The organism is Polynucleobacter sp. AP-Sving-400A-A2, assembly GCF_018688155.1.
Classification (GTDB): domain Bacteria; phylum Pseudomonadota; class Gammaproteobacteria; order Burkholderiales; family Burkholderiaceae; genus Polynucleobacter.
In genome coordinates this window covers 1,709,634-2,034,533 of record NZ_CP061312.1, presented here as the reverse complement: position 1 = coordinate 2,034,533, position 324,900 = coordinate 1,709,634, and the positions used below count along the sequence as shown (strand labels likewise).

The window sequence follows — 324,900 nt, the reverse complement described above, 5'->3', positions numbered from 1 at the left end:
ATTTTTAGAGGATTCATTGTAGCGACCCCATTAAGTTATCCACAAGCCAGAAAAACGTGGAAAACCTGTGGATAACTTGTGAATAACATAAAAACCCCCATACAAATTAATGGCTTATTGAATTTTCGCCAAATAAATAGAGAAAAATGCCTATATATTCTTCTATAGCGGTTGACCTTTTGCCGGGCAACAAGGAAAATACTGGGTTTTGCAGGATGAATCATGAAAAGAACATACCAACCCTCAGTAACACGTCGTAAACGCACTCACGGATTCCGTATTCGCATGAAAACCAAGAGTGGGCGTGCTGTATTAAATGCTCGTCGCGCCAAAGGTCGCAAACGCCTCGCCGTTTAATTTAGCAGTTGAATAGCGCCAGGATTTCTGAATTACTAAAAACACGCCCTAAGACAAGTTTGTGTTGGGGTTTGTATTTGGCTTCTCCAAATCAGGGCGAAAAACCAGACTTGGGTATTGCGGTAGCTAAAAAGCTGGCTAAACGTGCGGTAGATCGCAACCAACTTAAGCGCATGATTCGTGAGCTGCTTAGAAACACTCAAGCAACAAGCCTTAACAGTGATGTTGTGGTGAAGCTAAAAAAACCAATTGGTCGAGAAACGCGCGGCAGACTCCGAAGCAAAGAAAAAGAAGACCTGAGAGCGCAAATTGTGGGACTGATTTAACGTGCGCCTACCTAACAAGTTAGCCATTAAGGTTGTGAGGCTCTATCAAATAACCCTTAGCCCCTTTATTGGCATGCACTGTAAATTCATGCCCTCATGCTCACAATATGCCTGCGACTGTTTTGCTAGTTATGGATTTTTCAAAAGCTTTAGGCTGATGGTGTGGCGCATCTTACGTTGCAATCCATGGTCACAAGGCGGACACGACCCTGCTGTAAAACCAACATCTCATCATTAAGTGAATGCAAATGGACTTTAAAAAAACAATTCTCTGGACAGTCTTCTCCATGTCAGGCCTGTTGTTGTACAACAATTGGCAGGTTCACGAAGGTAAGCCATCGATGTTTGGCGGACCCTTAACAACTACTTCAGCGCCCGTTGATAAACCTTCAGCTACGAGCAGAGCCGATGTGCCGACCCAATTATCGAGTGCGCCAGTAATTGCAACAGCCCCAATTATTAATAGTGATGTAATGGCGGGCGCGGAAAAGTTCACCCTACAGAACGATGTTCTTGTGTTGAAAATTAGCTCAAGCGGCGCAAATGTCGTAGATGCAAAGCTACTAAAGTCTTTCACACCAGAAAACAAACCCGTTGAGTTATTTCAATACACATCTACACACAAATACTTCGCGCGCTCCGGATTGATTTCTTTAAACAGCGACCTTCCCAATCACACCAGTAACTTCAAGTTGGTTCAATCTGGAAAAGATGAATCAGGCCGCCCATTTATTGTCTTAGTTAGCGAGCGCAATGGCGTTAAGCTTGAAAAAACTTTCATCCTTAACCCAGGAAGTTATGTTGTAGATGTTGGGCACCGTATTACACAAACCGCCAACAACCCCAACCCACTTGTTCTATACACTGAGATTGTTCGTGACGCCTCCCAAGAGCAAAAAATTGGCCCTTTTGACGGCGCATTTTCAGCAAGCACATTTACTGGGCCGGCAGCCTACACAGATAAAGAAAAGTTTAATAAGCTCGAATTCACGGCAATAGATAAAAACAAAATCACCATTCCTACTCAGGTAGCTGCTGGTGAGCCAGCATGGATCGCAATGGTTCAGCACTACTTTGCAAGCGCATGGATTCCGGGCGACAAGGCAGTGCGTGATATTTACGCCAACAAAATTGATAACAATTTATACCGAATTGGTATGCAAACCCCGTTGGGCGTAGTCCCTGCAGGCTCTACTATTGTAGAAAAGGCTAGACTATTTGTCGGTCCACAAGAAGAGCGCGTGCTCGAAACAATCGCCCCAGGCTTTGAGTTGCTTAAAGACTATGGCTACTTAACCATTTTGGCGAAACCTATTTTCTGGCTTCTCGACAACATTCATTCTTATGTTGGCAACTGGGGTTGGTCAATCATCCTATTAACCATCTTAATTAAGCTGGTGTTCTTCCCGCTGTCAGCCGCAAGCTATAAATCTATGGCGCGCATGAAGGAGGTGCAACCTCGCTTGGTCGCCATGAAAGAGCAATTCAAGGGTGAGCCACAAAAAATGAATCAGGCGATGATGGAGATGTATCGCAAAGAAAAGATCAATCCACTGGGCGGTTGTTTGCCAGTGGTAATTCAGATCCCAGTATTTATCGCTTTGTACTGGGTGTTGCTGTCGTCTGTTGAGTTGCGTGGCGCCCCATGGATTTTGTGGGTTCACGATCTCTCGTTACCAGATACATCCATTAGTGACCTGATTGGCTTAAAGTCAATCCCAATTGGAATTTTGCCAATCATCATGGCGGCCTCTATGTTTGTGCAAACCAAACTTAATCCAACGCCACCCGATCCAATTCAGGCGAAGGTAATGATGTATATGCCTTTAGTATTCTCGGTCATGTTCTTCTTCTTCCCTGCGGGCTTGGTTTTGTATTGGGTAGTGAACAACCTGCTATCGATTGCTCAGCAATGGCAGATCAATCAAATGTTTGGAAAGAAGTTGGCTAAATAAACTTAGCTGCTGAAAAATATACAAGGAGTGCCCGCAATGATGACAAGAAAGCTGCCCATCATTGCGCTTGCCACCGCACCTGGAAAAGCTGGTGTCGGCGTCATTCGTATTAGCGGGCCGCAGCTTTTACCTATAACCATGGCCTTATTTAATAAGGCGCTATCACCCAGGCAGGCAAACTTAGTCACCCTTCGAGATGAGCGGGGCGAGGCGATTGATCAACTCCTTGCTATTTATTTTGCAGCCCCAGCCTCTTTTACAGGCGAGGATGTCCTGGAGCTGCAATGCCATGGGGGGCCACAACTTTTAGAGTTGGTCATGAAGCGATGTCTTGAGCTGGGAAAAGATCAAAGCTTGGTAATTGCTGAGCCCGGCGAATTTTCTTTACGAGCCTACCTTAACAACAAAATTGATTTAGCCCAAGCAGAGGCGATTGCAGATTTAATCGACGCTCAAAGTGCGGCAGCGGTACGTGGCGCAGCACGCTCCTTGCAGGGCGCTTTCTCAAATGACATTAATGGCCTGATTGAAGAGATCACCCAGCTGCGTATTTTGGTGGAGTCCACCCTAGACTTCCCTGAGGAGGAGATTGAGTTCTTAGAGAATGCCCAAGCCCGTGAACGCCTGAGCGCTGTAATGCAAAGGCTGTATGCGCTGAGGGAGGGGGCGAAACAGGGCAAGATTTTGCGTGACGGTATCCAACTGGTTTTAGCTGGCGCGCCTAACGTTGGGAAAAGCTCTCTTCTAAATCGCCTAGCCGGCGAAGAGGTGGCTATTGTTACGCCTATCGCAGGAACCACAAGAGACCGCGTTAAGGAGAGCATTATCATCGGCGGCGTCCCAATGCACATCATTGATACCGCAGGCTTGCGTGAAACCAGTGATCTAGTTGAGGCCAAAGGAATAGAAAGATCATGGGAGGCCATTGGGGTAGCAGACCTAGTTATTTTTCTGAAAGATCCAAACTCTACAGAAACAAGCAATAGCGCCGAAATTTTGGAGTTAAAAACTCAGATATTAAAAGCGCTGCCCCCGAAATGCCCCGTGTTAGAGGTCAATAACAAATCAGATCTATTGGGTGGCTCCATTCCCAACCAAGACGGAAAGCCAGCCTTGCTCATTTCAGCCAAGACGGGCGAGGGTATTGAGGCTCTAAAGCAGAAAATTTTGGAGTTGGTAGGTTGGGGCGGCTCTCAGGAGGGCGTGATTGTGGCACGCAGGCGGCACCTAGATTGCTTGGATAGGGCTGCCACCCACCTAGAGCAGTCGCAACAATTTGCCGCTAATGGCAATGTATCGCTGGAGTTATTTGCAGAAGAGCTCCGTTTGGCACAAGATCAGCTCGGACAAATTACTGGGAAGCTACTCCCGGACGATCTTTTGGGCAAGATATTTAGTCAATTTTGTATTGGCAAATAAAAGACTTGCTCTTAGCAGGTTCGTCCATAAAAAAGACGCCTGAAATGTTAAAATTGTGCGATCAAAAATATTACATTTCATAGGATTCACATGACCGTCAATAGCAATACGCCTGAGTACGTAAAAAACCAAAAGCTGATTCAATGGGTTGCAGATGTATCTGCCCTAACCAAGCCAGACAAAATTCATTGGTGTGATGGCTCCCAATCTGAATATGATGAATTTTGTGAATTGTTGGTAAGTGCAGGCGTGTTCAAGCGCCTTAACCCTGCTAAACGTAAAAATGCTTTCTTAGCATTGTCAGATCCTGATGATGTAGCTCGCGTAGAAGACCGCACCTTTATCTGCTCTGCAAATAAAGAGGATGCGGGCCCAACCAATAACTGGGTTGAGCCAAGCGAAATGCGCGCCACTCTCCAGCCATTGTTTGATGGTTGCATGCGCGGTAGAACAATGTATGTAGTGCCATTCTCTATGGGCCCAATTGGCTCCCCAATTGCGCACATCGGTGTGGAGCTTTCTGATAGCCCATATGTTGCTATCAATATGCGCTTGATGACCCGCATGGGTAAGGCGGTTATTGATCAGCTTGGCGCTTCCGGCGAATTTGTTCCTTGTATTCACACTGTTGGTAAGCCACTGGCTGCCGGTGAAAAAGATGTTGCTTGGCCTAATAATAAAACTAAGTACATCGTGCACTACCCAGAGACACGCGAAATTTGGTCTTTTGGATCTGGTTATGGCGGCAACGCCTTGTTGGGTAAAAAATGTTTCGCATTGCGCATCGCATCTAACATGGGGCGCGACCAGGGCTGGCTGGCTGAGCATATGTTAATTTTGGGTGTGACATCGCCTGAAGGCAAGAAATACCATATCGCTGCTGCGTTCCCATCTGCTTGCGGAAAAACCAATTTCTCTATGATGATTCCTCCAAAGGGATTTGAGGGTTGGAAAGTTACCACGGTCGGTGACGACATTGCGTGGATCAAGCCACGCAAAGATTTAATTACGGGCAAGACGCGTTTATTTGCGATTAATCCAGAGTCTGGTTACTTTGGCGTTGCTCCAGGAACAAATCGTCAAACCAATCCAAACTGCTTAGATTCATTAAACCAAGACGTGATCTTCACTAACGTTGGCTTAACTGATGATGGTGATGTGTGGTGGGAAGGTTTGACTGATACACCTCCAGCACATTTAATTGACTGGCAAGGTAAAGACTGGACTCCTGCTGATGGCGCCGCTGGTCGTAAAGCTGCACACCCAAACTCACGCTTTACTGTAGCCGCTACCAATAACCCTGCGGTTGATCCTAATTGGGATAATCCAGAAGGCGTAGCAATTGATGCGTTCTTGTTTGGCGGTCGTCGCTCAAACACGGTCCCCTTGGTGAGCGAAGCGCGTGACTGGGTAGAAGGTGTTTACATGGCGGCAACAATGGGCTCTGAAACTACTGCTGCGATTACTGGCCAAGTAGGTGTTGTGCGTCGCGATCCATTTGCAATGATTGCATTTGCTGGCTACAACATGAGTGACTATTTCCAACATTGGTTGAATATCGGTAGCAAGCTTGCGGCTGAAGGCGCTGTATTGCCAAAGATCTACTGCGTGAATTGGTTCCGTAAGGATGAAAATGGCAAATTTATTTGGCCCGGCTTTGGCGAAAACATGCGTGTACTTTCTTGGATTTTGGGTCGTGCTGAAGGTAGGGCTAAGGGCATAGAGACCGTATTTGGTATTTGCCCAGAACACGCTGATATGCATTGGGATGGTCTCGATTATTCAGAAGAGAAGTTTGAGAAAGCCATTGCCGTTGCTACAAGCGACTGGAAAAATGAGCTCGAACTTCATTCAGAATTATTTGCGCATTTAGGCGAGCGCCTGCCAAAAGAGTTGATCGAAGCGCGCAGCAAAATCGAGAATCGCTTAAACGCCTAGGCGCCCCTAGAAATTTAAGAAGCCTTTTTAATAACATCATTATTAAATGACCTCACCCCAACACCATGACATTGTGGTGATTGGGGCAGGCATTGCGGGTGCGTGCATTGCCAGTGAGCTACTCGAGCGTGGCCAAGCAGTTTGCATTGTTGATTCTGCCCCCTGCCCTGCATCTGCATGTTCAAGTCACGCATACGCTATTGCTCATCCTCATGTTGGCCGAGGCGCCCCCCGCTTACTGCGGCTGACCCGCCTTGCATTTTTGATGGCAGAGGCTCGCTGGGGCCAAACGTGGAATCAGCATGGCATCTTTCAGCCAAACAAGAGAGACAGGGGGTTTAGCCGCGGTGATGTCGCGAGCCACCTAAAATCACTGGAGCTTGATGAAGGTATGGCTCAAGCACTTGATGCGGATCAGGCATTACAAATTTGTGGCATTAATCAAAATGGTATTTGGCTTCCACGGGGTGCATCACTCAATTTATCTGAGGCAACACAGCAGGCCCTAAAGCCCCACCCAAAGCTGACATGCCACTGGAATACCCCTGTAGCTCGACTAGAGAAAGTCGATGCGGGCTGGCAGTTGATGAATGCTCAAGATGGGCTCATCATGACGGCCGGCAAAGTCATTATTGCAGCAGCACTAGAAACTAAAAGTTTGGCTGCAAGCATAGACGTAAGACTTCCCTTGAGACCGGTTCGTGGACAGCTAAGTATTTTTTCTGTTGATCAAAATAGTTCGTGGGCACCAAAACTACCGTTCACCGCCATATCTGGCGATGGCTACTGCTTGCCCGCAGAACAATTGCCCGATGGAAGCTACCGGTGGATAGTGGGTTCTAGTTTTGATGAGGATGAATCGGATCTTCAAGATTGGAAGACAAGCGATGACTTTAATCGCGAGCAAGCAAAAGGCTTATTAAGTTACCTAGAGGGCGATACAGAGCAACTTCAAAAGGCAGGAAGCTTTGTGGGCATTCGCTGCGTTGCGGGCGATCGCTTGCCAATCATTGGTGCGCTAACTCAACGCCCAGGAATATTTTTAGCAACAGCCCTGGGTTCGAGAGGCGCACTTTGGTCGGCCTTAGCAGCTAAGCTGATTACAGCTCAAGTGCTCGAAGATGACTTCGCCTTGCTGGCACGTTTAGGTTTTGCTGCAGACTTGGTGGCAGCACTGGCGCCTGCACGTTTCTTTGCTGGCGCTTTAGCATCAGCACCTGCTTTGGGCGCTTTAGCCTCAAACTCAAAACCAATCTTGCCATCTGAGCCCAAGGCAAGATAAGCCTTAAACCCACGGCCAGTTCGGTTAGATTTGAAGTTGGTTAGCAAATCGGTTTTACCTTCGGTCAGCAATTTTTGAACTTGCTCAGCAGAAATTTCTTGTTGTAAAACAACCTTACCGGTTTTGAAATCACATGACTTATCTGGACCGGTATTTCTTTCGCACAAGTAGCGCATACCATCTTCGTATACAGCACCAGAACACTTTGGACATACGCCTAAAGCCTGTCGGCCAGTAAAGTCGATTGCCTCGGACTCATCCTCTTGAGTGTTGCCAAAATCAAACTCAAGCTTAAAGCCTGCGTTCGGATAATCAGCATCATCTTCAGGGATTTCACTCAACTTAATAATGGCTGCAAATGGCCTACCTATTTTGCTGCGGAACCCTTGCAGTGGCCCAATAGTTTTTTCACGCAGCAGCTCTTCTACCTCAGGGTATTCAAAGGCGCGGCCACCTGGAGTTTTGCTAATTGTAAATCCACACTTCTCACATGCAAAGCGGCGGTAGTTTTCTTTAACAGCGCCTTTGCAGTGAGGGCACGGCGTAGACATAGTCGCATAGTCGCCGGGTATGGTATCGCTGTCATACTCTTTAGCGCGTTTGACGATGCGTTGCGTCATCTGCGCAATTTCTTGCATGAAGGTATCGCGATTCATCTCACCACGCTCAATCAGGGAGAGTTTATTTTCCCAGCTGCCCGTGAGATCGGGCCTGGTTAATTCTTCAACATCTAAGCCGCGCAAGAGCGTCATCAATTGGAAGGCCTTAGCAGTTGGTATTAGCTCACGTGCTTCGCGCACCATATATCGCTCTGCCAGCAGGCCTTCAATAATGGCGGCACGGGTTGCAGGTGTGCCCAAGCCTTTTTCGGCCATCGCTTCACGCATGTCATCGTCATCTACCCATTTGCCAGCACTCTCCATTGCCGATAACAAAGTTGCTTCGGTATAGCGCGCTGGCGGTTTGGTTTTTAATGGGATCGCCGCAATAGATTCGTTTTGGACGGTTTCGCCTTCTTGCACGGCTACTAATTCATCATCTGCTTGATTGGATCTGCCGTATACCGTCAGCCAACCTGGTGTGACTAGTACGCGACCTTCAGTTTTAAAGTGATGTCCCGACGCCTCGGTGATGCGAGTAGTGACGCGGAATTCGGCTGCAGGATAAAACACTGCCAAGAAGCGACGGACGACCAAGTCATACAGTTTTTGTTCTGGCTCACTGAGGGTCTTTGGAGACTCTAGGGTAGGAATGATCGCAAAGTGATCAGATATTTTCGAGTTATCAAAGATACGTTTGTTCGGTTTGATCCAGCCATATCCTGCCTTAGCTTTTGGATCCTTGGGATCACCTTGTAAGATTTGTTTGGCGAACGAACGATATTCTTGTGAGTTTTCAGCCAAATTTTCCATGGTCTGTTTCACGGTATCTAAATAATCTTCAGGCAAGGCCTTGGCATCAGTACGTGGATAGGTCAGCACTTTATGGCGCTCGTAAAGCGCTTGGGCCAAGCCCAAAGTATTTTTAGCAGAGAAGCCAAAGCGTGCATTTGCTTCACGTTGCAGGCTCGTTAAATCAAACAGTTGGGGTGCTAATTGAGTTGCTGGTTTGGCTTCTTCTTTAACGCTCGCTTTTTTATCGCGACACGCAGCCACGATACTTTGTGCGGCAGCTTCACTCCAGAGACGATTCTCGCGTGCATCTGGAGCCGCAGTATCTTTCTTGAATTTAGGATCAAACCAACGTCCTTCGTATACGCCGGCCGCAGCAATAAATTCCGCCTTCACCTCCCAATAGTCTTTGGAGATAAATTTTCGAATGAGCTCTTCACGCTCAACTACGATTGATAGTGTTGGCGTCTGTACGCGACCGACTGTTGTGAGAAAGAATCCGCCACTCTTGCTGTTGAATGCTGTCATAGCGCGAGTACCGTTGATACCAACTAGCCAATCTGCCTCTGAGCGGCAGCGTGCCGCATCTGCGAGGGGTTGCATATCAGTATCGCTGCGCAGGGAGGCAAAGCCATCTCGAATGGCTGCTGGCGTCATGGATTGCAGCCAGAGCCGTTTAATAGCCTGCGGTGCTTTTGCATGCTGTGCAATTAAGCGGAAGATCAACTCGCCTTCGCGACCCGCGTCACAAGCGTTAATGAGTTGGTTGATGTCTTTGCGCTTAATCAGTTTTTGCAATACCTTCAGTCGCGATTCAGTTTTAGCGATCGGGCGTAAGTCAAAATAGGGCGGCACAACTGGAAGATTTGCAAACGACCATTTGCCACGTTTGACATCAAATTCTTCAGGTGCGGCAATCTCCAATAGATGGCCAACTGCAGAGGAGATAACAAAGTCATCGTTTTCAAAATAGTCCTCATATTTAGTGAAGCCACCCAAGGCCTTGGCAATGTCATTCGCGACGGAGGGTTTCTCCGCAATGATCAGAGTTTTAGGGTGATCAACGCTTGAAGTCTTGGAGCTGCTTTTTTTGGTAGATGCTTTAGTTGCCACGCGTTTTGCCTAAATTTGAGCTTGAAATGATGTTTTTATGGGTGAAAACGGGTGACCAATTTAAACCAGATCTTGGCCAGACCTTTTCCACACCCCCTTTTTTATTATTAACCGATAAATTGACAAAAGTCCAAAAACCTCATTTTTGGGGCTTTAGCGAGGCTCTATTAAAGCCTCTATTTTTATAAAATAGTACTTTAAATATCTTTAAATGAGGTTTTTGGCCATTTTGGCAGCTCCTCGAGGATGTCTTGCGGGGATTGAACTAGCTTGGCGCCTTGCTGCAGTAGTTGATGGCAGCCCCTAGAAAGTGGGCTGTGTATTGACCCAGGAATCGCAAAAATCTCACGACCAAGCTCACAACCTAGCCTAGCTGTAATGAGCGAGCCAGAGCGCTCGGCCGCCTCAATCACGAGTATTCCAAGGGACAAGGCCGCAATGATGCGGTTCCTGCGCGGGAAGTGCCAAGCTTTTGGTCCCAGACCTGGAGCTAGCTCAGACACTAAGAGCCCGCTGTTGGCGATAGCTTGGGCCAGACCCAAATGCTCTCGTGGATACACAATATCTAGCCCACTACCACACACTGCTAAGGTTCGATGCTCCTGATTTTGCCCAAGTGCACCTCGGTGAGCAGCCCCATCAACACCCCTGGCAAGTCCCGAAATAACAAGATAACCCTCGGCAGATAGAGCTTGCGCAAAATAGTAAGCATTCCTGATCCCTTCCGGGCTGGCGGCGCGTGACCCCACAATGGCAATCATGGGTAAATCCAATACGCGTATATCCCCATATATATAGAGTGAATTGGGCGGATCAGATAAATCCAATAGACGAGCTGGGTAGTCGGGGGTATTTCGGTGAATTTGGATGATGTTTAGATTTTTAGGTGTGCGCATATGGCAATTTTCAGCATGGGGCTGCAAAGAACTATCGGGACAGTCTGTTTACTCTGTTGGATAATTCCGATATGGCTTTATTAACCGTCCTTTGTTATCCAGATCCACGCCTACATATGGTTGCCAAACCCGTAGCGCTGGTAGATGCACGCATCAAAAAAATTGTGGCCGATATGGCCGAGACCATGTATGAGGCCCCCGGAGTTGGTTTAGCTGCAACCCAGGTAGATATTCATGAGCGCATAGTGGTAATCGATATTTCTGACAATCAAGATCAGCTCATGGTGTTTATTAATCCAGAATTAGTTTGGGCAAGCCCAGAAAAAAAATCTTGGCGCGAGGGCTGTCTCTCTGTACCTGAATATTATGATGAAGTAGATCGCCCAGCAGTCGTACGAGTTAAGGCGCTTGATATCAACGGCAAAGAATTTGAAGTCGAGGCAGACGGCTTGTTAGCAGTTTGTTTGCAGCATGAGATGGACCACTTGCAAGGCAAGGTATTTGTTGAGTACCTCTCTATGTTGAAGCGTAATCGCATTTCCCTCAAAATGAAAAAGCGCGCAAAAGAATTAGTAGGCGAGCGCTAAGCGCCCAATGAAAATTGTTTTTGCTGGCACCCCGGAGTTTGCTGCACGAGCAATGCGTGCAATAGAAAATTCTGGCCATCAAATTGTTCTGGCCCTAACCCAGCCAGATCGTCGCGCAGGTCGCGGCATGCATCTTCAAGCAAGTCCCGTAAAAGCATTTGCACAAGAGAAAAATCTTCCGGTATTGCAACCTGAAACGCTCAAGCAGAATCATGCAGACCTGCAGAAAAGAGCGGCAGCGCAAGAGGCGTTTCAATATTTATCCGACATTGATTTTGATGTAATGGTAGTTGTTGCTTACGGACTGATTCTTCCCCAAGCCATTCTTGATCTTGCTTCTCAGAACGGTAGATATGGTTGCTTTAATATTCACGCCTCTGTCCTGCCAAGGTGGCGAGGTGCAGCGCCGATACAGCGTGCCATAGAAAGCGGTGACGCCAGTACAGGTGTGAGCATCATGCAAATGGATGCGGGTCTCGATACTGGCGACACCGTTCTGGTTGGCGATTTAAAAATCACACCTCAAGAAACTAGTGCATCACTTCATGACCGTTTAGCAGCCTTAGGTGCCGAGTTGATGGTTAATACTCTGAATGACTTAAGCGAAGGCATCGCGATCGCAAGAACTCCGCAGCCTGTAGATGGCGTGACTTACGCAGAAAAAATATTAAAGAGTGAGGCAGAAATTGATTGGCAGTTAAGTGCCATAGAAATCGATCGACGTATTCGAGCATTCAATCCATTTCCTGGATCCACCAGCAGTTTGAATGGTGAGCAAATGAAATTTTGGAACTCTTGTTTGCCTTGTAAGTCAGAAATATACCAAGATGCCGCCCCAGGACAGGTCTTAGGCTTTAGTGAAGATGGTGTGTATGTTCAGTGTGGAGATAGCGCGATTGAAATCTTAGAGATGCAAAAGCCTGGCGGAAAAAAGATTAGCGCGAGTACTTGTTTGCAGGGCTATCGTACGCAGGAAAAAATAATGCAGTTCAAGAAAGAGTAATTTGACCGATCAAAAAATACCACGTAGTCTTCCGCTATCAGAGGCAATCACTATTTCTGCCCAAGCAATCGGTGAGGTGATGGTAGGTCGATCACTCACGGAAGTATTAGATCAGCTAGATGCCCATGAGCGACCTATTGTTCAAAGCCTCACATTTGATGCCTTGCGTAAGTGGGTGAGATCACACGAATTCATTCAACAATTTATTCCAAAGACGCCCCCGCTAGAGGTAGAGTACTTATTAAGTGTTGCGATTGCTTTATTTTTGCAAAGTGGATCTGATGGCAAGGGTTATGCAGCGCATACGATCGTTGACCAAGCTGTAAAAGCTTGTAGTGAATATGAGCCTACGATGTATGCCAAGGGCCTGGTGAATGCAGTACTTCGTAAGGTGAGTCTCGCGGTGCAGACTGAGAATGAAAAGCCTTACTCACCAGACCCCATTCCGATGTTTTTCCCGCCCTGGTGGCGAGCTAGCTTGAAGCGAAACTATTCAAAGGCTTGGCAAGCCATGCTGATTCAGCAGGCTCAACGAGCCCCCTTGATTTTGCGGGTAAATGCGCAACAACATACGCGTAAGGAATATCAAAAGTTATTGCACGAGGCTGGTATCGCAGCTGAGCCAATTGATAGTATTGCTGGGGTCACATTGGATTCTGCTTTGTTATTGCACGAGGCGGTACCAGTTTCAGACTTACCGGGCTTTTATAGTGGCGCGGTTTCTGTTCAAGATGCGGGCGCACAAATTGCGGCTGTATTGCTGGATCCAAAACCGGGTGAGCGCATATTGGATGCCTGTGCTGCACCGGGTGGAAAAACCGCCCACTTACTAGAGTTGGCGCAATGCGATATGACTGCTTTGGAACTAGACGGCGAGCGCCTGGGAAAAATTGGGGGCAACTTAGATCGCTTACGTCTGCAGTCTGATGACGTTCGTGTAGTGCGCGGCGATGCCTCAAAGGTAGCATGGTGGGATGGCAAGTTATTTGACAAAATTCTTTTGGATGCACCTTGCTCTGCCTCGGGCATTGTTGCAAGGCATCCGGATATTCCTTTTTTGCGGCGTGAGGCCGATATTAAGGCTTTGCAACTGAGGCAACGTGCTATTTTGGAGCAAGCCTGGAAGACCCTAAAGATCGGCGGCACACTTTTATATGTAACTTGCTCTGTGTTCCCGGAGGAGGGTGAGGAGCAGGCGACGTGGTTTGCTGCAGAGCATGCTGATGCATTACGATTAAGCGCACCTGGGCAAATTTTGCCTGCCGAGCTAAATGACGGTTTTTACTATGCTTTGTTTAAGAAAAATGGGCCATGAGCCAAGGCATTAAACAATTCACCCTTTGTGTCTTGATGGCTCTGAGCCTATTTTCTGTCGCGGCAAGTGCAGAGGGAATCAAGCTCAAAACTGCCGATCTGGAGCGGGTGGATAACGATTGGCTTTTGAATGCCACATTTAAGATTGAGTTGACGCCAGGCTTAGAAGACGCTGTTCAAAAAGGCGTTGTTTTATATTTTCAAACTGAGTTTGATTTAACGCGGTCGCGTTGGTATTGGTTTGATGAAAAGCCTGCGCTTGCTCAGCGATCAATACGCCTTTCTTATCAGCCAATGACTCAGCAATACCGCATTGCTTCTGAAGGCTTTGCCTTTTCTGCGAACACGATATTTGAGGCCTTGCAGGCCGTGGGAAGCATTGGGGGTTGGCGTGTAATTGATGGCAGTCAAATTGATTCGAGCAAGTCTTACACTGCAGCATTAAGAATGAGTTTGGACTTAAGTAAGTTGCCCAAGCCATTTCAGGTAAATGCGCTCAACAATCGCGATTGGAATATCTCAAGCGACTGGGTGCGCTTTCCGTTTTCACCAAACGGCCCTAACTTGATTAAACGATGAAGATATCTTTAGACTTCATTGGGTCAAATGCGTTTGAGAAAGATGCCTGGAAAAGACGTGCGCTACCTACTGCGATGGTGTTGATTGGCGCCTTTGCGCTGTTATTGTTGGGGCTCTTATCGGCTGCAACATCCAATACGGAGTTTTTTGATAACTACTTTATTTGGCTCTATGCAGCGAACGTAGTAATTGGAATTTGTCTGACTTTGGTCATTTTGATCTTAGTGATTGTGATTGCGATTCGTTGGCGCAAAGGGCGTTTTGGAACGCGCCTAGTGGCAAAGTTGGCGATGATTTTTGCTTTGGTTGGCGTTGTCCCGGGATTAATTTTGTATGGAGTTTCTCTTCAGTTCGTATCCCGCAGCATTGAAACCTGGTTCGATGTTCAAGTAGAGTCCGCACTAGATGCGGGCCTTGAATTAGGGCGCGTTACTCTGCGAGTTGCTCAAGAAGAAATTCTGGCCGAGGGTAATTATATTGCCGAGCAAATCGTCGCAGTGCCCTCAGGGACTAGCTCAGAGCAGGTTGCAGCCATAGTGATGAGAGCCCGAAACCAGTTTGGCATTCAAGAGGTTAGCCTGTTTAATGTTGGACGTACTCTCATATTGACGAGCGAGTCACGCCCCAATAAATATTTTCCTGCGCCTGGCCCCGAAGTAATTGCAGAGGCTTTTAAAAAGAAGGGAACCACTTTTATAGATCAAATTGAAGTGGATGGTGGCCAACGCGGTTATCGAGTTAGAGCGATTGTGCCGATTGTTCGTAAAAAACAGGCCTCCGGCAAAGATGTAGACGATAAATATTTTTTACAACTAGTGCGATTCATTCCTGGACCGTTAGCTAAGAACATCGTTGCGGTTGAGTCCGCCTATAGTGACTATCAAGAGAAGTCATTGGGCCGGACTGGTTTGCGAAAAATGTTTGTGGGTACGCTGACCTTAACCTTGTTCTTTGCCTTATTTGTTGCAATTACTTTGGCCTTAATTCTGGGCCGTCAGCTGGCCCGGCCCCTGCTGATGCTTTTAAGGGGAACGCAGGCTGTTGCTCAGGGCGATTTATCACCTAAGCCCGAGTTAGATACGGGTGACGAGTTAGGAATGTTGACGCGTCAATTTAATGTAATGACCCGTCAGCTTTCTGATACGAGAAACTCCCTACAAGAATCTAAATCATTTTTGGAAACAGTATTGGGTAATTTAACTGCCGGAGTTTGTATCTTTGATAAAAACTTCAATATGGTTTCTAGTAATGCCGGCGCTGATCGCATCTTTGGGCAAGATTTAACGCAAATGGATGGACGCCCTCTGAGTGATAGCCCTAGCCTGATTGAGTTTGATCAAGCCATTAAAGAGGGCTTTGCCACCATGAAGCTAGCTGTTGGTATGGAGGGCGGTCAAGCAGCAAAAGATAAAAATGCATCAGCACCAGTATGGCAAAAGCAGATTCAGCTTCATAGTACAAACGAGTTTGAAAACGAATCTGGCGTTACTTTGTTTATTCGTGGCACTGAATTGACGGCAGATTTGCGCATGGTGGTGTTTGATGACATCACTGACGTAGTGAGTGCACAGCGCTCGATTGCTTGGAGTGAGGTAGCTAGACGTTTAGCCCATGAGATTAAGAATCCATTAACCCCCATACAGCTCTCCGCTGAGAGGCTACAGCATAAGCTGGCCGGCAAATTGAGTCCCGAGCAGGAAGAGATGATGAACCGTAGTACGGAAACCATCATTGGACAGGTGCAGGCCATGAAACAAATGGTGAATGACTTCAGGGACTTTGCCAAGACGCCGAGTCCGCAACTGAGGCCCGTTTCGATCAATACTTTGACGCAAGAGATTCTGGGTTTGTATGAAGGAAGCCCCATAAAAACCCAGCTAGACCCACGTACCCCAAATATTATGGGTGACCCAACGCAACTCAGACAAATTATTCATAATCTTTTGCAAAATGCCCAAGATGCTACTCTTGAGGGTGTTCATCAATCTGAGCCGGTTGAAGTAAAAACAGAATTAGTGCCATATGGCGAATTGAATGGTGTGCCTCAAAATGCGGTGCGTTTAACAATAAGTGATAGTGGTTCAGGTTTTCCAGCTAAGATATTGGCAAGAGCCTTTGAGCCCTATGTAACAACGAAGAGTAAGGGCACTGGATTGGGATTGGCGGTAGTGAAGAAAATAGTAGATGATCACGGAGCCAAAATCGAAATCCGGAACCGCATGCAGGCGGAAGAAGTAATCGGTGCAAAAGTATCAATATTGTTTATGAATCTGGCAAAAGAGGCAGCATAAGAATGGCAAGTATTCTGGTGGTCGACGATGAGATGGGGATTCGTGAGCTTCTCAATGAGATTCTGACGGATGAGGGCCACACCGTGTATGCGGCCGAGAGCGCTATGCAGGCTCGTACAATTCGTGAACAAATGCGCCCAGACCTTGTTTTGCTTGATATTTGGATGCCAGATGTCGACGGAATTAGTTTATTGAAAGAGTGGTCTAAGACTGGGCAGCTCACCATGCCGGTGGTGATGATGTCAGGACATGCCACGATTGATACAGCTGTTGAAGCTACGCGTATAGGTGCACTCAATTTCTTAGAAAAGCCTATTGCACTCCAAAAGTTACTCAAGACAGTGAGTAAGGCTTTAGAAAGCTCGCCTAAGTATGTTGAGTCCGCCGAAGAAAAAGTGTCGGTGGCGCCCTCATCAAGCCCAAGTACAAAAGCAGTGGTCAGTGAACAAGCCTTTCAAGTTCAGAGCGGTGAGTACATCAGCGGAATTGCAAAAACCTATTTTGATTTGCCGCTTCGTGAAGCCAGGGACTTATTCGAAAAAGCGTACTTCGAGCATCAAATGATCATTATGGGTGGCAGCATGACCAAAATTTCTGAATACACTGGTCTCGAGCGGACTCATTTGTATCGCAAGCTAAAAGCTTTAGGAATCGATACCTCGCGCAATAAGGCTGAACAATAAGGCGCTTTACCCATCATTGCCGCTAATGATCTAGAGGCTGTTGATGCAGCACACGGCATCACCGTTGCGACGGATAATAGCGCCCATATCATTTCGGAATTACTCCCATGGAAATAAAGGTTCATTTTCTCGATAAGCTGCGCCTTGAAGCCAAGTTCGATGACTTCACGGTGATTGCTGATCAGCCCATCCGTTACAAAGGTGACGGTTCAGCTCCGGGCCCTTTTGATTATTTCTTAGCTTCGTCAGCCTTGTGTGCAGCCTATTTTGTGAAGCTGTATTGCGATACGCGCAACATCTCAACTGAGCACATTCGCCTTTCTCAAAATAATATCGTCGATCCAGAAAACCGTTACCAGCAGATTTTCAAAATTCAAGTTGAACTGCCGGAAGATATTTCTGCCAACGATCGTCAGGGCATTGTGCGCTCCATCGAGCGCTGCACCGTGAAGAAGGTCGTGCAAGCAGGCCCAGAGTTTGTCATTGAAGTGGTTAAAAACCTAGATGCAGATGCTCAAACTTTATTGGCTTTAAAGCCAGATTCAAATTTGAGCACTTACATTGCTGGCAAGGATTTACCGCTAGAACAAACTATTGCCAATATGTCTGGCGTGCTGGCTAATCTGGGAATTAAGATTGAGATTGCCTCATGGCGCAATTTAATTCCGAATGTATGGTCTTTACATATTCGCGATGCACACTCACCAATGTGTTTTACCAATGGCAAAGGTTCTACAAAAGAAAGCGCCCTTGCTTCAGCCTTGGGTGAGTATATCGAGCGACTAAGTAACAACCATTTTTACGCGGGTGCATTCTGGGGTGAAGAGATCGCCAATGGTGCTTTTATTCATTACCCGAATGAGCGCTGGTTTAAGCCAGGCCTTAAAGATGCCTTACCTAAAGAAATTCTTGATGAGTATTGTCTGGGTATTTATAACGCTGATGGCGAGTTACGTGGCTCACATTTAATTGATACCAATTCCGGTAATGGTGAGCGCGGGATTTGTTCTTTGCCTTATCAGCGCCAGTCCGATGGCAAGACTGTGTATTTTCCTTCGAACCTGATTGAAAACCTCTATGTCAGTAATGGCATGAGCGCCGGTAATACGCTGGCTGAAGCTCAAGTGCAATGCTTATCAGAGATATTTGAGCGAGCAGTTAAACGTGAAATTCTTGAACATGAAATTGCCTTGCCGGATGTTCCGCAGGAGGTGCTTGTAAAGTACCCCAGCATCTTGGCAGGCATTCAGGGCCTAGAAGAGCAGGGCTTTCCAGTGCTGGTCAAGGACGCTTCACTAGGTGGTGTATATCCAGTCATGTGCGTTACCTTGATGAACCCAAGAACAGGGGGAGTATTTGCTTCATTCGGTGCGCATCCAAGTTTAGAGGTAGCGTTGGAGCGGAGTTTGACTGAGCTGCTACAGGGGCGCAGCTTGGAGGGTCTCAACGATTTGCCTCCGCCCACCTTTTCAAGTGAAGCTGTCACTGAGCCAAATAACTTTGTTGAGCACTTTATTGATTCGAGCGGCATCGTTTCTTGGCGCTTCTTCAGCACAAGATCAGATTACGATTTTGTTGAGTGGGATTTTTCTGGCAAAGGTGAGAGCTCTAATGATGAAGAGGCGGCTACCTTGTTTGGCATTCTTAAGTCTATTGGCAAAGAAGCTTACGTTACGGTGTATGACCAACTAGGGGCAATAGCATGCCGAATCTTGGTACCAGGCTACTCTGAGGTTTACCCAATTGAAGATTTAGTTTGGGACAACACGAATAAAGCATTGCTGTTCCGCGCCGATATTTTGAATTTATCGAATTTAGATAACGCAAGCCTAAGCGCACTACTTGAGCGCTTAGAAAATAATGAGTTAGATGAGTACGGCGATATCGCTACCTTGATTGGTATCGAGTTTGATGAAAATACGCCCTGGGGTCAGCTAACCGTATTGGAGTTAAAGCTGCTTATTCATCTTGCCTTAAAGCGCCTTGATGAGGCCCATGAGCTCGTTGGTGCTTTTCTTCAGTACAACGACAATACGGTCGAGCGTAAATTGTTTTATCAGGCTTTAAATGCAGTGTTAGAGATAGTGCTAGCAGATGACTTAGGGATTGATAACTACATAGTCAATTTACGTAGAATGTTTGGTAACGAGAGAATGGATGCAGTAGTTGGATCCGTAGATGGAACTACCCGCTTCTACGGCTTGACCCCCACAAGCATGAAGCTGGAGGGCCTCGATAGGCATCATCGCTTGATCGACAGCTATAGAAAAATACATGCTGCTAGAGCAAAAATGGCAATTGCGGCTACTTAGGAGTTAGGCATCGATAGCCCTCTAAAGCCAATTAATCAAGAATCTATGGCACCTTCCGAGCTTTCGGAGGCGAGAGCTGAGCATGATTGCCGGAATCCATCTCAAAATGAAACTAGCACCACTAGGAGAAGAGCCCCAAACAAACGAGAAATTATGGAAGAATTAAGTCGTGCAAGGTTCCCGTGGGAGGAGTAGCCCTATTATTCAGTGCTCAGGTGCGCATTTCGTACTAAGGAAGACAAAGAAAACAATGCAAGTTTCGATTTTGATTCCAATGAACTCCTCATGACACAAGATACAAAAGAAATTGCGATTATCGGCGATGGCTTTGCTGCCGCGACTGCGTTGATTCATCTCTTGCGCAGGGGGATACATTTTTCAAAGATTGTCATAATTGGCCCTGGAGTGTTGGGCAAGGGGAATGCATATACTTGTATTAGCCCTTTTTTTCGGCTTAATGTTCGCGAGGATCTTCCATCTGTTTTTTCTGAGGACCCATTACATTTTGCAAGATGGGCTGAGGTGCATATAGATGACCCTGAAGCACAAACGGATGCAGGCTACTTTTATCGGCGCTATGATTTTGGCCGCTATATTTCTGAGCTCGTGAGTAAAGAGCTTGGCTCAGATCAGATCGATCATATTGATGCAAAAGTAAGCAATCTATATAAGGCTAATGAGCATTGGTATCTTGAGACAGATAAGCTTAAGACGATTGCTGCACAACAGGTCATTATTGCAACTGGTAATCCGCCACCCATCTGGCCCTGCGCCGTTCAAAATATTCAGACGGCTACGAGCCCTTTGCAACTCATTGAGAGTCCTTGGGTGGGTCAAGACCTCGGCAGTATTCATGCTCATGAAGAAATCATGTTGCTTGGTGGAGGCTTAACTGCACTTGATGTAATTAATGCGCTTGTTGGGCAAGGGCATCAAGGCTTGATTAAGGTAATATGCCCAAGAGCGCTCTTTCCGCCGATGCAAGCGCTCTGGAAGAGGGAGCGCCAACCCGATTGGCCGAAAAACCTAAGCCCTGCTAAATTGGTTCGCTTTATTCGTAGTCACCTTCCATCTGCACCAACGGATAGCGTGGTGTGGCAAAGCGCATGGGAAGAGCTTAGGCCAAATTTAAATATGATTTGGCAGCAATTTTCATATTTCCAGCGCCGAATTCTTTTTAAACGGCTCGGCTGGCTCTGGTCTTTATATCGCTTTAGGGCATCGCCCCAAACAATTAATTCTTATAGGAAGCTGGAGGCTAATAAGCAGATTCAATTTGTATTGGGCCGCGCCAAACGAATTGAGGTGGCGCAAACAGTCAGGGTAGTTTTGGGAGATGGATCTACTTTGTCGGGAGATCGGATAGTCAATTGCACTGGAGTTGGGCGCGATCCTTTGCTTAGTAAGCTAATTACAGATCAAATCGCAAGACCGGATGCTCTTGGAAAATCGATTGCGGTAGCTGGCGACTATAGAGTTTCCAAAGCATCGGGCGGGGAATGGAAAGATTTATGGATGATTGGGCCTCCAACTATGGGCAGCCTAGGCGATGTGATAGCCGCAAGCTCAATTGCAAAACAAGCCGAGCAGTTATCGATTCAAATAACAGCCAAGCAATAGACACATATGATGCAGAGCAACTTCAGCTTCCTGCTTTATCCCCACTCACCCACTGAGGGGGGTTAAACATCCCCGTCCATGCAGGATTTCCCTGTAGGTTAAGCAGAGTGAGCGCAGTTTGGACATTTTCCAAGCTAAAACACAGTTTCATTTATAATTCCATCTCTTGGCCTGGTAGCTCAGTCGGTAGAGCAGAGGATTGAAAATCCTTGTGTCGGTGGTTCGATTCCGCCCCGGGCCACCAAACTCAAATAATGCCCTGCTTCGTGTGGGGCATTTTCTTTTGGTCGGGCGGACTTGCTTCTTCCAATTAATATATGTACAATGTACATATGACTTCATTGCGATTTGAATGGGAGCCTCGAAAAGCTTCAGCCAATCTTAAAAAGCACGGCATTTCTTTTGAAGAGGCGAAATCTGTTTTTTATGATGAAAGTGCTAAGTTAATTTCCGACCCCGATCATTCGGAGGATGAAGACAGATTTATCTTGCTGGGAGTAAGCCATTCTCTTCGTGTGATTTTGGTTTGCCATTGTTATCGAAGCGAGGGTAATGTCGTTCGTATTATTTCGGCTCGTAAGGCAACCCCTAAAGAGTCAAAAGCTTATTAAAGGTGATGAAGATGCGTAAAGAATATGATTTCTCAAAAGCCCGTAAAAATCCATATGCTTCCATGCTCAAGAAGCCCATAACTATTAGATTGGATGAGGATTCAGTGAGCTACTTCAAATCTGTATCAGAAGAGGTTGGCATTCCTTACCAAAGCCTCATTAATCTTTATTTGAGAGATTGCGCCGCTTCGCATAAGAAATTGAACCTTAGCTGGAAGTAGTCTGGGGACAGGATTGAAAATCCTTGTGTCGGTGGTTCGATTCCGCCCCGGGCCACCAAGAAACAAATAATGCCTTGCTTTGTGCGGGGCATTTTTTTGATCGGGCGTAAAATGGCCAATGTTGTATTTTATATTGAGGTTCTTTAGCTCACTGCCATTGGCGGCCATTCAGATGGCTGGGGCTTGTATAGGACTATTGATTTATTTGTGCTCCCCTCGGTACCGGACGCGCTTATATAAAAATCACCAGAGTGCCGCAAATTATTGTGGGTTCAAATTTACCCCGTGGAGGGCGGCAATTGAATCCGGAATAATGTTTGCTGACACCCTATGGATTTGGAGACATCCAAAATCTTCTCTCGCTAAAACAACCATAGAAAACTTAGGTCAAATTATTGAGTTATCCAAAAATGGAAAGGGAGTAATTATTCTTGCTTCACATTTTGGTGGATTTGAAATAGTGCCTCGTATTTTTGCCGAACATACAAGAGCGACGGTAATGTATAGGCCTGCTCGAAAGGGGTGGGTGAATAAGTTAATGCTTAAATCTCGCCAGCATTCTCAAATGGTATTTGTTGAGGCAAACATTGGTGGAGTACGTCAAATTAAGCGTGCCTTAGTAAGGGGTGAGGTAGTTGGACTATTAGCAGACCAGGTTCCTAGTGTTGGCGATGGAGTATGGGCTAAATTTTTTAATCAATACGCCTATACAACTTCATTTCCAATCAAATTAGCTCGTCAAGCTGATGTAGCTATCCTTTTTGTTGGGGCAGAAAGATTGGGTCTGGGGAGGGGTTGGATCGTTAAAAGTCGACTAATGACAGAAGCTTTTCCCGATTGCTTGGTTGATGCCTGTACAGAAATGAACCGTTATTTTGAGGGGTCAATAATATCCAAACCAAATCAATATATGTGGTCTTATAACCGATACAAAAGACCTGTTGGAGCTGAATTAGCGCCCATAGATTAGGGCATCCTCGGCACTGGTCGATTCCGCCCCGAGCTACCAAGAATTCTCAGGGCCCTTACCGGACACATGGTTTACACCTTTACCAATCAAATCCCCTTTGACTAGAGCTGCCCTTTAAAAGGACACGTAAATTAAACATCCCTGCGCTGGTCCTGCGTCGATTTAAGCGACGCTGATCTAAGGTCAGTGCTTGCGATGTCATTTAAAGCGACATTATTAATCATCTTTAGTACTATTTAGAATATGGAAATAGCCAACCAAATCTTTTTTATTGTTTTTTCGCTAATTGGTCTAGGACTGTTCTTAAGTGCCCTATTTCAATGCCGAGCCAATCGGGTGAGTGGATTCAGCATCTATTGGCCGTTAAGCGTAGGCTTATTTTCCTTATCCTCATTAAGCTTTGGCACTGCCTTGTGGACGCATAAGTTTTTTCTCACAATAGCAAACACCACATTTATTGTTTCGGTTTTTCTGCTCATATTTTTATACCGCTCTTGGAATAAACGCCCATTTAATAAAATTCAAACTGTACTTTTATGGCTCATTCCAGTATTTATTTTCTTTTTCTATAACTACTTGAGGGTAATGCCAGAAACCTTTAAGCATCGGGTGGCCTTAATAACAATTACTCAAGAGTTATTTTTGGTATGGCAAATATGGGAGTTGATAAAGTATTACAAAGTAGAGCGAGCGATAGTAGTGAAGTGGCTAATTTTTTTAACAACGTTTACTTTGCTTGGAGAAACTTGTAGAACTCTTTGGGTATTGATTGGAAGCACCCAAATCAATTTCTTTTTATATGCTCAAGATGCTCTAGCCCTAACTCTTTTATGGATAGGATACGGTAGTACGATATTGATCTATGTAGCTCTTGGCAGTTTTTATTTAGAAAAGCAGATAAAAAAAGAAAATGAAATCGCCAACGCCTTAAAGAGTACCAAAGAAGAAAATGAAAAAATTACCGAGCTCTTAAAAGAAAAAGAGCGACTCATCTATGGCCTGATGAAGGCGAATAAGACTGCGGCTACTGGCGCTCTATCGGCATCAATTGCTCATGAACTGAATCAGCCCCTTGGAGCCTCAAGCCTTAATATTCAGTTTCTCAAGATGAAGCTAGAAAAAGGGGTGCTCAATCTAGCGTTAGGTAAAGAAGTCTTGGATTCTCTTGAGCACGACAACAAGAGGGCCGCTACGATTGTTAAATCCCTCAGGTCAATATTTACAGAAGGTGAATCCAATGCTCAAGAGGTTCAACTGGGTGATTTGATAGCAAAAGTATTAGACATTGTTAAGCCAGAGCTAAAGTCTAAGAATATTCAAATTCAGCTAAGAGTTGACGATGGGTTGGTGATTAAGGTTAATCCAGCAGAGATAGAGCAGGTGATATTGAATTTAGTGAACAACGCTACACAGGCTTTGGCTAATGCAGGGACCCTCCAGCGTCGTATCACTATTCAAGCAATTAAGGCTGGACAGTTAGTGCGGCTCACAGTTTCCGATAATGGAATTGGCGTACCTGTTGAATTCAAATCCCAGCTTTTTGAGCTCTTGAGTACAACCAAGCAGACCGGAATGGGCCTAGGGCTATGGCTTTGTAAGCATATTGTCACTAGATATAGCGGTTCGATCCATTTTGAAGATGCTGATGGCGGTGGCGCTAAGTTTGTAATTGAATTACCCTTAGCAGTCACATGATAGAGTCAGCACCCTCGAGCCTAGTCGATTCCGCCCCGGGCCACCAAGAATAACCATGGCCCACTTATTGGGCCATTTTATTTAAGTCAACTTAATAATCGTGTTTTGAATATGGTGGCACCACAGAATATAATTATCACACTTGAATAAAAAATAATTAAGCAGCGATCACGGTTAAACTTCAATTCATTAGGTAGACTCTTATGACAACAGTAAAGCAAGTTATTGAGAAAAAATCGAACACCATTTTTTCTGTAAGATCATCTGATACCGTAGAAAATGTCTTGTTGCTGATGCGCGAGCATCGAGTAAGAGCCATTTTAGTTATCGATGACGGAGTTTTGGCGGGGATTGTGTCACAGGGAGATTGCGCTATAAAAGTGCTGTTACCTAATAACAATCCAAAACAAGTGGCCGTCTCAAAAATAATGACAGCAAAACCACTTACCGTAACGCTTTCTAACTCACTAGAGGAGTGTATGGCAATCATGGTTCACAAGCACATCAGACACTTGCCTGTGCTACACGAATCTAAAGTGGTTGGAGTGATTTCCGTTGGAGATTTAGTAAAAAGTATTATTGAAAATCAAGGTAGTCAGATTAAGTTTCTAGAAACTTATATTAATGGCCACGGTGTTTAGCATTTAAAATGGTGAATTCCTCGGGCCCTGGTCGATTCCACCCCGAGCCACCAAGAATCTCAATAGCCCACTTATTGGGCTATTTTCTTTTAGAGCTTGGCAGGGCAAGGCGCCATTAGTTTCGGATGCGCCCATCACGAGCTGTCATTTAAAAAGAAAATCAATTAGACATCCCTGAGTTAGTGGTGTCATTTAGAGCAATGCTGAAGGGATTTACTCCTCTAATAGGCTTCTCAGCATCCAAGCAGTTTTCTCATGGATATCTTGTCGTTGGGTGAGCAGATCAGCGGTAGGTTGGTCATTGGCTTTTTCAACCAAGGGAAATAGTTTGCGAGCGGTTTTTGCTGTTGCTTCTTGAGCTTTTACAAGATGCCTAACCATATCCATTGCCTTGGGAGTTCCCTCAATCTCTTTAATCGAGGTTAATCTTGAAAACTCTTTATAAGTGCCTGGTGCTGGCTCTCCAAGAGCCCTTATTCGTTCTGCTATTAAATCAAGTGCCGCCCATTGCTCTGTGTATTGAGCCATGAACATGGTGTGAAGGGTGTTAAACATCGGGCCCTTGACATTCCAATGAAAATTGTGGGTCATCAAATATAAAGAGTAACTATCTGCCAAGAGGCCTGATAACCCATTTGCAATTGCTTTTCGATCTTTTTCGCTAATGCCAATATCTATTTTTGTACTCATTTTTTGTCCCTGCTTCTTAGATGAATCTCGTTATCAATTGATTAAGCTATCATGCGCCATTTTATGGTTAAAAGATATGGTGTTCTTGGCGTAATAATAATTCGTAAAATACCAAAGAGGTGCGTCTAGAATCTCTTAGCTTCGATTTAACCAAAAAAGGAAACTATGAATACATTTGACGCAATTCGCGAGCGCAGGGCCGTAAAGTCTTTCGATCCTAATCATCAATTGACTCAGCAAGAGACAGAGCAGCTACTCGAATTAGCTACGCAGGCCCCATCATCTTTTAATATCCAGCACTGGCGTTTGGTTAATGTTACTGATAAAGCTCTGAGAGCGAAGTTAAGAGAGGCTGCTTACGATCAGGCTCAAGTCACCGAAGCATCTTTACTGTTTGTAGTGACTGTCGATATCAAGGCTTGGGAAAAGGATCCTGCGAGATACTGGGTAAATGCACCCAAGGAAGCTCAAGATATATTGGTGCCCTGGATTCATCCTTTCTACTCTGGCAAAGAGCAATTACAGAGAGATGAGGCAATGCGTTCTGCGGGGATCATGCTTCAAACGATGATGCTTTCTGCTAAAGCAATGGGTTATGACTCTTGCCCAATGGTAGGTTTTGATTTTGACAAGGTTGCAGAGTTGATTCGTTTACCAAAAGACTATGCAATTGCCGCCATGCTAGTAATTGGTAAAGGGATAAAGCCAGCTTGGCCAAAACCAGGATTTATACCTAAGACAGAAATGATTATCGAAAACCATTTCTGAATATAAACATCTTTAGCTTGTTTTTATCTATGCAATTGCCAGTCAATCTGATTCAAAGCGAGAGGCCAAAATTAGGGTTAAAGTGTCAAATCAACCAAAAAGGAGTGAATATGAACCGTATAAAAAGTGCATTAATTGCATTGGTGGCTACAGCTACTTTGGCAGCCTGTGCGTCAATGACCGGAGTAGCGTTGGCGCCATTTACTAAGGCTAACGATGGTGTGTTGGCTGGAAATAATAGTATGACCTTGTATACCTTTAGCAAGGATGTTGGTGGTTCAGGCAAGTCAGTTTGCAATGGTATGTGCGCGAGTAATTGGCCGCCACTGTTGGTGGAAGGTAGCCCGGCTGTTTCTAGTGCTTATTCAGTGATTACCCGCGATGATGGCAAAAAGCAGCTAGCGTTTAACGGCATGCCTTTGTATTTCTATGCAAAAGATGTCAAGCCAGGTGATAAAACGGGTGATGGTCGCTCAGAAGGTGCTTGGCGCATTATTAAGATGTAAAAAAGTTTTAGCCTAAGGCATGGCTGGCACTAGCCGACTTTGTTCTTGGCTCCTATGAATAGCCACCTGCGGGTGGTTTTTCATTTGAATTCATGCCTTCGGGCAGGGTAAGTCAATAAGACTACTACTAGTAAGGTTTTTGTTTTAGTTGAAGAGTGTCACCACAAGATCTATTCTGAGTTTATATAAACAAAAAGAGGCAAACCATGATTAAAAAAATTTCTCTATTAGCTGGCGCCGCGTCAGTTTTGTTGCTGGCAGCCTGTCAGTCAATGGAGCAAGGTACCGGTCAAAAAGCGTCCGCTAGCTTAGATTCGCGCTCCGGCTCAAATACAAAAGGCACAGTAAATTTTGTATGGCAAGGGCATGATGTTTTGGTAACCGGAAACTTTACCGGACTAAAACCAAATGCTGAGCAAGGGTTTCATGTTCATGAAAAAGGAGATTGCTCCGCCCCTGATGCTATGAGCGCAGGTGGCCACTTTAATCCAGATACAAAAGCGCATGGAATGCCCGGAAGTGGTGCCAATCATGCTGGAGACATGCCAAACATCAAATCAGATGCCAATGGCAATGCTACTTACTCTGCAAAGCTAAGTGGCTTTACTGTGAATAATGGGTCAACTGGTATTTTAGGAAAATCTGTTGTTGTGCATCGTGATCCAGATGATTACAAATCACAACCAGCGGGCAACTCAGGCCCCAGAATTGCGTGCGGATTGATTAAGTAGGATTGACTCTAGCTCCAGGCTAGCAAAAAAAGAGAAACCACCTCCGTGAACTGACCCCCAGTAGTTGGACAGTTTAGTTAGGTTAGCACGAGGGATTGAGTTCGGTATTGCACCGGGCTCAATCCCTTTAGTTTTTGCTTGATTCGATCATGGTTTTAGTAGTGGATATATTCCTTAAGCTCTGTTTTAAATGACCCGACATCGTCAAACTTCTTTTGATAGAAGAACTCGGTTTTCATAATCCCAAACCAGTTCTCCATGACTGCGTTATCCAAGCAATTACCTTTTCTAGACATGCTTTGAGTAATACCCTGCTGGTGCAGGGCCTGTTGATAAAGCCCCATCTGGTATTGCCAGCCCTGGTCTGAGTGCAAGATGGGCTTATCTTTTGGTTTTAGTTGCTTAAAAGCCTTTTGGAGCATTTGTATGACTGAGCTAATCTGTGGCCGATCAGCAATCTCATAGGAGACGATCTCTTGGTTATAAAGGTCTAAGATCGGCGATAAATAGACTCGCTCACCCTTGATATTGAACTCAGTGACATCGGTGACCCACTTCTCATTAGGTTTGCTTGCTCCAAAGTTACGCTCCAATAAATTGGGAGCCGCTTTACCAATATTCCCCTTAAAGGACTGGTATCGCTTAGGCCTCACAAGGGATTTCAGTCCTAGCTGCCCCATGAGCTTTTGTACGGTCTTGTGGTTTAAATATTGCTGTTGATTGCGCAGCTCTAAATGCACCCGCCGATAGCCATAACGGCCCTAGTGGGCATTAAAGATCTGGGTAATACGATCTTTAGCCAACTCATAAGGATCAGGCTCATGATTACTACTGGCTGCTCGCCAGTAGTAGTAAACGCTTTTAGCCATCTTGGCGATGAGTAGTAAGTCTGGTAAACGGTAATACGGCCTTAGCTCAGTAATTACTTGGGCTTGTTCTCTTTTATTGCTTTGCTCTGAGCTAAGGCTTCTAACTTTTTTAGGTAGGCAGCCTGTGCTTCGGCGTACTCCAAACGTCTTCGCAACTCTACCGGCGTGAGCTCCGAGATAGGCTTTTTGAGTAATGCTTTGATATTAAATTGGGACATAGGCGGTTGTCCTCTCTGTCGATTGGCAAGGGCTGTAATACCGCCTTCATTGTAGAGTTTTTGCCATTGCAAAATCGTAGTCATACTACCAACCCCAAAGTGGGCGGCAGCTGGCCTAGCTGATATCTGATGCACAGCCATGTACCGCAGAACTTGGACTTTGAACTCTGGGGAATGGCGTTGGTAGCTGGGATTGAGACCGCTATGGCCATGTGCTTGATAGGCCAAAGTCCATTTGCGGACATCTGAGTGACTAATCTCAAATAAGTGACCTACCCGCTTAAGACCGCCTGACTTTAGAAACTCTTTAACCACCTTTAGCTTGAACTGCTTGCTGTACTTGCTCATAAAACAAAACCCCCTTGGTTGGACATAGCGTCCAACTTTTGGGGGTCAGTTCATCCGGGTGGTTTTTTCATTTATGAGTTTAATGCAGTAACTCAGGGATCTTTTTTTAAACGACAATAGATATTCATAATAAAAATACAGGACAAATTATGTACAAGCTAATCGCCTTTGATGCTTATGGAACACTGTTTGATGTTTACTCCATGGGTCAGTTGGCAGAAGAACTATTTCCAGGTCATGGCCAGGCATTTGCTTTGATGTGGCGAGATCGCCAAATTGAATACACGCGCCTAGTAACAATGAGTGATCCCAATCCCAATGGCAGTAAGCACTACCTTCCATTCTGGGAATTGACAATTCGTTCATTGCGTTATGTCTGTAAGCGGATGAATCTGAATCTCACGCCAGCATACGAGAAGCGACTGATGGATCAATATGCCAAGTTAACTAGTTTTGAGGATAGTCTGAACGTTCTAAAAACTATTAAAGAAAAAGGTTTATCTACAGCCATATTATCTAATGGCAGCAGAGAGATGCTCGCGACTGTTGTAGATAGTAATGGCTTAAAGCCCTATTTAGATAAAGTGGTGACGATTGAGGATGTGCGTCTATTTAAAACAGATCCTCAAGCATATGAACTTTTATTAAAAGCATTTCCTGTAATGAGGGAAGAAGTTCTCTTTGTATCGAGCAATGCATGGGATGCGCTAGCGGCTAAGTGGTATGGATTTGATGTATTTTGGGTTAATCGCCTAGGCCATCCCTTTGAAGAAATTGGTGAGACGCCAAACTATGAAGGCAGCTCTTTAAGCAAAGTGTTGGAAGTAATTTAATTCCAGAGTGCCGAACCTGAAGCTCTCCCGATGAGCGTAAAGTAGTCATATAAAGCGAGGAACTATGACTACTATTACACCCACCACTGAAGAGCTACAAATTCTAGAGTCACTTCGGGAGCATAGGCGCAAGCATCGCAAAGTCTTCCCTCGCAACATCTCTAGTCATATTGAAGATTACGCGCGAGGGTTAACGACTGGCCAAAAAATTTCTGATGTTGTCGCAAAAACGGTAGGCTCATGGAAATTCATCTTAGTTCAAAGTGCATGTATTTTTGTTTGGATTGCTTACAACTCAATAAATAATACAAATGCATGGGATCCCTACCCATTTATTTTGCTAAATTTAATGCTATCTTTTCAGGCTGCATATACCGCTCCAGCCATCATGATGAGTCAGAATCGACTTTCAGAAATAGATCGTCAACAGGCCAGCAATGATTTTGAGGTCAACGTGAAGGCGGAGTTAGAGATTGAACTTCTGCATCAAAAAATTGATCTGTTAAAAGAGAAAGAGCTATTCGCTTTAACGAAAGCTGTTGAGGCTTTAAGTGAAAAGCTAGATGGTATGCGTAAGTAGCTCACTTTAATATCACTAAACTACCAACATGAAGCAGCTCTTTTACTTTTTTCTCATTGCAACGTGCGGCGTTGTCTTGGCGCAAGAGTCGACGAGTGCATATGACTTAAAAGTCGCCGTGACGAGAGCTAGCGATCGCTTTCAGGTGAACGCAAGCTATGAGGTGCCGATCACCCTATGTGAAGCCTTTGCATTTATTACTGATTATGAGGGCGCTAAAAATCTGCCTGGAGTGGTCGACTCAAAAGTACTTTCTAGATCTGGTAATAAAGTAAAGGTCGCTCGCTTACTTGAAGAAAGAATTCTCTTCATCCCATTTGAGATGCGTTCTGAGTTGGAGTATGTAGAGATCCCCAACAAAACATTACTTTTTGAGCAATTTAGCGGTGACACAAAGTATTACAAGGGAAGTTGGCGGCTATTTTCCGAGAAGGATTTCACTACCTTTAAGTACGATGCCCAAATTGAGCCGAATTCCTTAGTGCCATCAGCAGTAATCGAATACTTCATTAAAAATATTTTGCGTCGACAGTTTGAGTATATGGCTGAGGTCGCATCCTTGAAGAAGTCAGCGTCGCTAAAAAATTGTAGGTAGATTATGGCCGGCTAGGCTAAGATTATATTTATGACAAATCTCAATCAATTACCTGTCGACTTACCTATCCCTCAAGATGATGGGGCTGCCGATCACTTGGTGGGTATGCGCTTGCCAGCTATTTCCCTGGTAACAACGGCTCAAGGCCTACTGAATCTCAGCGAGATTAAGGGTCTTTTAGTGATTTACTGCTACCCAATGACAGGTCAGCCCAATGTTCCTTTGCCCGATGGATGGGACCAAATTCCGGGAGCAAGGGGATGTACCCCACAAAGCTGCTCATTTAGGGATCACTATCAAGAACTTCAGTCGCTTGGCGCGGATGTTGTGGGCCTAAGTGTTCAATCCACGGAATATCAACAAGAGATGGCCGATCGTTTGCATTTGCCATTTCCAGTGCTTAGTGACGAAGATTATCGATTTCAGCAAGCTTTGCGCTTGCCCACCTTTGTTGCTGCTGGCATGACGCTATTAAAGCGCATTACCCTGATCGCAAATGATGGTGTGATCGAAGCCGTCCACTACCCGATCTTCCCAAGTGACAGTGATCCGGCTTGGGTGATTGACTATTTAAAAAATAGAGCTATTTAATTGTTATTGGGGCGGATATATTCTGCCCTTTAGGAAATAAATGGTGCTTTGCAGCAAAATTCCCTTGCTTAACCCAAAATAAGCTATTAATATGGTGCAGTGCAACAAATAACCAATTAATGGGAAAAATCATGTTCAAAAATCAATTTACAGAAAACCAAGCTAAATCCGCAGAAAGTGCGCGCGCACTGAGCCAAACTGCCCTTGAAAATGCTCAAGAGCTAGCAGAAATCAATTACCAAGTTGCACAACAAGCTGTTGCAAATGCTCAAGCTAAAGCAGCTGAATTAATGAAGGGTAAAGATGCTAAAGCAGCTTTAGACCTTCTGCAAAGTCCAGAAGTACAAGAGGCCGTAGCTGAAGTTGCCGAGTATCAGAAAAAAGTTGGTGCAGTACTGCGCCGTGGCAACCAAGAGCTGGTTGAGGCTGTAGAAGCTGCTATCAATCAATCACAGGATGATCTGAAGAGTTTTGTGGCCGCTGCTACATCAAAGGCGCCTGCTGGATCAGAGGCGTATGTCAGCTCCTTTACCTCCGCATTCAATACGGCAATGCAAAACTTTGATCAAGTACGATCAAGCACTCAAGACGCATTTGCAAACTTTGAGAAAAGTGTAGAAACTGCAATAAAGAGCGCACAGGGTCAATTTGGCCAGGCTCCGAAAGCAAAAAGTCGTACTAAATAATTGGCAGATCGCTTCAGATAAAAAGCCCCGTGTATACGGGGTTTTTTATTGGGCTTTTCGCTAATCAAAATGCAAAAAGGATGTAGAGTTAAAAAGTAATACCCCAAAGATATTGTTAGATTCAATTCTTGATAAGATCACTCAATCACATAAAAATTGAAAATACTATGAGACTTGAACGCATCATTACAATATTGTTAGTAAGCCTATTTTTTCTGAGCGGTTGCTCTAAAGAAGGGCCATCTAAGCTCATTAAGGTTGCCATATCGCCCGCGGTTCCTCCAATGCTGTTTGAAAAGGATGGGAAATACTCAGGCATAGACTTAGAGTTATTTGAGGGCTATTGTAAGTCACGAGGCTGTACATTTAAGGTAACAGCTTACGATTGGCTTGGCATGCTGGGCGCTGTAACTAGTGGCCAAGCTGATGTAGCATTCTCTGGAATTTCAATTACAGACAAGCGCAAAGAGGTGATGGATTTTTCTAATCCATATTTCACTAGCACCTGGCAATTGATTGGTTTAAAAAACCGAAATATCAAAATAACGGATTTATCACAACTCAGTAAATATACAATTGCCTATCCGACAGGAAGCGTGTTTGATGATTATGTGAAAAATGTATTGCAGCCAAAAGGATATTACTCAGTTGAGCAAGTAAAGCTATACCCATCGCCAACCGAAGCCTTGCTTGCATTGCAAAACGGTAATGTAGACTTGGTATTTGTTGATAACGTGATGTTAGTAAATTATCAAAAAACCTTAAATCTGCCAGTTAGTAGTAGCTACCAAGTTGTTGGGTTTGACAATCTCGGATTTGCTTTCAAAAAAGGCTCTAAGTTGCGCGATGACTTCAACTTATATCTTGCTGAACTCGGACCAGAAAAGTTAAAAGCCATTATTGATCGTTGGACCCAATAAATTGAAGTGACTTCAATTTATTGGGTTAAAGTGTTTCTTAGATCGACTATTTCAATAATTTATAAGGAAAAATATGTCCCATCATGACAAGCTAATGGCTGCATTTGAGGTATACCAATCAGAGAACGAAAAGTTCCACGGAAAAGGAGTTAAAGCTTCTGCAGCAAGAGCTCGCAAGGCTTTGCAAGAGATTGCTGGCTCTTGCAAAGAGCGCCGTAAAGAAATTACCGCTGAAAAAGAAGCGCTTGAAGGTAAGCCAAAGGGTGAGGGCATGTCACAAGATGCCGCCCGTCACGCTCACATCAGAAAGTAAGCTTTTTCTAAAAAAGCAAAAAATCACCTAAGGGTGTTTTTTTGCTTAGAGGTCGACGCCATCTAGGGCGGAACCTTCAAGATGGCGAGTATCGGCCCATCTCTCAACTGACCAGCCCCCACCCTCCTGATGGGTAATCCAATTTAGTGAAGCATTTGGCACTGAGGCTACTCGCTCTGTACTTAAAGCTTGCTTGCTAGCAATTCGATATACCATGTCGAGAGTGCCGCCATGACTCACAAGCAAAATCGTTTGGCCTGTATGCTGCTCTTGTATCTTGTCTAAAACGGTTTGAACGCGTAATGCAAATTGATGGATACTTTCACCACCGTCGAGTTCATGCTCTAGGTCACGAGCAATATGAGCTTGCCAAATTGTTGGCTGCAGTAATGGCGCCTCTTGAATCGTGAGCCCTTGAAGTGCGCCAAAATGGCGCTCTCGTAAGGCGCTATCAACCCTTGCTTCTACGCCAAACAATTCCACAATAGCATTTGCAGTGTCGGCAGCTCTTTTAAGGTCGCTGGTATATAAAGCATCGAACGACAGCTTTGTATTTTTAATAGCCTGCGCCATTTGGCGAGCCTGCTGGATACCTTTGTTATTGAGAGGAATATCGGTATGCCCTTGAAGGCGTCTTTCAGCATTCCAAGTAGTTTCACCATGGCGGATGAGGCAGAGTTTTGTGGTCGACATATTGCGATATTCAGTTGAATTATTTTTTCATGGTCCAAGCACGTGGATTATGCTCAAAGCCTAGGTGCTCATAGTAAGTATTTGCTTTCGGAGCTGCAAGTAACACAATCATGCAGTCAGGCTTTAAGCGCTTCTTAGTTTCTTCAATGAGCTGCTTTCCTATTCCCTGCCGCTGGTAATCTTCATCTACAGCAAGGTCAGCCAAATAAGCCACATAGGCAAAGTCTGTCAGGCTACGACTGATCCCAATAAGTTTTTCACCATCCCACGCAGAAATAGTGAGATTTGAATTGGCGAGCATTGCTGCAAAGGTTTCAGCGCTATCAATTGGGCGGCGCTCCCCGAGAGTTGATCGAACATAAAGGTCGATCGCCTGTTCGGGGCTAATGCTTGCATGCTCGGCAAAGGTAATCATTTTTCTTGTTCTGATGAGTATGTGAGCGAATCGCCATGGCTAATAGTCCCAGAGTCTAGAGCTTCTGCTCTGAGACCGCCCCTATTCTCAAAAGCATTCATGAAGTCGGGCCTTTTTAGCAAATTGGCTGGACGCTGACAAGGTTCGCATAACTCGGTGCCTTTAAATGCGATACCTCCTAAATAGAAAGTCTGGCCAACGAGACTATTTAGCTCTTCCTCAGAAATTCCCTTGATTACCAGATTTCTTCGGGTATCGCCCCCTCCAAAAAGCGGCTGCTGTTGAGCATGCAATTGACCATTAGCATTTTCTATGGCCGAGAGAGCAATGAGAGAAATATGGCGTATTTTAGGCTTGGTCTTAGAGAATGCACCAAGACCTAGTGCGTAGCGATCGCCCACAATACCTTCACCAGAAATAATCTCAGCTTGTGCAAGCTGCACCATCAGCTCGCCTGCTCGAGCAGCAATATAAATGGAGTGAATTTGGGGAGAAACTTTCATGCTGACAGCATATTACATAAGAAAAAGCCCCGGTAATTTCGGGGCTTAGTACTGAGTGATTAGGCTACGACTTCTGTTGCAGCGGGTACTGCGACCGGCGGGCGCTTATTGAGCGCCCTCTGAATCTTTGCTTTCTCTTTGGGCTTGGTGCTCGATTCGAGCAATTTGCTGAGTTGAGCCACGTTAAGTGGCCCCAATTTAGCTTTGCCAGTTTTGCTCACCATGGAGTCGTTTTTTCTGTTTCTTTGATTTTGGCCAGCAGCCATATAGTTTCCTAGAGTCTTGGAATGATGAACCTCTGAGCTTGCTCAGCAGACTCCCCTATTTAGGGCGCGGAATAGTGATCACAGATCAGAATAACAGTTAAGCAGTCAAGGCGCTATGATTAGATCCTGATGAATATTCCCAATCTTATTTTTGCTGCCATCATGGGCGGACTCATGTCATTGAGCATTACTTTGGCTACCACTTTGGTGCGCGTAGGTTTTGCACGGGATTTCTTTTGGGTGTGGGTGGAGGTTTGGGCGCTTGCCTACCCAGTGGCGATGATTTGTATTTTGATTTATCGTCCGTTTGCTAGCAAGCTTACTGCAAGTTTAGTAAAGAAACTGGAGCGATGACTCATTTCAAATATATTTTATTGCTAAGCATGGTTGGCTTGAGTGCTTGCGCTGCGGTTTATACCGATGCGTCAGATGCAAATCATGTGACCTTTCTGAACAGTGATGGCGAATCAATTGCCTCGCTTACACTAAAGGCCAATGCGTATTGCGCACAATATGGCAAAACTGCATCGTTTAGAAAAAACGATACTCAGTTACTTGCGGTATTTGATTGCAATTGGCCGCAATCCAGCCCACGTTAGAGTTAACCAGCGAGGTCTGATTGATAGATCAGGCCTGCATGTTCCCTTAGGGCATGGAACTGAATGGATTCCCAGCGCTGTTGAGCAACATCCAGTTCAGATTTATGGCTAGCTAAAAATACGGAAGCGCCCACAACATCCTCTGCCATGCGGTGAATATTTTCTAGCATGAATTTTTTGAGTGCCACAGGATCTTCGGAGCTTACCCAGCGAGCCAAGTTGTAACGTGCCGGTAGCAAACGCACTTCCGCCCCATATTCCGTCTGCAGGCGATGGCTCACCACTTCAAATTGCAGTTGTCCAAATGCGCCAAGCAACATGGTGCCACCAGTCATAGGACGAAATACTTGAATCGCACCCTCTTCGCCAAGCTGCATTAAGCCTGTGCGCAATTGCTTGGAGCGCAAGGGATCTGCGGACTCGACCATGCGAAAAATTTCTGGAGCAAAAAATGGTAAGCCTGTGAATTGCAATTGCTCGCCTTCGGTGAGCGTATCACCCAATCGAAGTAGACCATGGTTTGGCAAGCCAATAATATCTCCAGGGAAAGCTTCATCCAAGATATCGCGTCGTTGCGATAAGAAAGATAGCGCATTATTGGTACGTACTTCTTTGCCATTACGACAAATCTTCAGTTTCATACCGCGCTGAAAATGCCCCGAGCAAATGCGCAAGAAGGCAACGCGATCTCGATGGGCTGGATCCATGTTTGCTTGAATCTTAAAGACTACTGCAGAAAATTTATTCTCTGCTGGGCTCACTTCGCGCTGCAGTGCTTTGCGTGATCCCGGTGATGGTGCAAGCTCAACCAAGGTGTTAAGAATTTCACGTACACCAAAATTATTAATGGCAGAGCCAAAGAATACCGGCGACTGACGGCCTGCTAGAAAGGCTTCACGGTCAAAGGCTGGCATCGCATTTTTAATTAAATCTACTTCAGCAAGTGCATTTTCAAGATCAGTACCCAGTCGCTCTTTTAAGGCGGGATCATGAATATCAACAATGGCGTGAGAATCTTCAGTCACGCGATCTTCGCCTGCCTTGAACATACGCATTTGAGAGTTAGCAATATCAATCACACCAGCAAAAGATTTACCCATACCTACTGGCCATGTAAAAGGAACGACTTCAATACCGAGTGCAGTTTCAATTTCATCCATGAGCTCCATGGGTGGCTTTACTTCACGATCCATCTTATTGATAAAGGTGACGATTGGTGTGTTGCGCGCACGGCAGACTTCAAGCAAACGCAAGGTTTGCGACTCAACACCATTAGCAGCATCAATTACCATCAATGCAGAATCAACTGCAGTCAATACGCGGTAAGTATCTTCGGAGAAGTCTTGGTGACCTGGGGTATCTAGCAGATTAATAATGCAATCGCGATATTCCATTTGCATTACAGAGCTGGCTACGGAAATACCACGCTGTTTCTCAATCTCCATCCAGTCTGAGGTCGCATGCCGGCTGGCCTTGCGGGCTTTAACACTACCCGCAATCTGAATCGCTCCCGCGTATAGCAAGAGTTTTTCAGTAAGCGTGGTCTTACCGGCATCTGGGTGAGAGATGATAGCGAAGCTACGGCGTCTTAAAACTTCTGCGCCGGGAGTGCTGGGGGTGGTGGTATCGATGGTAATTCTGCGTTTAATCTAAGTGACAGAATTATAGACGGGTAGCGCTGCTTAGAATTGCTCTTGGGGCCTTACAAAGCGCCATTTCCCGGGCGGTAGGGCGCCTAACGAAATTCTACCCATACGCACGCGTTTGAGGCCTAAAACTCGGAGGCCAACGATTTCACACATACGACGAATTTGACGCTTGCGGCCTTCGCGCAGAACAAAGCGAAGTTGGTCTTCGTTCTGCCAGCTGACTTGGGCTGGCTTTAAAACGACACCATCTAATTCCAGGCCATGTTTGAGGCGATCTAAATCTTTAAAAGAGAGTGCGCCCTCCACTCGGACTAAGTACTCTTTCTCGACGGGGCTGTTTTCGCCAATGAGGAGTTTTGCGATACGACCATCTTGAGTTAAGACCAGCATGCCAGTGGAATCAATATCCAGGCGACCAGCAGGTGCTAAGCCGCGGGTGTTAAAGCGTGGGTTACGTCCCTTATCAAGCGGGCTAGCAAAGTAATTCTCGGGAGTGATCAGCGAGGCTGCTGGTTGATACTCTTGCTCATCATCAAAGTGAGAGATAAAGCCGACTGGCTTATTCAAAATGACTGTAATCCGGGATGCTTGCTGCGCTTTAGCGCCAGACTGGAGCTCAATTTTCTGATGGCGAAAAGCTCGGGAGCCCAGCTCATTGACTACTTCACCATCGACTGTGACCAAGCCTTGCTCAATATAAGAGTCTGCTTCACGTCGGGAGCAAAGACCTAGCTCAGAGAGTAACTTGGATACACGTATTTTTTCTTCCATGACCTTATTATGAATTACAAGGCAATGAAGTAGGCATTCTGATCATTTTTTATATAAAAACTATATTTGACGGAAATACTTTTAATTGCTAATTTAACTGTAAGTCAAGTCATCATGGAATGATAAATATCCAAGGGAAGTGCAATATGAATAGTCGAAGATCATTTTTAAAAACCTCAGCAAAAGCGCTTGGGGGCCTCACATTTTGTGGATGTGGCTTATTGCATGCGGCAGAGGCGCAAAACAAAGGGCCTAGGCGCCTTACCCCAGTCTTTATTAATGGCAAACGTGTAAAGGCGATAGACGTACACGCCCATTGTCTTTTTCAGGATGCAATTGATCTAATGGGGGAGGATGCAAAGTCAGTGCCCCCTCCCACGAAGGGTGTGCCAGAGCATTTCATACAGATTAATGAGCGCATTAAGGCGATGGAGGCTCAGGGCATTGATATGCAGGTTTTGAGCATCAACCCCTATTGGTATAGGAAGGATAAAGATACTGCTGCAGAAATATGCAGACTTAATAACTTGCATCTTGCTGGGCTGTGCGCAATGCGGCCAGATAAGTTTGCCGCCTTCGCATCCTTAACAATGCAATACCCCGACCTAGCCGTCCAACAACTTGAGGATGCGGTAAAGAAATTGGGTCTTCGAGGAGCCGCTATTGGTGGAAGTGTCTTAGGCCAAGATTTTTCAGACCCTAAGTTTCATCCTGTGCTGGCGAAGGCTCAAGAGTTAAATGTGACTCTTTTCATTCACCCGCAAAGCACCCCTCAGTTAGCCCAAAGATTTAAAGGCAATGGTTGGATGTCAAATGTTATAGGCAATCCACTTGATACGACGATAGCTTTACAGCACTTAATTTATGAAGGTGTTTTAGATAAGTACCCACAGTTGAAAGTATTGGCGGCACATGGCGGTGGGTTCTTGGGTTCTTATGCGCCCCGCATGGACCATAGTTGTTTTGTTTCTCCTCAAAATTGCAACCCTGAGATTGTTCTGAAGAAAAAACCTACTGAATATTTAAACCAGCTGTATTTTGATTCATTGGTATTTACACCCGAAGCGCTTCGCCATCTAGTAGCCCAAGTTGGAGCAAGCCAGATTGTTATAGGAACTGATCACCCAATTCCTTGGGAGGAATATCCGGTTGAGCATGTAATGAATACTCCTGGCCTTAGTAATTCTGACCGTGTTGCCATATTGGGAGGCAATGCCGCAAAATTATTGGGGATAAAAATTTAAGCCCCAGCCGACGTACTAGTAAGGGCTAGCCTCATTGTGAGGTCTATTTTTAAAGCGCTTATGAACCCAATAGTATTCGGCTGGCCTAAGTCTAATTTCTTTTTCAAAAATGGTGTTGAGCCGTGCTGTATCCGCTTCAGGATTTTCGGTTGGGAAGTTTTCAAGGGGCTTGCTAATAGTACAAATGTAGCCAGCCTCATCTTTCTTGAGAGTAGTGATCATCATGCAGACCTGCGCCCCTGTGATTTTGGCTAGACGCGATACGGCTGTGATCGTATTAGTTTGAATATTAAAGAAGGGAACGAAAGCAGAGTCTTTGAGGCCTAAATCAATATCAGGCGCAATGATGATGAAACTTCCCTTGCGGATCTCTCGAATAAGCTCAAGTGTATTTCCTTGTCGATCAATCGAATTTCCACCGAAGCGATTGCGCCATTCAATAATCTTCTTGTTAAAGAAAGGGCTTTTCATTCTTTGAAAAAAGCCAGAGGTGCGAGGCCAACCTTTTTCCTTGGCAAGTGCACTCAGAATAATGCTGCCTTCAATGCCAATAAAATGCATGTTGACTAAAATACGTGGCTGTCTATCATTGAGATCAACCTCCGAGCGAACTTCAATCATATCGGCAAGCTGTTTTTTACTGCCTAGCCAAATAATGCTTTTTTCAACTAAGCTGCGGCCCAGTAGTCGCCAATGTTGCTTTCTGAGTTGATTAACTTCTGTTGCGCTTAGCTCAGGGAAGCAGAGCTCTAAGTTTTTCTGAACCACGTGATTGCGACCATTGGGAATGTGGGCTGCCAGATAGCCTAAGCCATAGCCGACAGAGACTAAAGTCTTGTAGGGAAGCGATACCAGAAATCTAAGGAGTGCTACCCCAGAATAGTTTGAAAAGTTCTTAAACAAAACTCAATTTATTCAGTGTCATAGCGAGATAAAGATTTGGCGTAGCGTACATTCATTTCTTCGGTAGAGCTAATGGACATCCCCAAATCATTGACTAGGCCGGTCTCAAGACGGTAAGTCCATCCATGTACCGTGAGGTCTTGCTCTCTAGCCCAAGCATCTTGAACAATAGTAGTTTCACAAACATTGACTACTTGTTCAATGACATTGAGCTCGCATAAGCGATCTTGACGTTTTGGAGATGGGATCACTTCGCCGAGATAGCGCTCATGTTTTTGATGCACATCCTTCACATGACGCAGCCAATTGTCAGCAAGGCCAACCCGTTTATCAGTTAGTGCCGCATGCACGCCTGAGCAACCGTAATGCCCCACCACCAAAATATGCTTGACCTTCAATAGGTCGATAGCAAACTGAATTACAGATAAGCAGTTCAGATCGGTATGGACTACCACGTTGGCAACATTACGATGTACAAAAAGTTCGCCAGGCAGCAAGTTCACAATATCGTTCGCGGGTACGCGACTATCTGAACAGCCAATCCATAAATATTCTGGCGCTTGCTGTGAAACTAGACGCTTAAAAAAATTAGCATCCTTGGCGATCATAGCTTCCGCCCACTCACGATTATTGGCAAATAGCTGGTCTAAGGCGTTGGAGTTCTTCATAATCATGGTTTGAGTTTAAAGTACTTTAATGAAGCCTATTTGGTTAAAGCAAACCCCCACCGGCATTGTTCTTGATCTGCACTGCCAGCCAGGCGCAAAGCTGACTAAGGTGGTTGGCCTACATGACGGCTGTCTCAAGATATCTCTGCAGGCCCCTGCCCTCGAAAACAGGGCCAATGAAATGCTGCTCTCTTGGCTTTCTAAGCAATTGAGGGTGCCGCAAAAACAAATTCAGCTCTTGTCGGGACAAAGTAGCCGCGTCAAGAGAGTGGAAATCTGGGGCTCAATCACCCCAGAGCAGATTGCTGAAGTATTAAGCCCCTAGTGCTTACCAAAATATGGCGTACAGAATTCCTAAAATTAAAACCCATTTGCCGATGTAATACACGCTGCGATGTTTTGCTTTGAGTTTTTTGGCCTGCGCCCTGAGGTGGTAAAAATACTTAAAGAGAACATTTACAAATCCCACCTTCTCCCCTTCAACATTCTGGGAAGAGGCTGCGCTCATGACGTAACGCCCAAACCAGCGATTTAATAATTGCACCAATTTCGTGTGAACCGGCCGCTCTACATCGCAAAATAAGACAATGCGTTGGTGATCTGTCTCGTTGGCCGCATAGTGGATATAAGTTTCATCAAACATCACGGGTTCGCCATCCCTCCAAAAATAGCGCTCATTATCGACATCAATAAAGCACTTGGGATCATTTGGAGTGACTAGGCCAATGTGATAGCGTAGCGAGCCCGCATAGGGGTCTCGGTGCCTTACTAGCGTTGCCCCAGGGGGCAATGAGGCAAACATCGCTGCCTTGATCGTGGGGATTGATTTGAGGATGGCAACAGTTTTAGGGCATTGGAGCTGCGCTGACGGCATTTCTTTGCCATACCAATAGAGGTGAAAGCGCTTCCAGCCTGTGCGAAAGAAGGAATTAAATCCAATATCGTTATATCCCGTAGCGGCTGCTATAGCACCATCTGCATTTAAGGCGAGAGCCTCATCACGGATGATTTGCCAATTATCTTGGAGGGGCTTCATTTCAGGAAAGTCCACAACTGGAATAAATGCCCCGGCCTTGGTTTTTGAAAACAAGTAAAGCAGACTATTAATTGGTGCTAAAAGTACTTGATAGTCTGTTAGGGAGCGAACTAAGCCAAATCGCACCTTTCCTCTAGAGTAAACGTAGAAAGCCGATACAACAAAGATCAGAAAAATGACGTGACGTAATTCCATGGAATATACCCATTAGCGTTAATACTAGTATTTTAATTTGTATGGAGCACTATTTCACCCCTATTTTCATAATGAATATGCTCCAATGTTAATTAGGGCTCTGGCAGGCCACAGGGAATGCACCTAATGAGTGCTGCAATGATGATTTGTTAAGGAAATTCACATGAATAGATTCGTAAAATGGCTTTTAAGCCTAATATTGATTGGCCTAGCTGGTTTGGCAGCTTATGCCTGGATTATGTTCAATTGGAGCTACGGAAGCGGTGAGCGTGCTGGCTATGTGCAAAAGTTTTCCAACCGAGGCTATGTATGTAAAACTTGGGAAGGCGAGCTAGCTATGGTATCCATGCCGGGAACCATGTCAGAAAAATTCCTTTTTACAGTGCGTGATGATGCTGTGGCACAAAAAATTAACGCTAATCTGGGCAAAAAAGTAGCCCTTAAATATGAACAGCATATCGGATTGCCTACAAGCTGTTTTGGCGATACTGAGTATTTTGTATCTGATGTGACAGTTATAGAAGAGTAAAAAATAGGCAATAAAAAAAATTTGCTGTGACGCAACTTTATTTTTGTAATTTTTTGTGGTTAAAATCATGTAAGCGCAGGTTGCGCTGACATCAATATCTATAAGGAGCTTCACTTGAACAAAGCAGAACTAATCGCAGCGATTGCTGACGATGCTGAGATCTCAAAAGCCAAAGCTGAATTTGCATTGAATTCTGCTATTGAGCAAATCATTAAAGCTGTTACTAAAGGCGACTCAGTACAACTGATCGGTTTCGGTACTTTTTCTTCCGGTAAGCGCGCTGCACGTATGGGCCGCAACCCAAAAACTGGTGAGCCACTCAAAATTGCTGCTGCTAAAACTGTTAAGTTTTCTGCTGGTAAAGCATTTAAAGATTCAGTTAACAAGCGTAAGAAGTAATTCTTGCTTTGTTGATGAAAAAGCCCGGCATGCCGGGCTTTTTTGTTTCTAGGGTAAATGTAAAAAATTGGTACACATGCCTAAGCTCAAATCTTAGCTTTGCACCAAGCGTCGATGGCGATGAATGCTCATCAAAATTCCAGCACCGAACCCCAGAGTCACTAAGGCAGTTCCTCCATAACTGATGAAGGGTAGTGGAACTCCAACCACGGGCAATAAACCACTCACCATACCGATATTGACAAAGGCGTAGGTAAAGAAAATCAGCGTGACAGACGCGCCCAGCAGGCGAGTGAACAGATTCGGCGCACTAGAAGAAATGGCTAAGCCTCGTTTAATCAAAGCGAAGAAAAGTGACAACATCACTAAGTTACCCAGTAAGCCAAACTCTTCCGAGAAAACGGCAAAGACAAAGTCGGTATGTTTTTCGGGAATAAACTCGAGATGGGCTTGCGTGCCCTGGAACCAACCTTTACCAAAAAATCCACCTGAGCCGATTGCAATCATCGACTGAATGGTGTGAAAGCCTTTTCCAAGTGGGTCGCTACTCGGGTCAAGTAAAGTGCATACTCGATGTTTTTGGTAGTTATGAACTAGCGGCCACACAACATCTTGGGCGCAGATAGTACTGCCAAAAATAATGATGAGGATGACTCCAAATGCGCCAATGCCTATGAATGGTAGGATCCATTTCCACGGCAATCCAGCAAGAATAATGACATACATGCCTGCGGCAAATACTAAGAGCGCAGTACCTAAGTCAGGTTGGCGTGCAATGAGCAGCACTGGAATCCCAAGAATGATTGCTGCCACCCCATAGTCCCAAGACTTTTGAATGCCCTCCCGTTTTTGGAAGTACCAAGCTAGCATGAGTGGCATGGCAATTTTCATGATCTCAGATGGTTGAATTACAAAACCAATATTGAGCCAACGTCTTGCACCTTTTTTAATTAACCCAAATATTGCGACTGCAATCAGCAGCGCAACTCCAATTCCATAAATCCAAACTGCAGCCATCTCTAGCCACTTTGGTGGAATGCGAGAAACAGTCCACATTACCGCAAACGAAAGGACTAGGTTGCGCAACTCATCTTCAAAGCGAACGGGTGTATTTTGACTTGCGGATAAGAAGGTAATAAACCCAATGCCTGCTAAACCAAGCAGAATATAGCTTAGCTGGCGGTCTAGCCCGCTGAAAATGCTCAGGAATATTTTCTTTATTTTGTTTATGGCGCTCTTTTCCATTCAGGAATCTCCTTTGGCCATTTACCTTCAAGATAAAAGTCAAGCGCTTTACGCGCAATTGGCGCAGCATACTGCGCACCAAATCCTGCATTCTCAACAACCATCGCAATAACGATAGTGGGCTTTTCTGCAGGGGCAAAAGCAACGTACAGAGCATGATCACGTAAAAATTCTGCTGTGGAGCTGTGCTTATATTCTTTCGAATTCAAACTGAATACCTGCGCTGTTCCAGTCTTGCCGCCAACTTGATATCCGGTACCTTTAAAAACGGATGCAGAGGTTCCAGAATTATTTACTTCGACCATCGCCTTCTTGATTATCTCAATATTCTCAGGCGCCAGATCAATTCGATAACTTTCCTTGGGTGTAGTGAGAGTGCGATTTCTTGTGAAGGGATCTTCAATTGCTTTTACTAAATGCGGCTTCATTACAATGCCGTTATTAGCTAAATTGGACATGCCATGTGCTAACTGCAAAATAGTAAATGCGTTATAGCCTTGACCAATGCCTAGAGAAATTGTTTCGCCTTCATACCATTTTTGTTGTTCTGGTTTTTTGAAAGTATTTTTCTTCCACTCGGTAGATGGCAGTACACCTTTTGATTCACCTTGCAGATCGATGCCAGTAATTTGACCAAAGCCAAATGGTTTCATGAAGTCATGCATCATGTTGACGCCCATATCACGTGCTAACAAGTAGTAGTAGGTATCGCAAGAATCCACAATTGACTTTTGCATATCAACAATACCGTGCCCACCCTTTTTATCGTCTCGGAAAGTATGATTACCAAATTCAAAATAACCTGGATCGGAGATCGTTTGTGATGGCGTACGCTTTTTAGTTTCTAAAGCGGCGAGCGCCATAAATGGTTTATAGGTTGACCCCGGCGGATAAATCCCCTTAAGCGGGCGGTTATAGAGTGGTTTCTGTGGCGAGTCATTCAGCTCTTTCCAGGTTAATGAGTCGATGCCCTCAACAAAGTCATTGGGATTAAAGTTAGGCTTAGAAACAAATGCCAAGATATCGCCAGTCTCAGGCTCAATCGCAACAAATGCACCCCGGAAATTTCCATAGAGTTGTTCAACTAAGTATTGCAGCTTGATATCAACCGAGAGGACCACATTTTTCCCTGGAACCGATGGTGAGCTAGAAAGTGTGCGCACGGGTTTGCCGCCTGCAGTAATCTCGACCTCATCGTATCCTGGCCTGCCTCGCAATACTGTTTCGTAACTTTGCTCTATACCAATTTTCCCTACATAGTGAATGCCCGGCAGAAATGAAGTTTGTAGTGCATCAGGATCACCCGCTTTGGAGTTATCAATTTCAATTTGCATGCGCTCGATATCTTGCTTAGAGGCTCGCCCAATATAACCAATCAGATGCGAGGCTAGCTCGTTATAGGGGTACTCTCGAAAGCTTCGGGCACGTATCTCGACACCTGGAAAGCGATAGCGATTCACCATAAAGCGGGCTGTTTCTACTTCGGTGAGCATCGATCTGAGGGGAAATGTGCCCATTTTGCGAGAATCTTCAAGTGAGCGCTTGAAATTTCTGCGATCTCTGGGAGAAATCAACACAATTTGAGAGAGCTCATCAATCAGTTCATCAACATTGCCTTTAACTTCTTCGGCATTGACATCTAAGGTCAGTGCCGAATAGTTTCTGCCGATGACGATTCCATTGCGGTCTATTAAAAGACCGCGATTTGCTGGTGCGGGAACTAATGCGATTCTATTGCTTTCTGCTAGCAGAGCGTATTTGCTATGACTCACCAGTTGCAGCCACACCAATCTCGTGACTAATAACAAGAAACAGACGGTAACAAATAGGGTCGCAATATGAATGCGCTCTTGAAACGAGTCGAGATCTGGTTTTTTAAAAGAAACCATATAATTTTTTAAAGCGGACGATTGTGATCAACATCAATAGGGCGACGTTGAGGCGATAACAAGATGCGTGTTGCTAAGGGCCACAGCATTCCCTCAATCAGCGCCTGAATGGCGCCGGTGAGCGCCCCCCAATAGACTTCACCACTTAAGAACCAATGGGCGAGTACCGGGAATAATGAAACCAGCAGGAAGATGGGCAGTAAATGCATTGCTTGGGTGAAAGCGCTTAGAGCAACGATTCGTCGGTGCCAAGAGATGGCTAGATAAGCCACCAATGAGTAGCTAAAAGCGTTAAGGCCCAACAAGTCAGAGTTATGAACATCCATCAACAAGCCAAGAATAAATGCAATTATTACGCCAACGTAGCGATGCTGGTGGATGTTCCAAAATATGATGCAAATAATTAGCCAGTCTGGCACCCAGCCATAATTTCCAATGGGTAAAAGATTTAGCAGTAGTGCGCAAAACAGGCTGAAATAAATAAATACCGCATTTACCGGGCGAAGAATATAGCCGCTTTGAAGGTCGATCATTGCATGCCTCGCGCACGAGTTTGGCGACGCCCTAGAGTATTGGTTAGCGGTGCATCAGGCTTGCTGTTTGCAGTAGATGCTTTGGCATCCCATTGCGGATCGTAAAGTAATGCCAGAGCCTGTCGGTAGCGGTTTGCCGGTGCAACTGGCACACAAAAGACGTTAGAAGAATTTTTATCGGCATTTCGTTCAATGCGACTAATCACAGCCACTGCAAAGCCAGGGGGGTAAACGCCATCAATGCCTGAGGTAATTAATACATCGCCTACCTCTAAGTCGCTGGCCACAGGGAGGTAGCGCAGTTCGAGAGGGTTGCCACGCCCTACACCAAAAACGGCCGCTCTTAAGCCATTACGTGCAATTTGTACGGGCACCGCAAAGTCACGATCCTCTAATAGAGACACTTCTGCAGAGTGATCGTAGACGCGTATTACTTGACCTAAGATACCCGAATCACTTGCAATGGGATTGCCCAGTTTGAGACCGTCCTTACTGCCACGATTAATCACAATGCGCTGAGAAATTGGATTGGGTGGATTAAATAGAATTTCGACTGGCAATGTTTCGAATTGAACCTGCTTTTGCAAATCCATCAGCTGCCGTAGATTTTGGTTTTCTATCAGCAGAAACTCAGATTGATTGGCAAGCAAAGAGAGCTCTGCTTGGCGCACTTTCATTTCTTGATTTTCTTTTTCTAGAGTTCCGCGACTAGTGAAGTATTCTGATGTCGCCTCAAACACATTGCGCGGCATCATCATCACATACTCTAGTGGACGTAATAACCAATTGACGTTATTACGAATGGGGTCAAGTGCTTTATAACGAAAATCGATCAACATCAATGCGATGCTGATCGAAAGACAGGCAATTAGTTTAACTAAAGCCGGAACGCCTTGTCTAAAAAGAGGTGGGGCGCTATGTTGCAATTCCCTAGTCGACGCTTAAGTCAATTACTCTTGTGAGAACACGCCGCCCAGCTTGTCCATGCGCTCTAATGCAATACCGCAACCACGAGCGACGCAAGTGAGAGGATCTTCAGCAACATGAATTGGCAGACCAGTTTCTTCTAGCAATAGGCGATCGAGGTCGCGCAATAGTGCGCCACCACCAGTCAGCATCATGCCGCGCTCAGCAATGTCTGATGCGAGCTCGGGTGGAATCTGTTCGAGGGCTGCTTTTACAGCAGTAACGATTTGATTCAATGGATCGGTTAATGCTTCTAAAATCTCATTGCTGGTAACAGTAAAGCTACGTGGAATACCTTCGGAAAGGTTGCGACCTTTCACTTCCATCTCGCGCACTTCAGCGCCAGGGAAGGCAGAGCCAATCGTTTTTTTAATTAACTCAGCAGTTTGTTCCCCGATCAACATACCGTAGTTACGACGAATGTAGTTTGTGATGGCTTCATCAAACTTATCGCCGCCAACCCGAACTGAACCCTTGTAAACCATGCCACCAAGTGACATCACGCCAACTTCAGTTGTGCCACCACCAATATCAACGACCATAGAACCAGCCGCCTCAGAGACTGGCAGACCTGCGCCAATTGCAGCAGCCATAGGCTCTTCGATTAAAAACACTTGTGATGCGCCTGCACCTAATGCAGATTCGCGAATAGCTCGACGCTCAACTTGGGTTGAGCCGCAAGGAACGCAGATAATGATACGCGGGCTTGGTTTGAGCAGCTTACTCTCATGTACCATTTTGATAAATTGCTTGAGCATCTGCTCAGTAATGGTGAAGTCGGCAATAACACCGTCTTTCATTGGGCGAATAGCCTCAATATTTCCAGGAACACGACCCAACATGGCTTTTGCTTCTTTTCCAACAGCCAAAATGGTTTTTTTGCCATTTGGGCCGCCTTCAGTGCGAATTGCCACAACTGACGGCTCATCAAGCACAATACCCCGTTCACGCATGTAAATTAAGGTGTTAGCGGTACCTAGGTCGATGGCTAGGTCATTAGAAAAGTAGCTGCGAAAAAAACCAAACATGATGTAGTGGGAAAATAAGTAAGTGTTAAAAAATATATTTATGAATGATACCCTAGCGCCCCATGAAACTAAATGATGTCCAGCGCATTGCGCACCTTTCCAGCCTTGACTTAAGTCAGGCAGAAGCCGAGGCGGTATTGCCTCAATTACAGGCCGTATTTGCTTTAGTCGAGGAGATGCAGGCTGTCGATACAAGCGGTCTCGCTCCTTTGGCCCACCCCATCCTCTTTTTGCGCGATTTAGCGCAACCCTTGCGAAGTGACACGGTGACCGAAGTAGATCAGCGCGTCGAAAACATGCAATCTGCCCCCGCAGAGCGGGATGGCTACTTTTTAGTTCCAAGGGTGATCGAATGAGCTGGCATCAAGTTCCTGTTGCATTGATGTCCAAAGCATTGGCCGCTAAAGAGGTCTCCAGCGTTGAGTTGACGCAGTACTTTCTGAGCCGGATTGAGGTCGGAAAACATTGGAATGCATATCTTGATGTGAGTGCTCACTTAAGTTTAGATCAAGCTTCCAAAGCAGATAAAATTATTGCCTCTGGTAAGGCTGGAAAGTTAACGGGCGTACCAGTTGCCCATAAGGACGTCTTCGTAACACGTGGCTGGAAGTCGACAGCGGCCTCCAAAATGCTCGAGGGTTACCTCAGCCCATTTGATGCGACAGTAGTATCTAATCTCGGGATTCCGGATGAGCTGAACCCAAACGGTGCTGGCATGGTTTGCCTTGGCAAGACCAATATGGATGAGTTCGCCATGGGCTCCTCTAATGAAAATTCAGCCTATGGACCAGTTTTAAATCCTTGGAATTCAGAATATGTTGCTGGAGGCTCATCTGGAGGATCTGCAGCGGCAGTAGCAGCTGGGTTAGCTCCAATTGCGACGGGTACAGATACAGGCGGCTCCATTCGTCAGCCAGCGGCTTTTTGCGGATTAACTGGTATCAAGCCTAGCTATGGGCGCGTATCTCGCTACGGGATGATTGCCTATGCCTCATCACTGGATCAGGCTGGTCCTATGGGCAAGACTGCTGAAGACTGCGCATTATTGCTCACAGCCATGTCTTCCCATGATCCGCGCGACTCCACTTCACTAGCAGATTCTGGAGAGGACTACGGTCGCTACCTCACACAGTCTTGGAAAGACGGAGATACAAATACAGCAAAACCACTTGAGGGATTACGAGTTGGCCTGCCAAAAGAATTCTTCGCAGAGGGTCTTGCTCTAGAAGTAGCCAATGCAGTCAATGCTGCAGCAAAAGCTTTGCAAGACTTAGGTGCGGAGCTGTTGGAAGTTAGCCTGCCCAAAACTAAGTTATCTATTCCAGTCTATTACGTTTTAGCTCCAGCCGAAGCCTCCAGTAATTTGAGCAGATTTGATGGTGTGCGCTACGGACATCGAGCAAATGAGTATCGCGACTTATCTGACATGTATAAGAAATCACGCACCGAAGGATTTGGTGCGGAAGTGAAGCGCCGAATCTTAGTAGGTACTTATGTACTGTGTCATGGCTATTACGATGCTTATTATTTGCAGGCTCAAAAAATTCGTCGCATTATTGCAGCAGACTTCCAGGCGGCATTTGAAAAATGCGATGTCATCCTAGGGCCAGTTGCCCCGGATGTTGCATGGCGCTTGGGTGAAAAATCAAAAGATCCGGTGCAAATGTATCTAGAAGACATTTACACACTCTCAACTAACTTAGCGGGGCTGCCGGCGATGAGTGTGCCTTGCGGTTTCAATACAAGTAATTTGCCGATTGGAATGCAGTTAATTGGAAACTACTTTACTGAGGCGCGCTTACTTCAAGTGGCGCACCAATACCAGCAAAATAGTGATTGGCATTTGCGTCAAGCAAGCGAGGTGGCATGATGCAATGGGAAATCGTGATTGGTCTAGAGACCCACGCGCAGCTCCAAACACAATCCAAAATTTTCAGCGGGGCGAGTACGCGTTTTGGCGCAAGCCCCAATACGCAAGCCTGTGCCGTTGACTTAGCTTTACCTGGAGTATTGCCAGTATTAAATCGTCAAGCTGTTGAACATGCCATTCGTTTTGGTTTGGCTGTCAATGCCAAGATTTCGCCGGCAAGTATTTTTGCACGTAAGAATTATTTCTATCCGGACTTGCCAAAGGGGTACCAGATCAGCCAGATGGATCTTCCTGTAGTCCTTGGTGGACATCTGGAAATATTAGTTGGCGATCAAGTTAAAGTAATTGAGTTGACACGCGCGCATATGGAAGAAGATGCCGGTAAGTCGGTTCATGAAGAAGGCTTCTTAGGTCCGCACGGTGAGGCATCTAGTGGCATTGACTTAAATCGTGCTGGCACACCATTGCTAGAAATTGTGACTGAGCCAGTGATGCGCAGTGCTGCGGAAGCAGTTGCCTATGCAAAAGCACTTCATACCCTGGTTGTTTGGCTTGGGGTATGTGACGGCAATATGCAAGAGGGCTCTTTTCGTTGCGATGCCAACGTATCTGTACGACCTGTAGGCCAAAAAGAATTTGGTACTCGTTGCGAGATTAAGAACTTAAACTCCTTCCGCTTTTTGGAAGAGGCAATTCAATACGAGGTGCGTCGCCAAATTGAATTGATTGAGGATGGTGGCAAGGTTGTTCAAGAAACCCGCTTATACGATCCCGATCGTCAAGAGACTCGCAGTATGCGCAGTAAAGAAGACGCTAATGACTATCGCTATTTTCCTGACCCAGATCTATTGCCAGTAGTGATTGATGACGCCTGGATTGCCGATGTGCGCAGCAAGATGCCGGCTTTACCAGCACAGCTTCGTGATCAGTGGCAAAGCGAATTTGGCTTGAGCGCCTACGATACACAACTACTCACGCAAGATCGCGACACTGCCAAGATATTTGAGGGGCTAATTGCGATTGTTGGCAAGTCTTTGGCAAAGGCTGCAGCGAACCTGATTGCAGGTGAGTTTGCTTCATCACTCAATCGCGCCGGAATCGCTGCTGCAGATGCGCCATTAAAAGCCGAACATTTAGCACCGCTATTAACCCGCGTAGCAGATGGCACAATTTCTAACAAGATTGCAAAAGATATCTTTGCAATCATGTGGGAAGAGGCTGTAGCAGGTAAAGCTATCAGTACCGTTGATCAAGTGATTGATGCTAAAGGTTTGAAGCAGATTAGTGATAGTGGTGAGCTTGAAGCCATCATTGACAAGGTGTTGGCAGCTAACGAAAAGTCGGTTGAAGAATTCCGCTCTGGCAAGGAAAAAGCATTTAATGCTTTAGTAGGGCAGATCATGAAAGCCTCGCAAGGCAAGGCCAACCCAGGTCAGGTGAATGAGCTTCTGCGTAAAAAGCTGAGCTAAAAAAATAAATTAAAAAATAAGCGAGAAAAAGACAGATGAGCGCAATCGATCCTAAGCAGGCCGAACAAGAAGAATTGGTAGCAGAGTGGTTGCGTGCCACCCCGGGTTTCTTTGAGCGTTACGCCAATCTTTTAAATGAAATTCGTTTAAAGCATCCTCACGAGGATCGTGCAATCTCCTTGCAAGAGCGCCAGATGACTTTGTTGCGCACACAGAATCAAGAGCTCAATCGTCGCTTAAGTGAGATGCTACATTTTGGCAGTCGTAATGACAAAACCCAGCAAAGCTTAGTGGCTTGGTTATTGCGTTTAATGCGAGCCAACACCAAGGCGGATGTGGAGTCTGCAGTGACTGCAGGTTTGGCTGAAGTGTTTGAAGTCGAGTCAGCAAAACTCTTGTCACCCAATACTGCATTTGGCCCGTGGATTGACACGCCATTATGTGGCTCAGCCAAAGAGCTGGCTGCAGCGAGCGTAGATTTGCTGGCGACCCAAGTGACTATCGATTCTGAGTGGCAAAGTATGGTCGCTATTGGTCTGCCGCTAGGTAAAAGTATTGGCGTAGCGCAATCGCCAGCAGTACTTTTATTAGCAAGCAAAGATGAGTCCCGTTTTACTGCGGATATGGGTGCGTTCTATTTGCGTCAGATTGCTGAACTCACCGCTGCAGCTTTGGATCGCATCCAGGCTTATGAGCCAAGCACCAGCTGATCCGCACCCCTTAGTGCAGGAGTACTTGCACGAGCTGCATGTATTAAGGCAGCTCTCACCGCATACGCTTAAAGCGTATCGCATGGATCTTGGTGAGTTACAGGCATTAGCAACAGATGATGCCGTCGAGCTGTTAAAGGTTACCAATGCTCATGTACGTCGCTGGGCGGGGCGCCTACATTCAAAAGGAAAGTCATCTCGCACGATTGCAAGGGCGCTTTCTGCTTGGCGTGGTTGGTATGACTGGTTGACCGAGAAAGATGCGCGTCGAGATACGCAGGCGGGAAGGGTGACTGCAAATCTAGTGGCCAATCCCGTCGATGATGTGAAAGCACCTAAGCGTTTAAAGTCTTTACCAAAAGCCCTTTCAGTCGAGCAGGCGCTCTCTTTAGTAAATCAGGCCGTAAAAGAGGCTGAAGAAAAGAAAGATCTAGAGACGGTGCGTGATGCTGCGATCATTGATTTGTTGTATTCCTCTGGTCTGCGTTTATCTGAGCTGCTGGGCATCGATGTGATGCAAAGCAAGGATCGCCAGCATGAGTCTGCCGGCTGGCTAGATTGGGATGCTGCAGAAGTAACGGTTTTGGGTAAGGGCGGCAAACGTCGCTCAGTTCCGATTGGTGGACCAGCAATGCAATCCCTCAAAGTTTGGCGTGCTGCTCGAGACCTGCTTGAGCAGGCAGATGTATCAATGGCTTTATTTATCTCTGCTACGGGGGCACGTTTATCTCCCCGCACCGTTCAGGCGCGCTTACGCACCTTAGCCATGCGGGCAGGCCTTCCCACCCACGTGCACCCGCATATGATGCGCCATAGCTTTGCTAGCCATGTATTGCAGTCTTCTCAGGATTTGAGGGCAGTGCAGGAGATGTTGGGTCACGCCAGCATCGCCAGCACTCAGATTTATACCTCTTTAGACTTCCAGCACTTAGCACAGGCATATGACAAAGCGCATCCCCGTGCAAAAGCTGGTAAAGCTTGAAGAACTCGGTAAGATAGAAGGTTTCCCGTTTGGGGAATGCATTTATAGATTTTAATAGGATCAAAGATGGCGTTAATTCCGGTAACAATTCTCACAGGCTTTTTAGGTAGCGGCAAAACCACTTTGCTCAAACATATTCTGACTGAGCAGCACGGCAAAAAAATTGCTGTGATTGAGAACGAGTTTGGCGAAGAAAATATCGATAACGACATTTTGGTTCAAGACAATCAAGAGAACATTGTGCAAATGAGCAATGGTTGTATTTGCTGCACTATTCGCGGAGATCTGGTTGAAGCCCTGAATGAGCTTTGGGAGCAACGTCGGGATAAGAAAATTAGCTTTGAGCGGGTGGTTATTGAAACCACTGGAGTGGCTAATCCAGGCCCAGTAGCCCAAACCTTTTTTATGGACGATGACGTAGCTGACCACTATGTCCTGGATGCCGTAGTCACCTTGGTGGATGCCAAGCATGGCCCACAACAGCTGACTGAACATGAAGAGGCGCAGCGCCAAGTGGGTTTTGCTGATCAAATTTTCATCACAAAGACAGATTTAGTAACACCTGCCGAGGTGGATGCCTTGCGCAATCGCTTAATGCATATGAACCCCCGTGCCCCAATTCAGGGTATTTCTAAAGGAGTCGTTCCTTTGGATGCCGTCTTGGATCTGAAGGGTTTTAACTTGAACGCGAAGCTCGATATTGATCCTCATTTTCTAGGGCAGGACGATCATGATCACACTTCTTGTGGCCATGACCACAGCCATGACCATCACGACCATAGTCACGGTCACCATGATCATGCAGGCCATACAGACCGCATCCAATCCTTCGTTTTTCGTAGTGATAAACCCTTTGACCATAAAAAATTAGAAGACTTCCTGGGGGGTATTTTGGAGGTCTTCGGAGAGAAGATGTTGCGCTACAAAGGTGTTCTCTATGTGAAGGGTAGCAACCGAAAAGTCGTGTTCCAGGGTGTCCATCAGATGATGGGCAGTGATATGGCAGGTTTATGGGGTGCAGAACCCAAGCAAACCCGCATGGTCTTTATTGGGATAGATTTGCCCAAAGACACCCTGCTGGCTGGGCTCGAGGGGTGTTTGGTTTAGTAAATTTACAGTACAATCCGGCGCCACGACCAATAATGATAAATATTGGCTAAAGGGTAATAAAACTTTGGCAGAATGAAGCAATAATGATTTAGATCCATGGAAAGAATGAAATGACGGTAAAAACACCAACGAAATCTACGGCTGCAGCAAAGGCTCCAAGTAAAGCGGCAAGTGCAAAAGTTGCCAAAGGCGCCCCTTTAACAGAGGCTGAGTTGCTCAAGATGTCCGAAAAGGACTATATGAATGCCGGCCAGTTAGATTTTTTCCGTCAGAAGTTATTGACCTTAAAGGGCGACATCCTGAAGAATGCTTCGGAGACAACGGAGCATTTGCGCGAAAATATTTTGGTTCCTGATCCAGCTGATCGTGCAACGATCGAAGAAGAGCATGCTCTTGAACTGCGTACGCGTGATCGTGAGCGCAAGCTATTGAAAAAAGTTGAGCAGGCTTTAGCCCGTATTGAGTCTGGTGATTACGGTTGGTGTGAAGAGACCGGTGAGCCGATTGGCCTGAACCGTCTTATTGCGCGCCCAACAGCCAATCTCTCTCTAGAGGCGCAAGAGCGCCGTGAGCTGCGTCAAAAGTTGTTTGGCGATTAATTTACTAGACCGAATAAAAAAAGCAGCAATGACAACGCAATCCCCATCTATTAGTGACATCTCCCCCTTACTAAAGGCGGAGATTTTGGCCGAGGCCTTGCCCTACATTCGGGCTTATCACGGCAAGACTATTGTGATTAAGTACGGTGGAAATGCAATGGTTGAAGAGCGTCTGAAGGAAAGTTTTGCGCGCGATGTCATTTTGCTTAAGCTAGTTGGTATGAATCCAGTAGTAGTGCATGGCGGCGGCCCACAAATTGATGAGGCGCTCAAGAAGATTGGTAAGACGGGTACCTTTATTCAAGGTATGCGCGTGACCGATGAAGAGACCATGGAAGTAGTTGAGTGGGTTCTCGGCGGCGAAGTGCAGCAAGATATTGTGATGTTGATAAATCACTTTGGCGGTCAAGCAGTTGGCTTGACTGGCAAAGACGGCGGCTTGATTCGTGCAAAAAAGTTGCTGGTTGCCGACGAAAAGAAGCCTGGCGGAACTATTGATTTAGGTTTTGTTGGTGAGATCGAGGCGATTAATCCTGCAGTTGTAAAAGCATTGCAGGATGACGCATTTATTCCGGTGATCTCTCCCATTGGATTTAGTGAAGAAGGTCAGGCATACAACATTAATGCTGACTTGGTAGCTGGCAAGATGGCGGAAATTTTGCATGCAGAGAAATTAGTCATGATGACCAACATTCCCGGTGTGATGGATAAAAGCGGTAATCTTTTGACCGACCTGACTGCACGTGAAATTGATGGCCTATTTGCTGACGGTACTATTTCTGGCGGCATGTTGCCAAAGATTTCTTCTGCATTAGATGCAGCAAAGAGTGGTGTAAATTCAGTGCACATCATTGATGGACGAATTGAGCACTCCTTATTGTTGGAGATTCTGACAGAGCAAGCATTCGGAACGATGATTCGTTCCCGCTAATAGTTGAACAAGAGATATAAATATGCGTGATTCTTTTGACCCTACTGCATCAGAGATCGAAGTAACAGCTGCCGAAGAGGGTAAGACACGCAAGCGCCCACGTCCGGGTGAGCGCCGCCTTCAGATTTTGCAAGTATTGGCAGAGATGTTACAAAACCCTAAAGGTGAGCGCGTAACGACTGCGGCATTGGCTGCAAAAATTCAAGTTTCAGAGGCAGCACTTTATCGACATTTCGCTAGTAAGGCGCAGATGTTTGAGGGCCTGATTGCATTTATTGAGCAAACAGTTTTTGGTCTGATTAATCAGATTAATCAAAAAGAAGAATCTGGGCTTGCCCAGGCCCGTGGTATTTTGCAGATGCTTTTATTCTTTGCAGAAAAGAATCCTGGCATGACGCGCGTACTTTTAGGCGATGCCCTATTGCAAGAAGACGATCGCCTGCAAGAGCGCATCACACAAGTGCTGGATCGTGTTGAAGCATCTTTGAAGCAGGCGCTGCGTATCGCCCTAACTCAGGATGGGCCTTGGGCAAATGTGTCTCAGGATGAAGTCAGCATTCGAGCGACCATGTTGATGAGTTATGTTTTGGGCCGCTGGCACCGTTTCGCCCGCAGCGGCTTTAAGAAGCTTCCAACCGAAGCATCTGATATAAGCCTTCGCATTCTTTTGTCCGAATGAGCGAGCTACACCTCTCTAGAAATACTATCCACTTTGCCGAGCCCTTGCCTTTGCAAAGTGGCGCCATCTTATCTGGCTACGATTTAGTAATTGAAACTTACGGCAAGCTCAATGCTGATAAAAGTAATGCCGTTTTGGTTTGTCATGCACTCAATGCATCGCACCATGTGGCTGGCCCCAATCCAGACGATGCAAAAGATATCGGCTGGTGGGACAACATGATTGGGCCAGGCAAGCCAGTAGATACAAATCACTTCTTTGTGATTGGTGTTAATAATTTAGGCTCTTGCTTTGGGTCCACTGGACCCATGAGCATCAATCCTGCCACTAGCAAGCCTTATGGCGCTGATTTCCCGGTAATTACGGTGGAAGATTGGGTCAACACCCAGGCGCGCTTGGCTGATAAGTTGGGCATTCGCCGTTTTGCTGCGGTAATGGGAGGAAGCTTAGGTGGTATGCAGGCATTGGCTTGGTCAATCCAGTTTCCAAAACGCCTTGCCCACTGTTTGGTGATTGCTTCGACACCAAAATTGAGTGCACAGAATATTGCATTTAATGAAGTAGCTCGCAATGCGATTTTGTCTGACCCAGATTTTCATGGGGGTAATTACTACGAGCAGGGCGTAGTACCAAAGCGCGGTCTTAAGTTAGCTCGCATGGTCGGACATATTACCTATCTATCTGATGATGACATGGCAGAAAAATTTGGGCGCGAGCTGCAAAGACCTAGTGGCGAGTCCCAGGATTATCGCTTTAGCTTTGATGTGGAGTTTGAGGTCGAGAGCTATTTGCGCCATCAAGGCGACAAGTTCTCCACTTACTTTGATGCCAACACGTACTTGTTAATTACTAGAGCGCTAGATTATTTTGATCCTTCCCGTCGCTATGAAGGTAGCTTAAATCGCGCCCTAGCTGAAGTTCAAGCTAAGTTTTTAGTTGTGAGTTTTTGTACCGATTGGCGCTTCCCACCCAATCGCAGTCGCGAGATTGTGGAATCCTTGCTCAGCAATAAGAGTGAAGTCAGCTATGCAGAGATTGATGCGCCCCATGGGCACGATGCTTTCTTATTGGATGACCCGCGTTATCACAATCTGATTCGTGCTTATTTTGAACAAATGCTTGAGGTGAAGGCATGAAGCGCGCAGACTTTGCTGCAATAGCGAATTGGATTGCGCCTAATAGTGAGGTACTTGATCTCGGTTGCGGTGATGGCAGCTTCTTGGAGTATTTGCAAAAACAAAAACCCGTGCACGCTTACGGGGTTGAGATTGATGATGTGCGCGTGCTTTCTTGTGTGCAAAAAGGTTTGAACGTAATTCAGCAAAATCTTGAAGGGGGCTTGGCACTCTTTGAGAACAATAGTTTTGATACGGTTGTGCTCTCACAAACGCTGCAAACCATTCACGAAACTGAAAAGATCTTGCGTGAAGTGGTTCGGGTTGGCAAAGAGTCAGTGGTTTCTTTCCCGAACTTTGGCCACTGGTCACACCGCGTAGCTGTTGGCTTTGGCCGTATGCCAGTTTCTAAAAGCCTGCCTTACCAGTGGTACAACACACCTAATGTGCGCGTTCTCACAGTGGCTGATTTTGAAAAGCTGGCTTCGAGCTTGGGCTTGCAGATTTTGGATCAATGTATCTTGCATGAAGGGCGGCAAGTTACCTTGATGCCTAATCTTTTTGGAAGCCTAGCGCTGTTCCGCGTTCGACGTGCTTAGTACCCTTCAGTCCTGGCTAAAGGATTTTCGGGTTTACCTCGAATGGCCTTGCCTTCGAATGCTCTTTTTGGGATTCTCTGCAGGCCTGCCGCTATTACTGATTTTAGGAACGCTGAGCTTTTGGCTTAGAGAGGCTGGCATTGATCGCAGCACGATTGGTTACCTCACCTGGGTTGGCTTGATTTATGCGTTTAAGTGGATGTGGGCGCCTTTGGTGGATCGATTACCCATCCCCTTACTTTCAAGATCATTTGGCAGAAGGCGTAGCTGGCTACTTTTTGCGCAATTGTTGATTGTTCTTGGCCTAGTCGGTATGGCAAGTATTGACCCCAAGGTTCAACTGACACCGATTGTGTGGTGTGCACTCCTGGTTGCCTTTGGCTCTGCCACTCAAGATATTGCTTTAGATGCTTTTCGGATCGAGTCTGCAGATAGTGATCACCAAGCGGCTCTGGCGGCCACTTACCAAACAGGGTATCGATTAGCTTTAATTTGGTCTGGTGCTGGTGTTCTCTGGTTGGCTGCCCGCGCTGAATCTGGTATCGCTGGTTATGATCCAGCTGCCTGGCAATTTGCTTATCTTTGTATGGCGCTCTCTATCGGTGTGGGTGTGGTCACTACTTTGTTTAGTAAAGAGCCCGTTCGTATTGAGCTTGCAAAAGCACGCAATGCAAAAGCATGGCTACATCAAACTTTGATTGAGCCATTTGCAGACTTTATTAAGCGCTATGGTTGGCACGCTATTTTGATTTTGTCTTTAATTGCCATCTACCGAATTAGTGATGTGGTGATGGGGATTATGGCCAACCCGTTTTATGTTGACATGGGCTATACCAAAGATGAGGTAGCAGCAGTGAGTAAGGTCTTTGGTGTCGTGATGACCTTGGTCGGCGCCTTTGTTGGAGGCGTGCTCACTTTGCGTTTCGGCGTGATGCGGATTTTGTTTCTAGGTGCGATTTTATCGGCTGTTAGCAATTTGTTATTTGCTTGGCTTGCCACGCAGGGCCATGACTTGCAGGGTTTGATCTGGGTCATCTCTGCTGACAATCTGAGTTCTGGTATTGCAACGGCAGCCTTCATTGCCTTCTTATCGGCATTGACGAATATTCAGTACTCTGCAACCCAGTACGCCTTGTTTAGTTCGATGATGCTTTTGTTGCCAAAGTGGCTGGCTGGATTCTCAGGCGTGTTTGTAAATCACTTTGGTTATTCAAACTTTTTTATCAGTACCGCAATTATTGGTGCGCCGGTCCTAATTCTGATTTGGCTCACTATTCATTTCAAAGTGGTTGAATTTAAAAAGCACGACTCGCAGGTTTCTAAATAGACCAGTCGTAATCTACTGTCAGTGGGGCGTGATCTGAGAAGCGCTCATCTTTATACACAGCAGTATTCTTAGCGCTTGCTGCAATCCCTGGGGTGGTGATGTGATAGTCGATACGCCAACCTACGTTCTTGGCGTATGCTTGACCACGATTACTCCACCAGGTGTAGCAGGTATCAGTAGCCTCAGGCTCTAGCTTTCTATAAACATCTACATAGCCGACTTTACCAAACAGGTTTGTTAGCCAAGCGCGCTCCTCTGGCAAAAATCCCGAGTTCTTGAGATTGCCTTTCCAGTTCTTGAGGTCAATCTCATTGTGGGCAATATTAACGTCGCCACACAGCACAATCTCACGCCCTGATTTCTTGAGCTCTACTAGGTGCGGCAAGAAAGAATCCAGATACCGATACTTAGCCTCTTGCCTTTCTGGCGAGCTTGAGCCTGAGGGCATGTATACCGAGATGACTGAAAGCTTTTTGAACCGAGCTTCGACATAACGCCCCTCAGCATCAAACTCCTCATTACCATACCCATAGAGCACCTCATCGGGCTTGTGTGGGGTATAGATGCCGCAGCCGCTGTAACCCTTTTTCTCAGCATGATGAAAGAAGCCATGCAGGCCGTCTGGATTGAGGATGGCATCCTCTAGATCATCCTGCTGAGCCTTAAGCTCCTGCATGCAAACAAAGTCCGCTTTTTGCTTTACAACCCAAGGCAAGAAGCCTTTTTTGACCGCCGAGCGGATACCGTTGAGGTTGGCAGAAATGATGCGTAACATATAGGCCTATGAGCTCAAAAAATTCTAATCAAAATAACTTTATTCAATTTGCCCTAGAGGCAAATGTTTTGTCGTTTGGGGAGTTTAAAACTAAAGCTGGGCGTCTTTCCCCTTATTTCTTTAATGCGGGTGATTTTAATGACGGTATCCGTTTAAGGGCGCTGGGCAACTATTACGCCAACGCTTTACAAGAGTCTGGCCTCAAGTACGACATGCTCTATGGACCGGCTTATAAAGGCATTACATTGGCCGCAGCAACAGCAATCGCATTGGCTGATGCTGGTCGTAATGTGCCCTATGCTTATAACCGTAAAGAAGCCAAAGATCATGGTGAGGGCGGTTCATTGGTGGGCGCCCCAGTCAAAGGTAAGGTGGTCATCATTGATGATGTGATTTCTGCGGGGACGTCTGTGCGAGAGTCCGTCAAACTTATTCGTGATGCGGGTGCTGAGCCTGTAGCAGTATTAATTGCCTTGGATCGTATGGAGAAGTCAGGAACTGCTACTGACATTGGCGATAAGTCAGCAGTCCAGGCGGTGGAGCAAGAATTTGGCTTGCCAGTTGTAGCAATTGCGAACTTGGCAGATTTGATGGCTTTCTTAACCGCCTCCAGCAATACCGAGCTAACAAGTTACCTACCAGCTGTGAAAGCCTATCGCGAGAAATACGGCATTTAGTTCAATAGCAGTTCCAGGGGCTGCATAGCTCCACTCTTAGATGTTTACTTCGCCTTCGAACACGGTAATCGCGGGGCCAGTCATGATGACAGGCTGAGCCACTTCATTGATCATGCCACCCCAGGTAATTTGTAAATCGCCACCACGGGTATGCACTTTGACTGGGGAGTCGAGCAAGCCACGACGAATACCGGAGACGACTGCAGCACATGCGCCAGTGCCACAAGCGAGGGTCTCGCCAGCACCACGCTCAAAAACACGCAGCTTGATTTCCTGACGATTCAGAATTTGCATATAGCCTGCATTGACTCTTTTTGGAAATGCCGCATCCTTTTCGATTGATGGACCTTCTTCAAGAACGGGTGCGCTATCGACATCACCTACTACTTGCACTGCATGAGGATTGCCCATCGATACGACGCCGATCCAACTGTCGTGTGCAGCGGGGGTTTTAATAGGCAGTGCATAGAGCATTTCATGAAACTCTTGTTTGCTGGCTAAGACACCCGCATCGAATGGAATCTTGCTATGTTCAAAAATTGGCGCACCCATATCCACTTCCACCTGACCATCTTCATGAGATTGGAGTGTTAGTACGGTATGTGCTACTTCAACGCGTAAGGGATTCTTCGTGGATAGGCCTTGGTCAAGTACAAAGCGTACAAAGCAACGTGAGCCATTGCCACATTGCTCAACTTCACCACCATCCGAATTAAAAATACGATAACGAAAATCAGCATCAGGGCGCGTGGCTTTTTCAACCAGTAGAATTTGATCGGCGCCAATACCAAACTGGCGATGGGCTAGTTTTTGCCATTGCTCACGCGTGACATTGCTGAGATCTTGATCGATACCATTGAGCACAATGAAATCATTACCAGCACCATGCATTTTGGTGAAGCGTAATGTGCGCGCGGACTTATTTACATTCGTGCTCAAAAGAATTCCAATTAGTTATAAAGGCTTGGCTCGCCGGACAGCCGATGCTTAAAACGTTTATGTACCCAATAGTACTCTGCCGGCCTTTCTCGAACAAGGTCTTCAATGTATTTATTCAGGCGCGCGGTATCCGCTTGCACATCATCTGTTGGGAAGTTGGGAAGTGGGGCGCTGATATTGCAGATATAGGCTTTACGATCAGGATTCAAAGTGGTGGTCATGAGACAGACTTCTGCGCCACTGAGTCTAGCTAAGCGCGAGACTGAAGTAATCGTATTGGTTTGAATGCCAAAGAAGGGTACAAAAACAGAGTCGCGTGGACCGAGATCAATATCAGGTGCAATAAAAATAAAGTTCCCTGTTTGAATTTCTCGAATCAAATCACGTAAGCGGCTTTGTCTCTCAATGGATTTCCCCCCGAAACGATTTCTCCATTCAATCATTTTTTGATTGAAGAAGGGGTTCTTCATGTTTTGATAGAGACCAGCACCACGTGGCCAGTCATGCTCACTTGCTAAAACGGAGAGAGCCATAAAGCCACCTTCAAGTCCAACAAAGTGGGGATTAATCAGGAGTCGTGGCTTGCGATCACCTAAAGTAATAGCAGAGTTGATCGTGACGATATCAGTAATTTGTTTGCCACTACCAAGCCAAATACGACTTCTCTCGATTACGCTACGCCCAAATAACTTCCAGTGCTCTAGCGCAAGTGCATCTATTTCATCTTTGCTCAGATTTGGAAAGCACAGGCGTAGATTGGTTTTAACAACCTTGGCACGCTCATTAGGTATGTGTGCTGCTAAGCAGCCGAGACCGTAGCCAGTCTGAATGGTGAGGCCATACGGTAAAAATGCAAACAGGCGCAGTAAGCTCAGCGCTAGAAAATTAAAAACATTTTGTAACCAGATCATGTCGAATAAATCATCAATTTATTAACTAATTGCTTGGTGGTAATTCTGCTCCGCTTGGATGTTTGTAGCGGTTGTAGGCCCAGATGAATTGATTGGGTGCAAGCAGAATTGCATTCTCAATGGCAATATTCAATTCGGCAGCTGCCAGTGTGGAATCTTCAGAAAGCGGCTCTAGTCTCGTTGCTTGCATGAGCCAGCCTTTACCGAGCCCTTTACGTTTAGCGGTAAACATGACAACAGGTGTGTTGTTACGATTCGCTAAGCGTGCTGGCAGTGGAGTTGTATACGCTAAGCGCCCAAAGAAGGGTACCCATACGCCCTCACCGCCACTCGGAACTTGATCTGGAAGAATGCCAATAGCTTCGCCCCGAGTGAGTGCCCGCGTCATTTGACGAACACCATTCAAATTAGTTGGTACGAAATGCATATTGGGATAAGCGCGACCCTCTTCAACTACTTCGTTGAGCCATTCTTGGCGTGAGGGGCGATAGAGGATGGTGGCTGGGAAGTGCTGAGCCAATACGCGGGGAATGATTTCAAAGCCGCCTAGGTGCGGCGTAAGCATCACTAGGCCATGACCTTCATTAATAGCTGCCTCGACTAGATCCCAGTCCTGTATTTCAACCAGGGAAAGTACTTTTTTGGGATTGCGCCAAATCCACAAGCTGTCTGAGAAGAGCTGTCCTGAAGCCGCCGTGGCAGCCCAGATTTGTAGTGGGAGATGGTGGCTTTTAACGGCCGCCTCATATTGAGGGCGAAAAAATGATCGATATTGCTTGGATCCTACATAGGCCAATATCCCTAAGGCAGCTCCAATAAGCTGAACTAGGAATAAGGGCAGAACAGCTATTGCAGCGAGGATTAGCTTGAGAAGGAGTTTACGCACCCTCTAATGATATTCAATGCCGGCACTAGGGCCAAATTTCAGGTAATGCTTGATGAATAAGGCGTTTTTCGGATAGAATTCATACATCGCTGAGTTAAGGCAACTTGCAGGGCGATTCATAAATTCTGCTAAAGCGTCGCCGTTGAAATTCCTGGCACGTCGAGTTGTCCCATAGATCGTGTTAATTTTTAAAGGAATATGCAATGGCAAATGATTACTTCTTTACCTCAGAATCCGTTTCTGAAGGTCACCCCGATAAAGTAGCAGACCAAATCTCTGATGCCATCTTGGATTCGATCCTGGCTCAGGACCCAACTGCGCGTGTTGCTGCGGAAACTCTGTGTAACACCGGGCTAGTAGTTTTGGCTGGTGAGATCACTACAAACGCTAATGTGGATTACATCCAAGTTGCTCGTAATACTTTGCGTGAAATTGGTTACGACAACACTGACTACGGTATCGATTACAAAGGTTGTGCCGTATTGGTCGCTTATGACAAGCAAAGTCCCGACATTGCTCAGGGTGTAGATAAGGCGCATGACGACGGTCTGGACCAAGGTGCTGGCGACCAAGGCTTGATGTTCGGTTATGCTTGTGATGAAACTACAGAGCTCATGCCTTTGCCGATTCATTTGTCACACCGCTTGGTAGAGCGTCAATCTCAATTGCGCCGTGATGGCCGTTTGAACTGGCTGCGCCCAGATGCCAAGTCTCAGGTGACCTTGCGTTACGTGGATGGCAAGCCTGACTCAATCGATACCGTAGTTCTTTCCACGCAGCATGATGAAGAAATTTCTCTTGAGAAATTGCGCGAAGCAGTGATCGAAGAAATCATCAAACCCGTATTGCCAAAGCATTTGATCAAAGGTGCAATTAACTTCTTGGTGAACCCAACAGGTCGATTTGTGATCGGTGGCCCGCAAGGCGATTGTGGTCTAACAGGTCGCAAGATTATTGTGGACACCTACGGCGGTGCAGCTCCTCACGGTGGTGGTGCGTTCTCCGGTAAGGATCCTTCCAAAGTTGACCGTTCTGCTGCCTATGCTGGTCGTTATGTGGCTAAGAATGTGGTTGCTGCAGGTTTAGCAAGCAAGTGCTTGATTCAGATCTCTTATGCGATTGGTGTGGCTAAACCAACTTCGGTGATGGTGAGCACCTACGGCACTGGCAAGATTTCAGACGAGAAGATTGCGCAACTGGTATCGGAGCACTTCGATTTGCGTCCAAAGGGTATCGTCAAGATGTTGAATCTCCTGCGCCCTATATATCGTAAGACTGCTGCTTATGGCCACTTTGGTCGTGAAGAGCCGGAGTTTACTTGGGAGCAGTGCGATAAGGCGCCTGCATTACGTGCGGCTGCTGGCTTGTAATCTGCTTTCTAGGTAGTAAATTGGCAGTATGTTTTGTATTGAGGCGAAATATGGCGAAATTGATTACAATTTCGTCATACCTTCAAGGAGCGTTGCAAGGAATGCTGAGAACCAGTGTTTCCCCAGGCTTGAAGGGAGTGAACTCTTAGGTAAGCCCAGAGTTTGCTAATTGCAACTGCGCTCGCTAACCCATGATTCAATGGCTAGCGAGTTTCTACTCCAGCGTTGGATCGTATTTAGCTGGAGCATTCATGAGTACCGTTTCCGATTTAAACAACTTCGTAGCAACTCGTTGCGCTATTGCCGATATTTCTTTGGCTGACTTTGGCCGTAAAGAAATCGCCATTGCTGAAACTGAAATGCCGGGCCTGATTGCAATTCGCGATGAGTTCGCAGCGCAGCAGCCATTGCGTGGTGCGCGCATTACTGGTTCATTGCACATGACCATTCAAACTGCAGTCTTGATCGAGACGCTTGAAGCTCTTGGTGCTGAGGTGCAGTGGGCATCTTGCAATATTTTCTCTACACAAGACCACGCTGCTGCAGCGATTGCTGCTAACGGCACGCCGGTGTTTGCGATTAAGGGTGAAACGCTTGAGCAATACTGGGATTACACCCACCGTATTTTTGAGTGGGCTGATGGCGGCTTCACTAATATGATTTTGGATGACGGTGGCGATGCGACTTTGCTATTGCACCTCGGTGCACGCGCTGAAAAAGATCAAGCTTGCTTGAATCATCCAACGAGCGAAGAAGAAACGATTTTGTTTGCGGCCATTAAAAAGAAATTGGCGCAAGATCCAACTTGGTATTCCACTCGTTTAGAAAAAGTTAAGGGTGTTACAGAAGAAACTACTACGGGTGTGCATCGCCTTTATCAGATGTTTGCTAAAGGTGAATTAAAGTTCCCAGCTATTAACGTCAATGACTCTGTTACCAAGAGCAAGTTCGACAACCTCTATGGTTGCCGCGAGTCTTTAGTTGATGCGATCAAGCGCGCTACCGATGTGATGGTTGCCGGCAAGGTTGCAGTAGTTTGTGGATATGGCGACGTAGGTAAAGGTTCAGCTCAAGCATTGCGTGCTTTGTCAGCTCAAGTTTGGGTGACTGAAGTGGATCCAATTTGCGCATTGCAAGCTGCGATGGAAGGTTATCGCGTTGTCACAATGGATTACGCTGCAGATAAGGCAGATATCTTTGTTTCGGCAACTGGTAACTACCATGTGATTACACATGACCATATGATTAAGATGAAGAACCAAGCTATTGTTTGTAACATTGGCCACTTCGATAATGAGATTGATGTTGCTGGTATCGAGAAATACAAGTGGGAAGAAATTAAGCCACAAGTAGATCACGTGATTTTCCCAGCAGCTAATGGCAATCCTGAGAAGCGCATCATCATCTTGGCTAAGGGCCGCTTAGTGAACTTGGGTTGCGGAACAGGTCACCCATCTTATGTCATGAGCTCTTCATTTGCGAACCAAGTAATTGCGCAGATCGAATTGTGGAATGCCGTTGGTACAGATAAATATCCAGTTGGTGTGTATACCTTGCCTAAGCATTTGGATGAGAAGGTTGCGCGTTTGCAGCTTAAGACATTGAATGCTCAGCTAACTGCATTGTCAGATCAGCAAGCTTCTTACATTGGTGTGACGAAGGAAGGTCCTTATAAGACCGATCACTATCGTTATTAATCTGCTCCTTGCTAGATATTGTTCAATAGAGAAATAGAGACACAGGCCCAAGATCATGGAATTAAGCGTTGAATTCTTCCCTCCAAAAACACCTGAAGGTGAGAATAAGTTACATCTCGTGCGCGAGCGTTTTAGTGAAACACTCAAGCCCGCTTTTTATTCTGTGACTTTTGGTGCCGGTGGCTCTACTCAATCTGGCACATTAAAAGTGGTGAGTGATATTCACGCTGCTGGTGCAGCGGTTGCTCCCCACTTATCTTGTGTTGGTAGCTCGCGTGAGAGCGTGCGCGAGATGTTGAAGCAATACCAGGCTTTAGGTATTAAGCGTATCGTAGCTTTGCGTGGCGACTTACCATCTGGCATGGGTCAGTATGGCGAGTTCCATCATGCAAATGAATTGGTTGAATTTATTCGTATCGAAACTGGCGACTGGTTTCACATCGATGTCGCTGCCTATCCGGAATGCCATCCTCAGGCCAAGTCACCAGCAACGGATGTCGATTTTTTTGTACAGAAGATGAAGGCTGGAGCTAATTCAGCAGTGACTCAGTATTTCTATAACAGCGATGCTTATTTCCGTTTTGTCGATGAGGCATATGAGTTAGGTGTGACTCAGCCGGTGATTGCTGGAATCATGCCGATTACCAATAGTACTCAGTTGCTACGCTTCTCAGATGCCTGCGGCGCAGAAATTCCACGTTGGATTCGTTTGCGTCTGCAGTCTTATGGCGATGACACTGCCTCGATTCGTGCGTTTGGTGAAGAGGTGGTTACCGATCTTTGCGACCAGCTTTTAGTCGCAGGTGCACCTGGACTGCATTTTTACTCACTAAATCAGGCTGATGCGGTTTTAGCCATTGCTGACAATCTCAGTCTCAATAAGTAATTACTAAGCCTGACTCAGTCAGCATGGCATCTAAGGGCTCATCATGTGTTTGAGCTTGCCACTGCGCATCATCTAACTTTTGCCAATCAAAGCCAATCCCTACGCACAGTAGGTTTGGCTTGGCTTTACGTAATTGCGCTAAAGTGCGATCAAAGTAGCCGCCCCCATACCCCAGCCGCCAATAATGGGTTTTATCGCCCACCTTGGATTGCGACCAGCCAACGCAGGGAATCAAAATACAGTCTGGAGTGATTTGAGGTCTGCGGGGGTTATTGGGGTCGGGCTCTGGCACGCCGTGGCGGCTTGGAATAAGTAGGTCCCCCTCTTGCCAGGTATAGAAATCTAAATGCTTATCCGGGCGCGCAAAGGGGAGGGCTAAGGTTTTACCTGCCTTGCTCTTGGCCCAAGCTAACAATGTAGGTCGTAAATCAAGCTCATCTTGTATGGGGTAATACAAGGCAATGGATTGAACTCGGGTGTCATGGTCAGCCAGAAAACTTGCTAGGCCAGCCGAAATCCCTTCTTGAGTGATGGAATAGCTTGCGCTAGCCGCAAACTGTTTCCTTTGGGCTAGTAAGTCTTGCCGTAGCGATTTTGGAGAATTGCCGTGCATATAGACCATTATCAGGCGAAAATTGAGAGATATAGTAAATCGATAAGGTGTGACGGTGAAAAAGAAGTTTGACGTTCTTAGTGGATGGCAAAAAATTGTGGGCGGGATTCTATTTCTAGCCCTTGCAGTTTCTGCGCCCAGCATTTTTGCGGAAAAAGCCAAGAAAACCATTCCCACTAAAGAAAGTAGGATTGCAGCCTTTGAGATCACTGAAGGTGATCGTACTTTTATTGAGCTACGCGAAGCTGCTAAAAGAAATGACGTAGCTCGTGCACAAACATTAGCCGCTAGCCTCTCCAATTATCCTTATGACGACTATGTAGCTTATTTCCGTATTAAGCCCCAGTTATTTGATAGTGCTGGTGGCGCACGGGCTGATAGCAATGCAGATTCTCAGGTGGTGGCTTTTCTAAATCAATATCAAGGTACGGCTTTAGCCGATCGGATGCGTAATGACTGGTTACTCGTTTTGGGTAAGCGAAAAGATTGGTCGCGTTTTGATACTGAATATCCTAAGTTTGCTTTAGATGATGACACCCAGGTGAAATGCTATTCACTGCAGTCAAAATTAGCTCAAGGCGAGAATCCAACCAAAGTAACGATTGACGCACGCGCAATATTATTGGATCCACGTTATTTTGGTCAGGCCTGTCAAGAATTGGTACCTGCCTTGGCTGGTGCAGGAGGTATGACGCAGAGTGAAGCAAAGGCAATCGGTCGCGCTGCTAGTGAAATGGGTTTTGATACGATGTCCCGTCGCTTGGGTGGCGAAGATCCTGTTGCTGAGATTGTGAAGGCCGCTAAAGCGGATCCTGCAAAAGCATTTAAAGATTTTTCACAAAATGCAGCACGCTACAGCAAAGAGAATCAAGCCGTAGCTTGGGGTGTCATTGGTCAGTTCCTTGCAAAGAAATTAGACCCCAATGCAGATGATGCCTACCGTTTTCAACAAGAGCTGGGCTATAACGAACTGCTCTCCACTGAAGGCCAGGAGTGGAAGGTGCGTGCAGGCTTGCGCGCTAAGGATTGGACGCTGGTAAAGAATGCGATTGAAGGCATGAATCCTGCGGTACGTAGTAAAGATCCTGCCTGGACCTACTGGTATGCGCGTGCATTGAAGGCGGATGGACAAAATGAAAAGGCGCGCGAGAGCCTTGAGCTCGTTGCCGATCAATATAATTTCTATGGGCAGCTTGCACGAGAAGATCTTGGTAAATCAAATCATGTGCCCGCACGTACTAAGGTTGGTGATGCAGAAATCGAAGTGATGTCTCAGCGCAAAGGCTTTATCAGGGGTGAGCGTTTCTATGCCATGAACTTACGCTTTGAAGGCAATCGCGAGTGGAACTGGGAGTTGCGCAATATGACTGACAAGCAACTGCTAGCATCTGCTGAGTACGCCAAGCGTATTGGTCTATATGATCGCGTTGTCAATACTGCAGACCGTACAAAGCAAGAGCATGATTTCAGTTTGCGCTATCCAACACCCTATCGTGACGAGCTATCGCCGATTGCAAAGCAAATTGATTTGAACTTAGCCTGGACTTATGGGTTGATTCGTCAAGAGTCACGCTTCATTATGAATGCCTCTTCCTCGGTAGGTGCTTCAGGCTTGATGCAGGTGATGCCAAACACAGCAAAGTATGTAGCCAAGAAGATTGGCATGACCTCCTATACCAATGACAAGCTCTCTGATACCAATACCAACCTGACCTTGGGCAGTAATTACTTAAATATGGTTTTAGTGGACCTGGATGGTTCATGGGTGTTAGCCTCAGCAGCCTATAACGCCGGCCCCTCACGCTCTAAAACTTGGCGGGAAAAGCTGACCAGTCCAACAGAGGGTGCCATTTTTGCGGAAACCATCCCGTTCAATGAGACACGTACCTACGTAAAAAACGTGTTGGCTAATGCAACATACTATTCATCTGTAATGCATGGTCAGACACAATCTTTAAAGCAGCGCTTAGGGGTGATCACTCCTAAGGCGGCAAACGCTTCTGAGCTGCCCTAGTAACTTAACGAGATGGGATTTTTATGAAATATGACATTCTGCTAATTGGCGGTAACGGTTTTGTAGGCAGAGTCCTGGCTGCCCAATTACAAGCAGAGGGCTACTCTGTATTACTGCCGACAAGGCACTTAGCATCCGCACGTGAATTACGCATGTTGCCAAAGATACATTTAGAAGATGCTGATGTGCATGAGTTTGACTCTTTGCAAGAGCTTTGCTCACGAATCCAGCCTAGCGGTGCCGTCATCAATTTGGTAGGCGTATTACATGACAAGCCAGCAGAGCCATATGGAAAAGTATTCCAAGCGGCACACGTTGATCTCCCAAAAAGCATCATCACCGCGATGCAGATGAATGGTCTCAAGCGTTACTTGCATATGAGTGCATTGGGCGCGGATTCTCATGGCCCATCGATGTATCAGCGCAGCAAGGGTGATGGCGAGGCTGCAGTAAAAGCTAGCAATCTCGACTGGACTATTTTTAGACCTTCAGTCATCTTTGGTGCACAAGATCAGTTTATTAATTTGTTTGCCAAATTAACGAAATTATTTCCAGCGATGCCTTTGGCAAACTCAGGCGCAAAGTTTCAGCCAGTAAGTGTAGATGATGTAGCCAGTGCATTTACCAAGTCTCTGAAAATGCCATCGACGATTCGTGAGTCTTATGATTTGGTTGGGCCTACGGTCTACACTATGAAAGAGATTGTGGAATTTGCTGCGCTCAAAGTCGATACAAAATGCGTGATCATTCCTGTACCAGATTTTGTTGGTTATCTTCAGGCTTTGGCCTTTGAGTTTTTACCAGTTCCGACTTTAATGTCTCGTGACAATATTGCCTCAATGCAATTACCTAATATTCTGCCGTCAAACAGATTGGATGCTCTGAGTAAAGTGTTTGGCATCAGCCGTCGCACACTTGAAGGCATGAAATAAGTCGATGAAAATCTATGCAGTCGGTGGCGCTATTCGGGACACCCTCATGGGTTTGCCGGTGCACGACATTGATTATGTGGTGGTGGGCTCTAGCGTAGAAGAGATGATTGCTCAGGGGTATCGTCCGGTAGGCAAAGATTTCCCCGTCTTTCTGCATCCAGAGACTCAGGCTGAATATGCCTTGGCTCGCACAGAGCGTAAAACGGGTAAGGGCTATAAAGGCTTTCTGTTTTATGCCGACCCAACTGTCACGCTAGAGCAAGACCTAGAGCGTCGTGATCTGACTATTAATGCCATGGCTCAAGAGGTAGGGGTTGATGGCAAATGGGTGGGCCCCATTTTGGATCCCTATAACGGCCAGGATGATTTAGCATCAAAAATTTTCCGTCATGTATCCGATGCGTTTGCAGAAGATCCTTTACGCCTATTGCGTATCGCTCGTTTTGCCGCCCGCTTCCCGGAATTCATGGTCGCGCCAGAAACCATGGATGCCTTACAGGCGATTGTTCAATCCAATGAATTATCAGCACTCTCAGCTGAAAGAATTTGGCAGGAGTTAGCTAGAGGTTTTACTGCTAATAAGCCAATGCGAATGCTCCAAGTGCTGCTGGATGCAGATGCAGCCAAGATATTGTTACCCGCAACGCTGACATCCTCTTTGGCTAAAGAAGAGTTCCGCGAGCAGCTTATTGCACATTTGCATGCAGCAGATAACTGTCTAGAAGATCGCTGCGCTGTCACTCTCATGAATTTGTCTGCTGGTGAAATTCGCTCATGGGCAGCGTGCGTCAAAATGCCAAATGAGGTACGTGATTTCAGTGAAATATTTAGCGAGCTTAATTTATTAACTAAGCAGACAGTTGGGGATAAATATCAACCCTCTGATGTACTGGCATGGTTCAATCGTGCGGATGTATGGCGCAAGCCTGATCGTGGCCAGGCTTTATTAGATTTGGCTAAACGCATTGGCGACATTGTCGACACTGTAATTTTGGCAATGAAAAATGCTCAGGCACTCAATACGGCTGAAATTATTAAAGGCATTCCTACACAAGACCGATCCAATGGCGAAAACATTCGCCATGCAGTGGATGCCGCAAGACTCTCGGCCATTACTGCAGCACTAGCTAGCTAATTAATTTAAAGCCGGTTCCTGCCTCGCAGGCCAGGTAAGTCCTCTAATGTATGGTCTGGCAATATGTGGGATAGTTTCTTTGTGAATGCAAAGACCTTAAAGAGCTCACCCATCTCCGCTTCGGATAATAGTTTTTGCAGCGAATTAGAAATCGGTAAAAAAGATTCTGGATTGCTAGGGTCGCCAATCTCTAATGCGATATCGCCAATACCCGCGTCTAACAAATAAGATACCTGATTGCTGAGATAGACATCATCAACTTTTTCTTGTAGCGCACTACGTGCAATCTGTGACCACTCCACGTGGGTAGTCACATCAGATAGTCCTGGAAGATAAAACGGATCTTGAATTGCATGATGGCGATGGTGCGCCATTAAGGTTCCCTCTAGACGTTGAGCGTGATAGTACTCACTCTCTGGAAAGCCGTAATCAAAAGTAAGAAAGAGTCCAGTATCTAGATGTTTAGCTACTTGGCGCATCCAAGCATTAGCTGGTGCGTGGAGTTCGGAAACGTAGCCCTCAGAAAAACTTCCATTCACCAGTGTTTCTGGAAGTAGGGCTTGCTCAACAGGCTTACCTATTGACCAAGTAAGTCTGTTATTAATAACGGAAACACCCTGCCAATACCAAAAGCCATTTTGAAAAATAATGGCATCACAAGGAATGGCATCAATAACTTCATTGGCTAAGATAATGCCTTTGAAGTAACTGGGTAGGGAGCTGAGCCAGCGGCATTGAGTAGATAAATTGAGTTTCTTAGAGAGATGTTGAAGTCGCTCTTCTTGTCTTTGAGCTAGGTCGGGTGAGATCTCGATGATGTCGTAGTGATCCAGCATGAAATCAAGCTCGTGCAGTCGGCTGAGAATGGATTCGGCTAACTTACCTGTACCGGCACCAAATTCCAGAATCTGGGTGGGGATACCTTGATCCTGCAAAGCCTCCAGAATAGGTAAAAGCGTTTCCACAATAGCTGCCCCAAATAAGGGGGAGAGCTCAGGCGCGGTCGTGAAATCTCCGCCAGCACCTAATTTATGAGCCCCAGCACTGTAATAACCCATTCCAGGCTCATAGAGAACCATTTCCATATATCTTGAAAAGGGTATCCAGCCGCCGTTGGAGGCGATTTCTGCCATTATTTTCTGGCTAAGAAGCTCGGTATGAGCCGTTTCAAGGCTGGTCAAGGTAATATCCATAGCTCGCTAGTCTAAGAGAATTTAGGTAACTTGAGTTCAAACCCACAACCTCAGCAAAATAAAGCAGTTTTAGTGACCGGTGCTGCCAAGCGTCTTGGTCGAGAAATTGCCTTGGAGTTTGCTCGTCAGGGCTGGGATATTGCAATTCATTATGGCCAATCTGCATCCGAGGCCCAAGCCACCGTAGCCGAAATCCAGAAGTTGGGATGTAAGGTCGCAGCATTCAAGGCGGACCTCGCTAATGAGATGGAAATTAATTCTCTATTTACCGCAGTGCTTGCCGAGTTCGGTAACTTGCAATGCCTGGTTAATAGTGCCTCGATCTTTGAATATGATCGTGCTAATTCCGATACTCCGCTCAGTAGTCAGATTTTGCAAGACCACATGCAGGTCAATGTAGCCGCACCCATCTTGTTGTCTCAGTTGATGTTTGAATATCAAAAGGGCCGGACAAAGCAAGCAAGCGATAGTGATTTATTAACTCCTTCTGTAATTCAATTGCTCGATCAAAAATTAATTAATCTCAATCCAGATTATTTGTCTTACACATTATCCAAGTCTGCACTTCTCACTTCAGTTGAAGTGCTGGCGGTAGATTTTGCTCCGCACTTACGCATGATTGGTTTAGCCCCTGGTATTACCCTGACTTCGGGCGACCAAACCGAAGCAGGTTTTGCTGAGGCGCACCAGATGACGCCATTAGGAAGATCATCAAATCCCAGTGATATTGCAAAAGCAGCTGTATTTTTAGCGAGCTCTAATGCGATCACGGGCACCACCTTATACGTGGATGGCGGACAGCATCTATTGCCATCATTACGCGATGTGATGTTCAAAACAAATTAAGCATTTAATACAGAATAAGAAATAGTTAATAACGAAAGAATCAATACACAATTTATGAACACCATTCTTTCTAATCCAGCGCTTGCTGATTGCCGCCGCTTATTTCTACGTGACTATGAAATCTATATCAATATTGGCGTCCATGATTTTGAAAAGAAGGGTGAGCAGCGCGTTATTCTCAATGTAGACCTCTATATTCCCTTGAATATGAACACCCCTTCTCAGGATCTATTAGAAGAGGTGGTTGATTATGACTTTATGCGTGAGACCATTAAAGCGCGGTCTTCGCAGGGCCATATCCATTTGCAAGAAACCTTTTGCGATGACATCGTTGCAGCAATGCTCTTACATCCTAAAGTTATTGCTGCTCGCGTCAGCACAGCTAAACCCGATGTCTATCCTGATTGCCATTCCGTTGGTGTTGAGGTATTTCGGATGAAGCAGGATTAAAGAAATTAAAGAAAAAATTTAGTAGCCATGAGTGATATTCGTAAAGTTGTCTTAGAAGAAAACAAGCTGGAGAAAAAGCTGTGCCGTTTGGTTGGTCAAGCGATTGGCGACTTTGGCATGATCGAAGATGGCGATAAAGTGATGGTGTGTTTATCGGGCGGTAAAGATAGTTATGCCATGCTCGATATTCTGTTGAAGTTGCGCGAGCGTGCCCCAATTGATTTTGCAATTGTTGCTGTCAACTTAGATCAAAAGCAACCAGGCTTTCCGGCAGAGATTTTGCCGAATTATTTAAAAGCTTTGGGTGTCGAGTACCACATTGAAAATCAAGATACTTATAGCATTGTTAAACGCGTCATTCCAGAAGGCAAAACTACTTGTGGTCTTTGCTCTCGATTACGTCGTGGCATTTTGTATCGTGTAGCAGATGAGTTGGGCGCTACTAAGATTGCCTTGGGCCATCATCGTGATGACATCTTAGAGACATTAATGCTCAATATGTTCTTTGCTGGCAAGCTTAAAGGTATGCCGCCAAAGTTGCGATCTGATGACGGCAAGCATATTGTCATTCGCCCTCTAGCTTACGTTCCTGAAAAGTTACTTGAGCGTTATGCGGTAGACATGAACTTCCCAATTATTCCGTGCAATCTGTGCGGTAGTCAGCCCAATTTGCAGCGTGGCGCTATGAAAGAGATGTTGCGTGATTGGGAAAAAAAGCACCCTGGGCGTGTTGAGAATCTGTTTCGCTCGATGCACCATATCGTGCCTTCCCATTTGATGGATGGTGAAGCCTTTGATTTTAAGAGTCTTGAGATTTCTACAGAACTGTCGGGCATTGCCGCAAGATCTGCCGGAGATAAGGCAATTGACGAGACAGAAATTGATGAAATAGCCTGTGGAACCCTCATTCAGGGGTCTTATAATCCCTCTTTATGAACATCGTTATTTTGGCTGCTGGGCAGGGAAGGCGGATGAAGTCCGCATTACCCAAGGTTCTTCAAACCTTGGCGGGGAAGCCCCTTCTCCAGCACGTTTTGAATACGGCTTTAGACCTACAAGGTAAAAGCGCTAAAACTGGTCCTATCGTCGTTGTTGGCCATGGCGCTGCCGATGTAAAGCAATTCCTCCAAACTGCTAGCGAGCAAGATTCTCGTTTTGGCAAAGTAGCTACTGCCTTACAAGCTGAGCAAAAAGGAACAGGCCATGCTTTATTACAAGCCTTACCTAAGCTGGATGTGAATGAACCTACTTTGGTTCTCTATGGTGATGTGCCTCTGACAAGTAAAAAGACGCTCTCAAAATTAGCCAAATTGGCTGATGGTGTGCGTGGTCAAGATTCTGCATTAGCGCTACTCACTCAAAATCTGAGTAATCCAACGGGCTATGGCCGTATCGTTCGGGATATCGATGGTTCGGTAAAAGAGATCGTTGAAGAAAAAGATGCAACACCTGCGCAAAAACGTCTTCAAGAAATCAATACCGGCATCATGGTGTTGCCAACAAACTCACTCAAGAGATGGTTAAAGTCTTTGCGTGCAAGCAATGCCCAAGGTGAATACTATTTAACTGATGTGATTGCCATGGCAGTCAAAGATGGCGTACCTATTCGTACTGCACAAGCTGATGCTGAATATGAAATTGTTGGCGTTAACAGTCACGATCAGTTGGCCGCATTAGAGCGAGTACATCAACTCAATCAAGCAAATGTATTAATGGATGCCGGTGTTTCTTTGGCTGATCCAGCGCGCATCGATATTCGTGGAACGCTAGAGTGCGGTACGGATGTCTTTATTGATGTTGGTTGTGTATTTGAGGGTTGTGTCACTTTGGCTGCGGGCGCAAAAGTGGGTCCGTACTGCATTATTCGTAATAGCGTGATTGGTAAGAATGTCACGATTCATCCCTTCAGCCATATTGATGGTGCGAAAGTTGGTACAAATTCATTAATTGGGCCCTATGCTCGTTTGCGTCCTGGTGCAGATTTGTCTAATGATGTACATATTGGCAATTTTGTCGAAGTGAAGAACAGCAAAATCGCTGCAAACAGTAAGGCTAATCACTTAGCTTATGTGGGTGACTCCATCGTGGGTTCTAGAGTTAATATCGGTGCCGGTACGATTACTTGCAACTACGATGGTGTCAATAAACACCAAACGATTATTGAGGACGATGTCTTCATTGGCTCTGATACTCAGCTAGTTGCCCCAGTACGCGTAGGCCGCGGCGCTACCCTAGGTGCTGGTACAACCCTGACTAAGGATGCACCTCCGAATCAGTTGACAGTGTCACGTGCTAAGCAAATCTCTTTACAGTGGCAGCGACCAGTAAAGAATGAAAAGAATACGGTGATAAAGAAAGTAGATGCAAAGAAAGTAGCTGCAAAAAAATCCGTGAAGGCTAAAAAATAATGTGCGGAATTGTTGGCGCGGCATCACATAACAATATTGTTGAAGTCTTAATTGAAGGCCTACGTCGCCTTGAGTACCGCGGCTATGATTCTTGTGGCTTTGCCGTCATTAATGGAGCTGATGACAAGCATCCAATTGAGCGTGCACGCACTACTGCTCGTGTCTCTGAGTTGGCGGAGCAGGGCAGAGAATTTCATGGCACCCTAGGTATTGCACATACTCGTTGGGCAACACATGGCAAGCCAGATACACAAAATGCCCACCCCCATATCTCTGGGGGTTTGATTGCGGTTGTTCATAACGGCATTATTGAAAACTACGAATCATTACGTACTGAGCTGAAATCCGCAGGCTATATATTTACTTCAGAAACGGATACTGAAGTCATTGCGCATTTAATTCATCAAGCTTATGTATCCAGTAAGCAAGTAGATTTAGTTGCTGCAGTCCGTTCCGTATTGCCGCGACTTCATGGTGCTTATGCGATTGGCGTGATTGCACAAGATCGCCCAGATGTTTTGCTAGGGGCGCGAGTAGGGTCACCCTTAGTCGTAGCCCTTGGCGAGCATGAAAACTTCCTTGCTTCTGATGCTTTAGCGCTTGCAGGTCGAGCGCAATCCATGATGTATTTAGAGGAGGGCGATGTTGCCGTTCTCAAAGCAGAGAGTGTTGAGATCATTGATCAGGCAGGAAAGACGGCGCAGCGAGAGCAAAAGCCGATGCCCGCTCAGGCTGACTCAGTAGATCTTGGGCCATATCAGCACTACATGCAAAAAGAGATTTTCGAGCAACCTAGAGCTATTGGCGACACGCTTGCCAATATCGCTAGCTTTGGCCCGGAACTCTTTAAAGCCGATTCCGAACAGTGGAATAAGTTTGATCAAATTTTGATCTTGGCTTGCGGCACCAGCTACTACTCTGCCTGTGTTGCTAAATACTGGTTAGAAGATTTGGCCGGCATTCCGACCCAGGTTGAGATTGCTAGTGAATATCGCTATCGCACAACCGTACCTAATCCCAATACATTAATTGTGGTGGTCTCCCAGTCTGGTGAGACTGCAGATACTCTGGCAGCTTTACGCCATGCGCAAGCGCTGGGGCATCAATACACTCTCGCGATTTGTAACGTGGCCTCTAGCGCTATGGTTCGTGAAACCAATTGGAGTTTCCTAACCAAGGCTGGCACCGAGATTGGCGTAGCTTCTACTAAAGCATTTACAACTCAGCTAGTCGCTCTTTATCTATTGGCTGTTTCATTGGCTAAGCGCGCAGGAAGGGTCAGTTCTGAGCAAGAGAAAGAACTCTTACGTGACTTGCGCCATTTGCCAAAAGCATTACATGCGGTGTTGGCACTTGAGCCACAGATCATGGCTTGGAGTACAGCATTTGCTAAGTGCGAAAACGCTTTATTCCTAGGGCGCGGAATGCACTATCCGATTGCTCTTGAAGGCGCTCTCAAATTAAAAGAGATTTCATATATTCATGCTGAAGCCTATCCAGCAGGTGAATTAAAGCATGGACCACTTGCACTCGTTACCGAGAAGATGCCAGTGGTTACTGTAGCCCCTAAAGATGACTTATTAGAAAAGCTCAAGTCGAATATGCAGGAAGTTAAAGCCCGTGGTGGCAAGCTTTATGTTTTTGCTGACCAGGATTCCGAGATTACTAGCAGTGAAGGTATCAATGTGATTCGTTTGCCTGAGCACTACGGCAATCTCTCGCCGATCTTGCATGTAGTTCCGCTACAACTCTTGGCGTATCACACAGCTTGTGCCTTGGGCACTGATGTTGATAAGCCTCGTAACTTAGCAAAGTCAGTTACGGTGGAGTAATCCCAAGAGCATGAAAAAAGTAATCGGCATTCAAGGCAATGATCAGGGTCACTGGGTTGGCGATGGCTTTCCTGTGCGTACCTTGTTCTTCTATCAAGATCTAGGCAAGCAAATGAGTCCATTCTTGATGCTGGACTATGCGGGTCCAGCAGAGTTTGCCTCAACTACTGAACGTAAGGGGGTGGGCTCGCATCCCCATCGTGGTTTTGAAACTGTCACGATTGTTTACGAGGGTGAGGTGGCTCATAAGGATTCCACAGGTCAGGGTGGCACCATTGGTCCTGGCGATGTGCAGTGGATGACTGCCGGCTCCGGCATCCTGCATGAAGAGTTTCATTCTGAAGGATTTGCCAAAAACGGGGGCACTTTGAACATGGTGCAGTTGTGGGTCAATCTACCGGCAAAACTGAAGATGACCAAGCCAGGCTATCAAGCCATTTTGGATAAACAGATTCCTACAATTGACTTGAAGGGTGGGTCTGGGCAAGCTCGCATCATCGCTGGAGAGTTCGATGGCCATCAAGGCCCTGCTCGTACATTTACCCCTATGCACGTGATTGACCTGAAGTTGAGGAAGGGTTCCACAAGTATTCCAGTTCCTGAGGGTTGGAATGTATCTTTAGTCGTACTTAAGGGTGCTATTGAAGCGGGTGAGGGGATAGTCGCCAAGGATGCTCAAATGTTGATGTTTAGCAATCAAGGTCAGAATATTCAAGTGAATGTGCTGGAGGACTCTATTGCCCTCCTACTGAGCGGCGAACCCATTGGTGAACCTATTGTTGGCTATGGACCATTTGTTATGAATACCAAAGAGGAGATTGCTCAGGCAATGCAGGATTTCAATAGCGGAAGCTTTGGAAGAATTGCTCACTAAGAAGATGCCAGGGGTATAAAAAATCCGTTTGACTTCTGTGTTTAGCTGTGTACAAAATTCATTATTTAAATCAAGGTGTTACACAGACTGGTTTAGAAAAGTGTGTTCAAATATCTGCTATAGAAAAGGATGTTTGTCACAGTTCATGCCCGGCTTCAAAGAATTCTCTTGCTTGCGTTTACTTCCGCTTATTTTTGCGGGATTTCTTTCTGCATGCGCAGTAGGTCCAGACTTCAAGCAACCTGAAGCTCCGAATACACCTAGGTATACCGAAACCACCCTTTCTCAAACACTAGCTACGGCGCCAGGAGTTCCAGGGGGCACGGCGCAAGAGTTTATTGAAGCTGCCGATATTGAGGCTCAGTGGTGGGAGTTATTTAAGTCTCCCGAACTAGATGCCCTCATTAAAAAGGCTCTGCAGCAGAACCCTAATTTAGGTGCAGCCGATGCTGCACTTCGTGCGAGCCAAGAAAATGTCAATGCCCAAATTGGCGGACAGTATTTCCCAGCTGTTGGTTTAAATGGCGGTGCTACACGGCAATTACAACCTGCCGCAATTTATGGCTTGCCTTTCGGATCTGACACTTACAACCTTTATAACGCTTCTGTAAACGTGACCTACAAGCTCGACGTCTTTGGTGGCGCACGCCGCGCAGTTGAGAGCGCTAGAGCAAAAGAGGAAATTGCGCAGTTTCAGCTAGAAGGCGCCTATCTTTCTTTGACGGCCAATATTGTTACTGGTGCGGTACGAGAAGCGGCTTTGCGAGCACAGATGCAAGCTACAGAAGAAATTCTGAAAGCGCAAACAAACTTAGCCGAAGTTACCGAAAAGCAATTAGCAATTGGTACAGTCTCTCGAGTGGATGTGACCTCACAAAGAACCTTGGTCTCTAACTCGCAAGTCGATTTATTTACCTACGAACGCAATCTTTCATTTGCGCGTAATCAGCTGGCAGTGTTAGTGGGCGATTTACCTAGTAATGCCAACATCACCAAGTTTGACTTGAAGTCCTTGCATTTGCCAGAGAAGTTGCCACTCTCTGTGCCATCGAGCTTGATACGTCAGCGCCCAGATGTCCGTGCAGCAGAGGCGCAACTCAAGGCCACCAATGCTTTAGTAGGTGTTGCTACGGCCAATTTATTGCCACAATTTAATATCACTGGTGCTATTGGCTCCGCAGCATTAACAAGCTCAGCCTTGTTTGGGCCGAATGCCACTCTATGGTCTATTGCTGGCGGTATCTTTCAGCCACTCTTTCAGGGTGGGCAGTTATTAGCTCAACGCCGTGGTGCGATGGCTAACTACGAACAAGCAGTTTTTCAATATCAAGCTACTGTACTCAAAGCTTTTCAAGAAGTGGCTGACTCCTTACGTGCTTTAGAAACAGGCGCTCAAGCATTAAAGTCTGCATCGGATGCTGAACGCTACGCTTATGAAACTTTGGATTTGGTGCAGCAGCAATACAAGCTGGGCACTGCTAGCTACCTGGCTGTTCTCTATTATCAAAATCAATATCAAATTGCTAAAGTCAAATCGGTTTCTGCGCAAGCAACTCGGTTCTCTGACACAGCAGCATTATTTGCAGCATTGGGCGGCGGCTGGTGGAATCGCACCGGCCCAGCCTTTCAACCAAAAGCCATAGCGAACAAAGATCAAAATGAAACTTCTGGAAACAATTAAAACCAAAGTAATTGCAGCAGCACTTGCCTTGTGGGCCTGGATGTGTGCGAAAGCGATCGAGTGGAAACTTCGCGAGAGACTCATTGCTCTTTGGGAAAAAATAAAGGGATTTTGGCTGCGCTTGCGCGAACGGTTCATGCGTAGCAAGATCAATGCAAAACTGCAGTCTATGACTCCTTTGGGTCGTCGTATGACCATGATGTTGTGCGGTGTATTTTTGTTACTAGGTTTGATTTTTGGATTTAATCAACTCAAGACCGCCATGATTAAGTATTTCATTGGGGGTATGGGCTTGCCACCAGCATCGGTTTCTACGATGGTTGTGGAAACTTCAGTATGGCAACCCAAGTTATCTAGCGTTGGTAATGTGCGTGCGTTTAGAGGTGTAGATCTCAGCACTGAAATTGGTGGCTTAGTTCAAAACGTATCTATTAAATCCGGCATGGATGTTAAAGAAGGTGAGTTACTTATTAAATTGAATGATGCTTCTGATGTTGCCCAGCTTAATTCTTTAAAAGCATTGGCAGATTTGGCTCAAGTAATTAATGAGCGCGATAGACAGCAGCTAGAAATTCAGGCAATTAGTAAGAATGTATTTGATACTAGTAAAGCGGATGCAAAGTCTAAGCAGGCTCAGGTAGAGCAGCAAACGGCTTTAGTTGCTAAGAAAAATTTAAAGGCCCCTTTCGGTGGGCGCGTTGGTATTGTGATGATCAACCCGGGTCAGTTTGTGAACCCAGGTGATAAGTTGCTTACCCTTCAAACCTTGGATCCCATTTTTGTAGACTTCAATCTCCCGCAAAGTAACGCTGAGCAGATACAGGTTGGACAAGAAATTGTGGTGACGACCGATGCATTCAAGGGTGCAAGCTTTACTGGCAAGATTACTGCCGTCAGCCCGAAGGTCGATACGAATACACGTAATATTCAGATTGAGGCTCAGTTAGCCAACCCAGATAAAAAGATCTTGCCGGGCATGTTTGCTAATGTGAATATCAAGTTAGGCGATCAGGTGAAGATGCTCACTTTGCCGCAGACGGCTGTGACCTATAACCCGTATGGCTCAACAGTCTTTATTGCTAAGCCAACTGGTAAAAAAGATAAGCAGGGCAAGCCAGCACTGGAGGCTCAACAAGTATTTGTGACTACTGGGCCGACACGCGGAGATCAGGTAGCGATTCTAAAAGGGGTTGAAGAGGGTGCGACAGTGGTTACTAGCGGCCAACTCAAGTTAAAGAATGGAACACCGCTGATTGTGAATAACAAGGTGTTACCAGCGAATTCACCTAACCCACAGCCACAGGAATAAGTCCTAAATGAATTGGACTGACATATTTATTCGTAGGCCAGTGCTCTCGCTGGTGGTGAGTGCACTCGTCCTAGTATTTGGTTTAAAGGCGGTAGGTTCCTTGCCAGTGAATCAATACCCGCAAACCCAAAATGCTATTGTGACGATTACAACGGCCTACTATGGCGCTGATCCAGAGACGATTGCAGGATTTATTACACAGCCTTTAGAGACGGCGATTGCCCAGTCTCAAGGTATTGATTATTTATCCTCGATGAGCGTGAGTGGTCTCTCAACCATCACTGCCACCCTCAAGCTGAACTACGATTCCAATGCGGCATTGACGCAGATCCAGACCCAAATTAGTTCGGTTAAGAATCAACTGCCACCGCAAGCTCAGCAGCCTGTATTGACTGTACAAATTGGTCAATCGACTGCGGCCATGTACATGGGTTTTTATAGTGACGATATTCCAAACAACGCGATTACTGATTACCTGTTGCGGGTAGTTAAGCCAAAGCTAGACTCTATAGACGGTGTTCAGAACGCAGAAATTACTGGCGGCAGAAAGTTTGCTTTACGTGCTTGGCTCGATCGCGAGAAGATGGCTGGCCTCGGTGTGGGCGCGGATGATGTCTATAGTGCTATGGCAGCCAACAACTACTTATCCGCAGTTGGCAGCACCAAAGGCGACATGGTCGCAGTGGACTTGGTGGCGGGTACTGATTTGCATACGCTTGATGAGTTCCGCAAGTTGGTCATCAAAAAAGACGGCATCAATATTGTCTATTTGGATCAAGTAGCTAGCGTCACTATGGGCTCTGAGGATTACAACACTAACGTTGCATTTAGCGGTAAGAGGTCGGTATTCATCGCCATCAAGGTGGCGCCACAGGCCAACTTGCTCGATGTGGCAGCACGGGTTCGTGCTGCCGTGCCAGAGATTCAGAAGCAGTTACCAACCGGCATGTCTGGGAAGGTGGTGTACGACTCCACTAAGTTCATTACTACCTCGATTGATGAAGTGGTGGCGACATTATTAGAAGCGCTATTAATTGTGACAGTGGTGATCTATCTTTTCTTAGGTAGTGCACGTGCAGTAGCAGTACCGGTGATTGCGATGCCACTTTCTTTGATTGGTACATTCTTCTTAATGCAGGTCTTGGGTTATTCCATTAATTTGCTGACGCTACTTGCTCTGGTCTTAGCAATTGGTTTGGTGGTCGACGATGCCATCATTGTGGTCGAGAACGTAGACCGCCACATGAAGGAAGGTAAGTCTCCATTGGAGGCCTCACTAATTGCTGCGCGTGAGTTGGGCGGCCCTATTTTGGCTATGACCATTGTGCTGATTGCAGTTTATATTCCGATTGGTTTTCAGGGTGGGTTAACGGGCGCGCTTTTTACAGAATTTGCTTTTACTTTGGCCAGCGCAGTTGCAGTATCGGGGTTGATTGCTTTAACGCTTTCTCCGATGATGTGTTCACGTATCTTTACTGAAGAACAAGAGGCCTCAGCGTTTGTTCAAAAAATTGACCGTATTTTTGAAAAAGTCCACCACAGCTATCAAACCACTTTGCGCGAGCTCTTGAGCACTTGGCAGGTCATTATTGTGATGGGTGTGATTTTGTTAGGTGGTGTGGCTTATCTTTACTCCACTGCGCGTTCTGAATTAGCGCCAACAGAAGATCAGGGCATTGTGTTGATGCAGGCTTCAGGACCGCCCAATAGTACAGTCAATCAGATGCAGACTTACGCTGATCAGATTTATCAAATATCAGCAGCAGAGCCCGAGTATGAGCAGATGTTCCAGATCACCAGTCCAACGAGCAGCTTTGGCGGTGTCTTGCTTAAAGATTGGGATCAACGCAGTCGCAATGCTACTAAGTTCCAAGAAGATATGCAAAGTAAGTGGAATTCGATCGCTGGTGCTCGTGTTGCGGCTTTCCAGTTCCCGGCCTTGCCTGGCGCACAGGGCTTGCCTGTGCAAGTGGTGATTAATACCACCGAGTCTTACGAATTGTTAAATGAGGTATCCCAAGCGGTTTTGGATAAGGCGCGTCGTAGTGGTAACTTCTTTTTCGTTGACTCTGATTTGAAGATTGATAAACCGCAAGATGTTTTAGAGATTGATCGTGAAAAAGTAGCTGCACTGGGTATGACCCAGCAGCAAGTTGGTAGTGCACTATCTGCTGCCTTGGGCGGTGGCTATGTTAATTACTTCTCTGTTGCTGGACGCTCTTATCGCGTCATTCCACAAGTAAAGCAAGTGGACCGCTTAAACCCGGATCAAATCCTCGACTACTATATACGTACGCCTAGTGGGCAGATGATTCAGGCTCGTACCATCGCAACCATTAAGCAAAGAGTAGTGCCGCAGTCTATTAATCACTTTCAGCAGCTCAACTCAGCGACAATATTTGGTGTGAGTACCCCATTTATTTCTCAAGCAGATTTACTAGAGTTTATGCGTCAAACTTTGAAAGAGGTTGCGCCCAACGGTTACACCATGGATTATGCTGGTCCATCCCGGCAGTTCATGGCAGAGTCGGGTGGTTTCTTGGTGACCATGTTCTTTGCGATCTTAATTGTGTTCTTGGTTTTGGCCGCTCAGTTTGAAAGCTTCCGCGACCCCATCGTCATTTTGGTTTCAGTACCACTTGCTTTATTCGGGGCACTGATCTTTATCAATTTGGGATTCACAACCTTAAATGTATATACCCAGGTTGGACTGGTTACCTTGATGGGACTGATTAGTAAGCATGGCATTTTGATTGTGGAATTTGCCAATGAGTTACAAGAAGCTGGTCGCAGTAAGTTAGACGCTATCGTAGAAGCGAGTAGCGTACGTTTACGTCCGATCTTAATGACGACTGCTGCGATGGTATTGGGCGTAGTGCCTCTAGTAATTGCTTCTGGTGCAGGCGCTGCGGGCCGTCAATCCATGGGTATCGTGATCTTTACTGGCTTATCAATCGGTACGCTGTTTACACTTTTTGTAGTGCCGGCGATGTACTTATTTATTGGCGCAGATCACCATCAGAAGAAATTTAAGCAGCAGTAATATATCTCTCAAGTAAGCAAAGAAAAAGGGTGAAGCAAGTTCACCCTTTTCTAGTTGAGCGATTAACTTATTTCACAATATTCAGTTCTTTTTCTGCAACTACGCTGTACTTAGTTCCCGTTTCAATGCGCTGCATCCAAGCATCAATGTTGTGTAAGGAAGGACGCAGTCCAGTTTGATCTGGAAAAGTTTGATTCAATAGAATCCATCGGCTTGCACAAAGTGCCAGTGGAATATCCCCAATATTGAAAGAGTTTCCAGAGCAATAGTGCTGGCTTGCCAGTTGCTGATCTAGTAAGGAGAATAGTGCATTGCTATCTTGATAAGCCTTAAGAATTGCTTCCTTATTTCGTTCGTTTTCAGGCGTACGAGTTAGCCCTAAAAAGGTGATACGTAGTGCTGGCCACATAGTCCCTACTTGCCAATCCATCCACTTCTCAGATTGATATTGGGCGGCAATGTCAGCCGGAAAATGTTTTGAGGGATCGTATTGGCTGCGAAGATAGCGCAAGATCGTATTGGATTCCCAGAGTACAAGATTGCCGTCTTCTAAGGTTGGTACTAAGCCATTAGGATTGAGTGCTAGAAATTCAGGCGTACGATTTTTCCCAAAATGAAGGCCAGCATCAATACGCTCAAAATCTTTACCCTCTTCTAACCCCAGCTCTGCAAAGCACCACAACACCTTTTGCACATTGATAGAACTTTTTCTTCCCCATAAACGCATCATTTCAGTTCCTATTCGAGTATTTTTAAAGCGATGAATCTAGACCCATAAACTTGCTATGGGCAAATATGAGTGGATGACTTTCTGGGGCATGCTTTAGGTTGAGGACTTTGGCGACGATGATGTTGTGGTCGCCGCCGGTATGCACTGATACAGTCTCGCATTCAAAGTAAGCAGCGCATCCTTCAATTTGAGTAAGTCCACTTGCTGCAATTTTATGGGGAATGCTGGTGAATTGATTTTCTTTCACGGTGGCAAAGTGCATCGCCATAGCCTCTTGTGAGCGCTCCAGAACATGAATCAATTGTTTATGACCCACTTCAAAATTAGGCATCAAGCGCGAATGCTTTTTCAGGCTCCACAAAATCAGCGGCGGCTCTAAGGAAACGGTATTAAAAGAGCTGATAGTGATGCCATGAGCATGCTGTTCCGCATCTAGGCAAGTGATCACTGTGACCCCGGTTGCAAAGGAAGAGAAACCCTTGCGGAGCTCTTGGGAGGTAAATGGGGTCATCATGCTTACTTATTTAGGGACTTACTTCGTTGCAGCCGGAATGGTAGTGCCTGGAATAGGGGTCAGAATTTCGTTCTCTTCAGCTTTTACACATTTAAAGCGATATTCTTTACCTGCCTTAGAAAGAAAGCTCGCACCTTGGTAAAAGTCATTCTTACAAGTTGTATTGGCAAAATCCATCACATCTTGTGGCGTTGCGCTAGAAGTGATCAGACGCATATTGCCCATAGACATATTAATCTGGCTCGAAGAGCAGCCAATGAGTGCTAGACCACAAGTAGAAGTTAATAGTAGAATTTTTTTCATGGAAACCTCCATAATCAGCAATGCTCGTTAGGATAAACCCATTATGTATTTGCTGTGGAGAATGCAGCGCTTTTAAAAGGAAGAGGCATGTTTAAGGCTATTTTGGTAAATAAAGATGATCAAGGTTATCGGGCTGAGCTTGCCCAAGTCGATGAGGCTAGCTTGCCTGAGGGCGATGTCAGGGTGAAGGTGCTCTACTCCACACTCAACTACAAAGATGGCTTAGCTATTACCGGCAAAGGTCCTGTGGTTCGCAGCTTTCCGATGGTTCCTGGGATTGATTTTGCAGGCGAGGTCTTAGAAAGCGCTAGCCCAGAATTTAAGGTTGGCGATATGGTGCTGCTCAATGGCTGGGGCGTTGGCGAAGGTCATTGGGGTGGCTTAGCGCAGCAAGCACGTGTGAAGTCAGAATGGCTCATTCCTTTGCCGAAGGGTTTTACTGCTAAGCAAGCTTTAGCTATTGGTACTGCTGGCTACACCGCAATGCTGTGCGTGATGGCTATACAAAAGCATGGCCTAAAGCCTAGCGATGGCGAAGTATTGGTGACTGGTGCCGCAGGTGGAGTTGGTAGCTTTGCGATTACGCTTTTGAGCAAATTAGGATTCACAGTTGTCGCCAGTACTGGAAGAATGTCTGAAGCTGATTATTTAAAGAAATTGGGCGCTAGTGAGGTGATTGATCGCGCCGTACTGTCAGCTCCTGCTAAGCCTTTGGCAAAAGAGCGTTGGGCTGCGGTAGTCGACAGCGTTGGTAGTCATACATTGGCTAACGCCTGTGCACAAACTAAAAGTGATGGTGCAGTTGCTGCTTGCGGATTAGCTCAAGGTATGGATTTTCCATCGAGTGTTGCGCCATTCATTTTGCGTGGCGTCACTTTGTATGGCATTAACAGTGTGACAGTCCCCAAAGCAAAACGTATTGCTGCTTATGAGCAGTTAAGTAAGTTGGTTGATCTCAACACTTTGGAAGAGATCTCTCACGAAATTAATTTAGAAGATTCTATAAAGTACGCCGCAGAGCTGATGGCTGGCAATGTGCGTGGTCGTTTAATCGTGGACGTTAATAAATGAGCGATTGGTAGTTAACAGCGCTTACTGAATAACTTGAGGTTTTCGTGCTTGTAGTTTTTCCAAAACCTCAAGCTTGTTCGAATTAGAAAGTTTGGACCAGTCTGCAATCTCAGGGAGCGTGCGATAGCAGCCCCGGCAAAAACCATTGTCGGGGTTGATGTCACACCAGTTGATGCAAGGCGATGGAACTGTTGTCAAAGCAAACCTAAAATAGAAATAGATGAATACTAAAAATCAATCCAGCGATCTGAGCTCTATTCATTATCCCCTAGCGGATGCTTTACCGGAAGTGGGTAGTTCAATGGAGCTAGCACCCGGTGTACGCTGGTTGCGGATGCGTCTACCGTTTGCTTTGGACCACATCAACCTATGGCTGTTACGTGATGAGTTTGAAGGCGTTCGGGGCTGGACCATTGTGGATTGCGGCATTGCTAATGACGAGACAAAAGCAGCTTGGGATCAGATCTTTGCTTCTCAGTTAGAGGGCTTACCGGTGCTAAGGGTGATTGTCACCCATATGCATCCAGACCATGTGGGACTCTCTCAATGGCTCTGTGAGAAGTGGCAAGTACCACTCTGGATCTCTATGACAGATTATTTAACTGCGCAATGGTTGAGCCATAAAGAGGGCGGCGCTGCAGTTGGTGCACGCGCTGGTGGCGGTGGGTCTGCTGATCACTTTCAGAAGCATGGATTAAGTGCGCCAGAAGATTTAGAAAAAATTCGGGCACGCTCCAACTATTACAGCAATATGGTTCCGGGCGTACCACGGCAATATCGTCGCATCATTGATGGTGAAATGATTTTGATTGGCGGACACGAGTGGCAAGTAATTATGGGATTTGGTCATGCGCCTGAACATGCTTCATTATTTTGTAAAGATTTAGGAGTATTGATTTCTGGAGACATGCTTTTACCGCGCATCTCTACCAATGTCAGCGTCTACGATGCAGATCCAGATGCAGATCCCTTGGGCCTGTATTTGAGTTCCTTGGATCGATATTTGCCCTTACCCGATGACACTCTAGTGCTGCCATCTCATGGCAAGCCTTTTACAGGAATGAAGCCGCGGATTGGTCAGTTAAAAACGCATCATGATGAGCGCTTGGCAGAAACACTGGGAGCATGTGAAAAACCGGCAACTGCTCGTGAGATTGTGCCGGTTTTATTTAGGCGTGAACTAGATATTCACCAAATGACATTTGCTATGGGCGAGGCTATTGCTCATCTGAATTACCTACTTCGTCGAGGAAAGTTGAGTCGCCAGCTTTCCGACGACGGCGTGTTGCGGTTTTGCGTGGTTTAGCAGCTTTTGTTTCGGAGTCCTTAGGGGCTTCACCAGTGGCAGTAGTGGCGCTTGCTGAAACGGCATCCCCAAAGGATTTGAGTGCCATCATGGTGGCATGCTGCACTTCTAGCCCCTGAATGGTGGACTTTAAAATATTGAGGTTGAGGTTAAGCCAGTTTTCAACACTTTTTAGGTCTTTGATGCGCTTTTCAAGCTCTTCGGTATCCAGACCTGGAAATGCTGAGCCAAAGCCCCCGGCAGCCTTGGAGGCATCTGTGGTGAAAGGGAATTGACCTGGCGTTTGCCCACCCGCTCCCTGGCCCCACATGGTTTTCATCATTTCAAGGCTTTGATTGAATTCTGGGATAGTTCCAAACATAGGGGTAGCTCCGGGTCAGATAAAAGTGGCTTATTGCCAATACAATAGAGGATTCTAGAGATTAATCCCGGTTACGCAATGCAATCTAATGGTTTATCCCAGCCTTACACCCGCGGTCAGGCGCTTCCTGAGCTACTGAAGCAGCGCATTTTGATTTTGGATGGCGCTATGGGCACCATGATTCAGCAGTACAAGCTGAGTGAGGCGGATTACCGTGGATTGCCAACCAGCAAACGCTTTGAGAGTCATCCAGGCGATATCAAAGGTAATAACGAACTTTTGGTGCTGACCCAAGCTCAAATTATCAGCAAGATTCATGAACAGTATTTAGATGCGGGTGCGGACATTATTGAGACGAATACCTTTGGCGCCACTTCAGTTGCGCAAGAGGATTACAAGATGGCTGATTTGGCTCGTGAGATGAATGTAATCTCCGCTCAATTGGCGCGTGCTGCCTGTGAAAAATACTCTACGCCAGACAAGCCACGTTTTGCAGCGGGTGCAATTGGACCTACACCAAAGACCGCAAGTATTTCTCCGGATGTAAATGATCCCGGTGCACGTAATGTGACGTTTGATGCTCTGCGAGCTTCCTATCGAGAGCAGATTGAAGGTCTCTTTGAGGGCGGCGTTGATTTATTTTTAGTTGAAACTATTTTCGACACACTCAATGCCAAGGCTGCATTATTTGCTTTAGATGAGTTCTTTGAAGAAACGGGTGAGCGTTTGCCGGTGATGATTTCAGGTACGGTGACCGATGCTTCTGGTCGAATTTTGTCTGGCCAAACAGTGGAAGCATTTTGGAATAGTCTGCGTCATATTAAGCCACTCACCTTTGGCTTGAACTGCGCCTTAGGTGCAGCACTGATGCGCCCTTATATCGCTGAACTATCCCGTATCTGCGATGTTGCAGTATCTTGTTACCCCAATGCCGGCCTACCTAATCCCATGAGTGACACAGGCTTTGATGAAACTCCGGACATTACCTCTAGCTTAGTTGATGGTTTTGCAAAAGATGGTTTGGTCAACTTAGTGGGTGGCTGCTGCGGAACTACGCCAGATCATATTCGTGCAATCGCGAATGCAGTTGCGCAGCGTAAGCCGCGACCCTTCTATCGTGAGAGTGCGGAGCTGTCAGCATGAGTAAGACTGCAAAAGCAATGCCGCCAATGAAGCTTTCAGGCTTAGAGCCTTTTAACGTTACAGCCGATATCCGCTTTGTAAACATTGGCGAACGTACTAACGTCACAGGCTCCAAAGCCTTTGCGCGCATGATTTTGAATAATCAATTTGATGAAGCTTTGGTCGTTGCAAGACAGCAAGTTGAGAATGGCGCTCAAGTGATTGACATCAATATGGATGAGGCAATGTTGGACTCTGAAGCGGCAATGACGCGCTTCTTAAATTTGATTGCCTCAGAGCCAGATATTGCCCGCGTACCAATCATGGTTGACTCCTCCAAATGGAGTGTAATTGAGGCGGGCCTGAAGTGCATTCAGGGTAAGCCGATTGTGAACTCGATTTCACTCAAAGAAGGTGAAGAGCCCTTCAGAAAACAAGCCCGCTTGATTCGTCGTTACGGCGCTGCATCTGTAGTAATGGCATTTGACGAGGTAGGTCAAGCAGATACATTTAAGCGTAAGACAGAAATTTGTCAGCGCTGTTATCAAATTCTCGTTAATGAGCTTGGCTTTCCAGCGGAAGACATTATTTTTGATCCTAATATCTTTGCAATTGCCACTGGTATTGAAGAGCACGATAACTATGCAGTAGATTTTATTAATGCCACACGCTGGATTAAAGAAAATCTGCCGGGCGCGAAAGTCAGTGGCGGTGTTTCGAATGTCAGCTTTTCATTTCGAGGCAACGATCGCGTACGTGAAGCCATTCATACAGTGTTCCTATATCACGCCATTCAGGCGGGCATGGACATGGGTATTGTTAATGCGGGACAGCTCGGCGTCTATGCAGACTTAGACCCTGAATTACGTGAGCGTGTTGAGGATGTGGTCCTTAACCGCTTTAAAGAAAAGGATGGTAAGACTCCAACTGAGCGCTTGCTAGATATTGCCGACCAATTTAAAGGTGGCGGCGCAAAGCAAGTAGAAAACTTGGTGTGGCGTGAAGCCCCGGTGCGTGATCGTTTAACTCATGCTTTAGTACATGGAATCACTACCTTTATTGAAGGTGACACTGAAGAGCTACGCGCTCAAATTATGGGTGCAGGTGGTCGTCCGATTGAGGTAATTGAAGGTCCTCTGATGGATGGTATGAACGTTGTTGGTGACTTATTTGGTGCCGGTAAGATGTTTCTACCTCAAGTAGTTAAGAGTGCACGTGTGATGAAGCAGGCAGTGGCAATCTTAATTCCTTATATTGAGGAAGAGAAGCGTCAACATATTGCCTCTGGTGGCGAAGCAAAAGCCAAAGGCAAGATTGTGATGGCCACCGTTAAAGGTGACGTGCACGATATTGGTAAAAATATTGTGACGGTAGTGCTGCAATGTAATAACTTTGAAGTTGCCAATATGGGTGTAATGGTACCCTGCTCAGAAATTCTGAAGCGTGCTAAAGAAGAAAAAGCAGATATTGTTGGCTTGTCTGGTTTGATCACGCCATCTCTAGAGGAGATGACTTACGTTGCGCAAGAGATGCAGCGTGACGATTATTTCCGTGAGCGTCAAATCCCGCTCATGATTGGTGGTGCCACAACATCCCGTGTGCATACTGCAGTCAAGATTGCACCACATTACGATGGACCGGTAGTCTATGTGCCAGATGCCTCCCGCTCTGTGTCTGTAGCATCAAGTCTTCTGTCAGATGAAAGTGCCAAGAAATTTATTCAAGATCTGCGTGATGACTACGTACGTATTCGTGAGCAGCATGCCAATAAAAAAGCGTCTCCAACTATCTCATTAGAAGCTGCACGTAAGAATCGCGAGCTGATTGATTGGGCTCATTATGTGCCTGAGAAGCCGAAGTTTATTGGGCGTCGTGTTTTCAAGAATTTCGCTTTAAGTGATATTGCTAAATATATTGACTGGACACCATTCTTTCAGACTTGGGATTTGGCCGGTAAGTTTCCAGCAATCTTGGATGATGAAATCGTTGGTGTAGAGGCTCGTAAAGTATTTGATGACGGCCAGGCGCTTTTAGATAAATTAATCAAAGGTCAGTGGTTACAGGCTGATGCTGTAGTGGCTTTCTATCCAGCAAATACGATAGGTGATGACATCGTCTTGTATAGCGATGAATCTCGCGAGCATCCATTATTTGTTTGGCATAACTTGCGTCAGCAGGCTGAGCGTCCGGTAGTTGATGGCGTTCGTCGACCTAATCGTTGCTTAGCAGATTATGTGGCGCCGAAGGATTCACATGTGGCTGATTATCTGGGTTGCTTTGCTGTGACAACTGGCCATGGGGTTGAGAAAAAAGTGGCTGAGTTCCATGCGAAGCATGATGACTACAGTGCAATCATGTTGCAATCTTTGGCCGATCGTCTGGCGGAAGCATTTGCAGAGTTGATGCATCACCGTGTTCGTACCGATCTCTGGGCTTATGCAACGGATGAGATTTTGACGAACGATCAAATGATTAATGAGGAATATCGCGGTATTCGTCCAGCGCCAGGTTATCCAGCTTGCCCTGCGCATGAAGTGAAAAAAGATTTATTGCGTGTCATTGGTTCAGAAGATATTGGTATGACCTTGACCGAATCGATGGCCATGAACCCAGCTTCTAGTGTCAGCGGTTTTTATCTGGCGCATCCAGAAGCACGTTATTTCAATGTGGGTAAGTTGTCAGTAGACCAGATTGAAGATCTTGCTAAGCGCCGTAATGAGTCCGTTGAAGACATTCGTCGTCAGTTGGCAAGCTCGATAGACTAAATTGTGTAGTGGAGTGCGGCGTTTAAACGCCCCACATCACCGGTTCATCTTTGGCTTTGGCCTGTTTCATCAGATCTAGAAAAGGGTAGGCACGCTGTCCTAGCCTATCGGCAAGTTTCGGTTTTTCACTATTTTCTTGATCCGTCGAATTACTTTTAGCCCGTTCTTCCAAGTCTTTCAGAATGGCGGTTTCTAGGGAGATGATGAGGCTTGGTAGTTGCTCTACCGTCAAAATTCCTCTGGGCTCTAATGGGCGGCCCAAAATATCAAAGATTCTCTGGGTGAGGTCAGCCAGCATGATGACGTCAGGACCCGCTTTGGAGCGAAATTGATAGATCATTTCAATAGCTTACCACCTGATAAACTCACTTATCTATGTTGTTAACTAATAAAAATCGTTTAATTGAAATGCTGAGGGCAGCCCTTCAGGGACTTGCCCAAGAGCGTGGTTTGGGCGATGCCCCTGCGCCCCGTCTAGAGCGCCCTAAGGCAGTAGACCATGGAGATGTCGCTTGCAATATTGCGCTTCAGCTATCCAAGGCTTGGAAGCTAAATCCTAGGGAATTAGCGCAAGCGCTAGTTGAGCGTTTAGAGCAGCAGCCTGGCTATAGCGACCTCATTGCCTCCTGCGAAATTGCAGGACCTGGCTTTATTAATTTTCGCCTTAGCAATATCGCTAAAACTGCTGTTGTGGAAGAAGTCCTCACGGCAGGATCTCAGTTTGGCCAGCTAGCGCCAGACGCAGCCCCAGTTACTAGCGCCATGATTGAGTTTGTGTCGGCCAATCCTACTGGCCCGCTGCATGTGGGTCATGGTCGTCAAGCGGCACTGGGCGATGCCTTGGCAAACTTACTAGCAACGCAGGGCATCAAGGTGCATCGTGAGTTTTACTACAACGATGCAGGAGTGCAGATTGCAAACTTAGCACTCTCAGTGCAGGCTCGTCTAAATGGATTCAAGCCTGGTGATGCCGCCTGGCCAGAGGGTGCCTATAACGGTGAATACATTGCTGAGATTGCGACTGCTTTTAAGGGTTCACCTGAATACAAAGATGATCTTGAAGCGATCCGTCAATTTGCTGTTACGTATTTACGCAATGAGCAAGATATTGACTTAAAAACATTTGGCGTGAAGTTTGATTGCTATTACCTAGAGTCTTCCTTATATACCGATGGTAGTGTTGCAAAAATTGTTGAAGAGCTTCAGGGTATTGGGAAGACCTATGAGTCTGAGGGTGCACTTTGGCTCAAGACAACAGATGATGGCGATGATAAAGATCGCGTCATGCGTAAGTCTGATGGCAGCTTTACCTACTTTGTGCCTGATGTTGCCTATCACACCAGTAAATGGAATCGGGGCTTTGAAAAAGTGATTAATGTCCAAGGGAGTGATCACCACGGTACTATCGCCCGTGTTCGCTCGGGCTTGCAGGGCGTGGCACAAAAGCGTGGCTGGGATATTCCAAAAACTTACCCTGATTACGTATTACACAAGATGGTGACGGTAATGCGCCATGGCGAAGAAGTCAAAATTTCTAAACGAGCCGGCTCTTATGTGACTGTGCGTGACTTAGTTGAGTGGTCCGGTGGTGTTTCGCCAGAGATGACTGCTGATGAGCGTGAACTAGCGCTTCAGCGCGGAAGAGATACCGTGCGTTTCTTCCTCATCTCCCGCAAGGCCGATACAGAGTTCGTCTTTGATATTGATTTGGCATTACAGCAAAATGATGAGAATCCCGTATTCTATGTGCAATATGCCCATGCGCGCATTTGTTCAATTCTGACCCAATGGGGCGGAAAAGTATCCGACCTAAAAGGCGTAGACCTCTCCCTGTTGCAAAGTAAAGCCTCGGATTATTTGTTGCGTCGTTTAGCTGAATATCCAGAAATGCTGACTGACGCGGCTGCAGATTTAGCACCACATGCTTTAGCTTTTTATTTACGTGATTTAGCGGGCGACTTTCATACCTTCTATAACGCGGATCGCGTTTTGGTAGATGATTCCGCATTGAAATTAGCACGCCTTGCATTGCTCCTAGCGACGCGCCAAGTGCTTGAAAATGGATTAAAAGTATTAGGTGTATCAGCACCCGCTAAGATGTAAGCTGTAGTACTTGCTAGCGCATAAGAAGTAAAAAGAAGGATGGGGATACGATGAAAAGAAATAATCAACACACCAGCTTAACGCCGAAGACCCGGTCTTCTAGCCCGGAGTTTGGCGGCACTATTCTTGGTTTCATCTTGGGGCTGGGTGTTGGCCTCGGCGTTGCTTTTGTGATTGCCTTTTACCTTTCTAAAAATACACCGCAAGAGCGCCCTGGAGTTAGAGCTCCCAATCTCCCTTTATCCATTAAGTCGGGATCAGCGCCGGCGGAAGGTGAAGTGACTACCCCGGCAGAGGCCCTCGATCTGAACAAGCCTTTGCAAGGTAAGTCTGCCGCACCTGCCGCTAATGCGCCAGATCCAATTGCTGATTTGGCTAATGGTAAGAAGCCAGTAGATATAGCCCCTCTTGCAAAATCAGATGCTATTTACTTCTTGCAAGTGGGTGCCTTTAATAAGCGTGCTGATGCAGATGCTCAAAAAGCAAGTTTAGCGATTCAGGGTATTCAATCTCAATTAAGTGAGATTAATAGTGATGGCAATACGCTTTGGCGTGTGCGTATTGGACCCTACAATAGTGTTGAAGAAAGCAATCCCGTGCGTGATAAGCTAACTGGCATGGGCATTAAACCGAGTGTCATTAAATCTAGCAAATCATGATTACATTATCTAAATCTAAAAGAGCTCTTTTATCTGCCGCGATTCTTGGCTTGGCATTTTCTTTTTCAGGCCTGGTTGCTGCGCAAAGCCCTAAGATTGAAGAAGGGTTTGATTATCGTATTCTGCCTACCCCTCAGCCAGTTGAAGTCAAAGGGAAGGTCGAGGTTATCGAGTTCTTTTGGTATGGTTGCCCGCATTGTTATGACTTTGAACCGGAGCTCAATGCCTGGCTTAAGCGCCAAGCAAAGGATGTGACATTCCGTAAAGTGCCCGTGGCTTTCCGAGATGATTTCATGCCGCACAGCCAGTTGTTCTATGCTTTAGAGTCCATGGGTAAGGGCGAGGCGATGAATGACAAAGTCATGTATGCCATGCATAAAGAAAACAAGCGCCTTATGACAGAAAATGAGATCGCTGATTGGGTAGCCTCTCAGGGTATTGATCGCAATACCTTCTTGGCCACCTATCGCTCTTTTGCCGTTGTATCAAAAGCGCGTGCTGCAAGACAGATGGCTGATGCCTATCGCATAGATGGCGTCCCAACGGTTGTGATGCAGGGTCGCTACGTCACATCCCCATCCATTGCTGGAACCAAGGCAAAAGCAATTACGGTAATGGATTACTTAGAGCAAAAAATCCGCAAGGATAAGTACAAATAATCTAGGATCTTAGATTTTGACGAAGCGGCGGATGATCCAGAAGTAAAGCGGGTAAGGTAGGATTCTGAGGAACTTTAAGAATCCTGAAAACCGCTTAGGGAAGTGAATATCAAATTCTCCAGCCTGAAGTCCAGCAAGGATCTCTTGCGCGGCCTGATCGGCAGTGATGAGTGCTGGCATCTCAAAATCATTCTGTGCGGTAGCCTCTGTTGCAACAAATCCCGGCGATATCATATGCACGCTCACTCCCTGTGGCAGTAAGTCGTAATACAGGGTTTCACAGAAATTAATAATCCCGGCTTTACTTGGCCCATACGCTAAGGCTTTTGGTAGTCCGCTGTATCCCGCTACGCTACCAACGATGGCAATATGACCAGCATGCGCTTTGAGCATATCAGGCATCACAATGCTGACCGCCCGCATAGGCCCGAGTAGATTGGCATCAATTGTTTTCTGCGCAATCTCAAATTCAAAATTATCAGCACGCAATGGGGTATATACACCCGATACAAACAACATTAGATCCAAGCCACCCCAAGCTTCTAGGATGCTTCGGTAGGCAGAGTCGAGTTGCTCTTGATGGGTAACATCTAATGGAAGAACCAGAGCCTGTCCTAGCTCCGAAGATTGTGCGAGAGTATCTAGGCGCTCGGCACGACGGCTAGAGAGTGCGACTTTTGCACCCACCTTGATAAAAGCTTTTGTGCAGGCCTCACCAATACCGCTGGAAGCCCCAATGACCCAAATCCGTTGATTTACAAAAGAATCTATTCCTTTTTGTTTCATGGGCGTAGTGCATCGCTTGAGTGAATGACATCTTTATGTTTTAGGGTGTACTGCACTACATCAATACTCTTTTCAGAAAATCCAGCGGCACAATACATGAGATAAAAATTCCAGAGCCGAATAAATGCCTCATCGAAACCAAGGCGATAAATTTCCTCAATCTTTTGATTAAAGCTATCGCGCCAAAGGCATAAGGTTTTGGCATAGTCAGCACCAAAGGCAAACTCTGCCTCAAGCTCTAGACCGGCACTAGCTGCGGCAGCCTTAAATTTAGCTGGAGAGGGGAGCATGCCCCCCGGGAAAACATATTGCTGAATAAAGTCGGTACTCTGGCGATAGCGCTCAAATAAATCATCTGCGATCACGATGGTTTGGATACAAGCCCGGCCACCCGCTTTGAGTCGCTTTGCAACTGTTTGAAAGTATTCGATCCAATGATTCTCACCAACTGCTTCAAACATTTCAACAGAGGCGACACCGTCAAATTGCTCTTTACAGTCTCGATAGTCTTGCAACCGAACTTCAAATTGCTTTGCATTGCTTACTTCTGTAGAGATCTTTTGAAGTCTAGAGTCTGCAAACGCTTTTTGTTCCGTCGACAAGGTCAGGCCAGTGACTTGATTACCATTACGTAAGGCTTCTTCCATGAAGCCGCCCCAACCGCAGCCTATTTCTAAGATTTGATCGCCCTCTTTAGCGTGGATGGATTCTAAGATGCGTTTGATTTTTGCACGCTGGGCATCCATGAGTGATTGCTTATCACCCTCAGAAAACCATGCACTCGAGTAGCTCATCGTGGGGTCTAGCCAAAGCGTGTAAAAAGCATTACCTAGGTCATAGTGCGCATGAATATTTTTACGGCTCCCAGATTTAGAGTTATCTCTAAACCAATGCCTCAGGCGATAGGCTATGGAGCCAAACCAGCTGCCATAAATTGCTTTCTCTAGGATGGTGCGATTGCGAATGGCTAGCTCTAGAACGGCTTTGAGATCAGGCGTATTCCATTCGCCTCGGATATAGCTTTCGGCAAAGCCGATATCACCATGAGATAACACCTGCTTAAATACAGACCAATCTAAAACTTGAATTTCTGCGTATAGTTGGTCTGAGCTGTTGCCAAATTCTCTTACTTCATTATTAGGAAGGGTGAGCACTAGGTGCCCACTACGCAATTGAGCCAAAAGACCTAACAGCACTGCTGTGCTTGCATCACCTCGTTGGGGTTTGGACTTTCGCCTTTCAGGGCGAGAGAAGGTGAGGCGAGATAGCAGTGTTTGACCGGGGCGATTCATCGAGTAACTTCAAGTTCTGGTGGTTTAGGTTTTGAGTGAAAGGGTACACCTTTTAACCATAATTTTAATGCTTGCCAGTGAATTCGACCAATAACACCCAGACTCATGAGGGGGTAGCGCAGAAAGGCAAGATAGAGGGTGCTTTTAGTTAAAGGTTGAGTAAGGCCGCTGATGCTGGTGTTGATTAATGGAGCCCCATCCTCGTGCAGCTCAATCCGACAAACAATATTCCGTTTTGAATTACTGTCTTGGGGAAATAAAAAGCGGAAGTGATACTCCCCCCGGACGTCACAAAAGGGCGAGACATGGAATACCTTATCGCTCACCAGCGTCTCTCCGGATTGCAGTGCTTTACCAGAGTCATGGTGGAGTAGATAGCAGTGTCGTTCGCCAAAGGTGTTATTTACTTCAGCAAGCACCGCTTGAACTTGACCATTGGTTTGGGTGCAGACCCAAAAGCTCACCGGATTAAAGACATAGCCGAGAACTCGCGGAAAAGTGTGTAGCCAAATCTCACCATCATCATGATGAACCTGATTGTCCTTAAGGATCGATTCGATCCAGGACAGACTGTTTTCACTGCCTAATCCATGGTCTTGGTCAAAAAAGGAAAAAAGTCCAAATTGCTTATCTTTGAGTCCATGCTTGCTCAGTAATGCTGGATCATTCCTGCGCGCACGCATTGGAATAGACAAAGTAAATACGCCGTAGCCAAACGCATTAATAGCGGGACGAAAGCGCCGATGCTTCACTGCTCCAAAATTAATCGTTGGCAAATTCATTTACTGAGAATCTTTAATGGAGTTTGATTTAACGCGATGAGAAATACTTTCCATTAGATCCATTGCCACCAATTCGCCTGAGCGCAAACCGTCCTCATGAAAGCCAAACCCGGTCCATGCTCCGCAATACCAGATTGAAGAGTTACCCTGAATTAAGGGCAGCTCCTTTTGTGCCTGCGCGGCGCGCATATCAAAGACAGGGTGCGAGTAATGGATTTCTTCATGCACCAACTTTGGATTGGGATCTGTCAGTGGATTCAAGCTCACAATAACTTGTGTGCCCTCGAATGCTTTGGGTAGAGGTTGTAGACGGTTGATTAAATAATTCACACTCACGTGTTGTTGTGCAGTCGGTGTTGCACCAGATTTTGCGGTGTAGTTCCATGCTGCCCAGCAACGTTTAGTAGTAGGTAAGAAATTGATATCGGTATGCAAAATTGCGCGATTCTTTTGGTAAGGAACTGAGGCCAAAATATTGCGCGCATCTTGCCCAATGCCATGCACTAACTCCAAGGCTTGATCGCTATGACATGCCATTACCACCTCATCAAACTGGTGAAGCCCAGAGGGTGTAATGACTTCAACTGGAGAGTCTTCCAATTTGCTCGCATTAACTCGAGAAACTGATTCACGTACAAAATGGACTTGATGTTTTTCTAGGGCCGCTACTAAAAGCTTGACGTATTCTCGGGATCCGCCTTTAACGGTAAGCCACTGCGGGCGATTTTGGATTTGCAAGAGACCATGGTTATGACAGAAACGGACCATGGTCTGAATCGGAAACTCTAGCATCTGTTCAACAGAGCATGACCAAATAGCGCCAATCATTGGCAAGAAATAATTTTCTTTAAAGCTGGTACTAAAACGATTGCGATCTAAAAAATCTTTAATGCGCTCATCTGGTTCTGAGTACTCAAGTTTGGCAGTGATTTGTTCTTCTGCGAGTCTTGTAGCGAGGCGATTAAAGCGCAAGATGTCATAAGCCATTCTCCAGAATGAGAGCGAGAATAAATTAGACCTTTGACCAAAGAAGGAGTTAAGGTCGTTACCAGCCCATTCAATTTTTTTACTACGTCCTGTTTTTCCTCCCGCATCAATCGATACCGAGAAGGACATTTCTGATGGCGCAATCGGAACTGCAATTTCTTCAAATAGGCGAACTAAGCGAGGATAGGTTTTGCGGTTAAATACCAAGAATCCAGTATCGACTCCATGGGTCAACTGGCCGTGAGAAGTCTCTAGTGTGAGATCGACAGTATTACTATGGCCACCAATATGGTTGCCACCTTCAAATACAGTGATCTCTAAATCTGGATGCTGCCTTAATGCGTATGCACATCCTAAGCCAGATATGCCGGCGCCAATGATGGCAACTTTTTTCTTACCCACTAAATTTTTTCTCCAAGAAGTTTCTCTATTTCACCGGTAATACTGCTGCTTGCTGGTTTTGTCATGCTGCCAAATGAATCGACTACATTACCGTTTCGATCAATCAGGTACTTATAAAAATTCCACTTTGGTGTTGTTCCCGTTTTAGTAATGAGCATTTTAAATAGTGGGTTTGGATTGCTTCCACTAACTGAGCTCTTGGCGAACATAGGGAATTTCACATCATAGGTATTTTTACAGAAGTCGGCGATGTCTTTATTACTACCTGGCTCTTGTTGACCAAAATCGTTTGATGGAAATCCCAATACAACCAAGCCGCGGTCTTTATATTTGGCATACAACTTTTCCAGACCTTCGTATTGGCTCGTAAAGCCACAAAAACTGGCTGTATTCACAACGAGAATGACTTTGCCTTGGTATTGGCAAAGGTTTTGAGGCGCCTCATCCTGTAATCGTGGAAAGGTATGAGATAAAAGGGGGCTGCAGCTGGCGGCAGGTGGAGCTGCCTTTGCAAACGGCATTGCTGTTAGCAAGAAAAGTAGTGCCAGTAAGTAGCGCGGCATGTAGCGAATCATTTTGAGCCTTTGGGCGGGACTGGGATGCCCAAGTCTAAGACATTCTGGCAAATATCGTTGAATCTAGCCCAATGCCATTAATATGGCGCTATGAGCTCATTACCCCCACCATCTTTCGAGTCTAAAGTCTGCGTTCCGACGGAGCTGGAGGCTCGGATTGCGGCGCTCCCCAGGCCCCTAGTATTTACGAATGGCGTCTTCGATATCCTGCATCGAGGGCATGCCAGCTATCTAGCCCAAGCTAGAGCCTTGGGTGCTAGCCTGGTAGTGGGGGTGAATTCAGATGCCTCGGTCAAGATGCTGGGTAAGGGTGATGACAGGCCAATTAATACCGAGGCTGATCGCCAGGCTTTATTGGCAGCGCTTGAGAGTGTCGACTTGGTAGTGTTATTTACCGAACAGACCCCGGTGAATCTGATTGCCAAGATTCACCCAGATATTTACGTTAAGGGTGGGGATTATGAAATCGATTCTCTGGAAGAGACCCGCCTCGTGAAAACTTGGGGTGGTGTAGCAGTAGCCATCCCATTTCTGTATGAGCGCTCCACAACAACCTTATTGGGCAAGATCCGCACAAGTTAACTTACTTAGCAGCTTTCAAGTTTTGTAAGAGCCAAGCCCAAAGCCCACGTAGTACTAAACCTTCAATCGGCTCCACTGGCAGCACTGCCAACTCTGGAAATTGTTTAATTTCATTTGCCAAAATTTTGGCATTGCCCCCATCAAGCCAAATTCGCTCAACTGGATGATTCATCCCTTTAGCTAGGTAAGCTGCACGCAGGATTGCCCCCATTTGCGCCGCATCACAACCGCCTGTAATCGCCTCATCAGTAGTGCTACCAAAGCTGGCTTGAGTTTCAGATTTGTTGGCGCGAATTACTAATGGAAGTTGGGCTGTATTTTGTTGCAGGCTTTCTTGCATCAGACTTAAGCCTGGCAGGATCCAGCCACCATAATGGAGGCCATTGCCACCCAGCAAGTCAATGGTAGTGGCTGTCCCAGCGTTGATCACCAAAGTATTGGCGCTAGAGAGAGCTCTTGCGCCAATCAGTGCGGCCCATCGATCTGCGCCCAATTTGCTGGGGTCTTGATAGAGTGTTCGTAAACCTTGGTAAGGACTGCTGCCTGTGAATTGCTGCCACTCAAGATCTTGCCATTGCGGAAAGAGACTGCGTAGATTTTCAATCGCAGCATCGCCTGCTACGCAGCAAAAGGCAATAGCATCTGGCTTAGGCAAGGTTTTAGAAATATAGTCAGACAGCTCAGCGCGTAGTTCGGCTGACTGAAAAGATTTGGTACTGATCGACCCGGAGTATGCCCACAGTTTTTTATTGCGGTCTGCAATGTTTTGTGTAGACTCGACCGCAGCCCACTTGAGCCGGGTGTTGCCAAGATCAAATACCAAATACAGACTCATGATGGAACTCGCAAAGAAACATCGCCTGCATGAATGACGATAGATTTGTCATGCTGGTGAAGAATAAGGGCGCCAGAGTCATCCACTCCGGAAGAGACTCCAGTGACGGGCTCTTTGCCCGCGCCTGAGATGCAAATAGACTGACCGTTAAAGGCATCCCAGTGCAACCAGGAGTCTTTAAAGTGGCTAAACCCATGCTCTTTAAATTGGGTTAAATGACTTTCGAATGATTCAATCAGCTTGAGCCAAATAAAATCCGTATCGGGAATCAGTGTGTGATGAGGCAGCAGTTGATCCAAAGCGGCAGCAGTAAAAGGGGTTTGATTTTCTAAGTTTTGTGAAATGACTTCTGCATTACGTAAGTTCAGGCCCAGGCCGATCACCATCCAGGTGGGTGAGCTTGGGTTGCTTTGCCCTCCTTCAATCAGGATGCCACCAAGTTTGGCATTGTTCAGTAGTAAATCGTTAGGCCACTTCAGTCTAAGACCTTGCTGATGAAGAGTGGTTTCATTGATCTGCATAGCTCCAGCAATACCAGCAATACCAGCAATAACTGCTAGTCCAATAACTAGACTAAGTCCGCTCAGTTCATGGGGGCGTTTATCGAATGGGTAGGCTAAGGAAAAGCATAGCGTATCTCCAGGATTAGAAAGCCAAACTCTGCCAGCCCTCCCCTTGCCAGAGGTCTGATCATGGGCGATACGAGCAACAGGATCAATTAATTCACCGGCACGCCAACGAGCCAATAAATCATCATTAGTTGACTTGGTGCTTGCAACGCGTTCGAGAATGCAATTCGGGCTCATTTTTCTATTGTAGAAAGATCTAGGCCGGCTGACCTAGAATAAGGGAATGCATCAAGAAGATCAGCGTCCTCGCAAGTTTGTTTGGCCTCTCCAGGCGATGCCTTTGGCTAGGGCTATTAGTTTGAGCTATGCGCTTTTAATTATCTATGTCAGCCTGAATCCCTTTGATTTCAACTTTTCCAATGGGATCGCCCCATGGGCATGGTTGGATGCACCTTTACCCCGCTTTATTACGCTCTTTGATATGTCGGTCAATGTCTTGGCCTATATTCCCTTGGGGTTTCTGCTGGTCTTTGCCTGTTACCCGCGTTGGCGCAATTTTGTTGCCTTAAGCGTTGCCTTGAGCTTTAGTGCGGGATTGGCTTTTAGTGTGGAGTCTCTACAAACTTGGTTGCCCACTCGTATTCCGAGTCAAATGGATTGGTGGGCCAATGTATTGGGCGGTTTGATGGGTGGCTTGTTAGCTATTCCATTAGGTCCCCAGTGGCTCTCTGGGAGCGTAATACGTCGTCGCTTTGACCAATGGTTTGGTGTGAACTGGGCTGCTTGCGCCTTATTTTTACTTTTTCCCTGGGCTCAGATCTATCCCCAGAGCTCTTGGTTGGGAACGGGGGTATGGGGGCATGCCATTTTTGCTTCCGTCGACTGGGGCACTATGGTGGTCAATCATGTCATCCAGGAATCCATTATTACGGCAGTCTGTTGGCTCGGTGCTGGACTCTTACTATCCTTGGGAATGCGCGCAAAAGCGCCCCAGTGGAAAATCCTAAATAGCCTGCTTTGCTTCACTGTTGTAGTGAAAATTGCCTTTACTGCGCTGCAGTTCGGAGCGGAGCTTGGTTTATTGTGGCTCACCGCAGGAGCTATTTGGGGCATGGTGCTAGGCAGCCTATTGCTAAGATGGGCTCTCCAGTTTTCTGTAACTAGTAAAGCTTGGCTTGCAATCGCTTGTTTAGTTACTGCCACCTTGGTAATTAATCTTCTACCAGACAATCCCTATTTCATTCTGACATTACGACATTGGTACCAAGGTCGGCTATTACACTTTAATGAATTAATGCAATGGGTTTCAGTAGTATGGTTGCCATTAGCATTATTTTGGGTACTCCGAAATAGAGCCACCTTTAATTTAAAACCTTAATTGAGATGACATATGAGTTTTAAACACCATGTTTTTTTCTGCCTAAACCAGCGCAGTAACGGCGAAGATTGTTGTGATCGCCATAATGCTTTTGCTCTTTTTGATTACGCAAAAAAGCGTGTCAAAGAGTTGGGCCTATCTGGCCCAGGAAACATCCGCATTAATAAAGCAGGATGTTTGGATCGTTGTGCTGATGGCCCGGTGGCGGTGATTTATCCAGAGGGTATTTGGTATACCTTTATCGATACGGAAGATATCGAAGAAATCATCCAGTCGCACTTAATACAAGGACGCCCAGTAGAGCGTCTGCAGTTAGTTTGAAAAGATTTCAGAAAGTTCTTTCATGAATAGCCGTACCAAAATAATTCATATAGATGGTGTTGTGGGTCAAATCGAAATGTCGATTGATCTACCAGATGAATTAAAAAATAATCCTGCTTTTTTAGTGAGAGGTTTGGCTTTAGTTGCACATCCACACCCACTGATGGGCGGAACGATGGATAACAAGGTTGCGCAAACCATGGCACGTGCTTTTAATCAATTGGGTTATCTTAGTGTGCGTCCTAATTTTCGCGGAGTAGGAGCTACTGCCGGGGTACATGATGACGGTGTTGGCGAGATGGAAGACCTACTACACGTCACTGATTGGATGCGCACTCCTTCTAGTTGGAGTCAATTTGAGGCGACTGCGCAACAGGCATGGGTACAGACTGCCAATACTTTGCCTTTAATGGTTTCTGGCTTTTCATTTGGTAGTTTTGTTGGCACTCATTTGGTACAGCGCTTGGCAGAGCTGGGGCGCCCAGCTGAACGACTCGTCATGGTGGGTAGTGCTGCTGGTAAATGGGTCTTAGCGCCTGTGCCTGCTGATACGATTTTGATTCATGGCGAAGTGGACGAAACCATTCCTTTGATCGATGTCTTTGATTGGGCGCGTCCACAAGAGTTAACGGTACAAGTAGTGCCGGGCGCTGATCATTTTTTCCATCGACGCTTGCATTGCATACGCAACATCATTACTAGCGCCTGGTTGGGTATGCCTGATCACCGCAATCAATAACGTAAGCAGAAAAGTTAAAAGATAAAAGCATATGACTGAAGATAAAAAATCCCTCATTGAATACCCATCAGAGTTTCCGATCAAGGTAATGGGTAAAGCCAGCCCCGAATACCTACCTGCAATCTTACACATTGCCCGTCAATTTGATCCTACCTTTGATGAGAGCAAGGTTGAGCAGCGACCTTCCAAGGATGGAAATTATTTAGGTATTACGTTGCCAATCACTGCTACTAGCCGAGAGCAGTTAGATGAGTTGTATCGCACTTTATCTACGCATCCTTTGGTTAGTGTTGTCCTCTAAATTATCGGCATGCATTTTTTAGTAAAACATTTAGAGTTAGCTGACTACGAGTCAACTTATCAAGCAATGCGGGATTTTACGCAGCAGCGAGATAGCAATACCCCAGATGAAATTTGGATTCTTGAGCATCCCCCAGTCTTTACTTTGGGCTTAGCAGGAGATGCGAGTAACTTACATTCCCCTAGCAATGACATTCCATTGGTGCAGGTTGATCGTGGTGGTGAGATCACTTATCACGGACCTGGACAAATCGTGGTGTATTTGCTGCTCGATCTGAGACGTTTGGGTATTTTTGTAAAAGAGCTTGTCTCTCGAATCGAGCAAGCTTTGATTAATACCTTGGCAGATTTTGGTATTCGGGCAGAAAGACATGCTGGCGCGCCTGGCATTTATATTGCGCAGGAGAGTTCAATACAGGCGGAGTACCGAGGCGCCAAGATTGCTGCACTGGGTCTCAAGGTCTCCAAGGGGTGCTCCTATCATGGGCTTGCCCTCAATGTTGCTACCGATTTAGCTGCTTTTGCCCGTATTCACCCATGTGGGTATGAGGGCTTAAGGACGGTGGATATGCAAACCCTTGGGATCAAGGACAATATAGACATTATTAGCCAAACCCTTTTAGGGCATTTGCAAAAGCAACTGATTTCATCATGACCACCAATAAGCCGGAACTCGATACCACCGCTACTATTAATAGTCGCCAGGATCTCAATTACGATGCCTCCCGCAAGCAGAAATCGAGTGAGAAAACTGCACGTATTCCAATCAAGATTATTCCTTTGGAGCAAGTGCTTAAAAAGCCCGATTGGATTCGAGTAAAAGCCGCTTCTGGAAATTCTCGCTTCTCTGAGATAAAAAAGATTCTTCGAGAAAATGAGTTGGTTACAGTTTGCGAAGAAGCAAGTTGCCCTAATATTGGTGAGTGCTTTGGAAAAGGCACGGCTACCTTCATGGTCATGGGCGATAAATGTACACGTCGTTGCCCATTTTGTGACGTGGGTCATGGCAGGCCAGATCCCTTAGATACAAAAGAGCCAGGTAATTTAGCGCGTACGATTGCTGCCCTGAAATTAAACTACGTGGTGATTACTAGCGTAGATCGCGACGATTTACGTGATGGTGGTGCGATGCACTATGTGGACTGTATTTCTCAGTCTCGCGATCTCTCCCCGAATACACGTATTGAAGTGTTGGTGCCGGATTTCCGTGGCCGCTTGGACAAGGCTTTGGATATTTTTTCTGAGCACGCGCCAAAAGGCCTGCCAGATGTGATGAATCACAATCTAGAAACTGTGCCGCGTTTGTATAAGCAAGCCCGTCCTGGTGCAGACTATGCACACTCGTTGAAGTTGTTGAAAGACTTTAAAGAGCGCTTCCCACATATTCCAACGAAGAGTGGTTTGATGGTGGGCTTGGGCGAAACGGATGAAGAGATCCTGGCGGTGATGCGTGATATGCGTGAGCACAATATCGATATGTTGACGATTGGTCAGTACCTAGCACCGTCAGGTCATCACCTTCCAGTTCAGCGTTATGTCCATCCAGATGTGTTTAAGCAATTTGAGGCAGAGGCCTATGCCATGGGCTTCTCACACGCTGCTGTGGGCGCGATGGTGCGCTCTAGCTATCATGCTGACCAACAAGCGCACAGTGCAGGCGTTATCTAAACCTATGCTCCAAAAGTTTGGTGTAGTTGTGGCGCTTGTGGTTCTACTTTCTGCTTGTAGTCCGAAGTTAGATTGGCGGACTGTGCAGTCTCCACAAGAGGGTTATAGTGCTCTCTTTCCTGGTAAGCCTGAAAAAATCGAGAGAAGACTGCCATATCTAAATCAAGAAATTCCCCAAACCTTAGAAGCGGTAAAGATTGATGATGATATTTATTCGGTGAGCGCGATTCGTTTGAGTAAAGATCAAGCTGGCTTGGCGCCTAATTTATTAGAGCAGCTACAAGGCAACTTATTTAGCCGCGCAAATGTAAATCAGGGAAGTGCTGTTGGTGTTGATGCTCTTTATCGGACCGCAAATAAACAGCGCGCAGCTACTAAAGATTATTTTTTAGAGTTTCAATCTTCTGGCAGAGTGGAGCAGTCAATGAGGGTTCGTTGGATCACCAGAATGGCGCCAGATAATGGAGTTTGGATTTATCAGGTCTCGGTTTTGCACACTGCACCAGCGCGAGTGAATGCCAAAACATTTTTCTCTGAAGAGGCGTACTCAAACTTCTTTGATGAGTTTCATCCGGAATAATTTCCAGATGAAACTAAATACTGCTTAAGACTTTTCTAGAGTGGCTACTTTAGCTTCGAGAGCTTCCAACTTTTCTCTAGTCTTTGCTAATACCTTGGATTGCAACTCAAACTCTTCGCGAGTGACCAAGTCCATTTTCTGAAAACCTTGATTCATCATGGCGCGCACGTTTTTTTCAATCTCTTGCGCTGGTGAATTACGAATAGCTTCCCCAACCTTGTTCTGCATATCGCTAGCAATACGCTGGATTTGTTCTAGGATTTCGCCTGGTTTTTGCATAATGCTGCCCGCCGTTCTATTGAATTTGCTAAAAAGATACAGAGGATATTTTAAGTTGTTGAGCTAAAAACAGCCGAAACCGGCTAAAAAGGCTGCGTATGCACCAAAATGAGCGAAAATGGGGCATATATAAGCACCAAAATTGTGCATAAGCCTTATTTAGGGGAATTTCAGCCAATTCATGAGAAGCCCAAGATCCATCATCAATCCATGCAATTAAGCATCTACCCCTTTTTCATTACAAACAGCAAGGAGCAACACATGAAAACTATTCAAAAGACAGCCATCGCTCTAGCAGCATCTGGCTTATTCGCAACAGCAGCATTTGCACAGACAGCTCCTGCAGCTGAGGCTCCAGAGGCGAGCCCAATTACAGCAAACGTAACTGTCGTAAATGACTATCGTTACCGTGGTATCAGCCAGTCAAATTTCAAGCCAGCTATTCAAGGTGGTTTTGACTATGCTCATGAGAGTGGCATCTATGTTGGTAACTGGAATAGCTCAATTAGCTGGATTTCTGATGCAGCTAGTGCTGGTGGTAATAAAAATGTAAGCGCTCCAATTGAGATGGATTTTTATGCTGGTATTAAAAAGGAGCTAATTGGTGAGGGCTTTGCTTCTGACCTCGGAGTTTTGCAGTACTACTACCCAACTTCAGGCCTGGTTATTTCAGGTACCCAAGCTAATCCAAATACTACAGAGATTTATGCGGCGCAGAACTTTACCTTTGGCCCAATAACTGGTTTTGCTAAGTTTTCTTATGCAGCTTCTACATTGTTCGGGTTTGCTGGAAGCACCGGCTCTTACTATCCAGATTTGACAGTGAATTATGACACTGGCGTTTGGGGCTTAGCACTCAATGCACACGTTGGTTATCAGTATGTTGCAGGAAATGTTCAGGGCTCACCAAAAGTAAGTAATAGCTCTTTGTATTCCTATACTGACTACAAATTAGGTGTTACAAAAGACTTAGGTGGTGGCCTTTCTTTAGCTGCTGCTTACATAACCACTAATGCTGGAAAAACTGGCTCTACTTATAACTACACATCCCCTACCAATAAAAACTTAGGCGGTTCTACAGGTATTGTTTCCTTAACAAAAACTTTCTAATTCTTTCCTCTGAACGGAGAAACATATGAAATTAATTACCGCAATCATCAAGCCCTTCAAGCTTGACGAAGTGCGCGAAGCTCTCTCGGAAGTGGGAGTTTCGGGCATCACCGTCACTGAAGTTAAAGGCTTTGGCCGTCAAAAAGGTCACACCGAGTTGTATCGCGGTGCTGAGTATGTAGTCGACTTTTTGCCGAAGGTAAAAATTGAAGCTGCTGTTGAAGATGGCATCTTGGAGCGAGCGATTGAAGCAATTGAAAAATCTGCTCGTACTGGAAAAATTGGCGATGGCAAGATTTTTGTCTCCCCGGTTGAACACGTCATTCGCATTCGTACCGGTGAAACCGGCGCGTCAGCACTTTAAAGAGAGGCTCAAAATGTTAACTTGGATGAAACGACTCCTAGCTGGAAGCGCAATGGCCTTGGCGATTGGCGCAACTAGCGTGATGGTAGCTTCACCGGCTTTTGCTGATGAGGCTAAGCCTGTTGCTGCTGCGGCTGCTGCCGCAGTTGCTGCTGCTCCTGCATTAGTTCCTAACAAGGGTGATACAGCTTGGTTATTGGTGTGTACAGCACTAGTTATCTTGATGACATTACCTGGTTTGGCTTTGTTCTACGGCGGTTTAACACGTAGTAAAAACATTCTTTCTGTACTCGTACAGTGTATGTTTGTGTTTGCCTTAGTCACAGTGTTATGGTCTCTGTATGGATACAGCTTTGCATTTACTGAAGGTGGCGCATTCATTGGTGGACTCGATCGCTTGTTCTTAGCTGGCATTACTCCAGATTCAGTTGCCGCGACATTTAGTAAAGGCATTGTGATTCCTGAGTATGTATTTATGGCCTTCCAGGCTGCGTTTGCAACCATTACTTGCTGCTTGATCATCGGTTCATTTGCTGAGCGCGCTAAGTTTTCTGCAATCGTGTTGTTTGTCATGCTCTGGTTCACTTTCAGCTACTTGCCAATCGCTCATATGGTTTGGTTCTGGCCTGGTCCTGATGACATCAAAGATGCAGCATCACTTGAAGCAATCACAGCACGTGCTGGTTGGTTGTGGCAGAAGGGTGTTCTCGACTTCGCTGGTGGTACCGTTGTTCACATCAATGCTGCGATTGCAGGTTTGGTAGGTTCATTCGTCATCGGCAAACGTTTGGGTTACGGTAAAGAAGCAATGAAGCCGCACAACCTAGTATTCGTGATGATTGGTGCTTCACTCTTGTGGTTCGGTTGGTTTGGTTTCAATGCAGGTTCTGCTCTCGAGGCAAACGGCAGTGCAGCCTTGGCCTTCGTAAACACATTATTGGCAACCGCTGCAGCAGTATTGAGCTGGTCAGTTGCTGAGTGGGTTCTTAAAGGTAAGCCTTCCATGTTGGGTGGCGCATCTGGTTGCGTAGCAGGCTTAGTTGCGATTACCCCTGCTGCTGGTTTCGTTGGCCCAATGGGCGCCCTCGTAATCGGTGCTGCTGCTGGTGTAGTTTGCTTGTGGGGTGTTACCGGTCTCAAGAAGCTTTTGGGTTCAGATGACAGCTTGGACGTATTCGGTGTGCACGGCGTTGGCGGTATCTTGGGCGCTTTGTTAACTGGCGTATTCGCAGACCCGGCTTTAGGTGGAACAGGTATTTGGGATTATGTAGCGAATGCTGCAGCCCCTGATTACTCAATCGCTAGCCAATTGTGGATTCAGAGCCAAGGCGTGATCGTGACCTTAATTTGGTCTGGCGTAGTTTCTTACATCGCCTTCAAACTGGTTGATATAGTGGTTGGCCTACGTGTTAAAGAAGATGAAGAGCGCGAAGGTTTGGATATCAGCTCCCACGGTGAGTCCGCTTACGAGTCTTAATTAGCTGTTTTACCCCTCACTGGGCGGCTTTAGTTAGCTGCCCGGTTTTTAAGCGCGGGATCCTCGGATTCCGCGTCTTTCTTTTAAAAAATCTTACAATGGTGAAATGGTCCCACATCTCATCACTGCCCTAAACGGCCCCCTTCTTGATCTTGAGTCGAAGGTATTAGAAGCAACTCCAACGATTGAGCGCTGGTTCAGGCTTGAGTGGCAAGAGCACACTCCGCCGTTCTATTGCTCAGTTGACTTGCGTAATGCGGGCTTTAAGCTTGCACCAGTTGATACCAACCTCTTTCCAGGTGGTTTTAATAACCTCTCACCCCAGATGTTGCCTTTAGCAGTTCAGGCGGCAATGGCGGCAATCGAGAAGATTTGTCCTGAGGCAAAAAATTTACTACTGATACCTGAGCGACACACTCGTAATACGTTCTATTTACAGAATATTGCGCGTTTATCTTCGATCTTGCGTCAAGCAGGTCTTAATGTGCGTCTAGGTACTTTGTCTGATGAAATTAAAAAGCCAACTTGGATTGATTTGCCTGATGGCAATCGTCTCTTGATGGAGCCTTTGTCTCGTTTGGGTTTAAAGAAGCAACGTCTTGGTTTAAAAGATTTTGACCCTTGCTCCATTTTGCTCAACAATGATTTGTCGGCAGGCATTCCTCCGGTCTTAGAAAACCTGCACGAGCAGTATCTCTTGCCGGGTCTTCATGCTGGCTGGCACGTCCGCCGTAAGTCGAAACACTTTGCTGCTTACGATGAGGTTGCTAAAAAGTTTGCAAAGGTGGTTGATATTGATCCTTGGATGATCAATCCTTATTTTGCAAGTTGCTCTAATGTGAACTTCCACGAGCGTAAGGGCGAAGAAGAATTGCAAGCGGCTGTTGAGAAAGTTCTCAAGAAGACTGCCAAGAAATACCGTGAGTACGGCATTAAAGAAAAACCCTACGTTGTTGTTAAAGCTGATGCTGGAACATACGGTATGGGCATAATGGTGGTGAATGATCCTTCGCAGCTCAAAGACCTGAACCGCAAAGACCGCAATAAAATGAGTGTCGTAAAAGAAGGTCTTGAGGTGAGTGATGTATTGATTCAAGAGGGCGTCTATACCTTTGAGAAGGTTAATGAAGCTGTTGCAGAGCCAGTGGTGTACATGATCGATCGCTACGTGATTGGTGGCTTCTATCGAGTACATACTGACCGCGGCCCCGATGAGAATTTGAATGCTCCAGGCATGCATTTTGTGCCTTTGGCATTTGAGCAAAACTCTATCCCAGATTTAGGCGCAAAGCCTGGTAGCGCACCGCCAAATCGTTTTTATCTATATGGCGTCGTCGCTCGTCTAGCCTTGCTGGCAGCCTCTCTAGAGCTAGAGCGCTCTGATCCTAATGCTGAAGCTGCTTAATTTATTCGGATACTGACATGAACCTGCTTTTCATTGCGGATCCTTTAGAGTCTTTCAAGATTAGTAAAGATTCCACCTTAGCAATGATGCGAGTTGCACAAGAAGCGGGACATCAACTTTGGTTTTGCGAAAGTCGCAACATTCTCTGGAGAAAAGATTTTGTCGTGGCAGACTGCCAGACTCTCGATATCAAGCCAAGCGGTACTGCATGGTTTGAATTGGGTGCTGTAGAAGAGCGTCCACTAAATACCTTTAACGCAGTCATGATGCGTACTGACCCGCCATTTGATATTGAATATCTCAATACCACTTGGTTACTGTCTGCTGCGGTTCGACAGGGTGCGAAAGTATTCAACAATCCAACTGCTATTCGGGATCATTCCGAAAAGATCTCCATCACTGAGTTTCCCGAACTCATTCCACCAACTTTAGTAACGCGCGAACTCAGTGCAATTGAAGTGTTTCATCAAGAGCATCAAGATATTGTGATTAAGCCATTGGATGGCATGGGTGGTATGGGTGTATTTCGAATTGGGCCAGATGCACTAAATCTTGCCAGCATTGTTGAGACCTTAGGTGAAAATGGCGCACGTACTTTGATGGTGCAGAGATTCTTGCCAGAGATTAAGCAAGGAGATAAACGGGTGTTGCTGATCGGTGGTGAGGTGGTGCCATTCTCATTAGCTCGTATTCCGCAGGGTAGTGAAATCCGAGGCAATTTGGCTGCAGGGGGCAAGGGAGTGGCAATGCCACTGACGGATGCTGAGAGAAAAGTTGCGGAGCGCTTGGCTCCCATTTTGTATGCCCGGGGCTTATTCTTGGTAGGATTGGATTTAATTGGGGCATACGTCACAGAAATTAATGTGACTAGTCCAACCTGTTTTGTAGAAATTACTGAGCAAAGTGGATTTGATGTCCCAAAATTTTGGTTAACGGCGCTTGAAAAGGCATTGGTATAAACATGATCGGAATCGTCATAGTTGCCCACACCCCAGTAGCGAGCGCGATGCTTGGTTTTGCTGAGCATGCTTTTGGTGTGGCACCGGAGAGAGTGAGGGCCGTAGACATTCCGCCCTACGAAGATATAAAAATCAGCTTCGATCGGCTCTTAAAAGCCGCCTATGGGGTCAATACAGGTCAGGGCGTTTTGATTTTGACTGATGTGATGGGTGCCACCCCAGCCAATGTGGCAGCTAAGCTTGAAGCTCTGGGCCCACTTTCAGGTTTGAATGCTCCCGTTGTTGTTTTAGCGGGTCTTAATTTACCTATGCTAATGCGATGCATCTCCCATCGTGGCGAGAGCCTAGAAGAATTGGCTCACAAAGCGCTTCAAGGCGGCCAAAATGGCATTCTGCGTTTAGGTTCTAAAACCCCACAAGCCACTACAGAGAAATAGGATTCGCGATGCCAGTTACTGAAATCGAAATTATTAATAAGTTGGGCTTACATGCTCGAGCATCAGCCAAGCTATCTCAGCTTGCTGCTGAGTTTCCCTGTGAAATCTTCTTGTCCCGCAATGGGCGTCAAATCAATGCCAAGAGCATTATGGGTGTCATGATGCTAGCTGCTGGGATTGGAAGTACGGTCACTCTAGAAACTGTTGGTGAAAAAGAAGATGAGGCAATGCAGGCTTTAACTGCATTGATCAATGATCGATTTGGTGAGGGCGAGTAAGGATGACTTTTGCTTTGCACGGAATAGCAGTCTCCAAGGGCATTGCCATTGGGAAGGCCGTACTGATATCGCGTGCTGCATTAGAGGTCAGTCATTACTTAGTTGAAGCTGGCAAAGAAGAGGATGAGGCTCAAAAATTATTAGATGCTTTTGAGCAGGTGCGCCAGGAATTGGTGCAATTACGTCAAGGACTACCTAAAGATGCGCCACAAGAAATGGCTGCATTCTTAGATGTTCACGGCATGATCTTAGCCGACCCTGCTTTAGCTGAGAAGCCCATTAAATTAATTCGCACCCAAAGGTTAAATGCGGCTTGGGCTTTAACAACCGAGTTAAATGATCTCTTAGAGCAATTTGCAGATATTGAAGATACCTATTTAAAAGAGCGTGCTAACGATATTCGTCAGGTGGCAGAGCGCGTTATTAAAGCCTTGAATGCCCAGCAAAAAGATCCTTTAAATGACACTGAATTTTTGCCTGCAAGCGATATTGGTATTGAGTCGATTATCGTTGCCCACGACATTGCTCCTCATGACATGCTGCGTTTTAAAGATCACGCTTTTACGGGGTTTGTAACCGATCTTGGTGGTAAGACCTCTCATACCGCTATTGTTGCGCGCAGTATGGAAATTCCGGCAGTAGTTGGTGTGCGACATGCCAGTGAAATGATTCGCCATGGTGATTGGCTGATATTGGATGGAGAACATGGAGTTGTCGTTGTTGCGCCCGATGAACAACTTCTTGCCGAGTATCGAAAACTACAAGCTCAAGCCTTAAAAGAGACCCGCAAGCTTAAGCAGTTAAAGCATTCCAAGACAGAAACAGCTGATCGTGTCGAGATAGAGTTATCTGCCAATATTGAATTGCCCGAAGATGCTATTCAGGCAGTGAAGCTGGGTGCCATAGGTGTTGGCTTATTCCGCTCCGAATTTTTATTCATGGATCGCAAGCAAGCCCTACCTGATGAAGAGCGGCAGTATGAAGAATATCGTCGCATAGTCGATTTAATGCATGGTCTGCCCGTCAATATTAGAACCATTGACGTTGGCGCTGATAAGGCCTTGGGTGGAGGTGGCGACACCTCTCAAACTGGCACATCACCACTTGGCTTGCGAGCGATTCGCTGGTCTTTGACAGAACCTGAAATCTTTTTAACGCAACTCAGAGCAATCTTGCGCGCATCGGCTCATGGTCAGGCGCGCATCATGATTCCGATGCTGGCTCATGCCAAGGAAATCGATGAAACATTTGGATTGATTGAAAAAGCTAAGCAGCAATTACATCAGCGTGGCCAGGCGTTTAATCCCAATATTCAAGTTGGCGCGATGATTGAAGTCCCCGCAGCTGCCTTGATGCTACCGCTCTTTATCAATCGATTCGATTTTCTTTCTGTTGGTACTAACGACTTAATTCAGTACACCTTGGCAATTGATCGCGCAGATCATGCGGTGGCACACTTATATGACCCTTTGCATCCAGCTATTTTGAATTTGCTATTTAACATCATCGATCAAGCTAAGCGCGCTGATGTGCCTGTTGCTGTTTGCGGTGAGATGGCTGGCGATCCAGCATTTACAAAGCTATTGCTTGCCCTCGGTCTGACGGATTTCTCAATGCACTTCAGTCAGTTATTGTTGGTCAAGCGTGAGATATTAAAAGCAAATGTAGGTCTATTAAAGACTCGCGCCCCCAGAGTGCTTCGTGCCTATGAGCCCGAAGAGCAGGCCAAAGCATTGGAATATTTGCTGTCTTAATTCCCCAGGTGTTGGGAGCCGCACACTTTACAGGCGGGATTACGAGCAATACGAATCTCATCAATCTGAGTATTCATAGCATTCCACAACAACATTCTTCCAACGAGAGGCTGACCAAAGCCAATCAAGGTCTGAAGAGCTTGGGCCGCCTGCATTGCGCCAATAATGCCAACGAGCGGGGAAAAGATTCCCATACTGGCGCAACTGACTTCCTCAAACCGCTCTTCAGGAGAAAAAAGGCAGGCGTAGCAGGGTGATGTTTCATTACGAAAATCAAATACACTGAGTTGACCATCAAATTTGAGTGCAGATCCAGAGACCAGTGGAATCTTGTAGGTAAAGCAGGCTTGATTGATCAGCTGGCGGGTAGCGAAGTTATCTGTGCAATCTAGAACAAGATCTACTGCCGGCAAGAGTGTATTTAGTAAATCTTTTGAAGCCTTTTCTACGATTGCATTAATCGTGAGGGCAGAATTTAGGCTTTGTAAAAATTGTTTCCCAGATTCCACTTTAGTCTTACCTATCGAGTTCTGGGTATGCATGATTTGGCGCTGCAAATTAGTGAGCTCTACTTGGTCGTGATCAACTAGCGTTATCTCTCCTACGCCAGCAGCAGCTAGATAAGGTGCAGCTGCGCTACCTAGTCCACCAGCACCAATGATGAGTATGTGCGAGCCAAGCAACTTTTCTTGGCCAGCAACATCAACTTCTTCTAGTAGTAAATGCCGCGAGTAGCGAAGCAGCTGCTCATCATTCATATGTATTCTTAATGCGAGAACTTACTCTAGCTTAGAGGCGGAGCGTTTCACGGGCTCACCATTGATAAATGCGACTGCCTGAGTAAGCATGAAGTCATCTGCACCGCCGAGCTCGACAGGCTTCTTCGACTTTTCTTTTTCTTTCTCTTCAGGAGTCTTCTTGGCATTTTTTTCTTCAATGCGCTGTAGCTCTTCTAGTCGACGCTTTTCCCGCTCAGAGGCTAACTTTTCTTCTGAAGATTGCTTATTGCGCAAATGCTTCTCGCTGTCGATCTCGCGAGTGATCAACACATCATCAGGATCACCATCTTTGTTTTGATCCACTGCAATATCAGGTTTGATGCCATACGCTTGAATGGATTTACCACTTGGTGTGTAGTAATACGCCGTAGTGATTTTCAATGCCGAGTCATTGGTGAGAGGGCGGACTGTTTGTACCGAGCCTTTACCGAAAGTCGTTTTACCAATAATGGTTGCACGTTTGTAATCTTGTAATGCGCCAGCCACAATCTCGGAGGCTGATGCTGAATAGGCATTTACCAAAACTACCATTGGTAACTTTTTATACATGGCTGGCACCCCAGCTAAGGGATCTCCAGGCTCACTAAGGCGATACATCGCCGGTGTTGCATTAAATACCTGCTTAGAGTCAGCTGTCTGCCCTTTCGTGGAAACGATGACAGCATCTGCTGGTAAGAAAGCAGCAGCAACACCGACTGCGCCTTGTAATAAGCCACCGCCATTGTTTCTGAGATCAAGAATGATGCCCTTCATTTTTGGATCTTGATTTGCAAGCTCAGTTAATTTCTTAGCAAGATCGGGAATAGTGCGCTCTTGAAAGCTCGTCACCCTGACCCAAGCAATGTTGTTATCCAAAATTTTGGCTTTAACTGATTGCACTTTAATTTCAGCGCGGGTAATGGTTACTGGGAAACTACGCTCTTCGCTTTTACGAAAGACGGTCAAGGTAATTTTTGTGCCTGGTGTACCGCGCATGGTGCGCACTGCTTTATCTAGCGACATACCACGAACCGGTTTGTCGTCTAAGCGAGTAATGAGGTCACCAGCTTGTAAGCCAGCGCGTGCTGCAGGGCTATCTTCAATTGGATTGAGTACTTTAACAACGCCATCTTCTGAGGTGATTTCAATACCAAGACCAGCAAACTTGCCACTGGTTTGTTCTTGCATTTCGGAGAAGTCTTTTTTATCCAGATAGGTGGAGTGAGGATCAAGGCTGCTCACCATACCCTTGACTGCATCGGTCAGCAGTTGTTTATCTTCAATTGGCTCAACATACTCACGCTTAATTTGCGCAAAGACATTCGATAGTGTCCGCAGCTCATCTAAAGGGAGTGTCGTGCCCTGTTGAGCTGTAGCTGAAAGCTGAATAGTGGCTGCAACCCCGGCGATGAGGCCGACAGAGACTAGGGCAAAGTTCTTGAAAAATACGCGCATGTTTCAGTTTTACCTTAATTCAAATAAAAATGCTGGATAGGTTTGAGATTGTCATCGAGCTCGTAAACCAGCGGGATGCCATTGGGAACATTGATTTCCATGATGTCTTCATCAGAAACCTGATCGAGATACTTAATTAAAGAGCGAATGCTATTGCCGTGTGCGACAAGTAATACCCGCTTACCAGCCTTAAGGGCGGGGGCGATCGATTCATTCCAAAGGGGTAATACACGCTCAACATTGTCTTTAAGGCACTCCCCCAGGGGAATGTCGGAATCACTCAGTTTTGCGTAACGCGGATCATTTTGCGGATTACGCGCATCATCTTTTTCTAGTAGTGGTGGGCGTATATCGTAGGAGCGACGCCAAATATGAACCTGGGTATCTCCGTATTGTTGGGCAGTTTCAGCTTTATTGAGACCTGTGAGGGCGCCATAGTGGCGTTCGTTCAGTCTCCAGCTATGCACCACCGGCAACCACATGAGGTCCATAGCGTCCTGAACGTGCCACAGGGTACGGATCGCTCTTCTGAGTACTGAGGTATAGGCCACATCAAACTCATAGCCAGCTTTACGGAGATTTTCACCTGCAGCAAGGGCCTGTTCAGTACCTTTAGGGGTTAAGTCAACGTCCGCCCAGCCAGTAAATCGGTTTTCAAGGTTCCAAGCGGATTCGCCATGACGAATAAGGACAAGTTGTTTCATAGAGCCATTCTATAATCCGGTGATGAACTTTCTCACACAAATTGATAATTTAGCGCTTATTGCCCTCCTGCTGGTTACGGGCGCAGCGCTCTTCTTCCCTACATTATCTACGCTTATTAGCGGAAAAGGCTTATCGCCTACAGAAGCAACTATTTGGATCAATCGTCGCAAAGCAGCAGTTTTGGACTTACGTCCAGCATCCGATTTTAAGATTGGCCACCTACCAGGATCAAAGCATATTTTGGCTGAGCAAATTCCATCTGGAATAGATAAGCTCAAACTAGATCGTAACAATCCCATTATTTTGGTTTGTGAGTCTGGTGCGAATGCTCGCAAGCTAGTCCCGGAGCTCAATAAGTTGGGGTTCCCAGAGGTTGCAGTCCTAGATGGTGGCGTTCAAGGCTGGCAAGCCGCAGCCTTGCCATTAGTTAAATAATTCAGCGAGCCTTAGATATGCCACCAGTCACGATGTACAGCACTCAAGTTTGCCCATATTGCGTTATGGCAGAGAAGCTTCTGCACAAGAAGGGCGTTGCCAGTTTAGAGAAGATTTTGATTGACCGGGATCCTGCACAGCGCGAGATCATGATGACCCGTACTGGTCGTCGTACAGTGCCACAAATTTACATTGGTGAGACTCATGTTGGTGGTTATGACGATCTCGTTGCTTTAGACCGTGCCGGCCAACTTGATCCACTGCTAGCTTAAAAATTTACTCAGAAAGTTTCCATGACTGAACAAACTACTTCCGCTCCAGATGCAGCCGATACCTCAAAAGAGCCTGGTTTTCGTATTCAAAGAATCTATCTCAAGGATTTATCTCTAGAGCAACCGCATGCACCGCAAATTTTATTGGTTGCAGCTGAGCCTCAAGTTGAGGTTGAAGTCGATGTTGCAGTTACCCGCTTGGGCGATGAAATTTTTGAGGTTGCCTTGATTGCAACAGTCACTGCCAAAGTAGAGAGCAAAGTGCTCTTCTTGGTTGAGGCAAAACAAGCAGGTATTTTTGAATTTAACAATATTCCTGCAGAGCAAATTGATCCCATGTTAGGCATTGCTTGCCCAACAATTTTGTATCCTTATCTGCGCTCAAATATTGCCGACACTATTAGCCGTGCTGGTTTCCAGCCAATTCATTTGAATGAGATTAATTTCCACGGTATGTACGAGCATCGCCTGATCCAGGCTGCGCAAGCTACTGCAACGGAAAGTAGCTCAGCCGATGAAAGCAAAATCATTCTTCCTCACTAAGCTGACTTTTAAAGCCCACAGATCATGAAAGTGACGCTGCTTGGAGCTGGTTCATGGGGTACAGCTATGGCAGCGCAAGCTGCCCGTTATCTTCAGCCGGGCGACGTTTGTCTTTGGTCTCGAAGCCTTGAGCAAATTGAGGACATACAGCAGTCAGGTGCAAACACAGGCTATTTACCTGGCGTTGCCTTACCCAAGGGCTTGCAGTTAGAGGTAAATTTTGAGAGGGCCGTTGAACGCCTTTCTGAAAATGATCTTTTGGTAATTGCTACCCCGATGTCCGGTTTATCGGAAACGGTAGCGCAGGTATTGCGCCTTGCAAAGCATCCGCTCAATATTGTTTGGTTATGCAAGGGCTTAGAGCCTAGCTCTGCCCTATTACCTCACCAAGTAGTGGCACGCGAAGATCAACTTCACAGTCATGGCATACATCATTCTTACGGCGCTCTGTCAGGACCCAGTTTTGCACAAGAAGTGGGTAATGGCATGCCTTGTGCATTAACCATCGCTAGTAAATCCAATACTTTGTGTGACATTGTTCAGGGCGCTTTTCACCACGGCAATATGCGCATCTATGCCAGCGATGATTTGGTTGGTGTCGAACTAGGGGGCGCTATTAAAAACGTTTTAGCGATTGCAGCTGGTATTGGTGATGGCTTGGATCTAGGTTTAAATGCACGCGCTGCAGTATTAACTCGTGGCCTTGCAGAAATGATGCGTTTAGTAAAAGCGGCTGGTGGTAAACCAGAGACCTGTATGGGGTTAACTGGCGTAGGCGATTTGATCTTGACGGCTACTGGCGATCTCTCTCGTAATCGTCGTGTTGGTTTAGCACTTGCAGTAGGAAAACCGCTGCCTGAAATTTTAGACAATTTAGGACATGTTGCTGAGGGTGTTTTATGCGCCTCTGCTGTCAGTAATCTCGCTACGCGTTTGGGTGTTGAGATGCCAATTATTAATATGATGGGCGAAGTCTTGTCTGGAAAACTATCGCCACATGAAGCAGTTAAAAAACTGATGGGGCGCGACCCCAAGCTAGAAGTTTAGGTTCCTTAACTTCCACCTAGCAATCCGTTCTGGCGCCAAGCTTCATACACTACTATCGCCACCGTATTCGAGAGATTCAAACTGCGACTGCTATCTTGCATTGCTAAGCGCATTTGGTTGGGGATTGGAATCGAGCTTCTAACTTCTTCGGTGATGCCTTTAGTCTCTGAACCAAAAATAAAATAATCTTCGGGTAAATATTTGCCATCATGAAACTTGCCAGACCCTTTGGTAGTCAAGGCGAAAAGACGCTCAGGTAGAGGGTGTTCATCAGCCAAAAATTGCGCCCAGTTTTGATGAACTTTGACTTTAGCGAACTCGTGATAGTCCAGGCCAGCCCTGCGCAGTTTGGCATCCTCCATTGGAAAGCCGAGTGGCTCGATGAGATGCAGCTTTGCCCCGGTGTTTGCGCACAGGCGAATGATGTTACCCGTGTTGGGTGGAATTTCTGGTTCGAATAAAACGATATTAAACATGTGTTGTTCTTTGCATTAACTTCTGGAGACTGGGTACAGCGTTCGTAAAAGAACCCAATTAATAACCTGAGATGCCCCATTGTCCTTCAATACGCGAGCGATTTCATTTAAGGTTGCACCACTAGTCATGACATCATCAAACACAATGACTGAAGCAGATTCTAGTTGCCCTTGAAATTGAGGATTGATATAGAACATATCTTGAATAGCAATTTGACGATTAGCGCGATTCTCCTTAGCCTGATGCTGGGTATGGTGATAGCGTTTTAAAATATATGGGTTTTTATGGATGTGCTTGTCGCAATCAATCCGCCTGGCTAATTCCCAGCTTTGATTGAAGCCGCGAGAACACAATTTTTCTGGACTCAGTGGTACCGGTATTAAATACTCTGCACGTAAATTATTTAAGCTCTGGGCCATCAGTTGATTCCATGTTGATGCCAGACCATGTGCACAAGCAAGGCGTCGCTGATATTTGAGCAGATGTAAGGCAGACTGCAATCTACCCTCGTAGCGATCAAGACAATGAGTTTCATCAAAGTAGGGTGGATTAGCAATGCACTCTCGGCAGCGTTTTTCTTTCAGCTCCCCAGCTTCAAGAGTAAGGCCACATTGCTGACAGCATTCGTAATTGGATAGTAGATCTGATTCCAGTTGGATGGAGCAATCAAGGCAGAGAGTGAGTCGCTGAAATGCCCCACAAACAATACATGCGCTTGGCAGTAAGTGAGAACAAATTGTTTGGAAAATATTCTCTGTTGGATGCATGGGTCGCTGAGTATACTGAGTCAATGACCCAATCAATCAGATGGCTTCAGGATGAAATTGCAACGCGCATGTTGCAAAAATTAGACATCGTGAAATTAGAACCAAAAGACATTTTGCTGATTCCAGATTTTCCTGGAGTACATAGTTCTTTTCTGACAAAACGCTTTCCAAAAATTCGTTTTCATAGTGCACCTGAATGCGAGCTATCAGGCTTTAATTTATTTAAATTGAGGGCGGCTCGTTTTTGGAATTCAAGAATGAAGTCGGCATCCCTTATTTCCCTAGATGACTACAAGAAAACAGGGCGCATTAACCTGCCTAGTAATTCTGTAGATTTAGTAGTGAGTGTTCTCTTGATTCAGGATTTAGCCGACCCTAAGCATTTTTTGCAGGAGTGTCGCCGAGTACTCAAAGAAGGTGGATTGCTGACATTCAGTTATTTGGGTCCTGATACCGCCAAAGAGCTCAGAGCTGAATTCTTGGCACAAGAATTACCTATTCAAAACTTGGCCAGCCCTTGGGATATGCACGATATGGGGGATGCCCTGCTGGGCGAGCGTTTTTCTGACCCAGTGATGGATATGGAGTTCTTGGGTTTGGACTATGACTCTGACAACGTCCTTTTGTCAGATGCAAGAGCGCTCAATTTGCTTGGTGCCGACTATCAAAATAGCGTCATAGCGACTCAATTGCCTCAAAAACTGACCTTAGAGGTGGTTTATGGGCACGCCTGGGCTTTGGGTAAGAACCTTGCTAAGGCGCAAGATGATGTCGCTTATATTGATTTAAATCAAATAGGGCGCAAGACTAGGAATGATCCTGCTTAAGTGTAAGTGTTCACTATCTTTTAAACCATTATCAAGATTGAGCGAGGCATAGTAGGCCCTGTTTGTTCTTGAGCCTAATTAACCCTATAATTACGTCTAGTTGAATTGCTTGATACCGTTTTTTTGGGCTTTCTGAGGTTGTTTTTATACAGAAGCTCATGACAATAAACAGAGAATAAGATGAATTTATTTGGAAAAGTCACTAGGGCTTCGCTCTTTTTAGCAGCAGCCTTTGGCACTGCATTTGCACGTGCGGCTGAAGATATGCAGGGTGGTCCAGCAGTAAATCAGCTGAATTTCACTGCTCCAGCCACAAAAATCATGGCAGAGATTCATTGGTTGCATTGGATGATGTTGGTCATCTGCGCACTCATTTTTGTGGGCGTATTTGGAGTGATGTTTTATTCCATCTTGAAGCACCGTAAATCTCTCGGTGCTAAGTCTGCTTCTTTCCATGAAAGCACTACTGTTGAAATTATTTGGACAATCATTCCCTTGATCATTGTTATTGGTATGGCATTGCCAGCAACCAAGACAGTTGTGGCAATGAAAGATACTACCAATTCTGACATCACTATTAAGACTACTGGTTATCAGTGGAAGTGGGGTTACGACTACATCAAAGGGGAAGGCGAAGGAATTAGTTTCTTGTCTACCTTGGCTACCTCTCGTGAGGCTATTAATAACCTCGCACCAAAATCAAATACGTATTTGATGGAAGTGGACAATGAGATGGTAGTGCCAGTTGGTAAAAAGATTCGCATTATTACCACTGCAAATGATGTGATCCATGCATGGGCGGTTCCAGCATTTGGTGTGAAGCAGGATGCTATTCCTGGTTTTGTTCGTGACACTTGGTTCCGTGCAGAAAAAATTGGTACCTATCGCGGTCAATGTTCCGAGCTATGCGGCGCACAACATGCTTTTATGCCGATCGTAGTGAGAGTCGTTTCCCCAGAGGATTACACCAAGTGGGTAGATGAGAAGAAAAAAGAAATGGGCGCAACATCTGACGACCCATCCAAGGTGTACGCCATGGATGAGCAGAAAGAGCGTGGCGCTAAGGTTTACGCATCTAACTGCGCAGCATGTCACCAGCCAAATGGCAAAGGTGCTGGTGCCTTTCCGGCATTAGATGGCAGCAAGATGGTGCTTGGACCAAAAGCAGCTCAATACAACATTCTTATTAATGGTAAGGGCGCAATGCCAAAGTGGGCTGGCGTGATTTCTGATGGTGATATTGCCGCAGTAATGACCTATACCCGCAATGCATGGGGCAATAAAACGGGCGAAATAATTCAGACCCAAGATATTGTCTCTGCGCGTGCTGGCAAGTAATTTTTTAAGAATTTATACAGATCAAACTAAACCGGAGTAATCCATGAGCACTATTTCAACTACCCACGATCACGCACACGACCATGCGCATGATGACCATACGCCACATGGCTGGCGCCGTTGGTTGTTTGCAACTAACCACAAAGATATCGGTACGATGTACTTGATCTTCTCGTTTATCAGCTTGCTAGCTGGTGGTGTGATGGCTCTGGGTATTCGTTTGGAGTTGTTCCAACCAGGTTTGCAATTTTTGCGCCCTGAGTTCTTTAACCAGTTAACCACCATGCACGGTTTGGTAATGGTGTTCGGCGCCATCATGCCGGCTTTCGTTGGCTTTGCAAACTGGATGGTTCCTTTGCAAATCGGCGCATCCGATATGGCTTTTGCTCGTATGAATAACTTTAGCTTCTGGATTTTGCCAGTGGCTGCTTGCTTATTATTTGGTTCATTCTTAGCTCCTGGCGGTGCTCCTGCTGGTGGTTGGACTTTATATGCTCCATTGACACTACAGATGGGCCCAGGTTTAGATATGGCCATCTTTGCACTCCATTTATTGGGTGCTTCTTCAATCATGGGTTCGATTAACATCATCGTGACCATCTTGAACATGCGTGCTCCTGGCTTGACTTTGATGAAGATGCCCATGTTCTGCTGGACATGGTTGATCACTGCATACCTGCTGATCGCCGTTATGCCAGTACTGGCAGGTGCAATCACGATGGTTTTGACAGATCGTCACTTCGGTACTTCTTTCTTCAACGCAGCTGGTGGCGGTGATCCAATTATGTTTCAGCATATTTTCTGGTTCTTCGGTCATCCAGAGGTTTACATCATGATTCTTCCAGCATTCGGAATCGTGAGCGAAATCATTCCTGCTTTCTCAAGAAAAACTTTGTTTGGTTATAGCTCCATGGTTTATGCAACTGCATCCATCGCGATCTTGTCATTCATCGTTTGGGCTCACCACATGTTTGCAACTGGCATGCCGGTAACTGGCCAGCTGTTCTTTATGTATGCCACGATGTTGATTGCTGTTCCAACAGGTGTAAAGATTTTCAACTGGGTGGCAACTATGTGGAAAGGTTCCATGACCTTTGAAACCCCGATGTTGTGGTCAGTTGGATTTATTTTCGTATTTACCATGGGCGGTTTTACTGGCTTGATATTGGCATTGGCGCCAATTGATATTGGCTTGCAAGATACCTATTACGTTGTTGCTCACTTCCACTATGTTTTGGTGGCTGGTTCCTTATTTGCGATGTTTGCTGGTTTTTACTACTGGTGTCCAAAGTGGACTGGCTACATGGCTAATGAAACTCGCGGCAAGATCCACTTCTGGACTTCCATGATTTTCTTTAACGTCACTTTCTTCCCAATGCACTTCTTGGGCTTGGCAGGTATGCCACGTCGTTATGCTGACTACCCAACCCAGTTCGCTGACTTCAATACGATTGCATCTATTGGCGCACTCGGATTTGGTTTGTCTCAGGTTTACTTCTTGGTGTTTGTTGTGTTGCCGGCCTATAACGCCAAAGGTGAAAAAGCTTCAATGAAGCCATGGGATGGCGCTAAGGGTTTAGAGTGGACAGTGCCATCACCAGCACCACACCATACATTTGAAACGCCTCCAACTACTGCAGAGTTAAATGCTGCAGGAGTCTAAAGTGGCGGCGCACAAATCCCAATCTGCCAGTAACCGCAGATTGGGCTTTATTCTTTTAACTGTTGTTCTAGTGTTCTTTCTGGGCATCCTGATTAAATACGGCCTACTGGGTTAAAGCCCTCTGAATGCTCATGTCTGCTATTGCCTCCATTAACCGCCAAATCTTGCTGAAGCTATTGATAGCTTCAGTCATGATGTTTGGTTTTGGTTATGCACTGGTGCCAATGTATAAAGCTTTGTGTGAGGTGACTGGTATTAATGTGGTCACTAGCAAGAACGACTATGGTATTCGTGCCTACAGTGCAAATAAGGTTGGCAATACTCAGGTCGACTATTCTCGTAAGGTGACTATTGAGTTTGATTCTAATAGCCGCGGTCCTTTTACGTTTCGTCCAGTCAAGAACTTCTTAGAAGTGCATCCAGGTGAAATGACGGAGATCGTTTACGAAGTTACTAATAACTTAAGTCGCCCTGTTGATGCTCAAGCTATTCCAAGCTATGCACCTAAAAGTGCGATGGAATTCTTTACTAAACTAGAGTGTTTTTGTTTTCAGCAGCAAACCTTGGCGCCTCATGAAATGAAGAAGATGCCAGTTGTGTTTGTCATTGATGCCGGCTTACCTGCTGATGTGAAAACAATTACCTTGTCATATACCTTCTTTGAGTTGGGTATTGGCCAGCAGCCAGCTGGTTCTACAACACCTAAATCCAAATCTGCGTCATGAGTAAGAAAAGTTCATTTACGCAATCTATGATCGCGGTCTTGTGGGCCTTTTTAGGTGTGCGTAAGAAATCAGGTCTGCAGGAAGATGTTGCTTCATTAAGTTTTGTCCACATTATTATTGCGGGAGTTTTAGGTGCCTTGATTTTTATGGGCACACTCCTTTTGATAGTTAAAGCAGTTGTGTCCCATTGATTATTTTTTTGATTGAATAGAGAGAATCAGATGTCATCCAATTCAACCCCTTACTATTTCGTTCCTGGACTATCTAGCCATCCAGCTTCGGCAGCCTTAGGTTTGCTTGCTTTTGCTGCTGGCATGTCCGGTTGGGTAAACCACGCAGCTTGGGGCGGCCCAGTGACTGCAGTCGGTGTACTTTGGGTGTTAGTTGTTCTTTACAAGTGGTTCGGAGACACCATTGCTGAATCCAACTCCGGTAAGAATGGCGTCAACGTCGATATTTCTTATCGTTGGTCTATGGCCTGGTTCATCTTCTCCGAGATCATGTTCTTTGCCGCATTCTTTTCTGCATTGTTCTACGCGCGCAATATTGCGATGCCATGGATGGGTGATGTGGAAAGCAAATTGCTCTGGCCGAATTTCCAGGCTGTTTGGCCTAATGATGGCCCTGCTGGTTTAGTAGAGAAATTTACGACTATGGGTCCTTGGCCCATTCCAACGATTAATACTTTATTGCTTTTGTCTTCCGGTGTGACCGTAACTTACGCTCACCACGCGATTCGTGAAAACCACATGAAGAAAGCGATCAACGGCTTGGCTGCTACCGTTGGTCTTGGCATTATCTTCTTGGGCTTTCAGATGTATGAGTACTACCATGCATATCATGCCTTGAACTTGAAGTTAACTTCAGGCGTTTATGGCTCAACCTTCTTTATGTTGACAGGTTTTCATGGCTTCCACGTATTCCTTGGTGGCCTGATGTTGGCGATTGTTCTCCGTCGTATGATTCGCGGTGACTTTACTGCTGAAAATCATTTTGCCTTTGAAGGTGCTGCTTGGTATTGGCACTTCGTTGACGTCGTTTGGCTTGGTCTGTACATTGCTGTTTACTGGATGTAGGGAAATAAAAATCGGGGCGTAGAGCCCCGATTTGTTTTGAGCCCTCATCTTTTAGCGGAAGGCGCTTAGTTTATTCCCACACGAACGCCAGTAGCTTCGATATAACCAAAGTAGTGGGCAATCAGAATTCCTAAGAAGAGTACGATTGACAGTCCAATACGTAACATAAGTGACTGAACCATTCTTGAGCTGCGACCCTTATCTTTCATCATGAAATAGAGTGCTGAGCCCAAGCTCCCGACAATGATTAGCAGTGCAACTGGAATAACCCATTTCATTTCAAAGTACCCTTGTGAATATTTTTTCTAGCTTAATTACTAGTCGTCTAGTTGCTACATTATCAGCCCTTATGGTGATTGTAGTTGGCTGCGGCGCTGGTATTTGGCAGTTAAACCGAGCAGAGCAAAAGATTCGCTTGGGTGAATCTTTAAGTGCAAGATTGCAAATGTCTACTCTGAATGCGAATGCCGATAGTTTGACCCTAGAGCAGGCTACAGAGCGCCGAATTCTAGCCCGTGGACGTTTTATTCAAGATGAGGCGATTTGGCTGGATAACCGTCCTCGCCCCATTCCTGAGGGTGGTACTGGCGCTGCAGGACAATCCGGCTTTTATGTGATGATGCCTTTGAAATTGGATGGCCAAGAACTTGTGCTTTGGGTTAACCGGGGTTGGGCTCCTCGTAATAACGAAAATCGTATTGAGTTACCCCCAGTGAAAACAGCGGATCAAGTGGTGACTGTTGAGGGGATTGCTTTCCCTCATCCTGGAAGGGTTTATGAGCTTGGAAAAAAGGATGCTACCCAAGCAAGACCTCGGATTGAGCAAAATTTTGATTTAGGTCTTGAGGCACAAAGTCATCAATGGAAGCAACTTCCGTTCATTGTTCGAGAGTCTGCTTCTTCGAAAGAGGATGGTTTACTGAGAAATTGGCCCTCCCCAACAAACGGAGTCGATCGCCATTATGCTTATGCATTCCAGTGGTTTGCTTTGGCATTGACTGGATTTTTATTTTGGCTCATTAATGGGTTCATGAAATATCGGCGAGAGCTTGCTGTGAATGGAGATAGAGAGTGAGTGATAAAGAATTATTGATTCCAGCATCACAAACAGATGCATCTGTAATTAACGCGCAAACTCGACGTGGGCGTATTCAGATGCTGCTATTGTTGCTTGCTTGCGCTGCACCAGTGATTGCCTCCTATTTAGCGTATTACGTTTTTAAGCCAGAGGGTGGAAAGACTAACTTTGGAACTCTGGTTCAGCCTGTGCAGGATATGAATCCCGCTTGGTTTGATATTCCTTTTGATGGAAAGTGGACTTTGCTAGTGGCAAGGCCGGCTGGGGAATGCACCATTAAAAATGAATCTTGTCTCGAGGCTCTATTTTTAATGCGTCAACTACGTATTGCTGTTGGTCGTGAAAGTAGTCGAGTTCAACTAGTGTGGGTCAATACTGATGGCAAAGCAGTAGATCCGGAAGTATTGCTGGCATACGATCAAAAGACGGCGGGATTTCAGATTGTAGATTTGCCAGTAGATCCTCAATTAAGAGCGCAATTTGATGCGTGGCTTAATCGTGATGGAGCAGGTCAGAAGATTCAGTTGATTGATCCGAGTCCAGCCAAGATGATGATTTTTCCGGTGAGCAATTCACCAAAAGAGTTTGGCAGTATGAAAAAGGATCTTGAGAAGTTATTGCGTCTCAATCGTAAGGGTGAAAAATTGCAATGAGTAGCATGCTATTGCTTGCGGAGTTAGCTGCAATCGCAATCGTCTTTGCGGGTCTACCTTTGGCTTATCTCTGGACTAGGCCGGCTTATAACTTTTTCCAAAAGCTCAATTGGGTTTTGGTTTTCATGACCTTTGACTTGATTGTGTTTGGCGCTTTTACTCGCCTAACGGACTCTGGTCTGGGATGTCCTGATTGGCCTGGTTGTTATGGCACATCAAATCCATGGCATGCCATTAGTGAGATCCAGCAAGCTGAGGCGAATATGCCTACGGGTCCTGTGACGGTCATCAAGGCTTGGATTGAAATGATTCATCGATATTTAGCAATGACAGTCGGAGCACTGATTTTGATTCAAGTAGCAGTTGCCTGGAGTAAGCTCCGTAGCCTAGGTAAGAAACCTTTATTGGGCAGTCTTGGCTTGCTGATTTTGGTATGTATTCAGGGGGCATTTGGTGCCTGGACAGTCACACTGAAATTGCAGCCTATTATTGTGACGATTCACTTAATGTTGGCTTTGGTTTTGTTGGCGTGCTTAACGACGTATGCGCAACAAGAGTGGATGGGTAAACCTTCCCCAGCTATTCGCCTGCAGAGCCAACCTCTTTCTGCAAAGTTACTTTTACTTGCGGCAGTGATCTTAAGTATGCAAATCTTTTTAGGTGCATGGGTGAGCACTAATTACGCTGTATTAGCTTGCCCCGATTTTCCAACTTGTATGGATCGTCTTTGGCCAGAAACAGCTTGGCAAGAAGGCTTCACCCTATGGCGTGGCTTAGGCCTGAATGCTCAAGGTGAATCTATTACACCTGTCGCTTTACAAACAATTCATTGGGCACACCGCGTATTTGCTATGGTTGCGGTAGTGGTACTAGGCGCCTTGGGAATAAGCGCTCTGCGTTTTAGTAATTCCACATCATCAGGAATGGCCCAAATTGCCAAGTTATTATTAGGCTTGCTCGTTCTCCAGGCTCTGACTGGAATTTCTAATGTAGTCTTTCAGTGGCCCCTCCTCGCTGCTTTAATGCATACGGCAGGTTCTGCTGCATTGGTGTTCTGTTTGGTTCGTTTAGTCCAATGGTCTTCTTGGACTGCCCCCATTCACATGAAGATGTCTAAATCATTATGAGTAGTCCAGCTTCCCCCAATCCTGTAGCGATGCCACGTTGGCGTCAATATTGGGTTCTCACCAAGCCCCGCGTCACGCAGTTGGCAGTATTCTGCGCTGTCATTGGCATGTTCTTGGCAACACCCGGCATGGTTCCTTATCCAGTTTTAATTGGTGGCATTGTTGGAATTTGGTTATTGGCAGGAGCGGCTTTTGCAATGAATTGTTTAATCGAGCAAGCCGTCGATGCCAAGATGAAGCGAACTGCTTGGAGGCCCTCTGCAACTGGTGAGGTAACGCCTTTTCACATTACTGTTTTCTCAATTATTCTCGGCGGTTTGGGAATGGTTATTCTGTGGATCTTCTGTAATCCGTTAACCATGTGGCTCACCGTAGCTACTTTTGTTGGTTACGCGGTGATTTATACCTGGTTACTCAAGCCTGCTACGCCACAGAATATTGTCATTGGTGGTCTCTCAGGCGCCATGCCACCTGCCTTAGGTTGGGCGGCAGTCACCAATACTTTGTCGGCGGAAGCGTGGCTCTTGGTGCTGATTATTTTTGTTTGGACTCCACCACACTTTTGGGCTCTTGCACTATACCGTCGCGATGATTATGTGCAAAGTGGCTTACCAATGCTGCCAGTAACCCACGGAGAGCGTTTTACACTTCTCAATATTTTGCTATACACACTGATTTTGATTGCGGCGACCTTATTACCCTATATTTACGGCATGAGTGGCTTAATTTATTTGATCTCAGCAATCATTCTGGGCTTGATATTCCTTGCCTACGTCATTGCTTTGTTTATTTCTTACAGTGATGCGCTGGCGAAGAAGACCTTCCGTTTTTCAATTACGTATCTATCTCTCCTTTTTGCAGTGCTATTAATTGATCACTATTTTGTTTGAGATGAATATGAATTCCCAAAAATCTTACTTGTATATTGCGCGCCTATTAATGTTGTCGCTGATTGCCGCAGTTCTACTAGCTTGCGGTCCGCAACAGAGCTTTAAGAATGTCGATATTACGGGTAGCAAGGCGTTTGGTACTGACTTTAGTTTGCTCGATCCCGATGGAAAGGTCAGAACGCTTGCTGACTTTAAAGGCAAGGCTGTTTTAATGTTCTTTGGTTATACGCAGTGTCCTGATGTTTGTCCTACGACGCTTACTGAGATGCAGCAGGTCATGACTATATTGGGTCCTCAGGCTGATAAGGTGCAAGTACTGTTTGTAACAGTAGATCCAGAAAGAGATACCGCAGCTATCTTAAAACAGTATGTGCCGGCATTTGATTCACGCTTCTTGGGATTGCGTCCAGCCGATGAAGCAGCTTTAGAAAAAGTGACTAAGGACTTTAAGGTTTATTACCAGAAGGTGCCCGGTACAAGTCCTGGGTCATACACGATAGATCACATGGCAGGAAGTTATGCCTTTGATCCAGAAGGACGTTTACGCCTGTACATCAAGCATGCGCAAGGTGCTGAGACCTTGGCGCAAGACTTGAAGGAACTTCTGAAGTAAAAGCTTCGAAGGAAGGGCTACTTAAGCTGCTTCGGTTTGCAAGAGACTGCGCATTTTTTTGAGTGCAGCAGTTTCAATCTGACGAACGCGCTCTGCAGAAATGCCATATTCGCTGGCGAGATCATGTAATGTTTTTGTCCCATTGCCCTCTGCATCCATAGCCAACCAACGTGACTGCACAATATTGCGACTACGCTCATCGAGCGCCATGAGTGCTTGGTCAAGCTGAGGACCATGTAATGCATCAGTCGCAGCAGCAGCCATCATTTCAGTAGGCTCTTGAGTGTTATCAGCTAACCACTGAATAGGTGCATAAGCTGATTCATCATTGCTGTCATCGCCCTCTAGGGCAACATCGCCACCAGCAAGACGCATTTCCATTTCTTTCACGTCGGAACCTTTGACATCGAGCGCTTTCGCTAAAGCCTCAACTTCATTTGGTGTCAGAGCGGCTAGAGTAGGCTTGTTACTACGCAGATTGAAGAACAACTTACGTTGCGCCTTCGTTGTAGCAACTTTGACTAAGCGCCAATTTTTGAGGATGTACTCATGAATCTCTGCCTTAATCCAATGGATAGCATAGGAGACTAAGCGTGCGCCTTGGTTAGGGTCATAGCGTTTGACAGCCTTCATCAAACCAATATTGCCTTCTTGAATTAAGTCAGCATGGGGAATGCCATAGCCAAGGTATTGACGTGCCACAGATACCACCAAGCGCAGGTGCGAGAGAACTAAAGTCTTCGCAGCATCGACATTTTCAGTGCGACGAAATTCTTGCGCAAGGTGCAGTTCCTCTGCAGCGCTAAGCATCGGTACGCGGTTCACATAGGAGATGTAAGAGTCGAGTGTGCCAACCCCCAGGGAAGGCAGCATCGGAAAGGCAAGCGAAGCCGCAGCAGTCTGCGCTGCTGGCAGTGTTTGCCTTGCTTGCAATTGCGGTTTGTATGCTTTCTTTTGAACCATTTTCTTTTATATGCTTTTGGTATTAATAGACGTCTATTTTAGCACTCTTGTCAAGAGAGTGCTAATGGTTTTTTACTTCCATAAGTCTATGATTTAATTGAATAATTCAGAAGAATATTGTGCGGCCGTGAAGGGGGCTAAATCATCAATTCCCTCACCTTTGCCTAAAGCTAGAACCGCTGGTTTTAGCCCATCGCCGAGGGTCTGTGCAAGTGCGCAAATGACTCCACCTTTAGCGGTGCCGTCCAATTTAGTCACAATTAAGGCAGAAAGTTCTAAAGCGGCATGAAAGGCTCTTACTTGGCTTAAACCGTTTTGACCAGTATTGCCATCAAGAACAAGCAAAGTCTGGTGAGGCGCCCCAGGAAGAGCTTTACCAATCACTCTTTTGATCTTCTTTAACTCTTCCATCAGATGGTCTTGAGTAGCCAGTCTGCCAGCGGTATCAATGATCAGGATATCGCTTTTGCGAGAAATCGCCGCATGAATGGCATCGTGCGCCACTGCCGCCGCATCACCACTTTCTTGCATGATGACATCGACCTGATTGCGGCCACCCCATTCAAGGAGCTGGTTGCGTGCCGCGGCCCGGAAAGTATCGCCAGCTGCCAGTAAGACAGATTTACCTTGCGACTGAAAAAGTCTGCAGAGTTTACCGATCGTGGTGGTCTTGCCAGCACCATTGACACCTATTACTAGCCACACCTCTGGTGTGGTCTTTTGCTCATGGACGTACAGGGGATTGGGGTTAGCCTCCAAGGCTTTCAGGAGTATCGCCACTTCTTCGATCAGTAGTTGCTTGAGTTCTTCAGGGCTGCTGGCTTTTTCCGATTTGGCGGCTTTACGGAGCTTATTAATCAATTGTTCGGTCGTGAGAAGGCCCACATCGCTCAGAATAAGAGATTCTTCTAGGGCATCAAACCAGGCTTCATCAGTCTGAATAGATTGGAATAAGGATCCGAGAGTTTTACGTAGGCCGAACATAATCGATACAATTTAATCCTTGCATCTTATCAATTAAATTCTTGGGATAGGTGATCTTGCAGATGCGTTCAACTTTATTCAGTTTTTCTCTCTATTTGGTCCTCAGCTGTTCTGCTGCTTTTGCGGCTCCAGAGGTGGGGCAAGCAAATACCCACGAGTTTCAACTCTCCAATGGCCTTAAGTTGATTGTGCGTGAAGATCATCGTGCACCTACCGTTGCACACATGGTTTGGTATCGCGCGGGCTCCATGGATGAGGTGAATGGCAAGACTGGGGTAGCGCATGTGCTGGAGCACATGATGTTCAAGGGCACCCACAAAGTAAAGTCAGGTGAGTTCTCGCGCTTAGTTGCAGCAGTGGGCGGTCGAGAAAATGCCTTTACCTCCCGTGACTACACCGCTTACTTTCAGCAAGTTGAAAAGTCTAAGCTAGATGAGGTGATGAGATTAGAGGCTGATCGGATGTCCAACCTCAATTTTGATGATGCAGAATTTTTGAAAGAAATTCAGGTGGTGATGGAAGAGCGTCGACTGCGTACGGAAGATAATCCCAGCAGCTTGCTCAATGAATCGCTCACTGCTACCGCGTATATGAGTTCCCCTTACCGTCATCCGGTGGTTGGATGGATGAATGATTTGGTTAATATGAAAGCCATAGATGCACGTGATTGGTATCGCAGTTGGTACAAACCAAATAACGCAACTGTTGTCATTGCTGGTGATGTCGATCCTCAAGTGATTTTACGAGCGGTGGAAAAATATTACGGAGTTGCTTCCGCTAGAGAGTTGCCAGAACGTAAGCCCCAGATTGAACCCGTGCAAAAAGGCACTAAGCGAGTGCAAGTAAAAGCACCTGCTGATAGTGCGCAACTAGCAATGGCATGGAAAGTTCCTAAGCTAGAAGTAGGGAGCTTGGACAACAATGAACCTTATGCGCTAGAACTTTTGTCTGCTGTGCTTGACGGTTATGACAACGCACGCTTAAATCGCACGCTGGTAAAGCAAGAGCGCGTAGTAAATGATGTAGGCGTGGGTTACGACATGATCTCTAGAGGACCTGAACTATTTTTTATTAGTAGCAGCATGGCCAAAGGCAAGACAGTAGAGCAGGCGGAGAAAAGTATTCGTAAAGCCTTGAAAGAAGTTGTTGATAAAGGAATCTTAGAGTCAGAGCTCAAGCGGGTGAAGGTGCGCATTTTGTCTGATCAAATTTATAAGCGCGATTCCATTTTCGGGCAGGCCATGGAAATCGGCAGTACAGAGATGGCTGGATTCTCCTGGAAAGATATTGATGTGATGCTCGAGAAGATGCAAACCATTACTCCCGCACAAGTCCAAGCTGTTGCAAAAAAATATTTAGTAGATGAGGGGCTCACCATAGCAGTCCTAGACCCACAGGCACGGCAGTCCGGTGAGAGCAACCAAGGAGGCAATCGTGATGCTAAATAAATTCCTCTCGCAAATCTGTTTTGCAATTGCGCTGATAGTTGGAGTAAGCACATCAGCACACGCGATATTACCTATTGAAAAACTAGACTCCTTCAAGGGCGCGCAAGCCTATTTAGTACAAACCAAGGCACTGCCCATGGTGGATATCGAGATCAGTATTGATGCGGGCGACCGTTACGATCCAGAAGTGAAGAGTGGCTTAGCTACTATGGCTGGGCGGCTAATGAACTATGGCGCTAAATCTGATAAGGGTCTGTTAAATGAGGCGCAGATTGCTGATGAGATTGCAGACCTTGGTGCAAACCTCGGTATTTCTGTTGGCGGTGAGCGCGCTGTCATGCGTATTCGGACTTTGAGTCGTAAAGATTTACGTGATCGCGCCGTTCAATTGGCTTCGGCGATGTTGAGCGCGCCTACCTATGATGCAAAGATCTTGGCGCGTGAGAAGCAAAGGATGACTACTGCACTGCTAGAGTCGGAGACAAAGCCGGAGTCAGTGTTGGATCGTCGCTTTAGAAAATCCGTTTATGGAAACTATCCGCTGGCCAATTCACCAACAGTGAAAAGTATTGCCAATATCAGCGCAAGCGACCTGCAGCAGTTTCATAAACAGCTTTACCGTGGTGATCGAATGATTGTCAGCATTGTGGGTGATGTAAGCAAAGCCGAGGCTACTGAAATTGTTCAGGGTTTATTGCAAAGAGTGCCTCAGTCTGGATTTCCTGTAGCTAAGTTACCAGAGTTTGAGCGCTCACCAGTGGAGCCTTTAAGTCAACGCGAAGTTGCCATTCCGTTTGATTCTCAGCAAGCGCATATTACTATGGGGATGACTGCGATAAACCGTAACAACCCCGATTTCTTCCCATTACTAGTGGGTAACTATATTTTGGGCGGTGGCGGCTTTGTATCCCGTCTGATGTCAGAGGTGCGCGAGAAGCGTGGCCTTGCTTATAGTGTGTTTAGCTACTTTGCCCCAGGTAAGGATGCGGGGATATTTCAGGCGGGCTTACAAACAAAGAATGATCAAGCTACTTTAGCACTAGAGGTAATGAGTTCAACCATTGCGCAATTTATTACTGATGGCCCAACGCAAGCGGAGCTCGAGGCAGCCAAAGCAAACTTAATCAATGGCTATCCTTTAAGAATTGATAACAACCGTAAGTTACTCGATAACGTGTCATCCATTGCTTGGAATAATTTGCCTCTCGATACGATGGAGATTTGGACCAAGCAAGTGGAGACGGTTAGCCTTGAGCAAGTCAAAGCGGCGTTTCAAAAATACTTAGCCATGGATCGCATGAAAATTGTGGTCTTAGGAGCGAAAAATAAATAAGCTAGTTAAGTCAGCTTCATTAGGCATACGTTCTGAGCCCCCACAGAAAGTTCGCATTATTGGTGGGGTTTGGCGCAGTCGTTTGCTAGGTGTACTGGATTTACCCGGTCTTCGCCCCACTACCGATCGCATTCGTGAGACTCTCTTTAATTGGCTCGGACAAGATTTGGTCGGTTTGCGTTGTTTAGATTTGTTTGCTGGAACTGGCGCATTAGGTTTTGAGGCCGCCTCACGACATGCTATTTCAGTAACCCTATTAGAAAAAGACAAACAGGCCTATGCCAAACTCCTAGCGAATTTTGCTTTGCTGGAGTCATCTCCTGCTCCTGGAGATGTGCAGATTCTTCACAGAGATAGCTTGGAGTTCTTAAAACAACAAGCTGATCGCTCCAGCAACTTGATTTTTATAGACCCACCCTTTCAGGAAGAGGGTCTATTAAATCAAGCGTTTATAGAGGCTGCTCGTGTGTGTGATGACAGTGCGGGCGGGGGCATTTACGTAGAGTTTCCTGCTAGTCGCCCCCGTGAGCAGATTGAGGCTTTAGTACCTGATTGGCATTGTGGAAAATACTTAGAGGCTGGACAAGTAAAAGCTTGTCTATTTCGCTCCAAGAGGGACTAAACTCTTGCCTGTAGCTGAAAAAGCCTTAGGAGCCTTATGACTGTTGCTGTATACCCTGGAACATTTGATCCCTTCACTCGTGGTCACGAGGACCTAGTGCGTCGCGCCTCAAGCATTTTTGGCGAACTCATTGTAGGTGTTGCTGATAGTCGTAGCAAACGCCCTTTCTTTGCGCTCGATGAGCGCATTGAGATTGCCAAAGAAGTTCTTGGCCATTACTCCAATGTGAAGATTGTCGGATTTACAGGCCTGTTAAAAGATTTTGCTCGCGAACATAATGCGCGTGTAATTGTGCGTGGCTTACGTGCAGTATCTGATTTTGAATATGAATTCCAGATGGCTGGTATGAATCGCTATTTATTACCCGATGTTGAAACACTATTTCTGACACCATCAGACCAATATCAATTTATCTCTGGCACCTTTGTGCGTGAGATTGCCTCTATGGGTGGTGATGTGAGTAAGTTTGTATTCCCATCGGTAGAAAAGTGGTTGATCAAAAAGATTGAAGCCAATAAGAGTAAAGAATAAGGCTTCTAGGCGCACATATGGCTTTAATGATCACGGACGAATGCATCAATTGCGATGTATGTGAGCCTGAATGCCCAAACGATGCAATCTACATGGGTCTAGAGATCTACGAGATTGATCCCAATAAATGCACTGAATGTGTTGGTCATTACGATGCACCCCAATGTCAGCAAGTCTGCCCGGTAGACTGTATACCGATGAATCCCTCGTTTTCTGAAAATCAAACGCAGTTAATGGCAAAGTATCAAGCCTTAACTGCTGCTAAAAAAGCACTCGCTAAATAAGTAATTAGTACTGTTTAATTTGTTTTAGAGTGCAATTCGAGCATCGCTGCCTGAGTATCACCTCTTAGAAATAAAGGCAGAATTTGTAAGCCATTTTCAATACTTGCATCAATCTGCTTTTGTTCTAGTTGTAATGGCCTTCTCAACACGAAGTCAGCCACGTCCATTACTCGTGCACCCTCTGGGGCAAGATCGCGTGGGTGGCCAATACCCAGACGTAGGCGCCAGTAATCAGGGGTTCCTAAGTGGGCTTGGATATCTTTTAAACCATTATGTCCTCCAGTACCGCCGCCAAGCTTGATACGTGCAGTGCCAGGCTTAAGATCTAGCTCATCCTGTACTACCAGCACATCTTTAGGTGTAATTTTATGAAAGCGGCATAGTGCTCCAACAGCCTGACCGCTCAGGTTCATATAAGTGCTGGGTTTGAGTAAGAAGAGATCTTCATCTTCCCATTTAGCCTTAGCCACTTTTCCATGAAAGCGTTTTTCAGTTTCAAAGCGGATGTTTAATTGTTTAGCGAGTGCGTCCACAAACCAGAAGCCAGCATTGTGCCGATCTTCAATATGTTCTTCACCTGGGTTGCCTAGGCCAATAATTAATTTAGTCATGATGAGTGCTTAAGGATAAAAGCTTTTCTGCAAAAAAGAAAACCCGCTTGTAAGCGGGCTTCCTCTGTCGCAAAAATAAGGCTTAAATGATTAAGCTTTATCCTTTGGGGCTTCAGCAGCAGGAGCCGCAGCAGCTGCAGGAGCAGCTTCAGTATCGGCAGATTTCACTGCTGGGATACGTGCGTTAGCTAGTACTGGGTTTTCTTGCTCAATATGTAATACCAAGGTAACGCCTTTTGGCAATGCGATATCTTTAGCATGGATGCCATGACCAACTTCAATCTTGCTTAAGTCCACTTCAATGAACTCTGGCAAATCTGCTGGTAAGCAAGAGATTTCCAATTCAGTAGAGATGTGGCTGATAACAGCGCCCTGCAATTTCACTGCAGCTGAAGTGTCAGCATTAATAAAATGCAATGGAACGCGCATGTGAACTTTCTCAGTCGCGGAAACGCGCTGGAAGTCGATATGCAAAACTAAGGGCTTAAATGGATGCATCTGGTAATCGCGCAACAACACTTTTTGTGCTTTGCCGCCGATTTCGAGATCAAGGATGGATGAGTGGAATGCTTCCTTGCGGAGAGCATGAAACAGTGCGTTGTGATCCAACTCAATTACAGTTGCGGTGTCTTTACCACCGTAGATGATGCCCGGAGTTTTACCGGAGTTGCGCAGACGGCGGCTCGCACCCGTTCCCTGTACGCTTCTTTCAAAGGCTACTACTTTCATATTCAATTCCTAAATTAAGGTTAATTTCCGTTCGCGACCAAACAGAAAAGCTTTTAATTATATCTTGGGAATCGTGCTTTTTGCCTAGAAAAGGCTCAAAATTACCAAAAACGGGGGTGTAAACGATATTTTTGGCTTATTCAGCGAACATCGACATCACTGAGTCACCCTTGCTGATGCGGGAAAGGGTTTCAGCCAGGATGGGGGCAACGCTCAATTGACGGATTTTGCTCACTTTCAGGGCTTCACTAGTTAATGGAATGGTGTCAGTAACTACTAATTCGTCTAACTCGGAGGCAGCAATACGGGCTACAGCACCACCAGAGAGTACTGCATGAGTACAGTAAGCAGTAACGCCCTTGGCACCACGCTCTTTCAGTGCCTCAGCGGCCTTACAGAGGGTTCCACCGGTATCAATAATGTCATCCATGATGACGCAGTGGCGACCTTCCACTTCACCGATTAAGTGCATTACTTCAGATACGTTAGCCTTAGGGCGGCGTTTATCAATAATCGCCAAATCTGTACCTAATTGTTTAGCCATTGCACGGGCGCGAACAACGCCGCCAATATCCGGCGAAACAATGATGAGATCTTTTTTAGTTTTCTGAGCCTCTAAATCTGCCAGGAGAACAGGAGAGGCGTAAATGTTATCTACTGGGATATCAAAGAAGCCCTGAATTTGGTCGGCATGAAGATCCATGGTCAAAACACGCTCGATACCGGCAACAGATTGAAGCATGTTTGCTACGATTCTGGCGGAGATGGCAACCCGTGCAGAGCGTGGACGACGATCTTGTCTAGCGTAACCGAAGTAAGGGATCACTGCGGTTATGCGGCTTGCTGAAGCTCGCTTAAGGGCATCAATCATGATCATGAGTTCCATCAGACTGTCGTTCGTTGGAGCGCAAGTCGATTGGATAACAACCACGTTCTTGCCGCGGACGTTTTCTTGAATTTCTACCTGGATTTCACCATCAGAGAATCGACCCACAAATGCTTTTCCCATGGGTAAGTTAAGCTCTTTTGCTACCGCATGAGCCAAAACCGGATTTGCGTTGCCTGTGAAAAGAGTCAGTAAATCTGCGTTCATTGGGGCGGACATAGGTGATTTTGGAGTTTCGGTAGAGGTCGAATGGATGTTTTTTGGTCGTATCTACAGAGTTTGGCAGGGGAAGAAGGATTCGAACCTTCGCATGCTGGAATCAAAATCCAGTGCCTTAACCAGCTTGGCGATTCCCCTACAGGTCAATCTGAAGAAATCAAATTGTAAGCGGGATTTTTATTTAGACCCCGAACAATTCGACCTATCCATCCTTTTGGAAGATTTTGCAGAAGATTTTCCAGATTTGCGGTGTCCGTCTTAGGGTCTAAGGCGGCAAAAACGCTACTTCCAGAGCCGGACATACAAGGCGCCGAGTTTGGCACTGCCTGGTAAATCCAATCTAAAGCTTGCTTCACTTCAGGACATTTCTGCACCGCTACTGCCTGACAATCATTCGATTGATATGAGCTTGGCGATGCAAGAAAGCCATCTATTGTAATCGGAGCATGATCGCGGGTCAATTGAGGGTCTTGAAAAATCTGAGCTGTGGCAATTCCCTGGTTAGGGAAGATCACCACGAAGTCTTGGGTTTTCAAGGAAATGGCCTGTAGTTTCTCCCCAATGCCCTCAACAAATGCATTTTGGCCAAAGATGAAAAATGGCACATCTGCCCCTAGTTTTAGGCCGAGCTGACACAAGGTAGCGATATCAAGATGGAGGCCCCAGAGGGTGTTGAGACCAATGAGTGTGGATGCGGCATCAGACGACCCTCCACCTAGACCTGCACCCATCGGAATCATTTTTTTCAAGCCAATTTCAACGCCCTGATTGGTCTTGCAAAAATCTTTTAATGCTTGGGCAGCGCGCACTACTAAATCCTGTTCTGGGGGTACGCCTGGAATGGGGTCAATACGACGAATCTCATTTTCAGAAATAGGCTTTAAGGTGAGAACATCACACCAATCAATCAACTGGAAAACAGATTGGAGTTGGTGATAACCATCTTCGCGGCGTCCAATAATATGTAGAAATAAATTGAGCTTTGCGGGACAGTGGATTTCTAAAGTCTTACTCATCAATCACACTTCACTCATTCGGATTATCAAACACCAAGCGGATATCTATCGATCCAATATTAGAGCTGCGAGTCATCATGAGTTTTTCTAAACGCTGCGTATTGTTCCAGTTGTAATTTAAAGTCCAACCATCTTGCGTGATTTTGCTCACTTGCCCTGTTGCATTTCGCTCAACATTGGCATTACCACCGGGACGAGTTTTTCCACGCAACCAGTCTGAGAGACCGCGAGCAGGTAGTGGGAGTCCTAATGTATTTTGTATCAGAGTATCAGCATCGATAGCCGTGGTTAATTGACCATCGCGCTCAAGGATAGCCTCACCAGGCTTAATCGTAATTTTTGCAATGGATCCACCTACCGGATTACGAATTTCTAATACGTCGATCAAGGCATCTTGCGTCAATGTAAATCCACCTGAGCCACCCTGATTTTTACTTTCGGTGAGTCCGGTTATCTTTACCGAAAAACGACCGTCCCATGTGCCTTTGAGAGCGGTATCTGCTAGCGACCAATCAGGTTTCAAGCGCTTCAAAGTTTCCTTGAGGGTCGGGTTATTGGCGTCTAATTGCTGCGCTTTGCGCCACATATCTTCCGCCTCAATTGGGCGATTCATTACCCACAGGACTTCGCCAATATGTGCAGCAATATCTGCTTCAGGTTTCATGCTGAATGCTTGTTGTAGTTGCTCTAAGGCAAGATCATTTTTACCCATTCGAAAGTTCACCCAGCCAAGACTGTCTAATATAAAACCATCCTTAGGCGAGAGTTGATGCGCTTTACTAATCAGCTTAAATGCTTCTGGTAACTTCTGATTGCGATCAGCTAGTGAGTAACCAAGTGCATTTAGACTATTGACATCATTCGGGTTCTTACGCAAGATTTCGCGCAGCGTTTTCTCCATCACATCGAGATGTCCTGATTTTTCAGCAGACATGGCGTAGGTATAGAGTAGACCCGGATCTTTTGGTTCTGGCTTTATTGTTGAAACAATTTCATAAAAAGCCCTTAGTGCTTCTGATTCATCAGTGGCTTTTGCTAATAAGGCCTGAATCTGTAGCAAAGTATTTTCACGTAGTGCTGGTGTTTGTTGACTTAAGAGTGAGATGGCGGGTTTGACTGCATCTGACCAGCGTTGATTCAGAATTAAGAGGGTGACCAGCACTTCTTTGGGTCTAGTTTGCTTCGGCCCAGCTAAACCATCCCATGTTTGCGCTGCTTGGAGTGCAAGATCAGGCGCGCCTGCTGTAATTGCGATTTCCATAGCCCTCTGTGCCAAGCGGGGGTCATCTAGTTGCCGAGCGAGCTCTAAATACGTTGTGTATGCCAAGCCAGCTTCACCGCGCTGAAGAGCGATTTCAGAGGCTAGGACCTCAAATACAGCTTGACCGCTATCTAGGCTATTGGATTTGGCGACGCTATTGCTTGAGAGGAGGCTAAAGCCCAGTCCAGCAGTAAGCAGTAAGACCCTAAAAGAGGGTTTTAATGAAAATTTGGTCATAAGCACATTCTAATCCGCGAATCTACAATCCATTGATGCCAGAACTCCCAGAAGTCGAAGTTACCCGATTGGGTATCCAACCCCATTTAGAGGGGCTTAGGGTAAGTGCAGTCAAAATTATCGATGGTCGCTTGCGCTGGCCAGTCCCAAGTAATTTAAATATCTTGCTTAGCGGTCAGAAAGTCTTGGGAATAGAACGCCGCGGTAAATATCTATTAATAGAGTTTAATGCGGGTTACCTATTGCTTCACTTGGGCATGACTGGAACGTTGCGGGTCCTGCCCAGTAGCGATCCTCTTAAGTTACATGATCGGGTGACATTCGAGTTTGGCAAGCTGAGTTTGCGTTTGCATGACCCCCGAAAGTTTGGCGCTGTTTTATGGCACCCAAAATCCAAAGGACCAATTGAAAACAATGCGCTTTTACAAAAACTGGGAGTGGAGCCTTTTTCACCGGAGTTTGCGGGTGAGTTGGGTACCGAGGTTCTTTATCAGTGTTCACGTAAACGTAGTGTTGCCGTGAAGCAATTTTTACTGGCAGGGCAAGCAGTAGTGGGTGTGGGCAACATCTATTGTTCTGAAAGTTTATTTGAGGCAGGTATTCATCCGGCAAAAACCGCTGGAAAACTCACGCGTCCACAATGCTCTAGGCTGGCGACTGCGGTGAGATTGATTTTGAAAAAAGCGATTGCTGCTGGTGGTAGTACTTTAAAAGACTTTGTGAATAGCGAAGGTGACCCAGGACACTTCATGGTGCAAACCAAAGTCTATGATCGTAAAGATCAGCCTTGCAAGGTATGCAAGACACCAATTAAACAAATAGTGCAAGGTCAACGATCTACCTATTTTTGCCCCCAATGTCAGAAGCGTTGATCAAGTACTTTGCTACGAAGCTAATAGCTTGGCATGGCAAGGATGGACGCCAAGGTTTGCCGTGGCAAAGTATCCGAGATCCCTATGCAGTGTGGGTTTCTGAAATCATGTTGCAACAAACTCAGGTAGCTACGGTTCTAGAGCGCTACCCCCGCTTTATGAAACGTTTTCCGACAGTAAGGAAATTGGCTACTGCACCACTAGATGATGTCTTGGCAGAATGGGCGGGGCTCGGCTATTACACGCGTGCTCGTAATCTCCACGCTTGTGCCAAGCAAGTGATGGAAGAGTTTGGGGGCAAGTTCCCCAATGACCCAGTCTTACTCGAGCAGCTCAAGGGTATTGGTAGATCTACTGCCGGTGCCATTGCAGCGTTTGCATTTCATGAGCGAGCACCGATTCTAGATGCAAACGTCAAACGAATACTGGCACGACTATTTGGTATAGATGGCGCCATCCAAGAAAAAGCAGTAAACGATGAATTGTGGCTGTTGGCCAAAACACTGCTCCCTAAAAAAGCTGCGGATATGCCGGTGTACACGCAAGCTCTAATGGATTTTGGGGCAACTTGGTGCACTTCTCGTAAACCTATATGTTTAAGTGGGGAGAGAAAATGCCCATTTGAAAAGGAATGCCAGGCCAATCTCAGTGATCAGGTTTTACTCTTGCCGCGCAAAGTCATCAAAGCAAAATCCCCTGAATTTAATTGCGACATGCTATTGCTCAGACATGGCGATTCAGTATTACTACAAAGGCGTCCCGATCAAGCTATCTGGGGTGGACTGTGGTCTTTGCCTGAATCTACTTGGAGGCCGATAGAAAAAAACTCTAAACCTTCAAGCAACAATTCAGTTGATTTAACTATGAAAGAATTGTTTCAGCTGGTGCTGCCAGACGAAAAGATCTTTAGCGCCTCAAAGAGTGCTTACTCAATTGAACGAGGGCTTGAAATTAAACATGTCTTCACGCATCGTCGTTTATGGATGCAGATTTGGCATGTGACTTCAGTCTCTACAGTGAAATTCACTAGCGATAACTTGAAGTGGGTTCCTTTGCGTCAGCTGGGACAGTACGGCTTGCCTCAACCGATCAAATTACTGTTGCAGGGATTGAATCTAGCTCGCGGTGACGACTTAAGAAATTAATTTGGAGCTCTGCCAAATCTTTTTGTGGCAGAAAATGCGCAATGATACGACTTACAAGATAAACCGAGCGATGCTGTCCGCCAGTACAGCCGATAGCGACAGTAAGATAACTGCGACCATCTGCAATGTAGTGAGGCAACCATTTTTCAATAAACTGAATAATGTCATTTTCCATGCTGACTACTTCAGGAATTTTTTCTAAGAACTCGCGAACCGGCTGATCTTTACCAGACATGGGACGCAAAGTTTTATCGTAGTGCGGATTAGGTAGGCAGCGAACATCAAACACGAGATCCGCTTCACTAGGTAAGCCTTTTTTAAATCCAAAAGATTCAAAAATAACGGTGAGTCCTTGTGGCTTATCTTTCAGAAGATCTTGAATCCAGGAGCGCAGGGCATGAGCAGGTAGATTGCTAGTATCAATGCTGTGCGCTTGAGCACGCAGAGGCTCTAAGAGATTACGCTCTTTATCAATAGCCTCGATGAGCGTAGCAGCTTGGGTTTGCTGCGTTTTTCCAGAGAGCGGATGGCGCCTGCGAGTTTCGGAGAAACGCTGGATCAGCGTATTGGTATCAGCATTGAGGAAAACAATGCGCACCTGATGGTTGCGTCTCAGGTTTTCTAAAATCTGCGGAAGCTCTGCAATCGACTGACCGCGACGTGCATCAATGGCTACCGCAACACGTTCACTTTTTTCACCCTCTAGCGTGGTGATGAGGCTTTCTAGAAGGGTGACTGGAAGGTTGTCAACACAGTCATAACCTGCATCCTCAAAGGCTCTCAGTGCAACTGATTTACCTGAGCCAGAGATGCCGGTAATCAGATTAATTTGCATATTAAATGAGACGACCTTGTGACTTTGAGGATTCTGCTTCAGCATTCATTTGCGAACGCTGACGTTCCATAAACTCTTTTAGAGTATCGATACCTCGTAGCTGCAAAATGGTATTGCGCACAGCAGCCTCTACGAGAACAGCCAAGTTACGACCTGCAGCTACCTGAATTTTGACAGTTCGAATTGCCACACCCAATACATCAATATGTTGGGTTTCTAGAGGTAGGCGCTCAAACTCACCATCATTGCGACGAACCAATTGCACTATTAGGCGCAATTTTAATTTCCGACGTACAGCTGTCTCACCAAAGATGGTGCGGATATCCAATAAGCCCAGTCCACGAACTTCCAAGAGATTGCGCAGAATCACAGGGCAACGACCCTCGATATAGTCCGGTCCGAGTCGAGCAAAGTCCACCGCATCATCAGCCACCAAGCCGTGGCCGCGAGAGATCAGTTCTAGGCCTAATTCGCTTTTGCCTAAACCAGATTCGCCCATGATCAAAACGCCCAATCCCAAAATATCCATAAATACGCCGTGCATCGTAATCTGGGGCGCGCCAATCTTAGTGAGGTAGGTGCGAAGGTGATCAATCACCTCAGCAGCTGATATGGCTGTTGTAAAGAGTGGGGTAGAGGATCGTTGGCAGAAGAGTTGAAGGGCAGCATCCGCGGCTTTACCGTCGGCCACAATCACGCAAGGTGGCATTTTAGAGATGAGGTCGAAGATTTGTTCTTCTCGCTGCTGTGTTTCAAGTTGGGCATGATAGTTAATCTCCTGCTCACCAAAAATCTGAATACGGCTTGGGTGAATGAGATTTAAGTGGCCTACTAAGTCTGAGCTGGCTGCAGCAGCTTTAACAGCCTCCGGTGGAAATCGTCTGTCCGCGCCTTCTAGACCACCGATCCAGGATAGCTTCAGATCAGAGACATTGTCATCAAAGATCTGCTGGGCGGTAACCCCCTCTAGGAGTAGAGGCTGAGTGGTCAAGTTAAGCCCCACGTTTGTAGGATTTCACACACCTTCTCTGGACTGCCCTCCGACGCAAGTAGCTTACGGGTATCCTGATCGGATAAGAGCTGTGCAATCGAAGACAGAATTTCTAAATGTTGCTGAGTTGCTTTTTCGGGAACAAGTAAAAAAATGAGGATGGACACAGACTCACCATCAGGCGCAGCAAATTCAATCGGCTCTTGTAGTTTGACGAATGCAGCAATTGGCTGCTTAAGTCCCTTTACACGACCGTGTGGAATGGCAACACCAGCACCTAGTGCGGTAGAGCCTAAGTCCTCACGCGCATTTAAAAATCCAACAATTGCCTCGGCTTCAAGGCCTGCCTGTTTGGCAAATAGCTGCCCTACGGCTGCAAATGCCTCAGTCCTATTCTGAGAGGGACTATTTAAGGCAATACGGTCTAAAGCGAAAAGATCGGTCAGGGCATTCATATCATTAGATTATAGATGTCCTGATGCTAGATGTTATTCAAAAGGCTTTTCATGGTGATGATCTTGAATTTTTTCTTTGTGCTTGACAACTTGTCGTTCAAGTTTATCCACTACCGCATCCATGGCGTGGTAAAGATCTGCGTTATGCGCTTCGGCAAAGAGCTCTTTGCCTTTGAGGTGAAGGGTGATCTCGGCTGCTTGACGAAGATCTTTTTCTTTGGCGTTATCGACGATCAAAAATGCGGTGGCATCTAAAACGTGGTCAAAGTGTTTGCGAATTTTTTCTAATCCGGCTTCGAGATGGGAACGCATAGCTGGAGTAACTTCAACATGACGGCTATTAATTTTCAGATTCATCAGCAGCTCCTATTCATAGGAAAACAAAATGCGTGCGCAAATAATCACTCGGGGTGCGCAGCATGCCCCTGTAATGTTGTACTTGTTTATACGGAAATGAACTTCATGAACCTCCAGCGTATCAGCGATTTTGCTGAAAACCAAGGGGGCTGATCATGTTTATTTAATAAATACCCGAAAAGCCTCGAATATTTACATGCGGAAGTTTTCACCTAGGTAGACTCGTCTAACAGCATCATTCTCGATAATTTGGTCTGGCTTGCCTTCCGCCAGAACACTACCTTCGCTGATGATGTAGGCATGATCACAAATTCCCAAGGTTTCTCGAACATTATGGTCGGTGATAAGCACGCCAATTTGGCGGTCTCTTAAGAAGCGCACAATCCGCTGGATTTCTCCAACCGCAATTGGGTCAACACCAGCAAATGGCTCATCTAGCAAAATAAACTTAGGCTGGGAGGCGAGGGCCCTGGCAATTTCAACGCGGCGGCGTTCTCCACCAGATAGGGAAAGTGCGGGATTATCACGCAGATGGCTAATTTGAAGTTCGCCCAAGAGCTCATCTAAGCGATGCGCTATATCGGCCTTGCTCAGTGGTTTTCCGCCTTGCACTTGCAGCTCTAATACGGCTTGAATGTTTTCAGCCACATTCAGTTTTCTGAAAACAGAGGCCTCTTGCGGGAGGTAGGATAGGCCCATACGAGCTCGTTCATGAATAGGTAGGCGCGTAATATCAATACCGTCTAAAACAATACTCCCACCGTCCAAAGGAACTAGACCAACAATCATGTAGAAAGAAGTTGTTTTGCCAGCACCATTTGGTCCTAGGAGGCCTACTACTTCCCCGCATTTCACTTCTACCGATACATCCCGAACCACTGTGCGAGATCCATAGCGCTTTTGAAGGTGCTGTGCACTTAAAGTGGCTGTTTTTTGATTACTATCGGAATTCGTGGTCATTTCTCTAGTGTAGCTTTTCTTCTTGGTGAAAGGATGGCTCTAGCTAGTGGCAGGTCTTCTGCTTTGGCATTAGCAGGCGGCAAGACGTGATAGCGCTGCTGAACATCATCGTAGTCAATTTTCCAGCCATGTAATTGATCTAGCATTTGCATATTATGAAGACGCTTCAAGCTGGCATCACCAGTCAATGTGAGTAGCTCAGTTTTTGCATTGTAGGTAACCGTTTTGCCCCGACCTTGCATAAATTCATTGGCCGGTCCTTCGCGTCTTTGTCTAAAGCTAGCAGTAGATTCTGAATTACCCTGAACATCAACGTACTCATAACCCTCGGGGTCGACCTTGATATTACCTTTCGCGCCAGTAATCAAAATACTGCCTTTGATTAAGAGCACTTCACCATCAAGTTCATAAACCTGTTGTACATCGTTCACAGATACTTTTTCTGCTTCCAAAACGATGGGTTTGTCTTGATCTGCTTTTTCAGCATGAGTAGTGGAAAGACAAGCTCCAAGTAGCGCAAACACCATTACTAATTTTTGTAATAACTTCATCGCTGTGCTCCGGGTTGAATGCGCTCGATACGCCCCTTTACCTGCCCAGATAAAACCATGCTTTGTTCGATATTATTAAATACACCGCCATCAGTTGAGTGCATCACAGAAACCCCTTGCTCAAGCGTAATGTGTTTATCTGTTTTGATAATGTCATCATTAATGAGCACTTTGAAATAAGAAGAGCGCGCAAGCATACGCGGTCTTGCAGGTTCGCTTGCCGAAGCAGCTTGTTGCGGTCGAAATATTTCGGCATTATCAATCAGATCCAAAATCGTGAGGTCACCATCTAAATGACCTTTGTCTGCTTTAACAGTCACCGGTGACTTTTCAGGTGGGAATAGGCGTATGCGCGGTGTCTCAATATCGATTGAAGCATCATCATCGTAGTGAATCACTTTTTTACCTAGCACGCGATATTTAGTATCACCGGATTCATTGAGAGTAGATAAGGCGCCATTGCTAATGGTGTAGTCAGGCTCATGAAGGCGCACACGTTCAATTGCTGATTTTTCTGCCGGTGCATTTTTCTTAACCAACCAAAACGTGACGAGAGTGAGCGTGCCCATCAGAATTAAAGGCATCAGACGTAAGGATGTACGCCAGATACTCAGTTTGATTTTTTGGGTATTGAGTTCCATGGCAAATTGACCTTAAGCGCGCGCCTGAGCGAGTAATTCCTCATAACGGTTTTGCGCTTTCAAGATCAGATCACAGACTTCACGTACCGCACCACTACCACCAGGTCTAGTGGTGACAAAGTGGGCTATTTCTTTCACAGCGTCATGCCCTTGCGTAGGACATATCTTCAGGCCCGCAGACTTCATCATTTGAAAATCAGGCCAGTCATCACCCATGACCGCGCAATCAGATTGCTTAAGTCCAAGCGATTGCAAAATGTTTTCTAGGGCTGCAGCTTTATTTTCAACACCCATGTGCACGTGCTTGATGCCGAGCTCGTCACAACGGGCCAAAACCATTTTGGAATTACGTCCAGTGATGATGGCTGTTGGTATACCAATTTTTTCTAATAACTTAATTCCCAAGCCATCCTGAATATCAAAAGCTTTCAGGGACTCTTTGCCATTTTCACCAATAAAGACTTGGCCATTGGTCAAGACGCCATCAACATCTAGAACGAGAAGCTTGACCGCCCCTGCACGATCCCAAGCCTGTGGATACTGGCTTAGAGGGTTAGTATTGTGAGCGTGAAAGGCGGTTGGCATGTGAGTAGGTCAATAATGAATTTAAAAGTGGAAAGCTTAAATAACCTTGGCGGCAAATAAATCATGGAGGTTAAGTGCTCCCAGTAGTGCGCCTGCAGGATCGGTTACTACCAAATGATTGATACGATGCTTTTCCATCATTTCAATAGCCTCCTCTGCTAATAACTCGGGCGGAATTGTTCGCGGTGCTGAAGTAATTGCTTTTTCTAAAGTAAGGCCATCTAAATTAGTGCTTTTCTCAAGCAGGCGACGTAAGTCACCATCTGTAAAAATGCCAGCAACTTTGTTTGCATTGTCTAAGGTAACCACCATGCCCATGCGCTTAGCAGTCATCTCGAGTAAGGCATCTTGCAGGGAGGCGGAGATTGCAATCTTAGGGGTCTCATCAAGGCTACGCATGACTTCACTGACATGCATGAGCTGTTTGCGACCCAAGCGGCCACCTGGGTGTGAGCGCTGAAAATCCTCTGCCTGAAAGCCACGCGCATCTAGAAGGGCAACTGCTAGGGCATCACCCATAGCGAGAGCTGCGGTTGTGCTGGTGGTTGGGGCGAGGTTGAGTGGGCAAGCCTCTTTTTCAACACTAGTGTCTAAATGGGCATCGGCTAACTTTGCCAAAGAGGAATTTGGTGCGCCAGTCAGTGCAATCAGTTTTGCTCCAGTGCGCTTGACGATCGGCACAATGGTGAGTAACTCATCTGTCTCACCGGAATTGGAGAGTGCAACAAAGACGTCATCACGAGTCACCATCCCCAGATCGCCATGACTAGCTTCCGCGGGGTGAACAAAGAAAGCAGGGGAGCCAGTAGAGGCAAAGGTGGCAGCAATCTTGCGAGCAATATGCCCTGATTTACCAATTCCCGAGACGACGATACGGCCTTTGCAGGAATGGAGCAGATCAACTGCTAATACGAGGGCATCAGCATCTGCGCCTTCAAGGCGATCGCGCATGGTGTGCAGTGCAGCAGCCTCAATCGTGAGGGTGTCACGTGCAAGCTTTAGGGTTCGATCACGAGTCTTAGCTATCATGGGGTGAGTATATGCCGTCAGTCCTTCAATTAACTCTCATCTTGCTGGCCTCCGCAGTGGCCGGAGTAGTTATTTTCCGCTATTTTGGACTACCCCCTATTTTGGGCTATCTGGCTATTGGCGTTCTGATTGGGCCACATGCCCTTGGTTTAGCCAATGATTCCGCCACAGTCAAGTATTTGGCTGAATTTGGCGTGGTTTTCTTGATGTTCTCAATTGGCCTGGAATTCAACCTCCATAAGCTTCGGGCCATGCGGACTATCGTATTTGGCTTAGGCGGCAGCCAGGTCATTTTGACCATGCTCCTAGCGGTCCCAGCCAGTTTGCTGATGAACTGGATTTACCCTATTTCTTGGCAGGCTGCTATAGCGCTAGGGGGCGCTTTAGCAATGTCCTCCACAGCTATCGTTACCAAACTCATTTCTGATCGCTCCGAAATTGAAACAGAGCATGGGCGCAACATCATCGGTATTTTGCTCTTTCAGGACTTGGCGGTAGTTTTCCTGCTGATTTTGTTACCTTCGCTCGGTAAGAATGCTGGGGACCTATTTTTAGCCCTGACTGCAGCATCCATCAAGATCACGGTAGCTCTAGTACTCATTTTTGTGATTGGCCAAACCTTAATGAGTCGTTGGTTCGGTTTGGTTGCTAAATTGCGCTCCCAAGAATTGTTCATGCTCAACCTCTTGTTGATTGTTTTGGGGATGGCAGGACTGACTGAACACTTTGGCTTATCGCTAGCCTTAGGGGCTTTCTTGGCCGGGATGTTAATTGCCGAAACGCCCTATCGCCATCAAGTGGAAGAAGACGTTAAGCCTTTCAAAGATGTGCTCTTGGGCCTCTTCTTTATCACCGTTGGCATGCTGTTAGATTTTGAAGTGATTTATCAACAGTGGATACTGGTTTCAATCTTATTAATCGGCCCGTTGATATTTAAGTTTGGCTTAATTGCTGTATTGTCACGCGCTTTCGGTTCAAGTCCTGGCATTTCTATTCGGACGGGCTTAAGTTTGGCGCAGGCTGGTGAATTCGGTTTCGTACTTTTAAATCAAATTGATGGTTTGGATTTGATTGACCCTGCTTTAAGTCAAGCTATATTGGCAGCAATGCTACTGTCGATGTTTGGTGCGCCTTTCTTAATTCAACATAGCGATCGTATCGCGATGCGTTTTTCTAGCAATGAGTGGTTGTTGCAATCACTGGCACTGACACGTGTTGCGGCAAAAAGTGTCCGCACAGAAAATCATGTGGTCATTTGTGGCTTTGGTCGTTCCGGCCAAAGCCTAGCCCGCATGCTCGATCAAGAAAAAATTCCTTACATTGCATTAGACATGGATCCTGATCGCGTAAAGGAAGCTGCCGCAGCTGGCGATAACGTGGTCTATGGTGACGCTAGTCGAGAAAATTATTTAGTTGCAGCGGGATTGGCGAGAGCGAAGGCAGTCGTGATTACTTATGCAGACACACCAGCTAGCTTTAAAGTATTGCATCAAGTCGAGCACTTGCGTCCTGGCATGACGGTATTGGTACGCACTAAAGATGATGCAGATTTAGCTAAGTTACAAGCAGCTGGGGCGACCGAGGTGGTGCCAGAGTTGATTGAAGGTAGCTTGATGATGGCATCCCACGTCTTACTGATCATGGGTGTACCCATGCGTAAGGTAGTGCGTCGCATTACTGGCGCACGTGAAGCTCGTTATAGCCTGTTGCGCGGCTACTTCCGTGGCGTTAATGATGAGGTGGACACCAAGGAATCATGGCGCTTACACTCAGTTACTTTACTGCCTGAGTCGGCTAGTATTGGGCAGACACTTGAAGAGTTGCATCTTGAAAATGAAGGTGTGAGCGTGCAAGCAGTCAGGCGAAAAGTGGGTGGCTCTGACTACGTCAAATTAGAGCTCACCCCAGAATTGCGTTTGCAAGCCAACGATATTTTGGTGCTGTCGGGCAATTCAGAAGCGACTGATTTAGCTGAATCTAAATTGCTCGGATGACGTCATTCAACTGACTCAGTAGAATTACTTTTTCTTTTTAGCCGCAACGGGTTGTTTGCGAACCAATAGTGGCGCTAAGTAGTGCCCGGTAAAGCTAGCCTCATTCTTCGCAACCTCTTCGGGTGTGCCAGTAGCAATAATCTGCCCACCACCAGCGCCACCTTTAGGTCCCAAGTCAATAATCCAATCGGCAGTTTTGATCACATCTAAGTTGTGCTCAATGATGACGATCGTGTTGCCTTGCTTCTTCAGGGTCTGAAGAACAGTCAGCAATAATTGAATGTCATGGAAATGCAAGCCCGTAGTTGGCTCATCCAAGATGTAGAGCGTTCTGCCAGTATCGCGTTTGGAAAGCTCTAAAGAGAGTTTGACGCGTTGCGCTTCACCGCCAGACAAAGTCGTAGCGCTTTGGCCTAACTTTACATAACCTAAGCCTACATCGAGCAAGGTTTTGAGCTTTCGTTTGACGATTGGAACAGCTTCAAAGAATTCATGGGCTTGTTCGATAGTCATCGACAACACTTCATGGATATTCTTACCTTTGTAACGAATATCTAAAGTTTCGCGGTTATAGCGCTTACCGTGACAGACATCGCAAGGAACATATACGTCTGGTAAAAAATGCATCTCTACTTTAATAACGCCATCACCTTCACAGGCATCACAACGACCACCCTTGACGTTGAAAGAAAAACGTCCTGCCTCATAGCCGCGCTCGCGTGCAGCAGGCACGCCACAAAAGAGTTCTCTGATAGGCGTGAATAATCCAGTGTAAGTGGCTGGGTTTGAGCGTGGGGTTCTACCAATCGGGGATTGGTCGACGCTGATGACCTTGTCAAAGTTTTCAAGACCTTTAATAGCATCATGTGCCGCAGGTTCTGCATTAGAGCCGTAGATATGATGAGCAACTGCATGGTGCAATGTGTCGTTGATGAGAGTAGATTTACCTGAGCCAGATACGCCAGTGACACAGGTTAATAAGCCGACAGGAATCTTAGCGTGAACGGATTGCAAGTTGTTACCACGTGCGCCAATAATTTCTAAGAACTTATCATTTACTGGAATACGTTTTTCAGGAACGGCGATCCATTCCCGCCCTGATAAGTAGGCGCCAGTGAGTGATTTAGGATTGGCCTCCACTTCTGCAGGCGTGCCCTCGGCTACCACTTCACCGCCATGCACTCCAGCACCGGGACCAATATCAATTACATAGTCAGATGCGCGGATCATATCTTCATCATGCTCAACCACCAGCACGCTGTTGCCTAGGTCACGCAAATGCTTCAGGGTGCCGATAAGACGATCGTTATCACGTTGATGTAAGCCAATAGAAGGTTCATCCAATACGTACATGACGCCTGTAAGACCGGAGCCAATTTGTGATGCTAGGCGAATCCGCTGCGCTTCACCACCAGAGAGAGTATCTGCACTCCGTTCTAGTGACAAGTAGTCTAAGCCGACATCGTTTAGAAAGCGCAGACGTGAACCAATTTCTTTCACAATCTTGTCGGCGATTTCTCGTTTCGCACCTTTGAGCTCTAAAGCTTCAAAATATTCTTTAGCTTCCTTCAGGGGAAGGGCGCTGATTTGATAAATCGCGCGTGATTGCTTACCTTCACCGACTTTGACAAAGCGCGCCTCTTTGCGCAAACGACTGCCACTACATGCTGGGCAGGTTTGTACGTTTTGGTAGCGTGATAATTCTTCTCGAACAGTAGCCGAGTCAGTCTCACGATAGCGGCGTTCAAAATTAGCAACAATACCTTCAAAGGCATGCTCACGAGTGCTATTTTTGCCGCGCTCATTGATGTATTCAAAAGGAATAGTGACATCGCCCGAGCCTAATAAAATCAGATCTTGCTGTTTCTTATTGAGAGTCTCAAAAGGTTTCTCAACATCAAACCCGCCATGCTTGGCAAGTGTTTGTAAGAGCTTGAAATAAAACTGATTACGACGATCCCAGCCTTTAATTGCACCAGAGGCCAGCGATAAGTCTGGGTGAGCAACAATGCGCTTAGGATCAAAGAAGGATTGATGGCCCAGGCCATCACAAGAAGGACATGCACCCATCGGATTATTAAAAGAGAAGAGGCGTGGCTCAAGCTCTTGTAATGAGTAGGAGCAAATTGGGCAGGCAAACTTGCTGGAGAAAATCATCTCCTTGCCGGTATCCATGTTGACAATCATGGCCTTGCCGTCCGCAAGGCGCAGAGCAGTTTCAAAAGATTCCGCTACGCGCTGCTGAATATCTGGACGCACTTTAATGCGATCTACGACTACTTCAATTGAATGCTTATCGTTCTTCTTTAGTACTGGCAATTGATCTACTTCAAAGATCTCTGCTTTGGCTGTATTGGTTGTGCCGCCACCAGAGCGCACACGAAAGCGTACAAAGCCTTGAGCCTGAAGATCTTGGAATAAGTCCACGAACTCACCCTTACGCTCACTCACCACGGGAGCCAAGATCATGAGCTTCGTGTCTTCTGGCATAGCTAAAACGGTATCAACCATTTGAGAAACGCTTTGCGCCTCTAATGGCAGATCATGGTCTGGACAGTGCGGGGTTCCAGCACGCGCAAACAACAAGCGTAGGTAGTCATGAATTTCTGTAACCGTACCCACAGTCGAGCGGGGATTATGGCTGGTCGCTTTTTGCTCAATCGAGATTGCCGGTGATAGACCTTCAATCGTATCGACATCAGGCTTTTCCATCAGTTGCAAGAATTGGCGGGCATAAGCAGATAGGGACTCTACATAGCGACGCTGACCTTCGGCGTACAGGGTGTCAAAAGCCAATGAGCTTTTGCCTGAGCCAGATAGGCCGGTCAAAACGACTAATTTCTCTCTAGGGATATCTAGATTAATGTTTTTGAGGTTGTGGGTGCGGGCACCGCGGATCTTGATTTCGTTATTCATGATTTTTTAGCGTAACTTGTTAATATAGCTCTTTCCCATGAATCCTTCTGAACTTCGCTCCACTTTGGCTTTAGCCGGCATTTTTGGCCTTCGTATGCTGGGCCTTTTTTTGCTTTTACCCGTTTTTAGCATCCATGCTAAAGACTTGCCTGGAGGCGACCAAGCGCTTCTGATAGGGCTAGCACTGGGTATTTTCAATATTGTTCAGGCCTGCTTCCACATTCCTTTAGGTAGGCTTTCTGATCGAATCGGTCGAAAAACAGTCGTTTTATGGGGTCTGTCCTTGTTTGTTGCTGGAGCGTTGATTTGCGCAGCAAAGGACGATTTGCTTTGGATCGCCATTGGAAGAGGCGTTATGGGCGCTGGAGCAATTTCAGCAGCAGTCTCTGCTTGGGTTGCTGACCTCACTCGGGAGCAAGTGCGCAGTCAAGCCATGGCCTTGGTCGGCGCTAGTATTTCATTATCGTTTGCCGTTTCACTGGTTGTTGCTGCTCCGCTTTATCGCATGATTAGCTTAAGCGGGATGTTTTTAGTATTGGCAATCTTAGGTGCTACAGCGATGGTAGTAGCCTATTTTGTATTACCAAATAACAAGCCTGAGGTTTATGCAAAGCAAGATTCACTGAAGCTTGTATTTTTGCGTCCAGAGCTCATGCGCCTCAATGTGGGAGTGTTTGTTTTGAACGCCACCCAAGTAGCTATGTTTTTAGTGGTGCCACGTCTATTAGAGCAAGCAGGATTTCCGCTGAGTGCACACTGGCAAGTTTATCTCTCAGTCGTCTTACTCTCTTTTGTGTTTATGGTTCCACTCTTGATATATGGTGAGAAAAAACAGCGCATACGACTGGTTTTATTAATAGCGATCGTTCTTCTAATTATTGCTGAAATTATCTTCACTCAGGCCTCATCCGTAATGCTGATTGCAGTGGCATTGCTGGTTTACTTTGTGGGCTTTAACCTACTTGAGGCGCTGCAACCCTCGTTAGTGACTCGTTATGCAAAAGAATCCAAAGGAACTGCTCTGGGCGTTTACAACACTACTCAGTCGATTGGCCTCTTTACAGGTGCCGTTATTGGGGGTTGGTTAATGGATGCCCATGGTGATTTATCGGTCTTTGTCATGGGTGCAGCATTGCTTTTGTGCTGGCTTATAATTGCTTGGTCGATGCGCGAATTACCTGCAAAGGCATAGTTGTAGCTTTACTGATTCCATTTATTTTTTAGCTACATTTCAGATTTAATTAATCGTATTATTTTTCTTCGGGAGACAACATGGCTTCGGTAAATAAGGTCATCATCGTAGGTAACGTAGGACGTGATCCAGAAACGCGTTATATGCCAAGCGGCGACGCAGTAACTAATATTTCAGTAGCGACATCAGATCGTTACAAAGATAAGCAGTCTGGTGAAATGAAAGAAACCACAGAATGGCACCGTGTTGCATTCTTTGGAAAACTTGCAGAGATCGCTGGTCAATATCTCAAAAAAGGTTCACAGGTTTATGTAGAAGGTCGTTTACGCACACGTAAATGGACTGATGCTAGTGGTCAAGAAAAATATTCCACTGAGATCGTTGCAGAAACAATGCAAATGCTGGGTGGCAAGCCAGTTGGTGGCAGCGGTGATGGTGGTGAAAGCTACAGCCGCTCAAAGCCGGTTGAGAACTCTGCGCCAACATCTTCTAATGCGGCATCCCTTGGCGCAATGGATGACGATATTCCGTTTTAAGGACCACGTTCATTCGTTTTGTCCAAGATAAAAAGCCCTTCAAGAAGGGCTTTTTATTTAACTGCTGATGTTCTTACTGCCTTGCGTGGCGAAGATTTTCTGGCCAAGGCGAATTATGATCAGTCCGGAAGGGATTGATATCGAGCCCACCACGTCGAGTGTAGCGCGCGTAGACAGAGAGTTTCTCTGGTTTGCACTGGCGCTTGATATCGGTGAAGATAGTTTCAACACAATGCTCATGAAACTCGCCTAATTGCCTAAAGCCGATGAGATAGCGTAGTAAACCTTCTTCTAAAATCGGCCGACCTTGGTAACGAATTTGCACGCTAGCCCAATCTGGTTGACCAGTCACTGGGCAATTGGATTTGAGTAAATGAGAAACTAAGCACTGCTCGATTGGTCCAAAAGATTCATTGACCTCCAGCAAGGCTGGGTCTGCAGATAAGCTGGGATCGATCTCGATATCAAGGCGGTCCATCAGCACGCCACTCATCTCCTGCATACCTTTTTTGGCAACCGCTTCAGTTGGATTAATGCGGGTAGCAATCTTGCCGCCTGCTACTGCTGATAAATCAGCAATCAATCGTTCACGAACTGCTGCTTCATCTTCAAAGCGGGCGCTATTGAAACTATTGAGGTAGAGCTTGAATGATTTAGATTCAACCATGTTTGGCGTATCAGCTGGAACCTGAAATTCTGCTAAAGCAATCTGAGGCTTACCTTTTTTATTGAGCCAGCTAAGCTCAAAGGCATTCCAAATATCGACGCCTACAAAAGGAAGGGCTTGATTTGCTTTGATGTCGAGTTTGAGGCGATTCTCAGAGCGGGGAATGGGGAATAGCAAGCTTGGATCATATTGATCGGGATATGGCGTTGCTTGACCAAGTGTAAGTATCGACATTAGTTTTTAGGCTTATTAGATACACCAGATACCACGTGACCAGTCGGTGCTACTGAAGCAGCAGATTGGCAGTGACCCGTTTGGTCATCAAAGAAAAAGTCTGGCTCAAACTCGCGGAGGAATTCACTTTTGGAAAGTCCACCAAGAAACATGGCTTCATCAACATCAACACCCCAGGCCATCAGTGTGCGTATAGCGCGCTCATGTGCAGGTGCAGAGCGAGCGGTTACCAAGGCAGTACGAATGCGCATCCCTTTCTCGCTAGTAGTACGTTGTAAACGATGGAGCGCTTCTAGCAAAGGTTTAAATGGGCCGGGTGGCAGAGGGATAGCAGCTTTTTTGCTTTCATGATCGACAAAGGCTACCAAGCCTTCGCTCTGAAAGACTTGCTCCGCTTCATCAGAAAAGAGAACGGCATCTCCGTCAAATGCGATACGAATTTCATTGGGATGAGACTCTGCAGTTTTGCTAGATTCTGGATAGACGCGAGCTGCAGGAAACCCTGCATCAATCGTGGCACGCACATCATCTTCATTCGCAGAGAGAAAGAGGTTGGCATGTAAAGACCGCAGGTAGTGATAGGGTGGGCGCCCTCTGGTGAATACACCACGCTCTAAATGAAGGCCATGGTGTTCAGCTGAGCGGAATACGCGTAAGCCACTCACCGGGTCATTACGAGAGAGAATCACCACCTCGACACGTTGTTCACCTTCTTCATTAAAGGCTAACAACTTCTTTACCAATGGAAACGCAACGCCTGTTTGAGCAGCCTTAGATAGGCGCTCTAATTGCAACTTCATATAAGCGCTGTCATCAGTAGATTCGAAGATACGATTCTCTTCCTCGAAATCAAATAGTGCGCGCGATGAAATCGCCACAACGAGTTTTCCGGTAAGTGTGTATGACATTAAGGATTAACTCTTATTTGAGAAAAAGGCGATAAGCCGGGTTATCGGTTTCATTCCAATGCGGATAGCCAAGTGATGCTAAGAAACTTTGGAATTTCTTTTGCTCATTTTTAGGCACTTGCAAGCCAACGAGAATACGGCCATAGTCTGCACCATGATTACGATAATGGAACAGGCTGATATTCCAGTTTGGCGCCATACTCGTGAGGAACTTCATGAGTGCACCTGGGCGCTCCGGAAATTCAAAGCGGTAAAGTAACTCATCTTGAGCGAGGGCTGAGCGGCCGCCTACCATGTGGCGTAAGTGTGACTTCGCTAGCTCATCATGAGTCAGATCGATTGTTGCAAACTTTGCTTTACGGAAATGCTTTGCAATCGTATTGCTGTCACTTGCCTTTTGTGTCCCGATGCCTACAAAGATATGAGCTTCACTTTGATCAGCAATACGATAGTTAAATTCAGTGACATTGCGATTGCCGAGTAATTCACAGAAGCGTCTGAAGGAGCCACGTTCCTCTGGTATCGTCACTGCAAAAACAGCTTCGCGGAATTCACCCACGTCGGCACGTTCTGCGACAAAGCGCAGGCGACTGAAATTCATATTGGCACCACAAGCAATCGCTACTAATGTTTTCTTCTTCAAGCGATGCTTGTCTACATACTTTTTCATACCAGCAATAGCTAGGGCGCCAGCGGGCTCCAGGATACTGCGGGTGTCCGTAAAGACATCATTGATCGCAGCACAGATTTCATCGGTATTCACGGTGATGATGTCATCTACTACGCGTTTGCAAATACGGAAAGTTTCTTTACCGACCAACTTCACTGCCGTGCCGTCCGAAAAAAGACCTACATCTTTCATCTCGATACGCTTGTTGGCTTCAAGTGACCTTCTCATCGCATCCGAGTCGACAGATTGAACGCCGATCACTTTAGTTTTGGGGCTGACCGCTTTGACATATTCCCCAATACCAGCGATTAAGCCGCCACCACCAATAGCAACAAAAATGGCATCAATCGGCTCTTGGTGTTGCTGAAAGATTTCCAGGGCAATGGTGCCTTGTCCTGCAATTACATCGGGGTCATCAAAAGGATGAACAAAGGTAAGCCCTCGCTTTTTCTCTAAAAGCTCAGAGTATTTAAAGGCATCGCTGTAGGATTCACCATGCAAAATCACTTCTACCCAGGAGCCGCCTCGCGCCTTCACGGCATCGATTTTGAGGCTAGGAGTAGTGAGGGGCATCACGATGACTGCTTTGCACTTCATTTTCGCTGCCGCTAGGGCTACGCCTTGGGCGTGATTACCTGCTGAAGCGGCGATTACCCCCCTTTTTAGGGCCTCTGGGGGTAAATGGGCCATTTTGTTATAGGCGCCACGTAATTTGAATGAGAAAACCGGCTGGTTATCTTCTCTTTTGAGCAATACTTGATTGCCTAAGCGTTTTGTGAGTTCGGGGGCTACTTGGAGCTCTGTTTCCCTGGCTACATCGTAGACTCGGGCCGATAAAATTTTCTTTAAATAGTTCGTTGCCATGCGATGAGCGTACCATGAACGGGCTCTAAGCCCTTAAATTTGCAGGGGTTTATCAACCCAAGCCAACATCTTTATTGGTTTCCTGCCAATATCAACGTCCCTCAATTAAAATGCATATTTACCAAATATGACGCTATGAACGCCCCATTAGCTTTGAACCAGTTGTTGGATGCCGAAGCGGGCTCACCCCGCCTCCGCGAAATTCCTTATAACTACACCTCCTTTTCCGATCGTGAAATCGTTATTCGCTTGTTGGGAGAGGAGTCATGGCGTGTTCTGAATGATTTGCGTGGGATTCGACGTACTGGCCGCTCAGCTCGTATGTTGTTCGAGGTGTTGGGTGATATCTGGGTAGTTCAGCGTAATCCTTTCCTACAAGACGACTTATTAGATAGCGCCAGTCGTCGCCAGTTATTAATTGACGCTTTATGGCATCGCCTTGGTGAGGTAAAGAAAAGATCTAGCGGTGAATCAGTTGAGCAAGTTCAGGTTTTATTAAAAGCGGCACATCACGCGGTTGAGCGTTTTGAGCAGGGCTTTAAAGAAGTGACTGAGATTCGTAAGCGCGCTCGTAAAGAGTTAAGCCGTATTACGGCTGCAGATAATATTTGTTTTGATGGTGTTTCACGTGCAGCGCATGTGACCGATGCAACGGATTGGCGCGTTGAGTTTCCGCTGGTAGTTCTGAAGCCTGATTACGAGTCTGAGATCCCTGGCCTTGTGAAAGCTTGTATTGCCTTGGGTTTAACCATTATTCCGCGTGGAGGGGGTACTGGTTACACCGGTGGCGCTATTCCTCTCTACGCTATGTCGGCAGTGATTAATACTGAAAAGCTTGAGCAGATTGATAGCGTCAAGGCAAAGCGTTTGCCAGGTGTGGACCATGAAGTTTCAACCATCTTTACTGGTGCTGGTGTAGTGACACGTAGAGTGGCGGAAGCTGCGGAGCGAGCTGGTCTAGTTTTTGCAGTCGATCCTACTTCAGCAGATGCGAGTTGCATTGGCGGCAACATTGCCATGAATGCTGGCGGCAAGAAGGCCGTCTTATGGGGCACTGCATTAGATAACTTAGCTAGCTGGCGCATGGTGGATCCAGAAGGTAATTGGCTTGATGTTGAGCGCCTTGATCACAATCTAGGAAAAATTCACGTAGTAGAAAAAGTACGCTTTGCGCTGACTTGGTCTGATGGTAGGAGTGAGCCAGGCGAACATGTTCTCAAAACAGAAATCTTGGAAGTAGAAGGTAAGCGCTTTCGTAAAGAGGGTCTGGGCAAGGATGTCACTGATAAGTTTTTATCAGGCCTACCTGGCGTTCAAAAAGAAGGGTGCGACGGATTAATTACGAGCGCCACTTGGATTTTGCATCGTATGCCTAAATTCATGCGCACTGTTTGCTTGGAGTTTTTTGGTCAAGCGCAAGAAGCTATTCCCAGCATTGTAGAAATCAAAGCCTACCTCGATGGCTTGAGCAAGAACGGCGGACCAATCTTGGCTGGTTTGGAGCACTTGGATGACCGATATTTGAAAGCAGTTGGTTATTCGACTAAATCTAAGCGCAATGCAATGCCGAAGATGGTGTTGATTGGCGATATTGCTGGTAACGATGAAGAGGCGGTAGCGGCTGCGACCAGCGAAGTCGTGCGCATGGCCAATAATCGTGTGGGTGAAGGTTTTGTGGCAGTTAGCGCAGAATCGCGTAAAAAGTTTTGGTTAGATCGTGCGCGTACTGCTGCGATTGCGCGTCACACCAATGCTTTTAAGATCAATGAAGATGTCGTCATTCCATTGCCGCGCATGGGTGAGTACACTAATGGTATCGAGCGTATCAACATTGAGCTCTCACTCAAAAATAAGTTACAAGTTTTAGATGGCCTCAAAGCTTTCCTAAAAAAGAGTGCGCTACCACTTGGTAAGAATGATGAAGACTATGAAATCCCCAGTACTGAAATTTTGGGTGATCGCGTACAGCAAGCTCTTGAACTGATTGATAAGGTACGGGCGCGTTGGTCAGATTGGCTGATGCAGATGGATACGTATTTTCCGGATCTGCAGAATTACAGTTTGCGCGCCTCATGGAAGACAGAAGTGCGCGCTGAACTCAGAATCATTTTTGGTGGCCTGACATTTGAGCCTATCCTCAATGAACTGGAAGCCATTCATAAAAATATTTTACGGAAGCGTGTATTTATAGCGCTGCATATGCATGCTGGTGATGGCAATGTGCATACCAACATACCGGTAAATTCAGATGACTACGAGATGCTGCAAGATGCTCATCGCGCTGTCGATCGGATTATGAAATTGGCCCGCTCGTTAGATGGTGTGATTTCTGGTGAGCATGGTATTGGTATTACCAAGCTTGAGTACCTGACTGAAGCTGAGTTGAAAGATTTCCGCGCCTACAAAATGCGTGTAGATCCTGAAGGCCGCTTTAACAAGGGTAAGTTAATGCCGCATGCGGATCTTAGCATTGCCTATACTCCAAGCTTTGGTTTGATGGGTCATGAATCCATCATCATGCAGCAAAGCGATATTGGCGCAATTGCTGATAGCGTAAAAGACTGCTTGCGTTGCGGTAAGTGCAAGCCAGTCTGCTCCACACATGTGCCACGCGCCAATTTACTGTACAGCCCACGTGACAAGATTTTGGCAACCTCCTCGTTAATTGAAGCTTTCCTGTATGAAGAGCAAACGCGTCGTGGTGTATCGATTCGTCATTGGGAGATGTTTGATGATGTTGCAGCACATTGCACCGTATGCCATAAGTGTTTAACACCTTGCCCGGTCAATATTGATTTTGGTGAGGTTTCGATGAACATGCGTAACTTATTGCGCAAGATGGGGCAGCAGCGCTTTAACCCTGGAACAGCGGCATCGATGATGTTCTTAAATGCTACCGATCCAGACACTATCAAGTTGCTTCGTAAAACTATGATTGGTTGGGGTTACAAGCTCCAGCGTTTGGGTAATGATGTGTTCCGTAAGTTTGCGCGCAAACAAACTGCGCACCCACCCGCCACGGTAACCAAGCCCAATATTAAAGAGCAGGTCATTTTCTTTGTAAATAAAAAGATGCCTGGTAATCTGCCGAAGAAAACCGCTCGTGCACTCTTAGATATTGAAGATGCGAATTACGTGCCGATTATTCGAGATCCAAAAACAACCTCCGCAGATACTGAGGCGGTGTTTTATTTCCCGGGTTGTGGTTCTGAGCGCTTATTCTCGCAGGTGGGTTTAGCTACCCAAGCGATGCTGTGGAATGTGGGCGTGCAAACAGTATTACCCCCCGGTTACCTCTGCTGTGGCTATCCACAGCGTGGTAATGGCGACTTCGACAAAGCAGACAAGATGATTACGGATAACCGTGTTCTCTTTCATCGCGTAGCTAATACCTTAAATTATTTGGATATCAAGACTGTAGTAGTTTCATGTGGCACTTGTTATGACCAGTTAGCAGGTTATCAGTTTGAACAGATCTTCCCTGGTTGCCGAATTATTGATATTCATGAGTATCTGCTGGAAAAGGGTGTCAAGCTTACGAATGTGACTGGTGTGAAGTATATGTATCACGATCCATGTCACTCACCAATGAAGTTACAAGACCCCCTCAAGACGGTGAATGAGCTGATTCAGTCAGAAGATGGCAAAGCCATTCAGAAGAATGATCGCTGCTGTGGTGAGTCTGGAACTCTTGCGGTGACACGTCCCGATATTTCAACTCAGGTACGTTTCCGTAAGCAGATCGAGATGGAAAAGGCTGCCGATGAATTACGCAAAGATAATTTCACTGGTGAGGTCAAAGTGCTCACTAGCTGCCCATCTTGTCTGCAAGGTCTGGCTCGCTTTGATGCGGATAGCGATACTACTGCCGATTACATTGTGGTTGAAATGGCGCAAAAATTATTAGGCCCTGATTGGATGCAAGACTATGTTGCTAAGGCAAATCAAGGTGGTATTGAGAGGGTATTGGTTTAATGATTCCAACTAATGTTGTAGTACATCAGCAGTCAAAAGTGCTAGAGCTCTCTTATGAGAATGGCAATACCTTTCGTCTACCTTTTGAATTTTTAAGGGTGGTATCTCCTTCGGCTGAAGTCCAGGGTCATGGCCCTGGGCAGGAGACTTTGCAAACTGGTAAGCGTGAAGTTCTGATAGCGAATATTGAGCCAGTGGGCCACTACGCTCTTAAGCCTTCATTTTCCGATGGACATGATTCTGGTTTGTATTCTTGGGACTATCTGCAATTTTTATGCGAGAACCAAGAAGCTTTATGGAAAGAGCACTTGCATAAACTAGCGGCTGCTGGTCTGGATCGAGATGCTCCGATGAGTGTTGCTGGTGGTAAAGCTTGTGGCAGCCATTAACCGTCATTTCAGTTAAGTAAAGAGGAATATGAGTAAGACCCATTTTGGATACCAAAGCGTCGATGAAGCTGAAAAAGCAGGTAAGGTCGCTGAGGTATTTCATTCTGTAGCGAGTAAATATGACGTCATGAATGATTTGATGTCATTCGGACTGCATCGCTTGTGGAAAAAAGTCACGATTGCGCGTGCTCAAGTGCGCCCCGGTCAAAAAGTATTGGATATTGCTGGTGGTACGGGCGACCTAGCCGCTGCCTTTGCGCGTGCAGCAGACTGGGGTCATAACCCTGAAGCTCAAGTATGGCTGAGTGACATCAATGCCTCTATGTTGGGGGTTGGCCGTGATCGCCTGCTTGATCAGGGAATGGCTTTACCCTGCGTGCAGTTTGATGCGGAGAAAATTCCTTTCCCCGCGAATCACTTTGATGTGGTGACAGTAGCGTTTGGCTTGCGAAACATGACTCATAAAGATGTTGCTTTGACAGAGATGCTCAGAGTAATTAAGCCCGGTGGTCGAGTGTTGGTGCTGGAGTTCTCAAAACCGGATGCTTTTTTAGGCCCGATTTATGACACCTACTCATTTAAGGTGTTGCCTTGGTTAGGCGAAAAGATTGCCCAAGATTCTGAGAGCTATCGCTACTTGGCGGAATCTATTCGGATGCACCCAGATGCTCAGGCTCTTAAAGATATTATGCTGGGGGTGGGTTTTGATGAGGTGGATACCCACAGAATGACTGGGGGTATCGTTGCGCTCCATATTGGTATTAAATACTAGTGTTTTTATAGTTTTCGTCAGTCAAGAATTAAAAGCAGTTTTATAGGGGATCAAAATATGAATAAGCATTTTTTCAAGGCAGTTATATTGTGTGTCAGCTTAATATTTGCTTGCGTTGGTCATGCTAATGCTGCCCGTTTAGGTGGTGGTAAAAGTGTCGGCAAGGCACCAAGCGCGCCAATGCAAAAACAAGCTACTCCCGCACAAAAGCCAACTCAACAAGCGCAACCAGCAGCACCAGCTGCGGCTCCTCAAGCACCAGCACCAAGTCGCTTCGGTGGTATGGGTGGCATTTTGGGTGGCTTAGCCGCAGGTCTTGGTATTGGTTTCCTCTTATCCCATTTTGGGTTAGGTGAGGGCGCATCTTCATTGATCACTGGATTGCTGATTGCTGCTCTAGCCGGCTTTGCCATCATGTTCATCATGAGAAAAATGATGCCTGCCTTATCTGGTGCTAATAAAAGCCCTCAAATGACTTCGCAAGGTATGCAGCGTAGCAATCTAGATCAGGCGCCAAGACAAGAGCCTGCATTTACGCCGGCTGCTAGTGGGCTCGGTGGTGTTGCCGCAGAGCCTGCACCATTTCAATCAACGCTTCCTCCAGGGTTTGATGAGTACGCATTTTTGGATAATGCGAAACAGTTTTTCTCAGGTTTACAAAAGGCATGGGATCAGGGTGACTTAACTGGATTACGTGAGTACACCACCCCAGAAATGTTCGCCACGATTGAGCAAGACTTGGCCGGACGTGCTGATAGCGCCAATCAAACCGACGTAGTGACACTCAATGCGCAGTTGCTTGGAATTGAAACAGCTGACAATACCTACTACTGTAGCGTGCAGTTCACTGGCATGATTCGTGAACAAGTGGGCGCGCAGGCAAATAACTTCTCTGAAGTGTGGAATCTCAGTAAGCCGGTAAGCGGTCCTGGAGGCTGGGTACTAGCGGGTATCTCCCAGTTAGTTTAAGCTTGTAGTACTTTCCACCGAAAGCCCGCACTTGTGCGGGTTTTTTACACTAATGACCACCGTATCTCCCGCCACTCACCACATTGCAGCATCTGCCGCTTGCCGAGGAATAAATCATGTCCTTAAGGCTGAGCCGTGGGCTATGGCGGAGTTGGCGCGCCATGCTGGTAAAGTCATTTTGCTTAATTTGCCGATTGGACAGCTCTTTTTTGAGATAGCACCCGAGGGCTCCCTGCTTGCCTTGACCCATGCGGATACCCCGTCATTAGAGTTAGAGATTTCCTCTGAAGCATTGAGTGCTTTAGCTGGTAGCCCTGGTAACTTGCGGGAGCAAGCAATGAAGTCAGTGAAGATTACCGGCGATGCTGACCTAGCGCAGCTATTGGGTCGTTTAGCAGGTCAAATTCGGTGGGAGTATGAGGAAGATTTGGCACGCTTCATTGGCGATGCGCCTGCAAACTTCGCTGTAAGCCAAGGGAAGAAATTCATTTCTGCTGGGAAATCTGCGGCGACCGATTTGCTAGAAAATGTTATTGAGTATGTCAGTGAAGAAAGAAAAGTCCTTTTGAATAAACGAGATTTTTTAATTCGTAAGAATGAATTAAGTGTGTTGCGTGATGCGGTTGATCGTCTAGATAAGCGTATTCAACTTTTAGAGCGAAAAGGTTAATTGATTGTGCGTCGTTTAGCCCGTCTCTATTTCATTTTCTTTACAGCATGGCGTTATGGTTTATTGCCACTACTGCGCGACATTCTGAAACCTGGGATTGCTCGTGGCTTCTTAACTATTCTTTGCTGGATGTCACCAGGGCAATCGCTACCTAGAGGTGAGCGCATCCGTCTGACTTTAGAAGCGCTCGGGCCGATCTTCGTAAAATTTGGACAAGTGCTTTCTACTCGTCGTGATTTATTGTCAGAAGATATCGCCAATGAGTTGGCAAAGTTACAGGATCAAGTGCCGCCATTTTCCAATGCAGAATCACGACTCTTAATTGAGAAGGCGCTTGGTTTACCGATTGAAGAAGTTTTTATTAGTTTTGATGCAACTCCGGTAGCTAGTGCTTCCGTTGCTCAAGTGCATTTTGGAATCTTACGCGCCACTGAGAGACATCCAGAATGGCATGAGCGAGAAGTTGCGATCAAGGTCTTGCGTCCAGGCATCCTCCCGGTGATTGAGAGCGATATTGCTTTAATGTATGACCTGGCAAAAATCATTGAAAAATTATCTTCCGATGGCCGTCGTTTAAAGCCAACTGAAAACGTAGCGGAGTTTGATAGACACCTGCATGATGAGCTCGATCTCATGCGTGAGGCTGCTAATGCCAGTCAGTTAAGAAGGTATTTTGTTGATTCAGACAAGCTGATGATTCCTGAAATGTATTGGGATCTATGTCACACCAATGTGATTGTCATGGAAAAAATGAATGGTATATCTATCGGTCGTTTTGATGAATTACGTGCCGCTGGGGTAGATTTCAAAAAATTAGCGGCAGAAGGTGTAGAGATATTTTTTACTCAAGTATTCGAACATGGTTTTTTCCATGCAGATATGCACCCTGGAAATATCATGATCAGCTTAGAGCCAGATAGTTTTGGGCGATTTATTTCTCTGGATTTTGGAATTGTTGGCGCATTAAGTGAAACCGATAAAAACTACTTGGCACTCAACTTTCTAGCCTTCTTTAACCGTGACTATCGGCGTGTTGCAGAATTGCATGTGGAATCTGGTTGGGTACCTGCAGATACCCGGGTAGAAGAGTTAGAAGGTGCAGTACGCTCGGTTTGTGAGCCTTACTTTGATCGACCTTTAAAAGATATTTCTTTAGGCATTGTTCTGGTGCGTTTGTTCCAAACATCCCGTCGTTTTAAAGTCGAAGTGCAGCCGCAACTTTCCCTACTATCAAAGACATTACTCAATGTGGAAGGTTTAGCGCGTGAATTAGACCCCGATCTTGATCTTTGGCAGACTGCAAAGCCGATCCTGGAAAAATGGATCAGCAGGCAATTGGGTTGGCGTGGATTGGTTGAGGGGCTTAAGAGTGAAGCGCCCTCTTGGGCAAAAATACTACCAACCTTGCCCCGCCTGATTGCGGAGAGTTTGGCGCAGGGGCGCGGTCCGCAAAGAGAGCAAAATGCTGAATTAGAGGTCTTAAAAGGCCTTTTAATTCAGGAAAGACGGACTCATCGCCTTTTGGTGGGTGCCTTGCTGTTCGCAGGCGGCTTTTTGGCTGGGATTCTGATAATCGGCCTTGGTCTTCACTAGACTGTCGCCGATTGCCGCTTAAACCGCTAAAATGCCAGGTTAGGCAAAGCGTAAGCGTGGGCAAATGAAAAAATACTTTATCGCAGGCATTCTAGTGTGGGCACCGATGTCAATCACTATTTGGGTGATTGGATGGGGATTGGGCCTGCTCGACGGTGTTTTTGGTTCTGTAATGCATGCCATTATTACCGTGTTCCCCAATCAGTTTTCCGGTGATTTGCAACATTTCCGTGAATTACCAGGTGTGGGCATTCTGATTGTTGTTTCAGTCATCATGATCACTGGATTACTTGCAATTAATTTTGCGGGGCAGTGGTGGATGAAGGTATGGGATCGCTTGGTGAATCGCATTCCGATTGTGCGATCGATTTACTCTAGTGTTCAACAAGTATCTTCCACTTTATTTTCTGGAAGCGGCCAGGCGTTTAGCAAGGCATTATTAATTCGCTATCCCCATGCAGACTCTTGGGCGATTGCATTTCAGACTGGTATGCCAGCAAAAGAAGTTGCGGCTAAGTTGGGTGAGGACTACGTGAATGTTTTCCTGCCAACTACTCCAAACCCAACCTCTGGATTTTTTATGATCGTCCCACGTGCACACACCATTGAATTAGAGATGAGTGTTGAAGAGGCGCTCAAACATATTGTTTCAATGGGATCTGTTCCCCCCACCAGTTCAACTGGTTTGACTGCTACTCAGTCAAACCCTCATCTTTGATTTATAGGAAATTGTTATGTCGATGCGAAGCCATACCTGCGGTCAGGTAACTGAATCACTCATTGGTCAAGAGATTACCCTCTCTGGTTGGGTTAATCGTCGTCGTGACCACGGTGGTGTGATCTTTATTGATCTACGTGATCATCAAGGTTTTGTGCAAGTTGTTTGCGATCCAGATCGCCCTGAGATGTTTGTACTAGCCGAGCAGGTTCGTAATGAATTTTGTATTCAGGTTAAAGGTTTTGTACGTGCGCGTCCTGCTGGTACCGAGAATAATGATTTAGTTAGCGGCAAGATTGAAGTGCTTTGCCATAGCCTAGTCATTTTGAACGCATCTATTACTCCCCCATTCCAATTAGAAGATGAGAATTTATCTGAGACCACTCGCTTAACTCATCGTGTTTTGGATTTGCGTCGTCCGCAAATGCAAAAGAACTTACGTTTACGTTACAACGTGGCTATGGAATGCCGTCGCTATCTCGATGCTGCAGGTTTCATCGACATCGAGACACCGATGTTAACGAAGAGCACCCCTGAAGGTGCTCGCGACTATTTGGTGCCTTCTCGTGTGCATGACGGACAGTTCTTTGCTTTGCCACAATCTCCTCAGCTGTTTAAACAATTGCTGATGGTGGCTGGTTTTGATCGTTACTACCAAATTACCAAGTGCTTCCGTGATGAAGATTTGCGTGCTGATCGTCAGCCTGAATTTACTCAGATCGATTGTGAAACCGCTTTCTTGGATGAGCTAGAAATCCGTGAGTTATTTGAAAACATGATTCGTCATATTTTCAAAATCACCATGAACGTAGAGTTGCCAAACCCATTTCCAACCATGCCTTACTCAGAAGGTATGGCGCGCTTTGGTTCGGACAAGCCAGATCTGCGTGTGAATTTTGAATTTACTGAATTGACTGATTTGATGAAAGATGTCGATTTCAAAGTATTTTCTGGTGCAGCAAACCAAGAGGGTGGACGCGTAGTTGGTTTATGCGTACCTGGCGGTGCTGAGATAAGCCGTAGTGAAATTGATGATTACACACAATTTGTAGCGATCTATGGCGCCAAAGGTTTGGCATGGATCAAGGTGAACTCGCTTGCAGAAGGCCGTAACGGTTTGCAATCACCCATCGTCAAGAATTTGCATGATGCTGCTATCGAAGGCATCCTGAAACGTACTGGTGCTAAAGATGGCGATATTATTTTCTTCGGTGCTGATAGAGAAAAAGTAGTGAATGATGCTATTGGTGGTTTGCGTCTGAAGATTGGTCACTCTGCTTGGGGTAAAGAACATGGACTATCTACCGAAGGTTGGAAGCCGTTATGGGTAGTTGATTTCCCCATGTTTGAATATGATGAAGACAATGCCCGTTGGGTCGCATGTCACCATCCATTTACTAGCCCCAAAGATGAGCATATGCAATATCTCGAATCGAGTCCTGGAAAGTGCTTAGCTAAGGCCTATGACATGGTTCTGAACGGTAGCGAGATTGGTGGTGGATCCGTCCGTATCCATCAAGAAGTAGTGCAAAGTCAGGTATTCCGCGCCTTGAAGATTGGTGCCGAAGAGGCTCAGGCGAAGTTTGGATTCTTATTGGATGCCTTGCAGTACGGCGCGCCTCCACACGGTGGTATTGCATTTGGTTTGGATCGTATCGTCACGATGATGACCGGTGCTGAATCTATCCGTGATGTCATCGCCTTCCCGAAAACACAGCGTGCACAGTGCTTACTTACTCAGGCTCCTAGCCCAGTTGACGAGCGTCAGTTAAAAGAGCTACATATTCGTTTGCGCCAAGCTGCCCCCGCTGCTTAAGTAAGACAGTATCTAGATCACCTTGAAAATCCCCATTTCGGTTTTAGTTGTTATTTGCAAATTGAATGGGGAGGTCTTGCTAATCGAGCGAGCCGATAAAGCCCATTTTTGGCAATCCGTTACGGGTAGTCTTGATTTCCTCGATGAGGATCTTAGTGCTGCCGCTGCACGCGAAGTCCTTGAAGAGACCGGAATTGATGTTCAGTCTCTTCCAGCGGGTTCTTTGCGGGATATGCATCATCAGATTGAGTACGAAATTTATCCGCAGTGGCGTCACCGTTACGCCTCTAGAGTAACCAGAAATGCTGAGCACTGGTTCTCATTACTGGTTCCCAATGAGATCTCAGTCAGATTGGCGCCAAGGGAGCACGTGGCTTATCAGTGGCTGCCTTTTACGGAAGCTGCAAAAAAATGCTTCTCTCCCAGTAATGGCGAAGCAATTCTCAAGTTGTTTTCTGCGCATCAAAGCGTAACTGACTAAGATAGCGTGATGAGACATTCATCAGGGCATCATCATTCAGCAGCAGATTCAAAGCCATCACAGGGTAGCGACTGGAAGGTTATTCGTGACTTACTTCCCTATCTATTGGAATACAAGTTTAGGGTTGCGATTGCCCTGACTTGTTTGGTTGCTGCCAAGGTCACCAATCTTGGCATTCCGATTTTGATGAAGGAATTGATTGATGAGCTTAATATCAAAGCAGGCTCTCCTCAAGCTTTATTAGTTTTACCGGCCGGATTGATCTTGGCTTACGGCTTCTTGAGGGTGTCTGCTTCTTTATTTACCGAGCTGCGCGAATCCCTCTTTGCTCGCGTTACTCAAAATGCGGTTCGTAAAGTAGCGCTACAAGTTTTTGAGCATCTACATTCTCTAGCGCTGAGCTTCCATTTGGCACGTCAAACCGGTGGAGTTAGTCGAGATATTGAGCGTGGGACTCGCGGTATTCAGTCGCTCATTTCCTATTCCCTATATAGCATCCTGCCAACCCTGATTGAGTTTTGCTTAGTACTTGGTTACTTGGCTTACGCATACGATATGTGGTTTGCCATTATTACCTTGATTGCATTGGTGCTTTATATTGCCTTTACGGTTGTGGTAACAGAATGGCGGACGCATTTCCGCCGCACCATGAATGACATGGATTCCAAGGCCAATCAGAAGGCAATTGATTCCTTATTGAATTTTGAGACGGTGAAGTACTTTGGTAATGAAGCCTTTGAGGCTAGTCGTTACGATCAAAATCTGATCCGCTACCAGACGGCTGCAGTGAAGTCTCAAAAATCTTTAGCCGTACTCAATCTTGGGCAGCAAGTAATTATTGCCGTTGGATTAGTCCTCATTTTGTGGCGAGCAACTCAGGGTGTGATTGATGGATCTATGACCTTGGGTGATTTGGTATTAGTTAATACCTTGATGATTCAGTTGTATATCCCGCTAAATTTCCTAGGCGTGATCTATCGTGAGATTAAGCAGGCGCTGACTGACATGGATCGTATGTTTTCACTTCTGAATACGGAGAAGGAGATTGCGGATGCACCCAATGCCCAGTCTTTGCGTATCAGTAATCAAAGCCGTGGCCCAGATGTTCGTTTTGAGAATGTCTCATTTCATTACGATGCCAAGCGTGAAATTCTGAAGGATGTTAGCTTTAACATCCCCGCGGGAACAATTACTGCAGTGGTCGGGCAGAGTGGCGCCGGCAAGAGTACCTTAGCTCGCTTACTGTTTCGTTTTTATGATGTTCAGTCCGGCAAGATTCTGATTGATGATCAAAATATTGTGGATGTCACTCAATTGAGTTTACGTAAGGCAATTGGCATTGTTCCTCAAGATACTGTCTTGTTTAATGACACCATTGGCTACAACATTGCTTATGGCAATCCTAATGCTTCGATTGAAGAAGTTCATGAGGCTGCTAGGGCGGCGCAGATTGATCGTTTCATCAAACATCTCCCAGATGGCTACGACACCCAAGTAGGCGAGCGTGGTCTGAAATTATCTGGTGGTGAGAAGCAGCGTGTTGCGATTGCAAGGACTCTACTCAAAAAGCCGGCAATGTTAATTTTTGATGAAGCAACATCGGCGCTGGACTCTAAAACAGAGCGGGCTTTTCAGGAAGAGCTGCTTGGCTTGGCTAAAAACCGTACGACCTTGATTATTGCCCATAGGCTGTCCACCATTATTCATGCGGATCAAATTTTGGTCATGGAGCATGGCCAGATAGTGGAACGTGGAACGCATGCAGAGCTATTGGTTGCTAGTGGCCGATATGCTGAAATGTGGCAAATGCAAGAGCGCATCGTTCTTGATTAGAATATCTCTATGAGCCAGCAAGAAACTATTCTCAAAAATGCCTTTGCCGCTGCTTTAGCGGTTGCCGACCCAAACAAAATCGTTCCTGAATACCTTGGCAAGATCTTTCCTCAAGGCTTGGAGTCCAAGGGTAGATGTTTGGTGGTCGGCGCTGGTAAAGCCAGTGCATCAATGGCAACAGCTCTAGAGTCGTATGCTCAGTGTCATTGGCCTAATGCAATTATTGAGGGGGTGGTATTGACCCGCTATGGACACAACTCTCCTACTGGCCATATCCAAATAATTGAAGCGGGTCATCCAGTGCCTGATCAAGCTGGCATGGACGGCGCTAAAGAAATCTATCGCTTAGTTAGTGAATTACAAGCTGGTGACATTTTGATTGCCTTAATTTCCGGCGGCGGTTCAAGCTTGCTTACTTTGCCCCAAGCCGGCATCACTATCGAAGATATGCGCAAGACTACCGAAGCGCTATTACGCTCCGGTGCGCCAATTGAAGAGATGAATGTCGTTCGCAAACATTTGTCAGCGATTCTGGGTGGTAATTTAGCAAGGCTGGCTATCGCACGTGGCGCTCGAGTTGAAGCATTGCTGATTTCAGATGTCACTGGAGATGCCCCTGCAGATATTGCAAGTGGACCTTGTGCGCCAGATTATTCGACTTACCAAGATGCTCTGGATATTTTGGCTAAACACCACTTAAGCTCTGACTCTATTCCAGAATCTGTTTTATCTCATTTGCGGCGTGGTGTTGCAGGTGAAGTTCCAGAGACCTTAAAAGAAGTAGATCTACAAAATACTGCGGTCAGTAATCATGTGATTGCTACGGCCTATAAGAGTCTTGAGGCTGCGGCAGACTACGTCCGCACACAAGGGTATGAGCCCATTATTTTGGGTGACACTATTACCGGGGAAGCTCAAGAAGTAGGTATAGAGCAAGCTGCCTTAGCCCGCCATCATTTATCGACTAAGACCAAAGGACCAATCGCCCTCATCTCGGGTGGCGAGTGCACGGTAACTATTCCTAGTGGAATTAAAGGCCGTGGTGGTCGCTGCAGTGAGTATCTACTTTCATTCTTTGCAGCATCAACTGATCTTCCTCATGTTTCCGCTCTGGCTGCAGATACTGATGGTATCGATGGTAGTGAAAAGAATGCCGGTGCGTGGTTTACCCCTGAGATCCGCCAGCTTGCCATTAAGCAAGACTTGATTCCTTCGCAGTATCTGGATCAGCACGATTGTTATGGTTTTTTTGCGCAACTAGATGCTTTAGTGGAAACTGGCCCTACACTCACAAACGTGAACGATTTTCGCATCATCTTGCTTGATAAATAATTATGTCCAATAGCCCAACTCAAATTCAACTGATTCAGCCAGATGACTGGCATTTGCATATTCGTGATCGTGAAGTAATGCGAGATGTATTGGTCGATACTGCGCGCCAATTTGCGCGTGCCATCATCATGCCAAATTTGAAGCCGCCAGTGACTACGGTTGATTTGGCAAATGCGTATCGTGGTCGGATTGAGGCGAATCTTCAATCTTTGGGTGTCACTAGCTTTACACCATTAATGACCTTGTATCTCACGGATAACACTGCTGCGGATGAAGTGCGTAAAGCAAAGAATGCTGGCATTGTTGGATTTAAACTTTACCCTGCAGGAGCGACAACTAACAGTGATGCAGGTGTGAGTGATATCAAGCGTTGTTATGCCACACTTGAAGCAATGCAGGCTGTCGGTGTGCCCTTGTTAGTGCATGGTGAAGTGACTAGTGCTCACATTGATATATTTGATCGTGAGGCGGTGTTTATTGATCAAGTACTCCAACCTTTACGTCAAGATTTTCCTGAGCTCAAGATTGTGTTTGAGCACATTACTACTAAACAAGCTGCGCACTATGTACGTGATGCGCATACTGCTGGAAAAAACAATATAGCCGCTACGATTACTCCACAACATTTATTAATGAATCGTAATGCGATTTTTTCTGGCGGCATTCGTCCGCATAACTATTGCTTGCCAGTACTCAAGCGTGAAGAACATCGCGTCGCCCTATTAGAGGCCGCAACGAGTGGCAGCCCTAGATTTTTCTTGGGCACTGATAGTGCGCCCCACGCCAAGGGCGCTAAAGAATCTGCTTGCGGTTGTGCTGGTTGTTACAGTGCTTTCAATGCCTTAGGTTTATATGCTGAGGCATTTGAGAGTGTTCGCAAGTTGGACAAACTGGAAGGCTTCGCTAGTTTCTTTGGCCCAGATTTTTATTTATTGCCACGCAATACCAAGAAAGTCACTTTGGTAAAGCAGGCGCAAAATATTCCTGCAGAGCTTCCTTTGGGTGGTGACACGATTGTTCCGCTGCGTGCAGGTGAAACTATCGCTTGGACCTTGGCTTAAGTCAGTTAAGACTTTCTCTATTCATTTTTAGGATAAATTTCTGCGACTGCGTTAGACTGCAGGCGCAGAGTCAATTGGGCAATCGCCGCCTCTTTATTGAGGGGGAGGAAAGTCCGGACTCCATAGGGAAGGGTGATGGCTAACGGCCATCCACGGTGACGTGAGGAATAGGGCCACAGAGACGAGCGTATTTAGTTACGGTGAAACGCGGTAACCTCCACCTGGAGCAATCCCAAGTAAGCAGGCGATGAGGCGTCCCGCTGAGTCTGCGGGTAGGGAGCTTGAGCCGTCAGGTAACTGCCGGCCTAGAGGAATGATTGCCCCTAGATGCAAATCTAGGCGACAGAATCCGGCTTATCGATTGACTCTGCACTTTCTCAAGACTTATTCGTCATTCATAACGTTGATGGAGTAAGTAATTTCTGCCGTTTTGGCGAGCATGGTTGTCGCGGAGCAATACTTTTCGTGGGACAACTTCACTGCACGCTCAACCTTGGATAAATCGAGGTTTTTGCCTTTGACTGTGAAATGCAGGTTAATTTTGGTAAATACTTTGGGCTCAGTCTCCGCCCGCTCGGCTTTTAGTTGGACATCGCAGGCGCTAACCTCTTGGCGAGCCTTTTGTAGGATTGCAACCACATCAAAGGCAGAACAGCCCCCAGTCCCCGCCAAAATTAGCTCCATAGGCCTTGGGGCGCTATTTTTGCCTCCAGCTTCAGGCGGACCATCCATAGTGACTTGGTGACCACTGCCTGTTTTTGCCGAAAACGCCATGCCGCTATTACCCAACCAACTTACTTGACATTCCATGTTAGTGATCCCTAATTTAATAAATTAATCAATATTATCAATAGTTTAACAATAATAATGGGGCTTAGCTGCTCAGCAATTTTTACTTTAAAGCATCAGAAAATTGATTTTGGTCAATATTCTTGCGTTGCACCATATTTCTCGATACAATAACCACATTGGTAGTCAGTCTTATATAAGAGATTGATTTACCGCCCAGTGTCTCCTCCACTTAGACATAGGTGGATTCCAACCCAGGACTAGTTCCTGGGTTTTTTTTGGGTTACAATTCAAGGCTTTACTGAATTACCAAACCAGTCAGCGGTAATTGTTTTACCAAGTAAATTACAGAATCTGCGAGCTTGCAAACATAAGCAGGGCCAAGGTGGACGTAGTTTGATTGGAGTAATTTTTTTGACTATAACAATTTGAGAAATCATGAAAACTTTTTCTGCAAAATCCCATGAGGTGGTGCATGAATGGTTCGTGATTGACGCTACGGACAAAGTCCTCGGTCGTGTCGCCAGTGAAGTGGCACTCCGTCTACGCGGCAAGCACAAGCCTGAATACACCCCACACGTTGATACCGGCGACTTCATTGTTGTCATCAATTCTTCTAAGCTACGTGTTACAGGCACAAAAGGCTTGAATAAAATTTATTACCGTCACAGCGGATACCCAGGTGGTATTAGTTCGACTAACTTCGACAAGATGCAAGACCGTTTCCCAGGTCGCGCTTTGGAGAAGGCTGTGAAGGGTATGTTGCCAAAAGGCCCACTAGGTTATGCCATGATTAAGAAATTAAAAGTCTACGGCGACGCCAGTCATCCGCATGCGGCTCAACAGCCAAAAGCGTTAGAGATTTAAGGAAACCAAATGGCTATTAATTACGGAAATTGGAATTACGGTACAGGTCGTCGCAAGAGCTCTGTAGCACGCGTATTCATTAAATCTGGCAAAGGTGAGATTACTGTTAACGGTAAACCTATCGATGCTTACTTTGCTCGCGAAACATCACGCATGATCGCTCGTCAGCCTTTGGCTCTCACAGCTCACCTAACAACCTTTGATATCAAAGTAAACGTTAGCGGTGGTGGTGAAACTGGCCAAGCTGGTGCAGTTCGTCACGGCGTTACCCGTGCATTGATGGATTACGACATCACTTTGAAACCAGCCCTGTCTAAAGCAGGTTTGGTCACTCGCGATGCTCGTGAAGTTGAGCGTAAAAAAGTTGGTCTGCATGGCGCGCGTCGTCGTAAGCAGTTCAGCAAGCGCTAATTCTTTCAGTCGCTATATGTTTTATCGAAAGGGTCGCGCAAGCGGCCCTTTTTGTTTCTACAATCACGGTATTAGAGAGATAAAATGAATCTGTCAGTATTTTGGAGAATGGCATGATTAAAGTTGGCATCGTAGGTGGGACGGGATACACCGGAGTGGAGCTACTGCGCTTGTTGGCGCAGCATCCCGAAGTCAAGATCCAGGCAATTACTTCTCGCACAGAAGCTGGTATGCCAGTGGCCGAGATGTTTCCTTCTTTACGTGGCCGCATTGATCTTAAGTTCACAACACCGGATGAAGCTAAATTAAATGAATGCGATGTCGTGTTCTTTGCAACGCCTCACGGTGTAGCGATGGCGCAAGCAAAAGAATTGCTTGCTAACAATGTCAAGATTTTGGATCTGGCTGCTGACTTCCGTTTAAAAGATGTCAAAGAATTTGCTAAGTGGTACGGCATGGAACATGGTTGCCCAGAAATTTTGGCTGAAGCAGTTTATGGTTTGGCAGAAATCAATCGTGAAGAAATTAAAAAAGCCCGCGTCGTCGGTTTGGCTGGTTGCTATCCCACTTCTGTTCAGCTTGGGCTTGCCCCATTACTGTCACCAAAGTCTACTGGTGGCAAACAGCTAATTGATGGCACGCATATTATTTCTGACTCTAAGTCAGGTACTTCAGGTGCTGGACGTAAGGCAGAAATTGGGACTTTATTATCAGAATCAGCTGATAACTTTAAAGCTTACGCTGTTAAAGGCCATCGTCATCTTCCTGAAATTGTCCAAGGCTTGAAGGCCATTGCTGGTCATGATCAGATTGGTCTGACATTTGTGCCGCACTTGACGCCAATGATTCGGGGTATTCATTCAACCTTGTATGTGCGCTTGTCAGAGGCTGGAATGAAGGTAGATTTCCAAAAGCTCTATGAGGATTTCTATCAAGGTGAGCCTTTTGTGGACGTGATGCCGGCGGGTAGCCATCCAGAAACACGCTCTGTGCGGGGTAGTAATGGCTTGCGGATCGCCATTCATCGTCCTGGCGACGGAGATACTTTAGTTATTTTAGTGGTTGAGGACAACCTGGTGAAGGGTGCTTCAGGCCAAGGGGTTCAGTGCATGAACCTGATGTTTGGCTTGCCTGAGACCACTGGATTGACTCAGATTGCTGTTTCACCATAATGGGGCTAGCTGGAAAGACCTTTCAGCAAGCTTGGAATTAAAGGCCTAAAATAAACTATCGTCTTTTGAATTAGGAGTAAATCATGACCCAATTAGCTACGCAACCAGTACAAGACTTAGCCGAGCCACCAACCCCCTTGGTGTTTACGGATAGCGCCGCTGCAAAAGTGGCTGACTTGATTGCTGAAGAAGGTAATCCAGAACTGAAGCTACGCGTATTTGTTCAAGGTGGTGGTTGTTCAGGATTTCAATACGGCTTCACATTTGATGATGCTGTGAATGAAGATGACACCTTATTTGAAAAGAATGGCGTGACTTTGTTGGTGGATTCAATGAGCTTCCAATATTTAGTTGGTGCTGAGATTGATTACAAAGAAGATATCAATGGTTCACAGTTTGTAATTAAGAATCCCAATGCGCAAACCACTTGCGGCTGTGGCTCTTCTTTCTCCGCATAAGAACAAGCTTAATAACTTAAGCTGGATAGCAAGCGCCTAGAATCCTAGGACCTTTCGCTCCCGTAACGGCTGGCAGATTTGCTGGCCGTTTTTCTTTATGAGCCCACGCTAACCAGGCGAATGCAAGACCTTCTACGAGTTGTGGATCAATCCCAAGTGCATCGCTGGTCAAAATCTCGAGTGGATTTTTTAATACTTCTTTAGTTTTGACTTTGAATAAGTTTAGTAATGCAGTATTGCGGACACCGCCACCACAGACAATCAGAATCTGGGTTTGCGGCGCATAACGGAGCACTGCTTGGAGTGATGTGTCCACAGTCAATTGCAATAGCGTAGCTTGCACATCTTCCGAGTTGATATTTTCTGATCCAATGTGCTTTAGCAACCACTCCAAATGAAAGTCATCACGGCCTGTACTTTTTGGTGGGGCTTTTGCAAAAAATGCATCAGTCATCATTCTTGAAAGTAGTACTGGATTGACTTTGCCTTGAGATGCCCAGTTACCATTTTCATCAAAGGTGTGTCCTTGTTGATCTGCAATCCAGGCATCCATCAACATATTACCGGGACCACAATCAAATCCCCTCGCTTCACCATCTTTGGGTAATAGCGTCAGGTTTGCAATGCCGCCAAGATTGAGCACTGCGGTATTTTTATCTGTAGCAAACTGTTGCGCATGAAAAGCTGGTACTAATGGGGCGCCATGACCACCAGCAGCGAGGTCGCGACTTCTAAAGTCTGCAATGACATCAATTCCGGTCAGCTCTGCAAGCAGCGCCGGGTTGAGAGTCTGGTGTGTATAAGCCAGGTGATGAGCAAGATCAGCTTGATGACGAATGGTCTGACCATGGGAGCCAATCGCACTGATATCTGCAGAAGAAAGATTATTCTGGGCAAGCAATTGCTTGACTGCATCTGCATAAGCTATCGCAAGGGCATTGGCAGCCTGATTTTCCCGATGAATCTCGTTTGGCCCGGGACTCTGTAAGTCCAGAAGGGCTTTACGCAATTCAGGGGTAAATGCTGTGCTCATGGACCCCAAAAGGCTGGTATCACCAGTCTTTTCAATCTTTGCCAGCACAGCATCTATCCCATCTAGGCTGGTACCAGACATCAGGCCAATATAGAGTGGGTGGGTCTTATTCATGCAGTATCAGGGCTTTGTTCTCAGGAATGCGACAATTATGCTTTAGCAATCTAAATACTAATTTAACTGAATCAGTTCACTAATACAGCATGACGGCTAAACCAGAACAAAAATACCCTCTGACCCCCGAAGTTTTTGCAGCCCTTGAAGTGACTAAAAGGGGGTGTGATGAGTTACTGGTTGAGGCCGATTGGATTCAAAAGCTGGCTAAGAGCAAAGCAACGGGGACCCCTTTACGTATTAAGTTGGGTTTAGATCCTACTGCGCCCGATATTCATTTGGGCCATACAGTTGTACTGAATAAATTGCGTCAGCTTCAAGATTTAGGTCATACCGTGATTTTCTTGATTGGTGATTTCACGAGCATGATTGGCGATCCTTCTGGACGCAATGCAACACGCCCACCACTGACTGCTGAAGAAATTGCTGTTAATGCCCAGACTTATTATCGTCAAGCGAGCATGGTGCTGGACCCTGCTAAAACTGAAGTCCGCTATAACAGCGAGTGGTGTGATCCACTAGGCGCACGTGGCATGATTCAATTGGCTGCCAGATATACCGTGGCGCAAATGTTGGAGCGTGATGACTTTACCAAGCGCTACCGCAGTGGTGTTCCCATTTCTGTGCATGAGTTCTTGTATCCATTGATGCAGGGCTACGACTCTGTTGCTTTGAAGAGTGACTTAGAGCTTGGCGGTACTGATCAGAAATTTAATCTCTTAGTTGGGCGCGAACTCCAACGTGAGTATGGTCAAGAGCCACAATGTATTTTGACTATGCCGCTCCTCGTGGGTTTGGATGGCGTCGATAAGATGAGTAAGTCTAAGGGTAATTACATTGGTATCAGCGAGCCTGCTGGTGAGATGTTTGGCAAACTCTTAAGCATCTCAGATGAGTTGATGTGGGATTACTTCACATTATTATCATTCCGCCCAATGGCTGAGATTGATTTAATGAAGCAAGAAGTCGCAAGCGGCAGAAATCCTAAAGATTGCAAAGTACTGCTCGCACAAGAAATTGTCGCCCGCTTCCATTCGCAAGCTGCAGCAGAAAAAGCACTTGAAGACTTTAATCACCGCGCTAAGGGCGGCATACCTGAGGATATTCCAGAAGTTAGTCTGACTGGTGCCCCTATGAGCATCGCCAGCCTTCTCAAGGCTGCAGGCCTTGCCTCATCAACATCAGAGGCGATACGCAACATCGATCAAAAAGGTGTCAAGATTGATGGCACAACAGTGGCTGACAAACAATTAAAAATCGAGGCCGGTACCTTTGTTGTGCAAGTAGGTAAACGTAAATTTGCCAAGGTGACACTAGTTCAATAGTAGTCAAGAAATTGACTGTACCGCTCAATACATCACATTGCTATTTGAGAAAAAAATATGAATCACGATGAGACATTCGCTTAAATATCTTTTAAAGAAATATACTTTTTATTTTGGCGGAGATCAGCCACATATCTCTTGGTTAGAGCGCTTTCGATCAGTGTTCGGTATATTTATAGGCCTTTTACTTGTACTCACTATTTCAAAGTATCTTGGAGATCTAGGTGGTGTCAATGAATGGCTTATGGCTTCTTTAGGTGCAAGTGCTTTATTAGTTTTCGTGCTTCCACAGAGCCCTATGGCCCAACCTTGGGCAGTCATTGCTGGCAATACCTTATCTGCTTTAGTCGGTATTTCAGTAATTCATTTTGTGGACGACCCGCTGATGGCAATGTCATTTGCAGCCAGTCTATCTATTTTTGGAATGTTTATTTTGCGCTGCCTGCACCCGCCGGCCGCTGCAATTGCTTTAATTGTGGTGCTTGGAAATGTCATGCATTATCGGTATGCATTTTTTCCGATAATGATAGATTCTGTAGTGCTAGTTTTGGTTGGCGCAGTCTACAGTAACTTAACAGGTAAAAGTTACCCCAATAGACCAAACTAGGATTGATAACTTTCCTTAGCTTATCTGACCATTATCACTAGGTGGTGTTAAGCCAAAATGCTCATAGGCTTGACGGGTTGCCACTCGTCCACGAGAGGTTCTTTGTAAGTAGCCTTGTTGAATTAGGTAAGGCTCCAAGACATCCTCAATAGTGTCACGCTCTTCACCAATAGCCGCCGCTAAGTTATCAATACCAACGGGGCCGCCATCAAACTTGTGCAAGATAGCTTCAAGCAATTTACGGTCCATTACATCAAAACCACTTGGGTCGACATCAAGCATCTTCAATGCGGCATCTGCCATATCTTTAGTGATGGTGCCAGTGCCCTTGACTTCAGCATAGTCACGTACTCGACGCAATAAGCGATTTGCGATGCGTGGAGTACCTCTAGCGCGCTTCGCAATCTCAATTGATCCCTCGGGGTCAATATCGGCTTTAAGTAAGCTAGCGGAGCGCGTAATAATTTTGGTGAGCTCTTCGGTCGTGTAGAACTCGAGTCTTGCCACAATGCCAAAGCGATCACGTAGTGGGTTGGTGAGCATGCCGGCACGGGTTGTAGCGCCGATCAGAGTAAATGGCTTGAGATCAATCTTGACGCTACGTGCTGCTGGGCCTTCGCCAATCATGATGTCTAAGCTGTAGTCCTCTAGCGCTGGATAGAGAATCTCTTCAACTACTGGAGAAAGGCGATGAATCTCATCAATAAAGAGCACATCGTTTGCTTCTAAATTAGTTAGTAAAGCAGCAAGGTCACCAGGTCTATCCAGAACTGGACCACTGGTTTGGCGTAAGTTGACACCAAGCTCTCTAGCGATGATGTGGGCTAGGGTGGTTTTACCAAGGCCGGGAGGGCCAAAAAGGAGGACGTGATCCAGAGCTTCTTGTCTTGCTCTAGTCGCTGTAATAAAAATCTCTAATTGGGCGCGAGCCTTAGTTTGGCCGACATACTCATCAAGCTGTTTTGGGCGCAAGGCCCTCTCAAAAATAGCTTCAGAATTGCCTACTGCGCCACTAACAATGCGGTCATTGCCTTCTGGTAAATCTTCGGGGATTGAGCTGAGGTCTTCTGTGTGGATTGCCATACTGCAAGTGTAGTGGTGTTTGGGTAACTGCTTATGAAGTCTTCGAGAGGTATTTTAGGCCCATGCGGATACCATCTGATACGGTGGTATCCGAAGGGATTTGTTTGAGGGCGAGCTGAGCCTCTTTTTCTGAATAACCCAGCGCCAAGAGGGCTTGCAATATCTCGCTACTTGCTTCAACTGTCTGGGGCTTACCACCAACAATTCCTAAATCCGGAGCCAGCTTCCCCTTAAGCTCTAGACAAAGACGCTCAGCAGTCTTTTTACCAATACCAGGTACTTGAGTTAGGCGCCCCGCCTCTTGCATGGCAATCGCTTGCGCCAATTCATTGACGCTCATGCCAGAAAGTACCGCAAGTGCTGTGCGTGAACCAACGCCACTAATTTTAATTAGCTGTCTAAATGCTTCACGCTCAGTTTCAGTGGCAAATCCAAAGAGTTGCTGCGCATCCTCGCGGACTTGGAAGTGGGTGAGTAATGTAATTTTTTGATTGGTCTCTGGCAGCTGGTACAGGGTGCTCATGGGCACATCGATCTCATAGCCAACACCTTGGCAATCTACCAAGAGACGGGGTGGATGAACTGAAACGAGAATTCCTTGAATGCGACCAATCATGTGAAGATCTTAACCTGTTTGTATTGTTATTTCTTGCTACTCTTTTTGGGTGCAAGAGCGGTAGTAATTGCTTTTGGGATTTGGGCATGGTGAGCGGCGCAAATCGCCACTCCTAAAGCATCTGCCGCATCCGTTCCGGGAGCACGGCTTAGACGTAGTAAACGTTTCACCATTTCTTGTACTTGTGGCTTAGTAGCTCTGCCGGTCCCGACAATCGATTGCTTCACTCTCAGTGCGCTGTACTCCGCAACAGGGAGTTTGTCAGATACCAAGGCAGCAATTACTGCACCTCGTGCTTGACCAAGCATGAGGGTGGAGCGAGGATTGACGTTCAGAAATACTTCTTCAATAGCGGCTTGTTCTGGGTGGTAGGTCTCTAAAACCTCCTTAATGCCCGCGTACAAGATTCCCAGGCGCTCAGGAAGCCCTCGTGCTGGATCACCACTTTCAATCGTCCCTGAGGCTACATAGCTAAGCTTTTGGCCATCAACATCAATGACACCAAAACCGGTAGTACGTAAACCTGGGTCGATTCCTATCCAGCGCATAAGCGATTAGTGACGGAAGTGACGTGTGCCAGTAAAGATCATGGCAATGCCATGCTCATCAGCTGCTGCGATGATTTCATCATCACGCATACTGCCACCAGGTTGAATGGCACAGCTGGCACCACCATTCACAACCACATCTAGGCCATCGCGAAATGGGAAGAAGGCATCACTTGCCACTGCAGAGCCTTTAAGACTTAAGCCTGCATTCTCAGCCTTAATACTGGCCATACGAGCAGAGTCGACGCGGCTCATTTGTCCAGCACCAATACCGAGAGTCATGCCGTTAGCGCAATACACAATCGCATTAGACTTCACAAACTTTGCAACGCGCCAAGCAAACATCATGTCGTGCATTTCACTTGGAGTTGGCAGACGTTTGCTGACAACGCGCATTTCGTTCTCAAGAACATTTTTCGCATCGGGGGATTGCACTAGTAAGCCACCGCCCACACGTTTAAAGTCAAAAGTATTAAATGCAGTACCAAGAGGAATCTCTAATAAGCGAACATTTTGTTTAGCAGCAAAGATGGCCTTAGCTTCAGCGCTAAAGCTTGGGGCAATCAATACTTCCACGAACTGCTTAGAAATCGCTTCAGCTGCTACACCATCACATGGCACGTTGAAGGCAATAATTCCACCAAAGGCTGAGCTTGGATCAGTCTTGAATGCCTTTTGATAGGCCTCAAGTCCATTAGCAGCAACAGCTACGCCACAAGGGTTGGCATGTTTGATGATGACGCAGGCAGCGGCACCGCCAGCATTCCCAGTAAAGCTCTTAACGCATTCCCAAGCAGAGTCGGCATCAGCGATGTTGTTGTAGGAAAGCTCCTTACCTTGTAATTGTTTGTAATTAGCAAGCGCACCATCGACTGGATCAATATCCTTATAGAAAGCGGCTGATTGGTGTGGGTTCTCACCGTAGCGCATTTCTTGCACCTTTTCAAAGGCAAGGTGTAGGGTTTCTGGATAGGCAGAACGTGTCTTGTGATCTAAGTCATCACCTAGTGCTGAGAGATAGTTGGCAATGGCACCGTCATATTGAGCGGTGTGAGCAAATACTTTTTTAGCCAGACTCAAATTGGTCTTATAAGAAACTAGGTTCTGATTAGCTTTCATCTCTGCAAGAACAGGAGCGTAATCTTTTGGAGAAATCAATACAGTCACATCTTGATGATTCTTAGCGGCAGCGCGCAACATCGCTGGACCACCAATATCAATGTTTTCAACTGCATCTTCAAATGAACAATCCGCTTTAGCAACTGTTTCGTTAAACGGATAAAGATTAATCACGAGCATATCGATCGTATCGATGCCATGGGCTTTCAATGCAGCCATGTGCTCCGGAAAATCTCGGCGGGCTAATAAGCCACCATGCACCATTGGATGCAAGGTCTTTACGCGACCATCGAGCATCTCTGGAAACTTAGTAAGAGAAGATACCTCTACTACGGGTAGATTATTTTCAGCCAGGAGTTTTGCGGTGCCACCTGTAGAGATCAGCTTGATGCCTTGTTCATGGAGGGCTTTAGCGAACGGCACAATGCCATTTTTATCAGAAACAGAGAGTAAGGCTGTGCGGATCATATTTTTCAGAAGGTTTAATTAATTAAGAATTTGCGAATAGGGTTTGATTTATTTCAGGAGCTGGTGCTCTACTAGCTTCTTATGAAGCGTATTACGGTTGATGCCAAGGTACTGTGCCGCCAAAGACTGATTCTGCTTCGCATGCTGCATTACCAATTCCAGCATTGGCTTTTCAACCACTGCGAGAACCATTTGGTACAGGTCGGATGGAGGCGTTCCTTTGAGATCATCCAAGTAAGCTTGGAGTTGAGTCTCAATGCATTCGGTGATGGGGTGCTTATTAGTCATGGATAAATTAAATAAAAAACTAAATTTAGGCTGCCTCTAAAAATAACAAACTATCTGAATGGGATTTCATTTCATTAAAAAAATCGTTCACCATTTGCAATTGAGTTTTGCAATCATCGGCAGTGTTCATTCTTTGACGAAAGGCATGGGAGTCACGCAAGCCTTTGCAGTACCAGCCAATATGCTTACGTGCTGTGCGCAAGCCAACGTATTCGCCATAGAAATCATAATGATCAATGAGATGAGCATTCATGATCTCTTGAATCTCATTAATCTGTGGTGTCGGTAACTTACCACCAGTTTCTAGAAAGTGATTAATTTCACGAAAGATCCAAGGGCGTCCCTGAGCGGCGCGACCAATCATGATGGCATCGGCACCAGTTTCTTTCAAAACAAATTCTGCTTTTTCTGGAGTGGTGATATCACCATTGGCAACCACAGGGATGGCAATGCTATTTTTTACTGCGGTAATTGTTTCATACTCAGCTTCGCCGTGATAGAGGTCGGCTCTCGTGCGGCCATGAACTGTCAACATAGAGATGCCAGATTTCTCGGCGAGGCGTGCAATATCCATTGCGTTTTTATGCTCGCGATCCCAGCCTGTCCGAATCTTTAAAGTTACAGGCACTGCATCAGGTCCTACGCCGACAGCTTGAACTACGGCTTCTAAAATTTGTTGCACTAAAGGCTCGTCTCTTAATAGTGCAGAGCCAGCTGCAACATTACAAACCTTTTTGGCTGGGCAACCCATATTGATATCAATAATCTGGGCACCGTGATCAACGTTGAGCTTGGCGGCTGCAGCCATCATCTGCGGATCAGCGCCAGCAATTTGGACGGCAATAGGCTTGAATTCACCTTGGTGGTTTGCGCGACGCTGGGTTTTTTCGCTCTTCCACAGTAAAGCGTTGGAGGCGATCATTTCAGATACGGCATAACCAGCGCCGAGCTTTTTGCAAAGTTGCCGAAATGGGCGATCCGTTACCCCAGCCATTGGGGCAACAAATAATTTATTTGCAAGAAGGTGCGGGCCAATCTTCATGTGTTTCAGGCTAGGCTCTGGATGGCTTTTAGGTCTGGGGGAAAGGGTGACACTTTAGCACAATTCAGTCTGCATGTGCCTAAAAAATAGGCACACTCCATGACTTAGGTCAAACAGGGAATACTTGTATTTTGGAGGCTATTTCAGCCTCTTAGCGTCTACCAAACATCATCTGCCGGGCTAAGGCTGTTTTGATGGGGGGAAGCCATTGGAGGGCCGATAAAGCCAATCCACGACCAATCACAATAGGAAGTAGATTGGAGGTAAAGATTCTCGCCATGAAGTCGGTTAGACCTATGGTGGCAGAACGATCGAGCTTGCGACTTTGAGCATATTCCTGCAGAGTGGTTTCAATACCCAGGGGCGTTTTTTGATCATCAGGCTTAGAGAAGAGGATGCTGAGTTTTTCAGCCAAGAGATAAGCATCCCTCAATCCAAGATTGAGGCCCTGTCCCGCAACGGGATGCAGGGTCTGGGCAGCATTGCCAATCCAAACTTCATTACCTTGAGTAATTTCTTTGCGGTAATTGAGTCCCAGCTCGTAAAGTCGGCGATCCTGGATTTTGAGAAATTGTCCAATGCGTGAGCCAAACTCAGCTTGCAAGCTTTTCAGAAAGTCAGCATCACTTAATGCTAGGCGTGTCTGTGATGAACTTGGAGTTCCGCACCAAATCAGATTCAGAATATTGGGACCGTAGTGGCTCGGTAAAACTGCCAAGGGTCCTTCAGAGGTGAAGCGCTCCCACGCTTGGAAAGGCGATCCATTCTCAACCTCAACTAATCCGACCAAGGCAGATTGCTCATAGTCTCTGCCAGACTCCACCCAGTCTTGGGTTTTAAATAAACCACCTTCAGCATGCACTACACACTTGGCTTGAATGTTTTCAGCATCGGCGCTGGCGTCGATATGTTTCCAAACAAAATGGGGACTATTTTTTTGAATGTATCTTAAGGCTTTGCGCAGCGTGAGGTGAATATCACGATAACGAATGATGTGACCTAAAGCCTCTTGACCAAGCTCTTCGCGGGTCATCAGAGCACGACCAAAGCGACCTGCTTGCGAGACATGCACCCGATGAATATCAGCACATTCAGTAGGCCACGCATTGATGGTGTCTAACAATAGCTTGCTACCGTGAGATAGGGCGACTCCCCGGCTATCAGCATTAGCTAAATCAGCATCATCTGCAGGATTGCGATCCAGAAGCGCGATATTGGCTTCAGGAAATTTTTGCAAGCACCATGCGGTACAGGCTAAGCCTACTGGCCCACCGCCCTGAATCACAATATCGAAGTTCTCTGCTGACATGCTTACTAATCTATTTTGTAATGGTAAGGTTTTAATTATTTTTCATGAGTGCTTCGATTTCATCGGCTTTCACTGGCACGCCACGAGAAATCAATTCGCATCCAGAGTCGTTTACTACAGCATCATCCTCAATGCGGATGCCGATATTCCAAAAGCGCTCATCTACATCATCAGCGGGGCGAATATATAAACCTGGCTCGATAGTGAGTGCCATGCCTGGTTTCAGAATGCGCCATGGCTTTTCTGAAGAGCTTGGGGATGTGTCAAGTGGTTCTCGATAGGAGCCAACATCATGTACATCCATACCCAACCAATGTGAGGTACGGTGCATATAAAAGCGACGATAGGCTCCAGTCTCGAGTGCATTATCCAAAGAGCCCAATTCCGCAAGCTTCAGCAGCTTCTCATCAAGTAAGCCTTGAGTGAGTACTTTCAGCGCTGCCTCATGCGGTTCCATAAATGTATTGCCGGGCTTAGTCATTGCGATAGCAGCTTCTTGCGATGCAAGCGTAATGTCATATAGAGCACGTTGGGGACCCGAGAATTTTCCGTTCACCGGGAAGGTGCGAGTAATATCTGAAGCATAGCTATCAAGCTCGCAACCCGCATCAATGAGACACAGATCTCCGCTACGTAGCTCAGTATCACTAGCGCGGTAATGTAGGATGCACGAGTTGGCGCCGCCAGCAACGATACTGTTGTACGCAACGCTTTGTGCACCGTTGTAGCGGAACTCGTGAAGTAGCTCTGCTTCAAGATGATATTCACGCACACCAGGTTTGCAGGCGTGCATGGCACGAATGTGAGCGCGTGCAGAAATCGCAGCTGCACGACGCATGATGTCAATCTCATGGGCATCTTTAAAAAGACGCATCTCATGAATTAAACTCTCTACATCATGAAATTCAGAAGGAGGGTTCACACCAGCACGCGCTTGCGCTCGCACTTGTTTCATCCAATGACGTAAGCGACGATCTATTTCGGCGCTTTCTGAAAGACGAATATAGACAGCATCTTGATCTGCTAATAAATCACTGAGCTTGCTATCCAAATCATGATTGCTATGGGCATATTCCACACCTAAAACTGCAGGAGCAGCATCTGGCCCCAAGCGAATGCCATCCCAAATTTCACGCTCTGCATCCTTAGGCCTGCAAAAAAGATGTGACTCCAATTGGGGTCGCGATGTTGACCCAGTAATTTTGAGTACGAGGCTTGCACCTGGCTCTTCAAAGCCGGTGAGGTAGAAAAAATCACTGTCATGACGATAGGGAAACTCACTATCTCGATTACGCGCTGTCTCAGGCGCTGTAGTGATGATGGCAATGCCACCACCAGTTTTGGCGCAGATCAGTTTTGCGAGCTCAACTCGACGTTGTTGGTAAATGGCGGAATTATTCATTTGCTGCATTAAGTTCTTGTAATCGTTGGGGTGTCCCTACATCGTGCCACGGTCCGGTATATTTTTCACCGGACACCTTATTTTTAGCCATGGCCTCCCTCAAAATTGGAGCTAGCTTAGTAGGCACATCTAATTCCAAGCACTTAAAAAGGTCCTGATGGTAGAGCCCAATACCGGAAAAGGTGAGCTTTTCAGCGCCATCCAGTGGTTCATTGGCCACCCAGGAGTCCTTAATATAAAAGTCACCCTCAGGATGCTGAACTGGGTTGGACACCATCAAAAGGTGTGCCAGAGGTTTACTTGGCATGCTGCGTAATTCAGAGGCTCGGCTGAAGAGCTGCTGGATTGGTAGATTTGGACTAAAAACATCCCCATTAATCACCAGGAAATAATCGCTTGGATTCAGCAAAGGCAAGGCTTTCCTAATGCCGCCCGCCGTTTCTAGGGCGCTGTTCTCTGAGGAGTAGCTAATGTTGAGCCCAAATTGACTGCCATTTCCCAAGGATTCTTCAATCTTCTTACCAAGCCAAGCGTGATTAATCACTACATCTTGGACACCTGCATCACTGAGCGCCTCCAAATGCCAGGCTAGTAAGGATTTATTTTTAATGGTGAGGAGCGGTTTGGGTAGTTCATCTGTCAAGGGACGCATGCGCTCGCCTCGACCTGCTGCCAGTAAAAAACATGGAATGGGATTGGGTTTATTCATGATGAATGACTTTAATCTTGAGCGGGGCGCGTCGATTCTAGGATCCGTGCCAAGGGCTTTAATTCAATGTAACGATTGGCAGTCGCAATCGCATACTCAAGCACTAATGGAATATCTTTGAGATAACCATCTTTGCCATCACGATGAAACAGTCTTGCAAAAATACCCAAGACTTTCAGGTGCCGTTGCAAGCCCATCCACTCAAAGTCACGATAGAACTGACCAAAATCGTTTGGCATTGGTAGGCCTACTTGACGACCTTCTTCCCAAAATTTAATTACCCAATCAATCACGCGTTCTTCAGGCCATAAAATGTAAGCATCACGCCAGAGTGAAGATGCGTCGTAAGTGATGGGACCATAAACTGCATCTTGAAAATCAATTACGCCAGGATTATTTTTTTTAGTCACCATCAGATTGCGTGAATGGTAGTCGCGATGAACATAGACTTTTGCTTGCGCAAGATTATTTTGAATGATGAGTTCAAACGCTTGCTTAATCTGTAAATTCTGAAGTTTGCTTAATTCAATACGCAAATGTTTCCCTAAATACCACTCAGGAAATAAATCGAGTTCACGTTTTAGCAATGCTTCATCGTAGTTTGGTAACACATCTGGCTTGCTTGCTAATTGCATTTGCACTAAGGCATGTGTTGCATCTTTATAGAGATCATCCGCACTCTCTGAATTGAGTTCTGTAAGGTAAGTTTTTGTGCCTAGATCATTGAGTAAAAGAAAGCCCTCAGCGACATTTTTTTCTAAGATTTTAGGAGCATTTAAACCGGCATTTTCGAGTAATAAATCGACCTCAATAAAAGCATTCAAGGGCTCGTGTTGGGGCGGGGCATCCATCACGATCAAAGTCGGAAAATCCGGGTTTTTGGTCGCAATCCGGAAATACCTTCTAAAGCTAGCATCTGCCGAGGCAGGGACCAAAGTGGGTAGATCTAATTGCCAGCTAGGCTCAAGGCCTTTTAGCCAGTTACGGAGGGTGTCTAAGCGAGAGTCGGTCATGGTCGATTCGTATAATAAGGCTGGTCTGGATCTATGAGCCATTATCGCCGTCGTGCCGGCCTTTGTGCCCCTCTTTTTGTAGCTATTACCCTGCGTTTAATGATGGGGGTTGTATTGTCGCAATTTGCGCTTGCAAGTCAGGCTCAGGCACCCGCACCTTTACCACCTTCCGCACAGTCTTTAAGTAGCTCCGCTAACTCCGTTTTAATTCCCGATCGTGGTGATGTCACTGTCTTAAAGTTGGATGATCAATTACGGATTGGTAAACCGATTAATGATGGGCAAGCTTTAACCTTTACCTCAAGTGATTCGATTGACGGAATCGTTGATCGCGAAATGCGCTTAAAAGGGCGTGCACAAATTCGCCGTAATGGCGCAGTCATTAAAGCAGACGAAATTAAATACGATCCTGATTCTGATGTAGCTAATTTATCTGGCAATACGGAGTTTTCAAAAGGCAACGCATCCTTCAAAGGACCTAAAGCACGTTTTAGGGTGGATGCTCGTGAAGGGGAAATGGAGACTCCTTACTACGAGCTGCGTGATAACCGTGCGAGCGGTAATGCAAAAAAATTGACGATCGAAACTGCTGATGTATTTGTATTTGACAGGGCCACTTACACAACTTGTACCCCAGAAAATTTAGATTGGTATTTCACCGCCAGCACGCTAGAAATTGATAACGAGCAAAAAGAAATGGTTGGCACGCACGGGGTCATGCGATTCTTTGATGTGCCTATTGCTTATACGCCTTACTTCACTGCACCCACCTCCAATCAACGTCGTTCCGGAATTTTGGCGCCAGTAGCAGGTTACAACTCCAATAATGGTATTGATGTAACGCAGCCTTATTACGTCAATATTGCACCTAATCGTGATTTGCTTTTACTGCCTCGTGTTATGGGTCAACGTGGAGTGCAGTTGGGTGCCAAGTACCAGTTTTTGGACAAGCAGTACTCTGGTAACTTGATGGGTGACTATCTTCCTTACGATCGTAAGACTGGCACTGATCGTTGGCGCTATGACTGGCAACAGAGGCAAAACTTTAGCGGTGATTTATTGGGTATGGGTGGCATCCCCATTGCAGGCGCTTGGACTGGATATGCTAATGTGGCCCGAGTTTCGGATAACTTATATCCAACCGACTTTTCACAAAGTATCGCAGGTGCAGTTACTAGCCAGTTTCGACAAGAAGTTGGCACTACCAAAAACTTAACTGGTAGCTTGAGTAATTGGACTGTGGGAGCTAGGGCAATGACTTTCCAGACTTTGCAGCCTGACCCCACCGTGACTGTGCAGTCTCCATACAATATTTTGCCGAATGTCACAGCTGCCTATAACAATCGTTTAACGCCGGCAGTTGCTGATACCAGTGGAAAGTACATCACTCTTCCTACGGGTCCTGCAACCACTTTTTCAACTGATTTCACACGCTTTGCCTATAACATTGGTGGCAACTTAGCAGCAACTGCTCCGGGTGCTTACAGCCAAGCTGATCGAACAGTAATCAAGGGCGCTATGGCTCTTCCCCAGATTACGCCCGGCTACTACATCACTCCAAAAGTGAGTTTTCAGTCCAATACCTACAACGTAACACCGTACAACCCTGTGGGTGCGCCAGCCGCTCAAGGCTTCACTATTCCGACATTTAGTCTGGATTCAGGACTGGCGTTTGAAAGAGATGCCGCTGAGTTAAAAGGCTTCTTTGGACGCGATATGTTGCTCACAATGGAGCCAAGAGCTTTTTATGTTTACACGCCATTTGAGAGCCAGGCTCAAACTCCTTTGTTTGATACGGCCGATGCCGGCTTTGGCGTAAGTCAAATTTTTAGTGAAAATACTTTTGTTGGTAATGACCGTATTGCAGATAATAATAAATTAACGGGTGGTATTACCAGTCGCATGATTGAGGCCAATACAGGCGCAGAACGAGCCAATGTAACCCTCGCACAACGTCAAGCCTTTACGGGGCAGAAGGTAGGTCTCAATGGCACCATTGCAAATCCTACAACCTATTCGGACACATTGGGCTCTGCTTCCGTTCGTCTGCTTGGTAACTTCAGTACCGATGTATTTGGGCAATACAACACGCAATTGAACCGCTTAGTCCAAACAACGGTAGGTGGTAGTTGGCGGCCTACGCCTGGAAGAAGCTTGAATTTTGGCTATCGGAATGTTTGGACTCCACCAATACAAGCATCTGTTCAGAACAACCAGCAGACTTTTGTCCCTTCTGCAACTACTACTGATCAATACAATGTTTCAGGGCAATGGCCTATTACGCGCGAAGTATCTGTCTTGGGTCGCTGGGGTTACGACGCTTTAACGACCAAAACGCTCAATACGCTGGTGGCCTTGGAGTGGATGCGTGACTGCTGGACTTTACGTGGCGCTTACTCGCAGATGCTCAACACCTCACAAATCACAACTACTCAGATTTTGTTCCAAATAGAATTTAGGGGTTTTGGTAGCGCTGGTAGTAATCCAGTTGATATCATGAAGCTAAATGTTCCCGGATATATGCCTACTTCCAAACCTATACCACCTTCAATATATGAGAACTATCAATGATGCGTAGGAATCGATTTAACCAAGCACTTGCAGCCATCATTTTGGCTGGCGCCGCTTTACTGCCTCAGCTTGCGTTTGCGCAAGATGGCTCAAAGATTTCAGCTGATAGCAAAATTCGGAACATTGATGGTGTTGCGGCAGTGGTGAATACAGGCTATGTGACACGTAAAGAAATTGATGATCGGATCCTTGCCCTGCAAAAACAGGGAGGCAAGCTCCCTGATGCCGCCGCCTTGCGCAAGACAGTGCTGGAACGCCTCATCCTTGAAAAAATTCAATTACAAAATGCTGAGCAAGAGGGTATTGCAGTGAGTAATAAAGAGTTGGATAAGATCATTGGCGATATTGCTGCCAAGAATAAATTAACTCTTGCAGAGTTAAAAGTAAAAATTGCCGCTACTGGTAGCACCTATGAGCGCTATAGCCAAATGCTGCGCGATGATGTGATTATTAGTCGTTACCGCGAGCGTGAGGTCGAGGGCAAGGTTAAGATTTCTGATGCGGAGGTAGATAACTTCATCTCTGATCGCAATCGTGAGGTAGCTGGTGGAGGAAAGCCCGCACGCTCAACTCCTGCGATGAAGGGTGAACCAGAAGAGATCGACGTTGCGCAGATTTTTATTCCTGCAGATGCCAATGCTGGGGCTGGTGCTCAGGCTGAGGCAAAGAAGAAGGCAGAACTCCTTTTACGCGAAGCGCGTGGTGATGTCGATTTCTTGCAGTTAGGTGCAATGGCTGTAAAAGATAATCCAAAAATTAAGTTTCAAGATTTGGGTTACCGTACCCCAGATCGCCTGCCGCAATTGTTTTATGAGGCCGTCAGAAATACAGGTAGTGGACAAGTTGCCAATGCTGTAGTCAAGAGCCCTGCGGGCTATCATGTGCTGAAGGTTTTAGATCGTCGTGCGCTAGTTGCTGGCGCTCCTGAGCCGCAGCAAGCCGCCCCCCAAGAAAGCGCTACCACTCCACAAAATATTATGGTTACACAGACTTTGTCTCGCCATATTTTGTTGCGTAGTCGTGCGGGCTTGACAGACCAAGATGCTGAAAGACGCCTCTCGGGTTACCGTGATCAGGTTCGTGCAAAAACTGCTGATTTTGGTGATTTAGCTAAAAAATATTCTGAAGATGGATCTGCCGCCAATGGAGGTAATTTAGGTTGGATGGGCCCTGGTGATTTAGTTCCAGAATTTGATCAGGCAATGAATCGCTTACAAATAGGTGAAGTGAGTAATCCAGTGAAGACCGAATTTGGTTGGCACTTAATTCAGGTGCTCGAGCGTCGTGAAGCGCAGTTGACTTTAGAGAAGCAGCGCCAGTTCGCCCGAGCAGCAATTCGTGAACGTAAGTTTGACCAGGCTTATCAAGATTGGCTACGTGAATTACGCGATACCGCTACGGTGAAGATCATTAACGCAGATGATCCAGCAGCCAGCCCTCGTTAATCTCGTCATTAGTTCTGGAGAGCCTGCAGGGATTGGTCCAGAGGTCTCTATTGCAGCTGCATTAGCCTTCTTGCAAGAGCAGCCTGCAAGCGTAATTACTTTGCTTGGGGATTGCAGCTTATTTTCAGGCGCTGATATCCCTAAAGAATTCTCCAATCGTTTGAAGGTGGAATCTATTGCGCTAGCTTCTCCAGTAACTGTGGGCCAATTAAATCCTGCCAATGCACAATATGTTTTAAGTATTCTGGACGCTGCAGTTAAGGGCTGTCTTAATGGTCGTTTTGATGCCATGGTGACTGCACCAATACAAAAGAGCGTGATCAACCAGGGTCATACTTCAAATGCGGATTTATTTACCGGTCATACGGAATGCCTAGCAAAGCTTTGTCATCAAAATCATGTTGTCATGATGTTATGTGCGACATTGCCGGCGGGTTTTTTAGGATTGCATAACAGCCGTGATCTTCGGGTAGCTCTGGTAACAACCCATCTGCCTCTGAGGGATGTTCCTGGTGCGCTCAACCAACAGCATATTCTGGAAACCATTCAGATTGTCGATCAGGATCTTCGGACAAAATTTGGTATTGCTAAGCCTGTTATTCGGATAGCGGGACTCAATCCGCATGCGGGTGAATCTGGTTATCTAGGGCGCGAAGAAATTGATGTGATCATTCCTGCGATCGAAGCTGCTAAACATTTGGGTATTCAAGTGAGCGGACCTTATCCAGGGGATACGATGTTTGATGCTAAGGCTTTGGATAGCGTAGATGCGTTTATTGCGATGTATCACGATCAAGGTCTAGCGCCATTCAAGTTTGTCAGTTTTGGTGGCGGCGTGAATGTCACCCTAGGCCTACCGATTATTCGCACTTCAGTGGACCATGGTACGGCGCTAGATATTGCTGGAAAAGATCTTGCAGATCCAAGCAGCATGTTAGAGGCTTTGCGACTCGCCTATCAATTGGCGGTCAATTCAAAGAACGCAAAGAACATAAAGACTCCCTCAACATGACGCATCAAGCGCGTAAACGATTTGGTCAGAACTTTTTGCAGGACTCCGGAGTCATTTACTCCATAGTTGCAGCAATCAATCCCAGTGAAAATATGCACGTGATTGAGATTGGTCCTGGCCTTGGCGCATTAACAAGACCTTTGTTGAGTAACCTAGAACACCTAGATCTTTTGGAGATTGACCGAGATTTGGTGGCTTACTGGAATCAAGAGAATCTCAAGGGTCTCAATGTGATTGAGGGAGATGCGCTCAAGTTTGATTTCTTGGAATGGGCAAATGCACGGTCAGCTAATAGTGGTCTGTGTAAGGTGGTTGGTAACCTGCCTTACAACATCTCCTCTCCATTGCTATTTCACCTTGTTTCTGCTGCCCACGTAATTGATGAGCAGGTATTTATGCTGCAAGCTGAAGTAGTGGAGCGCATGGTCTCTAAGGCTGGCGGATCTGAATTCAGTAGGCTCTCTGTCATGCTGCAAGCCCGCTATGATATGGAGCAAGTTTTAGAAGTTCCACCTGAAGCTTTTGATCCGCAGCCTAAGGTTAACTCTGCTGTAGTGCGCATGATTCCGCGTAGAGATTTCAACTTGAGTGATGCGCAGTGGCATGCTTTGGAAAAAGTAGTAGCCGCAGCATTCTCTCAAAGAAGAAAAATGCTGCGTACGAACTTATCCGCCTTTGCTGATCGACTGTCTCTATCTGAATCTGAATTAAAAGCGCGTGCTCAGGATATTCCCGTGGAACGCTACATTGAATGGGCTAAAGCTTTAGCTCATTAAGCCTCTAGTTTTACTGGTAAGCAGCAGGATCAATCAGCCGCATTTCAGCTTCAATCCACTTCTCTACTTCTTGATGAAGTTGGCCGCCTGTTTTTCCAGTTGAGGTAATAGCGGGGCCGATTGAGAAGATGACTGTTCCAGGCTGCTTTAGAAAGCTATTCTTAGGCCAGCAGCGACCGGCATTGTGAGCAATTGGAATCACTAGTGCCTCGGTAGCACTTGCCAGCCTTGCACCACCTTTACTATAGGGTTTATGAGATCCGGTTGGCGTTCTAGTTCCCTCTGGAAACAACAAAATCCATTTACCTTCAGCTAAGCGTTTTTTTCCTTGACCAACAACGGAGATGGCGGCAGTTTCTTTACTATTGCGATTGATATGAATCATCTTGAGTAAAGCCAAAGCCCAGCCAAAGAAGGGAATCCAGAGCAACTCTCTTTTGAAAACAAAGCACACCTGTTTAGGTAGTAAGGCAATGTAGAAAATGGTTTCGTAAGCAGATTGATGTTTACTCAATACAACAACAGGCTTATTCAAAACCGCCATCATATTTTCCATCCCACGAATTTCATAACGAATGCCGCAGAGCGGCTGCAAAATCCAGATAACGACCTTATTCCAAAGGCCAATAAAGCGATAGCGATTCTCGGGATTGAGAAATGGAAAGACGAGGATACAAAGTACCGACCAGATCGGCGTGAATATCAGCAAAAAAAGAGTGAATAGGGCTGAACGAATAAAAGTCATACTGGCATTAAACCTGATCTTGTAAGAGTGCAGTAGCAAATGCCATCAAATCTGCATGAATCTGCGTTCCCTCTGGGAGGCCACCTTTATCTAGGGTTTTATTACCCTTGCCAGTGAGCACTAAATGTGGACTAGCACCCAAAGTAACTCCAGCCTGCAGGTCGCGTAGGGAGTCACCCACAATCGGCACTCCTAATAAAGGTGTAGCACTTTGATTTTTCTTGTAGCGCAGGGCAATTTCTTTCATCATTCCCGGTAGGGGCTTGCGGCAATCGCATGCATTAGCATCAGTATGGGGACAAAAGAAAATGCTATCGATATGACCACCCAAGGGTTTAAGCAGCTTATCCATCTTGGTATGCATTGCATGCAGATCATTGATATTGAAATAGCCTCGCGCCAAACCAGATTGATTGGTTGCTACAGCGATTTGATAGCCCGCTTGATTCAGTAATGCAATAGCTTCAAGACTACCCGGTAGCGGAATCCACTCATCACTCGACTTTACATAGTCATCTCGATCTTCATTAATCACGCCATCACGATCAAGAATGATGAGTTTAGAAGAGCTATTGCTCATGCTAATTTGCCGAGGTCGGCAATCAGATTCATTTTCTGGTGAAGTTGTTGCAGGAGAGCTAGGCGGTTATCGCGCAGCTCTGGATTGGGGTCCATCACCATGACATCGGCAAAGAATTGATCGATTGGAGCACTTAAAGCTACGAGAGCTTTTAATAGATCCACAAACTGACGTTGCTCATAAGCAGAGGTCAGTGTTGGGACGAGCTTCTCAAGCGCTTCGTATAGGGCGATTTCTGCAGGAGCTTGTAAGAGCTTACTTGAGCAAGCTCCCGGAATAGTAGCGGCATTCTTTTTCAGAATGTTGCTGATACGCTTGTTGGCAGCAGCTAATTGAGCAGCTTCTGCCAAGGCGTTAAATTCACGCAAAGCAGTTAAGCGATCTATTAAGTCATTCAGTTGCGCAGGCGATTGACTCAATACCGCATCAATCTCTTCGATAGTGAATGGCTTGCCAGCAACGGCCTGATCACGCAAGTAAGCACGTAGACGATCAATAATGAAGGCGTAAATATCTTCAGCCTTCGCTTTCTCTTGAACATCTTTCTGGGGAAATTGTTTGCGTGCTAGTTCAATTAAGTCCGGCAGGCTCAGGCTAAGATTCTTTTCAAGTAGGAGCCGGCAGATTCCGAGAGCATGACGACGCAGGGCGTAGGGGTCTTTATCACCAGTTGGCGCAAGGCCAACACCCCAAATACCAACGAGAGTTTCTAGCTTATCGGCAATAGCGAGAATGGTGCCTGTCTGAGTTTGTGGCAATGCATCACCAGCAAAGCGGGGCATGTAATGCTCGCTACAAGCAGAAGCTACTTCCACATTTTCGCCATCATGGTTGGCGTAGTAACGACCCATGATGCCTTGGAGCTCTGGGAACTCACCAACCATATCGGTTAATAAATCCGTTTTAGCAATTTCAGCAGCACGGCTAGCAAGCATCTGATCAGCCGATAAAGTTTTTGCAATACCAACAGCAATTCCTTGAACACGCTTAGTGCGATCCAATTGATTGCCGAGCTGATTGTGATAAACCACTTTTCCTAGATCGGTTACGCGGGATGCCAGTGGGCGTTTTTGATCTTGCTGAAAGAAAAAACGTGCATCAGAAAGTCGTGGGCGCACTACACGCTCATTACCGGAAATAATTGCCTCTGGCTTATCGGTTTCAATATTAGAAACGATCAAGAAGCGGTTACGTAACTTGCCTTGCTGATCAGTCAGTGCAAAGTATTTTTGATTGGTCTGCATTGTCAGAATCAAGCATTCTTGTGGAACCTCTAAGAACTCTTGATCAAAGTGACACTCATAAATTGCTGGCCACTCTACTAAGGCAGTCACTTCATCTAAGAGACTATCTGGCATGAGTACTAAATCAGTGCCAGCGGCTTTTAATAACGCAGATTCAATAAATTCACATCGCTTATTAAAGCTTGGCAATACTTTTGCTTTAGTGCTGAGGTCAGACTCATACTGATCGGCAGAGGCAATCGTAATGACGCCTGGAGCTAAAAAGCGGTGACCTTCTGTTTGATTTGCTGCATCAATGCCCAATGCGCTGATGTGCAATGTTTGTTTACCATGGAGAGCGATGATGCGGTGCGCAGGACGTGCAAACTCAACGTCTGCTAGTCCACCATTTTTTTGTAGTACTTGGTAGTGCATCATTTTAGCAATGGGTAACTTACCCAGCGTCAGCTCGAGGGCTTGTTGTGCAGTTTTTTCTAATGCTGCACCTTTGGCAATGACATTGAGATAGAGCGCTTCATTCTTTCCCTCGCCCGCTTTTTCTAAAGTGGAAAGGTCGATATCTGCATAACCCAAAGAGGCTAATTTCTTTTGCAGTGGTGCCGTCGGCTTCCCATCTGCATCAAAGGCAATACTGGTTGGGAGTAGTTTTTCACGTACTGGATAGTCTGGAGCTTGGCTTAAGACATTGGTAATTTGAACAGCAAGGCGACGCGGTGTCGCATAGCCAGTCGCAAGAGAGTTTTCACTCAAGAGTCCAGCAGCTTTTAGAGCTGAATAAATGCCTTCACTAAAAGCATCGCCTAAGCGGCGTAATGATTTTGGTGGAAGCTCTTCAGTAAACAACTCAATCAGAAGGTTATCTGTCTGAGAGAGGGGATTCGGTGTACTCATAATTAGATCAAGCTACTTAGGCTTTGGATTGACGTTGGCACATCGGGAATCCCAATTTCTCACGAGACTCAAAGTAAGCCTGTGCTACTGCGCGAGAGAGATTGCGGATGCGTCCGATGTAGGCTGCACGCTCAGTAACCGAAATAGCGCCACGGGCATCTAGTAAGTTAAAAGTATGTCCAGCCTTAAGTACCATTTCATAAGCGGGTAAGGCTAAGGGCACTTCCATCAAACGTTTGGCTTCACTTTCATAGTTAGTGAAGTTGGCAAACAAGAGGTCGGTGTTGGAGTGTTCAAAGTTATAGCAAGACTGCTCCACTTCATTCTGGTGATACACATCACCATAAGAGATGCCATCCGTCCAAACAAGGTCGTATACGTTGGAACAATTTTGGATATACATTGCCAAACGCTCAATACCGTAAGTGATTTCGCCCAAAACAGGTTTGCAGTCAATGCCGCCCACTTGCTGGAAATAGGTAAATTGCGTCACTTCCATACCGTTGAGCCAAACTTCCCAGCCTAAGCCCCAAGCGCCTAAAGTTGGATTTTCCCAATCATCCTCAACAAAACGCACATCGTTCTTTTGAAGATCAAGACCCAAGGCTGCAAGCGAACCTAAGTAGAGCTCAAGGATATTTTCTGGTGCAGGCTTTAGTACTACCTGGTACTGGTAGTAGTGTTGCAGACGATTTGGATTTTCTCCGTAGCGACCGTCTTTTGGTCTACGTGAAGGTTGGACGTAAGCAGCTTTCCATGGCTCGGGACCAATGGCTCTCAAGAAAGTAGCTGTATGAGATGTACCGGCACCGACCTCAAGGTCGATAGGTTGCAATAGGGCGCAACCCTGTTGGCCCCAGTAATCTTGAAGTTTGAGAATGATTTGCTGAAAAGTAAGCATGATGTACCTGGCTAAGCCTTTGATTTTACATGGCTAAGCTGGTGAACTAGGAAATTGCGATTAGATGCGTTTTTGGCGAATCAGACCCAGTATGAGCAAGAGGCAAGAAAGGCTCAAAATAGGCGCGTTTCCCCAAAGTACGTAAGGTGTTGTGCCTGAGTAGGCCTGAATACTGGTCTTTAAGATGCTCTGGGTGAATTTGGGGAGTTCTGCCAAAATTTTGCCATCTGGTCCCAGTACTGCCGTGATTCCAGTATTGGTTGCTCGTAATGCAGGAAGACCGGTTTCTAGAGAGCGTAATTGTGAAAGCCGTAATTGTTGTGTTGGCGCTTGAGAATCCCCGAACCAGGCAAGATTTGTCATGTTGATAAAGAGGTTCGCTGATTCTTTGCTGTTACGTAAACGTGTAGCTAGTTCATCACCAAACACATCTTCATAGCAAATAGTGATTGCTGCATAGAGTGGCGACTGCCCCTCTCTGTTAATTAAGAAGAGGGGTTGATTTTGAGAGCCTCGAGAAAAGTCACTCAGTGGCACGCTAAATGCATTTACAAACCAACGAAATCCTGGGGGAATAAATTCTCCGAAAGGAACTAAATGCGACTTGTCGTAACGATAAGGTAGATTACTTGGACTAAAGCCGATTGCTCGATTGGAGAATTCTCTTCCATCTGCGGGATTAAAGTGCCGCCCCAAGATACCAAATAAAAGAAAGCGCTTATTGTTGATTGCAAAATCCTGTAAATCTTCTAGGGTGCCTGCGGGTAAATTGGTCTCAGGCCAAGGTAGGGCTGTTTCTGGGGATACTACCAAGTCTGCCTGCGAATCAAGCATTGCAGATTTATAAAACGCAATTTGCTGCAGCATACCCTCTGGTTTAAAGACCAAGCTTTGAGCAATGTTTCCCTGAATGAGCTCTACAGTAAGGGGCTCGCCAGTAGGCTTCGTAAAAGACCAGAAGTTCAATAGTTGGCTCAGTACGATTAGAGACGCCACAGAAATTGAACTGGCTTTGAAGTGTGATCTTAGGAAGAGTAATTGCCGAGATACCAACACTGCAAAAAATGTGCATCCCAGTCCACCTAAATATGGGGCGACTGGTGCAAAAGGACCATAGACTTGCGCTTCTCCCAGACCCATCCAAGGAAAGCCAGTAAAGAGTATGCCGCGTAAATATTCTGTCGCCACCCAGCTTGATGCTAGTAGAAGACCCGGAAAAAATAGTCCTTTTGAAAAATGTAATGTGAGGCAGGCACAAGCGAAGAAGATGGCTAGCAAGCCAGCTAATAGGAAGACTGCGGTGCAGGAGAGGATGACATTCATCCCACCAATGTCATGTAGGCTAATGAAGATCCACCAAAGTCCTAGTACGAAGTAGCCAAGGCCAAATGACAACCCTAGAAAAAAAGTACTCTTAAAAGAGGTAGATTGATGTCTTGTAATTTGCCACCAAATAACGCTGAGGATCGGAATCTGAATCCATCCACCCAAAGGTAGTTCCGCAGCACCCGCCAGTATTGCGCCAAGAGCAAATAACACTAGATTGCCGATGTTATTGCTAAGCCTTGGCAGTAGCCGATCAATCAAGGTAATCCTTAGTCAGGCTTTTTTGGGAGTTGTCTTGCAAGCAGAATATGAATCTGTCTTGGATCAGCACGCTGAACCTCAAATTCAACTCCGTCGATTTCGATCAGTTCACCCATCTTCGGTACTCGACCAAGATGCTGAATCACTAAACCAGCAACCGTTTCAATACCGTCAACTTCAAATTGCGTACCCAGGGTCTCATTAAATTGCTCGAGCTCGGTAATGCCTTTTACGCGAATATCGCCATTGTCTAAAGAGATTAGATTATCTGCCTCTTCATCAATATCGTGCTCATCTTCAATGTCACCAACAATTTGCTCAAGCACGTCTTCAATCGTAATGACACCTGCCACACTGCTGTATTCATCTACGACAATGGCTAGGTGATTGCGGTTGTCTTTAAAGTCGCGTAGCAACACGCTCAAGCGCTTAGATTCAGGAATAAATACGGCGGGACGGAGCCAATCACGAACCTGAAAATCTTTTTCACTGGAGTGACGCAATAAATCTTTTGCTAGCAAAGTGCCGATGACATTGTCACGAGTACCTTCAAATACTGGGAAGCGTGAGTGAGCGGCAGTAATCACACTCTTGATAATTTCCGATAAAGGCTGGCTAATATCAATCCAGTCGATTTGTGCTCTGGGAATCAAAATATCGCGAGCACATAATTGGCCCACCTGGAATACCCCTTCAATCATGGAGAGGGCATCTGCATCAATTAAGCCCTCTGTCTGAGCTTCTCTGAGGGTATCAATCAGTTCTTGACGACGTTCAGCTGGGCTGGTTGGCTGTGGCGTTAAAAAATCGGCCAAGCGCTCTAAAAGGGATTTATTGGGGTCAGGCATATATCAAGAATATCGCAGAAATAAGTAAATTCAATGAAGGAAGCCTTAAAGCTGCTTTAAATGGGTGCGTAGGGATTTGCAAAGCCTAAGGACTTTAGGAGCTTAACTTCTTTACCTTCCATTTTTTTCGCTTCTTTATCGCCCTCATGGTCAAGGCCTTGGGCATGTAAGCAGCCATGAATAATCAGATGGGCTAAGTGGGCTTTCATGCCCTTGCTTTGTTCTGATGCCTCTTTTTGAATCACAGGGAGACAAAAAATAATGTCGGCAGTCAAAGTCTGCTTGCTAAGCTCGTATGGAAAAGTAAGGACATTAGTCGCATAGTTTTTATTGCGAAAAGAAAAATTGAGTTTTTTTCCTTCAGCTACATTAACAAAGCGTAAGGTAATTAGGCCATTTAATCCAACTGCAGCTTTTACCCATTTTTTAATTGCTGCTTGAGAAGCAATTGCCGAAACTTTTTCTTTAATTGCAGCACTAGCAAACTGAATATCAATCTCTAGTTTAGAGGAGGATGAGTACTTACTTATCATCTTAATGCGCTTGCGTAGAAGTGAGCTCACTGATGAGATCTCCTCGGAGTGTGTAATTGAGTACTTCAGTGATGCGGATGTCTACGATTTGACCTATGAGTGATTCGATATCTGCATCTGGCGCAGTAAAGTGAACCACCCGATTATTGGTGGCGCGACCTTGCAGATTTATACCATCCTTTGCTAAGCCTTCAACAAGAACCCGTTCAGTACTACCCAACATGTTCTTGCTAATTTGATTTGCTTGTGACTCCACTAGTGCAAGTAAGGTTTGAAGTCGCTTGAGTTTGACCTCATAAGGGGTGTCATCGCTCAAATTAGCGGCGGGTGTGCCAGGGCGCGCGCTGAAGATAAAGCAAAAGCTATTATCAAAATTGAGTTCTTCAACCATCTTCAGAAGTTTTGCAAAATCCTCATCCGTCTCACCAGGAAAGCCGACAATGAAGTCGCTAGAGAGCGTCAGGTCAGGCCTTGCGGCGCGCATCTTGCGAATAATACTTTTATATTCTAGGGCGGTATAGCCACGTTTCATTGCAGATAAAACGGAGTCGGATGCATGTTGTACTGGTAGATGCAAGTGGCTCACCAGCTTAGGAACTTTTGCGTAAACATCAATCAAGCGCTGGGTAAATTCTTTTGGGTGGCTAGTAGTAAAGCGAATTCTTTCAACGCCCGGTATTTCTGCGATGTATTCAATCAGTAGTGCAAAATCTGCAATCTCTTCCGTATTACCCATCTTACCAAGATAAGCATTTACGTTTTGACCGAGTAAAACAATTTCTTTCACGCCTTGTGATGCAAGGCCGGCCACTTCCGTTAATACGTCATCAAAGGGACGCGATACTTCTTCACCTCGGGTGTAGGGAACCACGCAGTAGCTACAGTACTTTGAGCAGCCTTCCATAATAGAGACGTAGGCTGAGCCGCGAGTTTGACGAGAGGCAGGCAGATGATCAAACTTTTCTATTTCTGGAAAAGAGATATCTACTTGAGGTCTGCCAGTTTCACGGCGTTGTGTAATGAGGTCAGACAATCGATGCAGTGTTTGTGGGCCGAAGACCACATCCACATAGGGAGCTCTACTAATAATTTGTTGACCTTCTTGACTGGCAACGCAACCGCCAACACCAATCAATAAATCGGGTTTGGTTTTCTTGAGCTCACGCAGACGACCTAAATCTGAAAATACTTTATCTTCTGCTTTTTCACGAATCGAGCAAGTGTTCAATAGAACCACATCTGCATCTTCAGGGGTGTCAGTCATGACCATGCCTTCATTGGCATGTAGGAGGTCGGCCATCTTGCCCGAGTCATACTCGTTCATTTGACAACCAAAGGTTTTGATATAGAGCTTTTTCATATGCCGTTCTCAGGTTTATAGCTGGGGGCGAAGCTGAGATTTTACGGGATAAGTGGTTTAGAGCAGACGTAGGGCCAAAATTGCAACTATGGTTGGTGGAATGGCGGCTACCAATAGCAAGCCTGCGGAAACAGCTGCATTGGGGAAGTAACTGCGCAAAATAGCCAGTCCAGCAGGGTTGGGGGCATTGGCGATGACGGTTAGGCCGCCGCCTGCTACCGCACCGCCAACCAGGGCTAACTTGAATTCTGGGGAAGTGCCCTCTACTAACGAGCCTAAGTACGTGAGCGCTGCATTATCAGTAATAGCCGTTAATGCCAAGCTGCCATAGAAAACGGCCGTCGGGCTCATGGTTTCCAAGATGGGTTGTAGCCACCAACCTTGCAGTCCGCCGAGTACTACGAGTCCGGCCAAGAAAAAGCCAACCAATAAAGCCTCGCGCAAAATCAGCGGGTTTTGATGTTTAGGATAAGCCGTGGTGTAGCCAATAAAAAAGAGTAGTAACCACATGAAAATCACTGGGTCATGTGCAAAAGCGACGACACCCAGTAAGAAGAGTAGATGAATGCCTGTAATAGTGAGCGGAATGCGAACGTGATCAGCTTTGCTGGTAGGCTCAACTAATTGCTTATGAAAGAGCAGCGTTACGATTGTTGCATTAATAAAAATAGCGATCATCGCTTCAAGACCAAAGTTGGCAAACATGAAAGCGCTACTCCAACCCCAAGTAGATGCCACCATCAGCACTGGTGGTGCTGCAAAATTAGTTAGCGTGCCACCGATCGAAATATTGACGAACAGCACACCCAGGGTGCCGAACAGTAGCGGGGTCGAGCATTTATGGCGATAGACTAGATCACGCAGTAAAAATGCCGCCAGCGTCATTGCTGCAGGCTCAGTAATCAGCGAGCCCAACAAAGGTGTGATGCTCAGGGTCAAGAAATAGAGTGTTGGAGCTTGCTTGGTACGTAAGACGAGTTGAATTGCCTTGCCGAATTTGTGTAGCAGCTGGGTTGCAAAGTGCAAAATGGGTTTACTGCCAGCGACCACCATAATGGCAAAAACAAATAGCGGCTCGGTGAAGTTACGCTTGTTAGCGTACTCTTTTGCTGTGGCGAGATCATTGGCAAGCCACATAAAAATAATGAGGATAGCCGCCCAAAATCCAAAAACGATTTCTACTTCGCCAAGGAGATGCCATAAGCCAGCGTGCTTTGGAGATTTTTTAGCAAACGCCTCAAAATACGAAGTACAAAACGTATGTAGTACTGCGATAGCAAAAATAATGCTAGCACCAAGCTCGGTAGGGGTAAAGTTCATAGCAATATATTATCAGGGCAAAATCGCTATAACGCCCTTAAGAATAATCAAATAAAAGTATTAGCAATTTAGGAGATTTTGATGAAATTGAAATTGGGTTATCAAGAATTAATTGCCAATGCGATGGCACAAATTGAGACCGTGCCCTTAGAGCAAGCGCAACAATTTCTAGATGATCAAAATACAGTATTTGTAGATATTCGGGATGTGAGGGAGTTAGAGCGTGATGGCATGATTCCAGGCGCAATTCATGCGCCGCGTGGCATGCTGGAATTTTGGGTTGACCCAGATAGCCCTTATTACAAGCCAGTTTTTGGAGAGGGTAAACGTTTAATGCTTTATTGCGCATCTGCATGGCGCTCTGCCCTAGCAACTGAAACTCTTCAAAAAATGGGCGTGCCAGGTACTTGTCATCTAGAAGGCGGTTTTAGTGCCTGGAAGAAAGCCAAATTGCCTGTAGCGGAGAAACATTCAAAGCCACATCAGAGTTAAATTTCTCATGGCGTGGCTCTTGAAATGTATGAAATAAGCCCCATTTACTGGGAGTGATGTTCATTGACTAATGAGGGAAGAGGAAATACGCATGACTGTATCTAGTAAAGAAACTTTAGGCTTTCAGGCCGAGGTAAAACAACTTTTACAACTGATGATTCATTCCTTGTATTCCAATAAGGAAATTTTTCTCCGTGAGTTGATCTCGAATGCATCTGATGCTTCAGACAAGCTCCGTTTTGAAGGAATTGAGCATCCCGATTGGTATGGCGATGATCCTGACCTGAAGATCAAAGTCAGTTTTGACCAAGCTGCCAGAACCGTAACCATTGCTGATAATGGCATTGGCATGAGCCGCGATGAAGCCATTGCGAATTTGGGCACTATTGCTCGCTCTGGTACGAAAGAGTTTTTCTCAAAGCTTTCTGGCGATCAACAAAAAGATGCCGCTTTGATTGGCCAGTTTGGCGTAGGTTTTTATTCAGCATTTATTGTGGCCGACCGCATTACTGTAGAGACGCGTCGTGCTGGTCTGCCGGCGACCGATGGGGTTCGTTGGGAGTCTGATGGTTCGGGAGAATTTACAGTAGAAAGTATTGATCGCCCACAACGGGGAACATCGATCACGATGCATTTACGTGAAGGTGAGGACGATTTCCTTTCTACTCACAAGCTCAAGTCAATTATTCGTAAATACTCTGATCACATCTCTTTACCTATTCAGATGAATAAAGAAGAGTGGGATGCGGATAAAAAAGAACAAGTAATTAAAGATGAGCTTGAGAGTATTAATCAGTCCAGCGCTTTGTGGGCACGCTCTAAATCAGAGATCACGCAAGAGCAGTACGACGAGTTTTATAAGCACTTGTCTCACGACTACGAAAACCCCTTGTGCCATTCCCTAAATAGGGTTGAAGGCCGTAGTGAGTTTACACAACTACTGTATGTGCCCGCACGTGCACCATTTGATTTGTGGGATCGTAATAAGCGGGGCGGTATTAAGTTGTATGTGAAGCGGGTATTCATCATGGATGATGCTGAGCAATTAATGCCCATGTATTTGCGCTTTGTCACTGGTGTTGTTGATTCAACAGATCTTCCTTTAAACGTTTCCCGTGAAATTCTGCAGGAATCACGTGATGTCAAAATCATTCGTGAGAGCTCTACTAAGCGCGTGCTAAGCATGTTAGAGGATCTGGCTAATAGCGATGATGAAGCTAAGAAAGAAAAGTACCGCACCTTCTGGAACCAGTTTGGACAAGTGCTTAAAGAAGGTGTTGGTGAAGATCAGCCAAATCAAGAGCGTATCCTAAAGCTCTTGCGTTTTGCAAGTACACAGATGGATTCTTCGGATCAAACTGTTTCCTTGGCTGAATACATTTCACGTATGAAGGAAGGCCAGGACAAGATCTATTACGTCACTGGCGATACTTTTAATGCTGCTAAAAATAGTCCGCATTTAGAGATCTTCCGCAAGAAGGGTGTCGAAGTGTTGCTGCTCACCGATCGAGTAGACGAATGGATGCTTTCTTTCTTTACTGAGTTTGATAGTAAGCAGATGACCTCGGTAGCAAAAGGCGGGCTTGATCTCGGCAGTCTCAGTGATGAGAAAGAAAAAAAAGAGCATGAAGAAACTGAGAAGAATTTCAAGGACTTGCTCGATCGTATGAAAGCGGCCCTGGAAGACAAGGTGAAGGATGTGCGTGTGACTTTCCGCTTGACTGATTCTCCAGCATGTTTAGTCTCTGATGAGAACGAGCTTTCTGGAAATTTATTACGCATGCTTAAAGCAGCAGGCCAGCAAGCGCCAGATACCAAACCTATTCTGGAGATTAATCCAGAGCATCCTTTGCTCCTCAAGTTGAAGTCAGATGATCAGCACTTCAATGAATGGACTCAGGTTTTGTTTGATCAAGCTCTTTTGGCAGAAGGTGGTCAATTGAATGATCCGGCCGCTTATGTAAAGCGTATTAATCAGTTGCTACTGTCTTAAATTACTGAAGCCTTAAAGAAAAACCCGGCCTGCGTCACGCAAGTCGGGTTTTTTGTTTTGCTACAACTAGAACTCAATCTAGCTTGTAAAGTCACTTCAGTCTTACTGCGGAGCTTTAGCAGGTTGATTATTTTTTCCAGCGTTATATCCAGAGTTGTACTCAGAAGCCTGCTCTTTTTTGTAGGCATCGTATACGTAACCAGAAGCTGCACCCACTGCTGCGCCACCGACCGCACCCCAGATTGGGTTGCCGTGGAAAATAGCTGTACCAACTGCACCAGCAGCTGCACCGATACTGGCGCCAGATAAAGTACGTTGTTCTGTATTGCTCATATTGGAGCAACCTGCGATTGCTAGAGTTGCGGCAGTAATGGCGATCATTTTTTTCATATCAACTGTTCCTTCGTCTATAGATTGAATTGGCTAAATAATTTTGATTATTTTTTGGCGCAAGGGAAGCGTGATGCCAAGAACCCTAAGAAAACACCTGCTGCAGGTTTATCAGCAGTCTGTTGATTTGCTTGGCCAAATTTTACAAATTCACCAATGACTTCGTCACGTGACGGCGCTGGTTGCTTTACGCAAATATAGGGTTTTGCGCGCTGTGGATGGCGTGTAGCCAAATAAGTGTCGTAAATAGCGGTTATATAGCCTACGCAAAAGCTGCGAGATTCAGGACTTGCTGGCAATTTACAGACGTTAACAAGCTCTTGTGTGCTCAGGACCTGAATTTTTTCTTGAGCCTGGGCTAAGCCAGAAAATGCCCCTAAGGCAGCTAATAGAACTAAAACTTTTTTCATGGGTTTTCCCTTGGGTGTATGTAAATTTCATAATAAACTATATTCAAGGCATTAAATTGCACTAAATAAGTGCATTAATGAGCAAATTCGGTCTTAATATTCCCCATAATGATGCAAAAAACATGGGGGGTATTTCGGTGGAAACTTTGAAATCAGGCAGTGATGTCTTATTTATTTTACTCGGCGCAATCATGGTCTTGGCTATGCATGCGGGATTTGCATTTCTTGAGCTCGGCACTGTGCGCAAAAAGAACCAAGTCAATGCTTTGGTCAAAATCTTGGTGGACTTTGCTGTGTCAACGATTGCCTATTTCTTTATTGGATACAGCATTGCTTACGGCGTTGACTTTTTCTCTGGCGCTGAAATCTTGGCCGAGAAAAATGGCTATGAACTAGTCAAATTCTTTTTCTTGTTGACCTTTGCTGCTGCTATTCCAGCCATTATTTCTGGTGGTATTGCGGAGCGTGCGAAGTTCAATCCCCAACTGATTGCTACTTTTATTCTGGTGGGTTTCATTTACCCCTTCTTCGAAGGTATTGCCTGGAATCAGCATTACGGTATTCAAGCGTGGATTAAGACGCTGACCGGTGAGGAGTTTCATGACTTTGCGGGATCGGTTGTGGTGCACGCGGTAGGTGGTTGGATCGCTTTGCCAGCCGTCATTCTCTTAGGCGCTCGTCGTGGTCGCTATACCAAGGATGGCAACGTTGCGGCGCATCCGCCATCTAGCATTCCATTCTTGGCGTTGGGCGCTTGGATTTTGGCGGTAGGTTGGTTTGGATTTAACGTCATGAGTGCACAGACGATAGATAAGATCAGTGGTTTAGTGGCCATGAATTCCCTCATGGCGATGGTTGGTGGCACTTTGGCTGCATGGGTGATTGGTCGCAATGATCCAGGCTTTACTTACAACGGGCCTTTAGCTGGCTTAGTAGCAGTTTGTGCTGGCTCAGATTTAATGCACCCGATGGGCGCTTTGGTCGTTGGCTTAATTGCTGGCGCCCTATTTGTTTATATGTTTACCTTAGTACAAAATCGCTGGAAGATTGATGACGTTTTGGGCGTCTGGCCACTACATGGTTTATGCGGTTTATGGGGTGGCTTGGCTGCGGGCATTTTTGGTACAAAAGCGCTGGGCGGTCTTGGTGGAGTGACTTTCCTAGGGCAGTTAATTGGTACTGGTTTAGGTGTTGCGATCGCTCTCATCAGTGGTTTCGTGGTCTATGGCGTACTTAAAGCTGTCTTAGGTATTCGGATGTCACAAGAAGAAGAGTACGAAGGTGCTGACTTAAGTATTCACCGGATTTCTGCAAGTCCGGATCGTGAGTCGAACTGGTAGGCTGTCATAAATATAGCCATTACCTATAATGGGTCATGGCTATATTTGAACTAGATGGAAATGCTCCCCGCTTAGACGATGGAGCCTGGGTTGCGCAGAGCGCAGAAGTGATTGGTAAAGTCGAGCTTCACAAAAAAGCGAGTGTGTGGCCCAAGGTCGTGATCCGTGGCGACAACGATCTGATACAAATTGGCGAGGGCAGTAATGTGCAAGATGCATCTATCTTGCATACTGACCCTGGCTATCCCCTCATCCTTGGTAAGTACGTTACCGTTGGACATCAAGTGATGCTCCATGGTTGCCAAATTGGTGATGGCAGTTTGATTGGGATTGGTGCCGTGATTTTGAATGGCGTCAAAATTGGTAAGAACTGTTTAGTGGGTGCCGGAGCGTTGGTTACAGAAGGCAAAGAATTTCCGGATGGCTCGATGATTTTGGGCTCACCCGCTAAAGCAGTGAAGACGTTGACCCCAGAGCAAATTGCTGGCATCGAAGATATTGCTGGTCGTTATGTCAAAAATGCACAGCGATATCAGCAGACTCTGAAGAAAATTTCCTGATCTAAAAAAGCCCATCTAAATTGTTCTACGTTTTTAATGTTGTCTTTCCGGTATTTGCCCTTATTTTGATTGGCTATGCTTGTGGACGTACGGGCAAATTAGGTGGGAGTGCATCCATCGAGTTAAACCGCTTTGTCGTATGGCTTGCACTACCTGCGCAGTTATTTAGTTTTGCCTCCAGTAGTGGTTGGCAAACGCTGTGGCAACCAGGATTCATTGCTGCTTTTTTTCTGAGTTGCTTACTAGTATTTATTTTGGTGTTGATAGTCAGCTGGGTTCGCAAGCGAGATTTAGCGGCCGCCAGTTTTTCAGGTTTGAGTGCTTCTTACTCCAATACGGGATACATGGGGATTCCGCTCTGTGTTTTGGCGCTTGGCCAAGATGGTTTGGCGCCAGCAATCATTGCGACCTTTATTGTTTTTGTAATGTTTGCCATCGCAACCGTCCTGATTGAGGTTGGCATACAGTCTCATAAAAAATCCCATGAGATTGTCTGGAGCGTGCTGAAGTCGCTCTGTACCAATCCACTATTGATTGCCCCGGTGGCAGGTTTGTTATGGTCGTCTACAGATTTGCTTTTATATGAGCCATTAGCCCAAGTCATTACTTTCTTGGCTGCAGCTGCAACACCTTGTGCATTGGTTTCTATTGGCCTGTTTTTGATACAAAAAGAAGAGTCAGCGCCGCAGCAGGCGTGGGGTATTAGCGTCGCAAAACTCATTATTCAGCCGATAGTCGCTTGGTTGATTGCTGGGCCAATCTTGGATTTGCCGAACTTATGGGTGAGTGCTGTAGTGATACTAGCTGCACTACCCACGGGCACAGGCCCATTCATGTTGGCTCAGTATTACAACGCAGATGGTCGAATTATTTCTCGAGTGGTGCTCTTAACTACAGCGGGATCTTTGCTTACGCTATCTTTATTCCTGTGGTGGAGTAAAGGGGTTTAATCCCTCAGCATCGATTTGCTTTTCCCAAGAGGCATCAATAAATGCAGGCAGCGTCATACATTGATGAAATATTTTCATGAGTGTTGGGTAACTCGTCATATCGATCTTTGCGCTGAGTGCATTAAAAATTTGCGGCACTAGGCAAATATCAATCAAGCCAGGCTGATCTCCACAAGCAAAACGACCCACCCTCGTATCTACGCTTAATTGTTTTTCCAGACTTTCTAAACCCAGCACCATCCAATGATGACTCCAGGCATCTTTTGCTTCTGAGCTCACGCCTAAAGTTTTCATGAGATAGCGCAACACCCTCAAATTATTCAGTGGATGAATTTCCATGGCGATATCCATGGCTACTGAACGTACCCACGCTCGATCGATTGCAGTTTGAGGTAGTAGCGGAGGATTTGATTGAATCTCCTCTAAATATTCAATGATGGCAAGCGATTGGTGAATAGTATGAGAACCATCGGTAAACAGAGGGACTAGGCGATTGGGATTTTTAATGGCATATTCACCAGCAGTTTGGGCGCCTCCACTTTTAACAATGTGAATTGGAATCACCTCGTAATCCAGACCCTTTAAATTGAGTGCGATACGTACTCTAAAGGCTGCCGAGCTACGCCAAAAGCTATAAAGCTGAGTTTTCATAAAAGATTCCTTAATGGCATTACCCTCAGTATATAAAGGGCTTGATTCAGAGATTGGTGTTGGTGATTTAGACTAGTCAGTATGGATCAAATTAATTTCTGGATTGGCATCATTGCCACGGTTGCTTTTGCAGTCACTGGTGTACTCGCTATTGCTGATCGGGGTGTCGATCTTTTTGGCGTCATGGTACTAGGTGTGATTACTGCCATTGGTGGCGGAACTCTGCGTGACATTATTTTGGATGTCCCCGCATTTTGGTCGATTGCGCAAATTTATATCTGGGTAGCCTTGGGCTCGTGCGTCGTGACTTTTGTAGCGGAATCTTTTTTTACGCAGCCTCAGATTTATCGCTGGATGCTCTACATCGACGGTCTGGGCGCAGCTTTGTTTGGCATTCAGGGGGTAGATAAAGCCTGGAACTTAGAATTCGGATTGCCAGCAGCACCAGTCATCTTGGGCGTAGTGACCGCTGTCGGTGGCGGCTTGTTACGCGATATTTTGGCCGGCAGAAAAACTTTATTGATGTCACATGAGCTGTATGCAATCCCGGTCACTTTGGGTTGCTGCATCTATGTTCTGATTTTGAATTTCCTCCCAGCGTACACGCTCGAGGGATCGGTGATGTGCATGCTGGCTATTTTTGGATTACGCGCAGCTGCCATCTACTGGGATCTGCGCGTACCCAAATTATTTATTACTAAAACGCGCTAACGGCGCCATCACTGCGGGGATCCCAACCGCCATGCAGCGTGCCGGATGGGTCGCGAATAATGCAGCCAGCATGGCCAACGCTTTCATCAAAAGCATCGAGCATTTCAATCTCGTGTCCTAGGGCATGTAGCTCTTTAGCAACCCATGGACTAAAGCGCGATTCTAATTTTAAGCTGTCGCTAGTTTGCCCCCAGGTTCTGCCGAGCAACCAACGTGGACGGCTGATCGCATCTTGTGGATCAAGTCCATACGTCGCGGTGCGAGTAAAGACGGCGCATTGTGTTTGTGGTTGACCATCACCACCCATGGTGCCGTAGACCATCGACCGACCATCCTTAAATAAAGCCATGGCTGGGTTCAATGTATGGAATGGTTTGCGATAGGGTTCAAGGTGATTGAGTGTTTTTGGATCCAGCGAGAAGCTGCATCCGCGGTTCTGCCAGTTCACACCAGACTTGGGCAATACGATGCCAGCACCAAACTCGTGATAAATACTTTGAATGAAAGAAACGCAATTTCCATTGCCATCAACCACGCCCATCCAAATCGTATCGGCAGGTCCTTTACCTTGACCCCAGGGCAAGGCTTTTTCAGGATCAATATTTTTTGCTAATTTCTTTAAGAATGCAGGAGCTAAGAAAGACTGCGCATTTTTTGTCATATACGCTGGATCAGTGACAAATTGATCGCGTACCTTAAACGCCTGTTTGGTAGCCTCAACGCAGTGATGAACATATTCCGCGCTATCGACTTTAAAGCGTTTGAGATTGAGTTGATCCAAGATGCCAATGATCATTAAAGACACAACGCCTTGTGTTGGCGGCGTCATGTTGTATACATTGCCTGTACTGTGCTGGAGCTCGAGCGGGTCAATCAGTTTCGCTTGATGGCGATGAAGGTCAGATAGTCTGAGAGGGCTACCAATCTCTGTAAGCTCTTTTGCGAGTAATTCAGCTAAATCGCCGCGATAGTAATCTTCTGTGCCTTTACGAGAAATTTGGCGCAAGGTTCTTGCAAGACGTTCTTGTTTAAAGATGCTACCCACTTCAGGGGCCTTACTGTCTACTAAAAATGTTTCTGCAAATCCGGGAATGGGACTTAACTCCACCCTCTTTTTCTCGGTCAAACTCGACTGACTGTGAGTGACCGGGACTCCAGCTTCAGCATAGTAAATAGCATCTGCCAGCAAGCGGGAGAGTGGAAGTCTTCCACCTAAACCTTGTTGTGACAGTTTCTGAGCGGCGCCCCATCCAGAGATGGTGCCTGCAACTGTATTGGCTGCAATGGCACCTCTAAAAGGAATGGCCTTGGTGATTCCACGCTCTGCGTACCACTGTTTAGTCGCTAGGCCAGCAGCCGCACCGCAAGCATCAATACCACCCATAGCTTTACCGGGAGAATGAACCACCCAGAAAGAGTCACCACCAATGGAGTTCATGTGGGGGTAAACAACGGCAATGGTTGCTGCTGCTGCAATCATTGCCTCTAATGCATTACCACCTTCACGTAGTACCGCTAATGCTGATTCAGATGCTAGTGAGTGTGGCGCTACCGCCATCCCACGAATTCCCCATTTTTGTTGCATTACCAAATCCCTTTGACTGCTGTCTCAATATGTATTGTTATTTATTTTCTCGTAGCTGACGTTCAATGTCAGAGCTGGAGTCTACCGTAATCTCATTTTGCTCTACACCAGCTAATGGATCAACCGATGGACCGCTAGCATCAAAGACAGCAGCAGGTTTATCAACAAAATAGGTCACAGTTTCTGGGATAAAAATAATGATGGCAACCAATATGAGTTGTAAGCCAACCCAAGGTAGCGCCCCATAGTAGATATCCGAACTTTTGAGAGATTTGGGTGCAACCCCACGCAAATAGAACAATGCAAAACCAAATGGCGGATGCATGAACGAAGTTTGCATATTAGCGCCCAGTAGAACGCCGAACCAAATCAGATCAATGCCAAGCTTTTCGGCAACTGGTGCCAATAAAGGGATGATGATGAAGGCAATCTCAAAGTAATCAAGGAAGAAGGCCAAGAAGAATACAAATAAGTTCACCGCAATCAAGAAGCCTACTTGCCCGCCTGGAAGTCCTGAAAGAAGTTCTTCAATCCATAGATCTCCATCCACCCCTCTAAAAGTTAAGCCAAATACAGTTGAGCCAATCAAAATAAAGATCACCATGGCATTGATGCGCATAGTGGAGGTCATGGCTTCCCAAACCAGTGCCTTTTGCAGACGCTTATTCATAGCCGCTAGCACTAAAGCGCCAACTGAACCCATTGCACCACCTTCAGTAGGTGTTGCAAGGCCCATCAGAATCGTTCCTAAAACCAAGAAGATAAGTGCAATCGACGGAACAATACCCCAAAGGATTTTTTTGAGTAACTTCCAGTCAATTTTTGGACGAGCCTCCGGAGGCAGTGCTGGTACATCCTGCGGTCTAAAGATCGACAAAAAGAAGATAAATAGACAAAAAAGAGATACCTGAATAATGGATGGTCCAATAGCACCGGCATACATATCACCAACAGACTTACCTAATTGATCTGCCAGCACGATCAATACCAATGATGGAGGAATCAATTGGGTAATCGTGCCAGAGGCTGCGATCACGCCAGTTGCTACTCGTGGGTTATAGCCGTAACGCAACATCACTGGCAATGAGATTAATCCCATAGCAATGACAGACGCTGCTACTGTGCCAGTAATAGCGCCCAAAATTGCGCCAACAATGATCACTGCATATGCAAGACCGCCACGGATCGGACCAAATAATTGTCCCAAGCCCTCGAGCATATCTTCTGCTAAGCCACACTTTTCAAGAATGGCTCCCATGAAGGTGAAGAAAGGGATCGAGAGCAATAGATCATTTGAAAGAATTCCAAAGACCCTATCTGGCAGTGCTTGCAAAAAGGTGGGCTGGAACATGCCCATCTCAATACCGATAAAGGCAAAGAACAAGCCAACAGCGCCAAGTGAAAAAGCTGCTGGATACCCAATCAATAAAAATATAATTAAGCCCCCAAACATAATGGGGGCCATCAGATCATGACTAATCATTGCAAAGGTCTTTCGTACTTAGGATCGATTTTGATCACACCAATAATGGCTGCGTATCGTTTGATAATTTCAGAGAGACCCTGAAGGGTCAGCAAAAAGAAGCCCAGAGTAATGGCACCTCGGACTGGCCAGCGAATCAGGCCACCAGGATTGCTTGAGGTTTCATTTTGAATAATAGATGTGATGAAAAATTCCCACGAGTAGTAGCCAATGATGACGGTCACCGGCAGGAAGAAGACAATTCCTCCCCAAAAATCTAACCAAAGACGAACTCTGTTGGGGTAGAGCGCATAGAGCACATCTACCCGAACATGTTCATTTAATCGAAACGTAGTGGCGGCACCAAACATCACCATTCCAGCAAACAAATACCACTGCGCTTCTAGCCAGCCATTCGAACTGACATTAAAGCCGTACCGGATCAGCGCATTTGCAGTGCTGATCAGTACGGCAATTAATACCAACCAACTCGCAAAGACACCAAAACGGTCATTAAGGCGATCAACGAAACTTGAAAAAACTAATAATTGTTTTGGCATATCAACTTATCGGTTGGTTCTTATTTGACTGGGTTGCTTAGCATGAAGCTCATGAGTGTTTGCTCCGCAACCTTGTTCCACAGCATTTGGTCGTTACGGAACTTCTTCCATGGCTCATAAATTTTCTTGAATGATGGATTCTTGGCGGCCTCTTCTTCATACATCTCGAACGCAGCGGTAGAGGCTGCTTTCATGATCTCAGTTGAGTAAGACTGGAGCTTGACTCCATTCTTAATCAGGCTTTGCAGGGCAATCGGATTTTTGTAATCGTATTCAGCCATCATGTCGATATTGCATTCTGCACATGCCGAGGAAAATGCCTCTTGATATTGCTTAGGCAATTTTTCCCATTCCTTGATGTTGACGTACATGGAATACATTGAGCAAGCTTCCCACCATCCTGGGTAGTAGTAGTAAGGTGCAATTTTGTAAAAGCCTAATTTCTCATCGTCATACGGACCAACCCACTCAGCCGCATCGATAACACCTTTTTCTAAAGCAGGGTAAATATCTCCGCCAGCGATTTGCTGGGGGATCGCGCCTAGACGTGACATCACTTCACCACCTAAGCCTGCAATACGCATTTTTAGGCCTTTGAGGTCAGCAACTGTTTTGACGGGTTTCTTGAACCAGCCGCCCATTTGTGTCCCGGTATTTCCTGCTGGGAAAGAGACGATGTTGTAATCACGCAAGAATTCACGTTGGAGCTTCAAGCCTCCACCCCAATACATCCAGGCATTTTGCTGACGTTGGTTCATGCCGAAAGGCACGGTGGTATCAAACGCAAAGGTTTTATTTTTTCCAACGAAGTAATAGCCAGCCGTATGAGTGCACTCAACAGTACCTTGCTGAACCGCATCTACCGTACCAAATGCGGGAACAATCTCACCGGCACCAAAAATACGGATCTGGAACTTACCATCAGTCAGTGCGGCAACGCGCTTGGAAATGTATTCGCCACCACCGTAAATCGTATCTAAGCTTTTTGGAAAGCTAGAGGCACAGCGCCATTTCACTTCAGGCATGGACTGCGCTATTGCAGGAGCTGCTAGTACACCAGCAGCTGCGCCCAATGCAGTTTTGCTTAAAAAGTCACGTCTTTTCATTTGTATAGCTCCTTAATTAGTTATCTTTTTAGTGCGCTGCCAAATACTGACCGCTCATGCCATTAAATCGGGATACCTTTGGGCGCTCATTGATATTTGCACCTAAATTGGGCGGCTTGCAATACCTTGGTGCAAACGCCTCCTTAGAGAATGCATCGAATGCGTTGCAACAAATCCACATTTATGGGGAAAACCCCGATCTAATTTGATGGGGAATTACCCTAAGTAGTGGATTTCTTTGATTTTTTTCAAAGCATAATCGCCTAGTTGTTTTTTATTTAATAAAAATAGTTAGGAGCTACTGATGTCAACATCAACTAAAGCAGCCCCAATGACCGCTGAAGAACGCAAAGTTATTTTTGCTTCCTCTTTAGGTACGGTTTTTGAGTGGTACGACTTTTATCTTTATGGTTCATTGGCCGCGGTTATGGCTAAGCAGTTTTTCTCAGGCTTAGATGCAGGTTCTGCCTTCATTTTTGCTTTACTTGCGTTTGCTGCCGGCTTTATCGTTCGCCCATTCGGCGCTTTGGTATTCGGTCGCTTAGGTGACTTGATTGGTCGTAAGTACACCTTCTTGGTAACGATCATGCTCATGGGTGGTGCAACCTTTATCGTGGGTTTACTGCCTAACTATGCAACTATCGGTGTTGCTGCCCCAGTGATCTTGATCGCATTGCGTATGCTTCAAGGTTTGGCTTTGGGTGGTGAGTACGGTGGTGCTGCTACTTATGTGGCGGAGCATGCTCCTCACGGTAAGCGTGGTGCATACACAGCTTGGATTCAAACTACAGCTACATTAGGTTTGTTCTTGTCCCTGCTCGTGATTTTGTTCACACGTGAACTGACTGGTCCAGACTTCGATGTTTGGGGCTGGCGTGTTCCATTCCTTCTCTCAATTTTGTTGTTGGCCGTTTCTGTTTACATCCGTTTATCGATGAACGAATCCCCAGCTTTCAAGAAGATGAAAGAAGAGGGCAAACTCTCTAAAGCACCATTGACAGAGTCATTCGCTCAATGGAAGAACTTGAAGATTGTGATCTTGGCATTGTTTGGTCTGGTTGCAGGTCAAGCGGTGGTTTGGTATACAGGTCAGTTCTATGCTTTGTTCTACCTCACTCAAGTGTTGAAGGTAGATCCTAAGACTGCGAACTTGTTGATTGCCGCTTCATTGGTAATTGGCACACCATTCTTCGTGATCTTCGGTACTTTGTCAGATAAGATTGGCCGTAAGGTCATCATCATGAGTGGTTTATTGCTCGCGATCATTCTGTACATCCCGAACACACCAGTTTCCTTGTTTAACGGCTTAACCCACTTTGCTAACCCAGCGTTAGAAAAGGCAATGGCGACTGCACCAGCCAGTATTACTGCTGATTTGAACGAATGTACTTTCCAGTTCAATCCAACAGGTACTGTTAAGTTCACTAGCTCTTGCGACATTGCAAAACAGGTGATGGCTTCTAACTCTGCAAGTTACACAACAATTGCTGGCCCAGCCGGTGGTGTTGCTGTTGTGAAGATTGGCGATACAGAGATTCAAGGCTACACCGCTAAGGGTCTGGCTCCAGCTGATGCGAAAGCAAAGGATGCTGAGTTCAAGAAAGCCATTCGTGATGCATTGAATGCTGCTGGTTATCCTGCAAAGGCTGACCCTGCTGCTATCAACCATGCGGCGATTCTTGGTATCTTGGTAATTTTGGTGCTCTTGGTAACCATGGTTTATGGCCCAATTGCTGCGATGTTGGTTGAGATGTTCCCAACCCGCATTCGTTACACCTCTATGTCCTTGCCATACCATATTGGTAACGGTTGGTTCGGTGGCTTGATGCCAACAATCGCCTTTGCCTTGGTAGCGCAAAACGGTAATATTTACTACGGTCTCTGGTACCCAATCATCATCGCTACGGTGACATTGGTAATCGGCACACTGTTTATTAAAGAAACTAAAGACGTAGATATTTACGCTAAAGACTAAGCTTTACTAGTCTGTTTCAAAAACTAAACCCGACCACAGAGTGGTCGGGTTTTTTATTACCTAAAATAATTCACAGCGATTAATCCCAAAGATCTTTTTGATTGCCCCGATTAAAGAGGGCGTGATTCTGATCCGCAATCGACGTCAGTCTTTGACCCGGCACCACTGTAATTGCATCGCCTGCTGCGAGTGCTCCAGTTTGATTGACGCGTAGATACCATCCGCTAAAACCTGATTGCAACATCGCTTTGGCTGCACCCTTGTATTTCATCTTGGCGTTGAACTTAAAGCAGGGTTCGCGTAGCTTGACTACGGTAAATTGAAGAGCACCAATTTGCATTTGATCCCCAACAAATACCTCAGTCTCTAGTAAGCCTTCAATCGTGAAGTTTTCACCCAAAGCACCCAAGGGAAGATTGACGGATTTTTTAGTTTCCCGGGAAAGTAACTCATTCCAAAAAGCATAGTGCTCGATTGGATAGACGTAAATCGCTTTTTCAAGACCACCATGCACTGATAGATCGGCTTGCTCATCGCCCGCAATACCAAGGCGAGTTATTTCTATGGAGGTAGGGGAGGCAAGATTACTGACTGATTTCTTTTCGATAGCTGAGGCTACGGTAGAGTAATTTGGGTGATGAGACCCAAAGAGCGGCATTACTTTGCCCGAGGATATGGAGAGAAGTCGCATAAGTGAATTTGGTTTATAAGATGAAATGAACTCAGAAAGTAAATGATGCCTCTGTATAGATTATTAATCTTAGCAATTCTTTGGGCGCTGACTAGCCAGATAGCATTCGCTGGGTAGGATGGGGGCGAGGGGTTTTCCTGATGTAATTATTTTGTAATGGGATTACGATGGCCTATCTTTTTAAAGGAGCTGGGCATGTCAAATCAAGAAAACGATCTTCTCAGTCGACGTAATGCGATTAAGTTCGGTGTTGCATCACTCTCTTCGGTAGGATTGGTTTCTGGCGCTCAGGCTCATAAGTCGGGTGACTTAATCCAGACTCCTTTTGTAGTTGCGCAAACGCTCATACCGATTGCTGGCAGTGATGCTGAATTTCCAGTGCGCCGTGTTTACTGTATTGGTAGAAACTACGCAGCCCATGCACGTGAGATGGGATCTGATCCTACTCGAGAGCCGCCGTTCTTTTTTCAGAAGCCAACAGATGCCATTCAGTTTGTAGCGCCAAATAAGCTAGTGGATCATCCCTATCCATCGCTTACTAAAAATTATCACTACGAGGTTGAGTTGGTTGCAGCCCTCAATAAGGGTGGAAAGAATATTCCGGTAGAGAAGGCGCTGGAGCATGTTTTCGGTTACGCCTTAGGTTTAGACATGACGCGCCGTGATTTACAGCGCTTTATGGGTGATCAGAAAAAGCCTTGGGAAATTGGCAAGTCCTTTGATCACTCCGCCCCTATCGGACCAATCTTCCGAGTGAGTCAGATTGGCCACTTTACTAAAGGCGCCATTTCACTTTCTGTAAACGGTGTTGTGAAACAGAAGGCCAATTTAGATCAAATGATTTGGTCGGTAGCAGAGCAAATTGCTAAGTTATCAGAGGCAAATGAATTGTTTCCCGGCGACATTATTTATTCTGGCACCCCTGAGAATGTGGGACCAGTGATTCGTGGTGATGTCATTCGATGCACTATCGATAATTTGCCGGATTTAAGTATTAAGATCGTTTAGTGGCCTTGGTCTTTGGGGTCAAAGTGGACACATTGAGCATTTGCATCAAATAAGCTAAAATCTGACGTTCGGCGATTTAGCTCAGTTGGTTAGAGCGATGGAATCATAATCCACAGGTCCGGGGTTCGAATCCCTGAATCGCCACCAAAAAATGCAGTAAGTAAAAGGGTTAGCGGGCGATAAGCTCCTAGCCCTTTTCTCTTTTCTGCACTACACACCTACTACACACTTTTTGACACAAAACTTTAAACCCTATATGCTGTTTGGGTTAGAGGGAAAAATGTCAGAAAGAAAATCAACCACTCATAGCATTATTGAAGGTGAGCTATTAGTTGCTTTGCGAGAGCGAAGTAGCATTTGGCAAGCTCGCTATTGCGTGGATGGTGTGTGGCAGAGAACGACTACAGGTGAGCGAGACTTAAAGAAGGCTAAAGATAGGGCTAAGGAGCTTTATAACGAGGCACAGTGGAGAAAAAAGTCCAACATCACCCCTATTACTCGTTTTTTTAGAGACGTTGCCAAAACGGCTGTAAAGAGGCTACAGACAGAAATTGATAGTGGCAGTGGGAAAGTAATTTATAAAGACTACATAACAGCAATAGAAACCTACCTTATCCCTATTTTGGGCAAATACAAGGTGGATAGCATTGACTACAAGGCACTTGAGCATTTAAATGCTGAACGCATTAAGAAGATGAATGCCAAAAAAGGGAGAAAGAAAGACTCTGAGCTTAAAACTCCCACTAAAAGCACTCTACTCACTCATAACGCTGCCTTAAACAGAGTTTTTGATTTGGCAATTGAAAAAGGCTATATGACAGTCAGTAGCAAGCCCAATTTGATTGCTAAAGGTAAGGCAAGCGAAAGACGAGATGAATTTACTGAAGAAGAGATAAGGGCATTACGAGGAAATTTTGAGAAGTGGATTGATAGAGGTAGGGCAGATGCTAAACCTGTAAGAGCGTTGCTAAGAGATTATGTGGAAGTTTTATTAGACACGGGTGCGAGAGCAGGCAAAGAGTTGCTTGACTTAAAGTGGGTTCAAATTCAGCTTAACTATGAACCTAAGTCACTTGGCAAAACTAAAACTGTGCCCACTGAAGACAATCAACACGGCGAAGACATAGAGGCAGTGGACTTACAGAGACTAGCTTTTATAAGAATTGAGACAGGTAAGACTGGCAAGAGAACGGCGATAGGTAGGGCTGATACAGTTGTGGCATTAGGCAGGATTGCTCAGCGTAATTACAAAAAGCCTTTGGCAACAGTCATTGAAGAAAACCCAAAAGATTACATATTTAGGTTTGTTGAGTTTTTGAATGACGATGAAAAGAAGGCAGGAAAGAAACCTAAGTTTATTAAACCAACGAGTTTTGTTAAGTTATTCAATACCTACTTAGAAGAGCACAATCTTTTATATCACCCTGTAAGTGGCAAAAAGCGTCAACCATATAGTCTGCGTCATACCTATGCAACTCTAATGTTGACACACGACAAAGTCCCACCACATACATTGGCTAAACAAATGGGAACAAGCATTGGTATGTTAGAAAAGCATTACAGTCATTTGGAGGCAATCAAAGCAATTCATCAATTGCGTGGTGAGGAAAGTAGAGCTTTGATACAAGCAGATAGTGTTGTAGATGCCAAATATGCATATAGAGAAAAGAAAAAGATTAGCAAATAGCTTATTGCTAAGGCTTAGGCTAAGATAAACAAAAGGCAATACATTAAAGGAGTGCGTAATGAAATATATTTTTATGTTGCTAACATTGGTTTCAACAGTCTCTATTGCTCAAACTACTTACTACTCAGATGCTAATGGGATGCCATTAGGCACAGCACAAAGAAGTGGAAACACCACCTACTACTCCAATGCCAATGGGATGCCTGTAGGCACAGCACAGCAAAGTGGCAACACTACTTACTATTCCAACGCTAATGGAATGCCTGTGGGGACAGCACAATCACCACAACCCATACAGCAATTTCAACAAGCACCAATGAATGTACCATCAGCACCTACATTTCCAACGAGTCCATTATTTCCAAGTAGCCCAAGAGGTATGTAAGTATGGCAGAGCAAGAGCACCCAATGCCTAAAGACTTCCTTGCTGATGTATTTGAAGGGGAAGATGAAAAATTCTTTATGGAGTGTTACGAGGTTCATAAAGAGTATGAAATAAAAGCAGGTAGGCAACCTGAAAATATTGAAGATTATAGAAAATGGTTTTACAGAGAAAGAACTGAAGAAGAGATTAAGCAAGCAGAAGAGGAGCAAGACAAGTGGGACACTTACTTAAGACACAATGGTTCATTAGGTGCTCGTGCTCGCTCTAAACCCAAACTAAGTTTGTTTGCCAAGCTTCAAAAGTTCATTCATAAAATTTTCACTTAACTTTTGATGTTGTTTACCTAACTCTGTGACATAAGCCAAAGCATCAACATTTGCAGAGTCAGTGAATTTACTTTGGGTATTAATTAATACCATCAAAGATTGTTGAAAATATACCCCAAACAATTCTCGCTGTTGTTGCCCTTTTCCATAAAGACTAATAACATTTTTAAGAAATTCATCAGAGAATTGACTAAGCAAGTCTGTATTTTCTAAGACAAGACTGACAATTACAGAGTGAGTCACATCTTCTTTGGTTTTGGCATCAATTATTTTGAGGGGTATGCCATTAGTAATAAGATTTTGAAGCTCTTTGAAAGCAATATATTCGCTGTCAAAGGTGTCATATAACCTTCTGCTCGCATACTTCTTAATAATTCTTTCTTTCTGTTCCATAGCGTAGATGATACGGAATTTAGACAAAAATTACCTTAGTAGTAATGCTACTGTGAGTGTAGAGCAGTATTAAGGCTTTTTTGTGCCTTAGCAATTTTCTGCCTATCTCGCTCAGCCTTTAGTTGTTTGGTGACTGTTTCTTTTTGACGCTTCAGTCCATCTATACGAGATTGCTGTGGGGTTAAGGGTTTAATTGGTTGAATAGCTTCACTAACTTGGGTAGGTGTTGACGCAAGATTGTTAAAGCCAAATTGATATTGAAGTAGTAGTCGTGCGTGTAATTGACTATCAGCAAAAACCATCGTTTTAACTAATTGTCCTTTAACACGCACACTTGCTACATACTTGTTCATACAAGTATTTATTTGCCAAATGCTTGTCTTGTTGCCAAACTCATATCGTTGATGGCATCGTCAAGCTCACCATTCAACACGGCAACCTTAAGCGATTTAAGCGTCGCAATAAGTTCATCACCATTGGCAAGCTCAATTGCGTTAGCACCTTTTTTATTAAGGGGTAGCGTTTTAGCACCATACTTTATTGCCAAATTAATCTTTCCTGTATCACCTATCCAAAACCATTCACGCACACGCTTAACTGTCTCAACAGTCATACGCTCGCCTGTTTGCTTGTTTGTGTAATTCTTTAGTTTTTTTGGTGCGAAGGTATTACCTGTTTTTTGAGCTTCACAAAGTTCAATTTGTTCGTGTAGCTTGGCACATAACTTATTGCGACGCATAACGATTGGTGCGACTGATTGATGTTTTTTGCTAACAACTAATTTAAGACTGTTTAATGTGCTCATATTGTTCTCCTATAAGTTAATGGGCACAGTTAATTTAGTACCAAAAAAACGATATGGGCAACCTCTATTTGCCTACATAAACCAAACGATTCATTAAAAATATATTGGTTTTATTTGGTATCGCATAAATAAACGTATGCGAATAACAGCAAACACCATCCGTAGTTTTTTAGACAAGCAAGCAAAGCACGTAACCCATTATGTTGTTGCCCATAGTTACTATCGTCCTTATCACAAGCTCCCAAATGACATAGAGCAAATGAAGGTAAATTTAGGTAAAGATTTGCGACACGCACGAAATTGTTTTAATAAAGAACTTTATGGAAACGGAGCAAAACGTAAACCACTCACTTATCAACCACTATTAATCCCTACGCTTGAAGGCACTACTAATAAAGCATCACCCACACTTACACTTCACTACAACATCTATTTAGGCAACATACCAAAAATACTCACAACAGAGGACATAAAAGAATTATGGACATACTGTTGGCACATTAAGGCACATCAATCAGACAACATCTACATCACAGAACCGTTAGCTAACACTCAATCACACCTTTTACATTACGGTACTAAAGAAACGCAAATTGGAAACTTAAGTTGTTGGGATTTTGAAAATACTCAAATACCCTATAACGCACTAAACGCTGACTGAAGTTGCGTTTGGTTTATATAACTACGCATTGGACGCAATGGGTAGTTATATAGCTTTGGATAAAAAATGTAATTGCTGAGACATTCATACTTAGTTAACATATGAATACACAATGAATAATATGAACTGAATATGAAATTTACCAAACTCACTGAATTTATAGACTACGAGGGTATGCCAATTACGCATCACTTACATAGTGAGAGAGAGTTGGAGGACGAGTTTATTAAAGGGATTTGCTACTGTTGGGATAGCCTGCCACCACGTACATTCGATTTATCTTCTGCACGAAGGAATGGGGCACCTTGCGACGAGGTTCATTTTAGAGAGTTAGTGAAGAAGTGTCTGCTAAATGAAAAAAACCATCTAATCAGACAAATGTTAGTAAAAGATTGCTTTGTGGAAAAAAAAGACAATCAAACCAAACAGTTGCTTTTATATGCACACTGGTTTGACGAATCCGCAACTAAAGCAGAAACATTAAAGTGGTTAAAGGGATTGACTAATGATGAAATAATTATTTTGGTTGGAGCCACATTCCCACAACTCAGCAAGCAAGAAGAGATTTTAGATTCTGCTAAATGGCAAGACTTTCAAAAAAATATCATTAATGCTTTTAGAGAAAATACAGAGCAAATGGAAATAACAAACAGCTCTTTTTTAACCTTTATAGAAGAATACGAAAAACAAGTATTAGCTTTAATTTAAAAAAGTAACTCAAATCCACGCTAAAAGCACATCAAACACCACGCTGAATATCAACACAGCTGAGAAGCATTCAAACAGCGTGTAGACGCTATACGCAAGTCTTCCAAATTCTGTGGGATTTAGACGACAAAAACAGCTAAATAAGAAACCAAAGGTTTTAGTTAAGAGCTTTGGTTTTGGTACAAAAACAGCGAATTTCGCACTTTAAGCATAAAAAAATGGAGGTTTTATAAATGACTAATTATTGGCAAAAAGAGGTAGGAAAAATTAAACAAAGAAAACAACATATAGCTATAGCAAACCTTTATTTGGGGAAGAAAACTATGGCTAAGCAAGCAAAAACTCTTAATCAAAACGAATTACGTAAAGTTTTAGATTACACGGCTACACGCAAGCACAGCACACGTAATCGTTGTTTGCTGTACACAACGTTTTTAAGTGGAATGCGTGTAGGGGAAGTTTCGTCCCTTCGATATTTGGACGTTGTAAACGCAGATGGCACAGTTAAGAATGAAATTCGCTTAAGTGCTAAAAACACCAAAACAAATGAAGCAAGGACAGTATTTGTAAATGACAAGCTACGTAAAGAGTTTGAAAAGTACATTGCTGTGTACAAACCACGCACCCCAACTGTTAAGTTCTTTTACAGTCAAAAACGAGATAGCGACGGATTTACACCCAATACGCTTACTCAGTTTTTCCACTACCTCTACAAAAGGGCAGGTGTAGATGGAGCAAGTAGCCATAGTGGACGCAGAACGTTTATTACGAATTTAGCTACACAAGGGGTGAGTGTACGTGTGCTAATGAGCTTAGCAGGACACAAGAACATCAGCACTACACAATGCTACATAGACGTTAATGACGATATGAAGCGTAAGGCTGTTGAGTTGGCATAACGCACTGATTACCTTAATATGAGACTTCTGAAGTCAATATTGATTAAGGTAATCAAAAATGAACAAGCAACAAATTCAAAAGTTAGAAAATATGAAAAAGAAAGTGGCTTGCCCACTTTCTGATTGTGGACAGCACTTTACATTCACAATTAATGAGTTTGTATTGGCACTTGCAGATGAAGCAAAAAGAATTTACAGGGGCAAGTGTTCTAAGTGCCAAAGAACAGTTAAGCTTAAGCAAAGCCAACTAGGGGACTTCCAATCTGTTTATGGCAAAACAAATTATGTAATTGAGAAATCCAAATTTAACGACATATTTGAAATAGATGAAGAGTAGTTTTATTTTAGGTAACGCAAACTATCAATAAACTTTAGTAAATTATCACCTTCATCATTCCATTTTTTTAGTCTTTCAACCTGCTCATCTTCTGTGATAAAAAAATAGTCAGTGAATAATCCACTAGTCTTTGCAAGCAAAAAGCCCGTAGGTTTAGACGCAATAACAGCAACTAGGCTATTTACATCTTTAATTTCTTCAATGGCATCAAAGTATCTTGCATCTGCCAATTGACTGATGAAGCCAAAGTCAGGTATTTCTTCTTTCACAGGATTTATCCTATCCACAAACTTTGCTTCAAACCAACTTTGAACTGTATCCAAATTAATCTCAGTTGTTTCTTTGCAGAAGAGTATTGCAATTCCTAATTTATCTTTGTTATCCACTTAATACCCTTCGTTATTTTGAGTTGCGATTGTTATGGTTGAATCAGCATAAGAATTAAAGGAATGCTAAGCAAATCATTTTTAGTCAGTAATTTACTTTCAGCTGATACTGATACGATATCAAAATCATTCTTTGCTATGTTGAATTTAATATTAAGCGTGATTGGCACATTATTAAATTGGGAGCAAATAAACTCGCATATTAATTCCCAACCCTTTGTGAACTCTTTTGTATTCTTTACCTCTAGCATTGCAGACGGAATATGGTTTTTAATAAATTGCCTTTGATTAGCATTAGTAAACATTGAAAAAATCGTATGTGTTCTATTGTTATCGTGTGCTTGTAGTTGATAAGGGTTAACTAAACTTTTATCAACAGCAAAGTTTTGATAAAAGTTCATTGCTATACCAATCTCAGTCATTAAATACTCTGCATTACTTGGAATAGAAAAGCAACCAAGCAATGCACTTACGCTTATTTCACTTTTATCAAACTCTAACTTCAATTACTTTTTCTTTTTCTAAAGTGAACCCATTCATTAATTGCATTTTCGTCGTCAGTGAAAAAGTCATCTCCTGCAACATTTAATAACTCTTTGAAAATCTCCATATGTCCTGTAGCTTCTTCGTAAGTGCCACCTGCATCAGCAATATTTGTTAAACGCTCTGCAATAGCTTCCAAAACATCATCAAATTCGTATTCTGTAATAAAGTAACTGTGATAGTTATCTAAAGTGTCAAAGCCACCTGCTTTGAGAGATTTTCTAAACTGTCCAACAACAATACGAGTGTTATTTGCGTCAGAAGAAGTGGCTGAAACAACAAAGGTTTTGGACTTAAAGTTTTCCTTGCTGATAACAATTTTGTAATGCTTGCCTAATTCAGCATCTACTTGCCATCCTTTTTTGCGAAGAAATTTAATTAATTTTTGAATACCTTTATCCATAATTTTCCTGTTTTGGGAAGTAGATGCTTAATTGGTTGGTAATGGTAATTACAGCATATTGGGTTGGTTGGTAAGGATTTGATGGTTTGCTTGGATGGGTTGGTTTGGTTGGTTTTAAGGCATATGGGATATAGGGTTTAAGGAAAAGCACGGTTTTTAGTTGGCAAATAGGAGCGAAAAAACCCTACTTTTTGATAAACCCTTACCTTTTCTTCTTTTTTAGTGCTTTTGGGTGTTCCTTTAGTAGCTCCAACTGCTCTTTTTCTTCCTTACTCATTCCACTCTCAAACTCCTTACGCAAGGTATCCTCCATTGCCCAAACTTCTTTATCGCGTTTTTTAGTGTTTGCACCAAATTTATTAAAACCTGCTCTTGTTAGAGCGATATTGCCTGCACTCCACTTATCTGTACCTTCTCCTGCCTTAAACACAGCGTCTAACCATATTCTTGCCGCCTTCGCTTCTCGCTCCTTTTGTAGCTTTCTAATGCCATCAAGCATTCCACGTTGTGCCTCTACTATTGCTTGTTTATAAATCTCAATACGCACCTCTAACTTAGTCTTCCAACCTAGTACTTGTTCTTGCTCTTTTGTTTTAGGACGCTTATGGGTTTTGCGTAGCACTTCTTGCTCTGCCCACGCTTTATCCATACGCTCTATTTGCTCATCATCCAATAAAGCATTTATATCTTTTAATGCAACTTCTTCACCACGCTCCAACTTGGCTAAACGCTCTTTAAGCCTTTCAGGTAAATGGGTAATGTTTAGCTTGGGCATTTTGAGTTAATTGGTTTGGTAGCGAGATGGCTAAGCCTTAGCTATACTTTAGCAATAAAAGATATGGAACAAAGCTCAGCAATATGAAAAACTTGAAATTCATTGATTTATTCGCAGGTATTGGAGGAATGCGTATTGCTTTCGAAAGTGCAGGTGCTGAATGTGTTCTAACTTGTGAAATCAATGAAGATGCTTTGACTACTTACAAGGCAAATTTTAAGAGTAATACTAACCATACCTATCACAACGATATTCTTACACTCACAAAAGAAATTGTTCCTGCTCACAATATCCTTGTCGCAGGTTTTCCTTGCCAACCATACAGCATTGCAGGTTTGAGAAAAGGATTAAAAGATGAGCGTGGAGGTGATGTATTCCTATCCATTCTCAAAATATTGAAAGAGAAAAAGCCTGATACTTTATTGCTTGAAAATGTGAAAGGTATGCTTAATCACGATAAAGGTGAGACATTTGCTTTTATGCTTAAGTCATTGGCTGACTGTGGTTATGTGCTTACTCACAAAGTATTAAACAGTATGGAATATGCAAATGTTCCTCAAAATAGAGAGCGTGTTTTTGTTGTTGGATTTAGAGATGTAGCTAAGTTACAAAAATTTACTTTTCCAACAGAGGTAGAGCTTACAAAAACAATACACGATTGCTTAGAAACGGAGCAGGTGGCAAAAGAGTTCTACTATGACAATCGCTATGATTGCTTTGCTGAAATACAAAAGTCCATTAAGTCACGTGACACCATTTATCAATGGAGAAGACAGTATGTGCGTGAAAACAAAAGTAATGCTTGTCCCACATTGACTGCAAATATGGGAACAGGTGGACACAATGTGCCACTCGTTAAGGATGACTTTGGTATTCGCAAGCTAACACCACGCGAAACAGCCAATTTTCAAGGGTTCCCTAAAACCTATAAGTTACCAAAGTTAGCGAACAGTAAGCTGTATCACCAATTTGGCAACAGCGTTACTGTTCCATTGATTACGAAAATAGCTAAACAAATAGTTAAAGTTCTATAAGTATCTTTATTGCCATTTCCTCCATATCTATAGTAAATTTGGAGGAATGACAATTGAAGACTTCGTTAAGTTAAACATCAATAAAATCAATACTAGTATTAGCTCTTTCAAAGATGCTACTACTAATGAGTATATTGATGTAGATATTAAAAACTACCTGCAAGAGAAGTTGGGAGAAGACTTGCAGAATCAAACAACAGAATATTTGCTGTTGAACGAGTTAAAAGGGCATAACTTCGTTAAAGCAAAAATACTTGATATCGCTAATAAATTTGTTTTATATAAACCTCACTTGGAAAAGTATTTTCAAGCAACCGTGTTTAAGAATGTCTTTGCTAAGGTTGGCATTGAGGATTTAGCTAATAAGACAGTTGAGTTTATTAATGCAGAGCCAAATGTTAATGATTTAGAGATTAAATTCATCAAATCCAATTTGAAGAATTTAGTTACTAAGTGCTTATATGTCGCATCGCAAGGTGGCTTTACAGCAGACTTACAGCACACAGACTACGGACTTAGAGTGGCTAACGAGGGAGACTCAGCACAATTCTTTTTTATAGCTAGAGCTATGTTGGCAGGATTTAATTGTTCCAACGTTGATGTTCGCTCAAGTCGTTATGACGCTATAGTTGATTTCAATTCCAAGCTAATCAGAATTCAAGTTAAAGGGATTACGGCAGGTAGCAATATCTCTTTTTTTGATAGAGACAGAGGTGGACAAGGAATTGATCATACGCACGAACGTAATAGAGGGCAGCGAATTACCAAAGCTGATTGTGATATCTATGTTGCTGTTGATAAACAAGTTGGTACCTGCTACTTAATTCCAATGTCATTTGCTGATGCCTTAGACGCTGATGATGCAAAGAATGTGAAGTTAAGTGAAGTTGCCAATTATTTAGAGCGATGGCAAACAATTATTGATGTTGCAACTCAGTGATGACTAAAGGCAGAGAAAGACTATAGTGAAGTTGCGGACTAATTATGCGTTTTGTATAATGTAATTTTGGTGATTCAGAATCTAATAAAAGAATAAATTGACTACACACTTTTCTACACACCAAAATAAAGTGCTTGTAAATCAACAGCTTAAAAAGCATATCTTTTATCATAATCCACAGGTCCGGGGTTCGAATCCCTGAATCGCCACCATATTAAGAGGCCATTGCCCACCGGCAGTGGCCTTTTTCTTAGTGAATGTCGCAGAGGTTTGATCAATGGCTAAATTTTGGAATTTCGTGTTTTTCCAAGCTGGTTGGTTTGCTTGCATTATTGGCGCGGCCAATGAGCAGGTTTTATGGCCCGTTATCGGCACCCTCTTGTACCTTGCGATACATATTTGGCGCTCAGAGCACTCAAAGCTAGAACTTAAACTAATATCCAAAGCGGTTATATTTGGAGTGAGTGCTGACACACTTATATCCAATCTAGGTTTTTTGTACTTTAAAGACGCTTGGCCGAGCGTCTACTTATCCCCATTTTGGTTATGGACCCTATGGGCATTGGTGGCCAGCACTGTTAACGGATCTTTATCCTGGTTGCGTGGCAAGCCATGGTTGGGCGCGCTCTTAGGGGCAATAGCGGGTCCAATGTCCTATGAAGCAGGCATTCGCATGGGGGCAGGTTCATGGGGCCCCAATGGACAGTTAGGCGGCCTCATCCTCTTAGCAATCGTATGGGGTGTTGCTATGCCACTATTTTTCTATTGGCATAAGCGTCATGTAAGTGCAAATCTACGACAGAATCAGTAAATTCTTTTTAAAAGCCACTTGCAAATAGTACTGTTTTTATATACAGTGAGTTCTATGTTGACAAAAACCACAAAAAACTCAAAAAACAGCCTAACGAATAGTGAAAAGGGATCAAACATGGCCTTCGACGATAAGAGAAAATCAGCCTCACCCGAATTTGACGGTATGAGCGGAGACAAGCAAAAAGCATTAACTGCAGCCTTAGCGCAAATTGAGAAGCAATTTGGTAAGGGCTCAATCATGAGATTGGGCGATGCAGAGATTCATCAGGACATTCAGGTAGTTTCCAGCGGCTCATTAGGTTTAGATATTGCACTTGGAGTCGGTGGTTTAGCCCGTGGGCGCGTCATTGAGATTTATGGCCCAGAATCTTCAGGTAAGACCACTTTGACTTTGCATGCGATTGCAGAGATGCAAAAGATTGGTGGAACTTGTGCCTTCATCGATGCGGAGCATGCCTTAGATGTTCAGTACGCTTCACGCTTAGGTGTAGATGTGAACAATCTGTTGATCTCCCAACCAGATACTGGCGAGCAAGCATTGGAAATTGCAGATGCCTTAGTGCGTTCAGGCTCTATCGATTTAATTGTCATTGACTCCGTGGCAGCCTTGGTTCCAAGGGCTGAGATCGAGGGCGATATGGGCGACTCATTACCTGGCCTCCAAGCCCGTCTGATGAGCCAAGCCTTACGTAAGTTGACTGGCGCGATCAAGCGTACCAATACAACCGTTATCTTTATTAACCAGATCCGTATGAAAATTGGCGTGATGTTTGGTTCGCCTGAAACTACAACTGGTGGTAACGCACTGAAGTTCTACGCCTCCATGCGTTTGGATATTCGTCGTATCGGCAGTATTAAGAAGGGCGATGAAGTAGTTGGTAACGAAACTCGCGTCAAGGTAGTTAAGAACAAGGTATCACCACCATTCCGCGAAGCCATCTTTGACATCATGTACGGCGCTGGAATTTCTCGAGAAGGTGAAATTATCGATATGGGTGTTGAGGCTGATATCGTTGAAAAATCAGGTTCTTGGTATGCCTACAACGGTGATCGCATTGGCCAAGGAAAAGACAATGTGCGTGAGTTTTTGAAAGAGAATCCAGCCATTGCTCAAGATATTGAAGCTAAGATTCGTGCGAAATTGGGTGTAAAGACTGGCACAGCGATCGTCAGTGATGTTTTGAGCGAAGAAGAGGGAGCGTAATTCTTCGATGTCAGAATTAGGTAGCACTGTTAAAAAAAGCAAGAAACAAAGCCCGAGTCTCAAAGCTCGGGCTTTGCGACTTTTATCCATGCGCGAATACAGTCGCAAGGGGTTGGCAGCAAAGCTTGAGGAGTCAGCAGCCAGGATGCTCAAGTTCAAGTCTTCCGATGAGGATTCTGAGGAGATTACACAAACCACCCCCTTGAATGTTCAGATTGAGGCTGTCTTAGATGATTTTGAGGCTCGCGGTTGGCTTTCTGATGAGCGTTTTGCAGAGGCCCTTGTTAGGCGTCGTAGCGAGCGCTTTGGAACCCGAAAAATACAGGATGAGCTCACCCAGGCTGGTGTGGATGGCGCAAAGACAATAAATCTTCTCAGAAAGCTCAAAGAGACCGAATACCAGCGTGCTCATGAATTGTGGCTACGTAAATTTGGAGCTGTAGCCATAGAGCAAAAGGAGCGGGCTCGTCAATATCGTTTCCTGGCCTCTAAGGGCTTTAGTTCGGATGTGGTGTCTAGGGTGGTAGCGGGGCGCTCAAGCTAGGGCAATCACGGAGCGGGTAGATCATATTGCGGCATTGCAGCATGATAGACTTACGAAGTCGACTAAACCGCTACCGTTTACTTAAAAAGGTAAACCAGGTTAATTCGGTTTTACTAATCCTCATCGCTTGCTAAAAAAGATACCGTTTCGGGAGTAATAATGAAAATTCACGAGTACCAAGGCAAAGAATTACTGCGCCAATTTAATGTGCCTGTTCCAAACGGCATCCCTGCATTTAGTGTTGAGGAGGCAATTAAGGCTGCTGAAAAGCTTGGCGGTCCAGTATGGGTTGTTAAGGCACAAATTCATGCAGGTGGTCGAGGTAAAGGCGGTGGCGTGAAATTAGCTCGCAGCATGGACGAAGTGAAGAAATACTCTTCTGAAATTTTGGGTATGCAGTTAAAAACCCATCAAACAGGTCCAGAAGGTCAAAAAGTAAATCGTCTTTTAATTGAAGACGGTGCTGATATCAAAAAAGAGTACTACTTCAGTATTGTGACTGATCGTGGCACACAGAAAAATGTGATCATGGCCTCCAGCGAAGGCGGCATGGATATTGAAGAGGTTGCAGAATCTCATCCTGAAAAAATTATTAAAGTATTTGTTGATCCATTGATTGGCTTGACCGATGCTGATTGCCAGATTATTGCAAAAGGCATTGGCGTTCCAGATGCATCTATTCCAATGGCAAGCGAAGTGTTTAAAAACTTGTACAAAACCTATTGGGAAACTGATGCTTCATTAGTGGAAATCAATCCATTGATCCTTGAAGGTAACGGTAAGATCAAAGCACTTGATGCCAAATTCAACTTTGATCCCAATGCTTTGTATCGTCATCCAGAAATCGTGGCTTACCGCGATATCGATGAAGAAGATGCGGCTGAGATTGAGGCTTCTAAGTTTGACTTGGCCTACATTTCACTTGATGGAAATATTGGTTGCCTAGTGAATGGTGCGGGCTTGGCAATGGCAACTATGGATACTATTAAGTTGTTTGGTGGCGAGCCAGCAAACTTCTTGGACGTTGGTGGCGGTGCAACTGCAGAGAAAGTAACAGAAGCGTTCAAGATCATGCTCAAGAACAAGAGCGTTGAAGCAATCTTGGTGAATATTTTCGGCGGCATTATGCGTTGCGACGTGATTGCTGACGGTGTGGTTACTGCCTGTAAGGCGGTGAACTTGACTGTACCTTTGGTCGTGCGCATGAAGGGTACCAATGAGGAACTAGGCAAGAAGATTCTTGTGGACTCTGGTTTACCAATCATTAGCGCCGATTCAATGGCAGAAGCTGCTACTAAGGTAGTTGCTGCTGTTGCGAAAAATAAATAATCAAGGAAATCAATATGTCTATTTTGGTAAATAAAAATACTAAAGTAATTACTCAAGGTATTACTGGTAAGACTGGCCAATTCCATACAGAAAAGTGTCAAGAATACGCGAATGGTAAAAACTGTTTTGTTGCTGGCGTTAATCCTAAAAAAGCAGGCGAGTCTATTTTCAATATTCCAATTTATGGAACTGTAAAAGAAGCCGCTCAGCAAACTGGTGCAACCACTTCAGTTATTTATGTACCACCTCCTGGAGCTGCTGCTGCTATTTGGGAAGCTGTTGAAGCTGACCTCGATTTTGTTATTTGCATCACTGAAGGCATTCCAGTTAAGGATATGTTGGAAGTGCGTAACAAGATGCATGCAAAAGAAGCTGCCGGTGGCAAGAAGACTTTATTGCTTGGCCCAAATTGCCCTGGAATTATTACTCCAGATGAAATCAAAATCGGCATCATGCCTGGCCATATTCATAAAAAGGGCCGTATTGGTGTAGTGAGTCGTTCAGGTACCTTGACATATGAAGCGGTTGGTCAATTGACAGCGGTTGGTTTAGGTCAGTCCACAGCGGTAGGTATTGGTGGTGACCCAATCAATGGTCTAAAGCACATTGATGTGATGCGCATGTTTAACGAAGATCCAGATACGGATGCAGTTATCATGATCGGCGAAATCGGTGGTCCGGACGAAGCTGAAGCAGCGCGCTGGTGCAAGGCCAATATGAAGAAGCCGATTGTTGGCTTTATCGCTGGTGTAACTGCGCCCCCTGGAAAACGTATGGGCCATGCTGGCGCATTGATCTCTGGCGGTGCAGATACAGCGGATGCTAAGCTTGCCGTGATGGAAGAATGCGGCTTTAAGGTAACTAGAAACCCATCAGAAATGGCTGCATTACTCAAGGCCATGTTGTAATAGTAGGTTCATGCCGATTCGTCGGCATGAATTTTGTAGCACCTTGTAGTTAAAACTAAAATATAAAAGCACGGAGACATCATGGATTTTTCAGCATTTTCAGATGCAGCCTTTTGGGCGGCATTACTTTCAATCATCGTTGCCAATATTTTGTTATCTGGCGATAACGCGGTTGTTATTGCTTTAGCATCCCGCAACTTACCACCCGCCCAGCAAAAGAAAGCTATTTTCTGGGGTAGTGCTGCAGCTATCATCCTGCGTGTAGTGCTCACAATTACTGCAGTGGCTTTGCTAACGTTGCCATACCTAAAAATTATTGGTGGTTTGCTATTGCTCTACATCGGTATTCAGCTGTTATCCGATAGTGGCGGTGAAGAGCATATGGAAGCCAAGACTAGTATTTGGGCGGCCATTCGGACGATTCTGATTGCTGACTTGGTGATGAGTTTAGATAACGTTTTAGCCGTTGCAGCAGCAGCTCAAAAAGGCCCTGAAGAAACTCGCCTCTTACTATTGATTATCGGTTTGGCGATGTCTATTCCATTGATTATTTTTGGTAGCGCTATGTTGCTCAAGGTAATGGAGCGTTTCCCAATCATTATCACTATTGGTGCAGGGCTTTTAGGTTTCTTGGCCGGCGGTATGTTGGTCGATGATCCTGCGATTAAAGATAGCATTGAGGCTCTACTAGGTGATGCAAAGCTAGCCTTTGAGGTGGTTGGTATAGCGATTGTGATTTTGGTTGGTAGCTATTTCAAGAAAAAGAACGCGGCTAAAGAAGCGCATTAATTTTTCTTTCGCATTAATCAGAAAAGCCGGCCTTCAAAGCCGGCTTTTCTTACGTGTGGACATCTTGAATCCCATGTGTATAGACTGGATGATGAGGTATTTAACCTCAGGAGCTAATCACCATGCGTATGCAAGATGAACAACAAGAATCAGGTTTTACCTTAATCGAGGTAATGGTTGTCGTAGCCATCATTGGTATTTTGGTTGCCGTTGCAGTGCCCCAGTATCAGGATTACATTGCACGTAGTCGTATCGTAGAGGGCATGAATCTTTCCTCTAGCGCAAAACTAGCTGTAACAGAAGCGTTTGCCAGCAGGGGGACGGTGCCGATGGATGAGGCAACTAGCGGCTCATTTACCTTTGTGCCAACCCGCAGTGTGAAGCTAATTGAGGTTACGCCTTCAGGCGCCATCGCCATCGACTTTCAGAATAATGTTGCGCCAGACAATAAAAACACATTGCATCTCATTCCAACAAATAATCCAGATGCCAATATTCCCAAAGCAATCGATTTATCTAAGCCAGAAGGATCGACTTGGGCTGGTGGCTGGTCTTGCCGCTCTTCTGAGACGAATCTGCTGCCTCAGCTATTACCTTCGGAGTGCCGCATCACGAAGTAGTGTAATGATTAACACTCCATAAGAATTTAAGTCACCCTAGGGTGACTTAAATATTTGTATGGTGAAGCTTTTCTATGAAGCCTTCCACTCTCCAGACTTACCACCACTCTTCTCTAGTAGGTGGATATCACCCATCACCATTCCCCTATCAACGGCTTTAGCCATATCGTAGATCGTGAGGAGGGCTACTTGGACAGCGGTGAGGGCTTCCATTTCAACGCCAGTGGGGCCAGTTGTTTCAGCTCTTACTTGGCAGGTAATGCTGCTGGTATCTTTATTTAGGACAAATTCTAGGCTCACGTGCGTTAGTGCTAGGGGGTGACAAAGAGGGATTAAGTCCGATGTCTTTTTGGACGCCTGGATGCCGGCAATGCGGGCGATACCTAGAACATCCCCTTTTTTATGGGTGCCAGTCTCGATCATTCCGAAAGTCTCTGGGAGCATGGTGATCTTGCCTGTAGCAAGGGCAATTCGGTGGGTATTGGGCTTATCGCCAACGTTGACCATATGGGCTTGGCCGCTTGCATCAAAATGAGTTAGTTTGTTCATGGGATAAGTTTTACCATATAGGGATGCAAGTCATAAAGACATCAAGGGATATATCGTTTTTTAGACGAATTTTGGCTGCTCAGCTCATACTGAGCTTGGCTTGGCCAAGTGTTGGTCTCGTCTATGCGGCTGGACCTGCACCCTCCCCTATCACGGGGGATGTATCTGTGCAAGGAGAGTCGGCTGCCTTGCAAAACTTGGGTAGAGCAGTCCAGTCGCCTGATGCCCGCTCCGCAAACCTGCCATCACGCAATGCACCCCTGAGCCAACCCAGTTTTGTACTCCCAGATATGGGGGATCCTGGTGGCGATAGCTTGAGTCGTATGGATGAGAAAAAGTATGGCGAAATGATCATGCGCCAGATTCGTCCGGATACGGATTATTCGAATGATTTACCGATTTATGATTATTTAAATCAAATGGAACGACGCTTATTGCAGGCGGCAAAACGTCTGCAATTGGGCGGTGCTAGTGAGCAGGGAAGTGGTGCCTATAGCTTTGAAGTTTTTGCCGTTAAAGACAGCAGTATTAATGCATTTGCATTACCTGGGGGATTTATTGGTTTTCATACAGGATTACTGGTTAGTGCTGAAACAGATTCAGAAGTAGCTTCTGTTATGGGTCATGAGACCGGTCACGTTTTACAACGTCATTTGGCTCGCCAGATGGATAGGCAGACTACCAATACGATGATTGCTCTCGCTGGTATCTTGTTGGGCGCCTTAGCTGCATCACGTAATCCGGGCGCTGCTTCTGGGCTCATGCAAGGCGGTCAAGCAGTAGCCATCAATAACCAACTCTCTTACTCAAGAGATGCTGAGCGCGAGGCTGATCGTATTGGCTTTCAGATTCTGGCGGAGAGTGGCTATGACGTTAATGGTGCCCCAGGTTTTTTCCAGCGCCTACAAAAGGCGACGGGCATTATGGATAATGGGGTGCCATCTTATGTGCGCACCCATCCATTAACAACGGATCGTATTGCCGATATGCAAGATCGTGCTCGTAATATTGCCAATAGAAATGTACCTACAGCAGCAGAGTTTTATTTCATCAAAGCACGTGCTCGCATGGAGCAGTCTGGGGGCTCTAGCCAGATGTATGACTTAAAAAATACCTTTGAGGGATTGAGTAAACAATCAGCCCCTGGCAAACAAATGGAAGGTTTTTATGGGCTTTCGCTCGTTGCACAAAAACAAGGTAAGTTAGACCAGGCTGCCGGCTATTTGCAACAAGCTCGTAATTTAGCAAATAGCGCTAGCGCACCAGGATCGCCCATTCTGCGTCAAAGCCTCTCCTTAGATATTACAGCTTCAGAGTTGGCATTAGCCAGAGGCAAAGGTGATGAGGCTTTGCAAATTGCTCAAGCCACCTTAAAAGCCTTTCCACAATCCTATGCTGCCGGTGCAGCAATGATGAATGCGTATCTGAAACTAGGTCGTACGAATGACGCCATTGCTTGGTTAAAGGCGCGTACGAGATTACAGCCCAATGAAGTAGTTTGGTGGAGTATGCTTTCGAATGCTTATGATCAGGCTAAAAATGTGCCGCTGCGCCATTACGCTCTTGGAGAAAAGTATGCGCTTGAGGGTGCATGGCCATCAGCGATTGAGCAACTGAAGATTGCTAGATCTTCTGGTGGCGCAGATTTCTATCAAGCTTCGAGTATTGATGCACGTCTTCGTGAAATGCAAAAGCAGTATCAAGAGGAACTGAAGGAGCAGGGCAAGAACATGCCAAGCTAATTAATTGCTTGGTGCTTTAACGAAATTAAAGCGATTAGCTAATTCAGCAGAGTGAATAGGTTCGATGGACAGGTGCTCGCCTTGCCATTGCCAGGAGCCCCTGAAGCTACAGGCATCCTCTATCACTTTGGACTGATCTGAGAATAGATCTAAATCATGATCGTGTAATAGCGCGACGGATAGTGATTCTGTTTTAGCAAATGTTGCTCCATCGATTTGATCAGAGAGTGATTGTTGAAATAATCCTGTGATGTAGATATTGCCTTTTTCATCACTCAGAGCACCCTGTGGTTTTATCTCTGTGCCACACTGGGTTAATAGCTGAGCTCCACTTTCGCTCGGAAAGATTCTGGTAATGAATGGGGTGGCATCAAGCGTAATAAAAACTCGTTGCGGTCCATTTTGGAAAAAATATCTACCCAAAGAGTCGTGCGCATAATTTCTAGAGATAAAGTCATTGAGGGCTGTGTGCTGAATCACACTTCCAGCTAATTGATTGGCTTGGGCAAATTCATCACGCATACGCCATTGACCGCGACGATCAAGCGCTAGCCAGCCAAAGCAGTGCGGGACATTTGGCCACTTGATTAGTGACCGAAGCACTTGCTCATCCATGAGACGACAATCTATACGGCATTACTAGTTAATGCAGTCCATGTGGAGTTGAGGGCGCATCAAACGTATCCTCGGTGGAATGGCTGGCATGAAGATGTGCAATCCGCCAGCCTTGACTATCTTGCAGAAGAACCAAGGTGATATTAAGAAAGAATGCCGCTTCAATTTGATCGGGTCTAATGTGGACGGCCTCAGTGGTGTCGTAGACCGCTGCTCCTAAAACAGAGTGACTAATGCAGGCAATCGGCTCTAGAAAAAGAGCTTGCTTGGCTAAGAGGCGCTCTAGACCATCCCGAATTTCTGCATGACCACTGAGTCGCTGGCCTTCTGGTAGTACGCAAGTAATCGAGTCATCATCTAGCCAGATTGCCAAGGCGCCTTTGACGTCACGATTTTTTAAGGCATCACGCCAAGCATCCACCACTTCATCGGCGTTATGAAAAAGTCTGGCTAGTTTTGACATGGCTTACTTTCTGGTGATGTGTAGCTCTACAAAATTAATGGCGTGATTGAATGGCATCTAATACGGTGGCTGGCAAAATATCTTTTAAGCATTTGAGGTGACCTAGTGGGCACTCTCTTTTATGGCATGGGCTGCAAGCTAGATTAAGCCAAAGTACTTTCGCTTTATCGGACAGTGGTGGAGTGTGATGTGGATCACTTGAGCCAAAAATAGCGACCTGCGGAACTTTTAATGCGGCACCAATATGCATTAAGCCCGAGTCATTGCTGACTAGTGCCTTACTCATTCCGATGAGTGCAATCGCTTCGTCCAGCGAAGTCTTGCCACACCAGTTGTGTATTTGTGAGTCATTCTTTGCCTGAGTTCGAATGCTCTCACCTAAAGCCTGATCGTCTTTACCGCTAAGAAGAATTACATGCACATCTGGCTCGCTGGCGATTAATTGCTGTGCAAGAGCAGCGAAGTGTTCGGCAGGCCAGCGTTTTGTTGTGCCGTACTCAGCGCCTGGGCAAAGTACATAAACTAAATTTTCGTTAATTACTGCAGCTCGTAACTTGGAGTTGATTGATGCTTTGGCTGCAGGCGAAATATTGAGCTTAGGATCTGCAGGTTTGTTGGTATCAATCTCTTGTGAGTGCTCTAGTGAGTTAGCAAGTGCAAGGTAGTGATTCGCCATCGGTGGGCGATTCACTTTGCTCGGATTATCTAGATCAAGATTAATAAGCCCAAAGCGCATCTCACCGCGATAGCCAATTCGAAATGGAATATTGGCAAGCCAAGGAATAAGGGCAGACTTCAAGCTATTGGGCAGAACAAAGCAGGTAGTGTATTGATTTAATTCAAGTTGCTTTGCTAGTTTCTTACGTAAGCTCCATTGCAATTGTTTATGCTCTAGTCGCGCTTCAATGACTTGATGAACTTCAGAGCAGGCACGATAAATCGGTGCAACCCAAGGACTTGCTAAAACATCAATCTGTGACTGCGGATAAATTGCTTTGAGATGCGCCAGTAATGGCTGGGACATCACAGCATCACCAATCCAGTTGGGGGCGATGATCAGAATACGGTTCATATGAGGTATCCCGACACAGCACCCTGGTCTAGGGTGCTGTTAGGCTTAGTGCCCGTGGGGCTCGGTACCGGGAATGAGCTTGTACTCAGTGCCGCAGTAAGGACACTTAGCTTCACCCGTTTTAGCTACATCCAGAAATACACGTGGATGCGAATTCCAGTTAGGAGTTTTATTGGTTGGGCAATGTAAAGGCAAATCTTTATTGCCATCAACCATTACAACTTGAGCTTCACTCATTCTTTGATTTCCAATTACTTAACGTAAGTTAGCCAAGACTTATATTTATCGCCTCTGCCATAAACCGCATCAAAGTAAGTCTTCTGGATTTGCTCGGTAATCGGGCCGCGTTTACCGTCGCCTATGGTGCGGTCGTCTAGCTCCCGAATAGGCGTTACTTCAGCGGCAGTACCAGTGAAGAAAGCCTCATCTGCTGAGTAGACCTCGTCACGAGTAATCCGCTTCTCACGCAATTCGTAGCCAAGATCTTTGGCGATTTGGATGATGGAGTTGCGAGTAATGCCGTCTAAACAAGAAGCTAGATCTGGGGTGTAAATAATGCCGTTATTTACGATAAAGATATTCTCGCCAGAACCTTCGGATACATAACCTTCTGTATCCAGTAGGAGGGCTTCATCGTAGCCATTAGCCGTTACTTCTTGGTTGGCTAAAATAGAGTTGATGTAGTAACCGGAGGCCTTAGCGCGAACTAGTGAGGAATTCACGAAATGACGGGTAAATGAGGAGGTTTTAACGCGGATACCCTTATTGAGACCGTCTTCACCCAAATAAGCACCCCATTCCCAGGCAGCGATTGCGGTGTGGATGCTGTTGCCCTTTGGGGAGATGCCGAGTTTTTGGGAGCCAATAAAGATAATTGGTCGGATATAGCAAGCTTCTAGTTTATTGCTATTGACCACCTCAATAATGCCCTTACTAATCTCTTCAGGGGTCCAAGGCATATTCATCTGGAAAATCTTAGTTCCGTTGAATAGGCGCTTAACGTGCTCTGGAAGACGGAAAATGGCGGTACCTTGGGATGTGTTGTAGGCACGAATACCCTCAAATACGCCCATTCCGTAATGAAGACTGTGGGTTAACACGTGAACATTGGCCTCACGCCAGGGAACTAGCTTCCCATCGGACCAAATAAAGCCATCGCGGTCGGACATCGACATTTTCTCTACCTTTTAAATATTTAATAAATTGGGTGACTCAATTCGGTAAAACAGGGTGCCAAGCCACTAGGGAGCCCCAAGGCCTGAAATGCGTCTTAGCCTTTATTGTAGAGCAGGGAGCGAGGTGGGGTAGTCCAATTCCTTTGGGGTTTAAAGCCTAGACGATTTAGAATGGAGTATTCCTCGTAAACCACTCTATTTACCTATTCTCATGCCGGAAACCCTCTTTAAAGTAAAGCGCCTTAGTGAACTGGCTACAGCTGGTCTTCTCAAGGGAAAACGGGTTTTAATCCGTGCCGACCTTAACGTTCCTCAGGATGATGTGGGCAATATTACAGAAGACACTCGGATTAAAGCCTCCATGCCGGCAATACAAATGTGTTTAGATGCCGGCGCAGCAGTAATGGTGACCTCCCACTTGGGGCGTCCAACTGAAGGTGAATTTAAACCCGAAGATAGTTTGGCTCCGGTGGCCGACCGAATTGCCACACTCTTGAATCGTAAAGTTCCTTTGATCAGTAATTGGGTGGGCGGTAACTTTGAGGTAAATCCAGGCGAATTGGTATTACTGGAGAACTGTCGCCTGAATGTGGGTGAGAAAAAGAATAATGATGACTTGGCTAAGAAGATTGCCGCTCTATGTGATGTATATGTCAACGACGCCTTTGGTACCGCTCACCGTGCTGAAGCAACTACAAATGGCGTAGCTAAATATGCGCCGATTGCTTGCGCCGGCCCATTGATGGCAGCGGAGTTAGATGCCTTGAGTCGTGCGCTGGCAAGTCCTAAGCGCCCTTTAATCGCAATTGTGGCGGGCTCAAAAGTATCTTCAAAGCTCACTATCCTCAAAGCCCTAGCTGACAAAGTGGATGAGTTGATTGTGGGTGGCGGCATTGCCAATACTTTTATGCTGGCTAAAGGCTTACCTATTGGTAAGTCATTAGCAGAGCCAGATTTGGTTAATGAAGCTCGAGAAATTATGGAGATTATGGAAAAGCGCGGTGCGCACGTTCCGATACCTGAAGACGTCGTTGTTGCAAACGAACTTTCTCCATTAGCGCGTGCAAATCGTGTTGCTGCTGATCAAGTGGCTGATGACGATATGATTTTGGATATTGGCCCTAAGACTGCGGCACGTTTATCTACCATGCTGGCGCACGCTGGCACGATTGTATGGAATGGCCCATTGGGTGTATTTGAGATTGATCAGTTTGGCGGTGGCACTAAGATGTTGGCAGCAGCGATTGCCCATTCACCTGCATTTTCGATTGCTGGTGGTGGTGATACCTTGGCGGCGATTGCGAAGTACGGTATTGAAAATCAAGTGGATTACATCTCTACTGGCGGTGGCGCTTTCTTGGAATTCTTAGAAGGTAAAACCTTGCCAGCCTTTGCAGTATTAGCCGAAAGAGCGAAAGACTAAATATGTTGAGAGCAACTAAAATCATTGCCACATTAGGACCTGCATCAGAAAAGCCTGAAGTATTGCGCGAGATGATTCGTGCTGGTGTAGATGTTGTAAGAATGAACTTTTCTCATGGCACGGTTGCAGACCATAAAGCGCGTCACGATTTGGTGCGTAGTATTTCCGCAGAGGTGGGCAAAGAGGTTGGCATCATGGCCGATCTACAGGGCCCCAAAATTCGTGTGGGTAAATTTGTTGACAGCAAAATTCTTCTTAAAGAAGGCGCGCAATTTATTCTAGATGTTGATTGTGAGCTTGGTAATCAAGAGCGCGTAGGCTTGGATTACAAAGAGTTGCCACAAGATGTTAGGCCGGGTGATCGACTGTTATTGAATGATGGCTTGGTTGTTCTTCGGGTCGAGAGTGTAAAAGGTGGAGAAATCTTTACCTTAGTAGAGCAAGGTGGCCCACTCTCAAATAATAAAGGTATTAACCGTGCTGGCGGTGGCTTGACTGCACCAGCACTAACAGAAAAAGATATTGCCGATTTGGATGCAGCCATTGCGATGGGCGTAGATTTTCTCGCAATCAGTTTTCCAAAAGATGGTGCTGACATGACCTATGCCCGTAAGCTGGCAGATGCCGCTAGCGCAAAGCACGGGGTTGGTAAGGTTCGCACGATTGCTAAAGTGGAGCGCGCTGAAGCTATTGAAACTGAAGCTCTCAAAAGCATCATCGCGGAGAGTGACGGCATCATGGTTGCACGCGGCGATCTAGCCATTGAGGTTGGTAACGCAGCCGTTCCTGCTTTGCAAAAGCGCATGATCAAACTCGCACTTGAGGCTGATAAATTTACGATCACTGCTACGCAAATGATGGAGTCCATGATTAATGCTCCAGTGCCTACCCGCGCTGAGGTGAGTGACGTAGCTAATGCAGTGTTAGATGGCACAGACGCAGTCATGCTGTCTGCAGAATCTGCTGCTGGTAACTACCCAGTACAAACTATCAAGGCAATGGCCGAGATTTGTGTTGAAGCGGAAAAGTCAGACCGTGTAAAACTGGATACGGATTTCTTGGATCAAACCTTCTCACGCATTGATCAAACGATTGCCTTGGGCGCCCTGTTTACAGCGTATCACCTCAATGCCAATGCGATTGCTGCTTTGACAGACTCTGGATCTACTGCAGTTTGGATGAGTCGTCACAATATCCATTTACCTATTTTTGCCTTGACTTCCAAGATTGCTACTCAGCGCGCCTTAAGTACTTACCGCAATGTATTCCCCATTGGTTTGGATTACACCAAGCATCGTGATACCGCATTGCAAGAAGTAGAAGACTGTTTGAAAAAGATGGGCGCGGTGAAGAAGGGCGACGTGGTTGTCCTAACCTCTGGTGAGCCAATGGGCGAGCCAGGTGGTACGAATTCACTCAAAATTATTCAGGTGAAGTAATTCATTTCTTTAAAATTTTTATTCAAACTATTTATCACTAACATTTTTTAATTAAGAAACCATCATGGCTTTAGTATCTTTACGACAACTCTTAGATCACGCTGCTGAAAACGTTTATGGCTTGCCAGCATTTAACGTCAATAATTTAGAGCAGGTAACGGCGATTATGGAAGCTGCTCATGAGGCAGATTCCCCAGTCATCATGCAAGCCTCTGCAGGTGCTCGTAAATATGCCGGTGAATCATTCTTACGTCACCTGATTTCTGCTGCAGTGGAGGCTTATCCCCATATTCCAGTTGTGATGCATCAAGATCATGGTCAAAGTCCAGCAGTATGTATGGCTGCTATCAAGAGTGGCTTTACTAGTGTAATGATGGATGGCTCTTTAGAAGCTGATGGCAAGAGTGTTGCCAGCTACGAATACAACGTCGAAGTATCTAGAGAAGTGGTGAAGTTCTCCCACTCTATTGGAGTTACCGTTGAAGCTGAGTTAGGTGTTTTGGGTTCACTAGAGACTATGCAGGGCGATAAAGAAGATGGTCACGGCGCCGATGGCAAGATGACGCGTGAGCAGTTATTGACGGATGTTGAGCAAGCGGCTGACTTTGTGAAAGCTACTCAATGTGATGCCTTAGCCATTGCGATCGGTACTAGCCATGGAGCCTACAAATTTACCAAGAAGCCGACTGGCGACATTTTAGCAATTGAGCGTATTAAAGAAATTCACACACGTATACCCAATACTCACCTAGTCATGCATGGTTCATCCAGTGTTCCGCAAGAGTTGCTTGCTGAGATTCGTGAGTTTGGTGGCGATATGAAAGAAACTTATGGTGTGCCTGTTGAAGAAATTCAAGAGGGTATTAAGAATGGTGTGCGTAAGATCAATATTGATACTGATATTCGTTTGGCGATGACTGGTGCTATTCGCCGTTATCTGTTTGAGAATCCTAGTAAGTTTGATCCACGTGATTACCTCAAGCCTGCACGTGAAGCGGCCAAGAAGGTTTGTATTGCGCGCTTTAATGCTTTCGGTTGTGCAGGTCAAGCATCTAAAATTAAACCAATCCCTCTAGAGAAAATGGCTGAGCTGTATAAGAGTGGCAAATTAGCCCAGATCGTGAAGTGAGATAGATATGCCCGCTTTGTATGCCACCTCTATTAAGTCATTGCCTTTACTCTCCAAAGGAAAGGTGCGTGATGTATATGCATTGGGTGATGACAAGCTGCTCATGGTCACCACAGATCGCCTATCTGCCTTTGACGTGGTGATGGGTCAACCGATTCCTGAAAAGGGAATTGTGCTCAATCAAATGGCGAACTTTTGGTTTGAGAAGTTGGCTAAAGTGATTCCGAATCATTTGACGGGTATTGATCCCGAAAGCGTAGTGCCTGCAGATGAGCTTGATCAGGTTAAAGGCCGTGCGGTAGTGGCTAAACGTCTCAAGCCAATCTTGGTCGAAGCAGTAGTGCGAGGTTATCTGGCTGGAAGTGGTTGGAATGATTACAAAGAAACTGGCAAGGTCTGCGGTATTGCATTGCCAGCCGGCCTTGAAAATGCCCAGAAGTTACCTGAGCCGATTTTTACACCTGCTGCAAAAGCAGAAATGGGTGAGCATGATGAAAATATCTCTTTTGACAAAGTGATCGAGATGATTGGTGAGAAGTTAGCTAATCAAATTCGTGAGGTCAGTATTCGTTTATACAAAGAAGCCTCTGAATATGCCGCGACTCGCGGAATTATCATTGCTGATACCAAGTTTGAATTTGGCCTAGATGACGCTGGTCAGTTGGTATTAATGGATGAAATCCTCACCGCCGACTCTTCTCGCTTTTGGCCTGCAGAAACCTACTATGTGGGCGCAAATCCCCCCTCCTATGACAAGCAATTTGTGCGTGACTGGCTCGAAATAGCAATAGTTGATGGCAAGCCTTGGCCAAAAACAGCCCCGGCACCTGCTTTGCCATTAGAGGTGATTGATAAAACAGCGGAAAAGTACCGCGAAGCCCTCGCTCGCTTAACTAGGACCTAATTTCTATAAAGCTCTAAAAAGGCTGGGATAATAAGGCCTCAGATTGATTAACGATATAGATCAGGGCATTTGGAGAGGTCAATGAGCAAAAAGCCAGTAGTCGGAATAGTAATGGGATCCAATTCAGATTGGGACACCATGCAGCACGCTGCTCAAATGCTAGAGCAATTTGGTATTGCTCACGAGGCAAAAGTGGTTTCCGCTCATCGCATGCCAGATGATATGTTTGCCTATGCAGAAAATGCCTCCAAAAATGGCCTCAAGGCGATTATTGCTGGTGCTGGTGGTGCTGCGCATTTGCCGGGTATGTTGGCATCCAAAACCATTATTCCGATTTATGGCGTACCAGTCGCTAGCAAATACTTGCGTGGTGAAGATTCTCTTTATTCCATCGTACAAATGCCTAAAGGTGTTCCGGTAGCGACGTTTGCAATTGGTGAGGCTGGAGCTGCAAATGCAGCCTTACATGTCATTGCCAATTTGGCAGTCAATGATCCTGCTTTAGCAAAACAGCTAGAAGAATTTCGTGCAAAGCAGTCTGATACTGCACGCTCCATGAATTTACCGGGATATTAATCAGATGGTAGATCATTTGGAGCCCATCTTGCCGGGCTCGTATTTAGGCATTTTAGGTGGCGGTCAATTGGGGCGCATGTTCACACAAGCCGCCCAAGCAATGGGCTACAAGGTCTGCGTTCTGGATCCTGGATCCGATAGTCCGGCTGGCTCCATTGCAGAAAAATTTATTCAAGCTGATTACACCGACTCTGCTGCCCTAAAAGAAATGGCCGCCTTATGCAAATCGGTCAGTACCGAATTTGAAAATGTTCCTGCGCAAGCTTTAGATGAACTCGAATCTTTAGGTGTCTTTGTGGCGCCGCGGAGTAGTTGCGTATCTTTGGCTCAAAACCGCGTTGCTGAGAAAAAGTTCTTAGCTACCTGGAAAACGGAGACCAATATTGGTCCTGCGCCTTACTTTGTGCTTGAGCATGATGCAGATATTGCGCATGTTCCTGCAGACCTATTTCCCGGTATTCTGAAAACCGCTCGCATGGGTTATGACGGCAAAGGTCAAATCACCGTTTATGACTCTGTCAATCTAGTTACTGCTTGGGTCCAATTAGGTAAGGTCCCTTGTGTTCTTGAAAAGCGTATGGATCTGGATTTTGAAGTGTCTGCTTTGGTAGTACGCGGATACGACGATGCGGTAGTAGCCTACCCCGTATCTCAGAATATTCATCGTGACGGTATCCTGCATACTTCAACCGTGCCAGCGCCATCACTGAAGCCTGCTCAGGAGAAAAAAATTATTGAAGCCGCTAAAGCGCTGATTCGTAAGATTGATTACGTGGGCGTATTGTGCGTAGAGTTCTTTGTGCTTAAGAGTGGTGACATCGTTGCCAATGAAATCGCTCCACGTCCGCACAATTCAGGCCACTACACTATGGACGCCTGCATTAGTAGTCAGTTTGAACAGCAGGTCAGAAGTATGGCTCGCTTACCTTTAGGCGACACCCGCTTGCTAGCGCCAGTCTCTATGCTCAATCTCTTGGGAGATCTTTGGTACGAAGGCAGTGAGGATAAGGCAAGAGAGCCTGCTTGGGATAAGGTGCTTGCTCATCCAGATGCCAAGCTGCATCTTTATGGTAAATCCGATTCACGCATGGGTCGTAAGATGGGTCATATCAATTGCTTAGGTGAGTCGCTTAACCAGGCACGTCAAAATTGCGCAGCCGTCGCAGTTGAATTAGGGATCGAGCCCTAGTAATGTCTAGTGACAGTAGCGCTCTGCATTTATCTGCAGTCATTAACGAAGCAGTACAAACTTTGCGAGATGGTGGCTTGGTCGCCTTCCCGACTGAGACGGTGTATGGCTTGGGGGCAGATGCAAAGAACCCTAATGCAATCAAACAAATTTTTACTGCCAAAGGTAGACCTTCTAATCACCCACTCATTGTTCACTTAGCAGCGCCTGATCAGTTCGATCAGGCTCATGTGGATTGGGTGCCAGTACTAGCGCCGTGGGTAAGAGATTTATCAGAAGATGCATTAAAACTCATCAATGCTTTTTGGCCGGGTCCACTGACCCTGGTCTTTAAGAAAGATAAAAGCGTTTTAAATGAACTGACGGGTGGTCAAGATACGGTAGCCATTCGGGCGCCAGCTCATCCGATTGCAAAAGAGTTACTCCGTAAATTTAAAGGCGGAGTTGTTGCTCCTTCCGCCAATCGTTTTGGTAAGGTATCACCTACTAGTGCTGCTGATGTCCGAAGCGAGTTTGAAGGCATATTGGAGCTCATGATTTTGGACGGTGGCGATTGTGAAGTGGGAATTGAGTCGACCATTCTTGATTTATCTTCCGGCGATCACCCAGTTTTATTGCGCCCAGGACTTATTACTCCTGGAGAAATTTTTTCCAAGACAGGTATCAAAGTCTATTTGCCTGGTGAGGATGGTTCAACAAAGCAGAGTGGCGAAACGCCGAGGGTCTCTGGTAGTCTGCGTGCCCATTACGCCCCTACTACCCCATTAAGAATGTATGCACCAGGTAGAGTCTTAGATGCTCTGAGTGAGTTTCCAGACATCAAGTCACGGGTAGCGGTTGCGGTTTGGGATTCAGATTCTTCATTAGGTGAGGATGGACACCCATCAGTGCATTTTGAAGAGTTTGTTGTGCCCAGTGATAGCACTGCCTTTGCAAGCCGTCTGTACCGATCCTTGCGAGATCTTGATCAACAGGATTGGGATTTAATTTTGTTTCCTGAACCCCCAGTAGGTGAGGATTGGGATGGGGTTCGGGACCGACTTCAGCGTGCCTGTTTTGGATCTGGACCATCATTTAGTAACCACGCCAATAGTTGATCGTGGGCGTCTAAGCCCCTCAAGGCATTAGGGTGGTTTATGAAAGAGGTCACCGCATACATCCTTCCAGACTTACTCATCACATAGCCTGATATTGCCCTGACATCCACAAGCGCCCCTGTCTTGATTCGAGCCTCAGGCTTTTTCTTCAAATGCAAAAATTTCCGTAAATGTGTCATGAGGCGATTTTTCATTGTGCCATCAGTACCAGCAATTGGCAGACTGTTGTAAAAGGTATCCGCTACAGATAAATTGCGAGCTGTGACTAATAACTGCGTCATATGTTCCGCAGAGATTGCTTCATTACGAGATAGGCCGGAGCCATTCTCAATAACAAGTTCTGGGAACTGAAGCCCTAATCCTTTGAGCCAACTCTGAATCACGAGCTCACCATTTTCAGTGGTTGCCGGCTTACCCATTTTCTCTAGAGCTAGCGTCAACATGAGCTGCCTGGCCATCACGTTATTGGAATATTTATTAATGTCTTGCACGTCATCGGCCAAAGGAATGCCCTCAAACTGTAACAGCAGTCGCGACGCTAAGGGAACAGAAGCAGATTTTCCGGTAGGTGCTTGAGCCCAAGTTCCCCCAGCCAGCTCCCAGGCTGCAGCAAATCCCTGCGTAAGAAAGGTATTGGCATCTAAAGCAACGACGTTGTAATTCATACCCTTACAGCTATTTGGGAAGCTCCCCGAAAACTGAGCGGTGAGGGGTTGGTTGGTATTGGCGATTCCACCTTCGGGGTCTAGGTTAAAACGAATATTACTTTTCCAGCTATCGCAAGATTGATTGACCAGTTGCATTTGATTGATCACCTTGAGCTGAGATAGTGGCGGTGTGTAGCTAATATCAATAAAGTCTGCAGTACGCGATTTGCCCAATTGAAATGAGAGGGTTCTAAAAGCGTACAACAGAGGATCTGGCGGCACGTTATAGGCGCGCAAGGATTCCCCATCAATCGTGTTGTGCTCCATGACATTAGGAGCATAGGCACTTCTATCAAAAAATAAATTCCCATCAATTTTCTGAATACCCAGATTTTGCAAGGCCTTCATCATTTTGACCATTTCTTCGGGGATTAGCTTTGGATCGCCGGTACCTTGCAAATATAAATTACCTTTGAGAGTGCCCTGACGAATAAGTCCATCGGTATAGATATTTGTCCGCCAACGATATTGCGGTCCCAGAACATCTAGACCAGTGAGCGTGGTGAGCAGTTTCATGGTTGATGCAGGATTCATTGCCTGCTTCGAACGCCAGTCTAGCTTTGTTTTTGCTGTGATTTCCCCTGAGCGTCCTGGTTCTATTTCAACTACTGAAATACTGATTGCTTCTTTTGGGATTTGGCCCTTTTCAAGGCTGACGGCTACGGCCTTGGGGATGTACTGACGGGCAGTATTTTGAGCAAGAATTTCTACGGAGTGAGCTTGACCAGTAACCAGGCTAGCGTATAAAAAAGCCAGCAGACTAATTAGGGAGGGCGAAAAGAATTTGGTGCGCATTTCCCATAGGATAAACCTTAGTTCTCACCAGCCCATTGCTATCGATATTTTTTCTTGTACACCTCAATAGTTTGGTTTTGCTCTTCTAGAAGGGCGATGAGCCTCTCAATGCGCTCTGTAAGTGCCCCATCAACTTCAAGTGATTCGCAGGCATGGGTAAATTCAGTAGCCTCCAATAGTTGTGCCCCACCTTTGACCTTATGAACCAGACTTTGAAAATGAACTTCATCCATTGGAGCTTGATTGTCATCTGATTGCAATTGATTTAGGGCATCTAGGTGAACCTTCTCAATTTCCTCCAAGATCACGATGATTTGGTGGGAATCATTTTTGATGAGATTGGAGAAAGCATCAAACGAATAGGGCTCAGAAGTAGAGACCGAGCCTTGGCTAGATTCAAAGTAGCGCATGAGTTCATTCTCAAGTGCCCCCAAACTTAAAGGTTTGATGAGTACGCCATTCATGCCGGAAGATAAAAATTGATGGCGAGAGTCGAGGGCATAAATATCTGCAGTGACACCAATAATGATTAAGTCCCGATAACCTAAGGAGCGGATTTGTTTGGCTAGCTCAGAGCCTTGCATTCCAGGCATAGATTGATCTGTGAGTATGAGATCAAAATGATTCTCTCGCATCAACTCTAGCGCCGCAGCTGCACTCTCACAAACACAAGCACTGATACCAAGCGCCTCTAACTGCAAGGACAAAATTTGCCGACTAGCTGGGTGGTCTTCAACTACTAAAGCATGAATGAGGGTATTTTTTCTACCCCGCCTTTTTGAGATGAAGTTCTTGGATGATGTTCCAAGCGAATCAAAACCTGGAGATTGTGTGGCAGCAATACTGGTTCTGGGAAAGGCCACCGAAAAGTGGACATTACTCCCAAAGCCTGGCGCGCTCTCAAAATAAAGATGGCTATTCATGGAACTCACTAAATGATTAGTGATGGTAAGCCCAAGACCTGTACCCCTCATTTGCTCTGATAGGTAAGACTCTTGCGTAGCTGGTAATTGCTCAAAAGCTTGCAGGGCCAATTTGATTTGATCGCTCCCCATGCCTGATCCAGTATCAATCACTCTGAACTCAAGCAATTGGCCAGCATGGTCATCGGCGAGGACGCTAATAGAAAAGTACACCTCACCTTCAGCAGTGAACTTAATCGCATTACTGAGTAAATTTTGCAGAACTTGTCGCAGACGTAAAGAATCAATCATGAGAACTTCTGCAAGTCTGGGATCAATCGTGGTATGGAGTAGTAGATTTTGTTTCTTGGCTACTGTAGAAAATGCTGCATGAATATCCATAATCAATTGATGTGGATTGCAAGGCTCTAGGTTGAGGGTGAGTTTGCCAGCCTCAATTTTAGAAATATCTAATACTTGATTGAGCATACCTAAAAGAGATTCGGCAGAAGCCTGAGCACTCTTTAATAGAGGTTTATCTTTCTTAGGAAATTGCGCACTACCAAGCAGTAGCTCTTGAACGCCCAAGATGGCATTCATCGGCGTACGAATTTCATGGCTCATGGTTGCCAAAAAGGCGGACTTAGCAGCGTTCGCTTTTTCAGCTAGCTCTTTTGAGTGAAGCAATTCCAAGGCAGCTCGCTTTTGATAAAAATACTTTCTTTGGAGCTGATAAAACATTACTCCACCAATAATAAAGACGAGGATAGCGCTCAGCCATGGCAGTATCGTGGGCCTTAGTTTGGATTCATCTCCGAATGCAAAAAGTTGACGTGATGCAATGGGATCTAAGTCATTTAGAAAGTGGCTAAGTACATCGTGGAGAGGAGCATCCTGGTCTGAGATAAGCCAGCGATAGGCAAATGGATCGCGACTATATAAACCATCTATTTTGAGGTCTGAATTTTGAGTTTCGCGAATCAGTAGCTGTGCAAGGCGAATGGGCATGACGAGTGCCTCGATCTCATTTTTAATGAGGGATTGAATTAAGCGGGTGGGAGTTTGTGTTTGCTTATTTTCACTGTAGCCATGGATACTGGAGGGCGAATTTTCAAGGCCTCGATCAAAGTACGCAATTTTTGTATCAGGTGAATCTAGTGTACTTGAGACTTTGGTAACGATGGCATCATGCCCCCAAAAGATCGCATCAGATAGGGAGCCAAATTTCAATACGTGCTTGTTAATATTTGGTGGATCGATAATGAAATCCACTTCGCCTTTACTGAGCTGCTTTAAACCCTCTTGATCTGTTTTTCTCCATACTGGTAAATATTGCTGTCGTGTGCACTCTTCCATTTTTGAGAGCAGCGCCATAAAGGGCGCCGCACCCTGTGGTTCGCTGGATGGGTTGAGATAGGGCGCATATTTTTCGTGAATACTAAATCGCACCACTGGATGGGCATCGATCCATAATTGCTCTGAAGTACTGAAGGGTTTGGCATGTGCCAAACCTACATAGATACAGCAGAGTGTGAATACTTTTTTCAATATGAATCGATGCATGCGCTACTTAGCTTTCGATGATGTTGTTCATGCGGCAAAACAGGATCAAATCAGCAATATTGTTGATGCCTAGCTTGTCAAAGACTCTGGTCTTGTATGTTGCTACTGTCTTATTACTTATGTGTAGTAGGTCTGATATCTGCTGGTTAGTATTACCTTTACCTAAATACTTCATGACTTGCAGTTCACGATCGGATATCAATGCTAATTTGTCGTTATCACTCAGAGAGGTGTTGCCGTTCTTCCCATGGGTGAAGAAGGTATAGCCCTGTGAGATGGCAACGCAGGCAGCCAAAATGACATCTGCCCCAGCAGTCTTGTTCACAAAACCATGTGCACCTAAGGACCGTACTCTGCCACCATAGACCGCTTCATCTAGGCTAGATAGCACCAGAATACGAACTTCCGGATGCATTAAGCCAATCCGGCGGATCACATCAAAGCCATCCGTTTTTGGCATATCTAAATCTAAGATCACCATATTAGGATTGACCTCTTTGATTGAGCGTAGGCACTCTTCACCATGTTGCGCCTGTCCTGCGATCTCAAAAAGCAATTGATCTTGCAACATACTTTTTAATGCCATCAGCATAGCTGGATGGTCATCTACCAACATCACGCGTTTTCTCATTACTTGTCTCCGTTTTGGGTTTTATGAGGGTGCAGCGAAAAAATGGCCTTGGCGATACGGCTATCGCTCATGTGTAGCATTTGATGTCGGCTTACTGGTGGCATCATGAGTCCGCCATAGCTATGGTGTGCTCCCATTGCTATGACATTTTCTAAATCCTTTACCAAAGTGATATTGCTGGCATAAATTTGGGTATGGAATTTCTGACCAAGGGAAATCATTTCATTTGGCAGGCCATCGGCACGAAATTGCCCCATCTCAATATGAATGCCCTCGGGTTCGATCTCCTCTACCCAGTGGATTTGTGCGCTCGAGCCAGAAAAATCAAAAAGATGGATTAGAACGCCCAGACGACGCATTCGTAATACACCTTCCATGCAAGATTCCATGGAGTCGGCATCATTGCATTTGTGCATCCCCAAACTCACTAGGCCAACAGGGAGTCGTGAGTTCAGGATCAGGTCACTTAAAGCATCTATAAAACTACTGGATGCAAGATGTTGTGCTGGCATAGGCAAGATGCCCGGAATAAAGCGACCGCTACGGTACCAATACGTAATGGTGTCCAAGCCCTCCATGAACAATCTGAGGAGCTGCGAGTCGGTGGCGGTCAGTAGTGGTCTAAATAAAGAGCTCGTCAGCTTAGTTCCTTGGCTATTAAAGATGGGTTCGTTACTAATCGCTTGTCGCTGGGACCAGGATTGGTGTTCTTCTAGCGCTTCGCCACTAAGACCAAGCCAGGGCTGGCCGCAGGCATCGCGTACTTCTTGGAAGGGTTTGTTCTTCCAAGCCTTTACAAGCGTGTACAGCCGGGATTTCGGGCTCATCAGCATTCTCCAATCATTGAACAGTCAGTCTAGGCAGGACGGATTGGAGGAGTAAGGGCTTAAGGCTTATTTGTGTGTAGGAATCTACCTACTTGCCTGCCTCCATTATAGAAAGAGTGGAAAGCTCTTTTGAAATTTAAGGTGAATTTGCCCTTGAAATCCCTGTAATCAGACCTATATAATCAGCACTCCCTACACGTGAGTGCTAAAACAGGCTTTTTTAGCTGAAAAGCTTTTTACTTTCGTGTTAAGAGAATGCAACATATTGATTTATATTGGTTTTTTAATTAGTTAACACTTACTAACATAGGAGAAGGAATGAATCTGCGTCCTTTACATGATCGCGTAATCATTAAACGTTTAGATCAAGAATCAAAAACTGCCTCTGGAATCATTATTCCGGATGCTGCTGCTGAAAAGCCTGATCAAGGCGAAGTATTGGCAGTTGGCCCAGGCAAGCGTGATGACAGCGGTAAGTTAAATGCACCAGACGTCAAAGTTGGCGATCGCGTGTTATTTGGCAAATATGCAGGTCAAACAGTTAAGGTCGGCAGCGATGAGCTTCTCGTGATGCGCGAAGAAGACATCATGGCTGTTGTACAGAAGTAATTAGTACCTAAGAAAGGAATTCAATCATGGCAGCAAAAGACGTTGTATTTGGAGATAACGCCCGTACCAAGATGGTAGAAGGCGTCAATATTCTCGCAAACGCAGTAAAAGTAACTTTAGGACCAAAGGGTCGTAATGTGGTTATCGAGCGTTCATTTGGCGGCCCAATCATCACTAAAGATGGTGTATCCGTAGCAAAAGAAATTGAACTCAAAGACAAGCTCCAGAACATGGGTGCTCAGATGGTGAAGGAAGTGGCTTCTAAAACCAATGACATCGCAGGTGACGGTACTACTACCGCTACTGTATTGGCTCAGTCTATCGTTCGCGAAGGCATGAAATACGTAGTATCAGGCCACAATCCAATGGACTTGAAGCGTGGTATCGACAAAGCAGTTACAGCTGCACTCGAAGAGCTTAAGAAAATTAGTAAGCCTTGCACAACTACTAAAGAAATCGCTCAAGTTGGCTCTATTTCCGCTAATAGCGACCAAAGCATTGGTCAGCGTATTGCTGAAGCAATGGAAAAAGTAGGTAAAGAAGGTGTTATCACTGTTGAAGATGGCAAGTCTTTGGAAGATGAGCTTGAAGTAGTTGAGGGTATGCAGTTTGACCGTGGTTACCTCTCCCCTTACTTCATTAACCAACCTGAAAAGCAAGTTGCCGTATTAGAAACTCCATACGTTCTCTTGTTTGACAAGAAAGTTAGCAACATCCGTGATTTGCTCCCAGTGCTTGAGCAAGTAGCGAAGTCTGGCCGTCCATTGTTGATCATTGCAGAAGATGTTGAAGGTGAAGCCTTGGCAACTTTAGTTGTGAACAACATTCGCGGCATCATTAAGACTTGTGCTGTTAAGGCCCCAGGATTTGGCGATCGTCGTAAAGCTATGTTGGAAGACATCGCAATTTTGACTGGCGGCACTGTTATTGCTGAAGAAATCGGACTCACACTCGAGAAAACAACTCTTGAGCACTTAGGTCAAGCTAAGCGTATCGAAATCGGCAAAGAAAACACCATCATTATTGACGGTGCTGGCGATGCTAAAGCAATCGAAGCGCGCGTGAAGAACATCCGTGTTCAGATCGAAGAAGCAACTAGCGACTACGACAAAGAGAAATTGCAAGAGCGCGTTGCCAAGTTGGCAGGCGGTGTTGCAGTGATTCGTGTTGGTGCTGCTACCGAAGTTGAAATGAAAGAAAAGAAAGACCGTGTTGATGATGCATTGCACGCAACTCGTGCAGCGGTTGAAGAAGGTATTGTTCCTGGCGGTGGCGTTGCTTTACTACGCGCAATGCAAGGTATCAAAGGTCTTAAAGGCGATAATCCTGATCAAGACGCTGGTATCAGCATCGTATTGCGTGCCATGGAAGAGCCAATCCGTATCATCGTTTCTAACGCTGGCGATGAAGCTAGCGTAGTTGTGAATGCGGTATTGGCTAGCAAAGGCAATAACGGTTACAACGCAGCAACTGGTGAATACGGCGACCTCGTAGCTCAAGGTGTGATCGACCCAACTAAGGTAACAAAAACTGCATTAGTTAATGCAGCATCTGTTGCAGCCTTATTGTTGACTACTGATTGCGCGATTTGCGAAGCACCAAAGGATGATTCCGCTGGTGGTGGTATGCCTGATATGGGCGGCATGGGTGGTATGGGCGGAATGGGCGGCATGATGTAATTGCTGCACACTTCCTCAGCTATTAAGCTGTAGAAACTAAAACGCCTGGTTCAAAAGACCAGGCGTTTTTTATTGAAGTTTCTTCATCGTTAATCTGGTTGAATGCCACCATCTTTAATTACTTTTTTCATCTTCACTAAGCCTTGGGCAATCATTTCTTTTAAATGATCTGGTCCCAGGGGTACAAATTCAAAGCCTTGCTGTATTAATTGATCCCGCAACTTCTGATCTTTTAATGCTAAAGCCAATGAATCATTTAGCTTGGTAACGACTGCTAGTGACGTACCCTTGGGCGCGATAATCGCACCCCAAGTAGAGAACTCATAGCCTTTTACACTTTCGCTAACGGTAGGTGCATTTGGTAACAGTGGTGAACGCGTTTTGCTGGTGATACCCAATACCTTTAGTTTCCCCGATCGAATATGGGGAAGCACAACAGATAAAGCGCTAATCATGACAGGCACCTGTCCTGCCATGACATCGGTAACCGCTGCTGCGGCTCCACGGTAAGGGATGTGAACCAATGGCGCACCCGTGTACTGACGAAAGATCTCCATTCCAATATGCTGAGGTGAGCCATTGCCACCCGAAGCGTAATCAATTTTCCCTGGATTTTCTTTAGCGATGCGAATGAAGTCTGCGGCTGTATTGCCTGGAAAGGATGGGTTGGCCACCATCACGAAAGTAATTGCAGCTACCTCAGAAACTGGCACAAAACTTTGAATAGGATCGTAGTCAATTTTCTTATGCAGATTGGGGAGCATCGTCAAAATGCTGTCATTAAATGCGCCCAATACATAGCCTTCTGAATTGGCTTGAGCTACCTTGGTAGCCCCTATTAAACCGGCGCCACCAGGGAGATTTTCAATCGTAATTGCCTGACCCAAGTTCTCACTCATTTTTTGGACGATAGGCCGCATCAAAATATCAACACCACTTCCCGCCTGCAAGGGCATGATCATCTGAATCGGTCTATTGGGGTAGGTATTTTGAGCTTGGGCGGATGTAATCCAAATTAAACCCATTACTAAAATTAAGTGTTTTTTAATATTCATTTTTTGTCTCGTATTAATATAATTTTTAGCGCTTTAGGGTTGCCTGTGTATATCTTAACGCAATAAAAAACCGCCCGAAGGCGGTTCTTTATTGGGACGTTTTAATTTAGCTTACTGACTTCACCATATCTTCCACAACCTTCTTCGCATCACCGAAGACCATCATGGTTTTATCCATATAGAACAGTTCATTATCTAAGCCAGCATAACCTGCAGCCATGGAGCGCTTGTTGACAATAATTGTTTTGGCTTTATAAGCTTCCAAAATCGGCATGCCAAAGATTGGGCTGCCAGGTGTACGAGCTGCAGGGTTCACCACGTCGTTTGCACCAAGCACTAACACTACGTCCGCCTGACCAAAGTCACTATTGATGTCTTCCATCTCAAATACTTGATCATATGGAACTTCAGCTTCAGCCAAAAGTACGTTCATGTGGCCAGGCATACGACCTGCTACTGGGTGAATTGCATATTTCACAGTGACCCCATGGTGAGTCAACTTCTCTGTCAATTCTTTGAGAGCGTGTTGAGCGCGGGCAACTGCTAAGCCGTAGCCAGGAACAATCACGACTGTATCGGCATTTTCCATCAAGAAGGCAGCATCTTCTGGCGAACCAGTTTTGTAGTTTTTTGGACCACCATCATCGGCGCCACCAGCAGCAGCTTCGGCACCGAAGCCGCCAAGCAAGACTGCCAAGATTGAGCGGTTCATTGCCTTACACATAATGTAAGACAAAATTGCGCCAGATGAGCCAACGCAAGCGCCGGCAATGATCAATACAGGATTGTTTAAGGTAAAACCAATACCCGCAGCTGCCCAACCAGAGTAGCTATTGAGCATCGATACAACTACCGGCATATCTGCGCCGCCGATTGGGATGATCAAAGTCACGCCCAATACCAAGGCAATCGCACACATCACTAAGAATGCTTCGTGACTACCAGTCATAAAGTACATGACGCCACCAGCAACCATGGCAATAGCGAGAATGAGGTTGAGTAAGTGCTGGCCAGCAAAGGTCACTGATTTACCGCTGACCTTACCGGACAATTTTCCGAAAGCGATGATTGAGGCAGTAAAGGTGATGGCACCAATAAATGCACCGATAAAGAGCTCAATCTTTTGAGCACCAGTATGGTCTTGGGCCGGATTAAATACCGCTGCAATCGCAATCAATACAGCTGATAAGCCAACAAAAGAGTGCATCAGCGCAACGAGCTCTGGCATCTTGGTCATTTGCACACGTTTAGCTGCAAGTATTCCAATGATTGCACCCGCAATAATCGCACCAATAATCAATGAGAAGACTGGCTTAAAGTCAGGAATCATGAAGGTGGTGATTACGGCAAGCAACATGCCGATCATGCCAAAGGTATTGCCTTGACGTGATGTAGTTGGTGAAGACAATCCACGCAAGGCGAGGATGAAAAGTACCGATGAAATGAGGTAGGAAATCGCGGTTATGTTTGACATGATTGTGGTCTCTGTATAGGTCTTGTTCTAGTTTTTATTTAGTTCCAGTCGCATCAGCTTTAGGGGCTTTTTTCTTGAACATTTCAAGCATGCGACGGGTGACCATGAAGCCACCAAAAATATTAATTGACGCTAAGAAGACGGCTACTGCACCAATGATGCTGGTGAGAGTGATCTCATCGCCACCAATGACTTCAGTTTGCAGTAACGCACCAACAATAATGATTCCGGAGATAGCGTTAGTCACTGCCATTAGTGGTGTATGCAATGCAGGAGTGACATTCCAAACTACCTGATAGCCAACAAAAATAGCCAAAACAAACACGGTGATGTTTTGGACTGTGAGGATGCTTTGAAAAGCAGCGAGATCCATGATGTTTCCTTTAAATATTCTGTATTAGTTTTTACGAATAGCCTGGCCGTCACGACACATGAGGCAAGCAGTAACGATGTCGTCATCGGTTGGGATAACTAACTTCGCTTCTGGATCAACGATCAGTTTCATGAAATCGAGCAAGTTACGTGCATACAAAGCAGAAGCATCCGCAGCAACCATGCTGGCGAGATTACTGTAACCAATAATCTTCACACCATTTTTCTCAACAATCTTGCCTTCTTGGGTCAAAGGACAATTGCCTGATCCATTGTCACCACGACCAGCTGCTAAGTCGATCACGATCGAACCGGGTTTCATATTGGCAACGGTATCGCTGTGCAATAAGACGGGCGGCTTACGACCTGGAATTAAGGCGGTTGTGATGACGATGTCAGCTTGCTGAGCACGTTCCGCAACTAATGCTGCTTGACGTTTCATCCAAGCCTCTGGCATTGGGCGCGCATAGCCACCAACGCCTTTAGCGATTTCGCGCTCTTCATCTGTTTCGTAAGGAACGTCAACAAACTTGGCGCCAAGAGATTCAATTTGCTCTTTAGCGGCAGGGCGCACATCAGATGCTTCGATCACGGCACCTAAACGCTTTGCAGTAGCAATCGCTTGGAGGCCAGCAACACCAGCGCCCAAGATCAGCACACGCGCAGCTTTAACAGTTCCGGCAGCAGTCATCAGCATAGGCATAAAGCGCTGATACTCATTAGCAGCAACCATCACCGCTTTGTAACCTGCGATGTTGGCTTGTGAAGATAAGACGTCCATGCTTTGTGCACGAGTGGTACGTGGAGCAGCCTCTAATGAGAATGCAGTCACGCCTTGGGCGGCCATCGCGACGATATTGTCATTATCAAATGGATCAAGCATGCCAATGAGCACGCTGCCAGATTGAATTTGCTTGAGTTCTGCAGCTTCAGGCGCGCGTACCTTGAGGACGATCTCCGCACTAAAGGCATCTGCTGCGCTACCAATCGTCGCGCCAACAGCTTCATAGGCGGAATCAGGCTGGCTGGCTGTAACGCCCGCATCTTTTTGAATAACAACTGTATGGCCTTGACCAATCAGTTTCTTAACGGTTTCCGGTGTGGCGGCAACTCGAGTTTCCCCGTGTCTGATTTCCAGCGGTACTCCTATGCGCATGGCATGTCTCCAAAAGCAAATTTTTCAAAAAATCTATTTTAGTTAGTTAGGTGAAAATCTACCTATCTATTTACCCTTAATGCCATTTATTTGGTTTTGCCACAAATCTCGTAAATTTGGAGCAAGACTTCTACAATGGATTTTTTAGCTGATAACGAATTCTCGCATTTTTTGATGATCTCCCTCAATTCCGTCGTAAAACCTGCTTCAAAACCCTCCAAAGTCGTGGTTGGGATGTCTGGAGGGGTAGATTCGTCCGTTGCAGCCTGGATGCTCAAGCAGCAAGGCTATGAAGTCATTGGCCTTTTCATGAAAAACTGGGAAGACGACGACAGCGATGAATATTGCTCTGCCCGTCAGGATTGGCTAGATGTGGTGTCTGTGGCTGACCTGATTGGGATTGATGTCGAGGCTGTCAACTTTGCTGCTGAGTACCGTGAGCGTGTTTTTGCAGAATTTTTACGCGAATATGCTGCCGGTAGGACACCCAACCCAGATGTATTGTGCAATGCAGAAATTAAGTTCAAAGCCTTTTTAGACCATGCCATCAGTTTGGGCGCAGACGCCATTGCCACCGGCCACTATGCGCGGGTGCGCCATCAAGGCGATCGCGTACAGCTTTTGAAGGCCTTGGATGCCAGTAAAGACCAAAGCTATTTCTTGCACCGCTTAACCCAGAGTCAATTGGCAAATGTGCTTTTTCCTTTAGGGGAGATTCCAAAGACGGAAGTGCGCAAGATTGCTGAGCAAATCGGCTTGCACAATGCCGCTAAAAAAGACTCCACAGGGATTTGCTTTATTGGTGAGCGCCCTTTCCGCGAATTCTTAAACCGTTATCTACCGCGCACTCCTGGACCCATTAAAACCCCAGAAGGCAAAACAGTAGGCGAGCATATGGGCCTTGCCTTTTTCACCCTGGGACAGCGCAAGGGCATAGGCCTGGGCGGCAGTCAGGACGGTAATGGAGATGCTTGGTATGTCGCTCGCAAGGATGTGGCTAATAACACCCTCTACGTTGCCCAGGGCCATGAGCATCCGTGGCTACTGGCCAATCAGCTTTCCACAATTGACGCTAGTTGGGTTGCTGGAGTTGCACCTACTCCAGGGCAGTACTCTGCAAAAACCCGCTATCGTCAGGCAGACTCAGCATGTACGCTGGCTGCTGGAGCCGCTGGGCCTTTGAGTTTTGAGTTGACCTTTCCGCAAGCTCAATGGGCTGTGACTCCGGGTCAGTCTGCCGTTTTATATGACGGAGAGATTTGTTTAGGCGGCGGAATTATTTCCGCCTAGGTCTTTCCGGCTGCTAGTGCCCTGATTTAGGCGGCTGGAGGCGCTGTTTCTGCAAAGGAAGGTCTTTGCATCAACTTTTGATATAGAGCATCTAAATTGGGGTACTGCGCTTGCCAAGCGATATTGGGAAAGCGGAACAGCAGGTAACCCAAGGCGCAGCCAACAGCAATATCGGCCAAAGTCATCTGGTTGCCGTGGCACCAGGCGTTTTCACCTAATACACGGGACATTTGGGCAAGAGAGGTATTCATCTTACCCATTTGACGCTCAACCCAAGCGGGGCTCTGCTGCTCGGGTGGGCGCAAGGTCGCTTCTAAGCGAGCCAAAATTCCTGCATCTTCTACCCCGTCAGCCAAGGTTTCCCAAGTTTTGACAGTAGCGCGTTCACGACTACCTGTCGGGATAAGTTTGCCCACCGGGCTCAATGTATCAGCGTACTCAGCAATCACGCGCGAATCGTAAATAACTTCGCCGTCCTCTAAAAGAAGACAAGGCACTTTGCCCAAGGGGTTGTTGAGGGCTATTTTGGTGTCTGCGGCCCAGACATTCTCGAGTTCTAGGTCTAAATCTACCTTTTTTTCCAAGAAAACAATGCGCACTTTGCGTACGTAGGGGCTAGTGAGGGATCCGATGAGTTTCATGGGTTAATTATAGCGATGCCATTCAAGCTGAATTGCTCCTAAGAGCGATTAAAATCAGGTTTTATTGAAACAACCAATGTAAAGGCAATATTCGTGAGTCAGCCGATTTCTACTCTTAATGCACTATCCCCTTTAGATGGTCGCTATGCCGGCAAGTTGGATGCCTTGAGGCCTTGGTTATCCGAAGCCGCGTTTATGCGACAGCGCGTGTTTGTAGAGATTCATTGGTTATTGGCTTTGGCCTCCGCGGGCTTGCCAGATGTACCAAAAATTAGTGCTGCAGATGAAGCCTTCTTATTATCTTTGCCAGAAAACTTCTCTGACGCCGATGCGCAACGCATTAAGGATATCGAGGCAGTCACCAATCACGATGTCAAAGCGGTGGAGTATTTCTTAAAAGAGAAAGTAGCCAGTCGCCCAGATCTCTTAAAGGCCAGTGAGTTTATTCACTTCGCATGTACCTCTGAAGATATTAATAACACTTCGCATGGCTTGATGTTGCGTGGCGCTCGTGATGAAGTTTTGTTGCCGCAACTTAGAAAAGTACTTTCCGTATTAACGGATTTGGCAATTGAGAATGCAAAAGTACCTATGTTGTCACGCACTCATGGCCAACCTGCTTCTCCAAGTACCTTAGGCAAAGAGTTAGCTAATATAGCTAAACGTTTAGAGCGTGCGATTGTGACGATTGCGGCAGTGCCTTTGTTAGGAAAAATGAACGGCGCAGTGGGTAACTACAACGCACATTTATCTGCTTATCCTCATTTTGATTGGGAAAACTTTTCTAAGAATGTCGTTGAGAAACGCTTAGGCCTTACCTTTAATCCTTACACGATTCAGATTGAGCCGCACGATGGCATGGCTGAATTGTTTGATGCAATTGCTCGTGCCAACACAATCCTTTTGGATATGGATCGTGATTTCTGGGCGTACATTTCAGTTGGTTATTTTAAGCAACGCACTAAAGCAGGTGAGATTGGCTCTTCAACGATGCCGCATAAGGTAAACCCAATTGACTTTGAAAACTCTGAAGGTAACTTAGGCGTAGCCAATGCCTTGTTGCGTCACCTAGCTGAGAAGTTGCCGATTTCTCGCTGGCAGCGCGACCTCACTGATTCGACTGTTTTGCGTAATCTAGGTCCGGCCTTTGGCCATAGCGTTTTAGCTTACGATAGCGCCTTACGTGGCTTAGGTAAGTTAGAAGTCAACCATGCAGCGATTGCTGCTGACTTAGATGCGTGCTGGGAAGTATTGGCAGAGCCAGTGCAAACGGTGATGCGTCGTTACGGCATTGAGAATCCGTATGAGCAACTCAAAGAGCTTACTCGTGGCAAAGGTATCAACCAGGCTGACTTGCAAACTTTTATTCGTGGCTTGAAGATTCCAGATGATGCAAAAACCTTATTACTCGAGATGACCCCATCTTCTTATTTAGGTAAGGCGGTTGAATTGACCGAACGTCTCAAAAAGTGAGCTTGACTCCAAGCCTTGGGCCCGCACCGCAGGATTTGCAATACGGTGCTCGCCCCAAGATCTGGTTCGCTGTTTACCAACTGCTTTGGCATTTGCTGCTGCCTTTTGCATTTATTCGCCTGGCTTGGCGCACACGCCACTCCTCTGAATATTTAAATCACTTCTCTGAGCGTTTGGGTTTTGCTTATGGCAAAACGACTACCCAGGGATCTGTGTGGATTCATGCGGTATCTGTTGGTGAGACTAGGGCAGCTCAACCTTTGGTGGAAGCTTATCTAGCCCGCGGCGAGACGATTCTATTGACGCATATGACACTCAATGGTCGCCGCACTGGCGCCGCTCTATTTGAAAGAGCGATTGCTGCGGGTCAATTGCGTCAGGTTTATCTTCCCTATGACCTCTGCTGGTCTGTTGCTAATTTCATTCGCGCATTTAAACCCAAGTTCGGTTTATTTATGGAGACCGAGGCTTGGCCAACCATGGTGTTTTATTGTGCAGAAATTGGCCTGCGATTATTTTTAGTAAACGCACGCCTATCTGAACGAAGTGCTCGTCGCGTGAAGCTATTTGGTAATGCGGGAAGGTCTTTATTTCAAGCATTTTCAGGCATCTTGGCTCAAACACAATTGGATGCTGATCGGTATCGTAGTCTTGGCGTAAAACAAGTCAAGATAGTTGGCAACCTGAAGTTTGACGTGCCGCTCGACCCCAGCCTAGTTCAGGAAGGTAAAGCTTGGAAGCAAGAGCTCCATAGCAAAAAACGCTTGATGGTCTGCGCTGCCAGTACTCGTGATGGTGAAGAGGTAATCATTCTGAAGGCTTGGAAGGATCTCTTGCTTGGCAATACTTTTCAAATTGCTCCATTACTCTGTTTGGTTCCACGTCATCCTGAGCGCTTCCCTGAAGTAGTCAATCAAATTCAGGATGCGGGTCTGACATTTCGATGCCGCACAGAATGGATTGATACGCCAAAGGGTGATGCTAGCGTAGATGTGATTCTGGGAGACTCCATGGGTGAGATGCCAATGTATTACAGCGCTGCTGACTTGGTAGTCATGGGCGGCAGCTTACTCCCCTTTGGTGGCCAAAACTTGATTGAAGCTTGCGCTGCCGGCTGCCCAGTTTTACTCGGTAAACATACTTATAACTTCCAGCAGGCCGCTCTCGATGCTATTGAGATGGGTGCTGCTAAGCGTATCCAGGGTGAGCCTAATGCTCTTATGGAAGCTTTAAAAGAGATGATTTTAAGTACTGCCGAGCTGGCGAAGATGTCGAACGCTGCAAAGTCTTATGCGCTCGAGCATCAAGGTGCGACCCATAAGATTATGGCCGCCCTTGAGGGCTTAAATTAATTCAAATTGAATTATTAAACCTGAGCCCCAAAGTTAGGGTCATCATTACGCGTAACATCATCCGGCTTTTTATCGCTCTTCACTAAATCTTCGCGTGTTATACCAAGCCACATAACCAGTGCTGCCGCTACGAATACTGAAGAGTAGATACCAAACAAAATACCAATGGTGAGCGCTAAAGCAAAGTAAAAGAGGGTGGGGCCACCAAAAATCAACATCGCCAGAACCATCATCTCAGTACTACCGTGAGTAATTACCGTACGACTAATCGTACTCGTAATAGCGTTATCAATAATCTCGCGGGTGTCCATCTTGCGGTATTTGCGGAAATTTTCACGAATACGGTCAAAGATCACCACCGACTCATTGACTGAGTAGCCTAATACGGCCAATACCGCAGCCAGAACGGAGAGCGAGAACTCCCACTGGAAAAAGGCAAAGAAGCCCAGAATAATCACAATGTCATGTAAGTTCGCGATGATGCCGGCAACTGCAAATTTCCACTCAAAGCGGAAAGAGAGGTAAACCACGATACCGATGATCACAAACAACAGTGCCATTAATCCATCTATTGCCAGCTCTCGTCCAACTTGGGGGCCAACGAATTCAACACGCTGGAGCTTGACACCTGACGTGGCTGGCTCAAGTACTTGCATGACCGCTGCGCTTTGATCTGCAGAAGAAATCATTTTTCCTTCAGCATCTTTTTGCAATGGCAGGCGAATCATCACATCACGCGAACTGCCAAAGTTCTGAATCTGCGTATCGGCATAACCCAGTTTTTCTACCTTGGATCTAATTGAATCTAAGGGGGCTGTTTGTGGATAAGAAACCTCCATCACTGTACCGCCGGTGAACTCAATGGATAAGTGAAGACCGTTTTGCCAGAGGAAGAAAACAGCAGCTAAGAAGGTGATTAAAGAAATCGCATTGAGCGCCAATGCATGGCGCATGAAGGGAATATCTTTTTTGATCCGGAAAAATTCCATGACTTATTTCTCCTGTGAGCGCCAAACTTGGCCGATAGCGAGTTTCTGAACTTTTTTACCCCTGCCGTACCAGAGGTTAACCAGGCCACGTGAGAAAAAGACTGCTGAAAACATGGAAGTCAAAATACCAAGGCAATGCACTACTGCGAAGCCTTTAATCGGACCAGAGCCAAATGCCAGTAATGCAAGACCAGCGATTAAGGTGGTGACGTTTGAATCCAAAATAGTTGCCCAGGCCTTATCAAAGCCAACAGCAATCGCTGTTTGTGGGGCGGCGCCGTTGCGCAGCTCCTCACGAATACGTTCGTTGATCAACACATTGGAGTCAATAGCCATACCCAGTGCCAAGGCCATTGCAGCAATACCTGGCAATGTTAGGGTGGCTTGTAGCATTGACAACACAGAAATCAGGAGTAGCAAGTTCACTGCCAGGGCTACTACTGAGAAAGTGCCAAATAGGAGGTAGTAAGCAATCATGAAAATAGAGATTGCTCCAAAGCCAATAATGAGAGATTTGAAGCCCTTCTCAATATTTTCTGCGCCCAGACTTGGTCCGATCGTGCGCTCTTCAATGATTTCCATTGGCGCTGCTAATGAGCCTGCGCGCAACAAGAGGGCTAAGTCATTTGCACTCTCGGTGGTCGGTTGACCAGTAATTTGAAACTTAGAGCCAAACTCACCTTGAATCGTGGCAATCGTGAGAACCTCACCCTTACCTTTTTCAAACAAGATCATGCCCATCGGTTTACCGATGTTTTCACGGGTTACTTCTTGCATCACGCGACCACCGGCGGCATCTAAGGAGATGTTGACAGCAGGGCGCTGATTTTGATCGAAGCCAGCGCTTGCATCCGTAATGCGATCACCACTAAAAATGACTGATTTTTTGAATACGCCCTGACGGTTCTCGCCGAAGCGGAATACATCCATACCTGGGGGTGGAGCCTCACCAATGGCGATAGTCGAAACGATGGGGTCAGCTAGCCTGGACTCCAAAGTTGCAGTACGACCAATGATGTCCTTAGCGCGTGCAGTATCTTGCACGCCTGGAAGCTGTACAACAATTCGCTCTGCACCTTGTTGCTGAATCACTGGCTCTTTAACGGCTAGCTCATTGACGCGCTTATTGAGTGTGACGATATTTTGTTTTACTGCGTTATCTTGAATTTCTTTCAAGGCAGTCGGTTTAAATTCGCCAATTAGTTTTGGAGACAGGCCGGTAGGCTTAATTTGCCAGGTCAAATCAGGCTGACTGGTCATCAAGACAGCGCGTGCCTTCTCAGCATCTTCGGTGCTACCGAATGTGAGGGTGATGGAGTCTTGGCCGCGCTCAATACCTTGTTGGCGAATCGATTTATCACGTAGCTGACTACGAATATCCGTTGCCAAAGAAGTCACCTTCTTTTGAACGGCGCCTTTCATATCCACTTGTAGCAAGAAGTACACACCGCCACGCAAATCAAGGCCAAGGGGCATCGGTAGAGCATTCAGTGCGCTTAGCCAGCCCGGTGTATTTGAGAGAAGGTTTAATGCAACTGTGAAATTAGGTTCGTTTTGATCGATGTTCAATTTCTGTTGCAATAAGTCGCGTGCACGAAGTTGAATGTCGGTATTGTTAAAACGAATTTTGATGGAACCTACACTACCTGTAGATTCAAAGAAGATCCCAGTGTTACTGATGTTGTCGGCAGCCAAAATCTTTTCTACTCGAGACTGTGTCGCCAAATCAACCTTGATGGTTGGCTTGGCGGACGAGACTTGAACCGCTGGCGCCTCTCCGAAGAAATTGGGCAATGAATATAGTCCTCCAATCAATAAAGCAAAGAGGATGACTATGTATTTCCAGAGAGGGTAGCGATTCATATTGAGATACTTTTAAACAAGCGTATTAAGCAGACTTCATTGAGCCTTTTGGCAATACTGTTGTGATGGCACCTTTTTGCATTTGCACTTCAGTACCAGTAGCAATTTCAACAGTCACTACCTGGTCTTTTAACGCAGTGACTTTGCCGATGATGCCGCCAACAGTGACTACCTCGTCGCCAACAGAAAGAGACTCCAGCATTGCTTTAGTTTCTTTTTGACGCTTCATTTGTGGGCGAATCATGATGAAGTACAACACTGCAAACATCAACACAAGGGGAAGGAAGCTCATCAAGCCACCAGAGTCTGCACCCGCGGCTGGAGCCTGGGCAAAAGCGTTACTAATCCACATACAAAACCTCCATTAATTACCAGTTGAAAACTGCTTCAAGAAACTGCTTCAGTTTTAGGCTTTTAAAGCGAAGCCGTAAACCCGCAATTCTAAACTGTATGGGGCTTTGAGCGCTTATTTACGCCCCTAGGGCTATTAATCCTGTCCGGGCTCTACGCCGCGCTGGCGATTCCGATGAAAATCCTCGCGATAGGCGCTAAAACGATCTTTAGCCAGAGATTCTCGGACCTCTTCCATCAGTTGTAGGTAATAAGAGAGATTGTGGATGGTATTGAGCTGCGACCCCAGGATCTCATTCGCCTTTTGGAGGTGATTTAAGTAGGATCTAGTGAAGTTTTTGCAGGTGTAGCAAGCACAAGTAGGGTCGACAGGGCGATCGTCGTCCTTGTACCCTGAATTACGCAGCTTGAGGTCACCAAAGCGGGTAAAGAGCCAGCCATTGCGGGCATTACGGGTCGGCATGACGCAGTCAAACATATCAATGCCGAGGCTGACACCTAGCATCAAGTCTTCCGGTGTTCCAACCCCCATCAGGTAGTGGGGCATGTGCTCTGGAAGCTTCGGAGCTGTGAAATTGAGGATGCGCTCAAACTCGGGTTTGGGTTCGCCAACCGAGAGGCCGCCGATCGCAATTCCGTCAAAGCCCTGCTGACTGACACTATCTAGGGAGAATTCACGGAGATTTTCAAACATACCGCCTTGGACGATGCCAAAAAGGCCGTTGCCAGTATCGAGCTCGCGAAAGCGTTTTAAGGAGCGATCACCCCAGCGCAGCGACATCTCTAATGAGGCACGCGCAGTTTTTTCTGAGGTTGCCTGTCCCTTGATTTCGTAAGGAGTGCATTCATCAAACTGCATCGCGATATCGCTATTGAGGACCGCCTGAATTTCCATCGATACTTCTGGCGACATAAATAATTTATCGCCATTGATCGGAGAAGCAAAGGTAACGCCTTCCTCGGAAATTTTCCTGAGTGCTCCTAAGCTAAAGACCTGAAAGCCGCCAGAGTCAGTGAGGATCGGCTTATCCCAGCCCATGAAGCGGTGCAGACCGCCATGCTTCTTCACAACATCTAAGCCAGGTCGTAGCCACAGATGAAAGGTATTACCCAAAATAATTTGGGCTTTAGCCTCATGTAGGTCTCTCGGAGTCATTGCCTTCACGGTGCCATAAGTCCCCACCGGCATAAAGATGGGTGTTTGAACGCTGCCGTGAGGAAGGTCAAGCTGGCCTAGGCGTGCAGGGCTTGCAGAGTCACGCGCGAGGATATTAAAGTGAATGGGTTTTGTCATGAAATTATTGAGTTAAGGCGGCTTAAGAACATCGCATCGCCGTAGCTAAAAAAGCGATATTGATTCTGAATGGCATGTTGATAGGCGCTGCGGATATTGTCTACACCCGCAAAGGCGCTCACCAACATCAGTAGGGTCGATTTTGGCAGATGAAAGTTGGTCAGTAGGCAGTCTACCGTTTTGAATGTGTAACCAGGCGTAATAAATAAATTCGTTTCACCACTAGCCTGTTGGGTTTGGGCTTGACTCTCTAGGGCGCGCAGGCTAGTTGTGCCGACTGCAATGACTCTACCGCCTGCCTGCTGAGTAGCCTTAACTGCTACAAGCGTTTCTGCAGGAATTGAAAACCACTCGTAATGCATCTTGTGTTTCGTGAGATCTTCTTCACGAACTGGTGTAAAGGTGCCTGCGCCCACATGCAGGGTGACTGTGGCCTGTTTAACGCCGATCTCACTGAGTTGCTTCAGAATGGCTTCATCAAAGTGCAAGCCTGCCGTAGGGGCTGCTACTGCACCAGGATTCTTGGCGACAACAGTTTGATAACGATTGGCATCTTCTTGGTCTGGCTGATGCTCAATGTAGGGTGGTAGGGGTAATTCACCGAAGCGCTCTAGCAAATCAAATACATTCTCGGGGAAGCGCACTTCATAGAATCGGCCATCATGGCCAATCATTTCGACGGGGAAGGTTTCGCCGGCCTGATTGTGGACATGAACAATGCTGCCGGTCTTGGGAACTTTAGAGGCTCTGATTTGTACCCAGGCTTGTTTATCTCCGCTGATGCGTTCAATCAGGAGTTCTACATTGCCACCCGTCTCTTTTTTGCCATGCAGGCGAGCAGGAATGACTTTGGTGTCATTAAAAACTAGTAAATCCCCAGACTTCATTAGCTTAAGAATGTCTGGAAACTGCCTATCAATCAATTGGGCGATATTACCCCCCTCTATATTGAGCTCTAAGAGGCGGCTATCCGTTCTATTTGCTAGCGGGTGCTGGGCAATGAGTTCGGGCGGGAGGTCGTAATTGAAGTCGGAAAGTTGCATAGCATTACCATCAGGTATTGGATTTTAACGATGACGACTAAGCGACCGCCAACTGCACTCGAAAAGATGGGTTTAAACAGCCCTATGGCACTTGCTTTGCACCTGCCCAATCGCTACGAGGATGAGACTGAGCTCTTTACCATTGAGAAGGCCTTAGGTCTGGGAAGATTTCATTCGATTCAGACTCAGGGTGTTGTCATTCGTAGTCAGGTGACGTTTCGCCCCAGAAGGCAGCTCCTGGTCACGATTGAAGATGAGACTGCTTCGTTGCAACTGCGTTTTCTCAATTTTTATCCTAGCCAGCAAAAACAAATGGCAGTCGGTAGTCATATTCGTGTGCGGGGTGAAATTCGAGAGGGCTATCAAGGTGCGGAGATAGTTCACCCTACTGTGCGTGCAGTTATTCCAGAAGCACCCTTGCCGGCGAGTTTGACTCCGGTCTATCCAGCCAGCGCTGGAATCTCACAAACTATTATTCGCAAGGCAGTGCTCAAGGCTCTCCAGGATGCTAGCCTCAAAGAGAGTTTGGCGGAATTTTTACCCACCAAACTCATGGCAGAAATTCTGCCGAAAAATGATTGGCCACCGCTGCAAGATGCAATTACTTATTTGCATCAGCCACCTGCTGATGCCAATACCCAATCACTTTTAGAGCGTACTCATCCCGCTTGGCGGCGTGTGCAGTTTGAAGAATTGCTCGCCCAGCAGATTTCTTTAAAGCGGGCACATGCTATTCGGAGAGAAAGACGTGCTCCTAGTTTTGTGAAGGAGAAGCAGGCAAGTAATCTCAGTAAGACAAGCAAAACAAAAAACAGTATTGAAGATGGCTTGCTGACTGTCTTGCCCTTCGAGCTGACAGGCGCTCAGGCGCGTGTTTGGTCGGAGATTGGACCTGATTTATCAAATACCTTTCCAATGAATCGTTTATTACAGGGTGATGTTGGTAGTGGCAAAACGGTGATTGCAGCATTAGCCGCTGCGCGTGCCATGGATCATGGCTATCAAGCTGCCATCATGGCGCCGACAGAAATTCTGGCAGAGCAACACTATCTCAAAATGCAGGAGTGGTTTGGTCCCTTAGGGGTGAAGATTGCGTGGCTCTCTGGCAGCTTGAAAGCTAAGGAAAAACGACTCGCACAAGAAATGATTGAGAGCGGTGAGGCTCAACTCATTATTGGTACACATGCACTTATTCAGGACAAGGTAAGTTTTGCAAAGTTGGGTTTAGCAGTCATTGATGAGCAACACCGTTTTGGCGTGAGACAGCGTTTAGAGATTCAGCAACGGGTTGGCTCGGAACTGTTTTATTGCCACCAATTGATGATGTCGGCTACTCCGATTCCACGGACTCTGGCAATGACCTATTACGCCGACTTGGACGTTTCTGTAATAGATGAATTACCTCCCGGCCGAAAACCAATTGCTACTAAGGTAGTGAAGGCAGCGCGTAGGGATGAGGTAATTGGTGGATTACATGATTGGTTGGCAAAGGGGCTACAAGCGTATTGGGTTTGTCCTTTGATTGAAGAGTCTGAAGTCTTGCAATTACAAACAGCAGTTGAAAGTTTTGAGCAGCTCACACAAGCACTTCCGAACTTTAAGGTTGGTCTAGTGCATGGGCGTCTAAAGAGTGAGGAAAAGGCTGCAGTGATGGCAGCTTTCAAGGCTAATGAAATCCAGCTGCTAGTGGCGACTACCGTGATTGAAGTTGGGGTGGATGTGCCTAATGCAGCACTCATGGTGATCGAGCATGCAGAACGTTTTGGCTATGCGCAGATTCATCAGTTGCGTGGACGTGTTGGGCGCGGTTCCGCTGATTCAGTCTGTATCTTGATGTATGCGGAGCCACTATCCATGGCTGCTAAAGAGCGCCTACAGACCTTACGAGAAACGTCAGACGGATTCGTAATCGCAGAGCGCGATTTGTCGCTTCGTGGCCCTGGGGAATTATTAGGCGCTAAACAATCTGGGGATGCGATGTTGCGATTTGTCGACCTGCAACGGGATGCCTGGCTGATTGAGTTGGCTCAGACAGCGGCAGAGCGTCTACTAGCTGAGCATGGTGACTTGGTGGAAAGACATCTGGAGCGTTGGCTTGGCTCTCGCACTGAGTTTTTAAAAGCTTGATAATTGCACTATGACTATGATTGCAAATAAAGAAAGACTATTGATCTGATGCGCGATCGTATCCTTGCTTACGCTTACCTAATCCGTCTGGATAAACCAATCGGAACGTTACTTTTATTGTGGCCAACTTTATGGGCACTTTGGCTAGCCAGTAGCGGTTTTCCTGATTGGCATCTACTTATTATTTTTATCTTAGGAACATTTTTAATGCGTAGTGCCGGGTGCGCTATGAATGACTATGCGGATCAAGATTTTGATCGTCATGTATTGAGAACCAAAGATCGCCCCATTACCAGTGGCAAGATTACTGGAAAAGAGGCGCTGGCCGTGGCAGCCACTTTGGCATTGATAGCCTACTTACTCATTCAACCCCTCAATGCCTTAACTCAAGAGCTCTCTTTCTTTGCCTTGGCAGTTGGGATTATTTATCCTTTCACCAAACGTTTCTTTGCTATTCCGCAAGCAGTCCTTGGTATTGCATTTGGCTTTGGAATTCCGATGGCCTATGCCGCTGTGTTGGGTTTCATTCCAATGGAAGCTTGGATTTTATTTGTTGGCAATATTTTCTGGGCGATTGCTTACGATACGGCCTACGCCATGGTGGATCGAGATGATGATTTACGTTTGGGTTTGCGCACCTCGGCTATTACCTTTGGTCGGTTTGATGTTTTAGCGATTGCCCTGAGTTACGGCATGCTATTTCTGAGTCAGATTTGGGTCGCTCAACTAGCCAATCTCAATAATTACTTTTGGGTGGGTTGGAGCTTTGCTATAGCTTGTGCTGTGTATCACCTGAAGTTAGTGGCTAGTCGCAAGCGGGAAGATTGTTTTAAGGCATTTCGCCACAACAATTGGTTGGGCGGATTCCTATTTCTGGGAATCTTATTAGGTCTTACCTAATTCATCACCCATGGCTTTACCACGTTGACTGGCAGCATCAATTGCTTTTTCAAGCGCACCATGCCAATCGAGTTGCTTTAGCATATCTAGTGCAGCAGCAGTAGTGCCACCCTTGGAGGTGACCCGTTCACGCAGCACACCTGCATGCTCATCTGAGTTATGTGCTAATTGTGTTGCACCCTCTAAAGTGGCGTAGGCAAGTTTGCGAGCGGTAGCCGAGTCCAGCCCCAGTTTCTCGCCACTCGATTGCATAGCCTCTAAGAACGCAAAAACGTAGGCGGGACCGCTTCCAGAAACAGCAGTAACTGCATCCATGAGTTTTTCTTCATTCACCCAGACCGCTTGACCAACTGCATTACAAATAGTTTCTGCCAAGGCGCGGTCGGCAGTATTGACGGCAGCATCAGCGAATAGGCCAGTAATACCCTTACCAATTAATGCTGGGGTATTAGGCATTGCACGTACGCAACGCTCATGATCAAGCCAGCGACTCATATCCTTAAGGCGAATACCGGCGGCAATGCTGAGAATGAGTGGACCTGGTTCAGTAGCATGTTTAAGTTTTGCACTCAAAGACTTGGCTACTACGTTAAAGTCTTGGGGCTTAATCGCCATGACCACAACATTGTTTTTGGAGAAGTCAAAAGCAATTTGATCCAAAGCGCTAATGATCTGCACACCGAAATCTTGATGCAACTGCAAGCCAGTGCTGGCATTGGCCTCAACTACAGAAAGTTGATTGGCCTCAAAACCATTAGCTAGTAAGCCGCTAATTAATGCGCGACCCATGTTGCCGCCACCAATGAAGGTGATGTGGGCATTTGGTTTTGTTTGTTGTGTGCTCATGTCTTGATCTTATCGCGCTTCCCAAAAATGGCGCTACCTACACGTACCATGGTGCTGCCTTCAGTGACTGCGGCCTCTAAATCATCAGACATTCCCATCGAGAGCGTATCAAAGAAATCATACCCAGCATCACCAATATGCTTTGCCTTAATTCCGACAAAGCATTCTCGAACAGCAGCAAAAGATTGACGTTGTTGGTTGACATCATCGCTGGGTGCAGGGATAGCCATGAGTCCACGAAGAACTAAATTAGGTAATTTGGAGATCGCATCGCAAAGAGCGTCTACCTCTTCGAGAGAAATACCACTTTTGCTATCTTCTTCGCTGACATTAATTTGAACGCAAACCTGCAATGGTTCTAAGTTAGAAAATTCTCCACGTTGAGTAGAAAGGCGTTCTGCAATTTTGATACGATCAATACTGTGTACCCAGTCAAAGTGTTCCGCAACATCACGTGTCTTATTACTTTGTAGTGGGCCAATAAAATGCCACTCTAGCCAAGGGCGCAATTTTGCAAGCTGCTGAATTTTTTCAACGCCTTCTTGGACATAATTTTCACCAAAAGCAGTTTGCCCAACATGCATAGCCTCCTCAACCGCTATAGCGGGAAAAGTTTTGCTGACAGCAAGTAGTTGGATGTCTTCGGGCTCACGTTTAGCTGCCAAGGCCGCTAACTCCAGTCGCTGCCTTACTATCATGAGGTTAGTGGTGACTTGACTCATGATTGGATTCGGTTTTTTTGACTAATGAGTTGGTCAACAATCTCAATCCAATGTATTACTGGATTGTCATCTTGTTGAAGATGAGTGATGCAACCAATATTTCCGGAGACAATGACTTGTGCGCCAGACTCTTCGCAAGCAGCATTGAGATGAGTCAATTTGTTATGACGTAATTGTTCTGAGAGTTCTGGCTGGGTTACCGAATAGGTTCCAGCGGAGCCGCAGCAGAGGTGGCTATCAGCACATAGGCGCGCTCCTATGCCAATACCGGCCAAAAGACCCTCTACCTTGCCGCGAATTTGTTGGCCATGTTGCAGTGTGCAGGGAGGGTGATAGACCACGCCAGGTTTTGGATCGGCACCCACTAGGGTAACGAGCTCTTCCTGAAGTGCTGGCAAGATTTCTGAAATATCTTTAGTGAGAGCGGAGATGGTCTTGGCCTTAACAGCGTACTGGGAATCATTCGAAAGTAGATGACCATAGTCTTTGACCATCACACCACAACCAGAAGCGGTCATCACAATAGCTTCAACACCTTGCTCAACTTGCGGCCACCAGGCATCAATATTTTGTTTGGCATTTTCTAGGCCACCCGCTTGATCGTTTAGGTGGTGGCGCAATGCACCACAGCAAGTGGCATTAGGTGCGGAAATTAACTGAATCTTGAGGGCATCTAAAACACGTGCTGTTGCTGAGTTGATGTTTGGCAGCATGCCAGGTTGGACGCAGCCCTCGAGCAATAGCATCTTGCGTGAGTGGCTGGTCTGCGGCCTTGCATAGGGATCTGTATTGATATTGAGCGCTTTGTTTTTAGCTTCCGGAATCTTGCGCTGGATACCAGTCGGCATGAGTGGACGAACTAAGCGGCCAATCGCCATTGCTGAATTAAATAACTTAGGGCTGGTTAAACCCTCTTTCAAGGCCCAGCGGGTGAGACGCTGCCCAAGAGGACGCTCGGGAGTATTTTCTTCTGCCCACTTGCGACCAATATCGACTAAGTTGCCATATTGCACACCGCTTGGACAAGTGCTTTCACAATTGCGGCAAGTCAGGCAGCGATCTAAATGCAGACGTGTTTTTTCAGTGGGGGCTTGGCCCTCCGCCATTTGCTTGATGAGGTAGATGCGACCTCGAGGACCATCGAGCTCATCACCAAGTAATTGATAGGTGGGGCATGTGGCAGTGCAGAAGCCGCAGTGCACGCATTTGCCAAGAATTCTGGCAGCTTCAATACCCTCAGGAGTATTGGCAAATTGGGGGGCTAGTTGAGTTTGCATAAGGGCGCTAAAAAAGATACTTAGGGAAGGCGTGAAGTAGCAAATATGCCTGCTGGATCAAAGGCATTTCTGAGGCGCGCTTGTACTGCCTCTAAAGCAGTGGAGTGTGCTTGCTCACTCAGAAGAGTAAAGCGTTGTGCGCCTGAGTCAATATTACTTCCTTGTTTAAAACGAGTTGCATGCCCGCCATGAGCGCTAGCTAAGGCTTTGATGGATGCAAAAGTAGCATCATCACCTAGCGCCTTTATCCAGCGTTGCTGACCATGCCATTCCAAAGCAATATTACCGTTCACATTTTCAAAGGCAAGTGGTCCGCAGGCGGCTGGAAGTGCGAGACGATATAAAGTTTCATCACCATTGAGGCTTGAAAAAACAACTAGTTGCTGTTCGCGCAAATCAGCCCAAAATTTTGAAGCTACTTGAGGGTCTAATTCGCTTGCATTGACAGCTGCGCCCATGATCGGAATGGCCGCTTTGACTGCAGCAGCTGCACCGGCTAAGCGAATGGTGAGCTCACCGTCACCACCGATTGAACTACCGATCCAGCAGCTCGCTGAGAGTGGTAATGGCTGTCCTGCCCATTCATTTAGAAGTTGAAGTGCACGTGCTTGGGTAATATCGCAACGAAGAGATGCTGTAGCAGCTGGTCGCGGTAATACTTTTACAGAAGCTTCTAGCAACAGCGACAAGGTCCCCATTGATCCAGGTAATAAGCGTGAGACATCATATCCCGCAACGTTCTTCATCACCTTGCCACCAAAGGATAGATCTTGACCCTTACCGTCTAGGATGCGAGCACCCAGAACAAAATCACGTAAATTACCAGCGCTAATGCGTCCTGGGCCTGCCAAGCCTGCAGCAATCGCTCCACCAAAGGTCGCACTCTCACCAAAGTGAGGTGGCTCAAATGCCAGCACTTGATTCTTATCGGCTAGAGCGGCTTCAATTTCTTTTAGCGGTGTACCAGCGCAAGCAGTAATCACTAGCTCTTCAGGCTGGTATTCCAAGATCCCGGAGTAAGTGCGGGTATCTAGCTTGGCATAAGAGTTGGCGTTCCCATACCAGGACTTTGTGCCGCCACCCTCAATAGATAAAGGGGTTTTGTTTTTAACTGCTACCAGAATTTGTTCTTGAAATAAATCAATAGTTGCACTGCTAGTTGCTGACATTAAAAACGCTCCAACTCAGGATGCGGTAAGTTGCCACCACTAATGCGCATACGGCCATATTCAGCGCAACGGTTCAAAGTAGGAATCGCCTTATCAGGATTCAATAGTCGCTCTGGATCAAATGCGGATTTAACACCCCAAAATGATTCGCGTTCACCTTCACCAAATTGAACGCACATGGAGTTAATTTTTTCAATACCAACACCGTGTTCACCAGTAATCGTGCCATCAAGCTCAACACAAGCCTCTAAAATTTCAGTACCAAATTCTTCGGCACGATGCCACTCTTCTTGATCGGCGCCGTTAAACAAAATGAGGGGATGCATATTGCCGTCACCCGCATGAAATACATTTAAGCAGGCAAGGCCATATTTCTTTTCCATGCCCTGTATCCGTCTGAGTAGGGTGCCAATATTTCTGCGTGGGATCGTGCCATCCATGCAATAGTAGTCGGCAGCCAAGCGACCGGCTGCTGGAAAAGCATTTTTACGACCACTCCAAAACTTCAGGCGCTCCGCTTCATTTTGAGAAATCTGAATACCGCTAGCCCCAGCTTGCTCTAAAACTTTTGTCATGCGCTCAATCTCTTCTGCAACCTCTTCAGGCGTGCCGTCGGATTCGCAAAGCAGAATAGTTTCGGCTTCAAGGTCATATCCTGCATGAACAAATTCTTCTACTGCGCGAGTGGTCGCTTTGTCCATCATCTCCAGGCCGGCTGGAATGATCCCGGCGGCAATGATGGCCGCTACTGCATCAGCACCCTTTTCAATATCGTCAAAGCTAGCCATGATGACGCGCGCCAATTTGGGTTTAGCTACTAGCTTTACTGTGACCTCAGTCACTACAGCAAGCATGCCCTCGCTACCCATCACGATTGCCAATAAATCGAGTCCCGGGGAGTCCGGTGCAAGACTGCCAAATTCCACAATCTCACCGTTCATCAAGATGCCACGCACTTTCAAAACGTTGTGAAGCGTCAAACCGTATTTGAGGCAGTGCACACCACCCGAGTTTTCATTCACATTACCGCCAATAGAGCAGGCGATCTGTGAAGATGGATCTGGGGCGTAATACAGTCCGAGATGAGCCACCGCTTCGGAGATCGCTAAATTACGAACACCTGGCTGCACAACTGCAGTTCTGGTGAACGGATCAATATTGATGATCTTTTTGAGTTTAGCGAGTGAGAGCACTAGGCCCTGGGATATAGGCATAGCGCCACCAGATAGTCCAGTGCCAGATCCACGAGGGACAATGGGCACCTGCATCGCAAAGCAAGTCTTCAGAATCTGAGCAACCTGCTCCTCAGTCTCCGGAAGGGCTACTGCCAGGGGCATACGTCGATAGGCTGCGAGGCCATCGCATTCATAAGGAATCGTGTCCTCAGGCTCCCACAGCAAGGCATGCTCGGGGAGGATAGGGCGCAAGGCCGATACCAATTTGGATTGCAGGGCGGTAATTGCCGCGAGTTCGGGGGGTGGGGTCACCATATTCATAGGAATCATTTTAGCCATTTACCTATAATTAGTTTTATGGGAAATCGACTTTCAAAAATAGCCACCAGAACTGGTGATGCGGGCATGACCGGGCTTGGGGATGGTAGTCGGGTAGAAAAGGATCATTTGCGCATTTGCGCCATGGGCGACGTAGATGAATTGAACTCCGAAATCGGGGTTCTGATGACTGAATCGATCCCCGAGAGCCTTGCAGAGGAGCTCAAAAACCTATTTTTGCAAGTACAGCATGATTTATTTGACCTAGGTGGGGAGCTTTGTATTCCTAACTACACCCTACTTAAGCCAGAACAGGTAGCTCAGTTAGATATTTGGCTAGAAAAATTCAATGCGACTTTGCCTCCTCTGACTGAATTTATTCTTCCGGGCGGCACCAGGGCAGCTTCTCAGGCCCATGTCTGCCGCACAGTCTGTAGACGGGCAGAGAGATCGATTGTGCGTTTGGGTTGGGAGGAGCCTCTATACGATGCTCCGCGTCAATACGTTAATCGCTTATCAGATCTATTGTTTGTATTAGCACGGGTTCTGAATCGTGCTGCAGGCGGTCAAGACGTTTTATGGAAGCACGAAAAAAAAGAGACTAAATAAATTAGTCTCTTTTAAAGTTAATAAGGCAACCTTGCCTTACCTCTTCACTTCTTTACTTTTCTGCGATTCTTCACAGCTAAAGCCAAGCGTTGTAATACGTTGGCTGAGTCTTCCCAATTAATGCAAGCATCGGTAATGCTCTTGCCATATTCCAATTTGTTTGGATCATCTTTTCCAGGCGAGAATTTTTGTGCGCCATCATGGAGGTGACTTTCGATCATCACGCCAAAAATGTGATGTGAGCCAGATTCAATTTGTTCGGCAATATTTTCTGCCACCACAATTTGACGCTCATGTTTTTTGCTAGAGTTGGCGTGCGATAGGTCAACCATCAAACTGGCTGGAAGCTTTGCTGCTTGAAGTTCAGAGCAGGCTGCTTGAACATATTGCGCTTCATAGTTAGGCTCTTTACCGCCGCGTAAAATAACGTGACAGTCTTTATTGCCTTTAGTCTCCACAATAGATACTTGACCGTTCTTATGCACTGATAAGAAGTGGTGCGGGCGGCTGGCTGCCTGAATAGCATCAGTAGCAATCTTGATGTTGCCATCAGTGCCATTCTTAAATCCGATTGGTGCTGAAAGGCCAGAAGCCAGTTCGCGATGCACTTGACTCTCGGTTGTACGTGCGCCAATAGCGCCCCAAGAAATCAGGTCTGCAATATATTGCGGGGAAATCACATCCAAAAATTCGCTACCTGCTGGCATGCCAAGGCGATTAATTTCCATCAGCACTTGGCGAGCCATTCGCAAGCCTTCTTCAATGCGATAGCTCTCATCTAAGTAGGGGTCATTAATTAAACCCTTCCAACCGACAGTAGTGCGTGGCTTTTCAAAATAGACACGCATGACAATTTCAAGTTCACCTGCAAAGCGATCACGCTCTGCGAGCAGTCTTTGGCAGTACTCTAGTGCCGCACGGGGATCATGAATTGAGCAAGGTCCGATGATCACAAGCAGTCGGTCATCTTTTCCATGAATGATGTCGCGAATCTTTTTACGTGTCTTGCTGATGAGTGCTTCTGTAGGTGTTCCTGCGATCGGAAAGAAGCGAATCAAATGTTCTGGTGGCGGCAGAACAGTAATATTGTGAATGCGTTGATCATCCGTATCTGACGTTTTATCAACGGCAGCGTACCAGTTTGCGGGATTCGTATTTTGTTGGCTCATCCGGCTATTTTAAGCCGGATTAAGCCGTTCCTCCGACAGTCAGGCTGTCGATGCGTAAAGTTGGTTGCCCAACGCCCACAGGGACGCTCTGGCCTTCCTTGCCGCAAACCCCGATGCCGCCGTCTAATTTCAGGTCATTTCCGATCATAGAGACCTGTTTTAAGGACTCCGGGCCGCTACCAATGATGGTGGCGCCTTTGACTGGATATTGAATTTTGCCGTTTTCCACCCAATAGGCCTCAGAGGCTGAAAATACGAATTTACCGCTAGTAATATCGACTTGACCGCCTCCAAAGTTGACTGCATACAGGCCGCGTTTAATGCTAGCTACGATTTCTTGGGGATCATCCTTACCGGCTAGCATGTAGGTATTGGTCATGCGGGGCATCGGCAAGGAGGCAAAACTCTCGCGTCGTCCATTGCCTGTCAGGGGCATATTCATGAGTCTGGCATTCAGGCTGTCCTGAATGTAACCCTTCAAAATGCCGTCTTCAATCAGGGTGGTGCACTGGGTAGGCGTACCCTCGTCATCAATATTGAGTGAGCCACGACGACCGGAAAGAGTTCCATCATCCACTACAGTGACACCTTTAGCAGCAACGCGTTGTCCAATGCAGCCAGCAAAAGCAGATGAGCCCTTGCGATTAAAGTCGCCCTCAAGGCCATGACCTACGGCTTCGTGCAATAACACGCCAGGCCATCCTGGCCCCATCACTACTGTCATTGGACCGGCTGGGGCAGGGCGAGAATCCAAATTAATCAGTGCGCCATCAACAGCCTCATCAACATATTGATTGATCAGTTCCGTATTGAAGTAGTGGTAATCATGACGAGCGCCGCCTCCTGAAGACCCAGATTCGCGGCGACCATTTTGCTCGGCAATCACATGAACTGATACCCGCACAAGTGGGCGTACATCAGCTGCCAATAAGCCATCAGCTCGAACGACAAGTACAACATCAAACTCGCCAGCCAAGCTAGCCATTACCTGAATAATGCGCGGGTCACGTGCTTTTGCACGACGCTCAATGCCTTCAAGTAAAGCAATCTTTTCTTGGGGCGCTAGTGAATCTAAAGGATTTAAGTCTGAGTAGAGTCCGTTGGAAACGGGTGTAAATATTTTGCTTGCAACAGCTCGTGTGCCACCTTGGGGTCCAATCACTCGAGTAGATTTGGCTGCTTTATTCAGGGCCTCTAAATTAATTTCATCAGAGTAAGCAAAAGCGGTCTTATCTCCATAAATCGCGCGCACTCCAACACCTTGATCAATGCTGAAGCTGCCGGATTTCACGATACCTTCTTCTAGGCTCCAGCTCTCGCTACGGGTATGTTGGAAATAAAGATCGGCATCATCGAGCTGATGCGTAAACATATTGCCAAAGGTGTGATGCAAATCTTGCTCAGAGAGCCCGGTTGGCTCAAGCAGAATAGATTTAGCTAGCTTGAGAAGGTCGGCCTGTTTTTTGGGCTTAGTCCAATCACTTGGAAATAATGCTTCTGGTGCTCTCATCTTGATTTTGCTGAACTTTCTGTATTAAAGCTTGCGGTGTTTTAATGCGGGTAGCTTAGAGCGTACCTCTTTTAATTTATCTTTGCTGAGCGTACCCTGAATAAAACCCTCACCTTCAGGAAGATTGCTTAATATCTCTCCCCAAGGATCAATCAGCATGCTCTCTCCCCAAGTGCGCCGTTGATTTAAGTGAAGACCGCCTTGGGCTGAGGCTAGTACATAACACTGGTTTTCAATTGCACGAGCCCGCAGAAGAATTTCCCAGTGGTCTTTACCAGTGGTGTAGGTAAATGCAGCTGGAATAATGTGGCAATCCACTTGGCCAAGGGCACGGTATAACTCTGGAAAACGTAAGTCATAACAAATGCTTAAACCAAAACGCCATTCAGCTTGATTCAGCTGGATTACAAATTGGCCAGGCTGGCTACCCGCAGAAATAGTTTCAGATTCCTCATAACGCTCTGTTGAAGTTTGAAAACCAAATAAATGAATTTTGTCGTAACGAGCGATTTGTGTGCCTTGAGGATCAAACACCAAGGAGGTATTGAGAACCTTATTAGATTCTTTGGCCTCCAAAGGAATAGTTCCGGCAACTAGATAAATATTATTCTCGTGTGCGATTGAGGTAAGTCGCTCTTGAATCGGACCAGACCCTGCCACTTCGCGCGCATTGACCTTATCGGTATCTTTCAAGCCCATTAAACAAAAATATTCTGGCAACACGGCAATCTGTGCCCCGGAATCCTTAGCGGCTTTAATTAAGCGAGCTGCAGTCTCGAGATTTTCATTGAGACTGGGAGTCGACACCATTTGTATCGATGCTATCTTGAGTTCAGAAACATTTCTTGGTGCATTCATCTCATTAGCCTGGTATTTGGGTGGAGATGTTTTGGTTTGCGGGTGGATTTGCAGGGGCAGAATTGGGGGAGCTTGGTTTTGTCTGCTCTTTCAAAAGATTCTTAGTACGAATTGTTTCTAAGGTTTTAGAATCGAGTGGTTGACCCTTTTGATCTAGCGGAATCACTTCCGGATTGTCCCATGATCCCTGAACTAAATAATCTGTTTGCATGGTTCGGTTAATTTGATTGGTGATGAGATACTGCCCCAACACTGCTCCTAGGCCAATGATGGGGTTGATTGCAAATGCTGCTAGTGAGCCTGCAGTGGCGTCGATCGTAGGAAAGATGGTGATGCGGAGATCTTGAGTTTCTTTGGCGACATTAATTTGCCCCGTCATGGCAACCCGAGCTTGATCCAGAATCATGGTGAATTGTTTGGTTTGTGCAACGCCTTGCGCAATCTCAAAATTGCTAGCGATGGAATTAAAGGGCGTACCTTTAGTTGCTAAGTTTCCGAGACTACCTTTTAGGTCAAAGGTAGCAAATCTAAAAAGACTTTGCAGACTGAGAACATCCAGTAACTTAGCGCCATCAGTATTGACTTCTAGTAAGCGACCTTTGGCGAGGTCTATGCTCACGTTGCCAGCAAGAGAATCATAGGCTGGAGAAAAAGGTGACCCAGACCATGAGAGTGAGGCATTGAGCTTTCCTTCGCCACCCTCTACCGACTTAGAGTTACTCCAATGAGAAATAATCTGTCCCGCATCTTTAATATTCACATCCGCAGTGAATGAGCTCAGTTCAGAGTTATTTTGGGTGCGAGCCTGCCACTGACCTTTGATAATGGAGTTGCCTTGAGGATTATTAATTTGCATTGACTCAAGCTTCATAAGGTCACGACTAGTTCTAGACTTGATTTTGACAGCACCGAGTTGCGCCTTGGTCCAACTCAAATCATCGATCGTTAAATCTAAGCTAGGGATAGCATTTGGATCGACCGGAGTCTTGAGAGGGGTAGCTTTTTGTGGGGCACTTTCCTTAGATACTAATTCTGGAGGTATACGTTGATCTGGAACTTTTAGGCGTGTAAGTCTTCCAGAGACAAATCCACTAGGGTGATCACTGCCGCTGGGTTGCCATTGCACCTGACCAGCGATCTGGGGTGAATTTAAACGCAGTTGCCAAGCGATATTTTTTTTCTGAGACTGCATGCTGACATCAGTCCACTCGCGATCTAGGGCAATTAATTTCTTTACTTGAGCAGAGATTTGTACATCTTCCTCGGGAGTATTTGACGGATTAACTTCATTCGTTCTCCCCTTTGATTTTCCTGCTCCCAAAAACTCTACCCACTGATCAAGATCAAGCTCATTGCTTGCTAAGTAAAGAGAGGTGCCTTGCTGTGGCAATGATGCCGGCGACCCAACTCCTACTGCATTTTTTATTTCATTAGCCGAGTTGAGGTTTCCCTGAAGAAAATATTGCCCCCCTAATTTTCCAGACCAATCTGCGCGCACTAAATTACTCTTGCTTGCTGGGTAAATTTTTAGACTGAGCTCTCCCAACATAGGCGCTCCTGCTAATTTCTTGGCGGGTAAGGGGGCGGAGCTTGCCCAATTACGTAAATCAAAATTGAGCTTGGTTTGACTACCTGCTTTATTAAAGTTGATTAAACCTTCATATTTAGCTGATCCACTCATCGCACTCAGGAGTGCTGGGTGGGCTCGAGATCTTAAATTTCCTGAAATGTAATCCTTGATGAAGCTAGCATTGATATCGCCTCCGATGCTAAAGCTAGTGTTGCCTGCCGAAGAGGGTGCGCTAGCAATTTTGAAGGCGCCGCCTAAAAAGTTTGCGGTGACATTATCAAACTCAGGATTGGCTTCGGTAATACGCACTTTACCCTTCAGATTTTCCAAAGGAGGAACCTGCCCCCATTGCATTTGATTTCCGGGAAGATTAATTTTTGCATCGAAGTTGACATCATTACTTCCAGATAGCGGAATTTTTAAGTCAAGACCGACATCTACGGGACCCTTGAGAGAGAGATTCTTGGCTAAGTTGGCTTGCGCAATTCCTACAGGTGATGCAAATAAGTATTCGAGGACTTCAGAGCCATCCCCCTGAATGGAGCCATTGATGAGCAAGGCTAGATTCTTAGCGCTGAGATCTGGAATTTGTGCTTTGACCTTGGTGATAGCCACCTTTTGATAGTTTGCTTTATCGACGTCAATATTCAAAGCTGCTTGTTTCAAGTTGATGGTGCCGCTGACATTGCTCAGTGCCGACCAAGCCCCTTGGCTTTTTGGTAGCAGAGGTGCTGGCTTGAAGCTTGCTTTGGAGAAAGGTAGATTTAAGTTGAGCTCTCCGACTGTGCCAGCTGGGTAAGGCGCTTGATTGGGATCGCCCTTAATGTGCAAAGAGCCATTTTGAATCTCCCCGGACTCAAAGGCTTTGCTAAGGTATAGGCGGCTATCTTTAGCTATTCCTACTGGCAGATAGCGATGTGCTGTTGCTAGCTTAGCTTTAACAAACTCCATATCTAGCGTTATCTGATCGGGTTGCTTGGATGTGCCGATCAGATAGCTAAGATCAAAATTGGTAGTGATTTCAGAGTTACTGAGCTGCAGTTTCTTGGCATTGATTAGCCAGCCCCCTTTTTGTTTGGACCAACTAATCTCACCTTTTGCGCGGTCTAATTGAATTTCAGAAGCGGATAAAAAGTCACTCATCTCTAATTCAAGATTGCTCGAATCTAGTGTGAAGTTACCTTGCTTCTGATTGCCCACTAAGTTGCCAGATAAATGTGAGGCTGAGGGCATCGATTTATTTACTCCAGTGAAGCTAATGTCATTAAGCTTTGCGCTGATAGTGAAGTCGAGTTTGTTAGAGGAAAACCAATTTCCTGGAATGGGTAAAGCCGAGAGAGCAGATTGGCTTTCGGACCAATTCATATCTACATTCTGTAGCTCACCATCTGCTTCAGAAATCTTGATCCATTGATGAATCTTTTTTGGCAGAGGAAGATTGAGTGCAAAGAGAGCAATATCTTCCAATTGTATTTTTGGTGATGAGAAGCCAAACTCTTTTATTTCGCCACCATCTTTTGGTGGACGCCAACGGAAAGTAATTGGGCTTAACTTTTCAAGTGGCGCAGTTTGTGGGCTATCGATATTGCGCCATGCCAAGGTTTTTGTTGTGATGGAATTTAAGCCGCTATCGGTATCTTGGATTAACTCTGTTTCGAGCCTACCAAACTCAAGGGGATCCTCATCCTTGTTTAATTGCACCATAAGTTGATCGGCTATTAAGGACATTTGCCCCCCATTAGCCTTGCCGCCATCAAGCTTCAGGCTACCCTTAGAGTTGATTCTGCCGCCCAAGTCATATAGCGGAAGACTGAGGTCTTTAGAAATTTGCCCGAGCTTGAGTTCAGCAAAATCCCACGAAACAGTTCCGACCCAGTCGAGCCAATTACCCGCCTGCCCCCTAAGGTGGTGGACAAAGTCGGCTTGGAGTTTGATTGGATTTGGACTCCAAGGGGTTTGAGCGACAAGCTGACCTTCATGACTGCGAATGCCGTTTACTAATTCGAAGCTTTGAATGTCAATAGTAGTTTTTAGCTTTCGACTTTGTTGGTCTTCCCAATAAATTTTGGCATTGTTAACCTGAATATTGTTTTGAGCGAGCAACCAGTTTCCGGTTGAAAAATTATCGGCATCGCCTTGAATCGGAATTCCGGCAATGGAAACGTTGCCTTTTGCATCGCGCTGCGCGTATAGCTGAGCCCGCTCAATAGTGATCTCGTGAAAATAGGGTGCTAAATAATAGAAAGAAAGCCAACTGAGTTGCCCGCTGATACTTTCAATGAGCAAGGGCGGTGTGGGAGTATTTGCGCTATTGAATCGTAATCCTTGAATCGCAAAGCTTGGCCGAATTCCAGTCCAAGATACCTGGACATCATCCATCGTGACATTCGTCCCTAAGCGAGCACTCATTAAGCGCTCAATAGTGGGCTTTGATTTCTCAATCTGTGGCCACAAAACAAAACGCACCCCAAGATGGCCTAATACAAAAAAAGCCACTGTGACGCCTGCAAGAATGAGGGCGCGCTTACGCCAGCGACCACCAGAACCTAGAGGACGTTTTTGAAGCACGCTCAGCAGGCGAGTCCAGATGATATTTACAAGCATGGACTCTATTATCCGTCAGCTATTAGGTGATCGCCAAGCTTCTGCAAGTTTGAGTCGAGAGTCGGATTAAGATGGAGAAATGACTGATTTTGCCGCCCAAATTGAATTTCTAAAGCAGCACTCCAGCTACGTGCAACGCTGGCTCAACTCCCACCCTGATTGGGTTGATTGGCTTCGGACTCAGGGCGCCCAAAAAGTGGATGTGATTGGAATTGAGGATCTATTGAGTCCTTGCCGAGATGCATTAGCCGCACCCGAGCAAGATGAGGCTCAGTTTATGACGGATCTAAGGCTGGCTAGGCAACGTCTCATGCTCTGGATTGCCTTCCGAGACCTCAATGGTATGGCCGATCTCAGTGAGGTAACTCATGCGCTGAGTCATTTTGCTGAGGCGGCGGTAGCCCTTTCGATTGCCTATATTCGAGAAGATCAGCAGCATCGTTTTGGCCTGCCATGGAGCCAGGTCACAGACTCAGAGATGCCTTTAATGGTGGTGGGTATGGGTAAGTTAGGTGGGTTGGAGCTCAACCTATCTTCTGATATCGACCTGATCTTTTTGTATGAGCACGAAGGTGATACTCAGGGTGGACCTAAGAGCCTGTCGTATCACGAGTGGTTTACACGAATGGGTAAGCGCCTGATTAAATTATTGGCAGAGCATGATGCCAATGGATTTGTATTTAGGGTGGATATGCGCTTAAGGCCCAATGGAGACTCTGGGCCCCTAGTCTGCAGTCTCGATATGCTCGAAGAATATCTATTGGTACAAGGTAGGGAGTGGGAGCGCTACGCCTGGATTAAGGGTAGGCTGATCTCGCCTTTACCTGACTCATCTTCCTTTGCTTATTGCGAGCGTGAGCTCGATCAACTGATTCGTCCTTTTGTTTATCGCCGCCATCTAGACTACGGTGTGATTGCCTCTATCCGTGAATTGCATAGGCAGATACAGCATGAGGCTGAGAAGCGTTCCTCGAGTCATCACGGTCGATCTAAGGATATTAAGTTGGGCCGCGGCGGCATCCGCGAAATTGAGTTCTTAGCGCAAATGTTTCAATTGATGCGTGGCGGCACTGACCCACGTTTTCGTATTCGACCCACTTTAGAAGTATTGGACTTGGTAAAGCAGCAAGGTATTTTGCCTGCCCAGGAGGCTGATGATTTAAAGGCAGCTTACGTTTACTTGCGTCGCTTAGAGCATCGGATCCAGGTTTGGGAGGATCAGCAGACACACTATTTGCCCGAGGATGAGGGTTCTCGTACTCGTTTGGCAGCAAGCATGGCTGGCCCTGATCGGATTCAAGAGCAAACCTGTTTTTTATCTGAGCTCGATAAACACCAAACGGCAGTAGCCCAGTATTTCGAAAAAGCTTTTGTACTCGATGATGCTGTACGCTTAGACAATACCTCTTTGCCAGCAGGCTGGGAGCCTGATACCACGCTGTTCCCAGAATCTGCAGCCCGTTGGTTGGCTTGGGCTGACAGCTCTAAGCAAAGACAGTTACCAGAAAAAAGCAGGATCATTTTCAACAACCTCATTCGCAAGGCTGCAGAGAGCTTGCAAGTGGATCAGCCTATTGTGATTAGCGCAGATCAAACCTTGCTGCGTTTTTTTGATTTGTTAGAGGCAGTTGCAAGGCGCAGTGCCTATTTATCCATCTTGTCTGAATATCCTCAGGCACTATCAAATGTATTGGCTTTGCTCAAGACCTCTCAATGGGGTGCGCAATATTTAACTCGGCATCCTCATCTCTTGGATTATTTGCTCAACTCGCGTACTGAGAAAGCCCTGATTGAAGATCCTGAACAGTATTGGCAGGAAGTAAAAGCGACTCTGAATATGCGTCTGGATGATGTGATGGCAGATGGTGATGGCTCAGAGCAGGCGATGGATATTTTGCGCATTACCCATCACACCGAAACCTTTATCACTTTGCTCGCAGACTTAGGAATTGGCATGGATCACGAGCTTTCGGTTGAGAAGGTAAGTGATCATCTATCTGCTTTGGCAGACTTGATATTACAGACGACTTTTGAGCGGGTGTGGCCTGGCGTTGCTCAGAAGTTTGCATTGCCGCTGGATACGACTGCGCCATTCGCAGTCATTTCTTATGGCAAGTTGGGCGGTAAAGAGTTGGGCTATGCCTCCGACTTAGACTTGGTTTTCTTATATCAGGCTGAAGAAACTGATTTTGCTGCCCAAGAAATTTATGCCTTACTCGCTAAGCGGATGATTAACTGGTTAACTGCCTACACATCAGCTGGCAACTTATTTGAAATTGACACACGTCTTCGTCCCAATGGCTCCGCTGGTTTTTTGGTAACAAGTGTTGATGCATTTAAAAAATACCAGATGCGGGAGGGTGGCAACGCTGCATGGGTTTGGGAGCATCAAGCTCTGACGCGAGCTAGATTCTCGGCGGGATCCAGGGTGGTTGGAGAATTCTTTGACGGTGTGCGATTTGAAGTTTTAAGTCAGAAGCGTGATGTTGGACAACTGCGCCATGAGATTTTAGAAATGCGTCGCAAGGTTCATGCCGGACATCCAAATCCTAGCCCTGACTTTGATTTGAAGCATGATGCCGGCGGCATGGTGGATATTGAATTTATCGTGCAATTTTTAGTCCTGGCATTCTCAAACACCTACCCACAGCTGATTGGTAATCTAGGAAACATCGCTTTACTTCGGATTACTGGAGAGGCAGGCTTAATTCAAACTACAATAGCGCAAGAGGTAGGAGATGCCTATCGCTTGCTTCGGGCGCGTCAACACCGCTTACGTTTAGATGGTGCAGAAAAGACGCGGGTAGATTTGGAGCTTGAACCGCAACTGGTTCAAGCAAGAGAGGTAGTGCTGGCTTTGTGGCAAGAAATATTTCTGGCCTCTTCGGACGCTGAACCAGCTTAGTTTTGCTCCAGTAGCTCGCGAGCATGTCGGCGTGTAGTGTCGGTAATGGTTGCTCCGCCCAGCATGCGCGCAACTTCCTCTACTCGCTCAGGCCTTCCAAGTGGCGTCACCTGAGAGAGGGTTTTATCACCCGCCTGAGATTTGCTGACTTTGAGATGGTGATTACCTTGCGCAGCCACTTGTGGCAAGTGGGTCACACACAGAATTTGATGTGACTCACCAAGTTGCCGCAACAACTTTCCAACCGTCTCTGCAACAGCGCCGCCAATACCGGCATCGACTTCATCAAATATCAGCGTAGGTGTAAAGGACGCTTTACTAGTGATGACGCTAATAGCTAAGCTAATACGCGCTAACTCACCGCCGGAAGCGACTTTAGCTAATGAGCGCGGAGTGCTTCCAGCGTGACCGGCAACTAGAAACTCAATTTGCTCAAGACCATGGGCGCCACCTTCGGCCAAAGGTAGCAAGGCAATCTCCAGTTGCCCGCCCGCCATCGAGAGATCCTGCATTGCTGTAGTAACTTGCTGACCCAAATCTTGCGCAGCCTTGTTACGTTTTTGTGATAGTTGCTTTGCTTGCTTGAGATAGGCAAGCTCTTCTTGTTTTACCCTCTCGCGCAAGGCCTCTATATTTTGTGAGGCAGTTAATGCCTCTAAGCGCTCGATAGTATCTAAAAGAAGCTTTGGTAAGTCATCTGCTTCGGTGCGGTATTTTCTGGCTGCACCATGCAGCGCTTGCATTCGCTCCTCCACTTCGCTGAGGCGCGCAGGATCTAAATCCAGTTTTTGTAAATACCGATTGAGGCCATGCACCGCTTCATCTATCTGAATTTGGGCTGACTCTAAGGCTTGGCTGATCTCAATGAGTGCGGAGTCATGTTCGGCTAGGGCGCTGATATTGGCGCTAGCCTTAGAAAGGGTAGATTCGACAGAGTTATCCGCATCGCTCAGAGCATCAATTGCTTCTTGGCAGCCGCTCATAATTTTTGCGCCATTCGCTAGGCGAGCATGTTCACCTTGAATGGTGGTCCATTCACCTTCTTGCGGAGAGAGTTCAGTGAGTTCCTCTAATTGCCATTCCAAACGCTCGCGCTCGCGTTCAATATCTTGCCCGGCATTTTCAGCTTGCTCGAGTCTACGACGCGATTCATTCAGAGTTTTAAATAATTGGGAGACCTCAGTAACCAGATCTAGCTGGTTGGCGTGGCGATCCAGTAGTTCACGTTGCGCGCCACCTTTGAGCAGTAGTTGATGTGCATGTTGACCATGAATATCCACTAACTGATCGCCTGCTTCTCGTAGTTGTACCAAGGTTGCTACACTGCCATTAATGAAGGCGCGGCTACGGCCATTGGCTTCTACAGTTCTTTTCAGTAAAAGACTTTGCCCATCGTCTTCCAGTGGAAAGCCTTGCTCATCGAGCCATTGATTGAAATGTTCAATTTGTTGCACATCGATCCGAAAGAGGGCGCTAATTTCTGCGCGGTTGCAGCCTTCACGAATTTGGCTGCTATCTGCACGTTCACCTAATACCAAGCTGAGAGCATCTAAGAGGATAGATTTACCGGCACCTGTTTCACCAGTTAAGACTGTAAACCCAGAGGAAAAGTCCAGCTCTAGCTGATCAACAATGACAAAGTCGCGAAGCGATAGTGTTTGTAGCATGGTTTAGCGTACCAAAAAATTCGACATCAGAATGTCGATGGGTACTCATTCCAATGTAACTTCTCGCGCAAAGTTTTGTAGTCACTATGACTGCGAGGGTGAAGTAGGGTGATAGTTTTTTCGGATTGACTGACTTCAACGATGTCACCGGAGTGCAAATGCGTTTGTGATTGCATGTCAAAGTTCACAATGACTTCTCTGCCATCAACCACCTCAATGCTCACCAGAATATCTTGCGGTAAGACGATGGGGCGATTAGATAAGGAGTGTGGCGCAATCGGCGCCAATAGAATTCCGGCGACCCGTGGATGCAGAATCGGTCCGCCAGCGGAGAGGGCATATGCTGTTGAGCCGGTAGGGGTAGACACAATTAAGCCGTCTGATCGCTGGTTATACATAAATGAACCGTTGACGCGCACTGCAAGCTCGACCATTCCAGATATTCCGGAACGATTAACTACAACATCATTGAGGGCGAGGGCTTGATTTATTTTTTTGCCATCACGCATCACCACCGCATCAAGTAGTGTTCTAGTATCGGCTTCGTAGTCACCAGCAATAATTTGCGGCAAAACTATTTCAACGTTCTGAATGGGGATGTCGGTCATATAGCCTAAGCGACCCATATTGATGCCAACGAGGGGGACATTGCTGCCCGCCAGTTGACGCCCAATTCCCAGCATTGTTCCGTCACCACCCAAAACTACTGCTAAATCAATGGTTCCCGCAAACTCCTCTACTTTTTTGATCGGGTAGGCGCTTAGGCTTAAGTGGCTGGCAGTGGAACTCTCTATATAGACCTCACAGCCTTGCTGGCCAAGTAGCACCGCCAGGTCCTTAAGATGCTCTTGGATGCCGTCAGCCTGATATTTGCCGACAAGTGCAACCCGGCTAAAGGCCTTTTTGCTGGAATTTGGGGATGGGCTTAACATATAACGATTAAACCATACGCATAAAATCCCTTCCACCATGGATGATCGTTCCCGCGCCTTACTGAAAACCCTCATCGAGCGCTATATCGAAGAGGGGCAGCCTATTGGCTCACGTACCCTATCTCGATTCTCGGGATTGGATCTTTCCGCGGCTACGATTCGCAATATCATGGCAGATTTAGAGGAAATGGGCTTGGTAACCAGCCCCCACACCTCAGCTGGCCGCATCCCAACCCCAAGGGGCTATCGCCTGTTTGTAGATACGATGGTGACCGTTCGCCCTCTAGAAGAAATTGCCGCCCGCGAGATGGAAAAGGGTCTGTTGCCAGATTCGCCCCAAAGGGTGCTGAATTCCGCCGCGCAAATTCTGTCTAATTTGACTCATTTTGCCGGGGTGGTGATGACGCCCAAGCGGGCTCAGGTCTTTAAGCATATTGAATTCTTGAGGCTGGGTGAGGGCAAAATCCTGCTCATTATGGTCACACCTGAAGGCGATGTTCAAAACCGCATACTCCCAACCTCGCAGGACTACACCCCAAGTCAGCTAGTTGAGGCTGGAAATTACATCAATACTCAGTTTGCCGGCAAGAGTTTTGCAGAGGTGCGTGCGCACCTTGCCTCTGATTTGGATAATTTGCGAAGCGATATCTCTGGGCTGATGGCTCTGGCATTGCACAGCGGCGTAAGTGATTACGGAATGGGACAAGGAGATATGTTGCTATCAGGTGAGCGACGCTTACTGAATGTTGGCGATCTCAGTACTAATTTGGATAAGCTGCGCAAGATGTTCGATATGCTCGAGCAAAAGTCGTTCCTCATGCAGTTGTTGGATGTTTCTAGTCATGCCGATGGCATTCAAATCTTTATTGGCGGCGAAAGTGATTTGCTGCCTTATGAAGATTTGGCGGTCATCAGTGCGCCATACAGTGTGGATGGCCAGATCGTTGGAACCCTTGGTGTGATTGGGCCTACTCGCATGGCATACGATCGGGTGATTCCGATTGTCGACATCACCTCTAAGTTGTTATCGGGCGCATTAAGTTCGCCAAGCAGTTTTTAGTCATGTTTATATCTTTTAGCTCTCTTTAATAAAGACGGATCTTCCTTGAATCAAAATCCTCACCTACGCCCCTCTAAGACAGCAGTGTTATTGCTCAACCTGGGTACTCCTTCTGCTCCAACGGCTAAGGCAGTCAGAGTCTATCTCAAAGAATTTCTATCTGATCCACGCGTTGTAGAAATTCCCCGCATTATTTGGTGGTGCATCTTGAACGGTATTATTTTGCCGATTCGTAGTGGTGCGTCTGCAAAGAAATACGCTTCTATTTGGTTGCCAAAATTGGGTTCTCCATTGATGCATTACTCCCGCCTACAGGCAAAAGAGTTGGGTGAGAAATTCGCCAATCACGGTCAAGTCGTGTTGGTAGATTTAGCCATGCGTTATGGCGAACCTTCAACTCAGCAAGCCTTGGAATCCTTACAGGCACAGGGTATGGAGCGTCTATTGTTGCTACCGCTGTATCCACAATATTCGGCCACTACTACTGCGTCGAGTTTTGATGAAGTGTTTCGCGTATTGGGTACTTGGCGCAATCAACCGGAGTTACGTTTGATTAAGTACTATCACGACAACCCTGCCTATATTTCGGCATTACGTGATCAAGTACTTGGCGCATGGGATAAAGATGGTCGGCCAGATTTTGCTGCAGGTGATCGCTTTGTGATGTCTTTCCACGGCCTACCCAAGCGCAATCTAATGAAGGGCGATCCCTACCATTGTGAGTGCTTGAAAACTGGCCGCCTACTTGGTGAGTCATTAGGCCTAGAGCCTGGACAATACTTAGTCACTTTTCAATCTCGCTTTGGTAAAGCGGAGTGGCTCAAGCCTTATACGGCTCCGATGATTGAAGAGTTGGGTGCAGCAGGTTGTAAACGAGTCGATATTTTTTGCCCAGGATTTCCGGCAGATTGCTTAGAAACCTTAGAAGAGATTGCAATGGAGGCACGTGAGATCTTTTTGGAGCATGGCGGTAAAGACTACCGCTACATCCCTTGCTTAAATAGCAATCCAAAGTGGATCGATGCGATGTACGACATCGCCCAGCAGCATCTTTCTGGTTGGAGTTTAGGTGTTGAGTCCGACGCGGTGTTGCAGGAGCGCGACCGCTTGGCTGAGTTAGCTAAAGCGAATATTGCTTAAAGTTAGGCACACTTGAAATTGCCTAAATTGGCCCCATATTGTTGAGAAGTAGCCATCCTGATAGAAAAGTGAATTTGCACCTATGACCCAAGAAAATCAAAACCCATCTCCTGAGCAAGAAAATACTGCTGCTGATCCTCAGGCTGAAGCTGGTGCACAGGCAGCTCCTGCAGATGCCGAAGTAAAGACTCCGGAGCAAGAAATTGCCGAGTTAAATCAAAAGCTCACTGAGATGCAAGATAACTACCTCCGCGCTAAGGCCGAGGGTGAAAATATTCGTCGCCGTGCGGTCGAAGATATCTCAAAGGCGCATAAGTTTGCGATTGAAAGTTTTGCTGAGCACCTCGTACCGGTTACAGATAGTTTGTATGCAGCCCTGAACGCGGAGACTGTAGATGCCAAGGCCTTCAAAGAGGGCTTGGAGATCACCCTTAAGCAGCTGCTATCCGCCTTTGAAAAAGGTCGCTTGACTGAGATTAATCCTGCTGTAGGTGATAAGTTCGATCCGCACCACCACCAGGCCATTGCATCGGTCCCTTCAGACCAAGAGGCCAATACCGTGGTTTCCGTCTTGCAAAGGGGTTATTCCATTGCTGACCGCATTTTGCGCCCAGCCTTGGTGACCGTCAGCGCCCCCAAATAAGGTATTAAAAGCCTCTAAATGGGGTTTTTGGAGTCAAAAAAGATAAAAAAAGGCAGAAATCTGCCTTTTTTGCTTTTGAACCCTTGAATTTCTCTTCTTCGACCCCATTTATTCCTTATCGAATTATTCGCAGTTTGACGAAATTACACGTAACTTAATTTTTTGGAGCCATTATGGGAAAGATTATCGGAATTGACTTAGGAACCACGAACTCGTGCGTTTCGGTTGTTGAAAACAATGCACCTAAAGTTGTCGAGAACGCAGAAGGCGGTCGCACAACTCCTTCCATCATCGCTTATGTTGAAGACGGCGAAGTATTGGTTGGTGCGCCTGCAAAACGCCAATCAGTAACCAATCCTAAAAATACTATCTACGCAGTAAAGCGTTTGATGGGTCGTAAGTTTACTGATGCGGAAGTGCAAAAAGACATCGGTTTGATGCCTTACAAAATTGTTCAAGCTGACAACGGTGATGCTTGGGTAGAAGCACGCGACAAAAAAATGGCACCACAACAAGTGTCAGCAGAAATTCTGCGCAAAATGAAAAAGACAGCCGAAGATTATCTCGGTGAAGAAGTGACTGAGGCAGTGATTACGGTTCCTGCTTACTTCAATGACAGCCAACGTCAAGCTACTAAAGATGCGGGTCGTATCGCTGGTTTAGATGTTAAGCGCATCATCAATGAGCCAACTGCTGCGGCATTGGCATTTGGCTTGGATAAGCAAGACAAGGTCGATCGCAAGATTGCTGTATATGACTTGGGTGGCGGTACATTCGACGTATCCATTATTGAGATTGCTAACGTGGATGGCGAGAAGCAGTTTGAAGTACTCTCTACCAACGGCGATACCTTCTTGGGTGGTGAAGATTTTGACCAGCGCATCATTGACTGGATCATTGCTGAGTTCAAGAAAGAGCAAGGCGTAGATTTGAGTAAGGATGTACTGGCATTGCAGCGTTTGAAAGATGCTGCTGAGAAAGCCAAGATCGAATTGTCATCTGCGCAACAGACTGAAATCAATTTGCCATACGTGACTGCTGATGCAGGCGGTCCTAAGCACTTGAACTTGAAGTTGACCCGCGCTAAGCTGGAATCTTTGGTAGAAGAGTTGATCAACCGCACGGCTGGCCCTTGCTTGACTGCAATTAAAGACGCTGGTGTAAATCCTGCTGAAATCGATGATGTGATTTTGGTTGGCGGTCAAACCCGTATGCCTGCTGTTCAGGACAAGGTAAAAGAAATTTTCGGCAAAGAGCCACGCAAAGATGTGAACCCAGATGAGGCAGTTGCAGTTGGTGCCGCTATTCAGGGATCAGTATTGTCTGGTGATCGTAAGGATGTATTGCTCCTGGACGTAACCCCATTGTCTTTGGGTATCGAAACCTTGGGAGGCGTCATGACCAAGATGATTCCGAAGAACACGACTATTCCGACTAAGCATTCACAGGTTTACTCTACAGCTGAAGATAACCAGCCTGCGGTGACTATTAAGTGCTTCCAAGGTGAGCGTGAAATGGCTGCTGCCAACAAATTGCTCGGTGAGTTCAATTTAGAAGGCATTGCTCCAGCACAACGCGGTTTGCCACAAATTGAAGTGACTTTTGATATTGATGCCAACGGTATTTTGCATGTCACTGCAAAAGACAAAACGACTGGCAAAGAGAACAAGATCACCATCAAGGCAAACTCAGGTTTGACTGAGGAGGAAATTTTACGCATGGTGAAAGATGCTGAAGCGAATGCAGATGAAGATAAAAAAGCATTGGAATTGGTAACCGCACGTAACACTGCTGACGCTTTGGCTCACTCAACTAAGAAAGCCCTTGAAGAGCACGGTTCTGCTTTAGAGGCTCCCGAGAAAGAAGCAATCGATGTTGCCTTAAAAGAATTAGACGAAGCTATCAAGGGTAGCGATAAAGCTACTATTGAGGCTAAGACTGAGGCTTTGGGTAAAGCAAGTCAGAAGCTGGGTGAAAAAGCCATGGCTGCAGAACAGGCTAAGGCTGGCGGCGCTCCTGGCGCAGCGCCTGGTGGCGCACAAGGTGCTGCTCCCGATGCCGACGTAGTGGATGCGGATTTTAAGGAAGTGAATGACAAGAAATAAACCCTTAATTGAGAGTCATTTAACGTAGTTTAGAGGTACTTAAATAACAAGTCGGCCACGTGCCGACTTGTGTCATTCAGGTTGTTGAGAGGAATTTTGTGTCTACAAGTAAACGCGATTATTACGAGGTCCTTGGAGTTGCCAAAGGTGCTAGCGAAGATGAGCTAAAAAAAGCTTATCGAAAAATGGCGATGAAGCATCATCCTGATCGGAATCCCGATAGCAAAACGGCAGAAGCGCAATTTAAAGAAGTTAAAGAGGCTTACGAAACTTTAACGGACCCAAATAAGCGTGCCGCATATGATCAGTATGGTCACGCTGGCCTCGATCAATCTGGTGGTTTTGGCGGTGGCGGATTTGGTGGCGGCGGTTTTGCCGATGCTTTTAGCGATATCTTTGGCGATATCTTTGGTCAAGGTGGCGGGCGTCAGTCTGGACCGCAAGTATATAAAGGCGCTGATTTACGTTACAACATGGAGATCACTCTTGAGCAAGCTGCCGAGGGTTACACGACTCAAATTCGGGTACCAAGCTGGAGTAATTGCAAGCCATGTCAGGGCACTGGCGCTGAACCTGGTAGTAAAGCCGAGAGATGTACTACTTGCGGCGGTCATGGCCAAGTCCGTGTCCAGCAAGGCTTCTTCTCCATGCAACAAACTTGCCCCAAGTGCCGCGGCACTGGTGAGTACATTCCGAAGCCATGCAAGACTTGCCATGGCAGCGGTAAACATAAAGAACAAAAAACACTTGAAATCAAAATCCCTGCGGGTATTGATGATGGTATGCGTGTGCGCTCAGTCGGCAATGGCGAGCCTGGCGTCAATGGTGGACCATCCGGCGATCTTTATGTAGAGGTGAGAGTCAAGCCCCATAAGGTATTTGAGCGTGATGGCAGTGATCTGCATGTCCAAATGCCGATCTCCTTCGCAACTGCAACGATTGGTGGGGATATCGAAGTTCCCACGCTTTCAGGGCGGGTTGAGTTTCCGATTCCTGAGGGCACGCAAACTGGAAAAACATTCCGCTTGCGTAACAAGGGTATTAAAGGTTTACGCTCGACTATCGTGGGTGATCTCTTCGTTCACGTTGCGATCGAGACCCCGGTCAAATTAACTGATGAACAGAGAAAATTACTGAAGAGCTTTGACGATAGCCTGAAATCGGGTGGCGATAAACATAACCCCCATCAAAAGGGTTGGTTCGACGGCGTAAAGAGCTTTTTTAGTTAACTAGTAGCTTGAGCTTATCCAGCGAAGCCGTGTTCGGGTCCGGGGAACTTTCCGGATTTCACTTCTCGAACATAGGCTTTGACTGCCGCCTCAATTGAGGTGTGGCTATCCATAAAGTTTTTAACAAACTTTGGCGGCTTTCCAGGGCTAATGCCCAGCATATCTTGTAGCACTAATACCTGGCCGGAGCAATGTGCGCCTGCACCGATTCCAATGGTGGGAATGGAGAGTGACTCAGTAATCAGTTTGCCCAGTGAAGATGGAATGGCTTCGAGCACAATCATTTGCGCGCCAGCTTGCTCGCAAGCAATTGCCTGCTCAAGCATGAGGCTTGCGGCATCTTTGGATTTACCTTGAACTTTATAGCCACCTAGGATATGAACGGACTGGGGCAATAAACCCAAGTGCGCACAAACAGGAACGCTACGTTCTACTAAATACTGAATGATGTCGACTTGCCAATCACCACCTTCTAGTTTGACCATATCTGCACCTGCGCGCATGAGTTCTGCTGCTGAATCTAAGGCTTGAACAGGATCGCCATAGCTGGCAAAAGGGAGGTCGGCAATGATGAATGCATGGGTGTTAGCTCGAGCAACACATTCGGTGTGATACGCCACTTGCTCAACGGTTACCGGTGTGGTGCTGGAGTGACCTTGAATCACATTCCCTAAGGAGTCCCCAATCAGGATGGTTTCTACTCCGCTACGATTTAACAAGGCTGACATGGTTGAATCGTATGCTGTCAGCATCGTAATTTTTTCACCCTCAGCACGCATGGTGAGGAGTTTAGAAATCGTAATTGGCTTTTCGCCTTGTAAGTAACCCATGGCGTGAGTTTAATGAATTAATGCGCTGATTGGCTATAAACCTGTTTTTCACCGCAATTACAGTTGCGACAAGAGAGTTTTTCAATACGCTGGTCGGCTACATTAGGTAAATACGCCTTGAGTTCGCCAAGGTTCGGCAAAAAGAAATCTGGGGCAATTTCTAACAAGGGTAGTAGAACAAAGGAGCGCTCAATAATTCTGGGGTGAGGGATGGTGAGTTCTGTATCTGTTTGAGATACGCCCTCAAAGGACAGGATATCCAGATCAATTGTGCGGGGTGCATTAGCGTAAGGACGCTCACGCCCAAATTCTTGTTCAACTGCTTGGCAGACGTGCAAAAGGCCATACGGACTTAATTGCGTTTCAATTTCAATCACAGAATTGATATAGTCGCCCCCGGTAGCTTGAAAGGGCGCACTTTGGTATAAGCAGCTTTTCGCCAGTATTTGGAGCTCGCATCGCTGCGCGAGGCACACAATCGCATCAGTAATGAGCTGACGCGTGTCGCCGACATTTCCACCAAATCCAATAAAAGCTCGAGCCATGCTCATTCCAAACAAGAGAAGGGTACACAAAGACTACTGAAACTACTTTACTGAATTTTTCTCAAGTCTGCTTAGTCCGCTGCACTTTCAGTGGGCTCGGCCACTTTGGCTTTTCTACGGCGACGTCGTTTTGTTGGGGAGGCGCTATTGCCAGTCTCATTTTTAACGCTCGCCATCAGGGCTTCTTGTCCAGTCGGGTCGGTTTCAATAAAGCTAGTCCACCATTCGCCCAGGGCTGGATTCTTTTCTCCCGTGGCACAGCGCAGCAGCATAAAGTCATAACCCGCTCTAAAACGTGGAGATTCAATGAGGCGATAGGGGTAGCGTCCAACACGCTTTTCAAAGCGGGGCTGCATTGACCAGATTTCCCGCATATCACTCTCGAAGCGACGCTGAATCACCATGCCGCTACTTTGACTGGCAATCGTCTCATCCATCGCATCATGCAGTGCGGGAATATTGGAAATCCCTTTGGCAATATTCTTTTTCCAATTACCCAGTAGATCTGGCCAGAGCAAAGTCGCGAACAAGAATCCGGCCGAAACACTTTTGCCCGATTGAATACGTTGGTCAGTATTGGCAAGTGCAATACGAACAAAATCATTGGCTTCTTTAGAGTCTGCGCTCTGATCTAAGATGTGATCAAGTAAAGGCAAGAGACCGTGGTGTAAACCTGCATCCTTTAAGCCTTGAATCGCAGCCCATGAATAACCCGACATGAGTAGCTTGAGAATTTCATCAAAGAGGCGAGCCGATGGAACATCGTGAATCAATTTACCTAATTTGGCGATAGGTGCGCGAGTTGCTGCGTCTAAGGTAAAGCCTGTCTTGGCCGCAAAGCGAATGGCACGCAGCATACGAATGGGGTCTTCACGATAGCGCTTCGCCGGGTCACCAATCATGCGCAATGTCTTCTTCTGCATGTCAGCCATACCGCCGTGATAGTCGAGTACGGTTTCAGTAGCAGGGTCGTAGTACATCGCATTGATGCTGAAATCTCTGCGTGCAGCATCTTCGTGCTGGCTGCCCCAGACGTTATCGCGCAAGATGCGACCATTTTCTGCTACATGCTCGCCAGCGTTCTCCAATAGGGCTCTAAAGGTAGATACCTCAATGATTTCAGGTTGGCCTTTACCGAAGAAAGTCACATGCACAATCTGAAAGCGACGACCAATGAGGCGTGCTTTGCGAAATAGTTTTTGCACTTGTTCTGGGGTGGCATTGGTTGCTACATCGAAGTCCTTAGGGCCAATGCCTAAAGCTAAATCTCGTACAGCGCCACCCACAATGAAAGCATCATAGCCAGCCTGCTGCAAAGTCTGAGTTACCTTCACGGCATTTTTTGAAAGTAAATCTGGGTCAATGCGGTGAGTTTTTTTAGGAACTCTTTTCGGTGCACCGGAGGTGTGGGCTGCAGTATGTCGGATCATGGGATCACGACGCAAAATACGTTTAATAAATTTGGTAATCATGCAAACAGTTCAAGTATGGGCCAGTGACGTTTTAAGGCTTCATCACGTAGGCGAGCATCTGGATTAGTAGCAACAGGATTGCTCACTTTCTCCAGGAGAGGTAAATCATTCATCGAGTCTGAATAAAAATAACTTTGTGGCAATTCATCGAATGCGAGCTTTTGAGTAGCAAGCCAATCATGAACTCGTTGAATTTTGCCTTCCCGAAAACTCGGAATCCCCTTAACTTCACCCGTGAAATCAGCAAAAGGCTGGTCTCCCACGGTGGCAGGTTCAGTGGCGACAAGATGTTCAATACCAAAACTCTCTACGATAGGGCGAGTAACAAAGCTATTGGTTGCAGTCACAACGCAGCAAAGATCACCGGCATCTTGGTGGCGCTTCACCAGATCAAGCGCCTGTTGACGGAGCTGGCCAGTAATGACCTCTTGCATGAAGGCGTCATGCCATTCTTTGAGCTGTGCGCGGGAATGTTCGGAGAGTGGCTTTAATGCAAAGCGAAGGAACTCTTGAATATTCAGCTTTCCATCTTTGTAATCTTGATAAAAGCGTTCATTCTGCTCCGCATAGTATTTACTATCGACTACACCAATGCGCGCCAAGAATTGACCCCATTCGTAATCGCTATCGCAGGGGAGAAGAGTGTGATCTAAATCGAACAGTGCTAATTGAGTCATGAATATTTATTTAGGCTGCAAGAGCTCTCTAACGAGGGGCAATGTAACAGCGCGTTTTGTTTCTAGTGAGTAAGCATCTAAGGCATCAATCAAGGCCATCAGGCTAGGCATATCGCGATAAAAGCGATTGAGCAACCAAGGCAATACATCTGACGATAAAACCAAGCCGCGCGCTTGCGCTGCTTGTTGTAAGGCTTCTATTTTCTCATCATCGCCCAAAAGATGAGTTTGAAAGACTAAACCCCATCCCAGGCGGGTACGCAGGTCTTCTCGAAGTCTTAATGCGCCAGGGGCGGCATTACCTGCCATGAAAATATGCATTGCTTTGCTACCCTGAATGGCATTCAGAATCCGAAATAAGGAGGCTACCAGGCGCTCATCCAGTCGATCGACGTCATCAACAGTAATAACTGAGGGTGTATCACTGGAACATAGGGTAGGCAGGCTCTCCTCGAGACTCACCCAGGAAATGGGTTCATTGGGAGTCAGGTGGAAGCATTTCAAATCTAATTGCTGAGCAGCATTGCCAATTGCACCGAGTAAATGAGTGCGACCAGAGCCTTCTGGGCCCCACCAATAGATCCAGCGTTGATTAAGGGGATTCTCACTGGTCAATCTTGGGGCATTTATTTCCCAGGATTTAGCTATTGCCTGCAAGGTAGAGTGCAGCGCTAGATTTTCTCCGGCTAAAAAATTACTGAAGCTGGGTTTGGGTGTGTGGCCAATGTCGAGTGCAAACTGCCTTGGTAGTGAGGGACTATTCATTGCTGCAGTAATTTACTTTTGGTACCACGGACTTTGGGTGTAGCGTGTCCAGCCATATTGCAAAAGTACTAAACCCACAGCGCTGATGGGTAATGCAAGTAGTACGCCAAAGAAACCAAATAACTTTCCAAACAACAATAAGGCAAAGAGCACGGCAACGGGGTGTAAGCCAATTCGCTCACCCACAAGGCGTGGCGTGAGAAAGAAGCCCTCAATGAATTGACCTAATCCATACAGGATGAGGACTCCAATAATTGCGCCGCCAGGCCCAAACTGCAAAAGAGCCGCAAGGACGGCTAGAGTAAAGCCTAGGGTGATACCAATATAGGGAATCACAATCATGAGTGCAGTAAAGACGCCTAAGGCTGCCGCACCTTTAATGCCAATGAGACTTAATCCTACGCTGTAGAAAACGGACATGATCGAAATCACAATCAACATACCCCGGAGGTATTGCGAGAGTAAGCCATCGGCATGCATTGCGAGGTGGTGAATCGTCTCTTGTGCGCGGACCGGAACAATCGTTCTAATGAGTTTGAAAAAATGAGTCCAGTCAATTAATAAATAAAACATGACAAACAAGATCAGAACTGCATTAACGAATCCTGCAATTACCGAACTGCCTGACATCAGTACGGTCTCCAGGGTGGAGGACATCAGCGCATCAGAGTTGTCGTTAAGGTGCGTCGTAATTTTTTGAGTCGCACTGGATTTCAGAGCACCCCAATCCACATCAATATGAAATTCACTCAACTTAGGTCCAAGCCAGGATTGGGTATTTTGGATCCAAGTCGGAAATTGAGCCTTAATCAGGGGAATTTCGGTTTTGATGAGGGTAATAAAGAGGGTCAATATTAAAAATACGACTGCAAGGCCAATAATCATGGCAATCCCAGCGGCCGCCGCGCGGGGTAGGCTACGCCTCTCAAGCCACAAGCAAACTGGGCGTAAGGCGTAAGCCAGAATAAATGCAGTCAGAAAAGGGGTAAAAATTTCAGCCATCGTCCTCGAATCCTCTAGAATTCAATGATTCTACCGACCAAGTAGCGTTTCTTACTAATCTTCTATCTCTGCCATGAACTCACCTACCAATTCTTCCTCAAAAGGCCTTTCCTACCGCGACGCAGGTGTCGATATTGATGCTGGTGATGACCTGGTGGATCGTATTAAGCCTTTAGCTAAGAAAACCATGCGGGAAGGCGTGCTGGCTGGAATTGGTGGCTTTGGCGCCTTGTTTGAGGTCCCAAAGCGCTATAAAGAGCCAGTTTTGGTATCCGGCACCGATGGAGTTGGTACTAAACTCAGATTGGCCTTTGAGTGGAATCGTCATGATACGATCGGCCAAGATTTGGTTGCGATGAGCGTGAACGACATTTTGGTTCAGGGTGCTGAACCCCTCTTTTTCTTAGATTACTTCGCTTGCGGCAAGCTCACTGTAGATACTGCAGCCACTGTCGTTGGCGGAATTGCAAAAGGTTGCGAGTTATCTGGTTGCGCACTCATCGGTGGTGAAACTGCTGAGATGCCCGGTATGTACCCTCCAGGTGAATACGACTTGGCCGGCTTTGCTGTTGGTGCGGTTGAAAAATCCAAAATTATCACTGGTGCAACGATTATCCCGGGTGATGTCGTGTTGGCGATTGCTTCGAGCGGCGCACACTCCAATGGTTACTCGCTAGTCCGTAAAATTATTGAGCGTGCCGGGGCTAAGCCGACTGATGATTTGGGTGGCCGACCTTTGGGTGATGTAGTCATGGCCCCTACACAAATTTATGTAAAGCCTTTGCTCAAGTTGATTGAAGAGATCAATGTCAAGGGCATGGCTCACATCACTGGTGGCGGTTTAGTGGACAACGTTCCACGCGTACTCCCAGAAAATACTCAGGCTGTACTGCATCGCGATAGCTGGCAAATGCCAGAACTCTTCCGCTGGTTGCAGATGAAGGGTGGCGTGGCCGATGCAGAAATGGTGCGCGTATTTAACTGCGGTATTGGTATGGTGGTCATTGTGTCTACCGACCAGGCAGATGCCGCAATTCAATCTCTCAAGGCTGAAGGTTTACATGCTTGGACAGTTGGCGAGGTCGTAGAGCGTCCTGCTGGCGAGCCACAAACTATCGTTATTTAATGCTCGGTAAAAGCCTAGTTATCTAGACTTTGCTTGCAGTACTCTAGGGCCGCGTTCAACTCAGTTGGGTTGAACGGGTCAAATGTCTTTCTTCCAGCAATTGCGCGCAACCAAGTTAATTGTCTTTTACCAAGTTGCCTAGTAGCAGCTAGTGCCTTGTAGCGCATTTCGGCCTGATCTACTTCACCAGATAAATATTCCCAGACTTGTCGATAGCCCACCGAGCGAATGGCAGGGAGATCGCCATGCAAGTTTGGATTTTTTCTCAGTAGTTCGACCTCTTCTAATAATCCTCCGGTGAGCATTTCATCAAAACGCTTTTCTAAGTTTTGATGCAAGCGAAAGCGATCGCTTGGCTCTAATGAAATAAGATTAATCCATTCTGGAATAGTCGACCCTTCCCTACCATCTTCGCTTGGTGAATCTGCTAGCAGTGCTGACATCGGATTGCCTGTAATTGCATAAACCTCTAAAGCACGTTGTACTCGTTGAGAGTCATTGGGCTGTAAGCGCGCGGCAGTCATGGGATCAACCTGAGCTAATTGAGCGTGCATCGCAGGCCAGCCAATCGCCTTACCTTGCTCATCGAGACGGGCGCGGATTGCTGGATCTGCAGGCGGGAGAGACGATAGGCCGTATGCCCATGCCCGCCAGTACAACATCGTGCCACCTACTACAACGGGAATATTCCCGCGCTTACGAATTTCTTTGCTTAGCCGCTTGGCATCATTTGCGAAGCGCGCGGCTGAATAGGATTCGGTAGGTTCTAAGATATCGATTAGGTGATGCTGAACGGCAGCTTGCTCGGCCAGCGTGGGCTTAGCGCTGCCAATATCTAAGCCACGATAGACCAGCGCAGAGTCCATGCTGATTAACTCTACAGTTTGACCTCGGGATTTCGCATGCTCAGCCAATGCCATTGCGAGATGGGTTTTGCCTGCGCCCGTGGGGCCAACAATACAGAGTATGGGTGGCTGATGAGGTGAATGCGTAGGCTGAATGTGAGGTTCAGTTTGCATACCGCATTATAAGAATGAAATGTCGCAATCTGAATTGTTAGCCTGTTAATATCCTTCCAACAAATAGATGGAGCGCGATTTGATCGATACCTTATTGCAGTTGGGTGACTTGCTTTTGCACATTGATCGTCATTTAGACATGGTGATTCAGCAATACGGCTACTGGGCTTATGGCTTGCTCTTTGCCATCGTATTTGCTGAGACTGGTTTAGTGGTGGCCCCCTTCTTACCTGGGGATTCATTATTGTTTATTGCTGGAGCCTATTGCGCTACCGAGCACTTTAATCTGTGGACACTGTGTATTGGATTATTGATTGCCGCAATTGCTGGTAATACAGTGAACTACTTTATTGGTCGCTGGATTGGTGAACGAATTTTTAGTAGCGAATCACGTTGGATCGATCAAGCGGCTTTGCGAAAAACCCATTCTTTTTATGAGAAGCACGGCGGCAAGACCATCATCGTGGCACGCTTTTTGCCGATCATTCGCACCTTTGCGCCATTTGTTGCTGGCGTTTCCGCAATGAACTTTTCTCGCTTCCAGTTTTTCAATGTGACTGGCGCACTCTTGTGGGTCTTTGGTTTAGTGATTACCGGCTACTTCTTCGGAAATATCCCCATCATTCGCCAAAACCTCAATGTGATCGTATTGATTGGCATAGGTGCAGCAGCGATTCCCATTGTGTTGGCTGCTATCTATAAATTATTTCAAGGTAAAAAGAAATAAGGTCGCTCAATAGGGTTGCTTAGTGCAGTTTGGTTTGACTCTCTAGCGTAGCGATATGCTCACGAATGTCTGCCGCATCTTCTGCGCCAGGCATTTCGCTTAAGTAGTGATGCAGGTCAGCTATCGCAGGCCGTACATACTCTAGTTGAGCAAAGATCAAGCCGCGATCACGAACTTCTTCAGCTGAATCTGGTAACAAAATCACTAGACGCTCTTGAATACCCAGCAAACGTTCCCAGCGCTCATTTTCTGAATAAATCATTTTGAGATTTCTCATGAAGCGCGAGAGAATTTCTCGAGAGCTAGAGGCGCGCAAGAAAATATTGAGTGGCAGACTGAGCTCACCGCGATAGCCTTTGGCATCGAGATAGGGATCGAGCATTTCTTGTAATTGATTTTTAGAAAGGGATTCGCCATTTAATGGATCCATGATGATTTCACCTTGTTGCAATGAGATGCGCATCATGAAGTGGTTTGGAAAAGATACTCCGCGAATATTTAAGCCAATTTGCTGTCCAAGCTCCATCATTAAGACCGCCAATGAGATTGGAATGCCGCGACGACTCTCAATGATCTGGTGGAGGTAAGAATTCTCGGGCGCGTAAAAATCATTCTGGTTTGGGCCGAACCCTAGTTCGTTATAAAAAACATGTTTGAGCAACTGCAGGCGCTGAATCGGTGGTGTATCCGGAGTAATGCGCTGTTTAATTTTGTTACCCCATTGATCGATCTGATCAAGTACGCCCTGAACATCGAGATCTGGGTAGGCATGTTGTGCAACTGCCACCGCCGCCTCGGTTAGGGGGAAGTACTCGTCTTCAGCTACGAGGGATGTGAAATAGTCTAGTTGTTGTGTAGGCATAAGAGCTATTTTGCATGACGTAGGAATTTTTGCCAGCGGATTCCGACAAGCCATAAGGCTGAGAAATACACCACAGCGGCAGCGGCTAGCCAGGCAGTCAGCAGTCCCACTCGAATCCAAGGGCTAGATTGGAGTGCAATCCAATGATGTGCAGTGGCGGCGTAATACAAGAGGAGCGCAAAAGGAATTAAGGCAAGCAATAACTGCCCCAAATACTTTAACCATGGGAATCTAGGTAGGGCGCTACGTCGATGCAGGCCTATCCAGAGTAGTGCGGCATTCAAGCAGGCGCCAGCGCCAACTGAGAGGGCAAGACCAGCATGTCCTAACCAAGGCACAAAAACCAAATTGGCTAATTGGGTTGCCACCAAGACTAGCAAGCCAATCTTTACAGGTGTGCGGATATCTTGGCGGGAATAAAAGCCAGGAGCTAAGATCTTCACCAGAATGAGGCCAATCAGACCAACACCATAAGCTGCAAGAGCACGCTGTGTCATCAAGACGTCTAGTGCCGTGAACTTGCCGTAGTGATACAAAACCGCTGCTAGCGGTTCTCCAAAAATAAAGAGGGCAATCGCACAAGGCGCTGCTAGTAAAAAGGTGAGCTGTAAGCCCCAAATTAAAAGCTCACCCGCATGTACCAAATCATTTTTTGCGTTTGCTTTACTCAGGCTCGGTAGCAAGACTGTTCCCAGCGCTACCCCCAAAAGGGCTGTCGGAAACTCCATGAGGCGATCAGCATAGGACAGCCAAGATACGCTACCTGTTTGCAAGCGAGAGGCAATATTGGTATTAATGATGAGAGAAATTTGGGCGACTGAAACTGCAAACACCGCAGGCCCCATTAATTTCATGACACGACGGGCATCCGGATTTTGAACTGCTGCTTTAATTGCCCCGGGTAGGAGACCCACTCTGGGGAGTAGGCCCAAATGCGCGAGGGCTGGAATTTGAATGGCTAGCTGTAATACGCCGCCCAAGAGCACGCCGATACTCAGAGCATAAATCGGCTGGTCCAAGTGGGGCGCCAAAAAGATGGCGCTGCTAATGAGAGCTAAATTGAGCAAAACCGGTGTAAATGCTGGAATGGCAAAGCGGCCAAAGGTATTGAGGATTCCCGCAGAGAGGGAAACCATCGAAATGAGCCCAATGTAAGGGAACATGATTCTAGTCATTACGACACTTGCATCGTAGGCTGGACCACCCTCAAAGCCTGTAGCAATCGCCAGAATCAGCAGGGGGGCGCCAATGACACCTAGGAGTACCGTGAGCAGCAAGGCCCAAAATAAGAGCGTAGCGACTGCATTGACGAGGATTTGGGACTGTTTTACGTCTCCTTGGCTCGAGATTTCTCCCAAAATGGGTACAAATGCCTGAGAAAAGGCGCCCTCGGCAAAGAGTCTGCGGAGCAAATTAGGTAGTCTGAAGGCCACATTAAAGGCGTCAGTCCACTCTGAAGCCCCAAAACTACGGGCAATTAGGGTCTCCCGGAGTAGTCCGGTAATCCTGGAGAGCATGGTGAGGGAGCTGACCTTCGCGGCAGCTGAAAGCAGATTCATGGGCTAATTTTCCCCTATTTATCAAGTGGCTGGGCTTTTTTAGTCCTTTAATGTAAAATCTTGGGTTTTGGTGAGTCAGCTTACAAATTTGGCGAACCCACACATAATTTTAGTTAACCGTATTTTGTAATTTTTATATAGCAAGGTTTAAAGATGGCCAATACCGCACAAGCGCGTAAACGCGCACGGCAGGCAGTAAAACAGAATGAGCACAACTCTAGCTTGCGTTCAAAGCTCCGCACTTCCATCAAGGCAGTTCGTAAAGCAATTGAAACTGGCGATAAGGATGCCGCTGCTAAAGTATTCGCAGTAACTCAGTCCACAATCGATAAGATTGCTGACAAAAAGATTGCTCACAAAAATACTGCATCACGTCAGAAATCACGTTTGTCTGCAGCTATTAAGGCAATGGCAGCGTAAGACTTTTATAGATTTAGGCAGACTTTAGAGTAATCTGAGTCTAAGCCCGCTCCTTATCAGAGCGGGTTTTTGTTTTTAGGGCTGAGAATGCGACTTCGGTTCGAATTCGCAGGCTTCTTCGATTGGCAGGCAATTGTCTTTGGCAAAGTTGATGACAAAGTCGAGCGCTCTTGGATCAAGATCTCTTAGCCTAGTGTCGATAACGACACATGTTACGTTTGCAATAACCACTGGTGTGGCATAGGGTGAGTAAGTGAAGCGGGGATCGCCAGCATCGCCTGGCGGGCGAAATGTGGCCATCACTCCGCAAAGACGTTCGGCCCAGTCACTGGGGCGAAAAGGTTTGCCAGCGTTTGTAATGCCCTGAATGAAAAGCTTTTTGTGGTTCAAGTTGGCGTAGAAATCGTAGTAAGGAATCGGTGTTACTTAGACCTTAGCTTAACAGTCTGCGAAGGCTCTAAGATGACTTTAGGAACTATTTTCGTGCAGTTCGATGCCCCAAACAAAAATGCAAGCTAAACCTTTTGTAGAAAGCTCAACAATGACATCTTTGGCAAAGCCTCAAGTGCCCGGCCAGGTTAAGCATTACTTGCAGTTTGCTGACCTGACGCGCGAGGAATACGACTACCTCCTCAAGCGCTCTGCTTGGCTTAAGACGAAGTTCAAAAGTTACGAGACTTGGCATCCCCTGCACGATCGCACTTTAGCGATGATCTTTGAGAAGCATTCGACTCGTACCCGCCTTTCTTTTGAGGCGGGCATACACCAGCTTGGTGGCCATGCCGTATACCTGAACACTCGAGATACCCAGTTAGGCCGTGGTGAGCCTGTAGAGGACGCTGCGCAGGTGATTTCTAGGATGACGGACATCATCATGATTCGTACCTTTGGCCAAGAGATTATTGAGCGCTTCGCAGCAAATTCTCGAGTCCCCGTAATCAACGGCCTGACCAATGAGTACCATCCTTGCCAAGTATTGGCTGATATCTTTACTTTTGTAGAGGCCCGCGGTCCGATTCAGGGTAAAACGGTTGCTTGGGTAGGTGATGCCAATAATATGGCCTATACCTGGATTCAGGCAGCGGAATGTTTAGATTTTCAAATTCGTTTCTCGGCTCCTGGTGGCTATCAATTGGATGACTCCAGATTGACTCCGAAAGCTTTAAAGCATCTGACGATTTGCGCTGATCCAAAAGATGCCTGTAAGGGCGCCGACTTGGTTACTACCGATGTATGGACTAGCATGGGTTACGAGGATGAAAATACTTCTCGTATGGCTGCTTTTAAAGACTGGATGGTCGATGAAGAATTAATGGCATTGGCAAAACCTGAGGCTTTGTTTATGCATTGCTTGCCAGCGCATCGTGGTGAAGAGGTTTCTGCAGAAGTGATTGATGGTCCTCAAAGCATCGTTTGGGAAGAGGCCGAAAATCGTTTACATGTTCAAAAGGCCTTGATGGAGTATTTACTCTGCGGCCGTTTGGACTAAGTATTTAAGTAATTTATCTTTGTTAGTGATTAGTTAATTTTTTGATTGAATAGAAATCATGTCTGATATTAAAAAAGTAGTTTTAGCGTATTCCGGTGGTCTTGACACCAGTGTGATTCTCAAATGGCTTCAAGATACTTATCAATGTGAGATCGTTACCTTTACAGCTGATTTAGGTCAGGGTGAAGAGTTAGAGCCGGCACGCGCCAAAGCGCTGCAGTTTGGCATCAAGCCAGAAAATATCTTTATCGACGACTTACGTGAAGAGTTTGTACGTGACTTTGTATTCCCCATGTTCCGCGCCAATACGATTTACGAAGGTGAATACCTTTTAGGCACATCCATCGCGCGTCCATTGATTGCTAAGCGCCAAATTGAAATTGCTCGCGCGACTGGTGCTGACTCTGTATCGCATGGCGCTACTGGTAAAGGTAATGACCAAGTACGTTTTGAGTTGGGCTACTACGCACTCGAGCCAGGAATTAAGGTCATTGCACCATGGCGCGAGTGGGATTTACTCTCCCGAGAAAAATTGATGGCCTATGCAGAAAAGCATGGCATCCCAGTAGAGATGAAGCATAAGCAAGGCGGCTCACCTTATTCAATGGATGCCAACTTATTACACATCAGCTACGAAGGTCGTCATCTCGAGAACCCAAATGCTGAAGCAGAAGAATCCATGTGGCGTTGGACGGTATCCCCTGAGAAGGCTCCAGATGCTCCAGAAATTATTGAAATTGAATTCCGTGCTGGTGATCCAGTGGCGATTAATGGTAAAGCTTATAAACCACATGAGTTGCTAGCTGAACTCAATCGTATTGGTGGCATGCATGGCATTGGTCGTCTTGACTTAGTTGAGAACCGCTTTGTAGGCATGAAGAGCCGTGGCTGCTATGAAACCCCTGGCGGCACTATCTTGTTAAAAGCACACCGCGGTATTGAGAGTATTACCTTGGACCGTGAAGTAGCTCACCTCAAAGATGACCTGATGCCACGCTACGCAAGCCTCATCTACAACGGTCTGTGGTGGGCGCCAGAGCGTCTGGCTCTGCAGACCTTGATCGATCACACGCAACAAATGGTGAATGGGGTTGTGCGTCTGAAGCTCTACAAAGGCTCTGTTTCTGTGATCTCGCGCGATTCAGCGAATACTTTGTTTGATAAGACTATCGCTACCTTTGATGACGATGGCGGTGCATATAACCAAGCCGATGCGGGTGGATTTATTAAGCTCAATGCTTTGCGTATGCGGATTGCTGAAACTGCAAGACGTAAGCGTGCGAAATAATTTAGATAAATAACAAGCTAGTAATTCAGATTAGAAAGAATAAAGATGCAATTTGATCAAGTTTCTGTAGGCAAAAAAGCCAATGTATTTTTCGATGGTAAATGTGTATCTCATACCGTGACCCTGCCAAACGGTGTTCGTAAATCTGTTGGTGTGGTGTTGCCAAGTACTTTACGTTTTGACCTCAGCACAAAGGAAGTTATGGAAGTAGTTGATGGTAATGCGTTTGTCAGTATTAACGGCGCGCCAGAGGTCGAGTTCAAAGCGGGTCAAAGCTGGGAAGTGGAAAAAGGTGGTTATTTCATTATTCGTGCTGAGTCTCCAGTGCACTATGTGTGCCATTTTGAGTAAATGAATTAACTGCTGATGCTGAAACCACCTGCGGGTGGTTTTTTCATTCCAATGAGTGTAAAAATTACAACATGAAACTTAATCTAGCTATTCTGATGCTTTTAGTATGCTTTCCGTTCCTTGCGCGCGCACAGGTATTTGATGTTCCTTATAAGGATGATCCACCCACAAGAACGCTACTGGTAGCGACGCCAAATGCAAAGGCGGCAGTTTTATTATTTCCCGGTGGCGGTGGCATGTTGCGTCTTCAGGATGATGGATCCAGTACCAACTTCCATACTTTCGTGCGCTCAAAGAATTTATGGGCTCAATACGGAATAGATGCCATATTGGTTGATACACCCTATGATTTAGGGGGTGGAATGAGAAACTCTAGATCTATTAGAAATCACCAGCAAAGAATTTTGAATGTTGTGCGTTATTACAAAGAGAGGCTCAATTTACCAATTTGGATTTTTGGTCACAGCATGGGGACTGTGAGTGTTACAGAGTTTGCGAATGGTGGAAAAGATCAAGCGGCGTTAATTTCTGGAGTTATTGTTGCCGGCACCTATCGCTCAGCTTCCATTGACTCGGATGTCACTATGCCGGTACAAGCCATTCATCATGTAGATGATGGCTGTGCAAGCACTCCTTTTTCCACCTCAGAGGCAATTATTAAAAATAGACCCAGCAAATCTCCATCCCAGTTTGTTCCGATGGAGGGCGGTGTGAGCGAGGGTGATGTATGTGGCTCAAAGGCGTATCACGGCTTTAATGAGAAAGAGCCTGAATTTATTAAGGCCGCAGCGCAATTTATCCTAAAGAACTAGATGCTCTACCTTTTAGGTAATCCCTGAATGGCCGTGCCGGGTAAGATGACTCTCTCAGAGAACCACTGTTTATTCATCTCAAGTGCATAACGCACTGCTGCCTTAGGGCAGTGGTTATTAGTGGTCTCGGCCTGCATCTCTTCTATATTCACAATCTTGCCGTCATCAGCAATGAAGGCAATCGATAGAGGAATCTTCGTGTTGTTCATCCAGAAGCAATGCCCTGCTTTTTGCTCAAAGATAAAAAGCATGCCAGAGTTCGTGGACATGCTGGTGCGATTCATGAGTCCGACCTCGCGAGCCTTGGGTGTATCAGCTAACTCCGCCTGAATACGATAGATGCCTGTCTTGAGTTCGATCGTTGGCAAGCCTACATTTTGTTGTGCAAACGATGGCGCTGAAAAGATTCCAGAAATTGCTGCCAGTGAAAAAGTGAATTGTTTGATGTAGGGTAAATGCATGAAGTTCTGTCTGGTCTTGGTGAGTGAGAGTAATTCTAAGGCAAGAAAACACAGGCGAAAAAAAACCCAGGAACAAGTCCTGGGTTTTAGTAATGATCTAAAGCAGATTAAGCTGCTTGGATATTAGTAGCTTGTTTGCCCTTAGGACCTTGGGTAATGTCAAACGTTACCTTTTGGTTTTCCTTGAGTGTTTTAAACCCAGGCATTGTGATTGCGCTGAAATGCGCAAACAACTCTTCTTCACCATCATCAGGTTTGATAAAGCCAAAACCTTTTGCATCATTGAACCACTTAACAATTCCGGTCGCCATGCGAACTCCATTACATAAACTTAAAACAACCGTGATGAGGGTGAATACTTTTTAATCAGTCTCGCTCTACAACACGCCTAAATAGGACTTCAAATAAAGCCTACCCCTTGATTGTTTGCCCTTTATGGTGGGGTGTCAAGGGGGTGGGTAAATATAGTTACTCTTAAACCCCCCTTTTTTTATCGAAAAATGCCCCAATATAGTATTTAAGGCTCTTTCTTGATGGTTTTTTTGCAACAAAGCTTCAAAATCCTAATTTTTACATCTGTGTTTAGAATGTTTCATATGAGTCGTACAACGAAAAATCCAACGGTTGGCAATCCAGGCAACCCCCACATTGAAGACACCATTCTTCTCGAAAAGCAGGCCG

330 protein-coding genes, 4 tRNA genes, 1 other RNA gene, 2 pseudogenes and 1 riboswitch (1 of these 338 cut by a window edge) are annotated in these 324,900 nt (G+C 46.0%); of the genes and pseudogenes, 193 read left to right on the top strand and 144 right to left on the bottom strand.

The window, feature by feature from the left end:
* Window positions 1-222: 222 nt before the first annotated feature.
* The 7 genes and pseudogenes from rpmH to mnmC form a co-directional block, all read left to right on the top strand.
* Window positions 223-357: a 50S ribosomal protein L34 gene (gene rpmH / locus C2758_RS10670; protein ID WP_011903922.1), complete on the top strand. Its 135-nt coding sequence runs from the start codon at window positions 223-225 to the stop codon at window positions 355-357.
* Between the two features lie 77 nt (window positions 358-434).
* Entirely contained in the window at window positions 435-683 is a 249-nt protein-coding gene (rnpA, locus tag C2758_RS10665) for a ribonuclease P protein component (protein WP_251369204.1), read from the top strand.
* 1 nt (window position 684) lies between these two features.
* Entirely contained in the window at window positions 685-921 is a 237-nt protein-coding gene (gene yidD / locus C2758_RS10660; protein ID WP_215328295.1) for a membrane protein insertion efficiency factor YidD, read from the top strand.
* A gap of 10 nt (window positions 922-931) precedes the next feature.
* Complete coding sequence (gene yidC, locus C2758_RS10655; RefSeq protein ID WP_215328294.1) at window positions 932-2,638, top strand: membrane protein insertase YidC; 1,707 nt, start codon at window positions 932-934, stop codon at window positions 2,636-2,638.
* Window positions 2,639-2,677: 39 nt separating this feature from the next.
* Window positions 2,678-4,057 (top strand): tRNA uridine-5-carboxymethylaminomethyl(34) synthesis GTPase MnmE, encoded by a 1,380-nt coding sequence (mnmE, locus tag C2758_RS10650; protein ID WP_215330305.1) that lies wholly within the window; start codon window positions 2,678-2,680, stop codon window positions 4,055-4,057.
* A 90-nt stretch (window positions 4,058-4,147) separates the two neighbouring features.
* Entirely contained in the window at window positions 4,148-5,995 is a 1,848-nt protein-coding gene (locus tag C2758_RS10645; RefSeq protein ID WP_215328293.1) for a phosphoenolpyruvate carboxykinase (GTP), read from the top strand.
* A gap of 46 nt (window positions 5,996-6,041) precedes the next feature.
* A pseudogene (mnmC, locus tag C2758_RS10775) lies at window positions 6,042-7,133 on the top strand (FAD-dependent 5-carboxymethylaminomethyl-2-thiouridine(34) oxidoreductase MnmC); the annotation flags it as partial.
* On the opposite strand, the gene C2758_RS10640 reads toward mnmC, so the two are convergent.
* Both C2758_RS10640 and dprA read right to left on the bottom strand, forming a co-directional pair.
* Entirely contained in the window at window positions 7,103-9,781 is a 2,679-nt protein-coding gene (locus C2758_RS10640) for a DNA topoisomerase III (protein WP_371817700.1), read from the bottom strand. The pseudogene mnmC and the gene C2758_RS10640 overlap by 31 nt on opposite strands.
* Before the next feature lie 197 nt (window positions 9,782-9,978).
* Window positions 9,979-10,677, bottom strand: a complete 699-nt coding sequence (gene dprA / locus C2758_RS10635) for a DNA-processing protein DprA (protein WP_215328290.1) — start codon at window positions 10,675-10,677, stop codon at window positions 9,979-9,981.
* Window positions 10,678-10,748: 71 nt separating this feature from the next.
* Between dprA and def the strand changes: the two genes are divergently transcribed.
* The 15 genes from def (at window position 10,749) to C2758_RS10560 (ending at window position 25,204) form a co-directional block, all read left to right on the top strand.
* Complete coding sequence (gene def, locus C2758_RS10630) at window positions 10,749-11,264, top strand: peptide deformylase (RefSeq protein WP_215328288.1); 516 nt, start codon at window positions 10,749-10,751, stop codon at window positions 11,262-11,264.
* A 7-nt stretch (window positions 11,265-11,271) separates the two neighbouring features.
* Complete coding sequence (gene fmt, locus C2758_RS10625; protein WP_215328287.1) at window positions 11,272-12,267, top strand: methionyl-tRNA formyltransferase; 996 nt, start codon at window positions 11,272-11,274, stop codon at window positions 12,265-12,267.
* Between the two features lies 1 nt (window position 12,268).
* The gene (rsmB, locus tag C2758_RS10620) at window positions 12,269-13,582 is read left to right on the top strand and encodes a 16S rRNA (cytosine(967)-C(5))-methyltransferase RsmB (protein WP_215328285.1); all 1,314 of its coding nucleotides are present in this window, start codon (window positions 12,269-12,271) and stop codon (window positions 13,580-13,582) included.
* On the top strand, window positions 13,579-14,160 hold the full coding sequence (locus C2758_RS10615; RefSeq protein WP_251369202.1) for a DUF4390 domain-containing protein: 582 nt from the start codon (window positions 13,579-13,581) through the stop codon (window positions 14,158-14,160). The genes rsmB and C2758_RS10615 overlap by 4 nt, the downstream gene beginning before the upstream one ends.
* On the top strand, window positions 14,157-16,451 hold the full coding sequence (locus C2758_RS10610) for an ATP-binding protein (RefSeq protein ID WP_215328283.1): 2,295 nt from the start codon (window positions 14,157-14,159) through the stop codon (window positions 16,449-16,451). Before C2758_RS10615 ends, C2758_RS10610 begins: the two co-directional genes overlap by 4 nt.
* Window positions 16,452-16,453: 2 nt before the next feature.
* Window positions 16,454-17,134 (top strand): response regulator, encoded by a 681-nt coding sequence (locus C2758_RS10605; protein ID WP_215328281.1) that lies wholly within the window; start codon window positions 16,454-16,456, stop codon window positions 17,132-17,134.
* Between the two features lie 107 nt (window positions 17,135-17,241).
* Window positions 17,242-19,446, top strand: coding sequence for an OsmC domain/YcaO domain-containing protein (locus C2758_RS10600; protein WP_215328280.1), 2,205 nt, complete (start codon window positions 17,242-17,244; stop codon window positions 19,444-19,446).
* A gap of 285 nt (window positions 19,447-19,731) precedes the next feature.
* On the top strand, window positions 19,732-21,066 hold the full coding sequence (locus tag C2758_RS10595) for an FAD/NAD(P)-binding protein (RefSeq protein WP_215328276.1): 1,335 nt from the start codon (window positions 19,732-19,734) through the stop codon (window positions 21,064-21,066).
* 168 nt (window positions 21,067-21,234) lie between these two features.
* Window positions 21,235-21,310 (top strand) — tRNA-Phe (locus C2758_RS10590).
* 88 nt (window positions 21,311-21,398) lie between these two features.
* Window positions 21,399-21,677 (top strand): BrnT family toxin, encoded by a 279-nt coding sequence (locus C2758_RS10585; protein ID WP_068949842.1) that lies wholly within the window; start codon window positions 21,399-21,401, stop codon window positions 21,675-21,677.
* A gap of 11 nt (window positions 21,678-21,688) precedes the next feature.
* Complete coding sequence (locus tag C2758_RS10580; RefSeq protein ID WP_068949841.1) at window positions 21,689-21,898, top strand: BrnA antitoxin family protein; 210 nt, start codon at window positions 21,689-21,691, stop codon at window positions 21,896-21,898.
* Window positions 21,882-21,956 (top strand) — tRNA-Phe (locus C2758_RS10575). The genes C2758_RS10580 and C2758_RS10575 overlap by 17 nt, the downstream gene beginning before the upstream one ends.
* A gap of 255 nt (window positions 21,957-22,211) precedes the next feature.
* Window positions 22,212-22,868: a lysophospholipid acyltransferase family protein gene (locus C2758_RS10570; protein WP_215279282.1), complete on the top strand. Its 657-nt coding sequence runs from the start codon at window positions 22,212-22,214 to the stop codon at window positions 22,866-22,868.
* A 585-nt stretch (window positions 22,869-23,453) separates the two neighbouring features.
* A complete protein-coding gene (locus tag C2758_RS10565) occupies window positions 23,454-24,563 on the top strand; it encodes a sensor histidine kinase (protein ID WP_215328275.1) in 1,110 nt (369 codons plus the stop codon).
* A 203-nt stretch (window positions 24,564-24,766) separates the two neighbouring features.
* Window positions 24,767-25,204, top strand: coding sequence for a CBS domain-containing protein (locus C2758_RS10560; protein ID WP_215328274.1), 438 nt, complete (start codon window positions 24,767-24,769; stop codon window positions 25,202-25,204).
* A 213-nt stretch (window positions 25,205-25,417) separates the two neighbouring features.
* Here C2758_RS10560 and C2758_RS10555 read toward each other — a convergent pair whose 3' ends face one another.
* On the bottom strand, window positions 25,418-25,894 hold the full coding sequence (locus tag C2758_RS10555) for a Dps family protein (protein WP_215328272.1): 477 nt from the start codon (window positions 25,892-25,894) through the stop codon (window positions 25,418-25,420).
* A 165-nt stretch (window positions 25,895-26,059) separates the two neighbouring features.
* Here C2758_RS10555 and C2758_RS10550 point away from each other — a divergent pair, with 165 nt between their 5' ends.
* The 3 genes from C2758_RS10550 (at window position 26,060) to C2758_RS10540 (ending at window position 27,899) form a co-directional block, all read left to right on the top strand.
* The gene (locus C2758_RS10550; protein ID WP_215328270.1) at window positions 26,060-26,662 is read left to right on the top strand and encodes a nitroreductase family protein; all 603 of its coding nucleotides are present in this window, start codon (window positions 26,060-26,062) and stop codon (window positions 26,660-26,662) included.
* 110 nt (window positions 26,663-26,772) lie between these two features.
* The gene (locus tag C2758_RS10545) at window positions 26,773-27,168 is read left to right on the top strand and encodes a hypothetical protein (protein WP_215328268.1); all 396 of its coding nucleotides are present in this window, start codon (window positions 26,773-26,775) and stop codon (window positions 27,166-27,168) included.
* A 206-nt stretch (window positions 27,169-27,374) separates the two neighbouring features.
* A complete protein-coding gene (locus C2758_RS10540) occupies window positions 27,375-27,899 on the top strand; it encodes a superoxide dismutase family protein (RefSeq protein WP_215328266.1) in 525 nt (174 codons plus the stop codon).
* A 77-nt stretch (window positions 27,900-27,976) separates the two neighbouring features.
* On the opposite strand, the pseudogene C2758_RS10535 reads toward C2758_RS10540, so the two are convergent.
* A pseudogene (locus C2758_RS10535) lies at window positions 27,977-29,334 on the bottom strand (IS3 family transposase).
* 149 nt (window positions 29,335-29,483) lie between these two features.
* Here C2758_RS10535 and C2758_RS10530 point away from each other — a divergent pair.
* The 7 genes from C2758_RS10530 (at window position 29,484) to C2758_RS10500 (ending at window position 33,852) form a co-directional block, all read left to right on the top strand.
* Window positions 29,484-30,167 carry a haloacid dehalogenase type II gene (locus C2758_RS10530; RefSeq protein WP_215328265.1) on the top strand — a complete coding sequence of 228 codons (684 nt, stop codon included), beginning with the start codon at window positions 29,484-29,486 and terminating at the stop codon, window positions 30,165-30,167.
* A 64-nt stretch (window positions 30,168-30,231) separates the two neighbouring features.
* Complete coding sequence (locus C2758_RS10525) at window positions 30,232-30,747, top strand: DUF1003 domain-containing protein (RefSeq protein WP_215328260.1); 516 nt, start codon at window positions 30,232-30,234, stop codon at window positions 30,745-30,747.
* A gap of 28 nt (window positions 30,748-30,775) precedes the next feature.
* Entirely contained in the window at window positions 30,776-31,342 is a 567-nt protein-coding gene (locus C2758_RS10520; RefSeq protein ID WP_215328258.1) for an SRPBCC family protein, read from the top strand.
* A gap of 30 nt (window positions 31,343-31,372) precedes the next feature.
* The gene (locus C2758_RS10515) at window positions 31,373-31,933 is read left to right on the top strand and encodes a peroxiredoxin (protein WP_215328256.1); all 561 of its coding nucleotides are present in this window, start codon (window positions 31,373-31,375) and stop codon (window positions 31,931-31,933) included.
* A 131-nt stretch (window positions 31,934-32,064) separates the two neighbouring features.
* Entirely contained in the window at window positions 32,065-32,619 is a 555-nt protein-coding gene (locus tag C2758_RS10510; RefSeq protein WP_215328255.1) for a phasin family protein, read from the top strand.
* A 167-nt stretch (window positions 32,620-32,786) separates the two neighbouring features.
* Window positions 32,787-33,539 (top strand): transporter substrate-binding domain-containing protein, encoded by a 753-nt coding sequence (locus C2758_RS10505; RefSeq protein WP_256441922.1) that lies wholly within the window; start codon window positions 32,787-32,789, stop codon window positions 33,537-33,539.
* A 73-nt stretch (window positions 33,540-33,612) separates the two neighbouring features.
* Window positions 33,613-33,852 carry a hypothetical protein gene (locus C2758_RS10500; protein WP_215308617.1) on the top strand — a complete coding sequence of 80 codons (240 nt, stop codon included), beginning with the start codon at window positions 33,613-33,615 and terminating at the stop codon, window positions 33,850-33,852.
* Window positions 33,853-33,897: 45 nt separating this feature from the next.
* On the opposite strand, the gene C2758_RS10495 is transcribed toward C2758_RS10500, so the two are convergent.
* From C2758_RS10495 to C2758_RS10480, 4 genes are read right to left on the bottom strand one after another with little or no spacing between them, the layout of a single operon-like run.
* Window positions 33,898-34,545, bottom strand: a complete 648-nt coding sequence (locus C2758_RS10495; protein ID WP_215328253.1) for a histidine phosphatase family protein — start codon at window positions 34,543-34,545, stop codon at window positions 33,898-33,900.
* A 19-nt stretch (window positions 34,546-34,564) separates the two neighbouring features.
* Window positions 34,565-34,960, bottom strand: coding sequence for a GNAT family N-acetyltransferase (locus tag C2758_RS10490; protein WP_215328251.1), 396 nt, complete (start codon window positions 34,958-34,960; stop codon window positions 34,565-34,567).
* Window positions 34,957-35,463 (bottom strand): MOSC domain-containing protein, encoded by a 507-nt coding sequence (locus tag C2758_RS10485; RefSeq protein WP_251369201.1) that lies wholly within the window; start codon window positions 35,461-35,463, stop codon window positions 34,957-34,959. The genes C2758_RS10490 and C2758_RS10485 overlap by 4 nt, the downstream gene beginning before the upstream one ends.
* 59 nt (window positions 35,464-35,522) lie before the next feature.
* Window positions 35,523-35,729, bottom strand: a complete 207-nt coding sequence (locus C2758_RS10480) for a hypothetical protein (RefSeq protein WP_215328250.1) — start codon at window positions 35,727-35,729, stop codon at window positions 35,523-35,525.
* Between the two features lie 129 nt (window positions 35,730-35,858).
* Here C2758_RS10480 and C2758_RS10475 point away from each other — a divergent pair, with 129 nt between their 5' ends.
* Both C2758_RS10475 and C2758_RS10470 read left to right on the top strand, forming a co-directional pair.
* Window positions 35,859-36,083 carry a DUF2798 domain-containing protein gene (locus C2758_RS10475; RefSeq protein ID WP_251369200.1) on the top strand — a complete coding sequence of 75 codons (225 nt, stop codon included), beginning with the start codon at window positions 35,859-35,861 and terminating at the stop codon, window positions 36,081-36,083.
* A complete protein-coding gene (locus C2758_RS10470; protein ID WP_215328249.1) occupies window positions 36,080-36,328 on the top strand; it encodes a hypothetical protein in 249 nt (82 codons plus the stop codon). Before C2758_RS10475 ends, C2758_RS10470 begins: the two co-directional genes overlap by 4 nt.
* Window positions 36,329-36,330: 2 nt before the next feature.
* Here the strand turns inward: C2758_RS10470 and C2758_RS10465 are convergent, their stop codons facing one another.
* Window positions 36,331-37,959, bottom strand: a complete 1,629-nt coding sequence (locus C2758_RS10465) for a peptide chain release factor 3 (protein WP_215330292.1) — start codon at window positions 37,957-37,959, stop codon at window positions 36,331-36,333.
* Window positions 37,960-38,010: 51 nt separating this feature from the next.
* Window positions 38,011-38,748 carry a pseudouridine synthase gene (locus C2758_RS10460; RefSeq protein WP_215328248.1) on the bottom strand — a complete coding sequence of 246 codons (738 nt, stop codon included), beginning with the start codon at window positions 38,746-38,748 and terminating at the stop codon, window positions 38,011-38,013.
* A 146-nt stretch (window positions 38,749-38,894) separates the two neighbouring features.
* On the opposite strand from C2758_RS10460, the gene C2758_RS10455 reads away from it, so the two are divergent.
* Complete coding sequence (locus C2758_RS10455) at window positions 38,895-39,992, top strand: amidohydrolase family protein (RefSeq protein ID WP_215328247.1); 1,098 nt, start codon at window positions 38,895-38,897, stop codon at window positions 39,990-39,992.
* Between the two features lie 15 nt (window positions 39,993-40,007).
* Here C2758_RS10455 and C2758_RS10450 read toward each other — a convergent pair whose 3' ends face one another.
* Window positions 40,008-40,895, bottom strand: coding sequence for a lipid A biosynthesis acyltransferase (locus tag C2758_RS10450; RefSeq protein ID WP_215328245.1), 888 nt, complete (start codon window positions 40,893-40,895; stop codon window positions 40,008-40,010).
* A gap of 8 nt (window positions 40,896-40,903) precedes the next feature.
* A complete protein-coding gene (gene can, locus C2758_RS10445; RefSeq protein WP_215328244.1) occupies window positions 40,904-41,569 on the bottom strand; it encodes a carbonate dehydratase in 666 nt (221 codons plus the stop codon).
* Between the two features lie 22 nt (window positions 41,570-41,591).
* Here can and C2758_RS10440 point away from each other — a divergent pair, with 22 nt between their 5' ends.
* Window positions 41,592-41,888: a DUF167 domain-containing protein gene (locus C2758_RS10440; RefSeq protein ID WP_215328243.1), complete on the top strand. Its 297-nt coding sequence runs from the start codon at window positions 41,592-41,594 to the stop codon at window positions 41,886-41,888.
* A 3-nt stretch (window positions 41,889-41,891) separates the two neighbouring features.
* Here the strand turns inward: C2758_RS10440 and C2758_RS10435 are convergent, their stop codons facing one another.
* Window positions 41,892-42,794: an aspartyl/asparaginyl beta-hydroxylase domain-containing protein gene (locus C2758_RS10435; protein WP_215328240.1), complete on the bottom strand. Its 903-nt coding sequence runs from the start codon at window positions 42,792-42,794 to the stop codon at window positions 41,892-41,894.
* Between the two features lie 163 nt (window positions 42,795-42,957).
* On the opposite strand from C2758_RS10435, the gene C2758_RS10430 reads away from it, so the two are divergent.
* Entirely contained in the window at window positions 42,958-43,323 is a 366-nt protein-coding gene (locus C2758_RS10430) for a hypothetical protein (protein ID WP_215328239.1), read from the top strand.
* A 114-nt stretch (window positions 43,324-43,437) separates the two neighbouring features.
* The gene (locus C2758_RS10425; protein ID WP_046330979.1) at window positions 43,438-43,722 is read left to right on the top strand and encodes an HU family DNA-binding protein; all 285 of its coding nucleotides are present in this window, start codon (window positions 43,438-43,440) and stop codon (window positions 43,720-43,722) included.
* Between the two features lie 93 nt (window positions 43,723-43,815).
* On the opposite strand, the gene rodA is transcribed toward C2758_RS10425, so the two are convergent.
* The 5 genes from rodA to C2758_RS10400 are packed head-to-tail and all read right to left on the bottom strand — an operon-like array spanning window position 43,816 to window position 49,383.
* Window positions 43,816-44,967: a rod shape-determining protein RodA gene (gene rodA, locus C2758_RS10420; RefSeq protein WP_215328238.1), complete on the bottom strand. Its 1,152-nt coding sequence runs from the start codon at window positions 44,965-44,967 to the stop codon at window positions 43,816-43,818.
* Window positions 44,949-46,856 carry a penicillin-binding protein 2 gene (gene mrdA, locus C2758_RS10415; RefSeq protein ID WP_215328236.1) on the bottom strand — a complete coding sequence of 636 codons (1,908 nt, stop codon included), beginning with the start codon at window positions 46,854-46,856 and terminating at the stop codon, window positions 44,949-44,951. Before mrdA ends, rodA begins: the two co-directional genes overlap by 19 nt.
* 8 nt (window positions 46,857-46,864) lie before the next feature.
* Window positions 46,865-47,389 carry a rod shape-determining protein MreD gene (gene mreD / locus C2758_RS10410; protein WP_215328232.1) on the bottom strand — a complete coding sequence of 175 codons (525 nt, stop codon included), beginning with the start codon at window positions 47,387-47,389 and terminating at the stop codon, window positions 46,865-46,867.
* Entirely contained in the window at window positions 47,386-48,315 is a 930-nt protein-coding gene (gene mreC, locus C2758_RS10405; protein WP_215328230.1) for a rod shape-determining protein MreC, read from the bottom strand. The genes mreD and mreC overlap by 4 nt, the downstream gene beginning before the upstream one ends.
* A 24-nt stretch (window positions 48,316-48,339) precedes the next feature.
* Window positions 48,340-49,383 carry a rod shape-determining protein gene (locus tag C2758_RS10400; RefSeq protein WP_046330974.1) on the bottom strand — a complete coding sequence of 348 codons (1,044 nt, stop codon included), beginning with the start codon at window positions 49,381-49,383 and terminating at the stop codon, window positions 48,340-48,342.
* Between the two features lie 62 nt (window positions 49,384-49,445).
* Here C2758_RS10400 and gatC point away from each other — a divergent pair, with 62 nt between their 5' ends.
* The 12 genes from gatC to C2758_RS10340 all read left to right on the top strand — a co-directional run bounded on the left by gatC (window position 49,446) and on the right by C2758_RS10340 (window position 60,774).
* Window positions 49,446-49,739 (top strand): Asp-tRNA(Asn)/Glu-tRNA(Gln) amidotransferase subunit GatC, encoded by a 294-nt coding sequence (gene gatC, locus C2758_RS10395; RefSeq protein ID WP_215328229.1) that lies wholly within the window; start codon window positions 49,446-49,448, stop codon window positions 49,737-49,739.
* Entirely contained in the window at window positions 49,736-51,253 is a 1,518-nt protein-coding gene (gatA, locus tag C2758_RS10390; RefSeq protein ID WP_215328228.1) for an Asp-tRNA(Asn)/Glu-tRNA(Gln) amidotransferase subunit GatA, read from the top strand. Before gatC ends, gatA begins: the two co-directional genes overlap by 4 nt.
* Entirely contained in the window at window positions 51,253-52,722 is a 1,470-nt protein-coding gene (gatB, locus tag C2758_RS10385; protein WP_215330289.1) for an Asp-tRNA(Asn)/Glu-tRNA(Gln) amidotransferase subunit GatB, read from the top strand. Before gatA ends, gatB begins: the two co-directional genes overlap by 1 nt.
* Window positions 52,723-52,757: 35 nt before the next feature.
* Window positions 52,758-53,432, top strand: a complete 675-nt coding sequence (locus C2758_RS10380) for a DUF484 family protein (RefSeq protein ID WP_215328226.1) — start codon at window positions 52,758-52,760, stop codon at window positions 53,430-53,432.
* Complete coding sequence (locus tag C2758_RS10375; RefSeq protein WP_215328225.1) at window positions 53,413-54,414, top strand: tyrosine recombinase XerC; 1,002 nt, start codon at window positions 53,413-53,415, stop codon at window positions 54,412-54,414. Before C2758_RS10380 ends, C2758_RS10375 begins: the two co-directional genes overlap by 20 nt.
* A 66-nt stretch (window positions 54,415-54,480) precedes the next feature.
* Window positions 54,481-55,521: a GTP-binding protein gene (locus C2758_RS10370; RefSeq protein WP_215328224.1), complete on the top strand. Its 1,041-nt coding sequence runs from the start codon at window positions 54,481-54,483 to the stop codon at window positions 55,519-55,521.
* A gap of 224 nt (window positions 55,522-55,745) precedes the next feature.
* Window positions 55,746-56,123, top strand: coding sequence for an RNA polymerase-binding protein DksA (gene dksA / locus C2758_RS10365; RefSeq protein ID WP_046331310.1), 378 nt, complete (start codon window positions 55,746-55,748; stop codon window positions 56,121-56,123).
* A 28-nt stretch (window positions 56,124-56,151) separates the two neighbouring features.
* On the top strand, window positions 56,152-57,054 hold the full coding sequence (gene argB, locus C2758_RS10360) for an acetylglutamate kinase (protein ID WP_215328223.1): 903 nt from the start codon (window positions 56,152-56,154) through the stop codon (window positions 57,052-57,054).
* Window positions 57,055-57,076: 22 nt separating this feature from the next.
* A complete protein-coding gene (gene slmA, locus C2758_RS10355) occupies window positions 57,077-57,733 on the top strand; it encodes a nucleoid occlusion factor SlmA (protein WP_215328221.1) in 657 nt (218 codons plus the stop codon).
* Window positions 57,730-58,869 carry a homoserine O-acetyltransferase gene (locus C2758_RS10350; RefSeq protein WP_215328219.1) on the top strand — a complete coding sequence of 380 codons (1,140 nt, stop codon included), beginning with the start codon at window positions 57,730-57,732 and terminating at the stop codon, window positions 58,867-58,869. The genes slmA and C2758_RS10350 overlap by 4 nt, the downstream gene beginning before the upstream one ends.
* Window positions 58,866-59,447 carry a methionine biosynthesis protein MetW gene (gene metW, locus C2758_RS10345; protein WP_215328218.1) on the top strand — a complete coding sequence of 194 codons (582 nt, stop codon included), beginning with the start codon at window positions 58,866-58,868 and terminating at the stop codon, window positions 59,445-59,447. Before C2758_RS10350 ends, metW begins: the two co-directional genes overlap by 4 nt.
* Window positions 59,440-60,774, top strand: coding sequence for an MFS transporter (locus C2758_RS10340; protein WP_305849018.1), 1,335 nt, complete (start codon window positions 59,440-59,442; stop codon window positions 60,772-60,774). Before metW ends, C2758_RS10340 begins: the two co-directional genes overlap by 8 nt.
* Here C2758_RS10340 and C2758_RS10335 read toward each other — a convergent pair.
* On the bottom strand, window positions 60,767-61,549 hold the full coding sequence (locus C2758_RS10335; protein WP_215328215.1) for an exodeoxyribonuclease III: 783 nt from the start codon (window positions 61,547-61,549) through the stop codon (window positions 60,767-60,769). The genes C2758_RS10340 and C2758_RS10335 overlap by 8 nt on opposite strands.
* Before the next feature lie 8 nt (window positions 61,550-61,557).
* Here C2758_RS10335 and pyrE point away from each other — a divergent pair, with 8 nt between their 5' ends.
* Window positions 61,558-62,226 (top strand): orotate phosphoribosyltransferase, encoded by a 669-nt coding sequence (gene pyrE, locus C2758_RS10330; RefSeq protein WP_215328213.1) that lies wholly within the window; start codon window positions 61,558-61,560, stop codon window positions 62,224-62,226.
* Between the two features lie 36 nt (window positions 62,227-62,262).
* Here pyrE and dapF read toward each other — a convergent pair whose 3' ends face one another.
* From dapF to C2758_RS10315, 3 genes are read right to left on the bottom strand one after another with little or no spacing between them, the layout of a single operon-like run.
* Window positions 62,263-63,117, bottom strand: a complete 855-nt coding sequence (gene dapF / locus C2758_RS10325) for a diaminopimelate epimerase (protein ID WP_215330286.1) — start codon at window positions 63,115-63,117, stop codon at window positions 62,263-62,265.
* A gap of 59 nt (window positions 63,118-63,176) precedes the next feature.
* Window positions 63,177-64,076, bottom strand: coding sequence for a lipid A biosynthesis acyltransferase (locus C2758_RS10320; protein ID WP_215328211.1), 900 nt, complete (start codon window positions 64,074-64,076; stop codon window positions 63,177-63,179).
* Between the two features lie 25 nt (window positions 64,077-64,101).
* A complete protein-coding gene (locus C2758_RS10315) occupies window positions 64,102-64,962 on the bottom strand; it encodes a lysophospholipid acyltransferase family protein (protein ID WP_215328210.1) in 861 nt (286 codons plus the stop codon).
* Window positions 64,963-65,165: 203 nt separating this feature from the next.
* Between C2758_RS10315 and metK the strand changes: the two genes are divergently transcribed.
* The 3 genes from metK (at window position 65,166) to metF (ending at window position 68,915) form a co-directional block, all read left to right on the top strand.
* On the top strand, window positions 65,166-66,332 hold the full coding sequence (gene metK / locus C2758_RS10310; protein ID WP_215328208.1) for a methionine adenosyltransferase: 1,167 nt from the start codon (window positions 65,166-65,168) through the stop codon (window positions 66,330-66,332).
* 78 nt (window positions 66,333-66,410) lie between these two features.
* A riboswitch (S-adenosyl-L-homocysteine riboswitch) is annotated at window positions 66,411-66,522 on the top strand.
* Between the two features lie 61 nt (window positions 66,523-66,583).
* The gene (ahcY, locus tag C2758_RS10305; protein WP_215328206.1) at window positions 66,584-68,029 is read left to right on the top strand and encodes an adenosylhomocysteinase; all 1,446 of its coding nucleotides are present in this window, start codon (window positions 66,584-66,586) and stop codon (window positions 68,027-68,029) included.
* A 55-nt stretch (window positions 68,030-68,084) separates the two neighbouring features.
* A complete protein-coding gene (metF, locus tag C2758_RS10300; RefSeq protein WP_215328204.1) occupies window positions 68,085-68,915 on the top strand; it encodes a methylenetetrahydrofolate reductase [NAD(P)H] in 831 nt (276 codons plus the stop codon).
* On the opposite strand, the gene C2758_RS10295 is transcribed toward metF, so the two are convergent.
* Window positions 68,905-69,528, bottom strand: coding sequence for a 5-formyltetrahydrofolate cyclo-ligase (locus C2758_RS10295; protein ID WP_251369199.1), 624 nt, complete (start codon window positions 69,526-69,528; stop codon window positions 68,905-68,907). The genes metF and C2758_RS10295 overlap by 11 nt on opposite strands.
* A 97-nt stretch (window positions 69,529-69,625) precedes the next feature.
* Between C2758_RS10295 and C2758_RS10290 the strand changes: the two genes are divergently transcribed.
* Genes C2758_RS10290 through C2758_RS10280 form a run of 3 tightly spaced genes read left to right on the top strand, consistent with a single transcriptional unit; the run spans window position 69,626 to window position 73,609 of the window.
* Window positions 69,626-71,542: a transglycosylase SLT domain-containing protein gene (locus C2758_RS10290; RefSeq protein ID WP_371817723.1), complete on the top strand. Its 1,917-nt coding sequence runs from the start codon at window positions 69,626-69,628 to the stop codon at window positions 71,540-71,542.
* Between the two features lie 23 nt (window positions 71,543-71,565).
* Window positions 71,566-72,474: a complex I NDUFA9 subunit family protein gene (locus C2758_RS10285; RefSeq protein WP_215328201.1), complete on the top strand. Its 909-nt coding sequence runs from the start codon at window positions 71,566-71,568 to the stop codon at window positions 72,472-72,474.
* 4 nt (window positions 72,475-72,478) lie between these two features.
* Entirely contained in the window at window positions 72,479-73,609 is a 1,131-nt protein-coding gene (locus tag C2758_RS10280) for a polynucleotide adenylyltransferase (protein WP_215328199.1), read from the top strand.
* 5 nt (window positions 73,610-73,614) lie between these two features.
* On the opposite strand, the gene C2758_RS10275 is transcribed toward C2758_RS10280, so the two are convergent.
* Window positions 73,615-74,802 carry a class I SAM-dependent methyltransferase gene (locus C2758_RS10275; RefSeq protein WP_215328197.1) on the bottom strand — a complete coding sequence of 396 codons (1,188 nt, stop codon included), beginning with the start codon at window positions 74,800-74,802 and terminating at the stop codon, window positions 73,615-73,617.
* Window positions 74,803-74,832: 30 nt separating this feature from the next.
* Here C2758_RS10275 and C2758_RS10270 point away from each other — a divergent pair, with 30 nt between their 5' ends.
* The 9 genes from C2758_RS10270 to C2758_RS10230 all read left to right on the top strand — a co-directional run bounded on the left by C2758_RS10270 (window position 74,833) and on the right by C2758_RS10230 (window position 87,245).
* The gene (locus C2758_RS10270) at window positions 74,833-75,648 is read left to right on the top strand and encodes an SDR family oxidoreductase (protein WP_215328194.1); all 816 of its coding nucleotides are present in this window, start codon (window positions 74,833-74,835) and stop codon (window positions 75,646-75,648) included.
* 54 nt (window positions 75,649-75,702) lie between these two features.
* Complete coding sequence (locus C2758_RS10265) at window positions 75,703-76,098, top strand: dihydroneopterin aldolase (RefSeq protein ID WP_215328192.1); 396 nt, start codon at window positions 75,703-75,705, stop codon at window positions 76,096-76,098.
* Between the two features lie 27 nt (window positions 76,099-76,125).
* Complete coding sequence (ttcA, locus tag C2758_RS10260; protein WP_215328191.1) at window positions 76,126-77,034, top strand: tRNA 2-thiocytidine(32) synthetase TtcA; 909 nt, start codon at window positions 76,126-76,128, stop codon at window positions 77,032-77,034.
* Window positions 77,031-78,506 carry a bifunctional UDP-N-acetylglucosamine diphosphorylase/glucosamine-1-phosphate N-acetyltransferase GlmU gene (gene glmU / locus C2758_RS10255; RefSeq protein ID WP_215328190.1) on the top strand — a complete coding sequence of 492 codons (1,476 nt, stop codon included), beginning with the start codon at window positions 77,031-77,033 and terminating at the stop codon, window positions 78,504-78,506. The genes ttcA and glmU overlap by 4 nt, the downstream gene beginning before the upstream one ends.
* Window positions 78,506-80,338 carry a glutamine--fructose-6-phosphate transaminase (isomerizing) gene (gene glmS, locus C2758_RS10250; RefSeq protein WP_215328184.1) on the top strand — a complete coding sequence of 611 codons (1,833 nt, stop codon included), beginning with the start codon at window positions 78,506-78,508 and terminating at the stop codon, window positions 80,336-80,338. Before glmU ends, glmS begins: the two co-directional genes overlap by 1 nt.
* 10 nt (window positions 80,339-80,348) lie before the next feature.
* A complete protein-coding gene (locus tag C2758_RS10245) occupies window positions 80,349-81,212 on the top strand; it encodes a pirin family protein (RefSeq protein ID WP_215328182.1) in 864 nt (287 codons plus the stop codon).
* Between the two features lie 145 nt (window positions 81,213-81,357).
* On the top strand, window positions 81,358-82,893 hold the full coding sequence (locus C2758_RS10240) for an efflux transporter outer membrane subunit (protein ID WP_215328178.1): 1,536 nt from the start codon (window positions 81,358-81,360) through the stop codon (window positions 82,891-82,893).
* 169 nt (window positions 82,894-83,062) lie between these two features.
* A complete protein-coding gene (locus C2758_RS10235; protein ID WP_215330282.1) occupies window positions 83,063-84,202 on the top strand; it encodes an efflux RND transporter periplasmic adaptor subunit in 1,140 nt (379 codons plus the stop codon).
* Window positions 84,203-84,209: 7 nt separating this feature from the next.
* On the top strand, window positions 84,210-87,245 hold the full coding sequence (locus tag C2758_RS10230) for an efflux RND transporter permease subunit (RefSeq protein WP_215328176.1): 3,036 nt from the start codon (window positions 84,210-84,212) through the stop codon (window positions 87,243-87,245).
* A 67-nt stretch (window positions 87,246-87,312) separates the two neighbouring features.
* On the opposite strand, the gene C2758_RS10225 is transcribed toward C2758_RS10230, so the two are convergent.
* From C2758_RS10225 to C2758_RS10215, 3 genes are read right to left on the bottom strand one after another with little or no spacing between them, the layout of a single operon-like run.
* Window positions 87,313-87,975: a glutathione S-transferase family protein gene (locus tag C2758_RS10225; RefSeq protein WP_215328174.1), complete on the bottom strand. Its 663-nt coding sequence runs from the start codon at window positions 87,973-87,975 to the stop codon at window positions 87,313-87,315.
* 22 nt (window positions 87,976-87,997) lie between these two features.
* The gene (locus C2758_RS10220) at window positions 87,998-88,489 is read right to left on the bottom strand and encodes a flavin reductase family protein (RefSeq protein ID WP_251369197.1); all 492 of its coding nucleotides are present in this window, start codon (window positions 88,487-88,489) and stop codon (window positions 87,998-88,000) included.
* Window positions 88,490-88,507: 18 nt separating this feature from the next.
* Window positions 88,508-88,792, bottom strand: coding sequence for a hypothetical protein (locus C2758_RS10215; protein ID WP_215328172.1), 285 nt, complete (start codon window positions 88,790-88,792; stop codon window positions 88,508-88,510).
* Window positions 88,793-88,879: 87 nt separating this feature from the next.
* On the opposite strand from C2758_RS10215, the gene C2758_RS10210 reads away from it, so the two are divergent.
* Window positions 88,880-89,863: an MDR family oxidoreductase gene (locus C2758_RS10210; protein ID WP_215328170.1), complete on the top strand. Its 984-nt coding sequence runs from the start codon at window positions 88,880-88,882 to the stop codon at window positions 89,861-89,863.
* Between the two features lie 21 nt (window positions 89,864-89,884).
* Here the strand turns inward: C2758_RS10210 and C2758_RS10205 are convergent, their stop codons facing one another.
* Window positions 89,885-90,061 (bottom strand): DUF1289 domain-containing protein, encoded by a 177-nt coding sequence (locus C2758_RS10205; RefSeq protein ID WP_215328169.1) that lies wholly within the window; start codon window positions 90,059-90,061, stop codon window positions 89,885-89,887.
* A gap of 22 nt (window positions 90,062-90,083) precedes the next feature.
* Here C2758_RS10205 and C2758_RS10200 point away from each other — a divergent pair, with 22 nt between their 5' ends.
* Entirely contained in the window at window positions 90,084-91,169 is a 1,086-nt protein-coding gene (locus tag C2758_RS10200) for an MBL fold metallo-hydrolase (protein WP_215328168.1), read from the top strand.
* On the opposite strand, the gene C2758_RS10195 is transcribed toward C2758_RS10200, so the two are convergent.
* The gene (locus C2758_RS10195) at window positions 91,081-91,530 is read right to left on the bottom strand and encodes a PhaM family polyhydroxyalkanoate granule multifunctional regulatory protein (RefSeq protein WP_215328167.1); all 450 of its coding nucleotides are present in this window, start codon (window positions 91,528-91,530) and stop codon (window positions 91,081-91,083) included. The two genes, C2758_RS10200 and C2758_RS10195, sit on opposite strands and share 89 nt — an antisense overlap.
* Before the next feature lie 78 nt (window positions 91,531-91,608).
* Between C2758_RS10195 and C2758_RS10190 the strand changes: the two genes are divergently transcribed.
* Both C2758_RS10190 and metH read left to right on the top strand, forming a co-directional pair.
* Window positions 91,609-92,673, top strand: coding sequence for a homocysteine S-methyltransferase family protein (locus C2758_RS10190; protein WP_215328166.1), 1,065 nt, complete (start codon window positions 91,609-91,611; stop codon window positions 92,671-92,673).
* On the top strand, window positions 92,670-95,417 hold the full coding sequence (gene metH, locus C2758_RS10185) for a methionine synthase (protein WP_215328165.1): 2,748 nt from the start codon (window positions 92,670-92,672) through the stop codon (window positions 95,415-95,417). Before C2758_RS10190 ends, metH begins: the two co-directional genes overlap by 4 nt.
* A 22-nt stretch (window positions 95,418-95,439) precedes the next feature.
* On the opposite strand, the gene C2758_RS10180 is transcribed toward metH, so the two are convergent.
* Window positions 95,440-95,757, bottom strand: a complete 318-nt coding sequence (locus C2758_RS10180) for a DUF1840 domain-containing protein (RefSeq protein ID WP_215328164.1) — start codon at window positions 95,755-95,757, stop codon at window positions 95,440-95,442.
* 35 nt (window positions 95,758-95,792) lie between these two features.
* Between C2758_RS10180 and argS the strand changes: the two genes are divergently transcribed.
* From argS to C2758_RS10165, 3 genes are read left to right on the top strand one after another with little or no spacing between them, the layout of a single operon-like run.
* Entirely contained in the window at window positions 95,793-97,520 is a 1,728-nt protein-coding gene (argS, locus tag C2758_RS10175; RefSeq protein WP_215328162.1) for an arginine--tRNA ligase, read from the top strand.
* A 50-nt stretch (window positions 97,521-97,570) separates the two neighbouring features.
* On the top strand, window positions 97,571-98,179 hold the full coding sequence (locus C2758_RS10170; protein WP_215328161.1) for an SPOR domain-containing protein: 609 nt from the start codon (window positions 97,571-97,573) through the stop codon (window positions 98,177-98,179).
* Entirely contained in the window at window positions 98,176-98,838 is a 663-nt protein-coding gene (locus C2758_RS10165; protein WP_215328160.1) for a thiol:disulfide interchange protein DsbA/DsbL, read from the top strand. Before C2758_RS10170 ends, C2758_RS10165 begins: the two co-directional genes overlap by 4 nt.
* Before the next feature lie 9 nt (window positions 98,839-98,847).
* On the opposite strand, the gene C2758_RS10160 is transcribed toward C2758_RS10165, so the two are convergent.
* Genes C2758_RS10160 through C2758_RS10140 form a run of 5 tightly spaced genes read right to left on the bottom strand, consistent with a single transcriptional unit; the run spans window position 98,848 to window position 103,650 of the window.
* Window positions 98,848-99,624, bottom strand: coding sequence for an SDR family oxidoreductase (locus C2758_RS10160; RefSeq protein ID WP_215328159.1), 777 nt, complete (start codon window positions 99,622-99,624; stop codon window positions 98,848-98,850).
* Complete coding sequence (locus C2758_RS10155; protein WP_215328158.1) at window positions 99,621-100,916, bottom strand: cyclopropane-fatty-acyl-phospholipid synthase family protein; 1,296 nt, start codon at window positions 100,914-100,916, stop codon at window positions 99,621-99,623. The genes C2758_RS10160 and C2758_RS10155 overlap by 4 nt, the downstream gene beginning before the upstream one ends.
* A complete protein-coding gene (locus tag C2758_RS10150; protein WP_215328157.1) occupies window positions 100,913-101,698 on the bottom strand; it encodes a DUF1365 domain-containing protein in 786 nt (261 codons plus the stop codon). Before C2758_RS10150 ends, C2758_RS10155 begins: the two co-directional genes overlap by 4 nt.
* Window positions 101,699-103,087, bottom strand: a complete 1,389-nt coding sequence (locus C2758_RS10145) for an NAD(P)/FAD-dependent oxidoreductase (protein ID WP_215328155.1) — start codon at window positions 103,085-103,087, stop codon at window positions 101,699-101,701.
* Window positions 103,087-103,650 carry a glutathione peroxidase gene (locus C2758_RS10140; protein WP_371817722.1) on the bottom strand — a complete coding sequence of 188 codons (564 nt, stop codon included), beginning with the start codon at window positions 103,648-103,650 and terminating at the stop codon, window positions 103,087-103,089. The genes C2758_RS10145 and C2758_RS10140 overlap by 1 nt, the downstream gene beginning before the upstream one ends.
* Before the next feature lie 102 nt (window positions 103,651-103,752).
* Here C2758_RS10140 and rfaE2 point away from each other — a divergent pair, with 102 nt between their 5' ends.
* Window positions 103,753-104,244, top strand: coding sequence for a D-glycero-beta-D-manno-heptose 1-phosphate adenylyltransferase (rfaE2, locus tag C2758_RS10135; RefSeq protein ID WP_215328151.1), 492 nt, complete (start codon window positions 103,753-103,755; stop codon window positions 104,242-104,244).
* 1 nt (window position 104,245) lies between these two features.
* On the opposite strand, the gene C2758_RS10130 is transcribed toward rfaE2, so the two are convergent.
* On the bottom strand, window positions 104,246-105,079 hold the full coding sequence (locus tag C2758_RS10130; protein ID WP_215328149.1) for a type III pantothenate kinase: 834 nt from the start codon (window positions 105,077-105,079) through the stop codon (window positions 104,246-104,248).
* Window positions 105,076-105,885, bottom strand: coding sequence for a biotin--[acetyl-CoA-carboxylase] ligase (locus tag C2758_RS10125; RefSeq protein WP_215328148.1), 810 nt, complete (start codon window positions 105,883-105,885; stop codon window positions 105,076-105,078). The genes C2758_RS10130 and C2758_RS10125 overlap by 4 nt, the downstream gene beginning before the upstream one ends.
* Window positions 105,886-105,931: 46 nt before the next feature.
* Here C2758_RS10125 and C2758_RS10120 point away from each other — a divergent pair, with 46 nt between their 5' ends.
* The 7 genes from C2758_RS10120 to C2758_RS10090 are packed head-to-tail and all read left to right on the top strand — an operon-like array spanning window position 105,932 to window position 110,634.
* Complete coding sequence (locus tag C2758_RS10120; RefSeq protein ID WP_215328147.1) at window positions 105,932-107,026, top strand: VanZ family protein; 1,095 nt, start codon at window positions 105,932-105,934, stop codon at window positions 107,024-107,026.
* A gap of 12 nt (window positions 107,027-107,038) precedes the next feature.
* Window positions 107,039-107,347 carry a ferredoxin gene (locus C2758_RS10115; protein WP_215328146.1) on the top strand — a complete coding sequence of 103 codons (309 nt, stop codon included), beginning with the start codon at window positions 107,039-107,041 and terminating at the stop codon, window positions 107,345-107,347.
* Window positions 107,348-107,369: 22 nt separating this feature from the next.
* Window positions 107,370-108,086: an alpha/beta hydrolase gene (locus C2758_RS10110; protein ID WP_215328145.1), complete on the top strand. Its 717-nt coding sequence runs from the start codon at window positions 107,370-107,372 to the stop codon at window positions 108,084-108,086.
* A 31-nt stretch (window positions 108,087-108,117) separates the two neighbouring features.
* Complete coding sequence (locus C2758_RS10105; protein ID WP_215328144.1) at window positions 108,118-108,387, top strand: YbeD family protein; 270 nt, start codon at window positions 108,118-108,120, stop codon at window positions 108,385-108,387.
* 9 nt (window positions 108,388-108,396) lie between these two features.
* Complete coding sequence (lipB, locus tag C2758_RS10100; protein WP_215328143.1) at window positions 108,397-109,041, top strand: lipoyl(octanoyl) transferase LipB; 645 nt, start codon at window positions 108,397-108,399, stop codon at window positions 109,039-109,041.
* On the top strand, window positions 109,038-110,054 hold the full coding sequence (gene lipA / locus C2758_RS10095) for a lipoyl synthase (protein ID WP_251369196.1): 1,017 nt from the start codon (window positions 109,038-109,040) through the stop codon (window positions 110,052-110,054). Before lipB ends, lipA begins: the two co-directional genes overlap by 4 nt.
* 4 nt (window positions 110,055-110,058) lie before the next feature.
* Window positions 110,059-110,634, top strand: coding sequence for a hypothetical protein (locus C2758_RS10090; RefSeq protein ID WP_215328141.1), 576 nt, complete (start codon window positions 110,059-110,061; stop codon window positions 110,632-110,634).
* A gap of 24 nt (window positions 110,635-110,658) precedes the next feature.
* Here C2758_RS10090 and C2758_RS10085 read toward each other — a convergent pair whose 3' ends face one another.
* Complete coding sequence (locus C2758_RS10085; RefSeq protein WP_215328139.1) at window positions 110,659-110,913, bottom strand: accessory factor UbiK family protein; 255 nt, start codon at window positions 110,911-110,913, stop codon at window positions 110,659-110,661.
* Window positions 110,914-111,174: 261 nt separating this feature from the next.
* Here C2758_RS10085 and C2758_RS10080 point away from each other — a divergent pair, with 261 nt between their 5' ends.
* The 8 genes from C2758_RS10080 to ptsP all read left to right on the top strand — a co-directional run bounded on the left by C2758_RS10080 (window position 111,175) and on the right by ptsP (window position 118,697).
* Window positions 111,175-112,023, top strand: a complete 849-nt coding sequence (locus tag C2758_RS10080; protein ID WP_215328137.1) for a TorF family putative porin — start codon at window positions 111,175-111,177, stop codon at window positions 112,021-112,023.
* Between the two features lie 25 nt (window positions 112,024-112,048).
* A complete protein-coding gene (locus tag C2758_RS10075) occupies window positions 112,049-112,387 on the top strand; it encodes a P-II family nitrogen regulator (RefSeq protein WP_011903792.1) in 339 nt (112 codons plus the stop codon).
* Window positions 112,388-112,400: 13 nt separating this feature from the next.
* Window positions 112,401-113,864, top strand: a complete 1,464-nt coding sequence (locus C2758_RS10070; RefSeq protein ID WP_215328135.1) for an ammonium transporter — start codon at window positions 112,401-112,403, stop codon at window positions 113,862-113,864.
* 106 nt (window positions 113,865-113,970) lie between these two features.
* Complete coding sequence (gene gshA, locus C2758_RS10065) at window positions 113,971-115,269, top strand: glutamate--cysteine ligase (RefSeq protein ID WP_215328133.1); 1,299 nt, start codon at window positions 113,971-113,973, stop codon at window positions 115,267-115,269.
* 17 nt (window positions 115,270-115,286) lie between these two features.
* A complete protein-coding gene (gene gshB / locus C2758_RS10060) occupies window positions 115,287-116,228 on the top strand; it encodes a glutathione synthase (protein WP_215328132.1) in 942 nt (313 codons plus the stop codon).
* A gap of 2 nt (window positions 116,229-116,230) precedes the next feature.
* Complete coding sequence (locus C2758_RS10055) at window positions 116,231-116,665, top strand: PTS sugar transporter subunit IIA (RefSeq protein ID WP_215328131.1); 435 nt, start codon at window positions 116,231-116,233, stop codon at window positions 116,663-116,665.
* An 8-nt stretch (window positions 116,666-116,673) separates the two neighbouring features.
* Complete coding sequence (locus C2758_RS10050) at window positions 116,674-116,943, top strand: HPr family phosphocarrier protein (RefSeq protein ID WP_046330913.1); 270 nt, start codon at window positions 116,674-116,676, stop codon at window positions 116,941-116,943.
* A 2-nt stretch (window positions 116,944-116,945) separates the two neighbouring features.
* Entirely contained in the window at window positions 116,946-118,697 is a 1,752-nt protein-coding gene (ptsP, locus tag C2758_RS10045) for a phosphoenolpyruvate--protein phosphotransferase (RefSeq protein ID WP_215328130.1), read from the top strand.
* Here the strand turns inward: ptsP and C2758_RS10040 are convergent.
* The 3 genes from C2758_RS10040 to gpmA are packed head-to-tail and all read right to left on the bottom strand — an operon-like array spanning window position 118,694 to window position 121,614.
* Window positions 118,694-119,455, bottom strand: coding sequence for a molybdopterin-synthase adenylyltransferase MoeB (locus C2758_RS10040; RefSeq protein WP_215328129.1), 762 nt, complete (start codon window positions 119,453-119,455; stop codon window positions 118,694-118,696). The genes ptsP and C2758_RS10040 overlap by 4 nt on opposite strands.
* 21 nt (window positions 119,456-119,476) lie before the next feature.
* Window positions 119,477-120,910, bottom strand: a complete 1,434-nt coding sequence (locus C2758_RS10035) for a S41 family peptidase (protein ID WP_215328128.1) — start codon at window positions 120,908-120,910, stop codon at window positions 119,477-119,479.
* Window positions 120,911-120,924: 14 nt separating this feature from the next.
* Complete coding sequence (gpmA, locus tag C2758_RS10030) at window positions 120,925-121,614, bottom strand: 2,3-diphosphoglycerate-dependent phosphoglycerate mutase (RefSeq protein ID WP_215328127.1); 690 nt, start codon at window positions 121,612-121,614, stop codon at window positions 120,925-120,927.
* 22 nt (window positions 121,615-121,636) lie between these two features.
* Between gpmA and C2758_RS10025 the strand changes: the two genes are divergently transcribed.
* From C2758_RS10025 to C2758_RS10010, 4 genes are read left to right on the top strand one after another with little or no spacing between them, the layout of a single operon-like run.
* Complete coding sequence (locus C2758_RS10025) at window positions 121,637-122,050, top strand: rhodanese-like domain-containing protein (RefSeq protein WP_215328126.1); 414 nt, start codon at window positions 121,637-121,639, stop codon at window positions 122,048-122,050.
* 17 nt (window positions 122,051-122,067) lie between these two features.
* Window positions 122,068-122,322 (top strand): glutaredoxin 3, encoded by a 255-nt coding sequence (gene grxC / locus C2758_RS10020; RefSeq protein ID WP_215305455.1) that lies wholly within the window; start codon window positions 122,068-122,070, stop codon window positions 122,320-122,322.
* A gap of 21 nt (window positions 122,323-122,343) precedes the next feature.
* Window positions 122,344-122,865, top strand: coding sequence for a protein-export chaperone SecB (secB, locus tag C2758_RS10015; protein ID WP_215328124.1), 522 nt, complete (start codon window positions 122,344-122,346; stop codon window positions 122,863-122,865).
* A 24-nt stretch (window positions 122,866-122,889) separates the two neighbouring features.
* The gene (locus C2758_RS10010) at window positions 122,890-123,912 is read left to right on the top strand and encodes an NAD(P)H-dependent glycerol-3-phosphate dehydrogenase (protein WP_215328123.1); all 1,023 of its coding nucleotides are present in this window, start codon (window positions 122,890-122,892) and stop codon (window positions 123,910-123,912) included.
* 5 nt (window positions 123,913-123,917) lie between these two features.
* Here the strand turns inward: C2758_RS10010 and trmL are convergent, their stop codons facing one another.
* Together trmL and C2758_RS10000 are read right to left on the bottom strand one after the other, a co-directional pair.
* A complete protein-coding gene (gene trmL, locus C2758_RS10005) occupies window positions 123,918-124,388 on the bottom strand; it encodes a tRNA (uridine(34)/cytosine(34)/5-carboxymethylaminomethyluridine(34)-2'-O)-methyltransferase TrmL (protein ID WP_215328121.1) in 471 nt (156 codons plus the stop codon).
* A 15-nt stretch (window positions 124,389-124,403) separates the two neighbouring features.
* The gene (locus C2758_RS10000; RefSeq protein ID WP_251369195.1) at window positions 124,404-125,180 is read right to left on the bottom strand and encodes a ComF family protein; all 777 of its coding nucleotides are present in this window, start codon (window positions 125,178-125,180) and stop codon (window positions 124,404-124,406) included.
* Between C2758_RS10000 and C2758_RS09995 the strand changes: the two genes are divergently transcribed.
* From C2758_RS09995 to C2758_RS09965, 7 genes are all read left to right on the top strand, one after another.
* Window positions 125,180-125,983, top strand: coding sequence for a class I SAM-dependent methyltransferase (locus tag C2758_RS09995; protein WP_251369194.1), 804 nt, complete (start codon window positions 125,180-125,182; stop codon window positions 125,981-125,983). The two genes, C2758_RS10000 and C2758_RS09995, sit on opposite strands and share 1 nt — an antisense overlap.
* Window positions 125,984-126,163: 180 nt before the next feature.
* Window positions 126,164-127,321: a cytochrome c oxidase subunit II gene (coxB, locus tag C2758_RS09990; RefSeq protein WP_215328120.1), complete on the top strand. Its 1,158-nt coding sequence runs from the start codon at window positions 126,164-126,166 to the stop codon at window positions 127,319-127,321.
* Between the two features lie 43 nt (window positions 127,322-127,364).
* Window positions 127,365-128,984: a cytochrome c oxidase subunit I gene (ctaD, locus tag C2758_RS09985; protein ID WP_215328119.1), complete on the top strand. Its 1,620-nt coding sequence runs from the start codon at window positions 127,365-127,367 to the stop codon at window positions 128,982-128,984.
* Window positions 128,968-129,099 (top strand): cytochrome oxidase small assembly protein, encoded by a 132-nt coding sequence (locus C2758_RS09980; protein WP_215328118.1) that lies wholly within the window; start codon window positions 128,968-128,970, stop codon window positions 129,097-129,099. The genes ctaD and C2758_RS09980 overlap by 17 nt, the downstream gene beginning before the upstream one ends.
* Window positions 129,100-129,115: 16 nt before the next feature.
* Window positions 129,116-129,709: a cytochrome c oxidase assembly protein gene (locus tag C2758_RS09975; protein ID WP_215328117.1), complete on the top strand. Its 594-nt coding sequence runs from the start codon at window positions 129,116-129,118 to the stop codon at window positions 129,707-129,709.
* Window positions 129,706-129,900, top strand: coding sequence for a DUF2970 domain-containing protein (locus tag C2758_RS09970; protein ID WP_215328116.1), 195 nt, complete (start codon window positions 129,706-129,708; stop codon window positions 129,898-129,900). Before C2758_RS09975 ends, C2758_RS09970 begins: the two co-directional genes overlap by 4 nt.
* Window positions 129,901-129,930: 30 nt before the next feature.
* Entirely contained in the window at window positions 129,931-130,785 is an 855-nt protein-coding gene (locus tag C2758_RS09965) for a cytochrome c oxidase subunit 3 (RefSeq protein ID WP_215328115.1), read from the top strand.
* Between the two features lie 65 nt (window positions 130,786-130,850).
* Here the strand turns inward: C2758_RS09965 and C2758_RS09960 are convergent, their stop codons facing one another.
* Window positions 130,851-131,063 carry a twin transmembrane helix small protein gene (locus C2758_RS09960; protein WP_215328114.1) on the bottom strand — a complete coding sequence of 71 codons (213 nt, stop codon included), beginning with the start codon at window positions 131,061-131,063 and terminating at the stop codon, window positions 130,851-130,853.
* A 14-nt stretch (window positions 131,064-131,077) separates the two neighbouring features.
* Between C2758_RS09960 and C2758_RS09955 the strand changes: the two genes are divergently transcribed.
* From C2758_RS09955 to C2758_RS09935, 5 genes are read left to right on the top strand one after another with little or no spacing between them, the layout of a single operon-like run.
* Window positions 131,078-131,860 carry an SURF1 family protein gene (locus C2758_RS09955; RefSeq protein WP_251369193.1) on the top strand — a complete coding sequence of 261 codons (783 nt, stop codon included), beginning with the start codon at window positions 131,078-131,080 and terminating at the stop codon, window positions 131,858-131,860.
* Window positions 131,857-132,516: a hypothetical protein gene (locus tag C2758_RS09950; RefSeq protein WP_215328113.1), complete on the top strand. Its 660-nt coding sequence runs from the start codon at window positions 131,857-131,859 to the stop codon at window positions 132,514-132,516. Before C2758_RS09955 ends, C2758_RS09950 begins: the two co-directional genes overlap by 4 nt.
* Entirely contained in the window at window positions 132,513-133,643 is a 1,131-nt protein-coding gene (locus C2758_RS09945) for a heme A synthase (protein ID WP_215328112.1), read from the top strand. The genes C2758_RS09950 and C2758_RS09945 overlap by 4 nt, the downstream gene beginning before the upstream one ends.
* On the top strand, window positions 133,640-134,533 hold the full coding sequence (gene cyoE, locus C2758_RS09940; protein WP_215328111.1) for a heme o synthase: 894 nt from the start codon (window positions 133,640-133,642) through the stop codon (window positions 134,531-134,533). The genes C2758_RS09945 and cyoE overlap by 4 nt, the downstream gene beginning before the upstream one ends.
* A gap of 1 nt (window position 134,534) precedes the next feature.
* Window positions 134,535-135,146, top strand: coding sequence for an SCO family protein (locus C2758_RS09935; RefSeq protein ID WP_215328109.1), 612 nt, complete (start codon window positions 134,535-134,537; stop codon window positions 135,144-135,146).
* Between the two features lie 21 nt (window positions 135,147-135,167).
* On the opposite strand, the gene rpoH is transcribed toward C2758_RS09935, so the two are convergent.
* Together rpoH and ftsY are read right to left on the bottom strand one after the other, a co-directional pair.
* On the bottom strand, window positions 135,168-136,109 hold the full coding sequence (rpoH, locus tag C2758_RS09930) for an RNA polymerase sigma factor RpoH (protein ID WP_215328108.1): 942 nt from the start codon (window positions 136,107-136,109) through the stop codon (window positions 135,168-135,170).
* Between the two features lie 93 nt (window positions 136,110-136,202).
* Window positions 136,203-137,093, bottom strand: a complete 891-nt coding sequence (gene ftsY, locus C2758_RS09925; protein ID WP_215328107.1) for a signal recognition particle-docking protein FtsY — start codon at window positions 137,091-137,093, stop codon at window positions 136,203-136,205.
* Between the two features lie 62 nt (window positions 137,094-137,155).
* Here ftsY and C2758_RS09920 point away from each other — a divergent pair, with 62 nt between their 5' ends.
* Genes C2758_RS09920 through C2758_RS09900 form a run of 5 tightly spaced genes read left to right on the top strand, consistent with a single transcriptional unit; the run spans window position 137,156 to window position 141,311 of the window.
* Window positions 137,156-138,541, top strand: coding sequence for a pitrilysin family protein (locus C2758_RS09920; RefSeq protein WP_215328106.1), 1,386 nt, complete (start codon window positions 137,156-137,158; stop codon window positions 138,539-138,541).
* Window positions 138,531-139,874: a pitrilysin family protein gene (locus tag C2758_RS09915; RefSeq protein ID WP_215330262.1), complete on the top strand. Its 1,344-nt coding sequence runs from the start codon at window positions 138,531-138,533 to the stop codon at window positions 139,872-139,874. The genes C2758_RS09920 and C2758_RS09915 overlap by 11 nt, the downstream gene beginning before the upstream one ends.
* Window positions 139,867-140,496: a 16S rRNA (guanine(966)-N(2))-methyltransferase RsmD gene (rsmD, locus tag C2758_RS09910; RefSeq protein ID WP_371817721.1), complete on the top strand. Its 630-nt coding sequence runs from the start codon at window positions 139,867-139,869 to the stop codon at window positions 140,494-140,496. Before C2758_RS09915 ends, rsmD begins: the two co-directional genes overlap by 8 nt.
* A gap of 36 nt (window positions 140,497-140,532) precedes the next feature.
* On the top strand, window positions 140,533-141,027 hold the full coding sequence (gene coaD, locus C2758_RS09905; protein ID WP_215328105.1) for a pantetheine-phosphate adenylyltransferase: 495 nt from the start codon (window positions 140,533-140,535) through the stop codon (window positions 141,025-141,027).
* Between the two features lie 17 nt (window positions 141,028-141,044).
* On the top strand, window positions 141,045-141,311 hold the full coding sequence (locus C2758_RS09900) for a YfhL family 4Fe-4S dicluster ferredoxin (protein ID WP_215308512.1): 267 nt from the start codon (window positions 141,045-141,047) through the stop codon (window positions 141,309-141,311).
* A 14-nt stretch (window positions 141,312-141,325) separates the two neighbouring features.
* Here C2758_RS09900 and pth read toward each other — a convergent pair whose 3' ends face one another.
* The 6 genes from pth to C2758_RS09870 form a co-directional block, all read right to left on the bottom strand.
* On the bottom strand, window positions 141,326-141,922 hold the full coding sequence (pth, locus tag C2758_RS09895) for an aminoacyl-tRNA hydrolase (RefSeq protein WP_215328104.1): 597 nt from the start codon (window positions 141,920-141,922) through the stop codon (window positions 141,326-141,328).
* A gap of 90 nt (window positions 141,923-142,012) precedes the next feature.
* Window positions 142,013-142,651: a 50S ribosomal protein L25/general stress protein Ctc gene (locus C2758_RS09890; RefSeq protein WP_215328102.1), complete on the bottom strand. Its 639-nt coding sequence runs from the start codon at window positions 142,649-142,651 to the stop codon at window positions 142,013-142,015.
* A gap of 136 nt (window positions 142,652-142,787) precedes the next feature.
* A complete protein-coding gene (locus tag C2758_RS09885; RefSeq protein ID WP_215328101.1) occupies window positions 142,788-143,744 on the bottom strand; it encodes a ribose-phosphate pyrophosphokinase in 957 nt (318 codons plus the stop codon).
* A 73-nt stretch (window positions 143,745-143,817) separates the two neighbouring features.
* Window positions 143,818-143,894 (bottom strand) — tRNA-Gln (locus C2758_RS09880).
* A gap of 5 nt (window positions 143,895-143,899) precedes the next feature.
* Entirely contained in the window at window positions 143,900-144,772 is an 873-nt protein-coding gene (gene ispE / locus C2758_RS09875; RefSeq protein ID WP_215328099.1) for a 4-(cytidine 5'-diphospho)-2-C-methyl-D-erythritol kinase, read from the bottom strand.
* A gap of 10 nt (window positions 144,773-144,782) precedes the next feature.
* Window positions 144,783-146,270, bottom strand: a complete 1,488-nt coding sequence (locus C2758_RS09870; RefSeq protein WP_215328097.1) for a lipoprotein insertase outer membrane protein LolB — start codon at window positions 146,268-146,270, stop codon at window positions 144,783-144,785.
* Between the two features lie 35 nt (window positions 146,271-146,305).
* Between C2758_RS09870 and mutM the strand changes: the two genes are divergently transcribed.
* Window positions 146,306-147,142 (top strand): bifunctional DNA-formamidopyrimidine glycosylase/DNA-(apurinic or apyrimidinic site) lyase, encoded by an 837-nt coding sequence (gene mutM / locus C2758_RS09865; RefSeq protein ID WP_215328095.1) that lies wholly within the window; start codon window positions 146,306-146,308, stop codon window positions 147,140-147,142.
* Window positions 147,127-148,287, top strand: coding sequence for an A/G-specific adenine glycosylase (gene mutY, locus C2758_RS09860; protein ID WP_215328093.1), 1,161 nt, complete (start codon window positions 147,127-147,129; stop codon window positions 148,285-148,287). Before mutM ends, mutY begins: the two co-directional genes overlap by 16 nt.
* On the opposite strand, the gene rapZ is transcribed toward mutY, so the two are convergent.
* The 9 genes from rapZ to C2758_RS09815 form a co-directional block, all read right to left on the bottom strand.
* Entirely contained in the window at window positions 148,232-149,122 is an 891-nt protein-coding gene (gene rapZ / locus C2758_RS09855) for an RNase adapter RapZ (RefSeq protein ID WP_215328092.1), read from the bottom strand. The two genes, mutY and rapZ, sit on opposite strands and share 56 nt — an antisense overlap.
* 1 nt (window position 149,123) lies before the next feature.
* Window positions 149,124-150,113, bottom strand: a complete 990-nt coding sequence (gene hprK, locus C2758_RS09850) for an HPr(Ser) kinase/phosphatase (protein WP_215328091.1) — start codon at window positions 150,111-150,113, stop codon at window positions 149,124-149,126.
* The gene (locus C2758_RS09845; RefSeq protein WP_215328090.1) at window positions 150,110-150,568 is read right to left on the bottom strand and encodes a PTS sugar transporter subunit IIA; all 459 of its coding nucleotides are present in this window, start codon (window positions 150,566-150,568) and stop codon (window positions 150,110-150,112) included. Before C2758_RS09845 ends, hprK begins: the two co-directional genes overlap by 4 nt.
* Before the next feature lie 33 nt (window positions 150,569-150,601).
* Entirely contained in the window at window positions 150,602-150,925 is a 324-nt protein-coding gene (gene hpf / locus C2758_RS09840) for a ribosome hibernation-promoting factor, HPF/YfiA family (RefSeq protein WP_215328089.1), read from the bottom strand.
* A gap of 192 nt (window positions 150,926-151,117) precedes the next feature.
* Complete coding sequence (gene lptB, locus C2758_RS09835; protein WP_215328088.1) at window positions 151,118-151,885, bottom strand: LPS export ABC transporter ATP-binding protein; 768 nt, start codon at window positions 151,883-151,885, stop codon at window positions 151,118-151,120.
* Complete coding sequence (lptA, locus tag C2758_RS09830) at window positions 151,882-152,436, bottom strand: lipopolysaccharide transport periplasmic protein LptA (protein ID WP_215328087.1); 555 nt, start codon at window positions 152,434-152,436, stop codon at window positions 151,882-151,884. Before lptA ends, lptB begins: the two co-directional genes overlap by 4 nt.
* A complete protein-coding gene (gene lptC, locus C2758_RS09825; RefSeq protein ID WP_215328086.1) occupies window positions 152,433-153,077 on the bottom strand; it encodes an LPS export ABC transporter periplasmic protein LptC in 645 nt (214 codons plus the stop codon). Before lptC ends, lptA begins: the two co-directional genes overlap by 4 nt.
* Window positions 153,078-153,089: 12 nt before the next feature.
* The gene (locus C2758_RS09820) at window positions 153,090-153,662 is read right to left on the bottom strand and encodes an HAD family hydrolase (RefSeq protein ID WP_215328085.1); all 573 of its coding nucleotides are present in this window, start codon (window positions 153,660-153,662) and stop codon (window positions 153,090-153,092) included.
* 36 nt (window positions 153,663-153,698) lie between these two features.
* On the bottom strand, window positions 153,699-154,691 hold the full coding sequence (locus tag C2758_RS09815; RefSeq protein WP_215328084.1) for an SIS domain-containing protein: 993 nt from the start codon (window positions 154,689-154,691) through the stop codon (window positions 153,699-153,701).
* Window positions 154,692-154,702: 11 nt separating this feature from the next.
* On the opposite strand from C2758_RS09815, the gene C2758_RS09810 reads away from it, so the two are divergent.
* Window positions 154,703-156,685: a monovalent cation:proton antiporter family protein gene (locus C2758_RS09810; protein ID WP_215328083.1), complete on the top strand. Its 1,983-nt coding sequence runs from the start codon at window positions 154,703-154,705 to the stop codon at window positions 156,683-156,685.
* Window positions 156,686-156,709: 24 nt separating this feature from the next.
* On the opposite strand, the gene uvrA is transcribed toward C2758_RS09810, so the two are convergent.
* On the bottom strand, window positions 156,710-159,601 hold the full coding sequence (gene uvrA / locus C2758_RS09805; protein WP_215328082.1) for an excinuclease ABC subunit UvrA: 2,892 nt from the start codon (window positions 159,599-159,601) through the stop codon (window positions 156,710-156,712).
* Between the two features lie 37 nt (window positions 159,602-159,638).
* On the opposite strand from uvrA, the gene C2758_RS09800 reads away from it, so the two are divergent.
* Window positions 159,639-160,793: an MFS transporter gene (locus C2758_RS09800; protein WP_215328081.1), complete on the top strand. Its 1,155-nt coding sequence runs from the start codon at window positions 159,639-159,641 to the stop codon at window positions 160,791-160,793.
* Window positions 160,794-160,873: 80 nt separating this feature from the next.
* Window positions 160,874-161,329 (top strand): single-stranded DNA-binding protein, encoded by a 456-nt coding sequence (ssb, locus tag C2758_RS09795; RefSeq protein WP_215328079.1) that lies wholly within the window; start codon window positions 160,874-160,876, stop codon window positions 161,327-161,329.
* A 73-nt stretch (window positions 161,330-161,402) separates the two neighbouring features.
* Here the strand turns inward: ssb and queF are convergent, their stop codons facing one another.
* From queF to ilvA, 3 genes are read right to left on the bottom strand one after another with little or no spacing between them, the layout of a single operon-like run.
* Window positions 161,403-162,230, bottom strand: a complete 828-nt coding sequence (gene queF / locus C2758_RS09790; RefSeq protein ID WP_215328077.1) for an NADPH-dependent 7-cyano-7-deazaguanine reductase QueF — start codon at window positions 162,228-162,230, stop codon at window positions 161,403-161,405.
* A complete protein-coding gene (locus C2758_RS09785; protein WP_215308491.1) occupies window positions 162,230-163,138 on the bottom strand; it encodes a 5'-nucleotidase in 909 nt (302 codons plus the stop codon). The genes queF and C2758_RS09785 overlap by 1 nt, the downstream gene beginning before the upstream one ends.
* Before the next feature lie 13 nt (window positions 163,139-163,151).
* Complete coding sequence (gene ilvA / locus C2758_RS09780) at window positions 163,152-164,672, bottom strand: threonine ammonia-lyase, biosynthetic (RefSeq protein WP_215328075.1); 1,521 nt, start codon at window positions 164,670-164,672, stop codon at window positions 163,152-163,154.
* A gap of 135 nt (window positions 164,673-164,807) precedes the next feature.
* Between ilvA and C2758_RS09775 the strand changes: the two genes are divergently transcribed.
* From C2758_RS09775 to rnpB, 13 genes are all read left to right on the top strand, one after another.
* Complete coding sequence (locus C2758_RS09775) at window positions 164,808-168,647, top strand: FAD/FMN-binding oxidoreductase (protein WP_215328073.1); 3,840 nt, start codon at window positions 164,808-164,810, stop codon at window positions 168,645-168,647.
* Window positions 168,647-169,036 carry a gamma-butyrobetaine hydroxylase-like domain-containing protein gene (locus C2758_RS09770; RefSeq protein WP_215328071.1) on the top strand — a complete coding sequence of 130 codons (390 nt, stop codon included), beginning with the start codon at window positions 168,647-168,649 and terminating at the stop codon, window positions 169,034-169,036. The genes C2758_RS09775 and C2758_RS09770 overlap by 1 nt, the downstream gene beginning before the upstream one ends.
* Before the next feature lie 28 nt (window positions 169,037-169,064).
* Complete coding sequence (ubiE, locus tag C2758_RS09765; protein WP_215328069.1) at window positions 169,065-169,808, top strand: bifunctional demethylmenaquinone methyltransferase/2-methoxy-6-polyprenyl-1,4-benzoquinol methylase UbiE; 744 nt, start codon at window positions 169,065-169,067, stop codon at window positions 169,806-169,808.
* A gap of 57 nt (window positions 169,809-169,865) precedes the next feature.
* Window positions 169,866-170,777, top strand: a complete 912-nt coding sequence (locus C2758_RS09760; RefSeq protein WP_215328067.1) for a Tim44 domain-containing protein — start codon at window positions 169,866-169,868, stop codon at window positions 170,775-170,777.
* Window positions 170,778-170,829: 52 nt separating this feature from the next.
* Window positions 170,830-171,447, top strand: a complete 618-nt coding sequence (locus C2758_RS09755; RefSeq protein WP_215328065.1) for an SCP2 domain-containing protein — start codon at window positions 170,830-170,832, stop codon at window positions 171,445-171,447.
* Between the two features lie 6 nt (window positions 171,448-171,453).
* Entirely contained in the window at window positions 171,454-173,040 is a 1,587-nt protein-coding gene (gene ubiB / locus C2758_RS09750) for a ubiquinone biosynthesis regulatory protein kinase UbiB (protein ID WP_215328064.1), read from the top strand.
* Window positions 173,041-173,104: 64 nt separating this feature from the next.
* Window positions 173,105-173,758 (top strand): DUF502 domain-containing protein, encoded by a 654-nt coding sequence (locus C2758_RS09745; protein ID WP_215328063.1) that lies wholly within the window; start codon window positions 173,105-173,107, stop codon window positions 173,756-173,758.
* 16 nt (window positions 173,759-173,774) lie between these two features.
* Complete coding sequence (gene aspS / locus C2758_RS09740) at window positions 173,775-175,574, top strand: aspartate--tRNA ligase (protein WP_215328062.1); 1,800 nt, start codon at window positions 173,775-173,777, stop codon at window positions 175,572-175,574.
* Between the two features lie 22 nt (window positions 175,575-175,596).
* Complete coding sequence (nudB, locus tag C2758_RS09735) at window positions 175,597-176,055, top strand: dihydroneopterin triphosphate diphosphatase (protein ID WP_371817699.1); 459 nt, start codon at window positions 175,597-175,599, stop codon at window positions 176,053-176,055.
* 9 nt (window positions 176,056-176,064) lie between these two features.
* Window positions 176,065-177,888, top strand: coding sequence for an ABC transporter ATP-binding protein/permease (locus C2758_RS09730; protein ID WP_215328061.1), 1,824 nt, complete (start codon window positions 176,065-176,067; stop codon window positions 177,886-177,888).
* 9 nt (window positions 177,889-177,897) lie between these two features.
* Window positions 177,898-179,220: a glycerate kinase gene (locus C2758_RS09725; protein ID WP_215328060.1), complete on the top strand. Its 1,323-nt coding sequence runs from the start codon at window positions 177,898-177,900 to the stop codon at window positions 179,218-179,220.
* 2 nt (window positions 179,221-179,222) lie between these two features.
* Window positions 179,223-180,281 carry a dihydroorotase gene (gene pyrC, locus C2758_RS09720; protein ID WP_215328059.1) on the top strand — a complete coding sequence of 353 codons (1,059 nt, stop codon included), beginning with the start codon at window positions 179,223-179,225 and terminating at the stop codon, window positions 180,279-180,281.
* Window positions 180,282-180,347: 66 nt separating this feature from the next.
* Window positions 180,348-180,654, top strand: an RNA gene (rnpB, locus tag C2758_RS09715) — RNase P RNA component class A.
* An 11-nt stretch (window positions 180,655-180,665) separates the two neighbouring features.
* On the opposite strand, the gene C2758_RS09710 is transcribed toward rnpB, so the two are convergent.
* A complete protein-coding gene (locus tag C2758_RS09710) occupies window positions 180,666-181,091 on the bottom strand; it encodes an OsmC family protein (protein ID WP_215328058.1) in 426 nt (141 codons plus the stop codon).
* 417 nt (window positions 181,092-181,508) lie between these two features.
* On the opposite strand from C2758_RS09710, the gene rplM reads away from it, so the two are divergent.
* The 4 genes from rplM to erpA all read left to right on the top strand — a co-directional run bounded on the left by rplM (window position 181,509) and on the right by erpA (window position 183,978).
* Entirely contained in the window at window positions 181,509-181,937 is a 429-nt protein-coding gene (rplM, locus tag C2758_RS09705) for a 50S ribosomal protein L13 (protein WP_015422034.1), read from the top strand.
* A gap of 9 nt (window positions 181,938-181,946) precedes the next feature.
* Window positions 181,947-182,348, top strand: coding sequence for a 30S ribosomal protein S9 (gene rpsI, locus C2758_RS09700; RefSeq protein WP_215305363.1), 402 nt, complete (start codon window positions 181,947-181,949; stop codon window positions 182,346-182,348).
* Window positions 182,349-182,461: 113 nt separating this feature from the next.
* Window positions 182,462-183,520 carry an N-acetyl-gamma-glutamyl-phosphate reductase gene (argC, locus tag C2758_RS09695; RefSeq protein WP_215328057.1) on the top strand — a complete coding sequence of 353 codons (1,059 nt, stop codon included), beginning with the start codon at window positions 182,462-182,464 and terminating at the stop codon, window positions 183,518-183,520.
* Between the two features lie 83 nt (window positions 183,521-183,603).
* Window positions 183,604-183,978, top strand: coding sequence for an iron-sulfur cluster insertion protein ErpA (erpA, locus tag C2758_RS09690; protein WP_215305360.1), 375 nt, complete (start codon window positions 183,604-183,606; stop codon window positions 183,976-183,978).
* A 16-nt stretch (window positions 183,979-183,994) separates the two neighbouring features.
* Here erpA and C2758_RS09685 read toward each other — a convergent pair whose 3' ends face one another.
* Complete coding sequence (locus C2758_RS09685; RefSeq protein ID WP_215328055.1) at window positions 183,995-185,125, bottom strand: anhydro-N-acetylmuramic acid kinase; 1,131 nt, start codon at window positions 185,123-185,125, stop codon at window positions 183,995-183,997.
* An 89-nt stretch (window positions 185,126-185,214) separates the two neighbouring features.
* On the opposite strand from C2758_RS09685, the gene tyrS reads away from it, so the two are divergent.
* Both tyrS and C2758_RS09675 read left to right on the top strand, forming a co-directional pair.
* Window positions 185,215-186,450: a tyrosine--tRNA ligase gene (gene tyrS, locus C2758_RS09680; RefSeq protein WP_215328053.1), complete on the top strand. Its 1,236-nt coding sequence runs from the start codon at window positions 185,215-185,217 to the stop codon at window positions 186,448-186,450.
* Between the two features lie 67 nt (window positions 186,451-186,517).
* A complete protein-coding gene (locus C2758_RS09675; RefSeq protein WP_215328051.1) occupies window positions 186,518-187,057 on the top strand; it encodes an HPP family protein in 540 nt (179 codons plus the stop codon).
* Between the two features lie 15 nt (window positions 187,058-187,072).
* Here C2758_RS09675 and ruvB read toward each other — a convergent pair whose 3' ends face one another.
* From ruvB to C2758_RS09625, 10 genes are all read right to left on the bottom strand, one after another.
* Window positions 187,073-188,140 (bottom strand): Holliday junction branch migration DNA helicase RuvB, encoded by a 1,068-nt coding sequence (ruvB, locus tag C2758_RS09670; protein WP_215328050.1) that lies wholly within the window; start codon window positions 188,138-188,140, stop codon window positions 187,073-187,075.
* Window positions 188,141-188,171: 31 nt separating this feature from the next.
* Entirely contained in the window at window positions 188,172-188,756 is a 585-nt protein-coding gene (ruvA, locus tag C2758_RS09665; RefSeq protein ID WP_215328049.1) for a Holliday junction branch migration protein RuvA, read from the bottom strand.
* A 26-nt stretch (window positions 188,757-188,782) separates the two neighbouring features.
* The gene (gene ruvC, locus C2758_RS09660) at window positions 188,783-189,304 is read right to left on the bottom strand and encodes a crossover junction endodeoxyribonuclease RuvC (RefSeq protein ID WP_215328048.1); all 522 of its coding nucleotides are present in this window, start codon (window positions 189,302-189,304) and stop codon (window positions 188,783-188,785) included.
* 6 nt (window positions 189,305-189,310) lie between these two features.
* Window positions 189,311-190,891 carry a bifunctional phosphoribosylaminoimidazolecarboxamide formyltransferase/IMP cyclohydrolase gene (gene purH, locus C2758_RS09655; RefSeq protein WP_215328047.1) on the bottom strand — a complete coding sequence of 527 codons (1,581 nt, stop codon included), beginning with the start codon at window positions 190,889-190,891 and terminating at the stop codon, window positions 189,311-189,313.
* A 48-nt stretch (window positions 190,892-190,939) separates the two neighbouring features.
* Window positions 190,940-191,179 carry a helix-turn-helix domain-containing protein gene (locus C2758_RS09650; protein ID WP_215325802.1) on the bottom strand — a complete coding sequence of 80 codons (240 nt, stop codon included), beginning with the start codon at window positions 191,177-191,179 and terminating at the stop codon, window positions 190,940-190,942.
* A 25-nt stretch (window positions 191,180-191,204) separates the two neighbouring features.
* Window positions 191,205-192,221, bottom strand: a complete 1,017-nt coding sequence (gene dusB / locus C2758_RS09645) for a tRNA dihydrouridine synthase DusB (RefSeq protein WP_215328046.1) — start codon at window positions 192,219-192,221, stop codon at window positions 191,205-191,207.
* 151 nt (window positions 192,222-192,372) lie between these two features.
* A complete protein-coding gene (locus C2758_RS09640; protein ID WP_215328045.1) occupies window positions 192,373-193,530 on the bottom strand; it encodes an FAD-dependent monooxygenase in 1,158 nt (385 codons plus the stop codon).
* 31 nt (window positions 193,531-193,561) lie between these two features.
* The gene (locus tag C2758_RS09635) at window positions 193,562-194,932 is read right to left on the bottom strand and encodes an aminopeptidase P N-terminal domain-containing protein (protein ID WP_371817698.1); all 1,371 of its coding nucleotides are present in this window, start codon (window positions 194,930-194,932) and stop codon (window positions 193,562-193,564) included.
* Window positions 194,925-195,641, bottom strand: coding sequence for an N-acetylmuramate alpha-1-phosphate uridylyltransferase MurU (gene murU, locus C2758_RS09630; RefSeq protein WP_215328042.1), 717 nt, complete (start codon window positions 195,639-195,641; stop codon window positions 194,925-194,927). Before murU ends, C2758_RS09635 begins: the two co-directional genes overlap by 8 nt.
* A gap of 11 nt (window positions 195,642-195,652) precedes the next feature.
* Window positions 195,653-196,654 (bottom strand): aminoglycoside phosphotransferase family protein, encoded by a 1,002-nt coding sequence (locus tag C2758_RS09625; RefSeq protein ID WP_215328041.1) that lies wholly within the window; start codon window positions 196,652-196,654, stop codon window positions 195,653-195,655.
* Between the two features lie 33 nt (window positions 196,655-196,687).
* Here C2758_RS09625 and C2758_RS09620 point away from each other — a divergent pair, with 33 nt between their 5' ends.
* Genes C2758_RS09620 through rsmA form a run of 4 tightly spaced genes read left to right on the top strand, consistent with a single transcriptional unit; the run spans window position 196,688 to window position 202,458 of the window.
* Complete coding sequence (locus tag C2758_RS09620) at window positions 196,688-199,225, top strand: LPS-assembly protein LptD (RefSeq protein ID WP_215328040.1); 2,538 nt, start codon at window positions 196,688-196,690, stop codon at window positions 199,223-199,225.
* Complete coding sequence (locus C2758_RS09615) at window positions 199,222-200,670, top strand: peptidylprolyl isomerase (protein ID WP_215328039.1); 1,449 nt, start codon at window positions 199,222-199,224, stop codon at window positions 200,668-200,670. The genes C2758_RS09620 and C2758_RS09615 overlap by 4 nt, the downstream gene beginning before the upstream one ends.
* On the top strand, window positions 200,645-201,682 hold the full coding sequence (gene pdxA, locus C2758_RS09610; RefSeq protein WP_215328037.1) for a 4-hydroxythreonine-4-phosphate dehydrogenase PdxA: 1,038 nt from the start codon (window positions 200,645-200,647) through the stop codon (window positions 201,680-201,682). Before C2758_RS09615 ends, pdxA begins: the two co-directional genes overlap by 26 nt.
* The gene (gene rsmA / locus C2758_RS09605) at window positions 201,679-202,458 is read left to right on the top strand and encodes a 16S rRNA (adenine(1518)-N(6)/adenine(1519)-N(6))-dimethyltransferase RsmA (RefSeq protein WP_215328036.1); all 780 of its coding nucleotides are present in this window, start codon (window positions 201,679-201,681) and stop codon (window positions 202,456-202,458) included. The genes pdxA and rsmA overlap by 4 nt, the downstream gene beginning before the upstream one ends.
* A gap of 10 nt (window positions 202,459-202,468) precedes the next feature.
* On the opposite strand, the gene C2758_RS09600 is transcribed toward rsmA, so the two are convergent.
* From C2758_RS09600 to C2758_RS09560, 9 genes are read right to left on the bottom strand one after another with little or no spacing between them, the layout of a single operon-like run.
* Window positions 202,469-203,203 carry a 1-acyl-sn-glycerol-3-phosphate acyltransferase gene (locus C2758_RS09600; protein ID WP_215328035.1) on the bottom strand — a complete coding sequence of 245 codons (735 nt, stop codon included), beginning with the start codon at window positions 203,201-203,203 and terminating at the stop codon, window positions 202,469-202,471.
* Between the two features lie 7 nt (window positions 203,204-203,210).
* Window positions 203,211-203,783, bottom strand: a complete 573-nt coding sequence (gene gmhB / locus C2758_RS09595; protein ID WP_215328034.1) for a D-glycero-beta-D-manno-heptose 1,7-bisphosphate 7-phosphatase — start codon at window positions 203,781-203,783, stop codon at window positions 203,211-203,213.
* On the bottom strand, window positions 203,780-205,918 hold the full coding sequence (gene glyS, locus C2758_RS09590) for a glycine--tRNA ligase subunit beta (RefSeq protein WP_215328033.1): 2,139 nt from the start codon (window positions 205,916-205,918) through the stop codon (window positions 203,780-203,782). Before glyS ends, gmhB begins: the two co-directional genes overlap by 4 nt.
* Window positions 205,919-205,934: 16 nt before the next feature.
* Window positions 205,935-206,819: a glycine--tRNA ligase subunit alpha gene (gene glyQ, locus C2758_RS09585; RefSeq protein WP_215328032.1), complete on the bottom strand. Its 885-nt coding sequence runs from the start codon at window positions 206,817-206,819 to the stop codon at window positions 205,935-205,937.
* A 60-nt stretch (window positions 206,820-206,879) separates the two neighbouring features.
* Entirely contained in the window at window positions 206,880-208,406 is a 1,527-nt protein-coding gene (lnt, locus tag C2758_RS09580) for an apolipoprotein N-acyltransferase (RefSeq protein ID WP_251369191.1), read from the bottom strand.
* An 8-nt stretch (window positions 208,407-208,414) separates the two neighbouring features.
* On the bottom strand, window positions 208,415-209,254 hold the full coding sequence (locus tag C2758_RS09575; RefSeq protein ID WP_215328030.1) for an HlyC/CorC family transporter: 840 nt from the start codon (window positions 209,252-209,254) through the stop codon (window positions 208,415-208,417).
* A 56-nt stretch (window positions 209,255-209,310) separates the two neighbouring features.
* Window positions 209,311-209,787 carry an rRNA maturation RNase YbeY gene (gene ybeY / locus C2758_RS09570; protein WP_215328028.1) on the bottom strand — a complete coding sequence of 159 codons (477 nt, stop codon included), beginning with the start codon at window positions 209,785-209,787 and terminating at the stop codon, window positions 209,311-209,313.
* Between the two features lies 1 nt (window position 209,788).
* Window positions 209,789-211,147, bottom strand: a complete 1,359-nt coding sequence (gene miaB / locus C2758_RS09565; protein WP_215328027.1) for a tRNA (N6-isopentenyl adenosine(37)-C2)-methylthiotransferase MiaB — start codon at window positions 211,145-211,147, stop codon at window positions 209,789-209,791.
* Window positions 211,148-211,204: 57 nt separating this feature from the next.
* Window positions 211,205-212,467 carry a putative Na+/H+ antiporter gene (locus C2758_RS09560; protein ID WP_215328026.1) on the bottom strand — a complete coding sequence of 421 codons (1,263 nt, stop codon included), beginning with the start codon at window positions 212,465-212,467 and terminating at the stop codon, window positions 211,205-211,207.
* A gap of 81 nt (window positions 212,468-212,548) precedes the next feature.
* Between C2758_RS09560 and C2758_RS09555 the strand changes: the two genes are divergently transcribed.
* Window positions 212,549-212,959, top strand: coding sequence for a rhodanese-like domain-containing protein (locus tag C2758_RS09555; RefSeq protein WP_215328025.1), 411 nt, complete (start codon window positions 212,549-212,551; stop codon window positions 212,957-212,959).
* Between the two features lie 91 nt (window positions 212,960-213,050).
* Complete coding sequence (htpG, locus tag C2758_RS09550) at window positions 213,051-214,952, top strand: molecular chaperone HtpG (protein WP_215328024.1); 1,902 nt, start codon at window positions 213,051-213,053, stop codon at window positions 214,950-214,952.
* 102 nt (window positions 214,953-215,054) lie between these two features.
* Here htpG and C2758_RS09545 read toward each other — a convergent pair whose 3' ends face one another.
* Window positions 215,055-215,342: a glycine zipper domain-containing protein gene (locus C2758_RS09545; protein ID WP_215308449.1), complete on the bottom strand. Its 288-nt coding sequence runs from the start codon at window positions 215,340-215,342 to the stop codon at window positions 215,055-215,057.
* 47 nt (window positions 215,343-215,389) lie between these two features.
* On the bottom strand, window positions 215,390-215,752 hold the full coding sequence (locus tag C2758_RS09540; RefSeq protein ID WP_215328023.1) for a Rap1a/Tai family immunity protein: 363 nt from the start codon (window positions 215,750-215,752) through the stop codon (window positions 215,390-215,392).
* Between the two features lie 122 nt (window positions 215,753-215,874).
* Between C2758_RS09540 and C2758_RS09535 the strand changes: the two genes are divergently transcribed.
* From C2758_RS09535 to C2758_RS09525, 3 genes are read left to right on the top strand one after another with little or no spacing between them, the layout of a single operon-like run.
* The gene (locus C2758_RS09535) at window positions 215,875-217,092 is read left to right on the top strand and encodes an ammonium transporter (protein WP_371817720.1); all 1,218 of its coding nucleotides are present in this window, start codon (window positions 215,875-215,877) and stop codon (window positions 217,090-217,092) included.
* A gap of 35 nt (window positions 217,093-217,127) precedes the next feature.
* Entirely contained in the window at window positions 217,128-217,652 is a 525-nt protein-coding gene (locus tag C2758_RS09530) for a gamma carbonic anhydrase family protein (protein ID WP_215328021.1), read from the top strand.
* A 20-nt stretch (window positions 217,653-217,672) separates the two neighbouring features.
* Window positions 217,673-218,602: an AEC family transporter gene (locus tag C2758_RS09525; protein WP_215328020.1), complete on the top strand. Its 930-nt coding sequence runs from the start codon at window positions 217,673-217,675 to the stop codon at window positions 218,600-218,602.
* On the opposite strand, the gene maiA is transcribed toward C2758_RS09525, so the two are convergent.
* Window positions 218,573-219,253 (bottom strand): maleylacetoacetate isomerase, encoded by a 681-nt coding sequence (gene maiA / locus C2758_RS09520; RefSeq protein WP_215328019.1) that lies wholly within the window; start codon window positions 219,251-219,253, stop codon window positions 218,573-218,575. The genes C2758_RS09525 and maiA overlap by 30 nt on opposite strands.
* An 81-nt stretch (window positions 219,254-219,334) precedes the next feature.
* Between maiA and C2758_RS09515 the strand changes: the two genes are divergently transcribed.
* Window positions 219,335-219,964, top strand: coding sequence for a trimeric intracellular cation channel family protein (locus tag C2758_RS09515; RefSeq protein ID WP_215328018.1), 630 nt, complete (start codon window positions 219,335-219,337; stop codon window positions 219,962-219,964).
* Here the strand turns inward: C2758_RS09515 and C2758_RS09510 are convergent.
* Genes C2758_RS09510 through C2758_RS09495 form a run of 4 tightly spaced genes read right to left on the bottom strand, consistent with a single transcriptional unit; the run spans window position 219,951 to window position 224,677 of the window.
* Window positions 219,951-221,549, bottom strand: coding sequence for a gamma-glutamyltransferase family protein (locus C2758_RS09510; protein WP_215328017.1), 1,599 nt, complete (start codon window positions 221,547-221,549; stop codon window positions 219,951-219,953). The genes C2758_RS09515 and C2758_RS09510 overlap by 14 nt on opposite strands.
* A gap of 37 nt (window positions 221,550-221,586) precedes the next feature.
* Window positions 221,587-223,032 (bottom strand): TRAP transporter large permease subunit, encoded by a 1,446-nt coding sequence (locus C2758_RS09505; RefSeq protein ID WP_215328016.1) that lies wholly within the window; start codon window positions 223,030-223,032, stop codon window positions 221,587-221,589.
* Window positions 223,029-223,571, bottom strand: coding sequence for a TRAP transporter small permease subunit (locus tag C2758_RS09500; protein WP_215328013.1), 543 nt, complete (start codon window positions 223,569-223,571; stop codon window positions 223,029-223,031). The genes C2758_RS09505 and C2758_RS09500 overlap by 4 nt, the downstream gene beginning before the upstream one ends.
* Window positions 223,572-223,591: 20 nt before the next feature.
* Window positions 223,592-224,677 (bottom strand): TRAP transporter substrate-binding protein, encoded by a 1,086-nt coding sequence (locus C2758_RS09495; protein WP_215328012.1) that lies wholly within the window; start codon window positions 224,675-224,677, stop codon window positions 223,592-223,594.
* A gap of 304 nt (window positions 224,678-224,981) precedes the next feature.
* Between C2758_RS09495 and C2758_RS09490 the strand changes: the two genes are divergently transcribed.
* Window positions 224,982-226,652, top strand: a complete 1,671-nt coding sequence (locus C2758_RS09490; RefSeq protein ID WP_215328010.1) for an MFS transporter — start codon at window positions 224,982-224,984, stop codon at window positions 226,650-226,652.
* Between the two features lie 79 nt (window positions 226,653-226,731).
* Here the strand turns inward: C2758_RS09490 and C2758_RS09485 are convergent, their stop codons facing one another.
* Complete coding sequence (locus C2758_RS09485; protein WP_215328008.1) at window positions 226,732-227,343, bottom strand: MOSC domain-containing protein; 612 nt, start codon at window positions 227,341-227,343, stop codon at window positions 226,732-226,734.
* Between the two features lie 195 nt (window positions 227,344-227,538).
* Between C2758_RS09485 and C2758_RS09480 the strand changes: the two genes are divergently transcribed.
* From C2758_RS09480 to C2758_RS09460, 5 genes are all read left to right on the top strand, one after another.
* Window positions 227,539-228,351: a fumarylacetoacetate hydrolase family protein gene (locus C2758_RS09480; RefSeq protein WP_215328007.1), complete on the top strand. Its 813-nt coding sequence runs from the start codon at window positions 227,539-227,541 to the stop codon at window positions 228,349-228,351.
* A gap of 70 nt (window positions 228,352-228,421) precedes the next feature.
* Window positions 228,422-228,498 (top strand) — tRNA-Met (locus C2758_RS09475).
* Between the two features lie 133 nt (window positions 228,499-228,631).
* Entirely contained in the window at window positions 228,632-230,038 is a 1,407-nt protein-coding gene (locus tag C2758_RS09470; RefSeq protein ID WP_215328006.1) for a tyrosine-type recombinase/integrase, read from the top strand.
* A 58-nt stretch (window positions 230,039-230,096) separates the two neighbouring features.
* The gene (locus tag C2758_RS09465; RefSeq protein ID WP_215328005.1) at window positions 230,097-230,423 is read left to right on the top strand and encodes a hypothetical protein; all 327 of its coding nucleotides are present in this window, start codon (window positions 230,097-230,099) and stop codon (window positions 230,421-230,423) included.
* Between the two features lie 2 nt (window positions 230,424-230,425).
* Window positions 230,426-230,749, top strand: coding sequence for a hypothetical protein (locus C2758_RS09460; RefSeq protein WP_215328004.1), 324 nt, complete (start codon window positions 230,426-230,428; stop codon window positions 230,747-230,749).
* On the opposite strand, the gene C2758_RS09455 is transcribed toward C2758_RS09460, so the two are convergent.
* Genes C2758_RS09455 through C2758_RS09445 form a run of 3 tightly spaced genes read right to left on the bottom strand, consistent with a single transcriptional unit; the run spans window position 230,699 to window position 231,947 of the window.
* Complete coding sequence (locus C2758_RS09455) at window positions 230,699-231,142, bottom strand: polyhydroxyalkanoate synthesis regulator DNA-binding domain-containing protein (protein WP_215328003.1); 444 nt, start codon at window positions 231,140-231,142, stop codon at window positions 230,699-230,701. The genes C2758_RS09460 and C2758_RS09455 overlap by 51 nt on opposite strands.
* A 47-nt stretch (window positions 231,143-231,189) precedes the next feature.
* Window positions 231,190-231,495: a hypothetical protein gene (locus tag C2758_RS09450; protein ID WP_215328002.1), complete on the bottom strand. Its 306-nt coding sequence runs from the start codon at window positions 231,493-231,495 to the stop codon at window positions 231,190-231,192.
* Window positions 231,496-231,503: 8 nt separating this feature from the next.
* On the bottom strand, window positions 231,504-231,947 hold the full coding sequence (locus C2758_RS09445; RefSeq protein WP_215328001.1) for a DUF6641 family protein: 444 nt from the start codon (window positions 231,945-231,947) through the stop codon (window positions 231,504-231,506).
* A 136-nt stretch (window positions 231,948-232,083) separates the two neighbouring features.
* On the opposite strand from C2758_RS09445, the gene C2758_RS09440 reads away from it, so the two are divergent.
* From C2758_RS09440 to C2758_RS09425, 4 genes are all read left to right on the top strand, one after another.
* Entirely contained in the window at window positions 232,084-232,608 is a 525-nt protein-coding gene (locus C2758_RS09440) for a hypothetical protein (RefSeq protein WP_215327999.1), read from the top strand.
* Window positions 232,609-232,740: 132 nt separating this feature from the next.
* Window positions 232,741-233,316: a hypothetical protein gene (locus tag C2758_RS09435; RefSeq protein WP_215327998.1), complete on the top strand. Its 576-nt coding sequence runs from the start codon at window positions 232,741-232,743 to the stop codon at window positions 233,314-233,316.
* Window positions 233,317-233,639: 323 nt separating this feature from the next.
* Window positions 233,640-234,215, top strand: coding sequence for a site-specific integrase (locus C2758_RS09430; RefSeq protein ID WP_215330252.1), 576 nt, complete (start codon window positions 233,640-233,642; stop codon window positions 234,213-234,215).
* A gap of 58 nt (window positions 234,216-234,273) precedes the next feature.
* On the top strand, window positions 234,274-234,552 hold the full coding sequence (locus C2758_RS09425; RefSeq protein WP_215327997.1) for a hypothetical protein: 279 nt from the start codon (window positions 234,274-234,276) through the stop codon (window positions 234,550-234,552).
* 2 nt (window positions 234,553-234,554) lie between these two features.
* On the opposite strand, the gene C2758_RS09420 is transcribed toward C2758_RS09425, so the two are convergent.
* The 4 genes from C2758_RS09420 to C2758_RS09405 all read right to left on the bottom strand — a co-directional run bounded on the left by C2758_RS09420 (window position 234,555) and on the right by C2758_RS09405 (window position 236,659).
* Entirely contained in the window at window positions 234,555-234,938 is a 384-nt protein-coding gene (locus C2758_RS09420; RefSeq protein WP_215327996.1) for a hypothetical protein, read from the bottom strand.
* A 32-nt stretch (window positions 234,939-234,970) separates the two neighbouring features.
* A complete protein-coding gene (locus C2758_RS09415; RefSeq protein ID WP_215327995.1) occupies window positions 234,971-235,444 on the bottom strand; it encodes a hypothetical protein in 474 nt (157 codons plus the stop codon).
* Window positions 235,441-235,884, bottom strand: a complete 444-nt coding sequence (locus tag C2758_RS09410) for a hypothetical protein (protein WP_215327994.1) — start codon at window positions 235,882-235,884, stop codon at window positions 235,441-235,443. The genes C2758_RS09415 and C2758_RS09410 overlap by 4 nt, the downstream gene beginning before the upstream one ends.
* A gap of 202 nt (window positions 235,885-236,086) precedes the next feature.
* Window positions 236,087-236,659 (bottom strand): hypothetical protein, encoded by a 573-nt coding sequence (locus C2758_RS09405; protein ID WP_215327993.1) that lies wholly within the window; start codon window positions 236,657-236,659, stop codon window positions 236,087-236,089.
* A gap of 83 nt (window positions 236,660-236,742) precedes the next feature.
* Here C2758_RS09405 and dcm point away from each other — a divergent pair, with 83 nt between their 5' ends.
* From dcm to C2758_RS09360, 9 genes are all read left to right on the top strand, one after another.
* On the top strand, window positions 236,743-237,693 hold the full coding sequence (gene dcm / locus C2758_RS09400) for a DNA (cytosine-5-)-methyltransferase (RefSeq protein ID WP_215327992.1): 951 nt from the start codon (window positions 236,743-236,745) through the stop codon (window positions 237,691-237,693).
* Window positions 237,694-237,739: 46 nt separating this feature from the next.
* Window positions 237,740-238,633 carry a group I intron-associated PD-(D/E)XK endonuclease gene (locus C2758_RS09395; protein WP_215327990.1) on the top strand — a complete coding sequence of 298 codons (894 nt, stop codon included), beginning with the start codon at window positions 237,740-237,742 and terminating at the stop codon, window positions 238,631-238,633.
* Window positions 238,634-238,910: 277 nt separating this feature from the next.
* Entirely contained in the window at window positions 238,911-239,444 is a 534-nt protein-coding gene (locus tag C2758_RS09390; RefSeq protein WP_215327988.1) for a DUF2878 domain-containing protein, read from the top strand.
* Between the two features lie 117 nt (window positions 239,445-239,561).
* The gene (gene recA, locus C2758_RS09385) at window positions 239,562-240,650 is read left to right on the top strand and encodes a recombinase RecA (RefSeq protein ID WP_215327986.1); all 1,089 of its coding nucleotides are present in this window, start codon (window positions 239,562-239,564) and stop codon (window positions 240,648-240,650) included.
* A gap of 7 nt (window positions 240,651-240,657) precedes the next feature.
* Window positions 240,658-241,194, top strand: a complete 537-nt coding sequence (recX, locus tag C2758_RS09380; protein ID WP_215327984.1) for a recombination regulator RecX — start codon at window positions 240,658-240,660, stop codon at window positions 241,192-241,194.
* 159 nt (window positions 241,195-241,353) lie between these two features.
* Entirely contained in the window at window positions 241,354-242,523 is a 1,170-nt protein-coding gene (gene sucC / locus C2758_RS09375; protein ID WP_215327983.1) for an ADP-forming succinate--CoA ligase subunit beta, read from the top strand.
* A gap of 14 nt (window positions 242,524-242,537) precedes the next feature.
* Window positions 242,538-243,431 carry a succinate--CoA ligase subunit alpha gene (gene sucD, locus C2758_RS09370; protein ID WP_215308421.1) on the top strand — a complete coding sequence of 298 codons (894 nt, stop codon included), beginning with the start codon at window positions 242,538-242,540 and terminating at the stop codon, window positions 243,429-243,431.
* An 81-nt stretch (window positions 243,432-243,512) separates the two neighbouring features.
* Complete coding sequence (locus C2758_RS09365; protein ID WP_215327982.1) at window positions 243,513-244,220, top strand: TerC family protein; 708 nt, start codon at window positions 243,513-243,515, stop codon at window positions 244,218-244,220.
* A gap of 122 nt (window positions 244,221-244,342) precedes the next feature.
* Window positions 244,343-244,840 carry a pilin gene (locus C2758_RS09360; RefSeq protein ID WP_215327981.1) on the top strand — a complete coding sequence of 166 codons (498 nt, stop codon included), beginning with the start codon at window positions 244,343-244,345 and terminating at the stop codon, window positions 244,838-244,840.
* 72 nt (window positions 244,841-244,912) lie between these two features.
* Here C2758_RS09360 and moaC read toward each other — a convergent pair whose 3' ends face one another.
* Window positions 244,913-245,389 (bottom strand): cyclic pyranopterin monophosphate synthase MoaC, encoded by a 477-nt coding sequence (gene moaC / locus C2758_RS09355; RefSeq protein ID WP_215327980.1) that lies wholly within the window; start codon window positions 245,387-245,389, stop codon window positions 244,913-244,915.
* A 23-nt stretch (window positions 245,390-245,412) separates the two neighbouring features.
* On the opposite strand from moaC, the gene C2758_RS09350 reads away from it, so the two are divergent.
* The gene (locus C2758_RS09350; protein ID WP_215327979.1) at window positions 245,413-247,131 is read left to right on the top strand and encodes a M48 family metalloprotease; all 1,719 of its coding nucleotides are present in this window, start codon (window positions 245,413-245,415) and stop codon (window positions 247,129-247,131) included.
* Here C2758_RS09350 and C2758_RS09345 read toward each other — a convergent pair whose 3' ends face one another.
* The 5 genes from C2758_RS09345 to C2758_RS09325 are packed head-to-tail and all read right to left on the bottom strand — an operon-like array spanning window position 247,132 to window position 250,456.
* Complete coding sequence (locus C2758_RS09345; protein ID WP_215327978.1) at window positions 247,132-247,746, bottom strand: DUF2946 family protein; 615 nt, start codon at window positions 247,744-247,746, stop codon at window positions 247,132-247,134.
* Between the two features lie 28 nt (window positions 247,747-247,774).
* The gene (locus tag C2758_RS09340) at window positions 247,775-248,209 is read right to left on the bottom strand and encodes a nuclear transport factor 2 family protein (protein WP_215305272.1); all 435 of its coding nucleotides are present in this window, start codon (window positions 248,207-248,209) and stop codon (window positions 247,775-247,777) included.
* A 34-nt stretch (window positions 248,210-248,243) separates the two neighbouring features.
* Complete coding sequence (waaF, locus tag C2758_RS09335; protein ID WP_215327976.1) at window positions 248,244-249,281, bottom strand: lipopolysaccharide heptosyltransferase II; 1,038 nt, start codon at window positions 249,279-249,281, stop codon at window positions 248,244-248,246.
* Between the two features lie 45 nt (window positions 249,282-249,326).
* Window positions 249,327-249,518: a zinc-finger domain-containing protein gene (locus tag C2758_RS09330; RefSeq protein ID WP_215327974.1), complete on the bottom strand. Its 192-nt coding sequence runs from the start codon at window positions 249,516-249,518 to the stop codon at window positions 249,327-249,329.
* 14 nt (window positions 249,519-249,532) lie between these two features.
* Window positions 249,533-250,456 (bottom strand): branched-chain amino acid transaminase, encoded by a 924-nt coding sequence (locus C2758_RS09325; protein ID WP_215327973.1) that lies wholly within the window; start codon window positions 250,454-250,456, stop codon window positions 249,533-249,535.
* Between the two features lie 211 nt (window positions 250,457-250,667).
* Here C2758_RS09325 and C2758_RS09320 point away from each other — a divergent pair, with 211 nt between their 5' ends.
* The 7 genes from C2758_RS09320 to C2758_RS09290 all read left to right on the top strand — a co-directional run bounded on the left by C2758_RS09320 (window position 250,668) and on the right by C2758_RS09290 (window position 258,213).
* Entirely contained in the window at window positions 250,668-251,879 is a 1,212-nt protein-coding gene (locus C2758_RS09320; protein WP_215327972.1) for a phosphoglycerate kinase, read from the top strand.
* 2 nt (window positions 251,880-251,881) lie between these two features.
* Window positions 251,882-253,318, top strand: coding sequence for a pyruvate kinase (pyk, locus tag C2758_RS09315; protein ID WP_215327971.1), 1,437 nt, complete (start codon window positions 251,882-251,884; stop codon window positions 253,316-253,318).
* Between the two features lie 64 nt (window positions 253,319-253,382).
* The gene (fba, locus tag C2758_RS09310; RefSeq protein ID WP_215327970.1) at window positions 253,383-254,447 is read left to right on the top strand and encodes a class II fructose-bisphosphate aldolase; all 1,065 of its coding nucleotides are present in this window, start codon (window positions 253,383-253,385) and stop codon (window positions 254,445-254,447) included.
* A 7-nt stretch (window positions 254,448-254,454) separates the two neighbouring features.
* Window positions 254,455-255,351 carry a phosphoribosylaminoimidazolesuccinocarboxamide synthase gene (locus C2758_RS09305; RefSeq protein ID WP_215327968.1) on the top strand — a complete coding sequence of 299 codons (897 nt, stop codon included), beginning with the start codon at window positions 254,455-254,457 and terminating at the stop codon, window positions 255,349-255,351.
* An 81-nt stretch (window positions 255,352-255,432) separates the two neighbouring features.
* Complete coding sequence (gene purE / locus C2758_RS09300) at window positions 255,433-255,927, top strand: 5-(carboxyamino)imidazole ribonucleotide mutase (protein ID WP_215327967.1); 495 nt, start codon at window positions 255,433-255,435, stop codon at window positions 255,925-255,927.
* A gap of 4 nt (window positions 255,928-255,931) precedes the next feature.
* Complete coding sequence (locus C2758_RS09295; protein WP_215327966.1) at window positions 255,932-257,116, top strand: 5-(carboxyamino)imidazole ribonucleotide synthase; 1,185 nt, start codon at window positions 255,932-255,934, stop codon at window positions 257,114-257,116.
* 2 nt (window positions 257,117-257,118) lie between these two features.
* Entirely contained in the window at window positions 257,119-258,213 is a 1,095-nt protein-coding gene (locus C2758_RS09290; protein ID WP_215327965.1) for an L-threonylcarbamoyladenylate synthase, read from the top strand.
* Here the strand turns inward: C2758_RS09290 and dacB are convergent.
* Genes dacB through C2758_RS09270 form a run of 4 tightly spaced genes read right to left on the bottom strand, consistent with a single transcriptional unit; the run spans window position 258,159 to window position 263,638 of the window.
* Window positions 258,159-259,715 (bottom strand): D-alanyl-D-alanine carboxypeptidase/D-alanyl-D-alanine-endopeptidase, encoded by a 1,557-nt coding sequence (dacB, locus tag C2758_RS09285; protein WP_215327964.1) that lies wholly within the window; start codon window positions 259,713-259,715, stop codon window positions 258,159-258,161. The genes C2758_RS09290 and dacB overlap by 55 nt on opposite strands.
* A gap of 38 nt (window positions 259,716-259,753) precedes the next feature.
* Window positions 259,754-262,180, bottom strand: a complete 2,427-nt coding sequence (locus tag C2758_RS09280) for a response regulator (protein WP_215327963.1) — start codon at window positions 262,178-262,180, stop codon at window positions 259,754-259,756.
* 7 nt (window positions 262,181-262,187) lie between these two features.
* Complete coding sequence (locus tag C2758_RS09275) at window positions 262,188-262,811, bottom strand: response regulator transcription factor (RefSeq protein ID WP_046330786.1); 624 nt, start codon at window positions 262,809-262,811, stop codon at window positions 262,188-262,190.
* The gene (locus C2758_RS09270; RefSeq protein ID WP_215327961.1) at window positions 262,811-263,638 is read right to left on the bottom strand and encodes a diguanylate phosphodiesterase; all 828 of its coding nucleotides are present in this window, start codon (window positions 263,636-263,638) and stop codon (window positions 262,811-262,813) included. Before C2758_RS09270 ends, C2758_RS09275 begins: the two co-directional genes overlap by 1 nt.
* 318 nt (window positions 263,639-263,956) lie before the next feature.
* On the opposite strand from C2758_RS09270, the gene C2758_RS09265 reads away from it, so the two are divergent.
* Window positions 263,957-264,247, top strand: a complete 291-nt coding sequence (locus tag C2758_RS09265) for a co-chaperone GroES (RefSeq protein ID WP_015421939.1) — start codon at window positions 263,957-263,959, stop codon at window positions 264,245-264,247.
* A gap of 26 nt (window positions 264,248-264,273) precedes the next feature.
* On the top strand, window positions 264,274-265,926 hold the full coding sequence (gene groL / locus C2758_RS09260) for a chaperonin GroEL (protein ID WP_046330784.1): 1,653 nt from the start codon (window positions 264,274-264,276) through the stop codon (window positions 265,924-265,926).
* Window positions 265,927-266,015: 89 nt separating this feature from the next.
* Here the strand turns inward: groL and C2758_RS09255 are convergent, their stop codons facing one another.
* The 4 genes from C2758_RS09255 to C2758_RS09240 all read right to left on the bottom strand — a co-directional run bounded on the left by C2758_RS09255 (window position 266,016) and on the right by C2758_RS09240 (window position 269,983).
* On the bottom strand, window positions 266,016-266,981 hold the full coding sequence (locus C2758_RS09255) for a tripartite tricarboxylate transporter substrate binding protein (RefSeq protein ID WP_215327960.1): 966 nt from the start codon (window positions 266,979-266,981) through the stop codon (window positions 266,016-266,018).
* A gap of 106 nt (window positions 266,982-267,087) precedes the next feature.
* The gene (locus C2758_RS09250) at window positions 267,088-268,455 is read right to left on the bottom strand and encodes an NAD(P)(+) transhydrogenase (Re/Si-specific) subunit beta (RefSeq protein ID WP_215327959.1); all 1,368 of its coding nucleotides are present in this window, start codon (window positions 268,453-268,455) and stop codon (window positions 267,088-267,090) included.
* A 34-nt stretch (window positions 268,456-268,489) separates the two neighbouring features.
* Window positions 268,490-268,828, bottom strand: a complete 339-nt coding sequence (locus C2758_RS09245; RefSeq protein ID WP_215305241.1) for a proton-translocating transhydrogenase family protein — start codon at window positions 268,826-268,828, stop codon at window positions 268,490-268,492.
* Between the two features lie 24 nt (window positions 268,829-268,852).
* Complete coding sequence (locus C2758_RS09240; protein WP_215327958.1) at window positions 268,853-269,983, bottom strand: Re/Si-specific NAD(P)(+) transhydrogenase subunit alpha; 1,131 nt, start codon at window positions 269,981-269,983, stop codon at window positions 268,853-268,855.
* Between the two features lie 174 nt (window positions 269,984-270,157).
* Between C2758_RS09240 and mnmA the strand changes: the two genes are divergently transcribed.
* Window positions 270,158-271,273 carry a tRNA 2-thiouridine(34) synthase MnmA gene (gene mnmA / locus C2758_RS09235; protein WP_215330250.1) on the top strand — a complete coding sequence of 372 codons (1,116 nt, stop codon included), beginning with the start codon at window positions 270,158-270,160 and terminating at the stop codon, window positions 271,271-271,273.
* A gap of 26 nt (window positions 271,274-271,299) precedes the next feature.
* Here mnmA and C2758_RS09230 read toward each other — a convergent pair whose 3' ends face one another.
* Window positions 271,300-271,914: a glutathione S-transferase N-terminal domain-containing protein gene (locus C2758_RS09230; protein ID WP_215327957.1), complete on the bottom strand. Its 615-nt coding sequence runs from the start codon at window positions 271,912-271,914 to the stop codon at window positions 271,300-271,302.
* A 93-nt stretch (window positions 271,915-272,007) separates the two neighbouring features.
* Here C2758_RS09230 and purB point away from each other — a divergent pair, with 93 nt between their 5' ends.
* Together purB and C2758_RS09220 are read left to right on the top strand one after the other, a co-directional pair.
* Window positions 272,008-273,387, top strand: a complete 1,380-nt coding sequence (purB, locus tag C2758_RS09225) for an adenylosuccinate lyase (protein ID WP_215327956.1) — start codon at window positions 272,008-272,010, stop codon at window positions 273,385-273,387.
* Window positions 273,384-274,739 carry a 3-deoxy-D-manno-octulosonic acid transferase gene (locus tag C2758_RS09220; RefSeq protein WP_371817697.1) on the top strand — a complete coding sequence of 452 codons (1,356 nt, stop codon included), beginning with the start codon at window positions 273,384-273,386 and terminating at the stop codon, window positions 274,737-274,739. Before purB ends, C2758_RS09220 begins: the two co-directional genes overlap by 4 nt.
* 14 nt (window positions 274,740-274,753) lie before the next feature.
* Here C2758_RS09220 and secF read toward each other — a convergent pair whose 3' ends face one another.
* From secF to queA, 5 genes are all read right to left on the bottom strand, one after another.
* On the bottom strand, window positions 274,754-275,728 hold the full coding sequence (secF, locus tag C2758_RS09215) for a protein translocase subunit SecF (RefSeq protein ID WP_215327955.1): 975 nt from the start codon (window positions 275,726-275,728) through the stop codon (window positions 274,754-274,756).
* A 3-nt stretch (window positions 275,729-275,731) separates the two neighbouring features.
* A complete protein-coding gene (gene secD, locus C2758_RS09210) occupies window positions 275,732-277,591 on the bottom strand; it encodes a protein translocase subunit SecD (protein ID WP_215327953.1) in 1,860 nt (619 codons plus the stop codon).
* Window positions 277,592-277,616: 25 nt separating this feature from the next.
* Entirely contained in the window at window positions 277,617-277,943 is a 327-nt protein-coding gene (yajC, locus tag C2758_RS09205) for a preprotein translocase subunit YajC (protein ID WP_215327952.1), read from the bottom strand.
* Between the two features lie 135 nt (window positions 277,944-278,078).
* On the bottom strand, window positions 278,079-279,236 hold the full coding sequence (gene tgt / locus C2758_RS09200) for a tRNA guanosine(34) transglycosylase Tgt (protein ID WP_215327951.1): 1,158 nt from the start codon (window positions 279,234-279,236) through the stop codon (window positions 278,079-278,081).
* Window positions 279,233-280,279: a tRNA preQ1(34) S-adenosylmethionine ribosyltransferase-isomerase QueA gene (queA, locus tag C2758_RS09195; RefSeq protein WP_215327950.1), complete on the bottom strand. Its 1,047-nt coding sequence runs from the start codon at window positions 280,277-280,279 to the stop codon at window positions 279,233-279,235. Before queA ends, tgt begins: the two co-directional genes overlap by 4 nt.
* A 30-nt stretch (window positions 280,280-280,309) precedes the next feature.
* On the opposite strand from queA, the gene recG reads away from it, so the two are divergent.
* Window positions 280,310-282,406: an ATP-dependent DNA helicase RecG gene (gene recG / locus C2758_RS09190; RefSeq protein WP_215327949.1), complete on the top strand. Its 2,097-nt coding sequence runs from the start codon at window positions 280,310-280,312 to the stop codon at window positions 282,404-282,406.
* 48 nt (window positions 282,407-282,454) lie between these two features.
* Window positions 282,455-283,306: a 4-hydroxybenzoate octaprenyltransferase gene (ubiA, locus tag C2758_RS09185; RefSeq protein WP_215327948.1), complete on the top strand. Its 852-nt coding sequence runs from the start codon at window positions 282,455-282,457 to the stop codon at window positions 283,304-283,306.
* On the opposite strand, the gene proC is transcribed toward ubiA, so the two are convergent.
* The 5 genes from proC to C2758_RS09160 are packed head-to-tail and all read right to left on the bottom strand — an operon-like array spanning window position 283,292 to window position 288,825.
* Window positions 283,292-284,152, bottom strand: a complete 861-nt coding sequence (gene proC, locus C2758_RS09180; RefSeq protein ID WP_215327947.1) for a pyrroline-5-carboxylate reductase — start codon at window positions 284,150-284,152, stop codon at window positions 283,292-283,294. The genes ubiA and proC overlap by 15 nt on opposite strands.
* The gene (locus tag C2758_RS09175; protein ID WP_215327945.1) at window positions 284,149-284,874 is read right to left on the bottom strand and encodes a YggS family pyridoxal phosphate-dependent enzyme; all 726 of its coding nucleotides are present in this window, start codon (window positions 284,872-284,874) and stop codon (window positions 284,149-284,151) included. Before C2758_RS09175 ends, proC begins: the two co-directional genes overlap by 4 nt.
* Window positions 284,871-286,151: a glycolate oxidase subunit GlcF gene (gene glcF, locus C2758_RS09170; RefSeq protein ID WP_215327944.1), complete on the bottom strand. Its 1,281-nt coding sequence runs from the start codon at window positions 286,149-286,151 to the stop codon at window positions 284,871-284,873. Before glcF ends, C2758_RS09175 begins: the two co-directional genes overlap by 4 nt.
* Before the next feature lie 20 nt (window positions 286,152-286,171).
* Complete coding sequence (gene glcE / locus C2758_RS09165) at window positions 286,172-287,320, bottom strand: glycolate oxidase subunit GlcE (RefSeq protein WP_215327943.1); 1,149 nt, start codon at window positions 287,318-287,320, stop codon at window positions 286,172-286,174.
* Window positions 287,320-288,825, bottom strand: coding sequence for an FAD-linked oxidase C-terminal domain-containing protein (locus tag C2758_RS09160; protein ID WP_215330246.1), 1,506 nt, complete (start codon window positions 288,823-288,825; stop codon window positions 287,320-287,322). The genes glcE and C2758_RS09160 overlap by 1 nt, the downstream gene beginning before the upstream one ends.
* Before the next feature lie 27 nt (window positions 288,826-288,852).
* On the opposite strand from C2758_RS09160, the gene C2758_RS09155 reads away from it, so the two are divergent.
* Complete coding sequence (locus C2758_RS09155) at window positions 288,853-289,422, top strand: cob(I)yrinic acid a,c-diamide adenosyltransferase (RefSeq protein WP_215305209.1); 570 nt, start codon at window positions 288,853-288,855, stop codon at window positions 289,420-289,422.
* Between the two features lie 44 nt (window positions 289,423-289,466).
* Here C2758_RS09155 and C2758_RS09150 read toward each other — a convergent pair whose 3' ends face one another.
* Genes C2758_RS09150 through C2758_RS09135 form a run of 4 tightly spaced genes read right to left on the bottom strand, consistent with a single transcriptional unit; the run spans window position 289,467 to window position 297,133 of the window.
* Complete coding sequence (locus C2758_RS09150; protein WP_215327942.1) at window positions 289,467-290,591, bottom strand: 3-deoxy-7-phosphoheptulonate synthase; 1,125 nt, start codon at window positions 290,589-290,591, stop codon at window positions 289,467-289,469.
* A 19-nt stretch (window positions 290,592-290,610) separates the two neighbouring features.
* Window positions 290,611-292,101, bottom strand: a complete 1,491-nt coding sequence (gene tldD, locus C2758_RS09145) for a metalloprotease TldD (protein ID WP_015421915.1) — start codon at window positions 292,099-292,101, stop codon at window positions 290,611-290,613.
* Between the two features lie 24 nt (window positions 292,102-292,125).
* Window positions 292,126-292,959, bottom strand: coding sequence for a carbon-nitrogen hydrolase family protein (locus C2758_RS09140; protein WP_215327941.1), 834 nt, complete (start codon window positions 292,957-292,959; stop codon window positions 292,126-292,128).
* 4 nt (window positions 292,960-292,963) lie between these two features.
* Window positions 292,964-297,133, bottom strand: coding sequence for a YhdP family protein (locus tag C2758_RS09135; RefSeq protein WP_215327940.1), 4,170 nt, complete (start codon window positions 297,131-297,133; stop codon window positions 292,964-292,966).
* A 79-nt stretch (window positions 297,134-297,212) separates the two neighbouring features.
* On the opposite strand from C2758_RS09135, the gene glnE reads away from it, so the two are divergent.
* Complete coding sequence (gene glnE / locus C2758_RS09130; RefSeq protein ID WP_215327938.1) at window positions 297,213-300,038, top strand: bifunctional [glutamate--ammonia ligase]-adenylyl-L-tyrosine phosphorylase/[glutamate--ammonia-ligase] adenylyltransferase; 2,826 nt, start codon at window positions 297,213-297,215, stop codon at window positions 300,036-300,038.
* On the opposite strand, the gene recN is transcribed toward glnE, so the two are convergent.
* Window positions 300,035-301,705 carry a DNA repair protein RecN gene (gene recN, locus C2758_RS09125; protein ID WP_215327936.1) on the bottom strand — a complete coding sequence of 557 codons (1,671 nt, stop codon included), beginning with the start codon at window positions 301,703-301,705 and terminating at the stop codon, window positions 300,035-300,037. The two genes, glnE and recN, sit on opposite strands and share 4 nt — an antisense overlap.
* A 26-nt stretch (window positions 301,706-301,731) precedes the next feature.
* A complete protein-coding gene (locus C2758_RS09120; RefSeq protein WP_215327934.1) occupies window positions 301,732-302,637 on the bottom strand; it encodes an NAD kinase in 906 nt (301 codons plus the stop codon).
* Window positions 302,638-302,674: 37 nt separating this feature from the next.
* Between C2758_RS09120 and hrcA the strand changes: the two genes are divergently transcribed.
* The 5 genes from hrcA (at window position 302,675) to dnaJ (ending at window position 308,814) form a co-directional block, all read left to right on the top strand.
* The gene (gene hrcA, locus C2758_RS09115; RefSeq protein WP_215327932.1) at window positions 302,675-303,697 is read left to right on the top strand and encodes a heat-inducible transcriptional repressor HrcA; all 1,023 of its coding nucleotides are present in this window, start codon (window positions 302,675-302,677) and stop codon (window positions 303,695-303,697) included.
* A gap of 45 nt (window positions 303,698-303,742) precedes the next feature.
* Window positions 303,743-304,837 carry a ferrochelatase gene (gene hemH, locus C2758_RS09110; RefSeq protein ID WP_215327931.1) on the top strand — a complete coding sequence of 365 codons (1,095 nt, stop codon included), beginning with the start codon at window positions 303,743-303,745 and terminating at the stop codon, window positions 304,835-304,837.
* Between the two features lie 82 nt (window positions 304,838-304,919).
* Window positions 304,920-305,480 (top strand): nucleotide exchange factor GrpE, encoded by a 561-nt coding sequence (gene grpE, locus C2758_RS09105; RefSeq protein WP_215327930.1) that lies wholly within the window; start codon window positions 304,920-304,922, stop codon window positions 305,478-305,480.
* 173 nt (window positions 305,481-305,653) lie between these two features.
* Window positions 305,654-307,585, top strand: a complete 1,932-nt coding sequence (gene dnaK / locus C2758_RS09100; protein WP_215327929.1) for a molecular chaperone DnaK — start codon at window positions 305,654-305,656, stop codon at window positions 307,583-307,585.
* A 98-nt stretch (window positions 307,586-307,683) separates the two neighbouring features.
* Window positions 307,684-308,814 (top strand): molecular chaperone DnaJ, encoded by a 1,131-nt coding sequence (gene dnaJ / locus C2758_RS09095; protein ID WP_215327928.1) that lies wholly within the window; start codon window positions 307,684-307,686, stop codon window positions 308,812-308,814.
* A 14-nt stretch (window positions 308,815-308,828) separates the two neighbouring features.
* On the opposite strand, the gene panB is transcribed toward dnaJ, so the two are convergent.
* The 6 genes from panB to C2758_RS09065 form a co-directional block, all read right to left on the bottom strand.
* A complete protein-coding gene (panB, locus tag C2758_RS09090; RefSeq protein WP_215327927.1) occupies window positions 308,829-309,644 on the bottom strand; it encodes a 3-methyl-2-oxobutanoate hydroxymethyltransferase in 816 nt (271 codons plus the stop codon).
* A 17-nt stretch (window positions 309,645-309,661) separates the two neighbouring features.
* Entirely contained in the window at window positions 309,662-310,189 is a 528-nt protein-coding gene (gene folK / locus C2758_RS09085) for a 2-amino-4-hydroxy-6-hydroxymethyldihydropteridine diphosphokinase (RefSeq protein ID WP_215327926.1), read from the bottom strand.
* 71 nt (window positions 310,190-310,260) lie between these two features.
* On the bottom strand, window positions 310,261-311,661 hold the full coding sequence (gene pcnB / locus C2758_RS09080) for a polynucleotide adenylyltransferase PcnB (RefSeq protein ID WP_215327925.1): 1,401 nt from the start codon (window positions 311,659-311,661) through the stop codon (window positions 310,261-310,263).
* The gene (locus tag C2758_RS09075) at window positions 311,658-312,338 is read right to left on the bottom strand and encodes an HAD family phosphatase (RefSeq protein WP_215327924.1); all 681 of its coding nucleotides are present in this window, start codon (window positions 312,336-312,338) and stop codon (window positions 311,658-311,660) included. Before C2758_RS09075 ends, pcnB begins: the two co-directional genes overlap by 4 nt.
* A gap of 6 nt (window positions 312,339-312,344) precedes the next feature.
* A complete protein-coding gene (gene hda / locus C2758_RS09070; RefSeq protein ID WP_215327923.1) occupies window positions 312,345-313,103 on the bottom strand; it encodes a DnaA regulatory inactivator Hda in 759 nt (252 codons plus the stop codon).
* A 12-nt stretch (window positions 313,104-313,115) separates the two neighbouring features.
* On the bottom strand, window positions 313,116-314,105 hold the full coding sequence (locus C2758_RS09065) for an AI-2E family transporter (RefSeq protein ID WP_215327921.1): 990 nt from the start codon (window positions 314,103-314,105) through the stop codon (window positions 313,116-313,118).
* A gap of 73 nt (window positions 314,106-314,178) precedes the next feature.
* On the opposite strand from C2758_RS09065, the gene purM reads away from it, so the two are divergent.
* Window positions 314,179-315,231, top strand: coding sequence for a phosphoribosylformylglycinamidine cyclo-ligase (purM, locus tag C2758_RS09060; protein ID WP_215327919.1), 1,053 nt, complete (start codon window positions 314,179-314,181; stop codon window positions 315,229-315,231).
* A 14-nt stretch (window positions 315,232-315,245) separates the two neighbouring features.
* Here the strand turns inward: purM and miaA are convergent, their stop codons facing one another.
* Window positions 315,246-316,250 carry a tRNA (adenosine(37)-N6)-dimethylallyltransferase MiaA gene (miaA, locus tag C2758_RS09055; RefSeq protein WP_215327918.1) on the bottom strand — a complete coding sequence of 335 codons (1,005 nt, stop codon included), beginning with the start codon at window positions 316,248-316,250 and terminating at the stop codon, window positions 315,246-315,248.
* Between the two features lie 67 nt (window positions 316,251-316,317).
* Here miaA and C2758_RS09050 point away from each other — a divergent pair, with 67 nt between their 5' ends.
* Window positions 316,318-316,977, top strand: coding sequence for a DedA family protein (locus C2758_RS09050; protein ID WP_215327917.1), 660 nt, complete (start codon window positions 316,318-316,320; stop codon window positions 316,975-316,977).
* Between the two features lie 19 nt (window positions 316,978-316,996).
* On the opposite strand, the gene C2758_RS09045 is transcribed toward C2758_RS09050, so the two are convergent.
* A complete protein-coding gene (locus tag C2758_RS09045) occupies window positions 316,997-317,839 on the bottom strand; it encodes a SirB1 family protein (RefSeq protein WP_215327916.1) in 843 nt (280 codons plus the stop codon).
* Window positions 317,840-317,844: 5 nt separating this feature from the next.
* Window positions 317,845-319,398 carry a murein biosynthesis integral membrane protein MurJ gene (gene murJ / locus C2758_RS09040; RefSeq protein ID WP_215327915.1) on the bottom strand — a complete coding sequence of 518 codons (1,554 nt, stop codon included), beginning with the start codon at window positions 319,396-319,398 and terminating at the stop codon, window positions 317,845-317,847.
* 153 nt (window positions 319,399-319,551) lie between these two features.
* Between murJ and rpsT the strand changes: the two genes are divergently transcribed.
* Window positions 319,552-319,818: a 30S ribosomal protein S20 gene (gene rpsT, locus C2758_RS09035; protein ID WP_215327914.1), complete on the top strand. Its 267-nt coding sequence runs from the start codon at window positions 319,552-319,554 to the stop codon at window positions 319,816-319,818.
* 75 nt (window positions 319,819-319,893) lie between these two features.
* Here rpsT and C2758_RS09030 read toward each other — a convergent pair whose 3' ends face one another.
* On the bottom strand, window positions 319,894-320,208 hold the full coding sequence (locus tag C2758_RS09030) for a DUF3579 domain-containing protein (protein ID WP_215327913.1): 315 nt from the start codon (window positions 320,206-320,208) through the stop codon (window positions 319,894-319,896).
* 151 nt (window positions 320,209-320,359) lie between these two features.
* Between C2758_RS09030 and argF the strand changes: the two genes are divergently transcribed.
* From argF to C2758_RS09010, 4 genes are all read left to right on the top strand, one after another.
* On the top strand, window positions 320,360-321,307 hold the full coding sequence (argF, locus tag C2758_RS09025; RefSeq protein ID WP_215330242.1) for an ornithine carbamoyltransferase: 948 nt from the start codon (window positions 320,360-320,362) through the stop codon (window positions 321,305-321,307).
* A gap of 58 nt (window positions 321,308-321,365) precedes the next feature.
* Window positions 321,366-322,595, top strand: coding sequence for an argininosuccinate synthase (locus C2758_RS09020; protein WP_215327912.1), 1,230 nt, complete (start codon window positions 321,366-321,368; stop codon window positions 322,593-322,595).
* A 45-nt stretch (window positions 322,596-322,640) separates the two neighbouring features.
* The gene (locus tag C2758_RS09015; RefSeq protein ID WP_215308360.1) at window positions 322,641-322,946 is read left to right on the top strand and encodes a pyrimidine/purine nucleoside phosphorylase; all 306 of its coding nucleotides are present in this window, start codon (window positions 322,641-322,643) and stop codon (window positions 322,944-322,946) included.
* Between the two features lie 71 nt (window positions 322,947-323,017).
* Window positions 323,018-323,758 carry a hypothetical protein gene (locus C2758_RS09010; protein ID WP_215327910.1) on the top strand — a complete coding sequence of 247 codons (741 nt, stop codon included), beginning with the start codon at window positions 323,018-323,020 and terminating at the stop codon, window positions 323,756-323,758.
* 5 nt (window positions 323,759-323,763) lie between these two features.
* Here C2758_RS09010 and C2758_RS09005 read toward each other — a convergent pair whose 3' ends face one another.
* Together C2758_RS09005 and C2758_RS09000 are read right to left on the bottom strand one after the other, a co-directional pair.
* Window positions 323,764-324,219: a DUF192 domain-containing protein gene (locus C2758_RS09005; protein ID WP_215327908.1), complete on the bottom strand. Its 456-nt coding sequence runs from the start codon at window positions 324,217-324,219 to the stop codon at window positions 323,764-323,766.
* A 107-nt stretch (window positions 324,220-324,326) separates the two neighbouring features.
* Entirely contained in the window at window positions 324,327-324,530 is a 204-nt protein-coding gene (locus tag C2758_RS09000) for a cold-shock protein (protein WP_011903586.1), read from the bottom strand.
* Between the two features lie 276 nt (window positions 324,531-324,806).
* Between C2758_RS09000 and clpS the strand changes: the two genes are divergently transcribed.
* On the top strand, window positions 324,807-324,900 hold the start of the coding sequence (gene clpS / locus C2758_RS08995) for an ATP-dependent Clp protease adapter ClpS (protein ID WP_215330240.1). Its footprint extends 263 nt past the window's final position; only the first 94 of its 357 coding nucleotides appear in the window; it begins with the start codon at window positions 324,807-324,809; the stop codon falls past the right edge of the window.

Coding starts and splice junctions, on each gene's coding strand:
- C2758_RS10280 (WP_215328199.1), top strand. CDS start 72,479: ATGAAAATCTATGCAGTCGGTGGCGCTATTCGGGACACCCTCATGGGT.
- sucD (WP_215308421.1), top strand. CDS start 242,538: ATGTCTATTTTGGTAAATAAAAATACTAAAGTAATTACTCAAGGTATT.
- pth (WP_215328104.1), bottom strand. CDS start 141,922: ATGACTAAATTAATTATTGGCCTAGGCAACCCAGGTGAAGAACATATT.
- C2758_RS10225 (WP_215328174.1), bottom strand. CDS start 87,975: ATGATGCGTTTATGGGGAAGAAAAAGTTCTATCAATGTGCAAAAGGTG.
- C2758_RS09135 (WP_215327940.1), bottom strand. CDS start 297,133: ATGCTTGTAAATATCATCTGGACTCGCCTGCTGAGCGTGCTTCAAAAA.
- C2758_RS10540 (WP_215328266.1), top strand. CDS start 27,375: ATGATTAAAAAAATTTCTCTATTAGCTGGCGCCGCGTCAGTTTTGTTG.
- C2758_RS10210 (WP_215328170.1), top strand. CDS start 88,880: ATGTTTAAGGCTATTTTGGTAAATAAAGATGATCAAGGTTATCGGGCT.
- C2758_RS09535 (WP_371817720.1), top strand. CDS start 215,875: ATGGGGGGTATTTCGGTGGAAACTTTGAAATCAGGCAGTGATGTCTTA.
- metF (WP_215328204.1), top strand. CDS start 68,085: ATGGAATTAAGCGTTGAATTCTTCCCTCCAAAAACACCTGAAGGTGAG.
- C2758_RS09330 (WP_215327974.1), bottom strand. CDS start 249,518: ATGAGTGAAGCTCAAGTTGTAATGGTTGATGGCAATAAAGATTTGCCT.
- C2758_RS10645 (WP_215328293.1), top strand. CDS start 4,148: ATGACCGTCAATAGCAATACGCCTGAGTACGTAAAAAACCAAAAGCTG.
- C2758_RS10120 (WP_215328147.1), top strand. CDS start 105,932: ATGCATCAAGAAGATCAGCGTCCTCGCAAGTTTGTTTGGCCTCTCCAG.
- C2758_RS09810 (WP_215328083.1), top strand. CDS start 154,703: ATGCCGTCAGTCCTTCAATTAACTCTCATCTTGCTGGCCTCCGCAGTG.
- C2758_RS10480 (WP_215328250.1), bottom strand. CDS start 35,729: ATGGCTGCTGGCCAAAATCAAAGAAACAGAAAAAACGACTCCATGGTG.
- C2758_RS09845 (WP_215328090.1), bottom strand. CDS start 150,568: ATGAATGCCCTGACCGATCTTTTCGCTTTAGACCGTATTGCCTTAAAT.
- secB (WP_215328124.1), top strand. CDS start 122,344: ATGACTGAACAAACTACTTCCGCTCCAGATGCAGCCGATACCTCAAAA.
- C2758_RS09340 (WP_215305272.1), bottom strand. CDS start 248,209: ATGTCAAAACTAGCCAGACTTTTTCATAACGCCGATGAAGTGGTGGAT.
- C2758_RS09050 (WP_215327917.1), top strand. CDS start 316,318: ATGGAGCGCGATTTGATCGATACCTTATTGCAGTTGGGTGACTTGCTT.
- C2758_RS09150 (WP_215327942.1), bottom strand. CDS start 290,591: ATGAGCCAACAAAATACGAATCCCGCAAACTGGTACGCTGCCGTTGAT.
- C2758_RS09000 (WP_011903586.1), bottom strand. CDS start 324,530: ATGGCGACCGGAATTGTTAAGTGGTTCAATGATGCAAAAGGTTTTGGC.
- C2758_RS10490 (WP_215328251.1), bottom strand. CDS start 34,960: ATGATTACCTTTGCCGAGCATGCAAGCATTAGCCCCGAACAGGCGATC.
- C2758_RS10035 (WP_215328128.1), bottom strand. CDS start 120,910: ATGCGCGTATTTTTCAAGAACTTTGCCCTAGTCTCTGTCGGCCTCATC.
- ruvC (WP_215328048.1), bottom strand. CDS start 189,304: ATGCGCTGGATAGGAATCGACCCAGGTTTACGTACTACCGGTTTTGGT.
- ctaD (WP_215328119.1), top strand. CDS start 127,365: ATGAGCACTATTTCAACTACCCACGATCACGCACACGACCATGCGCAT.
- argS (WP_215328162.1), top strand. CDS start 95,793: ATGTTGTTAACTAATAAAAATCGTTTAATTGAAATGCTGAGGGCAGCC.
- grxC (WP_215305455.1), top strand. CDS start 122,068: ATGCCACCAGTCACGATGTACAGCACTCAAGTTTGCCCATATTGCGTT.
- C2758_RS09755 (WP_215328065.1), top strand. CDS start 170,830: ATGACCACCGTATCTCCCGCCACTCACCACATTGCAGCATCTGCCGCT.
- C2758_RS10240 (WP_215328178.1), top strand. CDS start 81,358: ATGCCCGGCTTCAAAGAATTCTCTTGCTTGCGTTTACTTCCGCTTATT.
- C2758_RS10460 (WP_215328248.1), bottom strand. CDS start 38,748: ATGGAAGAAAAAATACGTGTATCCAAGTTACTCTCTGAGCTAGGTCTT.
- C2758_RS09350 (WP_215327979.1), top strand. CDS start 245,413: ATGCAAGTCATAAAGACATCAAGGGATATATCGTTTTTTAGACGAATT.
- C2758_RS09515 (WP_215328018.1), top strand. CDS start 219,335: ATGGATCAAATTAATTTCTGGATTGGCATCATTGCCACGGTTGCTTTT.
- argF (WP_215330242.1), top strand. CDS start 320,360: ATGACATCTTTGGCAAAGCCTCAAGTGCCCGGCCAGGTTAAGCATTAC.
- secF (WP_215327955.1), bottom strand. CDS start 275,728: ATGGAATTTTTCCGGATCAAAAAAGATATTCCCTTCATGCGCCATGCA.
- C2758_RS09075 (WP_215327924.1), bottom strand. CDS start 312,338: ATGACTCAATTAGCACTGTTCGATTTAGATCACACTCTTCTCCCCTGC.
- C2758_RS10370 (WP_215328224.1), top strand. CDS start 54,481: ATGGCGTTAATTCCGGTAACAATTCTCACAGGCTTTTTAGGTAGCGGC.
- C2758_RS10110 (WP_215328145.1), top strand. CDS start 107,370: ATGAATAGCCGTACCAAAATAATTCATATAGATGGTGTTGTGGGTCAA.
- C2758_RS09390 (WP_215327988.1), top strand. CDS start 238,911: ATGGCTAAATTTTGGAATTTCGTGTTTTTCCAAGCTGGTTGGTTTGCT.
- ahcY (WP_215328206.1), top strand. CDS start 66,584: ATGAGTACCGTTTCCGATTTAAACAACTTCGTAGCAACTCGTTGCGCT.
- C2758_RS10025 (WP_215328126.1), top strand. CDS start 121,637: ATGAACTTTCTCACACAAATTGATAATTTAGCGCTTATTGCCCTCCTG.
- C2758_RS09980 (WP_215328118.1), top strand. CDS start 128,968: ATGCTGCAGGAGTCTAAAGTGGCGGCGCACAAATCCCAATCTGCCAGT.
- C2758_RS09290 (WP_215327965.1), top strand. CDS start 257,119: ATGTCTAGTGACAGTAGCGCTCTGCATTTATCTGCAGTCATTAACGAA.
- gatA (WP_215328228.1), top strand. CDS start 49,736: ATGAGCTGGCATCAAGTTCCTGTTGCATTGATGTCCAAAGCATTGGCC.
- C2758_RS09815 (WP_215328084.1), bottom strand. CDS start 154,691: ATGATAGCTAAGACTCGTGATCGAACCCTAAAGCTTGCACGTGACACC.
- dprA (WP_215328290.1), bottom strand. CDS start 10,677: ATGCGCACACCTAAAAATCTAAACATCATCCAAATTCACCGAAATACC.
- argC (WP_215328057.1), top strand. CDS start 182,462: ATGATTAAAGTTGGCATCGTAGGTGGGACGGGATACACCGGAGTGGAG.
- C2758_RS10555 (WP_215328272.1), bottom strand. CDS start 25,894: ATGAGTACAAAAATAGATATTGGCATTAGCGAAAAAGATCGAAAAGCA.
- C2758_RS10010 (WP_215328123.1), top strand. CDS start 122,890: ATGAAAGTGACGCTGCTTGGAGCTGGTTCATGGGGTACAGCTATGGCA.
- queF (WP_215328077.1), bottom strand. CDS start 162,230: ATGTCGATACTTACACTTGGTCAAGCAACGCCATATCCCGATCAATAT.
- grpE (WP_215327930.1), top strand. CDS start 304,920: ATGACCCAAGAAAATCAAAACCCATCTCCTGAGCAAGAAAATACTGCT.
- purM (WP_215327919.1), top strand. CDS start 314,179: ATGAACTCACCTACCAATTCTTCCTCAAAAGGCCTTTCCTACCGCGAC.
- C2758_RS09575 (WP_215328030.1), bottom strand. CDS start 209,254: ATGCCTGACCCCAATAAATCCCTTTTAGAGCGCTTGGCCGATTTTTTA.
- C2758_RS09250 (WP_215327959.1), bottom strand. CDS start 268,455: ATGTCAAACATAACCGCGATTTCCTACCTCATTTCATCGGTACTTTTC.
- C2758_RS09275 (WP_046330786.1), bottom strand. CDS start 262,811: ATGAGAAAACGCGTGATGTTGGTAGATGACCATCCAGCTATGCTGATG.
- murJ (WP_215327915.1), bottom strand. CDS start 319,398: ATGAATCTGCTTTCAGCTGCCGCGAAGGTCAGCTCCCTCACCATGCTC.
- C2758_RS09530 (WP_215328021.1), top strand. CDS start 217,128: ATGGCTATATTTGAACTAGATGGAAATGCTCCCCGCTTAGACGATGGA.
- C2758_RS09560 (WP_215328026.1), bottom strand. CDS start 212,467: ATGAACTTTACCCCTACCGAGCTTGGTGCTAGCATTATTTTTGCTATC.
- C2758_RS09360 (WP_215327981.1), top strand. CDS start 244,343: ATGCGTATGCAAGATGAACAACAAGAATCAGGTTTTACCTTAATCGAG.
- C2758_RS10605 (WP_215328281.1), top strand. CDS start 16,454: ATGGCAAGTATTCTGGTGGTCGACGATGAGATGGGGATTCGTGAGCTT.
- gshB (WP_215328132.1), top strand. CDS start 115,287: ATGAACCTGCTTTTCATTGCGGATCCTTTAGAGTCTTTCAAGATTAGT.
- ilvA (WP_215328075.1), bottom strand. CDS start 164,672: ATGGCAACGAACTATTTAAAGAAAATTTTATCGGCCCGAGTCTACGAT.
- C2758_RS09495 (WP_215328012.1), bottom strand. CDS start 224,677: ATGAAAAGACGTGACTTTTTAAGCAAAACTGCATTGGGCGCAGCTGCT.
- C2758_RS10080 (WP_215328137.1), top strand. CDS start 111,175: ATGAAAACTATTCAAAAGACAGCCATCGCTCTAGCAGCATCTGGCTTA.
- ftsY (WP_215328107.1), bottom strand. CDS start 137,093: ATGTTCGGCCTACGTAAAACTCTCGGATCCTTATTCCAATCTATTCAG.
- C2758_RS09965 (WP_215328115.1), top strand. CDS start 129,931: ATGTCATCCAATTCAACCCCTTACTATTTCGTTCCTGGACTATCTAGC.
- tgt (WP_215327951.1), bottom strand. CDS start 279,236: ATGACAAAACCCATTCACTTTAATATCCTCGCGCGTGACTCTGCAAGC.
- C2758_RS09230 (WP_215327957.1), bottom strand. CDS start 271,914: ATGAAACTCATCGGATCCCTCACTAGCCCCTACGTACGCAAAGTGCGC.
- mutM (WP_215328095.1), top strand. CDS start 146,306: ATGCCAGAACTCCCAGAAGTCGAAGTTACCCGATTGGGTATCCAACCC.
- C2758_RS09945 (WP_215328112.1), top strand. CDS start 132,513: ATGAGTAGCATGCTATTGCTTGCGGAGTTAGCTGCAATCGCAATCGTC.
- C2758_RS09995 (WP_251369194.1), top strand. CDS start 125,180: ATGACCCAATCAATCAGATGGCTTCAGGATGAAATTGCAACGCGCATG.
- C2758_RS10455 (WP_215328247.1), top strand. CDS start 38,895: ATGAATAGTCGAAGATCATTTTTAAAAACCTCAGCAAAAGCGCTTGGG.
- dacB (WP_215327964.1), bottom strand. CDS start 259,715: ATGCGCACCAAATTCTTTTCGCCCTCCCTAATTAGTCTGCTGGCTTTT.
- C2758_RS09480 (WP_215328007.1), top strand. CDS start 227,539: ATGTCAAATCAAGAAAACGATCTTCTCAGTCGACGTAATGCGATTAAG.
- glnE (WP_215327938.1), top strand. CDS start 297,213: ATGACTGATTTTGCCGCCCAAATTGAATTTCTAAAGCAGCACTCCAGC.
- glcE (WP_215327943.1), bottom strand. CDS start 287,320: ATGTCAGCAACTAGCAGTGCAACTATTGATTTATTTCAAGAACAAATT.
- C2758_RS09245 (WP_215305241.1), bottom strand. CDS start 268,828: ATGGATCTCGCTGCTTTTCAAAGCATCCTCACAGTCCAAAACATCACC.
- ruvA (WP_215328049.1), bottom strand. CDS start 188,756: ATGATTGGTCGCATTCAAGGAATTCTCGTTTCAGTTCATCCACCCCGT.
- C2758_RS10520 (WP_215328258.1), top strand. CDS start 30,776: ATGAAGCAGCTCTTTTACTTTTTTCTCATTGCAACGTGCGGCGTTGTC.
- C2758_RS09365 (WP_215327982.1), top strand. CDS start 243,513: ATGGATTTTTCAGCATTTTCAGATGCAGCCTTTTGGGCGGCATTACTT.
- fba (WP_215327970.1), top strand. CDS start 253,383: ATGGCTTTAGTATCTTTACGACAACTCTTAGATCACGCTGCTGAAAAC.
- rpsI (WP_215305363.1), top strand. CDS start 181,947: ATGGCTATTAATTACGGAAATTGGAATTACGGTACAGGTCGTCGCAAG.
- C2758_RS10130 (WP_215328149.1), bottom strand. CDS start 105,079: ATGAGTCTGTATTTGGTATTTGATCTTGGCAACACCCGGCTCAAGTGG.
- C2758_RS10470 (WP_215328249.1), top strand. CDS start 36,080: ATGACTCATTTCAAATATATTTTATTGCTAAGCATGGTTGGCTTGAGT.
- C2758_RS10150 (WP_215328157.1), bottom strand. CDS start 101,698: ATGAATTTGCCAACGATTAATTTTGGAGCAGTGAAGCATCGGCGCTTT.
- mnmA (WP_215330250.1), top strand. CDS start 270,158: ATGATCTCCCTCAATTCCGTCGTAAAACCTGCTTCAAAACCCTCCAAA.
- maiA (WP_215328019.1), bottom strand. CDS start 219,253: ATGAAAACTCAGCTTTATAGCTTTTGGCGTAGCTCGGCAGCCTTTAGA.
- slmA (WP_215328221.1), top strand. CDS start 57,077: ATGCGTGATTCTTTTGACCCTACTGCATCAGAGATCGAAGTAACAGCT.
- C2758_RS09005 (WP_215327908.1), bottom strand. CDS start 324,219: ATGCATTTACCCTACATCAAACAATTCACTTTTTCACTGGCAGCAATT.
- C2758_RS10075 (WP_011903792.1), top strand. CDS start 112,049: ATGAAATTAATTACCGCAATCATCAAGCCCTTCAAGCTTGACGAAGTG.
- mreD (WP_215328232.1), bottom strand. CDS start 47,389: ATGATCGACCTTCAAAGCGGCTATATTCTTCGCCCGGTAAATGCGGTA.
- C2758_RS09445 (WP_215328001.1), bottom strand. CDS start 231,947: ATGAGCACATTAAACAGTCTTAAATTAGTTGTTAGCAAAAAACATCAA.
- recA (WP_215327986.1), top strand. CDS start 239,562: ATGGCCTTCGACGATAAGAGAAAATCAGCCTCACCCGAATTTGACGGT.
- C2758_RS10190 (WP_215328166.1), top strand. CDS start 91,609: ATGCAATCTAATGGTTTATCCCAGCCTTACACCCGCGGTCAGGCGCTT.
- metH (WP_215328165.1), top strand. CDS start 92,670: ATGAGTAAGACTGCAAAAGCAATGCCGCCAATGAAGCTTTCAGGCTTA.
- C2758_RS09020 (WP_215327912.1), top strand. CDS start 321,366: ATGTCTGATATTAAAAAAGTAGTTTTAGCGTATTCCGGTGGTCTTGAC.
- C2758_RS10265 (WP_215328192.1), top strand. CDS start 75,703: ATGAACACCATTCTTTCTAATCCAGCGCTTGCTGATTGCCGCCGCTTA.
- C2758_RS09890 (WP_215328102.1), bottom strand. CDS start 142,651: ATGAAAGTAGTAGCCTTTGAAAGAAGCGTACAGGGAACGGGTGCGAGC.
- glmS (WP_215328184.1), top strand. CDS start 78,506: ATGTGCGGAATTGTTGGCGCGGCATCACATAACAATATTGTTGAAGTC.
- ruvB (WP_215328050.1), bottom strand. CDS start 188,140: ATGGCAATCCACACAGAAGACCTCAGCTCAATCCCCGAAGATTTACCA.
- C2758_RS09730 (WP_215328061.1), top strand. CDS start 176,065: ATGAGACATTCATCAGGGCATCATCATTCAGCAGCAGATTCAAAGCCA.
- C2758_RS09430 (WP_215330252.1), top strand. CDS start 233,640: ATGGCTAAGCAAGCAAAAACTCTTAATCAAAACGAATTACGTAAAGTT.
- C2758_RS10050 (WP_046330913.1), top strand. CDS start 116,674: ATGCCAGTTACTGAAATCGAAATTATTAATAAGTTGGGCTTACATGCT.
- C2758_RS09935 (WP_215328109.1), top strand. CDS start 134,535: ATGAATATGAATTCCCAAAAATCTTACTTGTATATTGCGCGCCTATTA.
- C2758_RS09635 (WP_371817698.1), bottom strand. CDS start 194,932: ATGAATAATTCCGCCATTTACCAACAACGTCGAGTTGAGCTCGCAAAA.
- C2758_RS09770 (WP_215328071.1), top strand. CDS start 168,647: ATGATTCCAACTAATGTTGTAGTACATCAGCAGTCAAAAGTGCTAGAG.
- C2758_RS10125 (WP_215328148.1), bottom strand. CDS start 105,885: ATGAGCCCGAATTGCATTCTCGAACGCGTTGCAAGCACCAAGTCAACT.
- C2758_RS09460 (WP_215328004.1), top strand. CDS start 230,426: ATGGCAGAGCAAGAGCACCCAATGCCTAAAGACTTCCTTGCTGATGTA.
- C2758_RS10530 (WP_215328265.1), top strand. CDS start 29,484: ATGTACAAGCTAATCGCCTTTGATGCTTATGGAACACTGTTTGATGTT.
- ybeY (WP_215328028.1), bottom strand. CDS start 209,787: ATGATAAGTAAGTACTCATCCTCCTCTAAACTAGAGATTGATATTCAG.
- C2758_RS09725 (WP_215328060.1), top strand. CDS start 177,898: ATGAGCCAGCAAGAAACTATTCTCAAAAATGCCTTTGCCGCTGCTTTA.
- C2758_RS09410 (WP_215327994.1), bottom strand. CDS start 235,884: ATGGATAAAGGTATTCAAAAATTAATTAAATTTCTTCGCAAAAAAGGA.
- rodA (WP_215328238.1), bottom strand. CDS start 44,967: ATGGAAAAGAGCGCCATAAACAAAATAAAGAAAATATTCCTGAGCATT.
- C2758_RS09540 (WP_215328023.1), bottom strand. CDS start 215,752: ATGAAAAAAGTTTTAGTTCTATTAGCTGCCTTAGGGGCATTTTCTGGC.
- mnmE (WP_215330305.1), top strand. CDS start 2,678: ATGACAAGAAAGCTGCCCATCATTGCGCTTGCCACCGCACCTGGAAAA.
- C2758_RS10400 (WP_046330974.1), bottom strand. CDS start 49,383: ATGTTTGGTTTTTTTCGCAGCTACTTTTCTAATGACCTAGCCATCGAC.
- C2758_RS09500 (WP_215328013.1), bottom strand. CDS start 223,571: ATGCCAAAACAATTATTAGTTTTTTCAAGTTTCGTTGATCGCCTTAAT.
- gatB (WP_215330289.1), top strand. CDS start 51,253: ATGCAATGGGAAATCGTGATTGGTCTAGAGACCCACGCGCAGCTCCAA.
- C2758_RS10170 (WP_215328161.1), top strand. CDS start 97,571: ATGAAAAGAAATAATCAACACACCAGCTTAACGCCGAAGACCCGGTCT.
- lptC (WP_215328086.1), bottom strand. CDS start 153,077: ATGGAACTCAATACCCAAAAAATCAAACTGAGTATCTGGCGTACATCC.
- C2758_RS09450 (WP_215328002.1), bottom strand. CDS start 231,495: ATGAACAAGTATGTAGCAAGTGTGCGTGTTAAAGGACAATTAGTTAAA.
- C2758_RS10085 (WP_215328139.1), bottom strand. CDS start 110,913: ATGCAAAAACCAGGCGAAATCCTAGAACAAATCCAGCGTATTGCTAGC.
- C2758_RS10285 (WP_215328201.1), top strand. CDS start 71,566: ATGAAATATGACATTCTGCTAATTGGCGGTAACGGTTTTGTAGGCAGA.
- C2758_RS10600 (WP_215328280.1), top strand. CDS start 17,242: ATGGAAATAAAGGTTCATTTTCTCGATAAGCTGCGCCTTGAAGCCAAG.
- ttcA (WP_215328191.1), top strand. CDS start 76,126: ATGAGTGATATTCGTAAAGTTGTCTTAGAAGAAAACAAGCTGGAGAAA.
- C2758_RS10560 (WP_215328274.1), top strand. CDS start 24,767: ATGACAACAGTAAAGCAAGTTATTGAGAAAAAATCGAACACCATTTTT.
- dksA (WP_046331310.1), top strand. CDS start 55,746: ATGTCCGAAAAGGACTATATGAATGCCGGCCAGTTAGATTTTTTCCGT.
- C2758_RS09775 (WP_215328073.1), top strand. CDS start 164,808: ATGAACGCCCCATTAGCTTTGAACCAGTTGTTGGATGCCGAAGCGGGC.
- dcm (WP_215327992.1), top strand. CDS start 236,743: ATGAAAAACTTGAAATTCATTGATTTATTCGCAGGTATTGGAGGAATG.
- C2758_RS09485 (WP_215328008.1), bottom strand. CDS start 227,343: ATGCGACTTCTCTCCATATCCTCGGGCAAAGTAATGCCGCTCTTTGGG.
- recX (WP_215327984.1), top strand. CDS start 240,658: ATGTCAGAATTAGGTAGCACTGTTAAAAAAAGCAAGAAACAAAGCCCG.
- C2758_RS10610 (WP_215328283.1), top strand. CDS start 14,157: ATGAAGATATCTTTAGACTTCATTGGGTCAAATGCGTTTGAGAAAGAT.
- C2758_RS09820 (WP_215328085.1), bottom strand. CDS start 153,662: ATGCCAACCGCCTTTCACGCTCACAATACTAACCCTCTAAGCCAGTAT.
- trmL (WP_215328121.1), bottom strand. CDS start 124,388: ATGTTTAATATCGTTTTATTCGAACCAGAAATTCCACCCAACACGGGT.
- pyk (WP_215327971.1), top strand. CDS start 251,882: ATGTTGAGAGCAACTAAAATCATTGCCACATTAGGACCTGCATCAGAA.
- rfaE2 (WP_215328151.1), top strand. CDS start 103,753: ATGAGCTCATTACCCCCACCATCTTTCGAGTCTAAAGTCTGCGTTCCG.
- glcF (WP_215327944.1), bottom strand. CDS start 286,151: ATGCAAACTCAACTAGCCCCCCAATTTGCCAATACTCCTGAGGGTATT.
- ispE (WP_215328099.1), bottom strand. CDS start 144,772: ATGAGTAAGACTTTAGAAATCCACTGTCCCGCAAAGCTCAATTTATTT.
- C2758_RS10550 (WP_215328270.1), top strand. CDS start 26,060: ATGAATACATTTGACGCAATTCGCGAGCGCAGGGCCGTAAAGTCTTTC.
- panB (WP_215327927.1), bottom strand. CDS start 309,644: ATGGGTTACTTACAAGGCGAAAAGCCAATTACGATTTCTAAACTCCTC.
- C2758_RS09140 (WP_215327941.1), bottom strand. CDS start 292,959: ATGAATGCACCAAGAAATGTTTCTGAACTCAAGATAGCATCGATACAA.
- C2758_RS09510 (WP_215328017.1), bottom strand. CDS start 221,549: ATGCAACAAAAATGGGGAATTCGTGGGATGGCGGTAGCGCCACACTCA.
- C2758_RS09270 (WP_215327961.1), bottom strand. CDS start 263,638: ATGAGCCCGAAATCCCGGCTGTACACGCTTGTAAAGGCTTGGAAGAAC.
- C2758_RS10090 (WP_215328141.1), top strand. CDS start 110,059: ATGCTCCAAAAGTTTGGTGTAGTTGTGGCGCTTGTGGTTCTACTTTCT.
- murU (WP_215328042.1), bottom strand. CDS start 195,641: ATGAATAAACCCAATCCCATTCCATGTTTTTTACTGGCAGCAGGTCGA.
- tyrS (WP_215328053.1), top strand. CDS start 185,215: ATGACGGCTAAACCAGAACAAAAATACCCTCTGACCCCCGAAGTTTTT.
- C2758_RS09440 (WP_215327999.1), top strand. CDS start 232,084: ATGCGAATAACAGCAAACACCATCCGTAGTTTTTTAGACAAGCAAGCA.
- C2758_RS09465 (WP_215328005.1), top strand. CDS start 230,097: ATGAAATATATTTTTATGTTGCTAACATTGGTTTCAACAGTCTCTATT.
- C2758_RS09675 (WP_215328051.1), top strand. CDS start 186,518: ATGAGACATTCGCTTAAATATCTTTTAAAGAAATATACTTTTTATTTT.
- C2758_RS10160 (WP_215328159.1), bottom strand. CDS start 99,624: ATGAAACAAAAAGGAATAGATTCTTTTGTAAATCAACGGATTTGGGTC.
- C2758_RS09640 (WP_215328045.1), bottom strand. CDS start 193,530: ATGTCAGCAGAGAACTTCGATATTGTGATTCAGGGCGGTGGGCCAGTA.
- C2758_RS10195 (WP_215328167.1), bottom strand. CDS start 91,530: ATGTTTGGAACTATCCCAGAATTCAATCAAAGCCTTGAAATGATGAAA.
- C2758_RS09160 (WP_215330246.1), bottom strand. CDS start 288,825: ATGATTCCTATGAATATGGTGACCCCACCCCCCGAACTCGCGGCAATT.
- gmhB (WP_215328034.1), bottom strand. CDS start 203,783: ATGAGCAATAGCTCTTCTAAACTCATCATTCTTGATCGTGATGGCGTG.
- miaB (WP_215328027.1), bottom strand. CDS start 211,147: ATGAAAAAGCTCTATATCAAAACCTTTGGTTGTCAAATGAACGAGTAT.
- htpG (WP_215328024.1), top strand. CDS start 213,051: ATGACTGTATCTAGTAAAGAAACTTTAGGCTTTCAGGCCGAGGTAAAA.
- C2758_RS09455 (WP_215328003.1), bottom strand. CDS start 231,142: ATGGAACAGAAAGAAAGAATTATTAAGAAGTATGCGAGCAGAAGGTTA.
- C2758_RS09280 (WP_215327963.1), bottom strand. CDS start 262,180: ATGCATCGATTCATATTGAAAAAAGTATTCACACTCTGCTGTATCTAT.
- C2758_RS09395 (WP_215327990.1), top strand. CDS start 237,740: ATGACAATTGAAGACTTCGTTAAGTTAAACATCAATAAAATCAATACT.
- C2758_RS09785 (WP_215308491.1), bottom strand. CDS start 163,138: ATGTCATACACACTTACCGGAAAACTCGTTGTGGCGATTTCATCGCGC.
- queA (WP_215327950.1), bottom strand. CDS start 280,279: ATGCAACTTTCCGACTTCAATTACGACCTCCCGCCCGAACTCATTGCC.
- C2758_RS09900 (WP_215308512.1), top strand. CDS start 141,045: ATGGCTTTAATGATCACGGACGAATGCATCAATTGCGATGTATGTGAG.
- purE (WP_215327967.1), top strand. CDS start 255,433: ATGAGCAAAAAGCCAGTAGTCGGAATAGTAATGGGATCCAATTCAGAT.
- C2758_RS09800 (WP_215328081.1), top strand. CDS start 159,639: ATGAATCCTTCTGAACTTCGCTCCACTTTGGCTTTAGCCGGCATTTTT.
- C2758_RS09435 (WP_215327998.1), top strand. CDS start 232,741: ATGAAATTTACCAAACTCACTGAATTTATAGACTACGAGGGTATGCCA.
- C2758_RS09155 (WP_215305209.1), top strand. CDS start 288,853: ATGGGAAATCGACTTTCAAAAATAGCCACCAGAACTGGTGATGCGGGC.
- C2758_RS10485 (WP_251369201.1), bottom strand. CDS start 35,463: ATGAAAGTTTCTCCCCAAATTCACTCCATTTATATTGCTGCTCGAGCA.
- C2758_RS10380 (WP_215328226.1), top strand. CDS start 52,758: ATGAGCGCAATCGATCCTAAGCAGGCCGAACAAGAAGAATTGGTAGCA.
- pdxA (WP_215328037.1), top strand. CDS start 200,645: ATGATCCAGCAGCCAGCCCTCGTTAATCTCGTCATTAGTTCTGGAGAG.
- tldD (WP_015421915.1), bottom strand. CDS start 292,101: ATGAGAGCACCAGAAGCATTATTTCCAAGTGATTGGACTAAGCCCAAA.
- rsmA (WP_215328036.1), top strand. CDS start 201,679: ATGACGCATCAAGCGCGTAAACGATTTGGTCAGAACTTTTTGCAGGAC.
- cyoE (WP_215328111.1), top strand. CDS start 133,640: ATGAGTAGTCCAGCTTCCCCCAATCCTGTAGCGATGCCACGTTGGCGT.
- erpA (WP_215305360.1), top strand. CDS start 183,604: ATGACCCAATTAGCTACGCAACCAGTACAAGACTTAGCCGAGCCACCA.
- lipB (WP_215328143.1), top strand. CDS start 108,397: ATGCATTTTTTAGTAAAACATTTAGAGTTAGCTGACTACGAGTCAACT.
- rpsT (WP_215327914.1), top strand. CDS start 319,552: ATGGCCAATACCGCACAAGCGCGTAAACGCGCACGGCAGGCAGTAAAA.
- C2758_RS10335 (WP_215328215.1), bottom strand. CDS start 61,549: ATGTTACGCATCATTTCTGCCAACCTCAACGGTATCCGCTCGGCGGTC.
- gshA (WP_215328133.1), top strand. CDS start 113,971: ATGGTCCCACATCTCATCACTGCCCTAAACGGCCCCCTTCTTGATCTT.
- C2758_RS10585 (WP_068949842.1), top strand. CDS start 21,399: ATGACTTCATTGCGATTTGAATGGGAGCCTCGAAAAGCTTCAGCCAAT.
- can (WP_215328244.1), bottom strand. CDS start 41,569: ATGATTATGAAGAACTCCAACGCCTTAGACCAGCTATTTGCCAATAAT.
- C2758_RS09555 (WP_215328025.1), top strand. CDS start 212,549: ATGAAATTGAAATTGGGTTATCAAGAATTAATTGCCAATGCGATGGCA.
- C2758_RS10230 (WP_215328176.1), top strand. CDS start 84,210: ATGAATTGGACTGACATATTTATTCGTAGGCCAGTGCTCTCGCTGGTG.
- glyS (WP_215328033.1), bottom strand. CDS start 205,918: ATGAGTACACCGAATCCCCTCTCTCAGACAGATAACCTTCTGATTGAG.
- hpf (WP_215328089.1), bottom strand. CDS start 150,925: ATGAATCTGAAAATTAATAGCCGTCATGTTGAAGTTACTCCAGCTATG.
- pcnB (WP_215327925.1), bottom strand. CDS start 311,661: ATGATTACCAAATTTATTAAACGTATTTTGCGTCGTGATCCCATGATC.
- lptB (WP_215328088.1), bottom strand. CDS start 151,885: ATGACCACGAATTCCGATAGTAATCAAAAAACAGCCACTTTAAGTGCA.
- C2758_RS10615 (WP_251369202.1), top strand. CDS start 13,579: ATGAGCCAAGGCATTAAACAATTCACCCTTTGTGTCTTGATGGCTCTG.
- groL (WP_046330784.1), top strand. CDS start 264,274: ATGGCAGCAAAAGACGTTGTATTTGGAGATAACGCCCGTACCAAGATG.
- C2758_RS10350 (WP_215328219.1), top strand. CDS start 57,730: ATGAGCGAGCTACACCTCTCTAGAAATACTATCCACTTTGCCGAGCCC.
- C2758_RS09240 (WP_215327958.1), bottom strand. CDS start 269,983: ATGCGCATAGGAGTACCGCTGGAAATCAGACACGGGGAAACTCGAGTT.
- pyrE (WP_215328213.1), top strand. CDS start 61,558: ATGAGCTCAAAAAATTCTAATCAAAATAACTTTATTCAATTTGCCCTA.
- miaA (WP_215327918.1), bottom strand. CDS start 316,250: ATGCAAACTGAACCTCACATTCAGCCTACGCATTCACCTCATCAGCCA.
- C2758_RS09615 (WP_215328039.1), top strand. CDS start 199,222: ATGATGCGTAGGAATCGATTTAACCAAGCACTTGCAGCCATCATTTTG.
- C2758_RS09650 (WP_215325802.1), bottom strand. CDS start 191,179: ATGACTAATAAGCACCCCATCACCGAATGCATTGAGACTCAACTCCAA.
- dusB (WP_215328046.1), bottom strand. CDS start 192,221: ATGAAGATTGGCCCGCACCTTCTTGCAAATAAATTATTTGTTGCCCCA.
- C2758_RS09065 (WP_215327921.1), bottom strand. CDS start 314,105: ATGGCTGAAATTTTTACCCCTTTTCTGACTGCATTTATTCTGGCTTAC.
- C2758_RS10430 (WP_215328239.1), top strand. CDS start 42,958: ATGAATAGATTCGTAAAATGGCTTTTAAGCCTAATATTGATTGGCCTA.
- C2758_RS10320 (WP_215328211.1), bottom strand. CDS start 64,076: ATGATCTGGTTACAAAATGTTTTTAATTTTCTAGCGCTGAGCTTACTG.
- C2758_RS09600 (WP_215328035.1), bottom strand. CDS start 203,203: ATGACTTTTATTCGTTCAGCCCTATTCACTCTTTTTTTGCTGATATTC.
- C2758_RS09320 (WP_215327972.1), top strand. CDS start 250,668: ATGCCGGAAACCCTCTTTAAAGTAAAGCGCCTTAGTGAACTGGCTACA.
- C2758_RS10220 (WP_251369197.1), bottom strand. CDS start 88,489: ATGATGACCCCATTTACCTCCCAAGAGCTCCGCAAGGGTTTCTCTTCC.
- C2758_RS09710 (WP_215328058.1), bottom strand. CDS start 181,091: ATGGAATGTCAAGTAAGTTGGTTGGGTAATAGCGGCATGGCGTTTTCG.
- C2758_RS10165 (WP_215328160.1), top strand. CDS start 98,176: ATGATTACATTATCTAAATCTAAAAGAGCTCTTTTATCTGCCGCGATT.
- C2758_RS10200 (WP_215328168.1), top strand. CDS start 90,084: ATGAATACTAAAAATCAATCCAGCGATCTGAGCTCTATTCATTATCCC.
- C2758_RS09120 (WP_215327934.1), bottom strand. CDS start 302,637: ATGTTAAGCCCATCCCCAAATTCCAGCAAAAAGGCCTTTAGCCGGGTT.
- C2758_RS09490 (WP_215328010.1), top strand. CDS start 224,982: ATGTCAACATCAACTAAAGCAGCCCCAATGACCGCTGAAGAACGCAAA.
- C2758_RS09265 (WP_015421939.1), top strand. CDS start 263,957: ATGAATCTGCGTCCTTTACATGATCGCGTAATCATTAAACGTTTAGAT.
- C2758_RS09175 (WP_215327945.1), bottom strand. CDS start 284,874: ATGAGTCAAGTCACCACTAACCTCATGATAGTAAGGCAGCGACTGGAG.
- C2758_RS09975 (WP_215328117.1), top strand. CDS start 129,116: ATGTCTGCTATTGCCTCCATTAACCGCCAAATCTTGCTGAAGCTATTG.
- C2758_RS10515 (WP_215328256.1), top strand. CDS start 31,373: ATGACAAATCTCAATCAATTACCTGTCGACTTACCTATCCCTCAAGAT.
- ssb (WP_215328079.1), top strand. CDS start 160,874: ATGGCTTCGGTAAATAAGGTCATCATCGTAGGTAACGTAGGACGTGAT.
- C2758_RS09010 (WP_215327910.1), top strand. CDS start 323,018: ATGAAACTTAATCTAGCTATTCTGATGCTTTTAGTATGCTTTCCGTTC.
- def (WP_215328288.1), top strand. CDS start 10,749: ATGGCTTTATTAACCGTCCTTTGTTATCCAGATCCACGCCTACATATG.
- metK (WP_215328208.1), top strand. CDS start 65,166: ATGGCAAATGATTACTTCTTTACCTCAGAATCCGTTTCTGAAGGTCAC.
- folK (WP_215327926.1), bottom strand. CDS start 310,189: ATGGCTCGAGCTTTTATTGGATTTGGTGGAAATGTCGGCGACACGCGT.
- argB (WP_215328223.1), top strand. CDS start 56,152: ATGACAACGCAATCCCCATCTATTAGTGACATCTCCCCCTTACTAAAG.
- C2758_RS10040 (WP_215328129.1), bottom strand. CDS start 119,455: ATGAATGATGAGCAGCTGCTTCGCTACTCGCGGCATTTACTACTAGAA.
- C2758_RS09345 (WP_215327978.1), bottom strand. CDS start 247,746: ATGGATGAGCAAGTGCTTCGGTCACTAATCAAGTGGCCAAATGTCCCG.
- glmU (WP_215328190.1), top strand. CDS start 77,031: ATGAACATCGTTATTTTGGCTGCTGGGCAGGGAAGGCGGATGAAGTCC.
- C2758_RS10055 (WP_215328131.1), top strand. CDS start 116,231: ATGATCGGAATCGTCATAGTTGCCCACACCCCAGTAGCGAGCGCGATG.
- mutY (WP_215328093.1), top strand. CDS start 147,127: ATGTCAGAAGCGTTGATCAAGTACTTTGCTACGAAGCTAATAGCTTGG.
- aspS (WP_215328062.1), top strand. CDS start 173,775: ATGTCGATGCGAAGCCATACCTGCGGTCAGGTAACTGAATCACTCATT.
- C2758_RS10140 (WP_371817722.1), bottom strand. CDS start 103,650: ATGCCGCGCTACTTACTGGCACTACTTTTCTTGCTAACAGCAATGCCG.
- C2758_RS10275 (WP_215328197.1), bottom strand. CDS start 74,802: ATGGATATTACCTTGACCAGCCTTGAAACGGCTCATACCGAGCTTCTT.
- C2758_RS09305 (WP_215327968.1), top strand. CDS start 254,455: ATGCCCGCTTTGTATGCCACCTCTATTAAGTCATTGCCTTTACTCTCC.
- C2758_RS09505 (WP_215328016.1), bottom strand. CDS start 223,032: ATGATTAGTCATGATCTGATGGCCCCCATTATGTTTGGGGGCTTAATT.
- fmt (WP_215328287.1), top strand. CDS start 11,272: ATGAAAATTGTTTTTGCTGGCACCCCGGAGTTTGCTGCACGAGCAATG.
- secD (WP_215327953.1), bottom strand. CDS start 277,591: ATGAATCGCTACCCTCTCTGGAAATACATAGTCATCCTCTTTGCTTTA.
- C2758_RS09885 (WP_215328101.1), bottom strand. CDS start 143,744: ATGAACGCAGATTTACTGACTCTTTTCACAGGCAACGCAAATCCGGTT.
- C2758_RS10565 (WP_215328275.1), top strand. CDS start 23,454: ATGCCAGAAACCTTTAAGCATCGGGTGGCCTTAATAACAATTACTCAA.
- C2758_RS10525 (WP_215328260.1), top strand. CDS start 30,232: ATGACTACTATTACACCCACCACTGAAGAGCTACAAATTCTAGAGTCA.
- C2758_RS10215 (WP_215328172.1), bottom strand. CDS start 88,792: ATGAAAAAAATTCTACTATTAACTTCTACTTGTGGTCTAGCACTCATT.
- dnaK (WP_215327929.1), top strand. CDS start 305,654: ATGGGAAAGATTATCGGAATTGACTTAGGAACCACGAACTCGTGCGTT.
- C2758_RS09685 (WP_215328055.1), bottom strand. CDS start 185,125: ATGAATAAGACCCACCCACTCTATATTGGCCTGATGTCTGGTACCAGC.
- C2758_RS10115 (WP_215328146.1), top strand. CDS start 107,039: ATGAGTTTTAAACACCATGTTTTTTTCTGCCTAAACCAGCGCAGTAAC.
- C2758_RS10105 (WP_215328144.1), top strand. CDS start 108,118: ATGACTGAAGATAAAAAATCCCTCATTGAATACCCATCAGAGTTTCCG.
- C2758_RS10435 (WP_215328240.1), bottom strand. CDS start 42,794: ATGGAATTACGTCACGTCATTTTTCTGATCTTTGTTGTATCGGCTTTC.
- C2758_RS09915 (WP_215330262.1), top strand. CDS start 138,531: ATGCTAAATAAATTCCTCTCGCAAATCTGTTTTGCAATTGCGCTGATA.
- gpmA (WP_215328127.1), bottom strand. CDS start 121,614: ATGAAACAACTTGTCCTTATTCGTCATGGCGAATCCGCTTGGAACCTT.
- uvrA (WP_215328082.1), bottom strand. CDS start 159,601: ATGAATAACGAAATCAAGATCCGCGGTGCCCGCACCCACAACCTCAAA.
- C2758_RS09325 (WP_215327973.1), bottom strand. CDS start 250,456: ATGTCGATGTCCGACCGCGATGGCTTTATTTGGTCCGATGGGAAGCTA.
- hda (WP_215327923.1), bottom strand. CDS start 313,103: ATGAATAGTCCCTCACTACCAAGGCAGTTTGCACTCGACATTGGCCAC.
- C2758_RS09970 (WP_215328116.1), top strand. CDS start 129,706: ATGAGTAAGAAAAGTTCATTTACGCAATCTATGATCGCGGTCTTGTGG.
- ubiE (WP_215328069.1), top strand. CDS start 169,065: ATGAGTAAGACCCATTTTGGATACCAAAGCGTCGATGAAGCTGAAAAA.
- C2758_RS09405 (WP_215327993.1), bottom strand. CDS start 236,659: ATGCCCAAGCTAAACATTACCCATTTACCTGAAAGGCTTAAAGAGCGT.
- C2758_RS10475 (WP_251369200.1), top strand. CDS start 35,859: ATGAATATTCCCAATCTTATTTTTGCTGCCATCATGGGCGGACTCATG.
- rpmH (WP_011903922.1), top strand. CDS start 223: ATGAAAAGAACATACCAACCCTCAGTAACACGTCGTAAACGCACTCAC.
- glyQ (WP_215328032.1), bottom strand. CDS start 206,819: ATGCTTACTTTTCAGCAAATCATTCTCAAACTTCAAGATTACTGGGGC.
- C2758_RS10545 (WP_215328268.1), top strand. CDS start 26,773: ATGAACCGTATAAAAAGTGCATTAATTGCATTGGTGGCTACAGCTACT.
- C2758_RS10180 (WP_215328164.1), bottom strand. CDS start 95,757: ATGATCTATCAATTTCGCTCCAAAGCGGGTCCTGACGTCATCATGCTG.
- C2758_RS09625 (WP_215328041.1), bottom strand. CDS start 196,654: ATGACCGACTCTCGCTTAGACACCCTCCGTAACTGGCTAAAAGGCCTT.
- C2758_RS10440 (WP_215328243.1), top strand. CDS start 41,592: ATGAAGCCTATTTGGTTAAAGCAAACCCCCACCGGCATTGTTCTTGAT.
- C2758_RS10155 (WP_215328158.1), bottom strand. CDS start 100,916: ATGAATCGCCCCGGTCAAACACTGCTATCTCGCCTCACCTTCTCTCGC.
- gatC (WP_215328229.1), top strand. CDS start 49,446: ATGAAACTAAATGATGTCCAGCGCATTGCGCACCTTTCCAGCCTTGAC.
- C2758_RS10495 (WP_215328253.1), bottom strand. CDS start 34,545: ATGTCGACCACAAAACTCTGCCTCATCCGCCATGGTGAAACTACTTGG.
- yajC (WP_215327952.1), bottom strand. CDS start 277,943: ATGTGGATTAGTAACGCTTTTGCCCAGGCTCCAGCCGCGGGTGCAGAC.
- rpoH (WP_215328108.1), bottom strand. CDS start 136,109: ATGGTTCAAAAGAAAGCATACAAACCGCAATTGCAAGCAAGGCAAACA.
- coaD (WP_215328105.1), top strand. CDS start 140,533: ATGACTGTTGCTGTATACCCTGGAACATTTGATCCCTTCACTCGTGGT.
- recG (WP_215327949.1), top strand. CDS start 280,310: ATGACGACTAAGCGACCGCCAACTGCACTCGAAAAGATGGGTTTAAAC.
- C2758_RS10375 (WP_215328225.1), top strand. CDS start 53,413: ATGAGCCAAGCACCAGCTGATCCGCACCCCTTAGTGCAGGAGTACTTG.
- C2758_RS09255 (WP_215327960.1), bottom strand. CDS start 266,981: ATGAATATTAAAAAACACTTAATTTTAGTAATGGGTTTAATTTGGATT.
- recN (WP_215327936.1), bottom strand. CDS start 301,705: ATGCTACAAACACTATCGCTTCGCGACTTTGTCATTGTTGATCAGCTA.
- C2758_RS10070 (WP_215328135.1), top strand. CDS start 112,401: ATGTTAACTTGGATGAAACGACTCCTAGCTGGAAGCGCAATGGCCTTG.
- lipA (WP_251369196.1), top strand. CDS start 109,038: ATGACCACCAATAAGCCGGAACTCGATACCACCGCTACTATTAATAGT.
- C2758_RS09960 (WP_215328114.1), bottom strand. CDS start 131,063: ATGAAATGGGTTATTCCAGTTGCACTGCTAATCATTGTCGGGAGCTTG.
- ubiA (WP_215327948.1), top strand. CDS start 282,455: ATGCGCGATCGTATCCTTGCTTACGCTTACCTAATCCGTCTGGATAAA.
- mrdA (WP_215328236.1), bottom strand. CDS start 46,856: ATGGTTTCTTTTAAAAAACCAGATCTCGACTCGTTTCAAGAGCGCATT.
- hrcA (WP_215327932.1), top strand. CDS start 302,675: ATGGATGATCGTTCCCGCGCCTTACTGAAAACCCTCATCGAGCGCTAT.
- C2758_RS09545 (WP_215308449.1), bottom strand. CDS start 215,342: ATGAAAAAAATGATCGCCATTACTGCCGCAACTCTAGCAATCGCAGGT.
- sucC (WP_215327983.1), top strand. CDS start 241,354: ATGAAAATTCACGAGTACCAAGGCAAAGAATTACTGCGCCAATTTAAT.
- C2758_RS09425 (WP_215327997.1), top strand. CDS start 234,274: ATGAACAAGCAACAAATTCAAAAGTTAGAAAATATGAAAAAGAAAGTG.
- C2758_RS09760 (WP_215328067.1), top strand. CDS start 169,866: ATGAATAAGCATTTTTTCAAGGCAGTTATATTGTGTGTCAGCTTAATA.
- C2758_RS09045 (WP_215327916.1), bottom strand. CDS start 317,839: ATGCCTACACAACAACTAGACTATTTCACATCCCTCGTAGCTGAAGAC.
- C2758_RS10245 (WP_215328182.1), top strand. CDS start 80,349: ATGAAAAAAGTAATCGGCATTCAAGGCAATGATCAGGGTCACTGGGTT.
- C2758_RS10580 (WP_068949841.1), top strand. CDS start 21,689: ATGCGTAAAGAATATGATTTCTCAAAAGCCCGTAAAAATCCATATGCT.
- yidC (WP_215328294.1), top strand. CDS start 932: ATGGACTTTAAAAAAACAATTCTCTGGACAGTCTTCTCCATGTCAGGC.
- C2758_RS09870 (WP_215328097.1), bottom strand. CDS start 146,270: ATGACCAAATTTTCATTAAAACCCTCTTTTAGGGTCTTACTGCTTACT.
- C2758_RS10595 (WP_215328276.1), top strand. CDS start 19,732: ATGACACAAGATACAAAAGAAATTGCGATTATCGGCGATGGCTTTGCT.
- C2758_RS10505 (WP_256441922.1), top strand. CDS start 32,787: ATGAGACTTGAACGCATCATTACAATATTGTTAGTAAGCCTATTTTTT.
- C2758_RS10235 (WP_215330282.1), top strand. CDS start 83,063: ATGACTCCTTTGGGTCGTCGTATGACCATGATGTTGTGCGGTGTATTT.
- rapZ (WP_215328092.1), bottom strand. CDS start 149,122: ATGCAAATTAATCTGATTACCGGCATCTCTGGCTCAGGTAAATCAGTT.
- C2758_RS09745 (WP_215328063.1), top strand. CDS start 173,105: ATGAAAAAATACTTTATCGCAGGCATTCTAGTGTGGGCACCGATGTCA.
- proC (WP_215327947.1), bottom strand. CDS start 284,152: ATGAGCACACAACAAACAAAACCAAATGCCCACATCACCTTCATTGGT.
- dapF (WP_215330286.1), bottom strand. CDS start 63,117: ATGCATGGTGCTGGTAATGATTTCATTGTGCTCAATGGTATCGATCAA.
- C2758_RS09920 (WP_215328106.1), top strand. CDS start 137,156: ATGCGTTCAACTTTATTCAGTTTTTCTCTCTATTTGGTCCTCAGCTGT.
- pyrC (WP_215328059.1), top strand. CDS start 179,223: ATGTCCAATAGCCCAACTCAAATTCAACTGATTCAGCCAGATGACTGG.
- lptA (WP_215328087.1), bottom strand. CDS start 152,436: ATGAAGTTATTACAAAAATTAGTAATGGTGTTTGCGCTACTTGGAGCT.
- C2758_RS09295 (WP_215327966.1), top strand. CDS start 255,932: ATGGTAGATCATTTGGAGCCCATCTTGCCGGGCTCGTATTTAGGCATT.
- ptsP (WP_215328130.1), top strand. CDS start 116,946: ATGACTTTTGCTTTGCACGGAATAGCAGTCTCCAAGGGCATTGCCATT.
- C2758_RS09015 (WP_215308360.1), top strand. CDS start 322,641: ATGCAATTTGATCAAGTTTCTGTAGGCAAAAAAGCCAATGTATTTTTC.
- rplM (WP_015422034.1), top strand. CDS start 181,509: ATGAAAACTTTTTCTGCAAAATCCCATGAGGTGGTGCATGAATGGTTC.
- C2758_RS09620 (WP_215328040.1), top strand. CDS start 196,688: ATGAGCCATTATCGCCGTCGTGCCGGCCTTTGTGCCCCTCTTTTTGTA.
- moaC (WP_215327980.1), bottom strand. CDS start 245,389: ATGAACAAACTAACTCATTTTGATGCAAGCGGCCAAGCCCATATGGTC.
- C2758_RS10295 (WP_251369199.1), bottom strand. CDS start 69,528: ATGCACGGCAATTCTCCAAAATCGCTACGGCAAGACTTACTAGCCCAA.
- metW (WP_215328218.1), top strand. CDS start 58,866: ATGAAGCGCGCAGACTTTGCTGCAATAGCGAATTGGATTGCGCCTAAT.
- C2758_RS10510 (WP_215328255.1), top strand. CDS start 32,065: ATGTTCAAAAATCAATTTACAGAAAACCAAGCTAAATCCGCAGAAAGT.
- purH (WP_215328047.1), bottom strand. CDS start 190,891: ATGATCCGCACAGCCTTACTCTCTGTTTCTGATAAAAATGGCATTGTG.
- C2758_RS10500 (WP_215308617.1), top strand. CDS start 33,613: ATGTCCCATCATGACAAGCTAATGGCTGCATTTGAGGTATACCAATCA.
- coxB (WP_215328120.1), top strand. CDS start 126,164: ATGAATTTATTTGGAAAAGTCACTAGGGCTTCGCTCTTTTTAGCAGCA.
- waaF (WP_215327976.1), bottom strand. CDS start 249,281: ATGAACCGTATTCTGATCATCGCCCCCAACTGGATTGGTGATGCTGTG.
- C2758_RS09470 (WP_215328006.1), top strand. CDS start 228,632: ATGTCAGAAAGAAAATCAACCACTCATAGCATTATTGAAGGTGAGCTA.
- C2758_RS10570 (WP_215279282.1), top strand. CDS start 22,212: ATGTTTGCTGACACCCTATGGATTTGGAGACATCCAAAATCTTCTCTC.